This window comes from Mucilaginibacter sp. SJ (assembly GCF_028993635.1).
GTDB lineage: Bacteria > Bacteroidota > Bacteroidia > Sphingobacteriales > Sphingobacteriaceae > Mucilaginibacter.
Window position 1 is genome coordinate 1,784,897 of record NZ_CP118631.1, and the last position, 461,373, is coordinate 2,246,269.

The 461,373-nt window shown below is 42.9% G+C and carries 399 protein-coding genes, 7 tRNA genes and 2 pseudogenes (2 of these 408 only partly in view); 171 read left to right on the top strand and 237 right to left on the bottom strand.

Annotated elements, in window-relative coordinates:
* From MusilaSJ_RS07045 to MusilaSJ_RS07055, 3 genes are all read left to right on the top strand, one after another.
* Positions 1-513: the 3' portion of a DUF4290 domain-containing protein gene (locus MusilaSJ_RS07045; RefSeq protein WP_112652024.1), read on the top strand. 228 nt of this gene lie to the left of the window's left edge; 513 of the gene's 741 nt are visible here — the last part of the coding sequence; its start codon lies beyond the left edge, outside the window; its stop codon occupies positions 511-513.
* Positions 514-717: 204 nt separating this feature from the next.
* Complete coding sequence (gene murA, locus MusilaSJ_RS07050) at positions 718-2,025, top strand: UDP-N-acetylglucosamine 1-carboxyvinyltransferase (protein ID WP_274989319.1); 1,308 nt, start codon at positions 718-720, stop codon at positions 2,023-2,025.
* A gap of 209 nt (positions 2,026-2,234) precedes the next feature.
* Positions 2,235-3,797, top strand: a complete 1,563-nt coding sequence (locus MusilaSJ_RS07055; RefSeq protein ID WP_274989320.1) for an ArnT family glycosyltransferase — start codon at positions 2,235-2,237, stop codon at positions 3,795-3,797.
* A gap of 100 nt (positions 3,798-3,897) precedes the next feature.
* On the opposite strand, the gene MusilaSJ_RS07060 is transcribed toward MusilaSJ_RS07055, so the two are convergent.
* A complete protein-coding gene (locus MusilaSJ_RS07060) occupies positions 3,898-5,259 on the bottom strand; it encodes a cystathionine beta-synthase (protein WP_090524540.1) in 1,362 nt (453 codons plus the stop codon).
* 170 nt (positions 5,260-5,429) lie between these two features.
* On the opposite strand from MusilaSJ_RS07060, the gene MusilaSJ_RS07065 reads away from it, so the two are divergent.
* On the top strand, positions 5,430-11,312 hold the full coding sequence (locus tag MusilaSJ_RS07065) for an alpha-2-macroglobulin family protein (protein WP_274989321.1): 5,883 nt from the start codon (positions 5,430-5,432) through the stop codon (positions 11,310-11,312).
* A 113-nt stretch (positions 11,313-11,425) separates the two neighbouring features.
* On the opposite strand, the gene MusilaSJ_RS07070 is transcribed toward MusilaSJ_RS07065, so the two are convergent.
* The 9 genes from MusilaSJ_RS07070 to MusilaSJ_RS07110 all read right to left on the bottom strand — a co-directional run bounded on the left by MusilaSJ_RS07070 (position 11,426) and on the right by MusilaSJ_RS07110 (position 23,561).
* Positions 11,426-12,283, bottom strand: a complete 858-nt coding sequence (locus MusilaSJ_RS07070) for an AMP nucleosidase (RefSeq protein ID WP_274989322.1) — start codon at positions 12,281-12,283, stop codon at positions 11,426-11,428.
* A 91-nt stretch (positions 12,284-12,374) separates the two neighbouring features.
* Entirely contained in the window at positions 12,375-13,613 is a 1,239-nt protein-coding gene (gene clpX, locus MusilaSJ_RS07075) for an ATP-dependent Clp protease ATP-binding subunit ClpX (RefSeq protein WP_090524534.1), read from the bottom strand.
* 158 nt (positions 13,614-13,771) lie between these two features.
* On the bottom strand, positions 13,772-14,500 hold the full coding sequence (locus MusilaSJ_RS07080; protein WP_090524532.1) for an ATP-dependent Clp protease proteolytic subunit: 729 nt from the start codon (positions 14,498-14,500) through the stop codon (positions 13,772-13,774).
* Between the two features lie 636 nt (positions 14,501-15,136).
* A complete protein-coding gene (gene tig, locus MusilaSJ_RS07085; RefSeq protein ID WP_274989323.1) occupies positions 15,137-16,495 on the bottom strand; it encodes a trigger factor in 1,359 nt (452 codons plus the stop codon).
* Between the two features lie 289 nt (positions 16,496-16,784).
* Positions 16,785-17,507, bottom strand: a complete 723-nt coding sequence (locus tag MusilaSJ_RS07090) for a head GIN domain-containing protein (RefSeq protein ID WP_274989324.1) — start codon at positions 17,505-17,507, stop codon at positions 16,785-16,787.
* Between the two features lie 116 nt (positions 17,508-17,623).
* Positions 17,624-18,232, bottom strand: coding sequence for a GIN domain-containing protein (locus tag MusilaSJ_RS07095; RefSeq protein ID WP_274989325.1), 609 nt, complete (start codon positions 18,230-18,232; stop codon positions 17,624-17,626).
* 443 nt (positions 18,233-18,675) lie between these two features.
* Positions 18,676-19,275 (bottom strand): GIN domain-containing protein, encoded by a 600-nt coding sequence (locus tag MusilaSJ_RS07100; protein WP_274989326.1) that lies wholly within the window; start codon positions 19,273-19,275, stop codon positions 18,676-18,678.
* 818 nt (positions 19,276-20,093) lie between these two features.
* Positions 20,094-21,989: a RecQ family ATP-dependent DNA helicase gene (locus MusilaSJ_RS07105; protein WP_274989327.1), complete on the bottom strand. Its 1,896-nt coding sequence runs from the start codon at positions 21,987-21,989 to the stop codon at positions 20,094-20,096.
* Between the two features lie 495 nt (positions 21,990-22,484).
* Positions 22,485-23,561, bottom strand: a complete 1,077-nt coding sequence (locus MusilaSJ_RS07110; RefSeq protein WP_274989328.1) for an alpha/beta hydrolase — start codon at positions 23,559-23,561, stop codon at positions 22,485-22,487.
* A gap of 413 nt (positions 23,562-23,974) precedes the next feature.
* Here MusilaSJ_RS07110 and MusilaSJ_RS07115 point away from each other — a divergent pair, with 413 nt between their 5' ends.
* The 3 genes from MusilaSJ_RS07115 to MusilaSJ_RS07125 all read left to right on the top strand — a co-directional run bounded on the left by MusilaSJ_RS07115 (position 23,975) and on the right by MusilaSJ_RS07125 (position 29,692).
* Positions 23,975-26,989: a SusC/RagA family TonB-linked outer membrane protein gene (locus tag MusilaSJ_RS07115; protein WP_274989329.1), complete on the top strand. Its 3,015-nt coding sequence runs from the start codon at positions 23,975-23,977 to the stop codon at positions 26,987-26,989.
* Positions 26,990-27,018: 29 nt separating this feature from the next.
* Entirely contained in the window at positions 27,019-28,602 is a 1,584-nt protein-coding gene (locus tag MusilaSJ_RS07120) for a RagB/SusD family nutrient uptake outer membrane protein (protein ID WP_274989330.1), read from the top strand.
* Between the two features lie 61 nt (positions 28,603-28,663).
* Positions 28,664-29,692 (top strand): SusE domain-containing protein, encoded by a 1,029-nt coding sequence (locus tag MusilaSJ_RS07125; RefSeq protein WP_274989331.1) that lies wholly within the window; start codon positions 28,664-28,666, stop codon positions 29,690-29,692.
* A gap of 346 nt (positions 29,693-30,038) precedes the next feature.
* On the opposite strand, the gene MusilaSJ_RS07130 is transcribed toward MusilaSJ_RS07125, so the two are convergent.
* Complete coding sequence (locus tag MusilaSJ_RS07130; RefSeq protein WP_274989332.1) at positions 30,039-31,325, bottom strand: citrate synthase; 1,287 nt, start codon at positions 31,323-31,325, stop codon at positions 30,039-30,041.
* A 132-nt stretch (positions 31,326-31,457) separates the two neighbouring features.
* Between MusilaSJ_RS07130 and MusilaSJ_RS07135 the strand changes: the two genes are divergently transcribed.
* Entirely contained in the window at positions 31,458-34,739 is a 3,282-nt protein-coding gene (locus MusilaSJ_RS07135; protein ID WP_274989333.1) for a PAS domain-containing hybrid sensor histidine kinase/response regulator, read from the top strand.
* Between the two features lie 386 nt (positions 34,740-35,125).
* Here MusilaSJ_RS07135 and MusilaSJ_RS07140 read toward each other — a convergent pair whose 3' ends face one another.
* Both MusilaSJ_RS07140 and MusilaSJ_RS07145 read right to left on the bottom strand, forming a co-directional pair.
* A complete protein-coding gene (locus MusilaSJ_RS07140; protein ID WP_274989334.1) occupies positions 35,126-35,653 on the bottom strand; it encodes a DUF3347 domain-containing protein in 528 nt (175 codons plus the stop codon).
* A gap of 7 nt (positions 35,654-35,660) precedes the next feature.
* Positions 35,661-36,908 carry an ABC transporter permease gene (locus MusilaSJ_RS07145; protein WP_274989335.1) on the bottom strand — a complete coding sequence of 416 codons (1,248 nt, stop codon included), beginning with the start codon at positions 36,906-36,908 and terminating at the stop codon, positions 35,661-35,663.
* A gap of 258 nt (positions 36,909-37,166) precedes the next feature.
* Between MusilaSJ_RS07145 and queA the strand changes: the two genes are divergently transcribed.
* Together queA and MusilaSJ_RS07155 are read left to right on the top strand one after the other, a co-directional pair.
* Positions 37,167-38,216: a tRNA preQ1(34) S-adenosylmethionine ribosyltransferase-isomerase QueA gene (queA, locus tag MusilaSJ_RS07150; RefSeq protein ID WP_090524496.1), complete on the top strand. Its 1,050-nt coding sequence runs from the start codon at positions 37,167-37,169 to the stop codon at positions 38,214-38,216.
* A 171-nt stretch (positions 38,217-38,387) separates the two neighbouring features.
* Complete coding sequence (locus tag MusilaSJ_RS07155; protein ID WP_274989336.1) at positions 38,388-39,116, top strand: 2-C-methyl-D-erythritol 4-phosphate cytidylyltransferase; 729 nt, start codon at positions 38,388-38,390, stop codon at positions 39,114-39,116.
* Positions 39,117-39,157: 41 nt separating this feature from the next.
* Here the strand turns inward: MusilaSJ_RS07155 and MusilaSJ_RS07160 are convergent, their stop codons facing one another.
* The 3 genes from MusilaSJ_RS07160 to MusilaSJ_RS07170 all read right to left on the bottom strand — a co-directional run bounded on the left by MusilaSJ_RS07160 (position 39,158) and on the right by MusilaSJ_RS07170 (position 40,277).
* Positions 39,158-39,307 carry a lmo0937 family membrane protein gene (locus MusilaSJ_RS07160; RefSeq protein ID WP_110585189.1) on the bottom strand — a complete coding sequence of 50 codons (150 nt, stop codon included), beginning with the start codon at positions 39,305-39,307 and terminating at the stop codon, positions 39,158-39,160.
* Between the two features lie 106 nt (positions 39,308-39,413).
* A complete protein-coding gene (locus MusilaSJ_RS07165; protein ID WP_002996718.1) occupies positions 39,414-39,635 on the bottom strand; it encodes a DUF2795 domain-containing protein in 222 nt (73 codons plus the stop codon).
* A 93-nt stretch (positions 39,636-39,728) separates the two neighbouring features.
* A complete protein-coding gene (locus MusilaSJ_RS07170; protein WP_274989337.1) occupies positions 39,729-40,277 on the bottom strand; it encodes a cob(I)yrinic acid a,c-diamide adenosyltransferase in 549 nt (182 codons plus the stop codon).
* Positions 40,278-40,516: 239 nt separating this feature from the next.
* Here MusilaSJ_RS07170 and MusilaSJ_RS07175 point away from each other — a divergent pair, with 239 nt between their 5' ends.
* Complete coding sequence (locus tag MusilaSJ_RS07175; RefSeq protein WP_274989338.1) at positions 40,517-41,542, top strand: chitinase; 1,026 nt, start codon at positions 40,517-40,519, stop codon at positions 41,540-41,542.
* Positions 41,543-41,615: 73 nt separating this feature from the next.
* On the top strand, positions 41,616-42,239 hold the full coding sequence (locus MusilaSJ_RS07180) for a hypothetical protein (RefSeq protein WP_274989339.1): 624 nt from the start codon (positions 41,616-41,618) through the stop codon (positions 42,237-42,239).
* 140 nt (positions 42,240-42,379) lie between these two features.
* Here MusilaSJ_RS07180 and MusilaSJ_RS07185 read toward each other — a convergent pair whose 3' ends face one another.
* The 5 genes from MusilaSJ_RS07185 to MusilaSJ_RS07205 all read right to left on the bottom strand — a co-directional run bounded on the left by MusilaSJ_RS07185 (position 42,380) and on the right by MusilaSJ_RS07205 (position 47,017).
* Positions 42,380-44,029 (bottom strand): serine hydrolase domain-containing protein, encoded by a 1,650-nt coding sequence (locus MusilaSJ_RS07185; protein WP_274989340.1) that lies wholly within the window; start codon positions 44,027-44,029, stop codon positions 42,380-42,382.
* Positions 44,030-44,087: 58 nt separating this feature from the next.
* On the bottom strand, positions 44,088-44,903 hold the full coding sequence (locus MusilaSJ_RS07190; RefSeq protein WP_274989341.1) for a helix-turn-helix domain-containing protein: 816 nt from the start codon (positions 44,901-44,903) through the stop codon (positions 44,088-44,090).
* A gap of 55 nt (positions 44,904-44,958) precedes the next feature.
* Positions 44,959-45,699 carry an ABC transporter ATP-binding protein gene (locus MusilaSJ_RS07195; RefSeq protein ID WP_274989342.1) on the bottom strand — a complete coding sequence of 247 codons (741 nt, stop codon included), beginning with the start codon at positions 45,697-45,699 and terminating at the stop codon, positions 44,959-44,961.
* 136 nt (positions 45,700-45,835) lie between these two features.
* The gene (gatC, locus tag MusilaSJ_RS07200) at positions 45,836-46,126 is read right to left on the bottom strand and encodes an Asp-tRNA(Asn)/Glu-tRNA(Gln) amidotransferase subunit GatC (RefSeq protein WP_274989343.1); all 291 of its coding nucleotides are present in this window, start codon (positions 46,124-46,126) and stop codon (positions 45,836-45,838) included.
* A gap of 135 nt (positions 46,127-46,261) precedes the next feature.
* Positions 46,262-47,017 carry a lysophospholipid acyltransferase family protein gene (locus MusilaSJ_RS07205; protein WP_274989344.1) on the bottom strand — a complete coding sequence of 252 codons (756 nt, stop codon included), beginning with the start codon at positions 47,015-47,017 and terminating at the stop codon, positions 46,262-46,264.
* Between the two features lie 37 nt (positions 47,018-47,054).
* Between MusilaSJ_RS07205 and trpS the strand changes: the two genes are divergently transcribed.
* The 10 genes from trpS (at position 47,055) to MusilaSJ_RS07255 (ending at position 59,222) form a co-directional block, all read left to right on the top strand.
* The gene (trpS, locus tag MusilaSJ_RS07210; RefSeq protein WP_090524478.1) at positions 47,055-48,050 is read left to right on the top strand and encodes a tryptophan--tRNA ligase; all 996 of its coding nucleotides are present in this window, start codon (positions 47,055-47,057) and stop codon (positions 48,048-48,050) included.
* Between the two features lie 125 nt (positions 48,051-48,175).
* Positions 48,176-48,790 (top strand): deoxynucleoside kinase, encoded by a 615-nt coding sequence (locus tag MusilaSJ_RS07215; RefSeq protein WP_091171513.1) that lies wholly within the window; start codon positions 48,176-48,178, stop codon positions 48,788-48,790.
* Between the two features lie 14 nt (positions 48,791-48,804).
* Entirely contained in the window at positions 48,805-49,479 is a 675-nt protein-coding gene (locus tag MusilaSJ_RS07220; protein ID WP_274989345.1) for a hypothetical protein, read from the top strand.
* Positions 49,476-50,210, top strand: a complete 735-nt coding sequence (kdsB, locus tag MusilaSJ_RS07225; protein WP_274989346.1) for a 3-deoxy-manno-octulosonate cytidylyltransferase — start codon at positions 49,476-49,478, stop codon at positions 50,208-50,210. The genes MusilaSJ_RS07220 and kdsB overlap by 4 nt, the downstream gene beginning before the upstream one ends.
* Before the next feature lie 250 nt (positions 50,211-50,460).
* Complete coding sequence (locus tag MusilaSJ_RS07230; protein ID WP_274989347.1) at positions 50,461-51,597, top strand: FIST signal transduction protein; 1,137 nt, start codon at positions 50,461-50,463, stop codon at positions 51,595-51,597.
* A gap of 5 nt (positions 51,598-51,602) precedes the next feature.
* Positions 51,603-53,135: an ATP-binding protein gene (locus MusilaSJ_RS07235; RefSeq protein ID WP_274989348.1), complete on the top strand. Its 1,533-nt coding sequence runs from the start codon at positions 51,603-51,605 to the stop codon at positions 53,133-53,135.
* Between the two features lie 323 nt (positions 53,136-53,458).
* Positions 53,459-55,069, top strand: coding sequence for a CTP synthase (locus MusilaSJ_RS07240; RefSeq protein WP_274989349.1), 1,611 nt, complete (start codon positions 53,459-53,461; stop codon positions 55,067-55,069).
* Positions 55,070-55,091: 22 nt separating this feature from the next.
* Entirely contained in the window at positions 55,092-56,939 is a 1,848-nt protein-coding gene (yidC, locus tag MusilaSJ_RS07245) for a membrane protein insertase YidC (protein ID WP_274989350.1), read from the top strand.
* Positions 56,940-57,161: 222 nt separating this feature from the next.
* A complete protein-coding gene (locus tag MusilaSJ_RS07250) occupies positions 57,162-58,526 on the top strand; it encodes an exonuclease domain-containing protein (RefSeq protein WP_274989351.1) in 1,365 nt (454 codons plus the stop codon).
* A gap of 159 nt (positions 58,527-58,685) precedes the next feature.
* Positions 58,686-59,222, top strand: a complete 537-nt coding sequence (locus tag MusilaSJ_RS07255; protein ID WP_274989352.1) for a pyridoxamine 5'-phosphate oxidase family protein — start codon at positions 58,686-58,688, stop codon at positions 59,220-59,222.
* An 83-nt stretch (positions 59,223-59,305) separates the two neighbouring features.
* Here the strand turns inward: MusilaSJ_RS07255 and MusilaSJ_RS07260 are convergent, their stop codons facing one another.
* Both MusilaSJ_RS07260 and MusilaSJ_RS07265 read right to left on the bottom strand, forming a co-directional pair.
* Entirely contained in the window at positions 59,306-61,306 is a 2,001-nt protein-coding gene (locus MusilaSJ_RS07260; RefSeq protein WP_274989353.1) for an alpha/beta hydrolase family protein, read from the bottom strand.
* Between the two features lie 37 nt (positions 61,307-61,343).
* On the bottom strand, positions 61,344-63,317 hold the full coding sequence (locus tag MusilaSJ_RS07265; protein WP_274989354.1) for an alpha/beta hydrolase family protein: 1,974 nt from the start codon (positions 63,315-63,317) through the stop codon (positions 61,344-61,346).
* 454 nt (positions 63,318-63,771) lie between these two features.
* Here MusilaSJ_RS07265 and MusilaSJ_RS07270 point away from each other — a divergent pair, with 454 nt between their 5' ends.
* The 5 genes from MusilaSJ_RS07270 (at position 63,772) to MusilaSJ_RS07290 (ending at position 68,990) form a co-directional block, all read left to right on the top strand.
* Complete coding sequence (locus MusilaSJ_RS07270; RefSeq protein ID WP_274989355.1) at positions 63,772-64,920, top strand: exo-alpha-sialidase; 1,149 nt, start codon at positions 63,772-63,774, stop codon at positions 64,918-64,920.
* Between the two features lie 145 nt (positions 64,921-65,065).
* Positions 65,066-65,722, top strand: a complete 657-nt coding sequence (locus MusilaSJ_RS07275) for a hypothetical protein (protein WP_274989356.1) — start codon at positions 65,066-65,068, stop codon at positions 65,720-65,722.
* Between the two features lie 54 nt (positions 65,723-65,776).
* Positions 65,777-66,697 carry an ABC transporter ATP-binding protein gene (locus MusilaSJ_RS07280; protein WP_274989357.1) on the top strand — a complete coding sequence of 307 codons (921 nt, stop codon included), beginning with the start codon at positions 65,777-65,779 and terminating at the stop codon, positions 66,695-66,697.
* Positions 66,690-67,943 carry an ABC transporter permease gene (locus MusilaSJ_RS07285; protein ID WP_274989358.1) on the top strand — a complete coding sequence of 418 codons (1,254 nt, stop codon included), beginning with the start codon at positions 66,690-66,692 and terminating at the stop codon, positions 67,941-67,943. Before MusilaSJ_RS07280 ends, MusilaSJ_RS07285 begins: the two co-directional genes overlap by 8 nt.
* Positions 67,944-68,063: 120 nt before the next feature.
* Entirely contained in the window at positions 68,064-68,990 is a 927-nt protein-coding gene (locus MusilaSJ_RS07290; RefSeq protein WP_274989359.1) for a Ppx/GppA phosphatase family protein, read from the top strand.
* On the opposite strand, the gene MusilaSJ_RS07295 is transcribed toward MusilaSJ_RS07290, so the two are convergent.
* The 4 genes from MusilaSJ_RS07295 to MusilaSJ_RS07310 are packed head-to-tail and all read right to left on the bottom strand — an operon-like array spanning position 68,987 to position 71,687.
* Entirely contained in the window at positions 68,987-69,250 is a 264-nt protein-coding gene (locus MusilaSJ_RS07295) for a hypothetical protein (protein ID WP_274989360.1), read from the bottom strand. The genes MusilaSJ_RS07290 and MusilaSJ_RS07295 overlap by 4 nt on opposite strands.
* Positions 69,251-69,269: 19 nt before the next feature.
* Complete coding sequence (locus MusilaSJ_RS07300; protein WP_274989361.1) at positions 69,270-69,548, bottom strand: hypothetical protein; 279 nt, start codon at positions 69,546-69,548, stop codon at positions 69,270-69,272.
* Positions 69,545-70,942, bottom strand: coding sequence for a radical SAM protein (locus MusilaSJ_RS07305; RefSeq protein ID WP_274989362.1), 1,398 nt, complete (start codon positions 70,940-70,942; stop codon positions 69,545-69,547). Before MusilaSJ_RS07305 ends, MusilaSJ_RS07300 begins: the two co-directional genes overlap by 4 nt.
* Complete coding sequence (locus MusilaSJ_RS07310) at positions 70,935-71,687, bottom strand: prolipoprotein diacylglyceryl transferase (protein ID WP_274989363.1); 753 nt, start codon at positions 71,685-71,687, stop codon at positions 70,935-70,937. Before MusilaSJ_RS07310 ends, MusilaSJ_RS07305 begins: the two co-directional genes overlap by 8 nt.
* A 111-nt stretch (positions 71,688-71,798) precedes the next feature.
* Here MusilaSJ_RS07310 and MusilaSJ_RS07315 point away from each other — a divergent pair, with 111 nt between their 5' ends.
* The 3 genes from MusilaSJ_RS07315 to MusilaSJ_RS07325 all read left to right on the top strand — a co-directional run bounded on the left by MusilaSJ_RS07315 (position 71,799) and on the right by MusilaSJ_RS07325 (position 79,333).
* The gene (locus MusilaSJ_RS07315) at positions 71,799-73,784 is read left to right on the top strand and encodes a M1 family metallopeptidase (protein ID WP_274989364.1); all 1,986 of its coding nucleotides are present in this window, start codon (positions 71,799-71,801) and stop codon (positions 73,782-73,784) included.
* A 634-nt stretch (positions 73,785-74,418) separates the two neighbouring features.
* Positions 74,419-79,116 carry a DUF8693 domain-containing protein gene (locus MusilaSJ_RS07320; RefSeq protein ID WP_274989365.1) on the top strand — a complete coding sequence of 1,566 codons (4,698 nt, stop codon included), beginning with the start codon at positions 74,419-74,421 and terminating at the stop codon, positions 79,114-79,116.
* A gap of 16 nt (positions 79,117-79,132) precedes the next feature.
* Entirely contained in the window at positions 79,133-79,333 is a 201-nt protein-coding gene (locus tag MusilaSJ_RS07325; protein ID WP_274989366.1) for a hypothetical protein, read from the top strand.
* A 49-nt stretch (positions 79,334-79,382) separates the two neighbouring features.
* Here the strand turns inward: MusilaSJ_RS07325 and MusilaSJ_RS07330 are convergent, their stop codons facing one another.
* The 6 genes from MusilaSJ_RS07330 to MusilaSJ_RS07355 all read right to left on the bottom strand — a co-directional run bounded on the left by MusilaSJ_RS07330 (position 79,383) and on the right by MusilaSJ_RS07355 (position 83,153).
* Positions 79,383-80,039: a DUF4136 domain-containing protein gene (locus MusilaSJ_RS07330; protein ID WP_274989367.1), complete on the bottom strand. Its 657-nt coding sequence runs from the start codon at positions 80,037-80,039 to the stop codon at positions 79,383-79,385.
* 225 nt (positions 80,040-80,264) lie between these two features.
* Positions 80,265-80,837 carry a Maf family protein gene (locus MusilaSJ_RS07335; protein ID WP_274989368.1) on the bottom strand — a complete coding sequence of 191 codons (573 nt, stop codon included), beginning with the start codon at positions 80,835-80,837 and terminating at the stop codon, positions 80,265-80,267.
* Between the two features lie 220 nt (positions 80,838-81,057).
* A complete protein-coding gene (locus MusilaSJ_RS07340; RefSeq protein WP_090524424.1) occupies positions 81,058-81,579 on the bottom strand; it encodes a KdsC family phosphatase in 522 nt (173 codons plus the stop codon).
* A 106-nt stretch (positions 81,580-81,685) separates the two neighbouring features.
* Positions 81,686-81,928: a Fe-S cluster assembly protein IscX gene (gene iscX / locus MusilaSJ_RS07345; RefSeq protein ID WP_090524422.1), complete on the bottom strand. Its 243-nt coding sequence runs from the start codon at positions 81,926-81,928 to the stop codon at positions 81,686-81,688.
* A 90-nt stretch (positions 81,929-82,018) separates the two neighbouring features.
* Positions 82,019-82,351, bottom strand: coding sequence for a 2Fe-2S iron-sulfur cluster-binding protein (locus MusilaSJ_RS07350; RefSeq protein WP_090524420.1), 333 nt, complete (start codon positions 82,349-82,351; stop codon positions 82,019-82,021).
* 19 nt (positions 82,352-82,370) lie between these two features.
* Positions 82,371-83,153: a Rossmann-like and DUF2520 domain-containing protein gene (locus tag MusilaSJ_RS07355; protein WP_274989369.1), complete on the bottom strand. Its 783-nt coding sequence runs from the start codon at positions 83,151-83,153 to the stop codon at positions 82,371-82,373.
* Positions 83,154-83,235: 82 nt separating this feature from the next.
* Between MusilaSJ_RS07355 and MusilaSJ_RS07360 the strand changes: the two genes are divergently transcribed.
* Positions 83,236-84,156 carry an alpha/beta fold hydrolase gene (locus MusilaSJ_RS07360; RefSeq protein WP_090524416.1) on the top strand — a complete coding sequence of 307 codons (921 nt, stop codon included), beginning with the start codon at positions 83,236-83,238 and terminating at the stop codon, positions 84,154-84,156.
* 30 nt (positions 84,157-84,186) lie between these two features.
* Positions 84,187-84,921 carry a hypothetical protein gene (locus tag MusilaSJ_RS07365; RefSeq protein ID WP_274989370.1) on the top strand — a complete coding sequence of 245 codons (735 nt, stop codon included), beginning with the start codon at positions 84,187-84,189 and terminating at the stop codon, positions 84,919-84,921.
* Here the strand turns inward: MusilaSJ_RS07365 and MusilaSJ_RS07370 are convergent.
* From MusilaSJ_RS07370 to MusilaSJ_RS07405, 8 genes and pseudogenes are all read right to left on the bottom strand, one after another.
* On the bottom strand, positions 84,918-85,628 hold the full coding sequence (locus tag MusilaSJ_RS07370) for a phytanoyl-CoA dioxygenase family protein (RefSeq protein WP_274989371.1): 711 nt from the start codon (positions 85,626-85,628) through the stop codon (positions 84,918-84,920). The genes MusilaSJ_RS07365 and MusilaSJ_RS07370 overlap by 4 nt on opposite strands.
* 10 nt (positions 85,629-85,638) lie before the next feature.
* Entirely contained in the window at positions 85,639-88,101 is a 2,463-nt protein-coding gene (gene ccsA, locus MusilaSJ_RS07375; protein WP_091171415.1) for a cytochrome c biogenesis protein CcsA, read from the bottom strand.
* A 9-nt stretch (positions 88,102-88,110) separates the two neighbouring features.
* The gene (locus tag MusilaSJ_RS07380) at positions 88,111-88,521 is read right to left on the bottom strand and encodes a cytochrome c maturation protein CcmE domain-containing protein (protein WP_091171412.1); all 411 of its coding nucleotides are present in this window, start codon (positions 88,519-88,521) and stop codon (positions 88,111-88,113) included.
* Positions 88,522-88,929: 408 nt separating this feature from the next.
* The gene (locus MusilaSJ_RS07385) at positions 88,930-90,366 is read right to left on the bottom strand and encodes a Glu/Leu/Phe/Val family dehydrogenase (RefSeq protein ID WP_274989372.1); all 1,437 of its coding nucleotides are present in this window, start codon (positions 90,364-90,366) and stop codon (positions 88,930-88,932) included.
* A gap of 152 nt (positions 90,367-90,518) precedes the next feature.
* Positions 90,519-90,728 carry a CcmD family protein gene (locus MusilaSJ_RS07390; RefSeq protein ID WP_274989373.1) on the bottom strand — a complete coding sequence of 70 codons (210 nt, stop codon included), beginning with the start codon at positions 90,726-90,728 and terminating at the stop codon, positions 90,519-90,521.
* A 1-nt stretch (position 90,729) separates the two neighbouring features.
* Positions 90,730-91,410 (bottom strand): annotated as a pseudogene (gene ccsA / locus MusilaSJ_RS07395) (cytochrome c biogenesis protein CcsA); the annotation flags it as partial.
* Positions 91,411-91,520: 110 nt separating this feature from the next.
* Positions 91,521-92,705, bottom strand: a complete 1,185-nt coding sequence (locus MusilaSJ_RS07400) for a carboxypeptidase-like regulatory domain-containing protein (protein WP_274989374.1) — start codon at positions 92,703-92,705, stop codon at positions 91,521-91,523.
* Positions 92,706-93,191: 486 nt separating this feature from the next.
* Positions 93,192-93,875 (bottom strand): heme exporter protein CcmB, encoded by a 684-nt coding sequence (locus MusilaSJ_RS07405; RefSeq protein WP_274989375.1) that lies wholly within the window; start codon positions 93,873-93,875, stop codon positions 93,192-93,194.
* A gap of 92 nt (positions 93,876-93,967) precedes the next feature.
* On the opposite strand from MusilaSJ_RS07405, the gene MusilaSJ_RS07410 reads away from it, so the two are divergent.
* A complete protein-coding gene (locus tag MusilaSJ_RS07410) occupies positions 93,968-94,453 on the top strand; it encodes a methylated-DNA--[protein]-cysteine S-methyltransferase (RefSeq protein WP_274989376.1) in 486 nt (161 codons plus the stop codon).
* Here MusilaSJ_RS07410 and MusilaSJ_RS07415 read toward each other — a convergent pair.
* The 11 genes from MusilaSJ_RS07415 to MusilaSJ_RS07465 form a co-directional block, all read right to left on the bottom strand.
* Positions 94,450-96,378: a hybrid sensor histidine kinase/response regulator gene (locus tag MusilaSJ_RS07415; RefSeq protein ID WP_274989377.1), complete on the bottom strand. Its 1,929-nt coding sequence runs from the start codon at positions 96,376-96,378 to the stop codon at positions 94,450-94,452. The genes MusilaSJ_RS07410 and MusilaSJ_RS07415 overlap by 4 nt on opposite strands.
* A gap of 28 nt (positions 96,379-96,406) precedes the next feature.
* Positions 96,407-96,994 (bottom strand): chemotaxis protein CheB, encoded by a 588-nt coding sequence (locus MusilaSJ_RS07420; protein ID WP_274989378.1) that lies wholly within the window; start codon positions 96,992-96,994, stop codon positions 96,407-96,409.
* On the bottom strand, positions 96,984-97,814 hold the full coding sequence (locus tag MusilaSJ_RS07425; protein ID WP_274989379.1) for a CheR family methyltransferase: 831 nt from the start codon (positions 97,812-97,814) through the stop codon (positions 96,984-96,986). Before MusilaSJ_RS07425 ends, MusilaSJ_RS07420 begins: the two co-directional genes overlap by 11 nt.
* Positions 97,815-97,817: 3 nt before the next feature.
* Entirely contained in the window at positions 97,818-101,270 is a 3,453-nt protein-coding gene (locus MusilaSJ_RS07430; RefSeq protein WP_274989380.1) for a response regulator, read from the bottom strand.
* 87 nt (positions 101,271-101,357) lie between these two features.
* Positions 101,358-101,795 carry a hypothetical protein gene (locus tag MusilaSJ_RS07435; RefSeq protein WP_274989381.1) on the bottom strand — a complete coding sequence of 146 codons (438 nt, stop codon included), beginning with the start codon at positions 101,793-101,795 and terminating at the stop codon, positions 101,358-101,360.
* 10 nt (positions 101,796-101,805) lie between these two features.
* Complete coding sequence (gene gldC / locus MusilaSJ_RS07440; protein ID WP_090524371.1) at positions 101,806-102,138, bottom strand: gliding motility protein GldC; 333 nt, start codon at positions 102,136-102,138, stop codon at positions 101,806-101,808.
* A gap of 8 nt (positions 102,139-102,146) precedes the next feature.
* A complete protein-coding gene (locus MusilaSJ_RS07445; protein ID WP_091211280.1) occupies positions 102,147-102,413 on the bottom strand; it encodes a hypothetical protein in 267 nt (88 codons plus the stop codon).
* A gap of 9 nt (positions 102,414-102,422) precedes the next feature.
* The gene (locus tag MusilaSJ_RS07450; protein WP_274989382.1) at positions 102,423-103,775 is read right to left on the bottom strand and encodes a DEAD/DEAH box helicase; all 1,353 of its coding nucleotides are present in this window, start codon (positions 103,773-103,775) and stop codon (positions 102,423-102,425) included.
* Between the two features lie 136 nt (positions 103,776-103,911).
* Positions 103,912-104,415 (bottom strand): transposase, encoded by a 504-nt coding sequence (locus MusilaSJ_RS07455; protein ID WP_274989383.1) that lies wholly within the window; start codon positions 104,413-104,415, stop codon positions 103,912-103,914.
* A 5-nt stretch (positions 104,416-104,420) separates the two neighbouring features.
* Positions 104,421-104,888: a MarR family winged helix-turn-helix transcriptional regulator gene (locus tag MusilaSJ_RS07460; RefSeq protein WP_274989384.1), complete on the bottom strand. Its 468-nt coding sequence runs from the start codon at positions 104,886-104,888 to the stop codon at positions 104,421-104,423.
* 243 nt (positions 104,889-105,131) lie between these two features.
* Entirely contained in the window at positions 105,132-106,016 is an 885-nt protein-coding gene (locus tag MusilaSJ_RS07465) for an NmrA family NAD(P)-binding protein (RefSeq protein ID WP_274989385.1), read from the bottom strand.
* Between the two features lie 80 nt (positions 106,017-106,096).
* On the opposite strand from MusilaSJ_RS07465, the gene MusilaSJ_RS07470 reads away from it, so the two are divergent.
* Positions 106,097-106,543 (top strand): winged helix-turn-helix transcriptional regulator, encoded by a 447-nt coding sequence (locus MusilaSJ_RS07470; protein ID WP_274989386.1) that lies wholly within the window; start codon positions 106,097-106,099, stop codon positions 106,541-106,543.
* Positions 106,544-106,609: 66 nt separating this feature from the next.
* On the top strand, positions 106,610-107,944 hold the full coding sequence (locus tag MusilaSJ_RS07475) for a dihydroorotase (RefSeq protein WP_274989387.1): 1,335 nt from the start codon (positions 106,610-106,612) through the stop codon (positions 107,942-107,944).
* Between the two features lie 166 nt (positions 107,945-108,110).
* Here MusilaSJ_RS07475 and MusilaSJ_RS07480 read toward each other — a convergent pair whose 3' ends face one another.
* From MusilaSJ_RS07480 to MusilaSJ_RS07495, 4 genes are all read right to left on the bottom strand, one after another.
* On the bottom strand, positions 108,111-108,569 hold the full coding sequence (locus tag MusilaSJ_RS07480) for a GyrI-like domain-containing protein (protein WP_274989388.1): 459 nt from the start codon (positions 108,567-108,569) through the stop codon (positions 108,111-108,113).
* A gap of 94 nt (positions 108,570-108,663) precedes the next feature.
* On the bottom strand, positions 108,664-109,086 hold the full coding sequence (locus MusilaSJ_RS07485; protein ID WP_274989389.1) for an SRPBCC family protein: 423 nt from the start codon (positions 109,084-109,086) through the stop codon (positions 108,664-108,666).
* A complete protein-coding gene (locus MusilaSJ_RS07490; RefSeq protein ID WP_274989390.1) occupies positions 109,074-109,529 on the bottom strand; it encodes an EVE domain-containing protein in 456 nt (151 codons plus the stop codon). The genes MusilaSJ_RS07485 and MusilaSJ_RS07490 overlap by 13 nt, the downstream gene beginning before the upstream one ends.
* A 122-nt stretch (positions 109,530-109,651) precedes the next feature.
* Positions 109,652-110,599 (bottom strand): helix-turn-helix transcriptional regulator, encoded by a 948-nt coding sequence (locus tag MusilaSJ_RS07495; RefSeq protein ID WP_274989391.1) that lies wholly within the window; start codon positions 110,597-110,599, stop codon positions 109,652-109,654.
* Between the two features lie 54 nt (positions 110,600-110,653).
* On the opposite strand from MusilaSJ_RS07495, the gene MusilaSJ_RS07500 reads away from it, so the two are divergent.
* From MusilaSJ_RS07500 to MusilaSJ_RS07510, 3 genes are all read left to right on the top strand, one after another.
* Positions 110,654-111,094: a putative signal transducing protein gene (locus MusilaSJ_RS07500; protein ID WP_274989392.1), complete on the top strand. Its 441-nt coding sequence runs from the start codon at positions 110,654-110,656 to the stop codon at positions 111,092-111,094.
* A gap of 149 nt (positions 111,095-111,243) precedes the next feature.
* On the top strand, positions 111,244-112,254 hold the full coding sequence (locus MusilaSJ_RS07505) for a glycosylasparaginase (RefSeq protein ID WP_274989393.1): 1,011 nt from the start codon (positions 111,244-111,246) through the stop codon (positions 112,252-112,254).
* A gap of 148 nt (positions 112,255-112,402) precedes the next feature.
* Complete coding sequence (locus tag MusilaSJ_RS07510) at positions 112,403-113,149, top strand: copper homeostasis protein CutC (protein WP_274989394.1); 747 nt, start codon at positions 112,403-112,405, stop codon at positions 113,147-113,149.
* Between the two features lie 153 nt (positions 113,150-113,302).
* On the opposite strand, the gene MusilaSJ_RS07515 is transcribed toward MusilaSJ_RS07510, so the two are convergent.
* The 4 genes from MusilaSJ_RS07515 to MusilaSJ_RS07530 form a co-directional block, all read right to left on the bottom strand.
* Complete coding sequence (locus tag MusilaSJ_RS07515; RefSeq protein ID WP_274989395.1) at positions 113,303-115,843, bottom strand: hypothetical protein; 2,541 nt, start codon at positions 115,841-115,843, stop codon at positions 113,303-113,305.
* A 295-nt stretch (positions 115,844-116,138) separates the two neighbouring features.
* Positions 116,139-118,979: a TolB family protein gene (locus tag MusilaSJ_RS07520; protein ID WP_274989396.1), complete on the bottom strand. Its 2,841-nt coding sequence runs from the start codon at positions 118,977-118,979 to the stop codon at positions 116,139-116,141.
* A gap of 357 nt (positions 118,980-119,336) precedes the next feature.
* Positions 119,337-119,552: a hypothetical protein gene (locus MusilaSJ_RS07525; RefSeq protein ID WP_274989397.1), complete on the bottom strand. Its 216-nt coding sequence runs from the start codon at positions 119,550-119,552 to the stop codon at positions 119,337-119,339.
* A gap of 86 nt (positions 119,553-119,638) precedes the next feature.
* Complete coding sequence (locus MusilaSJ_RS07530) at positions 119,639-120,904, bottom strand: metallophosphoesterase (RefSeq protein WP_274989398.1); 1,266 nt, start codon at positions 120,902-120,904, stop codon at positions 119,639-119,641.
* 561 nt (positions 120,905-121,465) lie between these two features.
* Between MusilaSJ_RS07530 and MusilaSJ_RS07535 the strand changes: the two genes are divergently transcribed.
* Complete coding sequence (locus MusilaSJ_RS07535; protein WP_274989399.1) at positions 121,466-122,326, top strand: glycoside hydrolase family 16 protein; 861 nt, start codon at positions 121,466-121,468, stop codon at positions 122,324-122,326.
* Between the two features lie 110 nt (positions 122,327-122,436).
* On the top strand, positions 122,437-122,637 hold the full coding sequence (locus tag MusilaSJ_RS07540; RefSeq protein WP_274989400.1) for a hypothetical protein: 201 nt from the start codon (positions 122,437-122,439) through the stop codon (positions 122,635-122,637).
* A gap of 90 nt (positions 122,638-122,727) precedes the next feature.
* On the opposite strand, the gene MusilaSJ_RS07545 is transcribed toward MusilaSJ_RS07540, so the two are convergent.
* Both MusilaSJ_RS07545 and MusilaSJ_RS07550 read right to left on the bottom strand, forming a co-directional pair.
* Positions 122,728-122,874, bottom strand: coding sequence for a hypothetical protein (locus MusilaSJ_RS07545; protein ID WP_274989401.1), 147 nt, complete (start codon positions 122,872-122,874; stop codon positions 122,728-122,730).
* Between the two features lie 135 nt (positions 122,875-123,009).
* Positions 123,010-123,675, bottom strand: a complete 666-nt coding sequence (locus tag MusilaSJ_RS07550; RefSeq protein WP_274989402.1) for a Pr6Pr family membrane protein — start codon at positions 123,673-123,675, stop codon at positions 123,010-123,012.
* A 570-nt stretch (positions 123,676-124,245) separates the two neighbouring features.
* On the opposite strand from MusilaSJ_RS07550, the gene MusilaSJ_RS07555 reads away from it, so the two are divergent.
* The gene (locus MusilaSJ_RS07555; RefSeq protein WP_274989403.1) at positions 124,246-124,734 is read left to right on the top strand and encodes a VOC family protein; all 489 of its coding nucleotides are present in this window, start codon (positions 124,246-124,248) and stop codon (positions 124,732-124,734) included.
* A gap of 17 nt (positions 124,735-124,751) precedes the next feature.
* Here MusilaSJ_RS07555 and MusilaSJ_RS07560 read toward each other — a convergent pair whose 3' ends face one another.
* The 4 genes from MusilaSJ_RS07560 to MusilaSJ_RS07575 all read right to left on the bottom strand — a co-directional run bounded on the left by MusilaSJ_RS07560 (position 124,752) and on the right by MusilaSJ_RS07575 (position 126,315).
* Complete coding sequence (locus MusilaSJ_RS07560) at positions 124,752-124,961, bottom strand: hypothetical protein (RefSeq protein WP_274989404.1); 210 nt, start codon at positions 124,959-124,961, stop codon at positions 124,752-124,754.
* A gap of 12 nt (positions 124,962-124,973) precedes the next feature.
* Entirely contained in the window at positions 124,974-125,189 is a 216-nt protein-coding gene (locus tag MusilaSJ_RS07565) for a hypothetical protein (RefSeq protein WP_090524321.1), read from the bottom strand.
* Between the two features lie 128 nt (positions 125,190-125,317).
* The gene (locus tag MusilaSJ_RS07570) at positions 125,318-125,719 is read right to left on the bottom strand and encodes a hypothetical protein (protein WP_274989405.1); all 402 of its coding nucleotides are present in this window, start codon (positions 125,717-125,719) and stop codon (positions 125,318-125,320) included.
* A 20-nt stretch (positions 125,720-125,739) separates the two neighbouring features.
* The gene (locus tag MusilaSJ_RS07575; protein ID WP_243770747.1) at positions 125,740-126,315 is read right to left on the bottom strand and encodes an RNA polymerase sigma factor; all 576 of its coding nucleotides are present in this window, start codon (positions 126,313-126,315) and stop codon (positions 125,740-125,742) included.
* 237 nt (positions 126,316-126,552) lie between these two features.
* Here MusilaSJ_RS07575 and MusilaSJ_RS07580 point away from each other — a divergent pair, with 237 nt between their 5' ends.
* Both MusilaSJ_RS07580 and MusilaSJ_RS07585 read left to right on the top strand, forming a co-directional pair.
* Positions 126,553-127,032, top strand: coding sequence for an Lrp/AsnC family transcriptional regulator (locus MusilaSJ_RS07580; protein WP_176623659.1), 480 nt, complete (start codon positions 126,553-126,555; stop codon positions 127,030-127,032).
* 6 nt (positions 127,033-127,038) lie between these two features.
* Positions 127,039-127,995, top strand: a complete 957-nt coding sequence (locus MusilaSJ_RS07585) for an EamA family transporter (RefSeq protein WP_274989406.1) — start codon at positions 127,039-127,041, stop codon at positions 127,993-127,995.
* Positions 127,996-128,013: 18 nt separating this feature from the next.
* Here MusilaSJ_RS07585 and MusilaSJ_RS07590 read toward each other — a convergent pair whose 3' ends face one another.
* Together MusilaSJ_RS07590 and MusilaSJ_RS07595 are read right to left on the bottom strand one after the other, a co-directional pair.
* Positions 128,014-128,208, bottom strand: a complete 195-nt coding sequence (locus MusilaSJ_RS07590) for a DUF2683 family protein (protein ID WP_274989407.1) — start codon at positions 128,206-128,208, stop codon at positions 128,014-128,016.
* 42 nt (positions 128,209-128,250) lie between these two features.
* On the bottom strand, positions 128,251-129,258 hold the full coding sequence (locus MusilaSJ_RS07595; protein WP_274989408.1) for an ABC transporter ATP-binding protein: 1,008 nt from the start codon (positions 129,256-129,258) through the stop codon (positions 128,251-128,253).
* Between the two features lie 171 nt (positions 129,259-129,429).
* Between MusilaSJ_RS07595 and MusilaSJ_RS07600 the strand changes: the two genes are divergently transcribed.
* Positions 129,430-129,639: a hypothetical protein gene (locus MusilaSJ_RS07600; protein ID WP_090524308.1), complete on the top strand. Its 210-nt coding sequence runs from the start codon at positions 129,430-129,432 to the stop codon at positions 129,637-129,639.
* 4 nt (positions 129,640-129,643) lie between these two features.
* On the opposite strand, the gene MusilaSJ_RS07605 is transcribed toward MusilaSJ_RS07600, so the two are convergent.
* On the bottom strand, positions 129,644-130,564 hold the full coding sequence (locus tag MusilaSJ_RS07605; protein ID WP_274989409.1) for a ChbG/HpnK family deacetylase: 921 nt from the start codon (positions 130,562-130,564) through the stop codon (positions 129,644-129,646).
* Between the two features lie 262 nt (positions 130,565-130,826).
* A complete protein-coding gene (locus tag MusilaSJ_RS07610) occupies positions 130,827-131,288 on the bottom strand; it encodes a hypothetical protein (RefSeq protein ID WP_274989410.1) in 462 nt (153 codons plus the stop codon).
* Between the two features lie 357 nt (positions 131,289-131,645).
* Between MusilaSJ_RS07610 and MusilaSJ_RS07615 the strand changes: the two genes are divergently transcribed.
* The gene (locus MusilaSJ_RS07615) at positions 131,646-133,211 is read left to right on the top strand and encodes a M20/M25/M40 family metallo-hydrolase (protein WP_274989411.1); all 1,566 of its coding nucleotides are present in this window, start codon (positions 131,646-131,648) and stop codon (positions 133,209-133,211) included.
* Between the two features lie 688 nt (positions 133,212-133,899).
* Here MusilaSJ_RS07615 and MusilaSJ_RS07620 read toward each other — a convergent pair.
* Positions 133,900-134,961 carry a helix-turn-helix transcriptional regulator gene (locus tag MusilaSJ_RS07620; RefSeq protein ID WP_274989412.1) on the bottom strand — a complete coding sequence of 354 codons (1,062 nt, stop codon included), beginning with the start codon at positions 134,959-134,961 and terminating at the stop codon, positions 133,900-133,902.
* Positions 134,962-135,324: 363 nt separating this feature from the next.
* On the opposite strand from MusilaSJ_RS07620, the gene MusilaSJ_RS07625 reads away from it, so the two are divergent.
* Positions 135,325-136,779 carry an RtcB family protein gene (locus tag MusilaSJ_RS07625; protein WP_274989413.1) on the top strand — a complete coding sequence of 485 codons (1,455 nt, stop codon included), beginning with the start codon at positions 135,325-135,327 and terminating at the stop codon, positions 136,777-136,779.
* A gap of 58 nt (positions 136,780-136,837) precedes the next feature.
* On the opposite strand, the gene MusilaSJ_RS07630 is transcribed toward MusilaSJ_RS07625, so the two are convergent.
* Positions 136,838-137,599 (bottom strand): DUF5131 family protein, encoded by a 762-nt coding sequence (locus tag MusilaSJ_RS07630; protein ID WP_274989414.1) that lies wholly within the window; start codon positions 137,597-137,599, stop codon positions 136,838-136,840.
* Positions 137,599-138,453, bottom strand: coding sequence for a three-Cys-motif partner protein TcmP (tcmP, locus tag MusilaSJ_RS07635; RefSeq protein ID WP_274989415.1), 855 nt, complete (start codon positions 138,451-138,453; stop codon positions 137,599-137,601). Before tcmP ends, MusilaSJ_RS07630 begins: the two co-directional genes overlap by 1 nt.
* A gap of 218 nt (positions 138,454-138,671) precedes the next feature.
* On the opposite strand from tcmP, the gene MusilaSJ_RS07640 reads away from it, so the two are divergent.
* Positions 138,672-139,415: an AAA family ATPase gene (locus MusilaSJ_RS07640; protein ID WP_274989416.1), complete on the top strand. Its 744-nt coding sequence runs from the start codon at positions 138,672-138,674 to the stop codon at positions 139,413-139,415.
* Positions 139,416-139,432: 17 nt separating this feature from the next.
* Here MusilaSJ_RS07640 and MusilaSJ_RS07645 read toward each other — a convergent pair whose 3' ends face one another.
* On the bottom strand, positions 139,433-140,026 hold the full coding sequence (locus tag MusilaSJ_RS07645; protein WP_274989417.1) for a dihydrofolate reductase family protein: 594 nt from the start codon (positions 140,024-140,026) through the stop codon (positions 139,433-139,435).
* A 200-nt stretch (positions 140,027-140,226) separates the two neighbouring features.
* Here MusilaSJ_RS07645 and MusilaSJ_RS07650 point away from each other — a divergent pair, with 200 nt between their 5' ends.
* The 4 genes from MusilaSJ_RS07650 (at position 140,227) to MusilaSJ_RS07665 (ending at position 144,221) form a co-directional block, all read left to right on the top strand.
* Positions 140,227-140,829: an NUDIX hydrolase N-terminal domain-containing protein gene (locus MusilaSJ_RS07650; protein ID WP_274989418.1), complete on the top strand. Its 603-nt coding sequence runs from the start codon at positions 140,227-140,229 to the stop codon at positions 140,827-140,829.
* A 231-nt stretch (positions 140,830-141,060) separates the two neighbouring features.
* On the top strand, positions 141,061-141,240 hold the full coding sequence (locus MusilaSJ_RS07655; RefSeq protein WP_274989419.1) for a hypothetical protein: 180 nt from the start codon (positions 141,061-141,063) through the stop codon (positions 141,238-141,240).
* A gap of 81 nt (positions 141,241-141,321) precedes the next feature.
* Positions 141,322-142,755 (top strand): tetratricopeptide repeat protein, encoded by a 1,434-nt coding sequence (locus tag MusilaSJ_RS07660; RefSeq protein ID WP_274989420.1) that lies wholly within the window; start codon positions 141,322-141,324, stop codon positions 142,753-142,755.
* A gap of 332 nt (positions 142,756-143,087) precedes the next feature.
* Positions 143,088-144,221 (top strand): glycoside hydrolase family 76 protein, encoded by a 1,134-nt coding sequence (locus tag MusilaSJ_RS07665; protein WP_274989421.1) that lies wholly within the window; start codon positions 143,088-143,090, stop codon positions 144,219-144,221.
* An 86-nt stretch (positions 144,222-144,307) separates the two neighbouring features.
* Here MusilaSJ_RS07665 and MusilaSJ_RS07670 read toward each other — a convergent pair whose 3' ends face one another.
* On the bottom strand, positions 144,308-144,688 hold the full coding sequence (locus MusilaSJ_RS07670; protein WP_274989422.1) for a hypothetical protein: 381 nt from the start codon (positions 144,686-144,688) through the stop codon (positions 144,308-144,310).
* Positions 144,689-144,804: 116 nt separating this feature from the next.
* On the opposite strand from MusilaSJ_RS07670, the gene MusilaSJ_RS07675 reads away from it, so the two are divergent.
* Positions 144,805-144,960, top strand: a complete 156-nt coding sequence (locus MusilaSJ_RS07675; protein WP_112652139.1) for a lmo0937 family membrane protein — start codon at positions 144,805-144,807, stop codon at positions 144,958-144,960.
* Between the two features lie 126 nt (positions 144,961-145,086).
* Positions 145,087-145,434 (top strand): hypothetical protein, encoded by a 348-nt coding sequence (locus tag MusilaSJ_RS07680; protein WP_274989423.1) that lies wholly within the window; start codon positions 145,087-145,089, stop codon positions 145,432-145,434.
* A gap of 16 nt (positions 145,435-145,450) precedes the next feature.
* Here the strand turns inward: MusilaSJ_RS07680 and MusilaSJ_RS07685 are convergent, their stop codons facing one another.
* On the bottom strand, positions 145,451-146,140 hold the full coding sequence (locus MusilaSJ_RS07685) for a DUF2461 domain-containing protein (RefSeq protein WP_274989424.1): 690 nt from the start codon (positions 146,138-146,140) through the stop codon (positions 145,451-145,453).
* 192 nt (positions 146,141-146,332) lie between these two features.
* Here MusilaSJ_RS07685 and MusilaSJ_RS07690 point away from each other — a divergent pair, with 192 nt between their 5' ends.
* Positions 146,333-147,124, top strand: a complete 792-nt coding sequence (locus MusilaSJ_RS07690; RefSeq protein ID WP_274989425.1) for an NIPSNAP family protein — start codon at positions 146,333-146,335, stop codon at positions 147,122-147,124.
* A 603-nt stretch (positions 147,125-147,727) separates the two neighbouring features.
* On the opposite strand, the gene MusilaSJ_RS07695 is transcribed toward MusilaSJ_RS07690, so the two are convergent.
* The 6 genes from MusilaSJ_RS07695 to MusilaSJ_RS07720 form a co-directional block, all read right to left on the bottom strand.
* A tRNA-Cys gene (locus MusilaSJ_RS07695) sits at positions 147,728-147,801 on the bottom strand.
* Positions 147,802-147,807: 6 nt separating this feature from the next.
* A tRNA-Ile gene (locus MusilaSJ_RS07700) sits at positions 147,808-147,880 on the bottom strand.
* Positions 147,881-147,893: 13 nt separating this feature from the next.
* A tRNA-Pro gene (locus MusilaSJ_RS07705) sits at positions 147,894-147,967 on the bottom strand.
* Between the two features lie 607 nt (positions 147,968-148,574).
* Positions 148,575-150,863 (bottom strand): GH92 family glycosyl hydrolase, encoded by a 2,289-nt coding sequence (locus MusilaSJ_RS07710; protein ID WP_274989426.1) that lies wholly within the window; start codon positions 150,861-150,863, stop codon positions 148,575-148,577.
* Between the two features lie 163 nt (positions 150,864-151,026).
* Positions 151,027-151,698 carry a basic secretory protein-like protein gene (locus tag MusilaSJ_RS07715; protein ID WP_274989427.1) on the bottom strand — a complete coding sequence of 224 codons (672 nt, stop codon included), beginning with the start codon at positions 151,696-151,698 and terminating at the stop codon, positions 151,027-151,029.
* Positions 151,699-152,041: 343 nt separating this feature from the next.
* Complete coding sequence (locus MusilaSJ_RS07720; RefSeq protein WP_274989428.1) at positions 152,042-153,073, bottom strand: LacI family DNA-binding transcriptional regulator; 1,032 nt, start codon at positions 153,071-153,073, stop codon at positions 152,042-152,044.
* 396 nt (positions 153,074-153,469) lie between these two features.
* Between MusilaSJ_RS07720 and MusilaSJ_RS07725 the strand changes: the two genes are divergently transcribed.
* Positions 153,470-154,798 carry an APC family permease gene (locus MusilaSJ_RS07725; protein WP_274989429.1) on the top strand — a complete coding sequence of 443 codons (1,329 nt, stop codon included), beginning with the start codon at positions 153,470-153,472 and terminating at the stop codon, positions 154,796-154,798.
* 2 nt (positions 154,799-154,800) lie between these two features.
* On the top strand, positions 154,801-155,958 hold the full coding sequence (locus tag MusilaSJ_RS07730) for a trans-sulfuration enzyme family protein (protein WP_274989430.1): 1,158 nt from the start codon (positions 154,801-154,803) through the stop codon (positions 155,956-155,958).
* A 65-nt stretch (positions 155,959-156,023) separates the two neighbouring features.
* On the opposite strand, the gene MusilaSJ_RS07735 is transcribed toward MusilaSJ_RS07730, so the two are convergent.
* The 21 genes from MusilaSJ_RS07735 to MusilaSJ_RS07835 all read right to left on the bottom strand — a co-directional run bounded on the left by MusilaSJ_RS07735 (position 156,024) and on the right by MusilaSJ_RS07835 (position 188,812).
* Entirely contained in the window at positions 156,024-157,973 is a 1,950-nt protein-coding gene (locus MusilaSJ_RS07735; RefSeq protein WP_274989431.1) for a sigma 54-interacting transcriptional regulator, read from the bottom strand.
* A 3-nt stretch (positions 157,974-157,976) separates the two neighbouring features.
* Positions 157,977-160,289: a tetratricopeptide repeat-containing sensor histidine kinase gene (locus MusilaSJ_RS07740; protein WP_274989432.1), complete on the bottom strand. Its 2,313-nt coding sequence runs from the start codon at positions 160,287-160,289 to the stop codon at positions 157,977-157,979.
* Between the two features lie 289 nt (positions 160,290-160,578).
* Positions 160,579-161,907, bottom strand: a complete 1,329-nt coding sequence (locus tag MusilaSJ_RS07745; RefSeq protein WP_274989433.1) for an ATP-binding protein — start codon at positions 161,905-161,907, stop codon at positions 160,579-160,581.
* A gap of 1 nt (position 161,908) precedes the next feature.
* Positions 161,909-162,826: an eCIS core domain-containing protein gene (locus tag MusilaSJ_RS07750; protein ID WP_274989434.1), complete on the bottom strand. Its 918-nt coding sequence runs from the start codon at positions 162,824-162,826 to the stop codon at positions 161,909-161,911.
* 7 nt (positions 162,827-162,833) lie between these two features.
* Positions 162,834-163,817, bottom strand: coding sequence for a tetratricopeptide repeat protein (locus tag MusilaSJ_RS07755; protein WP_274989435.1), 984 nt, complete (start codon positions 163,815-163,817; stop codon positions 162,834-162,836).
* Complete coding sequence (locus tag MusilaSJ_RS07760) at positions 163,814-167,386, bottom strand: eCIS core domain-containing protein (protein ID WP_274989436.1); 3,573 nt, start codon at positions 167,384-167,386, stop codon at positions 163,814-163,816. Before MusilaSJ_RS07760 ends, MusilaSJ_RS07755 begins: the two co-directional genes overlap by 4 nt.
* Positions 167,383-168,870, bottom strand: a complete 1,488-nt coding sequence (locus MusilaSJ_RS07765; protein ID WP_274989437.1) for a contractile injection system tape measure protein — start codon at positions 168,868-168,870, stop codon at positions 167,383-167,385. The genes MusilaSJ_RS07760 and MusilaSJ_RS07765 overlap by 4 nt, the downstream gene beginning before the upstream one ends.
* A gap of 9 nt (positions 168,871-168,879) precedes the next feature.
* Positions 168,880-173,136 carry a hypothetical protein gene (locus MusilaSJ_RS07770; RefSeq protein WP_274989438.1) on the bottom strand — a complete coding sequence of 1,419 codons (4,257 nt, stop codon included), beginning with the start codon at positions 173,134-173,136 and terminating at the stop codon, positions 168,880-168,882.
* Positions 173,137-173,154: 18 nt separating this feature from the next.
* Positions 173,155-175,866 (bottom strand): contractile injection system baseplate wedge protein, encoded by a 2,712-nt coding sequence (locus MusilaSJ_RS07775; RefSeq protein WP_274989439.1) that lies wholly within the window; start codon positions 175,864-175,866, stop codon positions 173,155-173,157.
* Entirely contained in the window at positions 175,863-179,159 is a 3,297-nt protein-coding gene (locus tag MusilaSJ_RS07780) for a baseplate J/gp47 family protein (RefSeq protein WP_274989440.1), read from the bottom strand. Before MusilaSJ_RS07780 ends, MusilaSJ_RS07775 begins: the two co-directional genes overlap by 4 nt.
* A gap of 9 nt (positions 179,160-179,168) precedes the next feature.
* Entirely contained in the window at positions 179,169-179,591 is a 423-nt protein-coding gene (locus tag MusilaSJ_RS07785) for a gp25 family contractile injection system sheath assembly initiator (RefSeq protein WP_090524180.1), read from the bottom strand.
* A 3-nt stretch (positions 179,592-179,594) separates the two neighbouring features.
* A complete protein-coding gene (locus MusilaSJ_RS07790; RefSeq protein ID WP_112652159.1) occupies positions 179,595-179,885 on the bottom strand; it encodes a PAAR domain-containing contractile injection system baseplate protein in 291 nt (96 codons plus the stop codon).
* A gap of 8 nt (positions 179,886-179,893) precedes the next feature.
* The gene (vgrG, locus tag MusilaSJ_RS07795) at positions 179,894-181,645 is read right to left on the bottom strand and encodes a type VI secretion system tip protein VgrG (RefSeq protein WP_274989441.1); all 1,752 of its coding nucleotides are present in this window, start codon (positions 181,643-181,645) and stop codon (positions 179,894-179,896) included.
* Between the two features lie 6 nt (positions 181,646-181,651).
* Positions 181,652-182,323: a CIS tube protein gene (locus tag MusilaSJ_RS07800; RefSeq protein WP_090524172.1), complete on the bottom strand. Its 672-nt coding sequence runs from the start codon at positions 182,321-182,323 to the stop codon at positions 181,652-181,654.
* The gene (locus MusilaSJ_RS07805; protein WP_274989442.1) at positions 182,323-182,505 is read right to left on the bottom strand and encodes a DUF5908 family protein; all 183 of its coding nucleotides are present in this window, start codon (positions 182,503-182,505) and stop codon (positions 182,323-182,325) included. Before MusilaSJ_RS07805 ends, MusilaSJ_RS07800 begins: the two co-directional genes overlap by 1 nt.
* 4 nt (positions 182,506-182,509) lie before the next feature.
* On the bottom strand, positions 182,510-182,968 hold the full coding sequence (locus tag MusilaSJ_RS07810) for a phage tail protein (protein ID WP_274989443.1): 459 nt from the start codon (positions 182,966-182,968) through the stop codon (positions 182,510-182,512).
* 2 nt (positions 182,969-182,970) lie between these two features.
* On the bottom strand, positions 182,971-183,402 hold the full coding sequence (locus MusilaSJ_RS07815; protein WP_090524162.1) for a phage tail protein: 432 nt from the start codon (positions 183,400-183,402) through the stop codon (positions 182,971-182,973).
* Between the two features lie 125 nt (positions 183,403-183,527).
* A complete protein-coding gene (locus MusilaSJ_RS07820; RefSeq protein ID WP_274989444.1) occupies positions 183,528-185,519 on the bottom strand; it encodes a phage tail sheath C-terminal domain-containing protein in 1,992 nt (663 codons plus the stop codon).
* 11 nt (positions 185,520-185,530) lie between these two features.
* On the bottom strand, positions 185,531-186,985 hold the full coding sequence (locus MusilaSJ_RS07825) for a contractile injection system sheath protein (RefSeq protein ID WP_274989445.1): 1,455 nt from the start codon (positions 186,983-186,985) through the stop codon (positions 185,531-185,533).
* 18 nt (positions 186,986-187,003) lie between these two features.
* Positions 187,004-188,188, bottom strand: a complete 1,185-nt coding sequence (locus tag MusilaSJ_RS07830) for a hypothetical protein (RefSeq protein ID WP_274989446.1) — start codon at positions 188,186-188,188, stop codon at positions 187,004-187,006.
* A 39-nt stretch (positions 188,189-188,227) separates the two neighbouring features.
* The gene (locus MusilaSJ_RS07835) at positions 188,228-188,812 is read right to left on the bottom strand and encodes a contractile injection system cap protein (protein ID WP_090524152.1); all 585 of its coding nucleotides are present in this window, start codon (positions 188,810-188,812) and stop codon (positions 188,228-188,230) included.
* Positions 188,813-189,637: 825 nt separating this feature from the next.
* On the opposite strand from MusilaSJ_RS07835, the gene MusilaSJ_RS07840 reads away from it, so the two are divergent.
* The gene (locus MusilaSJ_RS07840) at positions 189,638-190,234 is read left to right on the top strand and encodes an FMN-dependent NADH-azoreductase (RefSeq protein WP_274989447.1); all 597 of its coding nucleotides are present in this window, start codon (positions 189,638-189,640) and stop codon (positions 190,232-190,234) included.
* Positions 190,235-190,291: 57 nt separating this feature from the next.
* Here MusilaSJ_RS07840 and MusilaSJ_RS07845 read toward each other — a convergent pair whose 3' ends face one another.
* Complete coding sequence (locus MusilaSJ_RS07845) at positions 190,292-191,434, bottom strand: metallophosphoesterase family protein (RefSeq protein WP_274989448.1); 1,143 nt, start codon at positions 191,432-191,434, stop codon at positions 190,292-190,294.
* 82 nt (positions 191,435-191,516) lie between these two features.
* Here MusilaSJ_RS07845 and MusilaSJ_RS07850 point away from each other — a divergent pair, with 82 nt between their 5' ends.
* The gene (locus MusilaSJ_RS07850; protein ID WP_274989449.1) at positions 191,517-192,032 is read left to right on the top strand and encodes a protease; all 516 of its coding nucleotides are present in this window, start codon (positions 191,517-191,519) and stop codon (positions 192,030-192,032) included.
* A gap of 197 nt (positions 192,033-192,229) precedes the next feature.
* Here the strand turns inward: MusilaSJ_RS07850 and MusilaSJ_RS07855 are convergent, their stop codons facing one another.
* From MusilaSJ_RS07855 to MusilaSJ_RS07870, 4 genes are all read right to left on the bottom strand, one after another.
* Positions 192,230-193,165 (bottom strand): sugar phosphate isomerase/epimerase family protein, encoded by a 936-nt coding sequence (locus MusilaSJ_RS07855; protein ID WP_274989450.1) that lies wholly within the window; start codon positions 193,163-193,165, stop codon positions 192,230-192,232.
* A gap of 3 nt (positions 193,166-193,168) precedes the next feature.
* On the bottom strand, positions 193,169-194,026 hold the full coding sequence (locus tag MusilaSJ_RS07860) for a sugar phosphate isomerase/epimerase family protein (protein WP_274989451.1): 858 nt from the start codon (positions 194,024-194,026) through the stop codon (positions 193,169-193,171).
* A gap of 116 nt (positions 194,027-194,142) precedes the next feature.
* The gene (locus MusilaSJ_RS07865) at positions 194,143-197,583 is read right to left on the bottom strand and encodes a ThuA domain-containing protein (protein ID WP_274989452.1); all 3,441 of its coding nucleotides are present in this window, start codon (positions 197,581-197,583) and stop codon (positions 194,143-194,145) included.
* 379 nt (positions 197,584-197,962) lie between these two features.
* Complete coding sequence (locus MusilaSJ_RS07870) at positions 197,963-198,838, bottom strand: AraC family transcriptional regulator (protein WP_274989453.1); 876 nt, start codon at positions 198,836-198,838, stop codon at positions 197,963-197,965.
* Between the two features lie 219 nt (positions 198,839-199,057).
* On the opposite strand from MusilaSJ_RS07870, the gene MusilaSJ_RS07875 reads away from it, so the two are divergent.
* The 11 genes from MusilaSJ_RS07875 (at position 199,058) to MusilaSJ_RS07925 (ending at position 218,695) form a co-directional block, all read left to right on the top strand.
* Positions 199,058-200,287: an enolase C-terminal domain-like protein gene (locus MusilaSJ_RS07875; RefSeq protein ID WP_274989454.1), complete on the top strand. Its 1,230-nt coding sequence runs from the start codon at positions 199,058-199,060 to the stop codon at positions 200,285-200,287.
* Positions 200,288-200,296: 9 nt separating this feature from the next.
* Complete coding sequence (locus MusilaSJ_RS07880; protein WP_274989455.1) at positions 200,297-201,061, top strand: SDR family NAD(P)-dependent oxidoreductase; 765 nt, start codon at positions 200,297-200,299, stop codon at positions 201,059-201,061.
* A 15-nt stretch (positions 201,062-201,076) separates the two neighbouring features.
* A complete protein-coding gene (fucP, locus tag MusilaSJ_RS07885; RefSeq protein WP_274989456.1) occupies positions 201,077-202,375 on the top strand; it encodes an L-fucose:H+ symporter permease in 1,299 nt (432 codons plus the stop codon).
* 400 nt (positions 202,376-202,775) lie between these two features.
* Entirely contained in the window at positions 202,776-204,764 is a 1,989-nt protein-coding gene (locus tag MusilaSJ_RS07890; RefSeq protein WP_274989457.1) for an SGNH/GDSL hydrolase family protein, read from the top strand.
* A 196-nt stretch (positions 204,765-204,960) separates the two neighbouring features.
* Positions 204,961-208,278 (top strand): SusC/RagA family TonB-linked outer membrane protein, encoded by a 3,318-nt coding sequence (locus MusilaSJ_RS07895; RefSeq protein WP_274989458.1) that lies wholly within the window; start codon positions 204,961-204,963, stop codon positions 208,276-208,278.
* A gap of 26 nt (positions 208,279-208,304) precedes the next feature.
* The gene (locus MusilaSJ_RS07900) at positions 208,305-210,215 is read left to right on the top strand and encodes a RagB/SusD family nutrient uptake outer membrane protein (protein WP_274989459.1); all 1,911 of its coding nucleotides are present in this window, start codon (positions 208,305-208,307) and stop codon (positions 210,213-210,215) included.
* A 47-nt stretch (positions 210,216-210,262) separates the two neighbouring features.
* Entirely contained in the window at positions 210,263-211,501 is a 1,239-nt protein-coding gene (locus tag MusilaSJ_RS07905; RefSeq protein ID WP_274989460.1) for a DUF5000 domain-containing lipoprotein, read from the top strand.
* A 27-nt stretch (positions 211,502-211,528) separates the two neighbouring features.
* Positions 211,529-212,758 (top strand): DUF4998 domain-containing protein, encoded by a 1,230-nt coding sequence (locus MusilaSJ_RS07910; protein WP_274989461.1) that lies wholly within the window; start codon positions 211,529-211,531, stop codon positions 212,756-212,758.
* Between the two features lie 95 nt (positions 212,759-212,853).
* Positions 212,854-214,161: an alpha-L-fucosidase gene (locus tag MusilaSJ_RS07915; RefSeq protein WP_274989462.1), complete on the top strand. Its 1,308-nt coding sequence runs from the start codon at positions 212,854-212,856 to the stop codon at positions 214,159-214,161.
* A gap of 31 nt (positions 214,162-214,192) precedes the next feature.
* A complete protein-coding gene (locus MusilaSJ_RS07920) occupies positions 214,193-216,532 on the top strand; it encodes a glycoside hydrolase family 95 protein (RefSeq protein ID WP_274989463.1) in 2,340 nt (779 codons plus the stop codon).
* Positions 216,533-216,607: 75 nt separating this feature from the next.
* Entirely contained in the window at positions 216,608-218,695 is a 2,088-nt protein-coding gene (locus tag MusilaSJ_RS07925) for an alpha-amylase family protein (RefSeq protein WP_274989464.1), read from the top strand.
* A gap of 79 nt (positions 218,696-218,774) precedes the next feature.
* Here MusilaSJ_RS07925 and MusilaSJ_RS07930 read toward each other — a convergent pair whose 3' ends face one another.
* From MusilaSJ_RS07930 to MusilaSJ_RS07960, 7 genes are all read right to left on the bottom strand, one after another.
* Entirely contained in the window at positions 218,775-218,948 is a 174-nt protein-coding gene (locus tag MusilaSJ_RS07930) for a hypothetical protein (RefSeq protein WP_167516190.1), read from the bottom strand.
* A 224-nt stretch (positions 218,949-219,172) separates the two neighbouring features.
* Complete coding sequence (gene ltrA, locus MusilaSJ_RS07935; RefSeq protein ID WP_274985539.1) at positions 219,173-220,447, bottom strand: group II intron reverse transcriptase/maturase; 1,275 nt, start codon at positions 220,445-220,447, stop codon at positions 219,173-219,175.
* A gap of 720 nt (positions 220,448-221,167) precedes the next feature.
* Complete coding sequence (locus MusilaSJ_RS07940) at positions 221,168-222,034, bottom strand: helix-turn-helix transcriptional regulator (protein WP_274989465.1); 867 nt, start codon at positions 222,032-222,034, stop codon at positions 221,168-221,170.
* A 12-nt stretch (positions 222,035-222,046) separates the two neighbouring features.
* On the bottom strand, positions 222,047-222,412 hold the full coding sequence (locus MusilaSJ_RS07945) for a VOC family protein (protein WP_274989466.1): 366 nt from the start codon (positions 222,410-222,412) through the stop codon (positions 222,047-222,049).
* Between the two features lie 283 nt (positions 222,413-222,695).
* Positions 222,696-223,322, bottom strand: a complete 627-nt coding sequence (locus MusilaSJ_RS07950) for a response regulator transcription factor (RefSeq protein WP_274989467.1) — start codon at positions 223,320-223,322, stop codon at positions 222,696-222,698.
* A gap of 2 nt (positions 223,323-223,324) precedes the next feature.
* Complete coding sequence (locus MusilaSJ_RS07955; protein WP_274989468.1) at positions 223,325-226,285, bottom strand: ligand-binding sensor domain-containing protein; 2,961 nt, start codon at positions 226,283-226,285, stop codon at positions 223,325-223,327.
* Between the two features lie 122 nt (positions 226,286-226,407).
* Positions 226,408-226,875 carry a nuclear transport factor 2 family protein gene (locus MusilaSJ_RS07960; protein WP_274989469.1) on the bottom strand — a complete coding sequence of 156 codons (468 nt, stop codon included), beginning with the start codon at positions 226,873-226,875 and terminating at the stop codon, positions 226,408-226,410.
* Between the two features lie 287 nt (positions 226,876-227,162).
* Between MusilaSJ_RS07960 and MusilaSJ_RS07965 the strand changes: the two genes are divergently transcribed.
* Positions 227,163-228,980: a PAS domain-containing sensor histidine kinase gene (locus MusilaSJ_RS07965; RefSeq protein ID WP_274989470.1), complete on the top strand. Its 1,818-nt coding sequence runs from the start codon at positions 227,163-227,165 to the stop codon at positions 228,978-228,980.
* An 81-nt stretch (positions 228,981-229,061) separates the two neighbouring features.
* On the opposite strand, the gene MusilaSJ_RS07970 is transcribed toward MusilaSJ_RS07965, so the two are convergent.
* Entirely contained in the window at positions 229,062-229,457 is a 396-nt protein-coding gene (locus MusilaSJ_RS07970; RefSeq protein WP_274989471.1) for a VOC family protein, read from the bottom strand.
* A 123-nt stretch (positions 229,458-229,580) separates the two neighbouring features.
* Here MusilaSJ_RS07970 and MusilaSJ_RS07975 point away from each other — a divergent pair, with 123 nt between their 5' ends.
* A complete protein-coding gene (locus tag MusilaSJ_RS07975) occupies positions 229,581-229,754 on the top strand; it encodes a hypothetical protein (protein ID WP_167516191.1) in 174 nt (57 codons plus the stop codon).
* Between the two features lie 93 nt (positions 229,755-229,847).
* Positions 229,848-231,521: a patatin-like phospholipase family protein gene (locus MusilaSJ_RS07980; RefSeq protein WP_274989472.1), complete on the top strand. Its 1,674-nt coding sequence runs from the start codon at positions 229,848-229,850 to the stop codon at positions 231,519-231,521.
* 59 nt (positions 231,522-231,580) lie between these two features.
* Here MusilaSJ_RS07980 and fabF read toward each other — a convergent pair whose 3' ends face one another.
* Together fabF and MusilaSJ_RS07990 are read right to left on the bottom strand one after the other, a co-directional pair.
* Entirely contained in the window at positions 231,581-232,825 is a 1,245-nt protein-coding gene (gene fabF, locus MusilaSJ_RS07985; RefSeq protein ID WP_274989473.1) for a beta-ketoacyl-ACP synthase II, read from the bottom strand.
* Between the two features lie 165 nt (positions 232,826-232,990).
* The gene (locus tag MusilaSJ_RS07990) at positions 232,991-233,833 is read right to left on the bottom strand and encodes an isocitrate lyase/PEP mutase family protein (protein ID WP_274989474.1); all 843 of its coding nucleotides are present in this window, start codon (positions 233,831-233,833) and stop codon (positions 232,991-232,993) included.
* Between the two features lie 143 nt (positions 233,834-233,976).
* Between MusilaSJ_RS07990 and MusilaSJ_RS07995 the strand changes: the two genes are divergently transcribed.
* A complete protein-coding gene (locus MusilaSJ_RS07995; RefSeq protein ID WP_274989475.1) occupies positions 233,977-234,603 on the top strand; it encodes a CatA-like O-acetyltransferase in 627 nt (208 codons plus the stop codon).
* 125 nt (positions 234,604-234,728) lie between these two features.
* On the opposite strand, the gene MusilaSJ_RS08000 is transcribed toward MusilaSJ_RS07995, so the two are convergent.
* From MusilaSJ_RS08000 to mgrA (MusilaSJ_RS08035), 8 genes are all read right to left on the bottom strand, one after another.
* Entirely contained in the window at positions 234,729-236,024 is a 1,296-nt protein-coding gene (locus tag MusilaSJ_RS08000) for a DUF885 domain-containing protein (RefSeq protein ID WP_274989476.1), read from the bottom strand.
* 100 nt (positions 236,025-236,124) lie between these two features.
* Positions 236,125-236,559 (bottom strand): CBS domain-containing protein, encoded by a 435-nt coding sequence (locus MusilaSJ_RS08005; RefSeq protein WP_274989477.1) that lies wholly within the window; start codon positions 236,557-236,559, stop codon positions 236,125-236,127.
* A 538-nt stretch (positions 236,560-237,097) separates the two neighbouring features.
* Positions 237,098-238,606 (bottom strand): arabinan endo-1,5-alpha-L-arabinosidase, encoded by a 1,509-nt coding sequence (locus MusilaSJ_RS08010; protein ID WP_274989478.1) that lies wholly within the window; start codon positions 238,604-238,606, stop codon positions 237,098-237,100.
* Between the two features lie 148 nt (positions 238,607-238,754).
* Positions 238,755-240,311: a RagB/SusD family nutrient uptake outer membrane protein gene (locus tag MusilaSJ_RS08015; protein ID WP_274989479.1), complete on the bottom strand. Its 1,557-nt coding sequence runs from the start codon at positions 240,309-240,311 to the stop codon at positions 238,755-238,757.
* 28 nt (positions 240,312-240,339) lie between these two features.
* Complete coding sequence (locus MusilaSJ_RS08020; protein ID WP_274989480.1) at positions 240,340-243,624, bottom strand: TonB-dependent receptor; 3,285 nt, start codon at positions 243,622-243,624, stop codon at positions 240,340-240,342.
* 222 nt (positions 243,625-243,846) lie between these two features.
* Entirely contained in the window at positions 243,847-244,929 is a 1,083-nt protein-coding gene (locus MusilaSJ_RS08025) for a FecR family protein (RefSeq protein ID WP_274989481.1), read from the bottom strand.
* Between the two features lie 55 nt (positions 244,930-244,984).
* Complete coding sequence (locus MusilaSJ_RS08030) at positions 244,985-245,608, bottom strand: RNA polymerase sigma-70 factor (RefSeq protein ID WP_274989482.1); 624 nt, start codon at positions 245,606-245,608, stop codon at positions 244,985-244,987.
* A 439-nt stretch (positions 245,609-246,047) separates the two neighbouring features.
* Positions 246,048-247,046, bottom strand: coding sequence for an L-glyceraldehyde 3-phosphate reductase (gene mgrA, locus MusilaSJ_RS08035; RefSeq protein ID WP_274989483.1), 999 nt, complete (start codon positions 247,044-247,046; stop codon positions 246,048-246,050).
* Between the two features lie 131 nt (positions 247,047-247,177).
* Between mgrA (MusilaSJ_RS08035) and MusilaSJ_RS08040 the strand changes: the two genes are divergently transcribed.
* Positions 247,178-247,756, top strand: a complete 579-nt coding sequence (locus MusilaSJ_RS08040) for a Crp/Fnr family transcriptional regulator (RefSeq protein ID WP_274989484.1) — start codon at positions 247,178-247,180, stop codon at positions 247,754-247,756.
* Here the strand turns inward: MusilaSJ_RS08040 and MusilaSJ_RS08045 are convergent, their stop codons facing one another.
* The 5 genes from MusilaSJ_RS08045 to MusilaSJ_RS08065 form a co-directional block, all read right to left on the bottom strand.
* A complete protein-coding gene (locus MusilaSJ_RS08045) occupies positions 247,757-248,125 on the bottom strand; it encodes a hypothetical protein (protein WP_274989485.1) in 369 nt (122 codons plus the stop codon).
* Positions 248,126-248,495: 370 nt separating this feature from the next.
* Positions 248,496-249,344, bottom strand: a complete 849-nt coding sequence (locus tag MusilaSJ_RS08050; protein ID WP_274989486.1) for a hypothetical protein — start codon at positions 249,342-249,344, stop codon at positions 248,496-248,498.
* A 174-nt stretch (positions 249,345-249,518) separates the two neighbouring features.
* Positions 249,519-251,069: a M56 family metallopeptidase gene (locus tag MusilaSJ_RS08055; RefSeq protein WP_274989487.1), complete on the bottom strand. Its 1,551-nt coding sequence runs from the start codon at positions 251,067-251,069 to the stop codon at positions 249,519-249,521.
* A 15-nt stretch (positions 251,070-251,084) separates the two neighbouring features.
* Positions 251,085-251,486 (bottom strand): BlaI/MecI/CopY family transcriptional regulator, encoded by a 402-nt coding sequence (locus tag MusilaSJ_RS08060; protein ID WP_274989488.1) that lies wholly within the window; start codon positions 251,484-251,486, stop codon positions 251,085-251,087.
* A gap of 131 nt (positions 251,487-251,617) precedes the next feature.
* A complete protein-coding gene (locus MusilaSJ_RS08065) occupies positions 251,618-252,454 on the bottom strand; it encodes a phosphatase PAP2 family protein (protein WP_274989489.1) in 837 nt (278 codons plus the stop codon).
* 232 nt (positions 252,455-252,686) lie between these two features.
* Here MusilaSJ_RS08065 and MusilaSJ_RS08070 point away from each other — a divergent pair, with 232 nt between their 5' ends.
* Positions 252,687-254,366 (top strand): GH39 family glycosyl hydrolase, encoded by a 1,680-nt coding sequence (locus MusilaSJ_RS08070; protein WP_274989490.1) that lies wholly within the window; start codon positions 252,687-252,689, stop codon positions 254,364-254,366.
* A 182-nt stretch (positions 254,367-254,548) separates the two neighbouring features.
* On the opposite strand, the gene MusilaSJ_RS08075 is transcribed toward MusilaSJ_RS08070, so the two are convergent.
* The 3 genes from MusilaSJ_RS08075 to MusilaSJ_RS08085 form a co-directional block, all read right to left on the bottom strand.
* Complete coding sequence (locus tag MusilaSJ_RS08075) at positions 254,549-255,085, bottom strand: hypothetical protein (protein ID WP_274989491.1); 537 nt, start codon at positions 255,083-255,085, stop codon at positions 254,549-254,551.
* Between the two features lie 104 nt (positions 255,086-255,189).
* Positions 255,190-255,750 (bottom strand): dihydrofolate reductase family protein, encoded by a 561-nt coding sequence (locus tag MusilaSJ_RS08080; RefSeq protein ID WP_274989492.1) that lies wholly within the window; start codon positions 255,748-255,750, stop codon positions 255,190-255,192.
* Between the two features lie 148 nt (positions 255,751-255,898).
* On the bottom strand, positions 255,899-256,942 hold the full coding sequence (locus tag MusilaSJ_RS08085; RefSeq protein WP_274989493.1) for an NAD(P)-dependent alcohol dehydrogenase: 1,044 nt from the start codon (positions 256,940-256,942) through the stop codon (positions 255,899-255,901).
* A 188-nt stretch (positions 256,943-257,130) separates the two neighbouring features.
* On the opposite strand from MusilaSJ_RS08085, the gene MusilaSJ_RS08090 reads away from it, so the two are divergent.
* Positions 257,131-257,922, top strand: coding sequence for a carbon-nitrogen hydrolase family protein (locus tag MusilaSJ_RS08090; RefSeq protein ID WP_274989494.1), 792 nt, complete (start codon positions 257,131-257,133; stop codon positions 257,920-257,922).
* Between the two features lie 105 nt (positions 257,923-258,027).
* Positions 258,028-258,792 (top strand): SDR family NAD(P)-dependent oxidoreductase, encoded by a 765-nt coding sequence (locus tag MusilaSJ_RS08095; RefSeq protein ID WP_274989495.1) that lies wholly within the window; start codon positions 258,028-258,030, stop codon positions 258,790-258,792.
* Positions 258,793-258,966: 174 nt separating this feature from the next.
* Here the strand turns inward: MusilaSJ_RS08095 and MusilaSJ_RS08100 are convergent.
* The 4 genes and pseudogenes from MusilaSJ_RS08100 to MusilaSJ_RS08115 form a co-directional block, all read right to left on the bottom strand.
* Positions 258,967-260,580 (bottom strand): annotated as a pseudogene (locus MusilaSJ_RS08100) (FKBP-type peptidyl-prolyl cis-trans isomerase N-terminal domain-containing protein); the annotation flags it as partial.
* A gap of 231 nt (positions 260,581-260,811) precedes the next feature.
* A complete protein-coding gene (locus MusilaSJ_RS08105; protein WP_274989497.1) occupies positions 260,812-261,513 on the bottom strand; it encodes a pirin family protein in 702 nt (233 codons plus the stop codon).
* Position 261,514: 1 nt separating this feature from the next.
* A complete protein-coding gene (locus MusilaSJ_RS08110; protein ID WP_274989498.1) occupies positions 261,515-262,036 on the bottom strand; it encodes a hypothetical protein in 522 nt (173 codons plus the stop codon).
* 66 nt (positions 262,037-262,102) lie between these two features.
* A complete protein-coding gene (locus tag MusilaSJ_RS08115; protein ID WP_274989499.1) occupies positions 262,103-262,831 on the bottom strand; it encodes a dioxygenase family protein in 729 nt (242 codons plus the stop codon).
* Positions 262,832-263,052: 221 nt separating this feature from the next.
* Between MusilaSJ_RS08115 and MusilaSJ_RS08120 the strand changes: the two genes are divergently transcribed.
* Together MusilaSJ_RS08120 and MusilaSJ_RS08125 are read left to right on the top strand one after the other, a co-directional pair.
* Entirely contained in the window at positions 263,053-264,051 is a 999-nt protein-coding gene (locus MusilaSJ_RS08120; protein ID WP_274989500.1) for a beta-ketoacyl-ACP synthase III, read from the top strand.
* Between the two features lie 51 nt (positions 264,052-264,102).
* Positions 264,103-264,486, top strand: a complete 384-nt coding sequence (locus MusilaSJ_RS08125) for an acyl-CoA thioesterase (RefSeq protein ID WP_274989501.1) — start codon at positions 264,103-264,105, stop codon at positions 264,484-264,486.
* 111 nt (positions 264,487-264,597) lie between these two features.
* On the opposite strand, the gene MusilaSJ_RS08130 is transcribed toward MusilaSJ_RS08125, so the two are convergent.
* The 5 genes from MusilaSJ_RS08130 to MusilaSJ_RS08150 all read right to left on the bottom strand — a co-directional run bounded on the left by MusilaSJ_RS08130 (position 264,598) and on the right by MusilaSJ_RS08150 (position 269,283).
* Positions 264,598-265,458, bottom strand: a complete 861-nt coding sequence (locus tag MusilaSJ_RS08130; RefSeq protein ID WP_274989502.1) for a YitT family protein — start codon at positions 265,456-265,458, stop codon at positions 264,598-264,600.
* Positions 265,459-265,535: 77 nt separating this feature from the next.
* Positions 265,536-266,792 carry an aspartate kinase gene (locus tag MusilaSJ_RS08135; protein ID WP_274989503.1) on the bottom strand — a complete coding sequence of 419 codons (1,257 nt, stop codon included), beginning with the start codon at positions 266,790-266,792 and terminating at the stop codon, positions 265,536-265,538.
* The gene (locus MusilaSJ_RS08140) at positions 266,793-267,590 is read right to left on the bottom strand and encodes a PdaC/RsiV family protein (protein WP_274989504.1); all 798 of its coding nucleotides are present in this window, start codon (positions 267,588-267,590) and stop codon (positions 266,793-266,795) included. It lies immediately after the preceding gene.
* Positions 267,591-267,600: 10 nt separating this feature from the next.
* Positions 267,601-268,119: a GNAT family N-acetyltransferase gene (locus MusilaSJ_RS08145; RefSeq protein ID WP_274989505.1), complete on the bottom strand. Its 519-nt coding sequence runs from the start codon at positions 268,117-268,119 to the stop codon at positions 267,601-267,603.
* 474 nt (positions 268,120-268,593) lie between these two features.
* Positions 268,594-269,283, bottom strand: coding sequence for a YggS family pyridoxal phosphate-dependent enzyme (locus MusilaSJ_RS08150; protein WP_274989506.1), 690 nt, complete (start codon positions 269,281-269,283; stop codon positions 268,594-268,596).
* Positions 269,284-269,326: 43 nt separating this feature from the next.
* Here MusilaSJ_RS08150 and MusilaSJ_RS08155 point away from each other — a divergent pair, with 43 nt between their 5' ends.
* The 4 genes from MusilaSJ_RS08155 (at position 269,327) to MusilaSJ_RS08170 (ending at position 274,178) form a co-directional block, all read left to right on the top strand.
* The gene (locus tag MusilaSJ_RS08155) at positions 269,327-269,902 is read left to right on the top strand and encodes a DUF4296 domain-containing protein (protein WP_274989507.1); all 576 of its coding nucleotides are present in this window, start codon (positions 269,327-269,329) and stop codon (positions 269,900-269,902) included.
* A gap of 4 nt (positions 269,903-269,906) precedes the next feature.
* Positions 269,907-272,270 (top strand): endonuclease MutS2, encoded by a 2,364-nt coding sequence (locus tag MusilaSJ_RS08160; RefSeq protein ID WP_274989508.1) that lies wholly within the window; start codon positions 269,907-269,909, stop codon positions 272,268-272,270.
* A 189-nt stretch (positions 272,271-272,459) separates the two neighbouring features.
* The gene (locus tag MusilaSJ_RS08165) at positions 272,460-272,822 is read left to right on the top strand and encodes a VOC family protein (protein WP_208102442.1); all 363 of its coding nucleotides are present in this window, start codon (positions 272,460-272,462) and stop codon (positions 272,820-272,822) included.
* Between the two features lie 270 nt (positions 272,823-273,092).
* Positions 273,093-274,178, top strand: a complete 1,086-nt coding sequence (locus MusilaSJ_RS08170; protein ID WP_274989509.1) for an SGNH/GDSL hydrolase family protein — start codon at positions 273,093-273,095, stop codon at positions 274,176-274,178.
* A 290-nt stretch (positions 274,179-274,468) separates the two neighbouring features.
* Here MusilaSJ_RS08170 and MusilaSJ_RS08175 read toward each other — a convergent pair whose 3' ends face one another.
* Positions 274,469-275,026: a hypothetical protein gene (locus tag MusilaSJ_RS08175; protein WP_274989510.1), complete on the bottom strand. Its 558-nt coding sequence runs from the start codon at positions 275,024-275,026 to the stop codon at positions 274,469-274,471.
* 327 nt (positions 275,027-275,353) lie between these two features.
* Here MusilaSJ_RS08175 and MusilaSJ_RS08180 point away from each other — a divergent pair, with 327 nt between their 5' ends.
* The 3 genes from MusilaSJ_RS08180 to MusilaSJ_RS08190 all read left to right on the top strand — a co-directional run bounded on the left by MusilaSJ_RS08180 (position 275,354) and on the right by MusilaSJ_RS08190 (position 277,470).
* Positions 275,354-276,052, top strand: coding sequence for a CoA transferase subunit A (locus MusilaSJ_RS08180; RefSeq protein WP_274989511.1), 699 nt, complete (start codon positions 275,354-275,356; stop codon positions 276,050-276,052).
* A 289-nt stretch (positions 276,053-276,341) separates the two neighbouring features.
* Complete coding sequence (locus tag MusilaSJ_RS08185) at positions 276,342-277,001, top strand: 3-oxoacid CoA-transferase subunit B (protein WP_274989512.1); 660 nt, start codon at positions 276,342-276,344, stop codon at positions 276,999-277,001.
* A 130-nt stretch (positions 277,002-277,131) separates the two neighbouring features.
* A complete protein-coding gene (locus tag MusilaSJ_RS08190) occupies positions 277,132-277,470 on the top strand; it encodes a superinfection immunity protein (RefSeq protein ID WP_274989513.1) in 339 nt (112 codons plus the stop codon).
* Here MusilaSJ_RS08190 and MusilaSJ_RS08195 read toward each other — a convergent pair.
* Genes MusilaSJ_RS08195 through MusilaSJ_RS08205 form a run of 3 tightly spaced genes read right to left on the bottom strand, consistent with a single transcriptional unit; the run spans position 277,467 to position 279,892 of the window.
* On the bottom strand, positions 277,467-278,099 hold the full coding sequence (locus MusilaSJ_RS08195) for a uridine kinase family protein (RefSeq protein WP_091163301.1): 633 nt from the start codon (positions 278,097-278,099) through the stop codon (positions 277,467-277,469). The two genes, MusilaSJ_RS08190 and MusilaSJ_RS08195, sit on opposite strands and share 4 nt — an antisense overlap.
* Positions 278,092-279,105 (bottom strand): DPBB and LysM peptidoglycan-binding domain-containing protein, encoded by a 1,014-nt coding sequence (locus MusilaSJ_RS08200; RefSeq protein ID WP_274989514.1) that lies wholly within the window; start codon positions 279,103-279,105, stop codon positions 278,092-278,094. Before MusilaSJ_RS08200 ends, MusilaSJ_RS08195 begins: the two co-directional genes overlap by 8 nt.
* A 22-nt stretch (positions 279,106-279,127) precedes the next feature.
* Complete coding sequence (locus MusilaSJ_RS08205; protein ID WP_274989515.1) at positions 279,128-279,892, bottom strand: DUF4905 domain-containing protein; 765 nt, start codon at positions 279,890-279,892, stop codon at positions 279,128-279,130.
* A gap of 96 nt (positions 279,893-279,988) precedes the next feature.
* Between MusilaSJ_RS08205 and MusilaSJ_RS08210 the strand changes: the two genes are divergently transcribed.
* Positions 279,989-280,468, top strand: coding sequence for a Dps family protein (locus MusilaSJ_RS08210; protein ID WP_274989516.1), 480 nt, complete (start codon positions 279,989-279,991; stop codon positions 280,466-280,468).
* 381 nt (positions 280,469-280,849) lie between these two features.
* On the opposite strand, the gene MusilaSJ_RS08215 is transcribed toward MusilaSJ_RS08210, so the two are convergent.
* On the bottom strand, positions 280,850-281,242 hold the full coding sequence (locus MusilaSJ_RS08215; protein WP_274989517.1) for a helix-turn-helix domain-containing protein: 393 nt from the start codon (positions 281,240-281,242) through the stop codon (positions 280,850-280,852).
* 63 nt (positions 281,243-281,305) lie between these two features.
* Entirely contained in the window at positions 281,306-281,491 is a 186-nt protein-coding gene (locus tag MusilaSJ_RS28075) for a type II toxin-antitoxin system HicA family toxin (protein ID WP_446725130.1), read from the bottom strand.
* Positions 281,492-281,875: 384 nt separating this feature from the next.
* Between MusilaSJ_RS28075 and MusilaSJ_RS08220 the strand changes: the two genes are divergently transcribed.
* Positions 281,876-282,091 (top strand): hypothetical protein, encoded by a 216-nt coding sequence (locus MusilaSJ_RS08220; protein WP_274989518.1) that lies wholly within the window; start codon positions 281,876-281,878, stop codon positions 282,089-282,091.
* Positions 282,092-282,105: 14 nt separating this feature from the next.
* On the opposite strand, the gene MusilaSJ_RS08225 is transcribed toward MusilaSJ_RS08220, so the two are convergent.
* From MusilaSJ_RS08225 to MusilaSJ_RS08280, 12 genes are all read right to left on the bottom strand, one after another.
* Positions 282,106-283,017: an SDR family oxidoreductase gene (locus MusilaSJ_RS08225; protein ID WP_274989519.1), complete on the bottom strand. Its 912-nt coding sequence runs from the start codon at positions 283,015-283,017 to the stop codon at positions 282,106-282,108.
* Between the two features lie 6 nt (positions 283,018-283,023).
* Positions 283,024-283,800, bottom strand: a complete 777-nt coding sequence (locus tag MusilaSJ_RS08230; RefSeq protein WP_274989520.1) for an enoyl-CoA hydratase/isomerase family protein — start codon at positions 283,798-283,800, stop codon at positions 283,024-283,026.
* A 3-nt stretch (positions 283,801-283,803) separates the two neighbouring features.
* A complete protein-coding gene (locus MusilaSJ_RS08235; protein ID WP_274989521.1) occupies positions 283,804-285,618 on the bottom strand; it encodes an AMP-dependent synthetase/ligase in 1,815 nt (604 codons plus the stop codon).
* A 30-nt stretch (positions 285,619-285,648) separates the two neighbouring features.
* Complete coding sequence (locus MusilaSJ_RS08240; RefSeq protein WP_274989522.1) at positions 285,649-286,824, bottom strand: acetyl-CoA C-acyltransferase; 1,176 nt, start codon at positions 286,822-286,824, stop codon at positions 285,649-285,651.
* 26 nt (positions 286,825-286,850) lie between these two features.
* Entirely contained in the window at positions 286,851-289,229 is a 2,379-nt protein-coding gene (locus MusilaSJ_RS08245) for a 3-hydroxyacyl-CoA dehydrogenase/enoyl-CoA hydratase family protein (RefSeq protein WP_274989523.1), read from the bottom strand.
* 39 nt (positions 289,230-289,268) lie between these two features.
* Positions 289,269-289,721, bottom strand: a complete 453-nt coding sequence (locus MusilaSJ_RS08250) for a DUF2147 domain-containing protein (RefSeq protein ID WP_274989524.1) — start codon at positions 289,719-289,721, stop codon at positions 289,269-289,271.
* A 241-nt stretch (positions 289,722-289,962) separates the two neighbouring features.
* Complete coding sequence (locus MusilaSJ_RS08255; protein ID WP_274989525.1) at positions 289,963-290,232, bottom strand: acyl-CoA-binding protein; 270 nt, start codon at positions 290,230-290,232, stop codon at positions 289,963-289,965.
* 87 nt (positions 290,233-290,319) lie between these two features.
* Entirely contained in the window at positions 290,320-290,763 is a 444-nt protein-coding gene (locus tag MusilaSJ_RS08260; RefSeq protein WP_274989526.1) for an acyl-CoA thioesterase, read from the bottom strand.
* A 13-nt stretch (positions 290,764-290,776) separates the two neighbouring features.
* On the bottom strand, positions 290,777-291,754 hold the full coding sequence (locus tag MusilaSJ_RS08265) for an electron transfer flavoprotein subunit alpha/FixB family protein (RefSeq protein WP_274989527.1): 978 nt from the start codon (positions 291,752-291,754) through the stop codon (positions 290,777-290,779).
* Between the two features lie 101 nt (positions 291,755-291,855).
* Positions 291,856-292,599 carry an electron transfer flavoprotein subunit beta/FixA family protein gene (locus MusilaSJ_RS08270; RefSeq protein WP_274989528.1) on the bottom strand — a complete coding sequence of 248 codons (744 nt, stop codon included), beginning with the start codon at positions 292,597-292,599 and terminating at the stop codon, positions 291,856-291,858.
* A gap of 217 nt (positions 292,600-292,816) precedes the next feature.
* Positions 292,817-294,613, bottom strand: a complete 1,797-nt coding sequence (locus MusilaSJ_RS08275) for an acyl-CoA dehydrogenase FadE (RefSeq protein ID WP_274989529.1) — start codon at positions 294,611-294,613, stop codon at positions 292,817-292,819.
* A 523-nt stretch (positions 294,614-295,136) separates the two neighbouring features.
* Positions 295,137-296,024, bottom strand: coding sequence for a helix-turn-helix domain-containing protein (locus MusilaSJ_RS08280; RefSeq protein WP_274989530.1), 888 nt, complete (start codon positions 296,022-296,024; stop codon positions 295,137-295,139).
* Positions 296,025-296,240: 216 nt separating this feature from the next.
* Here MusilaSJ_RS08280 and MusilaSJ_RS08285 point away from each other — a divergent pair, with 216 nt between their 5' ends.
* Positions 296,241-297,464, top strand: coding sequence for an OmpP1/FadL family transporter (locus tag MusilaSJ_RS08285; RefSeq protein WP_274989531.1), 1,224 nt, complete (start codon positions 296,241-296,243; stop codon positions 297,462-297,464).
* 19 nt (positions 297,465-297,483) lie between these two features.
* The gene (locus tag MusilaSJ_RS08290; protein ID WP_274989532.1) at positions 297,484-298,803 is read left to right on the top strand and encodes an SGNH/GDSL hydrolase family protein; all 1,320 of its coding nucleotides are present in this window, start codon (positions 297,484-297,486) and stop codon (positions 298,801-298,803) included.
* Between the two features lie 89 nt (positions 298,804-298,892).
* On the opposite strand, the gene MusilaSJ_RS08295 is transcribed toward MusilaSJ_RS08290, so the two are convergent.
* Both MusilaSJ_RS08295 and MusilaSJ_RS08300 read right to left on the bottom strand, forming a co-directional pair.
* Entirely contained in the window at positions 298,893-299,297 is a 405-nt protein-coding gene (locus tag MusilaSJ_RS08295; protein WP_274989533.1) for a VOC family protein, read from the bottom strand.
* Positions 299,298-299,348: 51 nt separating this feature from the next.
* A complete protein-coding gene (locus MusilaSJ_RS08300; protein ID WP_274989534.1) occupies positions 299,349-300,158 on the bottom strand; it encodes a patatin-like phospholipase family protein in 810 nt (269 codons plus the stop codon).
* Positions 300,159-300,486: 328 nt separating this feature from the next.
* Between MusilaSJ_RS08300 and MusilaSJ_RS08305 the strand changes: the two genes are divergently transcribed.
* Entirely contained in the window at positions 300,487-301,890 is a 1,404-nt protein-coding gene (locus MusilaSJ_RS08305) for a hypothetical protein (protein WP_274989535.1), read from the top strand.
* A gap of 171 nt (positions 301,891-302,061) precedes the next feature.
* Here the strand turns inward: MusilaSJ_RS08305 and MusilaSJ_RS08310 are convergent, their stop codons facing one another.
* Positions 302,062-302,718: a phosphatase PAP2 family protein gene (locus MusilaSJ_RS08310; RefSeq protein WP_274989536.1), complete on the bottom strand. Its 657-nt coding sequence runs from the start codon at positions 302,716-302,718 to the stop codon at positions 302,062-302,064.
* 331 nt (positions 302,719-303,049) lie between these two features.
* Here MusilaSJ_RS08310 and MusilaSJ_RS08315 point away from each other — a divergent pair, with 331 nt between their 5' ends.
* Both MusilaSJ_RS08315 and MusilaSJ_RS08320 read left to right on the top strand, forming a co-directional pair.
* Positions 303,050-303,925: a glycoside hydrolase family 25 protein gene (locus MusilaSJ_RS08315; protein WP_274989537.1), complete on the top strand. Its 876-nt coding sequence runs from the start codon at positions 303,050-303,052 to the stop codon at positions 303,923-303,925.
* A gap of 186 nt (positions 303,926-304,111) precedes the next feature.
* Positions 304,112-304,333, top strand: coding sequence for a hypothetical protein (locus MusilaSJ_RS08320; protein WP_274989538.1), 222 nt, complete (start codon positions 304,112-304,114; stop codon positions 304,331-304,333).
* 69 nt (positions 304,334-304,402) lie between these two features.
* Here MusilaSJ_RS08320 and MusilaSJ_RS08325 read toward each other — a convergent pair whose 3' ends face one another.
* The gene (locus MusilaSJ_RS08325) at positions 304,403-304,759 is read right to left on the bottom strand and encodes a DoxX family protein (protein ID WP_274989539.1); all 357 of its coding nucleotides are present in this window, start codon (positions 304,757-304,759) and stop codon (positions 304,403-304,405) included.
* Positions 304,760-304,851: 92 nt separating this feature from the next.
* Here MusilaSJ_RS08325 and MusilaSJ_RS08330 point away from each other — a divergent pair, with 92 nt between their 5' ends.
* Positions 304,852-305,253 (top strand): winged helix-turn-helix transcriptional regulator, encoded by a 402-nt coding sequence (locus tag MusilaSJ_RS08330; RefSeq protein ID WP_176623382.1) that lies wholly within the window; start codon positions 304,852-304,854, stop codon positions 305,251-305,253.
* Positions 305,254-305,333: 80 nt separating this feature from the next.
* Here the strand turns inward: MusilaSJ_RS08330 and MusilaSJ_RS08335 are convergent, their stop codons facing one another.
* The 3 genes from MusilaSJ_RS08335 to MusilaSJ_RS08345 all read right to left on the bottom strand — a co-directional run bounded on the left by MusilaSJ_RS08335 (position 305,334) and on the right by MusilaSJ_RS08345 (position 306,897).
* Complete coding sequence (locus tag MusilaSJ_RS08335) at positions 305,334-305,516, bottom strand: hypothetical protein (RefSeq protein WP_274989540.1); 183 nt, start codon at positions 305,514-305,516, stop codon at positions 305,334-305,336.
* A gap of 80 nt (positions 305,517-305,596) precedes the next feature.
* Complete coding sequence (locus tag MusilaSJ_RS08340; RefSeq protein ID WP_274989541.1) at positions 305,597-306,100, bottom strand: inorganic diphosphatase; 504 nt, start codon at positions 306,098-306,100, stop codon at positions 305,597-305,599.
* An 11-nt stretch (positions 306,101-306,111) separates the two neighbouring features.
* Positions 306,112-306,897: a mechanosensitive ion channel family protein gene (locus MusilaSJ_RS08345; RefSeq protein ID WP_274989542.1), complete on the bottom strand. Its 786-nt coding sequence runs from the start codon at positions 306,895-306,897 to the stop codon at positions 306,112-306,114.
* Positions 306,898-307,082: 185 nt separating this feature from the next.
* Between MusilaSJ_RS08345 and MusilaSJ_RS08350 the strand changes: the two genes are divergently transcribed.
* The 3 genes from MusilaSJ_RS08350 to MusilaSJ_RS08360 all read left to right on the top strand — a co-directional run bounded on the left by MusilaSJ_RS08350 (position 307,083) and on the right by MusilaSJ_RS08360 (position 310,729).
* Positions 307,083-307,280, top strand: a complete 198-nt coding sequence (locus tag MusilaSJ_RS08350; RefSeq protein ID WP_090523834.1) for a type II toxin-antitoxin system RelB/DinJ family antitoxin — start codon at positions 307,083-307,085, stop codon at positions 307,278-307,280.
* 7 nt (positions 307,281-307,287) lie between these two features.
* A complete protein-coding gene (locus MusilaSJ_RS08355) occupies positions 307,288-307,569 on the top strand; it encodes a type II toxin-antitoxin system YafQ family toxin (RefSeq protein ID WP_274989543.1) in 282 nt (93 codons plus the stop codon).
* Between the two features lie 124 nt (positions 307,570-307,693).
* Positions 307,694-310,729, top strand: a complete 3,036-nt coding sequence (locus MusilaSJ_RS08360) for a glycosyltransferase family 117 protein (RefSeq protein ID WP_274989544.1) — start codon at positions 307,694-307,696, stop codon at positions 310,727-310,729.
* Positions 310,730-310,791: 62 nt separating this feature from the next.
* Here MusilaSJ_RS08360 and MusilaSJ_RS08365 read toward each other — a convergent pair whose 3' ends face one another.
* The 3 genes from MusilaSJ_RS08365 to MusilaSJ_RS08375 form a co-directional block, all read right to left on the bottom strand.
* Complete coding sequence (locus MusilaSJ_RS08365; RefSeq protein WP_274989545.1) at positions 310,792-311,694, bottom strand: metallophosphoesterase family protein; 903 nt, start codon at positions 311,692-311,694, stop codon at positions 310,792-310,794.
* Positions 311,695-311,905: 211 nt separating this feature from the next.
* Entirely contained in the window at positions 311,906-315,019 is a 3,114-nt protein-coding gene (locus MusilaSJ_RS08370) for a lantibiotic dehydratase (RefSeq protein ID WP_274989546.1), read from the bottom strand.
* Positions 315,020-315,088: 69 nt separating this feature from the next.
* Entirely contained in the window at positions 315,089-315,256 is a 168-nt protein-coding gene (locus MusilaSJ_RS08375; RefSeq protein WP_274989547.1) for a hypothetical protein, read from the bottom strand.
* A 150-nt stretch (positions 315,257-315,406) separates the two neighbouring features.
* Between MusilaSJ_RS08375 and MusilaSJ_RS08380 the strand changes: the two genes are divergently transcribed.
* Together MusilaSJ_RS08380 and MusilaSJ_RS08385 are read left to right on the top strand one after the other, a co-directional pair.
* Positions 315,407-316,495 carry a sensor histidine kinase gene (locus tag MusilaSJ_RS08380; RefSeq protein WP_274989548.1) on the top strand — a complete coding sequence of 363 codons (1,089 nt, stop codon included), beginning with the start codon at positions 315,407-315,409 and terminating at the stop codon, positions 316,493-316,495.
* Complete coding sequence (locus MusilaSJ_RS08385; RefSeq protein ID WP_274989549.1) at positions 316,482-317,219, top strand: LytR/AlgR family response regulator transcription factor; 738 nt, start codon at positions 316,482-316,484, stop codon at positions 317,217-317,219. The genes MusilaSJ_RS08380 and MusilaSJ_RS08385 overlap by 14 nt, the downstream gene beginning before the upstream one ends.
* A 1-nt stretch (position 317,220) precedes the next feature.
* Here MusilaSJ_RS08385 and MusilaSJ_RS08390 read toward each other — a convergent pair whose 3' ends face one another.
* On the bottom strand, positions 317,221-320,205 hold the full coding sequence (locus tag MusilaSJ_RS08390) for a lantibiotic dehydratase (RefSeq protein ID WP_274989550.1): 2,985 nt from the start codon (positions 320,203-320,205) through the stop codon (positions 317,221-317,223).
* A gap of 446 nt (positions 320,206-320,651) precedes the next feature.
* Entirely contained in the window at positions 320,652-321,902 is a 1,251-nt protein-coding gene (locus MusilaSJ_RS08395) for a DUF2130 domain-containing protein (protein WP_176844376.1), read from the bottom strand.
* A gap of 238 nt (positions 321,903-322,140) precedes the next feature.
* Between MusilaSJ_RS08395 and MusilaSJ_RS08400 the strand changes: the two genes are divergently transcribed.
* Positions 322,141-322,539 (top strand): hypothetical protein, encoded by a 399-nt coding sequence (locus MusilaSJ_RS08400; RefSeq protein ID WP_129568859.1) that lies wholly within the window; start codon positions 322,141-322,143, stop codon positions 322,537-322,539.
* 173 nt (positions 322,540-322,712) lie between these two features.
* Positions 322,713-322,934, top strand: coding sequence for a hypothetical protein (locus tag MusilaSJ_RS08405; protein ID WP_274989551.1), 222 nt, complete (start codon positions 322,713-322,715; stop codon positions 322,932-322,934).
* 77 nt (positions 322,935-323,011) lie between these two features.
* Here MusilaSJ_RS08405 and MusilaSJ_RS08410 read toward each other — a convergent pair whose 3' ends face one another.
* The 3 genes from MusilaSJ_RS08410 to MusilaSJ_RS08420 all read right to left on the bottom strand — a co-directional run bounded on the left by MusilaSJ_RS08410 (position 323,012) and on the right by MusilaSJ_RS08420 (position 325,215).
* Positions 323,012-323,587 (bottom strand): YceI family protein, encoded by a 576-nt coding sequence (locus MusilaSJ_RS08410; protein WP_274989552.1) that lies wholly within the window; start codon positions 323,585-323,587, stop codon positions 323,012-323,014.
* Between the two features lie 168 nt (positions 323,588-323,755).
* A complete protein-coding gene (locus MusilaSJ_RS08415) occupies positions 323,756-323,977 on the bottom strand; it encodes a YdeI/OmpD-associated family protein (protein ID WP_274989553.1) in 222 nt (73 codons plus the stop codon).
* A gap of 416 nt (positions 323,978-324,393) precedes the next feature.
* The gene (locus tag MusilaSJ_RS08420) at positions 324,394-325,215 is read right to left on the bottom strand and encodes an alpha/beta fold hydrolase (RefSeq protein ID WP_274989554.1); all 822 of its coding nucleotides are present in this window, start codon (positions 325,213-325,215) and stop codon (positions 324,394-324,396) included.
* Between the two features lie 223 nt (positions 325,216-325,438).
* Between MusilaSJ_RS08420 and MusilaSJ_RS08425 the strand changes: the two genes are divergently transcribed.
* On the top strand, positions 325,439-326,257 hold the full coding sequence (locus MusilaSJ_RS08425) for an N-acetylmuramoyl-L-alanine amidase family protein (RefSeq protein ID WP_274989555.1): 819 nt from the start codon (positions 325,439-325,441) through the stop codon (positions 326,255-326,257).
* A gap of 49 nt (positions 326,258-326,306) precedes the next feature.
* On the opposite strand, the gene MusilaSJ_RS08430 is transcribed toward MusilaSJ_RS08425, so the two are convergent.
* The 9 genes from MusilaSJ_RS08430 to MusilaSJ_RS08470 all read right to left on the bottom strand — a co-directional run bounded on the left by MusilaSJ_RS08430 (position 326,307) and on the right by MusilaSJ_RS08470 (position 331,196).
* Positions 326,307-326,705, bottom strand: a complete 399-nt coding sequence (locus tag MusilaSJ_RS08430) for a GNAT family N-acetyltransferase (protein ID WP_274989556.1) — start codon at positions 326,703-326,705, stop codon at positions 326,307-326,309.
* A gap of 167 nt (positions 326,706-326,872) precedes the next feature.
* The gene (locus tag MusilaSJ_RS08435) at positions 326,873-327,244 is read right to left on the bottom strand and encodes a DMT family protein (RefSeq protein ID WP_090523799.1); all 372 of its coding nucleotides are present in this window, start codon (positions 327,242-327,244) and stop codon (positions 326,873-326,875) included.
* A gap of 91 nt (positions 327,245-327,335) precedes the next feature.
* Complete coding sequence (locus MusilaSJ_RS08440; protein WP_342457026.1) at positions 327,336-328,085, bottom strand: outer membrane beta-barrel protein; 750 nt, start codon at positions 328,083-328,085, stop codon at positions 327,336-327,338.
* A 186-nt stretch (positions 328,086-328,271) separates the two neighbouring features.
* Positions 328,272-328,487, bottom strand: coding sequence for a hypothetical protein (locus MusilaSJ_RS08445; RefSeq protein ID WP_274989558.1), 216 nt, complete (start codon positions 328,485-328,487; stop codon positions 328,272-328,274).
* Between the two features lie 132 nt (positions 328,488-328,619).
* Entirely contained in the window at positions 328,620-328,835 is a 216-nt protein-coding gene (locus MusilaSJ_RS08450; RefSeq protein ID WP_274989559.1) for a hypothetical protein, read from the bottom strand.
* A 108-nt stretch (positions 328,836-328,943) separates the two neighbouring features.
* Positions 328,944-329,225 carry a YciI family protein gene (locus MusilaSJ_RS08455; RefSeq protein ID WP_274989560.1) on the bottom strand — a complete coding sequence of 94 codons (282 nt, stop codon included), beginning with the start codon at positions 329,223-329,225 and terminating at the stop codon, positions 328,944-328,946.
* Between the two features lie 39 nt (positions 329,226-329,264).
* Positions 329,265-329,648 carry a VOC family protein gene (locus MusilaSJ_RS08460; RefSeq protein ID WP_274989561.1) on the bottom strand — a complete coding sequence of 128 codons (384 nt, stop codon included), beginning with the start codon at positions 329,646-329,648 and terminating at the stop codon, positions 329,265-329,267.
* A 5-nt stretch (positions 329,649-329,653) separates the two neighbouring features.
* Positions 329,654-330,244, bottom strand: a complete 591-nt coding sequence (locus MusilaSJ_RS08465; RefSeq protein ID WP_274989562.1) for a TetR/AcrR family transcriptional regulator — start codon at positions 330,242-330,244, stop codon at positions 329,654-329,656.
* A gap of 235 nt (positions 330,245-330,479) precedes the next feature.
* A complete protein-coding gene (locus MusilaSJ_RS08470; protein WP_274989563.1) occupies positions 330,480-331,196 on the bottom strand; it encodes a hypothetical protein in 717 nt (238 codons plus the stop codon).
* A gap of 283 nt (positions 331,197-331,479) precedes the next feature.
* Here MusilaSJ_RS08470 and MusilaSJ_RS08475 point away from each other — a divergent pair, with 283 nt between their 5' ends.
* Positions 331,480-331,701 (top strand): hypothetical protein, encoded by a 222-nt coding sequence (locus tag MusilaSJ_RS08475; RefSeq protein WP_274989564.1) that lies wholly within the window; start codon positions 331,480-331,482, stop codon positions 331,699-331,701.
* 201 nt (positions 331,702-331,902) lie between these two features.
* Positions 331,903-334,137 (top strand): tetratricopeptide repeat protein, encoded by a 2,235-nt coding sequence (locus MusilaSJ_RS08480; protein ID WP_274989565.1) that lies wholly within the window; start codon positions 331,903-331,905, stop codon positions 334,135-334,137.
* Positions 334,138-334,245: 108 nt separating this feature from the next.
* On the opposite strand, the gene MusilaSJ_RS08485 is transcribed toward MusilaSJ_RS08480, so the two are convergent.
* A complete protein-coding gene (locus MusilaSJ_RS08485; RefSeq protein ID WP_090523778.1) occupies positions 334,246-334,608 on the bottom strand; it encodes a helix-turn-helix domain-containing protein in 363 nt (120 codons plus the stop codon).
* A 172-nt stretch (positions 334,609-334,780) separates the two neighbouring features.
* Positions 334,781-335,116, bottom strand: a complete 336-nt coding sequence (locus MusilaSJ_RS08490; protein WP_274989566.1) for a hypothetical protein — start codon at positions 335,114-335,116, stop codon at positions 334,781-334,783.
* A 198-nt stretch (positions 335,117-335,314) separates the two neighbouring features.
* On the opposite strand from MusilaSJ_RS08490, the gene MusilaSJ_RS08495 reads away from it, so the two are divergent.
* The gene (locus MusilaSJ_RS08495; RefSeq protein WP_274989567.1) at positions 335,315-335,653 is read left to right on the top strand and encodes a hypothetical protein; all 339 of its coding nucleotides are present in this window, start codon (positions 335,315-335,317) and stop codon (positions 335,651-335,653) included.
* Positions 335,654-335,787: 134 nt separating this feature from the next.
* Positions 335,788-336,336, top strand: a complete 549-nt coding sequence (locus tag MusilaSJ_RS08500) for an alpha/beta fold hydrolase (RefSeq protein WP_274989568.1) — start codon at positions 335,788-335,790, stop codon at positions 336,334-336,336.
* A 418-nt stretch (positions 336,337-336,754) separates the two neighbouring features.
* Here MusilaSJ_RS08500 and MusilaSJ_RS08505 read toward each other — a convergent pair whose 3' ends face one another.
* Positions 336,755-337,171, bottom strand: coding sequence for a hypothetical protein (locus MusilaSJ_RS08505; protein WP_274989569.1), 417 nt, complete (start codon positions 337,169-337,171; stop codon positions 336,755-336,757).
* Between the two features lie 68 nt (positions 337,172-337,239).
* Positions 337,240-337,434, bottom strand: a complete 195-nt coding sequence (locus tag MusilaSJ_RS08510; RefSeq protein WP_274989570.1) for a hypothetical protein — start codon at positions 337,432-337,434, stop codon at positions 337,240-337,242.
* A gap of 206 nt (positions 337,435-337,640) precedes the next feature.
* Here MusilaSJ_RS08510 and MusilaSJ_RS08515 point away from each other — a divergent pair, with 206 nt between their 5' ends.
* From MusilaSJ_RS08515 to MusilaSJ_RS08525, 3 genes are all read left to right on the top strand, one after another.
* On the top strand, positions 337,641-338,342 hold the full coding sequence (locus tag MusilaSJ_RS08515) for a S24 family peptidase (protein WP_274989571.1): 702 nt from the start codon (positions 337,641-337,643) through the stop codon (positions 338,340-338,342).
* A gap of 209 nt (positions 338,343-338,551) precedes the next feature.
* Positions 338,552-339,085, top strand: a complete 534-nt coding sequence (locus tag MusilaSJ_RS08520; protein WP_274989572.1) for a GNAT family N-acetyltransferase — start codon at positions 338,552-338,554, stop codon at positions 339,083-339,085.
* Positions 339,086-339,273: 188 nt separating this feature from the next.
* Complete coding sequence (locus MusilaSJ_RS08525) at positions 339,274-339,621, top strand: hypothetical protein (protein WP_274989573.1); 348 nt, start codon at positions 339,274-339,276, stop codon at positions 339,619-339,621.
* Positions 339,622-339,656: 35 nt separating this feature from the next.
* Here MusilaSJ_RS08525 and MusilaSJ_RS08530 read toward each other — a convergent pair whose 3' ends face one another.
* The 6 genes from MusilaSJ_RS08530 to MusilaSJ_RS08555 all read right to left on the bottom strand — a co-directional run bounded on the left by MusilaSJ_RS08530 (position 339,657) and on the right by MusilaSJ_RS08555 (position 347,698).
* Complete coding sequence (locus tag MusilaSJ_RS08530; RefSeq protein ID WP_274989574.1) at positions 339,657-343,715, bottom strand: T9SS type B sorting domain-containing protein; 4,059 nt, start codon at positions 343,713-343,715, stop codon at positions 339,657-339,659.
* Between the two features lie 282 nt (positions 343,716-343,997).
* Positions 343,998-344,288, bottom strand: a complete 291-nt coding sequence (locus MusilaSJ_RS08535; RefSeq protein ID WP_112575243.1) for an RNA recognition motif domain-containing protein — start codon at positions 344,286-344,288, stop codon at positions 343,998-344,000.
* A 146-nt stretch (positions 344,289-344,434) separates the two neighbouring features.
* Positions 344,435-345,031 (bottom strand): hypothetical protein, encoded by a 597-nt coding sequence (locus tag MusilaSJ_RS08540; protein ID WP_274989575.1) that lies wholly within the window; start codon positions 345,029-345,031, stop codon positions 344,435-344,437.
* A gap of 273 nt (positions 345,032-345,304) precedes the next feature.
* Positions 345,305-346,549, bottom strand: a complete 1,245-nt coding sequence (locus MusilaSJ_RS08545) for a BamA/TamA family outer membrane protein (RefSeq protein ID WP_274989576.1) — start codon at positions 346,547-346,549, stop codon at positions 345,305-345,307.
* An 83-nt stretch (positions 346,550-346,632) separates the two neighbouring features.
* Positions 346,633-347,097, bottom strand: coding sequence for an RES family NAD+ phosphorylase (locus tag MusilaSJ_RS08550; protein ID WP_274989577.1), 465 nt, complete (start codon positions 347,095-347,097; stop codon positions 346,633-346,635).
* 97 nt (positions 347,098-347,194) lie between these two features.
* Entirely contained in the window at positions 347,195-347,698 is a 504-nt protein-coding gene (locus MusilaSJ_RS08555; RefSeq protein WP_090523737.1) for an Xre family toxin-antitoxin system antitoxin, read from the bottom strand.
* 176 nt (positions 347,699-347,874) lie between these two features.
* Here MusilaSJ_RS08555 and MusilaSJ_RS08560 point away from each other — a divergent pair, with 176 nt between their 5' ends.
* The 19 genes from MusilaSJ_RS08560 to MusilaSJ_RS08650 all read left to right on the top strand — a co-directional run bounded on the left by MusilaSJ_RS08560 (position 347,875) and on the right by MusilaSJ_RS08650 (position 369,143).
* A complete protein-coding gene (locus tag MusilaSJ_RS08560) occupies positions 347,875-348,342 on the top strand; it encodes a terminase small subunit (RefSeq protein WP_274989578.1) in 468 nt (155 codons plus the stop codon).
* Between the two features lie 50 nt (positions 348,343-348,392).
* Entirely contained in the window at positions 348,393-349,652 is a 1,260-nt protein-coding gene (locus tag MusilaSJ_RS08565) for a PBSX family phage terminase large subunit (RefSeq protein WP_274989579.1), read from the top strand.
* 46 nt (positions 349,653-349,698) lie between these two features.
* Positions 349,699-350,418, top strand: a complete 720-nt coding sequence (locus MusilaSJ_RS08570; protein ID WP_274989580.1) for a hypothetical protein — start codon at positions 349,699-349,701, stop codon at positions 350,416-350,418.
* A 212-nt stretch (positions 350,419-350,630) separates the two neighbouring features.
* Complete coding sequence (locus tag MusilaSJ_RS08575) at positions 350,631-351,071, top strand: hypothetical protein (protein ID WP_274989581.1); 441 nt, start codon at positions 350,631-350,633, stop codon at positions 351,069-351,071.
* A gap of 23 nt (positions 351,072-351,094) precedes the next feature.
* Positions 351,095-353,200, top strand: a complete 2,106-nt coding sequence (locus tag MusilaSJ_RS08580) for a hypothetical protein (RefSeq protein WP_274989582.1) — start codon at positions 351,095-351,097, stop codon at positions 353,198-353,200.
* 97 nt (positions 353,201-353,297) lie between these two features.
* Complete coding sequence (locus MusilaSJ_RS08585) at positions 353,298-355,346, top strand: hypothetical protein (RefSeq protein WP_274989583.1); 2,049 nt, start codon at positions 353,298-353,300, stop codon at positions 355,344-355,346.
* A 138-nt stretch (positions 355,347-355,484) separates the two neighbouring features.
* The gene (locus tag MusilaSJ_RS08590; protein ID WP_274989584.1) at positions 355,485-356,033 is read left to right on the top strand and encodes a hypothetical protein; all 549 of its coding nucleotides are present in this window, start codon (positions 355,485-355,487) and stop codon (positions 356,031-356,033) included.
* A gap of 137 nt (positions 356,034-356,170) precedes the next feature.
* On the top strand, positions 356,171-356,587 hold the full coding sequence (locus MusilaSJ_RS08595) for a hypothetical protein (protein ID WP_274989585.1): 417 nt from the start codon (positions 356,171-356,173) through the stop codon (positions 356,585-356,587).
* Between the two features lie 75 nt (positions 356,588-356,662).
* Positions 356,663-359,011, top strand: a complete 2,349-nt coding sequence (locus tag MusilaSJ_RS08600; protein ID WP_274989586.1) for a coiled-coil domain-containing protein — start codon at positions 356,663-356,665, stop codon at positions 359,009-359,011.
* 132 nt (positions 359,012-359,143) lie between these two features.
* Entirely contained in the window at positions 359,144-359,383 is a 240-nt protein-coding gene (locus tag MusilaSJ_RS08605; protein ID WP_091163227.1) for a hypothetical protein, read from the top strand.
* Positions 359,384-359,684: 301 nt separating this feature from the next.
* Positions 359,685-360,887, top strand: coding sequence for a head maturation protease, ClpP-related (locus MusilaSJ_RS08610; RefSeq protein ID WP_274989587.1), 1,203 nt, complete (start codon positions 359,685-359,687; stop codon positions 360,885-360,887).
* Positions 360,888-361,001: 114 nt separating this feature from the next.
* The gene (locus MusilaSJ_RS08615) at positions 361,002-362,210 is read left to right on the top strand and encodes a hypothetical protein (RefSeq protein ID WP_274989588.1); all 1,209 of its coding nucleotides are present in this window, start codon (positions 361,002-361,004) and stop codon (positions 362,208-362,210) included.
* A 132-nt stretch (positions 362,211-362,342) separates the two neighbouring features.
* A complete protein-coding gene (locus tag MusilaSJ_RS08620) occupies positions 362,343-362,930 on the top strand; it encodes a hypothetical protein (RefSeq protein WP_274989589.1) in 588 nt (195 codons plus the stop codon).
* Between the two features lie 85 nt (positions 362,931-363,015).
* Complete coding sequence (locus MusilaSJ_RS08625) at positions 363,016-363,264, top strand: hypothetical protein (protein WP_274989590.1); 249 nt, start codon at positions 363,016-363,018, stop codon at positions 363,262-363,264.
* Positions 363,261-364,544: a hypothetical protein gene (locus tag MusilaSJ_RS08630; protein ID WP_274989591.1), complete on the top strand. Its 1,284-nt coding sequence runs from the start codon at positions 363,261-363,263 to the stop codon at positions 364,542-364,544. The genes MusilaSJ_RS08625 and MusilaSJ_RS08630 overlap by 4 nt, the downstream gene beginning before the upstream one ends.
* A 137-nt stretch (positions 364,545-364,681) precedes the next feature.
* Positions 364,682-365,296, top strand: a complete 615-nt coding sequence (locus MusilaSJ_RS08635; RefSeq protein WP_274989592.1) for a DUF6712 family protein — start codon at positions 364,682-364,684, stop codon at positions 365,294-365,296.
* The gene (locus MusilaSJ_RS08640) at positions 365,296-367,890 is read left to right on the top strand and encodes an SGNH/GDSL hydrolase family protein (RefSeq protein ID WP_274989593.1); all 2,595 of its coding nucleotides are present in this window, start codon (positions 365,296-365,298) and stop codon (positions 367,888-367,890) included. Before MusilaSJ_RS08635 ends, MusilaSJ_RS08640 begins: the two co-directional genes overlap by 1 nt.
* Before the next feature lie 121 nt (positions 367,891-368,011).
* Positions 368,012-368,695: a GDSL-type esterase/lipase family protein gene (locus tag MusilaSJ_RS08645; RefSeq protein ID WP_274989594.1), complete on the top strand. Its 684-nt coding sequence runs from the start codon at positions 368,012-368,014 to the stop codon at positions 368,693-368,695.
* A gap of 196 nt (positions 368,696-368,891) precedes the next feature.
* A complete protein-coding gene (locus tag MusilaSJ_RS08650; protein WP_091163217.1) occupies positions 368,892-369,143 on the top strand; it encodes a hypothetical protein in 252 nt (83 codons plus the stop codon).
* 19 nt (positions 369,144-369,162) lie between these two features.
* Here the strand turns inward: MusilaSJ_RS08650 and MusilaSJ_RS08655 are convergent.
* Both MusilaSJ_RS08655 and MusilaSJ_RS08660 read right to left on the bottom strand, forming a co-directional pair.
* Positions 369,163-369,246 (bottom strand) — tRNA-Leu (locus MusilaSJ_RS08655).
* A gap of 63 nt (positions 369,247-369,309) precedes the next feature.
* Positions 369,310-369,393 (bottom strand) — tRNA-Leu (locus MusilaSJ_RS08660).
* A 140-nt stretch (positions 369,394-369,533) separates the two neighbouring features.
* On the opposite strand from MusilaSJ_RS08660, the gene MusilaSJ_RS08665 reads away from it, so the two are divergent.
* From MusilaSJ_RS08665 to MusilaSJ_RS08680, 4 genes are all read left to right on the top strand, one after another.
* Positions 369,534-370,556: a WD40/YVTN/BNR-like repeat-containing protein gene (locus MusilaSJ_RS08665; protein ID WP_274989595.1), complete on the top strand. Its 1,023-nt coding sequence runs from the start codon at positions 369,534-369,536 to the stop codon at positions 370,554-370,556.
* 134 nt (positions 370,557-370,690) lie between these two features.
* A tRNA-Lys gene (locus MusilaSJ_RS08670) sits at positions 370,691-370,763 on the top strand.
* Positions 370,764-370,849: 86 nt separating this feature from the next.
* Positions 370,850-370,922, top strand: a tRNA-Lys gene (locus MusilaSJ_RS08675).
* 158 nt (positions 370,923-371,080) lie between these two features.
* On the top strand, positions 371,081-372,109 hold the full coding sequence (locus tag MusilaSJ_RS08680; RefSeq protein ID WP_274989596.1) for a LacI family DNA-binding transcriptional regulator: 1,029 nt from the start codon (positions 371,081-371,083) through the stop codon (positions 372,107-372,109).
* A gap of 50 nt (positions 372,110-372,159) precedes the next feature.
* On the opposite strand, the gene MusilaSJ_RS08685 is transcribed toward MusilaSJ_RS08680, so the two are convergent.
* The 9 genes from MusilaSJ_RS08685 to MusilaSJ_RS08725 all read right to left on the bottom strand — a co-directional run bounded on the left by MusilaSJ_RS08685 (position 372,160) and on the right by MusilaSJ_RS08725 (position 389,088).
* Positions 372,160-375,375: a GH92 family glycosyl hydrolase gene (locus MusilaSJ_RS08685; protein WP_274989597.1), complete on the bottom strand. Its 3,216-nt coding sequence runs from the start codon at positions 375,373-375,375 to the stop codon at positions 372,160-372,162.
* A 100-nt stretch (positions 375,376-375,475) separates the two neighbouring features.
* Positions 375,476-376,603 carry an acyltransferase family protein gene (locus MusilaSJ_RS08690; protein ID WP_274989598.1) on the bottom strand — a complete coding sequence of 376 codons (1,128 nt, stop codon included), beginning with the start codon at positions 376,601-376,603 and terminating at the stop codon, positions 375,476-375,478.
* 13 nt (positions 376,604-376,616) lie between these two features.
* Positions 376,617-379,574 (bottom strand): beta-galactosidase, encoded by a 2,958-nt coding sequence (locus tag MusilaSJ_RS08695; protein WP_274989599.1) that lies wholly within the window; start codon positions 379,572-379,574, stop codon positions 376,617-376,619.
* 65 nt (positions 379,575-379,639) lie between these two features.
* Positions 379,640-381,838, bottom strand: a complete 2,199-nt coding sequence (locus tag MusilaSJ_RS08700; protein ID WP_274989600.1) for an alpha-N-acetylglucosaminidase — start codon at positions 381,836-381,838, stop codon at positions 379,640-379,642.
* 73 nt (positions 381,839-381,911) lie between these two features.
* Complete coding sequence (locus MusilaSJ_RS08705; protein ID WP_274989601.1) at positions 381,912-383,390, bottom strand: RagB/SusD family nutrient uptake outer membrane protein; 1,479 nt, start codon at positions 383,388-383,390, stop codon at positions 381,912-381,914.
* A gap of 7 nt (positions 383,391-383,397) precedes the next feature.
* Entirely contained in the window at positions 383,398-386,769 is a 3,372-nt protein-coding gene (locus MusilaSJ_RS08710; protein WP_274989602.1) for a TonB-dependent receptor, read from the bottom strand.
* Positions 386,770-386,963: 194 nt separating this feature from the next.
* A complete protein-coding gene (locus MusilaSJ_RS08715; protein WP_274989603.1) occupies positions 386,964-388,025 on the bottom strand; it encodes a FecR family protein in 1,062 nt (353 codons plus the stop codon).
* Between the two features lie 240 nt (positions 388,026-388,265).
* Positions 388,266-388,805 carry an RNA polymerase sigma-70 factor gene (locus tag MusilaSJ_RS08720; RefSeq protein ID WP_175489876.1) on the bottom strand — a complete coding sequence of 180 codons (540 nt, stop codon included), beginning with the start codon at positions 388,803-388,805 and terminating at the stop codon, positions 388,266-388,268.
* A 121-nt stretch (positions 388,806-388,926) separates the two neighbouring features.
* Entirely contained in the window at positions 388,927-389,088 is a 162-nt protein-coding gene (locus MusilaSJ_RS08725; protein WP_274989604.1) for a hypothetical protein, read from the bottom strand.
* A 115-nt stretch (positions 389,089-389,203) separates the two neighbouring features.
* Here MusilaSJ_RS08725 and MusilaSJ_RS08730 point away from each other — a divergent pair, with 115 nt between their 5' ends.
* The 6 genes from MusilaSJ_RS08730 (at position 389,204) to MusilaSJ_RS08755 (ending at position 393,319) form a co-directional block, all read left to right on the top strand.
* Positions 389,204-390,226: a sensor histidine kinase gene (locus MusilaSJ_RS08730; protein WP_274989605.1), complete on the top strand. Its 1,023-nt coding sequence runs from the start codon at positions 389,204-389,206 to the stop codon at positions 390,224-390,226.
* Positions 390,207-390,968, top strand: a complete 762-nt coding sequence (locus MusilaSJ_RS08735; RefSeq protein ID WP_274989606.1) for a LytR/AlgR family response regulator transcription factor — start codon at positions 390,207-390,209, stop codon at positions 390,966-390,968. Before MusilaSJ_RS08730 ends, MusilaSJ_RS08735 begins: the two co-directional genes overlap by 20 nt.
* 183 nt (positions 390,969-391,151) lie before the next feature.
* Positions 391,152-391,952: a DUF1223 domain-containing protein gene (locus MusilaSJ_RS08740; protein ID WP_274989607.1), complete on the top strand. Its 801-nt coding sequence runs from the start codon at positions 391,152-391,154 to the stop codon at positions 391,950-391,952.
* A gap of 20 nt (positions 391,953-391,972) precedes the next feature.
* Positions 391,973-392,125: a hypothetical protein gene (locus MusilaSJ_RS08745; RefSeq protein ID WP_274989608.1), complete on the top strand. Its 153-nt coding sequence runs from the start codon at positions 391,973-391,975 to the stop codon at positions 392,123-392,125.
* A gap of 63 nt (positions 392,126-392,188) precedes the next feature.
* Positions 392,189-392,605 (top strand): hypothetical protein, encoded by a 417-nt coding sequence (locus MusilaSJ_RS08750; RefSeq protein ID WP_274989609.1) that lies wholly within the window; start codon positions 392,189-392,191, stop codon positions 392,603-392,605.
* A gap of 33 nt (positions 392,606-392,638) precedes the next feature.
* Entirely contained in the window at positions 392,639-393,319 is a 681-nt protein-coding gene (locus MusilaSJ_RS08755; RefSeq protein WP_274989610.1) for a metal-dependent hydrolase, read from the top strand.
* Positions 393,320-393,416: 97 nt separating this feature from the next.
* On the opposite strand, the gene MusilaSJ_RS08760 is transcribed toward MusilaSJ_RS08755, so the two are convergent.
* A complete protein-coding gene (locus MusilaSJ_RS08760; RefSeq protein WP_274989611.1) occupies positions 393,417-393,893 on the bottom strand; it encodes an organic hydroperoxide resistance protein in 477 nt (158 codons plus the stop codon).
* 278 nt (positions 393,894-394,171) lie between these two features.
* On the opposite strand from MusilaSJ_RS08760, the gene MusilaSJ_RS08765 reads away from it, so the two are divergent.
* The 7 genes from MusilaSJ_RS08765 to MusilaSJ_RS08795 all read left to right on the top strand — a co-directional run bounded on the left by MusilaSJ_RS08765 (position 394,172) and on the right by MusilaSJ_RS08795 (position 402,553).
* Complete coding sequence (locus MusilaSJ_RS08765) at positions 394,172-394,720, top strand: hypothetical protein (RefSeq protein WP_274989612.1); 549 nt, start codon at positions 394,172-394,174, stop codon at positions 394,718-394,720.
* 188 nt (positions 394,721-394,908) lie between these two features.
* Positions 394,909-395,469, top strand: coding sequence for a carboxymuconolactone decarboxylase family protein (locus MusilaSJ_RS08770; protein ID WP_274989613.1), 561 nt, complete (start codon positions 394,909-394,911; stop codon positions 395,467-395,469).
* Between the two features lie 34 nt (positions 395,470-395,503).
* Positions 395,504-398,272, top strand: a complete 2,769-nt coding sequence (locus MusilaSJ_RS08775; protein ID WP_274989614.1) for a TonB-dependent receptor — start codon at positions 395,504-395,506, stop codon at positions 398,270-398,272.
* Between the two features lie 6 nt (positions 398,273-398,278).
* Positions 398,279-399,550: an MFS transporter gene (locus tag MusilaSJ_RS08780; RefSeq protein WP_274989615.1), complete on the top strand. Its 1,272-nt coding sequence runs from the start codon at positions 398,279-398,281 to the stop codon at positions 399,548-399,550.
* Positions 399,551-399,624: 74 nt separating this feature from the next.
* The gene (locus MusilaSJ_RS08785) at positions 399,625-400,170 is read left to right on the top strand and encodes a carboxymuconolactone decarboxylase family protein (protein ID WP_274989616.1); all 546 of its coding nucleotides are present in this window, start codon (positions 399,625-399,627) and stop codon (positions 400,168-400,170) included.
* A gap of 16 nt (positions 400,171-400,186) precedes the next feature.
* A complete protein-coding gene (locus tag MusilaSJ_RS08790; RefSeq protein WP_274989617.1) occupies positions 400,187-400,741 on the top strand; it encodes a carboxymuconolactone decarboxylase family protein in 555 nt (184 codons plus the stop codon).
* Positions 400,742-401,212: 471 nt separating this feature from the next.
* Positions 401,213-402,553: a polysaccharide deacetylase family protein gene (locus MusilaSJ_RS08795; protein ID WP_274989618.1), complete on the top strand. Its 1,341-nt coding sequence runs from the start codon at positions 401,213-401,215 to the stop codon at positions 402,551-402,553.
* 77 nt (positions 402,554-402,630) lie between these two features.
* On the opposite strand, the gene hmpA is transcribed toward MusilaSJ_RS08795, so the two are convergent.
* The 7 genes from hmpA to MusilaSJ_RS08830 form a co-directional block, all read right to left on the bottom strand.
* A complete protein-coding gene (gene hmpA, locus MusilaSJ_RS08800) occupies positions 402,631-403,845 on the bottom strand; it encodes an NO-inducible flavohemoprotein (RefSeq protein WP_274989619.1) in 1,215 nt (404 codons plus the stop codon).
* 108 nt (positions 403,846-403,953) lie between these two features.
* Entirely contained in the window at positions 403,954-404,340 is a 387-nt protein-coding gene (locus MusilaSJ_RS08805; RefSeq protein WP_274989620.1) for a group III truncated hemoglobin, read from the bottom strand.
* Positions 404,341-404,709: 369 nt separating this feature from the next.
* Positions 404,710-405,147, bottom strand: coding sequence for an RrF2 family transcriptional regulator (locus MusilaSJ_RS08810; RefSeq protein ID WP_274989621.1), 438 nt, complete (start codon positions 405,145-405,147; stop codon positions 404,710-404,712).
* 86 nt (positions 405,148-405,233) lie between these two features.
* Positions 405,234-406,352 carry a PAS domain-containing sensor histidine kinase gene (locus MusilaSJ_RS08815; protein WP_274989622.1) on the bottom strand — a complete coding sequence of 373 codons (1,119 nt, stop codon included), beginning with the start codon at positions 406,350-406,352 and terminating at the stop codon, positions 405,234-405,236.
* A gap of 20 nt (positions 406,353-406,372) precedes the next feature.
* On the bottom strand, positions 406,373-406,705 hold the full coding sequence (locus tag MusilaSJ_RS08820) for a hypothetical protein (RefSeq protein WP_274989623.1): 333 nt from the start codon (positions 406,703-406,705) through the stop codon (positions 406,373-406,375).
* A gap of 11 nt (positions 406,706-406,716) precedes the next feature.
* The gene (locus MusilaSJ_RS08825; protein WP_274989624.1) at positions 406,717-407,124 is read right to left on the bottom strand and encodes a hypothetical protein; all 408 of its coding nucleotides are present in this window, start codon (positions 407,122-407,124) and stop codon (positions 406,717-406,719) included.
* A 161-nt stretch (positions 407,125-407,285) separates the two neighbouring features.
* Positions 407,286-408,251, bottom strand: coding sequence for a sensor histidine kinase (locus MusilaSJ_RS08830; protein ID WP_274989625.1), 966 nt, complete (start codon positions 408,249-408,251; stop codon positions 407,286-407,288).
* 558 nt (positions 408,252-408,809) lie between these two features.
* Between MusilaSJ_RS08830 and MusilaSJ_RS08835 the strand changes: the two genes are divergently transcribed.
* Positions 408,810-409,679 carry a helix-turn-helix domain-containing protein gene (locus tag MusilaSJ_RS08835; RefSeq protein WP_274989626.1) on the top strand — a complete coding sequence of 290 codons (870 nt, stop codon included), beginning with the start codon at positions 408,810-408,812 and terminating at the stop codon, positions 409,677-409,679.
* A 36-nt stretch (positions 409,680-409,715) separates the two neighbouring features.
* Here the strand turns inward: MusilaSJ_RS08835 and MusilaSJ_RS08840 are convergent, their stop codons facing one another.
* Positions 409,716-410,156 carry a DoxX family protein gene (locus tag MusilaSJ_RS08840; RefSeq protein WP_274989627.1) on the bottom strand — a complete coding sequence of 147 codons (441 nt, stop codon included), beginning with the start codon at positions 410,154-410,156 and terminating at the stop codon, positions 409,716-409,718.
* 170 nt (positions 410,157-410,326) lie between these two features.
* On the opposite strand from MusilaSJ_RS08840, the gene MusilaSJ_RS08845 reads away from it, so the two are divergent.
* Complete coding sequence (locus MusilaSJ_RS08845) at positions 410,327-410,917, top strand: HD domain-containing protein (RefSeq protein WP_274989628.1); 591 nt, start codon at positions 410,327-410,329, stop codon at positions 410,915-410,917.
* Here MusilaSJ_RS08845 and MusilaSJ_RS08850 read toward each other — a convergent pair.
* From MusilaSJ_RS08850 to MusilaSJ_RS08870, 5 genes are all read right to left on the bottom strand, one after another.
* Positions 410,914-411,495 (bottom strand): Crp/Fnr family transcriptional regulator, encoded by a 582-nt coding sequence (locus MusilaSJ_RS08850; RefSeq protein WP_274989629.1) that lies wholly within the window; start codon positions 411,493-411,495, stop codon positions 410,914-410,916. The two genes, MusilaSJ_RS08845 and MusilaSJ_RS08850, sit on opposite strands and share 4 nt — an antisense overlap.
* Before the next feature lie 67 nt (positions 411,496-411,562).
* Positions 411,563-412,420, bottom strand: coding sequence for an SDR family oxidoreductase (locus MusilaSJ_RS08855; protein ID WP_274989630.1), 858 nt, complete (start codon positions 412,418-412,420; stop codon positions 411,563-411,565).
* A gap of 487 nt (positions 412,421-412,907) precedes the next feature.
* A complete protein-coding gene (locus tag MusilaSJ_RS08860) occupies positions 412,908-413,954 on the bottom strand; it encodes a glycoside hydrolase family 43 protein (RefSeq protein WP_274989631.1) in 1,047 nt (348 codons plus the stop codon).
* A 109-nt stretch (positions 413,955-414,063) separates the two neighbouring features.
* Positions 414,064-415,101: a LacI family DNA-binding transcriptional regulator gene (locus tag MusilaSJ_RS08865; protein WP_274989632.1), complete on the bottom strand. Its 1,038-nt coding sequence runs from the start codon at positions 415,099-415,101 to the stop codon at positions 414,064-414,066.
* Positions 415,102-415,292: 191 nt separating this feature from the next.
* Positions 415,293-416,390, bottom strand: coding sequence for a DUF922 domain-containing protein (locus MusilaSJ_RS08870; RefSeq protein WP_274989633.1), 1,098 nt, complete (start codon positions 416,388-416,390; stop codon positions 415,293-415,295).
* 270 nt (positions 416,391-416,660) lie between these two features.
* On the opposite strand from MusilaSJ_RS08870, the gene MusilaSJ_RS08875 reads away from it, so the two are divergent.
* The 7 genes from MusilaSJ_RS08875 (at position 416,661) to MusilaSJ_RS08905 (ending at position 426,421) form a co-directional block, all read left to right on the top strand.
* Positions 416,661-419,753 (top strand): tetratricopeptide repeat protein, encoded by a 3,093-nt coding sequence (locus tag MusilaSJ_RS08875; protein ID WP_274989634.1) that lies wholly within the window; start codon positions 416,661-416,663, stop codon positions 419,751-419,753.
* Between the two features lie 28 nt (positions 419,754-419,781).
* Positions 419,782-421,653, top strand: a complete 1,872-nt coding sequence (locus tag MusilaSJ_RS08880; protein ID WP_274989635.1) for a porin family protein — start codon at positions 419,782-419,784, stop codon at positions 421,651-421,653.
* A 40-nt stretch (positions 421,654-421,693) separates the two neighbouring features.
* Positions 421,694-422,761, top strand: a complete 1,068-nt coding sequence (locus tag MusilaSJ_RS08885; RefSeq protein ID WP_274989636.1) for an HU domain-containing protein — start codon at positions 421,694-421,696, stop codon at positions 422,759-422,761.
* A complete protein-coding gene (locus MusilaSJ_RS08890; protein WP_274989637.1) occupies positions 422,758-423,471 on the top strand; it encodes a MotA/TolQ/ExbB proton channel family protein in 714 nt (237 codons plus the stop codon). The genes MusilaSJ_RS08885 and MusilaSJ_RS08890 overlap by 4 nt, the downstream gene beginning before the upstream one ends.
* Positions 423,468-423,869, top strand: a complete 402-nt coding sequence (locus tag MusilaSJ_RS08895; RefSeq protein ID WP_090523411.1) for an ExbD/TolR family protein — start codon at positions 423,468-423,470, stop codon at positions 423,867-423,869. The genes MusilaSJ_RS08890 and MusilaSJ_RS08895 overlap by 4 nt, the downstream gene beginning before the upstream one ends.
* Before the next feature lie 250 nt (positions 423,870-424,119).
* On the top strand, positions 424,120-424,938 hold the full coding sequence (locus MusilaSJ_RS08900) for an energy transducer TonB (RefSeq protein ID WP_090523406.1): 819 nt from the start codon (positions 424,120-424,122) through the stop codon (positions 424,936-424,938).
* A gap of 169 nt (positions 424,939-425,107) precedes the next feature.
* A complete protein-coding gene (locus MusilaSJ_RS08905) occupies positions 425,108-426,421 on the top strand; it encodes a bifunctional folylpolyglutamate synthase/dihydrofolate synthase (RefSeq protein WP_274989638.1) in 1,314 nt (437 codons plus the stop codon).
* Positions 426,422-426,549: 128 nt separating this feature from the next.
* Here MusilaSJ_RS08905 and MusilaSJ_RS08910 read toward each other — a convergent pair whose 3' ends face one another.
* Positions 426,550-427,068: a lipocalin-like domain-containing protein gene (locus MusilaSJ_RS08910; protein ID WP_274989639.1), complete on the bottom strand. Its 519-nt coding sequence runs from the start codon at positions 427,066-427,068 to the stop codon at positions 426,550-426,552.
* Between the two features lie 106 nt (positions 427,069-427,174).
* Between MusilaSJ_RS08910 and MusilaSJ_RS08915 the strand changes: the two genes are divergently transcribed.
* The 3 genes from MusilaSJ_RS08915 to MusilaSJ_RS08925 all read left to right on the top strand — a co-directional run bounded on the left by MusilaSJ_RS08915 (position 427,175) and on the right by MusilaSJ_RS08925 (position 429,689).
* Complete coding sequence (locus MusilaSJ_RS08915) at positions 427,175-427,522, top strand: winged helix-turn-helix transcriptional regulator (protein ID WP_274989640.1); 348 nt, start codon at positions 427,175-427,177, stop codon at positions 427,520-427,522.
* A 78-nt stretch (positions 427,523-427,600) separates the two neighbouring features.
* The gene (gene mgrA, locus MusilaSJ_RS08920; RefSeq protein ID WP_274989641.1) at positions 427,601-428,593 is read left to right on the top strand and encodes an L-glyceraldehyde 3-phosphate reductase; all 993 of its coding nucleotides are present in this window, start codon (positions 427,601-427,603) and stop codon (positions 428,591-428,593) included.
* Positions 428,594-428,717: 124 nt separating this feature from the next.
* Complete coding sequence (locus MusilaSJ_RS08925) at positions 428,718-429,689, top strand: Gfo/Idh/MocA family protein (RefSeq protein WP_274989642.1); 972 nt, start codon at positions 428,718-428,720, stop codon at positions 429,687-429,689.
* A gap of 85 nt (positions 429,690-429,774) precedes the next feature.
* Here MusilaSJ_RS08925 and MusilaSJ_RS08930 read toward each other — a convergent pair whose 3' ends face one another.
* Positions 429,775-429,951: a DUF6496 domain-containing protein gene (locus MusilaSJ_RS08930; protein ID WP_167516215.1), complete on the bottom strand. Its 177-nt coding sequence runs from the start codon at positions 429,949-429,951 to the stop codon at positions 429,775-429,777.
* 327 nt (positions 429,952-430,278) lie between these two features.
* Between MusilaSJ_RS08930 and MusilaSJ_RS08935 the strand changes: the two genes are divergently transcribed.
* From MusilaSJ_RS08935 to MusilaSJ_RS08950, 4 genes are all read left to right on the top strand, one after another.
* Positions 430,279-431,373 carry an AI-2E family transporter gene (locus MusilaSJ_RS08935; RefSeq protein ID WP_274989643.1) on the top strand — a complete coding sequence of 365 codons (1,095 nt, stop codon included), beginning with the start codon at positions 430,279-430,281 and terminating at the stop codon, positions 431,371-431,373.
* Between the two features lie 348 nt (positions 431,374-431,721).
* Complete coding sequence (locus MusilaSJ_RS08940; protein ID WP_274989644.1) at positions 431,722-432,684, top strand: MBL fold metallo-hydrolase; 963 nt, start codon at positions 431,722-431,724, stop codon at positions 432,682-432,684.
* 18 nt (positions 432,685-432,702) lie between these two features.
* Positions 432,703-433,587, top strand: a complete 885-nt coding sequence (locus MusilaSJ_RS08945; protein WP_274989645.1) for an alpha/beta hydrolase — start codon at positions 432,703-432,705, stop codon at positions 433,585-433,587.
* A gap of 61 nt (positions 433,588-433,648) precedes the next feature.
* Positions 433,649-434,536, top strand: a complete 888-nt coding sequence (locus MusilaSJ_RS08950; protein ID WP_274989646.1) for an alpha/beta hydrolase — start codon at positions 433,649-433,651, stop codon at positions 434,534-434,536.
* 302 nt (positions 434,537-434,838) lie between these two features.
* On the opposite strand, the gene MusilaSJ_RS08955 is transcribed toward MusilaSJ_RS08950, so the two are convergent.
* Together MusilaSJ_RS08955 and MusilaSJ_RS08960 are read right to left on the bottom strand one after the other, a co-directional pair.
* Complete coding sequence (locus MusilaSJ_RS08955) at positions 434,839-435,372, bottom strand: hypothetical protein (RefSeq protein ID WP_274989647.1); 534 nt, start codon at positions 435,370-435,372, stop codon at positions 434,839-434,841.
* 97 nt (positions 435,373-435,469) lie between these two features.
* Positions 435,470-436,006 (bottom strand): GNAT family N-acetyltransferase, encoded by a 537-nt coding sequence (locus tag MusilaSJ_RS08960; protein ID WP_274989648.1) that lies wholly within the window; start codon positions 436,004-436,006, stop codon positions 435,470-435,472.
* 204 nt (positions 436,007-436,210) lie between these two features.
* Here MusilaSJ_RS08960 and MusilaSJ_RS08965 point away from each other — a divergent pair, with 204 nt between their 5' ends.
* Positions 436,211-437,281, top strand: coding sequence for an NADH:flavin oxidoreductase/NADH oxidase (locus MusilaSJ_RS08965; protein WP_274989649.1), 1,071 nt, complete (start codon positions 436,211-436,213; stop codon positions 437,279-437,281).
* Positions 437,282-437,392: 111 nt separating this feature from the next.
* Positions 437,393-437,812, top strand: a complete 420-nt coding sequence (locus MusilaSJ_RS08970) for an OsmC family peroxiredoxin (RefSeq protein WP_090523343.1) — start codon at positions 437,393-437,395, stop codon at positions 437,810-437,812.
* Positions 437,813-437,972: 160 nt separating this feature from the next.
* Here the strand turns inward: MusilaSJ_RS08970 and MusilaSJ_RS08975 are convergent, their stop codons facing one another.
* The 3 genes from MusilaSJ_RS08975 to MusilaSJ_RS08985 all read right to left on the bottom strand — a co-directional run bounded on the left by MusilaSJ_RS08975 (position 437,973) and on the right by MusilaSJ_RS08985 (position 442,643).
* Positions 437,973-438,338 (bottom strand): hypothetical protein, encoded by a 366-nt coding sequence (locus MusilaSJ_RS08975; protein ID WP_274989650.1) that lies wholly within the window; start codon positions 438,336-438,338, stop codon positions 437,973-437,975.
* Positions 438,339-438,554: 216 nt separating this feature from the next.
* On the bottom strand, positions 438,555-440,141 hold the full coding sequence (locus tag MusilaSJ_RS08980) for an AGE family epimerase/isomerase (protein ID WP_274989651.1): 1,587 nt from the start codon (positions 440,139-440,141) through the stop codon (positions 438,555-438,557).
* Between the two features lie 3 nt (positions 440,142-440,144).
* On the bottom strand, positions 440,145-442,643 hold the full coding sequence (locus tag MusilaSJ_RS08985; RefSeq protein ID WP_274989652.1) for a glycoside hydrolase family 9 protein: 2,499 nt from the start codon (positions 442,641-442,643) through the stop codon (positions 440,145-440,147).
* A 314-nt stretch (positions 442,644-442,957) separates the two neighbouring features.
* Here MusilaSJ_RS08985 and MusilaSJ_RS08990 point away from each other — a divergent pair, with 314 nt between their 5' ends.
* Positions 442,958-444,118 (top strand): hypothetical protein, encoded by a 1,161-nt coding sequence (locus tag MusilaSJ_RS08990; protein ID WP_274989653.1) that lies wholly within the window; start codon positions 442,958-442,960, stop codon positions 444,116-444,118.
* A gap of 103 nt (positions 444,119-444,221) precedes the next feature.
* Here MusilaSJ_RS08990 and MusilaSJ_RS08995 read toward each other — a convergent pair whose 3' ends face one another.
* Positions 444,222-444,770 carry an inclusion body family protein gene (locus MusilaSJ_RS08995; protein ID WP_274989654.1) on the bottom strand — a complete coding sequence of 183 codons (549 nt, stop codon included), beginning with the start codon at positions 444,768-444,770 and terminating at the stop codon, positions 444,222-444,224.
* A 411-nt stretch (positions 444,771-445,181) separates the two neighbouring features.
* Here MusilaSJ_RS08995 and MusilaSJ_RS09000 point away from each other — a divergent pair, with 411 nt between their 5' ends.
* The 5 genes from MusilaSJ_RS09000 to MusilaSJ_RS09020 all read left to right on the top strand — a co-directional run bounded on the left by MusilaSJ_RS09000 (position 445,182) and on the right by MusilaSJ_RS09020 (position 448,849).
* Positions 445,182-445,730: a hypothetical protein gene (locus MusilaSJ_RS09000; protein ID WP_274989655.1), complete on the top strand. Its 549-nt coding sequence runs from the start codon at positions 445,182-445,184 to the stop codon at positions 445,728-445,730.
* 21 nt (positions 445,731-445,751) lie between these two features.
* Positions 445,752-446,417 carry a hypothetical protein gene (locus MusilaSJ_RS09005; RefSeq protein WP_274989656.1) on the top strand — a complete coding sequence of 222 codons (666 nt, stop codon included), beginning with the start codon at positions 445,752-445,754 and terminating at the stop codon, positions 446,415-446,417.
* On the top strand, positions 446,401-447,207 hold the full coding sequence (locus tag MusilaSJ_RS09010) for a sensor histidine kinase (RefSeq protein WP_274989657.1): 807 nt from the start codon (positions 446,401-446,403) through the stop codon (positions 447,205-447,207). The genes MusilaSJ_RS09005 and MusilaSJ_RS09010 overlap by 17 nt, the downstream gene beginning before the upstream one ends.
* A gap of 26 nt (positions 447,208-447,233) precedes the next feature.
* Positions 447,234-447,881 carry a response regulator transcription factor gene (locus MusilaSJ_RS09015; RefSeq protein ID WP_090523305.1) on the top strand — a complete coding sequence of 216 codons (648 nt, stop codon included), beginning with the start codon at positions 447,234-447,236 and terminating at the stop codon, positions 447,879-447,881.
* Between the two features lie 272 nt (positions 447,882-448,153).
* Entirely contained in the window at positions 448,154-448,849 is a 696-nt protein-coding gene (locus MusilaSJ_RS09020; protein WP_274989658.1) for a Crp/Fnr family transcriptional regulator, read from the top strand.
* A 26-nt stretch (positions 448,850-448,875) separates the two neighbouring features.
* On the opposite strand, the gene MusilaSJ_RS09025 is transcribed toward MusilaSJ_RS09020, so the two are convergent.
* The 7 genes from MusilaSJ_RS09025 to MusilaSJ_RS09055 form a co-directional block, all read right to left on the bottom strand.
* Positions 448,876-449,286: a PIN domain-containing protein gene (locus MusilaSJ_RS09025; RefSeq protein ID WP_274989659.1), complete on the bottom strand. Its 411-nt coding sequence runs from the start codon at positions 449,284-449,286 to the stop codon at positions 448,876-448,878.
* On the bottom strand, positions 449,279-449,515 hold the full coding sequence (locus MusilaSJ_RS09030) for a hypothetical protein (RefSeq protein ID WP_274989660.1): 237 nt from the start codon (positions 449,513-449,515) through the stop codon (positions 449,279-449,281). The genes MusilaSJ_RS09025 and MusilaSJ_RS09030 overlap by 8 nt, the downstream gene beginning before the upstream one ends.
* Before the next feature lie 84 nt (positions 449,516-449,599).
* On the bottom strand, positions 449,600-450,541 hold the full coding sequence (locus tag MusilaSJ_RS09035) for a helix-turn-helix domain-containing protein (protein ID WP_274989661.1): 942 nt from the start codon (positions 450,539-450,541) through the stop codon (positions 449,600-449,602).
* A 247-nt stretch (positions 450,542-450,788) separates the two neighbouring features.
* Positions 450,789-452,318: a RagB/SusD family nutrient uptake outer membrane protein gene (locus tag MusilaSJ_RS09040; RefSeq protein ID WP_274989662.1), complete on the bottom strand. Its 1,530-nt coding sequence runs from the start codon at positions 452,316-452,318 to the stop codon at positions 450,789-450,791.
* A gap of 24 nt (positions 452,319-452,342) precedes the next feature.
* Entirely contained in the window at positions 452,343-455,615 is a 3,273-nt protein-coding gene (locus MusilaSJ_RS09045; RefSeq protein ID WP_274989663.1) for a SusC/RagA family TonB-linked outer membrane protein, read from the bottom strand.
* A gap of 378 nt (positions 455,616-455,993) precedes the next feature.
* Positions 455,994-456,899: a hypothetical protein gene (locus MusilaSJ_RS09050; RefSeq protein ID WP_274989664.1), complete on the bottom strand. Its 906-nt coding sequence runs from the start codon at positions 456,897-456,899 to the stop codon at positions 455,994-455,996.
* Between the two features lie 45 nt (positions 456,900-456,944).
* Positions 456,945-458,186: a YdcF family protein gene (locus tag MusilaSJ_RS09055; protein WP_274989665.1), complete on the bottom strand. Its 1,242-nt coding sequence runs from the start codon at positions 458,184-458,186 to the stop codon at positions 456,945-456,947.
* A 186-nt stretch (positions 458,187-458,372) separates the two neighbouring features.
* Here MusilaSJ_RS09055 and MusilaSJ_RS09060 point away from each other — a divergent pair, with 186 nt between their 5' ends.
* The gene (locus MusilaSJ_RS09060; protein ID WP_274989666.1) at positions 458,373-459,560 is read left to right on the top strand and encodes a PAS domain-containing sensor histidine kinase; all 1,188 of its coding nucleotides are present in this window, start codon (positions 458,373-458,375) and stop codon (positions 459,558-459,560) included.
* Entirely contained in the window at positions 459,557-460,600 is a 1,044-nt protein-coding gene (locus MusilaSJ_RS09065) for a response regulator (RefSeq protein ID WP_274989667.1), read from the top strand. Before MusilaSJ_RS09060 ends, MusilaSJ_RS09065 begins: the two co-directional genes overlap by 4 nt.
* An 80-nt stretch (positions 460,601-460,680) precedes the next feature.
* On the opposite strand, the gene MusilaSJ_RS09070 is transcribed toward MusilaSJ_RS09065, so the two are convergent.
* Positions 460,681-461,076: a hypothetical protein gene (locus MusilaSJ_RS09070; protein ID WP_274989668.1), complete on the bottom strand. Its 396-nt coding sequence runs from the start codon at positions 461,074-461,076 to the stop codon at positions 460,681-460,683.
* A gap of 89 nt (positions 461,077-461,165) precedes the next feature.
* Positions 461,166-461,373: the final stretch of a D-alanyl-D-alanine carboxypeptidase/D-alanyl-D-alanine endopeptidase gene (dacB, locus tag MusilaSJ_RS09075; protein ID WP_274989669.1), read on the bottom strand. The gene runs 1,199 nt beyond the window's last position; the window shows 208 of its 1,407 coding nt (coding positions 1,200-1,407); the start codon falls outside the window, past its right edge; its stop codon occupies positions 461,166-461,168.

Here is a 461,373-nt window from a genome sequence, read left to right on the forward strand (position 1 = left end):
CACATCATATCTGATTACCAGATTGATGTGGATTCACCTTATCCCAAACCATCACCGGATGCCGTACATATTAAGCCCGCGCCATTAAATTACCCTCATCAGCGTATCAAATACAAACACTATGGCAAAACCATTGAGCTGATGATTGAAAAGGCCAAAGCCATAGAGGAGCCGGAACGCAAACGCCACATGATCCAGGCCATAGCCAATTTCATGAAAATGGCTTATGTGCAATGGAACAAAGACTCGGTGAGCGACGAAAGCATCCTGTCAGATCTATATGCTTTATCGGGCGGTACATTGAAACTGGAAGAGAACATCAACCTTAACCGTGTTGATTTCCGCCCCAATAACTTTCAGCAAAACAATACCAATAATAACAACCGCGGCCGCAACAATAATCAAAACAATCAAAATCGCGGCGGTGGTAGTGGCGGCAGGCAAAACAATAACCAAAACCGTAACAACAACCAAAACCGCAACCGTAACAACGGCGGCGCAAAAAAATATTAACCCCACCCAACCCTCCCCTTCAGGGGAGGGCTTTTGCTTTTCTTCTGCTTTCCCTCTTTCATAAAAGTATCTTTTGGTACAGGATATTTAGCAAGGTTTTTCCATTAATTTTCTAATCTTTGCCGCATATAAATTATTTGACAAAACCGATCATAGCTTTTACAGTTTATCATTGGTGATCTTATCAATTATCCGAAATTCCGCATGACTAACGCATTTGTAATAAATGGCGGCAAACCGCTAAAAGGTGAAATAACCCCTCAGGGTGCAAAAAACGAGGCTTTACAGGTTATATCTGCTGTATTGCTTACCGAAGAAAAAGTAACCATCAGTAACATCCCCGATATTAAGGATGTAAACAAACTGATAGAGCTGCTTGGCGATATGGGCGTTATTGTTGAACGTATTAACGAGCATACTTACACCTTTGAGGCCAAAGACATCAACCAGGATTTTTTCTTGTCTGAAACTTTTAAATCAAAGGGTGGCGGCTTACGTGGTTCTATCATGATAGTTGGCCCCTTGCTGGCTCGCTTTGGTAAGGCATCCATTCCTAAGCCAGGTGGAGACAAAATCGGTCGCCGCAGGTTGGATACCCACTTCCTGGGTTTTGAAAAACTCGGCGCACAGTTTAACTACAATCCCGAAAATGGTTTCTTTAATGTAGATGCCTCCAACCTGCAAGGTACTTATATCCTGCTGGACGAAGCTTCTGTAACAGGAACGGCCAACGTGGTAATGGCCGCGGTATTAGCCAAAGGCACTACTACTATTTACAACGCCGCCTGCGAGCCTTACCTGCAGCAGCTTTGTAAAATGCTGAGCCGTATGGGTGCTAAGATCAGCGGTATTGGCTCAAACCTGTTAACTATTGAAGGTGTTGAAAAATTAGGCGGTACAGAGCACCGTTTATTGCCCGATATGATTGAGATTGGTTCATTTATCGGCCTTGCAGCCATGACAGGCTCCGAGATTACCATTAAAGATGTTCAATACAAAGAATTGGGCATGATCCCCGACGTTTTCAGGCGTTTGGGCATTAAACTGGAGCTTAGAGGTGATGATATTTTTATTCCTGCCCAAGAACATTACGAAATAGAAACTTTTATCGACGGCAGTATCATGACCATTGCCGATGCACCCTGGCCCGGCTTCACCCCCGACTTATTAAGTATAGTGCTGGTTGTAGCTATCCAGGCCAAAGGCTCGGTACTGATCCATCAAAAAATGTTTGAAAGCCGCTTATTCTTTGTAGATAAACTGTTGGATATGGGTGCGCAGATCATCCTTTGTGATCCGCACCGTGCTACGGTTATCGGTTTGGATAACCAGGTTAAATTGCGTGGCATTTCCATGACCTCGCCAGATATCCGCGCCGGGGTTTCCTTATTGATCGCAGCACTATCTGCGCAAGGCCAGTCAACCATTTACAATATTGAACAAATTGAACGCGGCTATCAGCACATCGATACCAGGCTTAAAGCTTTGGGGGCGGATATAACCCGTATTTAAGCTGAAAGCCGAAGGCCGAAAGTTTAAGGCGTAAGGCTCAAAGCATAAAGCCGAAGCTTATTAAAAGCTCAAAACATAAGGACAAGCAAAAGCTTTCGGCCTTATGCTTTGAGCTTTTAGCTTAATGGGGCTTTGAGCTTTCTGCTTTATAAATATATTTTTATAGCTTTATGCTTTCAGCCTTCAGCTCAAAACCCATTATATAAACAATGCCTTACAAAAACCGGAAATCTACCTACGTTTATTTTGTACTGATATTTGTATTTATTAAAGTTGTTCTTAATCTTTTCGCGATATCGCATTTTGGTTTTCACAGGGATGAGTTTTTGCACCTTGTGCTGGCCGACCACCTGGATTGGGGATACAAGGAAGTACCGCCGTTTATAGCCATATTGGCAAAAATTTCTATAACTTGTTTTGGCAACTCGGTTTTTGCGGCGCGATTATTCCCTACCCTGTTTGGTGGGCTCATTGTGCTGCTTACCGGCCTCATCGTCATTGAATTTGGCGGAAAGAAGTTTGCCATAACTCTTGCCTGTTTATCGCTCATTTTTGCGCCTGCCTTTGCAGCAAGTGACTATCTTTTTCAGCCTGTAGTATTCGATCAGTTTTGGTGGGTATTAACGGTTTGGCTGCTCGTAAAATACCTCAACACTACCGATGTAAGGTACCTGTACTGGCTTGGCGCAGCCGTCGGCTTTGGCGTACTTACTAAGTACACTATGCTGTTTTTCGCCGCCTCGTTGGTTATCGGTATCCTTATCAGCAAACAACGTAAATTACTGTTCAATAAGCATATTCTCGGCGCTGCCTTGATAACAATAGTTATCGTACTGCCTAACCTCATCTGGCAAATAACGCACCACATGCCTGTATTTACGCATATGAAAGCTCTGCGCGAGCAGCAGTTGGATTACATTACCCCAACCGACTTTATTAAACAGCAATTACTGGTCAACGGCGTAGCGTTATTTGTATGGCTTAACGGACTGGCGTTCCTGATATTTTCATTCAGGCTGCGTAATTTCCAGTTTCTGGCATTGGCTTATGCGCTCATCTTCTTTTTTTTATTGATGATGGATGGCAAAAGCTATTATATATTTGGCGCCTACCCCATGCTGTTTGCGGCAGGCGCCTTTGGTTTTGAGCGTTTATTAAAAACCACCGGCTATGTTTTGCGTACTGCCCTGGTAATATTGTTTACGTTGCCCAATGCTTTGTTACTGCCAATTTTATTGCCCATTTTACCAATGGACCAAACCCTGGCATTTTTTCGGTTTGCCGATAAACACCTCCCAGCTGCCCGTTTTTCGATGACCTGGGAAGATGGAAAGAAGCACGCTACCACACAGGATTATGCCGACATGCTTGGATGGGATGATATGGCGGCATTGGTTGATAAAGCTTACAAAAGCTTAAACCCTGAAGATCAAAAACAGACTATGGTTTATGCCGATAACTACGGTGAAGCCGGTGCAATCCACCATTACCGCAAGCAATACGGCTATCCCGATGTAATATCACTGAACAGCAGCTTTACCCTTTGGGCACCAGATAGCCTCAAAAGCAAATACCTGATTTATGTAGATGAAAACGGCGGAAAAAATATTAAGGAATTTGTGGAAGGGAAAATGATAGGCAGTTTTACGAAAGTAGGCGAAGTAACTAATCCGCTTGCGCGCGAAAAAGGCACGGCTGTGTTTATTATCACGCCAAATTATCGGTTAAATGAACGGTATTCTCCTGAGTTAGCGAAGAAGAGGTTGGAGTAATTTGAGGTGAAAGGCGAAAGGTTTTTAAAAGAAAAAGGTTAAAGAACACCGCAAATTGCGGCTACCTTTAACCTTTCGCCTTTATCCTTTCGCCTTAAAATCAGGCCGAAATGGCGTTTATAATATCATACTGGGTAATGATCTCAATTTTACCCTGCCCGTCTTCAACCAATACAGCAATGTTGTCTTTATTGATCATGGCCGAGATCCTGTCTATCGAAGTATTCAGATCAACAAAGGGGAACGGAGCTGTGGTAATGTTCTTGATCGGCTGCGATTTGATGGATGGGTTTTCGATTAGTGAATCAAGAATATCGCTTTCGGTGATCTTACCAATTACCATACCTTTTTGTGTAACCGGGATCTGTGAAATATTGAGCGATTTAATGGTGTTGATGGCTTCTAATACGCTCTTTTCGCAATCAATAGTGATGATCTCCTGTACATCTTTTTTGCTGATGATATCGCGGGCGGTAAGTTTCTCGTCTTTCAGGAAACCGCGGTCGCGCAGCCAGTCGTCGTTGTACATTTTACCAAGATAGCGGGTACCATGGTCCGGGAAGATGATCACTACAACATCGCCCTCTTTAAACTTATCCTTCATCTGCAGCAAGCCCGCCACGGCTGAGCCGGTTGAGTTGCCGGAGAAGATGCCTTCCTTACGGGCAATTTCGCGGGTCATGAGGGCAGCGTCCTTATCTGTCACCTTCTCAAAATGATCTATCAGGCTAAAATCAACGTTTTGCGGTAGGAAATCTTCGCCGATACCTTCGGTGATATATGGATAGATCTCGTTTTTATCAAAAACACCTGTCTCTTTGTATTTTTTAAATACAGACCCGTAAGTGTCAATACCCAAAACCTGGATAGCAGGGTTCTTCTCTTTCAGATAACGGGCGATGCCCGAGATAGTACCACCGGTGCCAACACCTGCAATAAGGTGCGTGATCTTGCCCTCAGTTTGCTCCCAAATTTCGGGACCAGTGCTTTCATAGTGCGCCTGCGAGTTGCTCAGGTTATCATACTGATTGGGCTTCCATGAGTTAGGGACTTCCCGCTCAAGCCGTGATGATACCGAATAGTACGAACGCGGGTCTTCTGGTTCTACATTGGTTGGACAAACAATTACCTCGGCACCAAAGGCGCGCAATGCATCAAATTTTTCTTTTGATTGTTTATCGGTGCTGGTAAAAATACACTTGTAGCCTTTTATCACAGCTGCAATTGCCAGGCCCATACCGGTATTGCCCGATGTGCCTTCAATAATGGTTCCGCCGGGCTTTAGTTTGCCGCTTTTTTCGGCGTCCTCAATCATTTTAAGGGCCATACGGTCTTTTATGGAGTTGCCGGGGTTGGTTGTCTCTATCTTGGCTAAAACGGTAGCAGGGATGTCCTTTGCTACTTTATTCAGTTTTACCAGCGGCGTATTGCCAATGGTATCGAGTATGTTGTTGTACCACATAATTTAAATCTCTACTAACCCGGTATATAAAGCAGGGTTACGCCTCAAAAATAAGTTTCTTAAATGATATTTCTTTTATGGAAAAGTAAATAGATCTGCATCCTATAAACATACATACATAAATGTAATAAATTTAAACCGGTGACAATTACCAAAAAATATACCTAAACATGCAGGCACCAATAAAAAAATCATTATTATTTTTCAGTTTCTTAAGTTTTTGTATAACTGCCGCATTTGGGCAAAAGCCGCTTACCCCAAGCCGGCAAAGCAGCTATTATACCTACATATATAAAATAACGGATGGTGATGTGTTTAAATTTTACCGCTACCCACGTAAAAAACCTGATGAGCAAATATTACATAACCCCATTGATTCGTTTAAAACAAACGATAAATGGAACAACACACTCCCTCCCGGCAACTATTTGAAAGTAGTTGCCAAAAAGAATTTACTAAGCTATTCGCTTATCGAAAACCGCTCGGCCAATTTAAAACTGCTGGCCAATAACTATGACCTCCGCTTTATTTTGGTTGATCGGGCAGGCAAAGCTATTAACAACGCTTTAATGCAGTTTAACAATCATACCGTTACTTATGATTCAAAAGCCGGCTTGTATATAGCTAATCCTTCAAAAAGGGATACCATACTAAAAGTTGATTACGCGGGCGTAACCAATTACTACGCTATAAAAAAACAGCAGCGCTCATCTTATTATCATTACAACCCGTATCGGCATATGAGCTTTTTTAAGGCTGCCTGGAAACGCTTTAAAAACCTGTTTAAGGGGCACGACAAATATTACGGCCGCCAACCCGCAGATAAATACGAAGGCTTCATGGTATTTAATAAGGCCATTTATAAACCACATGATACTGTAAAGTTTAAGGCTTTCGTCTTAAATAAAAAATCAAAACAACCTATAACCGCAGCTCAGCTTTTAGTGCGACTCAAAGAACGCAATGATGAAGACGGTAAGATCATCGGCAAAGTAAACAGTTACCGCTATGGAGCTTATGAATATAGTTTCGCGCTTACTGATAGCCTCGACCTTTCGCTTGATGAAGATTATACCATCTCGCTCGAAGATCCGTCGAGCGAAAAATATAAACTTGATGATTATGACGGCGATGACGATCAGGGCTTTTTAGCCAAACGCAAGGTTTTTCTGACAGGCCGGTTTAAATATGAAGAATACGAGCTTAAATCAATTACCTTCAGCACCAGGGTTGATAAAGAAGAACACGGGCCCGGAAATCCGGCTACATTATATTTAAAAGCAGTTGACGAAAATAACCTGCCGGTTACAGATGGCAGGGTTACTGTTACATTCAATACCCGTGGCACCGGTACGCGCACGCAAAACTACACTTTTGTGCCCGACCAGCTTTGGACACACCGGTTACAGCTCGACCCGGTTGGTGAAACCAGGCTAATTATCCCTGATTCTATCTTTCCGAAAGCGGATATCACTTATACCATTAATTCGGAGTTTCTGAACACCAATAACGAACAGCAATCGGCCAATAACGATATGAGGTACCGGTACAGCAGGTTTAGTGTATCTGCCAAATTAAACGGGGATACACTGATCAGTAACGCCTTTGACAATGGCAAGGCCATACAAACTGCGGCCACCATTAGCGCCCTTAACGCAAAGTATGATACCATATCCAGGATCAGGGTAATGCTCCCGTCAAAAACTATCATTAACCCTTATGCCGATAGCTACGATATTGAAACAGACAGCGCCTATGCCGACCTCGACCTGAAAGATAATAACGCCGGCATCTCGCTATCGGGCTATCGCACCGCCGATTCAGTGTTTGTAAAGGTTGAAAACCCGCGGCACCTGCATTTCTGGTATTCGGTATTTGGCGGCAACAAATTAATTGATGCAGGGCAGGCCAATAACCTGTTTTATACACGTGCTTACAATGGTCAAAACCTCGTAAACTTCCAGGTGCATTATATCTGGGCAGGTGAAAGCAAAACCGAAGCCACCGATATCACGTACCGCGATAAGCTGCTGACCATCAACGTTCGTCAGCCGATATCCGTTTATCCCGGGCAGCAAGCTAAAACCGACATCGTGGTTACCGATGCTAAAGGTCAGCCTGTAGCCAACGCTGATTTAACGGCCTGGTCAATGACGAGTAAGTTTGCCGACTACAAGGCGCCGTATGTGCCATACCTTGGCAAAGGTTTTACTTATCGCAAGCAAAAAATGGGTTTTAATACCGGCAATATAAATGGCGATGGGTCATTACAGCTCAACTGGAAGCGCTGGAGTAAGGAAATGGGGCTTGACAGTATTGCTTACTACCAGTTTACTCACCCTAACAAAATTTACCGGGTTGAAGAAGACGCCAAAGACTCGCTAACTCAGGTGGCGCCCTTTGTGATTAAAAACGGCGATGTACTGCCCGTACATATCCTTTATATTGATGACCGGCCGGTGTACTTCGACCAAACACAGCAGCTTAAACGCTACAGCTTCGCGGTATCGCCGGGCAGGCACATGTTCCGGTTCAGGACCAGCCATCAAAACGTTTGGGTAGATAGTGTGGATGTACAAAAATCGAAAAAACTGATCTTCAGCATTAATGCGGATAATGCGCACTCAACAAAGGTTTTGGATACATTGAGTACCTATGAATGCGATCTCATCAACCGTTACCTGATTACCGTTATCAATAATTTTGGCTGGAAGATGGCCCTCCTTACCCAAAACGAAAAGGTATTCATGATCAATCCCGACCCGAACTATGGTTACCGGAACAACAGCGTACTCATAGGTCCGTCGGCCGAAAACTTTGCCAATTTAGATTTACAAGGCAGCGGATCACGACGTTTTGTTGCCGAACCAGGTTATTCATTTCAGTTTGAGCCCGGCCTTATTAAACAAAAAAGTATCCCCACTACTTATCCCTTCAACCCCATACTATCGTCATACCAGGGCCCGGCCGATGATTATACACAACAGGTACTTACCCAACCCGAGGCCGAAAGTATCTGGCAGCAATATCTTGACCTGCGCAGCAACACGCAATCGCTTTTTGTAAACCCTACCATCACCGGCGAAACAGGTAAACTAAGTATGAGCATCGATCAACCTAAAGGCAAAAAACTGTTGGTTAAAAACCTGATCGTTTATAAATATGATGACCCGGACTTTTTATTGATCTATCCCGGCAATACCACATACATTAATAACCTTAACGCCGGCAGCTACAGGCTTTTATTTTTGCTTAAGGGCGATAGTTATGATATTAAAGAAAATGTAACCATAAAAACAGGTGGTACTAATTTTTACAATTTTACGGTGTTGCCCACGCATGGCAAAGATTCGGTAGGTGTGCGGATCAGCAACATTATCAATAACAGGACGGGCGGCTATAATCACGGTGACCGGGAAATAGAAAACGATGCCCTGAAAATAAAAGAAGCGTTTAATGATAAATACCTTGATACCGGCAACTTCGGCGATATGATGAGCGGAATAGTTACCGCCAGCGATGATAAATTGGTTGTACCCGGCGTAACCATAAGGGTAAAGGGTTCATCAACAGGTACGCAAACTGACATAGCAGGGCGCTTTAAATTAAAAGTACCCAAAACCGGCAAACTCATTGTAAGCTTTATAGGGTACGAAACACAGGAGTTAAGCATACAACCCGGTGCAACTATCAAGGTAGTCTTAAAACCCAGCTCAAAATCCTTGCAGGAAGTAGTGGTTATTGGGTATGGCGTGCAACGAAAAGCGGAAATGACCGGATCGATAGCAACCGTATCTTCCTTAGAAGGCGGGCTTGCTGGCCTGACAGTAGGTAACGAAGCCAATATCATGATCAGGGGCATTAATTCATCACCGTCGGCCCAGCCGCTGATTGTGGTGGATGGCGAAATTGTTGATAAGCTATCTGACGTAAATAAAGATGACATTGCAGAAATTAATGTATTGAAAGACGCCGCTGCAACCGCTATATATGGTGCACGCGGTGCAAAAGGCGTCATCGTGATCAGAACTAAAGCTAAACCCGGTTTGGCTGGAGGCCAAAGGGCCGACAGTACACAAACCGGCAGTTCGCAAACCATGCGTAAAAACTTTTCTGACTATGCCTACTGGCAACCTAAGCTCACTACCGATGAACACGGGAAGGCCAGCTTCATGGTTACCTACCCCGATGATATCACCAACTGGCGAACATTTATCATCGGCATAACGGGCAACAGGCAAACCGGCTTTACCGAAAGCAGTATCAAATCATATAAATCATTAAGCGCAAATTTTATCGCACCGCAATTTGCCATAGCCGGCGATGAAATGAACCTGATTGGTAAAGTGATGAACTACAACAATACCTCCGCAAAGCTTACCCGTATTTTTAAATACAACGGCCAGACTTTGAAACAAGACGAGCTGGAAGTTAAAAACTCTAAAATTGACACACTTACTATTACTGCTACTGCTGCTGCTTCTACCAATCCTACCGACAGCCTCACTTTTGAATACACCATTAAACGGGATAACGGCTATTTTGACGGCGAGCAACGCAGGATCCCGGTAATGCCGCAGGGTGTTAAAGAAACCAAAGGGGTTTTTGAGGCACTTGACCGCGATACCACAGTGAACATGAAATTTGATCCGGCTTTGGGACCAGTCACTTTCCGGGCAGAGGCTTCTGTATTGCCTGCGTTGACTGAAGAAACCCGCAAGCTGAGAGAATATAAATACTTATGCAATGAGCAGCTGGCTTCAAAATTGAAAGGCCTGCTCATGGAACGACACATTAAAAAGTTTTTGGGCGAAGAGTTTAAGTACGAAAGAAATATAAAAGAGGTGATTAAAAAACTACAGGAAAACCGCAAAAGTAACGGTACCTGGGGCTGGTGGAAGGATAGTAACGAAGAACTCTGGATTAGCCTGCATGTGGTAGAAGCATTGATAGATGCACAAAAAGAGGGTTATGCTGTTGAACTGGATAAACAAAAATTAACCGACTATCTCGTCTTTCCGCTTGAAAGTTACAAAGGCAGGGACAAAATACTTTGCCTTGAGTTACTTCATAAACTGGGAGCGAAAGTTGATTACCAGAAGTATGTAACAGGCATTGAAAAAGAGCAGGTTAAGGAACAAAAAAACTTCGACTATAAGTTGTCGGGTTATGATAAGTTAAGAATGATGTTATTGCGGCAGGAATCTGCCCTATCCATAAAAATGGACAGTTTAATCAACACAAGTAAACATACTATGTTTGGTAACCTATATTGGGGCGAAGACGGTTATCGCTTTTTTGATAATTCGGTACAGTTGAGTGTATTAGCCTACCGCATTATCAAAAACGAAGGCAGGCATCCCGAGCTATTAACCAAGATCCGCGGCTACTTCCTTGAACAACGCCGTCTTGGAGATTGGCGTAATACTTATGAATCGGCGCTGATACTGGAAACTATTCTGCCAGATCTGTTGACAGAAAATAAACAGGTTCAACCATCGCAGATCAGGCTTACAGGCACCGATACAAAAACGATCGACAAATTCCCTTATTCGGCAACGCTAACTGATAAAACAATCAGTATCAGTAAAACAGGCAGCCTGCCTGTATACATTACCGGCTATCAGCAGTTTTGGAACAACAAGCCCGAAAAAGTAAGTAAAGATTTTACAGTAAATACCTGGTTTGAGCGCAAGGAAAAAACAATAACCACCCTGAAAGGCGGTGAACCTGTATTATTAAAAGCAGAAGTAACAGCCCGCGGCGATGCTGATTTTGTGATGATAGAGATCCCGATACCTGCCGGATGCTCGTACGAGAGTAAGGAGCAGCAATGGGACAACAATGAAGTACACCGCGAATATTTTAAAGAGAAAGTAAGCATATTTTGCCGAAGCCTTAAACAGGGCAAATATACATTCACCGTAAATCTCATCCCCCGTTACAACGGTAAATACACCCTAAATCCGGCCAAAGCCGAAATGATGTATTTTCCGGTATTTTACGGCAGAGAGGGGATGAAACAAGTGGTCATTGGGGCATCAGGTCATTAAGTCATTTTTGCATTTTGTCAGACTTACGAAGTTTCAAAAACTTCGTAAGTCTTTTATTCATTAAGCTATTAAAAAAATGACCTAATGACAAAATGACTCAATGAATAAAATGACTAAAATTTAAGATGCTTAACCGTTAACCCGTTATTGATCAACTGCTTTAACGATTCGATACCTATGTGCAGGTGTGTTTCAACAAACTGCTCTGTTACTGACGAATCGCTTTCGGCGGTTTTTACACCTTCAGGAATCATCGGCTGATCTGACACTAACAGCAACGCACCTGTAGGAATCTTGTTGGCAAAACCGGTGGTAAAAATAGTAGCTGTTTCCATATCAACGGCCATGGCACGCAGATCTTTCAGGTATTTTTTGAAAACTTTATCATGCTCCCAAACGCGGCGGTTAGTGGTGTAGCAGGTACCGGTCCAGTAATCACGTGAATAATCACGGATGGTAGTTGAGATAGCCTTTTGCAACGCGAATGACGGCAATGCAGGTACTTCGGGAGGTAAATAATCGTTGGATGTACCTTCGCCACGAATGGCGGCTATCGGCAGGATCAGGTCGCCTACGTTGTTTTTCTTCTTAAGGCCGCCGCATTTACCTAAAAATATTACCGCTTTGGGGTGAATGGCTGTGAGCAGGTCCATAACAGTAGCCGCAACCGAACTTCCCATACCAAAGTTAATAATGGTAATACCGTTAGCAGTAACGCTTTGCATTGGTTTTTCAAGCCCCATAATAGGCGCGTTATCATTCCATTGCGAAAACAGCTGGATATACTTTGAAAAATTGGTAAGGATAATATACTCACCAAATGCTTCAAGTGGCCGGCCGGTATAACGCGGTAACCAGTTAGCAACAATTGCTTCTTTTGTTTTTAATCCTGATTTTACGGGCGATTGCACTTCTTTCACCGGCGGTGGTAAGGCTTCTCCGTCCTTTTTAATGTTTAATTCTTCGTTCATATGATTTCTTTTTATACAGCAAACCCCGGTATAAGAACCAGGGCGCGCTTTATTTTTTAATAAATATAAGTGTTTGCTTATATACTGTGCGTTAAGCTACTTTTAACTTTTTCAGATCAGATTTTTCAAACTTCTCGCGTGCGTAATCCAATGTTACGTTCAACCGTTTCACATCTTTTTTGGATGGGAACTCAAACATAGCATCGATCATGATAGCTTCGCATATTGAGCGTAATCCCCTCGCACCAAGTTTAAATTCCATTGCTTTATCAACAATAAACTCCAGTACTTCGTCTTCAAAATCAAGCTTTACACCTTCATATTCAAACAGTTTTTTGTACTGTTTCAATAATGAGTTTTTAGGCTCGGTTAAGATATTGTGCAATGCTTCCCTATCAAGCGGGTTGAGGTAGGTAAGCACCGGCAAACGGCCTATCAACTCAGGGATTAAACCAAATGATTTCAAATCCTGCGGTGTAATATACTTATAGAAGTTTTTAGTATCGATATCGCCCTCATCGTGCTTAAACTTGTAACCAACAGTTTGGGTACGCAGTCGATTGGCGATCTTCCTTTCAATACCATCAAAGGCCCCTCCGCAAATGAAAAGGATGTTACTGGTATTTACCGTGATCATTTTCTGATCCGGGTGTTTACGGCCACCTTGTGGTGGTACGTTAACCATGGTACCTTCTAATATCTTCAATAGTGCTTGTTGTACACCTTCTCCGGATACGTCGCGGGTGATAGAAGCATTATCGCTTTTACGGGCTATTTTATCAACCTCATCAATGTAAACAATACCTTTTTCGGCAAGGGTTACATCATAATCGGCCGATTGCAGTAAGCGGGTCAGGATGCTTTCAACGTCCTCCCCTACATAACCGGCTTCGGTTAGCACAGTAGCGTCGCAAATGCAAAACGGAACGTTAAGTACTTTGGCGAGTGTTTTAGCAAGCAGGGTTTTGCCCGTACCTGTTTCACCTACCATGATGATGTTCGATTTTTCAATCTCAACCTCATCTTTATCAATACGCTGATTTAAGCGTTTATAATGATTATATACAGCTACCGAAAGTATCTTTTTGGCATCATCCTGCCCAATAACATACTGATCAAGATGTGCCTTCATCTCTGATGGCTTAAGCAAGGCCGGCGCCAGAGGCGATGACTTCACTTTACGTACCTTCAACTCCTCAGCCAATATTTCATTGGCCTGGTTCACACATTTATCACAAATATGTGCATCAAGTCCTGCTATTAACATCAGGGAATCCTGTTTACCGGCACCGCAAAATGAACACCTGATCTCTTTGCTGTTTTTATTCATCTGATTTGTCTTCTTACTCAAAGTTAAAAAATTAGTGGTAAAAAACAAAGTATTGTCCGTAAGTCGGGAAGTCTGTAAAGTCCGAAAGCAACAATACCTTCTGATTTTAACATGCTTACTTCCGGACTTCCCGACCTATCGGACTTATGGACTCAAGATTACTTTCCTTTATTACCTCTTAAAATCTCGTCAACCATACCAAATTCTTTGGCTTCCTCTGCAATCATCCAGTAGTCACGGTCAGATGCATCCCAAACTTTTTGGTAAGGTGCACCGCTGTGATCGGCAATGATCTGGTACAGTTCTTTTTTCAATTTAGTGATCTCCTGATAAGTGATCTCTATATCCGACTGCTGGCCCTGAGCACCGCCTGATGGCTGGTGGATCATCACCCTTGCATGCGGAAGCGCTGCCCTTTTACCTTCAGTACCGGCTACCAACAATACTGCAGCCATTGAAGCGGCCATACCTGTACAAATAGTGGCCACGTCATTTGATATAAATTGCATGGTATCATAGATACCTAAACCTGCATAAACCGAACCACCTGGTGAGTTGATGTAGATCTGGATATCGCGTTTAGCATCAGCCGATTGTAAGAATAGCAACTGAGCCTGGATAATGTTTGCAATATTATCATAAATAGCATCGCCCAGGAAAATGATACGGTCCATCATCAAACGCGAAAACACGTCCATGGCCTGTACATTAAGCTGGCGTTCTTCAAGAATGTATGGTGTCATGCCGGTTGGTACGGTAGTGATACCACCTGTTGGCATATTGCCTCTTTCAACACCTGCAATATATTTGTCTACATAAAGGCTGTTAATACGGTGATGCTTAACAGCATATTTTCTGAATTCGTTTTTATCGATATTACTGCTCATGGTTTTTGTTTGTTGTTCGTTAGGAAATGCGGGCGTCTTACCCGCGATAAATATAGTTTTTAGTTCAATAGATTTTTTGCAAGATAGTTTTTATTACGTAATTTTTTGATGAGGCCTACGTGACTAAACCTGTTTTTTTGGTCAAAACTAACGGTAGAGCTTGCAGGGAAGATGTTGGTAACAACATCAGCTGCTCTGCTTCCGTCATTGCGAGGCACGAAGCAATCCCAAACTTTACAGGTCGGCTTGCATATCCACTCTGCTAATCGGGGATTGCTTCGTACCTTATAATGACGTGATCGTAAGTTGTTGATTATTAAGTGTATTTTTTCGATCAGTTTTATAATATGGGCGTTGCCTGCGGCCGGGCTTTCCGTTGCAAGTCCTCGCTTTTCCTGCCCACAATCCTAACGCGCGCTCCGGGCTTTACACTGCAATCCCTAACGCGGCCCCCGCGCACCATCGCTAAAGTATATTTTACATGTCATCACGGTTTTTTCACGGCCTCCCTGATGGTTACTCGCAATGACGTTGGGTTTTGAGCTAAGGTTATAAAACACCAAAAGCAACCTTGTGAGTTGCTTTTGGTGAATATGCTATAAAATCTCTCCCTTTTTAGGGCGATTTAAAAGCTGCTTACTGTGCTGCAGATACCAATGCACTGAAATCAGTGTAAAGGATATCCTGCTTATCTAAAGTGATCACATTTTTGATATAGTCAAATACCTTTAATGCTTTTACCTCTTCAAATATTTTGTTAGCATTTTCTTTGTTTTGCAGGTACTGAACGGTATACTGGCCTAACTGATCTTCAGGGATCGCTGTCGGGCTGTACATCCTGAACTGCTGGTCTAAACGGATCTTAGCCAATTCAAACACATCTTCGTATTTAATCTCGATAGTGTTATCGGTAATGATCTTATTTTCTATCAAAGTCCATTTCAGGTTTTGAGCAAAATCGTTGTAACCGCCTTCTAATTCCTCGTCGCTTAATTTCTCGTTGGTTGCTTTTAACCAGCGTTTCAGAAACTCGTCAGGAAGGGCGAAATCAACTTTAGCGACAGCCAGTTTGTACATGTCGTCCTGCAATTTGCGGTCGGCATCCTGAACCATCATGCTTTCAAGCTCTTCAGTAATTTTAGCTGTGAACTCCTCTTCGGTAGTTACTGTACCTTCACCAAATAATTTGTCAAAGAACTCCTGGTTAAGATCGCTTTCTTCTAAACGGTTAACGTTTTTAACAGTTAATTGGAAATCGCCTCTTAAATCAGCTGCATCGTCTTCTTCAATTTTCAATAAACCGGCAATTTTAGCTGCGTCGTTATCAAAAGCTTTACGAATATCGAATGTTAACACATCGCCTTTTTTCAAACCGATCAATGAAGCTTTGATAGCCTCATCTTTGATCTGATCTAAACGTACAGACGCTGTATTGGTTATTCCATCCTCAAAAACACTACCATCAGCAGAAAGTTGAACTAATTCGCTGTAAAGAACGTCATCATCTGCCGATACGTCAGGATTTGTCATTTTGCCATAGCTGCGGCGGATGTTTTTGATCCTTGAAGCAAGCGTTTCGTCATCAACTTTGATTACGTATTGGGTTAATTTATCTTTTGATGAAAAGTCGATGCTGAACTCAGGAGCTAAACCTAATTCATAGCTAAACTCAAAGTTATCGGCAAAATCCCAGTTGTATTCTTTGTTATCATCTGCAGCAGGCAATGGCTGACCCAATACAGCCAGTTTCTGCTCGTCGATATAGTTATTTAAAGTATCTTGTAACAGGTTGTTGATTTCATCAACAAGGATGCTTTTACCGTACATTTTTTTGATGTGCGATGCAGGCACCATGCCCGGGCGAAAACCAGGAATTTTTGCTTTTTTAGCGTTTTCCTTTATAGCTTTTTCAACACGTGGCTGGTAATCTTCAGGGTTGATGTTAATTTTAACAACTGCGTTCAGGTCATTAATTTTTTCCTGTGTAATATTCATCTTTTTACCGGGTATTTAATTTAATCCTTTGAAATATAGCCTAAAACCTAATCCGTGCTATACAAAATTCGAGGCGCAAAAGTATGAATTTATTTTTAATTAGTGCCTGAATTTATATTGTTTTCAAATTTTACAACATAGCTATTAACAGGCTTTATAGTTTTCAAATAAGCATGAAACGGCTCCGGCCCATTTTAAAAGTTTCCTCATTTAAATTATAGATGGCTGATAATAGAAAAAGCCGGGATTTAAATAAAATCCCGGCTTTACTGTTTCTTAAAAACGCCGATCAGTCTACTTTTTTGATAGACGAAGCTCCCGACTTATCGTTATTCACGGTAGATGGGGAACCTTTATACTCAATTTCGGAAGCACCACTGGTATGCACGTTCAGCGTTTTAAGCACATTGATTTTGCAATGTCCAATGCCCGATGTTTCGATATCATAGTCCCCAACAACAAAATCAAAGGCTTCTATTTTACCGGCGCCGCTCAGGTCAATCTTGTGCGATGCTGCCTGGCCTGTAAGGTGTACATCTGTGGCGCCACTGCCGTCGGTCGAAACATTGGCCGCGTTAAGGTCAAGCGTAACTTTAGTAGCACCGGAAAGATCAAGCTTGAAATCTTTAGCGTTGAGCTTGCCATCAGAATTAACTTCAACCGCACCTGAAGCTTTAATTTCTTCAAGGTTTTTCACGCCGATGTTGATCACCATATCACCGGGATCGCAGAAATTCTTTTTTGATTTAATGTGTAATACACCACCTTCAACCGAAGTTGAAATATACTTGATCAGGTTATCATCAGCTTTGATCTCAATAGTCAACGAACTATCCTGTTTCAGGTGTACTTTAAACGCGCCCGAAATTTCAACTTTTTTAAAATCTTCGGCCTTGCGCTTTTCGGTGGTTTGATTTCCTGAGCCGTGCACACATCTGTAATTACATGATGATAATATGCCGGTGGCTATAAATGCACTTGCTATAGTGAAGGTAAAAAGGTATTTTTTCATGGTTTTGGTGTTATGACGCCGGTTGGCGGTTTAGTGTTACATCAAAATTAAAAAAAGCTATCACATTTTAGATGATAGCTTTTGAATATATGATGGACTTTTGTAAAAGTAAGATATTAAAGGCCTGCAAATTCGTTTTCAATGGTGTATTTAGCAGGAGCGTTGGTTACTTTATCAGTGAAGTTTACGGCAGCAAATGCGTTGTTGTTTACAAATGATTCGCGGGTGTGGTTAAGGGTGTAAACATCGGCTGTACCGGTAAACTCGGCTTTAGCTTTGTCATTAACGTTTACTGTTGCAGCATAAGCGTCGACGTTCAATTTAGCAGATGCATTGTTATAAAGATTAACGTTAAGCTCAAGGGCTGCAAGTTTTCCGAATGATTTAACTTCGGCATTGTCGTAAGCATTAATCGCTTTAAGATCGTTCGCGGTTACCCAAACTACCAATTTTTCGTTTTTATATGAGGTGATCCGTAATGTACCGTTGTTGTTTTGTACCAACGCGCTTTCTGAGTAATACTTGTTATACACTTTAACATTGTCGTTTTCGCCGGCTGATACGTATACCTCAACGTTACCGCGGACTTCGATCTTACTGATCTTGCTTACATTATTTAAAACTACGGCTGCGCCGTTATCATTTTTGGTTGCTGCGTTAGCTGCGGTTGATACTCCAAGTGCTAAAACTAAAGAGGTTGCGATTGTTAATATTGTAGTTTTCATGATGATTAATATTTTGATTGTCAATTATTTGTGTTTCTATTTCATTTAATACACAGATAAGACGCCCTCATTTTTAAAACGTTACAGCGGTTTCGGGCAAATTAGATGTACACCGGGTTTTAGTCGGCGAACGGGGGATTTATATCGGTAAAAAGCGGAAGAATTTTATGTGCAGATTTCAGATATGCACATAGAAAAAGCTTGTGATAACAAAAGAAACACTGTCCGAAAGTTCTCTGACTTCGGACGATTACGCCTGTAGCCTCTGGATCATGGCGTATTAAGGGTTATAAAAATTTGTTACCTGACCCCACATGATAAGCGGTTTGCTTAACATGCGGCTTAGCGAGTGGAATGTTGAAACAACAACATGACGATAAAACAAAAAAGCCGCCCCTTTGCGGGCGGCTACACTATATATAATTGACTCAAAAAAATGGCGTTTATAAAGTTGCAAAGTCATTAACCCTTGGTTTGGTCTCTTTGTTTAGGGTTTCGGTAGCGTGAGCGTATGCTAAACCATTGCTGTTAACATTTGATGTTGCGTTGCGGGTTAAGCTGTATTCGTTGGTGTTACCTTTAAGTTCGGCTTTTGCATTACCGCTGAGGGTGATGCTGGCGCTATAAGTATCCAGGTTAAGATTTGCAGATGCATTGTTGTTTAATTTAACATCCAGCTCGATGCCTGAAAGACTGCCGAATGATTTAATATCGGCATTATCATAAGCGTTAATAGCACTCAATTGATTCGCGGTTACCCATACTACCAATTTTTCGGCTTTATATGATGAGATGCGCAATACACCTTTTTGTGACTGAACCAGAGCATTTTCAGAATAGTAGCGGTTGTAAACCTTTACCTGGTCGGCCGGGCCGCTTGATATGTAAAGTTCAACATTGCCGTAAACTTCAATTTTGTTGATTTTACTGATGTCGGTTAAAATGATGCCTGCATCAGTTTTAGCAGTATTTGCAGATGCGATGTTTGCGAAGCCAAGTACCATAAACAGTACGGTAGCGATGGCGGTTAATGTAGTTTTCATGGTATTAATATTTTGATTGTCAAGTGATTATTATTTTATTTCATTGAATACATACATATGACGATCTCAAATAAAAAACGTTACAGCAGGTTTGGCCTAATTAGCTGTAGGGCAGGTTTTTGTCGGTAAAGGGGTGATTTTTCCCGGTGAAATGGGGAAGAAAAATTAGAGATAAATTAATACTTCCTATAATCCTGAGCTGGAAAATACAGCGAACTCTGAAGTTGTAGTGACAAAAGATGGCCTGTCAGTCTGAGCCCGTCGAAGACTCGTGCGCAGAGGCCTGCCCACCATGCTTCGAGAGCCTCAGCATGCAATGTCATTAAGTTAAGGAAAATCCCCCAGAGGGGGAACAGGTTTGTAGCAAAATATTATACCGATAACAACCGTGCCAGAGGTACGGAACACCGGAGTTGTGTACCGCTGGCACACCAAAAATCTATTCAAAATGGTTTCTACAAACCTTTTGCACCTCTGGTGCAGCTTGTCAATCTCTTAACTTAATGACATTGCTCAGCATGACACCCACTTTTAACATGCCGGTAGGTAAACTCGCCCGCTTGCTAACCTTTCGAGAGCCAAGCAAAGCGTCGATCTGTCCTGTGAGGTCCTGAAACAAGTTACCCATGACAAGTTTAAAAAACGCCTGTCATTCTGATTGTAGCGAAGAATCTTCTGCAAGATACAGGGCCGCTAAGCAGGGCGAAGAAGATCCTTCGTTCCTCAGGATGACAATAAGTATTAATGTCATTTCACTTTCAGAGGCCTCGGATTTAAACACTCAGGATGACGGGTGGGTATTAAAAGAGAGCTATCCATCAACTCAAATAATAAGCCTCACCATCAGTTTTAATCTTCCCTGCATCGAGCAGTAGGCGTACGGCTTCCATCTTTTCTTTTTCGGTACCGATATTGATCCCCGTTATCAGCCCGCCAATATCGGGGTTGCCAATACTAAGCAATTGTACTATTTCGGTGGTGATGTTGTCGAAGATTTCGTCTTGACTTACCCTGCGTTTTTCCTCAAGGCAAACATCGCAGATCCCGCATTTACGGCCATTTGGCTCATCAAAATAAGCCAGCAACATCTGGCTCCGGCAGCGTTTATGAATGGCGTAGGCAAAAACAGCCTCCATTTTTTGACGGTACACTTCCTCACGCTGCTCAATATATTTGCGGTCGATAATAAGGTGACTGCCCTGCACCCGTGGCTTTAAATAGGTAACCTGGGGTTTATCAGTTTGCTGCATATAGCTAAGCAATCCATACTGCTGCAATTGTAACATTCCCTCAATAACCTGCTGAACGCTTATGCCTGTTCGCCTTGCGATATCAAACTCCTTGATACGCACATAATTTTCAAAAGCGCCACCGTATGAGCGAAGCAGGGTTTTGATAAAAGGGTCCCAGCCGGCGTTCTGGATCTGGAAGTTATATAGCTGTTCGTTAACTACCTCAAACTGGAAACGCGAAGGCAAAAATACACTTTCGTTAAAAGCCAGGTATTCATCGCGTTCTAAAAACTTAAGGGCATTGAGTGTTTTAATAGCATCGAGCTTAAAACGGCTGCAAAATTCGCCAAGGTCGAGATCAAAGCTTAAACCCTCGCCGGCCTCATAAGCTACCTGGTAATAATTGGCCAGGTTATGATATACCTGCTTAATCTCCTCAACCGATGGGAAATTAAGCTCGTACATCTTTTCCTGTTTCAGCTTATCGGCAGGGTTATATAGCAGTACGCCAAAGGCTTTTTTCCCGTCACGCCCACCCCGGCCGGCTTCCTGGTAATAGGCTTCCAAGCTTTCCGGGATATCCTTGTGGATCACAAACCGTACATCCGGTTTATCTATCCCCATACCAAAAGCATTGGTAGCCACAATAACCTGTAACCGGTTATTTTTCCAGGCCTCCTGCTTTTCGGCGCGCTGGTCAACAGTCAGGCCTGCATTATAATAATCGGCCCTGATACCGTTATCGATCAAAAATTTCGCTATCTCAAAAGTTTCCTTCCTGCTCCGTACATATACAATGCCGCTTCCCTTAACACCGCGTACGATATTTAACATTTTACGGAACTTATCTTCCTCATGCTGCACCACATAACTGATATTGCGTCGTTCAAAACTTTGCTGGTAAACAACCGGATTTTTGAATTTCAGCTTTTCCTGAATATCGGCCTTAACATCGGCGGTAGCCGTTGCTGTAAGCGCAAGCACGGGCACGTTGGGATGCAGCTCCCGCAGATCGGCAATATGCAGGTACAGCGGCCTGAAATCGTAACCCCATTGCGAAATACAATGCGCCTCGTCCACCGCGAAAAGGTTTACTTTCATGTACTTCACCCGCTCGCGCACCAATTCGCTCAGCAAGCGCTCGGGCGACAGGTACAGGAACTTCACCGAGCCATAAATGCAATTATCCAGCGCCAGGTCTATCTCACGGCGCCCCATGCCCGATACTATCGATATAGCATTGATGCCTTTGGCCCGCAGGTTTTCAACCTGGTCTTTCATGAGTGCGATAAGCGGCGATATTACAATGCAGATCCCATCTTTGGCCAATGCAGGAACCTGGAAACAAACCGATTTACCGCCACCGGTGGGCAACAGCGCTAAAGTATCGTTCCCCAATAAAACAGATTGGATGATCTCGGCCTGCATAGGCCTGAAGGCATCATGGTTCCAGTACTGCTTTAATATTTCTTCGATGGTCATGGGCAAACGCTGACTTCAAAACTATTAAATTTAAGGGAAATTTGGACGGGTTATGAATAGAAGGTTAATGTCGGAATCAGAATTTATAAAATTAAAGGATTTACTGAATGCAAAGAAAATTCGAAAAATTCTTTAATTCACTTAATTCAAAAAAAATCCGAAATCGAACATCCGAAATCCCAAATTAACATTGTGGGCGTTACCTTCGGCCCGCGCTATCCGCTCATACTGCGCAGGCCTTAGCCGCTTGGCCGGTATCCCAATGTCATTAAGTTAAGAGATTGACAAGTTGCACCAGAGGTGCAAAAGGTTTGTAGAAACAAATTCGCATAGATCTCTGGTGTGCCAGCGGTACACAACTCCGGTGTTCCGTACCTCTGGCACGGTTGTTTTGAATATGTATGTTGCTACAAACCTGTTCCCCCTCTGGGGGATTTTCCTTAACTTAATGACATTGGCCGGTATCCGCTACTATCGCTAACGCAAAACAGGTAGTTAATTAAACCCCATCAACCATTTATAAAATCCGGGCCAGTCGCCATTCCATTGCTTCTCATTGTGGGATGCACCTTTGATTATAGTAACGGGGGCGTTTCCGGGTCTCACCCCTCTTGATTTCAGCAAATCGGCCATCTTTTGCATGTCGGCAACCATGCTCTCACTTTCGGCATCACCGCAAACAAAATAAAAACGGCTATTTTTACTTACTACAGCTTGCTGGGCCTGGTCATAAATCTGCGGTGCAATCCAAAACGCGGGCGAAAATATACCTGCATTTCCAAACACTTCCGGGTATTTAAGTGCTGCATACATGGAGATAAGCCCGCCCATTGAGCTCCCGGCAATTGTTGTGTGTACAGCATCACTTTGGGTACGGTAATGTTTATCAATATATGGCTTAAGGTCATTAATCAAAAACTGTATATAATCATCTCCCCTGCCCTCACCATATTTTGAATTGTACGGGTCATATTCAGTTATGCGGAACTCACCACCATGGTCAACACCAACTATGATACTTTCCTGTTGACCTGGTAGTTTATCCATGAGCTCATCAATCCCCCATTCACCATAGGCAGAGGTATACTCATCAAAAAGGTTTTGGCCATCATGCATATAAATTACAGGGTATTGGGTTTTGCCAACCTCATATCCTGCCGGCAGATAGATCCAAACCCTCCGCTGCCTGCCTAATTGAGGTATTTCAAAGTTTTCGCTGATGATACTTACCCTGGCAGTAGCTGTATGTCTCTTTTCGGGCCGTGCAAAATTGTCCTGCCAACCCGCGATATCAAGCAGAACGGTGGTATCGCCTTTTACCAGGAGGCTTCTGTTTTCAACAGCCTTGCCAGCGGTGTCACATTCCACTGCGTTCCAGCTGCCGCGGGTAATTTTAAAGTGAATAATGCCGGCGGGTAAATCTTTATTTAAGGTATAACTTCCTTTGTTGTTTTTAACAAGTTCCCAGGCTTTATCAGCTGGGTTCCAGCCATTAAAATCACCTGCCAAAAAAAGGCGTTCAGAAGGGCTTTTCAGGGCCGAAATTTTGCCGGTAAAAAAGGAGATTTTCACCTGGCTAAAAAGCAAAAAATTTTGGCCCAAAAGCAAAAACGCGCAGAAAATTATTTTTTTCATCATCATAAAAAGCTAAAAACCGGGAACGTTTCCGGGAACGTTCCCGGAAATTGGTTGCATTAAAGTAAAATTACATATTGTGTAAACCTGACACTTACTTATTTCACAAATATGTGTTTAAATGCAAATTTCGCATAAAAACAATATTTTTTCTCGGTTATTTTAATAATTTTCAACATTTCGTTAAAGTTAAAAAAGACTTAATTAAACGCTTTAAAATTATCTTTTATATAAAATTTGCAATTGATATTTGTAAATGTAAATTAGTCGCATGCTGTTTCGGCCACAATAATAAACCAATTATAGACGGCAAAATAAGCCTTTTTTTATTCATAAAAATCAATAAGTAAATGAGAAAAAATTACTCAAAAAAGTATGTTCTTCTTTGTGCTTTCCTGATGATGTCATTCATGGCATTTTCACAAACCGGGAGTATTAAAGGAAAGGTATCTGACGAAACCAACCAGCCCCTCCCCGGTGCTACGGTTACCGTCGATGGTACCACTATTGGTTCAACTACCGACCCTAATGGTAACTACGCCATTAACAATGTTAAAGCCGGCACTTACACCCTAAGCGTAAAATTTATCGGTTATATTACCATCAAAAAAACAGTAACCGTTAACGGCGCAACGGTCGAAAACTTCAGCCTCGCTCCAGAAAGCAAAAGCCTGAACGAGGTAGTGGTTATAGGTTACGGTACCCAGCGCAAAAAAGATCTTTCAGGCGCAATCACCAACGTAACCGCCAAAGATTTTCAAAAAGGCGTCATCACTACCCCCGAGCAGTTAATTGCCGGCAAGGTTGCAGGTGTATCCGTAATATCAAACAGCGGCGCGCCTGGTGCAGGTAGTACTATCCGGATCCGTGGCGGTGCTTCATTAAGCGCAAGTAACGATCCGCTTATTGTTATTGATGGTGTGCCTATCAGCAACAGCAGTATCTCCGGTGCAGCCAACCCTTTAAGCCTCATCAACCCCAACGATATCGAATCGTTTTCGGTATTAAAAGATGCTTCTGCATCAGCTATTTATGGTAACAGGGCATCAAACGGTGTTATTTTGATCACCACCAAAAAAGGTAAAAGCGGCAAACCGGTTATTGATTTCAGCTCGCAGGTTTCGGCAAGCAAAATCCCTAAAGAAGCATCGGTGCTGACCGGCGACCAGGTACGCGACTATGTTAACACTAACGGTACCGCTGCTCAAAAAGCACTTTTAGGTACTGCAAGCACCGACTGGCAAAAGCAGATCTACCAAACAGGTATCACTACTGATAATAATATCAGCGTATCAGGCGCGGCAAAACACCTGCCCTACCGCGTATCGGCAGGTTATCTTGATCAGGATGGTGTTTTAAAAACCAGCTCAATGCAGCGTATAACAGGCGCCATCAATTTAAGCCCAAGTTTTTTTACCGATCACCTGAAAGTTAACTTAAACGCTAAAGGCGCACAGGTTAAACAAAGGTTTGCCAATGAAGGTGCTATAGGTTCGGCAGTAAGCTTTGACCCTACCAAACCGGTTTATTCAGGCAACAGCCGTTTTGGCGGTTACTGGGAATGGCTTAATGATCCTACAAAACCAGGGGGCGGCTTAAAAGACCTTGCCACTTTAAACCCCCTCGGTTTACTGGAGCAGCAGGACAACCGCAGTACTGTTTACCGCAGCATCGGTAACCTGCAATTAGATTATAAATTCCACTTTTTACCGGAGTTACATGCCAATGTTAACTTAGGTTATGATGTTTCAAAAGGCACAGGGCACGTTATCATTCCGGATAGCGCTGCTTCAAACTACAAGGGATTTCTTGACGCAAAAAGTGTTACGCACCGTGGCTTAAATAACCAATACAAACAAACCCAAAAAAATACCATATTTGAAGGCTACTTAAGCTACGCCAAAGATCTGAAAAGCATAGCCAGCCATATTGATGCGGTAGCAGGTTATTCATACCAGGATTTCTCAATCACCAACTACAACTTTGGCAATTTTGCCCATGATGGTACCGAGCAACCAGGCACTAATCCAATCTATGCGTTTGATAAACCCGAAAACAGGCTGATATCAGTTTACGGTCGTTTAAATTATGTATTTGAAGATAAATACATTTTAACCGGTACTGTACGCCGCGACGGTTCTTCAAAATTCAATCCAAATCAAAGGTTCGGTACGTTCCCTTCAGTTGCATTTGCATGGAAACTGAAAGAAGAATCGATGTTCAAAGGCATAACAGCTTTATCTGATTTGAAACTGCGCGCAGGTTACGGTGTTACCGGTCAGCAGGATGGTATTGGTAACTATGATGTTGTATCATTTTATAACCTGAGTACAAATACAGCTCAGTACCAGCTTGGCGATACTTTCTACAACCTGTACCGTCCGGGTGGTTACTATGCACTGCGCACCTGGGAACAAACGGCAGCAACCAACGTAGCAATTGATTTTGGTTTCCTTGATAACCGTATCACCGGCACTTTGGATTACTACCACCGTAAAACCTCAAAATTATTGAACAGGATACCTCAGCCGGCAGGTACCAACTTCTCAAATTATATTGTGGCCAACATCGGCGACTTAACCAGCAATGGTATCGAGTTAAACCTGAGTGCAGATGTAATCAGAACCAGCGATGTTACCTGGAATGTTAACCTTAACGCTACTTACAATACCAACAAGATCACCAAATTGACACTGGCCCCAGATCCAAGCTATCCTGGCGCTCCAACCGGTAACATTTCTGGCGGTACAGGTAACACCATCCAGATCAACTCTGTCGGTTACCCGCGCAACTCCTTCTATGTTTATCAGCAGGTTTACGGCAGCGATGGCAAACCGCTTGATGGTGTGTATGTTGACAGGAACAAAGACGGTATAGTTAATGAAAATGACCTGTACCGTTACAAAAGCTCCGATCCTAAAGGCTATTTTGGTTTAAGCTCAAACCTTAGCTACAAAAAATGGTCGGCTGGTTTTGTTGCAAGGGCAAGCGTTGGCAACTATGTTTATAATAATGTTTTCTCAGGCTCGGGCACCCAGCTTAGCATATTTAATGGCATAGGTATCTTAAACAATGCCTCAACCAACCTGCTTGAAACCGGTATGACCGGCTCTTTTGATAAAAGCAGGCTATCGGACTATTACATACAAAACGCTTCATTTATCCGTATGGATAACGTTAACGTAGGTTATAATTTTGGTAAAGTATTTCACAACACCGGTAACCTCAGGTTAAGCGCTAACGTGCAAAACGTTTTTGTTATCACCAAATATAAAGGCCTTGATCCGGAAGTTAACAGCGGTATCGATAATAACTTTTATCCCCGCCCCCGCACCTATGTGTTAGGTCTTAATTTATCGCTATAACACTTTATTCACAGTAAAGAGAAATAAACATGAAAAGAAATTCAATAAAATATATAACTGTAGCAGCTTTAATTGCCGGCGGCCTTACATCGTGCACTAAAAAGCTTGATCTGCTGCCAACAAATGATGTTACCTCGGCACAGGTTTACAGCACCCCCGAAGGATATAAGCAAGCTTTTGCTAAAGTTTACGCTGCATATGCGTTAACAGGCAACTCAGGCCCGGCGGGTAATGGTGACGTACAAGGTATTGACGAAGGCACCTCAGACTTTTTCCGCCTGTACTGGTGTGCCGAAGAGCTACCAACTGATGAAGCCGTTGTAGGCTGGGGCGACGTAGGCTTGCCGGATTTTCACAGCATGACCTGGTCATCAAGCAATACTTTCTTAACCGGCTTATATTACAGGTGTATGTACCAGATTACCCTGGCGAATGATTTTATTCGCCAGTCGTCTGATGCTAACCTGAGCAGCAGGGGTATTAAAGGTGCAGATGCCGATAAAGTTCACCAGTATGTAGCCGAAGTCCGCTTTTTAAGGGCTTACCAGTATTCAATTTTGATGGACTTGTTTGCTGCCCCTCCATTTGTTACAGAAAACGATCCGTTGGGCGGACCACTACCAAAGCAGATAAGCCGTAAAGATCTGTTTACCTATATTGAAGGCGAGCTTAAAGCAATTGATGGAGGCCTTGCTGATGCACGCACTAACGAATACGGTCGCGCGGATAAAGCCGCTGCCTGGGCTTTGCTGGCAAGGATTTATCTTAATGCCGAAGTTTATACCGGTACTGCTAATTATGCAGCCGCGATAACCTATTCAAAAAAGGTGATTGATGCCGGTTATTCATTGGTTAGTGACTATACCAAACTAATGCGCGCTGATAACAACCTCAATAAAAATGAGTTTATTTTAACCATTAACTACGATGGCTTGCATACACAAGGCTATGGTGGTGCCACATTTATGACGCATGCACCGGTTGGTGGCTCAATGCCGGCGGCTGATTATGGTATCGCCGGCGGGTGGGCCGGTTTACGGACAACCAAAGCTTTTGTAAACCTGTTTCCCGGAGGCGCTTCAAGTGCCGATAAACGCGCCCAGTTTTACACCGATGGCCAAAACATTGAGATCAACACCATCAGCACCTTTACCGATGGCTACGCTATCAGCAAATTCAAAGATGTTAAGATAAATGGCGGTGCCCCGCAAAGTTTGGATTATGCAGATATGGACCTTCCTATTTTCCGTTTAGCCGAACAATATTTGATTTATGCCGAAGCTACTACACGCGGCGGCGGCGGCGATGCCGCACTTGCTTTAAGCTATGTTAACAAATTAAGGGCCCGTGCCTACCAAAGTGCTACCACCGGCCAGTTAACCGCTTTAACAACCGACCTGTTGCTTGATGAAAGAGGACGTGAGCTGTACTGGGAAGGTTTCCGCCGTACGGACCTTATCCGTTACAAAAAATTTGTTGAGGCTACTTACTTATGGCCGTTTAAAGGCGGTTCAAAAGATGGCAAAGGCGTTGAAAGTTTCCGTACGGTATATCCGTTACCATCGGCAGATGTTACAGCCAACCCTAATCTGAAACAAAATACAGGCTATTAATAATACACCGGGAGATGCCCTCAAAGTATCTCCCGCAAAACCATAAAACCTAAAAAAGGATATGAAAAAAATATTTACCACGCTCCTGGCATTCGGTGGCATTGCACTGCTGATGCTGGCGTCATGTAAAAAAGATGAAGTAAAGGTTGTAGCAAACGTGGGCAAAGTAGGCACTTTAACTTCAACAACAACCGCCCCCGCACTCTCTAAACCCAATGCCAATAATGATGCTATTACTTTTAACTGGGTTGCAACCCCTGTTACAGGTTATAAAGCTCCCATTACGTATACCATACAGTTAGATGTAAAAGGCAATAATTTCAAAAACGCAAGGGAAGTAAGTACCGATAAGCTTACCCAAACACTAAAGGTAGGTGCACTTAACGATATGCTAACCGCACTGAAGCTATCTTATGAAAACCCATCGCAAGTTGATGTGCGCATTAAATCATCGGCTGCTCCAAACCTGGCTGCTACTTACTCAAATATCATTACGTTAACCGTATTGCCATATCAGGGCACGGGTTATATTTATGTTCCTGGCGCGTACCAGGGATGGGACCCCAAAACTGCTGACAGTCTTACCTCGCCTAATAACGATGGCGTATATGACGGCTATATCGGTTTCCCTGCAGGTAAGCTTGAATTTAAACTTACTCCTAAAAAGGTCTGGGACGTTGCATACGGAGATGCAGGCAGCGGAAAAATAAGTACTACCGGCGGTAATCTTTCAGTACCTGCCGCAGGATACTATGCATTGCACGCTGTTATCGACCAAAACGATAAAACAAAAGGCACATTTACCGCTACCCCTGTATTTTGGAGCATTATTGGCGATGCTACTCCGGGCGGCTGGAGCACTGATACTGATATGCTTTATGATGCTACCACCAAAACATGGAGCGTTACAGCCGCTTTAATTGGGGGCAAGGATATAAAATTCAGGTTTAATCACAGCTGGGATTTAAACTTAGGCGGAACACCAGGTGCACTTACACCAGGCGGAGCTAATTATACAATATCAGCCGGCGGCACTTACAAAATAGTGTTAAACGCTAATGCCAACACTTTTACTATTACTAAGCTTTAAGCTTAAACATTGCAGTTGATTGATTTATTTATATGGCCCCGCACGGTGAAAACCTGCGGGGCTTCTTTATCTGAACCTTGATTTGTCTGATTTTAGGATTATAGGATATTTGAAAAAGACGGTGATTTCCACGTTTTAAAGATAACCTGATAAAACACGAATATTAACATGGCTCTTCTTTTGATAAGATCAATCCCCGAAAGCATATGATATCAAGGAAATCCTCAAATCCTAAAAATCAAGGTTCAGACAAAAAAAGCGATGAGGTCATCCCCTATCGCTTCCTTATTTAAGTATTTTTTTTTCTTCTATGAACTATGATCCATCAACTATGAACCATATAAACTTACCGGTTTGCTATATCAACGTATTCTTTAGATGTAGCACCTACATAAATCTGGCGCGGACGACCGATAGGTTCTTTGTTTTCTTTCATTTCTTTCCATTGAGCAATCCATCCCGGTAAACGGCCAAGAGCAAACAACACGGTGAACATATCAGTTGGGAAGCCTAAAGCGCGGTAAATGATACCTGAGTAAAAATCAACGTTAGGATAAAGTTTACGCTCAACAAAGTAAGGATCTTTCAGGGCAACCTCTTCCAGTTTTTTGGCTATTTCCAATACCTCGTCATTAACTCCCAGCTTTTCTAAAATATCGTCGCAGGCTTTTTTAATGATCCTTGCACGGGGATCAAAGTTTTTATAAACGCGGTGACCAAAACCCATTAAACGGAAAGGATCATTCTTGTCTTTAGCTTTAGCAATCCATTTATCAGTATCGCCACCATCTTCTTTGATCTTCTCCAGCATTTCAATTACAGCCTGGTTGGCGCCGCCGTGTAACGGCCCCCAAAGCGCTGAAATACCTGCAGATACCGAAGCATAAATATTAGAATCGGACGAACCTACTATACGAACGGTAGAAGCAGAACAGTTTTGCTCATGATCGGCATGTAAAATCAATAGCTTGTTCATAGCGTCGATAACCACGGGATCAATCTCCACCTCCTCTGTACGCTGACCAAAGGTCATGTGCAGGAAGTTGGTAACGTAATCGTATTTATTTTGAGGATAGATAACCGGGTGCCCTAATGATTTTTTATAGATCCATGAAACCACGGTAGCCATCTTAGCAAGCATTTTTATAATGCTCTGGTTAAGCTCTTCGGTGGTTTGGGATGGCTTTAATGATTCGGGATAAAAAGCCGATAATGCAGATACCAATGACGACAGCTGTCCCATCGGGTGCGATTTTGACGGAAAGCCATCAAAAAACTTTTTCATATCCTCATGCACCAAAGTATGACGGCTTAGCTCGTACTGGAATGATTTTAGCTTTTCGGCAGATGGCAGCTCGCCATAGATCAGCAAATAGGCAACTTCAATAAATGATGATTTCTCGGCCAATTGCTCAATTGGATAACCACGATATTTAAGTATTCCCTGCTCGCCATCTAAAAAAGTAATGGCGCTTTTGGTAGCGCCTGTATTTTTGTACCCGATATCAAGTGTTACATAACCGGTTTGATCGCGAAGCTTAGAAATATCGATTGCCTTTTCACCTTCAGTGCCCTCAATTACCGGGAGCTCAAATGTTTTATCACCAATTTTTAGTTGTGCTGTTTCCGCCATAGAAATTTGTATCTGCAACAAATGTAAATAAATCTGCGTATTAATAACCGCTAATATAATTTACTGTTTGTAAAAATTTTCGGCCAAATTTATTATTTTACAACCTGTATTTGTGTTTATAGACGTTAATAATTGATTAAAAAATTACTGCAAACCATGTCGTTAAAAGGTAACTCATTGGTAATGATCCAAAACGAAGCTACCGTTTACCGCCTTTTACTCATAGGCTTATTTATTGCAAGTCCCTCGTTACATTATCTTTGCTTCAACAATTCTTACGATCCTTTTTGGCTAAGGGCTATAAACTGTTTTTTTTGTGCTATCACGCTATTTTTTTCTTTCATTAACAATAAGCTTTTTTATAAAGCGGGGATCTTTGCTACCGTTTTGTCTTTCCTGGTCATAAACAACTGCATTTTACTTGGCAAAAACGGGTTTGAACATGTGTACCTGTTTAGCGCAATAACCATTTTTATTGCCTTAACCCTTTTTTGCAAAAAAAGCAGGGAATTCATAATTATCTGCGAAGCTAACCTTGCGGCTATTATAACCGCCTATTTTACCGCGCCCAGGCTTGCCATTTCACCCGCGGTGCTGATAGTACTTATTTTGGTTTTCACTGTAATAGCCTATGTTTCATTTTTAGTGGTAATGGCTTATCAATACCAGCTAAAAAATGCTGTTGATAATGTGATGAAGCTTAATCAAAGCCTTATGACTAATGATGCCAAGCTGCGTGAAAGCCGCAATCATCTCAACGCGCTTATCAACTCGCTAAATGACATCATTTTTGAATTTGATGAAAGCAAAACCTGTATTAACGTATGGTTTAATGAAATGACCGAGCGTATAGTTGATCCGCGGATAGCGATTGGCAAAACACTCGACAAGGTAGTAGGCCCGCAAAAAGCCGAAAAGTATGACAGGGCCTTAAACTACGTGATAGAAAACCGCAAACCCATATCAATAGAGTTTTTATCTGATTATGACAGCGGGCATTCCTTTACAGCTAACTTTACTCCCGTATTTGATAAAACAACAGGTTATACCGGCCGGATTTCGGCTTCGGTAGTGGATATAACCGAACAAAAGAAATATGAACGGGCCCTTAAAGAAAACGAAGACCTGTTACTGGAAGCTCAAAACATTGCTAAAATAGGCAACTGGTGGTATGACCATGAGAGTAAGGAAACGTTTTGGTCGGCCAACCTCAATAACCTGCTCGAAATTGAAGATATTCCAGCCGGCATGAACCGCTTTCAATATTACATGAGCCTGGTACATCCCGACGACAGGGAGAACGTTTTTGAATACCTTGCGTCCATCCGTACAACAACACAAAACCAACTCGAGCATAAATTTATCACACCGGCTGGCAACTTAAAATATATCAGGATCCAACGAGGCGAAAAGAAATTACTGTCAGACACAGCTACGCGCACATTTGGTATTATCCAGGATATTACCGACGCCCGCCTTGCCGATAAAGCGGTTAAACTAAGCCAGCTTGAACTGATGGAAGCCCAGGCCATTGCTAAAATAGGCAACTGGAAATATGATGTAGCGTCGCGTCGCCTTTCCTGGTCGGAAGAGTTGAACAGCATTTATGAGCTTGATCAAGGTACGTCATCGTGCCAGCGCTGTTTTATAAAGTTGCTGCTTAAGTATGTACATCCTAACGACAGGTTTATTGTCAGGAGCTTACTGCGTAACAGGTTAAGCAACATGGATTCATCCTATGAATACCGCATTATAACTCCGGGGGGCATCATCAAGCACCTGGCCATTATAGCCGGCAAACGCCTGTATAATGAAGATGGCAGTGTACGTAAAATTATAGGCACCCTGCAGGATATTACAAAACGCAAACAGGCCGAGCTTGATTTCAGAAGCGTCGAAAGCAAATACCGGCGGGTGTTAGAAACCGTTAACATGGTAGCCATAACAGTTAATGGCAGCGGTATTGTTACCTTTTGCAATAAATACCTGGCAAACCTGGTAGGATATACCCAGACCGAGATCATCGGCATGAATTGGATGGACAATTTTATTCCCGATGACCTGAAAGATTTTTTAAGGAGCTGGTTTATAAATGACAGTTTTTTGCCGCATTACATAAACCCCATTATTTGCCGTAACGGCGAGCAACGGATCATAAGCTGGCAAAACACAGTATTTTATGATGAGAACGGCGTTTTTAAAGAGACTACAGCACTTGGCGAAGATATAACAGACCAGGAGAAAGCGCGGCAAGACCTGATCTGGGCTAAGGAAATGGCCGAAAAGTCGTCTAAGTTCAAGTCGGAATTTTTATCCATCATGAGCCATGAGATCCGTACGCCGATGAACGCGGTTATTGGCACAACCAACCTGCTGCTTGACGAAAACCCAAGGCCCGAACAGATGGAATACCTCAATACGCTCAAGTTTTCGGGCGAAAATCTGCTGGCCATCATCAATGACATTTTAGATTATAATAAGATTGAGGCCGGCAAACTGGAACTAAATAACTCAAGGTTCAACATTCACCAGCTAATTCATAAAATAAAGCAATCTTTTGAGCCAAAGGCCGCCGAAAAAGAACTAACGCTTCAATTGATAACAGATGATACTATTCCCGGAGATTTAATGGGCGATGCCATGCGGCTGAGCCAGGTACTTAATAACCTGATCAGCAATGCCATTAAATTTACACATACAGGTAAGGTTATTATCCGGTTGGATAAGGATGTGATAACCCCAAACACCGTTAATATTAAATTTGCGGTTACCGATACAGGCATAGGCATTTCGCCCGGAAGCTTCAACATTGTTTTTGATCCTTTTATGCAGGACCAACAGGTGATTGACAATAACTATGGAGGCACCGGCTTAGGCCTCGCTATCACCAAACGGCTGGTTGAGCTGCATAAAGGTTCAATTGCTGTATCAAGCGAACTGGGTAAGGGTACCACATTTAGTTTTGCTATAAATTTCACTCTCGCCCCCGAAGCCGCCGCCCTGAAACAGGTTATTGTTACGGCTAATACTCCAGACAACAACTTACAGGGCATGAATATTTTACTTGTTGACGACAACAAAATGAACCTGATGATAGCCGGTAAATTTTTGAGGCGCTGGAATGCCCAGGTTCAAGAAGCATCAAATGGGCAAATAGCTGTCGACCTGGTTAACCAAAATTCCTATGACCTTATTATTATGGACCTGCAGATGCCCGTTATGAACGGCTTTGAAGCAACGGCCATCATTAAACAAACACAGCCCGATTTGCCTATCATAGCCCTCACGGCCGACGCCATGCCCGAAACCTACCAACAAGCGCTGGAAGCGGGTATGTGTGATTATCTGACTAAACCTTTTGTCCCGGAAGTACTGTACAGCAAATTAGCAAAACATATCAAACAATCAGCGTGAGTTTGATTTGGGATTTCGGATTTTCGACTTCGGATTTATTATTTTTGGATTTTGAACATCGAAATCACCTGCTGTTTGAAAAGTCTCTGCCCCGCTATTCGAAGTCTCTGACTTCGAATTAGCTATGCCTGGAGTTTGTAACTCCAGCCCTACACACTAACGAGATCATGTCACAATAGCCTATGTGTGTGGTTGCAAACTACATACATAAATCGTCCGCACACGAAGTCTACGGGCAGCGAAGCGATCAGTATGCAAATCGCTTGAAATATCATAAAATCCTTCAATCATGAAAAACATGGTTCACAACAAAAAAGCGACAGGTATCCCCATCGCTTTTAAAATATCATGAAATCCCTGAATCATGAAAATCAGGGTTCAGTTTTTTAGTTAATCTGCTCTTTCACCGTTCCGCACTCTTTCATATGCTCAGGGAAATACGGATTTACAATAGGTTTGGTAGATGAAAGCCAGTAGCCCCCTTTTCCCCCATCGGCCATCGGGCAAAAATCAACATAAATTGGCGCCGACTTAAATTTCGCACCTTTTACCAAAGCGATGACATCTTTACTTAATACCAAAAACGCCTCCCGCTGGGCTTTAATATCTGCTGCGTTGCTTATCTGGTGTGCTACAGCAGCTGTTTCGCTGCAACCTTTTATACCCGAAAGCTTACCTTCCAAAGCTGTGGCGGCTGTTTTTATGCCAGCGGGGTCCGATTTAATGAACTCGTCTTTTAAAGCGATATAAGCCTTAAAAACATCACTGGTGTTACCTGTATCCGCAACCTGGGCTTCGGCAGGTTTAATAGCAGTTGTATCTGTTTTAGCAGTATCCTGTTGTTTGGCAGGCTGATTACATGCAGCGGCAACAGCTAAAGCCGCTAAAAAACAAAATCCTTTAATTATTTTCATATTACAATTAGTTTGTGCGGATAGCTTCTACCGGGTCCAGCCTCGAGGCTGAATACGCGGGAATAATGCCAGCTATTACCCCTATGATAATTGAATAGCTTAAGCCCCGTGTAACATTAGCGGCATCAAGTATTACCTGTACATCTAAAGTGGCCTTTACGGCAAACGTGGCCAGATATACAAAAAACAACCCGATGATCCCGCCCACGAAACAAAGCAAAACCGATTCAATTAAAAACTGCAATAATATGAAATAGTTTTTAGCCCCTAATGATTTTTGTATCCCTATGATATTGGTGCGTTCCTTTACCGATACGAACATGATATTGGCGATACCAAAACCACCAACCAAAATCGAGAACCCGCCAATGATAGCACCGGCAATGTTAACCACTTTAAAAAGATCGTCGAGTTGTTGGGTGATCATGGTTGTACGGTTTAACGAAAAATTATCATCAGCGCCGGGCCTTAACCTCCTGATCGAACGCATAAGCCCTTTTATCTCGCTTTCAACATCATCGGTCGGGATTCCTTTTTTACCGCGCACAATAATTGAAGGGCCATATTTTGAACTCTGGATGTCAATTAAATTGCGGGCAAAGTTAAGGGGCAGCAGCACCTCCTTATCTGTGGAGATCCCCAGCATATCCTTACCCTGTTTTGAAAACACGCCTACAATGGTCACATACCGCCCCATCACCTTGATCTGCTTACCTATGGCATCGCCATCGGGGAAAAGGGCCTGGGCTATATCATAACCGATATCGGTTATAGGCGCCCCGGTTTTTGATTCCATTTCGGTAAAGTAACGACCGCTCTCAAGGTCAAAGTTCCAGGTTTTGTCATGATCCTGCGATGCAGCATCCACCTGGGCGCCTTCAACCGTGTTGCTTTTATACTTTATGGTGCGGTTATCAATATTTATTTCGTATGATAATGCCTCGGCAGTTGTGATACGGCGCGAAAGCTCGTTAAAATCGCGAAGGTCAGATTCAGGCCTTTGCAGGTATTTCCACCAGGGGAAATCGCTCCCGCCTACCCATGGCCACTTTTGCACATATATACTGTTATTACCCAGCTTATTAACACTGTTTTGCAGGTTATTACGCAGGGTATCAACTGCCGATTGTACAGCTATGATAGTAAATATACCAATGGTTACCCCAAGTAATGACAGCAACGTACGTGTTTTGTTCTGCCGCAGGGCATCGCCGGCAAACAAAAAACTTTCCCTTAAAAGTTTTAAAAAAAGCATATAACTTATTTTGATCTTACTTGTTAATCAATCCTTATTGCATGGTTAGCGCGTGGAGGTAATAAAATAACGGGCGCTTTTATTGCTGATACGTTAAACCGCCTGCTCATATTTTTTTTAGACAACAGTACATGATTTAAGTTACAGTATTTTGCAATTAATATAACGGTAGTGTAATTAAACTGCTTCTTAAAAAAATCTGTTAAATTAACAAAAAAATTCGTACATTTGCGCCCTTGAAAATTCATAAAAACAAGCATGAAATTATCTCAATTTAAATTCAACTTACCTGAATCCCTTATCGCCCATACACCCTCTGCCACCCGCGATGAATCACGTTTAATGGTTTTACACAAAGATTCGGGCAAAATTGAGCATAAAATATTTAAAGACGTGCTGGATTATTTTGATGATAAGGATGTAATGATCCTTAATAATACTAAAGTTTTCCCTGCCCGTTTATATGGCAACAAAGAAAAAACCGGTGCTACTATCGAAGTATTTTTGCTGCGCGAGTTGAATAAAGAATTGCGTTTATGGGATGTACTGGTTGATCCGGCCCGTAAAATACGCGTAGGTAATAAATTATATTTTGGCGATGACGATTTGCTGATTGCAGAAGTTGTTGACAACACCACTTCACGCGGCCGTACCATCCGCTTTTTGTTTGACGGTACCGACGAAGAATTCCGTCGCAACGTTGAAATTTTAGGTGAAACACCGCTGCCTAAATACATTAAACGCAAAGCTACCGCCGAAGATAAAGAGCGTTACCAAACCATTTTCGCTAAACACGAAGGTGCTGTTGCAGCTCCTACAGCCGGGTTACATTTTAGCCGCGAGCTTATGAAACGCCTTGAATTAAAAGGCGTTGACTTTGCAGAAGTTACTTTGCACGTTGGTTTGGGTACCTTCCGCCCCGTTGAGGTTGAGGATTTAACCAAACACAAAATGGATTCGGAGCAATTTATCATTGAGCAAAAACAAGCTGATATTGTAAACCGCGGCATTGAACGCAAAGCACGGATCTGTGCAGTGGGCACAACTTCAATGCGTGCCATTGAATCGGCTGTATCGGCAAACAAAACCCTGAAAGCTGCTAACGACTGGACCAGCAAGTTCATCTTCCCGCCGTATGATTTCAGCATTGCCAACTCAATGATCACCAACTTCCATACTCCTGAGTCAACACTATTGATGATGATTTCGGCATTTGGCGGTTACGAACACGTAATGAATGCATACGAAATTGCCGTAAAAGAAAAATATCGTTTTTACAGCTATGGTGATGCTATGCTGATCATCTAATTTTCTTAGATGTGAGATATGAGATTTGAGATATGAGACCATGGTTTCATATCTCATTTTTTTGTAGTTTATTAGATCTGAGACATTAGATGTGAGATTTGAGACATTCTATTTGTTTTCAGATCTGATTTTTTTGCAGGCAATTTTGTTAGATATTAGTTAACTTAAATTATGACAACGTCCAATCTCACATCTCATATCTCACATCTCACATCTCAAAACAAAAACTACGTTATCATAGTAGCTGGGGGTTCGGGCAGCCGGATGCAATCGGCGGTACCTAAACAATTTTTACTGCTTAACGGCAAGCCCGTTTTAATGCATACTATTGAAGCCTTTGAGCAATCGGAGGCGAAACCAGCCATTATACTGGTTTTACCAGCAACTTACCATACTTACTGGCAGCAATTGATTCAGGAATATTCATTTACCATTTCCCATCAGTTGGTTACGGGCGGAGAAACCCGTTTTCATTCGGTTAAAAACGGGCTTAACCTGATTACCGACCAGGAAGCCTTGGTTGCCGTACAGGATGCCGTACGGCCGCTTACTGCACCCTATATTATTGATGAAGCTTACCAATGCGCCGCTAAGCATGGCACGGCCGTAGTGGCCGTTAAAAGCCGCGATTCGATACGCCAGGTAAAAGAAGGGTGGTCGGTAAGCCTGGTCAGGGATGAGATTTACCTGGTGCAAACCCCGCAAACCTTCAGGGCCTCGCTATTAAGAAAAGCTTATGAACAACCATTTGATACCAGGTTTACCGATGATGCCAGCGTTGTTGAGCAATATGGTGCCGAAATAAAACTTACCGAAGGCGATCATAGCAACATCAAGATCACCTTCCCCGAAGATATCGCCATTGCCGAACTGCTTTTAAGCAAAAAGCCACAGCTATAACGTCTGCGGCTTTTTCGATTTGCAATACAAGGTTAAATTTGTTATGCCCGTCTGATTACACCTAAAAGTACAGCTATGATAGCTATTACTAATAATATGTGAATCAAACCACCTCCAAATGGGTGTATAAATGCTCCAAACAGCCATCCTATAACCAGGATAACAGCGATAATGTACAATAAGCCTCTCATTTTGTTATGTTTTTAGTTAAGTAAATGTGTAATTACCTATACCAAAACCATTCCAAAATTAGCGGTTAATAAAAAACCCTCATTGCTAAGGGTTTCATTATCGTGTTTAGTACTCATCTTCATTAAAGAAGAAGTCGTCTTTAGTCGGATAATCCGGCCAGATCTCTTCTATGTTTTCGTACGGTTCGCCATCGTCTTCAAGTGCCTGAAGGTTTTCGATAACCTCAACAGGAGCGCCTGAACGGATAGCATAATCAATTAATTCATCTTTGGTTGCGGGCCATGGTGCATCTTCAAGGTGCGATGCCAGTTCAAGTGTCCAATACATCGTTTTTATTTATATTATAATTATCAGTAAAATTTACTTTTTCGCAAAAGTATAACATTTTCAAATTGAATATCAATATTTTTTTTCAATTTTTTAAACCCGTGGTATCCACTGATTTTCAGCTATTTTATCAGCATTAGCAATTTTGCGGGCCAAAGTGAACAGGTAATCACTCAATCTGTTCAGATAAATATTCACTTTTTCATCAACTGTACTTTCTTCGGCAAGCTGAACGGTTATCCTCTCGGCACGGCGGCAAACACATCTTGCAATATGGCAAAATGAAATCACATTACTGCCACCCGGTAAAATAAAATGTTTAAGCGCGGGCAGGCTTTCATTCATGGTATCCATTTCTGCTTCCAGCATTTCCACATCACTCATGTGCAGGTCCGGAATAATCATCCGTGACCGCTCCGGGTCGGCTGCCAGTGAGGAGCCGATTGTAAATAACCTGTCCTGTATCTGCTTCAACACCTCCTTATCATGTGCATCAATATCCTGATCACCAATAAGCCCAATGTACGAGTTAAGCTCATCAACCGTGCCATAGCTTTCAATACGGATATGGTGCTTGGGCACACGCGTACCGCCAATTAATGAGGTAAACCCTTTATCGCCCGTTTTAGTATATATTTTCATACTTAATTTAACAAATAAGCCCCCAACAATCGGGCTGCAAAAAGCTAATCCTGATTATCAGGCAATTAAAACCCAGCCCAACAAATCTTTTTTTCATGATTGGTGTTATTTCAAATCTATCATCTTAAATTTTGTATTTCATAACACTTTAGCATATTTTTTGCCAATGAAGTGTAATTTTTAAAATGTTAGCTTAAACTTGCATCCGTGATATCATCAAACATAATAGCGTTAAACTCATGAAACCGATCATATTATCATCCAAGCTGCTCTCTTTATCGCTTATCATCCTGCTTTCAACCGGCTTTAGCTGCGGCGGCGACAGTAAAAGTAGCAGTGGCAGCGACAGTAACAAGGCAGTGGCAGATAAACCGGCCTCTCCTAAAGTAAGCATGGCCAGTTTATTAAGCGAAAAACAATTTAATGATCTTTTTCCGCAACGTGATAAATTTTATACTTATGCTGCCTTTATAAAAGCAGCTGATGAACTTGGCATGATCAGTATAAAAGTAACCCGCCGGGCAACATCCGTTTACCAGTTGATACGTACTGATAAAAAAACAGGCAAAAAGGCGGTTGTGCGCCAGGATGTTGATTGGAACGAAGAATGGGCCAAAGCCAAACCAGATAGCACCTACACCATTGATTATGGCAATTTCTGCACCGAATACAGTGCCGATGTAAATAAAAAGGAACTCGCCGCTTTTTTTGCGCACATCGCGCACGAAACCCGTCATGGCGTAAATGCTACGTATACCGATGGCCTCATGCTGATCCATGAAAGCAATACCAGCTTGCCATACATTGCCGAAAATGATGAATACCCACCTGTGGCCGGTAAAAAATACTATGGCCGCGGACCGATGCAATTGAGCTATAACGGCAATTACGGCTATGCTTCGGATTGTATTTTAGGCGATGATAAAATATTGCTCCAAAATCCCGAGATGGTTGAAACCGACCCTGTAATCGCGTTTAAAACCGCCATTTATTTCTGGATGACGCCCCAAACCCACAAACCATCGGCGCATGATGTGATGACCGGCAAATGGCAACCCAATGCAGAAGATAAAGCCGAAGGCCGCACACCTGGTTTTGGTATGACCATTAATATTGTGAACGGCGAGGTAGAATGCAATAAGGGCGAAAACATGTATAATATGAACGACAGGATTGGCTTTTACCAGTTTTTCCTGAAGAAATTAGGGATTACTGATGCTAATTGCGCTTGTTCGTGCGGTAAAATGAAGCCTTATCATTATTAACGGCTGTATTTTTGAATTTCAAAGCAAAAAAGTTATTATTGTATGAGCATTATACAACACTAAACTTTAACATTTGGAATCCGCTATTGAAAACGCCGGTTTGTATCCCCCGGCAACCGACCAGTTTGGTGATATCCTGGCCAGCCTGAAAAACAGATTCAGGATTGAACAAACCGGGCATATTGATTTTCATTTAGAGCAGTTTAGTATTTTCAAAGACTATCTCGACATTAGTGTAAAGGAATCATACGCTATAAAAAATAAAAATAACGACAGCTATATGCTGTTTACCGAATGCCAGTCAAAACATATCGGGCATCATCACGGTAAGACCGTGACCTATACACCATATCAAACCTGGGCACTGGCTTATTTAAAGCATGATTTTGGCCGGGTACTCATCAGGCGCGAAACATTTGTTGACAAGATCATTGAACTGATCCACCCGGTTGAGCTTGATTTTGCCGAAGACAAGGCTTTTAGTGATACTTTTTATATGCTGGTAAGTGACCGACAAAAAGCAATTACCGGTACCGATCGTAATTTCCGCAACGTGGTAATGGATATCAGGCTGGATGATTTTGTAATAGAAATTGTTGAGCACACCCTAATTATCGGTAATACCCACGCCATATCTGCAGAAAAAGCCTTGCACCTGGCAGAGTTTGTTTCAAGATTATGCACTACGTGTGATTAAGTATACAACTTAAATGTGGATAGTAAATTAGCAGCAACAGATAAAATAATTGCTGTTGTTTGTAGAAACGCATAATAGCGTCTCCCGTCATCTATCCCTACCGATATGTTCAGAGACGCAATTATGCGCCTCTACAGCAATCATTTTAATACCGCCGGTAAAATATAATCCTTCATCATTTTATCAACCTGCGGATGCGCGTAAGGTTTGTTGTAGGCCTCGGCGGTTATAATAACCACCAGCGGCTCATTGGTAAAAACAAAGATCTTATTGCCGCCATTGCCTGAGCAGTAGTAAGTCTCGTAAGCTTTGTTGTTTACCGTATAGGTTTTGTTCCAGAACAGGTAACCGTAAAAGCCCTCACCTACTACATCTTTTGGTAACGTAAGGTGTTTGGTAAATGATTCTTTAACCCAGTTTTGCGAAATTACCTGTTTGCCATTCCATACACCGCCATTTTTATACAATTGCCCGAACTTGGCAAAATCAAGCGAGCGCATTTGCAGACCGCCCGCGGTATTGGGTACATTCTGCGGTGTGTATTGCCAGCGATAATTACTGATACCCAATGGCTTGAACAGATTTTCAGCCGAATATTTATCAAGTCCGCCGGGCACCGATTTGTTCAGAATATCGCCCAATACCACCACGCCCGCTGTAAAATAATTCCATTGCCTGCCTGCTTTTTTATTGCTGTCTGTTTTAAGGTTGAGCGTGAATTTAACCCAATCATCGGTGGGGTACATGTTTTCCTCGTTCCCCGGCGAATCACTTTGGTTGTCATCCGCGTCAAAAACAGAGCTCATGGTAAGCAGGCTTTTTAGTGTTACATTTTCTTTTTGAGGCGAGTAGTTACTGAACTGCTTAAGGTCATAAAACTCCTTTAAAGTTTGATCAATGCTTTTGATATAACCATCATGAACTGCTATCCCCGTCATAGCCGAAGCAAATGTTTTGCCCACCGAACGGGGATTGTGCAATGAATCGCGCGCGCTGCCGTTAAAATACTCCTCAATAAGCAACTTGCCGTTCCTGATCACTACCACGCTGGTGATCTGTTTAAACCTGTTGCCGGCAATAAGGGCATTCATCTCCATAATCTTCTTTTTATCAAAATCTTCTTTTGATACCTGCCAGCCGCTGCCTGGCTTTATGGGTTGCAATTCGGCGTCTTTTAGATCAATTGCCGGTACGGTAAACCTGATCTCTCCCTGTGCTATCAGCTCACCTATTTTCAAATCAGGGACAGTAATATAAGGCCTTACTTCAATTTTGAGCTGGTGCGTACCTGTAGTAAGCGCATCTTCCCCGCCATGGGCCATAAACCTTCCCCATAAAAAGCGCCCCCATGAATCTTCTCCCCGGCTACTGATGAGCGGGACAAAAATGGAGGTCCTTGTGTTTTTTACGATGGGCAAATTGGCCCCTTTATGCAGGTTTTCCTGGTAAACCTGCCTGCCATCCACATAAAAAACAAACTGGAAATTTCCCTGGTTCAACTGTTCAACACTTAACAACGGCTGTAAGCTATGCTGGTAATTGGTTAATGAATTGGCCAGCAAAAGCCTCATATACAAATTATTGGCAGTTTTAGCCTCATAGCTTGTTAACAAATCGCTTTGTTGCAGTTTTTCAAGCGGGATAGTATCCGCCTCAAAAACAACCTTACCCATATTGGCTTTTTGAAGAACGGAGGTTATAGGTTCAGGTTCGATGATATTGCCCGCCTGCGCGAATGTTTTACAGGCGGTTGTAAGTATAATGGAGATTATGAGTAAATAACGTTTCATTTTAATTGTTTAGATATTACAAATCTGCTTCTATCAACACTTTTAAAATAGAACAGAATTAACATGGCCTTAATAAAAACTTACGATATGCCGACGGATTACTGCCGCCAAACTGTTTAAAGCAACGCAAAAAATGGCTTTGATCGGCAAATCCGCAGGCAAAGGCGATATCTGTTAAGGATAACCCGCCATCTGCCAATAAAGCGAACGATTTTTCAACCCTGAGCTTGCGGATATATTCGCCCATGGTACAATTGAAATATCTCGAAAAATCACGGGATAAATGGACCGGGTGGAGCTGTAATAGCCCGGAAAGTCCGGCAAGCGTATGCTTCTGTGCAGGATCATCGGCCAGCAACATTTTCAGCTTGCCAACCCATGCAGGAATTTGCCGTGAGGTGCCAGTATTATTTACCTGCATCATATTGAGCGTTTGCAGCAATAACATTTCTACTGTCATTGCGGTCAGCTCGTCACAAACCTTTGATTCTTTAAAAATCCGGTATAAAAGAAATTTCACATCCGGGTCCTGAATGGCAAAGCTGCCTTCCGGTTTATCCTGTTTTAATTCCAGGTTATCGAACCAGCACTTTTGCAATTCAATATGAAAGCCACGGGTAAAACCTTTGGGCTTGACGTTATAATGCGGATCATGCCAGTTATGAAACAGCAGGCTGCCTGCCGGGCAATGATAAACTTCCTTTTTATTACCCTCAATAACATTACCGGCCAATATAAAAGTGAAGTAGGCATTTTCATGGTAATGCCAGTCTACCTTATCAAGGGTATATTCGGTATCAGTTATGGTGATACCCTGTAAACGCGTTGTATGATTGGTTTGCCCGTAGAAGCTGCCTGTTTGTAGTTGTTTCACGGCGAAGATTATTGAGTTAATAAACGCTATAACTCCCCTTTCAGGGCCGGGGCCCTTACACCTCCTCTACCCTGCGGTCAACGGTTTGAACATTGGTATTAACGTAGTCATTCTCTATCAACCCGTCACGCATCCTCACTATACGGTGGGCATGCAGGGCAATATCTTCTTCGTGCGTTACCAGGATAATGGTGTTGCCTTTGGCGTGGATATCTTCAATAAGGCCCATGATCTCGATGGATGTTTTGGTATCAAGGTTACCTGTTGGCTCATCGGCCAGTATAATGGATGGATCATTAATAAGCGCCCTTGCTACCGCAACACGCTGCCTTTGCCCCCCCGAAAGCTCGTTTGGTTTGTGATCCATACGGTGGCCAAGGCCAACATTTTTTAATGCATTGCCGGCACGTTCCTTACGTTTATCTTTATTAACGCCGGCGTAGATTAGCGGCAGCGCCACATTATCCAAAGCAGTATTACGGGGCAGCAGGTTAAATGTCTGGAACACGAAACCAATTTCCGAGTTACGTACTTCGGCAAGCTGGCTATCGGTCATGTGGCTCACATCTATTCCGTTAAGGATGTACTGCCCTTTGGTTGGGGTATCCAAACAGCCCAAAATATTCATGAGGGTTGATTTGCCGGAGCCGGAAGGGCCCATTAAAGCCACAAATTCGCCTTTGTTAATAGAAAGCGAAACAGATTTAAGTGCGTGGATCACCTCGGCACCTATTACATATTTACGCCCGATATCTTTTATGGTTATTAACGGCTTGGCAGTATTTATTGGCTCCATGAATTATTTTTTGTTTGGACTGCACTGGGGTGCCTAATGTTACAGTATTAAAGTCGAAAGTCTTGAGTTTTTAGTCGAAAGTCTTTTTTCAATATCAAAACTTAAGACTTTCGACTCCGGACTTAAGACTTTGAACTTATTTCTCAATCACCTTGGCCACTAAAAAGTAATCATCATCATGCTTAGGGGCATTTTCCAAAGCTTCTTCGTGGGTAATTTGCTGTTTCACCACGTCTTCGCGCAGCACGTTAGCACCGGTGGTCATGTAAACCAGTGGTTCAACACCCGTGGTATCCACCTCGTTCAATTTAGCCATAAAATCAAGGATCTTGCTCATATCCTTCATGTTATCCTGTACTTCGGCTTCGGTAAGTTCAAGGCGGGCCAGGTGGGCTACTTTTTCAACGGTTTCTTTATCAATGGTCATGCGTGTTGTTTTTGTTTTATTATAGCGTGAACCTCATTACGCAAAGCGCCGGCATCATCTATGCTTCAATGGGCCGTTTCAATGGGTTTATGCACAAATATATTACAAATTCCCGGTCTGCTGTCATATAATTGACTAAGCCAGGGTAGAAACAGCGCCTTCAAACTTTAAATGATTGTTCATAATTTCAAATACCTCATCCCGTAAAGCATCCGCGTCCTCAATATTCAGATGGGCGGTTTCAACAGGTTTGTGTACCTTAAATTTACACCGGCCCGGTCTGCTGCCATGCTTAGTGCCTGTATCCCAAAGTATTTGCCAGGCATTGGCCGAAGAAACCGGGATGACAGGTATTTTCAGCTCAATAGCCAGCCTGAAAGGGCCATTTTTAAACGGGCAAAGCTGCGGGGGGTAATGATCTGAAATACCACCTTCGGGGAAAATGATGAGAGAAACGCCCTCCTGTAATTTTTCGGATGCTTTTTTAAACGCCCGGAACGACGACATCTTACTATCCCGGTTAACAGGAATATCCACTGTACGGAAAAACAGACCGGTTACCAGGCCGTCTTCCAGCTCCTGCTTGCCCATAAAACAGCAATTGCTTTTAACCAGGATACACATAGCCGAAATATCAAGGTTTGAGGTATGATTAGGGCAAATGATGTAAGGCCTGCTCCAGTCAATCGGTTGTTCATATTCAAAACGGTAAAAAATCCCCACAAAAGCCGAACTAACTAATCCCCAGACCCTTCTGAATGAATTGAGCGTATGATAGCGTTCGGGTTTACGCGAAAAATAATAAAAAAAAGGCCATAATATGAGGTAGCCCATGGCTACGCTCAGGATATAAAGATATACATGTACTTTTCTCAATATCATTTTCATCATCACCAAAAATAGAAAAATTCCTTACTTTCGCCACACTATGGAGACTGTTGTTAGTGGCATCCGTTCGACCGGAAACTTACATTTAGGAAATTATTACGGGGCGTTGCAAAACTTTATAAAAATGCAGGATGAATACAACTGCTTTTTCTTTATTGCCGACCTCCACTCGTTAACTACACACCCTACGCCCGCCAATTTGCATGGCAACGTAAAACAGGTGCTGATAGAATATTTAGCCGCGGGCATCGACCCGGAAAAAGCTACCATATACGTACAATCGGACGTTCCGGAGGTTACCGAATTATACCTGTACCTGAACATGAACGCCTATTTGGGCGAACTGGAACGAGCAACATCATTTAAAGACAAGGTACGCGCCAATCCCGAAAATGTGAACGCCGGCCTGCTTACCTACCCAGTTTTAATGGCGGCGGATATTATTATTCACAAAGCTACTAAAGTGCCTGTAGGTAAAGATCAGGAGCAGCATCTTGAAATGGCCCGCACTTTTGGCAACCGTTTCAACAGGCTATATAACCATGATTATTTTCCCGAGCCTTTTGCCTTTAGCTTTGGCGAAAGTTTGGTAAAAATTCCGGGATTAGATGGCAAGGGAAAAATGGGTAAATCAGAAGGCGAAGGCAATGCCATATTTTTAGGCGATACCCCTGAAGCTATCCGCAAAAAAGTAATGCGCGCGGTAACCGATAGCGGCCCTACCGTTGAAAACCAGCAAAAACCACAGGAGATCCAAAACCTGTTCGATTTAATGAAGGTTGTTTCCACCCCTGATACCCTCGCCCACTTTGACGGGCTTTATAATAAAATGGCTATCCGTTACGGCGATTTAAAGAAACAACTTGCCGAAGATATGGTACTGGCAACGGCCCCTATCCGCGACAGGATCAACGCCATTGCCAACGACGCCGATTACCTGCGCAAAGTAGCCGAAATGGGTGCCGAAAAGGCCCGCGAAAGCGCGTCAAGAACGATAAAGGAAGTTAGAGAGATCATCGGCTTCAGGAAATTTTAAATAGCGGGTTTTGATAGTTCATAGTTCATAGTGTATATTAGTCGGAGTTCATTTCAAAACAGCGGGTGTTCTTCGTTAAAAACATCAGCTATGAACCATGAACTATAACCCATGAACTAAAATATATGCACTTAGCTATTGTAGGAAATATAGGCGCCGGAAAGACCACCCTTACCGAGATGCTGACCAAAAATTACGGATGGGACCCTTTGTATGAAGCAGTAGATAACAACCCCTATTTAGAGGATTTTTACAGCGACATGAAGCGCTGGAGCTTTAACCTTCAGATCTATTTCCTGAATAGCCGTTACCGCCAGATCATCGATATCCAAAAGAGCGGGCGTAATATTATACAGGACCGCACCATTTATGAGGATGCTTATATTTTTGCAGAAAACCTGCACGATATGGGTCTCATGACCACCCGCGACTATGAAAACTACGAATCAATTTTTCAGAACATAACCGAGTTTATTAAACCGCCCGATCTGCTGGTTTACCTTAAAGCATCGGTACCTACCCTGGTAAGCAATATCCAGCGCCGTGGCCGTGAGTACGAAATAGGCATCCGTTTAGATTATCTTTCAAAACTGAACGAAAAGTATGATAAATGGATCAACAATTATAAGCTGGGCAAACTGCTGATCCTTGATAAGGATAACCTGGATTTTGCCAACAATACCGAGGATATGGCTACCATTGTAAACCTGATTGAACGGGAGATCAACGGGTTGTTTTAGAAGTTTAACAGGGCATGAAGAAACTATTTCTCTTTGCTTTATTGCCTATAATTCTACTCGCCTGTAAGCATCGGGCCAAAAGTTCATCTATTGATAACTCGTGGCATGAGCTCGATTTAAAAAGCTTCAAACTATCTTTGCCCCCCAATTGGCATTATCAACGGGATCAGGGGATAGATTCATTTGTGGGTCATATTATCGGGCCGAACGACTCTTTGTCATTCGACTTTAGTTCGATGGGATACGCTAACCATTTGATACAATCGGAACAGGAATATTTAAAAGCTAACGATTGGCAACGTGGATGTGATTTCTGTGAAGAGGAGCATACCTATAGTGATAGCCCTAATATAGATGTCAAAATTAAGATACACACACCTACCGTTAAGCAAAAAAGCAAATATCCTAAAGCTGACTATATTGCAGATATGCTTACTAAAGACAGTACGTTGTATATTCCAATAGTGATTCCGGCTGAGATAAAAGCTCATAACTTTAACGAAGAATCAAAAGATGGCTTCCGTATAAAAACAATTTGGCCCAAAATCCCTTCGAAAGGAATAACCGGTGTTTATTATCAAAGTAAATCATCAACTTTGAGCTTCCAACTTTCGGGTAGTAATTTGTCAAAGCAGGATCAGGACTTAGCTTTGCAGATGTTTAGAACCATTGTAATAAAAACCAAATGAAAATCTTAGGCATCATCCCAGCCCGTTATGCATCATCACGTTTTCCCGGTAAACCATTGGTTGATATCGGCGGTAAAACTATGATCCAACGTGTATATGAGCAGGCAAAAAAATGCCGGAGCCTGAGCGAAGTTATCGTGGCTACCGATGACGACCGGATCTTTAACCACGTAAACGGTTTTGGCGGCGTTGCGGTAATGACAGGTGCCAACCACCAAAGCGGCACCGACCGTTGTGCCGAAGTTGCCCGCTTGTACCCCGGATATGAGGTGATCATCAATATCCAGGGCGATGAGCCTTTTATTGACCCTGAGCAGATCACCAAATTAACAGCCTGTTTTAACGATCCTGATACCCAACTGGCCACTCTTGTAAAAAGGATCCTGACCGAACAGGAACTGCATAATGCCAATTCGCCCAAGGTGGTGATCAATAAACTATCTGAAGCCATTTATTTTTCACGCGCTACCCTGCCCCATGTCCGTGGCCAGGAGCCCGAAAACTGGCTCGAATTTCATACTTTTTATAAACACATAGGCATTTACGGCTATCGTGCCGATGTATTGCAACTGATCACCAAACTTCCCGTATCCCCGCTTGAAAAAGCAGAAAGCCTTGAGCAGCTTCGCTGGATAGATAATGGTTACCGCATCAAAGTGGCCGAAACCGAGCTGGAAACCCACGCAGTTGATGTGCCTGAAGACCTGGAGAAACTGAAGTTTGATATATAGTTTCTGATTCAACCCTCCCAATAGATTAACACTTCCTGTACTGATAACCTTGTTATTCTTAATCCGTATAAGATTAAGCGTACTGTATTAAAGGCCAATTTAAACTATTAAAACACAATTCCAATATTTATAATTAATGAATTTTCTGTAAACAATAAACTGTTTAATACTTTCATATTTCAAGCAATTTTTGCTTCTTAATTTATTAACTTCATCTGTGGCATCACCACATTATTAACCTAAAATCATCATGAAGATAAGGCAGCATCATTTTGTAAACAAGGGCTGGGTAAATTACTTTTCCAGTCCTGAATTTAGTGCTGAAAAATGCCAGTTGGTTCTTGCTTTCGGTGCACCGAAGTTAATTACCGATCCCGAAATTTATGATTATCTTAAAAAGAGCTATCCTAATGCTAATGTTGTTTTTTCCTCTACAGCCGGCGAGATCATGGGTAGCGATGTATATGATGATAGTATAGCAGTAACGGCCGTGGAGCTGGAAAGATCAACCATTACCTGCACGTGTACCCACGTAAACAAACAGGCTAACAGTGCCGAAACAGGAGCCTTCCTGATGGCACAACTGGATAAAAAAGGCTTAAACTGTGTATTCATTATATCCGACGGCACTTTTATAAACGGAAGTGAGCTGGTTGACGGCTTTAACCGCGACAATCCCGGCAAGGTTCCAGTAACGGGTGGTTTGGCCAGCGATGCAGCGCGGTTTAACAGCACGTTTACCAGTCTTAATGCCATCCCTACGCAAGGCAACGTGATAGCGATAGGCTTTTATGGTGATAGCCTGCATATCAGCCATGGGTCAAGCGGAGGCTGGGAAGAATTCGGACCGCAGCGAACCATTACCAGGTCGGATAAAAACGTACTTTTTGAGATAGATGGTAAAAACGCGCTCGATCTTTACAAAGAATATTTAGGTGAGTATGCCAAAGAACTGCCTGGTTCGGCTCTGCTGTTCCCTTTATCATTAAGCATTGAAGGCTCTGACAAAAAACTGGTGCGAACTATATTGAGCGTTAACGAAGACAAAAAATCAATGACCTTTGCCGGCAACTTGCCCGAAGGAAGTAAGGTACGCCTGATGAAAGCCAATTTTGAAAAACTGATCGGTGCTTCATCATCCGCCGCTACCGATGCGGTAACCGGACCGGAGCATGCCGATCTGGCCATATTGATTAGTTGCGTGGGCCGAAAACTGGTACTTAACGACCGTACAGACGAAGAGCTAATGGCAGCCAAACATATCTTCGGCAATAAAACCGCTATGGCTGGCTTTTATTCATACGGAGAATTGTCGCCCCTTAATAAGGAGTCAAATTGTGAACTGCATAACCAAACCATGACCATCACAACCTTTACCGAACGTTAAATTTTATGGATTACCATTACTTATTAGATAAGCAGATAAAGAAGATGCTTCCGGCACAGTACCTGGAAGACGAAGCTATTTTGCAGTTTTTGGGTGCCGTAAATAACAGTTTCAAAAATTTTGAAAAGTCGATAAAACTGGCAGATCATGCTTTTAATGTGAGTGAGCGCGAATACGTGACCGTTACTGATGACCTGAGGCTGCAAAATGAAATCAAGCAGCGTTCTATCTCTCAGCTTAAAGAAGCAATAAAGGCACTTAATCCCGATGTGGAGTTAAACATCTCCGACTCAGACGATGACCTCATTCATATCATCAGCTTTTTACAGGAGCGCATAGCTAAAGCTAAAGAATTGGAAGTTGCCCTGATCCATTCAAAAGAACTTGCCGAAAAAGCGGCCATGGCCAAAGCGCAGTTCCTGAGCATTATGAGCCATGAGATCCGCACGCCAATGAACGCCGTTATTGGTTTTACTCACCTGCTCATCCACCAGGACCCCAAACCCGAGCAAATGGAGTTTCTGAACTTTCTGAAGTTTTCGGCCGAAAACCTGCTGGTGCTTATCAATGACATATTGGATTTCAGCAAGATAGAGGCTGGCGGGGTTGAGTTTGAAAGTGTTGACTTTAGTCTCACCGATCTGATCAGAAATATACGACTGGCCCTGCTGCAAAAGGCAAACGAAAAAAACATCCAGATAAAACTGATGATGGACCAGGATTTGCCCAATGCCATCATTGGTGATCCGGTGCGCCTGGGCCAGATACTCACCAACCTGATGAGCAATGCTGTTAAATTTACCCATAAAGGAAAAGTAACGGTAACCGCATCGTTAGCAAGCAACACAACTGACTCATCAACTATTGATTTTGAGATATCCGATACCGGGATAGGTATAACGCCCGATAAAATTGATCATATTTTTGAAAGCTTTAACCAGGCCAGTTCAGATACAACCCGCAAATACGGCGGTACAGGTTTGGGCTTAACTATTACCAAGCGCCTGTTGCAACTGCTTGGCAGCGACATTACTGTTGAAAGCGAATATGGCAAAGGCTCGGTATTTAACTTCAGCCTTACCTTTAAAAACAGCAAAAAACAATTAAGCAGCACAGCCGATAGTGATGAATTTTATCGTTTAAAAAGCCTTAAAGGCACAAGGCTGCTGATTGCCGAAGATAACCAGATCAATGTGATACTGGCCAAACAGTTCATGAAACAGTGGGAGGTTGAATGTGATGTTGCCGAAAACGGCGAGATAGCCGTTATGCTGGTGAAAACCCATGACTATGATATGATCTTGATGGATCTGCAAATGCCCGAAATGGACGGCTACCAGGCAACCCGCGCCATACGCGAGCTGCCTGATGATAAGTATAAAAAGCTACCCATTATCGCATTAACAGCATCTGCCATGCTTGATATCCAGGATATGGCCTTTACCGTTGGCATGAATGATTATGTGAGCAAACCTTTCAACCCAAATGAACTGCACCGTAAAATAGATATGTATAGCAGGCAAAAGGAAAGTGCTTAACAGGCGCTGATATTAAAACAATCATCCCCACCGTGGAACAGGGAGAACTTATATAACAGGCGCATGCAACACGAAGTCATCAGCACATGTATAAGAGATTTCTCTTTTGCCCCGTTCGGGCCTACCCTTCATGTTGTCGAAATGACATCATTTTATAGGCATCTTCACAAAAACCTCTTTATAAACAACTTACAAACAAAAGATATTTACAGTTCCATTTTTTAAAAACAGATACGCCGAAGCGTGAAAATTTTCTTACTTTTGTATCCCGTACAGAAACAATTGGTCGCGGTATAAAAGCCCGGTCATTTTCAAAAAAAATCATGACTAAATATATTTTTGTTACGGGCGGTGTTACCTCATCGTTAGGAAAAGGTATAATCTCTGCTTCTTTAGCCAAACTCCTTCAATCGCGCGGTTACCGCGTAACCATCCAAAAGTTTGATCCTTATATCAATATTGATCCGGGAACGCTTAACCCTTATGAGCACGGCGAATGCTATGTTACCGAAGATGGTGCCGAAACCGATCTTGATCTTGGCCACTACGAGCGTTTCCTAAACACTCCTACTTCAAAAGCCAATAACATCACTACCGGCCGCATTTATCAAAATGTAATTAATAAAGAACGCGAAGGAGCTTTTTTAGGAAAAACTGTACAGGTAGTGCCCCATATCACCGATGAAATAAAAAGAAACTTCCGCATATTGGGCGAAAGCGGCGATTACGATATCGTGATTACCGAGCTTGGCGGTACCGTAGGCGATATTGAATCATTACCATATATTGAGGCTGTTAGGCAGTTCCGCTGGGAAATTGGATCGGCTAACTCTTTAGTTATCCATCTTACACTGGTACCATTCCTTGCAGCAGCAGGCGAATTAAAAACCAAACCTACGCAGCACTCGGTAAAAATGTTATTAGAGTATGGTATCCAGCCCGATATCCTGGTTTGCCGTACCGAACACCACCTTACCAACGATATCCGCAAAAAGATAGCGCTGTTTTGTAACGTGAATATCAATGCCGTTATTGAGTCGATTGATGCGCCAAGTATTTACGATGTACCCCTGTTAATGCTGAAAGAACAGCTTGACAAAACCGTATTGACCAAATTAAAACTTCCGCACAAAAACGAGCCAAACCTCGAAAACTGGAAAGAATTTCTTGGTCGCCTCAAAAACCCGACCGCCGATGTACGCATTGCGCTGGTTGGTAAATATGTGGAGCTGCCGGATGCATACAAATCCATTACCGAAGCTTTTATCCATGCCGGTGCCAAACAGGAATGTAAAGTACGGATTGAATATATCCCTTCGGAGCAGCTTACGCCCGAAAATGCTGTTGAAAAATTAAAAGGCATGCACGGCGTACTGGTTGCCCCGGGATTTGGCGAGCGCGGTTTTGAAGGCAAGATCCAGGCTATCCGCCATGTGCGCGAAAATAATATCCCTTTCTTTGGGATCTGTTTAGGTATGCAATGTGCTGTAGTTGAATTTGGCCGCCACGTGTTAGGCCTTGAGGATGCCAACAGCACCGAAATGAACCCCGAAACACCGCATCCGGTTATCGGCATGATGGAAGATCAGAAAAACATCACCCTGAAAGGCGGCACCATGCGTTTGGGCGCTTATCCCTGTGATATTAAGAAAGGTTCCAAAGCTGCCCAGATATATGGAAAAAACCACATATCCGAAAGGCATCGCCACCGTTATGAGTTTAATAATGAATACCTTAAGCAATATGAGGCTGCAGGCCTTACCCCATCCGGCATAAATCCTGACAATGGCCTGGTGGAGATTGTTGAGTTAAAAAACCATCCGTTTTTTGTTGGTTCGCAATTTCATCCCGAATTAAAATCAACAGTTGCTAATCCGCACCCACTTTTTATTAACTTTGTCGCCGCTTCGCTGGCTTATGCCCGCAAAAAATAAGTAATTGTACGATAATTAGATAATGGATAAAAATACGTTTACAGGATTATTCCTGATCATGGCGATCATTGCCGGCTCGATATACTTTTTAAAGCCATCGGAAGCCGACCTTAAAAAAGAGCGCGAGGTACAGCACCAGGATTCGCTGAAAAAAGCCGGTGCCGCTGTAGCTGCCGCTGCTGCTAAAACCACAGCAAAGTTTGATACCGCCAAAACAGCCAAAGTTGATTCGGCCTTGTTAAAAATGCCTTTTGGCGCCGCATCTGTTGGTAAAGAAGAATTTGTTACCATTGGTAATAAAGAGTTGCTTATTAAATTAAGCACCCATGGAGGTAAAGTTGCTTCCGTTGAGTTAAAAAACTACAAAACTTTTGATAAGAAGCCCCTGGTGCTTTTCAGCGGCAACAATAACCAATTTGGATTGAAGTTTGCTGCCGGTGTTGCCAATATCAACACCAACAATTACTATTTTACCCCAAGTGCAAAAGAACTTAACATAGCCGAAAAAGATTCCGGTTCGGTTACTATGCGTTTGAGCTATAGCCCTACCCAATATATTGATTATATATACAGCTTAAAAGGTGATGGTTTTAAACTTGGATTAACCATTAAGCCTACCGGTCTTGACGGCGTTATTGCCAACAGCAGCACTATTAACCTTAACTGGGCCACCAGTCTGCACAAACAGGAAAAAGACATCAAAATGGAGCGTCAGTATTCAACGGTATACTATTACAATACCGATGGGGATGCTGATTACCTAAGCGAAGGCAAAGACGATCAAAAAACTATCAGCGATAAAAAAATGGCCTGGGTTGCTTTTAAACAGCACTTCTTTTCAAATGTGCTGATAGCTAAGGGCGGCATTTCCAAAACAGATATTGCTGTCGCTACTGATTTTAACGACACCACCGATGTAAAACAAATGAAAGCCGACCTGTCGCTTAGCCGCGGCACTGATGGTTCTTTACCATTGGAGTTTTACTTTGGACCTAACCGTTTTAATACGCTTAAAGACCAGGGGCATGACCTTGATAAACTGGTTAACCTGGGCTGGGGACCGTTAAAATACATCAACCGTTTCGCGGTATTGCCGGTATTTAACTTTCTTAACAAGTTTAACTGGAACTATGGTTTGATCATCCTGGTATTGACTGTATTGCTTAAGCTGGTGTTATCACCGCTTACTTACAAGTCATACCTTTCAATGGCCAAAATGCGTGTGCTGAAGCCCGAAATGGATGAGATCAAAGCTAAAGTTGGTGAGGATAACCCTACATTGTTGCAGCAGGAGTACCTGAAGCTGTACAAAAAGGCAGGTGTTAACCCATTGGGTGGCTGTTTACCATTGCTCATCCAGATGCCTATAGTTATCGCGTTCTTCCGCTTTTTCCCAAGTTTATTTGAGCTAAGGGGCGAAAGTTTCCTGTGGATGCATGACCTTTCAACTTATGATTCGGTTATTAAATTCGCTCCGATAGCTTTCCTTGGCGGCGTTAACCACATTAGTTTAATGTGTTTACTGATGACCATTTCAACGTTGATCTATACTTATTTCAACAACCAGATCTCCGGTGCTACAGGGCAAATGAAATACATTGGTTACATCACTCCTTTGGTATTCCTGTTCACGCTTAACAGCTACCCTGCCGGTTTGAACTATTATTACTTTTTGGCCAACATGTTCACCTTTTTACAGCAGTACCTGATCAAATTCATGGTTGATGACAAGAAAATCCATGCCCAGATCCAGGAAAACAAAAAGAAACCTGAAGATACTCAAAAGAAAAAATCAGGTTTTAGTGCCAAAATGGAAGAGATGATGCGCCAGCAACAACAGATACAGGCTAATAAGAATAAGAAGTCTTAAGTCTTTAGTCGGAAGTCCGCAGTCGGAAAGTCCGAAAGATATTGAAGCCCTTGGGAAACTTTCTCAGGGGCTTTTGTTTTGATGCCTAAATTTCCATTCTGTAAAGCTGCTCAATTCCTCACAAACCAAACTTTTTAACTTTCAGACTGCGGACTTTCGACTTTCCGACTTTTTTAAACAACACTAAAATAATTAGCAAATTTGTATTACATTTGAAATATCATGTATGCAATTGTCGATATCGAGACCACCGGCGGGCATGCCAGCGCAAATGGCATTACCGAGATAGCTATATGCGTACATGATGGAAAAAAAGTGGTAAAGCGGTTTGAAACTCTGGTTAATCCCCAGCGTGAAATCCCTATTTATATCAGCGCCTTAACCGGCATTACCAACGAAATGGTAAAGGATGCCCCTCCTTTTGAGGATGTGGCGGCTGATATTTACCACCTCATTCACGGCAAGATCTTTGTTGCTCACAATGTAAATTTTGATTTTTCTTTTGTCCGGTATCACCTCGCTGCTGCCGGTTACGATCTGCAAACCAATAAGCTTTGCACTGTAAGGCTTGGCAGGAAGATATTGCCGGGATTACCATCATACAGCCTGGGCCGGCTATGCAAACATCTGGGCATTGATAATCAAAGCCGCCACAGGGCTATGGGCGATGCCGAAGCTACTGCCGAACTGTTTACCCTACTGCTGAACAGCGATACCGATAACCATATCAAACAGTCGCTTAAACAAGGTTCAAAAGACCAGGTACTACCGCCTAACCTATCTAAAAAAGATATAGATCAGTTGCCTTATACGCCTGGTGTGTATTATTTTCATGATCAAAAAGGCAAAGTGATATATGTAGGCAAGGCCAAAAATGTTAAAAAACGGGTGAGCAGTCATTTTACGGGCAATAACCCGGGCTTTCAGCGCCAGGAGTTTTTACGCAATATATACCAGATCAGCTACCAGGTTTGCGGCACTGAACTTATCGCTTTTGTATTGGAAGCCATTGAGATCAAGCGTCTGTGGCCTAAATACAATCGTTCATTAAAACGTTTCGAAAACGCTTTCTGTCTTTACGCTTTTGAAGATCAGCGCGGATACATTCGCCTGGCAGTTGATAAATACCGCAAATACAGCGACCCGATATATACCTGCAATTCCCTGCTTGACGGATATAACCTGCTCAACAAGCTGATAGAAGCGTTCGACTTGTGCCCTAAGCTTTGTTTTATACAAAAAAACAATGAGCCCTGCGTCAGTGCAGCAGGAAGTACCTGTGCCTGCGAAGGTATTGAACCTCCCGACAGTTATAACGAAAAGGTCAACAATGCCATCGATCAGCTTAAGCAAGCTTTACCAACTTACGCTATCAGGGATGAAGGCCGCACTGGCGATGAACACAGCTGTATTTTGGTGGAAAAAGGCCAGTTTTATGGCATGGGCTATATCTCCCACTATTTCGATGCCAATAACATACAGCAACTCAAAAGCTATCTCACACCTTATCCGGGGAATGACTATATCAAAAATATTGTAGCAACTTATGCTTCCAAATATCCGGACAGGATGGTGGTGTTTGGGTAATGATTAATATTAACTTACGAAGTTTTGAAAACTGCGTAAGTTAGACCACCACTCCAATCACCACTTCTAACTAAATAATTATCTATTAAGTTAAATAAGTCCACACAATTGAGTTTTTGATTGGTTACTCTTATAACATTTACCAACAAAACTTAAAACATGGATAGTATCAATCAACAACAGCCGGAAGATAACATGCAGGACCTTAACGGTCAGGAGGCTTTGGATAAGATTAAGGAAATGGCCGAAAGTGCAAAAAGCTGCTTTTTTGTAAGTAACATCAAGACAGGCGTACCCGCTTCGGTGAGGCCAATGTCAGCACTGCAAATTGATGATGAAGGCAATTTCTGGTTTCTGAGTGCTAATGATAGTCACAAAAACGACGAGCTGGCTAAAGACCCGTTTGTTCACCTGCTTTTTCAGGGATCAGGATATTCTGATTTTTTAAACCTTTATGGGATAGCAACTATCAGCGAAGACAAAGAAAAGATCAAAGAACTATGGGAACCAACACTCAAAGTGTGGTTTACCGAAGGCATCGACGACCCGCGCATCAGTATTATTAAAGTTGAACCTACCGAGGGCTATTACTGGGATAATAAACATGGCAATGCTATCGCTTTTGTAAAACGACTTGCAGGGGCAGCTATTGGTAAAACCATTGATGATTCGGTGGAGGGAAAGCTAACCGTCTGAAATCAGAATTTTCAGAATTATTGAATTTACAGAATAAAAGGAAAGGCTCAGAAGTGGTTATCTGAGCCTTTTAAGTTAGCCTATCAAAAAGCTGCCCCTTTAGGGGGGTGGGGGGCCAAATATTTATCAAACCATTCAATATAGCGCTGCAGCCGGTCAACCTGGTAGCTTGGTACGGTAATACCGTGATACTGGCCGGGATAAAGTACCAGTTGCGTCGGTACACCTTGTGATCTCAGCGCTTCATACATTTGTTCCCCCCCGCCGGTCGGCACATTAAAATCTTTTAAACCGGACATGAACTGGGTTGGCGTTTTTATTTTATCTGCATGAAAAAACGGGTACGAAAGCTTAATGTACTTATCAGCATTTTTCCAGGGTGCTCCCAATTCATTATCGTACTGCATCACCCATTGATCTGATCCATAGATGGCTAACTGTAAGGCACTGCCCGCTCCGCTTGATGCTGCTTTAAATCGGGGATCCGTCGCTATAGTATAATCGGTAAGGATTCCTCCATAACTCCAGCCGCCAATTCCCAGGCGGTCTTTATCAGCTATGCCAAGTTTAACCAGTTCATCCACAGCTCCGAGCAAATCTTTCACCTCCTTGTTGCCCCAATCGGCATAAATGGCTTTGGTATATTCAATGCCCCGCCCGGTACTGCCGCGGTAATTTACAGCGGCTACAGCGTAACCTGCACAAGCCAGTGTTTGCCTGATCTCATCAAACTCAAACTCGTCCTGATCGGTAGGACCGCCGTGAATGTAAAGAATGAAAGGCATTTTCTTAGTAACTACGCTATCGGGCGTATAAAGTATCCCCGAAACCAGTGTGCCATCGCCGCTAAACGACTGGAAGCCTTTCACATAGGCCAGCTTAACCTCGTTCAGCCATTTCTCCTGATGAAAAGTTAAACGGCGGATTTTTCCGTTTTCAATCGCCACCAGCTCATGTGGCATATAGGGTGTAGTCATCTTCCCTATCCATACACCTACCGAATGGCCCATTATATCAGAAAAACTGCATTGGTTCCCTTTATACAGCAGTAACGATTTACGGGTAAGCAGGTTATATCTGTTGATATAACGGATCCTGTCGTTACTTACCAGGTATTCCAGGTCCTTGCCATCTTTGCTCCAGGCGATATTGCTAACAGGCCTGTCCAACTGATCAGTTAACGGACGATTATTTTTCCCGTCGGCATCCATCAGGTACAAAACATCGTGCTGGTATATAAAATAATCGGCATCGCTTGTCGACCGCAGGTAGGCTATGCGCTTACCATCAGGGCTCCAGAGGGGATTAATATCGTGGCCGGTAAAAGTGGTAAGCTGTTGTGGCTCAGCGCCGGGTTTTGCTTCTATCGTAAAAATATCTGTATTCTCATTCCGATCTGGATCGACTGTATGATTGCTTACGTAAGCAATCGTTTTTCCATCGGGGCTCCACTGCGGCGAGCTATCATCCATGGCACCGCTGGTCAGGGTATCCAGCTTTTTTGCGGCTACATCATACAAGTACAAATGCGAATGCAGATGCTGCAGATATCCTTCAATATCCTGCTTAAAATGGTAACGGTCTATTTTTATAGGAGGTGTAGTTTTGGGTACCTCCTTTCCTTTGTTTTCGGGATCTTTTATAATTAATGCCAGCTTCTTACTATCCGGCGACCAAGCATACTCTTCAAGTTCACCTTTAATATCGGTGAGCTTGTGCCCTTCGCCACCACGCCTGTCCATCAACCAAACCTGCCCGCCGTTCTTTGAATCCTTTTCGGACAGATAAGAAATAAACTTACCATCAGGGGTCCATTTCGGGGTGGATGCCGGCTCATCACCATAAGTAAGCTGAATGGACTGCTTGCCGTCAAAACTCTGCATCCACAAGTGCGATATACGCTTATCCTTAGCTGTATCCACCTCAGATAATTCATAAACCACCCATTTACCATCCGGAGAAAGCTGCGGCGCCATCAGCGTTGGCTGTTTATACAGATCGGCAGGTTTAAGCGGCTTTTTCGCAGTTTGAGCAATCAAAGGCAAAGAAGCCAACCCTCCTAAAATCAACAGGACATATTTCATAAAACACGATAAAAAAACCGTTTGAGGGCATAAAATATTATTTTTTCAAATACTTATCATACCATTCCACATAGCGCTGCAGCCTGTCAACCTGGTAACTTGGTTTGGTAAGACCATGAAACTGATTAGGATACAAGATCAACTCGGTTGGGATACCCTGTGTCCTCAATGCTTCGTACATCTGTTCACTGCCGATGGTTGGCACATTAAAATCCTTCAGGCCAGACATAAACAACACCGGCGTTTTTATTTTATCGGCATGAAAAAACGGGTACGAGATCTGGATCCACTTATCGGCATTTTTCCACGGTACGCCTATTTCATTTTCGTATTGCAACACATATTGGTCGCTGCCATAAACTGAAAGCTGCAGTGCGCTGCCCGCTCCGCTGGCTGCTGCTTTAAAACGGGTATCGGAGGCTATCGTATAATCGGTAAGGATGCCGCCATAACTCCAGCCGCCTATGCCCAGCTTATCAGGATCTGCGATGCCTAATTTCTCGAGTTGATCGACCGCTCCAAGCAAATCCTTTACCTCCTTATTGCCCCAATCGGCATAAATGGCTTTACAATAATCCCGCCCGCGGCCATTACTGCCCCTGTAGTTCACAGCAGCTACAGCATAGCCGGCGGCGGCCAGCGTTTGCCTTGTAGCATCAAAGCCAAATTCATCCTGTCCTACGGGTCCACCATGAATAAACAGGATCAACGGATATTTTTTATTGGGAACGCTATCGGGCGTTAAAATAATACCAGACACTTTTGTACCATCAACACTGGTTGATTCAAAGCCTTTGACATAAGCCAGCTGCACGGTGTTTAACCAGGCCTGATGGTGGAAAGTTAACCTGCGAAGCTTCTTATCTTCCAGAGCGAATAACTCGGCAGGGGTATACGGATCTGTTTTTTGTACTACCCAGTTGCCTGAAAGGTTGGTGTTTATATCGTTGAAAACATAATCACCCTTGTTAATCGTTGTGATTTTGCCGCTGTTGATATTGATATTGGCCAAATAACGGGTACGGTCATCTGTTATAATAAATACAATGTTCTTACTGTCTTTAGCCCAGGTTTGTGCGGCGGCAGGCCGGTCAAGCTGCAGCGTAAGTGGTTTATTATTTTGCCCCACAACATCCATTATGCAAACCACATTTTGATCATACATCATATAATCGGCATCGCTGGTAGAGCGCAGGTAGGAAATATACCTGCCATCGGGGCTCCATTGCGGGTTACCGTCCCTCCCCTTCCAGGTGGTTAGCTGTAGCATGCTGGCACCCGGCCGGGCATCAATGGTAAAAATATCGGTATTTTGATTTTTATCGGGATCGGCGCTGCGATTGCTCACAAATGCAATGGTTTTGCTATCAGGAGACCATACCGGCGAACTTTCATCTTTATCGCCCCTGGTTAGCGTATCCAGTTTTTTCGTGGCTATATCAATTAAATACAGGTGGTTATGCAGGTGCTGAAGGTAACCTACTATATCCTGTTTAAAATGATAGCGATCAATAACTATGGGCTTGGGGGTTTTGGGTTCTTCTTTGCCTTTATTTTCGGGGTCGCCTATCACCATCACCAAACGCTTGCCATCAGGGCTCCAGGCGTAATCGCTCAAATCACCTTTAATATTGGTCAGTTTTACCCCTTCGCCACCCCGGCGGTCGATGAGCCAAACCTGTGAGCCTGTTTTTGAATCGCGCGAGGAAAGGAATGATAAATACTTACCATCCGGGCTCCAGCGCGGCGCCGAGGCAGCCTCCTCACCATGGGTCAGTTCGATAGACTCTTTACCATCAAAACTCTGCATCCACAGGTGTGATACACGGCGGTCTTTAGCGGTATCAACTTCAGAAACACTATAAGCCACCCACTTGCCATCGGGTGATAATTGCGGATCGCTTATCGTTGGAATGCGGTAAACATCGGCAGGTTTTAAAGGTTTTTTTTGTTGGGCAGATACATTAAAGGCAGCAGAAAGCGTGAGTATAAGGAATAAGGCTCGCTTCATAAATGATGTATTTTGATAGAGCCTGTAATTTAGTAAAAGAACCTTGATTTTTGGAATAAAAGGGATTGCCATGATTTTATTACAAAAGATTGGCATATTAATGACCAGGGCAAACGCATTTAAATATTTAGTGGCGATGAATGTTACAATATAGTTACGAAATATGGTTTTGACGCAGGTGAACTATCGGTATCAAACTTAATTGCCAAAAATATCAGTTTAGTGTAACCCCGAAAAAATATAAATAGTTGATTATAAATACATTAAAATCAAAATATTGAAAATGTGTTAACCCTGTTAACCCCCATTCAGACATGTTTGTTCTGTATTACTGACGATGTTTTTGGGTAACCATTACCGCAATTATCAGTACCGCCCAGCTACAACCTGGCTTTTACTTCGGCAAATTTTAACTCCACTTTCACTAACCGGATAATTTGCGTTAATTAGGATCATGTCTGCAAAATTCAAGTTCCTCTTTGTTATCTGCCTTTTTTTATCCGTTCTTAATACCCATGCTCAAACCCCGGCTATTCGCAACAATTACCAAACCGAAGCCGGAGTGCCAAAGCTAACCATTGAACGATCAATGATCTACTCGCCGGATAAAGAATGGCTCTATAACCATCATGCTTCTATCATTCATTTTAAAGACCGCTTTGTGGCAATATGGAGCAACGGAATGATTGATGAGGATTCGCCGGGGCAAAGGGTGGTTTATGCCACTTCTAAAGATTTTAAACACTGGTCGGCATTAAAAACATTAGCCACTCCTGGCAAAGTCAACGATACGCTCACGGTTCTCACCGCCGCCGGGCTTTATCAATATAAAGGAACTTTGGTAGCCTATTACGGCGATTACGACAAACATCGCAATAACACTCACTTGTGGGCCAAAACCAGCACCGATGGCGAACATTGGAGCGAACCGCTTGATATGTATTTGCCTGTTGTACCAAACCATGGCCCGGAGGTTACCAATAGCGGCAGGCTGATCATCAGCGGTAATTTTACTTTTCCTTATACAGATGATCCCCACGGGCTTTCAGGCTGGAAGCTGAGCAGTTTTTATCCCGATTCACTTTATAAGCAGGATAACCCCGCCATGTTTTATGCGCCAGCTGCAAAATCAGGTTTACCGCCGCTTTGCGAAGGCTCATTTTTTGAAACGGATGACAAGATCCTGCACATGCTGCTCCGGGTAACCGGCAAAGGCTGGAAAGGCCATTTATGGCTAACTGAAAGCAGGGATAACGGTAGCAGTTGGTCGCGCCCGGCGGAAGCTCCATTTTCGGATAATGACAGTAAATTTCATTTCGGGCGGTTGCCGGATAAGCGATTTTATTATGTTGGTATCCCTGATACACTTCATCATTATGACCGTAACCCGCTGGTGCTCTCATTATCACAAGATGGAAAAAGCTTTGACAAAAATTATGTAATAGCTAATGAGTTATATCATCTTAAAAAAGAAGGTTTGTGGAAAGGTGGACAATATGGTTACCCGCATACCATTATTTATAATGGCTATATGTATGTAATTATTTCGAGGCAAAAGGAAGCTATTGAAACCTTACGATTTAGTTTAAAACAATTAAAATAAATTTGCAGGCCACATAATTAAACAAACAACGTATTTTGTACCAAAACAATTGCACCTTTTTTTTATTTCAATAAACAGCCATACCTTATTACCGGTTAGGCTAAATTGTTATGCCGTTCATTTTAAATATAAACCTACCCTGCTCATGAAACCAACCCGTGATACAGCCTATCTTACCATTGCCACATCGATAGTAAGCGCATTGGTACTTTTATTAACCTATTTTACACAAAACTTAACGCTCAACTTTCCGCCGATCTTTAGGTATTTATCTTCATTTATTCATGTGATTTGTTTTACCTGGCTAATGATATTTGTGGTGAGTATCTTAAAATACACCAGGGAAAAACCGTTTATCACCAACACTTTTATTATCTATTTAATTTACAGCTTGCTACTGGGACTTATCAATATTGCGATCAGTCTTTTTAGCATCCCTGTCGAAAAAATATTGATGTTTCACACAGCGAACGGATTTGTTAATCTGCTCGCTGTAATATGCCTTGTGGTTATAGTCTTTTTACTGCATCCGACAGAATTCCGGTTGCCTTTGCGCGTTTTTGCCTTCAGTGAGTTATTTATCCTGTTGTTTTATACCGCAATGCCACCACTACTTGTTTTGTCGGGAAGTTCTGATTACCGCATCTACATCAAGTATCTCGGTCTTGTTTACCTGGTCATCCCCGCTGTGGGGTTATACATAGCAGTAACAGCCTTAAATGTTATCAATAACCGGCAATGGCAAAAGCCGTTCTATGAAATGGATAACCCCAACCAGCCATATGATAAACCAGAGCTGTAACTTTTATTGATTAACTCCATCTAACAAGCAAAACAGATACATAAACCTTAATAAATGCTAAGCATCCGCAATATTGTTAAACAATACGCCGGTCACCGTGCACTCAGTGATGTAAGTTTGGAAGTTGAAAGCGGGCAGATTTTTGGCCTGCTTGGCCCTAACGGCGCCGGTAAAACATCACTTATCCGTATAGTTAACCAAATTACAGCTCCCGATTCGGGCGAGATTTATTTTAACGGCGAAAAACTTAATCAATCGCACATCGAACGTATCGGTTACCTGCCCGAAGAACGCGGCTTGTACAAAAAGATGGAGATTGGCGAACAGATGATCTACCTGGCCCGTTTGAAAGGCTTAAGCCGGACTGAAGCTCAAAAACGCCTTAAATTTTGGTTTGAGAAACTGGGGATGGAAACCTGGTGGAAAAAGAAGATAGAGGAGCTTTCAAAAGGCATGCAGCAAAAAGCGCAGTTTGTGGCAACCGTACTCCATGAGCCCGATTTGATCATTTTAGATGAGCCTTTCAGCGGATTTGACCCTGTAAACGCCGAACAGATTAAAGACGAAATATTGGAGCTAAATAAAAAAGGAGCCACTATTTTATTTTCCACCCACCGCATGGAATCAGTTGAGGAGCTTTGTGATGCCATCGCTCTCATTCATAAATCGCACAAGATACTGGATGGCAAGGTTAAACATATCCGCAACTCATATCGTAACGAAACCTACCTTATTGAATATGCCGGCGAACCTATTGCATTTGATGGCAGCCAGCCTTTTGAAATAATGAGCGAGGTTATTGCCGATGATGACAATCACAATATCAAGATAAAACTAAAGGAAGGGCATAACTCCAATGATGTATTGCAATACTTAATTCCTAAAGCGCGGGTAAATATGCTGCAGGAGGTTATTCCGAGCATGCACGAAATTTTCATTGAAAAAGTAAACCTAAATTCCACCGGCCATGAATAAAGTATTACTCATTATACAACGCGAGTACCTTACCCGTGTACGAAAAAAATCATTTATCGTCATGATATTTGTAGTACCGCTGCTGATCCTGGCCATGGGATTCGTTGTTACCATGGTAGCTAAGGACAGCGGAAAATTATCATCATTGCAAACGGTTAACGTGATTGATAAAAGCGGCGATTTCGCCAATAAATTCCATGACGTAACTAACGTAAAGTTCACCTATGCCCTCACCGATCTTAAATCATCAAAACAGTTATTAAAGGACAGCGAGGGTATTTCTATTTTATATATCCCTGCAAACTATATACAGAAAGATTCGGTGCAGATCTTTTCAAAAAAGAAGGCCTCTATCCCTCTTTCCGAGGAAATTGAAAAGCAGATGAGCGATATTGCTTTTTCAAATAACCTCATCCGGCACCATATTGACACAGCCCTTTTACGCAGTATAAAAAGAACTAACATTTCATTAAACGCCATTGAAATTTCTGACAAAGGCGATAAGAACGCCAACATAGGTCCCAATATTTTGATTGGTATTGCCTGCGCTATCCTCATTTATATATCCCTGTTCATATACGGCGGACAGGTAATGCGTGGGGTAATTGAGGAAAAAACCAATCGTATTATCGAGGTGGTCATATCATCGGTAAAGCCGTTTCAGCTGATGCTGGGTAAAATCATTGGTGTTGGCTTAGTTGGCTTAACCCAATTTGGTGCCTGGATAATTTTATCTGTAATATCTACCAAAATAGCTGGCCACGCGCTTAACTCTCCAACCAGTCCTATGATAAACGCGCTTGCGGTGTTACAAACCATTCCGTTCGGGTATATTATGGGTTGCTTTATATTTTACTTTTTAAGCGGATATCTTTTATACGCCGCCCTGTTTGCTGCCGTAGGCTCGGCAGTTGACAGCGAAACCGAAACCCAGCAGTTTATGTTTCCTATTACCATGCCTCTATTGTTCACTTATATTTTATCGGTATCGGTATTGTTCCGCGCGCCGGATAGCCCCTTGGCGGTATGGCTTTCCATGATACCTTTTACGGCACCGGTAGCTATGATGGTACGGATCCCGTTTGACCCACCACCCTGGCAGGTTGCTTTATCGATGAGCTTAATGGTAATAGGTTTCTTATTTACCACCTATGTTGCTGCGCGGATCTATCGGGTAGGTGTATTAATGTATGGCAAAAAAGCAAGCTATAAAGAACTGGCTAAGTGGTTCTTTTATAAAGAGTAATTTTTGAGCTAAAAGCTGAAAGCAGAAGGCTTAAAGCTTTGAATAGCTTTTTGCTTTATGCCTTCGGCTTTCAGCTAAAAAAGCCTTCAGCTTTAGGCTCAAAAAAACTATTTTAGCCGTATGAGTAAACGCGTTGCAGTAATGGATTTGGGTACAAATACCTTCCATTTATTGATTGCCGAAGGCGATATCCATAACTATCATGAAATTGTACATATCACTGAAGCCGTTAAACTTGGTGAGGGCGGTATTAACAAAGGATATATTTTACCCGAAGCCTTTCAGCGTGGGGTAAATACTATGCAACGCTTTAATGAGCTTATCCACGCCAACAATGTTACCGGCGTTAGGGCGATAGCAACTTCGGCCCTGCGGAATGCCTCAAATGGTAAAGACTTTATTAAAGAGGTTAAAACTCAAACAGGCATTGCTATCGAGATCATTGACGGAGAGCAGGAAGCAGTTTTTATTTACAATGGCGTAAAATTAAGCGGATGCTTATCGAACAAAAACTCGCTCATTATGGATATTGGGGGCGGCAGTGTAGAATTTATTTTAGGCAATACCGATAAAATCCTGTGGAAACAAAGCTTTGAAGTTGGCGCGGCACGCCTCATGGACCAGTTTCACCATACAGACCCTATCCCCCCTGCCTCTATCGAGGCCATGAATTTATATCTGGAGGATACACTGAATGATCTGTTCATTGCCACCACCGGTATTGAAATTGATATCCTTGTTGGCTCATCCGGCTCATTTGAAACTTTCGCAGGGCTCGTAGAAACCGAAAAAGCAAAATCATTTGATCTCAAGAGTATCCAACACTATGATTTTGAAGAAGAAGAATTGTTAACCATCACCAATAAGCTCATCCTCTCAAGCCATAAAGAACGGGTGGGTAATCCGGGCATTATTCCGGTTCGGGTTGATATGATCGTGGCGGCTTCGTTGGTAACCCGCTTTATTATGCATGCGCTGGATCTCCATAAGGTGAGCATGTGTACTAACTCATTAAAAGAAGGGGTTTTGGCGGGGATGTTAGGCTAAATGGAGAAAACCACCCAACATGATGAAAAACCGATCAGCAGTACTACGAGTGCGCTGAACAGAAATTCTTTTCTCAAAGCAAAAATTGCCAATATCAGGCACAGTACTACATGCAAAAAAATAAAAATTGCTTCAGCTAATATGATAAGCTCCTCATTAGCAACCCATCTGAAATATATAGTGTAAGCAGCCAATATCGCTAAATTGATGCCTACAACTATCATTTTATTACTACCGGGGTCCTTCTTTTGCGTTTCCATTATTTCAACGTGTGAGATACTAAATCCTTATTATTGCAACACACGTTGAAAAACCAATTACTAAAACCAGTAAGCCGCCTAAAAACCAACTCCACTTACGGAAATACAATGAAAGTATAATGCAAACAATCACCTGGGCAATCATTAGCAACCCAGCTATTACACCGCCATCGGTCAGCAGACTAAGTAAGGTATAACCAACAAATACTGCCAGGTTAATTCCGACTATCTTGATTCCACCTTGGGGCTTGTTGCCAGGAAGCTGATTGAGTGGTTGTAATTGTTCTTCCTCTGTCATACCAAAATTTCTCCTCTTAATTGTTCAAGATATTTCCGCTTATCATCCCTGTAAAAAATGTTCATCGTTTCAAAGGGGATGATCTGCATGTCCTTATTTACGATATGCACACATGATTTTTTGATAGCCCGTACATCAAAATTCTGAGCGTCTATAAATTGCATGATGATCACCCTAAAAAGGTTATCATAGCTTAAACTTGGCGCGTCAATTTCAGGCAGGCAGCATAACAACGAGTGCAGGTGTTCTTTAGCTTTGTCAACCGAATTACCCGTGCTGAACATATTGAGCAGATGCCCTTTCAGGCGCTCATCATTTTCATAAACAATGGTATTTTTTGAATTATCCAACAGGTCATCCGGGTTTATCATTCTTGTAAGCGGAATCACTTCGCCTCCAAGCTTAAGGGCATAACCCATCACCAGGGCATCCGGGTTACAAGGTACCGGAATCAGGTCGTTTTTATTGAATACACTGGTTTGTTCAAGTATCGCGTTACGTACTTCCGTTAGGGTGTACCGGTCGGTTTGTTCATTAAAATTCTCTAACCTGCCGGCCTGTTGTGTGGGTTGAAAGGTTACCCCGCGAACACAGGGTTGCTGCAACGCGTATTCAATAATTGTACCTAATTCATCGGTATTTAAACCTTTTTGCAAAGTAACTACCAACGTTGTGGACAGATTGTACTTGTTAAGATTTTCAATGGCCTTTTGCCTTACCTCACGCAGATCTTCTCCCCTCAATTGCTCCAGCGCTTCTTTTTTGAAAGAATCAAATTGCAGGTAGATCTCAAAATCGGGCATGTAAGTGGCCAGCCGCTTTACAAAATTCTCATCTTTAGCTATACGGGTGCCGTTGGTGTTCACCATTAAATGTTTAATGGGCTTTGTTTTGGCGATATCCAGGATCTCGAAGAACTGCGGGTGCACCGTCGGCTCTCCCCCGCTAATCTGCACCACATCCGGCTGACCTTCATTCGCCACTACAACATCCAGCATCTGTTCAACTTCGGCCAAAGTGCGGTGCCTGCCGTATGTGGGTGATGACATGGCGTAACAGGTTGGGCAGCTTAAATTACACCTGTCGGTTACTTCAACTACGGTAAGGCACGAATGCTGTTCATGATCCTGGCACAGGCCGCAATCATACGGGCAGCCATAATGTGTTTTGGCATTAAACTTAAGCGGCATCTCACTCCGCTTGGCATAGTTGCGGCAGTTTTTATAATATTCTACATCGGTGGCTATCAGTACCTTTTCAAAGCCATGCTGGCGGCAGTTTTTAAGCATGTAAACCTTATCATCCTCAAAAACAATTTTGGCATCAACCCGGCGTAAACAGGTAGAGCAAATGCTTAGCGTAAAATCATAGTATATATACGGGCGTTCAGGCATGGTTTATAAACAGCTTTTTAGGATATAAAAATACTTTATAATAATACAAAATACCGGCGATAGAAACCAACTGAATTACCGACAAACCAAAACTGAAAAAATAATCGGGCTTAATAAATTCAACCAGTAACCTGAAGACAAGGTAACTTGCCATAAATACTTTAAATCTCGCGCCATCGGCAAAACGGTGATCTTGTTCAATAAACTTCAGCACAACCCAGAGCATCAGCCAAAATATAATCTCATACAAATTTGTGGGATGCCTGCGGATGCCGTCACCAAAATCAATAGCCCAGGGCAGGTTGGAGGCTATGCCATAAGTCCCATCTTCCAGCCCGGCCAAAAAGCACCCGGTACGGCCGATAACCATAGCCAGGATCAATGGGTAAACCATCAAATCGCCGGATGACACGGTTACGCCCAACTGCTTTTTGGTAAGCTCAACACCTATCAATCCACCAAGCATCCCACCCACTATGGTTTTATTGCCCATAATATAGATGATATTGAAATGCGAGAACAGCAAAGGTGGGTTTTCAAAGATCCCAACCAGGTGCGAACCAATAAATGCGCCTGCCGCCGCACCGATAAAGATGATGAGCCTGTGTTCAGTACTGATCTTATCTGTCGAACGTTTACGTAGCCACGCGTAATACCGGTAACCTAAAAAGTACGAGAGTGTCTCGCAAATAAAATGTACGGGAATTGATGAATTGCCTAAAGGTAGATTTACAGGGAAGTGCAAGTTTAGTTTTTATAGGCACTAAAATAGCTTTTTTATTATGCTGATAAGTAAATATCTATAAAATCAAATTTTAGTCCCATCCTTTGTATATTGGGTGCTTAAATGCACACCATGAAATTAAAATTTATCGGCATTGGTTTACTGTCGGTTTTAGCACTTGGCGCGTCGGCGCAAAAAAGGAAACTCAATCCAAACGATACGTCGTCAAACTATAACCCGGCGGAGGCCTTCTCGCCTATGTTTTATACCGAAAAAGGTAGCGATTTCCATTCGGCCAATGGTGCGCCCGGACCAAGGTACTGGCAAAACCGGGCCGACTATAACCTGAAAGTTACCCTTGATACAGTAAAGAAAACCATCAGCGGTACCGTGGTGATCAACTATACCAATAACAGCCCGGATGCATTGCCATACCTTTGGCTGCAGCTTGATCAAAATACTTATAAACAGGATGCCCGCTCTAACTTCTTCACAAACCATACACCCGGCGCCGACCAGCACACCAGCGGCTACCAGATAGAATCCGTTTCGATTGATAATGGTGATGTGGTTAAACCTGTACCTTATGTAATTACTGACGCCCGCATGCAGGTGCGCCTTGCACATCCGCTGCAAAAAGGTGCTATAAAGCTGCGCATCAATTATCATTATACCATTCCCGATACATTTGGTGGCCGTACTGATTATTGTGATACCAAAAACGGCAAGATCTACGAAATAGCTCAGTGGTTTCCACGCATGTGTGTTTATGACGACAGCCACGGCTGGGACACCCTGCCATTTTTGGGCAGTGGCGAGTTTTATTTAGATTATGGCGATATCGATTACCAGGTAACCGTACCATGGGATATGATCGTAGCAGGTTCAGGCGAATTGCTTAACCCAAAGGAGGTTTTGACCGCTAAACAAATAGCCCGCTTAGACCAAGCCCGCAACAGTGATAAAACCATCATGGTCCGTGATTTGGCCGAAGTTAATGATCCGGCCAGTCGCCCGGTTAACAAGGGCACCCTCACCTGGCATTTCAAAATGCTCAATACCCGTGACGTTGCCTTTGGTGCATCAAAAGCTTACATATGGGATGCAGCGAGGGTGAACCTGCCCGGTGGTAAAAAATCATTGGCAATGAGCGTTTACCCTGCCGAAAGCTATGGCAACGATGCCTGGGGCCGGGCTACCGAATATCTCAAAAAATCAATTGAGTATTTTTCTGAAAAATGGTTTGTATACCCTTACCCGGTAGCCATCAACGAGGCCGGTATTGCCGGCGGCATGGAGTACCCGGGTATTGTGTTTGATGGTATTACCGATAAAGGCAGCGTGCTTTACTGGGTAACAGCCCACGAGATAGGCCATAACTGGTTCCCGATGATTATAGGATCAAACGAGCGCCGTTATGCCTGGATGGATGAAGGCCTTAACACCTTTATCGATATATATGCATCCGATGCTTTTAATAAAGGCGAATACGCCCCTAAGCGGGATAGTGAATACGCACCCGGCGGCGGCAACCCCGCCGATGAGATTATCCCATCACTGCTTGATCCGCAATCGCCAAGTATTATGACGGCTCCTGATGCCATCCCCGAAAAATACCGCCATCCGCTTACCTACTATAAGCCAGCCTTTGGCCTGGTATTGCTGCGCGAGCAAATTTTAGGGAAAGACAGGTTTGACTATGCCTTTAAAAACTACATTAACCAGTGGGCTTACAAACACCCACAGCCTGATGATTTTTTCCGTTCGATGGAGAATGGAGCCGGCGAAGACCTTTCCTGGTTTTGGAAGGGCTGGTTTTACAATAACTGGCTGATTGATATAGCCCTTATCGACGCAAAATATGCAGGTAAAGATGCATCCAAAGGTATCACCATCAAAGCGGTAAACAAAGAGCAACTGCCCATGCCGTTTACTGTTGAGGTTAAATTTAAAGATGGCAGCAAAAAACGCTTTTACCTGCCGGTTGAGACCTGGCTGCAATCCGGACAAATCACTTGTACCCTGCCTACCACACAGGAAGCTGAATCGGTGACCATTGATCCCGACAACGCCCTGCCTGATCTTAACCGCGGCAATAACAGCCAACAGGTTAAATAAAGTATATAACGCCAGGTGTTCAATTTTTTAATGTGGAACACCTGGCGTATTTTTCAAAACAAACAAACACTGATTATCAAACACTTACATTTTATATAAAATACAAATTGAACACATATGCATTGATAATCAGAATATTACAATTCCGTACTACAAAAAGTTGAACACCCGTTTTTTTAAAAATTGAACACTTATCCGACGCCGCTCTGAAACACACATGTAACATGTAATCATCGTCATGTTAACTGCCATTCGGTCGACTAAAGTCAATGGTGATGATTTTTACAGGACACATAACCTCCACTCAAACCTGAACAGTTTTTTACCGGAAACAAAAATCCTCACTCCTAACAGGAATATTTTGATATATTTATCATTGCGCAGTGATTAATTAGCCCTTACTGTAAGTTAACAGCCTGCTTATTGATTAAAAGCATAGTGGAAAATATTCCCCAAAGTGTGTAAACAATAATCAATAATTAATTTCTTCAAATTTTCCATTTTTTCAATAAAAGACATCACGACTGATGCCATTGGCAACACAAACCCATATTTGAGTTGAAATTTGTACTTTAATCCCATTTTTATTGAATCAGCATCATTATTGACATTATTCGCCCGAAACCCTATTAATTTGAAAACACAATTACGCTGCGTGTTATTTACCGGATATCTGCTATGCCTGATCAGTGCAGTTGCGGCCCAGGAAACCAGCGATAACCTTACCTACTATTACAATAACTTTGAAACTTCCTCTGCCGGTACTACAACATCATTAGGAGCGACCGGGGTTGGTAATGCCACCCGCACAAGTTCATCAGTTACCATAGATGCATCAACTACAAGTCCTTTAAACGGCTCGGTAAGCCTGCGATCCGCAGTACCTGCAACCAACGCTATAAGTGCCATCAGGTGGGATTTTGTCGGAAGCGGCACATCCGGGAGCGTTGATCTTACCGCCAATGATTTTGAGTGGAACTTTATTTATAAAAACAACAGCAGTACAGGCCCCTCTGATCCCGACGTGATGGCTGTCGGCAACAATACCTGGCGTTATTGGCTTATTGCCAACGATTATACCACCAATAACATGCAGGGTATTTATATAACCCATACGGGCACTACGCTTAGCTTACGGTACAGGTATGACAATAATATCTACTCGGGCCATTATAACGAGCTCCTAAACGCTACAATGGCCAATGATCAGCAAACATACATGATCAAAGTACAACGTTTGAAAAACGGCCGCTGGGCAATTTTCAAGGATGTTTTTGTAGCAGGCATGACCACAGCCAAAACGCTTGTTGCTTCAAGTACAAGTACAACGGGCGGCAGCTACAGCACTTACTATTATTCTTATCTCGAATCAACATGTACCACTGCCGGCCGCTTTCAATGGGATAATTTTGATATGTATACCCGTGTACTTCAATTTACCGCCACAGGAGCAAACGGAACGGCTAATAATGTAACACAACCTGCCTATTATGAAAATGAAAGCGTAACCCTTTACGGGTTAAAAATAATATCAAGAGGAAACTTTGTTATTAATCAGCTGGTAATGAACACATCCGGGGCAGGGTTCGAGGCCTATTTCAATAGCTCAGGGAGTTTGTACCGATCGGATGATTCGTATTATTCTACCTCGTCTGATGCATTGATAAGTTCGGTAACTTATACCGGGAACGCTATACAGAATTACAATGTGGGCGATCTTATAACGAGTTCGGGTAATACTGATGGGTCATACTCGGTGCCCGGGTATTATTTTTGGACCGGTACAGTAAAAAGCCAACTCAACTATGGCGGGAGCCCTACAGGTACCATTACCGTCACAAGCATTAATACCCTTACCGGGAATGAAAACAGTTCGGCCATCACTTATACGGGTCCTTCGTCAAATGGTAATATCATAACTTTTGCAAATGCAATTGACTGGACGGGCGCTTCGGACAATAACTGGAACAATACCGGTAACTGGAGCCCGGCAACCGTGCCAACTTCTACCAATGTGGCACGCATAGGCGTTGTTTCATTTAAAAACCAGCCTATTGTTCAAAGCAGCGTACCCAGTATAGCATCCATGGTATTTGGCCCTTTAACCAGCACCCTATTCGGGTCTCCGTCAATTACCTTAACCATCAATAACACCTATTCACTTACGGTAAACGGCGCCATAACACAAAATCACAACAGCAGCAGCGGTGATGTAACAACAACCATTACGGGTTCAGGAACCGCAACGTTAAGCTGTAGCTCATTTATAGTCGGTGATAATACAACGCCACCTGCGCCAAACATATTTACCTCGCCAACATCAAATACCACTACCATCAATACAACAGTCCCTGTATTTAATATCACCAACTCGTTATCGTTAAATACAACATCGTCGGCAATTGGTTATTATGCCTTCGGGTTCCTGCAAAACTATTCGGTTAATAATGCGGCATTTCATCTAAATTCAGGATCATTAACTGCAAGCAACATAGCCACCACCAATTCAAACTATGTAAACAGGAATGATGGTATAGTAACTGTAACCAACGCCGCATTAGTTGATATGGATACCGGTACCGGCGCCTCCACATTAACTTTAACAGGTAATACCCCAATAAGTGCTGCTACAGGTGGCACTATCGATTTCACCACCGGCGGAAGCGGTACAGGACTTGTAAATTATGCGGCAACTTCGGGCACACAAACAGTATACGCTACTAATGACAGCTTTATAGGTACAAACCCATCCAACTATGATAACCTTACCTTATCAGGGGCAGCAGCCAAAACTGTCGACGGAGGCGCACTAACCGTAAGCGGAAACTGGATCACAAGCGGTGGTGCAATAGACCTTAACACGAACAACCCCGTTATAACCGTTACAGGAACCTGGACCAATTCAGCAAACGTAACCCAGGGTTCGGGCAATATTAGCATTACTGGTAACACTACTAACAGCGCTGTTATTACAGCCGGCTCGGGCACACTAACTTTCAATGGCGATTACACCAACACGGGCACGTTTACGGCAGGCACCGGAACAGTGTTTTTTAGCAAAGCTGGCGCTCAATCTCTTACAGACAACAGCACCAACGGCACAAAATTCAATAATGTTACTGTTAATGGCAGCGGTATAAAAACCATGTCGGGCACAGGTAAATTCGCGGTATCATCCTCGGGTATACTTACTATGGGCGGTACAGCTACCCTTGCTGCCGGTGGTGTTTTAACATTAAACTCCGATGCAACAGGTTCGGCCACTGTAGATGCTATCCCTTCCGGAACAGCAATTACAGGCAATGTAAACGTACAGCGTTTTATAAGCGGCGGCAATTCATATAACAGGGGGTACAGGTTACTTTCATCACCTGTTAATACAGGTTCAGCAGCCAAGGTAATCAGTATAAATTACCTTAAAAACTCATCATGGATAACCGGTACTACAGGCACAACAGGCGGCTTTGATAAATCGGGCAATCCCACAATTTACTGCTTCAGGGAAAATATAGCCTCGTCGCAGGCGTCTTTTACAGCCGGTAATTTCAGGGGCATTAACAATATTAACTCCTCGCCAACTTATGTTTTTGATACCGACGGCTCACATACCATACCTGTCGGCAACGGCTTCCTTTTCTTTTTCAGGGGTGACAGGACAGCCGCCGACCTTGCAACGTCAACAACCGCAAGCTATGTACCTACCAACACTACTTTAACAACAACCGGTACATTAAATACAGGTAATATTACAGTAACCAACTGGTACAGCGGCACAACCAGCCTCTTATTCAGCAATACTACCGGCAGCCAGGTAAACGGATATAACCTAATTGGAAATCCTTACGCGGCCACCATCAATTGGGAAAAATTTAACCGCAGGGGCACAACAACAACCGTTTCCGCCACATCATCAATTTACGGGGCCGGTTTCCCCTCAGAGGTATCTTCGGCTGCAACTCTATCGGCTCCGGGCAAAATATGGGTTTACAATCCCAAAACAAAGCAGTATGCCAGCTACATGCAAAAATCGACAGCTATATCAACGGCAGATACAACTACCAATATTAATCCCGGCATTTCAAGCGATGGCTACGCAAGTAATATGATAGCCAGCGGGCAGGCGTTTTTTATACAGGCTACCTCAGCTTCGCAGTCATTAACTTTCAGGGAATCGGCGAAGTCAACAACGCAACCAACGGCATCAAATCTGATAGCCTTATTAAGTACCCCTGCTGATAAGGGGTTACAAAAACTGGCGGCCACAGCTGCCGACATGGACATATTGAAGGCTGCCGAAGCACAATCAGCAGCATCACAACAAATTTCATCATCATTGGCCGAACCGATATTGAGGCTGCAAATGATAAAGGACTCCATTAATACCGATGATATTGTTATTGCATTTAACAACGACGCCGGTACAGCTTTTGAAAATAGTAAAGACGCGGAAGACCTGGGGACCAATGGTGCGCAGATAGCCTTGTCTGCCCTGTCAAGCGATAGCGTTAAAACCGTTATCCATCACCGGCCCTTCCCAAAAAAGCAACAGGAGATCATCCCCCTAACATCCGACGCCACAACATCGGGGCCATATCAATTAAAGCTAAGAGCACTTAGCAAACTACCTGCTATTTATGAAATATGGCTTAAGGATAACTTTACTAAAGATTCGCTGGATCTTAAACACAACAACGTTTATAGCTACAATATTGATAAAAGTACCCCGGCTACCTTTGGTAAAAATCGTTTTCAGCTGATATTGCGCCAATCACCTGCGTTGGGCCTGCGACTGCTTGATTTTAATGCCGTAAAAGCAACCGGCGGGGCTAAAACAACCTGGATTGTTGAAAATGAGGCCAACTACACCACATTCACGCTGCAAAGAAGCACCGATAACGGTAAAACCTGGGAAGATCTGGATGTGATAAAATCGAACGGTTTGGGTACCTACGCTTATACCGACCCTAACCCGGCAAAAGGCTTAAATAAATATCGTGTTCAGTTAACTGATTTAAACAATGATATCAGCCTGTCAAAAGAGCTGCCGTTAATGTATGCCAATACAAAAAATAACATAAGCAATAGCCTGCTTACGATATATCCCAACCCGGTAACGGAAACATTAAACCTAACCATAGGGCAAACCAACGCTTCAGCAAATTATAATATTCAGGTAACTAACAGCAGCGGTGTAATATTGAAGGCAGTAAATATCACACAGCTTTACTGGAAAAACAACGTGGCCGGTTTGGTACCCGGGACATATATTATAAGGGTTACCGATAACAAAACCAAGCAGTTGATTGGCACCAGTAAATTTTTAAAACAATAACAAGCGATTTGTGCATATGAAAAAAAAGTTCTTTTTAACCGCCCTTGTTTTTGCGGCCGGCACCTTAAGCTGTGTTGCCCAGTTAGATAATCCATGTGATAATGCCGACGGCGACGCTACTTGCCCTCTTGATGCCTGGGTTATTGTTTTGGCTGTTGCTGTATTTACTTTTGCTGCAATTCATTTATATCGTAAACAAAAATCCCTTCAGGCTTAAGGCCTAAAGGGATTTTTGCATTAGTTCAATAAATCGATCAGCAAATCTTTTACGCTTTTCTCATGGGTACCTGAGGCTGTTGTTGTACCTGGTTAAGTTCCAGTTGTTCAATAATACCGTTAACTACTTTCGGCAATTCTTTAACTGTTTTTTGCGGATTGTGCAGCTCACCTACGCCAAAGCCACGCCATACCAGTTTACGTGACCTGGCATCCATAATGTCGATAATCAGGGTACCTTCTTTGTAAGGCACACGGGCATAACCGCCGCCGCCATAACCGTAACCATAAGGATATCCCCAACCCCAGCCGCCATAACCATAAAACGGACGATAGCCCCAACCCCAGCCAAATCCTAAACCGAAGCCCGGGTAACCGCCATAGTAATAAGGATAAAACTCAGTTTTCATCCCCCTGCCGGTAACTGTGGTATAACTTACCAGCAAATCGGGGTTATTTTCCTGGAATTTTAACCCTTTGTTCTCCAATGCCGAAATAGCCGCGTCCTTAACCCTTTCATCAGCCACTTCCTTTTTTACAACTGCGCCGGCTTTATTGGTCATGGTTGCAGGAGGTAGCCAGGCAAATGTACGGTAAGCGGATAAATCTGTTTTGTTTCGGGCTGCGGTGTAATAATTGTAACTGCTGCATGCAGACAAGGCGGCCACCAGCAGTAACACCAGCCCAGTATTAATAGTTTTTTTCATGACAAATTACTCCCTTTATTTAACACGTTAGACTATGCAGGAAACAAAGGTTTAAATTAAATAATTATTTATTTAATTGTACCGGAAAAACACGCATAATCAAAATTGACGATGTTTAGCGAAACTGTAACGACAATAAAATGGTTTGCGAAAGGCACAAGTAATCCCCGCACAGGCAGCCACACAATACTTGCGCCGGTGTGTGAGTATGTAATACGGGGAAATCTATTTGCTTAAGTTAAGCAACTGTGCATAAACCTTTTGAGTAGGTAAACCAACAACGTTGGTATATGAGCCTTCAATCCGTTCGATGCCTATCAAGCCTATCAGCTCCTGGATGCCGTATGATCCGGCCTTGTCAAGTGGCCGATACTTATCTACATAATTACTAATCTCGGCATCAGAAAGCTTACGGAAGAACACTTCGGTAAGATCATAAAAATTGTTATAACGTCCTTTATATAACAAACATACACCGGTAATAACCTGGTGTACACGGCCCGACAGCATTTGCAGCATTTCGATAGCATGTGCACCGGTTTCGGGTTTACCCAGTATCAGACCATCAATACAAACTATGGTATCGGCAGTAAGTACAACCTCATCCTTTACCGTTTCATCAAATGCTTCTGCTTTTTTACGGGCTATATGTAAAGCAACCTCTGTTGGGCCAAGCCCTTCGGGAAATGACTCATCAACATCTTTAAGCACAACCCTGAAATCAATATCCATAAGCCGGAGCAGCTCCTGCCGCCTTGGCGATTTTGACGCGAGAATTACGGGTGGGATGGTGTGCATATCTTTTTAGTTCATGGTTGATGGTTCATAGATCATGGTAGCTGCATTGATTAGCATTTTTTAGTTCATGGTTGATGGTTCATAGATCATGGCAGCTGCATTGATTAGTTCATGGCAAATGGTTCATAGATCATAGTAGCAACAAAACTATTTATAACCATGATCTGCCGGGTTAATTCCATGATCTATGGACTATCGACTATGGACTATGGACCAAACCCTACCAGCTATACGCCTGTTTACTCATCCATTTATCCTGAACCTTGAGCACTTTTTCAATGATATCGCGGGCACAGCCTTTGCCGCCGCCGTAGGGCGATACGTAAGCGCTAACCGCTTTGATCTCTTCAACAGCATCGGCAGGGCAAACAGGTAATCCTGCAAGTTTCATCACTTCCAGGTCGGGAATGTCATCGCCCATGTATAAAACGTTGGTGGCGATTATGCTTTTTTCTTCCAGATAAATCTTGAACCTTTGCGATTTGGTATGTGTGCCCATATACACATCCTGGATGCCAAGGCTGTTTAACCTGTACATGGCACTTTTTGAGCGGCTGCCCGATATCGCGCAAACATTATAACCGCATTTAACAGCTAACTGCAGCGCGTAGCCATCTTTAATATTAAAGGCGCGGCTTTGCTCGCCCGCTTCCGTTACAAAAACAGATCCGTCGGTTAAAACGCCATCCACATCAAAAATGAGGGTAGTAATATCTTTTAATTTATTCAGGAATGATTCCATGGTTGTGATTTCACCGATTTTTTTTATTATAGAATGTTTGCTTCGTGCTAAACTGCTAATCGCAAATTTAAAACTGCAAACCGCCAGCTCAAAACTGCCAATTGAATTATTGATTATCCCGCCACTCGTATACCCAGGCCGACTGGATCTGCTCCAGGTGGCCTTCGTTTGATTCGGCACGGGTACCGGCAAAATTAGGCAGGCTCAATACCCATTCCAGCAGTTCGGTAAAACGGATGCGGTATATTTTTGATTCGTCAAAATCGTCACCAAACTTTTCATAAAGTTCAATGGCAATATCTTCATAATCATTCCAGTGAATTGGTAAGGCAAATTTATTATCGCTCATTGTTGTTGATTTTACGTACTACCCGGGGGTTACGCTAATACGTTGTAAATTATACGTTTTATTTATTGTTTAAACGGATTGATGCAAATATTAGTGGCCTAAAAACTGCGACTGATCCGGCAGGGTAACTTCAATGTCGCCATCAACAATCACACACTGACAACCCAGGCGCGAATTAATGCGCGGGTTAACAGCCCTGTCAATAAAATCCTCTTCTTTATCGGATATCTCCTGGATATTATCCATCCCCTTGTTTACATAAACATGGCATGTGCTGCATCCGCAAACACCACCGCAATTGTGCTGTAGTTCAATGCCATTCTCCAGGCATACGTCTAATACAGATTCTCCTTCGGCTATAGGTAACTCAACGCTTTCGTGCCCTTTTTCCTCGAAATTGATCTTTATTTTATAAATGTTCATTTAAGCAAAAGTAACAAAATTACTCGGGTGCGGTAAACCCTTTATTGTTTTTGATAATACCCTGACTTAATAAAGTATAAACTTCCTGTAACATAGGCATCTCGCTCAGCATCTGCATGTGCACAGCCATAGTGCCGCCGTCATTACGCACGGCAGGGCCGGTTTGTACATTGCGCGGTTCCTGCTCAAGCACTTTTTGGGCAGTTTCCATGATCAGGGGGCGCAGCATGTTAAACTCCATTTGATTTTGCGCAAGCAGGTCCTGGGCAACCCCGTACAAATAATTGGGAAAATTACAGGCAAATACCGCGGCAAGGTGCAATATTTTGCGCCGGGCGGAGTTAACGCTATATACATTATTACTGATGGTAAATGCCAGCTGCTTTAAATCAGCAAGTATACTGTCGTCAGCACCTTCAAGACAGAGCGGGACAGATCTGAAATCAACCTCTCTTATCTTGCTAAACGTTTGCAGGGGATAAAATACACCGGCCTTCGGGGTAAAAGCCAGCAAACTGTTCAAATCGGTTGAGCCCGATGTATGTACTATTAACTTTTTATGGGCCGACAACGCTTTAACAACAGTCGTTATAGCATCGTCCTTAACCGAAACAACAAACAATCCCGTATCGGGATTAATATTGTCAAGGTTATCAACAGCTTCGGCAGCTACATGGTAAGCCAGCAGCGCGGCATGCTGCATATCGCGGCTATATACCTGCACAATACGGTGGCCTGCATTTTTAAACGCTGCTGCCATATGGGTTGCTACGTTGCCAGAGCCTATTATAGTAATGTTCATATACTCTTTACAATAGATATAATTATTTAACTAACTGTAGTATAAATATTTCTGTATTTTAGAAACCAACATCTAATACCGCATGAAAATACTTAAAGTAAGCATTATAATTGTGATATTTCTTGTCGGGGCCGCGTCATTAATACTATACGGCTTCTATAGGTATAACAATAAAGAAACCAAAACCTTAACCGATGCCAGCCGCATAAACATCCCTGGCAGCTTTATCAAATTAAGTCAGGGCGTAACCCATTACCAGCTTGAAGGCCCTGATAGTGCCCAGGTTGTTATACTTGTTCACGGTTTTAGCGTACCCTATTATATCTGGGACCCAACGTACGATTTTTTGATAAAAAAAGGATACCGGGTATTACGCTATGATATGTATGGCCGCGGCTATTCAGACAGGCCCGATGTTCCCTATAACCAGGAGCTTTACAATACGCAATTGCTCGATCTCATTAATCAACTTAAATTAAGCGGGAAAATAAATTTAGCTGGCGTATCATTTGGCGGCGCGGTGATAACCAATTTTACCTGCAGTCACCCCGGTATGGTTAACAAACTAATCCTTGTCGACCCGGTATATGAACAAAAAAAGCCGGTAGCTCCGCAATATTTCACACTTTATAACGAAGCCGTGAACTCCGACGAAAGAGCAAAAGGACAAACAACCGATTTTCTTTATCCCAAAAACCACCCCGGGTGGATAAACCGTTACCTCCCCCAAATGGAGTATAAAGGGTTTAGAAACGCGCTGGTTTCAACGCTGTACAATTACAATCAAAATGGTCGTGAGAGCAATACCTGCCTCAACAGTGCAGGCAAAAGCGTATTACTGATATGGGGTAAAGCTGATAAAACAGTATTGCCACGTTTCAGCGATTCTATCCGCAGCGTATTAAAGACCGACTTTTTCCCTGTTGATGGCGCAGCACATTTACCCATGATTGAAAAGGCCGACACCGTAAATGCTAAGATCCTTTCGTTTTTGAAGGGGTAGGAAAATCAATTTTATATTTAGTTTTAGCAGATGAAATTCAAATTGACTATCTGCTTATTATTGTTGATAAATCTTGCAGGGTACGCCAACGGCACCTGCTTGCACTCATATTTAGCCGATACTACAGCACATAAAAAAGTTAAACACCTGCAACGAAAAATTGTATATAACGTAACCTATCCTCGCGAAAGCATTAAGGGCTATAAACTTGAATTTGATAATTGCTTATATACAAATAAGTTTACCGTTGCTCAACGGTTAAAGAAATATCCTTTTTCAGTTGCCGCTAAAATAATAGCGATATCTTATGTAGGAGGTCCTGAAAAAAACCACGACACAATTATTGATTCAACAGGTTCTCCTAAGCCTAAGCAAGAACCGGACACAGCTTCGGGCATCATTATTGAAAATCACCGTTTGAAATACGACAATGTTAAACAATCGAAAATATTAAGCACTAAAGAGATAGAAAAATTCACTGATATTATCTATAACTATGGCTACAGCGGCATGAAAAATTACCTGATAGTAGGATTCGCCAACTGCTTTGAACCCCGCAACTCAATTGTTTTTCTTGATAAAAATGGGAAAGTTATCGATCATTTGGACATCTGCTTTCACTGTCAACAAAGTGAATCTGAATCAAGAAAAATAGATGAAGGAATACCGTGCACACAAAAATATCAAATGCTTAGAGATTTCTTTACAGGCATTGGTGTTCCTTACGGAACCACCAGAAAAACGTATGGCCTTCCGGATAATTAAATCCTTTCCGCCCAATCAATCCCATCAGCAAGCGTTGTCCTGCTAAACTCAATATGCACTACCCTGCGCCGTTTGTTGTTGGTAGTACGGTTTGAGGTGTGCATGAGCAACGGCCGCATGATCATGATACCACCTGCCTGTACATTGCAGCTTACTTCAGTTTCTTGCTGCCAGTCGATATTTTCGGGGCGATAAATTTCTTTAAGGTGTGAACCGGGCAATACTTTCAATGCACCATTATTTTCATTGGTATCATCCAAATGAATGCGGACAGTGAAATTGTCTTGCAAAATATGAAGCGGAGGCTGCACAGCAAACTGGTTTTGCTTAACAGTCCAGGGGCCGTAACCTGCTATATCAATTTTCTTATCCACCGAGATGGTTAAATCCTGGTGCCAGGCTACAAACCAGTTAGACGATCCGGGCTTATCAAAATAGATGGATTTTACAACAAAGTAGCCATCGCCAAAAATATTGGAGATAACGTTTTTTAGCCTGTCATTCAATAAAAGAGGGGAAACATCCGGAATAGCCTTTAAAAACTGCCTTATGGTAAACACATCATCCGTTTGCCGGAACAACGGCCCCGATCTGTCGGCCGATTCTATGACGTTAATAAGGGCTGTAACTTCGGCACCGATATAAATATCCTCAATAACAGTAAACCCGTCATGAGCTATATGATACCGGTGCCCGGTTAAATCCATCTAACAAAAATTAAACGGTTTTAAGTTCCTTATTACGTCTTTGGATAGAAAGCAGGAAGCCAATCACCATAATGATTGTACCACTCCAAAAGAAGTTAATATACGGGAAGCTGATAGCACGCATCACAATCCAAGGGCGTTTGTTTTGCGGCTGCTGATAAACAGTGATCTCTACCTTTTTATTTTCGGGGTTGATCCTTGAGAAACGTAGTTTTAAACCGGCATCCTCAACCTTACGGGCAAAATCAAATACATTACCACCCCTGATCATGAATACAGGTTCGGCAGTATACACCTTGCCATCATGCGCGTGAACTTCGATATTAGCGCCGATAGCTACGTCATTAGCAGTAAGCGGGATATTTTGCACCGTAGCCTGTTTGTTTAATGATTTAACCAGCATAAAGCCGTCGCGATACCTGATGGTATCGCCAATGGCAACTTCATGCGCTACAGGCTCATCATAGTTTTTATCATCGTTACCTTCGTCGTGCCCGGCCTCGCCCTGCATAGCAAAACCTTCGCTTGGGATAGCGGTAACGTGGGTATACAAATCATTTAACAGGTAATGTTTGGTATCGGGCGATGAAGACATTCCGGCATCACGGCTGGCCTGCACTTTGGGCTTAAGCACAAAGTTTTCAAGCAATTTACCGTTAGCATCAAACTTCTTATAATCAACCCTGTAAAAATGGTACGGTGATGATATCGAGTCGCCAAGGTAGGTAACTGTATAATCGCCCATTTTCACCGGGGTATTTTTGTAGATCATGATATTTTCGCGGGCATTGCCGGCTTTGGCATCAAAACCCTGTACATTAACCACGCCGCTGGCATTTTCAGATACCACTTTGCTGGTACCTGCCGCTATTACCGCACCTACCATCAGCAAGCCAAAACCCAAATGCGCCACTGCCGAACCGGCCAGTTTAAATTTACCCTTAAAGGCATCAACCAATACTTTGGCATTGGCAATAACCGAGTAAACCGAACCGCACATCACCAGGTTAAACACGAAATTAAGGCGATAAACCCCGGTTAAGTAAACAACAAGCGCCGTTACCAATATGGCAAACAACAGGTAAACCCCGGTAGTGATGAAGAACCGGGTAATATCAGTCTTTTTATATTTCAGGAATTGCGTAAAGCCGGTAAGCAAAGTCACCACAAACGCAAATGACGACTGGATCACATTATAATGTTTAACAGCATCAGAAGGAGGTGCAATTTTGGTACCAAACATGGCATTCCACACAGGCACCGAAGTTACTACAATAAGGTGGAAGCATGACAGGCCTAAAAATACCGAACCTACAAACATCCAAAACTCACGCGAATAGGTTTCTTCATCTTTTTTGGTGATAGGCAGTTCTTTCCATCGCCATACCAAAACCCAAACAGATAAAACAAGGAATATCAGGATGCCGATAACCAATTGCCAAAACATACCTAAATCGGTAAAAGCATGAACTGAGCTTTCGCCCAGGATACCGCTTCTTGAAAGGAATGAGGTGTACCATACCAGTACAAAACTCAGCAATACCAGCAGTGTAGCTGTAAAATAGGAATGGCCTGTATTTTTAAATACAATAAGTACGTGCAATGCCGCAACCATGGTTAACCACGGAAATATCGAACCGTTCTCAACCGGGTCCCAGGCCCAAAAGCCACCGAAGTTTAACGACTCATAAGCCCAAAACGACCCCATGATCACACCGGTACCCAATATCATAGAACCAAATAAGGCGTATGATATGGCGGGCTGTACCCACTCTTTATATCGCTTTTGCCAAAGCCCTGCAACCGCATAAGCAAACGGAACTATAATAGATGCAAAACCCAGGAACAAGGTAGGCGGGTGAATAACCATCCAGTAATTTTGCAGCGATGGGTTCATCCCTTGTCCGTCTTTTATAAAGTCGAGATAGTTTGGCTGCGAGAATATAGGCGCTTCGATACCTGAATTACGTAACAACAAGAATGGTGAACTACCAATGCGTTGGCCAAAGATATCGATACCCAATACCATGGTTCCCAGAATAACCTGCGACAGGGCAACTACAGTCATCACCGGGCGCTCCCATGATTTAGCCCTTGCAATAAGTACATTACCTAAAACGGCCTGCCAAAAGGCCCAAAGCAAAAAGCCGCCCTCCTGTCCGTTCCAGAAACCCGATACCAGGTAGTAAACGGGCAGCGAACGCGAGGTGTAAGCCCAGGCATAATGATACTCGAAATAATGATTATAAAGCACATAGAACAGGCAGGTGCCCATTCCTAAAATGGAGATAGAATTTACGTAAAAGCCTAAACGGCCTAAACGCTGCCAGCTGCTGTCGGCCTTACCGGCATCATCAGTAGTAGCAAAATAGTAACTTATGAATGACAGCAGGGCTGCACCAAACGAAAGAACAATAAAAAACTGGCCGATTTGTCCCGGTAAAAGGTGTTCGCCCTTAAAAACTGTATTCATCAAAAATGATTAAATGCTGGCTTGTTTAGCCTTCGCTTCTGTAACTTCTAACTTATCCTGGGTGTATTTGGATGGGCATTTCATCAGGATCTTTGATGCATGAAACTCACTCCCAACCATCTGGCCGGTAAGTACCAGTTGCTCTGAACGCTCAAAGTCTTCCGGTTTGGTACCGGTAAAAACAACTTTACGCTCTTCGCCTTTATTATCTTTCATATAAAATGAAAAATAATTAGCATCCTTAGCAGCGTCATAAACCATTTCCTTTCCCTTGCTGAAATGGCCTATTACATGCAGTTCGCTGCTGGTTTGCTGCGCTTCGGCAAAGGTTGCATAGGTGCTTGAGCTTGAATAAACACTTATGATAACCGCTATGGCTATAGCGATAACAACAAGACCAAAAATTGCACTTTTTTTCATCCGCGGTTTATATTATTAAAATAACGATTTGCAAAAATACAAAACGTGCAGCGAATAATGTTTATTACAAGACATATGTATTATTTAGAATCATTCTTGATTGAAACGTCGAAACTCGACTTTGATGAATTTTAGGAATTGGTCGAATGTTAATAGTTGTGCTCATCTGTTAAACGTGCTTATGCGAAAAGCGAAGAAATTCCATAAATTCTTGAAATTCGTTTAATTCGAGTTCTGACAATATTGGGGCGATGCCTTCGGCCCGGGCTCTACGCTCATACGCCTGCAGGCTTTACGCTCATTGGCCGGTATCCGCTGCGATCCCTATCGTGGCATAATTAAAAACAAAAACGAGGCGGGCTTTTTCAAACCCACCTCGCTATATATTAAAACTATTAAATCCTTAATTTATGGCCAGATGCCCAAATTCTGGTACGATACTGCTATTTTATTGATAGCACCAACCATGGCTGCATTACGCAGGGTGCCAATGTCTGGATTGTTTTTATAGATCTCCCTGATCTCGTGGTATGAGCGGATCATGGTATCCTCCAGGCCTGAGTTTACCAGTTCAAGTTCCGATGCTCCTTTAATAATGGTTGAACGCTGAATCGGGGTTAAAGCTACACCGGTAATACCTTCAACCATATTTACAAGGTTAAGGTTGGAGTTTTCTTCAAACCTGCGGTTCATCCTGCCGAATGCTACGTGGCTCAGGTTTTTCAACCATTCAAAATATGATACAGTAACACCACCTGCGTTGGCAAACATATCGGGTACAATCATCCCGCCATTGGCATAAAATATAGCTTCAGCCTCTGGTGATGTTGGGCCGTTAGCGCCTTCAACAATGATTTTAGCCTGTATGTTGCGGATGTTTGCTTCAGTGATCTGGTTTTCAAGAGCTGCCGGTACCAGGATATCACATGGCTGCTCAAGGCCTTCCATGGTATTGGTAAATTCCTGAATTGCCGCCGCATATCCTAAAATAGAACCTGTTGCTTTGCGGTGCTGAAATACAGCTTCAATATCTAAACCATTCTCGTTATAAATAGCGCCTTCAAACTCACAAAGACCAACTATTATAGCGCCCATTTCGGATAAAAACTTAGCCGAATAATAGCCTACGTTACCAAGGCCCTGTACAATTACCCTTTTACCCGATAAGCCTGGCAGCAGGCCAATCCTTTGCATATCCTCGCCAACGCTTACACACTCGCGGGTGGCGATGGCCACACCACGGCCGGTAGCTTCTCTCCTGCCCGCGATACCATGTAGGGCAATAGGCTTACCGGTTACAGCGCCCATAGCATCCAACTGACCGGGGTTCATGGTTGCATACGTATCGGCAATCCAGCTCATTTCGCGCTCGCCCGATCCATAATCCGGTGCCGGCACGTCGATGCTTGGGCCAATAAAGTTCTTTTTGATCAACTCAACGGTATAACGGCGGGTGATGTTTTCCAGCTCGCTTACGGTGTAGTTTTTAGGGTTTATTTTGATACCGCCTTTGGCGCCGCCAAACGGCACATTAACAATAGCGCATTTGTAAGTCATGAGCGCGGCGAGGGCCATTACCTCATCCTCGTTCACCATTTCGCTGTAGCGGATACCGCCTTTGGTGGGCGACTGATGGTGCGAGTGCTCCACACGCCAGGCGTCAATTACCTCAAAACTGTTGCCCTTACGAATGGGGAAACGGAAGCGGTAAACACTGTTACATGATTTAATTTGATCAAGCAGGCCTGCATCGTGTTTGGTGAATTGGGCAGCATGATCGAAGTTTTTGCACACGTCGCTGAAGAAGTGTGTTTCCTGGTCGGCAATCAAAATATTCGTAGCCATAACTATTGTATAAATATTAATCTCTTAAAAAAGTGAGCAAATTTGGTACAATTTTTATCAATATTGCAAATATTTCTTAGTTAGTGTGCCCTATACACCAGCCAACACCGTCACGAATAACATGTTTAAATTGTTTAAACATATTATTTGAACTACTTTTCGTTTTCGACTTTTTTTAATCTGCGATCTATAGTAAACAGGTAAATGGCCAGTCCAACAAAAATTATGGAAATAGTTGCTACAACCACGTAAATTTTCCCCGATTGGCGCAGGGTATCTGCCATTTCAACCTGCTGGCCCTGCTGCGCAAAAACAATGGTACAAAACGTAAGCAGTAGCAATAAAAGCGTTAATTTCTTCATCTTAATTTATAGCGTTCTTCTTATTCTCAATTAAACGGATGCGGTAACGGATAGTTGCTATCCAAAGGGCAATAAAACTCCAGCCTAACATAGCCGGGTAAAAGGCTATCTTCATACCGTTATCAAGGTCGTATTTACCAAATGCAGGGTTACCGCCGCTGCCGGGGTGCAATGAATCTGTCATGCGGGGCAAAACAAATATCAGCACAATCATGATGGGGAAAGCGAAGATATTGTAGATAGCCGAAATCTTGGCCCGCTTCTGCTCCTCATCAATAGAGTTGCGGAGCACCAGGTAAGCGCAGTACAATAAAAATGCAATTGCCGCGCTGTTTTGTTTGGGGTCGCCGCTCCAAAATTCGCCCCAGGTAAATTTTGCCCACAGCATACCGGTTAAAAGGCCTAAGGTGTAAAACAGCAAGCCGGTATTAACGCTCTCAACAGCAGCAAGGTCATGCTCTTCTTTACCCGTTTGCAGGTATTTAATACTGAAATAAACCGATACCACAAAAACCGTCAGCATGCCCATCCACATGGGTACGTGAAAATACAAATTACGGATGGTTTCGTGAATAATTGGCAGCCTCGGCGCTTTGAAAACCAGGCCCGTGTAAAAGGTAGACAGCACCAGCAAAACAGCCGCAACCTTCCACCATGTTTGATAAATAAACTTCATATTAAATTGTGCGGTAAAGGTAAGGAAATTTCATTGTCATTATTCATTAGGTCATTGAGTCATTACCTCTGCAAATAAAAAAATGACTTAATGACGCAATGACCTAATGACCCAACCTAATCCCCCGGCTCATAATCCACGGGCAGCAAATCGCCAAGCTTAGCCTTTGACCATGAGCCCTCATAAAGCGGACTCGGGCTCGATACTACGATACCGTTCATGTCAAAAGCAATATAACTTGAATATTTGGTCATGATACTGGTTTCGTAGTTAGGCATATCCAGCGGGTGATAAACATCCTTAAACTCGGTAGTCTCTTCGCGTTTGGTATATACTATGTATAAAAAGTGCGGAAAGGAGAGCGCGTAAATCCCATCCTGTGGTGTTTTCCGCAAGATCTCAAACTCCTGGTAAGGCAGTTTTGCAAGGTTTTCGCGGTACCATTTGGTCATCTTCGACAGATTATAGTACCGCATTGCCGAATCGCGCGGGCCCTCACGGTACTTTTTCATCTTCTGCATCAACACGGCTTCTTCCGGTCGTTCGGGATTAATTTGCCTTGTAAAATCGTGCGCTTCAAACCCTTCTTGTTTTAACGTTCCTTTATAAAGCGAGCGGTAAAAATGCTGGGCCGACCCATAATAGGCCTGTTCGCGTTTCTGCTTCCAGAGTTTCTTTTGAGCCGAACTACCGGGCAGGTTCTCAAACAATGCACTTCCGGAATAGGATATGGTGTGCTCAATAGCATCATACAAAAAGTTCTTCAACAAAAATTTGGTACGGTAGCCCAGGGCCAGGTTCTCTACTACCAAAAACTCATCGCCAGAGGCCTCCAACTGCTGCTTTCCCCTGTGGTAGATAATATTTAAAATATGAGGGTTGGTAACTTTACACTCCTTACCGTTTTCGGTATCGCCAACAAATTCCTTGCGGAACAGTTCGTAATTCTTTTTCCAGTCGGCACTGCTGCTGATCACTACTTCGCGCAGCATCAGCACTTTTTGATTAACCTCGATACTTAATTTTGCAGGTTCGCGGCCAACCAGTACCGTTGTGGAGTATTCTTCAATGCTAACGCCGGTAACCACCAACTGGTATTGGCCTGGTTTAACTCCGACCAGGGTAAAAGTACCATCCTCGGCAGTTGAGGTACCGTAGGTGGCATTATTCAAAAACACGCTGGCATTGGCTACCGGGCTTTTGGTATCGGCCCGCACTACCTTACCTGTAATAGTACCGGTTTGTGCCGAAACTATGAGCGGACATATAAACGCGATAAGCAAAAACCAATAAAAACGCATTAATTAAAATTAGGATATTTTTTCAATCTGCTAAAAAACGCATTTTTTATGAACGGTTAATGAATTGTCGGTGTATAATTTTTGTTGCGGTAATGTCTGAACCCGAATTTATTGAATTAGAGAATTTATATTTTTAATCTTTTTCTTCCGCTCGTTTTTATTTTTCTTGCGCTCATTTTAATGAGTGCTTAATGTGGGTTGGCGATTGTATCGCCTCCGCTTACGTTATAAACGTAAGCCCATGGTAAGCATTCGTTAAAAACGAGCGCAAGTTGGAGCAATTTGCTGTCATGTGGGCGTTGCCTGCGGCCCGGGCTTTACGCTGCAAATCCTCGCCTTGTCTGTACTGCAATGGCCTGCCCGCGCTGTGGGTTTTCCGCTGCAATCCCTAACGCTGCCCTACGCACAATGTCGATAAATATATTTCACAAGCCATCACGTTTATTTCAGTACCTCTCTTTTCAAAACTTAAGCATCGTCCCCTACTCAGTCCCTCCACAGATATGGGAAAAGCAATAAAGCAGTAGCTATCACAATTGCATTGATAGCGCACAAAACTCCTATGTTGCCGTAAAAGAAACTCCGGTCTACCCCGTCCATTGCACTTTTGCTTAATTTAATAAGCACCAGTATAACAGGGATGATAACCGGGAAGCTTAATATAGCCATAAGTGTACCGTTATTACCGGCCTTTGACGCGATGGCCGAGATCATGGTAAACACCGTAGAAAAGCTAATGCTTCCCAGCAACACCGCCAGGAAATAATACAGCGGATCGCCAAGTGCATTGGGGAAAAATACTTTATAGATAATTAATGCCAAAGTGCTCAGCAAAGCCATCAGCAAAATATTATAGATTGTTTTTGACAGGATGATTGCCTGCGGACTGGCAATGGAGTAATAATATAGCAGCCTGCTTTTACTTTCCTGCATAAAGCTTTTGGCTATGGCATTTACCGATGCAAACAGCATAATGATCCAGAACAACACGTTCCAAACTATGGGGTAACCGCTGCTGCTTGAAAAGCCGGGATTTAAATTGAGGGAGATATAACAAACAAAAACTGTTGAAACCACATACAGCAAAACGCCATTAAAAGCATATTTGGACCGCCACTCCAGCAAAACTTCCTTTTTTAGCAGGTACCAGGTTTCATTAACAAGTTTCATCACCGCAAATGTAATAATTACCCGCGAGTGAGTAAGGGCATTTGACAAGCTAAAAAAATTAGCTTAATTTTGAATATAACATACCAATTACCATGCCTGTAGCTTATTTCCGCACACCAGTTGGCATTGCCCGCATTACTGAAGAAGATGGCTTTATAGCATCCGTATCCATACGCGATGAGGAATACGAGATTGCTCCTGCTCCTACCCCGCTGCTGCAAGCTGCTATTGATGAGTTAAATGAATACTTTGCCGGTACAAGGAAGGAGTTTACCTTTCCTATAAAGCAGGAAGGCAGCGAGTTTCAACAACAGGTTTGGGACGAGTTGATCCAGATCCCTTATGGAACAACCATTACTTACGCCCAGCAGTCAAACCAAATGAACAATCCGTTGGCTATAAGGGCAATAGCATCTGCCAATGGCCGTAACAACCTATGGGTTGTAGTGCCCTGCCACCGGGTAATAGGTTCAAATGGCAGCTTAACCGGCTATGCAGGCGGTATATGGCGCAAAAAATGGCTGCTTGAGCATGAGGCAAAGGTAATGGGCATTGGGCAAACCAGGCTTGAGTTTTAAACGCCCACCTTCAATAACCTCGACATTTTTTCATGCAGTTGGTATGGCTGAAACGGCTTTGAAAGCACATCGTTCATCCCTGCCGATAATGCCTCCTGCTGCTCATGGTCATAACTTGCTGCCGAAAGCGATATGATGGGAATACTCCGTTTAGGCTCCTCAAAATCAACCCTGATGGTTTTAGCCGCCTGATAACCGTTCATTTCGGGCATATGCGTATCCATCAAAATAATATCGTACTCTTTATTGGTAAGCCTTTCAATAACCTTACGGCCGTTATCAACCATCTCCACCTCTACATTCCAGTCTTTTAATATTTTGGAGAGCATAAACTGGTTAACCATGTTATCCTCAGCTACCAGCACCCGTACGTTATTAAACGGCGGCAATATCTTATCAGTTTTGGGAGTTACCTTAGTTTTGGGTTTAATACCGATGGTATACCAGCATACAAAGTTGAAAGTACTGCCCCTGCCTACCTGGCTGCTTACGGTAAGTTCGCCTCCCTTTAGCTCGGCCAGCTTTTTCACTATGGTTAAGCCAAGCCCGGTACCACCATATTTGCTTACGGTATCTTCTTCGGCCTGTTCAAATGAATCAAAGATGCTGTTAAGCCTGTCGGCCGGGATCCCGATGCCCGTATCCTCAACACTGAATTTCAGCTTTACCTTATCATTGTGTTTTTGAAGTACGGTAATCTTGAGCTTTACATAACCCCTTTCGGTAAACTTAAGGGCGTTACTCAGCAGGTTCATCAATATCTGGTTCAGGCGTAATGAATCCACCATGAGGTATTCAGGTACTTCATCTTCAATATCCAGCAAAAACTCAATATTATTCTCGTCGGCTTTAAACTTAAGCAGATTAAAAACCGAGTTTACAATGTCATAAACATTATTGGCCGTACGGATAATACTGAATTTACCAGCCTCAATTTTTGAGATATCAAGTACATCATTGATCACACCCAATAACGATTTTGAGGAGGTATCAAGCAAATCAAGCATCCCCACTTGCTGATCGGTAAGGCCTGTTTTACGCAAAAGCGAAGTGATACCTATAATGCCATTAACCGGTGTACGCAGCTCATGGCTCATATTGGCCAAAAAGGTTTCTTTCACTTTTTTGCTGTACTCCGCGCTTTCTTTTGATTTGATGAGCTGCTCCTGGTAACTTTTTTGCGGAGAAATATCGCTGATATTAATAAATATGGTTTTGTTACGGTATGCCGCGCGGCACTCCACCCAAATTACCCTTTTATCAAAGGTTTCAAACTTAAATTCAAAAATGGCATAGTTCAGGTTGTCTTTAATGATCTCGCCCAATTTTTTACGAAACAGCGGCCTATGATCATCTATAGCCAGGTCGACAATACTTTTACCAATAAGTTCATCAGGCCTGAAACCCATTATTTTCTCGACGGTGGGGTTGATATTGTCAATGCGGAGACTTTGCGCGTCGACCGATGTGATAATATCGGCCGAGTTTTTTACAACTATGGCATAATTCTGCAACTCATCGTTCTTTTGTTTTATTTCGGCCTGGGTACGGGCCAGCTGCACAAATGAATCAACCTTGGCTGATGTAATGTAGGGGTCGAGCGGTTTGTAAAGATAATCTACAGCTCCCGTTCCAAGACCTTTAACAGCATACTTGGCTTCTTTTGAAATAGCAGTAACAAAAATAACCAGGATATCTTTGGTACGTGGGTTTGATTTAAGCATTTCCACCAGCTCAAATCCGTCCATTTCGGGCATCTGCACATCAACTAAGGCAATGGCGATATTGGTTTCCCAGGCAATTTTAAGGGCTTCATTTGGCGAGGTAGTAGAGAAAATTTTAATATCATCGCGTTTAAGCAATGCTTCGAGCGCGATAATATTCTCTTCTCTGTCATCAACAATTAGAATATTAACAGGGGTCATTTAATATTAATTAGGGGGTTGGTGATTGTTATGAAAGTAAAAGTTTAAAAATCTCATCCTGTGTTAAAACATAATCGGCAGCACCTAAATTTATAGCTGCCTTTGGCATTTCGGCCATTTCCGCGTCGCCGGGCTCCTGCGCTATGGTAAGGCTGCCGCTTTTCTTTAATTTTAATAAGCCTTCGGCGCCATCCTGATTAGCTCCCGACAACAATATCGCCATGCACCTGTCGCCATAAACCTCGGCGGCGCTTTCAAAAGTAACATCAATTGATGGTTTTGAATACCATACCGGTTCCGAAACATCCAGGCTAAAATAACCGCCGCGTTCAATTAAGGTATGATAGTTTGCCGGGGCAATATACATAGTATCCGTTTTAAGAATATCCTTGTCCTCAATTTCGCGCATGTACATACGACTGTTCTCGGCAAATAGTTTTTCTATTTCGCTGAAAAAATTTTTTTTCCTGTGTATGATAAGAATTACGGTTTTCCCCAGTTTTTCGGGAAGATCTTTTATGATCCGGAATAAAATTTTGAACGAGCCTGCCGATCCGCCAAATAACACGATCTGGGCGGCATGCCATCTTTCCAGTAACTTTTTATCAGGTCCCAACTTTTTGGTAAATGTTTTCTTTCTGGTTGATCACCTTAAACTTACTCTTAAACGAATCTGACCGGATGGTTTCTTTACTGCCCAGGCATAAATAACCCAGCGGGCAAAGACTTTTATAAAACAGGTCAAGGATCCGTTCCTGCAGGTAAGTTTCAAAATAAATAAAAACATTCCGGCAACTTATCATCTGAAACTCATTAAATACAGTATCAGATATTAAATTATGCACCGAAAACAGCGTATTTTGTTTTAACTCATTGTGTATCGACGCGGCATCGTACAAAATAGTAAAATGATCTGTAATTGACCCTTTTAGATCAGTATATTGATAATTTTCCGCGTAACTTTTTATATTACGCAAGCTGTAGATCCCTTTACGGGCCTCCTTTAAAACCTCGGTATTGATATCCGTACCGTATATGAACGACTTTTTGCCCAAACCTGCCTCGTTCAGCAATATGCCCATAGAGTAAACTTCTTCACCCGTAGAGCAGCCTGCACTCCAGATTTTGATGTGCTGATAAGTTGAAAGATATGGAACAACCTGTGTGTTAACCGCACGATAGAACGAAGGATCGCGGAACATCTCGGTTACGTTAACCGTAATTTCTTCCAGGAAATTCTGAAAAAAATCCGCGTCATTAATAAGCACATGTTTAAGGTCATAAAACTCAAACTTGTTAAGCAGCATAATACGGGTCAACCTTCGTTTTAATGAAGCTTTGGTATAACCCGAAAAATCAAACCCATGAACCTTTCTTACAATATCAATAAGCTCATGAACCTGCGCATGTGATATAATTCCCTGCTCTGTATCCATAACCTAACTTTCAAGCCAAAGCTGCATCAGCGATATCAGCCTGTCCATATCAACGGGCTTGGTGATATAATCATTGGCGCCGGCCGCTATACATTTTTCGCGGTCGTCTTTCATTGCTTTTGCAGTTAATGCTATTACGGGTAATTTAGCCCATTTGTTTTGCTTACGGATATGCCTGGTAGCCTCATAGCCATCCATTTTTGGCATCATGATGTCCATAAGCACTATGTCAATATCCTTTATATCCTCAAGTTTGGCTATGGCTTCTTCACCGTCATTAGCTATCTCTACATTGAGGTCATAGCTTTGCAGGGCGCTGCTCAGCGCAAAAATATTGCGCATATCATCATCAACTATGAGCACTTTTTTGCCCTTAATAGCATCTTTGCCTTTAGTTAGTATTTTAGGTTTGGGCGATGATGGCGCTTGTTGTGCCGGGGCAATCGCCGTTTCACTGATCTTGTTCAGGAACAGGTTAACCTCATCAATCAGCCTGTCGGATGATTTATTGGTTTTAACCACCATAGCGTTGGCATACTGCATCAACCTGTTTACCGATAGTTTATCAAGCTCCATTGCGGTATTGATAATAACCGGCAATGAAGCAAAGCGGTCAACCTCTTTGATCTTATCCAGCAAATCCAAGCCCGAAATATCAGGCAGGTTAAGGTCAAGAATTACACACTGGTACTCGTTTTCATGCAGCAATCTGAATGCCGATTCGCCGTCAAAAGCCTGATCTACCGTTATGCCCTGGCCCTGCATCAGGTCTTTCAAGGCCTGGCTTTGGGCTTTGTGATCTTCAACCAGCAGGATCTGTTTAAACCTGGTGCCGCTTTGCACCATGATATCGGCAAAAAGCTTATCCAGCGTTTCGGTATTGATAGGCTTTTTCATGAAGTTGATAGCACCTTCCCTTCGCACACGGTTTGCGGCAGCATCCCCGGCCGACATCAGGTGAACCGGGATATGCATCGTATCTTCATCATTCTTTAACTCCTTCAAAATCTGCCAGCCATCTTTACCAGGCAGCATAATATCCAGGATCACGGCATCGGGTTTGGCTTCCTTAACAATTTCAACCGCCCGGGTACCCTCATACACCATGATTGATTTATAACCATGATCGCGGGCATAATCCTGCAATATGCTTGCAAAGTTTTTATCATCCTCAACAATTACAACCAAAGGCTCTTTACCGGGGTCACGCGGGGCCGCTTTAACCGGGCTCAGGAACTCTGTTACAGGCTTAAAAGTTTCGGCAGTTGGCAATACCTCTTCAATTAAGGCGGCGGGCGTTAATTTAGCTTCATAAGGCACGGTAAGTACAAATTCGCTGCCTATGCCCGGCTCACTGCTCAGGGTTATGCTACCGCCCAAGAGGAAAGCAAGCTCGCGGCTTATAGATAAACCTAAACCGGTACCGCCATATTTACGGCTTGTTGAACCATCGGCCTGCTGAAATGCCTCAAATATTACTTTTTGCTTATCCGCAGAGATCCCGATACCCGAATCTTTGATAGCAAAGCTGATGGTTTTATCTTTAACGCCCGGTTTTACATTGATAGCAACAGAGCCATTTTCAGAAGTAAACTTAAACGCGTTACTTAACAGGTTTTTGATAACCTGCTCTATACGTACCTTATCGGTAAATATGGTTTGCGGCAGCTGTCGGTCTATACTTGTTGTGTAATTAATTTTTTTGTTGCTGGCTACTTCGGCAAACAGCATTTCCATATCGCCAACAATATCACTCACCCTAATATCTTCATTTTGCATATCCAGCTTGCCCGATTCAATTTTTGAAAGGTCGAGGATATCATTGATCAAAGTAAGCAGGTCATTACCGGCGTTGAAAATAACGCTGGCATATTTGATCTGGTCTTCAGAAAGGTTGGCAGGCTTGTTGTCTTTAAGGATCCGCGCCAATACCAGGATACTGTTAAGCGGTGTGCGCAGTTCATGGCTCATGTTGGCCAAAAACTCCGATTTGTATTTACCCGTAGTTTCCAGTTCTTCAACCTTAAGGTTGATAGCCTGGCGGGCCTGTTCAATGGCCTGGTTTTTTTCTTCAAGCAAACTGGCTTTTTCTTCCAGTTCGGCATTGGTGGTACGCAGTTCTTCCTGCTGTACCCTAAGTTCTTCTTCTGAGGCCTGCAGCTCTTCAGTTTTTTGAACAAGCTCCTCATTGGTAACACGCAGTTCTTCCTGTTGTGCTTCCAGCTCTTCGGCCTGCTGCTGGGTTTCCTCGTACAGGTCGTGCATAATAGTACGTGCCTGCGAAGTATTAACCGCTATACCTATATCATTGGCGATAGCCAAAATGTATTCCGATTTATTTTTCGAGATCCCTTCATTAAAAGCAACCTCCATTACGCCTTTTAGCTTTTTATCAAAAAAGAAAGGTATGATAATTGATTCGGCCAGTTCAGTTTTTAATACTGATGATGAAAGCTCAAGCTTATCGTTCAGTTTACCTTTTACAACCGCCGCTTTGCCATCTTTGGCTACCTGGCCAAGCCAGCCCTCGGTCATTTGCACCGACTTTTTAACAAAATCAGGATTGTGGAACGCGAATGAAGCATACAATTCAAGCCTGTTGCTTGCTTCGTTATACAGGTAAAATGTACCTGCCGCGGCATTGGTATAGGTACAAACTTCAGTTAATATATTATTGGATAATTCTTTTTCGACCTGTTGGCCCTGCATTTTTTCATTCAGTTGCCCGGTTCCGGTAAGCAGCCAGTTTTTGGCTTCGTTATCGGCAATTACTTTGCCAAGTTCGATATTAGCAACCCTGATGTCATCCTCAATTTTCTTTTGCTGGTCAAAGGTTTTTTGAATGTAGAAGAACAGCACCAGGATGATAATCAGGAATATCAATGAACCACAGGCAATCACGATCTTAACAAGCGTTGATGCCTCACGTGAGTCTTCTTTTCTGTCGGCAAGCAGGCGCTGTTCGGTGTTAGTCATATGGCTAACGAGCATACGGATATGATCCATATTTTCCTTACCATTTAAAAACATGTTGTGCTGCAGCATGTAATCAAGCCCCAGGTTTCCGCGTGCTTCAACATTTGTTTTGAGTATCAGCAATTGCTCTTTCACCAGCTTATTTATCGAATCGACACGCTTAAACTGTACCGGATTATCCTTAACCATGTCCTTCAAAGAGCTAAGATCGTCGGCTATTTTAGGCAAAGAAGCATTGTAAGGATCAAGAAATGATTTATTGTTGGTAGCGCCATAACCCCGCATACCTGTTTCGGCATCTATCAGCTCCTGCAATAAATTGGTAGATGTATGAATAACCTTTTGAGTATGATCAACCCAGGTATTATCCTCCTCAAATTGACGCAAACTGTTAAAAGACAAAATGCCCACCACGAAAACAAGGATGATTGATACCACAAAGCCCGCTAAAACCTGCTGGCGAAAAGAAAATTTTAACATTAGGTATTCGTATTAATCTGAATTACAAATATGTTTAAAAAAAAGCTGTAATGTTAATATTACAGCTAATTAAACATACCAGGAATATTAACTTACTATCGTGGTATCCGTAGTATTTGAGATAAAAACTTTAGGGCGGCTGCTCAAAGCGCCAATCAAAGCCAAAATAGGGCCGGCAAACATCACATACCAGCCCCATTGAAATTTAAGCTGGCTGGTTAAAAACCGGTTAATACCTTTAAACGGAATAAAGCTAAATGCCGAATTTACTTTAAAAATGGCGGCAACCAGCAACAGTACAACAAGCACCACCGACAACCAGGCGGCCACACGCATAATTTTGGCCTGGTTAAGGAACGATACAATAATACCAACAACAGCCACCAACAAAAGTACCAGCCCATAAGGTTGGTTAAGCTTGTAAATATTCCAGCTGGTTACATGGAATACCCGCAGCAGTGGGCAATAGGTTGCAGCAAACAGCAGGGCAAATCCTGCAAATGATAAAATTGAGCTAAGGCGCATATTTAGGTTGTTATTTTTGTGTTATTTCCATTTTATCAGCAAAGTGGGCACAATAATCGCGCAGGTCTTCAACAATATTTTTCTCGCCGGTTGCACGTAAAAAGCTGTCGCCCATGGTTTGCAGGGTTTCATAAAAAAAGCGTTTCATCTCGTCAACAGGCATATCTTTTGTCCAAAGGTCAATGCGCAGGGTGTTTTTATAGCTTTGGTCCCAAAGGGCAAGCATCATTGATTTTACAGGCAACGCTTCTTTGTTGGTTGAGTCGGTTGATTCCCAAAGGATATGTTCCGGAACATTATTATCATCAAGCGTAACGGTAAGCTTTATTTCAGCGGTTTTCATTTCAAAATTTATTTAACAAGTAAGAATATAATTATAACCAAAACAATGAAAAATGTCTCCACCATCCATATTTTTTTGGTTTCGATAAAAAAGTTGCGGAACATGATATCAATCACAAAAACTACAAAGGCAAACAACAAAAAGATCCAGCCTATGGTGCCACCCCAATGCTCAAGCGGTCGCCCGGCAATACCGGCCCCATAAATAAAAACATAGGCTGCCACCGCTACCAAAAACGCGGTAAAAAAATTTAAGGGGGTAAATCTGAATTTCATTGATGGGGCTTAGTGTCTTTTTTTGCTTTTGGATGATCGGCCTGAACCCTGCCTTGCGGCCTTTGAACCATATTTGGCCTTGTCTTTATTGGCATCAAATTTTTTGCGCTGGTTAAGGGATTTCTTTTCGTGGAAGGCGCCTTTAAAATCGGGGTCTTCTTTGCGCTTTTGCATATCTATTTCCCGCGCCTGGTCCTGCCTTTCCTCATATGGGGTTTCTTCAATAAACACATCGTCGGGGATACGCTCAACGGGAATGGTTTGCTTGATGAGTTTCTCAATCTTGCGGATATAATACTCTTCAGACGGTGTTGCAAAAGTAATGGCCTCACCGGATTGCAGCGCTCTGCCTGTACGGCCAATCCTGTGTACATAATCCTCATACACCACCGGTACATCAAAATTAATTACATGGCTTACATCGCTCACATCAATACCGCGCGATGCCACATCAGTAGCCACCAGGATTTTCACCTCATCGTTTTTAAACGAATTGATGGAATTGATCCTCGTATTTTGCCCTTTATTGGCATGCAATACCTTCACGTCCTGTTCGCCAAATTTGCGGGTCAGGAATTTAAAAACGTCCTCGGCCACCACCCGGGTTTTACAGAAAACTATCAGCTTAGTAATGTCGCCTTCATTATCAAGCAGCTTTTTGAGCAGGTTTATTTTAGTTTTGATATTAGGCACATGGTATAAATGCTGGTTAACCGTTTGCGCCGGCGTAGCCTGCGGGGTAACTTCAATAACCGTAGGGAACTCCAGAAAGTTAGCCGAAAGCTGGTGCACCTTCTCGCTCATGGTAGCCGAAAAAAGCAGGTTTTGCCTTTTCACAGGCACCACTTCCAGGATCCTGTTTATCTGGGGCATAAAGCCCATATCCATCATTTTATCGGCTTCGTCAAGTACCAACACCTGTAATGGTTTGGTCATGATATGCCCGGCAAGGTAAATATCCATGAAACGGCCGGGTGTTGCTACAATAATGTCGACACCCTTTTTTACCTGCTCTATTTGTGTTTTGGGGCCAATACCTCCGTAAAGTAAAACAACCCGTAAATCGGTATAAGCGGCAAATGCTTTAATGTTTTCCTCAATCTGCATGGCCAGTTCACGCGTCGGCGAAATGATCAACGCCCGGGCATGTTCGCCCTGCGCATATTTAAGCCTCATGATGATGGGCAACACGTAGGCCGCTGTTTTTCCGGTGCCGGTTTGCGCTATACCCATTACATCCTGTCCGTTCAAAATAGGCGGAATAGCTTTTTGCTGGATAGGCGTAGCTTCGGTATAACCGGCATCGACTATCGCGTTCAAAATTTGCCGGTTAAATTTAAAATCTTCAAAGGTTACTGCCATGCCGCAAAGATAGGCTTTTTGTTGAAGTAGGAACAATTGCCCAAAACATGGCGGTGTCAGGAATTGAATAGAAGCAGGAAGTCAAGAGTCAGGAGACAAGACGGTTGGATAAGAGATAAAAGAAATTAATATGATTTTATTGGCGCATACTAAATAGTTTAATGCACAGTGGGATAAGTCCGCAGGAGATGGCAATGAAAATGGCAACCCTTACATAGTTGAGTGTTTGCCAAAGTGAAGTTCGGCTTATTAACTCATTTGAAGAAACTTGTGTCCCGACCATTTTTTGAAAGTTTATAATATTGGGAGCAAAGAATGCCAATGTCCATATCCTGACAGCGATGTGAACTGCAAACAAAATTAAAAGCCAGTTCTTTACAGGGTCAATTTTCCAACAAAAAATAAGCGCAAGGATAAATGTGATTTCGTGAAGGGAGTGGAACCCTATCCAAAAATTTTTAAGACTTACACCTTTTCCATCCAAGAGGAGTTTAAAATTGTCTGGTGGTGAAACCGTCCATTTGGGAACAAAAACCAAGGTTTCAAATATCTGTGCTCCGTTCATCAAAAAGTAGATAAGGGTACTGACGCAAAGCCATATTTCGGCTCTTGCCAGATAGTTTGAAGTTATATTTTCCATTGTTATTATTTGTTATTTAACTTATCTGCTATTGTTTTCATTATCGCGGTTGCCCCTGTAAAATAGCGTTCAATAGTTTGGATTTCGCCGGCTGAGAACGTTGAAATGAGCTCGATAGTTTGCTGCTGCAGTTCATCAAAGAGCGGTGTTAAAAGCTTCATACTGTTTTCAACGTTAGGAACAATGATTACTTTCCTTCTGTCGTCTTTGGTAAATTGTCTTTTCAGAAGCTTCTTTTTCTCCAGGCGGTCAACCAACCCGGTTACCGCGCCGGTAGTTAACCCGGTTAGCTTTGAGATTTCACCCGCTGTTATGGATTTATGCTGTAGTATCAGTCCTAAGTACTTGTGATCTGTACCGGAAAGCCCTGCTTTTCGGGCTATCGCTTCGTGCATGAGAATAGAGGCATCAGAGTATTGCCTGCTGGCAGCCTTGAATTGTAACAGTAAATCAGCCTCATTATTTTCTCTCATTATCTAAATATCTTAGACACAAAGATATTTATTTATATTTCAATTACGCAAACTATTGTTTAGTTAATTTCTCGCTTTTGGAGCACTTGGTCTCTTTAAAATGCAGGTTCCTAACATGACAAATCGAATTACACGGATTCCAATCAGGTTAAATTGAAATTCATGTAATTCGATTTGAATGCGTCCGGCTTAAAACTTCGTATGTAAAATTTTAGTCGAACAAATTAAGTATGATTAAAAGAATTAGCCGTTATATACCGCAGCAAACTCCCTGGCAAAATCCTGCAAACTCACCTTACCGGACGATACAGGCTTATGCTTATCATAATCCTCCCAGATCTTTCCGCTTTTTACCGCAGTGCCCATTTCAACAAAATTGCGGGTCATTTCGGGAGGAACGCCTGCCTGAGATAAGCCTTCTGCAAGCTGTTCATCAGTAAACTCAATCCATGGCAAGTTAGGATTACCTATTGCCTCACCTAAAACCGCTGCAACCCCGCCAGGTGTTGACTCATCGCTTACAATGTAGCGTATGCTTTTACCGGTAAAATCCTTTTGCAATTCTTCTGCTACTGCAGCTGCAATATCTGTCGGATGCACCATGATCAGCCTTGTATTTGCGGGATAATTTGATCCAAGGATACCCTGGTGCTTGATAAGCGGGATATTACTGAAAAAATTGATATAGAAGAACGGCGCACGGATAAATTTAACGGCCACACCATCTATTCCGCTCAAAATACCTTCAACATCGTGGATGCCTTTTATCGGGCCTACGCCGCTATCCAAATGCGCACCTATGCTGCTTAAGGCGACTACTTTTTTTATGCCCGACCGTTTAATGGCTTCGGCATAGCTTTTACCGGTTTCGTTTTGGTATGCCCTTAAACTTTCGGCACTAAAGCTTGGCGGCACCATGGCGTAAAGCGCATCGGCCCCGGTAAATGTTTGTGTTAAGAAATCGGCATCGGCTAAAGAGCCGATTGCTGCTTTGGCCCCTAATGATTCTATCTCTGTTACCTTATCGGCATTGCTGCTAATTACTGTTACCTTATGCCCTGCGGCTATTAAAGTTTGTGTTAAAGGTTTGCTTATATTGCCTGTTGAACCTGTTACTATAATTTTCATAATGTTTTTGTTTTTATTGAAAGCAAAGGTATTTTTACACTTACTTTTTTACAAGTACTTACCCTAAAGTATGTATAACCATGACAGCGATAAAAGAAAGCTCGACCATACAGGAAAATAAACAGGCCGCATTTAAAGAATGCCCGGTAACTTATGTAATGGAACGCATAGGCGGCTATTGGAAACCGATCATTTTGTTCCATCTGTTAACCGGGAGTAAACGCTACAGCGAGCTAAAAAAATCTATCCCAACCATTACCGAAAAAATGTTGATCCAGCACCTGAAACAACTTGAAGCCGACGGCCTGCTGATCAGAGAGTCCAAACCAGTTGTACCTCCACATGTGAGCTACCGGCTAAGCGAATCAGGCATGGAATTGCGGCCGGTAATGTACGCAATGGCAACATGGGCAGTGAAGGATAGCGACGCCAATGGGACTGCCATTTATAAAAGTTTGGGGCAGTTTCCGATAGAGCAAGAAATAGCCACCGCTATTGAAACTTACGAAGTTTCAAAAACTTTGTAAGTTTGGCCTGAATACCGTTATCAAATAAATCCGAAATCGAACATTCGAAATCCGAAATCAAAAACCATGTCTACAATTCTGATAAAAGCTGCCACTATAGTTAACGAGCATAAGCAATACATTGCCGATGTATTGATTAAAGATGGTTTGATAGACCGTATCGATTCAGTAATTGACACGCAAGCCGACGAAATCATCAACGCAGAAGGCCTGCATTTGCTGCCCGGGTGCATCGATGACCAGGTACATTTCCGCGAGCCGGGCCTAACTTATAAGGCCGATATTTATACCGAATCGCGCGCTGCTGTTGCCGGAGGTATCACTTCATTTATGGAGATGCCCAACACTGTTCCCAACACTTTAACGCAGGAACTTTTGGAGGATAAATACCAGATCGCGTCGCGCAATTCGCTGGCTAATTATTCGTTTTTTATGGGCGCGTCTAACAACAATTTAGATGCCGTTTTGCGCACCGATATCAGTAAGGTTTGTGGTATCAAAGTGTTCATGGGATCCTCTACCGGCAACATGCTGGTTGATGACCCTCACACGCTCGAAAAACTGTTTGCACAATCGCCCATGCTCATCGCTACGCACTGCGAAGATGAGGCTACCATCAAGAGCAATCTTGCCCATTACAAACAACTGCTTGGCGAAAATATTCCGGTGCGGATGCATCCAAAAATCAGGAGTGCAGAGGCTTGCTATTTGTCGTCATCAATGGCGGTTGAGCTTGCAAAAAAACACGACACCCGTTTACATATTTTGCACATCTCCACCGAGCGGGAGACACATCTTTTTAGCAACACAATTCCATTAAAAGATAAACGGATTACTGCCGAAGCCTGCATCCATCACTTATGGTTTACCGATGCAGATTATGAAACAAAAGGCAACTATATTAAGTGGAACCCGGCTGTAAAAACAGAGTCAGATCGTGACGGTATTTTACGTGCTGTTTTGGATGGCCGCATTGATGTTATTGCCACCGATCATGCCCCGCATACCATTGAAGAGAAAGAGCAGCCTTACCTGCAGGCGCCATCCGGCGGGCCTTTGGTTCAGCATGCTTTGCCCGCCATGCTTGAACTATATCATCACGGCAAAATAAGCCTCGAGCAAATTGCAGAAAAAATGGCGCATAACGTAGCTACCCTTTTTCAAATAGAAAAACGTGGCTTCATTCGCGAGGGTTATTGGGCCGACCTTGTACTTGTAGATTTAAACAAACCCTGGAACGTAAATAAAAGCAATATCCTGTATAAATGTAACTGGAGCCCGTTTGAAGGCAATACTTTCCGTTCGCAGGTAGCTTATACCTTGATATCGGGAAACCTGGCATATGCGAATGGAAGTTTTATTGAAGGTGAAGCCGGCAAGCGATTGACTTTTAACAGGTAATATTAATTACAATTTATAGAATTTTAGAAATTACAGAGTTTTCTGTAGTCTAAACGCTATATTCTTTTAACAAAAAAGTCATGCCGAATTTATTTCGGCACCTCACAAGCAAGATTCCAGGCGGCTCTTCTGATGGGGTGCTGAAACAAGTTCAGCATGACGATGGTTAGTTATTCACCCCAACAAAAATCTCTACCTCGGCATTATCAGCATTTTGCGATCTTTCTCCATAAACATCAAAATCAGCCATATACCTCCTGTCAATATCGTTTGTCCAGATCTGGTGCCAGGTTTCTCCTACTGCCTGTGGCAGTGCACCTTTAGCCACGTACCGGTTATAACTTCCGGGCGGCACGGTAATGCAGATCAGCCCTTCAGGGATATTGTCTTTAGTAGCTACCTTACAACCCAGTACTGCGGTATAAAAGCCATCCTTATCGCTTTCATAGTCGGTGTAAACACAATAAATATCATCGCTGACACGGTTCACTACCTGCTGTAAAACATGCTCGCTCATAAACCAGTTCCAGAGCCCGGCAATGTCCTTCATCGCCTGGCCACCCTGATTGGTGGTGCGCACCGAAATGCCGACCAAAAAAAAGCCTTTTATTGTTACTTTATCCATACCGGGAGCTATTACTATTTGTTATATTGATATATAATTAATTTTTATACAGTTAATTATAATGATTATATAAATTATTAGTTTATAATTATCATTATTCAACCAACTTCTTCAGTCCCTCAAAAATCCCTTTCCAATTTTGCTCTGAATGCGTTTTGGCTTCCTCATTTTTCACATTGTCCTGGGTAATTGTAAGCTCGGTTTCGCCATTGTTCTCGGTTAGATTATAGGTAATATTGGCGTAGTTTTCGGGCTTGTCTTCGGTACCGCTCATGCTGCTCCAGTAATTGTATTTCACAAATGCACCGGGATCAATGTCCAGTATGGTTCCATGGTCTTCATACTTTTTACCATTCCACTCCCCGCTGAATTTTATGGGCTCCCCTACCCTCCAGCTCGATTTAAGATCGGTACCAAAAAAATATTTTTTTACCATAGCAGGATCAGTCAAGCCTTGCCAAACTTTAGCCATAGGGGCTTTAAATTTTACCTGCACATTTACTGTTAATTTTTCCATAACGTAGCTTTATTTAATAGTGGTTGTTTTGCAGTGATCATTTGTTCCTTTATCTTCTTAAAATCTGCGTCGGGAACTTCAAAAAATCCAAACCTGAAGTTGTAACCCCAGGCTTTTTTGTTGGTGATAAAATCAAGCTCTTCAATCATCGGGGCTATCGGAACTTCGGCACATTCGTAGTAATTTACATTGCGGCGGTATGGGATAAAATCAATAGCCATTTGCTTCTGATAAATATCCTCGTCACGCACCTGACCAATGGCTGTAAAAGCCTGCAAAGGCTCATTGCCGTTCATCTTTTGTTTAGGCGAATACACCGCCACCCAGTCGCCAACTTCCATACGTTTAAGCGGCGCCAGTTTACCATGATTGGCCTGAATAAATCCCCCGGAAATGCCACGGCCAATGTGATCTTTTGATACTACTATTATCCAATGTTTCATAAGTGTATGGTTTAAATTACCCGCAAAAACACGACCAATAAAAGCCCTGCCCCTGCTATTATGAAACAAAGTAACAATGCACTGGTGACAGCCTTATGTCAGCAGGAAAAAAAGAAAAGAAATTAATTTATTTTTTGGGCGATGGTCGCGGTAATCTCCCGTACACGCTGTAGCAGTGTATCTGGTTTAATGATTTCAGCGCGGTCGCCAAAGGTCATATACCATCGGGCAAAACCTTCTAATGAAATGGTCAAAAAAGTCATCTCAATTTTGTTGCCCACGGTTTTCTCAGATACAAAACCGCCATAGTATTTTTGATGGTCAAGATAGCTGTGAATCTCCTTGTCAACTTTGATCACCACCTGTTCAAGCTGCTTTTCGCTGGCCATCTTATCAATATAATCCTTTAGCGTAGGGTGCTTGCTGTTGATATAACTTTTATCTGTTACCATCAGCTTTTTGATACGGTCGATCCTGAAATCGCGGTAATCATTACGCAGGCGACAGTAAGCTATCAGGTGCCAGAAACTATCCAGAAAAAAAACGCCGACCGGCTCTACATCGCGTTTGGTATTTTCCTGCGAATGGGCGGCGAAGTAGTCAATGCACATGATCTTCTTACATACGATACAATCCAGTATAGTTTGAATATGATCAGTATTTCCGGCGCGTTTTTGGCTATGGCTTTTCAGTACTTCAATGCTGCCGTCAAGATTTTCCAGGGCATCCTTTTCGGATGATTTAAGAATAGCCCTCACCTTATACATGGCCGATTGGTACTGTGCCATGGTTGAGGTATCTGTAAGCTTTTCAACAAACTTTTCGGCAGTTAAAAAAGCGGTGGCTTCCTCGCGGGTAAACATTACCGGGGGCAGGCGGTAACCATCCATAATGGAGTAACCAACGCCGGCTTCGCCTATGAGCGGGATGCCCGCCTCCTCAAGCGTTTTAATATCGCGGTAAACCGTACGCAGGCTAATGTTGAACCTATCGGCAATATCTCCTGCCTTTACCACCCTGCGTGATTGTAGTTGGATCAAAATGGCTGATATTCGGTCGATGCGGTTCATGGCGTCCAAATTAAATAAAAAACAATTTACCTTTGATTAATATTTATCTACAATATGGCCGTTCAACCCGAAGAAAAGATCATAACGTTTGAAACCTATTATGATGTGATGCTTGCACATATCATCCGCACCAAACTGGAAGGTTATGGCATTCCCTGCTTTATTGCCGATGAAAACACTATTGGTTCCAATCCTCTTTACAACCAGGCGGTGGGCGGCATTAAACTTAAAATATTTGAGCGCGACCTGGAGCGTTGCCGTGAAATCTTAGCTACTGAAGGCGACCTCCATGACCAGGACCATATTGAAATTGACGACGAAACGCTTAATGCCGTAATTTGCCCTTATTGCGGCTCAACCAATGTTCGCTACGGCTCTGCAACCGAAAAGAAGGTTCATTGGCTTACAGCCATCATCTCCTTTTTATTGATGATATTCCCTTTTTATAGCCGTAAAGCATGGCATTGCTTTAATTGCCAGCGGGATTTTGAATAGCTTTTTTCAAAGTCGAAAGTCTTAAGTCTCGAGTCAAAAGTCTTCATTTTTATAACCCGATATGGTCTTAACTTAAAACTCAAGAGTTACGACTTCAGACTGAAGACTTAGAACTTACGACTTAAAACTGTTTTTCATATATTAGCGGTATGTACAACCGCCGTAAGTTCATTAAATTATCCGCCGCAGGTGCTTCATTTGCAGCGCTTTCTAAATCTGCCATCGCAAAAACTGTCATATCGAAACCCGAGGGCGGTTATCCTATTGTTATCTCTACCTGGGATTTTGGCATTATAGCTAATAAAGGTGCCTGGAAAGTATTATCAGCCGGGGGCCGTGCGCTCGACGCCATTGAAGCCGGCGCCCGCATTCCCGAAGCCGAAGATATTACTAATCATACCGTAGGCCGCACCGGCCTGCCCGACCGTGACGGACACGTAACCCTCGACTCATGTATTATGGATGAGTTTGGCAACTGCGGCTCGGTAGCTGCCATGGAGGATATAGCTCATCCTATTTCAGTAGCCCGCTTGGTGATGGAGAAAACCCCTCACGTAATGCTGGTTGGCGAAGGTGCTACCCAGTTTGCCGTTGAGCAGGGCATGAAAAAAGAAAAACTGCTAACCCCCGAAACAGAAAAGATCTGGAAGGAGTGGCTTAAAAAAGCCCAGTACAGCCCCGTAATGAATATCGAAAACGGCGGCAAGCCGGGCAATAAATACAACCATGATACCATTGGTATGCTGGCTATTGACGCTAAAGGCAATATCTCAGGTGGTTGCACTACCAGCGGTATGGCTTTTAAACTGCATGGCCGTGTTGGCGACAGCCCTATTATAGGCGCAGGCCTTTATGTAGATAATGAAGTTGGCGGTGCTACATCAACCGGTGTTGGCGAAGAGGTGATCCGCAATGTGGGTAGCTTTTTGGTAGTGGAGCTGATGCGCCAGGGCTTATCGCCCGAAGATGCCTGTAAGGAAGCCGTAAACCGCATTATCAAAAAGAAGCCCGAGATAGCTAAAAAAATCCAGGTGGGCTTTTTAGCCATCAACAAAAAAGGTGAATATGGTGCTTACGCCATACAAAGCGGTTTTTCATACGCCGTTTGCAATGCGCAGCAGCAGGATCTGTTAATACCTGGCAAGAGTTATTATAAATAATTTAGGCCATGGACGAAAGTCGATAGTCCATGGCTTAATATTGCAGAATATAGTTAACTTAACAGTAGTAGTCTATGAACTATCGACTATAGACTATGAACAAAAAAGGCTATGGACTATCGACCATGGACTATGGACTTAAAAAAACATGCAAGTATCGCTCGAAGTTTGTGCTAATTCGGTAACATCGGCCCTGGCGGCCCAGGAGGGCGGCGCTGTGCGTGTTGAACTTTGCGAAAATTTGAAGGATGGCGGCACCACCCCATCTCACGGTACGATATTAATGGCCCGCAGCCTGCTCCATATCAAGCTGTATGTGCTCATCCGTCCGCGCGGCGGCGATTTTTTGTACAATGATATGGAGTACAAGCTCATGATGGCCGATATCAGATATTGTATTGATGCCGGTTGCGACGGTGTTGTAATAGGTATTCTTAAAGAAGATGGCTCCATCGATATAGAACGCTGTACCGAAATGGTACGCCTTGCCCGGCAATGGGGCCTGGGTGTAACTTTTCACCGGGCTTTCGATATGTGTGCCGATCAGCATAAAGCACTTGAAGAAATTATTGAGATGGGCTGCGAACGGATCCTGACCTCGGGTGGTAAAAGCACAGCTATTGAAGGTGCCAGCAATTTAAACCGCCTTATTGAGCAGGCGGCAGGCCGTATCAGTATTATGCCCGGAAGCGGCGTAAGCGAAGTTAACGTAGCCGACCTGATCCATTTTACCGGCGCTACCGAAGTACACTCATCGGCAAGGATAAAAATTGCCAGTAAAATGAAGTTTCATAACGATCATATACTCATGAGCAACGAAGCCGGCGACGAATACAGTATTGATGTAACAGGAGTTGACCGGGTTAGGGAATTGATTCGGTTGGCGAATAGTTAATTCCGGTAAACCAAAATTTGCATCAAGTCGCAAAGGTCATTAGGAAATCCTAACGCCTTCCGCTTCTTGATGCAATAAGAAATATTATTTCAATAGATAGTTATCCTCCCACAACAGGAACGAAAAAGCCCTGAAACTGCAGCGGCTTTATAGCTACATAAGATCTGGCAAAGGCACAGGGGGATCATCTGACCTGAAATGCGATGCCCGTTCGGCAAAACTCACCTGCGCATGCTCAACAATCTCCCTAACCAACAAATCGGACAAGGGCACACTAAACGTAAGAAATAGTGCCGTTTCAGAATAGATCCGGGCGGAGAGCCCGATATCTGGATGCCGTGAGCGATTTCGCTCAACCAGGTCGGAAGCCACCATGGCAAGTGATTTAGGGCTAAAGGTGTTTGCAAACTCCCGCCCGCCCGGAACATTATTATACCATGAATATGGAGCAACAGACACAATTAGTGTTCGTTCTTCGTCCTGATGATGCGGATACGATGGATCAGGCGTGTAGCGCCGGGAAATATCAACCTTACCAACTGAGATTACGCCTGGTACCTGCAATGCTCGCTGGGCCTTTGAAGGCGACACCCACACCAATACACTATGATTATCGCGAGAGGCATTCGACATAGGTGTTTCAAGCGCAGTGGTTAACCGGGCTATTATTTCAGGCGTCGCAGTTCCGCTTAACCGAATTTCCATCTGCTCAGCATTCATAATATTATCGGAATGATACTCTACAAATGCAGGGGCAGCAGCAGGAAATTCAGCATCAACCCGATCCCCGAGATCGGCCGTTGTGTGATTCCAGTTAGGTAATTCCGTTGCCGCTACGAAATTTGAAAGCGCTCCTGCATCGGTATAGCCGGATGAATCAGCCACTGCGGGCCAGGGCACTGATGTACTGGTACGGGAAATGACCACATTCCAATTCCATTGTACATAACCAAGAGGTACCCAGCGGGCGTCGTGTACTCCCGGCCCCTTCGGTTTATATACCAGATATGAACGAAAAGTTTCGTAAACACTGATACGCACGACATTGGAATTTAAGGAAAAAGAAGGACGATCCAACAAATACACAGTTGCATCTCGGCCCGGCAAGATCTCGGCTGTGGCATTAGGATCCCGATATTCCATATTACCGTCTCTTACGCTCCTGTCAAGATACCATTCAAAATTTGTTGATAGTTCAAATGTTGACCCATCGCCCTTGTTATAAAGGCGTTGTCCCCTTACAAACTGCATCACAGCGATATCTCCCATGGTACCACGAGGATTTAGAGCAGCACGAAAACGTATACCCACCCCAGGTTTCTCTTCGGAGGCCCTGCCAGTAACCAGGCCAAAATCAACATGGTAGCCGACACCTTCTCTTTGGCGTACCGTAATAGGATGAGTGTTGCCGTTTACTTCAATATTTGCTGGAGCCGTAGTAGTCATAGCCCTTGCCGTGGTAACAACCCGCACAGGCCTACCGCCGCTCATTCCTTCGCAGGTTACTTCCGGCGCGTACACTCCGCGGCGGGGACAGAAAAAAGAAGGTCCTACCCGGCCTTTAAAAATTGGAGAAGGCAACTGAGCCATCGACCCTGATGGCTGAGTTTGTGTCCATGGCCAGATCAGATTACCTCCAAAATCCCACGTTTGGGTAACAACTTCGAAATTTGCCTCAACCACACCAATCATTTCCACCCCCATTGGCATATAGCCATCCTCTCCAAGTCGCAGCATCGATTTTTCTTCTAATCCCCCGCATTTTTTTATCGCAACGGCAGCTCCCGGTGTTACAATAGCACCCTCCAGCATAAACTTAGCAGCCATCATACCCGAGTTGGGCATCATGCTACGGGGATAATCGGGCAGATCGTCCAAAACCGGTTCAATCGACGTAGCCTGCAGTACGGTTATTTCGAAACTGATCATTTCACCTGCAACCAATTCATGAGCGAAATCTGTAAGCTCGAATACGGTAGTCCAATCAGAGGGGCGCTGTTTGCGGTTAACATAAGACCGGTGAAATAATAGTTCACTGCCCCTCATAAACTTAAGCTCCGCCTGGTAAGGATTTTGGTTAGAGCCCATCCCTACAGCAAGAGTTGAAGGTATGCCTGACTGTTGTATACGCAACTGTTGAACAAACCTGCTGCCTGCCTTAAAACCCCAACTCCTTCGGCTCGGATGATCCATAGTGCTGGCGAGCATACCTTGCTGCGGGCCGGGAGCAGGTTTAGCTTCGCGCGAAAGTGTAGTATCAGCGGTACCAGTGCACCAGCTCATTCCGCGGTATTCGTTAGGATACTTCCCCGCGAAAATGCAAAAATTCCCATCGTTGCGCATGATGGCAAAATATTCCGACTCATAATCGTGTGGGGTGTTTGATGACCACACCGCGCCTTTGTTATCTGCCGGTCCGGTTCCTGCATATACACAAAAGTTTCCGTTGATATGCAACGTGGCATAATAATCGCCTTCAGGCCAGCCGGTCATCGCCACACAATGGTAAAGATCGGGCTGTGCAACCCCGGGCCGGTTCATAAAAATACAAATACGACCATCAGCGCCAAGCACGGCGCTAAAAAGCCCGTTCTTCGACGTTAGTGCTTCACCCGGCCTTAATATGCCGTTACTGTTAAGATAATTACCGCGTGAAATAAATCCGGATGTAAGATTAATGACAGGTTCGCTCATACTAAGCTCCCCTCCTTGTAAATAGAATTGGTCATGGCTTTAGGTTTTAATAGATAATAAAGTTTTGTTTAATTATTTCTTTAAAAGATGCATTAGCAGCAAGTTAATTAAATAAATAATAAAAAAAAGTAGTAAAAGATAAACAAAAACAATTGGCAATACCTATTGCGAGATGGCCTAAAACAGTGCTTTCCACACTTGTGAGGGTTAAAACGAAAAGCCGGGATACAGTATGGTGATCTAAAGATTATATATCATCCCCGGTTGTTTCGGAATGAAGAAAAGGCTGATTAAGTTAAAAAAACGTCACCGGCAACACCAGTTCTATCCTGTTGCGCCCTGTCCCGCCAAAAAAATCTTCATCCAGCAGCCTGCTGTACCTGATACCGAATGTGATACTGTTTTGGTTAAAGAATTTGGTATCGAAATATAAGGTACCGCCCACCGACCTGAAGTTTTGTTTAAAGCTGCTGCCATCCGTAAAAAAGTTAGAGGCATTGGCATGGGTATAATCAAAAAACAATGCTGTGCGTAAGCGTAACAGGTAAAACAGGTTACCGAAACCTGCATCAGGATAGGCTATTGGCATGTGGTAGGTTAAGCCAATCTTATTCATATTATCCAGGTTTTCGGCAGTATAACCTTTGGAGAAAGGGAAGTCATTAGAGAAACTAATCACATTGTCCTTCCCTTTTTGCTGGTGCGCCAGGCTGACGACAAAGTTGTGGTTCACAAACAAACCAGGAAAGTAAAACGACCCTGTTGTTAATAGTTGTGTTGCTCCTGAACCCGAAATTGCTGATTTATAATTAACCCCAATGCTTTGTGCAAATCGTGGATAGATATTTTTCTGTGCCTGCTGAGTTTGATTGCTAAAGCTGAAATAATTATTTAAATAGCTATATGACCGGTCGGCAAAACTGCTTTTGTAGGCCTGTTGAAAGTTGATGCTGTTAAAATACAGATCGCTGCCAAAGGTAATACTGGTTAAACGCTTGCCCTCACTAAAATTGAGGGGAACCCGCAAACCGCCGTGCACAGCAGTCTCGTTCCAGTACACGTATTGACCTTTATAAAAGCTCCGCCTGTCGAGCGTATAATCCGCCCCTGCCGAAATGTAAGGGAACAAAGCACCGTAAATGGCATCGAAACCAAACTGCTTGTAGCCTTCGTTGGTATTATAATCAAAAGACAATTCGGACTGGAAAGTATTCAGCACATTTTCACCTGTAATAGCGAATGAATAATTAGGGTCGCTAATGTTGGGGATGATGCTGTGAAAATTGAACAAACCATGTGCTTTGGAATAGTTGGTGACCGGCAACGGCTTATCAGCTATCCCTGTTACTAAATTAGCCGCCGAATCTTTTTTGAGTGCCGTGATCCCCAGATCGGGCAGATAACGTGCATAATCCCCCCCGGCGGCAATCCATTTCAAATCTTTTTTATCGGCCTGGTTAATCCGGTAACCATCGGCAGTAAAACCAACCCAGGCCAGTTTATTATCGCTTACAGCGGGTTGATAATAGCCTATGCCGCTGTCGTTACCGGTAGGCAGCATCTCATAAACACTTTTATCGTTAAGCATCATTACAAACAGGCGTTCGTTTTTACCATCGGTTTGGGTAAAGTAAAGCGTATCTTTTTTTAGGGCGATAAAACCTATCGGGCGATAACTCAGGGGCGTTAAATAAGCTGTTTTACCGGTAGAGATCTCTGTAAGCGCTATCCCCATTTTACCATCCTTATTGCGCGCTGCCGACAGCAGTTTGCCATCGCCATAAAACTTAGGGTAAGTATAAAATAGCCCCCGCGGGTTTGGAATTTCCTGTTGGACCTTACCTGCGGTGTCCAAAATATGCAGCCGGCTTGCACCTGATGGATCAACCTGTACAGCGACGATGCTTTGACCATCGGCACTAAAAGCAGGCGAAAAGTATTTTGCTTTTGATGAGATCCTGTGTTCCCACCCCGTTTTTGCATCAAGCAGCATCAGTTCACTATAATTCCGGTAGCCCCAGCGTAAATCCGGCCGATAGGATGTATAAATTATTTTACCGTTGTGATAATCAAAATAACTATCCAATGAATAGGAACGGGTGCTAAACTTTACTTCTTTATCGCCTGTTTTAATAACAAAGGCAGGCAAATGATCATAGGTGTTTTTGGCATAGATGAGCGTACTATCGTTCACAAAAGCCGGGTATTGCCGGTTGGCGTCAAAATGTTTCTTCCGTTCGGCAACGGGCTGATTGTTATCTTCAGCAAATTGCTGTTTGAAATAAGCAAACCCGTTATTTGAAAAGGTTTTGAAATTTTCGCCGGTATATTTTTTAACAGCCCATTGAAAAGGATAAAAACCACCGCGATAAGCCGCAGCGTCATGTGTTACGTTTTTCCACAGTTCACTGCCATATTTTTCGCGGCCATAGGCTACCATCATATAGCCCAGCGGGTAATGATCGGGCACATAATCGCGGTACGAGCCATTGCGAAGCTTCATATAGCTGTAGTTTTTATCCGCAGCCCACAGCGCACGGTAACCTGTAAAAAAATAGGGCAACCGGCCCCTGCCCTGTTCGCTTACCAGGGTTTCGTTAAAAACAGCATCGCCTTCAAAAAACCAGTTAGGTACAGCCAGATCGTTGCCCAGCGCCTGCCCGCCCTCGCCAAAAATTATACGCAGAAAATGTGAAAGGCCTACATTAAAATTATTGTACTGCTGCACATGCCTGTACTCGTGAATAGCCAGTTGCTGCGGCCACGGCAGGCTGCCTATATCAAAGCTATTTTGTTCGGGGGTTAAAAAAAATTCGCTCCTGAAGGGGGCCAATCCTACATAACCATTGGCTACGGTGGTTTGGTTTTGCAATACAATACTGATCTGCTTTTGCTTAAAGCCGATTGTTGGCCGGATCAGGCCGTTCATTTGCTGCACAATATTGGCAACCCTTAACGCCGCCGAATCCAACCCGGCCGGGAATATAACCCGGGCGGGCGGTGTATTTATCTGTCTCCACTTTATTGATGGCGGATTACCGCCAAACACCTGCGCTTTTGATATTGTAGCAGAAAGTAACAGCGCCGGAAGTATTAATTTTTGAAGCGTTTTGTAACCGGTAAACAGATGATTCATTGAGGGTGAAAGTAAATACAAATTGCTATTTAAACAACAATGCCGTCTACACAACGCTTTTTAATTTAAACTGGTATAAAACAAAAAACACCCATCAAACCGACGGGTGTAAAGACAAGGTTAAAGTTAAGGTTTAGGTTTTAAATATTATATCAATTATTATTGAAAGGCAATATTAGCAACCCGTGATAGGTAGTGGCAGTTCTTGTTTTGCAGGATTTAATCAACGCTTAAATCTCGATATTTAAAAACGTTTTTGCAATCCGTGAAAACACGGTATTTTATTCCGTTAAATAACGGTAATTACCTTTACTGAATTACAAAAAAGCCCGATATGAATATACCGGGTTTACTATTTTATATTTTGATGATCTTACTGCCTTTTTGCCCGGAAGGTTTAGGCGAATCAGGTTTGGGAATATGTTTTATAATGTAGATAAGTGTATGGGCGATTGCGCTTATAGCTCTCACCCCAAAATGCACAAAAGGCTTCATCACGTGCCATGCATTGCTATGCTGATGCTGTACCTGGGGGCCATGCTTGCCTATCCTTTTTATATTGTTAGTTGCCATAATCTTAGTTTTAAATGCTTAGTATAAAAAGCATAAAAACCCTGCCACAAATCAGGCCCGATAAATCAAATCCGTATTTTATAACGTTACACTACCTTTTTCTTCAGCTCAATAACCGTAACCTCCGGCCAGATACCTAATCTTCCCGAAAATGCAAGAAAGCCGAAACCACGGTTTACGTACAGGTAACGGTTCTTTTCATTAGCCAGACCGGCCCAGTCAACATAGCGGTATTTTACCGGGCTCCATCTAAAGCCGGGAATCTCAACCCCAAACTGTGCGCCATGAGTATGGCCCGATAAGGTAAGATGAATGGTTGTTGGATTATAACGGACTTGCTCTTCCCAATGGGTAGGATCATGCGAAAGCAGTATTTTAAAGGCATCCCGGGGTACGCCCTGAAGTGCTTTATTCAAATCGCCCACCTGAATGAAACCTCTGCCCCAGTTTTGGATTCCGATGAGGGAGATCTTTTGTCCGTCTTTTTCAATGGTTACATTTTCATCCAGCAGCAAACGATAGCCTAAGGCTTTGTGATGTTGTTTAAGCTTATCAAGGTTGGCGGCCTTTTCCTGCATGCTATCCCAATGGATATAATCACCGTAATCATGATTCCCTAAAATAGAAAACTGTCCGTAAGGCGCTTTGATCTGCCCGAACCTGTCAATATAAGGCTCAATTTCCGATGCTGCATTATTCACCAGATCTCCGGTAAAAACAAACAGGTCGCTTTTTTGCGCTTTAGCCAGGTCGATACCGCGTTGCATAGCCTCGGTATTATCAAAGCTTCCCGAATGGATGTCAGAAAGCTGGGTGATGGTAAAGCCGTCAAAGGCATCGGGCAAATCATCAAAATAAAGGGTGGTTTTATGCAGCTTATAATCGTATTTACCCTTAAGCATTGCATAAAAAAACGAAGTAAAGGGCACGGCAGCCATCAGTACCGCTATTTCACTGATAAACTTACGCCGGCCCGGAAAAGCCGACTGCCCGGCAACCCTGCCCGAACCACCGATCAAATTGAATACACCTACGAAAAACCTCCCCAGATCGCCAAAGGATAGCACGATTATGAAAACCAATTTGGTAATAAAAAACGTCAGGAACAGGCTTAGCATCCACTCATGAAACGGGCGCATGCCGCTTGCTGTGCTAAAAGCGCCAAAGCCAAGTAAAAATAAAGCAGTTACACCAACAGATATGATCAGATACCCCCATAAAACTACATTGCGCCACAGGTTTGATTGCCAGTCGGCAGTTAAGGTTTTAAGGCCGGAATGGATGTACCAATCAAACAACAAACTAATCAACGCGATAATTGCGAATACCTTCAAAAAACCACTACTGTGCATATAAATACGTATAAGACTGCAATTTAAAAAAGTAAAGGTAATTAGAGGGTAAAATTGCAGATGCAGGCCAGGTTCAAAGATTTTGTGAAAGACGGGAAATTACTTCATGCAAAAATAGAGACCAATAACCAATAGTATTTGGATACAAATTGCCGCGAAAAGTCTCTTAAAGCCATTTATTTTGAATGGGCCGAATGTATATACTGCCCAGGATAACAAAAATACAGCCAGTGCCAGACCTCCAACAATTAAAGGATTGGGCCCTTCAGGGTCATTGAAAAAAAAGAACAGCAACCTGGAGCAAATGATAGCCGTGACCGCCAACATTATTAACGAAGTCTGTTTTGACCTGAAATATAAATTTGCTGTGTTATTACCCATGTCCTTAAGATGAGTATTACACAAATATAACAATGTCAGCAGATTCTTCATCTGTTTATTTGTCAATGTATTTTAGTTTCAAACCAGGGCGCAACTGTAAAATTATGATCGCAATTGGTAAAGACTAAATTCCTGTCATCCAATTTATCTACCTTTAAACCCTTATCTCACACACCACTAATGAAACTAAAACACCTGCTGCTATCAGTTCCGCTTTTATTAACGTTACAGGCATTCGCTCAAACTAACATTAAAACCGATACTGTTTTCTTTGAAGATTTTAACAACCCTGCCCTCAACAGGAACAAATGGAATATTGAAGTTACAGGCAATACTGTTAACGACGAGCAGCAGGCCTATGTTGATTCGGCGGCTACCATTTTTATGATAGATGGTAAATCCGAAGGCGCCGAACACGGCGCGCTTGTTTTAAAGGCTTTATATAAACCCGGGTTTACCAGTAAAGAGCAGCGTAAATATGATTTCATTTCAGGCCGCATTAATACACGTGCTAAAATGGAATTTACTTATGGCAGGGCCTCCTGCAGAATGAAAATGGCGGCAGGCGCAGGCTTATGGCCAGCTTTTTGGCTGCTTGGAAACGGTAAATGGCCCAATTGCGGCGAAATTGACGTAATGGAAACAGTAGGCGACTCAAGCTGGGTTAGCCATGCTTTGCATGGCCCCGGCTACTTTGGTGATACGCCGCTTGCAAAACGGGTATTTTTCCCGGCAGGCATTGATGTTACCCAGTGGCATGTATATTCGGTCGACTGGTTGCCGGAGAGCCTTGTTTTTAAGGTGGATGGCAAAATCACCTATACGGTAACAAAAGCAATGGTCGAAAAATACGGCCGCTGGGCTTTTGATAACAAAAAATTCGTCATTCTTAATTTTGCATTGGGCGGTGGCTATCCTGGCGGTGTTAACAAGGTTACCAAACCCTATCATGGTTTATCAGAAAATACAGTTAACAAAATAAAAGCCGGTAATGCCAAAACCATTGTCGACTGGGTGCTGATAACTAAAACCGTGAATTAATATTGTTGAGACATTTGTAAAATAAAGGTTATTTAAATTTTACTTTCATAAAACATTGGGTAAATTTAATTAGCATATTTTTGAATTATTAAAAATAACATCATCTACCCATGGCAATATTAACCGTACAAATACCCGACGCAGAGATCTTTACTTTATCAAGTATAGTTGAACAGATATCAGGCAGCATCATCAAAGTTACTGCCGAAGAAGACATCAATCAGGGCGATTGCATTTTGCATAAAGACGACCTTATAATTAAAAACAAACTGGAAGGCAGCCTTCATTCACGGTACCTCTGGAACGATTGATTTTACCATAAAACAATCCCGGTTTTTAAACGCCATAAACAAAACAGGCCGTGCTTCATCAGCACGGCCTGTTTTGTTGTATTTACCTGTTTAATTATGTATAACTACGCGTTCATGTACACGAACCCTTTCTTCATGGTGTCGCCTGTGTCGTTCCCGGTATTCGGCCGAACAGCTTGTAAAGCCCATTACTGCTAATATTAATAATGAAATTGAGCGTGAAACAGTAGTTTTCATAGCAAATGATTTATTAGTTTTCGATAGATAAACTATGGCCAAACAGTTATCATGCCATAAGAGTGCGGCAACAAAGCGGTAAAAGGAATGTTACAGTAGGATAATCATCAGTCGACGACTATTTCAAGCGATAACTCAGGAGTTCCGTCTCGCCATAACCCGGTTAATCCAAACAAACAGAAAACCGATGGCCAGAAAGGCTATAAGCATCAATAATGAGTTTATAGCAACCCGGGCTAATCCTAATTTATCAAGATCCATAAACGGATAAGGATACAAATGACTGATGCTGCCACGGGTAAATATAAATACCGAATAGATAAAAGGAAACCAAAGCCAGCTCAAGGCCTGCCCCCATTTTAAATTTGCTTTTGGTATGTATATTAACCAATAAACTACAAACAAAATTGGGTTTACGGAATGAAGCAGCTCATCGGCCAGCTTAAACAAACCTTTAGGGTGCCACAAGTTACGGAGCACCAGGTTATAAACCACTCCAACTATAGTGATATATAGGGCAACAGCGCTAAAAACCTGGCTTTGTGAAAAATATTTTCCTAAACGGGTATTGATTTTAAATAATACGGCGACGAGGCATATCGCTGCAAGCAAGTTACTAAGGATAGTAAAATAACTAAACAGTTGTACCAGCGTGCCGGCAAGGCTTCGTCCTGCCTTTAAGTAAGCGGGTACGGATATGGCTATTTGCAAAACTAAACCGAACCATATAATAATAGTAAAGAGATACAACCATTTACGGCCTTTACCCGTATTATTAGCAAGTAGTTCATATTGTTCCATAGCTGTTTATCGTGTTTAGTTTACTATAAAACGGCCCTGTAAAATACAAACAAACTATTATTATCCCCTTAACTAAATAATAATCGGTAAAGTGCAGTAACCTAAATTCAGTTTCATACGTATTATATTTTCATGGAGGATTTTATTCTAAATTAGCTTTTTTTTAACTTTTGAGGATAAAATACGAGTACTTTAACAAGTTGATTGACCTGATAACTAATCGCAATTAAAAACTTAATTAAACGCCGGATGAAGTATGAGGGGCTATGTAAATATACCAGGATCGGTTGATTGTAACTGCTGCAAGGTTTGCGGTGCAAGACCAATAATTGTGCTGATTAAAGATATTGGATATGTAGTAAAATGCCCTGTTGATGACAGTCATTACAGGACCCATGCGGGCCTTATTGATATTAATGACTGGAATTTACACAATATCAATTGTATTAATAACCAGGACGAAAAATTGATATTCAGTTTTCATTGAATGCTTGTGTAATTTATTTGTGCATTACTTTAACCATAATGCTAAACCTATATCTTTAGGCATTTAAATTACTAATCCTAACAATGAGATCTTTATCAATAATCTTTAAAACAGCCAAATTAACCACATTGCTACTGGCAATAACTGTGCTTTTGCCTGTGGTTTGCCGGGCCCAAAACGGTACCGATATCTCGCCGGTAATTGATCATATTGCCATTACTACCGCTAACCTTAAAAAAAGCACCGAGTTTTATACCAAAGTATTACACCTTAAAAAAGTTGACAACCCCTTTGCCGATACCGTACACCAATGGTACAGTCTTGGCAATAATATAAAACTACACGTTATACAGGCCGATCGTAATGAAAAACAGGTTAAAGGCGTACATCTTTGCTTCACAGTTTCGTCGGTAAAAGAGTTTGCAAAAACGCTTGATCAAATGAATATCCCTTACTCAAACTGGAAAGGCGACAGTAAAGAACCTACCTACCGGGCTGATGGTGTATTGCAACTATATTTCCAGGATCCGGATGGCTACTGGATTGAAATAAACAGCCCGGCTAAAAAATAAGCCAGGCTGCCAAACAATCACTTAACTAAATTTTTGTATTTCTTTTTAAACCAATAGCCTTTCCACAACCAAAAGCCCGAAAGCACTATTATTGGAAAGAACACCCATTTTACCGCCGCAGCCGCGTTGGGGATTTGCGCTACCGGACCATAAATATATCCCACAATTGGGATACTTAATAAGATATGGACCCATCGGATCAGTTTACGTTCAAGCGCGGCTGTCATTGTAAACAGATATTAATAATCAAGCTCCTGGCAATGGATGCCGGCCTTTTGCAACAACGATTCGATATAACGCGGTGAAAGATCCTCAGCCTCCACCCGTAAAATATTATCGCAGTCTTCCAGGTCAAAGTTCCATTGGGCTATGGCAGGTATTTTGGTTAATAAATTTTGTACCCGGCTCACCTGCCGTCTCTGCCGTACACTTGTTGCAAATACCAGTACATCCATTGTTATGTTATTTGAGGTAGATAAATATTAATTTAAGCGGAAGGCGAAAAGCTGAAAGCTGAACCTTAAAGCAGAAAGCAATGAGGTTTCGGCTTTCTGCTTTAGGCTTTGGGCCTTAAGCTTGGGGTTTATTCCGCTTTCTTTTCTTCGTTTGTGGTAGTCTTAAAGTCGTCCCAGTCACGACCAAACCGGCCATGTCCGTGGCCTTTCCATCCGCACATGCGGTCTTCCCACTGAGCGCGGAATTTATCTCTGTCTTCAGGGCTCATATTTTTAAAACGTTCGGCCATGCGTCCGCGCATCCAGGGGGCACCTCCTCCGCCTTTAGGGCCGCCTTTCCCAAAACCAAACAAAATCTTGCATAAAATAAATATGCCAACGGCCTGCCAGTAAGTAATGGTTGTTACATGTAAAATATCCGGCAATAAATTATTCCATAGCTGCATTACTATAAAGCTGATGACGGCCAGGCAAGCGATCACCCCAAGGGGGATGAAAAAAAATCGCCTTTTATAAAAAAATGGTTTCATGTTATATAATGTCTTAATTTTTAATATTCAGTAATTTCCGTGTAAAGCTGGGCAAGCCGTTTACGCAAGTGTAGTACGGCGTAACGTTTCCTTGATACCAGCGTGTTGGTATTTAGCCCGGTACGTTTGGCAATTTCCTCAAAGGGGATATCCTCAAGCTCATGCCAAACAAATACCTGTTTTTGTTCTTCGGGCAATTCATCCAGCGCAAAAAATAACTGCTCCCAAAAAAGGTTGCGCAAATACTCGGTTTCGGGAGTGGTAGCTTCGGTAAGGAGTATGGCTTTAAAGTCCGGTGCCTCATCGTCATAATCCTCATCATCGGCCAGCATATCATCAAGCAGGGTTTCCGTCTTTTTTTTATGCTTATCAGTTATTTTGTTCCGGGCCACCCGGTATAGCCAGGCGCTGGTTTGTTCAATCGGTTCAGAATTGATCACAGCGCTAAACTGGTACCAAACATCCTGGAGTATATCCTCGGCATCGGCATCGTTTTTTACCCTCCGGCGAATAAATCCCAACAGGCTTTTACCATACGAAGCAATTGTTTGTATGATGTGGCTGTTTTTGTCCTGGGGCATTATCGCTGTTGTCAATTTCTTTATCCTTTTTAAAGATAAAGACGATTGTGATTTAAAAACATTTTAATTTTTTTTCAAAAAAATCTATTGCATATCAAAAAGTCATTTCAGACAGCTAAAACAGTATTTATTTGATTGCAGAAACGACTTAAGCAACTGATGTTTAAACATAATAAAGATAGCTTTGTCGAATTAAATTCATTTTAATTAAAAATATTTGAATTTTCTTCAATTTATACCGAATATTACTGTATGATTAACGAACCGGAAATTATTTTAGATAAAACCGACCTGCATATATTACGATTGATGCAGGAAAATGCCCGCATCTCCAACGCCGACCTGGCCCGGGAGCTTGGTATGGCACCATCGGGCATACTGGAACGTGTAAAAAAACTGGAACAAAAAAATGTGATCCAACAATATACCACACGCATTAATCCGGCAGCCCTGCAGCAAAAAATGCTCGCTTTTATTTTCATGAAGGCCGCCGACGGCCCCGGAAGCGACGCTACATCGAGCGAATTGGCCAAAATACCCGAAGTACAGGAAGTGCATCACATAGCCGGCGACGATTGCTATTTAATAAAGGTGCGTACTTATGACTCCGCCTCATTAATGAATTTAATGCGCACTCACTTCAGTAAAATACCCAATATTTTGAGCACCCGCACCACCATAGTGCTCGAAACCAAAAAAGAACAACAACAATTGGTTATACCCGAAAAATAATATATCATGGCACCTACTACCGCAAAATCCACTTCGCCCTTATTAGTTATTATAGCTTTCGCCACTGTTTATATAGTATGGGGCTCCACCTACTTTTTTATAAAAATCGCAGTAGCCGGTTTTCCGCCGTTGCTGTTAGGCGCGTTGCGCTTCTTCACGGCCGGGTTGCTGTTAATGGTATGGTGTGCAATTAAGGGTGAAAAGATTTTTGTAAAACAAAATATACTGCACGCGGCGGTAAGCGGTTTCCTGTTGCTGGTAATAGGTAACGGCGCCGTAATATGGGCCGAACAAACTTTACCAAGCGCTATGGTGGCCATTATGGTAACATCGCCGCCAATTTGGTTCGTGCTGCTTGATAAACCCAACTGGAGCACCAACTTTAAAAGCAAAAGCACCATTATTGGCCTTGTTATAGGCTTTATAGGTGTGATACTGTTATTCCGTGATCAGATTGCAGATGTATTGGGGTCATCGGCAGGCCCCTCAAAATTACCGGGAATGTTATTGCTTTTATTTGGTACGCTGGGTTGGGCATCCGGGTCGTTATATTCAAAACATTATAACACCAAAGGATCGGTATCGGTAAATACGGCCTGGCAAATGCTTGGAGCCGGCATATTTTTTATTCCCGCAAGTTTTTTAAACAACGAGGTACAAACCGTACAATGGCATGCTATACCGGCACAAAGCTGGTATGCCCTGGCTTATCTCATTATATTTGGATCGATAGCGGCATTTAGCGCTTATGTATGGCTTTTACAGGTGAGGCCGGCCACCCAGGTTGGTACCTATGCCTATGTTAACCCGGTGATAGCCGTATTATTAGGGGTAATTTTTGCAGGCGAACATGTAACGCTGATCCAGGTTATTGGACTGGTTGTAATATTGAGCAGTGTGTTGCTGATCAATTTATCGAAGTATAGGAAGGCAAAACACGGAGAGCTGGCAGTAGCGAAATGAGAGCTTAAACCAATGTGGTCATATCCATAAATCGTTTACCTTTATGGATATGCCTTTGCCATTTTTGATATCTTTCCGCCCCTGAAGTATCTTTGAAACAAATTTCTCGTTATAGTTTGATTCTATTTGATAATCAATCTTCATTAGTTTTAAGAAAGCCTTTAAAGCAATAAGCTGCTCTTTAGTTTTGGGTTTAACTGGAAAAACTTCCATCGTTTAGATAAATATAATTCATTTTAGATAAAGAACCGCCTATCAGCTCTCCCACTTCCCAAATTCAAAATATTTACTGATACTGATGCCAACTTTACTGCCAACCGGGTACTTACGCCTGTCGTAATTGAGTACCCGTAATGTTAAACCATCTTTTTCAACAATAAGTTCTTCAAAAAAACCTTTGAACAATACCATTTTAACCAGCCACTTGCTACCCAGGCTGCTAATTTTAATATGCTCGGCGTAAACTACTACAACGCTGCGTTTGCTTTTTATGCCGCAAACTTTGGCCTGGGCCGATGTTAGCCGGGTACAACTGGCCAGTATTTGTGCCGTGTACAATAATTTAGGCGAATGATATAACTGCTCGGGGCTGCCATTTTCCACTATTTCACCTTCTTTAAGTACAATCAGTTCATCGGCCATAGAAAGAATTTCGGCAGGATCATGCGATACCAATACTACGGTAACTTCCCATTCCTTTACAATATACCTGATATCGTGCTGTAAACCTTCGCGGTATGTGGCATCAACCTGGTTAAAGGGTTCATCAAGCAGTAAAACTTCCGGGCGACTTATCAATGCTTTGGCAATGGTTACGCGCTGCTTTTCACCGCCGCTTAATTTGCCAAAAGGCATTTCTCTAAGGGTGTAGATATTTAAAAGGTTCAGGGCTTCGGTAACACGGTGTATCGCGTGACTTTGATCTTCGGCCGGCAAACCTTCACATATAGTATCCCATACCGATATTCGCGGATCAAGATCGTTATCGTGCTGCGTTACCATCCGCATAACCTTGTGGGCATGCTGAATACCTTTTTGCCTGCTTAATACCTGCTCCTCCTTAAAAAACACCTCGCCATGGTCGGGCTCCAGGGTACCATATAACAGATTAAGCAAAGTGGTTTTCCCGCTGCCGCTTTCACCTACTATCGCTGTTATCTTTCCTTTTGGAATAAAAATGGTAACGTTATTAACCCCCGAAGACTTATCCCCAAAAAAGTTTTTGGTAACCGATATGGTTTCCAGTATCAGATCATCTTGCATCTACGGTAATTAATTTTCAGGATGTTATTGGAAAACCATTCACCCCGGATCCAGGCTTCTAATCTAAAGAAAAGTTGAAAGCAAAAAAACTTATTATGCTAATCTGAGTGACAAGCGCAAAACAAATAGTAACTAAAAGCTATTTATTATAAATAACCAAATTATATAACCATGAACAAAGCCATAGGTATCGTACTCATTATTGTAGGCGCGGCCATGCTCATTTGGACAGGCTTTACTTACACCAAAAAAGAAAAGATCATTGATGCCGGTCCTATACAGGTATCGGCCGACAGGGAAAAAACTGTTAACTGGCCGCCCTACCTGGGTGGATTATTAGTTATAGGCGGCATTGTTGTAGTTGCTACTTCAAAAAAATAAGTACTTATTTATTATCTGCAGCTTTAAGTACGCTAATATCCTTACCGGCAAGCAGTTGCTGATAATTGATGAGTTGAAACTTTTTACCCTTCATTGCTGCAAACTCCGGCGAGAGCAAGGCATTAAGTTCGGTTTGGCGGTGCAAACTGGTAAGGGGCTTACCCTCTTTTGAGTTCATCATGTTACTGTTCATATCTACCAGCACATCCATCTCGGGGCTCGGAGTAGCGGTATGCAGCACCATCATATTTGGCTTATGGGGATTAAGCTTACCTACATAAGCTAAAAACGCCGTTTTTTTTGTAGCGATAGGTTCGCCCCACATCTCTTTATAGGTTTCGCCGAAATAAGTTACGCTGCTTAGGGTTGATATAGCAAGCTTATATTTACGAGCCAGTTTTTCGGTAAGGACACGCAATTCGGGAGTCGAGAGCGCTATGCCCATATGCGGATCGATATAGGTTATTTTTAATCCTGATGCCTGCGCCCTTTCAATTTGTGCCGATAATTCGGTTTCAATTTCGCTAAGCTTATATCCGCTTTTGGCAAAAGCCCGTGTTGATTGCGGAAAATACCCGTTTGAATCGACCAGGCTCGGAACAGCCGTACGGCCGGTGACAGGTCCCCAGCGGTAATTTTTCCATTCGGAGGTCAATGTAAGATGAACCCCAACCGTAACATTGGGATATTGCTTCAGTATTTCAACCGCTTCCTGGTACCACGGACATGCAAACTGTACCGAAGCCGAAAGCGGCATACCTGTTTGAGCAGCCTTAAGTAAAGCCATATTTACAGAATGGTTCATGCCGATATCATCCAGCCTGATAAGCAATCGCGGCAAATTACCATTTAGCGACTGTGCGCACACTTCCTTGCTTCTTAAACAAGTCATCAGCATAAGCAAACAAAACAATATCCGTTTCATCGTTTTTATCTTCAATCAAAAAAGGTTCACAAATGTCAGATCCGTAGGAAACCGGCTCCAACTCAACATTATAAATATCTTATTATGAGGCTTAATAAAACAAACTAAATTAAATATGATAGCATATTGTTACATAAGGCAAAGCCGCTCTCAAACTTTAAAAGAAAGACAGCTTATATCAATAAATAATTATAAAAAAGAAGGCCGCATCATTTGTATTATGATCCGGCCCCTGGGATGCTGCCTCAGCAATTTACTATCATTAAGCCGAAACCAGGTCGGGATTATGGTTAACCTGGCTAATGGTAAGGGCCTGCTGAATGTTGAGTCCGGCGCCCTGCTGGTCCGACATCCATTTTTGGATGAGGGCATTCAAAGTGTTCAGCTGGCTGGCGTATGCATCGGGGTTAACGCCTTTCAGTTTTGCCAAATAAGCCACCGCGTCGGCTATTTTTTGCGCATCTGTTTTACCATCTTCCTGTACAGCCCAGTTTAAATCGGTAACCACTTTGGGCAGCCATAATTTAATGCCGTTCACAATTACCGACGATGCCGGCACCAGGGTTTCCAGTGTCATTTCCAAAAACTGGCCGGCCTGGCTTGCTTCAAGGTTTTTGATTCCGTTAGCAACTTTGTCGGCTACGGTAATGATTTCATGCACAATGTCTGAAGCGTTGTGGAACAGGGATTTTACATGATCCCACATTTTTGATAAAAAAGACATAGGTTGTAGTTTTAAGTTTATATAATTTGATTGTTGGTTCACAAACATGTAAAGCCATTTAGAAGCCGCCCGAACACTGTAAATACTATTGATTCAAGCTATTTGCCCGTTCAAAAAACTGCAAAATGCCCCCCGGTTAGCTGACTTTAAATTAGAGAAGATAAAATTGACGATAAAAACACCCGGGTAACATAGTGTTTATACGCTTTTGGGATGCGGTTTTTACGTTATTTAATGAATATCAGCGGTGTTACCAATGTTTTATTGTGTTAACGGCACGGCTTAGTTCGGGTTTTACCCACTTCTTATTTATGTTTCTCAAACTAAAATCTTATATTCAAATCTAAAACCCTCACTATGAAATATATAAAACGTAATTTTATTTTCGGCGCGTTGTTGCTTGCCTGCACCGGTAGCTACGCCCAGCAGGAAGTTATTGATACTGCAGCTTTCAGCCGTATTCGTAAGGCAGAGCTTAGCAGCTCACAAATTCCGCAGATAGCGCATTATTTAACCGATGTATCCGGTCCCCGGTTGACCAATTCACCGGGTTATGCCCGGGCGGCAAGCTGGGCAGTTGCCACCATGAAAAAATGGGGAATGACCAATGCCGCTACCGAGCCCTGGGGCACTTTTGGCAAACAATGGGAAGTGCAGGATTTCAGTATGATGATGCGCGCACCCTATAATGCGCAGATCAGGGCTTATCCTAATCCATGGAGCCCGAGCAGCAAAGGTCTGTTGCAAGGTGAAGTTATGATAATTACATCGGCACAGGCTATAGATACTACTTATCTGAATAGTCACGCTGCCGGGTTTAAAGGCAAATTTGTGCTGGTTACCGGTGATGCGGCTGATTATAAAAAAGACTTTGAGCCATCGGCCGAAAGACTGGCCGACACCGCATTAGCCAATCTGAAAGATACTTATATGGTATCCCGCTCCATGATCACCATGTACACCACTAAATACCTGAAGATCTTTAAAACAGCAGACCGCATATTGAAAAACGCCGGTGCGTTGGCATTCATTAGCGCGGGCCGCAGTAATGTTAACGGAACCGTTTTTGTACAAGGCCGCTACGGCTACAAATTAACTGATCCGGAAACCGTACCGCAGGTTACCATGGCTTCGGAAGACGGACAGAAGATCAAACGGTTAATCCAATCGGGCCAGAAAGTTGAGCTGGCCATGAGTTTTACGGACAAAACATCTACCGAAGATACAAACGGTTACAACGTAGTAGGCGAAATTCCCGGTACCGACCCCAAATTAAAATCACAGTTGGTGATGCTGGGCGGCCATCTTGATTCGTGGCAGGCGGCTACCGGTGCAACCGACAATGCCGCGGGTTGCATTGTGATGCTGGAGGCCGTTCGCCTGCTCGATTCGCTTGGGCTTAAACCTAAACGCACCATCCGCATTGCACTATGGAGTGGCGAAGAGCAGGGTTTGCTGGGTTCATTCGGATACGTTAAAAACCATTTCAGGGATGGCGTTAAATTTACCGTAAAGCCCGAGCAGGCTAAAGTATCGGCCTATTTTAACCTGGACAATGGTACCGGGAAAATCAGGGGGATCTTTGCTCAAAGCAACGAAAAAATGAAACCGATATTTGAACAGTGGCTAAAACCCTTTAATGACCTTGGTGCCACAACGGTAACTATGGCCAATACAGGGTCAACCGATCACCTGGCGTTTGATTGGGCGGGCATACCGGGTTTCCAGTTTGTGCAGGACCCTATTGATTATGAAACCCGCACACACCACAGCAATATGGACGACTACGACCACCTGATGATAGACGATCTGAAACAGGCCGCCATCATTGTGGCGTCGTTTGTGTACCAGGCCAGTATCCGCCCTGAAATGCTGCCAAGGAAACCTCTTGTAAACGAAACTTTTGTTTTTGATGGATTTTAGGCGGCAGCGAACGTCCGCGATTAAATAAGCACACTAAGACGCAAAGGCAAAAAAACCTTTGCGTCTTAGCGAAAAATATTCTCCTCAACGTATATTTTAATATAGACTCGTTTAAATTTCAACAAGCCGGCGGGTAATAAACGATGTATGTAAGCATCAGGGAGGTCGCGATGCTTTGCAGAGCCGGCCCCGCTTTAATCACAGGGGCCGGCCCTCTTAAGGGGTTTGAAAAATAATTAAGAACGGTTAGCGGGTTTCAGTATCCGCCTGTCTTCAGCTTTTTTGTTTAACCTGTTTTTAACAAATGAGTTGACCATAATGACCAGGATACAACAGGCAACCAATACGTAAATAATTAGGATGTGTTTTGGCATTTCAGTTTATAATTTCCTAAATGTAACAGGTTTGCTACATAAACTGCAAGCGTTTTTTAAAATAAAGTTTCGACTTATCGGGTACAAAAGTCAAGTTTTGATTCAGGAATTGGGATGTTCGATTTGGGGTTTATTGGGGTTGTGACAGCTAAATAGCATCCATTTTTAAATTTCCCTCTTGAGAGGGCGCGCGAGGAAATGCGCGGTAGCAGAGGGGGCTTCACCAATGTTTATAAGCCTCATGTTAAACACACCCCTCCGCCCCTCTCAGGAGGGGAATCGCACACAAGCCCACCTTTTTGAGGAAGTATTTCTCACGAATTTAACAAACTGCTCAAATTCTTACCCTGCGGTACAGGGCTATTCCCAGCATAATGCTCCAGTGATTTCCGGTACAGATCCTTCATTTGTTTAACCAGGATCCGCGGACCAAGCACTTTCAGTTTAGGCCCGAAACCAAGCAGCTCGCGCTCCAACTCGAAGTTCATGATTACCCTGATACTGAATATCGTTCCGTCTGCCGTAACTTTTAATATTTTTTGCGTGTGGTGCAATGGTTTGGTAATAACATACGGGGCATTTTTATCATCTACCCAAAAAATAACCTCGCCATCGCGCTGCCCCGGCGATTTGGTTACACCAAGCACATCATTATAATAAGTAGCCAGGTTAATCCGGGTGTTTTCAAGGTATTCGTCGGCATGCACCTCAATAGTCTGGATTCTGTCGAGCGCCAGCGTGAGCAGTGGTTTATTCCTTACGTGTGATACGCCCAACGCAAACCATCGGTTACGGTATTCCTTCAACAAATAAGCGCTGAAACAAAATGTACTGGCTTCCCTTGCTTTGAATGACTGGTAGCTAACACAAAGCGTGTTCTTAGTTACAATAGCCTTGCGGATGATCTCAATCCATTCCAATCCTTTCAGATTATCGTTCTTTTCAAAATCAACCACCGGCACACTGTGTGTTTTCTGGCTGTAGATCTTGTCTTCCAGTTTGGTTACCATTTCGTTAAGGTCGGCAAAATGACCCAGGCCTTTAAACTGGCCCAGCAAACCGGCCACTTCGCTCAACACCTGCATGTCCTGGTTATTGAGAGGGATGTTATTGATGCTGTAATTCTTGTCGGAGTAGGTGTAATACTTTTTATCAACCACTATAATAGGCGCTTCGTACCCCAACTTATTACTGCGCATCATCTCCATATCGGCCTGCACGGTGCGACGGCCTACCCCGCTGTCTATCCCCTGGTACTCGTACAAAGCTTCGGAGCAGGCTTCAATCAGGTCGTCAAGCGTCCACTGCCGGCGGCGGTTTTGCAGGCAGCTATCAATGGTTCGGTAACGGATAAGGGCATTGCGATTTACGGGCATGTTTTGATTTCGGATTTAGGATGTTGATTTCGGATTTATTTAATTTCCATCACAATTATAGCGACGTTTACTCACCCTGTCTGCGCTTCGCTGGACATCCCTCTCTTCGCCTGCCGCGGAAAGAGGGAACTTTTTTAGCTATTTTCTCCTACCCTCTTTGCGGCGAAGCCGGAGAGAGGGTCGACAAGCGAAGCGATGTCGGGGTGAGTCGACATACCGGTTCATGACTTTTTTATAATATTATTAAATTATTTTCAACTACGCAAATACATTGCGCAGTTGAAATTTTACTTTGTATCGTTAAATAACAAAAGCAGCTAAACAGGAAACCCCTCCGCCAATTGGCGGAGGTTTAAGAGCGCTATGGAAAAGATAAAAATAAGTAACAACGAATTAACCTCATTAGGCATTAACGACGTAAAAATATTAGAGAACTTTAGCCGCGTGGCCAATGGTCTGTTAAAACATGGCGTAATGGATAAGGAACAGATCCTGGCCAACCTGGAAGCCCTTATTGACGATCCGATGCCTTATGCCCTTAAAAAAGGCGGTAAGTTCAAGAACCTGGCCGAGGCGGTAATTGATCTGCGAAAAGAAGGGAAATTTTTAAAACAGCCGCGAACCAACTTCGCACTGAAACAGGAGATAGCCGATTTTCCGGTTTATGGTATGGAACATATTGAGGTAGGTGCGCTTGCGCAGATGAAAACCGCGGTTAAATTACCCATAGCCGTTGCAGGCGCTTTAATGCCCGATGCGCACCAGGGTTACGGCTTGCCTATTGGAGGCGTGCTGGCAACAACTGCCAATACCATCATCCCCTTTGCGGTTGGGGTTGATATTGCCTGCCGTATGTGTTTGAGCATTTTTGACTTGCCTGCAGGTATTGTTGATACCGAAAACGACATGCTTAAAGGCCTTTTGCTTGACCATACCAACTTCGGCATTGGCGGGGTTACCAAAACGCATTTTGATACTTCGCTGTTCGACCGCTCTACATGGAGCGAAACCAAGGTGATCCGGAACCTTAAGAATAAAGCCTATTCACAATTGGGTACGTCAGGTACCGGCAACCACTTTGTGGAATGGGGTGAGCTTACCGTTGCCGAAGGTGCGCTTGAAGACATCCCGGCAGGTAGTTACCTGGCTTTATTGTCGCATTCAGGTTCGCGCGGATTTGGTGGGAGCATTGCCGATCATTATTCAAAAATTGCTATGAGCAAAACCAAGCTTCCGCAGGAAGCCAAACATTTGGCATGGTTAAATTTAGATAACGACGAAGGGCAGGAATACTGGATTGCCATGAACCTGGCCGGCGACTATGCCAGCGCCAATCACCACGAAATCCATAACAAAATTGCCCGTGCGCTTAACCTTAAACCGGTTATGGTGATCGAGAACCACCACAATTTTGCCTGGAAAGAGCAGCTTGCCGATGGTACCGAAGTAATGGTACACCGAAAAGGCGCTACTCCGGCAGGTGAAGGAGTACTGGGAATTATTCCCGGAAGTATGAGCACCCCAGGCTTTGTAGTACGTGGTAAAGGCGATGCCGCATCCATTAACTCAGCCTCACACGGTGCAGGCCGTTTAATGAGCCGAAGCGCAGCCTTTAAAACCGTCGATCCAAAAGCAGTTGCCGCTAACCTGGTAGATAAACGCATCACCCTGATGGGAAGCGACCTTGACGAAGCGCCAATGGTGTACAAGGATATCCATGCCGTAATGGCCGCCCAGCATGATTTGGTTGATGTATTAGCCAGCTTTCAGCCGAGGATAGTGAGGATGGCGGACGCGAAGGAAAAGCCGGAGGATTAGGCTTTATGCCTGTAGTCATGAGACTACTGGCATATATAAATATAAGTTCCTTCGCTTACTAAGCGGCCTTATGTGGCATTTCTCTGTAAATTTCACCGTCAAGCTGACACCCTCCTTTTGCATGTTGAGGATGATCAGATGATATAGTTGGGTCGCCAGGATTAATATTAAACTGTGGTTTTCCCCATTGCTTAAAGAAAAATGCGACGCTTTCTTTATTACATTTTATTCTTATCGAATCGATCCATTCTTTTTTTATTGGTCGTGCTTTATGCCCAGACTCGCCTCCTACAATTACCCAATCTATTTCTTTCAAGTCCATTGTTTTTACTGGAGCGATTAAGGGTTCAATAGACAAAAACTTTATTTTTGCATTAGTCTTAGATAACTCATTTATCCTGTAAGCGTATTCTTCACTTTCGACAGACACCCCCATCCAAATATTTTCCGTCCAGTTTAATTCATTTGAAAGCTCGAGTAATCTTTCCGACCGCTTCGTCAGAACTTGATAAATATGTTGCGGAGTACTGTTCATTACAGAAAATACGGCCTTGATAAAATCAAGTGGAACTTCAGGATGGAATAAATCGCTCATTGAATTAACAAATACAATTTTCGATTTTTTCCAAGTAAAAGGAATACTTAATGCATCTGAATGGGTACGAATATTAAAACCGTCTTTATATTTATCTATCCCCATGGCTTGCAAACGTCTTGTCATGACCTCTGCATAACAAAATTTACACCCCGGGCTAATTTTGTTACATCCTGTAACAGGATTCCATGTTAACTCTGTCCATTCAATATTTGATTGTGCCATTATAACCTGTACTTTGGTTTAATAATATCGTTTGCTAATTTCAATGCCGTTTTATTATTAGTAGCCATCATAAAATGGTACATAATTGAGTTTGTGCTATTGCGCATTACAAAAGATTCAGAAACAAAGCCAAAGATAGTCTTTAATCTTTCTGTATATAAATTTCCTATTCTTTGTATTATTTCAACCTCTTTATTAACTAACGTTTCATCACCAAACAATGTGTTTATTGTTTTTTGCGAATAAAATCTTGACAATATTTCATCTCTCGATAAACCGAGGAAACTTTCTAATTTCAAAAGCCAAGCTTCGGGAATTTTTCTATCATTTTTTAACAATCTATTTACCCCAAGACCTGTAGGTACCAAAATCCATAAGTCTATACCTAACTCTTTAAGATTTTCAATTGACTTCCAATTAACGGTCATTCCATAAGGATCAATAAACGCAAGAGCTCGAAATGCCCGATTCTTTTTAAGAAAATTAGCCATATCGTTTAATTTTACATTGCAATCCTCTTGAACTACATGTGCTTTGTCTTTCTTGTGAGGATAATCTATATTAATACGGGTTTCAAGTGAGTCTTTATTCTTTTTATCTTTCTCTACAAAATAGTACATATCAAAAGGCTTAGGATCGTCTATATCAAGCACCCGTAAAGCCGTACCTTTTATGGCTTCGACATCTTCATTCGCTCCAATTAAACCAGAGCCAGCGAAACCATCAAAATATAAAGTTTTGACCCAAGATTGTTTATTCATTATTGTTAAATATGCCTTTGCATAATTAACAACTATTTCCATTTTTGCTTCTGTCCAGTTACCTCCGAACTGATTGATTGTGTTTGGTTTCAAGGTTAAAATACTAATTTTTTTAGTAAAATAATAATTAATTATATTTTTACATAGGCATTCGTAAGGTTATATTAAAATAATAAAAAAACAACCCGTGTTTTCACCGTATTTTTAATCTTACAAAGTATGCAGTTATTGTTCGAGAGTAGATTCCTCGTGCCTTTCGCATAAGCAAATGACTTACAAACAATGCATCAAACCCCTATCTTTACCCTACCATGGAAGCTAAACCTTTTCTCCAGGAGATCCAACTGAAACGAGATATGGTGCCATCGTTTGATGCTTATCCGTTTCACATCCCGGCTATCAGGAACTTGTCGTCATTAAAGTTCCATCGTGATGTTACTTTTATCATTGGCGAAAATGGTTCGGGGAAATCAACGCTGGTAGAGGCCATCGCTTTGCATATGGGTTTCAGTATCGAGGGAGGCTCAAAAAACGCGCAGTTTCAAACGCATAATAATTCGTCGCAACTTTTCAATTATTTAACCGGTATAAAAAGCTACAAAAAGCCAACCGATTATTTCTTTCTCCGGGCCGAAAGCTTTTATAACGTAGCCACCTATATGGAAAACGTTTATGAAAACGACAAAGGCACGTTTGCACGGCAATATGGTGTAAAGTCGCTTCATGAATGCTCACATGGTGAATCGTTCATGGCTACGCTAACCAACAGGCTTACCGGCAACGGACTTTATATATTTGATGAGCCAGAGGCCGCATTATCGCCAAACAGGCAGATGGCGGCACTCTCGCTCATCAATACGCTTGTGAATGAAAACTCACAATTCATTATCGCTACCCACTCTCCTATTTTATTAGCCTACCCGGGCGCAACCATTTACCAGTTAGACGATTCGGGCATAAAACAGGTACAATATGAGGAAACGGAACATTACATGGTTACCAGGCACTTCCTGAATAACCATGCCGAAATGACCCGCATCCTATTTGGTGAATAAGTGACTTCCCGAAAATTTTAAGCTCCCATATTACCGGTTTTAACCGCCCCGGCGCGTTTGTAATTAACAAAGATCACTCCGCTTGGTGTAACGGTGCTTTCTGTTACCGCCAAAGTAGTAGGCACGGTGTCCTCACTGAATATGGTTTTCCCTTTGCCAAGAAGTACGGGATATATTTTAAGCCAGAGCTCGTCCACCAGGTCATGTTTCAGTAACAACTTAACCAGTTCTCCGCTGCCCCACACTTTAATATCCGAACCTTCTGAATCTTTCAGTTTTTTAATATCTTCTATACTTGTAAGGAACACGCTGTTGTTCCAATCGGATTTATCCCTGGTGTTGGATAACACATATTTTTTCACCTCATTGATACCAGGCCAATAATCCGCATGCTTAGGCCAATACTCCTCAAAAATATCGAACGTTTTCCGGCCCAGCAGAATGTCTGTGGCTTCCATCTGCTGCTGCATCATCTTACCCGAAACTTCATCCATAAAAGGTGCAGACCAGCCGCCATATTTAAAACTGCCTGATTGATCCTCTTCCGGGCCACCTGGTGCCTGCATTACGCCATCTAATGTCATGAATGTTAAAACGATTATCTTTCTCATAAGATTTACCTCCTGATGTGGTTGATGTTTAAAATTTGTTTTATTATGATACAAATCTCAGCAATAAGGTAATAATGCCTGCGGTGTATTTGCGACCAATGATAGGATGAATGCGACGGGTAACAAAACATCTTTAACCAATGATTTTATAATTTCTTTACCCCGGTTATATCAGCTGTTAGCTATATTGCAGGCACCATATGAAAAAGAACTATATCGACCTGCTTGAAAACATCTATGCCCTGGCGCAAACCGGTATCAGGTATACCAAAAGCCCTTTCGATATGGAGCGCTATCAAAAACTATTGGATATAGCCACACAGGAATACAGCGAATTTACCGGCCTGGAAACCGAAGTTTTAAAAGAACGCTTTCGCAACGATCTGGGATATGCCACACCAAAAGTGGGCGTTAACGGTATCTTGTTTGATAACAATGGCCGCCTGCTGGTTGAGCACCGCAGCGACGATTTTTTATGGGGTTTGCCCGGCGGCTGGGTTGATATTGGCGAAGACCCGGAAACAGCCATGAAACGTGAGTTTTGGGAAGAGGCCCGGCTAATTGTTGAACCGGTTGAGATCATTAAATTCTTCGCTGTCCCCGCCGGTCAATTTCAGCAGCCCCATAGTTCGGTAGTAGTGCTTTATTTATGCAAATACGTTAGCGGCAATATCGAAACATCCATAGAAAGTCTCGAAATAAAATTTGTTGATCCGGTCGAAATAACCACCTGGCATAAAAACCACGGGGAATATGTAAAAGAAGCGTTACTTCATCGAAAAAAAGCCATGTCGCAAGTATAAAAATTTGTTTCGGTCACTTCCTCTTTATCCACTCCTTTATGAGCTGACGGTTTCGTTTTTTCAGTCTCATTTAATATACTTTCCGCAAAACCGGCAACTATCCGCATAAAACGACACCGCATTTCACATAATGCGTAAAGATTTGACCATCAGCAAAATATAAATGTATATTTATATACCTGCTCGTTTAGCAATTAACTGAACTCAAACTGATTTTTAAACATTAAAGCCATGAGTACATCAACCAAAGCATTCGACAAAAACACCTTTATGGGTTTTAGGGACAAAAATACCTCAATGGGATTTGCTGATAATGAAACAGGCCTTGAGCCCGAAGACGAAGCCGCCGACGGATTTGTAGCTTCGCCCGACCCGGATAATGCAACTGAAGAGCCGTCGATGGATAGTTAGGAACTGTTTTACCTGGCTGGTACCATTACCCTGTATATCTCTACCCCCTAAAAACTGGGTCTTTGTTTTATTTTATCATTTATGCTAAACCACATACTAAAGGGAATGGTTTGCGTATGCCTTTTAACCGGCATTGCCACGGATACCTATGCTCAAAAAAACATATTAAATCGGTTAAGATCAGAAGCGGCCCGGCATAAAAATGATACCGCGGGTGTTGAACCTTTACGCCAATTAAGCTTACAATTGCAGGCCACCTGGCCTGATAGCGCGCTGATTTATGCACAGCAGGGGCTTGAACTGGCCCGCAAATTCTCGTTCAAAAAAGGCGAGGCCGATTGCATGAACCGCCTGGGTGTGGTTTTATGGAAAAATGGCAAGTATGACCAGGCCCTTTCTTTTTTACTCAACTCGTTGAAAATACGCGAAGAAATTAACGACCGTTTGGGTATTTTAAAAAGCCTTAGCGATATAGGCATCGTTTACTCCGACCAATTGGATAACGTAAAAGCCCTATCCTACCATTTTAAGGCTAAAGCTGTTGCCGAAGAACTGCATGAAACAGCGCGCCTGGGAATTATTCTGGCCAATATCGGCAACTGTTACATTAAGCTTAACAAGGTTGATTCGGCTTTAAACTATGAAATGCAGGCTTATACCATAAAGCAAACCTTAAAAGATACGGCTACCATGCCTAACACCTTATCCATTTTAGGCGACATCAACTATAAAATGGGACACACCGCCCTGGCGCTTGATTATTACCGTGTGAGTATAAGTTATGCTGCGAAGGTAAACGACCAAAACAGCCTTGCCGACAGCTACAACAGCGTAGCGCAACTCTATAAGCAAAAAGGCATGACCGACTCAAGCATCTATTATGCAACGCTGGCCCTTAATGCTGCAAAAGCCGCGCTATATCCCGAGGGGATTTTTCACGCCAGCAACCTGCTTACCGATGTGTACCGGGGCAAAAATGAGCATCTTGAGCTGCTTTATTTAAAAACCGCCCTCGCCGCTAAAGACAGTATGTTCAATGCGGAAAAAATTAAGCAGATCCAAACGCTAAGTTTCAACGAGGCGGCGCGGCAGGAGGAAATTGCCGAAGAAAAGCACCGCGAAGAAGAGGCCCGGATAATTAATCTGCAAATGGTAGGCATAGCTGTTTTTATCCCGACATTTTTTTTGATAGTGTTACTGCTGAGCAAAAGCCGTACCCACCGCAAGGTGATTGAGTTTATGAGCGTGTTATGCCTGCTGCTGGCTTTTGAATTCCTAACCCTGTTTATTCATCCTTTTGTGCAGCGCCTCAGTAACCATTTACCCGTACTTGAGTTGGTGATCCTGGTATGCCTGGCCTCCGTGCTGGTACCATTCCATCATAAGCTTACTCATTTCATGCATGAGCGACTGGTACACGGGCATAAACCTCAACAGCCCCCAGTTACCGCGGCGGTACCTTCGCCAGAGAAAAAGGAAACTAAACCACCTGCCGCAAAACGTAAACCTGCGTAAGGTTAAGATAAAACGACTTTTTTTAGCGCAAGTCTTGCGGGCTCGGATGTGTGCTGGCTGACTTGTGATACGCAAGCCCAAGTTACCCGACTCATCAATCCCGGCCCGCAAAACTTGGGCTAAGGATATTATGCCACGCATAGGAACCATGCCCTTCCCCTCACCCGGTTAAAATCACGGTTAAGAATTGGGTTAATGATTTTTTGTGGGTTAAAACGTTGGTTAGCGATCGTTTTTTAACCTATAATTGCCTTGCCTGCGAATCATTAACCAGGAATTAAAACCTTATTCCTCTACCAGACATAAGCCTATTACTAACCAACATTTATCATATGAAAAAACCAATCTGCTTTTTGATCCTGAGCTTGTTCATTACTATCGTAAGCTGCAGCAAGGGCAAAGATATTACCCCCGTTACCGCTAAACCGGGAACGGATACTACCCAAACCGATAACAGTACGGGATTTAGCAGTGCCGATGCCGACCTTGCCTATACAGCATTCAATAACGCTTTTTACGATTCAAATAATAAACTTTACTTCAGCACCACAAAAAAAGATGGCGTTGCAGCTATATGGACGCAGGCTATTTACTGGGATATGGCCATGAATGTTTATGAGCGTACCAAAACCCCTGCACAGCTTACCCGCATTGGCGATATATACCAGGGTAATTATAATCATTACGATGGCTACAACTGGAACAACACCACCGTTTGGTTTATTTATGACGATATGATGTGGTGGGTTATTGCCCTGGCGCGCGCCAACCAGCTTACCGGCAATGCCACTTATCTTGAAAAAGCAAAATCCGGGTTCGAGAGGGTTTGGAACGGCTCTTATGATCCTGTAGATGGCGGCATGTTCTGGGATTTTCAGCACAGTGGAAAAAACTCATGTATCAACTTCCCTACCGTTATAGCAGCCATGAAATTGTATAATATCACCAAGGATGTTTCTTATCTCAACAAGGCCAAATCTATCTATACCTGGTCGAAAACTAATTTGGTTGACGCATCGGGCAAAGTGAACGACAACAAAATAGGCAATAACCCTCCGGGTGGCCAGGATTATACTTATAACTCGGGTACTGCAATTGGCGCAGCCATGGCCTTATACAAACAAACCAACGATGCAGCTTACCTTAACGATGCCAAACTATATGCCGATTATATAAAAAACAATATGTGCACCAACGGCATATTGCCTGCCGAAGGAGATTTTAACGAACAGGGCGTTCTGAAAGCCATTTTCGCGCAATATATAGTGCAACTGATCAACGAGGGTGCCCAAAGCCAATACCTCAGCTGGCTCCAAACCAACGTTAATACCGGCTGGAAAAACCGCGATGGCCGGAACCTTACTTATCGTAATTATGCGGTACCTACCCCAACCGGCGATATTCAATCATACGAAGCCAGCAGCATCGTAACTTTTATGCAGCTGATACCGCCAACTAAGAAATAAGCATTACGGTCTGCTATTTCCCACAAACCGCGAAGGCGCAAAAAAATTATTTTGCGCCTTCGCGGTTTTGCGTGTTTATACATGATTTAAATAGTCCACAATTGCGGCGTATCCCTAAAATGATTGATCTCCTCAATCACATCCAGTACTTCATCGGGCGATAGTTCATTTTCGCCATCTGCAACATAACTAAACACTTTTCCCGGTTGCTCAAAAGTAATATAACCCAGGTAATCGGGGTTGTTTTTTTTATTCGCCTGTAAAAGCTTATCAGGCTGGTTAAGCTTGGCTACAGTTGATTTATCGCGGCGATAAATGCTATAAGTATAGGTTAACACCGGGTGACCGTCTGCATGGGCATCACTATCCGGTATTATAAGAAGTGTTAAATTTTTAGCTATAGTAATAAAAAATGGTTTCATTGTAGTATTAAGTGTAGCATCAAAATATAGCAAGGGGAATGCCATGATCGCAATTTCGATAAAATTAATTTACTTTCAGTATAAATAATATTTTTCAATAAAGATTGAATTATGGCATGATTTTTAAAGTGTTTATATATACAAACTAAAAACATCAAACTATGAGATCACTATTGTATATCATCGCAGTTATCCTCATTATAGGATGGGCGATCAGTGTTTTTGCCTATTCGGCAACAGGTTTAATTCATGCTTTATTGGTAATTGCCGTAATTTCATTTTTACTTGGCATTATCAGAAGCCCTTCAACAGTTTAAAAACTATTTTTTTATAAGAAAACAGAACGCGGGCCGCAAGCCCGCGTTTATTGTTTGGGGATTTAAGCTAAAATGTCACACAAACTTTAATAACATTTGTTTAACGTTATTATAAGCCGTACTACGATGACATTAAGCGACGAAGAATTTAGGGAAGAATATAAACCACTGCATATTCCCTCACATTTTGACCCTGAGGATACTCAGCAAAACAAAGCCATTTACGCGCTGGCACGAATTGGTCATGGTTCGGTAACCGATGTATTGAAAGAACTTGATCTGCTTCAGCCGCACTTTGTTAATGAGCAGGTTACCGCGTTAGTTAAAGCCACTCTTACTAACTTATATAACAAAGGGCTGCTTAAAGGCCAAGAACATAACGGAGAAATGCATTTTAACCTTAGCAAGATTACTAACGCTAACGATGGACTGACAGACACAGGTGATATTAACCGCCTGCCTAAAAGCACATGAGGACATTGGCTTCTTCTCAGTCCTCTTCCTCCCCATTTACATTTGCAGTGAGCACATCACTCATATAATCAAAAAAGGGGCGCATATTTTTAAAGGTATCAGAAGCCTTTATGATGAAGTCCGGGCTTAAAGCCTCCTCATCGGTAAAGCGTCGTCTTACTAAAAACTGTTTATAACGCAGCAACTCAATAGCTTCATGATCTGCAGCATAACCTTTGGGGGCTGTTTTCAGCTGTTCGCCTTTTAAAACGCCAAAAGTTTTTGTAAACTCCTTACTGCCGACAATTTGCTTCAACGGCGAGGCATCAAAAGCGATATCATCGCGGATCCGCTTAAGATCGGGCGTATCCGGGGCCCAAAAGCCACCTGCTATAAATGTATTGCCCGGTTCCAGGTGAAAATAATAACCGCCACGGCGATGCTTGCCCGCCCGTTTAAAATTCCCGCTCCAGTTAGTTTTAAAAGGCGTTTTATCTTTCGAAAAGCGGATATCGCGGTAAATGCGGTGCAGGACCTTTTTTGCGCCGGGCGTTTCGATAACGTCATGTGTATTGAGCAGGTTCAATAGCCCGGCAGTAAAAGCCTCCATAAGTTCAAGCTGCTGTTGATATGCCTCTTTATGTTGTGCAAACCAGTCGCGGTTATTGTTCTGTTTCAGTTGCTTCATAAAATCAAAGGTGGAGGCGGGTAGTATTAGCTGGCTCATAATTAAAAATAGTCTGCAAAAAGCATGATAGCCAAATTAGAGAAATTTGCAGGCTGTCCAAAATCGAATCCGCCCGCACTGTTTAATAATACATTCGGATGATGCTTAAGCAATCGGATTTCCCCTCAAAACAAAAATGTGACACTTGTTTTTTGCCGAAAAACCTATCTTAGCCAAACAATCAAACCTGCTATGAAAAGGCGCTCCTTCGTTAAATCAACCCTGTTAACCGGTGTTACCGCAACTGTTTTACCTGCCATGAGCAAAGCTACAGAAACTTCTCCCAAAGCTGCCGAATACTATGAACTAAGGGTATACAACCTTAAAAATTCGGAACAGCAAAAACTGGTAGAGGATTTCCTGAAAGATACCGCTATACCGGCCTTCAACCGGTTAGGTGTAAAACATGTAGGGGTATTTACCGAAATGAAACCTGAAGGCCAAACCAGGCTTTTTGTGCTGATGCAGTTTAACAGTCTTGCCCATTTCGCAACGGTGACCGATAGTTTCGCCGGCGATGCAGAACTGCAGGCCAAAGGCGCTGCTTACCTTAATGCCCCGGCCGCCACCCCTGCTTATGAACGGATAGAAAGTTCTTTGTTAAAAGCATTTGTACACATGCCGCATCTGGAAGTACTCGAAAATAAAACGAGGATCTTTGAGTTGAGGCAGTATCAAAGCGCAACTGAAGCCGCAGGTAAAAAGAAGATTGAAATGTTTAATGATGAAGGCGAAATAGATGTATTTAAACGCCTCGGTTTCAAGCCCGTTTTTTGGGGCGAAACCGTAATAGGTTCAGAAAGGCCTAATCTTACTTATATGATCACCTTTGATGACCTTGATGCAAAAAACGCGCACTGGAAAGCTTTTGGTAGTGATCCGCAATGGAAAAAAATCAGTGCTATGCCCGAATATGCCGATGCGCTGCTGGTGAGCAAAATAACATCAACTATGCTGGTTCCTGCAGCATATTCGCAGATATAAAATTCTTTTTTGTAGCCTTGCGAAGTCTTGAAATCTTCGTAAGGCTTTTCAGCCAGATTTTTCGTACTTCGTTGAATGCCCTATTTTTCATAAATTTGATCAGCAGCATGGAGGCAAACAGGTAAACACCCAGCGAGGCTGAGATTGAACTTCTGAAAGAAGGATTGAAGCGAAGTTATAAAGAGCGTTTTCAAATGGCCACCCGTTTGTACAAGATACAACAAACCATGAGCAAGGCTTCGATAGTACATAAACCATTTATCAGCAAATAATCTGTGGAGGTATTTGACGAGGAAATATTAAGCCTTTCCAAAACCATATTCCCCCTCAATTTCTCTACTGCCTGTTTCAACATTTGTTTTAAATAGATATTGCCTTAATTAAGATCAAAAGCCCCTGGTTTTGAGAAAGGTCAAAGGTGCGCAATTCTTATTGAGACTTATAACTTCCATCAACCATCACATAAGCCAAGAAATACTCAACAAATATCATAAAAAATACTATTAAATAAGTAAAAACAATAGTTATCCATACCCGGCTCTGCGCCGGGATTATGAAAGTTAAGGCCCGGGCGTAATGCTATTACGCAGGCAAAAATAAAAGAGGCCGGTACAAGATTCGAACTTGCGGACATTCCTTTTGCAGAGGACTCCCTTGAACCACTCGGGCAACCGGCCATGTTGTGGAAATAAAAGGACTTGAATCTTTAACCGACACCGTATAAGGGTGCTGCTCTTACCATTGAGCTATATTTCCAGCTGTAAATCAGCAGGGTAACCCGGACTCGAACCGGGAGCCTCCACATCCCAAATGTGGTAATCTGACCAATTGATATACTACCCTGTAAAGCAAAAAATCCCCTTAGTTTTTATCTAAGAGGATTTTTCAATGTTGTTATATACTTACTATATATACATAGCTATCTCCTCTGATAAATCAGTATGGGTGATGGACACAGTATACATATTGTTGTTTTCATGATGCAATTATACAAACAATATTTAAATTAAAAAATAATATGAAAAATATTTTCACAAATAGATTTGAGATGTGAGACATGAGATTTGAGACAAAAGAAATTTGTTATTCATACCATGCACACCAACCTTAGCGCCTTAGTAAGACACTTCTTCCCTTGGAGATAAGTAATGGAAGATGTCGTAAGCGGGTATTACCTCCCTGGTTGAAAAGCATGTAGCAATACATTCTTGCCAGTTCGAATCCGGAATACACCTGCTGCCAGTAGCCTTTCAATTTAAAACCGCCATTATTCGCCATAGGGTCACCTATTGTTACTTCCTGTATTAATTATTAATTAAGGAAACCCAACCCCAAAACCTTAATTATGACAACCATTAAAAGAATAGCAAATCTAAACAAAAAGGGCCTTTCCAACCCGGAAAGGCCCTTTTAATTTGAGAACTAATTTCTAATCACCAACCTCCAATCACTACTTATGCTTCGCGCTCATATAAAAAGTAATCTCGCCGCCATTCATGATCTCGTCATGACTGATGCATAGCTTATCAAGCGGCTTGCCGTTTAACACCATCTTTTGCACATAAACGTTTTTAGCGCTCTGATTTTTTACATTGATGGTAAACTTTTTACCGTTATCCAGATTGATCACCGCATGGTCAACAGCCGGGCTACCGATTGAATATTGATCTGAACCCGGAGCAACTGGGTAAAAACCAAGGGACGTAAATATATACCAGGCACTCATCTGGCCGGTATCGTCGTTGCCACCTAAACCATCAGGAGTTGGTTTGTACATCATTGGTAAAATCATGCGTACGCGCTCCTGTGTTTTCCATGGCTTATTTGTCCAGTTGTACAGGTAGGCTACGTGGTGCGATGGTTCGTTACCATGCACATAGTTACCGATAATACCGTCGCGGGTGATATCTTCTGTTTCGGCAAAATATTTATCAGGCAGGTTCATGGTAAACAATGAATCCAGGTAACGTACAAAGCGCTTATCGCCACCCATCAGTTTGATCAGGCTTTCGGGATCCTGCGGCGCGAACAATGTATAGTTCCAACTGTTACCTTCAATAAAACCTTCGTTAATGGTGCTTAACGGATCAAACTTAGTCCTGAATGAACCATTGGCCAGTTTTGGGCGCATAAAACCAACTGCAGGGTCATAAACGTTTTTATAATTTCCCGAGCGTTTAATGAATTCCTCGTAAATGTCATTCCTGTTCAGTTTTTTAGCAAGCTGAGCAATAGCCCAGTCATCAAAAGCATATTCGAGGGTTGAAGACACTGATACACCGCTTTTTTCATCGGGGATGTATCCTTTATCCATATACTCGCCAATCCCTTCATAATCGCGGTGACGGGCTGTGGCAACACAGGCATCAAGTGCTTTATTAGCATCAAAATTCACATTACCTTTTATTACAGCATCGGCAATTACAGCAACGCTATGGTAACCGCTCATACACCAGTTTTCGTTACCCGAGTTTGACCATACCGGCAGCATATGCTCCGGGCTTTGATCAAAGTGCGCCAACATCGACTGGATCATATCCGCGTTACGTTTCGGCTCAATGATATTGAACAGCGGGTGTAATGCCCTGTAAGTATCCCAAAGCGAAAATGTAGTGTAGTTAGTAAAACCATCGGCTTTGTGTGCATTTTGATCAAGCCCCTTGTACTGTCCGTCGGCATCCATGTACAAAGTCGGGTTGATCATGGTATGGTACATAGAGGTGTAGAAATTCAGTTTGGTTTCTTTACTTCCGACAATCTCTATTTTATGCAGTTCCTGTTCCCAAAGCTGCTGGCCGTCATTTTTTACCTTATCAAAATCCCAACCCGGTGCTTCGGTACGCATATTATTCAGCGCACCGTCCATACTTACAGGAGATATGGCAAACTTAATTTTGATCTTCTCCCCTTCTTCGGTTTTAAAGTCGAAGTAACTGCGGATTTGCCTGCCTGCAATTTCAGGGAAGTTTTTGGTTTGATTGAATTTACCCCAGAAACCACCGTACACCTCACGCTTGTCATATTTTTTATATCCATGCTGATAAAATGGCTTTGAAAATGCCATCGCGAAGTATAAGGTACGTGTGCGGGCCCAGCCATTGGTTTGACGGTAGCCTACAACTGTTGAATCGTTAACAACTTTAACGTAAGTCCATACGTTTTTGTCGGGGTAGTTATAGATTCCGGCCATGAGGTCGAGTATAATGTGCGACTGATCAGACTTGGGGAAAGTATATTGATGAAAACCAACTCTTGCTGTGGTAGTTAGCTCGGCAGTAATATTATTAGCGTCAAGTTTTACTTTATAATAGTTGGCCCCGCTAACCTCATTCTGGTGCGAAAACCCCGAACGGTAGCCGCTACCGGTTTTATCGGCCACACCCGGATTGAGTTTCAAAGCACCAACGGTTGGCATAATTAAAAAGTCGCCCAAATCTGAGTGACCGGTACCGCTGAAGTGGGTATGACTAAAGCCTACTATCGTTTTATCGTCATACTGATATCCTGCACAATATTTATATACATCCGGATTGTAATGACCGTCCTTTTCATAACCGGCAGTGTCTGTTTCGGGGCTTAATTGCACCATACCAAAAGGTACCGTTGCTCCGGGATAGGTATGCCCCATGCGTTGCGTACCTATAATAGGATTAACATAATCAACCAGCTTTTCTGTTTTGGTTTGAGCCTGGCTATAAACGGCCGTACCTATTAATAATGCTGTAAGTAATCTTCTCATTGTAATCTAAAGTATATTCATTGTTTCCTCTTATATATGAGGAAATTCTGCATCGTGGCCGCTGGCCTTGTAATCTTTTTTAACAAAGCAACTAATTTATGTAAAGCAGCCCGCTAAATATGGGAGTACGTGGTATTTGTTACAGATACCTGTAACAAACGGTTTAAACCGCGGGATTTAAAGCATAAGCGGCCCACAATTCATCCACTGTTTTACCTGTTAGGTTTTTCCAACTCTCGTTGGTGAAAGTATGCTCACGCAGTTGCTTATCAAGTATTTTTACCAGATCGGGCTTTGCGTTTTTTTCTGCCCATACCAAAAAGCGTGCAGTTACGCGATATGCATTATCATAGTTTTGGGTTGACTTAAATGCTGGTAATGCCCATTTGGCCCCGGCGTTGTCTACTCCAAATTTAAACCGGGCATAATCGGCAATCCCTTCGGTTAACCATCCGGGGCCATCGCTGTTGCCATAAGCCTGTACAATGTGCATTACTTCGTGGGTAACCACATCAATATCGCCCGGATGTTTGGTCATGTATTTCGCGCTGAACACTACAGTGTCATTACCGGTAGCAGCCACGCCGTCATAAGCAGTATCGATAACAAACGTTACTTTTTTAGATGTTTTTTTGTTGTACTCCTTTGCAAGCTTTGGATACACTTCAAAAAAGGTTTTGATCAGCCTCTCTTTCAAATCTGTGCCAAACGCGGCATCCTTGCTGATAAAAGTTACCTGATAGTCCTTTTGTTTAAAAACTTCCTGCGCATGGGCATTCAATCCCATGAACAAGCCCGAAATTAAGAATAGTGAGAAAATAAATATTTTTTTCATGAATAGTTTTGGTTTTTGCGATTGATAATAATTAAAACCATCCAAATATAGATAAAACGTTTTATCATTAAAACATATTCCTCTGTAATATTATTAATAGTTTCCTTTCAATTTGTTCAAAAACAAACGCCTGTTGCTCTTCAAACAACAGGCGTTTTATTAATTAAACAATATTATCAAAAAAGAACTATGAAGCAGTTGAACTATGATGGAGTTAGCCCCCCAACTATCCCAACCGGTTCTAACTAACCAGGTGAGCAGCATCTGTGTTCAAAGCTAACTAAATAAAACGTTTTACCAAATGATTTCTAAGGATATCTGTATACCCAATACTAAACTATTGTCACGCTGTGGCCTTCGACAGGGTCGATCCCCGCTCAATAAGTTTCGACGGGATCTTCAGATCAATTTTTGAAGCATCGAGTTTGTGGGTATTGATCTGTGCCATTAAAATATCAATTGCCGATTTTGCAATGTCGTAAGTAGGTTGTTGTATGGTAGTAATACCCGGCGGGTATAGACTAAACACTTCATTATCATCAAAACTTATCACGGCCAAATCATCCGGGATACTAAGCTTAAGATCTTTGATGGCCTGCAAACCCATGGTACCCAAATAATTGGTGGTAAAGAAAACAGCATCCATTTGTTTTTGCTTTTCAATAAATGCTTTAACAGCCTCCACCCCCTCATTCTTGTCCATATCAAAGGGGACCTTTAAAACCATCTTACTGCTCTCTTTCAGGTTATTATCTTTTAAAGCAGCTTTGTAGCCCAGGCTCCTATCGTTTAGCTGGATCAGCCCGAGGTCGGCAGTTACCATCCCGATATTTTTATATCCCGATCGTACAAAACAATCAACAGCGTTGTAAGCGCTTGCATAATTATCAACCAGGACATGGGGGATGCTTGTCCCCGGGAAATATCCATCAATGAGCACTACCGGCTTTTCATTATCAACCAGGTTCTGGATATCTTTTTCCAGCCCTTTCATCGGGGTAATAATATAACCATCAACCAGTTGCTGGCTCAGCATCCTGATCATATCCTTACCTTTTTGCAAGTTATTATTGGTGCTGCAATAAATAATACGATAGCCGTCTTTTTCAGCCTCCTCTTCAATAACCTTTGCCATCTCTCCAAAAAACGGCCCGCCAATACTCTCCACTATCAGCCCGATGACTTTTGAAACACCCGTACGTAAACCAACCGCCATACGATTAGGTTCATAACCATTTTTTTGGGCCACATCCAATATCTTCTTACTGATCTCTTTGCTAATACGGCCCTTGCCATTTAAAACAAATGAAACAGTAGTTATTGACGTATCGGTAAGTTTGGCTATATCCTTAATGGATATCTTTTTTTTCATCATCGTTTTTTAAATTCAGGTTTAAGGTTTAGTATGCCCTGCATCTTAAAGTCTTATCAATTTTTATGTTAAACCGGCAATTGGTCAAACAGGTATCTCTGTTAAAATTCAACTTTTTGCTTTTTTCAATCAAACCCGGCAAGTTAATTTTGCTAATTGCCAATATTTTAACCTTGTAATATAAACATTTAAAACCGGACTGGTAAATATAGCGTATGGCTTCCATTTTCGATCTTTTAAACAACAATTTATTACAAAACAGTCATAAATTTTCGTTAAGGTCATCAAAAAATCAAAACAGAAGGCCTGTTATAAAAGCTTTCTCATATCAATTGCTGACAAATTAATGCTAAATTTAGATTTTGTGTTTTCCCTGATTAATTGGTATTTTAAAACTTCATGAGTATAACGCCGAAACTCAACCGCTTTGATCTTTCAATGATTGTTGTGAGCCTCGTAATTGGCATGGGCATTTTTGCGGCACCGGCAGAAGTAGCAAAAAACTCAAGCACACCTCTTTTGTATTTCGGGGCCTGGCTGCTTGGCGGAGCGGTAAGCCTGTGCGGGGCGCTCACTTTTGCCGAAATTGGTGCCCGCTACCCTACCACCGGTGGCTTTTACAAGATTTTTTCGTACTGCTTTCACCCGGCTTTTGCCTTTATGATCAATTGGGTGCTGGTAATAAGCAATGCGGCCTCTGTTGCTGCCGTGGCGCTTATAGGCGCGGAATACATTAACCCCATTATTATGCCACAAAGCCTGCAAAACGATGCGGGCATCAAAATCATGACCATAACTTCCGTGGTTGTTTTATATATTATCAACTACCTGGGCATTAAAATGAGTGCCCGTACTCAAAACGTACTCACACTTTTTAAAATTGGCATGATCCTGATTTTGTGTGCGGCAGTATTTAAAGGTAACATCAATACTACCAAAGAAGTTATCGCATATCATAATAATAACAATATAAGTGCGTTCGGAATAAGTTTGGTAGCTGTATTTTTCACCTATGGCGGGTACCAGCAAACTATAAATTTTGGAGGCGATATTATAAACCCGAAGATCAATATCCCCAAGGCTATATTTTTTGGAATAGCTACCGTGATATCATTATACATGCTTATCAACTTTGCCTATTATTCTGTTTTAGGCATCAGTGGGCTTCAGCAAAAAACAACGTTAGCGGCAACACTTGCCGGGGTTTTATTTGGTGCAGCCGGCTATAAAATAGTATCGCTGCTTATGTTTGTTTCGGTACTGGCTTTCGTCAACGTTAATATTATGGCCAATCCGCGTGTTTATTATGCCATGGCCGAAGACGGTATATTACCCGCTCGCTTTAAACGTGTAAACAGCCAAACCCAGGTACAAGAGTTTGGATTGAGCTTTTTTGTAGGCGCGGTGCTTATCGTTCTGTTTTTTGCCAATTCGTTTCAAACCATATTAAATTATGTGATGTTTTTTGATACCATTGGCCTTTCAACTGCAGCTATAACGATCTTCATTTTACGGCGCAAAACCAAACATCTCAATAATACCGGCATCTATATTATGAAGTGGTACCCTGTTATACCTGCCATATTTATTACTACTTATTGGTTTGTTACTATCAGCATTTTTATTGAAAACCCGCAGGCTGCTTTAATATGCATCTGTGCTTTTATTGCCGGCCTTATTATTTACTATATCACAAAACGAAGCCAAAAACCTAACACTATATTTTAATTATGGATTTGTCATTTATTTTAAATGAGCTTGGGGAGGAAAGAGAAAACTACTTTAACGCCGTTTCGCCGCCAATTATGCAATCAAGCAACTTCAGTTTTAAAGATGTTGCCGGGCTTAGGGAGGCAATGAGTGACGAATTTGAAAGTAGCCTGTACTCAAGGGGACAAAATCCGACACTTAATATCCTCAGGAAAAAGCTTGCCGCGTTAGACGGGGCTGAAGATGCCCTGTTATTTAGCAGCGGTATCAGCGCCATAAGCGTTCCTATTTTATCGCTGTTAAAAACAGGCGATCATATTATTGCGGTAGATAACCTATATAGTTGGACAATCAAGTTATTTAAAGACTTTCTACCCAAATTTGGTATCACTACAACGTTTATTGACGGAACGGTTTTTGAAAATTTTGAACAGGCAGCAACTCCGCAAACCCGCTTAATTTATTTGGAAAGCCCCAATACATTTTGCTATGCACTGCAGGACATCAGGAAAGTGACCTGCTTTGCCAAATCAAGGGGCATCACAACCATGATTGATAACAGCTACTGTAGTCCCCTTTATCAGCAGCCCATATCAATGGGGGTTGACCTTGTGGCGCAATCAGCTACCAAATATATTGGCGGCCATTCGGATGTTGTGGCAGGTGTGCTTACCGGCAGCAAGGCTATCCTTAAAAAAATCTTTGAGCACGAGTTCATGAATACCGGCCCAGCCCTGTCGCCCCATTCGGCATGGCTGCTTTTGCGGGGATTAAGAACGCTCCCGCTCCGCCTGCAACGTAGCTTTGAAAGCACCAAGATCATTACAGAATGGCTTGCCTCTCATCCGGCTATACAGGATGTGATCTGGCCTTTTAGTCCCAAATTCAATCAGGCCGATTTAGTTAGCCAACAAATGCAGGGCTGCGGAGGTTTATTTAGCCTCATATTAAAGCACAGTTCATTTAGTAAAATTGAAAGGTTTTGCAACAGCCTGCAACATATTTTACTTGCAGTGTCGTGGGGAGGCCATGAAAGTCTTGTTGTGCCGGCCATTGCCTCTTTTAGTGAGGATGAATATTCGGCGGATAACGATCACCATCAATTAATCCGGATGTATATTGGTTTAGAAGACCCTCAATATTTGATAGCGGATATTAAACAGGCATTAGAAAAGTAAACAGTCCCGGCCCCGCGCCGGGATCTATTGTTTTTCATGAATAAATACTGTTTACCTTCAAACATTTACTCCCATTTCTTTATCCCCAGCTTTTGCATTTTTGAATGCAGGGTTGATGGCGGCAAACCTAATTTAGATGCTGCCCCATCCTTGCCACTTATTTTACCATTGCACCGTTTTAAAACCTCCAAAATATGATCGCGGGCATGCTCATCAATAGTTTTCAATCTGCCGGTCGCGATGTCGGCGTACACAGGATTTTCTTTCTTGCCCTGCAGCTTGGGCAGGTAAGCGTCTTTTATTACCGGGCCATCCGTTAACAAAATACTGCGTTCAATAAAATGTTCCAGTTCGCGCACGTTGCCCGGCCAGTGGTATTCAAGCAGTTGTGCTATTACATTTGCTGAGATCCCCGTTACCGCTTTACCGATCTTTTGCGCGTATCGTGCCAGGAAATGATTAGCCAATACCAGGATATCATCTTTGCGTTCCCTTAAAGGTGGAATGATGATCGGGAACACAAACAACCTGTAATACAAATCGAGCCGGAAACGGCCTTCTTCAACTTCTTTTTCAAGGTTGCGGTTAGTAGCCGCAACTATGCGCACATTGATCTTGATGGGGCCTTTACCCCCTATGCGCTCAATTTCCTGCTCCTGCAGCACGCGTAAAAGTTTAACCTGCAGCTCGGCCGGCATTTCGCCTATCTCATCCAGGAAAATAGTACCGCCATCGGCCAGCTCAAACTTACCGGTACGCTTTTCAACAGCTCCGGTAAAAGCACCTTTTTCGTGCCCGAACAGTTCGGACTCAATGAGCGTAGCCGGCATGGAGGCACAGTTTACCACTACCAAAGGCTTGTTTTTACGGGGCGACAGGTAATGGATACTCTTAGCTATCTGCTCCTTACCTGTCCCGCTTTCACCTAAAACCAATACCGATGTATCAAGCGGAGCTACTATGCCAATGTGGTCGAGTACGGTGAGCATCTGATGGCTTTTACCGATAATATCTTTAAAGCCTGCTGCCTTGCTTTTTTCACTCAATTGATTTTGGCTTAATTTATCAACCCTGGTTAGTGAGGGCTCCGGCACATCAAACGGGATGATCTCCTCCACCGTCATCAATAACGACCTGTGCAGGCGATCTAACAAGATCAAATGGTCATTGGTATAACAATCGGTTTTACGGCTATAAAACGAAAACTGAATAACATTCCCGCCCGACGAAAGCAACGGCAGTCCCAAAAACGATTGCATATTAAAAACCTGGGCAATAAGTTTTTTAACCGGAAACTGAGGCCAGATCTTAACAAAATTAGCGGCGTTATAAAAATCAGCCTTGGTGATCCGTGGACTGTCATCCTGTATCTGATTCAGCTGTATTTTATTAGTTTTTGTGATGTTTACAAATTCATCTACGCCTATAACCTGGTATTCATCAAACCCGGTGCGCAAAAATGAAATGGCATTATCAGGAAAACCTGTGCCATTTTTCGTAGTAACGGTCAAATAATCAAACGGTATATGCGGCTGGATACTCATTGCTATTTTCAACAGTTTCTGTTTCCAGTTTATCGGTTCGGCAACAATATTTTTAAATACCTGCTCCAGGGCCTGCTCCTGGCGCAACTTTGATTCAATACTGTTTTGATGACGATAAAAGGCCACATCAAGGGTTATCAGTAGTTCTTTTTCGCGGAATGGCTTTACCAAAAAGCCATAGGGCTGCGTAGCCTTTGCCCGTTCCAGGATACTTTCCTGAAAATTAGCCGACAGGTATACAAATGCTATATTTTTTGAAGTAAGTACCTTAGCGAGGTCTATACCATTCAGGTTACCCTTTAAAAATATATCAAGCAATACCATTTCCGGTTTTTGCTCGTCAATGATCTCGAGTGCTTCGGGTACAGAATCGGCAATGCCGCAAACTTTATAACCGGCACGGGTTAATATTAATTTCAGATCATACGCCACCAGCGATTCATCCTCAACTATTAATATCTTTTTGTTCATATTTTAATTAGCTGCAAAAGTTTTTCGTTCACTATTACTTAACATCTTCTCGGCCCGGAATTCCACAGTAATTATCGCGCCGCCGTAATTATCTATTTTAAAACAACCGCCCAGTTGTTTACTTAATGCTTTCATCATTTCCATTCCCAATGAGCTTGCTTTTTGGATGTCAAAATCAACAGGCAAGCCTATTCCATTATCAGCTATGGTGAGTATAATGGTTTCCTCGGCCAGTTGTAAGGCTACTTTAATTTCGCCCCGCTGCACAGGGAAGGCATATTTTATGGCGTTTGTAATGGCCTCGTTTAGTATCAGGCCTACGGGTACCGCCTGGGCAACATCAAGCTTAACGGGCTGTATCATTTGCTCAAAACGAATTCCCCTATCGCCGGGATCATAACAATCGGCCAGGTAATTGATCAGCTCATTAATATAAACCGACATATCGATATAAGCCACATCCGAATTACTGTACAGTTTTTGATGAATAAGCGCTATAGCCTGTACCCGGTTTTGACTTTCCCGGATTGCGGCAAGTGCCGCGTTGTTCTTCAAAAATGCCGATTGTGTATTAAGCAGGCTCATTACAATTTGCAGGTTGTTTTTTACCCGGTGATGCACTTCCTTTAACAGCCAGTCCTTTTCATCTAACAGGCCATCCTTTTCGTTAAGCAGGATTTGTAACGATAGGTTCTGATTATTAATTTCCGTTTGTTTTAGCTGTAATTGCTGGTTGCTCCTTTGCTTGTGCCGGTAACCGTTAAATGCCAAACCTGCTATAATGATAAGCATAGCCACACCGCCAAAAGTAATGTTACGCTGCATGTTTACCTTTTGCAGTTCGGCTTTCTGATTCTTGCTCTGTTCCTGTAAAAACCTTATCGACTGCTTGTTTTCATTCGTCTTATATCTGATGTCAAGCTCTTCTATCTGCTTGTTTTTGATGGCGTTAAACAACGAGTCATCAAGGCGTTTATGGATCTCGAAATGTTTTATCGCAGCCACATAGTTGCCCGATGCCGAATCGACCCGAAACTGCATGTTATGAATCTTGGTGAGTGTGATAGGCCTGATGGTATTTGATGGCAGCGATAAGATCTGTTTTGTATAAATGCCCGCCTTTTTATATTGTTGAATAAGCAGGTAAAAGCCGGCCATGGTTTCGTTATAATGCACAAAATCAGTAACCATTTGCTCGTTGGTGGTATAAAAGTCTTTACTAAAGTTAGTAACCTTATATAGGTCCATCATTTTCAGATAGTATCGCTCGGCCTCGGGGTAATCCTTCAGAGCAACGTAGATATTGCCAAACGCCTCATACATATCAACCTTTTGTGCCAGGATTTTCGGCGGCACATCAATTACCGCCTGTTTCAGGTATACCAAAGCTTCTTTTGGTTTTTTGGCCTTAATAAAATCATAAATAACAAGGCTCAAATACCCATAAAAATCTTCGTACTGTTTTCTTCTTTTCAGTATCTCTGCCGACTTAAGAATGTAGAGGAGGCTTTGGTCATATTTATTCAGATCGGCGTATACCAATGCAAGTTTGGCGTAATAAAAATCGGCCAAAGCTGTATCAGCCGTGGCGTTCATACTTTTTATTACCTCGTGGCGATATAAAAGCTCGTTATGCAGATCAACCTTTTGTTTGCTTATCTCGGCAAGGGAATGATAGGTATAATGAAGTTTTTTGTAACCTATTGCTTTGTACTGGGCCAGTACCTGGCGCAGTTCGGTTTCGGCCAGATCAAGTTTTTTTTGGTTGAGGTGGATATCCGCTATACTCTTGTTCATATCGGCTTCTTCCAGTTTATGATCTGTTTGCTGAAATAAGGCCCGGGCCTGCTCATAACTATTTATTTTATCAGGAATGGCAACTGTATTGTCTATAGATATATTATCGCCTAAGCGGGCCAGGGTTTTACCTTCCTGGTACTGATCACCTGTTTTATGGTAATAACCAACCACTTCCATAAAAACAGCTTTACCCCGCTTCAGGTTGTCCTGCTTTAGATACGCCGTCCCTTTAAGCATCATAGCTTCGTTAAGCCACTTTGCCGAATGGATGGCAACACTCATTTGTATGGCTTTATTGAAAGCGGTGATGCCGCTATCCAACACCTCTTTGTGGTCGCCTTGCTTGTTGAGATAATAGCTGCCTAATTGTATTTGCAGCTTAATAGTATTGGTGTCGACTTTGTTTTTTTGGTTATCAAGGTTGAGTTTGATGGTAGCAATGTCCATCTTTTTTTGCCCGGAAACACTTGGGGCAAAAATTAAAGCAATAAAACATGTCGCTATATATTTAAACATACACTTAGTATTTTATTGCCCCAGAGATAATTACCGACAAAACCATAACGAAATCATCTCCTGTGAAAGTCACGGAATAGTGATAGGCGATGATTTGCTAAATTTATTCAATTTTATGCAAACGGCATCAATAAGCAGAAAGCTAAATTTTCTTTATTGCTGAGATAACCAGGATCCGGGCTGGCATAAAAATCCCGAAGCCTGCTCAACCAGTCAATGTACAGATCATGGATTCGATTGTACGGATTATAGATAGCAGGGAAATTTCGGATTTATATCCCGGAGGTTCCTACCAAACCCGGTTCTCTTTAGTATACTCTCTTTCAATACCTTCCAATATTAGTTCAGAGGTTATGCGGCTTTCCTTGCGGGCCAGCATTTGCAGGCAGGCAAATTGTACTACATTCAAGATCCCGGAACCACTGAGCTCATATTTACGCGAGATCTGTTCAAGGTTAATGTGCCCGTTGAGGTTGGCTTTAGGCGGAAATGATTTTTGCCAGATAGTAAAGCGTTCATCGGCATTAGGCAGCGGGAAGTTAATAACCGACTGAAACCGGCGCATAAAGGCCTCATCAATGTTATTTTTAAAATTGGTTGCCAGTATCACTAGGCCATTGTGCTGCTCCACACGCTGCAGCAGGTACGATGCTTCCTGGTTAGCATATTTATCGTGCGCATCTTTAACGTTAGTCCGTTTGCCAAAAAGCGCATCGGCTTCGTCAAAAAACAGGATCCAGTTTTTATTATCGGCCTTTTCAAATAATTTGGAGAGATTCTTTTCTGTTTCGCCTATAAACTTGGATACGATCATTGACAGATCGATCCTGAAAACCGGCTTACCCGTGTACTTACCAAGCAGAGATGCGGTAAGTGTTTTCCCCGTTCCCGGCGGGCCGTGGAATAATGCGCGGTAACCCGGTTTCAGTTTCCGTTCCATGCCCCAGTCGGTCATTAATACCTGCTGGTAGTTCACCCAGTTTTCCAGCTCGGCAATTTGCCTGCGGGTAGTATCGTTCAATACAAGGTCGTCCCAGTTGTAGGTAGTTTCCAGGTGTTGTGCCGGAAAGTTCATACTTAGTTTGGGAATAGATTCGGTACCACTGATCAAAAGTTCAACATATTCGGGCTGCAACAATAATCTGCCGGACAAAGCAGGCTCACCTTCGGGCACATCCTCCAGGTATAAAATATGCTGTTTTGCCAGATTGCTATGATGATGAAACAGATCGGCTATCTCCAGCCGCTTTTCAAGGTCATCGCCTGCCAAAACAAAAACCACTGTTTGGCCGGTTGGTAAAAAGCTGCGTCCGTTACGGCTCCTAACTCCACCAATCTGCTGAAAATCGCCCGATTCACGCATGTAAGGCTGAATAATTTCATCAAAAAACTCAACCTGTAAATGAGGTACCAAGGCCATCATTAGTATAATAACCTCATTGCTGTTCAAGCCATGATCATCAATTAATTTTTCGAGCACACTACCATTTCGCTCCAACTGGGGCAGCAGCGGAGGCAAATAAGTTGCGTCGTTACCAAATACAGTTTGCAACCTGGCTTCAACACAACCGGCTGTATACTGCATCAGCGCTCTTAACTGTTTAATATTAGTATCCATTTTATTTACGCGGGCCGTTTTGCTGTACAACATGGGTTAATTCGTGAGCCAGCAGGTTCATACCGGCGGTGCTTTCAGGGTCAAATTTGGCTGCGTTAAAATAAATATCATTGCCATGTGTAAAGGCCTGCGCTTTTGAAAGGTTGCAAAGCTCAACAGCCTGCTGCCCGGTGTGGATTTTCACCTGTTCAAAATTGGCGTTCATCTGATGCTCCAATTGCGTACGTACTTTGGCAGGCAGAGGACTACCGCCACCTTTACTTTCATTCAACAACCTGTCAAACTTAGCTTCCGGAGCTTCGGGCTTGCCCTCTGTTTTTTCTACGCTGCCGCCCTTTTCTTCTTTCTTTTGTGCAGCGGCTTTATCGTCTTTTTCTTCACCTTTTTCTTTTTTTTGCGGCTTGCCTTCGTCCTTTTTATCTTCTTCGCCTTTTTTCTGCGGTTCCTTGTCTTTTTTATCTTCCTCCTTTTTTTGAACGCCTTCTTTATCTTTTTTATCTTCTTCTTTTTTTTGAGGCTCTTTATCTTTTTTATCCTCCTCTTTCTTCTGAGTTGGTTTCTCCTCTTCTTTCTTTTCGTCTTTTTTCTGCGGTTTACCCTCTTCTTTCTCGTCCTTTTGCTCTTTCTTTTGGGTCCCTTTAGCATCCTTTTCCTCATCAGCTCCTTTTTTCTGAACGCTCATTTGTCCCATCCGCTGTGACGAATTAGCAGTTGCCTGCTGTGCCATAGTCACCTTATGTGCTACCGCATCGGCCTCCCGCTCGAGGGCGCTATCCTGGTTACCATCAATTTTCCTGGCCTGAAAAAAAGCATCTCCATCCTGCTTGCTTTTTTCGCGGCTGCCATTAAAAAAGGGCTTATCTGCTTTATCCGCCTGTTTCTGACTAAGCGGCTGGCGTGTATTATGGATGTATTTCATAGGAGGTTTAGTTTAAATTGTTTAACAGATCTAATTGCTTCTTTGCATGGGCGGCCCATTCGCCGGGATCATGCAGCAGGTCTTCAAAAATCATCTTTGCCTTATCTCTCTGATTTAAATTAGCTAACGCTATGCCCAGGTATAGTTTTCCTTTTTTGTTTTCGGGATGTTGTTCAAGCAATAGTTCCAGGTGTGCAAACGCGGCGTCAAAACGGTTAAGCCCAAGGCAAAGCACTCCTGTATTTAGCCTTATCTCCTCGTTTTCGGGGTCATATTCCAGGATCCGCTCGTATTCTGCCGCCCCTTCATTTAACTGACCGCTTTGCAAATAAGCAACGGCCAGGTGGTTACGTACCGCAATATCCCCAGGAAACAGCATCAAATACCTGATCAGGTACCCTGTAGCCGACGCATAGTTTTTTATCATTAATTGGGACAGACCCGCAGTTTGCAATGCCCTGCTGTTTTGCGGGTTTTCGGATAATACATAATCGGCCATTTCAAAAGCTTCATCATACCTCCCGGTTGAAAGATAAACCTGTGCCAGTCCCATCAATAAATTTAAACTTGTGGGGTTAAGCTCAACCGCTTTAAGCCAGCATGTTTCGGCGCTTTCCATATCTGCCGATAGCATATACAACTTAGCCAGTCCTTCCCAGGCCTCAAACTGATCGACCTTAAGCGTAATGGTTTGCCTAAAAGCGTTTAAAGCCTTATCATACTGGCCCAGCAAAACCTCGGTATTGGCCAGATTGAGCCATGCCGAAGCATTTTGATTATCAATTTCTAAAGCGCGTTCAAAAAGCGGCCTCGCTTCGGCAAATTTGTTTTGTTGGTAAAACAACATGCCCCGGTTATTGAGCAGGGTAACATTGGGCTCATTTAAATCAGCCGCTTTTGCATAATAAGCCTCTGCAGCTTCAAAATTGCCGTTAAGCTGCTGTATAGCACCAAGGTTTATCAGTTCGGTTAGTTGGCTTCGGTTGCTCATAACATTTCTTCTTTTACTTTATCTGCTATACCACCTGCTATATCAGAAATGCTGATTTCAGGATAGGTAACTTTAATATCATCGGTTTTCACATCAAACGGTTCGCCATCTTTATAGTGGATTGGCAGCGAAACTTTAACCTGCAGATCCGGGCCATAACTAAATGACGCCAGGTTTTTAGTCCACTCTTTTGAAATATCTGTAACCAAAAGATCAAGTTCGGCTTTAATGAATGCGTTTACATCAAACGTAAACTTAGGGTGTACCTCGATCTCACCCAAAGCGTTAAACTCAAACCCGGTTGTGGGCGACCAGGCCAGGTCGGCAGCGGCACTTGCTTCTCCTTCAAGCCCTAAACCACCAACTATTTGGATGCCGCCTGTAACGCTGGCAGGCCCGATACTCAAGCCAATACCTAATGCGGCTTTTAATTTTAAACCAGCATGTGCAGGGATCACAAATTTTGCCCCACCGCTGATCCGGGTATTTTCGGGATGTGAAGGATTAAATTCTATCTGTCCAAAAACGTCTTTGAGTTGTCCGGGGCCAACCGCTGCGTCAAAATCAAGGCCACCATCAATAGTAGCTACGATACCTATGCTCTTAGGACCAAGCGGGATGGCGAATATGGGGATCTGGATGGTTGGTACTTTGAACAGCTCTTTATTGATGCTCTTTTTAGGGAAAACATCAACAGCCGAAGGCAGGTCCAAACGGCCAACAACTTCGATTTCACCGGCCGGAGTCACCCTTACACTTGCCGAAGCCTGTAGCCAATCTGTAACTTTGAGGGTTAATTTACCCGAGCCGTAGGCAGTAAACTTATCCCCTGCAGGGCCTGATGGCGTACCATCGGCAGCAATAGCACGGTTGGTGGCGCCTACCATCACCTCACCTGATACCCTGTCGGCAGCGTAAGAGGCCTTACCTTCTATAGTCAGCGCGCCATCATCATAAGATATTGACAGTTCAGTATTGATTTTTGGTATTTTGGGGATGGCTTTACCGTTGGCTTTAACGTGGTATATCTCATCCGGCCCGCGGGTAACCTCCACATTGCCACTGCCGCTTTGGATGCCCGGCATGTTTTCGTCAAGAACGAAGCTGCCACCAATAACCAACGTTTCGTTACCATAAGTAACATGGATCTCGGCACTTTTTATACCCTTAATATCCGGCTCGGCTGTTCCGGAAGCATTAAATATGTTGTTGGCATAATTTATATTGATGTGCGCCGATTTAAGACCTTTTATTTTACCGGCAGGAATGCCAATATCTCCCGAAGCGCTAAATTCTCCATTACGATAGGAGGCTTTTATTTGTGCCGGATTGAAGGTTTTTGAATCAAAATCAAAAGATCCCTCAAGCGCAAACTCTCCCGACGTGTTGGCCATAGCGCCAACTTTACCTTTACCCAGCTTCTTTATTTCAAAATTAGCTTCTCCCTTTATGCCGATTCCTGAGGTAGCTGCGTATACTTCAAGCGAAGTATTGGTGATTTTAAAAGGCGGTGGTACCTTGATCTCTCCCGAATTAAATACCTTACTTATTTTGATACCATCTTCATTAAAAATAATGTCGATAGCGGAACCTCCGATAATCGGAACATCGGTATTGATCTTGCCGAATCCTATCAAACCAGACTCACCGATATCTAACTCCGTTATTGTTATGGGGCTTAATCCCTTTGCCTTTAGCCCTGCACTTAAAGCCTGTTTTACAGCTACACCACTTAACCTACCGCCGTATATACCGGGCACTGGTTCAATTGGTTGTGTTGTGGATATCCCCGCCACAAACGCGTTATCCATGAATACTTCAATAGTAGCAGATCCTTTTGAACCCGCACTGAGTATCGTGGCGTTGTCTTTATCTTCATAAGAAATCTTTCTTATTTTCAGATTAGCACCGTTTCGTTTTATATGCCCTACCTGAACATTAACATCTTTCTCGGTTGTTTTACCCGCTTCCGGGGCCCATTTAATATTTTGTGTTGCTCCATATCTTTCGCTCGTGATCAGGGAAAGATTAGTGCTATCTATAAGTTTTGCTCTCGCTTTATCTGTATCTGAGAGAAATACCAATTTTTTGAGATGGTCGCCAGCCTCAATTTCACTTAACTCCCAGGCCTCTTTACCGCCGCTAATAGGCAAGCTCCCGTCAAGCGTTCCGGCAGTAATGGTATATTTACTCATTACCTCGGCCGCACCCGGCTTGGTTTGTCCGTCGGGCATGGTGGTAATGGCATTCAATGCTGCTTCAACTTTTGAGGTGATCTCTGTATTGATATTTGAACCAGACGACCTGTTTGCTGCGGCCTCAAGCATCCAAAGATTGGAGATGCCATCTTTTCCACCTAATTGTAACTCAACTTTGTGATCAACATCATAGCCATTATTTATTTCATGACCTTTATCGTTCCAAAACGGGCGTGCAAAAGTAGTCTTGAGCTGGGTAATGGAGCCGGTAAAAAGGTGCTTCAGGTTAGTAAGTTTTTTTTCCGACTCAAGCGTCATGAAAAAATTGGAGGCGTTAGCCTCTTTGGGGATCTCGGCCGTTTTTTTATTATTGAAAACGGTATCAAAACCAGCTCCTTTGGTTGCAGCGTCGTTCCAATCGGCAAGGTGTTTGCCCGACCTCTCAGTTTTTTTGAAAGAATAATTAGTTGTTGAGCCAGGCATAAGGCCAAGTTTTAAGCCTGGTATATTTATTTTAGGTACAAAAAGCGACTCCTTTGATGCTGTTGTATCAATCGGATTTTCGGCGGTAGCAACCTGACCTGCATTACCCGATACATCGCCCTTAGTTGGTTTACGCTGTATTTTCTTTTTTACTCCACTCCCCTGTTGAACCGTGTGAGTCACTTCATGCGCCAGCAGGTGCTGCCCGGCCTGGCTCTGCGGATCATATTTACCCGCACCAAAATAAATATCATTACCGTGGGTAAACGCCTGCGCCTGTAAATCGTTACTTAAACCGGCGGCTTCGCTGTTGTTATGGATGCGTACCCCACTCAAATCCGTGCCCATTGCTCCTTCCATTTCCTCGCGGGTATTGGAGGGCAATGGTTCGCCGCCGCCTTTGCTGCTTTCGATCTTTTGCTGGGTTTGCGAAGATACTTCAGGTGCGGCTGACTGACTGCTGCGTTTCAATGTATTCCCTTCGTTGGGGTCGCCGTCACTTTCAAAAATGGGGCGACGTTGTAATTCTTTGTCAGCACCATTCTGCTCTTTTTCCTGTTTATCTTCCTTTTTATCTTCTTTCTTTTGTACGGCAGAGGTAGTGGCAGGAGCAGTAGTAGAAGCAGTCGCAGCGTTAACTGTGGTTTTAGGCTGATTAATATGCTGAACAACTTTATCTGCCACCTGGTCGGCCTGCCGTTCAAAATGATCGCCGGGTTCATTCACCGTCATTTTACGTTGAACCTTATTACCCTCAAAAAAAGAGGATTCCGGCACACGTTCTATATCATGAGCAGCCGAGAAAAACGGATCTTTCCCTGCCGCCTGCCTGTTTGCAGGCTGGTTCTGTTTGGTGTTTGCCGGTGCTGCCTTTTGAGGTGTTTTCATTGCCATTCCACATAAAAAGGTTCATTCATCCAGGGCAGTTTAATTACGCCAATGCCCCATGGCAATGATGAAAGCAGGATATCCAGGTCCATCCGCTCCACAATAAGGCGGGCAGGCTGTTCTGTTTCAATCAGTTTCCCCTTGCGCATTAGAAATGCTTCGCGCAAGCCGCCAGGCGATGTGTTTTTTAATGCTTTCCAATATTTTATTACTGTCCGGAGCATATTGTCGCCTTCGTCAAGCATACGCTGTGGTATTTCAACTTCACGTTCCAATGGCTCGTCAAGTGGCCACCGGCATAAAAACTTTTCAAAATAAAGGTCATATTCAAAGGCATTCACATTACCGGTACCTAAATAGTGCAGCAGGTGAACGGCCAGTTGCCTTGCGGGCAGATCAACAAAATCGTTATCCTGCAACAAGCCAAAATCTTTAAAGAAATACTCCAAAAACGGGTGCAGGATCACCAAACCGGCCTGAGTTACATAAGTTCCGGCAATTTCTTCTTCTTTTTTCAAGCTTGTTTCCGGAGTATTATCGGGCGTGGTTGTGGGTTTATTACTTTGCAGCAGCGATTTATTTTCTGTTGATTGGATAACTGTTTCGGCTATTTGAATGAGGCTCATCGCAGAAATTGAAACAGAAGCTTTTAACTCTCCGGTTATTAAAGCGGTTAGCTTTTTCAGGATTGCACTATCACCAGCAAATTCACTATGGCCTGTCCGCAGGTAAATCATCAGCAAGATCTTTTCAATGATCTGCCGCCTGGAGTCGCTATTAAATTCCGCCGGTAAAACCTCTTTAATGTTAGCGTGTATGTTTGTTGCTGATTCACCAGTTATCAAACGCCTGATTTCTTCAACAACAGCGTCGACCTTTTTTTGAAATCCATAAGTCTCGGCCTGAAGTAAAACCATTGCCAGCTTTTTAATAAAAGCCATACCAAACTGGCTGAATAACCTGGCTGCCGCAAGAGCTGAGCTCTTAAAAAGATTGATAAGTTTTGATTGATAAGTTCGATCTTTTGTCAACAATTCTGACAGTTCACTTAACCAAACATTTTCCTGCTGCAGCCATTCTGTTGCAGCTACCGCATACCACGGAAGCCTGCCCGTGTTAAGGAAATAAACAAATACATTAAAAGCCTGCTGCTCTTCAGTAAGCAATGAATAGCTGATCTCGTTATCTGGCTCATCACCTACAGGTAATACGGCAGGATTTAAAACCGGCTCAAGCGCCTTAGCCAGGCTTGCCTGCAATTGTTCAAATACATCTTCCATTTTACCCGTACCCAGATCAAGATCAATCTTATCTATCAAAACATGAGCAGGCAGATCCATATCATCCAGCAATTGCTCCAGTTTTTTGAGCAGGACCTGTTCAAAGTACCGCACGGCCTCGTCCTGCACCTTTTGGGCAGTGCTTCGGTGTGATACTTCTATATCAAGTACCAGCTTATGGATGATATGTGTGCTCCCTGCCATAGCTCAACATTATTTAACAGTACCCGGATCGGTTGTACCCGGATCCTTTTTTATAACCCTTGGATCTATTTTGGGCGTCACAGCCGGATCTACCTTAGGTGTTAGCGTTGGGTTCGCTTTAATTGTCGATGTATCTGCTTTCGGCGTCACGGTAGGTGCAGGAGTTACCGCCGGATCCACCTTAGGTGTAGCTGCCGGAGTTGCTGTCGTAGTTGTTTTAATCACAGTTGGGTCTGCCTTTGGCGTTACCGTTGGTGTTGGCGTTACCGAAGGTGTATCTTTAATTGTAACCACCGGCGGTTCAGTAGTACTTGTTGACGGCGTAGTAACTACCGGTGGAACTTTGGTAACTACCGGTGTAGTGGTTTCAGGCGGCAAATGGGTAAGCACAGGTGTGGTAGTTATAGGAGGTAAAGCAACGGGCGGCGTAGGTGTAAATACAGCACGGCATTTATCGAACTTGCCATTTACAGCTATCAGCGTAATAACCGTATTACGACCGCGCGGAAACTGGCGCATATCAAACACCTTTACTGTGTTTACTTCATTGCTGGTAGTTCCATCATCAAATGTCCATGTAAACTTAAAGCTGCCCGGATTAGGTGTTTTATTTGTTAAAGTAACAGTGGCAGCACCTTTTTCGTTATCCATAGTTACCTTATAGTCAAAAGAGGCCTGCGGATGCTCATGGATCATGAGCGTACAAGCAAGAACCGGTTTGCCGTTCACCATAAAGTCGTTGATACTGACATCATAAGGACCTTTGGATGGGTCAACAACCCATTGGCTCCCCAATAATTTAACTGCATCTCCCGCTATTTTTGAGGTGATAATACCGGTTGCAGGCTGTACAGTTGTAAAGTTTATATTGCCACCGTCCGAGCAAACTTCACTGGCGGCCAATTTCAGGTCTACCGGCTCTTCGGGGATTTGTACAGTAAGCACAACCTGTTGGGTATCTGTACAATCATGGTTATTGGCAGATAAGGTGAAGGTAAGCTTGCCATCAGGGAATTTGGCACGAAGATCAGCGTACTGGAAGGTAATGTTATCATCCGGCTTGGCCAAATTAGCATGTACCTGCCCGTCGGGCATAGTCCAGGTGTAAGCAAATGTATCGCCCGCTGCCTGGTTGGTTGTAGCCGTTAGCTGAATAAATACTGCAAACTGGGTTGTATCGCTTATGCTGGCCGCAGGTTTAACAGCCGGGTGTTTAAATACAGTGATAGTGCAATCGGTTGGCTGATCATTTACAGTAAATTTAATCTGCTGACCAAATGTACCGTCTTTAACTTTAGTTGTATCAAAATAAGTTATCTCGGCTTTACTTACAACCGTAGCCTCAAAACCAGCTGAAGCTTTGATAACACCATCAGCCGGACTAACTTTAAATTGCAGCAAGCCTTCATCTGAACATGCTACAGCCTTAGGCAAACTGAGCCCTACCTGTGGCTTAGGCATGATAAATGCCACCGGCGGACAATCAGAGCAGCACATATACGGCAAACAAAAATCGGCAAATACGATATCGGCAGGCACATCGGGGTTTGCGGCTACGGCCCTTGATTTTCCCAGTTCGAGCGCCAAAGCCTGAGTTTTCTTGATCACCTCGGCTTCATTTGTCGGGGTATACTTACGTTTCGACCGGCGTTCATAATATTTTACAGCATCGGCAATATCGTCATAGTCGGTATTTTTGGCGATATAGGCCATCGCGTCGTTATCGCTTGCAAAACCTTTTACAAACTGCTGTTCGCTTTCAAGCGCTTTTAACCTGTCTTCGAGCGGAGATTTAGTTGAAGGGGTGGTTGGACCGGGTGCAGCTACCGCGGTAGCATAAACCATTACAAAGGTACCACCCGCCGGCACACCCGCCAGGTGTTCTAACCCGGTATGATTGGCGGCGTAAGCCGAAAAGGTAAGCTGTTGCAGCAGCTTGGTTTTACGGTCCTGAATTTCCTTTAATATTACGGCAAGCGCCTGGCCTGCACAGCAATTTTCAGATAAGCGCCATAACTGCAGTTCATAATCATCTTCATACCCTTTGCGTACATAATCGCTTTTAGCAAAAATCTGGCGGCTTTTCTGAGCAGCCGACTTTACTTCATTGCAAAGTTCATCAAGGCGGGCTGTAAAATTATCAATGGTATCTTCGTCAATATCAACCAGCCTGTCGGGCAGCCACTGGCTTATGTTACGGGTACCGGCTATCATACGCACGGGGATATCAACTGCGATAGCTTGCTCGTATGAGCCTGTTGCCGAGGTATCCACAGTTTTGCCTGCAGCATCTGCATAGTCAGAAATACTGATGGCCCCGCCCTGCCTGCGGATCTGATCTACATAGTAACCTATACTGCCTTGAGCAATATTGATATTATTGTCAACCGCGTCGATACCGCCGTCAATCACATATCTATCGGTGCTTTTATTGATCGCAAATCCGCTGCTTATTTGCTCACGTGCAGTTGCCTGTACTTCGCCGGTATCCGCTGTTTTGGCAGCAGCCATTCGCATTTTAGGAGCACCTGCTTCTTCCTCATTGGCCAATTCCAGTTTCTGCTGTGCAGCCTGATACCGGATATCATTCGCCACCGCATAACCTGTTTTTGTATTAAAGCTTGAAAAAAACTTGCTTACATCACCATAAAGGCAATTCTGTTCGGCCTGGAAAGCTCTTAATGTGGCCTCCAGATCATTAAACTGGCAGGCATAATCATCTATATTGATATCGCTAAGCGTTACATCGCCCAAACGAATGGCAACCACATCAAATGGCAGGTTACTGTCCCTCCTGATCTTATCAACCGCCGCAATAGCGTCGGTATATTTTTTGCCGATATGCCCTTCAATCCTGAAAAAATTATTGGAGTCGATTGAATAGGCCAGCGGATTTACCACCATATCATTTGCGGGCGAATAAGCTCCGGCATTATAACCAAGGATCAGCTTATCTGTGCCCTGCAGCCACCGGCTGTAGCTCCATTTTTGAGCCAGGTCAATCGGTTTGCCATAATAAAAAGGGATAGCCCTCGCCTCTAATGGTTTACTGTTATCGGTAGATGGCGTTATTTTCACCACCGGGCTTGGAGGCAGTGTAAACCCGCTGCTCATAATATTCAGCCTGTCGAGCAGGTTGATGGCTATATTCAGCTTGTCTTTATTGGCGCTGATAGCCGGCGAGGCATAAAATTTATGGCGATACGGCGTTGGCTTTGCTGTTGGTGTAGTATTTAAAGCTCCAAGCATAATATGTTTGGGGAAGGCGTAAATATTGGGGCAGCACTGGTAAATAATGTCTGAAAGCAAGGCACGCAATTCATTGTAGCCGGTCAGCAAATCTTTATAAAAATCATACAGGTACTGTGCCTGCATTGGGGCTGTAGCTTTGCTTAACGTAGTATTGATGTTGGCAACAATGCCGGTAATAGGGTAAACAGATTGCGGATCGAGCGCAAATTTGAATGTATTATAAAGTGTTTGCACAGCTGTTGATAAACCGCCTGCACCATCATTCGCAATTTTTGAAAAAGCAGCGGTAAGCGCCGATGACGATGCGGTTGTCTGCTTGTTAAAAAACACCCGTTTTGCCGCCAGCACAGGGGCATCAAAGTACGCGTTATAAGCGTTAAAATACTTTTTGTAGATATCATCATAAATAACCTCCGAACCGGTTTGCTCAATAATCTGGTTCATATCTGCCTGGGCAATAAGCAGCACTTTGGGTTTGGCTACCTGCTTGCGGCCCTGGTTATCACAATCAATAGCGGTACAGGCATCCGGATCCTTAGAGTAATATTCCAGGTAAAGCAGGCCGTACATTTCAGTAAGCTCCTTACCAGCCTTTGATTTAAAATTGGTGAGGGCAAAACTATCAACCGGGAAAGCGCCTTTATCATCGGGTGTTACCAGCTCCCATAAAGCCATTTGCGCGGCATCGGTGCCCATGGGATAAAACGGCGGGTATTTGATCAGCGAATTATCATAGGCCCTGAAGTTTTTATAGGTTGTTTCGGGCATGTAAAGCAAATCGCCGTCGGTAGTTACGCCGCAACCCTTGCCTATGGTTATGCCGTTGGCATCGCCTTTAAAACTTAAGCCGCATGCCAGGCCAACACCAATTAAACAGGTACGGGTAAGGCGCTGCTGATCTTCAAAAAACTCTACAATATCATTCAGCTGTTTGGCTGTAAGCACCTGGCTGTCAACAAAGGAGTTATACTCTAAAGTTATATCGGTGAGCTTTATGTTGGTTACTGGTGGCATGGCTTTTTCATTTAGGTTTTAACTGTTATTATTTGTGCCGCCCTGCAAGGTGCCAAGGCTGGTTTTGTTCAATATTATGGGGTTGGTTTCCTGGGTATCATCGTCGCAATCGCTTAGCTGGCCCTGTTGATAAACAGTGTATAGTTTTTCAATCACGTCAATAAATTTGCTGTTCAATACCGGATCGATAGGCGTATCAGTACTTATCGCTATGTGTTTGGCTGCAAGCCAGTCTTTATAAACCGCTTCAAAACCAACCATCTGGTCATGTCCGATGAAACAGATCCGCGGCAAAATATGAGCGGGCGTTTCGGTGCGGATGAGCCGCTCGGCATAGGTGCGGAAAGCTGTGTTACGTAACCTTACGCTATATCCCGGCAGTATCACACAAACCCGGAACGAGTATGGGTCAAGCGGCTCGCAGTACACCCCGTTAGGATCAAGGCAAACCGGCATAAACTGGTGGTGGGTACTATCATCGCCGGTATAATCAAATGGCGGGCGCAGCAAGATGTTCTCAATCACGTACATGCCCTCCATCTTGAAATCGTTTTGCATGAATTTGATGATGAATGCTATCTCGGTTTCGATGGCGGCGGCGCTGAACTCCATATCATTATGGGTAAGCAAAGTACCCGCAGAGTTGGCTATGTTATATACATATTTACCCGCGGTAGCTCCAGGACTTAAGCGATAATTTTCCCTGTCGCAGGCCAGTACGGATACCAGGCCCAGGTCTTCATAAGCATCAATCTCCTTCAGAAAGTTGGCATTGCCCTTAAATTTAACTACGCCAAGCTGCGATATTGTCCAATTGTAATGCAGGGCATCGGCCTTAAACAAAAGGTAATCCTCAACGCTTAGCTGCTGCATTTTATAGTTAGAGAAACCCAGCAGCATGGAGATCCTTTTTTCCATGCCCGATACATTTACCAGTTGCTGATCGGCGGTTTTGGCATTGTACAAATCCATCCCGCTGCCGCGGCAAATGCTCATCTGGTCATAGTCTTTCAAAAACTTAACCTTATGCCTGATGATGTTGCGCTGATAATCTTCGCCGTAAATGCGGTACATTAAAAATACGTACTCGTTAAACTGCTCGGCAAAACGGGCCAGCAAATGATCGAGGAATTTATTTTTCCGTTCGGGGTAGTTATCCTGCCCGGTTTCTTTAATTACATCATCAACCGTTTTCTCCCATTGGGCATAACCATCCAACAGCTTTTCCGCATCGCGGATGCCATTTACCGTATTGCTGAAATAGGTTTTACGGATGCTGTCGTCGGCAGTAAGCAAAATCCGGACGTTTGAAAGCTGGGCAAAATAATTAGCCAGCACCTGGTCATAAAACAGCAGGTAGCCTTTAAGCTGTAAGGCCAGCGACCGTTGCTCAGTTGTAGCAGTATCAGGCAGGCCCAGCGGCGAGATACCGTAATTTTCAGGAAACTGATTTTGCAGGGTTTCATAGTGCCCTATATCCCTGTAATCGCCTTCGGGTACCGGCAAATCAACTATCTTTTTAGCCTCTACATTGTCCTGCCAGTCTTTCCGAAGCTGGTTAAGATCGGCCTGGGCTTCGGACTGTTTCAGTTCGATAGGCACCACATCTTTGTAAAATGTGAACGAGGAGTTGGTTTCGCACAAAACAGGCTTATGCCCCTCCTGTACACAAAGCAGCCATTCGTTTGATTTATAGATCTTATCGGCAACCTCACTCTGCGGCGCGGTACAGCCGCAAAAACCAAAGGAAATTCTTTTCACCAATCGTACACCGTCAATTTCCATGATAATGCGGTACAGATCAGACAGGCGCACCTCTGTACGCAACTGTGAGGCCGCAAGCTCGGCCGGGATAATGAACCCTTGTTTGGTAAATTGGGTGTCAATACCCTGCAGGTTTTCGAAATCAAGCACCGGCCCTTCAAAGATCTCGTCGGGCTGCATGCCTTTATCCAGCAATTCTTTAAGCAGGTAAAATTTAATATCGGGTGTAAGGTATTGCTCGATATTAAACATGATCTGCGCCCAGATCATTTCAGGATCGGCCTGGGGCTGAAGCTCAATTTCAGCACATATCACGATCTCCTGGTTTTCAACCGCTTTTACCTGGTCAAGGTCCTCACACAACTCACGGAAGTAATGGTATACCGATTTTATTTGTTTGATGATGTCATCCTGTTTGGCTTTGATCTTGGCTGCGTCGCCGCCCAGTTCAGGAAAGTCTTCAAAATCTATCAGGATATCGTTGATGCCTTTTAGATCGAATTTAACCTCTTTTCCGGTCAGCGCGTTTTCGCCGGGCTTGGCATAACGCAGCAGCGGTTTGCCGTCCGGCTGTTTATAGTTAGCAATGATACTATGGGGCGATTTTTTGATCCAGGCATTCCGCACACCATCTATCCGCACAAATAATTGACGGTAATCGTCGGGTGTAACCGGGTAAGTGGGCAGTATTTTTATGGCAGATAAGAACTGCTCATGCATACTGGTGGTATTGTCATGATCAACCGCTAAAATATTTTCAACGGGCAGGGTAATGCGGTAGTTAAGATCGGTAAGCGCATAGCAAAGCATCTCCAGCGTGGTAATGCCCGGATCATGCACGTTATAATCCGACCAAATGGCACTGGCCAGGTCGCGGATATGCTGCATACCTTCGGTGCGCAAAGTATTATACTCGGGCCCAAGGCTGGTATCAATTTGTTTCGGTATGGTTAACTGATCAATCATGGGCATGTAGGTATGGTTTTGGTATCAATTAAATGTTGTTTTGCCGATACAAGGATGGCCTTTGAATTGCCTGCCTCCAAAACATCGGGGTTTGCGGGCCCCGATGCTGTGAAGTACATCTTAAAATCGGCTATATAATCAACATAGGGTAGTTCTTCAATAAAGCGGATCACCACACTTTTGTACAGGATGCCGCCAAAATCAATATCGGCATTACGGTTAAAAGCCCAGGGCGACAGGTAATTAATCACATCGGTATTCAGCTTAGCTGCGTATAGGTTTTCATCCAGTCCGAAGTAAAATTTCACCTTAAAATCAAGGATCACCTCTTCGTAATCAGGATTAATAGCCAACAGGTCAACATGCATGGAATTTAAGCCCGACAGGTATTTGGTGATCTCGCTCAGTGTATTTTTGCTTACGCGAGGTTTAAATGGATCAAAACTAATCTGATTACGGATATCAGGTATAGCCACTACCCTTACGCTGCCCGGGGCAACTTCAATATTGTCGTTGGTATGGTTAAGGCATTTAACCCTGAATACCTGCGGAAACTGCGCCATTACCAGGTGCTCGTAATCCCAGATGGTAATAGCCCGGTGCTTATGCCTCAGCCGCTCACTTACCCTCAGGCGGAAAGCGCCATCATCTTCTGGCAGTAAACCGCCAAACGAAGCATATGGCTGGGTAACCGATTTGATTTGCGGCAGCCTGTCGACCAGTTTGCTGATAGTACCCGCGGGCAACCCGGTTTCCAGGTGCGAAAGTTCATTATCATTATCGGCAAATTCGGCTTCGGCAGCCTGGATATGTACGTTGATGAATTTACAAACCGAATCTATCGTTACTGCAGTTGGCAGTTCAACCCCGAGCCAGGTGAGGCTTTGGTTTAGGAATGTATTGTTGGTTGTAGCACCTTCGGGGATTAAAAATTTGATGATCCCCGAGCGTAAAAAATCATTGGTATCATCGCTGATGATATTCCTTTTATCCAAAGCAAGCCATTCATTACCTGATAAATAATACCATTTAGGTTGAATAGTATCAGAGAACGACTGCGCGAGCGCGTCTTCACTGCCTTCGGCTACCTGGAAAAGAATACTGGCTACAGATCCCGTTTCAATACCTGCAATACCTATGTAAAAAGCTGCAAGATCAGGAGCTTGCGGTATGGCTGTGATATTGCCATCAATAAGGCCGTGATATTGTTTTTTGAGGAAAGCATGCTGTTCGGCCTGGCCAAATGGTGTTTCGTGAAAAAATTGGACGTTATGGTTCACGTAATCGTTCAGCAAACCAGGGTTATCATTACTGCCGGTCAAATCGTCAATCTTATTTTTAGCCGATGCCTTGTAATCGAGCTTTAGCGATGCTATTTCGGGAGTATAGGGTTCTTTAGGAATAAGCGCGGCCCTTGTTGTATCTGTCATGGCGGCGGCAAACAATTGCGGATATATACTATGCATAAAATCCTTTGCAAGGCTTATAAGGATATAATTATCCTTAACTCCTGCTGAGAAATTTTCGGTTTGTGTTTGAACTGTGGTAGCAGTTTGCTGGAAACCAACAAAACCCAGCACCGGGAAAAACATCTGCATAGGTTGCACATACTGTTGCACCAACGCCTTTTCGGCCTGTGGCCAGCTACCCTGTTTAAAAGAGCCCGACACATTAAAATACAGGTATTTATTAATAAAATAAGGTGCGGGATTTACCGCTTGCTGAACGCCATCCGGCTTAAGTGTAAAGGTATTATCGAGCACATTGATTTCGCTGCCTTCGCTTGGGAACAATGCACCGTTTTTGATATAGGCCACTTTTGCTTTAAAATCACTTTTGGCAGTTATCTCCCTCGAAGTCCCCGTAGTATCTGAAGCCTCATTACTGGCGTTAATGTTATATCCACCGGGACTTAACGTTGACTTGAGATAATCTGTACGATAAGCCGTATAATAACTTCTCAAGTCAGCAGGTACACCTTTCCATTCAATATTGGGCGTAATTTCCGTCCATTCCTTTTGAAATATCTCAGCGCTGCCGATGTATAGGGTTGAGCCAACTTTTGGCAGAGCGCCAAAGGCAAAGAAGGGCTTTGATGGGTCAATTTTACCGTTATCATTTTCAACGGCCAGGTTTTTCATCCCTTTCACAGTCACATCTATCTGCACATTATTGAGCTTCGCTTTACTCAGCGCGATATAAACAGGATAGGCATTATCCTGAACACTCATCAACAGGCGGATTACCGGGAAATCGGTTTTATAATTTTCTTTATGAATAGCCTGATCATAGGGCACAACAGCCTTAGCCTTTGCCGGTATATTTACTGTAATAATAATTTGCTGCTGATTAACTTTAAAGGCATCTGTAGTTGGAAAATCGGCCTGCAGCCACTCTTTTTCTGATGTTAAAAAAACCTTAAACAGTTGGGCAAGCAGTGCAGGATCAATAGTACCGAGCCCCGAAAAGTTGAGTGTTAAAGTTATGGTACGGTCACCCTCGCTCATGAGCAATACTTTTGATGCAAAAGCAAAGCCCATTGATGCCGTTGGCCAGCTCTTGCTGCCAAAAGGGTTCCACTTAGGTACATCATCTTTAAAAGGTGTACCCAAACCATCGGCCGAAAAAGTAACATCGGCATAAGCCACCTTTTTATCCGCGGGCGATTGGTACCAGCTTTTCATAGCCGCTATAGTGGCGCTGTTTACAGCCAGCTCTGCGTTTGTTTTAAAAACAACCGGCCTGGGTTTGGGGCTTTTATCTTTACCGGCATCAAGTGGTGTGCCTTCCGGCAACAGGAAACCTGTGAGGTTACGGGCAAGCTCAAATATTGCATGTACCTTATCGGGTACTTCGGGGCGGTTGCGCAGCTGCAATACCCGTTTAAAATAAAAATCAAGGTGCCGGCCGGTAAACTGGTTCAATGCATCTTCCGAATGCTGTAAAAGCATAATGAAACACATAAACAGGGCCAGGTGCGGTTCAACATCGCTTTTGATACTTGAGTCGGGAAAACCCAGGCCGGCATTCTGCATTTTAACCTCAACCTGCTTCAAAAAATCCTGCAGCGCTTTTTTATCCCGGATGAAAAACGGTTTCCAATCGCCCTGGGGGTAATTGCTGTCTTTCAGGGTATAATAGTTTATTTTATCGGCATAAGCAGCAGCGAACGTCAGCCAGTCTTCCATGCCCAATTCCTCAATTGGGGCGCTTGCTGGGTCAAGCGCTTTCAGGAAGCGCTGTGACTGGCTTGAGCCATCACGTTGAAGCGGATTTTTATCGTTACAGGCCATGGTTAGTTCTTATTGATTGGTAGTTATGCTGGTAATGTCATTTTTATAATAAGGGAACACGTAGTTGTACCTTGAATTGGTGGTGCGCACCGTGTAATTGAGCTTAATAAGCAAAATCCCTTCGTTATCCATACTGGTGTCAACCTCGGTGCTGTTTAGCGTTATCCTGGGTTCAAAATACAGTATGGCAGTTTCAATCAAATCCTTGATATAGGTTTTGAGGGTGAGGTTAACCGCCTCAAAAACTATCTTTTGTAAATCGCACCCGAAAGTTGGCTGCATAATTCGCTCGCCCAGCCGGGTGCTGAACAGTATGCCCAAACTGCTTTCAATATCGGCCTCGTCGGTAAGCATTTCAACTTTACCGGCAGCCTTGTCAAAGCTTGGCGGGAAGCTCCATCCCCTGCCTATAAAAGGTATTTTTGGTTCCATTGATCAGCCTCCGATTATTACTGTTGGGCAGCCTAACACTATCGATCCGCCATGGGCTGTGCTATCGCCCATACGGGCGGCGGGTTTCCCTCCTATCAGCACCGTTGCCGAACCCATGATTATCGAATCGGGCGGACCGGCGCAGGTACACATATCGCCAACGCATACGGCCGGCATACCGCCAATAAGCACCGTTGGTACCCCCGGCCCTATTACCGGCCCGCCTACGTGAGGCGAAGGCCCGTTGAACATAGGGCATACGTGCATATCGCCTATCCTTGCTGCTGCTCCCATTTTTGTTATTAGTTTATTTGTACAATTGAGCCTTTAAGCGCTGCTGTTCCGCTTGATTTTACTTCCACACTGGCCGATCCTTCGGCCGAAAGGGCGGTATTGGCTTTCAGGCCCAGGTTCATCCCCTCGGCATTAAAATCCTGCTGGGCCTTAAGCACCAGTTTGCCCTGGGTTTCGATGGTGATGCCATCGCTGTTCATTTTTATCGAGTTATTGTTCTCATCCTTTAACTCTATCGCCCCGGCATCTTCATCCATGGTTATTTTTTTTCCGGCAGGTGTTTCGATGGTTATCGATTTTTTATCGTCATCAAAAATGAGTTTCATTTTGCTGCGGGTTACAAAGCCCTTTTGGTTGTTGGCGTCGGCCGCGGTTAAAGGAGCGGTTTTATTGCTGCTGTTAAGCATGCCCAGTACCACCGGTTTACGAGGATCGCTGTTTAAAAAACCAACAATTACCTCATCCCCAACTTCGGGCAAAAAGAAACTTCCGCGTTCCTTGCCGGCATCTAAAGTTGCTACCCGCGCCCAAATCCCCTGATCATCAGCGCTGATCACCGGCATGCGTACCAGGATGCGGCATTCACCATCAGGATCGCTTTCCAATTGGGTTACTACACCTATCTGCAAACCGGGCACTGCCTGGATCAAAGCCGAAGCAGGTTTTATACTGGTTTCAAACTTTTCGGTAAACCATTGCGGATCCAAACCAAACTGTACTTCCAGTTGCCAGTCGCCGGCCGAGATATGATGCTGAATGTGGCTTACAAACGTGTTGCCGTTAAACCTGTCGCTCAGGTTACTGAGCTTAATGATCATCCCCGGCTTTACTGTGTGGATGCCTTTAAACTTTACCCTTCCCCGTACTTTTGAAAGCACCTGTTTTTGCTTGAGCGATGTTGCCCAGGCCTGCAACTCGGGCTGCGAAAGCTTACCCCCATGATTGAGGTGATAGTTGCTTTCATTGAACACCCCTGCCAGATCATCGGCTGTCAGGTTGCCGTTCAGTTCGCCTGATGGTGGGTTTGCATCAACCTTTTCAATTTCCTGCGACGCGGGGTTCCAGGTGCGGCCGGTTATGGAGGGAAACTGAATGCGCGAGTCGATCTCGGCATCCAACTCCAGCATAGTAGCGCCGAATGATAGTTCCACAACCGCGGTGCCGCTTATTTCCGGCTTTTTGATGGAGAGGGTATTATCATCCGTATAAACCAGCATTCCGTTCAGTTCGGCACGGCCGGTTATGAAATCCCAATCAGTAGCTTCGTACTGCACCAGGTCGCTGGTAGTGATGTTCATATCGGCAACATCGGTGCTTAAACCGCTGTAAGTGCCTGCTATAGTAGTTATAGCATCGCTGTCCTTCACGTTTTCGCCAAAGTACTTGCTATGGCGGGCAAGTGTCATGGCAATGGCCTTATCGCGGCATTCGATAACCAGTTGCGAGCCGCTGTTGCGCAGCTTGATACTATGCTTGATAACCACACCTTTAAACAGTGTATAATTATCCGATTCGTAACCACACAAAATCTCGACGTTTTTACCCGGCACAAACAAATCGCCGTTACTGGCATCAAACTTTTGGGCCGAGGTATCACCATCAATGATCACCAGTTTGGCGGCTGCTATCCGGTTTACGCCTTTATCAATCACCATAGCCTCCACCTGCATGGTGCGGGGTATCTCGGTGCCCTCAATTTTTACAATCGGGGTAACAACGGTACTTGGCCGGGTGGTTTCTATGGTGCGGCTATCTGCCATGATCTGTTATTGATTTAATGGTGGAAATTTGAGCTTTGTGCCTGTTTTGAGGTACCGGAAATCGTTAAGACTGTTTGCCCGGGCTACTTCTATGTAATACTTTGAATCGCCGTAGATCTGGTAGCAGAGCAGCGGCAATGTATCCCCTTCGTTAATCACCCTCACTTTTGTTAAATCGGGCGACTGGGCATTTTCTTTAGCTACCCTCTTTTTATCCTCAACCGAACCAATGAACGAAGCTTTTACAATGGCCCTGAGCGGGCGGCCCTGGCTGTCAAACAGTTTATAGCTGATATCCATTGTTTCCAGGGCACCGTCAAACTGAAGCGTTCCCCAATAGATACTTACAAACCTTGGCCGGTGCTTATCGCCCTGGTATTCAATGATGAGCTTTTGCAGGTTGTCGATATCCTCGTCAACCCCTAACTCACCGGCGGTAGCGCCGTTGATGACCCCTGTGCGATCGAACATCAGCTCGAAATCCATCTTCTGCGGCTCAATCTTGGAAAACTTGGGCAGCTTGCCCGAGGTTCCCTGTGCCTGCTTGTCAGAATACTTGATCTCGATCTTCTGGCTGTAGCTTTCGGGATTAACCTGTACCGTCATAGAGCCTTCTTCATTTTTGCTCTTCGGATCGGACCAGGCCACGATCTTCATTTTGGTTACATTATCGGCCATCAGCGTTCGTTTTTATTTTTCAAAATCTCCAGTATCTGTTCCACGCACTCGGCAATGATCTCATCTTTATCACCGCCTCCGCCACCACTGCTACCGCCGCCACCCGAGGGCTTTGAATCCTGTTCGGCAGGGCTTTGGTTTACGCTTACGCGGATGTTCAGTTCTCTGATCTCAATTGGCATAATATCAGGTTTGAAGGGAGTAATACTGGTATTGCAGCTCAAAGCTTTCAATTGCGATGCTGTTTTGCTCGGCATTCAGATCGCTCAGGCTCCATTTTTTGGGCCAGGCTTGCACTACATTCCAGGTTAAAAGCGGGTCATGTTCTTCATTAAGCAGGCTTACGGTCAGGTCTTTGGGTTCGATAATAAAATTATTGAACACATTATTACACCAGTCCATCAGCAATTTTGATTCGGTAATGAGCCCGCGTTTCAGCACCAGTGCCGGAAACTTGGCCCTCACCGGCAGCGCGTGTTCAAAACGGTTTTCGCCGCCCTCCTTTTTGGACTCTGTTTCCATCTCCATTGAAAGGCCCGATACGTTCTGGAACCGGCTGTCGATATCTTCATCGCCAATGCCCGTAAACACCACCTTAAAGTGAAAGCCTAAAGGCGGATAACCCGATTTAGCGTCGAAGGCCATGATTAGCCGTTTTTAATGGTTAAACCTTCGTGTGCAACCTCAAGCGTTTCAATTGCAGCCTCATTGGCATCTGCCTTTAAATCTGCCGACTGGATCTTAACCGGGAAGGCATTTTTTACCGACCAGGTAACTACCGGCTGATGCTCTTCATTAAGCAGGTTAATGGTAAGGTCGCGGCGGTCTATCTGGTTCAGTTTTACGGTGTTCATCCAATCATAAAACTCGTTATCGTTAGCAAATGTGCCGCGTTTTAGGGTGATATTACCGTATTTGCGCATGCCGGGCATTTTTACCTTGTTATATTCTTTACTGCTGCCTTCGCGGTATTCAACCACTTCGGTTTCAATTTGTAAGCCGGTTACTTCGGTAAAACCGATGCGTGTGCCACCCCAGTCAACCTGGAAATGGAATTTGGGTAGAGGATAATTTGCCATTTTATTTGTTTTAAATGAAATTCAATTTATTTATATGGAAGCTATTAATTAGCTTCACACCAAGTAATTAATAATGAATCTGTTAGCTTTAAGCTTTATGCATTCCGCTTTAAGCTTTTATATCATTAACTCTCCTGCATTTTGTGTGAGAAACGGAGGATGATGAACTCAGCAGGCCTTACTACAGCCATACCAATTTCAACTATCATGCGGCCCTCCAAAATATCGAGTGCGGTCATGGTTTCGTTAAGGCCAACATTTACAAAAAACGCGTCTTCGGGTTTAGCGCCCTGTAAGGCCCCGGCACGCCATTGCAGCGTTAAAAAGTTCTGGATCATTACCCGCACCTTTGTCCAGGTGTTGGCATCATTGTTTTCAAATACGAAAGGATAGGTGGCTTTTTTAACCGATTCTTCAACCATGATAAAGAAACGCCTGACAGGGATATAGCGCCATTCATTATCATTGCCTGCTAAGGTACGCGCTCCCCAAACCAAAGTGCCCCGGCCCGCAAAAGCCCTGATAGCATTAATTGATTTACCGGTGGCAGTAACGTTCATATCGTCCTGATCGCTGTTGTCAATTTTCACAACAGGGCCAATTACGTTGTTAAGGCTTACGTTGGCAGGCGCTTTCCAAACGCCGCGGGTGCCGTCAACATTGGCATACACCCCTGCTATTGCCCCAGACGGGGGAATAGTGCTCATTTTAAGTGTTATTGCCGAGTTAGCAGCGCTGAAAAATACGTTGCCCGAGAATAAAGCCTGCTCGGCAAGGTTTTCATAAAACAGGGCACCATTTATTAATGCGCCAAAACCAGTTAAAATGGTGGCAACTGTATCCTGTAATGCCTGTACAATGGAAAGTGCACCGGCTGCATCTTTGGTAAAATTATCTGCATTGGCAGCTATTGCCGCATAGGTTGAATTGGTTATCCATGCTGTATTATCCAATACCGAATAAACAGGCGTTGGATTACGACCAGCGGTTGTATTAGCAGCCACCTTGGCATTTTTTTCGTAGGCAATGAGGTTGGTGACGGCAGCGGAAAGCTTTGCATCTTTGCTCAATGCATCAATATCTTTGCCATATAACGCACCAACAGCGGGCGCATCTTTAGCCTTTTTACCCGCGGTAACAATGGCGGCCAACAAATCGAGGTAACTGGTTAGCTGTACATCGGGCGTTATATTTTTAGCAATATTATTTGCCAGCGCGGTTAACTTAGCTTTAACGGCATCAATACCACTTACCCTCAACGCAGTAGCATCCGCAGCGTTGCTAAATACAGATCCGATTACTTTATCAGTATCTTTAATAGCATTTTGCAGATTGGTTACAAGCGCTTTTTCGGCCGGGCTTTTTGAAAAGCTATCATAGTTGGTAATCTTGACGGACGGAGACGCGTTATTCCAAAACTCCATTTGCCTGAAATCGACATTAACATCATAGCTTGTTATGATCCAGGGGTAATAAGCCGCGCCATAGTTTAGGTTATTAATGCCGATTGAGCTTCGGAAATTATCAATAGGCTTATTGCTAACATCCTGGCGTTTATCGCCCTGCAAAACATCAAGTATCGAAAACCTGTCTTGCATAGAAGCACACAAGCCCAATGCTTTGGTTTGCAAACCGCTAAAAGCAACAAGATCAGGTTTGCCGCCGCTTATCAGTTCCACAGCGTCGGGAAACACGATCAGCGTAGGTTCATCCTCTGCGGATAAGGTGTCAATACCTCCTGATATAGGCGGCGCTGTTACGGCAGCCGAGAAATCTCCCACCGAAACGATGTAGCATGGCCCGCCGCCATTATCAAAATATTGCCTGAGTGATACATACAGATGAAACCGTTTATCGGGGACCACGTTCAGGATCTGATTTGTAGCCGGGTTAACAGTAACTTTAATGGTTGCCGGTACATAGCCGCCGCCAAATAAGCTTTCAAACTCCAGCAACGATTTTATACGGGTTGGCACGTTTACCAATGATTTGCCTTCAGGAGTTAATGCAAAAGCTGTAAAACCTATAAAGGCGGGTATAGCGGTTTCAACCTGGGCAACTGATGGCGGAAACAGTGCAATCTCCTGCACGTAAACTCCGGGTGTTTTATAAGCCATGACTAATTGATTTAAGATTGAACCATTTTATGACTGAAACGAAGAATGATGAACTCGGCCGGACGGACCACAGCCATGCCTACCTCAACAATGAGCCTGCCTTCCAGTATATCCAACGAGGTCATGGTTTCGCCAAGGCCGACGTGTACAAAGAAGGCATCCTCTGGCTTGGCGCCTTGTAAAGCACCTGCACGCCATTGCAGTATTAAAAAGTTGGCTATCATACCGCGTACCTTTGCCCAAGTGTTGCCATCGTTAGGCTCAAATACAAAGGGTTGGGTTGAGTTTTTAACCGATTCTTCGACCATGTTAAAGAAACGCCTTACAGATATGTAACGCCATTCGTTGTCATTACCTGCCAGTGTACGTGCCCCCCAAACCAATACACCTTTACCCGAAAATGCCCTGATAGCATTTACCGATTTACCAGTGCTGGTAACATTCATATCTTCCTGGTCGGCATCATCAATTTTTACCATTGGGGCTGCTACCATGTTAAGGCTCACATTTGCCGGCGCTTTCCAAACACCGCGCGTATTATCAACAGAAGCGTATACACCTGCTATTGCAGCTGCGGGAGGTAAAATAACCGAGAACAGGCTGGTTTGCTGTTTGATATAGTTATACAGATCACTGTTTAAGTGATAGATAGAATTGGCTGTGTTGGCATCATCGCGCAGAACGGCAGTGGCCGGAAAATCCGTTGGTGTAACGCCTGTTCCGGAAACGATCAGCTGTTTGCTTTCATTGCTGAAATAGTTGATGCTGGTTTGCAGCCATGGATAATAAGCAGCACCATAACTAAGGTTATTAACCCCAATAGCTGTGCGGAACGCAGTTGCGATATCACCGAACGCTTTCTTCCCTTTATCGGCTACTGCCACATAAGGGTCAATAAGTACTACCCTATCCTGCAGAAATGCAGCCTGGGCCAATGCTGCGGTAAACAAGCCATAATAATCTGCAGGTGCGATAAGGGTTACGGCATCGGTAAACAGCAGGATGGTGGGCTCGTCTTCCTTTTGAACCGCGGCAAGCGCGTTACCAAGCAAAGCTTTGTCGACATTAACAGCAGCACCAGTTTGGCCTGCCGAAACAATGTAACAAGGACCGCCGCCATTGGCAAAGTAAAGCTGCAGGCAATAGTACATCCTGAATTTCAGGGCCGGGTAAGGATCGTCAACCGCGGCATCAAATGAAAACACACCGGCTGCTTTTTTGATCTTGATACCGGTTGCCGTTCCGGTTGTAGTGAACAGGGTATTCTCGGCAAAACCAAAGATCTGCTCATACTCTTTAAGCGATTTGATCCTGACAGGGTTGTACTGCAGCGATGCCCCGTTATAGCTAATATTTTGTGTGTAGCCTATAAAGGCGGGGATAGCCGTTTCAACCTCGGCTACCGACGGAGGTAGGAGCGGAATTTCTTCCACGTAAACACCCGGAGTTTTGTATGTTGTTGCCATATTACTGTTTTTTACTTCCTAAAAAAATATGTCTGAAAAAATCTGGTTGGTTTCTGGTTTAATAAGGGATGCCGTTGCATTGGGCAGGTCGATAGTGGTTGGATGATTATTTTTATCCTTCACTTTCACAGCTATAAAACCCTGCCGGGTAAGGGGCAGCGCGTTATCAGTTACTGATGCCGCGCCAAAAGTTTTACCTATGTAGCGCCAGTAGGTTGCCCGGTTTTTAAACCGTAAACTAAACACCGGCGATTTAAGCGTGGTATCCGCCTGTAGCAGGTTATAAGTTGCACCGTTTGTTTTGACACAGATGTCAACAAAAGCCCAGGCCGAGGCATCCATACTGTAATAAAACGGAAAGTCGTCAGTATAACCTGCTGTTGCCAGGTGGGCAGTATATAAACCTTCCGGTAAATTGCCCATATCAGCTTTGATGATATTCAAAGGCCCGGTTTCCACACTGCTAGGCACGTTTACAACATTGCCAAAGCGATCTTTTATAGTGAGTACCGGAGTCTTATTAGCCACCGTAACCTGGTAAGTAAATATGCGTCCAAACTGGCGGATCAGATCATTATTACTTGCGTAGGCCAAGGGTTTCCCGCCCACCAGCGGATCAGTTACCCAGTTGCCCGCCGGGGTAGCGCCCGCTGCCGGATCAAGGTTGTTCTTTTTCTGGGCGATAAATAATTTAGTTGGCGCAGCCAGGTTGTCAACCAGCATATCGCCGGGATAATAGTCGGTAGCAGCCTTGTACACATTCGGTGTCGCTGTTAAAAACGGCGCCACACGCGGCGAATACGAAGGATCGTTGGTAAAAAAGTACACCATACCATCCGGCGCTTTTAAAGGCAGTGAGCTATAGTTGGCAAAAAGCCCGTCGTTAATAGCCAAACTAAAGCTAAAAACGGTATTATCCGGCGGTACTATCTGCGGCTGCTCCTTCCCTCCGTTCAAGGTGTATGGGATGCCGGTAATAATGCCGGTTTCGGTTTGTTTATAAACCATGTGCAAGCCTGCGAACTTTGCCCTTGTAGCTTTAGTAGGCGTCACGCTCATGAAACTGCTTATATCATAGCGCTCCAGCATGGCCAGGCGCGCGTCGGCACTCAGCGTGTCAAAGAGTGTGATCCCGTCGTCGAGGTGATAATGATGACGGATGTCAACCTCAAAAAGCGTTTCGTAGTTCAGGTCCAGTACCATCGGGTTTATAATTTACAGGTTAATCGCCGGCACTAATCGTTAGCTCAATTTATCGCTCAATTCTATCTTTTTAATGATGCCTCGTGTTTCGGTCACATTATCGCGCAGTATTTCAATTAGCCTGACGCGGTACAATACATATGGAAATTGTTTGCCGCCCAGCGTGCTCCACAGGTAATTGGCCTGCTCAAATGTGGGCGAGTAGATATCAAGTATGAGGCGAAAATCGCCGAGGCCTACTTTCGTGGTCGGGCTGTTTTGTTTGGTAAAAGTGCTCTTGCCCTGAAAAAATTCGACGATATGCGACAGGAAGATCAGTGATTTTTCATAAGAAGAATGCAAACAAGCCGAAAACAAAACATACAGGTTAAGGTACATTGGCGCGTTGCGATAGTTAATATCATCGCCGTTGCGTACATAGTTCGGTATGTTTTTCATGGTAAACTCTTCGGATATATTTACCAGCGTTACCAGGATATTCTCAAGCCCTTTGATCTCATCATCGCTCAGGTGGGCCACGTTTTTAAGCTGGGTGAAGCTTGAGCTGAGCCCGCTGTTCCCGTCGGTTGTTTTGAGATAGTTATTTAACTGCTCGGCTAAAAAACTTACGGTTTGGTAAATCATGATAATTAGATGTTTATAGGTGGTTGCAGGTTAGCTGCTGATGTTAATCCAAAGTTGGGCATCTGGCTTTAGTAACATGCAAGTGTATGCACGTTAATTACCACGTATTTATACGCAATCGACCCACGTACAAATACGTGGTAATGAATGGGTTAAAAAAACACAAAACCTTTAATCTATAGTTAAAACTGGCTTTTTTTGTTTAAGCATTTGCCGCCAAACAGGCGTAAGTTTAAAAACCATGAATTTTAGCGCAGCGCGGATCTGCATATTTCCGGTACTCCTGAGTGATTTAAATCCGTTGGATTCTGAAGGAGCAATGGCATCTCCTCCACGTCATTGCTGAGTTACGAAGCAATCCCTTATAGGCAGACAACTGCTTAGTGGTATTGAACTTGCATTGTCGCGCTCTTGGCCGCGCGGGGCCAGGTACTTTTGTCTTGATACAAAAGTACCCAAAAAATCAAGTCAGCAGGGAGGCTTCTTTGCACTCACCCACTCCACAGCCCGTCGCGCCGGCCTTTGCCCTGCAAAACGGTCAGAACCACAGGCTGCAATTATTTTGCTCCGCTACGCTCGCGCTTTCCCAATGCTTCTGCAAAAACTTGCTATGCCCCTTCTTGCGCTCAAGGCCACCATTGTTCTGCCCGCTTTCACCCGAAGCTTACCTGCTGACGGGAGCATTCTTAATTTAATTATGTCATGATAGCTTCAGATAATTCATTGAAAGCAAGTGGTACTATCCTAAAGGATACCGGTATCCTTTAGGATAGTGATATCTTTTTGATAGTTATGAGAGGTAATTTTGCTACAAAATAAAGAGCAATGAAAATATTACATCTCATCAGCAGCCCGAGGGGCGAAGCATCATTCAGCGTAAAATTAGGCAAGGCCATCGTAAGTGAATTACAATCGGCCCACCCGGATCATACTTTAATCACACATGATTTAACAGCTACCCCCTTCCCACACCTGGAAGAAGCACACATAACATCTTTTTTCACTCCTGAAGAAAAAAGGACACCCGAGCTTGTTGAAGCCGTTAAACATTCGGACGAGGCGATTGCCGAACTAATGAATGCCGATACCATAGTTATTGATGCACCGATGTACAACTTCGGCATTCCATCAACCTTAAAAACATGGATAGATCATGTTGCACGTGCAGGCAAAACTTTCAAATACGATGGAAAAACACCTGAGGGATTAGTTAAAAATAAAAAAGTATACCTTGCCATTTCATCGGGCGGAGTATATTCTGAAGGATTCATGAAAGCTTATGATTTCACTGAGTCCTATTTAAGGGCTGTACTGGGCTTTATGGGGATGACGGATATTAAAGCATTTAGAGTTGAAGGCATAAAAGTGCCGGGATTACAGGAAACGGCTCTAAATAAAGCAATAGAAGCTATCGAGCTTTAATGTTAAAACACCAAAGGGAAGCAAATGCTCCCCTCTGGTGTTTTATAATACTCATAATTAAATATTTACAACAAAGCTATCCGTTAAAACAGATGTATTTTCATCCCTATCTGCTAAGGTATAATAATCTCCGGTTAGGGTAATCTCCTTATGATCCCGTTCGATGCTTATTTTTAGAAAGCCATGCCTTGTATCACAACTATATTCAAGGTTAACACCATCAAACCTGGAATCTTCCGCAGTAAAACCCGTATTGTCGGTCAAAGCAATTGGATGCAATTCATCAAAGCCTCCGGTACCCGCAACAATATAAGGCATCACCGTTAAGTCATCATATTGCTTACTGAAACGCTGATAATTGTGTACGTGCCCGCTAAAAACTATATCAGCCCGGATGCCGGTTTCTTCAAAAACACTTTCCAGGAAATCAATCATCGGCAAACTGGCGCCATGATTAATATCTGCCGAATAAGGAGCATGGTGCATACAAAGGATAATTGCCTTATCTGGCCGCTGCATATCGGCTGATCGCAGTTCCTCCATAAACCATTCGCGCTGCTCGCGGGTAACAACGCCGTACTTGGGCACATTGGTGTGTAAACCGATGATGGTTGCCAGCGGGGTGTCCATTGTCCAGTAAATATTGGGCTGCGGCATGCTTTTGCGGTCTATCCTTCGGCTCAGCATTACAGGGCGCGAAACAGTATCACAAAACACTGTTGTAAAAGCATCAAGGCTTTGATACGGCATCGCAGCAGCAGGATTTACATCACTATCATGGTTACCGGCTATCGCGAATATCGGCCCCGGATAAAGGCTATAGGGTTCAAAAAACTGCTCATAATAGTTTTGAGCCTCTCCGTAGTTGTAAACGACATCTCCTAAATGGTATAAAAACTTTGGTTTATCGGCGCCGGAAAGCACTTTATACTGCGCCGCCATTAAAGCTGCTATACGCCTTTGCGAACCCGGATTACGGATACTGCCGGTATCCCCTACCATATGGAAAACCATTTTACTGTCAGCAATGCCGGGCACTACATCATGCACGGATAAATGATAGGGATAATTGCCGGAAGGTTCGGGCAGGGGCTGAAATTTATAGCTGTCATCCGGCTGATCTTTTTTGATGACCGGGCCGGTGTGTTTTACTGAAGAAATTAAAGCCATCTGCTCCATGATGTCAACAAAATTACGCAACCTAATATTAAGGCTGGATTAAATTCAGCCTCAATGCTTACGGCAAGTGCCCGATGGTAATTGAAGTGCTTACCTTTACGGCATGAAAAACTACAAAATAATCTTATCTGCAACGCTGCTTACTTTATCGGCGTGTAGTGTTAACAAAGTAAAAAACACATCTGCTGATTCTGCTAAAAATCAAAGTTCTGCCCCTGCTGTAAGCGCCAGCCTGTTTGCCAAAATGCAAATAAAGCCCACAATTAAAATTGGAGACGCCGTTGAGCTAAAATTCACCGTTTACAACGATGCCGACACTGCCCGTCAATTTTGCAAATGGCATACCCCATTTGAGCCGTTGATGAGCAAATACCTTGACGTTAAAGATGCAAGTGGTCAGGAAATGCTGTACAAAGGCGCAATGGCCAAAAGAATCATGCCGCCGCCGGCCAGCAGTTATGTTAAAGTCAACCCTAAAGACAGCCTATCAACCACTGTGGACCTGCTGAGGGCTTATGACATCAGCAAGCCATCAAAATACACCATCATTTACGTAGGGCAAAATATGAGCGGACTTACAGTGAAAGACAGTGTTGAGTTTGTTTATGAAGGGAAGTAAAAAAAGGAAAGATTTAATATTTGGTGCTTATTTATGCTCATCGATGGTGAGCTTTTAAAATCCCCTCTTGAGAGCGGGCGCGGGGAAATGAGCGGTAGCAGGGGTGTGTTTATGCGGTAGACTTATCAAAGCAGAAACACACCCCTCCGCCCCTCTCAAGAGGGGAATCACACAATCCCATCTCTTTTATATGTTCTTCAAGAGGCAACCGCCTTCATTTTCTTCAACGCTGTTTTCGCTACCGTTAAAGCATCCTGCGCATAATAACCTTTATTAAAGACCTCGAACGAGATCACCAGTGGCCGTTCGGGGTTTTTAACTATTTGCAGAATCTGTTTAAGCGGGGCAATACCGTCACCGCAATAGATCCTGTCGGGTTCGGAGATCTGCTCCGGACTGATACCTGCCGGATAATCATTTACATGAAAAATATCCAGTGCGTGATGACCAACATAATTCAGGCTTTCAACAGCCGATTGACCCTTAAAAATGTGGAATACATCGAGCAAAATGCGGGCATTTGCGTTACCGCATTGCGTAGCTACATAAAGTACCTGGCTTATGTGTTTCAAGTTTTGCGATCCGCCCCACATTTCCAATTGGGGTAAAACGCCTGTTTGTTCGCCCATTTTCAGGATGGTGAGGTATCGTTCAGTAACCATATCCAGATCAAGTACCGGGCCTTTGGTCGCGCCCGCCGGAGGGGCTGCAATGCGATGGCAGCCAATTTTTGCAAGCATTTCCATCTCTTGCTGCAATTGTTCCAAGCCCTTTTTGCGGGCTGTTTCATCATCAATCAGCCATGGGGCAAAGCCTATAGCGTCTTCAATTTTCAGGCCCAATCCGTCAATGATCTTTTTAGCTTCGGTTAATGATCCGTCGCTTTGCAGATAAGTTTGCAGGGTATCTATCCAGATCTCTACCGAAGTAAAACCGGCTTTGGCAGCTACTTCAAGTTCTTTAACAAAGCCAAGGTTATGCCCGCGGATGGTGCTCATATTTAATGAGTAAACAAAGCCGCTGCCAGCTTTTGGAGCTATGGGCGCTGCTACCGCTCCAGTTTCGCTCAATACGGCAGCCCCCGCCGTTAAACCTATCGCTTTTAACACTTGCCTACGGTTTAAATTACTCATATACTAATCCTTTAAACCTTTCAGATAGGCAATGGTAACAGGCAATTGCTGGCTGTACGACGGACTTTCATCCTCAATAAAGTAGTGTTTAATACCCGCCTTTTTTGCAGCTTTCAGCACTTCGGGGATATCAATTTGCCCGGTACCTAAGGCAACATCATTTTTGGTATCGGTACCGCCGGTAAGGTCGTTAGCTACGCCTTTACGGATATCTTTCAGGTGCATCAGTTTCATCCTCGACGGATACTTATTGATCAATGCAGCCGGATCCTGCCCGCCATGGAACGACCACAGAATATCTATCTCGAACGAGACATATTTCGGGTCGGTATTTTGGGCGATATAGTCAAACAGCGTACCATCGTTATAAATTCCAAACTCGTAACCGTGGTTATGGTAACAGAAGGTTAAACCCGCTTCACTCAAGATCTTACCTACCCGGTTAAAATCAACAGCGGCTTTCTTGGCATCATCCAAAGTGAACTCTTTACCATGAGGGATCCAGGCCACCATCACATACTTTGCTCCCAATATTTTAGCGAGTTTGATCACGCTGCCCGGATCATTAACAATTGCTTCATACCCCGCCCCGGTTGACGGGATGTTGATACGCCGTTCATCGCACATTTTCCTAAACTCTTCGGGTGGCATCCCTTTCGGCCCTTCGCCTTCAATTTCAGTGATGCCTAATGATTTTATGGTATCCAGCACGGCAGCGGTAGCTTTTGGCATACTACTGCGAAATGTGTAAGCTTGCACCCCTATCGGGCCGGTAAATAATGGTTTGCTTTGTGCTGAAGCTTTGTTTTGTCCCAAAGCCATGACGGCTACGAAGGCTATAAAAATGGTTGATTTTTTCATGGTTCTTGAAGATTAAAATGTGTCATTGCGAGGTACGAAGCAATCCCCTATTAGCAGATCCGATCTGTAAAGTTCGCGATTGCTTCGTACCTCGCAATGACGGCATCATATTAAAACTATTCAACAAACTGAATACCCTTCAAATTTAAAATACCGTCACTCGGCTTAGAATGTTTTATCGCGAAGAAATACACATCGTGCTTTCCGCTTACGGGCTTACTTAAAGTCCCGGTTACTTCACCGGTTTTATCCCATGAACCAGTGGTTTGGTAAGCTACGGAACTGATCACCGGCCCGGCCTGCGAATCGAGCCTCACCTCTATCTCCCCGTAATAATCCTTCGATGCATATGTATAAGCAAACTTGCTGATATTGGTCAGGTCGATACTCCTGAACAGTACATATGATTTATGGCTCCCTGCCGACAGGTCATCTTTAAACCTGTTAAAGCCTTTCAACTCATCGGCATAAACCGCCTTAACAGCCGAGTTGCGTAAAACTACCATATCCGTAGCCTTAAGCGGACCAACAACTTTGCCACCTTTATCGGTATAAGAGGCCAGCAGCGTGTATTCTCCGCGCGGTTCAGCGTCTTTAAATTTCAGATTGAGTGTGCCGGTTAAAGGCAAAGGCAATACCGGGCTCTTTTTATCCGTAAGCGAAAAAATGTATTTCACTATTTCCCGCGTATCGGCATTTGATAGTTGCGGATGCGCACTCATTACATGCTCGGTACCCCAACTGCCCGCGCCGCCCGCAATTATCTTTTTGGAGAGTTGATCAATAGCTCCCTTTTGTGTTTTGTACCGTTTTGCAATAGCTAAAAAGCTTGGCCCAACGGCAGTTTTGTTAATAGTATGGCACGATTTGCAATCACTATTAGCCATCAGCCCCTTACCCGGATAGCTGACCTCAGTAGTTGACAAAGCCGTCAAGTTTTGTGTGGTGCTATTGGCAGAGGGCTGCGGGTTGTAGATATAAAATAGTTTCACCTTTTTGGGATCTATCTTACCGTCTTCCTTATCGCTAACTACCACGTGATAATGAAATGGTTTGCCTTTCCAGATGAATGATTTATTATCAGCACTGGCGATGGTGACCTCCGGTTTGGTATTGCCAACCCTTACAATTACCGTATCGCGACCGGACAAGCCGCCCTTGTCAGTTACCTTCAGTATAGTTTTATAAACGCCCGGTTTAGTAAAAGTATAACTGGCCGAAGGTGTAGATGCCCCAACCGCTTTACCATCGAACAACCATTGGTAAGTGATCTTATCGTCGTCATCTAAATCCTTACTGTTCTGGCTGCTAAAGCTTACCTTAAGCGGGGCCTGCCCTGCTATTTCCTTTTTTGCCGGAAACTCTTTTAACTCGGCAGTTAAAAACCTGGTTTTGGCGAATTTATTAAAAGCAGCTGTGTCCGAAATACTGGCTTTGGCAATCGGCGCACGGTTGCCGGTATTGTACTCAATCTTAACTAACCGGGCATCTTCATTTTGGGCGCCGTAAACTGAGCCATACTCCAGCATATACAAGGCACCATCCGGCCCAAATTCCATATCAATAGGCCGGCGGAAATCGCCGTTAGCGGGCATGAAGGCTTCGTTACGTAAATAATTCTCATCCTTGTCAAACCTAAGGTCTATCACCCAGTTGCGCATCCAGTCGGCCACAAACAAGGCGCCGTCATAATATTCAGGGAATTTGTTCGGATTTTTGATATTCTTATCAAACTCATAAAAATCGCCGCCAATAGCGCAGCGGCCCCCCATACCCAACTCGGGAAACTCATCGGAAGCAGCGTAAGGATACCAGATCATGGCCGGGGTAGCAGGAGGTAGTATATTTAAGCCGGTGTTATTCGGCGAATTGTTCACCGGCGCTTTGGGGTCAAAATTTGGCCCTGGTTTGGCATTCACAAAATCCCAGTGCGAGTAGGCAAAGTTGTTGCCCACAAAATATGGCCAACCAAAGTTTCCTGCTTTGCGCGCCTGGTTAAACTCATCGTACCCGCGTGGCCCCCGCGGTGAATCTTTACCTGCATCAGGCCCGATCTCGCCCCAGTATAAAACCGATGTTTTAGGATTTACCGCAATCCGGTATGGATTACGGCAGCCCATAACATAAATTTCGGGCTTGGTTTTAGCCATTCCTTTCGGGAAAAGGTTTCCTTCGGGGATGGTGTAAGTTCCATCAGCCTCGGGATGAATACGCAGGATCTTGCCTTTAAAATCGTTGGTATTGCCGGCGCTGCGTTGCGCGTCAAGGCTGTAATGCTCTGTTCCGGGGCGCTCATCCAGCGGTGCATAACCATCAGAAGGGAACGGGCTTGAGCTATCACCTGTAGACAGGTACAGGTTTTTATCCTTATCCCAGGCCAGTGAACCACCGTGGTGAGCGCCGCTCACCTTTTGTACCGGTACTTTAAGCAGGATTTTTTCTGATTTCAGGTCGAGCACATCCGCCGGACTTAACTTGAAGCGCGAAAGCTGGAAATTAAGCGGTTCGATGGTTTGCCCGGCGGGCATGTAGTAGATGTAAACAAACTGGTTCCTGTCAAAATCAGGGTCGAGCGTGAGGCCGATGACACCCGTGCCACCTTCATAAGTGATCGGGAATTTATGGATTAATTTAAATTTATTGGTTTTGGTATTATAAACGGAAAAATTGCCCAACAACTGGGTGAAAAACACACGGCCATCCTTTGCCGCCGCCAGTTCCATAGGTGAAGCAATGTTACTCACCAGCACAGTTTTGATAAAACGACTTTGATCGGGCGCTACTTTAGAATATGATTTACCATAATCAAGCGGCTTTCCATTGCCCATTGCATATTTGATACCGCCGAGCAATTGTCCCAAAAACAGGGGATCGCTGTAGCTTTCGTCGGTATGCCCGCAGCCTGTATAAAATGCCCGGCCGCCATCAAATTCATGATACCAGGTTATGGGATGATTAGCACCGTTGGTACCTCCATCGTAAGTATTTTCATCGAGGCTTGCCAGCACATGGATGCCACTGTAAATAGATTTGTAATTGTACCATTCATCAGTACGCTCCCATCTTGCGGGCAAGTTGGCAGTGGCCGGCTGGCTTTTATCGGTTACATCAATAGTAGCCTTCCGGATATTAGAGTTGTTAGGATGGCTTGAAAAATAGGCACCAACCAGTTTGCCGTACCATGGCCAGTCGTACTCGGTATCAGCAGCAGAGTGTACACCCATAAAACCGCCGCCTGCCTGTATATAACGTTCAAAAGCTGCCTGCTCAACTGCATTAAGTACATTGCCTGTAGTGCAGTTAAATATTACTGCCCGGTATTTCTTCAGATTATCGTCATTAAAATTAGCAGAATTGGTGGTGGTATCCACATCAAAGTCATTCTCGTTACCTAATTTTTGAATGGCCGCAATCCCGAACGGGATGCACGAGTGGTGCCAGCCTAAAGTTTTTGAAAACACCAGCACACGCGGTTTATCAGATGGTTTTTTAAAGGAATAAAGCAGGAAAGTTAATCCTGTCAAAAAAACGAAGGTGAGTTTTGTTTTTAATGACATGTTTGAGGTTATTATTGGTTTACATTTAATGAACAGCCATAAAAGCAGCATATAATCCATCACCTTGCTAAAAGGATTTATAAACAAGGCAAAAAAATATGAAATGCAGTATCGCTAAAAAGGGCTGTTCAACAATTGGCTAACACAATATTACTATTTAAAAAATTCACTGTGTATTAATTACACTTTTATTTTGGGCAGGACTGGGTTTGTAATTGAATTGTTACTACCATCAATACAAGATGGGATCTGCCGGATGCGGAGGTGCTTAATTAAGTATTCATCAGCTTCGGCTGTGAAGGTGAAGTGAGAGATATTTTTAAGGAAATAAGCAATCTTACAGCGAAAACTCACTTCGCCGGTAAGTGATCGTCATATATTAAGACAAAATCTGGTTCCGGTACTGGCGCGGGCTTACCTTTTTAATCACTTTAAAAAAGCGGTTAAAGTTTGATACATTATTAAAACCGCATTCATAGGCTATATCTGTAATACTGTTATCTTTATTATTTAGCAGTTTGCAGGCATAACCAATTCTTGTTTCATTTACAAACTGGGTAAACGACTTTTGGGTACGCGCCTTAAAAAACCGGCAAAAGGCAAATGTGTTCATGTTAGCCACATCGGCAATGGTATTTAGTGAAATATCCTCTCTGAAATTATCAAAGATGTACTTAAATACCTGGTCCATGCGCTTACTATCATGGTATTGATAATAGTTGATATAGTTGATACTGGCCAGCAGGTTATGCTCCGGGTCTGCACTCATGATATTAAGGATCTCGAGCAGGGTGATGATCCTTTGCAACCCTTCCTGCTGTACTATCTGGTACATCAGCTTTATTACCATATCACGGCTTTTACCCTTTAGCTCCATCCCTCTTTGCGCCTTACTTAAAAACAACTCCACTTTGCGTATGTTACCAAATGCCGAAAGATTCATGAGCAATTTTGACGGATTGAAGTGAATAGATAGTGAATGCGCATAATGTTCAGGGTCATCCTCATTGGGTTGTTCCTGGGTATTATGCCAAACATGCGGGATATTTGAACCAAGAAAAATAAGCTCCCCGCTTTCAAAATAATCAACCAGATCGCCGATGATGCGCTTGCCCGAGCCTTTTACAATATGTACCAACTGGCATTCTTCATGAAAATGGAACTCACTTGAGAAAAAAGGAAGTTTCACCTCCCGTGCAACAAATAGGTCATCCGACTGCACCCCGTCAGACAATACGGCTAAAATTGGTTTCATTTTAACAAAACATGAAGAGAAAAGCTAAATATAAGCAAAAATACTATCGAAAGTTGCCAATTAAAGTGAAAGTAAAAAATCAAACGGCACTAATTTTACAGCATCATACCTTATCCGGAAAGGTATAATAAACCGATTTATAAACACAAGGAACAAGATTTCATTAGGGCATTTCGACATAGAACGGCCTGAAACTATTTGCAAAATATATTTACCTACATGTACATCAATAAAATTGAAGTTACCGACAAGCGTTTTAATTTAGGCAATGGCGCCGGTTCTGACGCAGTAAACGATTCAACCCAGTATGCTTATGCCATTTGCGAACTGCATACCGATAGCAGCGTAAAAGGCATTGGCCTGGCCTTTACCCTTGGTGCCGGTAATGACCTGGTATGCAAAGCCATCCAATACCTTTCCGAAACATTAAAGGGGCGAGAAATTGAGGAACTTATGGCCGATTTTGGTTCGGTTTACCGTTCGATACTGGATTCGCCCGCCTACCGCTGGCTGGGTCCGCACAAAGGCGTTATGCAATTAGCACTTGCAGCTATAGTAAATGCATGCTTCGATCTTTGGGCCAAGAGTCGCCAGGTACCGCTCTGGAAACTTTTGCTTGATTTAAGCCCAAAAGAACTGGTGGCAACGCTCGACCTAAACTACCTTGAAGATGTATTGACTGTTGAAGAAGCAGAAAACATTTTAAAGGGCAATTTTACAGGCCGAACATTACGCAATGGTGTTTTACAAACAGGTTATAAGGCTTACGATACATCAGTAGGCTGGTTTAACTATTCTGACGAGAAGATCAAAGAAAACGTAGCACGCGCCATTGACCGGGGATTTACCGCCATGAAGTTAAAAGTTGGCTCAAATGATCCGCAACGTGATATCCGCAGGGCAAAGCTGGTTAGGGCCGAAGCCGGTGATAAAACAACTATTATGCTGGATGCCAACCAAAAATGGAACCTGCCTCAGGCCATCTCCATTTGTAAAGAACTGAACAGCATAAACCCTTACTGGATAGAGGAACCCACTCACCCTGATGATGTCTTGGCGCATCAAACATTAGCTAAAGAAATTGCGCCCCTTAAAATCGCTGCGGGCGAGCATATCCCTAATAAAATCATATTTAAAAACTTTTTGCAGGTCGGCGCCATGGATTTTTGTCAGGTTGACTGTGTGCGTGTTGGCGGTGTATCTGAGTTTTTGACGATAAGCCTGCTGGCAAAAAAATTCAATATTCCTGTGGTACCGCACGTGGGCGATATGGGGCAGATCCATCAGCATTTGGTATTGTTTAACCATGTGGCTATTGGACACGAAAACTTATTTTTGGAACATATACCGCATTTGGCCAAATACTTTAAAAATCCGGCCAATATTAGCGGGGGCTATTACGCCGTACCTGCCGAAGCAGGCAACAGCAGCGACCTTGTAACCAGCTAAAAACCAAAAATGAACCAATTATTAAACAAAGTAATATTTATTACCGGAGGGGCATCGGGCATTGGTTTGGCCTGCGCCGAAGCTTATATCCGTGAGGGAGCAACCGTTTTTATAATGGATGTAAATGAGCGCGCCCTGTATAAAACCCTTGACCGTTTTGGAGGTAATCATGAAGGTATTACTGGCGATGTATCTAAGGCGGCCGACGTAAAAGCAGCTTTCGATGCAATAAGGAAACATTATGGCAAACTTGACGCTATTCACAACAATGCAGCTATTGCGCATCCCTCAAAACCAGTTGATGAAACCGAAGAGGATGAATGGGATGCCCTGATGAATGTTAACCTCAAAAGCCTGTATTGGACAACCAAATATGGTATCGACTTACTTAAAGCATCAAAAGGCTGCATTTTAAACACCAGCAGTATGGCCGGTGATATTGGGCAAAGCCTGCATGCTGCTTATACAGCAACTAAGGGCGGCATCAATGCCCTTACCAAATCCATGGCACTTGATTATGCACCATACGGTATCAGGGTAAATGCTGTTTCGCCGGCCGGTGTATGGACCCCATTACTTAAACAATGGGCCGCCGAACAGCCAGATCCAGGGTCGATAGAAAGATACCTGAATGATATCCACGCTTTAGGCTACTGCCCTGAGGGCGATGTAGTAGCCGATGCAGCGGTTTTCCTGCTCTCGGACGCGGCCCGGTTTGTAACCGGCTGCATTATGCCCGTAAGCGGTGGCGCCGAACTTGGATACAGACGATAAAACAAGATCTTAACCATGAACAAAACCAACAGTAACGCATCAAAATACCTGGCTCCGCTGCTGATAGTGATGAGCCTGATGTTTTTCTGGAACCTGAGCCGCAATATCAATGATGTGCTTATTCCACACCTGAAGCGTGCCTGCCAGCTAACCGATCTGCAATCGTCACTGATCCAGTCGGCATTTTTTGGGGCTTATTTTTTGATGGCTTTGCCTGCCGGCCGCTTTATCGAAAAAATGGGTTACAGAGCAGGGATGCTTACCGGGCTTATATTAGCTGCTATTGGCGCTGCCATATTTTATCCGGCTGCTACAACCAGGTTTTACCCGGTATTCCTGCTGGCATTGTTTACTATGGCATCGGGTTTTGCCATATTGGAGGTTACGGCTACTCCCTATATTTCAAAACTCGGCGACCCGGATCATGCCTCGAGCCGGTTAAGCCTGGCTGCAGCCGTTGGTTCAATGGGCGCTACTATAGGGCCGTTCATCGGTTCTAAATTTTTATTGCACGAAAAGGATATCCCTGCACAGCTTCTCCAATCCTTTAACCCCGAACAACTGCAGTCATTTTTAAACAGCGAGGCGCATCTGGTTATTCCACCCTATCTGACACTGGCTGCACTATTTATTGCCCTTTGCGTGGTACTTTATTTTTTGAAATTGCCGGTTATCCATGAAGGTAACAACCGTCAAAAACTATCGGGAGTATTTAAATTCAGGCATACTATGCTGGGCGTATTAGCAGTTTTTGCCTATTTGGGTGCCGAAGTTGGCGTGGTGAGTTTTATCATTAGGTATACAAAGTCCTTAAATATCGCAGGTATTACCGAGCAAAAATCGGCCCTGTTTATTACACTTTACATGGCGCTGGTTTTAACCGGGCGCTTGCTGGGAGCGTTTTTGCTTAAGCAGGTTAAACCCAATAAAGTGCTTACCCTATGCAGTATTGGCGCTTTTACACTGATATTGGTATCGGTGCTTACGGACGGTTATGTATCCATAATTTCACTGTCAATAGTAGGACTGTTTACCTCGGTAATGTACCCTATTATTTTTACGCTCAGCATCAAAAACATTGGCGATTACACCAAGGTGGCTTCGTCATTACTTATTATGGGAGTTGTAGGCGGCGCCATTATCCCGCCAATAATGGGCTTGATATCAGACCATTCGGGCATCAGGATGGCATTCATTGCACCACTGGTGTGCTATGTGTACGTACTATATTACGGAGTTAAAGGCTATGTGGTAAAAAACAAAACTTATTCGGATGAATCCGAAGAACCACAGTTGACAGTAATAGGACACTGACCTACCTATTAAACTTAAGAAGTTTTAATTACTTCGTAAGTTTCTGAACCTTCACCCCTCTTGATGCTGCCATGAACCATCAGCAATGAACCATGAACTAAAAGTAGCCAATACCATATTGCGCAACTTTTTGCGTTTCAATATTATTTTGTTGTGAAAACTACACTTAATACAATTAAATTGTTTCAGCAAGTCATTTTTTACTCAAAATCAAAAAACCGATGTCAAAATAGTATCGAAACAAATCAATTTAAGTACAATTTATTGCTAATACCCTCCATATTTTTACCCTTGATTATAAACGCCAGCTACTAAAAGTTTACAAAACATTTTTTAATCAAAAACCACAATCCAAAAAAGGACGAAGTTTTTGAAGTGGAATTTTTATATCCAAAATTGAATGATTAAAACTTTACTAATTACGCTATTATTTGGGTTCACGGCCGGTATTGCCTCAGCACAAAACCATGAAAATGTGAGTGCGGGCAATGCCCCAGCCGTATATGCCATTCAACATACAGCTAATGATAGCTGGAAGGGTTTTGAACGTGTTAATATTGCTATAGGCACTCACAAGGCCTACTATGTAAAACCTAAAAAGGCGCTTGAAGGTAACCCTTGGGTGTGGCGGGCTTCATTTCCTGATTGGCATACCGATATTGACAGCATCCTGCTGACCAAAGGCTTTCATGTAGCTTTCGTGAATGTTGATGATCAATATGGCAGCCCTTATGCTTTGCAGGTTTGGGATGCTTTTTATCAGTATTTAACAGCTAAACAAGCTTTCGCTGCCAAAGTTGCCCTTGAAGGCGTTAGCCGTGGCGGTTTATATGTATATGGCTGGGCCAAACGCAACCCCGATAAAGTTAGTTGCATTTATAATGAAGCCCCTGTTTGCAATATTCAAAGCTGGCCGGGCGGTAAGCTAAGCGCCCCGGGTGATACCGGCCTTTGGAAACAGCTGCAACAAGTGTATCACTTTACCGAACAACAAGCACTTGATTACAAAGACAATCCTATTGATAACCTTGATGGCCTCGCTGCTTTCAAGGTACCGGTTATGCATATCATAGGTATCAATGATAAACTGGTACCCAATGCCGAAAACACCAATATCCTTGCTCAACGTTATACCGCATTAGGCGGGCCGATGATGATATACCCGGTAACTGCCGGACCACAGGAACTGAACGGGCACCACTTCCCTATTGAACATCCCGAACACTGGGCCGATATGATTATGGACTATAGCTATCCTGTAAAAAAGATATTGCCATACGCCGATTATTTTGTTCCCCGTAACGGCCTTACTAACAGCCTCAATATATTTAATGCAGGCAAAAAGGCAACAGTAGCTTTTTTAGGCGGATCAATTACTTATAACCACGGCTGGCGCGAAAAGATAAGCCGTTACCTTACCGAACGTTTTCCTTCAACCAGTTTTCATTTCATACAGGCCGGTATCCCCTCGTTAGGTAGTGTACCGCATGCTTTCCGCTTACAGCGGGACGTACTTGATTCGGGCAAAGTTGATTTGATGTTTGTTGAAGCCGCGGTAAATGATAATGTGAACGGGCTGGACAGCCTTACCGAAGTACGGGCGCTGGAAGGAATTGTAAGGCATGCAAAAAAAGCCAATCCGCTGATGGATATCGTCATGATGTCATTTGTTGATCCGGATAAGATAAGGGATTACAACAACGGCAAAACCCCGCTGCAAATCAAAAACCACGAACTAATTGCAGAGCATTATGGTTTACCATCCATTAACCTGGCCAAAGAGGTTACAGATAAGCTTAATAACCATGAGTTTTCATGGCAATATGATTTTAAAAATCTGCACCCTGCAATTTACGGGCAGGAACTTTATTTCGCCACAATAAAAAGCCTGCTCAATTTATGTTTTAACAAACAGCAGACTCCTGCTATTAAAGCAAATGCATTACCCAAACCGCTTAATGCGCTTAACCTGAACAATGGCCGCTATTACAATATTCAAAACGCAAAAAATTTAAATGGCTGGGCCATCAACCCCGATTGGGCGCCAAACAATAACCTGAGCACTCGCGAAGGCTTTGTGCACAAACCGATGCTTATAGCTACAAAACCGGGGGCATCATTAACACTACCATTTACCGGCACCGCTATTGGAATGGCCATTGTATCAGGCCCGGAGGCAGGTATTATCAGCTACAGCATTGATGGCGGCGCTGAAAAAACAATGGACCTGTACACAGAATTCAGTTCATGGATCTACCTACCCTGGTATGTAACATTTAGTACCGATCTAAAAAAAGGCCCGCACACGCTCAGCCTGAAAATTGAAACCGACAAGAATAAAAACAGCAAGGGGAACACGTGCCAGGTAATCTATTTTTTAACCAATTGATTTTTTTTAAAAAACAGCCATAAGCTGTAAACACAGCTCAAAACTTTTAATTGTCAACTTAACATATTTAAAAAATGATCAAACCTTTTACCAATGGAAAAACCTTTTACCATTTACGCATTTAAACGGCGCCTAAAAACCAATAAACCCATCAACCAAATCTCAAAAACAAAGAACCATTATCAAACCAATTTTTATGAAAGAATTTTACCAACGGATCAAAACCCGGCGGGAGCTTAGACAGTCTCACAGGCCTGCACCGGGTTTTTATTGCTTTGTGCTATTACTGCTCAGCTTTATCTGCTCGGCACAATTTACCCACGCACAAAGTAAGGTAACTATTACCGGCCTCGTGACCGACACACTGGGCGGTAAAATTGCAGGTGCCAACATTGTTGCTACCAACCGCAAAAACCTGGGTACCACTACCGATGCTAACGGTAAGTTTGTGATAGATGCCGAGCCCGGTACTATCCTTAAAGTATCGTATGTAACTTTTATCGATCAAACTTTCACCGTTTCGGCCGGCAAGCTGGTAGTAAACATTATACTTAAAGAATCAAAACGAGGCCTCGATGAGGTTGTAGTATTAGCTTACGGTAAAAAAGAACGCAAGGAAGCCGTAGTGGGTTCGGTAACCACTGTTAAACCCGCCGACCTGAAAATACCCGCCAGTAACTTAACCAATGCACTTGCCGGACAGGTTGCAGGTATCATCGCCTTTCAACCAAGCGGCCAGCCAGGGCAGGATAATTCCAGTTTCTTTATCCGCGGTGTAACCACTTTTGGTTACAAAAAAGATCCGCTTATTTTGATAGATAACGTTGAACTTTCCACAACCGACCTTGCCCGCCTGCAAGTTGACGATATCGCCAGCTTTTCGATATTGAAAGATGCAAGTGCTACTGCACTTTATGGTGCCCGCGGCGCAAACGGTGTAATTTTGGTAAGCACCAAGGAAGGCAAAATTGGCAAAGCCAAGATCAATGTACGCGTAGAAAACTCCATATCCCAATCGGCCAAAACGCTGCAGCTTGCCGACCCTATTACTTATATGAAGCTGTTTAACGAAGCTACCATAACCCGCGATCCGTTAAGCCCCCTTCCCTTTTCTCAAAATAAAATACTAAATACCGAAGCCACCCTTCGCGGTGATGCAGGAAGCAATAAATATGTTTACCCTGCTGTGGACTGGCTGGATATGCTTTTCAAAAAACGCACAGCTACGCAGCGTGCAGATATGAGCGTAAGCGGCGGCGGTGATGTAGCCCGTTATTATGTATCAGGCTCATATAATGTTGACCATGGCATCCTGAGGCAGGATATCGCCAACAATAACAACAACAACGTAAAGTTTGAAAATTACCAGCTGCGCTCAAACGTTAATATCAACTTAAGTAAAAGTACCGAGCTTATTGTAAGGCTGGCTGGTTCATTCAATGAGTATAATGGCCCTCTTACTGCCGATGCTTCATTCTCGACCGACCTTTATAACGTTGCCGTACACACCAGCCCGGTATTGTTCCCTGCTTACTTCCCCGCCGATTCGGCCAACCGCGATGTTAAACACATCCTGTTCGGTAACGCCGCGCCAGCAAATGCAGGGTCAACGTCAAACGCCATCGCGTATAATAACCCATATGCGGCATTGTTGCGCGGCCATAAAAACTATTCAGAATCACGGTTATCGGCCCAGTTGGAGTTAAACCAGAAACTGGATTTTATAACCGACGGACTTAACTTTCACGGCTTATTCCATACCAACAGGTATTCATACTTTCAGTCGCAAATGGGTTACTCGCCATTTTACTATAATGTAAACACCTACGATAAAGCCACCAATAAATATACTTTAACCTGGCTTAACCCGCAACCAACCGGCAATAACGTAGCCACCGAGTACCTAAGTTATTACCGCGATCCAAGTACCGATAACCTGAATACCTATATTTATTTTCAGGGTGTATTGGATTATAACCACGCGTTTGGCAGTCATAACCTGAGCGCGTCATTGATTGGTACGCGTCAGCAAACGGTTTATTCAGCAGCTAAAGATCCGGTACTTGACAGGCCAACCCTGCAATACTCGCTGCCTTACCGTAACCTCACCCTTGCAGGCCGGGCTACTTATTCATTTAAAAGCCGTTACTTCCTGGAATTTAACTTTGGTTATAACGGTACCGAGCGCTTTTCGTCAAGTCATAGATATGGTTTCTTCCCTACTATTGGCGGTTCATGGATCGTATCCGACGAAAAATTCTGGGGACAGGGACTTTATGACGTTATCTCCCGCATGAAGGTGAGGGCCAGCTATGGTTTAGTAGGTAACGACGCCATCGGCTCACAACGTTTCTTCTTCCTTTCAGATGTTAACCTTAACGGCGGCAACCCTGCCTATTTTGGTACCTTTAACGGTTACAGGCGCGAGGGTGTTTACATTAATAACTACGAAAACCCTAACGTAACCTGGGAAACATCGCGCCAGCTAAATCTTGGCCTGGAGTTCACCATGTTTAAAAACCTCAATGTAGTAGCCGAGGTTTATAAATACCACCGCTATAATATTCTTCAAACACGTAGCTCACTACCAACAACACTGGGCCTTGAAGCACTTGACCAGTACGGCAACCCCAATGTTACTGCCAACATTGGCACGGCAGATACCAAAGGTATTGACCTGCAAATGGATTATAAAGCGGCTATAAATAAAGATGTTTGGCTGCAGGGCCGAGGCAACTTTACCCTGGCAAGCAGCAAATATGGCAACTATGAAGAACCTCAGTATAAGGAAGCTTATCGTTACCACAAAGGCCAGGAAATAAACAGGCAATACGGCTATATTGCCGAGCGTTTGTTTGTTGACGATAACGAAGCGAAAAACTCCCCTTCGCAGATTTTTTCAACCAATGGCATCCCTCCGGGCGGCGGTGATATCAAATACCGCGACCTAAATGGCGACGGTAAAATTGACGGCGCCGATCAAACTTTTATCGGTTACCCAACAGTGCCTGAAATTGTGTATGGTTATGGCTTATCGGCCGGGATCAAAAACTTTGATATTTCCTGTTTTTTCCAGGGCCAGGCGCGCGTTTCATTCTTTATTGATCCTAACCGTACCAGTCCATTCATTCAAAGCCCCGATCCGTACATATATGGTAATACCCAGCTGATCAAAGCCTTTGCCGATAGCCACTGGAGTGAGGAAAACCAGGATTTATATGCTACCTATCCAAGATTAGGTGTAACCGGCAACCAGATAGAAAACAATCGCCAAAACAGTACCTGGTGGATGCGTGACGGTAGTTTCCTGAGGCTTAAATCGGTGGAGATTGGTTACTCATTACCACCGTCCATTTTAAAACGCTTAAACGTAACCAAGTGCCGCATCTACTTTAACGGCCTCAACCTGTATACCTGGAGCGCCTTTAAACTTTGGGACCCTGAACTTGGCGGTAATGGCTTTGCCTACCCTATACAAAAGGTATTCAACTTAGGCATAAACGTTAACCTATAATTTTTTACTGATCAATACTTAGTATTATGAAACAATATTATAAAATTTTATTACTGGTAGGGTTCCTGGTTTCGGGCGCATCATGTAAAAAATACCTTGATGTTACGCCAGATAATACCGGTACGCTTGAGTACGCATTCAGAAACCGTAACGAGGCCGAAAACTACCTGTTTACCTGTTATGCAACCTTACAGCAGTTTTCTGACCCTACATCAAATATCGGCTTCACCACATCATCAGAGATTATTTATCCAAACAATCTCACAAATCATCCGCTTAGCGAATTTGGCTTTAACCTTATCCGCGGTACGCAAAACAGCAGCAGTCCGGGCATAAACTGGTGGGATGGTCAAAATGGCGGACAGGCTTTATTCCGTTCGCTTAGGCGGTGCAATATCATGCTTGAAAACATTGACAAACCTGTTGATCTTTCACCAGCCGAAAAAGCAAGGTGGATAGCAGAAGTAAAATTCCTAAAAGCATATTACCATTATTATCTGTGCCGTTTGTATGGACCGGTACCACTGGTAAAAACCAATATCGATATCACAGCCAGTACCGAAGAAGTACTTGTAAAGCGCTCGCCTGTTGATTCGGTATTTAACTACTGCGTACAACTGCTTGACCAGGCAATTCCTGATCTGCCTCCGGTTATCACCAACCAGGCAAAAGAGCTTGGCCGTATCACCCAGTTAACTGCATTATCAATCAAAGCTGAAATATTGGCAACACAGGCAAGTCCATTATTTAATGGTAACCCTGATTATGCCAGCATGAAGAATAAAGATGGCCAGCCTTTATTTTCAAGCACTGCCGATCCGCAGAAATGGAAACGGGCTGCCGATGCATGTAAGGCTGCCGTTGACGCCTGTGAAGCTAACGGGCTTAAGTTATACACATTTGTGTCACCGCCAACTGTAGGTGCCCTTTCAGATCAGTTACGTAATGAGCTGACCATTCAAAACGCAGTTACCGAAAAATGGGATGTTAACCCCGAGCTGATCTGGGCATTAAACCCAACCTTCCCATGCCAGGGTTATGCAACGCCAAGGTTAACCCCAAAATCGGCGGTCAATATCTTCTCAAACCCGTCAACGTTCGCTGTTCCTATTTCAACGCAGGAACTATTTTACACAGCCAACGGTGTTCCGTTAACCGAGGATAAAGATTTTGATTATACAAACCGTTTCGCCTTGAAAACAGCCGGCGACGCCGATAAATATTATATAGCCCAGGGTTATACTACTGTCAATGAACACTACGGCCGCGAAAGCCGCTTTTATGCCAACATTGCGTTTGATGGCAGTATCTGGTATGGTAACGGCATTTACAACCAGGACCAGGCCTACCACGTTGAAGCCCGCGGCTCAGGCTCATTGGCAGGCCCTAAAGACCTGAATACCCTTAACATCACCGGTTACTGGCCAAAAAAACTGGCTAATTATCTTTCAGTTTATGATGATGGCTTTCAGCCTATTGAGTATCACCTGCCATTAATGAGGCTTGCCGGTTTATACCTTTTATATGCCGAAACCCTGAATGAGGCAAACGGTCCAACTGCTGATGTATACAATTACATTGACAAAGTAAGAACAAGGGCGGGTTTAAAAGGTGTGTTGGAATCATGGTCAGCCTATTCAAAAAATCCCGGCAAACCAACAACTAAAGAAGGTTTACGTGACATCATACACCGCGAGCGCCGCATTGAGCTTTGTTTTGAGGCACAAAGTGGATGGGACCTTCGCCGCTGGAAAGAGATCCAAAGCGTATTGAGCGTACCCCTACAGGGCTGGAATATTTACGAGGCCGAAGCAGGTAACTACTACAGACTGCATACCGTGTTAACGCCGGTTTTCGGGTTAAAAAATTACTTCTGGCCTATAAAAGACAATGACCTGATAGTTAACAACAACCTGGTACAAACTACCTATTGGTAAGCGTCTCCATCAAATAAAAATGAATTAATTCAACATAGATAAGAATTATGAAACGCATTAAAAATTATTCGGTAACAGCGCTGGTGCTTTCAGTCGCGTTGTTTATGGCGTGCTTAAATTCATGCAAAAAGAACGACGGGTACGTTAAAGAGGTTTCGACCGATATGAGCAAGCCTGCCGTGGTTACCAACATAAAAGTTAAAAACTTCAACGGCGGTGCTTATATCACCTATGATCTGCCAAACTCCGATAACTTGCTATATGTGCAGGCTGAGTATCGTATCAACGATAAAACCACGCGTCAAACCAAATCAAGTTATTATTCGGATACAGTTACTGTTGACGGTTTTGCAAAAAGCCAGGAGTACGAGGTAACGCTTTATTCGGTAAGCCGGGCTAACGTGAAATCAGATCCGCTGGTAGTTAAAGTGCATCCTGATACTCCCTTTTACAAGCTCATCAAACCAACATTAACTATCACATCTGATTTTGGCGGTGTAAATATCAAAGCCATGAACCCCGATCAAAAGGATATTGGCGTAATTTTATTGGCCTTTGATAAATCAACCCAGGCATTAGAGGTTGTTGATCAGCATTATACCAAGGTTGATACCATTAATTACTCTATAAGAGGCTATCCGGCAGTATCACAAAAATTTGGTGTATATGTAACTGATAAATTTGGCAATATCTCTGATACTACCATTGTAAACATCACCCCGATATTTGAAACGATACTTGATAAGAGCAAGTTTTCGGTATACAAAACCCCTACCGATAGCCCTACAGCTTATGGCTGGGAAGTGCCTTACCTATGGGATAACAAAACTGATGGATACTCAAATGGCTGGCACACAGCCCCCGGAGCACCGGCGCCAATACAGGTTACCTTTAGTCTTGGCGTATCGGCACAATTAAGCCGTTTTGTTTTATGGGAAAGGCCCGATCAATATGCTTATGCACATGGTAACCCTAAAGATTTCAGTATCTGGGGATCAAACGTAAATGCTCCGCAGGATGTAAGACTGCCTGATTATGCCCCTGTAGGAACAATAGTAGGCGATTGGGTTAATATCGGCAACTACCATTATCCTAACCCGCCATCGGGCCTTACACCGGGCTTTACCAATGCTGCCGACGCTGCTTTTGTTGCCGCGGGAGTAAACTTTAATATCCCGCCGGGTTCAACGCCTATTAAATACGTCCGCTTTATGGTGCATGACACATGGTCAAACGGTGACTTTGCCCACATGATGGAACTTTCAATTTATGGTAACCCACAATAGGTATTAACTCATTTAGATTAAACGAACATGAAAAATATTGTCAGAATAACTGCTTTCTGTTTGCTTGGATACCTGTTGTACGGTTGCAGCAAGCAAGACACACAGTTTGAATCATACTTAAACGGTCATGAAGTTAAATATCCGGGCACAGTGGCCAACGCACACTCGCGTCCCGGAAACCTGCGCGCGGCCCTTACCTGGAACCCCAGTACAGACCCCAGCATAACGCGCTACGTAGTGTACTGGAATAATAAAGCCGATTCAATAATTTACAATTCTACCAACCACAATCCGTCGGATAGTTTAACGGTTGTTGTACCAAACCTTAACGAGTATATTTATTCGTTCACCGTTTTCTCGTACGATGCAAAAGGCAACCGTTCTATTCCGCTTGATATCAATAACGTCAGGGTTTACGGGCCAATTTATCAGTCGGGCCTTTCAAACAGGGGTTATGATGTTACCAATCCATACGGCATAAGTGCCGATGGCAAGCTTACCCTTAATTTTTTAAAGGAAGACACCAGTACGCACAACGTATTTACTAATATAAAATACACCAACAAAGCCGGTAAGGAAAGCTTTGGGAAACTTAGTGCCGATAGCATGTCGGTTACCCTGGCAGATTATAAGGCAGATACCAAGATCCAGTTCCTCTCGGCCTTTAAACCAACGGTAAATGCCCTCGACACTTTTTATGTAGCTAATTATGAGGATTTCCCAACCATTAATTCTGTTGCTGTTTGTGATAAAAAACTATTCAAAAAGGTTTATTTAGCCAATGACGCCAAACCTTATGAAGGAGATACCGACATTGACAGGCTTTGGGATGGCAGTACAGGGCCGCAGGGCTTCCCTAACATTTTCCATAGTGACGGAAATGGCCCGTTGCCGGTAGTGATCACCTTTGATATGGGAGCTGTTTACAAAGGCCTTGTAGCCATTGAGGAAACAGGCCGTAACTGCTGCCACAACCCCGATGATTTTGAAGTATGGGGCATTGCGGATATTACCAATGCTGCTACTACCCTGAAAGCTAATGATGCTGGCTGGACTGCCGAAGCTATTTCCAAAGGCTGGAAACTGCTTAAAGAGATTAAAAGGACCGACGACGGCAGCGCGCCATTAAAGGTAAACTTTGATCCTAATCCTCCGGCGGTACGTTACATCCGCATCAGGATCAAACACAATTCGAACAACGAGGGTAACTACACCAATATGAGCGAGCTTACCTTCTGGAATAACGCACTACTATAATAACACCCCAATGACCGGGCTGACTTGCAGCCTGGTCATATTTTAAAAAGCATAAAGACGAAGACCTCTATAATGTTCACCCCAAAAATTCAGCAATGAAAAAACCGGCAATTATTCTCCTGTACCTGTTTTCTATAATCAAACTCAGCTTTGCTCAGCAGGCTGTTACAGTGAAAACACCCAAAGCGGTTTTGGACGATTTCATGACCAAACGCTTCGGCATGTTTATACACTTCGGACCGGTAACCTTACGCGGTACCGAAATTGGCTGGAGCCGCAACAAAGAAGTAGCGCAGGATGACTATGATAACCTGTACAAAGAGTTTAACCCGGTTTTATTTAATGCTGATGCTATTGTAAAAGCGGCCAAAGATGCAGGCATGAAATACCTGGTGATCATCGCCAAACACCATGACGGCTTTGCTTTGTGGCCATCCGCTTTTACTGATTATAACATCAGCAAAACACCATATAAACGCGATATGGTGGCCGAACTGGCAGCAGCCTGCAAAAAGCAGGGCATACTTTTTTGTATCTACCATACTGTGCTCGATTGGCACGACCCTAACTATCCTATCCACAACCCTTACGATTCGACAAAGAACGTTAAGGGCGATATGATAGCTTTTAAAACGCAAATGAAGAATGAGTTGAAAGAACTCATCACCAAATACCACCCCTACCTGCTTTGGTTTGATGGCTACTGGGAAAAACCGTGGACCAATGCCGATGGGCAGGAAATTTACAAATTCATCAAAAGTGTTGATCCAAACGTTATCGTGAACAACCGCTTAGGCAAAGAAAGCGAAAAGCTGAACGATCAATCAGTAGGTGATTATCTCACCCCTGAGCAGCGCATCGGTCAGCTGAATATGAATGAGCCATGGGAAAGCTGTATCACCATTTGCCAGCAATGGGCGTGGAAACCTAATGATAAAATGAAAACCGTGCAGGAATGTATCCAAACGCTGGTAAAAACGGCTGCCGGTAATGGTAACCTGCTGTTTAACGTAGGCCCAATGCCCGATGGCCGCATTGAAGCACGCCAGGTTGAAACACTTCAGCAAATGGGCGTTTGGCTCAAAAAATACGGGGAAAGCATTTATGACACTAAAGGCGGCCCCATTGCCCCTAATGATAACTATGCTGTTACACGCAAGGGAAACAAGATGTATTTACATATATTTCAGAAAAAAGGTGATAAAATTGCACTGCCTAACCTGCCGGGTGTTAACATAACTAACGCCTATTTGCTGGGAGGAGCCAAAGTAAATTATAAACCGAATGCCTCAGGCTATATCATTGATTTGCCGCAAATCTTACCCGATGCAAACAGCAATGTTATAGTATTGGAACTGAACAAAAACGCCGAAGATATCCCTGTAATTACCGCAGGTAAATAAAATAAAAACAGAAAACCTAATTAACATAAACATGCTAAAAAGAACGCCCCTGCTAATAACTGTAATGATAACAGGTATTACAACGTTTACTCACGCACAAACAAAACAATTAAAACTTTGGTACAAACAACCTGCGCAGCGCTGGGAAGAAACCGTTGCCCTTGGTAACGGCCGCCTGGGGATGATGCCCGATGGCGGTGTTACTGCCGAAAAAGTAGTATTGAATGATATCACCATGTGGTCGGGCTCATCGCAGGATGCTAATAACTACGAAGCCTATAAAAAACTGCCCGAAATAAGAAGCTTGCTTGCCGCTGGCAAAAACGTAGAAGCACAGGCTATAATCGATAAGTCGTTCGTTTGTACCGGCAAAGGATCGGGCGGTGTGCCTTTCGGTTGCTTCCAGATGCTGGGCGACTTGAACCTGAACTACCAATACAAAGGAATTGATGATAAAGATGTAAAATACGATAACTATGAGCGCGAGCTTTCATTAAATAATGCCCTTGCTAAAACCACCTACCAGGTAAATGGCGTTACCTACAAGCGCGAATACTTTACCAGTTTTGGTAATGATGTTGATGTAATAAAACTAAGCGCCAGCAAGCCGGGCATGCTTAATTTGAGCATAAATATCAGTCGTCCAGAACGTGGTGTTACCAGTACAGAGGGTAATGAGCTTGATCTTACCGGTCAGTTAGATAATGGTACTGATGGCAAAGGTGTAGCTTACAAAGCGAGGGTAAAAGCGCAACTAACCGGCGGCTCATTAAGCACCACCCCTACTTCGCTGGTTATTAAGGATGCAACTGAGGTGATCATTTATGTGTCGGCAGGTACAGATTTTAAGAATCCGCAATATCTCAGCAAAATGGACGACGCGTTGAAGGCTGCTATGAAAAAGCCTTATACCGCAGAAAAACAGCAGCATATAGCCAACTTCCAAAAGTTATTTAACAGGGTGGACGTTGATCTTGGCACTTCGGAAGCTGAAAAACTAACAACCGATCAAAGGCTTATCGCTTTTCGTAACAACCCTGACGCCGATAAAAGTCTGCCGGCTCTGTTTTACCAGTTTGGTCGCTATCTAAGCATTTGTAGCACCCGTGTAGGCCTGTTGCCACCAAACCTGCAAGGCTTATGGGCTAATGAGGTACATACCCCTTGGAACGGCGATTATCACCTGGATATTAACATTGAAATGAACCAATGGCCGGTTGAAGTTTCTAACCTGTCAGAACTTAACCTGCCCCTTGCCGACCTGGTTAAAGGCATGGTACCACATGGCGAAAAAACGGCTAAAGCCTATTACAACGCCGATGGCTGGGTAGCACACGTAATTACCAACCCCTGGGGCTTTACTGAGCCAGGTGAAAGCGCCTCATGGGGTATTTGTAAAGTTGGTTCGGGCTGGCTATGCGACAACCTGTGGCAGCACTATGATTTCACCGGAGACAAAAACTACCTGAAACAAATTTACCCGATATTGAAAGGCGCAGCGCAATTCTACAACAGTATGCTGATCAGCGATGCTAAAACAGGCTGGTTGGTTACCTCGCCTTCATCATCGCCCGAAAACAGTTTTTACCTGCCCGATGGCACACACGCCAGCATCTGCGTAGGCCCCACTATCGATAACCAGATCATCCGCGAGTTGTTTAACAACGTGATAACTGCAAGCAAAGTATTGGGCAAAGACGAGGCATTCAGCAAAACACTGGCTGCTAAAGTGAAAAAGCTCCCGCCCCCCGGTGTTATATCTAAGGATGGGCGCATCCAGGAATGGCTGGAGGATTATAAAGAAACCGAACCGCAGCATCGCCACGTATCACACCTGTATGGTTTATTTCCGGCATCTCAGATTACACCAGAAGCTACACCCGCACTTGCCGAAGCCGCTAAAAAAACATTGGAAGTACGTGGCGACGACGGCCCAAGCTGGTCTATCGCCTACAAAATATTGTGGTGGGCACGTTTGCATGACGGGAACCGCACTTACAAACTGTTTAAGGAACTGATGAAGCCAACCATCAAAACCGATATTAACTACGGTGCAGGTGGCGGCGTATATCCTAATTTGCTATCAGCCGGTCCACCGTTCCAGATTGACGGCAACTTTGGTGCAACAGCCGGTATTGCCGAAATGCTGATCCAGAGCCATGCCGGGTTTATTGATTTTATTCCTTCTATCCCTGATGCATGGAAAGCACAGGGCGAGGTTAAAGGCCTTAAGGCCCGCGGTAATTTCACAGTTGATATGAAATGGAAAGACGGTAAAGTAACCTCTTATAAAGTAACCTCACCTACTCCACGTACGGTTAAAGTGAAAATTAATGGCAAGGTCAAAAGCATAATGGCCGTTAAAGCTTAAAAACATCTTATAAGCAAATAAGGTACCCTGAAAGAGGTGCCTTATTTATAACAAATTGACAATAACCTAAAATTCATGCAAAAATTTCTTAATCGTTTTATAATTGCTGTGCAATTGTCCGGCTTGCTTTGCGTTTGGCAGCCGGCAATTGTTTCGGCATCAACCCGAATAATTACTATCCAGCTAACCCCGAAAGGGAATATATCGTTTTCATACGGTACCTCTGGCACTATCAATTATGGCACTATCAATTATGATCAAAAAACCGGCACTTTTTCTGTTATCGAAAATGGAAAAACTGTACTTGGTAATTGCTATAGCAAAGCCGGCATCAACGGAAAACTTATTACTTCAACAGCGTACGAGAACGTTGCTTATACTAAAGCCTTAATAACCGATGGTTTTGGCAAAGGCGTAAAACATACTTTCACCCTAAGCGGCAATAATTTGCCAAACATGATGCAGGTGTTTTATACTTATCCATCGCACAAAGGCTATTTTTTTGTCGAACTTTATGTTGGGGGCAAAAACCTGAAAACAAATTACATGGAGCCGATAGCCGGTAATATGTCAGCAATACCCGGCGACACCCGTTCGGTATTTGTGCCTTTTGATAATGATACCTTCATTAGCTATGATTCCAAAGCGTTTAAAGCACCACTCACCAATACCAGTGCCGAAGTAGGGACAGTTTTTGATAACGATAGCCGCAAAGGCCTGGTGTTTGGATCTGTTGAGCATGAAACCTGGAAAACAGGCGTGCGTACCGTTGCCAAAAAAGATAGCGCCAACACCTTTGAAATATGGGGTGGTTACATCGAGGAAGCTGTAAACCGCGATAAAATTGCCCATGGTTACATCAGCGGCAATACCGTTAAATCGCCTAAGGTATTAGTGGGCTGGTTTGCCGACTGGCGCAATGGTATGGAAGAGTTTGGTAAAGCCAACCGCATTGCCGAACCACCTTACATTTTTAACTGGACAAAACCTACCCCTGTTGGTTGGAACAGCTGGGGCGTTATGCAGGAAAAACTCAACTACGATAAAGCTATTAAAGTAGCCAACTTTTTTGCCGATAGCATCCCTGCATTTCGCAACGGCAATACCGCGTTTATTGATCTCGATTCGTTTTGGGATAACATGATCAGCGGTGGCTGGGAAGGTGACTTTGGCAAGCTGAAATCATTTGCCGACTACTGTAAATCAAAAGGCTTACAACCTGGTGTGTATTGGGCCCCATTTACCGACTGGGGCTGGAAAGGTGGCCCGGACCGCAAAGTTTTAGGCAGTAACTATACCTATGGCGAAACATGGACAAAAGTTGCCGACAGCTATCACGACATCGACGGTGCCCGTGCAACCGATCCAACCCATCCGGGTACCTTGCAACATATCGACTATGTAATTGGCAAACTAAAAGCCTGTGGTTTTAAAATGATCAAGATTGACTTTTTAGGTCATGCGGCAGCCGAATCAAGCCATTTTTATGATCCCAAAATCACCACCGGTATGCAGGCTTATAAAAAGGGCATGGAACACCTGATTGATCAGTTGGGTGATCAGATGCTGGTTTATGCAGCCATCTCCCCCAGCCTCGCAACCGGGCGTTACGCGCATATGAGGCGCATTGCATGCGATGCTTTTAAAACTGTAAAAGATACCCGCTATACCCTCAACAGCGTAAATTACGGCTGGTGGCAAACTTACCTGTATAATTACATTGATGCCGACCATGTTGTACTTTCAACCGAAAGCGAGGACGCAAACAGGGCAAGGATGCTCTCGGCAGTTGTTACCGGCACGTTCATAACCGGTGATGATTTTTCGACACATGGGCAATGGAGTGACAGAGCAAAAGCTATGTACCAGAATCCTGAGATTTTGAAAATTGTCCAAAATGGAAAAGCTTTCTGGCCGGTTGAAGGTAACACCGAAACAGGTACAGCCGAACAGTTTACGCAAAAAATTGGCAACAGCATTTATCTGGCCCTGTTTAATTATGGTGAAACTGATAAAGTTTATACTATCGACCCGAAAAGGATTGGTATGGAGGCCGGAAAAGCAGCAAATGCGAAATCGTTACTGCAAGGCACTAACGTAAACCCAAAAAGCGTTTTGTTAAAAGCAGGAGATGCTGAATTATTAAAATTTGAATTGAATTAATAAACACTGCAAAGGCGCCGGCAACAGATTCCCCTTTAATCGCCGGGCGCCTTTTGAGGGGATGAAACCCTGTATCGTTTTAACTGTTCAATTTAACCGATTTTGCCCGTTTGCATGCAAGCGGGCATTTTGATTTTTTGGCGTTCATGCAGCATTTGTTTTTGTGTTTAACGCCCGCAATGTTAGTCTTTTCTATCTGGAGCGACGTAAAAAACAATCCGCCGGTAACGGCCAGTATGGTAAAAAATTTCATAGCAGTAGGTTTTAACTTAAGAGACGATGTTTTTTTGCGAATGTTACAGTTAATTAGCCAAATGTTGATTTTCGCATATTTTTTTAACAGGACCATCATTCAATGTCATTTTTATGTTCTCCTCATCCTCCTACCCTCAAATCGAGTAGGAAGTAAGGGAGTGAAATTCTCCCTTACCGTCCGCTCACACCACCGTACGTACCGGTCTGGTATACGGCGGTTTGTCAGAATATAGATAACTGGTGTTTAGTTTTCCAAAAGTATCTGTTCTCGAACCCTGTGTATCCTAAGTTATTAAAGTACAGATTGTTAAGCGTGGTTTGCAGTATGGGGCTGTGGGCTACCCGACAGTATCCCTTACTGCTATTTCCCCACTCATAAGCTTTCCTTTTCTTAACGCCCAGCTTTATTAGCCGCTTCACCCTTGCTTTTGGTAGCTTCCATTGTTTCCATTGGCATATCCGTAAACGGGTTCGTACCAGTTCATCCAACATTCGCATCTGCGATTTTGCCGTGGCTATCCAAAAATAATTTATCCAGCCCATGATGACCGTCTCCAATTCTCTTATCTTTTCGGCTATTGGGTTCGGGTGCTTCCGCTCCGTATGCCGGCGAATCTTACCTTGAATCCGTTTTACCGTCAGATTCGATAGCCGTATCTCCCATTTTCCTTTGCTGCGATAGAAAGAGAAGCCTAAAAGCGTGCTTTTCGCCGGGGCGCTGACTTTCGTCTTTGTCCTGTTCACTTTTAGCTTAAGCTCCTTTTCTACGTACCGGATAATACTGCCTTCTACCCTATGAGCTGATTTCCAGTTCTTAAGGTAGATGCTGCAATCGTCGGCGTACCTCACAAAGCTGTGCCCGCGCCGTATAAGTTCTCTGTCCAGTTCATCTAACATAATGTTGGAAAGTAGAGGGCTAAGCGGTGAACCCTGTGGGGTGCCTTCCAATCGGACGCTTGAAACCCCGCCTTCCATAATACCGCTGCGCAGATAGCTGCCGATCAACGCAAGGATGCGTTTATCTTTTACCTTTCTTGATAGCGATCCCATGAGTTTGTCGTGGTTGACACGGTCGAAGAACTTTTCCAAGTCCAACTCTACTATCCTTGTTTTACCTTCATTGAGGTACTCCTGGGCCTGCATGACCGCCTGACGGGCGTTCTTGCCTGGCCTGAAACCGTAACTTGTTTTGGAAAACTCCGGTTCGTATTGCGGACTTAGCCATTGACTGATGGCTTGTTGAAGGAGCCTGTCGATTACGGTTGGTATGCCTAACATCCGGCGACCGCCTGTGGGCTTGGGGATTTCTACTTTCCGTACCGGGCTTGGTTGATAACTGCCCTCTAAAATACTTGTTTTGAGCGGACGCCAGTGCTCGTTCAGGTAGTCGCGAAGTTCATCGGTCTGCATACCGTCAACCCCACCAGCGCCTTTATTGCTCATTACCTGTTTCAGCGCTTTGCTGATGTTCCTGTAATCAAGTATTTCTTCGAGCATACTTCTTTTAAAAAAAAAACATTTGTTTCCGGCTTACAGCCGCCTTGTTCGCATGTCGCACCTCAACTCCTCCTGCACTTTACTTTCGGCTTCCGGCCTATCCTCCTGCAGGCAGTTCGCTTATGGGGTTCCGTTGTTAGCGGTGACGACACAGAGCCATCAGCGTCTTGGCCAATTCTAACATGCAGTCCTTCATCCTTTTGTGAGACCTCTCCGCTTTGCGGAGCTCGTTTCGGAACTAATATGACGTTTGCTGACTTCTGCGCTTTACGAACTCGTCGTTACGCAGACCTCCCAGGGTAAGTGTGTCCGCTTTCCGTTCATGTAGCCTCTGCATTTACGTTATAGTATCCTGTACAGTGTCGGGCTTTTGCTTCTTTTGCAGCATCACCCATACTATCCCGCCTGATATGCAGTTTCTGTTCGTAGGCTCGAACTTTTGCCGCTGGCTTCCTTCAGATTTGTGTTCACACACTTTCTCCTTGCCTTAAGCTAAGACTTCCCACTGTAATGCGTCTTCGGGACTTGCACCCTATAGATGACACACGTGCCTGGCACACAAACAAAAAGTCAGTGACCTCGCGTTACTGACTTTTTCATTAACTATTAACTGACCAAATATCCTTAACAAAAAACTATCTGGTACTGCAAACATAGTGTGTTAAGTACGTGCTACATGTGTGAAAAGCACCATCTTGGCACGCAAAAAACATTTTCATATCATGCTGATTGCCTGTATTTTAATGGCGTTATTTTATAATGCGTACGGAACAGCCTGATAAATGAACTTGGGCATTCAAAACCCACCATGCCAACTACTTCATTTACAGGATAACGGGTATCCTTTAACAACATTAATGACCGTTTTAAACGCAATTGAATTAAAAACTGGTGCGGCGTTAAACCAAAGGCCTGCTTAAATGTACGCAACAGATGGTTAACCGAAAGACAGGCATGTTCAGCAAGGTCTTCAAGGCTAATATTCTGATTATAATTACTGTACAAGTACTCCTTAGCCAGGTTAAGGCGGCGCAGGATCTCAACCCTGGTTCCCTGGTTTAAAAAATCGAGCTTTTCGGCTTTTTTGCAAATCTCATCATTATAAATATGAAAATAATTAATCAGCGTATGGTGCAGGTATTCGTTGATCAGCATTTCATCCTGCATCCCATTATCCAGGTGTTGTTTCAGGTGACATACATTGTACTTAATATCACCAGTAAACGGATATATAGTTTCATTAAACTCGGGCTGTATTTTGCCGTTACCATAGCCTTTAGTTAACAAAGTGTCATTGTCGAAGGTCCAGCAATCTTTAAAATCCTGCAAAAACTGCTGATCAAAATTGATGGCGAATGATTGTACCTGCTGGCCCAGATCGGTATCGGTTGAATATTGTGTACCCCTGTTCAGGATCAGGAACGAATCGGGATATATGGACAAATGCCTGCGGCCAATATCATAACGTTCATTACCGCTTAAAACAAAGCGAAGGCTTAAATCTGAAGTATACTGCGGCCCCTGCCTCTGGCCGCCGGTGCGACTTACAATCTTGTTGTTGTTGCGTAATACTTTTGAATAGTCCATTGTGATATGATTTTATTGTTCGTTATAATTTCTTTCTTCCAGTAACATAAATTTGTTGCCCGCCGGATCCAAAAATTCGGCTGCCAGTCCGGCTGGTAAATATGCAGGCGATTTGCAAAAAAATACGCCAGCCGTACGGAGCACATAGTAATCGTTCAAACAGTCGGCAGTGTTAATGATAATATTACTCTTATCACTGTTGCTGTCGTTATTAGTTACAAGCAACGCCACATTTAATTTATCCGACTGGATCACCGTGCTTTCCCTGCCCTCGTAAAATGTCATTGTACCTGTTATTTTGAAACCTAATTTTTGAGTATAAAAATCAATTTGCCCCTCAAAGTCGGCTGTATACACAGGTATATATTTCAATTTCATTTTACAGTAGCTATTAACGGAAACCAGATTGTAATGATGGAAACCAACCTGTTGGCCAGGGGCAGCAAACAGGATAATTTTTGAAGCGGGTTTACAGTAGCCGGTCAGTTAAAACTACTTAACATATCAAAGGTACTTTACCTGAAGGGGGATAGTATCCCCCTATTTGGGGGATTTGTGAATTAGTAGGGCTGGATTTTCAAAGCGATCCGTGATGACACGGATCGGGGAAGGAAAATAATTATTCATCCCTGCGTTCGTGTCCCCACGAACGCCTCTAAGCCTATATCAGCTTATTCTGCCTTGCCAGCTTTATAGCATCAGCGCGGGAATTTACATCAAGCTTTAGGTAGATATTCTTGATATGGCTACGTACTGTTTCCAGGTCGATGAACAATTCATTGGCAATCTGACCACGGCTTTTGCCTTCGCCTATCAACTCCAGGATCTGGGTTTCCCGCTTGGATAAGGGCGATTCCTGGTTTTTCTGGAACGAGCGGATCACCAGCCGCGCAATGTTGATACTCATAGGGCCGCCGCCTTCCCTTACCTCTTTTATCGATTCGATGATCTTAGTTGATGGGGTGTTTTTTGTAAGATATCCCGATGCGCCGTTGGCCAGCGCGTTAAAAATCTGCTTTTCAGATTCGTAAACAGTTAAAATGAGGATATAGCAGTTGGGCAACAGCTTTTTTAATTTAGGGATAGCATCAATGCCATTAACGCCAGGCAGCTCAATATCCAGCAATATCACATCGGGTTTATCCGCAGCTATTTTTTTTACAGCCTCATCATATGAACAGTAGGTACTGATGACATCATAGCCCTCGGTAGCACCAATTAAAAAGGCATAGCCATCGCGCAGGGTTTCATCGTCCTCTATAATACTTACCTTAATGTTACGGGCCATGTTTAATTACTTAGCTGATTTTTACCAAATTTTAATGTTACTGACGTGCCCTTACCTGCTTCCGAATTAATGAGCAGTGATGCATTGATCCGTTTTGCGCGGGCATTAATATTGTTGATCCCCCGGCCGCGATGGGCCGCATCGCTATCAAACCCCTTCCCATCATCGGTAACCCGGAGTGCTATCGCGTTTTTATCGCTTTGATCAAGTTCAAAAACTACCTGCCCGGCATCGGCATGTTTAAGGATGTTATTTAACAGCTCCTTAAATATCATGGTGATGTTACGGCTGTATTCCATAGGCAGTTTTACCAGCTGGATATCTTCATCAACGGCCGCAAATTCAAAATCAACCGGTACATCATGAAAAACCTCTATTCCTATCTCGCGGATGTGGTTCAGGGTTTCATACAGGTTATCGCTTTTAGGGTCGAGCGCCCACAGGATATCCTTTGTACCGTTGTATAGTGATGCCGCGTTTTGCTTGATCTGATCCACGATTCCGCGCTGATCCGCCTGCTCTCTATCTATTTTGGCATTTAGTATTTCTGATAAGACGGTGATCCGGGTTAATTTGTTACCCAGATCGTCATGAAAATCTTCGGCTGTTTGCTGGCGGATCTTTAACTTCTCTTCCCGCTTCATGGCTTCAATTGCCTTTTGACGTTTTATTTTACGCTGATGCACTAAATTCTGCACCCCGAAACCCAGCAGAACTAAAAATATAATGGCTAATAACCTGAATGTAAAAGTTTGATAAAAAGGCGGAATGATCACAAAACTAAAACTGGCCATCTTCGGCGATACCTGCCCGTCGGGGCTTATGGCTTTTACCCTGAAGGTATACGTACCGGGCGGCAGCGAAGGATAATTGACCACGTTGTTTCGCATGGGCGAGCTAAAAGCACTATCCAGCCCAACCAGCTTATACTGGTAAGATACCGCGTCGGGATTTTTGAGATAAACACCAAGAAAAGATATCGATAAATGATTTTGATTATGTTTAAGCTCGGCCCAGTCATCAAGGTCAATTGAAGAGCGTTTTTCGCCATCCTCCTTCATCAATTGTACCGATTTGATGAACACATGCGGCGGTGGCGAGGGAACCATTTTTGTCATGGTATTATACACCATAACGGCCTTGGTGGTACTGATCCAAACCTCGTGTCCGCGGTGCATAATAGCATTTTGGTTGGCCTCTACCACCGGTTCTTTTGAGCCTATGTTATCAATTACCCAAAAAGTTTTCTTTGCAGGGTCGTATTGCATCCGGTTAATTCCCCTACCGGTGCCCATCCAAAGGCGGCCGCGTTCGTCAGCAGCAAGGCTGTAAATACTATTTGCTTTGAGCCCGTCATCAACATTATAAATATTAACCGCCCCGGTTGTCATATCCCATGTGTATAAACCGCTATCATCTGTACCTACGAGCAGCAGGTCCCGGTACCGGATCATGCTATAAATTGCCGTTGACGGGAACGATTTAAGTTTAAACCCCGAAATTATCTTTTTATTTACAGCCAGCATAACCCCATTTTGGGTGCCAATGAAAACAGAATCACGCCCCAAACTAATCATTGAGGCCGTATAAGGGGGGATGCCTTCCAATTGTTTCAATTCGCCGTTTTGATAATAGAAACAGCCCGTTGACGTGCCCAGCCATATAGTGCCACTATCATCGGCAGTAATAAAATTACAGGCAAAAGATGAACTGTTTTTTACCTGTCTGAAACCATTTTTATCATACTGCCATAAACCGGTTTGCCCGGTACCAATCCAAACAGTGCCGTTCTTATCAGTATACAAACTCTGCACCCCCTTTAAATACGGCGAACCGGTTGGCACAGGCACTTCGCTGGTTTTTTTTCCGTCATATCGCAAAAGACCGGCTCCATCTATCCCCATTAAAACATTATTGTTCCAGTCTTCAGTCACCGACATTACTATTTTTGATTCGGGAATACCCTGTGTACGGTCAAAAATGGTATATCTGTCGCCTTCGCAGCGGTAAAGGCCATTGCCAAGACTGCCCAGCCACAGGTTTTTATCTGCATCAAAATAAATATCAGGGATAGAGTTATCGGTAAGTCCGTTTGATGAGTTATAGTGGATCACACCATCACCCATAATACAATAGGCTCCGTTATCGGTACCCAGCCAAATATTGGCATCAGCGTCCTGTTCAATGCACAATAACTGACCTTTTATTTTTCCGGTAATATTTTTTATATCCAGTGGTTTAGCCATACCATTCCTGGCACATAACAAACCCGAGCGGGTTAGAAGATAAGTTTTGCTTTTATCAAAACGGTCGAAAAAAATCCTTTTGATAATTTGCTCACGATATTGGGAATCAATATCAATTACATGTTCCCATTTTTGTCCTTTAAGACGATAAATACCTTTTTTGTAAACAGACACGTATAACCAACCTGCGCTATTAACAGCCAAACTGGTGATAAAAACATCAGGGTCATCACTAATAGGAACATGCTGCATCTTGTCATTTTTCACCCTGAACAGCATCCCTGCAGCTGTAACCCAAATAGTTCCCTCTCCATCCTGGGTTATATTGCCCACAAAAGAGCGTTTAACCGGTATATCCGGTTTATACTTTATAATCCGGCCATTATAAAGCCTTGCAAGCCCGTTCATGGTACCAAACCAGGTACAGCCCCCTCTATCCGAAAAAATGGTTGCAACGTAATTATCAGGTAAACCGGTTAAGCGGGTATATGCGGTAAAATCTTTTCCATCAAAACGGCAGGCCCCGCCAAAGGTACCTACCCAAAGGCGATGGTCGGTATCCATGGATAGCTTGTTTATTTGCGATTGGATGAGCCCATCCTCAATATCATAGTGCGCAAAAATGTATTTCTGTGCATGGGCCCGGTCTGTAAACAACAGCATACCTGCCAGGGAACACAAAAGCAGAAAAACGGGAAAACGCGATAGCTTATTCAATTAAAAACGTAAATTAAATTACCTGTATGGGGGTACAATTAAAAAGTTAAATTAAAGCTAATTAAAATAAAAAAAATCACCCCAATAGGGTGATTAATTATTGTCGGTTAAGGACGTAAAATTTAGTTTTTGGCTACCACAGAATTATCGTTGTTTAAAGGTGCTTTTATATCCTCAAACATTTTACAAACCTGGGTAATTTTCCAGTCCTGTCGGTCATTTTTCTCGATGATCAGGTAATCATGCTGTGTGCAGTTTTCATAATTAAAATCTACCCTCGCAATCACCATGGCATCGCTTTTGGCAAGCACTTCGTAACCCGACTGGCAATTTTGCTGGGTACCGGCATCCTTTTTCATCATGCTTACCAGGTCGTCTTTTTCCTGTACAAGTACCTTTTCGCCGCGGGGCAACTTTAGTACGGAATTATCGCTCATTATTGACTTTAATTTTTTAAAGTTGGAGGTCATGTGGCTGTCAATAAAATCGCGGATCACGCTGGCATATCCTGTTTCGGCGGCCGTACGGCCGTACATGGTGCTGGCAGATAATAACCCTACTATGCATGCCAATAAAAATTTATTTTTCATTTGTGATATTTTTTTGATCAAATGTGGGCAGGCTTTGATCAAAAAAATATGCCTATCACACCTAAGCAATGCAACCGTACCCGGCCATACAGCAAGCTGGTGTCTTTCGCTTATAAAGGTTATTTTTTGCACTTTTTTGAGCAGATCTGCAATTAATCTGAAAATCTGTGCAGATAATTCTTTAATTATCAATAAACCATAGCAGAACCTGCCTTGTAGATTTAAATCTGTACGAAAATATTTTTATTTTTGAGAGCATCTTTCACCGAATAAAACTACGCCATACCTTGGAACCTACTGAAAACTTTTTCCGAAGCATTATTGAGGCCTCGCCTTTTCCGGTGTATATGTGTATGGGCCCGGATAAGCTCATTGCCATAGCCAATGATGCTACCTTGAAAGCATGGGGAAAAGATAAGTCGATAATTGGGAAACCATTTGACGAGGCGCTGCCCGACCTTCTCGGCCAGCCGTTCAGCAGCCTGATCAGCGAAGTATACCGTACCGGCGAAACTTACTATGGCAACAATGCACCTGCCGAATTTACAATTAACGGCAAACGGCAAATCAATTATTACAAGTTTACCTACCAGGCTGTACGTAACTCGCGCGGTAAAATAGTTGGCGTTATTTGTTTCTCGACCGATGTTACCGAAATTGAACACGCCCGGCAAGCCATGGAAGAGAGCAGGCATACTTTGTATAATATGGTGAGGCAGGCTCCCGTAGGCATTTGCATTATAAACAGTGATAACCTGGTAATTGAAGTAGTTAATGACTCGTATCTTGAGCTGGTAGGCCGTAAACGTGCAGAAATGGAAAACCGGGGCGTTTGGGAAGCCATCCCCGAAACGGCCGAATTGTATGCCCCTGTAATGGATAATGTTATTGAAACAGGGCAACCGATTACCGCCAAAGAGCATAAACTGCTGCTTGTACGCAATGGCGTACCCGAAATGGTATTTATTGATTTTGTTTATGAACCTGTTAAAGGTTTTGATGGCGAGATAAGCGCCATTATGGTAATTGCAATTGATGTAACTGAAAAAGTTTTTGCACGCCGCAAAATTGAGGAAGCCGAAGAAAGGGCCAGGCTGGCCGTTGAAGCTGCCGAAATAGGCACCTTTGATCTTGACCTGGTTACCGACGAGATACTTACATCTGAAAGGTTTAACATTATTTTTGGAGTTGGCCGTGATGCGCCCCGCGATTTATTTTTGAAAGCACTGCATCCCGATGACCTTGAACTACGCAATAATGCTCATAAAACCGCGCTTATTACCGGAAAACTTTTTTATGAGGCAAGAATTATCTGGCCAAACGGCTCTTTACGCTGGGTCAGGGCGCAAGGAAAAGTTTATTATGGCTCAATAAACAAACCGCTGCGTATACTGGGTACCTTGCTTGATATTACCGAATTTAAACACCTGCAACAACAAAAAGACGATTTTATAAGCGTTGCCAGTCACGAACTTAAAACACCGATGACATCGATCAAGGCTTCCATGCAATTGCTGGACAGATTGATCAAGGTTGACCCTTCATCTGATAAGATCCCCCAGTTTATTAACCGCGGCAACAGCAGTCTGAATAAAATGCAGCAACTGGTTGATAGCTTACTTAACGTTTCAAAAATTACCGCCGGGCAGCTTGCACTTCATAAAACACGTTTTTTGGCAGCCCAAATGATCAATGAATGCTGCGACCACGTGAGGCTTGCAGGTACACATGAACTTGAACTTACAGGCGACACCGATCTGGAACTATACGCCGACAGGCAACGGATAGACCAGGTTGTTGTTAATTTTGTAAACAATGCGGTTAAATATGCACCCGACAGCAACCGGATTGTCATCAATATCAGTAAACAGGACAATATGGCCAAAATATCGGTACAGGATTTTGGCAGGGGAATCCCGCCTGAAAACATTCCGCATTTATTTGAACGCTACTACCGGGTTGATACCTCGGGTATTCAATACTCAGGGCTTGGACTGGGCTTGTATATCAGCGCGGAGATCATTGAGCTTCACGGCGGCAAAATGGGCGTTGAAAGCGAAGTGGATAAAGGCAGTACCTTTTGGTTTACGATACCATTAAATTGAAATATATAAAAGCTAAAAGCAAAATGCCCAAAGCCAAAGGCTAATAAAGACAGTAAGCCTTACAAATTTATTAGCTCAGCTTTATCCACTTGCAACATACGGATTATAGCAGATTTCCCAGCAATTTCCTTCAGGATCGGCAATAAAACCGGCATAACCGCCCCAGAAAGTTTCGGCCGGATGCTTCAGGATTTGTACTTTTGCCTGCCTCAATTGGGCTATTTTGGCATCAACATCAGCTTTTGAAGCCAGATTTATAGTAATATAAAAACGATTGCTCCCGGCATTATTGCTTATATTGGTGTATGCTGCAAAAAGCAACTCATCGCACAGGGTAAGCATCAAATTATCAAGCTTTAACATTATTACCTTTTCGTTTTCGGCAAGGATGTGCCATCCGAACTTCCCGGTATAAAATGCCTTGACCTGGTCAAGATCTTTAACTGCAAGAGTAATGGCGGTTACGTGGGCCTGCATAGCATTTTTTATTGGATCCTACCCATCCACGAGATCAGGGTCCGTGGCTGATTTTATTTCATGCGTAAATTTAATTGTCAGTTAATACAGCCGGGGTAAATTTAGCTAACCAAATATATAAACATGCAGATCAATTATTTTACAGTAGGCATTGTAATAACCCTGTTAATAACATTAATAGTATGGATAGTAAAAACCGACCGCAAAGACGAGAAAAACTTTGAACAACAAATTATTGACCGGGAACTTAAACCAAGGGAACACCCCAAACCGCAAAAAGCCGACAAAGCCATGTGATCGGGTAAAACCCGCTATCAACTCACGTAGTTTCACGTATCATATTATGCGGTCCTTTTTTTAAATTTAACAACCCAACCTAATATCCATCTCATGGAAGCAGATAAAACTTCAGATCAGCAAGTATTTTATGTAGGACTTTGTATGGCCGGCGCCGTATCTGCCGGGGCTTACACAGCAGGCGTTATTGATTACCTGCTCCAGGCATTGGCCGAATGGGAAAAGCACCGCAATGAGCCAGGCGTACCATCGCACAGGGTGCAGATCCCGGTAATGGGCGGCGCGTCGGCAGGCGGTATGACCAGTATCATGGCCGCATCCTCCCTTAACAACCCGATAACTCATATCGACAAGCCATCGGGAGATCTTTTAGCCGAGCATCCCGAAAACAAGCTCTACCACTCCTGGGTTGACCTTGTGCAGGCTGATATGTTCACAAAAATGCTGGATACCAGCGACATCAAAAGCTCGGGTGTAATATCGGCACTTAATTCTGATTTTATTAATGATGTTGCCAAACGCGTAGTTGCTGCCGATCCAAAACAATGGCAGCCGCTGCCCGCTTATATTAAACCCGGTTTAAAGATCTTTACCACGCTTACAAACCTGCAGGGCTACGCCTACAATGTTCCGTTTAATTCGTCATCGCCGCAGCGTACCAAATATAACATGCGCATCCATAATGATTACGCATGCTTTGAACTTACAGAAAACGCCATTGCCGGGCATAATAACGGATGGATGCCGCTTGACCTGAAAAATAATATTAATACGGATATAGCCGCCGACGCTGCAATGGCCACCGGCGCCTTTCCGGTTGGATTGCAATCAAGGATAGTTAAACGCGCTGCCCAATATGTTAACAATAACCCATGGTTAAGCAATTACTTAACCAATACTCCAATTGATGCAGGCGGCTACCAAACCCTGAATGTCGACGGTGGTATGATCAACAATGAGCCGTTCGATAAAGTACGAAGTGTTTTAGACGATCTTACCGGTCAGCCCAGCGTTGATTATAACAACTTTAACAAGTTTGTTTCAACCGTACTGATGATCGAACCCTTCCCTACCCAACCGCCAAAACCAATTTCGCAATCACGGGCTATATCAAATGTGATAGGCTTAACGCTGTCATCTATGCTATCGCAAATGCGCTCAAAGGCTATTAATATTAAAGATGCGATGGACGAAGATTGCGCGGGCCAGTACCTGATTACACCATCACGAAGGGTAGATACGCCAGATGGTAAATCGACAGATTTAACTGGCGAACAAGCTATAGCCTGCGGCGCATTAAGTGGGTTTAGCGGATTTTTAAATAAAGAATTCAGGGTGCATGATTTCTTTTTAGGCCGGCACAATTGTAAGATCTTTTTGCGCGATTACTTTACCATACCAGCCAAAACGCTTACCACTAACCCTATTTTTAAAGATGGCTATGCTAATGCCGATCTGGCCAGATTTAAATCAACCCAAAACGATAGCTATCAGATCATCCCGGTATTTGAACAAAATATCAAATTCCCCGATATTAAATTCAGTTCAGGCACCAACTGGCCTACGCTTAAAGAAAAAGATATCGACAGGTTTAGCAACGGCTTGAAAGATCGCATCCAAACCATTATGCTTAATGTGGCAGACCTGGGCTGGCTTACCAAAAGCTTATTATGGATAGGCGCTAAAGTGATCCTGAACCGCATGGTAACCAACAAAATAATGGTGGTGATCAAAGAAGAACTTAAAACATGGAAACTGCTGCCGTAGTGATCTGAAAAATTTAGACTTACGAAGTTTCTTAAAACTTCGTAAGTCTTCAATGGCTTTTATACCGCCTTAAATACCACTATTCCGTTATGCCCGCCAAAGCCAAAAGTATTGCTCATAGCTACTTTTACTTTATGGTTAATGGCATCATTTAATACAAATTTCAAATTGTCGGGAATGGCTGGATCCAGGGTTATAGTATTGATTGTTGGTGGTATCACCTGGTTTTCAATTGATTTTATGGCTGCGATAGCTTCAATAGCTCCGGCGGCTCCCAACAGGTGGCCGGTCATGGATTTGGTTGAACCTATAATAGTATCTGTTGCTTTGCCTTTGGTAACCGCAAGCAGGGCATTAATTTCTGAAAGATCGCCAACCGGCGTTGATGTAGCATGCATGTTCAGGTAATCTACATCCTCAATGCTTAAACCCGATTCTGCAAGTGCCTGCTGCATGGCACGGGCAGCACCTAATCCTTCCGGATGAGTGGCTGTCATGTGGTATGCATCAGCAGTCATCGAAGCCCCGGTTACCTCTGCGTAAATATGAGCACCACGGGCAACTGCATGATCATAATCTTCAAGTACCAAGGCACCGGCGCCTTCGCCCATAACAAAACCATCACGATCAATATCAAATGGCCTTGAAGCGTGTTGCGGATCATTATTACGAGCCGACATCGCTTTCATTGAGCTAAAACCGCCAATAGATGCCGGTGTAATAGGTGCTTCAGAACCACCTGTAACAATGATCTTAGCTTTGCCTAAACGGATGTAATTAAAGGCATCCATAATAGCTGTATTTGATGTAGCACAGGCCGAAACCGTAGTGTAGTTAATCCCCATAAAACCGTTACGGATAGAGATCATGCCCGAAGCCATATTAGAAATGAACTTAGGTACAAAGAACGGGCTAAACCTGGGCTGTCCGTTACCCCTGGCATATTCTGTTACCTGCTCCTCAAAAGTTTCCATACCGCCTTGTCCGCTGCCCCAGATAATACCAACATCAAAGGGGTCCATTTTGCTCAGATCAAAACCCGAATCTTTGATAGCTTCGTCGGCTGCAACAAGCGCATACTGGGTGAAGGTATCGGTACGTTTTAATTCTGCTTTATCCAGGTGATCTGTGATATTGAAATCCTTCAGTTCGCAGGCAAATTGCGTACGGAATAATGATGCATCAAAACGGGTGATGGTTGCAGCGCCGCTTTTACCGGCAATTAAATTTTGCCAATAAGTTTTTACATTATTTCCAAGCGGTGTTAAAGCGCCCAGACCTGTTATAACTACTCTGTTTAACATGATGGTTTTATTAAAATCGGCGCAAAGATATAACAATATACCAAATGGTATTTTGATAATTCAACGTGAACAGGTTTTACACGCTGAAAATTACCGCGTTATGGCATGACCAAAAGTTAAAATAGTTCAAAAACCACCTCGGTTAAATCAAGGAAAGAGATTCGATTATTTTCCAAAAATCTTATTTAATTCCGAGTAAGGAACAGCATCATTTACAAAACCATAACTTCCCTGTGAAAGTTCAACAGCGGCCCGCTGAAAAGCGCCCAAAGCAGCCCTTGCCAATGCCGAACCAAGGCTTACCCTTTTTACGCCCAGATCTGCCAGTTCATTAAAGCTGATATCAAAACCTGCTGCGCCAAGCACAATGTTTACAGGTTTGGGAGCAACGGCTTTTACCACCTCTCTTATCTGTTCCCTTGTTTTAAGTCCGGGCGCAAAAAGCACATCGGCACCTGCATCGGCATAAGCAACAAGGCGTTTTATGGTGTCCTGCAGGTCTATTTTCCCGTGGATCATATTTTCGGCCCTGGCGGTTAGCATAAAATGAAACGGTAAACTCCGCGCTGCTTCAACAGCTGCTTTTACCCGCACAACCGAAAGCTCAAAATTGTAAATGGGATCACGATCATTACCTGTGGCATCCTCTATCGAGCCGCCAACCAGCCCCACTCCCGCTGCGGCTAAGATAGTTTCGGCACAGATCTCTGGTGTATCGCCAAAACCATTCTCCAAATCAGCAGCTACAGGTAAATGCGTGGCATTAATGATAGCTCTTGCATTATCAAGCGTTTCATCGCGATTGATCAGGGCATGGCCATCCGGCCGGCCAAGTACATAAGCCAAACCAGCGCTGGTGGTAGTGAAAGCTTCAAAACCTAACCCAGTTAAAATTTTAGCCGAACCGGCGTCCCAGGGATTAGGGATGATAAACAAGCCATCGCGCCCTTGCAGGGCCTTAAAAACTTCGGCTTTTTGATATTGGGAATTGTTTATTGCTGATGACATTTGAAGGCAGATTAGTGTTTATCGAAATTAAGCAAAAGTTAGTGTGCAGTCACGAGGCTTAAGTCGGAAATTTGCTTTTTGACTTAAGACTTACGATTTCTAACTTCCGACTTAATATCCCTATTATTGCAACAGCAATAGTTATGAAACAAAAAATAGATATTGAAAACTGGATCAGGAAAGAGCATTACAACTTTTTTAAACAGTTTGAAGAGCCCTATTATGGCGTAAACGTAAACGTTGATGTAACAGCCGCCTATAAGTTTGTGAAGGATAACGGGATCTCATTTTTCCTTTATACCATGTATCAGTCTTTAGCCGCCTCGCAAATTATTGAGCCTTTCAAATATCGTATGGAAGGCAATGATGTTTTTATTTACGACCAGATTGATGCCAGCTCAACCGTTCCGCGGGCTAATGGCACATTTGGCTTTGGTGAATGGCCCTTTCATCCCTTGTTCGAAGATTTTGCCCGCGACGCCAACAAGGAAATTGAACGGGTACAAAGTAACAACCTGCTTGAACGCAAGGCTTTAAACAATGTAATCCGTTTTTCTTCGCTACCCTGGATCAATTTCACCTCACTGTCGCATGCGCGCATGTTTTCATTTATGGACAGCTGCCCCAAGGTTTCGTTTGGGAAAATGACAGAGCATCATGGTAAGCGCACCATACCTCTATCCATTCACGTAAACCATGCTTTGGTTGATGGCATCCACGTGGGCCAGTATATTGATTGTTACCAGGAATTGTTGAATAAGGGATTTTAGGCTAACGATATAAAGCTAAGAGGTTGCGTGCCTCCGGCACACTAAAAAAACCTCTAATAATTATTCTACAAACCTTTTGCACCTCTGTGCAACCTTTCCATGTATTGATTTACGAGACAAAAGGTTTAACTTTTTTTAAACACATTTTCCTTAACCATAAACAACGGCAGCGAGCCATGATCAAGTACGCGTGAATGAAAATCCCTGATATTAAATTGCGCGCCCTGCTTTTGCTGCAATTCCTCTTTCCAATGCAATATTTGTAATGCGCCATACTTGTAGGTAACTACCTGTGCCGGCCAGCGGCGCATGCGGGCAATTTCGCGCATGGCAATATCATCCTGTCCCCGGATGTTCTTTTTCCAAAATGCCAGTGCCTGTTCATCCGTCCAGCCGTAATAATTAAGTGCTACATCCAAAGGCACACGTACCGACCGTACAATATCCCACTCCCATTTGCCAAGCTCATCGTAAGGCGTTTGGTATACGCCAAGTTGTTTGCCCAACTCTTCGGTATATGCCGCCCAACCCTCGGCAAAACCCATATAATAAAACAACTGCTGCACGGCAGATGTTTTGGTTTGTGCCTCCATACTCGCCTGGTAATGGTGACCAGGAACTCCCTCGTGAATAAAAAGCCAGTCGACCTGCCGCTTATTGTATGGCTTATCAAAAAGATTATAGTAAAACGCATTATTATCGTAATAGCCGGGCGTTTGTGCCAGCTGCCTGCTTTCGCCCTTTACAATTTTTAGCGGGGCTATGTTGGTATTGTTAAACAGTTTGGGCAAGTTGGCGTAAATAACCGCTTTGGTATTTTCGAAGGATTGCTGAACTACCTTCGGGTCACTGATAAAAAAAGAAGGGTCATTGAGGTGTTTATAAAAATCATCCTCACTTAACCCGGTTTGCAGGCGGATAGCTTCGATATGCTTTTTAACCCGGCTAACTTCGGTAAGGCCAAACTGGTAGATTTCATCAGGTGTAGCACTGGTGCTGACCCATCGTTTCAGCAGGTAGACATACCATGCTTTGCCGTTGGGGATAGTGATAATACCGCCTGCAGGAATCACAGCAGGTTTATTTTTTAACCAATCCTGCTCAAGTTTAATCCGCTCTAAATTGAGGCCGGTTTCATAGCTGATCAGCTGATAATCTACTTTTTCCGGTTCGCTGAGCTGATCTGCTTTGAAGGCTGATAAACCAGTCTTTATTTTTGTAAAAAAAGCTAACTGTTTTTGCACATCAGCAGCGGTGCCGATATGTTCTAATCCGCTTGTGTAGCTTAGCTCCAGCTGGGGCAAATGCAATTCAGTGTAGCCGGCTACAAAATCATTACAAAAAGCATCAAAAGGAGATTGCTGGCCAATAGCGAGAGAAGATGTTAAAGTAAAAAACAAAAAAACAAGAAGTCGCCTCATAAACACGCAGTGGTTAACAAACCTAAATATTTGCTTTGACTAATTTATACAAAAACAAATCCCCAGTTAACCATTATCAGTAATCCAAAAGCATTTTTGTTTATGTTGATTGGATGTAACTGTGCAACTGCTCAATGGTTTCCCTTTGCGAATAGATAGTTTCGTACACCACATCGCTCATTGAAATAATACCGCATAACTGATCGGCCATATCAAACACCGGTAAATACCTGATATTATTTTCGCTCATGATCAGCATGCATTCATCAACTGATGATTCGGGGGTGATCCTCGGGAAATTGGTACTTATGATCTCGCCGGCGGTGGTTTCGTCGGAGTGTTTACCCATTAAAATGATTTTACGGGAGTAATCCCTCTCCGTCATCAGGCCCATATACCTGCCATTTTCGGTTACCACTACCGAGCCGATGTTTTTTTCGGCCATCAGTTTCAACACGTTAAACACGGTGGTATCGGCAGGTACTGCAGTAACGTTGTTCCCCTTACGGGCCAGGATATGCTTTACACTTTTCATAAATACTCAGGTTAATTTGGTAAATTCAAGATACGAATAAGTAACAGAAAAACAATGGATTGTGGAAAACAAAATCTATTCAGGCTAAAAAAACCGTTCGGCCATGCAGTTTAAACCAATCCTTATATTGTAACAAAACGGGTGTCCCAATTTTTTGATTCCCGAAAAAAAATAAAAAAAATGCTGGCTGTCTTTTTTGTAAAAAACAAATGTTCCATTTTTTGAACCTTGAAACGCGGGACGGCATAAAAATGAAACAAATTGATAATCAATCAATTAGCTCATTCAATAAAACACATTCAACTAACTGATAATCAGCAAATAAAACTAATAAGAATAAAACAATACGTGTTTTACAGAAGATTTGACGCCATGTTTATTCAACCTCTTTTTTTGTTTTTATCGTGACTTTTTGAATAAGTTACCCTAATAATAAAAGGCGCTGACAAAATAGCTTCACCAACAATCTCGATTTATTTTATTAAAAAAGCCCCCCGGTAATTAAACCGAAGGGCTACCAACCTATATAAAAACAAACCTATTGTTTTCTCTTTCCCCAAATAGCGGTGCCATGGCTATCTAACCCGGTAAATATCAGGGTTGATGTTATTTTATTTTCCCAGTCGCGCTCACGTTCAACTTTTAGCTTGTAAGTATCGCCGTTGCTGTATTTAAGCTCAAGCCACGGAGCGGTAAATGTCCATTTATCAGCAGCGTTACCATCAATAGTACCGGCAGCGTCCAGTTTAAAGGTTGTTGAAACCTGGAAATCCGGATTGGTTTGCTCGGTACCATAACCTGGTACAACATGATAATTCAGCGTAATTTTTTCATAGTTCCCTGCCACATCGGTTGATGCAATGGTTGTTTGAGCAACATTGGCATATCGCTCAGGCGATACTATTGGCCAGCCGTCGGTTGTCCATGATATTTTACGAACGTGCAGGTCCATAAAGTAGGAGTTAATACCCGGCCTGCCCTGGTGCGCCATGTAATATTGCCCGCTACCGTTGTCAAACACTGCACAATGCCCTGTGCCCTGCCAGCCGCTTTGGTTGCTGAACTGGTATGGCGCAAGGATCATGGGGCCATGATCCTCATCGGTATTGATGTCATGCCCGTTATAATCATAAAACGGACCGGTCGGGCTATCGCCCCGCCCTACCCTAACATTATACTTGGTTTGCAGCCAGTCATAACTGATAAACAGGAAATACTTTTTCAGATCGGAGTTGTAGATCACTTCCGCGCCTTCAATGTTACCATTGTATTTGCCGCCGGTAAAACCGCGGTTAGCTATGCGCTTGCCCTTATCGCCCGAGCTGGCCGCCAGGCCGGTTGAAGGATCAAGTTTCAGGATATAGATCCCATCCCATGCCGAGCCGTAGTACATGTACTGCTCGCCGGTGGTTGTAGTTATTACGGTTGGGTCGATAGCGTTTGTTTGGATACTGGCATCATTGGTTGATGTTACAACGAGGCCTTTCTCCGACCAGGGGCCGTCAGGCGATGAAGCCGTCGCCATACCGATAACACTCAGGCGTGCTACAGGCGATGAAAGCGAATAATACAATCTGTACTCTGAACCCACCTTCATTACGTAAGGTGCCCATAAGGCGTTGTAAGGCGTACCGCCTTTACCCGTAATATAGGCAGATCCCTGCGCCGGCAATGACGAAAATACCCAACCCACATACTCCCACTGCACCAAATCCTTCGACCTGCGGATTTGCAAGCCCGGCCTTACATCAGTACCAAAAGCCACATCGGTACTATAGCAATAATAATAATCACCAAACTTTTTAATGGATGGGTCATGCACGTTATACACTGTCCACTTAGGATAATAGGTAAATGCCGCAATATCCGCGTAAGTATCACTGATACTGTTGATATCAAACGCCGTTGTTACCGGTGGAGTTGTGGTAGTATCCGTTTTAGTTGGCGCAGGTGTTTCCTTTTTTGAGCAGGAAAACAGCACTGTTGCCAGTGCGGTTATTAAGTATAGATTTTTCGCTGTATTCATCATCGTGTTCGTCTCTTTCACTTAATTTTTAATTCCCTCCCGCGGGAGGGGTGTGGCGGGCTGTGAAGTGGCAGGGAGGGGTTTATATAAGCAGTATATTTGCCATGATTCATAAACCCCTTCCTACTCCTTCCCCAGGGAAGGAATCGCACCTCCCCCGCTCTTTTTTCTAATAGCCCGTATTTTGTACCAAACCAACATTGGTTTGCACTTCGCTCAGCGGTATCGGCAAATACTCTTTACCTGCGGTATAGGTATTAAATTCCGGGTCGCGGGATTTTAGCCATGCCAGTTTAGCTACATCCTGTAACCAGCCCCAGCGGCGGATATCATCAAAACGGTGGCCTTCCAACGAAAATTCCAGGAAACGTTCGTGACCTATCTGATCGCGCATCTCAGCCTGGCTCATGCCCGGTTTTACCGTAGCTAAGTTTGGCAAACCAACACGGCTGCGTACCAGCTGGATGTATTGATAAGCATCATTTGTTTGGCCCAATTCGTTCAAACACTCAGCGTACATCAGCAGTACATCAGCATAACGCATCAATCTTTCGTTGATACCTGATCTCCAGTCATACTCATCGGCCTGGCCGCTGTCGCCGTTTTCATACTTATGGCAAAACAGGGCATTTAATGAGGAGCTGCCGGCATAGCGGGCGGCAAAATCCTCGTTATATAATTTTTCGCCGGGTTTGTTGTAATACATGGTTACATCCAAACGTGGGTCGACACCGCCACTGGTTGTTTTTTCCTGCAGATATTCATTGTATAATGCAGGCGTTGGCTGCACATCTGTAAAACCAAAACTCGCTGCGCCAAAGGTGATGGCACGGGCAGATGTACGGCCCCATCCTGATGACGGATCGCCTCCCCAGCCCAGATCAGTACCTCCGGCATCCCTTGAAAACTGAACCTCAAAAATCGATTCGGAGTTGTTTTCATTATTGGCAAAAAAGTTATCGTAGTAATTAGGCACAAGGCTATAAGTACCCATGTCAATAACTGATTTGAACTCGGCAGCAGCTTCCGCATATTTTTTTGTGAACAGGTAGGTTTTCCCCAGAAACGCTGCTGCCGCTCCCCTGGTAGCACGACCTATCTGTCCATCGGGCGATAAGCCGCTGTAAGTTGCTGGCAGCATGCCTTCGGCAGCTTTAAAATCGCTGATCACCTGTGCCCAAACTACATCCTGGGGCTGTTGCTTTTGGAAATAATCGGCACTTGAGCCGGCAGGAACCAACGGCATAGGCACGTTTTTATAAAAATCGGCCAGGTGGAAATAATACAGGCCACGCAGAAAATAGGCCTGACCCAATACACGTTTCTTCAGTTCGGCATCCATATTAATGGCGGGTACATATTTCAGCACTTCGTTCGCGCGTAAAATACCCTGGTAATAGGCCGTCCATGAAAACAGTACGCCCGCGCCACTGCTTTGCATATTGAACTTACCCATGTTATAGATCTGGTCCCATGGACTGTAGCTTGTAGCATCATCGCCCCTTGTGTTTTCCACTATCGGCGAAAAACGCATGTATGAACCATCAATAATTAAACTGCCATATACCGCATTTATCCCTTTTACAGCATCATCAGAAGTTTGCCAAAACGTTTGGGTTGTTTGCGCGTTAGGGTTTACAGTATTTAAATCACTTTTTTTACACCCCATTGCAAAAGCCGACAGTACTAAACCAGTAACTATGGCCTTTTTAAATATATTTTTCATTATACTAATGTTTAATGTTTATCAATAATTATAAGCCTACCTGTAAACCAACCAGCAAAGTGCGCGGATTAGGGAACGAACCATAATCAAAACCGCGGTTAATTGTACCATCATTAATAAAATCAGGATCGTAACCTTTGTATTTGGTTATTGTATAAAGATTTTGCCCTGACAGGTAGATCCTTACGCTCCTGAATACGTGTGTGCGGTTTAATAAAGCAGCAGGCAACGTATAACCTAACTGTGCAGTTTGCAGGCGGGCATATGAGGCACTTTGAATGAACCTATCCGAATTGCGACCATTCGCGTTCGGATCGCCGATAATTGGCCTTGGCACATTAGTATTGGTATTGGATGGTGTCCAGTAATTTAATTCATCAGTACTTTGATTGCCATACTGACCGGTCATTAAAGCCTGATAAACACCATTGGCAATTTTGCTGCCGTAATTACCCTGTATAAATATTGACGCGTCAATGTTTTTATAGTTGGCGCTAAAATTGAATCCATAGTAAAGTTTTGGAATTGCAGAGCCCAGATAAACACGGTCATCATCATTGATAATACCGTTATGGTCGGTATCAACAAACTTAACATCGCCGGGAGCGGCACCTGTTTGAGTAGCATGGGCGGCCACTTCGGCAGCATTTTTAAAAATGCCTTCGGTTTTAAAAGCATATAGCTCACCAACTTCGCCGCCTACTGCTGTTTTGCTGTACGCGCCATATATCGGGTTACCGCCATTGCCTAATGATGTCACCTTATTCTTAACGGTTGAAGCATTTGCGCTAATGGTGTAATTGAACGGACCGGTATCCCTGCTGCGATAAGTTACCGTAAACTCGATACCTTTATTGGTAAAAGAGGCAGCATTAACCAGCGGCGTATTAATTGCCCCTACCGAAGGCGGAATAGGCACCCCTAACAATACACCGGTAATTTTATTGATATAATACTCTGATGAAAATGCAAGCTGGTCATGAAACAAGCTTAAATCAAGGCCGATGTTGGTTGTTTTTTTACCTTCCCATTTATTGGTTTGGTCAAACACCTGGGTTTGGGTTGTTCCTGTAGCAAGTGTATTACCAAACACATAGCTTGCATTTCCATTTACAATGGTTTGGTAAGGATATGGATTAGATAAAGCGTTTATGTTACCCAATATTCCGTACCCGGCTTTAAGTTTTAACTGCGTAATAGCCTCTGGCAGGTGTATAAATTTTTCTTTATTGATGTTCCAACCGATTGATGCTCCCGGGAAATTCCCATAACGATGCTGTTGAGTAAGTTGGGAGCTACCGTCTCGCCTATAGTTAAAGGTTAACAGATACCTGTCATCATAATTGTAATTGATACGTGCAAATATCGGCGAATAAAATTTGGTAATAAAGCTGTTGCTGTAAGCTGTTTTATTAGCCGGGTTACTTACGTTGTCAAGTGAGAATAAATAAGGCTGGGGCAAGTTTAATGCTACACCTGTTAAATTGCTGGTAGCATTTTTCTGATACGCGGTACCTGCCAAAATCTCAAAATTATGCTTTTTAACATTCAGTTTATAGCTCAGCGTGTTTTCTATCAATTGGGTATAATAGTTGCCCCTGGCATCACTGTAGTAAGCAGTTGTATTGGGATAAAACCAGCCCAAATCATAAATAGGATCAAAATAAGTGTTTCTAAAATCGTTGCGGTCGTAACTTCCGCTGATGCGGTATTTTAGGTTCTTAAGTATATCTACCTCCATCCAGGCCGATGCCATCATACGGTTACGCTGGCCTGTGCTGTTCAATAAGTTATTTACACCTATAATATTTAGCGAAATAGCCCTCTGTGTATTTTGATCAACACCTCCATAACCGCCAACGCGGTTAGGGTCATAAATAGGCATGGTAGGAATTGCAGTAACCAGGTCGACTATTTGGTTACCTGTACCGTGCAGGTGCGGATATGCCAGGTTATTATAATCACCTTCGGTATAGGCAAACTTAGTACCGAAAGATACGATACCTTTTTTACCTTGAATATTGCCGCTTAGGTTATACCGGGTATATGAGGGCCCGGATACCGTTGTACCGGTTTGGTTAAAGTAGTCAAAAGCAACATTATAGCTCATGTTATCGTTACCTCCGGATAAACCGAGGTCATGGCTTTGGGTATAGCCGGTTCGGAAACCTGATTTTTGCCAGTCGGTATTTACATTACTGATAAATTTGCTTGATGACGGATCATTACCTGGTGCTAAAGACAAACCTGCATTAGTTTCAGCTGCATTAGCGATTTTTTGATAACCTATCCTATCGGTAACGGAAAGCGTTTTTGGATTTTTCTGAAAACCTGCATAGCCGTTGTAGTTGATCTTCATCGGACCATTTTTGCCCCGTTTGGTGGTGATGATAACTACACCATTAGCACCACGAAACCCATAAATTGCGCCCGCAGATGCATCTTTAATCACTTGCAAACTTTCAATATCAGTATTCGGGAAGTCAAAGGGCTCAAATGTTGGCACACCGTCAATTATAAACAACGGGTTATTGCTATTTAATGAGCTTACACCGCGGATCCGGATAGAAACGCCTTCGCCCGGTACACCCGAACCATTTACCTGTACACCTGCAACCTGGCCTTGTAAAGCTCTGGCAACGTCAGGTGTTACACGTTTATTGGCATCCTTAAGATTTACTACAGCAACAGAACCTGTAAGGTTTTCCTTTTTCTGTGTGCCGTATCCAACCACTATTACTTCGTTTAAAGAATTGGATGCTGCTTTTAACTGTACATTGATCAACGAGTTGCCGGTAACTGTTATTTCCTGCGACACATAGCCAACAAACGAAAAAACAAGTACTACACCACCTGTATTATTATCGGGAATATTTAAGGTATAACGCCCCTGCAAATCGGTTTGGGCGCTTACATTGGCGCCCTTTATCCTTACGGTAACACCAGGCATGGGCAGGCCTTCATCATCGGTTACCTTACCGCTCACAGTGCCGGGGGCCATTGCCTTTCCCTTTTCTGTAAGGATAACCAGGTTATTATCACCCAGCGTATAACTCAGGTTGGTATTACTAAGTACAATTTTCATCACCTCTTCAAGCGATGCATCTTTTGTATTTAAACTGGCGGGCATATCGTTTTTCAACAACATATCGTCGTTATACAAAAAGCGATAGTCAGACTTTTTTTCGATTTCCTTTAACGCCTTTTTCAGGGGCATGTTTTGGAAATTAACGTTGATGCGGGTCTGACCATATCCTTTTGAAAACGCCTGCAGTGAGGAGGCGAGTACCAGGATACAGATAAATTTAAACATAAGAAGTACTTTCAAAAATTGGTTCAGCCGCAATGGGTTAATGCGGTGTGCATTTTTTTTCATAATTTAGCATTAAGGTTATTTAACTATTGGGTTTATAGAAGGACTGGTAGTTAACTTGTACCACATTATAATGGGGGGATGCGGGAACATCTTCCCATTTTTTATGGTTTCAGATTTGATACTTATTTACGCATAGGCTCTTTCATAAAGGTTTATTAATTAATAAATTACAATTTGGTTAGTGTCAATTTTATAACGGAACGCCGCCGTTTTCTGCAGGCTCAATAAAGCCTTATTAATCGATTCTTTTTCAAACTTACCGGTAAAGCGCAGCTTTTTTACATCCTCATTTTCAAAAACGATGTTCACATTATATCTGCGCTCCATTTTTTGGGCGATGTTTTCAAAGTCTTCAGCGTCAAAGGCCAGTTTATTTTCAAGCCATAAGGCTTCTGATGGCAAAGTGTCCTTTTTGGCCTGGTGGATACGGCTCAGTGCTATAAGCGGAGTTTCTTCAGCTATCTTATACGTTGGGGTATTACTTTTAAGTTGTAGTTCCTGGTTGTTGATCACCGTAATTTTTTCTGATGGGTTAAGGATGATCTTTTTTTCGGGATTTTTTAAAACGGTAAGTTCAATTTTACCGCGAATGAGTGCGGCTTCGGATGTTTTATCATTATTATATGAACGCACATTGAATTTAGTACCTAACACCCTGATGCTGATGGTTGTGGTAGTAACTACAAAAGGGTGCTGCGGATCTTTAACTACATCAAAAAAGGCTTCACCCACCAGGGATACCTTTCTTTGCTCGGTACCAAAATCATTATTATAAGTAAGTTTGCTGCCCATATTGAGCCAAACACGGCTGCCATCGGGCAATTGAATTTTACTGATCCCATTTTTAGGAGCAGTTATTTCATTGGACTTTCCCGGCACCATGGTTTCTTTACGGGTAAACCAGAAAACACCCAACATTAAACAGGCCGCGGCCAGCAATGAGCCCAGTTTAATGATCCTGGCTTTTTTCTTTTTGGTTTGAACAGCGATAACCTGCGCAGCCTCTTCAGCTTCCTTTTCTTCAACAGCATCAAGTTCGGCGTCAAAAGCAGCCCACTTGCTTAGCAGTTTTTCATCCTCGGCAATTTGCTGATCATTTTTCCAGATTTCCTCCAGCTCATCCATCGGGTACATAACGGTATCCCCCTGTTGCTGTAACAGTTGCTCAAGTTCAAGTAACTCTTCGGGCGAAGCTTCACCATTTAACTTTTTACCAATAAGTATCCAGATGTTGTTAATCATTATTTACGGCTCTATATATAAAGACTGTAAATAATCGGGATACCCCAGTGTAGAATTAAATATTTTTTGAAATTTTTTCGGGGCTAACTGTGCCGGGCAATTTTTGGGCATCCTTTAGCCCCAGTACAAGCGTTTTCAGGGCGTTGCCCATGTGGTACTCAACAGTTTTTATGGAGATATCGAGTAAATCGGCTACTTCACGATATTTCAGGTCGTCTTCCTTTATCAACTTAAAAACAAGACGGCATTGATCGGATAGTTTGCTCAATGTAGTATTGATCAGTTTGGTAAGGTCCTCGCAAACCAGTTTGTCCTCCCCTGTTGCGCTTGAATCGGCAACATCTGCATGCACATCATCAATATTCACACTTTTCAACTGATTTTTGGCGAGGCAGGTAAGCGATTTATTTTTAACCGATGTATAGCAGTAATAAGTAAAGTTATTGATCTCAGGCAACGAGGCACGGCGTGTCCACAAGTTCATAAAAACATCGTTGGTGATCTCTTCGGCCAGTTCATCCTGTTTAACCAGCGATTTTGCAAGGCTAAACAACTTACCATAGTAAAATAAGTACAGCCTTTTAAAGGAAGCCCTGCTGCTGTTTAAAGCAATATCATTAAGCAAGTACTTAATCTCGGTGTCCAACATCTCCTTATCGGTTGTATTTACTTTTATCAAAACCCGGCGCGGGTTAAGTATGGTTTAAATTAATATAATTGGTAATTGGCCTTCATTAAAGCGGGGTTATCACGCTAATGAAAATCTAAGATATAATATTTATTTTAATTGTTCAAAAAACAATTAAAATTTTTTTAGTAAAAAATCAAATTTTCAAAAAACAACCTACTAAATTGTTTTATAGAAGCCCCCAATGGAAGTATCCAGCAGGGATTAATCTTTTAAATTAGCTACTCTTTCCGCTTTTTCAAGCCAAATTAACCTATAAATAAAGTGTCATTTAAACAATAATTAATATACGGCCGGAATAGATTTTGCAAAAACTTACAACAAAAAAGCCCCGGCTTTCGGCGGGGCCTGTGCTTTTTAGCTATAAGTCTTTAGTCAGGATTTTCTTTTTTGTACTTTGAACTGAATACTTAAGGCTCAGAACTTGACATTAATACGCCAGTATATTATTGATCAACTTCAACTCTTCATCCGTAAATGAAGTATTGGTTAAACAACCGATAGAATCTGTAACCTGCTCCGGCTTACTTGCGCCTATCAGTACCGAGGTAATGCGTTTATCTTTCAGGATCCATGACAGTGCCATTTGCGCCAGGTTTTGACCGCGTTGCAGGGCAAGCTCATTCAGTTTTGCGGCTTTGGCTATGTTTTGTTCGGTTATGGCATCTTCGTCAATAGCGCCGTTGCCGCGGTGGGCAGCAGCCCGCGAACCTTCGGGGATACCTTTCAGGTATTTATTGGTTAATAAGCCTTGTGCCAATGGTGAGAATGGGATACAACCAACACCTTTATCTTCCAGCACGTCAAGCAAACCACCTTCAACCCATCTGTCGAACATGGAATATTTAGGCTGATGAATGAGGCATGGTGTGCCCAGCTCTTTCAATACGGCAACTGCTTTTTCTGTTTCGGAAGCGCTATAGCTTGAAATCCCAACATATAAAGCTTTGCCCTGGCGCACGATCAAATCCAATGCTCCCATTGTTTCTTCGATAGGAGTTTCAGGGTCGGGACGGTGATGATAGAAGATATCTACATAATCCAACCCCATACGTTTAAGGCTTTGATCTAAACTGGCTACCAAATATTTTTTTGAGCCCCAGTCGCCATACGGGCCTTCCCACATACCCCATCCGGCTTTGCTTGAAACAATAAGTTCGTCGCGGTAGTTTTTAAAATCATCTTTAAAAATACGCCCAAAAGTTTCCTCGGCAGAACCTGCGGGCGGACCATAGTTATTGGCCAGGTCAAAATGGGTAATGCCTTTATCAAAGGCTAAACGTAAAATATTGCGGGCGTTCTCCAGGCTGTCGATACCGCCGAAGTTATGCCATAAGCCAAGCGATACCGCCGGCAGTTTTAAACCACTGTTACCGCAACGGCGGTATTCCATATCCTGGTAACGGTTTTGATTGGGTAGATAAGTCATATCTTAAATAATTAGTAAAATCCAAAGTTGGCTTATCTATCCTAAAAATCCATTGAACTGGAACAAGAAATGAAATTATTTAGCGCCCCGATGTTTGCGGGTATAACCCTAACCGCGCTTATATTTGAGCTATGTTTCAAAACATCAATAATTACGCGGCACGGTCAGTTAGTTTAACTGCAGAGGAAACAGCCCTTTTTAATGAGATATTGGAATACCGGAAAATCCCTAAAAAAACCCGTCTGCTCACAGCCGGCAGCGTCTGCAATTTTGAAGCCTACGTAAACAAGGGCTGCATCCGCGAATATATTATTGACGAAAACGGCGCAGAAGTGACCCTGCAATTCGCGGTTGAAGACTGGTGGGTAAGCGATCTGGCCAGTTTTCAGGATCAAAGCCCTGCCCATATGAATATTGAAACCCTGGAAGATTGTGAGCTGCTCATCCTTACCCGCGACTCAAAAGAGCGACTCCTAACTGAAGTGCCCAAGCTTGAGCGCATGTTCAGGCTCATGCTACAAAGGCATTTGACCGTAGTTCAAAAACGGCTGTATAAAACCATAGCTACCACCGCTATGGAAAAATACCTGGGGTTTATTAATCGTTACCCCGGCATTCCACAAAGGGTGCCACAGCATTATATAGCTTCCTATCTGGGTATTTCGCCCGAGTTTTTGAGTAAATTAAGGGCCAGGAATTTGAAGAAGTGACTATATGAATTTACGGTAATTACGTTTCCAGTACTGTTCAATAAATCCCCATTTATAATTCTTATATTTTCCAATTTCGCTGATCGGATATTCTTTGAGTAGGTGCTCTTTTGCCCCCCGCGCTTTGGTAATAAATACACCAGTTTCTTTACCACCACAATCCAATCCTGATATATTACCTATTTTGATAATCTTATTATTTACAATTTTGAATAGGTCGCTATCCCAATTTGAATCGGCACAGCCACTGCGATGGTATGAATAATACAGGTTTGTATTTTTCAACCGTTGCGGCTCAGGATAATCAGGAAAGTCTTTTACCTGTACAAATTTCTTAGTTCGTTTATCATACAACAGCAGCTCACACACTCCCGGAACATTTGATATATATATTCGACGAGGAGATCTTTATACCCATCTTCATTGAAATCAGTAAACTTAAATGAGTGAAAGCTCGAGTAATCCAAGCTATTGATGCGCGACATTATCTCGCCATTGGATTTTAAAATTGATATTTTCCCACCGCTGGCATTATAAATAGCTTTATAAAGCACACCGTCAACCCTCGCGGTTTTATAAGTATCTTCCTGAGCAAATAAACAATTGGATCTAATAATTAAAACGAGGAGGATAAGGAAGGCTTTCATTCAGATGAATTTACGCATCTAACTTAAAACAAAAGGGTGAATCATAATAAACGTTCTACCCTTTTGTGCCAGATTATTATGAAATAGATTACTTAATTCCTGTGAATATGCAACCCGTTAAACTGTCTTTTGCCATTTTCATACGACGTGTTGCCCCTGGCAAAGCGAGGGTATTTTTGACTGTATTTTTTAAATACGCTGTCGGGCTGTTTTTTGCCGTTTACAATCAATTCTTCGCCATTAAATGAAAGCTCATGTAATGCTCCTTCATCAGGGATAATATGATCTGCCACTAAATCGCTTGTCATCAGCTTTAACTGGCGTTGATCTTCAGCTGCCTGCTCCTGGTCTTTTTTTGCCTGGATCTGGTCTAAGTGAGCTTGTTCCTGATCACGCTTCGCCTGTTCCTGATCCCGAGCTGCCTGCTCCTGGTCGCGTTTGGCTTGTTGCTGATCTTTTGCTGCCTGTTCCTGGTCGCGTTTAGCCTGCACCTGGTCACGTTCGGCTTGCTCCTGGTCAAGTTTTGCATGGGCCTGTTCGCGGCTCGCTTGTTCCTGGTCGCGCTTCGCCTGCTGCTGATCACGGCGGGCGTGTTCCTGATCAATTTTAGCCTGTGCCTGATCTTTTTTAGCCTGGATCCTGTCTTTCCTGATCTGTTCGCGAATGGCAGCAATAACTGTGCTGTATTCACCCCATTTGGTCGACGGGATAATTTCGCCGTCAACAGCCAAAGCTATCAGCTTGTTGTTTGCCAGCTCCATTTGGTAAGTTTTACCTTTCCAGTTGGTTTGGATACGTTCGCGACCTTTACCATCAAAGGTGTCGTAATTGTTATAAGAGTTGAGGGCCGTTTTTTTCCCTGGTTTCTGAGCGTTTGCCGCAGTTGTTAATGCTGTTGCCGCTATCAGCAGCAGGGCACTTCTTAAATAATTTGTTTTCATTTTTCCGTTGATTTAAAAGTTAAAAATTGGGCAATAGCTTTCCCTTCTGCCCACGGGCAGTTTTAAAATTCAATTACATTTATGATTATTACATACCGCGGCCTATAAAGCAGGGTGCACTCCCGCCTTACAACCCAAATAAGAAAATTGGCTGCTTAATCCTGAACGCTTGTTTTACTCCTTATAGGTGCTGTTTTTTTGATTACTTACCTGCGCCTGATCTTTTACCGCCTGCTCCTGATCGCGCTTAGCTTGTACCTGATCTCTTTCGGCCTGTTCCTGGTCAAGTTTAGCCTGCGCCTGATCGCGCATGGCCTGTTCCTGATCGCGGCGCGCCTGTTCCTGGTCTATTTTAGCGTGCTCCTGGTCGCGTTTGACTTGTTCCTGTTCCCGGTTAAACTGCGCTTTATCAAAAGTCGGCCGGTTTTCCTGTTCGGCTCGCTGCTTCGCCGCCAATGCGTCGCGCTCAAGCTGCTCCTGCGGAGACACCGGATTAGCGTTAGCTGCAACCATATTTTCATTGGCACGGACAGGTTTCAGAACATTGGCAATGTATTTACGTTTTGAATATTTAGGCCTATCTGCCCGCTTAACAATTACTGCAGATTGGCTGCCGGCAAATGAAGCTGCGTGTTGTTCCTGTTTATATGTATGATTATTACTGCTTTCCGGATAATTAATTTTCCTGATCTGTGCAATGGCAGCGGTGGCTATAATAGCAGAAAAGATGATAACACCGCCTATCAAAAACGCCCTCTCACCAGCAGTTACTGTCTTGATCTTATTCCCCAGGATGCGGCTTACCCTTTGCAGCAGCTGATTTTTTTTGCCGGGAAATGCAACTGCATAACTCGCGCCGTAAAGCGAATGTTCTTTAAAACTGATCAATGCCTGTATAAACTCACGTTTATTTTTTGTTTGGGCGAGGGCAATATCGTCGCAACAGTTTTCCCGCTCATCACGAAGCAGGGACGAGATCCATAATAAACCGGGATTGAAGAAAAATATGGTTTCGGCTACGGTTTGTAAAAAGTTAACGATATAATCATACCTGCGGATGTGGGCCAGTTCATGCAGCAATACCGCTTCAACTTGTTCGGGCGGCAAACCTGACAGCAAACCTGCCGGGATCAGGATAACCGGCTTCAGATGCCCTATAACCATCGGCATTTTTACAAAACCCGACTCTAATAGCCGTACAGCCCGTTTCAATTGCAGCTTTTCGCAAAGCAGCTCAACCCTGCTTTTCCAGTAACCAACCGGTTCGGATATCTGCCTGTGTTTAGCGGTATGGATAAACATGAGCCCGCCCATCATCTTTACCGAGCGGAACAGGAAAAATACAAACCATAGCAATACAACCATTGGTGCGTTGGTTGTAAAATACCCGATACAGGTATTGGCAAAATTCCGGATCCCATCGGCATTAAGATTTAATAAAGCCGATGCCCTGCCCCCTATGGCATTACCAAACTGTACCATATTTTGCTGCGGATGCTTGCTCCACTCCCAGGCAAAAGTGAACAGACAGGCGCCAACAAATAGTAAAAACTGTACAAGCACCAGGTTGTACCTTATTGCCGCGCTTGCTTTTTTGGTGAGCAGCATCACCACCGCGCTCACCACCGACAACAACAAACCCTGCCATAGTGAATGGATCAGCATCCAGCTAAACGCCTGTATCAGGCTTTGGGAAATGATGTTGGAGTTAAGGAGCAGGTACATATCTGTAAAGTTTAATTATTGATCGTCCATGTTTTTGAGCAGCTCTTTTATTTTTTTGAGTTCTTCGGCCGATGTTTTGTCGTTACCCAACAGGGCTACCATCAAATCGCTCGGCGAACCGTTATACATTGAATCAACAAAACGACCAAGCATATTACCCTTCACCTTACTTTCCTCAACGGCCGCGCTGTAAATGTGCTTCATATTGGTTTCGTCACGCTCAAGCATCCCCTTCTCTTTCATTACCTGCATTAGCTTAAGGGTACTGGTGTAAATTACCGCTTCCTTTTGTTCATTAAGCTTATCATGCACAAACCGCACTGTCGACGGACCGTACTGCCATAACACCCGCAATACATCCATTTCGGTTTTGGTAGGCGTTACATCAGCAGGAATACCCTTTTTAAACAAACTCATAAACCAAAGGTATGTATTAAAAACGTACGTTGCAATAGCTAAGTTGTTTTTTATTGAAAAAAATCAGCCATAACAAAAACAACCACCCTAATACTAAGGTGGTTGTACATTATAAATATAAGATCAGTCGTTTAAAAACTCTTGGCGAAGGTTAAGCCTACCCTTCCGTCCTGGTAAGTTGGCAATAATAAGGAGTTATTGTTTTTGCCCTTTTCATTTCCGCCGCGAAACACGCTGTTACGGATAAGCGGGTACAGGTAATAAGCCGCCTTGGTTGATAAGATCCCAAAACCAGCCCCTGCTATGATATCACTAAACCAGTGCTTGTTGTTATACACACGCAGGATTGCTGTAGTGGTTGCAAAGGCATATCCTATACCGCCATATATGGGCGATCGGTCGCCATATTCCTGGGCCATAAACTCGGCAGAGACAAAGGCATTGCCGGTATGCCCCGAAGGGAACGAAAACTTATCGGAGCCATCCGGCCGCTCACGGTGGGTTACGCGTTTTAAACCAAAAGTGGTGCCGGCAAATATGGCTTCAGAAAGCACCAGCAGCATGGTACGGTCAATAAATGTATTTTTACCATGAATGCCGACCAGGTTCAAAGCATAAACTGAAACTATTGGCGCATATTGGAGTGAATTATCAACACTGGTGCGAAAACCGGGATGATCCTTGTTCATGTCATTCCGTACACGGTAATCAATATTACGTATAAATCCTACTTTTAACGATAGCAGGCCATAAGTGATAAAAGCAGCCGGCGGTATGTATGATGGAAACTTACTTTGAAGATGCTTAACCGTATCGGGCAATGTCAGGATATTCCTGGCAGAGTCTTTTTGCAGAGAATCCTTCTTTACAGCATCTTTTTGTAACGTATCCTTAACCTGGGCATATGACGGCAGCGAGAACGAAGCTGCCAATAGCATCGAAATAAAATAAAACCTGAACTTTTGCAAAGAATCCCCCTTATTAAGCGCTGATAAAATACAATTATACAGTTCAATTCTGTATAATTTCTGAAGTACGTAAACAATAAATTAACACGCTGTTAACGTAAATTATATTAAATATGTTGTATGCCGTTTAAAATTGATGAGAGGCAGGGCCTTCATTTTAATTGTTCTTTTAACAATAAATAAAATTACCTATGTTTGATCTGTACTCCTTATAAACCACCAAACTATCTGAATGAAGATCATCAAACTTATCCCCTGCCTTTTATTATTTATCAGCAGCCGCATTTTTGCCCAGGATCAGGCCAATATCACCATTAACCTACATGATAAAATTGGCGATATGTACCCTTTTTGGGCATGGTTTGGACATGACGAACCCAATTATACCTATATGAAAGACGGGCGAAAGCTTCTTTCAGAACTGGCAGCATTAAGCCCTGTACCGGTACGCATGCGGGTTCATAACCTGCTCACCAGCGGTGACGGCACAGCGGCGCTGAAATGGGGATCGACAAACGCGTACACTGAAGACGCCAATGGAAACCCGGTTTATAACTGGCGTTTGGTCGACAGTATTTTTGATACTTACATTAAACTGGGCATGAAACCTTATGCACAGATTGGTTTTATGCCCGAGGCTTTGTCAACTCATCCCAAACCATATCGCCATTACTGGAAACCCGGCGATAACTATGATGATGTTTACACAGGATGGGCCTACCCTCCCAAAGATTATAATAAGTGGGAAGAGCTTATTTATCAATGGGTAAAGCATTGTGTACAACGCTATGGCCAGGCCGAGGTTGAAAGCTGGTACTGGGAAGTGTGGAACGAACCGAACATAGGCTACTGGAAAGGTACTATGAAAGAGTTCTTTAAACTATACGATTATGCCGCACATGGTGTAAAACGGGCACTGCCCACTGCACACATAGGCGGACCGGAAGTTGCAGGCGGCTCAAGCCCCGGCGGAATGAAATTTTTGAATGCTTTTATTAAACATTGTATAGCTGATACCAATTACGCGACAGGCAAAATAGGTTCGCCTATTGATGTGATCTCTTTCCATGCCAAAGGGCAGCCTACGCTGATCAATGGCCGGGTGCGCATGAACATGGCCCCGCAGATCCGCGATATCAGGGAAGGCTTTAAAATTGTGGCATCATACCCCGAAACTAAAAACACGCCGATAGTAATAGGCGAATCGGACCCGGAAGGTTGTGCAGCCTGCGGCATGGCTACCAACCCGTCAAATGCTTATCGTAATGGCACCATGTATTCGAGCTATACGGCAGCGTCGATAGCAAGGGAATACCAACTGGCCGATTCATTAGGCGTAAACTTTATGGGCTCCGTATCATGGTCGTTCGAGTTTGAAAACCAGCCCTGGTTTTATGGCTTCCGCGATTTGGCTACAAACGGAATTGATAAGCCGGTACTTAACGTTTTCCGGATGCTGGGCATGATGAAAGGCAAACGCCTGAAAGTAACCGGCGACCAGATGTATTCGCTTAAAACCGTAGCTGATTCAAGCATCAGGGGAAATAATACAGATATCGGTGCTTTGGCAGCCGCAGATAAAAAAGAAATGACCGTATTGCTGTGGAACTACCATGACGATGACCAGCATGATGCAGGGAAAACCGTAAAGATCAGGATAGAACACCTGCCACCCACCTTTGTAAAACTAAGTCAATACCGCGTTGATGATGAGCATAGCAATGCCTATGAAGTGTGGAAAAAGATGGGTTCGCCGCAAAAACCTACAGCCGCGCAAATTAAGGAACTTGAAAAAGCAGGGCAATTACAACAGTTCGGCAAACAGGTTACGCTACAGGGTAAATCAGGGCTGGCAGGTGCCACTGTATTGTTACCAAGGCAGGGCGTGGCACTTTTAAAATTTAGCTGGTAGATAAACTCATCAATTGCCATGGTAGGGATAATTTTAATAGATAGTTAACACCGATCCTAATCAGGATAGCATAATTACCGTTAACCCGGAAAACAAATAAAAACCCTCCTCCCGCAAAACGGGAAGAGGGTCAGCATAATCAACACAACGGAGTGAGTGGGTTGGTCAAAGTTTCATAAACCTTATAAAGCAAATCCGTAAGCTAAACGCAGGCCAACCATACCGAAATGATCCTGGTTAGCGCCCGAAAAGTTTTCATAGCGTACACTTACATCCCAGGTTTTATTGGCCCAGCCTATACCAGGCGAAAGATCAAGCCTGTGCGGCCCCCAACCCTCCTCCAGTTTTTCGTAAGCGATACCAGCTTCGCCGGCAACATATACACTTGGTACAAAAAACTCCTTGAAACCAAATTTAATAGGGATTTCACCATAGCTTGGATAGCGTTTACCTGTAACCGGATTTTTTTTCTGGAAAAAATGATACCCGCCCATAGTATAAGTAAGCGCGAAACTATTGCTTATACCATATTGCAAACGGGCTGTACCACCTAAAGTAAAAGTAGTGCCAATTTTTGCCACACCTGTAGGCAAGCCGGTTTCAATTCCTAAACCTAAACGGAACGCATTTGCAGGAGTGGTTTGCGCTTTTACCGTATTGGAAAAAAACAGTGCTCCTGTCACAAGGGCCGCTGCTGTTAACTTTGATAGTAATTTCATGTAGTAAATATTTTGTGTACATAATGATTACTACCATTTTAGCAAAGGCGTTGCCTCAGGTTGCAGTTTTTTTTATAACGGCAATTATATCTACCTGCAAAATACTACTCTTTGATATAATGCACCCCGAGAACACCATCGGCGAAAGTTGTGCTTTTTTCCAGTTTAAGTTTTATTTCCGTATTGGGAAACAGCGGAACACCCGCGCCAAGTACTATCGGATTTATAAACAGCCAAAATTCGTCAATCAATCCTTCCTGCATCAAATAACGGGCAAGACCGGGGCTGCCGAACATGATGATCTCGCTGCCTTCCTGTTTTTTGAGGTCTGAAATCCGCGCCTTTACATCATCACTGATAAATTTAATCTTATCGGTATTTTGCCGGGCAGTAGTTTCAGACACTACATACTTAAGTGTATTATTATACCATGTAGCGTGTTCAATATCATGCTTTGAGGGGTTTGGCCCATCGGCTGCTGTTGGCCAGTAGGCGTCCATCATTTCAAAGGTTTTACGACCATATAGGGCAGTATCAGCTACCTGTGTGCGGGCATTGGCATACTCAAACAGCTCGTTGCTCACTTTGATCCAGTCCATAGCGCCATCAGTGCGGGCAACCATACCGTCGAGCGAAATGTGCATAAACAATACTAAGTTTCTCATAATATCAGTGATTATATTTTTTATGTCAAAATTAAACCGGTGCTCCTTCGTATGCAGGGGGCTAAAGCGACTTTTAAAGGGTGTAAATATGACTATAGTAAAAAGGCCATGCTCCCGCACGGCCTTCTGTTATCAATTATAAATTACTTTACAATGTAGCCATATCAATTACAAACCTGTAACGCACATCGCCTTTTTCCATACGGTCATAAGCAGTGTGAATATCCTTGATATCAATCATTTCAATATCCGAAACAATGTTATTTTCGGCACAGAAATCAAGCATCTCCTGGGTTTCTTTAATGCCGCCAATTCCTGAACCTGCTAAGCTTTTACGGCCACCCAATAAGCTGAAAGCAGCAATCTGGGCTGGTTTAGGCGGAACGCCCACACAAATATGAACGCCATCGGTACGTAATAACGACAGGTACATGTTAAAGTCATGCTCGGCCGATACGGTATCCAAAATAAAATCGAAGGAGTTTTTAGCTGCTTCAACCTGTTTTGGATCGGTAGTTACCACAAAGTGGTGAGCACCTAATTTTTTAGCGTCTTCTTCTTTCTTAGGCGATGTACTTAATACCGTAACATCGGCACCAAAGGCAACACCGAATTTAACCGCCATATGGCCTAAGCCGCCTAAGCCAAGCACGGCAAGCTTATGGCCTTTGCCTACTTTCCAGTGCCTTAGCGGCGAGTAGGTTGTGATGCCGGCGCATAACAACGGGGCAGCGGCGGCCAGATCAACCCCTTCCTTAAGGTGCAGCACAAAATCCTCATTAACAACAATGGTGTTTGAGTAACCCCCATAAGTGGGTGTTTTATGATCCTGTTCAAGGCCGTTATAAGTTTGTGAGCTGCCATTGAGGCAATATTGCTCAAGGTCGCGTTTACAGTTTTCGCATGTACGGCATGAGTCAACCAAACAGCCGGTAGCGGCAAGGTCGCCAACTTTAAAACCTTTTACATGCTCGCCAACTTTAACTACGCGGCCAACAATTTCATGTCCGGGCACCATAGGAAAAATGCCGGGGAACCAATCGTTTTTGATTTGGTGCAAATCGGAATGGCAAACGCCGCAGTACAAAATATCAAACTGCACGTCATGAGCACCAACTTCGCGCCTCTCAAAAGTCCAGGGAGCAAGCGGCGTGGTTTCACTTTGCGCGGCATACGCTTTTGTTTCAATCATGGTAGTAAATGTTAAGTATTGTGAATGATGATTTATTGATTTGGAGGGGATCTCCATAACAAATGTACAATCATATTTTACAAATATTACCCGTCTGCGGCGTTGAAATAAAAAAACTGACACTTGAATGGATATTATTAACCACAGATAAAAGCAATCATTTAATTTAGCATAAAGATTAACATCGCATGAAAATAGCCATTGTCACTCCGCCTTTCCCGAAATCAATTAATGATGGTTTGCAACAAGCCGAAAAGCTGATTAAGGATGCAGCGTCACAACAGGCAGAGGTTATCTGTTTTCCTGAATCATACATACCGGGATATCCGGGTATGATAGCCGATCCGGAGCCAACATCGCCGGAAATACTGCAATCAGCATTAAATGAAGTATGCAGGATGGCCTCTGAAAATAATATAGCAGTAATTATGCCTATGGATTGGTACGGCAAAGACGGGCTTTTAAACCTTGCACATGTAGTATCCCAAACCGGCGAAGTGCTTGGATATCAAACTAAAAACCAGTTAGACCCATCGGAAGATACCATTTGGGTGCCGGGCAACCAGCGAAGTATTTTTGAGGTAAACGGCTTAAAATTTGGCATTACCATTTGCCACGAGGGTTTCCGTTATCCCGAATCGGTAAGGTGGGCAGCCCGCAATGGTGCGCACATTGTTTTCCACCCGCATTTTTCGGGCAGTAATACCGAAGGCGTGCTGCTTACGGAATGGGGAAGTATGGCAAACCCCTATTACGAAAAGGCCATGATGATGCGGGCGCTGGAAAATACCGTCTATTTTGCCAGTTCCAATTATGGTTCGCTTTATCCGGAATCGGCAAGTTCGATTATAGCACCGGATGGCACCTGTTTAGTTTACCAGGCTTATGGCACAACCGGTGTAATTATAGCTGATATCGATTTAGAAAAAGCTACCGGCTACCTGGCTAAAAGATTTAAACCACAGTTGTACGATTATTAAAAGCGCCGATATTTTAACCATTATTTGAATTTTGTAAATAATGGATTGATTTATTAAAACGCCTCCCCTCCTATCTGTTTTACTTTTGTATCAAAACAAAAAGAAATGGAAAACAGAAATAAAATTGCCGTAGTTACCGGCGGCAGCCGTGGCTTAGGCCGGGACATGGCCTTAAGGCTTGCCGAAAAAGGAATAGATGTTATTATAACCTACAATACCAATGCAGAGGAGGCAGCAAAGGTGGTTAACCTTGCAGAACAAAGCGGCGCAAAGGCAGCAGCATTGCAACTCAATACCGGAGTAATTAAAAGCTTTGATGCATTTACCGAAAAACTGCGTGAAGTTTTGACGGATAAATTTGGAACCGATCATATCGACTTTTTAATTAACAATGCGGGACAAGGCGGTTACAGCGCCATCAGCGATGTTACCGAGGAATTTTTTGATGATTTGTTGAACGTGCACTTTAAAGGTGTATACTTTTTAACTCAAAAATTGATCCCGTTGATGGCCGATGGCGGTGGGATTGTCAACGTATCATCCGGGTTGACGCGGGTATCAGTTCCGCGTTCTTCGGCCTATGCATCCATGAAAGGCGCGGTAGAAGTTTTCACCCGTTACCTGGCTAAAGAACTCGGCGCAAGAGGTATCAGGGCCAATGTGGTTGCTCCCGGTGCTATCATGACCGATTTTGGCGGCGGCCATTTGCGCAATAGCGAAGAAACACAGAAAATGGTGAGCAGCATAACTGCATTGGGCAGGCCGGGCGTTGCAGAAGATATCGGCGGCGTAGTAGCTTTTCTTTGTACCGAAGATGCGCGTTGGGTTAATGGCCAGCGTATTGAAGCATCAGGTGGTATGGCTATTTAAATGGAGAATATCCAAATTGAGAGGAGTTTATTAATACCAATGAACTCCTCTCAATTATAACATCTTTCATTTCACTATCCCAAGCAATTCTACCTCCCCAATATATATATAACCAGGTGTCGTCGATTCGCCGTACCCGAGTTTAGCCGGAATAAACATCCTGTATTTACTGCCAACGCTCATCAATTTTAAACACTCTGCCATACCTGGAACCATTTGATTAACAATACGTTCGACCGGCGTACGGCCCTCGTGGGTGTCTTTAATTTCCTTACCGATTATAGTGGCCCACGAGCAAATGTACTTAACTTTATCTGACGATAATGGTTTTGGCCCTGAGCCCTGGCTAATTATTTCGTACTGCAGGCCGCTGGGTGTGGTAATAATGCCAGGCTTCTTACTATTTTCGGCTAAAAACTTCTCGGCTTCTTGTTTTACATCTACCGGCGATTGCCCGGAGGCAACAGGTTGCTGTTCTGGTTTTACAACATCAGATTTAACCTCTGAGCTGCCATAATTTCCAGAACCGGTAATGGTTTCACCGTTTGAAAGTTTACAGGTAAATGTAAAACTACTGGTTGATGTTTTAGTAAGCGTGCCACTTGAAGACCCCTCTGGTTGGTATTTACCAGCATTAAAGAAGGGTAAGATAAAATGTAACTCGCAATTACCGCCCAAACCGTTTCCTATATTATAGGTTCCGCTACTGTTCTGGGGCATATTATAAATCCATACTGTTCTCTCGTCCGATTGCATTGATACAGATATACTACCACCATTACAGTCCTGATCTCGGGGTTTAGATGTGCATTTCCCGGCGTATCTGAGCCCCTTATAGGTAAATTCCCCGCTATTACCTTTTATCCCGGTTCTTGTACTACCGCTATTACTTGTATTTTGACTGCCCTGGTTAGCTGTTTGAATATTGGCCGCCGGCGTATTTTGTTTATTACCCGCCGGGGGATTGAAATTGGTGCTCTGCTGCTTTTCACAAACAGGTTTTCCTGTATTAGTATAAACCAAATTCGCCAGTTTCCATCTTTTTATAATGTCACCACTCATTTTATGTACAAAACGAGTTGTTTCACCGGGTTGGGTAACGTGCTGATCTCCAAAATGAACCTTCCCCTTATCATCTAATAAATTAAACAGGTAAGAGACGGTTTTGTCATTGTTATTTTTAACTTCAAACCACATGTGTACCTGGTAATTTAAGGCGTTGCCCCGCTCCACGAGATACCTGTATTCGATATTAGGATTACAATTGTCAATGCTAAAAGACTGCCAGTTTGACCATTGGAGAGAATTTTTGACCGGGGCCTGCTGAGCCTGGGTTGGTTTTTCCTGTAAAGTAACGAGATCGAACTGAAAACGATATCCAGGTTCGGGACAGCCTCTGTCCTGGCTTACCAATACTTCTGCAGAGAGCGTAAGCCGGCCATCAGGTAAAATATCCACCCATTGCCCGTGCCAATTCTGATTGTTTGAAAAATTAATACTGTAAATCTCACTTTCAATTCCATAATGGCCTTCATACCAGCCACAGTCATTACCGTTGAAAGTTAACGCCGTTGCCTTCAATCTAACCGCTTTATCACTGTTGTTATTTTTTACAGTTCCGGTAACTCTATAAACATCTAATGTAGCTTTACACTTTTCTTCGTATCGTGTACCTATTTTTTTATTGCCGTCATAGCTAATGGTGACACCTTTTTCACTATAGGGAAGCTGCCCAAAACAAAATGTTGTACTTAATAGCACAATAAACAAAACGAAAAACCTTTTCATTGCAGGAGGGGATTAAGTTATATTGGTTCCCGTAAATTTGCGACAATCCCGTCATAGAAAAAATAGCTACTTATAGCTATTTTTCAATTTATTACACCCAACACTCCTTTATTGTTTTCTCACTAATTCAACAGATTTACAGGGAAGCGTGACATCAATGATGCATTAAACAGGATTATAGTTGCTAAAAAAACACTGACCAATCGCATAATATTACATGCAGTTCTAAAATCACTGCAATATTTCCAATATCGCAATCACCGCGTTATTGCTTAATGCTTCCATGTCAGCCTCTTCCAACTGCCATAACGCCAATCCGTCACGCTCATGCATCAGGCGGCCCTGCAGCTCAAAAGCCCCGGCAAGCACAAATGCGTAAAACAACGATTTATTGTTTTTAAGTTGATAAAGCGCATCCGCCCTCCCGCCAAATACCCCTGCATGCAATCGAAACGGATGCATTCCGCTGGTGGGGACCAGGTCGATCAGTTCATTTTGCCTGTTGGTAATATCAAATTTAAAAACCGCGTCGCGCGGTAGATCTATAACCTCATCATCTTTTAACTGAAAATAAATGTAATTGATCCAATCGCTTTTATAAAGATTAGTTAATTCAAGCCCCTCACCGGCAACAGCATAACCTACAAACAGCTCTCCAACATCAATCAGGCGGATATCTCCATTTACCCTTTTTAACAATACCTCGCCGGTTACCGGCATTAAAATAAACCAGCCGGAGTTTTCGACGGCGACATCAACCGAACTGCCGCCCGCCAGCATTTCATCATTCCATACCTCCAACCGGCCAAAGGGTTTACGATGCTCATTAAAGTAGTTACCATAGTTAAAACTGCTGTAACGCCTCAAGGTGTGGGTTTTCGTGAAACCTCTTTGGTCGGCTAAATGTATTTGTCCCGGTGAGATCTTTTCCATGTTAATTGTGATATTGCAGTGAAGTTATATTTATATACGGCTGCAATTGCATAAGGTTAGTAGATATGCTATTATTTTCGGCAAATTGTTGGATTTCTGGTGTATGATCAGATATCAGCAAGTAGCTGTCGATGGTATCATGCCAGATCAGTGGTTCGGAATAGAAATTGACCGCGATCTGGTGCTTGTCCTTATCATTAATATCCGAATTGATGATCTCCAGCTGAAACTTGCTGAATGTAAGGAACCGCCGGCCAACATTATTTAAAATATCGGGCATAATACCGCCAAGCTGCTGAATATAACCGGTAACCGATGGTATAACCATACCGGTTAAACGCTGGGCATTGGGCACATTCCTTAACAATTCAGCATAAGAAGTATAGGCTGTTCCCTGGCTAAAATTCTGGGCCTGCATTTTAAATTCCAGGTAGGTGCTTTCAAAAACCAGCTTATCCCATTGCTTAACCGACCGGATATCGATGATTTTACGATAACATAAAATGATGACGCGCTTTTGCATATGATGGTTCAAAAAACAAAAACGCCGGCGACAGCCGGCGCCCTGTTACAAAACAAGATTAAAATTTTAAGCAGGCACACTTAAACTGATAGCTAATACAAAACCGGCAGTGGTGCTACCGGTAACAGTAGCAGTTTCAAGCGTATACCCATCGCTAAACACATTATCACTCGCATTATACGTATATCCGCTCATGCCTTTAGCATAACCGCTAACAGCCGCCAGGGCCGTGCCGGTGCCCTCCGGAAAAGCGATCTGCGTTACTTTCAATGATGTACCCGATGAGTTATACACATGAACGTGAATATGCGTAGCCCTGCCCGTATACCAACCTGGAAATATAGAAGTAAAAGTTACCAGGCCATTTGAATCGGTAGTTTGCCTGCCACGCAAAAAATGTACGGAAGTATAATTTGTTGATTGTGTGCCGCTGCCGCCATATTCAGAATAATTGCCTTCCGCATCGCAATGCCAGATATCAACCAACGCTCCCGAAAGCGCGCTACAGCTATTATTACTGTTGTTGATTGTAATTTTCACGGTAAGCTTATACCCTGTACGGCCATCGGTAATATCGCTCCTTACATATGATGCAGGCGAATGCGTTGGATACGGACCTTCCGTTTCGGTAGGCACAACACTGCAAGTGCCTGAATCGGTTGAACCTGAAGTACTGCCGGAAGATGAAGTTGTAGTAGTTGTGGCGGTATCCGCATCTTTTTTGCAGGCTTCAACCAATACCGACGATGACACTGCGCCGATTACCAGGCTTTTTAAAAAGTTCTTTCTTTCCATTGTATGTTCTCCTTTTAAGTTTAATCTAAATCGTTGATTCAAAAGTAAAAGTGGTATAGTCAGTGTTGAAACATGTGTCGGTTAGCTGCCTTTTTGTGTCGATAAACGGCAAATTATCTGTGTGCGGGAAGATAAGATTGTATAAACATACAGTTGCATGACAACTTTAAACCGTCAAATTTCTCTATCTTTGCATGTTTTTTTGAGAGTATATAATATTTATGGCATTAAAAAGCAGTGCGGTGATTACCGGTGTAGGTGGCTATGTTCCTGACAACATTTTAACTAACAGTGATTTAGAAAAAATGGTTGAAACTAACAGCGACTGGATAGTTTCGCGTACAGGGATCAAAGAAAGAAGAATCCTCGCCGACAGATCAATGGCTACTTCAGACATGGCCGCCTTTGCGGTGAAAAATCTACTTGAAAATGCCAAAATTGATCCTTCTGAAATAGACTGCGTTATTATAGCCACTTCAACACCCGATTACCTGCTTATCTCTACCGCCAGCATCGTTTGTGATAAATGTGGTTTAAGCAATGCCTGGGCGTCTGACGTTAATGCAGCCTGCAGTGGTTTCCTTTATGCCTTTACCCTTGGCTCGAGCCTGGTTGAAAGCAACCGTTATAAAAAAGTAATAGTTATCGGTGCCGATCAAAACAGCGCCATTGTAAACTATGCCGACCGTAACACCTGTATCCTTTTTGGCGACGGCGCCGGCGCGATATTGCTTGAACCATCTACCGAAGATATTGGCGTTATTGACAGTGTATTTAAAACAGATGGGCACGGCAGGGAGCATTTATATGTACCCGGCGGCGGCTCTATGAACCCGGCATCAGAAGAAACTATTGATGGCAAACTACATTATATACGCCAGGATGGCCGTGTAGTTTTTAAAGCTGCTATAAAAGGGATGACTGAAAGCTGCACATCTGTACTGCAGCGTAACAACCTTACCATAGATGATATCAACTGGCTAATACCCCACCAGGCAAATTACCGCATTATCCACGCCGTAGGTGATGCTTTGGGCCTACCTGAAAGCCGTGTTAAGATCAACATCGACCGTTATGGTAACACCACAGCTGCCACTATCCCGCTGGCGTTATGGGATTACAAAGAAGATTTTAAAGAGAACGATAACATGATCCTGACAGCATTTGGCGCAGGGTTTTCATGGGGCGCTACTTATTTAAAGTGGGGTAAATTGAGATAAGCAACCTCAGCCCAACCCTCTCCAAAGGAGAGGGAGTTAAAATTCAACTCAATGACTACTGAAGAACGAATTAAAGAAGCCGAATCACGGATATTCAAAACCGTGTTCCCGAGCGACACCAATCATTACGAAACACTTTTCGGAGGTTCGGCAATGGCCATGATGGACGAAGTAGCTTTCATTACGGCCACCCGCTTCACCCGTAAAAAAATGGTTACCGTATCATCCGACAGGATCGACTTTAACCGCCCTATCCCTGCAGGTACCATTATTGAACTTGTTGGCCGTATATCCCATATCGGCAATACCAGCCTAAAAGTCTTGGTTGAAATCTATATTGAAGAAATGTACTCCTTTGTGCGCGAAAAAGCCATCACCGGCACTTTTACCTTTGTTGCCATTGATGATCATAAGCACCCGGTAAGCGTTCTTTAAGCTGAAGGCTTAAAGCGGAAAGCTAAAAGCCAGAAACCGCTATCCTATTACCATTATTTAAAGATGCTTAAAAAAAAGCTTTCGGCCTTCGGCTTTAAGCTTTAAGCTCTCTTAATGTAGTTTCTTGCGCTTCAACAACCCGCCTGTAGTGTCATCAATACTTTGCTGTACAATAAAGGCCTTGGGATCGATACGAAGAATAGTTTGTTTTAATGATGGAATTTCCAAACGGGTAGCCACTGTGAAAACAATATCACGGGGATCATTCACATGACCGTCTTTTCCATAACCACTTTTCCCCTGGTAAATGGTAACACCCCTACCAAGCGTAACCGTTATCGCCCTCCGTATCGCATCGCTTTTGGTCGAGATCACGGTAATACCCGAGTATTGTTCGATGCCGTTCAGCAAAAAGTCGATCATTTTGGCGGCGGCCATATAGGTTAATATCGAATACATGGCCGGTTCAACGCCCAGTACCGAGGCTGCAACCCCAAATATCAAAACGTTAAGCAGCAAAATAAAATCGCTCACCTTAAGCAGCTGCGTTTTTTTACTTACCAGTACGGCGGCTATTTCAGTGCCATCAAGCACAGCTCCGCCGCGCATGGCCAACCCGCTGCCGGTACCAATAAATACACCGCCGAATACCGCGGTAAGCAATTTATCATGAGTAACATCCGGAAAGCTGACCAATGCCAGGCAAAGCGATAAAAGCGCAATGGCCCCCGTGCTTTTAATCGCGAACCAAAGCCCAAGCTTGCGATAACCAAGCCACAAGAAAGGAACATTGATAACAAAGATCAATATCGATATAGGAATAGAGGTTATATCAGATATCAGCATGGAAACCCCGGTGGCCCCTCCGTCGATAAAATGGCTTGAAAGTAAAAAACCCTTAAGGCCAAAAGCTGCTGATAAAATCCCGAGTCCGATATTAGCTGAATCCTTGATGGTGTTGATTGCCTTCATGCCCAAATATAGCTTTTTGGGGCTAAAGGCGGGTATTTAAACACAGCCGAATGTTTATAAACTAACTTTTTTTACGTTTACTTAACCACCACCTGTATCGTATTCCTGCTAATTTGCTCCAACAAAATAGTTTTACCTTCTGTTAGTTGCTTAATAGTATTTACCCCATCATGGCGTACAGTAATGAGTGTTAAACCCTCATTATACTTCACTTTAAAATCCTGCTTAAGACCACTTAACAGCTTTTCAAAACGTTCTTCGTTCAGGTCGAAACAAACTGAAAAACTTAATGCGGAAGTTTGCATCACATTTACCTTAACATTATTTTGAGCAAAAAGGCGAAACACATCGCTTAGGTGATCTTCCGTTATAAACGAGTAATCCTTGCCTGATACTGATAGCAATACCTGGTTCTGCTTCAAAATGATCACCGGTTTTGTAAACTGATTATGTCCATCCTCTTTAATTATGGTGCCTGGTGCTGATGGATCTGTAAAGGGCTTTACCAGCAATGGGATCCGTGCATTCTGTAACGGCTTGATAGTTTTTGGGTGGATGACACTGGCCCCGTAATAGGTCATTTCGATGGCTTCCGTATAGGAGAGCTCATCAAATTTAACCGTATCAGCAAAAAATCTCGGATCGGCGTTCAGGATGCCCGGAACATCTTTCCAGGCGGTAACCGATTCGGCACCTAAGCAAGCTGCAAATATAGATGCTGTGTAATCAGACCCTTCGCGGCCAAGCGTGGTGGTAAAATTTTCGGAGGTACCACCTAAAAAGCCTTGGGTTACAACAATACTTTTTTCAAGTAAGGTTGGAAGATCCTTGCTGATACTTGCTTTAGTTTTATCCCAGTCAACTATGCCTTCCCTGTAGGTATTATCTGTATGCACATATCCGCGTACATCAAGCCATTTACTTTTGAGCCCAGCCTGGTTCAGGTAGGCGTTAATTATTCGGGTTGACACCAGCTCACCGATGGATACGATCTGATCATATACAAAATCATAGCTATCGTGTGGCTCATCCTCAATGGCCCAGTCAATCTCCACAAAGGTATTGGCAACTTCATCAAATACAGGGTGCCCCGGTTCAAATAATCCGCTCAGAATGTTGTAATGATACTCTTTGACTTGGTTAAAGATCTCATGCATATCATCGGTTTGCTCCATGTAGGCTTTGGTAAGCTTCTCCAGCGCGTTGGTGGTTTTGCCCATGGCCGATATCACGATGAGCAATTGTTGATCAGTATATTGTTTTACAACATTAGCAAGGTTGGTAACACCCGCAGCATCTTTAACTGATGCCCCTCCGAATTTAAAAACAAGCATTTATTTAATGAATTGACTTACAACCGAACCCGGCTGTACTAATGATTTGATCTGTGCGTATGGAATAAACAATTCGGTAATACCGGCCGCGTATGGTTTAATGTCATACTGATTGTACAAAAATTTAATCCCAAGTGGCGTAATGGAAAAATTAGTATTGAGCGCGAATTTGTTATCCTTAAAAAAATAATTGGTGGCGAGAGATGCGGTATCACTTAATTTTTCATTCTTTCTGAAGATCTTTTCGGCAACGGCATTTAATTTATCATGATACCCTTCAACAAGCACATCATCAAGTTTGAGGTTTTTACCGGCTTTGGTATCCCAGTTTATAAAGCCGACAGATGTGCTGCCATGAGCGCCGCCGGTATATGAATAACCCCGCACTTCGAGCGTTGTTAAGCTCGAATCCTGGTGGATTACCTTAACGGAATCATCCAGCGTAAAAAACATTCCCGACCGCAGGTCAGTCTTCCTGAAATCATCATATGATTTCAGGAACTTTTTGCTCATCAGCTCCAGGCTGGTGTCGGGCCTTCCATCCGTAGCAAACATCAATGTAAGCTTACGGGTTACGGTATCATTTAAAGTTTTTGCGCTGTCAAAAACTGGGTAGTTAATTTTCACTACCGTACAGGCGCTATCGGCCTTAGCACCGCAATCTGCCGCCCGTGCTTTGATAACTTTATAAGCATAACGCAGGGTATCAAATGACTTCTCGGGAATTTTATTAGGAACGCCCCACTGGCACGATGATAATCCCATCGCCAGAAAAAACGCCAGGCACAGATTTTTCATAGGTATAGTATTAGTAGTTTAACAACTGCTCTTTTGAAAGCGAAGCATTTAACCAGCCCGCCTCAATATTCGCGCCGTACTTATTGTAAAAGTTAATGGCCGGTTCATTCCAGTCGAGCACCTGCCAAACCATACCGCTGAAACCTTTCTCTTTAGCTTCCCGGAGCAGCCTGTCGAAAAGCAGTTTGCCGATCTTCTTGCCGCGCATCTCTTCGGTTACGATCAGGTCTTCCAGGTACATGCGGGAGCCTTTCCAGGTGGAGTAGCGAACATAGTACAAGGCAAAACCAACCACAACGCCGTCAACTTCGGCCACAAAAGCTTTCCATACCGGGTTAGGGCCAAACCCGGTTTCTTCAAAATGCTGCAAGGTTACGGTAACCTCGTCCGGGGCTTTTTCATAGAGGGCAAGCTCATGCACCAGCTCCATCAGGCGCGGACAGTCGGTTTGAATAGCTTCCCTTATAATTAATGCCCCGGCCCCCTGAAGAGGGGGCTGACTTTCAATTTTATTTTCTGTATTATTCATGTTATTAATTGTCTGAACTCGAATTAAACGAATTAAGAGAATTTATCGAATTTGGCAAACATTCAGTCAATTCTGCGCCGTTGTTGGTGTTGTCACCAACAACTTTCTATTTATTTTAACAGGTGTTCAACTTTTTTAGGTGTGAACACTTACAGATATTCCACAAAAAAATCAATTGATAATCAACCATTTAATTTTACGGATTATTGCCCATTCAAACAAAATGAACACATAATAACTGACAATCAAATACTTAGCTTTTTCACAATCTTACAAACTGAACACCCGTTTTTAAAAAATTGAACACTTAATTTCATTTCAAAAAACATGTTGTTGGTGACAACACCAACAACGGGCGGAACGCGCGGGATTTTCGTCTGAACCGGAATTTATCGAATTAAGCGAATTATTTGAATGGTAATTTCATTCTGTCAATTCTTTAATTCCATAAATTCCGGTTCAGACAAATTCCAGTCAATTATTCTTCCAATGCTTAATTACCCTGCCTCCAAATATCGTGCTGCCCAACCTTACCATATTACTGCCCTGCTCAATAGCCAGTTTATAATCCGACGACATACCCATTGACAGGACATCAAAACTTTCTTCCTTCCGGAAATAGCTTTGTTTGATGCCCTCGAAAAAGGTGTTCAGTTCGTAATATTCTTCTTTAATCTGCTTTTCGTTATCGGTATTGGTAGCAATACCCATCAAGCCACGGATACGAACGTTCTTTAGCGTAGCAAATTCATCAGACCGCAGCAACTCAATCGCTTCATCAAAACCCAGTCCGTATTTGGTTTCTTCGTCGGCTATATAAATTTGCAAAAGGCAATCAATTACCCTTCCGGCTTTTTCAGCATGTTTGTTGATCTCGTGCAAAAGCTTCAGGCTATCAACAGACTGGATCATACTTACAAAAGGCGCTATATACTTTACCTTATTGGTTTGCAGGTGACCAATCAAATGCCATTCGATATCTTTAGGCAGTTGCTCATACTTCTCAACCATTTCCTGCACTATATTTTCGCCAAAAAGGCGCTGTCCGGCATCATAGGCTTCCTGTACATCTGCAACAGGTTTTGTTTTTGATACGGCCAATAATATTACCTTATCTGCTTCCGTTTCCTTTTTTAAGCTTCTGATGTTATCTGCAATGCTCATTTATCCGTAAATTTGCTTAATTAATCAGCCGCTAAATTACTGAATGCATAAATATATAACCTTGTTTTTTTCTGCAGCACTTTTTTTATGTGCCTGCAATGGCAAAAGTATTCCCAACGACGTCCTCAAACCCGACGCCATGGTAGCGGTTTTAACCGAAATGCACATCATCGACGGCAGCCTGTATAATACTACGCAGATACCCGATAGTTTGTATAAATACGGCGCGGGTAAATATATTGCCATGTTTCAGCGCCTGCATACCGATACCGCGCATTTTAACCGCAGCATGCGGTACTACGCCATGCAGCCCGATAAACTGCTGGCCATTTATGACCAGGTGGATATAAAAATTAAAAGTAAAACCGATTCGCTTGCCAAAGTGCAAACAGAACAGAGCAAGGCTACGCGTAAGCTCGATTCGTTAAAAAACTTAAATATTAAAACTAAAATAGATTCGGCAAGGAAAACTCATCCGCATGAAAACACGGAAGCCCGCAAAGCCGATTCATTGAAAAATTTAAAAACTAAACTAAAAACCGACTCGGCCGGGAGATTCCATCCCCGCAAAAGCAAGAGAGCCCGCAAAGCCGACTCGTTAAAAAACTTAAAGTCATAACCTGATGCTTTACCCCCAAAACAGTGTAGATAAGCTGGGTTTTACCGAGATAAAAGAACTGATAAAAGCACATTGCCTGAGCGAAATGGGTCAACAGATGGTTGACAAGATCCAGGTGATGAGCAATTACGACCAGATCCATAAATTCCTGAGCCAGGCAAACGAATTTAAGAATATCCTGGTTAATGATGAGGCCCTGCCCATCCAGCATTTTTTCGATATAAAGTCCCTTGCCAATAAAGCCCGTATAGAGGGCGTTTTTTTAAGCGAAGAAGAGTTTTACCAGGTTCAGGCTTCGTTAACCACGGTATTTGCCGTAATTGCCTATTTTAACGAGCGTGAAGGCCTGTACCCTAACCTTGAGGCCCTTTTTGAGCACCTGCCTATTGAAAAGGCGATCCTTAAAAAGATAGACGCCGTGATTGATCAGAAAGGCAAGATCAGGCCCAATGCTTCGCGCGAGCTGATGGAAATTACCACAGGCATTGCCAAAGCCGAGCAGGAAGCCCGCAAAAAAATTGATATGGTTTTTAAAAATGCCACATCAAACGGCTGGGCTGCCGATGGTTCTTTAACTGTACGTGATGGCAGGCTGGTGATCCCCCTGCTGGCCGAAAACAAACGCAAACTGAAAGGCTTTGTGCATGACGAGTCGGCCTCTGGCCAAACAGTTTATATTGAGCCCGAAGAAGTTTTTGTGCTCAATAACCGCATCCGCGACCTGGAATTTGAACGCCGCCGGGAGATAGTAAAAATTCTGACCGCCTTAACTACCGAGTTAAGGCCTTATGTACCTTTGCTGCTCTCCTACCATGGTTTGCTAACCAAGCTTGATTTTGTGCGCGCCAAAGCCCTGTTTGCTATTGATATTGAGGCCGAAATGCCGCAGGTGATAAACGAGGCAAGAGTTAAGCTATACAATGCCCGCCACCCGCTATTGTTCCTGAATTTTAAGGCCGAAAAGAAAACGGTTGTTCCGCTCAATATGCAGATAGACGAAGGTACCCGCATCATCGTGGTATCGGGCCCTAACGCCGGCGGTAAATCTGTTTGTATGAAAACCGTTGGTTTATTACAGATGATGGTGCAGGCTGGTTTACTCATCCCTGCCGATGAAGCCAGTGTTGTAGGTGTATTTAAACAGCTTTTTGTCGATATCGGTGATGACCAGTCGATAGAAAGTGATTTGAGTACGTACAGCGCCCACCTGTCCAAAATGAAAAATTTTGTGGAGCAGTCCAACGGCAAAACCCTGATCCTGATAGACGAGTTTGGCACCGGTACCGATCCGCAATTTGGCGGGCCGATTGCCGAGGCCGTGTTGGAATCGTTGAATCAAAAAAAGGTTAAAGGCATGGTAACCACCCACTACTCCAACCTTAAAATATTTGCCAGCAATACCGAAGGCATTGAAAATGCATCTATGCTGTTCAATAACATTGAGATGAGGCCGCTGTACCAATTGGAGATTGGCAAACCCGGCAGTTCATATGCGTTTGAGATCGCCCAAAAAATAGGCTTGCCGCAAAACGTGCTTAACCTCGCCAAAAACAAAATAAGCGAAGGGCAAAAAAAGGTTGATACCCTGCTGGTTGACCTGGAGCGTGAAAAGCGTTCTATTTTTGAAACCAAACAAAAACTGGACAAACAACAGCGCAAGGTTAATGAGCTGCTGGCCGAAAACGAGAAACTGAAAAACTATCTCGAAGAAAACCAACGCTCGCTCATTAAAGAAGCTAAAGATCAGGCCAAGAATATTATCCTTAACGCCAACAAGCTGGTTGAAAATACCATATCCGAAATTAAGAGCAGCAACGCCGATAAGGAAAAAACCCGCCAGCTGCGCGAAAACCTGAATGTTGAACTTAAAAAGAACACCGTTAAAACTGAGGCGCCAAAACCTACAGCTCCTGTTGATGAAGAGCTGAAACCAGGCGACTGGGTGAAACTCACCGATTCGGAAACTACGGGCCAGGTAATTGAGATCATCAAGGAGAACGTGGTAATTGCCATTGGCGATTTGCGCACCGTTGCTAAAAAGAAACGGGTGATTAAAGTATCTAAATCGTCTGTTCCCAAAGAGATCAGGCGAAATTTCAGTTCGCACACCAATGACATGGCCAGTTTTAGTCCGGAGATTGATGTGCGCGGCCAGCGCACCGAAGATGCGCTTCACGCCATTGAAAAACTGTTTGACCGTGCACTGATGATGGGCTTTAACAACCTCAAGATCATTCATGGTAAAGGCGATGGAATTTTACGCAAAATGATCAGGCAATACCTCAAAAAATATGAACAGGTTGACCGCATGGAGGATGAACATGCCGACCGTGGCGGAGATGGAATAACTTATGTATATTTGAAGTAACGGCAAGGTTAAAATAAATAACCAAATAACAAGGAATGTCATTATAAGGTACGAAGCAATCCCAAACTATACAAAGCGCATTTGCATATTCGCTCTGCCAATCGGGGATTGCTTCGTACCTCGCAATGACGGTTCACGATTTGTTAGCATTAATTTACCTATTCAACCTTAACTTATTTCAAATAAACTATGTCTCTAAAATCTATTGCTCCTATGTTATACACCCGGCAGGTACGGGAAAGTGTTGATTTTTACATTAATAACCTTGGTTTTACCTGTATTGGCTATGATGAGGACTGGGGCTGGGCCACGGTAAGCCGTGATGATATCGAGATCATGTTAGCTTTGCCTGTTGATAATGCATCGTTCACCGTGCCCAAATTTACCGGCTCGTTTTATATCCGGACAGATAAAGTTGATCTATTGTGGAGCGAACTGAAAGACAGGGCGGTGATTTGCTACCCCATTGAAGATTTTAATTACGGCATGCGCGAATTTGGAGTGTTTGATTATAATGGCTACCTGCTGCAGTTTGGGATGCCGATTGAATGATAATTTCTTAACAAATATTTAGTGGATAAGCCAATGACTTATCCGCTTCCCCGCCGTTGTTGGTGTTGTCACCAACAACATTTGCTTACCAGTTTTATTAGCGGTAACGTAAATAAAAAACATAATTTATTGAAAAAGTAGAAGTTGTTGGTGACAACACCAACAACGGCATAATGATAATCTCTTAACAAATATTTAGTGGATAAGCCAATGACTTATCGGCTTTTTATATAAGTTTCCTATTTTTAGGGCAGCCAAACCCTAATAAAGATGCGCAGATTATATTTTCTTGTACTTTTCATTGCATTTACCGGTTCAATAACAAGCTGTCTTGCTCAAAATATTATTTTAAAGAGCAAAGATCAGCGCATCCGTTACACCGGGCGGATCAATCAAACCGATGAAGCTGCCGAACTATACTGGACGGGTTCATCCTTAAAAATCAACTTTGATGGAACAGGCGCATCGGCTGTGATGCAGGATGAACGGGGCGAAAACTATTTTACCATCATTGTTGATGACAAGGTTGTAAACACCATTCACCTTGATAATACCAAACAGGCTTATACCCTTGCCGAAAATCTGCCTGCGGGCAAGCACACCCTCGAGCTGTTTAAACGTACCGAATGGGACAAAGGCAAAACCTTTTTTTATCAGTTTACCTTGGCCAAAGAAGCCAACGCATTAACTGCACCAGAGGCTAAAAAACGTAAGATCGAATTTTTCGGCAACTCCATTACCTGCGGTTATGCCGATGAGGACACCACCGGGCAGGATCGTGGCACCGCCCCTTATGAAAACGGCTACCTGAGCTATGCTGCCCTAACTGCCCGTCACTTTGATGCCCAGTATGTTTGCACCTCTAAAAGTGGTATTGGCATTACAGTAAGCTGGTTCCCGCTCATTATGCCCGAAATGTATAACCGCCTTGATCCAACAGACCCAACAAGCACCTGGAATTTCAAGAAGTATACGCCCGATGTGGTAGTGATCAACTTGTTTCAAAATGATTCGTGGATCGTAAACCAACCCAACAATCCACAGTTTAAAGAGCGCTTTGGCAGTAAAGCCCCCGAGCCGGAGCAGATCATTAAAGCTTATAAAGAGTTTGTAAAAAGCATCCGCAAGGTATATCCTAAAGCACAGATCATTTGCGCGCTTGGCAGCATGGATGCAACCAAAGCAGGTTCGCCATGGCCTGGTTATATCGAAAAGGCCGTTGCTGCTTTAAATGATAAAGAAATTTATACCCATTTTATCCCGTATAAAAACACCCCGGGTCACCCGAGCCTGAAAGAGCAGCAAGCTATGGCCGATGATTTGATCGCTTTTATGGAGAAGACGGTTAAGTGGTAAAATATAAAACCATGTCATTGCGAGTGTTTAAATCCGGAGGCCTCTGAAGGTGAAATGACAAAAGAGGGCCTGTCAGTCTGAGCCTGTCGAAGACTCGCGCGCAGAGGCCTACCCACCATGCTTCGACGGGCTCAGCATGACACCCCTTTTAAGTTGTCATGGGTAGCGTAGCGCGGCAATCTCGTAGCAATACAGGGCAAATATGCTTTTCGGATTGCAAAACGACGAGATTGCCACGTCGCCCCAAGGCTCATTCCCACTCGCTCCTCGCAATGACATAAAATTTAACCTTACTCCCCTACCCTCTGCTGATCAGGCAGCTCGTTAGGCCCCGGAACATTAGTTTGCTGTTTTTTATCACTATCCCCATCATCGTCAGCAGTTCCTTCCTGGTACTGCTGCTGAGGGTTGGGCTTGCCATCACTGGTTTCCGTTTGCCCATTGTCCTCATCCGAACGGCCGTTTTGTGATACGTTGATCGCATTGCTGTAGTTAGCGTTACCGGCCTGGTTAGGGTCTTTAAAATTGCTGTTTTCGGGATGTTCCTCGGCAGGCTGAGTGCGATTAAAGTATTCGTTATTATTGCCCGCCATTTGTGAGGGATTGTCTTTATCGTTACCTGCCGGGGTGATATTGTTTTGGCCAAAGTTTTGGCCTCCCATACCGTTCCCTTCCATACCCGGGTCATTTGGGCTTTTCATTTCTGAGCTGCCAAACAGATAGCTTCGTTTCAGGCCTTTTTCATCCTCATTATTGTCGTCATCCACCCGGTAAGCATTGGGTTTATTTTCTTCATGTTCGGGGTGTTTAAGCTCGTCGCTCCTGAACTCGTCGTCTCGTAATTCCATAGGTTTTGATATTTGATGTGTTAATTAATAATAAAATTAATTTCTAATTGTTTTATAAAACCTATAAATCAATGTTAAATCAATCTCTTTTTGGCGCAAGTCTGTGTGCCGGAAGGTGCACGGCTGACTTGTCCCCCCCCCGAATTTATCGTCCTAAAAAATTCACGCCCCAAGTTCCCCAGCGCCTTTGCCATCGCGCAAAACTTGAGCTAAGGCAAAATAATATCCCCTAAATCCATAAAACACAAACCTCCCCTAATAAGTTATCTATATAACCATAAGCTTCAGGCTTATTTTACTTATTTTTATAGCAACCAATTATAATATATGAATAAAGTAGTTAGTGGTGCCGACGAGGCCATCCGCGACATTACCGACGGTATGACCCTCATGCTGGGCGGCTTCGGCTTATGCGGATTGCCCGAAAATTGTATTGCCGCCCTGGTAAAAAAGGGGGTTAAGCAACTCACCTGTATCTCCAATAATGCCGGGGTTGATGACTTCGGTATCGGCCTGATGCTGAAGCAGCGCCAGGTAAAAAAAATGATCTCATCGTACGTGGGCGAAAACGCCGAATTTGAACGCCAGTTACTAAGCGGCGAGCTTGAAGTTGAACTGATACCCCAAGGTACGCTGGCTACCCGCTGTATGGCCGCCGGTTACGGTATGCCTGCCATATTCACCCCTGCGGGTATTGGCACCGAAGTGGCCGAAGGCAAAGAAGTGCGCAACTTTAACGGTAAAGATTATTTAATGGAGATGGCTTTTAATGCCGACTTCGCCATTGTAAAAGCCTGGAAAGGCGATACTATGGGCAACCTGGTATATCGCTCTACCGCGCGTAATTTTAACCCGGTAATGGCTATGGCCGGTAAGGTAACCATTGCCGAAGTAGAAGAACTGGTACAACCCGGCGAACTTGATCCGGACCATATCCATACACCGGGTATTTATGTACATAGGATTTTTAAGGGTAGTAACTATGAAAAGCGCATAGAGCATGCGACAGTAAGGAGTAAAAACTAAGCTTAAAACATCACGTCATTGTGAGTAGGTAAAATCCGAAGTCCTCTGAAGGTGAAATGACATTAGGCGTGGAGGGCTTGTCATCCTGAGCTTGTCGAAGGACGCGCGCAGAGGCCCACCCCGCTATGCTTCGACAAGCTCAGCATGACACCCTTTTTTAATTATGTCATGGGTAAGTACGAAGCAATCGCGAACTAAACAGAGGGACTTGCTTAGCTGCTCTGCTTGTTGGGGATTGCTTCGTACCTCCTAATGACGGGAAGAGTTAAAACATTTTCAAATTGAATCTATGTTAGACAAACAAGGCATCGCAAAGCGAATTGCAAAAGAAATAAAAGACGGTTACTATGTTAACCTCGGCATTGGCATCCCTACGCTGGTAGCCAATTATATACCAGATACCATGGATGTGGTACTACAATCCGAAAATGGTTTATTGGGAATGGGACCCTTTCCTTTTGAAGGGGAGGAAGACCCGGATACCATCAACGCGGGCAAACAAACCATTACTATGCTGCCCGGCTCGGCCATATTTGATTCGGCCATGAGTTTTGGGATGATCAGGGCTAAAAAGGTAAACCTTACTATCCTTGGCGCTATGGAAGTATCAGAAAACGGAGATATCGCCAACTGGAAAATCCCCGGTAAAATGGTTAAAGGTATGGGCGGCGCGATGGATCTGGTGGCATCGGCCGAAAATATCATTGTAGCCATGCAGCACGTAAACAAAGCAGGCGAATCAAAGTTGCTGCCTCAGTGTACCCTTCCCCTCACCGGTGTGCACTGCGTTAAAAAAATCGTGACGGAGCTGGGTGTATTTGACGTTTTGCCCGAAGGTGGTTTCAGGCTTATTGAAAGGGCTCCGGGCGTAAGTGTTGAAGAAATTAAACAGGCTACCGCAGGGAAATTGATTGTTGAGGGGGAGGTGCCGGAGATTTCCTCAATTTGAAGATGAGATGATTTGAAAATGTGAGAATTTGAAGATTTGAAAATGAGAAAATTCCATCATTCAAAAAAACATTTTCAAATCTTCAAATTAATGCTCATTTACTGCTTCAAAGAAACCTTATCTTTAAAACATGAATTTCATATTTGGCATTGCTGGGATGATAGGCATGGCAATAGCCGCACTGCTGTATTTTATACCCGCTATAATAGCCCGCGAAAAAGCCGACTTTAAATTGATCTTCCTGTTAAACCTGTTTTTGGGCTGGACCATTATCGGCTGGATCTGGGCGCTTATTTGGTCGTTTGAAAAAGAAAAAGAACCATTAAGCTACTATAGAGCCGGCTATCCCGGTTATACTACCGAAAAAGCTCTGAAGCTGCATGAACTATACAAACAATTTGATGCCGGGGTTATTACCAAAGCCGATTACGACAAAGCACTAAAAGAGATTTTAGGCGATCTGTCTTAAAACAAACGTCCCCTCAAATCAGCCGAAATCTCTTCCGTTATCACCATAATATCTTCAGCAACGTGGGTGTTATTGGTGATCACACGGTCGCATTCATCTTTGTAGGGCAGCAGGTATTCTTTGTACGCCGGCACTACGTGGTTGATCCATTTGTACATCACATCATCATGCGAGTAACCGCGTTCTATCAGGTCGCGTTTAAGGCGGCGTTGCAGGGCGATGTCTTCATCAGCATCAATAAACACTTTAAGATCAAGCAGCTCTGAGATGTCTTTAAAATGCAAAATGAACAAGCCTTCCACTATCAAGATAGGTGCAGGCTTGATCTCTATCATTTTGGGAATAGCATCGGGGTTATTGAAAGTGTATTCTTGTTTCAGGATAGCTTCCTTATTTAAAAGCTTGCTGATGTCCTGCTGAAAATGTTCATGATCAATAGTTGAAGGAAGATCAAAGTTATATTCCTTGTTCTCCTCCTTGGTCATGTTATGTGCTACCGGGATGTAATAATCATCCTGCGATACGAGGCTCACCTCGTCGGCAGTAAAATGTTCTAAAAAGCACTTTAAAAAAAAGGTTTTGCCCGAGCCGCTTCCGCCGGCAATTCCAATAATATAAGGTTTATTCATTCGGGCTGCCGTAGCTGATATTTACCTGGAAACGTTTATCTAAAGCACCTAAAGCATCGGCAGTGTTCTTAGTCATGATGATCAGAACATTTTTGTTTGTTTCGTTATCGGTAAAACGGCCAACAACCTTTGCAAAGGTGGTATGATTGTTCATAGGGTTGGTAATTTTAATGATGGTGCCTATTGGTGCTGTACGGTGCAGCACCAATTCCTTTTTAGGATCTAAGCCGGCATCATCCATCCAGGTGGCCACGCCTTTTTCAACTTTCTCGTACAAACCAAAACGGTTAGCTTTACCATGGTCGCCGGTGGTGTCCTGCTGTGCAGCCACCGAAGTTGAATCGCGCTGCATTACAGGCTGCTTGGCTTCTTCGGGGGGTAAACCAGTACGCACATTAATAACCTGGTTAGGAGTTACAGAATCAGAACTTAGTTTATTAAGTGCTTTGATATCCTCAACAGATGTATTAAAACGCTTGGCGATAGAAAACAAAGTTTCGCCTGCTGATACTTTGTATTGCTGCACATTAAGCATGCTTACTTTTTTAACGGTATCGGCAGCAGCCTGTTGTGGTTTGCTTGCAACAGGCTGCGTTACAGGGGCAGGCGAACTAACCGGAGCCTGTACCTGCGGTTTGTTTTGCTGAACCGGAGCCTGGGTAACCGGTTTTTGTTGTGCAGGTGCAGGATTTGTTGCTGCTTGTTTTGCAGGTGCAGTTACTGCCGGTTGCGCGGCAGCTTCGCCCGAAAACGGCAATTCGGTAGGTACTTTTACAATACCGCCAATTTTAAGCGGGGCGTTATTATTAAACTGTATAATAGCTTTAGGGCTGATGTTGTAGCGACGGCCTATAGAATAGTAATTATCTTTGGGATCAAGTTTGTGAACGATCACTTTTTTGCCGTTCAGGTTTTCAACACCAATTGAGTCAACAACGGGGTTTGCAAAAAGCGATATGGAGAGTGTGAGTAAGGGAGCGACCAATAATAAAATCTTAAATTTCATAATAAATTATAATACAGTAATTTTACAAGTTCAACACTATTAAGCCCGATCTGTTTTTTAAATAGATGAGCTGATTATTATGTAGTACAAACGCCTCGGGCTGCATTTTTTGTATAGCGTTATGTAACAAATCGTGATACAAAAGGGTACCCTCCTCGTTAAATACAAACAAGTGCTGTTCAAGATGCTCCTGCAAAAGCGTGTGCAAAGATACAATTCTGAATCTATTGTAGCTGATATAATGAACCGCATTTGCATATGCACTGAGCGGTAAATATAAACTATTTACTTCCGCTGCGGGCAACAGTTCGGGGCTAATGATCTGATTATTCAGCGGTTGATCAGGAACCGGCTCGTATCCTCTTAGTGTATTGCCGGTTTTAACATCAAGTAAAAATAATTTCTTTGGTTGTAGCTGGGCATTGTAAACTACAGGGCCATTTACCGACAGATGATCAAAAGCCAAAGTAAAATTGCTCCATAACTCTTTGCCCGACGCGGCTTCAATTGTTGTGATGCCCTTATGTACCGGCCCTGTGGCCGATTGGTAATTATGCAGCAGCAATATGCCATCATAAGCCGCCTCGATACCAGTAAGCCAGCGCTCGGGCGTGGTTAAACCTTCAAAATAAACATCGCCGCTCTGCAGGCTCAGGGCCGAAAAACTAACCTGCTTATCGGCATGGTCCCTGATCTCGAGGAACAACGTTTGGCTGCTTTCGTCAATTTCCATACGCCAAACCGGGGCCTGGTAAGTTTTGCTGATGAAGGGTAAAAGCGAAGTCATAAAGTTGCAAATATGCTCATTAAAATTAAAACTGTTTACCTTTGCCAAACATTGCCTGCAAAGGCATGTTACACTTAAAACATCACTATTTTATTTATGAATGCTAAAGAAATAAGCCTCGAAGAAGTTAAAGTAAAACCGGTAGTTGACCACCTGAACGACCTGCTGGCCAATTACCACATCCACTACCAAAAACTACGCGGCTGCCACTGGAATGTTAAGGGCACAAGCTTTTTCACCCTGCACCTGAAATTTGAAGAACTGTACACTGCAGCCCTTACCACTATCGATGAGCTTGCCGAAAGGATCCTGAGCCTTGGCAAACCTCCTATCAGCACGTTTAAAGATTATATTGAATCATCAAGCATTAAAGAGATCCAAACTATTGGTTTAAAAGACACGCTGATGGTAAAAGCTATTATTGATGACCTGGCTGCGCTGATAAAAATGGAACGCGAAATATTAAACATCACTGCCGATGCCGGCGATGACGGGACTAATGATATGATCAACCGCTTCATGCAATTCAACGAAAAAAACACCTGGATGCTGCGTTCATTCGTGAACGAGGACTAACCCGCACATAATCCTACTGTAAAAAAGCCACATCAGGGACAATCCGGATGTGGCTTTTTTTAAAACGGGGGTTTACACCGGTTTGCATATTTCGTATATTTGCACGGAACAAAAGACCATCTCTTTAAACGGCAGATGTTCTGTTTATTTTCCTATGGTGTAATGGTAGCACGTCAGATTCTGGCTCTGAAGATTGAGGTTCGAGCCCTTGTAGGAAAACAAAAGTGCGCTGAAGAATATTTGTCTGTGAAATAATGAAAGTACAAAACTGATTTAAAATTCGGACAGTTGCTTGTTCAATTCACGTTAACGCAAAAGCCAGCTTATTTAGCTGGCTTTAATTTTTTTAACTGATTGGAGTATGTTAAAGTTTAGGTGTGATTAAAAAAACTCTACTTCGGCCAATTCGCGACCTAACGCGTTTACACCTTGTAAAATCTTTCTCGCTTGTTCATCCGAGGGTATCTTGTTCCCATTTATATATTGAGATAATAACCCTCTGTTGATCTTTATTCTGCCTGCCAACTGTGAGGCATTGATCACTTTGTAGAACTCGAAGAATTGGGGAATATCATAAACTAATTTTATATCATTTATATCAACTTCCTTCTTGGCCATTTCGGCGGCTAATGCGTTATACGCTTCTAATGCATTCTCTTTTAATTCATTCAAGTTCTCCCCGGTGGTTGCAGCTATGCCCCCGCCGTTGATTTCGGCATATGCAGAAAACCCCGTATTGGTTTTTTCTACTGTAAACTTGATTGGTTTGCTCATTTATTGTTTAACGAAATTGTGTTACTTATTTGATGGTCTATCGCATTGTCACAATAAGCAGGGTTATTTCAACCCTGCTTGTTTTAGTATCTTATTTGCCAATCCAGGGGCAACTTCTTTAGCGCCATGATTGGGGTAAACAATTACCCCTGGCTTAGTTTTGTGATGCATAATAATGTGACTACCGGTCTGTCGTACCTCGTACCATCCGGCTTGTATAATTCGTCTTAAAAGTTCATTTGATTTCATTAAGGTTAATTTATAAGGCGCAAAACCACCTACGTTATATGTTAAGCAAAGGTATCAAATATGATACTTATATCCAAATAGAAAAGTATCTTTTTTGATACCTACCATCTCTTATTATCGGCGATAGTTTTTAGCTTCGTTATCCGGTTCATCTCGTGAGTAAACTTTTGATAGCTGAGGTATACCTCATGATCTCAGATAGTCTGCCTGGCAAACTGGGTTTCGTTTCATAGATCAAAAACTGAAAGAATCACCTTACTATTACTTTAAGAGTTTTGGCAAGAAAAATCTACATGGCTGAAAAGAGTGTTAGAAAACTACCTTGCAGAGAGGCTGCAAGAAATACACTTATCGTAATTATCTTTGAAACATTAAATTTGTTACATGGTAAGATTAGTAATAGATATTCCAAATACTAAAAGTATCCTGGTTAAACAAATACTTAGAGGGCTTGGCATAACTATTCAGCAAGAAAATAAACCGCAACCTTCATCCTATAAAAAGAAAATATCTCAGGTTTCAATCTGGACGGACGAAGACCTGAAAGCTTTTGACGAGGGCAAAAATGCATTTGAAAATTTCACTCGATCAGAGTCGTAATGGATTACATTCCCCTACGCCGACCGCGTAGCTTTCTCAATATCATTCCACATTTCATCCGGGATCATTTCAAGCCCGCTGAACTGGCCGGCACCCTGCAGCCACTCGCCGCCATCGATGGTAATTACCTCACCGTTAATATACCCTGAAAAATCAGAAACAAGAAAGGCGGCCAGATTTACCAATTCCTGGTGCTCTCCTACCCGTTTCAGGGGCACCCGGTTTTTAAAATCAAACTTTTGGGCCATATCTCCGGGCAGCAACCTTTCCCATGCACCTTTAGTGGGAAATGGCCCCGGCGCGATGGCATTGGCGCGGATGCCATGCCTGCCCCACTCCACGGCTAACGATCTGGTCATAGCCAGCACTCCCCCCTTTGCACAGGCCGAAGGCACAACATAAGCTGAGCCTGTAAAGGCATAGGTGGTTATAATATTCAGGATATTACCCGGCATTTGCTCTTTGATCCAATATTTGCCCAAAGCCAGCGAACAATTGGCCGAACCTTTCAAAACAATATCAATTATAGCTGAGAATGCATTGGCCGACAAACGCTCGGTAGGTGAAATAAAATTACCCGCAGCATTATTCAACAGTACGTCAACCTGTCCAAATGTTTCAACGGCTTGTTGCAGCATTGCTTCAACCTCCTCATATTTCCGCACATCGCAGGCTATTGGCAATACTTTGCCCCCGGTTTCGGCTTGCATTTGGGCGGCGGTTTGTTGCAATACATCCAGCTTACGACTGGTAATTACCAGATTAGCGCCCAAATGCAAAAAGTAAGTCCCCATGGCCTTACCTAAACCTGTTCCGCCGCCGGTCACAATAATGGTTTTACCTTTCAGAGCGTCATCCCTTAACATTCCACCGTTTTTTGCGGGATTAGGGTTTGCAGCATCATTTGAAGTTGTCGGATCAGTCATCGTCAGTTATTTAACAGCTGTATTTTTTGATTTTAAATTTTGGATCATCATTTGCAGGCCTTGCCTGGTTTCGGGTGCCCACCATTGCTTCAGCATTTTATTTAGGGGATCTGTTTGATCGGCCTTTAGTTTACCTATCAACTCTTTACGCAAGTTCAGTTTGCTTTCAGTCCAGGTAACAGGGTTTAGTTTCATGTAAGCGGTCACCTTTTCTATCGCAGCATTCATTAATTTATCCGGTGAAACAGCTTCATCGATAAGCCCGGCTTCCAGTGCTTCGTTTACCTTAAGCAGCTTACCTTCTATTAAATACTGATAAGCTTTACGCTGACCAAGCCAAAATGCATATAAATTAAAAACACTGTCAGGCACAATAATACCAACCGGAACTTCATTTAATCCGATGATAAATGCCCCTTCAATCATCACTCGATAATCGCAGCAAATAGCTAATATGCAGCCGCCCGCCGGGCTATGGCCGCTTATAGCAGCTACCAAAGGTTTCCTGAAAGCGGCTAAAGTATTTTGTAACGCCAAAAAATCCACCCAAAATTGGCGGCTTTGTGCCTCATCATAATCATAAGTCTCAATCAAGTCTATCCCGGAGGAGAAAAAGCCTTCCTTACCGGTTAAAATAACCCCGCCCACGTTATCATCATGCTCCAGCGTTTTTATACATTCGGCCAGTTCTTTAACCATTTCATGATTGATGGCGTTCGACCTCCCCCTGTTCAGCGAAATCACTACCAGTTTGCCTTGTATTGTTGTTTGAAATGTATTCATTGCTTAATTTACAAGTGTTGGATCTTCGCTCACTTCGCAGGGATACATTTTATCTATTTCGGTTTTGTATTTTTCGGTGATCACTTTCCGTTTCATTTTCCCTGTTGGCGTAAGCTCACCACTATCTATCGACCATTCGTTGGGAAGCAAGGTAATTTTCTTCACCTGTTCAACATGGTTAAATTCGGGGTTGTAGTTATTGATAATTGATTGGTATAGCTCAATCACCCTCGCATTTTTAACCAATTCACTATTGGATGAAAAAGTTATGTCATTCTCCTTACACCATGGTTTTAAATGGGTATAAGATGGTACAATCAAGGCTGCAACAAATTTCTTTTCCGAACCAACAACCATCATCTGCTCAATAAAATAATTTTCCTTCATCTTATTTTCGATAGGTAGCGGGGCTACGTATTTACCTCCTGAGGTTTTAAAGATCTCTTTTTTACGATCTGTTATTTTCAGGAACCCATCCTGATCCAGTTCGCCAATATCCCCGGTGTGGAACCATCCGTCTTCCAACACCTCTGCTGTAAGCTCAGGATTTTTGTAATACCCCCGCATCACATTGGGGCCTTTGCAAAGGATCTCACCGTCGGGTGCTATTTTAACCTCTACACCGCTCAGCAGGCGCCCCACGGTGCCAAATTTCCTGTCGTTTTTTTGATAGCAGTTAACAGCAATTACCGGCGATGTTTCGGTAAGCCCATAGCCTTCCATAATAACAATATTGGCGGCAGTAAAAATGCGTTCCAGCTTAATGGGGCAGGCCGAACTGCCTACTACAATGGCGTTTATATTTCCGCCTATGGCATCTCGCCATTTGCTAAAAACCAGTTTATCGGCTATAGCCAGTTTAATTTTATACCACAAACTGGTGTTATGGATTTCATATGCTTCGGCCACTCTTACCGACCAGAAAAAGATCTTCCTTTTAATACCGGTTAGTTTTTGGCCCTGCACCATGATTTTTTCAAACACCTTTTCCAGCAAGCGGGGCACGGCGGTAAAAAGGGAAGGTTTTACCTCTTTCATATTTGCCCCTATGGTATCCATACTCTCGGCATAGTAAATAGAAAAACCATAGTAGAGATATACATATGTACACATTTTTTCAAAAATGTGGTTAAGGGGCAAAAAGCTCAAAACGCGCTTCTCGGTAAGCGGGATCCGGGTCAGGATATCGCCGGATGCCGATGCATTGGTCATGATATTTTTATGCGTAAGCATCACTCCTTTAGGCCTACCGGTAGTGCCCGAAGTATAAATAATGGTTGCAACGTCTTCTTCGGTAATCTGATTGGTTATATGCTGTATTTGCTGCTGATAACCATCTTTCAGGGGTTTAAGCAATGTACCCCAATGATTGCAGCCATCTGCATCATCAAAAGTAAAAACGGCTTTTAATGATGGGATATTTAGATGAACCTCATTAACCTTATCGCACAGATCTTTACTGCTTACAAATACATATTTAACTTCGGCTTCATTCAGGATCTGTTCAATTTCTTTAGTGCCGGTATTAGGATACAGCGGCACCAGTATAGCGCCTGTTTGCTGCACGGCCAGGTCGGTTATGATCCATTCGGGCCGGCCGTTGCTTATCAGTCCTATTTTGTCGCGGCCTTCGGTAGTGCCGTCACCAGCCGAAACGCCCAGATCAAGCAGGGCCACAGATAACTGGCAGATCATTGTATGCGCTTCTTCGGTGCTATATGATCTCCAGGAACCATTCTCCTTCGCATTCAAAAGATCCACCTTAGGCTCCTTGGCCTGGGTAATCATGCAATCAAACAATCTTGTCGCCTTTTCCATGCTTGCAATGGTTTAGATAAAGGTAAATTCCTATAACAGTTCAAATACACCTGCTGCCCCCTGCCCGGTGCCTACACACATGGTAACCATGCCATACTTTTTTTCCCGCCTTTTCAATTCGTTAAAAAGCTGAACAGAAAGCTTGGCACCGGTGCAGCCAAGCGGATGCCCCAGTGATATCGCCCCGCCATTTACATTTACAATTTCGGGGTTAAGCTCCAGCCCCTTTATTATCGCCAGTGATTGTGAAGCAAAAGCCTCATTCAATTCAATCAGCTCAATGTCCTGCTGCTTCATCCCGGCCATTTTCAACACTTTGGGAATCGCCACCAGCGGGCCTATGCCCATGATCCGGGGCGGCACACCGGCAACGGCATAATTAACAAGCCGGGCTATGGGTTTAAGGTTGTTCTGTTTCATAAAGCGTTCGCTAACCACCATGACAAAGGCCGCCCCATCACTTGTTTGCGACGAATTGCCGGCAGTTACCACACCCTTTGCATCAAATACCGGTTTAAGCTTGGCCAACGCATCAATTGAGGTATCGCTGCGCGGACCTTCATCCATATCTACCTTAAACTCTCTTTTCGCTTTTTTGCCGCTCTCATCTACATAGGTTTCCACAATGTTTACCGGAGCAATCTCATCTTTAAACTTACCGTCCTTAATGGCATTGATAGCTTTTTGATGCGAGTTATAAGCAAACTGGTCCTGCTCTTCGCGGCCGATATGGTATTCTTTAGCAACAGCTTCGGCAGTGAGCCCCATACCCCAGTAGTAATCAGGATGGGCAAGGGCAATATCTGCATTGGGTACAATGCGCCAGCCCCCCATCGGGATCAGGCTCATACTTTCCACACCGCCCGCAATAATACAATCGGCAATACCGCTGTGTATTTTTGCCGATGCTATGGCAATTGTTTCCAGCCCCGACGAACAATAACGGTTCACCGTCATGCCGGGTACCTTGTCGGTATCAAGCGCCATTAACGAGATCAGCCGGCCTACATTCAATCCTTGTTCGGCTTCGGGTGTAGCATTGCCCACAATTACATCATCAATCTGCTCTTTATCAACATTTGGCACCGATGCCAGCAGATGCCTGATCACATCTGCCGCAAGCGTATCCGGACGGGTAAACCTAAACCCGCCCCGGGTAGCTTTTCCAACAGCGCTGCGGCTGGCTGCCACTATATATGCGTTCATTTTATTGAGATTTATACTTAAAAAATTTAGTTCCTTAACACTTTACCACCGGTTAAAATGGATTGGATCCGTTCAAGCGTTTTCTTTTCAGCGCAAAGCGAAACAAAAGCTTCGCGCTCCAGGCCCAGCAAATAGTCCTCACTCACCATTGAAGGCTGGGACAGATCGCCGCCCGAAAGCACATAAGCCAGCTTTTGCGAAATTTTCACATCGTGCTCGCTGATGTAATTACCGCTGTACATGGTATTGGCCCCTACATAACCTAAACCCAGGGCCTGCTTGCCAAGCACCCTGATATCTCCGCGCGGAATCGGCTGTATGTACCCTTCGTTCGCCATCTGCAGACATTGCTGTTTAGCTTCGGCAAGTAGCCTCTCGCGCGATACTACCACTATGTCCCTGCCCTTTTTAAGATAGCCAAATTCAAATGCCTCATAAGCCGAAGTGGACACTTTGGCCTGACCAATGGTTAAAAAACGGTCGCGAAAATTATTGAGTTCTATATCGCCATCCTGAAGTTCGTCTGACAGGCGCAGGGCAAACTCCTTTGTCCCGCCGCCGCCCGGTATCAAGCCAACACCAAATTCAACCAAACCCATATACAGTTCGGCATGTGCTACCACTTTATCAGCATGCAGGCACATTTCGCAACCGCCGCCCAGGGCCATTTGATGTGGTGCTATAACCACCGGAATGGATGAATAGCGGATCCGCATCATCGTATTCTGAAAAGTCTTGATCACCATATTGAGCTCGTCAAACTCCTGCTCAACGGCCATCATAAATATCATACCCACATTGGCCCCTGCGCTAAAATTTGCGCCTTCGTTTGATATAACCAGGCCTTTATAGCTTGCCTCGGCAAGGGTGATGGCTTTATTTATGCCTTCAATCACCTCGCCGCCTATCGTATTCATTTTGGTATGAAACTCCAGGTTCAGGATGCCGTCACCAATATCGGTAATGGTAGTACCGCTGTTTTTCCACACCGTATTTGTTTCCCGGATATTGCTGAGCAAAATAAGGCCTTCGGTACCGGGAATCACCTTGTAGCTTTTCGACGGAATATCATAATACAGGCGTTTGCCATCTTCTATTTTATAAAAGCTTTTTGCACCCGCCGCAAGCATGTCATATACCCATTGCGCCGGTTTGTGCCCTGCCGCTTCCATGGCTTTTACCGTATCTTCAACACCAAGCGCGTCCCACTTTTCAAAAGGGCCCAATTCCCAACCAAAGCCCGCATTGGTGGCTGCGTCTATTTTATAAAGTTCGTCGGCTATTTCGGGGATGCGGTTACTGGCATAAGCAAATAACTGGTAAAAGGTAGCCCGGTAAAAATCACCGGCTTTGTCTTTTGCAGCAACCAGGATCTTAAGCCTCTCTTTAAGGTTATCAACCGCCTTTGTAGTTTCCAGCGAGGCAAATTTTACTTTTTGAGAGGGCTTGTACTCAAGCGTTTTCAGATCGAGCGCATAAAACTGGTTTCCACCTTCGCCTTTTTCTTTTTTATAAAAACCCTGGCCGGTTTTACTGCCCAGCCAGTTATTTTTTAGCATTTCCTCAACAAATGAAGGAATTTTGAATAACTCCCTTGCCTCATCATCAGGTGCATTTTTGTAAAGACCGTTGGCAACGTGTACCATCGTATCCAAACCCACCACGTCATTGGTGCGGAAGGTGGCCGATTTTGGGTGACCTATTACAGGCCCTGTCAGTTTATCAACCCCTTCAACCGTCATACCGGTTTGCTGCACATAATGCAGCACACTCATGATGCTGAAAACCCCGATACGGTTACCGATAAATGCTGGCGTATCTTTGGCTAATACTGTAGTTTTTCCCAGGTATTTTGCGCCATAATCCATCAAAAAATCAACAACACCCGCTAACGTGTCTTTTGTGGGAATGATTTCCAGTAGTTTTAAATACCGGGGAGGATTAAAGAAATGGCTTCCACAGAAATATTTTTTAAAGTCATCGCTCCTGCCTTCGGCCATTAAATGTATCGGGATACCGGATGTATTGGAAGTGATCAGCGTGCCGGGTTTCCGGTATTTTTCTACTATTTCAAACACATGTTGTTTTATATCCAGTCGTTCAACTACTACCTCTATCACCCAGTCGCAATCCGCAATTTTGGGCATATCATCTTCAAAATTGCCGGTGGTGATACGTTTTGCGAACGATTTGAGATAGATGGGCGAAGGGTTTGACTTTAACGCGAAGTCCAGCGCGTCATTAACAATTTTATTCCGCGCTTTTTTATCTGCCGGGGCATCCTTGGGTACAATATCAAGCAACAGTACCTGTACGCCGATATTTGCAAAGTGACAGGCGATACGACTGCCCATTACTCCCGACCCCAATACTGCAACCTTTTTTATAATTCGTTTAGCATCCATTAGTATCTGCTTGTATTATTAAAACTCTTTATCTTTAATTTACTCTGCCCGCGACCAGGTTGTTGTTCGCCCAAAAAGCGAAATACCAATGTACCCGCGGATATCCAGGGTTTTACCTTTATAGGTCATTTTGCAGGAGTATGTTTTGCCGTTATTAGGATCGTAAATTGTTCCGCCCGAGTATTTGTTATCGCCGTCTTTTACAAAATCGGCCAATACGGGTAATCCCAGCCTCGGCCTTGAACGCAATTTTTCGTCGCTATTCATTTCGTCTACTTTTGGCTTCCCATCTTTTAATGGATCCTTAAGCCATACCACCTTACCATAAAACTTACCGTTGCTTTCTTTAGTGATCTGGATTTTGGCGGTTTTTACATCGTTGTACCATAAACCTTCAATTTTATCGGTTTGCGCTTTTGCATTGATGCTTACCGCCACAATAGTTAGCAGGATTAATACAAAATGGGTGAAATGTTTTTTTGATGCTGACATTGCCTTAGGTGTTTTTTATAGTTAAAAACAAGTCGGTTTTTAGGGCCTCTGTCGCATTTATCTAATATCAATACGGGTATCAGAAGCCACCTAAAAAGAGACAGAGTAGAATTATAAAATGGTTAAATAATTTAGTCCCGGCATAGTTACCGGGATGGTTTATAATAACAAATATCTATTTCTGCGGCGCTTTATAAAGGTCTAAACGGCGGAAACATTTGTCAATATTTCGGAATTAAAGTTAGCTGGTTTTATTTGATAATTGCGTTACAAGCTGGATATATTGCTGCATGGCGTGATCGCCGGTAGTGCCCTTCTGTTTTAGCCAGGCATCATATTTTGCTTTAGCTACAAAATCAAACATACCCGGAGGGTTTTCTGTATTTATATCGCCTTCCGTTGCTTGCTTATATAAACTGTACAGGCGTAATAATGTTTCATTATCGGGCTTTGACGGCAATTGTTTACTTTGTTTAACCGCTTCTTCAAAAGCATTATTCAGATCAGTCATAGTTAAATTATATAAAGCTAAAAGCGGAAGGCATAAAGCCTAAAGCCAATAAGCTCATTATCAGTTTGGGTTGATTGTTATATTTCTTCAGGCCGGGTTCACATCTTCTACATAATCGCTGCTCCGGGGCGCCTTCATAAACATCTGGCTTAGTTCGGAGGGCAATATGGCCAACTTACGCTTTTCCATATCTATCCATGAACCTTCGGCGTTTACGATAGCAGCTTTAACACCATCTCCCCTGTACAGCTCATGCCTGATTGCCCAGCGGGAACCGTCAGGCCGGGATTTGGTAAGCTCACAGGTTACCCTGATCTGCTCATTGATCCCGATCTCTCTCAGGTAAATCATTTCTTCCCTGAATAATACCGGCCCTATTTTGTATTCATAAAGTGTAGGCAGTTTTAAACCCAGGCTTTCGAGCATGGTGATGCGTGCCTGTGCTGCAAGATCGGCATATGCAGAATGCCTCATGTGCTGGTTCGAGTCTATCTGCGACCACAGCACCTGTCCTTCATAAAAAAAATCCATAGCCCCGATTATTTTATTGATGATGTTCTTTAAACTTTTTGACTGCTGCCGTTAGTCGTGGCAGAATCTCCAACGCGTCACCAACTACACCATAATTGGCTGCTTTAAAAAATGGGGCTTCGGGATCTTTATTGATTACTACAATAGTTTTTGAACCGTTAACCCCGGCCAAGTGCTGGATAGCCCCGGATATTCCCACTGCGATATACAGATTTGGGCGAACGGTGCCACCTGTTTGGCCCACATGTTCGTGATGCGGTCGCCAGTGCGAATCGGCTACCGGGCGCGAGCAGGCCGTAGCAGCGCCCAACTCTTTCGCCAGGTCTTCCAGTATGCCCCAGTTTTCGGGGCCTTTTAAACCCCTGCCTCCCGAAACAACCAGCTCGGCATCGGCAAGCGGCACCTCGCCGGTCACTTTATTTACCGATTTCACTTTTACGCCAAAATCCTTTTCGCTAAAGCTAACATCCAATTGCTCAACAATCGCCTTACCCTCCTCCTTTTTCGCCGGGAAAGTATTAGGCATCAGCATAATCACCTTTACATCACTCAAAATGTTTATGTAGGCGAATGCCTTGCCCGAAAACACCGCTTTTTTGATCACAAAGCCTTTTTCCGTATCCGGGAATGAAAGCGCACCGGCTACCAGGCCTGCTTTTAATTTTACAGCTACCCGCGGCGCTACCGCCCTGCCCTTAATATCATGAAGGGTTACAATTACTTTACTATTCTCCTTTTGTGCCGCGGCTATTAAGGCGCCGGCATATGCCCTTGAATGTAACTCGTCCAACCGGCTATCGGCAACGTGCAGCACTTTTTGAGCACCATACTGGCCAAGGTTTTCCATTTCAGCTTCGGCAACGCTGCCTAAAGCAACGGCAGTTACCGTAGTGCCCATTTTTCCGGCTATCTGCGCGGCATACTGCACAGCCTCAAAGCTTTGTTTTTTTATAATTCCCCCGGTATGTTCTACCAATACTATTACAGACATTTTATTTTTTTTTTAGATAAAAGCTTAAAACTGAATGCACAAAGCTTAAAGCCAATAATTTGGCTATGCCCGGTACAGTGCACCGACAATAGATATGATTATTAAATCACCTTAGCTTCCGTGTGCAGCAACTGCACCAATTCATCCATATCATCCGGACTTACCAGCTTGATACCGGCCTTGGCAGGCGGCAATTCATACGACAGTATTTCGGCTACAGCGGTTATTCCTGAAGGCGTAATGATCTTTAACGGACGGGTACGCGCAGCCATGATGCCGCGCATATTGGGAATGCGGGCTTCGGCAACACCTTTCTGGCAGGAAATAACCAGCGGTAAATTACATGCATCTGTTTCTTCACCGCCTTCTATTTCACGATTTATCACAGCAGTATTGGCCTCTATACTGATCCCGGTTGCAAAACCAATATAATCGAGATCAAGCAATTCGGCCAGCATGGCACCTGTAGTTCCGTTATTGTAATCGATAGACTCTTTGCCGCATAAAATAAGGTCATAACCAACCCCGGCAGCGTATTCGGCTATATAATGAGCGGTTTCATAAGGATCATTGCTCTCAGCATCAATACGGACAGCTTCATCGCCACCCAACGCTAACGCTTTCCTGATCACCGGCTCAACATCGGCCTTACCTACAGTTATCAAATGAATTTCGGTGGCGATACCGCTTTCTTTTAATTCGATAGCCCTGATCAACGCGTACCATTCATCATACGGATTGATCACATAAGTAACCCCATCGCTGTTAACAGAAGTATTATTATTTTTTAATACAATTTTGGTGCTGGTGTCGGGCACCTGGCTTATACACACTAATATTTTCATTATCAGAATTTTGTTTTGGGTTGATGTTATTTTTTTTGGGGGGGGGGGAATAAAGTTCACTTGCCGTTAATCCAAAGAGTAAAAAGCGGGGGCTTGCGCGATTCCCCTCTTGAGAGGGGTGGAGGGGTGTGTCCCTGCTTTGATAAGCAAATTGCAGAAACACACCCCTGCCACAACACGTTCCTCCGCGCCCCCTCTCAAGAGGGGATTAAAAAAATTAAAAACAATATTTATTTTCAGCAATCAATTTGGCTGCGATATTTCTGCGGGCCTGGGTGGTATTGATGTCTTCGGTTTTGGTGAAGCGCTTTAGTCCCATGAGCATCATCCTTCTTTCATCGCCTTCGGCAAATGAGTTCAGTGCTTCTTTACCCGATTTGGCGATATGTTCGGCCGCATCATTGATGTACACCCGCATCATGTCCAGTTGTTCTTTACACGCTTCTTCTCCCCTTAAGCCAACCAATTTCTCTACCCTCAATTGCAGCGATTCGCTTACATAAAGCTCTATCAGCATATCGGCCAGGTTCATCAATACTTCCTGCTCTTTGCTCAATTGCATCATTAGTTTTTGAACAGCCGCACCGGCTACCATCAATATTGCCTTTTTAAAATTGGCTATGTATTTTTTCTCTTTGGTAAACAGGCCATCCTCCTCTGCAGCGCCGAAATCAGGGATGCTCATCAATTCACCGGCTACTTTCTGGGCCGGCCCCATCAGGTCAAGCTCACCCTTCATGGCGCGTTTCAGCATCATATCAACGGTTAACAACCTGTTAATTTCATTGGTACCCTCAAAAATCCGGTTGATCCTCGAATCGCGGTACGACCTGTCCATTGGCGCCTCGGCACTATATCCCATACCACCATAGATCTGCACACCTTCATCGGTTACATAGTCCAAAACCTCAGAAGCATGAACTTTTAAAATTGCAGCTTCAATGGCAAATTGCTCAGTCCCCTTCAGTTTGGCTTTGTTTTCATCAAGGCCGGAGGCAATTAACATTTCTGTAGCCTCCTCCATATTCTGACTGGCCCTGTACACGGCCGATTCTGCCGCGTAAGTACGGATAGCCTGTTCGGCCAGTTTATATCTTATCGCCCCATATTTGGAAATAGCGCGACCGAACTGCTCCCGCTCATTGGCATAACGTACCGATGAGGTAATCACATCCTTACTCGCTCCAACTGTTCCGCCTCCTAATTTGATGCGGCCCAGATTCAGAATATTAACGGCTATCTTAAAACCATTCTGCCGTTCGGAAAGCAGGTTTTCAACAGGCACTTTGCAATCGTTAAAAAACACCTGGCGCGTTGAGCTCCCTTTGATCCCCATTTTGTGTTCTTCCGTATTGAGCGAAAGGCCCTCAAAATCCTTTTCAACAATAAACGCGCTCAGGTTTTCATCATCATCTATTTTGGCAAAAACCGTAAACACATCGGCAAAACCCGCATTGGTGATCCACATTTTTTGCCCGGTGATGAGATAGTACTTGCCATCAGCAGAAAGTTTTGCCCTGGTTTTACCCGAATTGGCATCTGAACCTGCAGCCGGTTCTGTAAGGCAATAAGCTCCTTTCCATTCACCGCTGGCCAGTTTGGGAATATATTTTTGTTTTTGGGCATCGTTGCCATAGTATAATATAGGCATAGTGCCAATACCTGTGTGTGCCGAAAACGCAACCGAAAATGAGTGACCGGCACCTAATTTTTCGGTAACCAACATGGCGGTTTTAAAATCTTTACCAAAACCGCCGTATTCTTCGGGCACGGAGATGCCTAACAATCCAAGCGCGCCTGCCTCGTCCATTAAATGGCGCATTAACCCCTCCTCCTGCTCATCAATGCGCTGCAGGTTTGGTGTTACCTGCTGTGCCAAAAAATTGGTACATGTTTCGGCGATCATCAACTGCTCTTCATTCCATTCTTCGGGAATAAAAACGCTTTCCGCAGAAGTTTCCCTGATCAGAAACTCCCCTCCTTTTATGGCTTTCATCGGTTCTGTGGCATTCATAAAGTTTTTCTGGTTTATAATCAGGAGTAAAATTAGAGGCATTATGAAGCTAAAGAAAGGGCAGCAATGCGGAGATATTAGTCAAAAAGTCGGAAAGAAGAGGGGATGTGGGAGGGTGGAAAGACTACCATTGGCTTAAATATATTACGGAAATAACATTCACGTATTCGAAAAGCCACGTTATTGCGAGGAGGAACGACGAAGCAATCGCATACTATACAGGGCCGCTATGCTACCGTGTGATTGCCGCGCTACGCTTATAATGAAACAATCTTAAATTACTGATTATTAAGCATATTTTCAATCGATTTTATAATATGGGCATTGCCTGCGGCCCGGGCTTTCCGTTACAAGTCCTCGCCTTTCCTGACCACAGTCCCAACCCGCGCTGTGGGCTTTACACTGCAATCCCTAATGCGGCCCCTGCACACCATCGCTAAAAAATATTTTATACGTTATCACGATTTTTCCGGGTGCCCTGATCGTTATTTGCAATGAGATGTATTTGTCTAAACGACAACAATCAATGCGCAGATATCGCCCTATAGTCAGAAGGCGACATGCCGGTATGCTTTTTAAAATATTTGCCAAACGATGATTGGTCGGGGAAATGGATGCTCTCGGCGGCGCGGGCGATGCTGATCTCGTGATTCCTCAGTAATACTTTGGCTTCCAATATTACCGCGTCGTCTATCCATTCGCCCGCGGTTCGCCCGGTTACTTCCTTAATGGTTTCGGTTAAATGTTTGGGAGACACATACAGCGCGTCGGCATAGTATTGCACGCTGCGGTGTTCTTTATAATGATGGAAAATGAGGGATTGGAAAAGCACGTTTAGTTCCTGTTTCCTGGTTTGTTTACCTTTTATTATCAGGTGTTGCTTTTCGTAAATGGCCTGTATTTCATAAAGCAGTGTCATCAAAATGCTCCTGGATATTTCAACATCATAAGGATGCCCTTCGCGCGCTAATTTTTGCTGGATCAATAAATAAATTTCCAGGATCATTTTGGCATCGGCATTGTCCGGATAAATTACCGGGATAGATGCGCTGTTAAAATAACTGAATGATTCAAGGAAATGGCTATTGGCGTTATTTTCGATTAAAAAGGCTTTGCTGAAAACAACAAACCGGCATAAAAAATCGGCACTGCTATCGTAGATCCTCAAAACATGAAATGGGGTTGCCAGAAGCATGGCATCCGGCCGGGCATCATAAACCTGCAGGTTCACTTCTACTTTGGCTGTGCCACGTGTACAAATGCCTATAATATAACCGTCCGAACGGTAAGGATATTCGCTCAGGCTCAATAATTGCTTTTCGTCAACAACAAAAAAATCGGCACCAGCCAGCTTATCTGCATACAGATCTGCAAATTTCAACAGGCTTAATTGTCCAACCTTATTATTCATATAGTTTAGATATATAATTTTAACTATTGTATTTATTAAAGACGGTTGTAAAGCAACTTTCCTTATCCGGTATTAAAAATAAACTTTATCCGACTTTTTGACTAATATCTCCGCATTATAGCCCTTTTTTTCTTTTTAATCCAAACTAATTTTATCCCTGACAGTTACAAGTTGTAACCTACAAGCAATTTCCTGTCACGAACCAATTATATTTTTATGAGAAAAATTCTACTATTGGTGCTCACCGCAGCACCGCTGTTAGCTTTTTCCCAGGGTTTCCAGGTGAACCTGGGCGGGCAAAAGCAAATAGGAATGGGCCATACAGGTACAGGTATTGTACAGGATGGCGCTTCCGTATTTTTTAACCCGGGCGCGGTAGCCATGCTGCCCGAAAATTACATACAGGGAGGAATAAGCCCTTTACTGTTCAAATCTGTTTTCAACCCCGCCGGAACCTCAATACAGGACCATACTTCTAATAAAGTTGCTACCCCGTTCCATGCTTATGCGGTATGGGGGCCCAAATCTTCCTTCTGGAAACTGGGACTTGGCGTTTATACTCCTTTTGGCGGCTTAACCGACTGGGGCAATACCTGGCAAGGCAAATATGTGCTGGAAAGCCTCGACCTGAAAGCCATTTATATTCAGCCAACATTAAGTATAAAACTTGCCGACTGGATGAGTATCGGCGGAGGCTTCGTTTACAACCATGGCAGCGTTGATCTGACACGGGCCATCCCGCTGGCAAACAGCAGCGGCGACGCTGGCCAGGCCCGCTTGAAAGGCAGCGGCAAAGGCTACGGATGGAACGCGGGCGTTTACTTCAAAACAGAAGCAGGCATTACCATAGGGATCACACACCGATCCCAGGTAAACACTACCATTTCGGGGGGGAATGCCTTTTTTACCGTACCTGCATCGCTGCAAAGCAGCTTCCCTCAGCCTAATACTTTTAGCTCAACCATACCCCTGCCGGCCACTAACTCCATCGGTTTCGGCTTTTACCCCGACAGCAAATGGATATTGGCCATGGATGTTAACCTGGTTAACTGGGATAGTTATAAAACCCTGTCGTTTGATTATAAAAACAATACGGCTGTATTACAGGATACCCACTCTGCCCGGAATTATCAACAGGCGTTTAGCTTACGCGGGGGCGCTCAATATAAGGCTACCGATAAACTGGCCCTGCGTTTTGGCGGTGGCTATGGCGGCACCGCTGTTTTAGATGGCTATGTAACTCCCGAAGTGCCGGATGCCAACCGGGTTTATGGTACCCTTGGCTTAGGTTATACCGTAGCCAAACACCTGGATATAGATATCTCCTTTGAGTATGAGCACCTGATGCAACGCACCCAAACCAATATCGAATCGCAGCTATCGGGAACATTTAAAACCGATGTATATATACCAGGTATCTCATTAGCCTATCATTGGTAATCCTTAAAGAAATCAGTTCATGAAAACGTTTAAACTACATATTTATATTGTTGCAGGGTTGCTGTTATTAGGTGCCTGCAAGCCAGAGGTCCACACTCCAAAACCTTCATCAGGCACTGTTGATTTTTCACGATTTATTTCGTTAGGTAATTCGCTCACCGCCGGGTATGCCGACGGGGGCTTATACCTTGCTGGTCAGCAGGTATCTTATCCCAGCATCATCGGTAAGCAAATGCAATCGGTTGGTGGTGGCGCATTTACGCAGCCGCTATTCAGCACCGCCCAGGCAAACGGATCGGGCTATTTATCACTCACCGGGTTTAATGCTGATGGCACACCGGTTACAACTCCTGTAACTACCAACCTGGCCATACGCGGCGTATTGCCTGTACCCGGCTTCGGAAACGTTACTTTATATACCAAATACACCGGCGATATCAATAATTACGGTGTGCCCGGCATTAAGCTGATGCATATCACCTACGCACCTTATGGCAACCTTAACGGGTATTTTGAACGACTGCTGCCGGGTAACGCGCCAACAAACTCCACCACCTATCTTGATTTTGTAATGTCGAAGCCATTCACTTTCTTCTCAAACTGGCTGGGGAACAATGACGCTTTAAGCTACGCCACATCCGGTGGGGCCGGCGACGTGCTGACAGATAAAAATACTTTTGCTGCCTTGTATAATGTATTGATCAACACCCTCACTGCCAAGGGACAGAAAGGCGTAGTTGCAACCGTACCGGATGTAACCTCAATACCTTATTTTAATACCATCACCGTTTCTGCAATACTGGCCGGTGTACAAAAGGCCAACCCGAATGCAAAAGCATTGTATATTAACGCGCTGGTTTCGGGCAGTACTTATGCGCCTCGTGCTGCAACGCCTAACGATCTTATCGTACTTACCTTCCCCGCAAGCAAGATCGGGCAGCCGGTTGCAACTCCTGTTGGCAACCTGCCTTACGGTTTAACGCCGTATACGCCGATAGATAACCAATATGTACTTGACGAAAAGGAGGTTGCCCTTACCGAGGATTATGTAACTTCTTATAACACCACTATAAAATCTATAGCGGCAGCCAAAGGCCTGGCGGTATTTGATGCCTATACCTTTCTGCAAAATGTTAAACTGAATGGCCTGGTGATTAACGGCGTAAGCGTTAATTCCAACTATATCAGCGGCGGTTTGTTCTCGCTGGATGGGGTACACCTCACACCACGCGGGTATGCCATTGTGGCCAATGAATTTATTAAAGCCATCAATGACAAATACAATTCATCAATACCACAGGTAAATATATCTGATTATAACGGGGTTAAATTTCCTTGATTTTAAGTCTTAAGTCAGAAGTCTTAAGTTCTAAGTCGATAGAGGGTAAATCCTGACTTAGGACTTAAGACTTTCGACTTAGAACTAAATTATCCCGCTACATTATCCGGGTCCGATTCATCGCCTGGCTCCCAAAGCTCAATAATGTTCCCTTCCGGATCGAGAATATGAACAAATTTGCCATAATCATATTCAGCAATCTCGTCAATAATGGTTACGCCATCTTTTTTTAATTCATCTACCAGTGCGGCAAGATTTTCTACCCGGTAATTAATCATAAAAGGCTTAGCCGACGGATTAAAATATTGGGTATCCTGCGGAAACGTGCACCAGGATGTAGAGCCTATTTTCGACGGATCATCGGCATGCCGCCACTCAAACGTTGTCCCGTATTGGCTGGCGGGCAGTCCAAGGGTTTTAACATACCATTCGTTCATCGCTTTCGGATCGTCGCATTTAAAAAATACGCCCCCAAGGCCCGTTACTTTTTTCATAGTTATATTTTACTTTTTACGTCACATTACTATACCCTTTCAAAAGCGGTTTTACTTTTTTGGGGGAAGGATGATCTCCTTCAATTTTTCATTGGCACGGATGGTTTTCAAACCCTCCTCATACCCTATCATATAAATTTCTTCGGCGGCATCGGTATCAAAAATGCCATAACCACCCAAACCATGCGGCTCAATAACTATATCGCACAGCATTTTATGCGCGCTGAGGCCCGAATTAATCGTTATCATGGCCGCCCTGTCAACCAGGTTCACAAAGGATTTAATTGTTGAAACAACAGGTAAATGGTTACAGCATGAACCTATGATCAGGTCACAATTACCCACCAATGGTTCAACCGGAAAATTATTGAGTATGCCGCCATCAACAAACATGTGATTATTAATGATAATGGGCCTAAAAATGCCTGGCAAACAGCATGACGCTAAAATTGCTGTATCCAACTCGCCCTCGGTAAAATAAACCAGCTTTGCTTCTCCAATGTCGACCGCCGGAATGGTAACACGTGTTTTGAGGCTTTGAAAGGAATTGTGCGGAATATATTTATTGATCAATACCCTGGTATGTGTTATTGAGATCAAACCGTTGCTACCAAACGCCGGGCGCAGCAATTTAAGCAGGCTGTTGTCTTTAATGATGCGTAAAATTTCTTTTGGGGTATATCCCTCTGCAAAAAAAGCCGCAGCTATTGCACCTGCACTTGTGCCCGAGATATGCGAGAATTTAATACCATAATCGGTTAGGGCCTGCATCACCCCCAAATGGGCCACCCCTCTTACCCCCCCGCCAGACAGCACTAATCCTATCTTTCTTGAGCCGTTTTGATCGATATTTGTATTCATTTTATATAGGTTATCACCAGGCCATTACCCGGAAAAATCATTTGACCGTTGAGGTCAAGATATTATTTTTTTAATTTAAATAATGTTAATTTTTTAATGATCCAACTTTATTAATTTATTTTCCGGATAATAGAGGGCATAATTTCTATACATCAACTGTACCAAATGAGGTGCCGCCCTTGTTTTTTAGCTATCAATTGAAAATACCATCGGTCAATATATTATATGCGTACTTATCTCGGTGAAGAAACACCCTATCTTTTAATGATTTAACGAAAAATTAATTTTACTACAGGTTCTTTGGTACAGTTTTTCGGGTCTTTTTCTGATGACAAAAAACCTTCTTCTCTTCCTGTGCCTGCTTATTGTAAAAACATTTACATCCTGTGCTCAATCGCCGGTGATTAATGGCGTATATGTTGGGGCCGAATTATACAACACACCTTTTGACGGCATGCAGATCAACAATATTGTGATCAGTTTCCGGAGCGATGGCACTTTCAATAACGCATTAAACCAGACCGACTGGAAAACAAAGACAAGCGGTTCTTACACGGTTAAGAACAACCTTGTACAACTCATGTTCAAAAACGGCAATGAGAGCAAAAAATATAAACTGGCTGCTAATGGTAACCTCGAAAGCACAGCAGGTATAAAACATACCCTGCATAAGGTTAAAAAAGTGACTACCATTCCCGCCGGCGTGTATGAAAAAAGAAACGCTTCATCCAGCGGGGGGATAGGCACCGGAATGCCTGCAGTGGGCGCTTTTTCCTCTGATTTGATCTACTTTGATGCTAAAGGAAATTTTTCGACCGACCGTTCAAGTGTTGTAGGTATTACAGGAGATGCAACAGGCGGCACGGTAGGCGGTAGATTTGAAAAGGACGGCAAAACCAGTGGAACCTATAAGTTGGGCGACGGAGAAATAACTTTAACATTTGGTAATGGGACAATTGCCAGGCAAAGCTTTTTTTACAGCCCCCCAAATGAGGAAGACCTGGTTTTATTGAATGCTGAATTCTATTTCAGGAAGGAGGATGAGAATGAAAAGCCTGCAATTACACAAAGAACGACCGTTGGTGCAAAAACAAATACAAGTAAACCTGTAGCAACCGGCATGCCTGCGCCGGCCAGCCTGCTTACCCAGCTCAGGGCACAATATGGTGGTGAAAACATAGACAAGTTAACAACTGTTAGGGAAACGGCTACCGTAACAGGTAACATGCAGGTTATCGCTTTAACCGATATCGTTAATAACAGGATCCGTGCAGAGGTAAGGCAGAACGGGAAGTTGCTACTGATAAAACAGCTGAACAAAAACGAGGGCTGGCAATGGATGAACGGTACAAAAAAGCCTTTAACGCAGGATGAACAAGACGAACTAACCTTAAGCCTGTACCAGGGGATCCTGGGCTTGCATAAAAAACTGAACAGCTCTTTCCTTACCGGTACGGTATCAGCATCAGGAAATGATTATGTCATCACCTTTTATAGAAATAAGAATAAAGTGATTTACCTTGTCGGCAGTGATTATAGTCTAAAGGGGAATGCTTACTCCATCAATTCGGCGCCTCCTAATATTTCTATATACAAAGATTTCACAAAAGCCAATGGTATCACCTACCCTGCTACCACCGAGTCATCCGACGGAAAAAACAAACTGGTGTCAAACACAACCTCTATCGAATTTAATCCTGTTTTGACAGATGATAGCTGGAAAATACCGTGAAGCTGAGTGTATATTAGCTGTTGCGGTTCCATTTAAGCCTGCGGATGCGCTTCCAGTCGGTGAATAATAATCCAGCTAAAAAATCAAGTATGGCAATCATATATCCGACAAATTGATAACTAAAGATACCTGTTAAATCATAATTAAAAGATTTTCAGAAATAAATTACTCCTACTTCTTCAAAAACGACATAGTCGCCGCACTGCTCACCCCTAATGTTAGCCCGGCAGCCACATCAGTAGGATAATGAACACCGAGATACATTCTTGAATAACTGGTAGCCCCTGCCCAAAAGAAAGATGGCGCTATCACATACCATTTAGGGTAGGCGACCGATAAAGCCGTAGCTGTAGCAAAACTTGACGAAGTATGCCCCGATGGGAACGAGGTACCGCCCGCCCGGTAAACCGGCGTAATATTGATATTTTGTATAAATGGCCGCGGCCGCTTCACCAGGTGTTTGATCAGCAGCATAAAACCGTATGATATGGCCGTACTGCTGGCCACATAACCCGCGTTTTGGCGCATTTCTTTGTTGTTACTTGCAATACCTCCTACCAGTAAGCCCGCCGGAATCCCGATATCGCCATACAAGACGTTTTTACTCAGGAACATGAAAAAACCGGTTTGTCCGGGTGTTCGCTGATTTTGGAGATCGATCATTACACGATCATCCCAGCGCTGAACAGCCGGGGGGATAAATGCCGGACTGTTTATTGTAACCCTCGCCGAATCGGCCTGGGCGAAAGCTTGATTTGAAAAGCCGATAAACAAGCCCTGCAAATGAATTAAAACTGCCAGGAATTTAAGCGGGAAGATTTTTTTCATAAGCGATGGATACATAACTTCTCGGCTTTGGCAGATCATGCTACTAATATAGCCATTCTGTATAGATGGTTTGAATGCCGGTTTATTAATGCACGGAAATCGCTTTTAAATCCTCGCAGATTGAGAAACCATAAAAGCTCGCAAAACATTTATGTAGAAGTTTTCCGGTACGGGATTTAGCAAACAGATCGGATTGGCAGGGTTTTGAGTTGTTCCTTACACAAGGAATTGCTCAGAAACAGATTTACCGATCAAATCAAAAGCAGTTGATAAAAATCCGCGTAATCTGAAAAATCCCCTCAAATCCGGGTTCATTTCGTAATTTTACCCCGTGCCTGCACCTGAAAAGAAAACACCTGTAAGAAAGAAAGCGCCCGCCCGTAAAAAACCGGCAGGCAAAGCAAAACAGCAGGCCGGCCTATCCGCGCAATGGATGGTGGCTATAGGCGCTTTGCTGCTTATCCTGCTCTCCCCTTTTTATTATGGCTATATTTTAAAATTCGGCAGTGCCACCTGGCGGTGGATCATGGACTCCGGCGAAGACACCCATTACCGAAAATACAAGAACTTTGCTATCCACATTCCCGACGGTTATTCGGTATATGGCATTGATGTGTCATCATACCAGGGCCGCATTAACTGGAAACAGGTAAAGGCCATGCGCGAGGGCGATGTACACATCAGTTTTGCATTTATAAAAGCTACCGAAGGGGTGTTAAGTGTCGACCCCTATTTTCAGCGCAACTGGCGCGAGGCCCCGAAGGCGGGCATCATGTGCGGCGCTTATCATTTTTTTCTGCCGCAAAAAAGCGGTGTATGGCAGGCCAAGTTTTTCCTGCAAACAGTAAAAACCGAAAAAGGCGACCTGCCCATGGTGGTAGATGTGGAACGGTTGTATCGTACCAGTCCCGAAAAAATGCGTGAGCAATTAGAGAGTTTTATCAAAACAATTGAAACCCGCACTGGCATCAAGCCCATCATCTACACCAACCTAAAATTTTACCAGGATTACCTGGAAGGGTACTTTGATGGTTATACCCTTTGGATTGCCCATTATTACCAGCCCAAGCTGCTTGTATCTAATAAAACTAATTGGAAATTCTGGCAGCATTCAGATAAAGCCCATGTTAACGGCATTAACCATGTTGTGGATTTTAATGTGTTTAAGGGTGATAGTACAGCGTTTGAGAAATTGCTGGTACCGTAAGTAAAATCTACTTAGTTAAATTACTGCTCATCGATTTTGGCTAAAACCAGCCGCCGCCTTAAATTACAAACCGTCGGTTAAAACCGACGGAAGTATAAAGAAGACAAAAGGGCTTTAGCCAAAAAGCATTAGATACAATAAAAAGTCAATATCTACTTTTCCAACATGCAATAAATCTGTATATTGATGTTAAAAAAACAAATGGCGTACAAGAGAAAAATTGTTTTGGCGGCTCGCCATGTTCATAAAGAAGATGAAGACACGCTGGATGTGGAATTTTGGCTCAGCAAAAGCCCTTCGGAACGACTGGCGGAAGTAGTTCGCTTGAGGCGATTGTATTTTACTTCATCAGGTAAATCCTTTCCAACCAAAATTGAAAAAGTTCTTTTTAGAAGAAAATTGCGATAGCCAAACTGAGCAATTGGCTTGGGAAAGTTTTCTAAAAACACTTCTATTTAAAGCGACAACATCATTTACTCAATTCTGCTTCTTATAGTAAAAGAAATACGATCCTCCCAAAATTGCCAGAAACACCAACGGCATAGCACGGTTTGCCACCGGATCACCGGATGCGGTATGCGCTATAAATGCCGAAACAAATACAAAGGTAAAGCCTGCATAAGTCCACTCTTTTAACCTTGCCGGTACAGGTACCAATAGTAATATTGCACCAATAAGCTTTGCTATTGCCAGTTCAACCCTGAAATAATCGGGGAAACCTAAATGATGAAAGGCCGCAGCCATTTCGGGTTTCGTTAAGTATGAATAGCATGAAAATGCCATCATTAAAGCTACAATTGCTGTCAGGATCCAGTAAAAAATTTTAGTTTTCATTTTATAAATTATTTGCCGCAAACTTAGCTACCTTTGCTATTAAAAGGATACTACTATCCTAAAGGATACCGGTATCGTTGAGGATAGCAAGTATGAACAACGAACAAATAATTCACAATAAAGAGACCTGCAAAGCTTCTGTAACCGCAGTACGCGATACGCTTTATGTAGTAAACGGTAAATGGAAGCTGCCGATGCTGGTGAGCCTGATGACCGGCCCTAAACGGTTTAAGGAACTTCAGCGCGACCTGGAAAGCATCACGCCTAAAATACTTTCGAAAGAGTTAAGGGAGCTTGAACTAAATGGCTTTGTTAAACGGACTGTTTATGATACCACGCCGGTAACTGTAATTTATGAACGTACCGAATATGCCGATACGCTTGGCAAAGTTGTATCAGAATTACGCGAATGGGGCATGAACCATCGTGAGCATATTAAACAAATGAGCCGGGCTGAAGCCGATGCCAAAAAAGCCATGGCAGTTTCATTATAATGTGGTAAATAGCTCTTCAGAATTTAGATGCACAAAGCGCCTTTGCCTGGTAAGCAAAAGCGCTTTTATAAATAATAACATTACGCTTTCTTCTTCTCGGGGTGATGAGCGCTATCCCGGCGTGATGTTTGATCGGATCGCTGCCCGCCCGCATTACTGATGCCTTTTTGCTTCTGGGCATCATTGTGGTTAGCAAAGGCACGATCGGCAGTTGGTTTGCCCTGTGCATCGGTGTTATTCTTAAAATGCTGTTGACCTTTCATAGTAGCTATATTTAAATTCAACAATGTTAATATAGTTACTACAAGCAAACAGTAATTGGGTTTTATAAAATTGACCCGAACTATCCATTACCAGCAGTTGCATTATTAAGAAGTTCCATAGCTCCCTCTGCACCAAGGCGTTCCATCAAATTAAATTCTTTAGATTCAAGACGGTTGTAGTTTGTAAAAAAAGCCTCTATCTGGTCGGTAAGGCTGTGCGGCAGTTGCGCGGCATCATGCAAACCGGTAAAAATTTTTGATACAACCGGCACTGCCAGCAACCTGTCGTTCCGGTAGCGTTTCCCATCCAGACCGGCTTGCTCTACCTTAAAAGCCCCTATTAGCCGGCAATCTATCACACAGCCCGGAAAAGTACTGATCTCCGATATGACCAGCACATCCATTGGATCGCCGTCGCCCCCAGCTGTATTGGGGATAAAACCAAAATCAAAAGGAAAAACCATACCGGCAGGCAGTAGCTTTTTAAGCCTGAACTGATTTGTGGTAGCATCATAATCATACTTGTGGCCGCAGCCCTTCGGCGTTTCAACAATCACCGTGATCTTATTTTCTAAATTATCCATGCGTACATGTTTTATAAACCTGGTATTTTAACCCCGGAAGCTTTCAAGTTCTGCAAAATGTTTTCCTGTACGGCCAGTTTGGTATCCTGGAAACCATGCGCGTGAACCCAAACATTAACCCCTACCCTATAACCATCAGGATCTAAACCGGCAATACCTATCCTCCTGTCCGGAGTTTCCAATATGTTCTTTGATTTATCGATAGAGGAGTTGATGACCGACTTCACCTCATTAAAATCAATATTATTGGTAAACTTCAGTTCGATATCAAGCCTGCGGGTACCTTCCCTGCTAATGTTGATGATCACCTCGTTTGAGAGCTTACTGTTGGGCATAATAACTATCCGGTTATCAAAGGTTTTAACAACGGTATAAAAGATCTGGATAGCAGTAACCGTTCCTTCAAGGCCCTGGGCTATAATATTATCGCCCACAACAAAGGGCTTGAGCAGCAGTATGAGCACTCCGCTGGCAAAATTTTGTAATGTACCCGAAAGTGCCAAACCCGCCGCTACACCAAAAGCACCTACGAGTGCTGTAAACAAGGTAATAGGCACACCCATGATCTGCACAACTCCTAAAATCAGCAATACACGCAATATAACCCCTACAAGACTTTGCAAAAACGGTTTTATGGTTGGGTCTATTTCCTTTTTTTGCATATGGGCCTGCCACCATTTCAGCAGCAGGTTAATGAGCCAAAGGCCGATGAATAGAACCACCAGCCCAATCAAAAAACTGGGTGCATAACGGATCACCCAAATGTATACCTGTTCATAAAACTTTTCAATCTTCATAAAACAAATCGTTTAGCTTCCGCATAAAAACCACCTATGCTTAACGCATATTTAGGGGAAGGGTTTGTTTTAATGGCGTCAGCATTTCTTTCATCAATTAAAAAACTATAAAACAACAGCTTAACATCTGCGATAAACAACAGCATAAGCCTATTAATTAAGCAGATTATTGATTATTTTTGTATATGCAAACACTCGAGATAATTGTTCCTGATAATAAAACACGTTTGGTTAAGGATATCCTGAAAGAATTGGGTGTAACTATTAAAGTAAAAAAAGAGAACAAAACACCTAATGCCGAAACTATTGCCGCTATGGACGAGTTAAAAGCAGGCAAAGGCAAAAAATTCAAAAGTGTAGACGAACTGTTCAAAAGTATCTAATTTGATCATGTTCGGGATCGTCACCTCAACCAAATTCCTCAAAGATTTAAAATTACTTAAAAAGCGTTCGCTTAACGATTTTCAGCTGTTGCAGAACGTAATTACCATACTCGCCAACAAAGGTCATATGGGCCTCGACAAAAAACATAAAGCCCATAAGTTAAGTGGTAGCTACAAAGGCTATTGGGAATGCCATGTAAAGCCCGACCTACTACTGATCTGGGGTGAGAATGAACAGATCAATCTTTTAGAATTAGTGCGCACCGAAACTCATTCAGATCTGTTTTAACAACCATTTAACACTTCAGCCCTCCAAGTGTTAACAAATGTTAAAAGTGTTAAATTTCAATACGTTACCAATTTTAAGCCCTAATTTGGTATTAACTATTTGAAAAAAACTTTTACACTTTATCATGAGCTACAACAAGATCAATAACCTTTTGGGCTGGCTTTGTTTTACCCTTGCATCCCTTACTTACGTCTTAACTTTAGAGCCCTCTGTAAGCTTTTGGGACTGCGGCGAATTTATTTCCTGCGCCTATAAACTCCAGGTATCGCACCAACCGGGCTACCCTCTTTTTGCCATGATAGGTAAGGCCTTCTCCCTCCTTTCAATGGGCGACAGGACAAAAGTTGCCTACTTTACCAACCTGGGTTCGGCATTGGCCAGTGGGGCTACCATTATGTTTTTATTTTGGAGCATAACCGCCCTTGCCAAAAAACTCCTTGCTATAAAAAACACCCCTGTTAATACAACCCAAACCTTACAAATAATGGGTGCCGGGTTAACCGGCGCCCTTGCATTTACTTTTACCGATACCTTTTGGTTTTCGGCAGTTGAAACCATTGTTTTTGCATGGTCGTCATTATGTACAGCTATAGTATTCTGGGCTATTTTAAAATGGGATGCCATCGCTGATGAACCACGTGCCGACAGGTGGCTGGTTTTTATAGCTTATATAATCGGCCTTTCTATCGGCATTCACCTGCTTAATTTATTAACCATACCGGCTTTGGTAATGGTTTATTATTTCCGCAGGCATAAAAACATCAATATTAAAAGCGGTCTGATAGCATTTGCCGTGAGCATCCTGATCCTGGCCTTCGTTCAGTTCGGGATAAGGGGATATACCATTGGTCTCGCGGCCCGGTTCGATCTGTTTTTTGTAAACAGTCTTGGACTTGGTTTTGGCAGCGGCGTTTTGTTCTTTTTTTTGCTGATCATCGGCTTGCTTATCGCCGGGATCCGGTACAGCATCCGCAAGCAGAAACATCTTTTAAATATAGGCCTGCTTTGCATTGTGTTTGTTTACTTTGGTTACAGTTCTTTTGTTTATATCCCTATCAGGGCTTCGGCAGGTACCAATCTTAACAACTCCCACCCCAGCGACGCGTTTACGATGTATGAGTACCTTAACCGTACCCAATACGGCGAAACTCCCTTACTTAAGGGCCCATACTTTGATGCTAAAATAACAGATGTTACAGATGGCACACCGCTTTATCGTAAAGGAAACAGCAAATACGAGGTAGCCTATAATAAGCCTAATTATGTTTATGACCACACCAGCATTCTGCCCCGCATGTGGTCGACAGAGGAGAATACCACCTATGCCCAGGACGTGCAGTTTTACCGCGACTGGCTGCAGTTGAGCGATAATGCCACGCCTACCTTTTCGGATAATTTAAGGTGGATGTTCAGCTGGCAAATGTACCAGATGTACTGGCGTTATTTTATGTGGAACTTTGTTGGCCGCTACAACGATGATGATATGGAAGGCCAAACCAATATAAACGGCATCGGCGGCAACTGGACATCGGGCTTGTTCAACAACGCCTCCAATACACCAAAGTTTATATTGAATGATGTTACCTATACGCCCCTTTACGCCCTGCCATTAATGGTTGGCTTGCTTGGCATGTTCTATCACTTCAAAAAACGAAGGAAAGATGCCCTGATAATAACCCTGTTATTCTTTTTCACCGGGCTGGCAATTGTGTTGTATGTTAATCAGCCTTCGGTACAACCCCGTGAGCGCGATTACTCGTACGTAGGCTCATTTTACGCCTTTGCTATTTGGATTGGTTTAGGATTGATAGCGCTGATTGACATGATACCTAAAAAAATCAGTCCGCGGTTTGCCACCATTGGGGCTATGGTTATTTGTACTATTGTTGGCCCTGTTTTACTGGCCAGTAAGGAATGGAAAAACCACGACCGCTCAACCAAAATGGCGGCGCATGACATGGCTTACAATTACTTGATGTCCTGCCCTAAAAATGCTATTTTGTTTGATTTAGGCGATAACGACACCTACTCGTTATGGTACGACCAGGAGGTAGAAAACATCCGGCCGGATGTACGCATCGTAAACCTGAGCCTGTTAAGCGCCGACTGGTCGGTAAAGCAAATGCAGCGTAAAATAAACCAGGCCGATGCGCTGCCCATCACCATGAGCTTTGATAAATACAAGCTGGGTACCCGTGATGTGATCAGGTATAATGATGCCAAAATACCGGGCTACACTGATGTCAAAGATATCTTTGATTTCATTACTTCGGATGATAAACGTACGCATGTTGAATATACCAACGGCACCACCGAAAATTATTTGCCTACCAAAAACTTCAAGCTGGCGGTTAATGCCGATGATGTAATGAAAAATAAGGTTATTACACCTGAGCAAAAAGGCATGCTAACGGATACCATGAAATGGAAATTCCCTCCTAATTATATCACTAAAGAAAACCTTGCCATGATTGATATACTGGCGCACAATGACTGGAAACGGCCTATCTGCTTTACCACCTCCATCAGTCAGTCGAGCATGGTTGGTTTGCAGCCTTACCTTTACCAGGAAGGCTTTGCCTACCGCCTGCTGCCTTTCAAAACAGATTCATCGTTAGCCGATCAGCTTTCAAAAACAAACAGCCTGGTGATGTACAGCAACGTGATGAACAAGTTTAAATTCGGCAATTTTAAAACAGCCAGATATCTCGACCAACAATCAACCCAGGTATTTTATCCGCAACTGGTATCAACTTTTTCTGATCTTTCGGCAGGGTTATTAAAAGATGGTCACCCAAACCTTGCACTTAATGCATTGCATAAGTATGAAGAAGTGATGCCCGACATCAACCCTAACTTTATGGCTGCCCAGGGTAAAATAACAATGGCCGATACCTCGTATAAGCTGGACTATGCCAAACTGGGCAATAAACTCATTAAAAGTGTTAATAGCTACCTAACCGATAAGCTTGATTATAACTACCATCAATTACAAAAGGATACAGGCCGGTTAAGCCCGCGCGATGTACAGATAAGTATGTCACTGCTGAACAACATGGTTGCCATCACCCATAACGGCAATCAAAAAGAACTAAGCGGACAATTAGTTGCCCAGCTTAATGATTATGCCGAAAAGTTTAAAAGTATTCTCCAGCTCTAAACAACCAACATATATTTACCATGGGGCAGGCTATTTGATTTAGCCTGCCCCTTTTTTATACTTTAATAATTCACATACTTTTCTTCAAAAGTACCATCGGCATACAGGTCTATCAAACCATAGCCGGGGGCTGTTTCCCGGCGGTTCCCCTCCCACCAGGCACCGGAAACGGCGCCGTTACACAGGTAGGTAACATTGTTATAAACTACCTTATCGCGCATATGCAGGTGACCGCTCACACATAACTTTACGTTGGGGTGCTGGTAAAACAGGTTAATGATCTTAGCCGTATCGGTATGCATATCGCCGCCAAGCATTGTCCACTTGTTTACAATATCATCCTCTATCATCAGTAAAGCCGTCAATATCGGTATGTGCGACATAACCATTACCGACATATTGGCGTCCGTAGCTTTCAGCTCATCGCTGAGCCAGTTAAGCTGTTCATCGCCCAGCTTACCTATATACCAGGTATTATCAATATCTAAATGCACACTATCCAGCACAATAACCTTCCAGCCATTCTTAACCATACTGTAGTAGGGCTTTACAAGCTGTAACTTATCCAAAGCGTATTTTTTTCCGTAGATGGCCTGGCCCTTGTCGTCCTCGTACCACCAGATATCGTGGTTGCCCAAACAATAATGAGCGGGCAAACTGCATTCATTTTTCATGATGTTTTGCACCAGTTTCCATTGATCATTGATAGTGCCGATGTTTTCCTTGTTCATATCAAAAACAATATCACCGCCATTTAATACCATATCAACCTTTGGCGTTTGCTGCTGCAGGTGGTGGAGGCACCTGGTAAACCTGGCAGGGGCATCAAACTTATCCTTCAGGTGCACATCGGTAATGTGGGCTACCCGCAATGCCGGCTTTGCAGCCGGTGTTGTATTGCCAAGTGCTAATGAAGGTGCCAGAAGCAGGCCGCCTATATTTTTTAATGCTGATCTTCTTTCCATAATATAAAAGCTGCCTCCTGGGTTCAGGCAATTTTGGGGTTAAAAATACATTTATAATATTGGTGAGCCGCGGGAATTTCTGTTAAACTTTTATTAAGAAAATAATGACCGAAACATTTATATAAAGCAAAAAGCCTTCCGCGTTAGCAGAAGGCTTAATAGATTTGTGTAGGGAAGGTTAAAATATTATTTCGGAGCGCTTAGCTATTAATTATTGAAGATATGGCCTGCCTGGCATGTACTCATTTACAGCCCCGGCAATGTATTTATTGTTGTAAGCCATTTCTTTGTTTTGCAAAACTGATTTATAATAAAGCAGCAGAAAATCGTACACCCCCAGTTCGTGAACCTGCTGGCTGGTCTTAAACAAGCGGTTCATACTCATTTGAATAAGGCTGATCACAAGCAGGTTCAAATCCTGCGGCACCGTTCCGGATGAAATAAGTTCGGCAAGCAATAAAGCTGCCGGTCTGTTGTTTAAACTCCGGTACCTGAGCAGGTCGTTGCCTGCAACCGCGGCACCTTCCACAAAAAGGTCCTCAATCTTGTTGCGGCAATGCCTGTATTTAAAAGTCAGTTGCTTTGAAAGCAGGTTATCATAATTAACGTCCGGATATGATGAGGCTACAAGCAGCTCCATAAGCTCGCTCTTTTGTTCGATTTGAAAATCAAAATCATTCAACAGCCTGTCAATTGATAACAGTCCCCAGAGCCACCTCAGCTCTTCAAAGTTTTCGGTCACATCCGCTCTTGATATAAGACTGGCTATGGCAAGGCTATCATTAAAAAACAACTGTTCAACAAGCTCAATCGACGCTTCTCCGTAACGTTCCAATTCGCGCTCGTAGGTATCAAACTGAACCTTCCAGATCTGCTTTGATTTAATTAAGGCCGAAAAGGAACTGTTAATATTTTGAATTACCCTCCCCAGTGCAAATACAGAAGCAAGGTGGACCCTGAAACGAATATGGGGTTCAGGATCGGCATATCGTACATAAAACCATTGATCAATCAGGTCTTCATGGTAAAGCTTTTTGCTTAGCTGTATCAGCTCATTGCCTATTACATGCTCGGCAGTTTCAATACCGCAATATAGTTTTACATACAGCCATTCATCACCCGGGAAAAACTGGCGTTTGGCCACGTTTGTGCTAAGCGGCCCCATACTGGTATATTTGCCGGCTACTTTTTCGCCCCGTTTTAAAACAGCGACAAACTGGTTACCGATAAACTTTTCATCCTTCTTTTTAAGCATGATATTATCGCGTTCGCCAATGTATTCCTTTAAAATAATTTCATTCTTTTTCTTGCATGACGAAAGCCATGCAGCAACCTCAAGCCTGCTGTTGGTATGTACAACCAATTCACTGTCAATATCTGTAAAAACGAAAGCCTCGGGCAAATCCCAGTATTTAACAAACTTCGCCCATGCTTCGTTGTAATCAACTGCCAGTTCTTTTAACAGCTGCTGTAAATCAGCATTGGTCATGTACCAGGTTTTTAAGGCTAATATTACACCTTCATAAACTACCCTTGGCGTTTTAGTTACCCCAAGTTTAGGTAATATATCAAGGTTAAACCCAAGCTGGTATTTTGAATCCTGGCATTGCAAATCGGCCAGGAACCTGTACACCGGTAAGGCCGTCATGCCATAATTATATGCTGTATTTAAGCGGGGGATAATCCGTTTGCCTAATTTGGCCGAACGCAGAACAACGTTATCTCCTTTAACAGACACAAGCAAATCTGTTAAATTAACTTTCTGGTCGCCGGTGCTTACCGGCGTTTGAAACTGGTAATCCCGATATGGTGCGGAGATAAAGCTCCCCAGGCAGTCATCAGGCGAGTGTACAATTTCGGCAACTATAGCCGGCTCATAAATACGGGTTTCTGTTTCGGCTATTTCATCAAGGATCTGGCCAAAATTCCGCTCGGCATTGGCCAAACGGCCAAACATGGAGGTACCGGCCGGCCACCCGCAATGTTCAAGATACAGCAAGGGCTCATCATGGCCCGAAATACGGAACATTACCGAAAAGCTTGGGGGCAACTCATCATCGTAAGCCTTAACGCTGTCAAACTGCGATTTCTTTAAATGTATAATTTCCCGCCCCGGGTTATTAACAATTTGCCCGATAAGCCACTTCACGGCACTGGTATATTGCAGATCATGCTTGTCAGCTGCAAAGCCGGATGGTTCTGTATAACTGTTTATGGCATAGCCGATACCTTTTTCAGGATCAAGCGCTTCTGTAAGCAAAATCTCCCGCTCATGATACCTGTCGCGGAAGCGTTTTATAAACGTTTCCAGGTTTTTACTTTGGTGCCTGGGTGTGATCCGGTTAAGCAGATCAATGGCATCGAGCAATTTATCGGCATAAGCTTTATCAAGCGTAGCTGAATCTGCTTGCCTAAAATAATCAACCTGCAGCAATGTCCCCTGTGAGGCATCACCTGGCAAATCTTTCAAAATCATAGCAACCTTATTATTTTTTGTAATTACATTATCGGTACCGGTCAGCACCTCCTTAACGGTATTCAGTATTGATAAATAGTTTTGTGCTTGTGCACTTTGATGTGACAAGCGGGTAAAAATGTCAATAGCCTGGTCAAGGTATTCTCCACTGTCAATACACGGTTCAAGCTCACTCCACAAAACCTGGTTTTTAATCAATTGGTCCAAAAAAACAGCGGCACCTTCCGGAGTTTTGCCAAGCGTTTGCGTTATAAATAAGCCTATCGAATTGTATGTCCGGGCGCTTTCACAAAACCCGATAACCGCCTGCAGATCATCAGATATCTTTACCGGCGATGCTTTGTATTTACCACAGTTTGCGGTTTGACGGTCAATTTTACGATAGACCCCGTTTAAGGTATACATTGTTTTATTTGCCCTGTAACTTAACAATGTCCGTATGACACGATTATTTAAAATTTGGCCGTTCAAATTAACCGCCGCGGCAACATTAAGCCTTACATACTGGTAAGCATCGCCAAGCTGTAAATCGGTAGTATCCCCCCAGGTAACAGGAGCGCAACCTGCAAATAACCCTGATGGATTGGTGCCGGTAGCGCTCCTGTTAATAAATTTGGCAAGGGTTATTTCAAGCTTTTCCAGTTTTTTCGCGTCGGTAATATCATCTATATGCAAAACCGCTTCATACAGATCTTTAGAGGTAAGCCACAGCGCCTGCATAAATAACTCATCTCTGGTGAATGCCCTGATAGTTTCCTTATCAATTGTTCCTACGCTATTAAATGCAGGAAATCTGAGCATCAGGCTTGATGAAAATTTATACTGTTCGGATAATTTGGCTGTTTTCATAGTGGTTACCAATGATGATCGCCGTTTAATAAATATCACCCGCACTTTGGTTCATTTATGCTGATCCCGTTAGAAACCTGTATTGGTGGTGGTGGTTGCTGTCTCAACAGTAGTACCGGTTTGCAAATAATAGCCGGCGTTGTTATTCTTAATTATTGAATTATTTACTACACGATTTAAAACCTGTATTTGCTTAATTTGAATCTTTGGTAAAGAAGCTTTGTCATGATTTTTCATAATTTTAATGACTTAAAAGGGTTATGAATTATTGATTATTGGATTGTGATTAGCATAAATTTGGCTAACACACTGGTGCAGAAGAAATAATTAGTACCAATGCTCAATTCTTAATGACCAAAATGCCCCAGAACAGGGACGAAAAAAAATATGACAACAAGGTTTGAAGTTAATAAGAGACTAAAAACAATATCTCAACATTTGCTATTTTGGGTTTGTTATGCGCTTTATGAAGCAATTATTGGATATTTCGGAGGGCTTGGCATAAGACCACTCGGTACATTATTGTCGTTCATAGTAAATGCCGCAACTTTTTACAGTATTAGTTACAGCTATGCCTTATTGAAAGAAAAAGTAAAAACTATTATTGGGGTCGTGCTTTTGATGATAGTTATTTCTACTGCTATCATTTTTATATCTGTAATACTAAAAATAGTTAATGATTCAATATTAGACCACTCAGTTTTTGGAGCTGATGCTACAAAAGTTCGCATAACTGCGTTTATTATGCGTGCTATATATTTTGTTGTAATGGGTTTGGCTTATGCCATTTTTAGAGAATTAGTGCAAAAGGAGCGTGAAGTAGTTATACATAAATTGGAAAAGCTCAACCTTATCGAGGAGCAGCAAAAATTAGAAAAGAAAGCCCTTCAAGCCGAACTAAACGTCATCAAATCCCAAATCAATCCGCACTTTGTATTTAATACACTCGGCTTTTTATATGCTGAAACTTATAAGAAGCTCCCCGAAGTTGGGCAGTCAATCATTACACTTTCAAACATCATGCGGTATGCATTAACCAAAAATGAGGACGGGTTTAGCAGCCTTGAAAGTGAGCTTGCCTACATCAAAGACTTCATAAAAATTCATGAAGACCGCAGCAAAGCTTTTTTTATGAAGATAAGTATCGAAAGCGGTGTTATTCCGTATAAGGTAGTATCATTGGTTTTAATTACCCTTATCGAAAACATGTTTAAGCACGGTATTTTCAATCAAAGCACAAAGGAGGCTGTGTTGAGCATTACTGTTGAAGATGGGATGCTGCATTTTTATTCGCTTAATTATAAAAACAATAACAGCGTTAACAAAATACAATCGAACGGGATAGGATTAAATTATATTCGCGAAAGATTAACGGATGAGTATGGCCGGGACGGATATGAACTATTGGTGGATGAAACGCACAACAGCTATGAATGCAAACTTACCATGCCTTTAAAGTATCATGAAAGTAATTAACTGTATTATAGTTGAGGACGAGCCTTATGCCATTGATATTTTAAGCGATTTTATATCAAAGGTGCCTTTCATTAACCTTACCGAAACGTTTACCAATCCTATTGACGCATTATTGTATTTAAAAGGATCAGCGACTGACCTCATTTTTCTTGATATAAACATGCCTGAGCTTTCGGGTATCGACCTGATTAAAATGCTACCTAAAAGCACGGAGATCATCATAACATCTGCTTTCAGTGAATTTGCACTGGCAGGGTTTGAAAACAATGTACTTGATTACCTGCTTAAACCCTTTGCTTTCGACAGGTTTTTACAGGCTTCACAAAAAGCCCTTGATAAGCTAATATTGCTTTCATCAAATAAGCCGGTCCCGGTTATTGACCTGCAGCCAAAGCCCGACTCATTTTACCTGAAAACCGATCACGGTAAAATTGTGCGCATCAATTTTGAAGATATCATTTATATAGAAGGGCTTAAAAATTACTGTTCGGTTTTTACAGAAAATGAGCGGCATATCTCGCTGGTGAGCATGAAAACCTTGGTTGACACCCTGCCCCAGGAAAATTTTGCGCGGACCCATAAATCATATATTATTGCTTTAAAACGCATTAAAGCCATTGATGGCAACATGGTGACCTTTGATAAGATCAAAGAAAAGATCCCCATAGGGGTTACTTACCGCGACAGCTTTTTCGCACTGCTCAATAATAAGATGTTTAAGTAAGCTATCCTTTCCCTTTCCGGGCTTTTTCCGATTTGAGGAACTTTAAGAGCAACCCGTACAGGATGCACTCATGCAGGCGCTGCCGGTTGCTAAAATAGCGGTTAACTGCCATGTGGATCACGCTGCTCAAAAACTTCACATTCCAATCAATAGTGTAGTTTTGCAGCAGTAATTCTACCTGCATTCTTTTTTGCCGAAGCAGGTCATCATATGCTAAAAGCAGGTTATTAAGGCTGCCATGATATTTTCTATATAACTGATCAATCTGTATTTTAACCGCCTTATCATCAAATTCGGCAAAAAAATAAGCCTGCTGCCTTTCAACAAATTGCAGTTGGTCGTTCAGGTCCTGGCTCATCAGGTTTAAGTAATCTTTGATCAGCCAAAAAATCAGGAGCCAGTCTTCCGTATCATAGCGGTTGCTTTCAAGCAGCCTGAATACGCTGCAGCAAAATGAAGTTTCAATGCAAAAAAGGCCCTCGGCCTGTTCAATTTGTTGCCCGTAACGTTCCAGTTCGCGCACGTAGGTATCAAGCTGTACAACATGAAGCTGCCCGCTTGTCAAAAATGGCGACAACACCTCGCGCACAGCCAGGTAAACATCTTGAAAATCAACCTCCTTAAGCAAATTAATCCTAACCCGGATGTGATTATCCGGGTCGTGGTACCGGATAAAAAACCATTGCTTTATCTTAACAGTGCCTGAATAATTTAACAGTTCATCCAATTTTAACAGCACCTCATTGGCGATATTACTACTGAGATATAGCTTGATAAACAACCACTCGCTGCCGGGAAAAAAATTACGCTGAAGTGTATTTTCAATATATTGAAAATATGGGGGCTTTAAAGGCCTGTCGAAATAAAGGGGTGCAACAAACTGGTGCATATAAGGATTGCCATCCGCATCTCGTACAATAGCCTCATGCTGAAGGTGAATACACTCAGATAAAATCAAAACCGGGTCCTGCTTTGCTATTTCCTTTGCAAGTACCTGTATGCTAATTTCATTTTCAGTATCAATCAGTAATTCATTATCGCCCTTTATTATATAAAATTTATCGGGCAGTAACCACTCATTCCTAAAGCTGTTAAACAAATCGCCGAATTTATCCATGAATTTTTCAGCCTTGCAAAGTTCACCCAAAATAGCGGGGGTAAACTTCCAGGTAGCACGGTGCAGGATAACGCCAAACCTGGTTTCAACGCGTGGAAAAAACACAAAATCTGTTGAGAGTGCGCCCCAGTTAAAACTTAAGCTGCCATTGCCCCGCTGATGCTGGATATCGCACAAAAAGGTGTAAATGGGGTGCTGCGACCTGTTATAATTATAAGCACTGCTTAAGCGCGGAACTACTTCCCGCTGATGTTTTTTTGAAAACAATTTAAAAACGCCCTGCTCAAGCTTTATGTAGATATCGTCAAGCCTCAAAACTGAACTTCCCTTGGCATCATCAATATAAGCCAGTTCGTGAGGCCAGAAAGGCGGGTGCATCATAACGTTTAAGATCCGTTCTTCGGGCATATGGATCACTTCGGCAAACATGGCATCCGGGCAGTTGGCGATCTCCTTTGCCGCTATCTCTAAACCTGTTTTATAAATTTCGGCATCCCCAACTGCAAACCGTGCTATCATGCTTAAAGCGCCGGGCCCGGTAACTCTTTCCAGGTATACCATATCGTTTTCAAAAAGCTGAAAAACCGCCGACATGGAAAATGGCAAATGATCCGGGCTGCGTTCCCTGGCAAAATTATCAGGTATAATAACTTTATACTGTTTTTCAATTTTGGCGCGGTTTAACAGGTTGAGCATTTTAAAATCTATTTCTGTATAATCCACCCACGAAGGGCCCCCTTCACTTCCGGTGTACAGCCCTTCTGTAAAAAGGGTTTCATGCTCATACCATTGTCCGTATTCGATTCCTGTATCGGTGTCAAATGCCTCCAGCAGCGGTACGCTCTGCTCCTCATACCTTTTCCTGAACCTGCCTTTAAACTGCTCAATCCTTTTATTGGGAGCCACGGCACTCACATTATTAAGCAATACAATCGCCTTAGTTATTTTCCATTGCAATGATTGGTCAAGCTCCCGGCTTTCCATCTCGTTAAACCTGGTTACATGTACCTGGTCTTTAAGTTCCCTGCCGGTTATGTGGTTGGTAATTTGTTCAATAGCGGTATAGAACGAAAACCAGTTTGAGCTTTCTGCATCTCCATTATTAATTTTATTAAGCAAACCGACCAATTCATTAATGGTATCGCTTAATTCCGCATCATCAGTCTTTTGCAAAAAAACAGGGAAATCACACCCTATTGCCGGTTCAAATGCCGGTTTTAGCAGTTGCCCTTCAATAAGGTCATTAATAAATACAATAAAATCATCAGGCTCAAAATCCGGGAATTTTTCGAGCAGCTGTTGTTTATTCCATATTTTATCACCAACTACAGCAACTACATCATCAAGCACCTCATTGCATGCAATAGCACTCACCTGGTAAACCCTTTGGTTATCAATAATTTGATAAGTAATAAATCGTAAATCGCCCCCCACTTTATAAAGGGTATTATTAAGCTTATATCCTGCAGATAATTGATTGGCATTTTCAATTTGTTTGGCAAGCGAAAAACTCACCACAGCATCGGGCACTGCATGGCTCCTGAACTTTGCCGAAAGTTTTACTTTATTAACATCCCCCCAGTAAACTGACGAACAACCCGCAAACAGCCCAAACGGCGTAGCCCGGTTTGCCATACGGGCCATATATTTATAAAAACTTGATAGTAATTGAGCTTCTTTAGCTTTTGTTTGCCGCTTGTTTGCAAAAAAAGCATCCAGTTCATTATAAAGCGATTTACTTGCTATGTAAATACTTTCCTTGATTAGCCTGTTATCCCATAATGTAAGCAAGTTTTTTTTATCAAGCTTTTGCCTGTACGACAAAGCAGCCGAGCGTAAAATTAAACCGTTAATAAAATTAACTTTCATCTGGATGTACAGGCAAGGTTCAGTATGTAAACAGCTAATTTAAGTAAAAGCTATTTTTATTAGCAGGTTTGTTATGGGTGTTGTCTATTTCTTTGTTTATAATATGATTACTACAAAACTCAATTGATCAATCATTCTTGTTGAAATGATCTTTAATGTTATTTGAGTTAATAGCGCCCTGCTGTCATGCTTCTCTACTTAACGCAAAAATTGATGTATAGGGCAAGACAATCAAAATATAATCATCTTACACGTACATTATCCAAAATAGGGCAGCAAAAACTTATAAAATATCATCTTTCAGTATTTAAGAACTTATAGTTCCAGGCGCCTTAACTAATAGTCGGGGTTCAGGTTATCTATTTGTAAGCAATCTGCATGACACGGCATGATAACCACAAGCGATGACGTTTGCAGGAACATATGGACGACTGAAACTACATTAATTACTCTAATAGCAACGCATCCTCATCATCGGTAAGGTTAAGCTGAATAGTATCACTCCCCGCAATCCCTTCAATACTGCCGCGGATGTGAGCGGCACTTAGCAGCACTTTATCCAGCTGCTTTTCGCGGGCTTTCCATAACTTTTCCATGGCATCGCGTTCGCGCTGAATGGATTGGCGCATGCTCATATATCCTTCACGAATAGCCTTCCATTGCTCCGAAAACTCGCTGCTGGTAAGGTAATCGTACAACAGGTGCATTTTATCACCTTTATTATCCTGAGATTTGGCCAGGTTTGATAATTTCATCACCCCATCCCTTAAAATGTAGGATACCGCCTTTACCTCGTCAAAACTACAGATCCAAACCCCGTCACGTTCGCCAAAGCAATCCATCCCTTTCGGGTAGCATTGGGTTACAATAACGGCTACATCAACCCCCATGCTGCGCATATCTTTTTTAAGCTTCTCGATCCAGTCTGCCGAAAAAGCATTGGTACGCTTGCTTTCATAAATAATGCGGCCGCACTCCTGGCCAAACTGGTTGCGCACGGTTTGTACGCAGTCGGCACCGCGTACGCCCTTCCCTACTTCGCTTATGATATCGAACGGGAAATAATTGCGTAATAACTCTTCCAGTATCAGTTCCTGGGCTTCGCCCTGCAGCTGCATAGAACCCTGCTCTGCTTTGCGCTTCATTTCATCAGCCAGTTTCTTCTGATCATCAAGCTGTTTCTCAAGCTCTTTTACTTTTAACTGGTATTCGGTGTCTTTTATGCTATGGCGCTCGGCTTCCTGCTTGCGGATCTGGTCGGTAAGTTCGTTCCGCTGCTCCTGCAGCTTGCGCTGTACGGCAAGCTCCATCTCTTCTTCCTTTTGATGCAGCTGTTTCTCACGCTGCAAAAATTCCAGCTCTTTCTGGCGTGATAGTTTTAGTTTTTCCTCAGTTTCAGCGGCTGAATTTTTGAGCAGTACAAGCTGGTTCTCAAAATCCTGGCTTATGGTTTTACGCAGGTTATCTTCAAGCGTTTGCTGCAATTGCTTTTTTTCGTTGTTAAGCCTTTGTTCAAAGGCTGCCTGCTGCTGGCGCTCCTTATTTAAAAACTCCTCATCCTTTTTGCGGTATTCCTCCTCTTTTTGACGGGTATAATCCATCATTTTAACCCTGAGCTCTTTTTTATACTCCTCGGCCATTACCTCCTCTATCGGAAAACCGAAACCACAACTTGGGCACTTAACTTCTGTAGCCATATTATTTATATAAAAGCTGAGAGCAGAATGCACAAAGCTTTAAGCTAATAACTTGATTATTGATACTATTCAATTACTTTATAAAAGGAAAATATTTCCTGTAAACCAAAGATAGGGATTTTACTGTTTAGCACATGATATGGTAACCCATAAGGGGTATTAACATTATTGTAACAAAATGAAACTACAATGATAACAATCTGTTGTAAATGCCGTTTAAAATACCGAAGTTTATAACATGCAGATATTGAGAATTGGAAAGGTAATGTGGAGTCACGATTATGACCTGGCCACATTAGGGTTGGCAAATGACGGAGGAGCATTATTTGCATTTACCCCGCCACCACACCATTATAACGGCGAAATTATACTTACCCCTAAAAGCCTTGTACTTGACGGCGATAGTTATGAACATATCCCGCTTGATAGCCTTGAGCAGTTATATTTAGGTTTTGACGAGCTTTACAAACGTTCGATGGTACGGAACAATGGTTTATTCTGGCAGCCGTTAAGACTACGCTACAGGCTAAAAGAAGAGCTTATCACCTTATATCTTATTGTTGATCATACTCTTTTTGGAGCTAAAAATCAATTGTGGTTTAATACCCTAAAACAACTGCTTTCCCGCAAGGCCTAAGCGGATCTTCTTTTCTCCCTCTTTTTACCGGCGCTTCTTTCAAAGCTAAGCAGTTGCTCAGCAAATTACCAATTCAGGTTGTAAAAATACCGTGTAACGGGTATTTTATAAAAAGAAACATAGTGACATATTTGCAGCGCATTATTTGCGCTAAATACCATTATCACTTTTTTATGAAAAAACTTGGTTTCCTGAGGCTATTCTCCTGCTTGCCCCTCATCGCCATCATCATTCCTGACATAACCGAAACGCTTATCAATCCGGAGTTTAAAGTACCCTTTACACATGTAGTAGCGAGTGCGGCCCTTATTTCAATAATTGGTATTTGTACATTGATAATCCGCTATCAAAAAAAGCAGGGATTAAAAATGCAGTACCTGCATTCCCAAGCATAGATCTTCAACTGCCTGTATCATAAAAACAAAAAAACGGCGCGGTTATCCGCGCCGTTCCTGTTAATATATTGTTGCAATTATTTGGCTTTGCCAAACTCGCCATTTGCTTTAATAGCAACTTCGTCACTTACCATAGCGTTACCAAATTTTGAACCGAAGTTAAAGTCAGAACGTTTGATGGTGCCGGTTAACTGGAAGCCTGCATCATCAGCCTTGCTCATTGGGTTTTGGATAGTACCACGGTACCATAAATCAAATGAAGCCGGTTTGGTTACACCGTGTAAGGTTAAGTTACCGGTAAGTTTGTAGTGTTTATCAGATGTTTTGGTGATACCGGTGCTGGTAAAAGTGATGGTTGGGTAAGCGGCAACATCAAAAAAATCAGGGCTTGTGATGTGTTTATCGCGCTGATCGTTATCTGTAGTTACTGAAGCGGTTTGTATGCTGATCTGGAATTTAGCGTCGCTGAAATCAGGTTTAGCGGCAGTAATGGTTGCATCATAGTTTTTAAAAATACCATCAACATCAGATACCATTAAGTGGGTTACTGTAAATTTAACGTTTGAGTGCGCTTTGTCTACAGTCCAGGTAGTTTGTGCCGATGCCGCCGTGTAGCTGAATGCTGCTGCTAACAGGATAAAAATCTTTTTCATTGTTTAATTTCTTTTTTGTTTTTGATTTATGGCTCAAAAGTATATAAATGATCCATATTTCAAGCAAAATAAGTGTTTAAACATTCTTTTATTGAAATCGGATGACAATATACTACCATTTTAGTAGAACTTACAAGAAAAGTAAACTATTTCTGAGAGATTTATACCTTAGGTTTTTAAGGTTTTTTGTTTGTTACGGAGCATGATCAATGCCTTATCGGCCCTTACTTTACGGGTAACCTCCTGCTTAGCCGAGCCTATCCAATCACAATAACCTTGTTTATATGATTTAGACAGGCTTGCAAAAAACGCATGGGCTTCAGTATCACTGTCAAGCAGGGCCTGCAGTTCGGCAGGTGTACTTTCAATATGTTCGCCGGGTTTAAGCATGGTCTTCTTATCTGGGTTTATTTCCTGATAAAGATAATTAATTGGAATAAACACCGGGTTGAAAAACCATAATTACGGCAAGTAAAACCGCTAAAAGAAATGAGATAGCTAAAAGCGTGTCGATAAGCAGCCTTTGGTTTTTTGATTCCATATTACTTTACTTAAACAGTAAAAGCTGCAGGTTAGCTTACGGTTGAGTTATTGTAAAAACGGTATCAGGCTATAATTATTATTGTGAGTTTGCCCGAAAGGCACATGTAACGCAAATTTTATAAAACCTAAGGCAAATAAAATTGTTACCTAAAGTAATTGAGATTTTACTAAATTAAAGTAATTATGTGAGATAGCCCGGCGTAATAACCGGGCCATCTTTTTAAAGATCTTATAACCAATTATATCCCCCTCTTTATACCTTTTTAACGCCGGTGAAACGGTTGCTCAAAAAAATCGTCAACCTTTTTATTAAAATCACCTGCATGTTCAACCAATGTGCCATGGCCCGAATTAGGCAGGATCCATAAATAAGCGTTCGGAATATTTTCGGCTATCTGAACGGTGTGTGTTGTTACAATAAGGTCATGGTCGCCGGCAATAATCAGCGACGGGCATTTAATAGTTTTCAATGCCGACAGTTTAATATTGGGTTCTTTATAATCAAGCATAAACACCTTCCTGTCGTTCTTTTCTTTGGCGGTGATAAAATGATAATCCTTTTTGCTGGCATATTCGTTTTCCATGTTCTTCCATAGCGAAGGTATAAGGGCTGTAGAATCGGGCCAGAGGTTGGCGCCGGTCGAAGCCAGTTTTATCACTTTTTCGGGATGGCGCATAGCCATCACCAGCGCGTTAATGCCGCCGTCGCTCCATCCTATTACATAAGCCGAATCAATGTGCATTACATCAAGCAAAGAAGCAAAATCATCGGCCATCATTTCAAAAGTAAGTGAATCGCGCGGATCGGCAGATTTGCCGTGCGCTCGGCTGTCAACAGCTATAACTTTATACTTTTTAGCAAAATAGGGTATGTTTTTTTCGAAAGCATTGATGCTGCCCCCGTTACCGTGGATCATTAACAGGGGTTTGCCTTTACCATAAACTTCGGTGTAAAGCTTTATCCCTCTAACATCATAATATTTACCGGCAGCGGCATTATCGCCATAAACAATACCTTTTTGCTGGCTGCAGGCCATAAATGCCTGGCATACCAGTACAGCTAACAACAGTTTTTTTAACATCATGATCGGCCCGATTTAAGTTCATTAAATATACATAGATAATGCATAGTTTAAACTTCTGTTGCCTGGCTCAGCAAATATTTTTTAGATAGTGCTGTAAATCAAACATGTATTATATTTGCGCACTTTAACAAAGCGCTTTTTAAACCATACGGTTAAAACAATATCATACCTATAATTATTTGTTATAGAATGAATGTTTATAAAGCTGTATACATATATGTTCATGCCTGCTACCTTTCCTAAAAAGTATAAAATAATTACTTCGCTTTTTTCTTTGCTATGCGTGCTTTTTGCCACCAGGTGTTTTGGGCAACAGTCCGCAGCAACCCCCAATCGTTTCAAGTTTAAAACGGTTATTATCGATGCCGGACACGGAGGAAAAGACCCCGGATCGCACGGGGCTTATTCAAAGGAAAAAAACGTTTCGTTAAGTATCGCCAAAAAGTTAAGGGATGCCATAAACGATGAAATGAGCGGTATAAAAGTGGTAATGACCCGCAGTACCGACGTTTTTATTGAGTTGCACAAACGTACCGATATCGCTAACGACAATCACGGCAACCTGTTCATTTCCATCCATTGCAATTCATCGCCCCAGCGAAAAGGATCATCAAGGGGAACCTTGTTGCTTGTATACGGCTTTCACCGCAGCCAGGAACAGCGTGAAGCTTTGCGCGAAAACGCTTCGATATTTATAGAAAAGGATTATAAAGAAAAATACAATGGCTATGGCGATGACGCAGTAGTAAATACTATTGTGCTTAACGCGTTTCAGCAAAAATACCGCAAGCAAAGTATTCAGTTTGGCGATTTGGTTGATAACCAGTTCCGCAAAACTAATGGAAGGCATAGTTTGGGCGTAAAGGAACAGGGTGTTTTGGTATTAGCACAAAGCGGTATGCCTGCCGTACTGGTTGAAACCGGGTTTATCAATAATCCATCTGATGAAGCATATCTGAACTCGGCCAGCGGACAAAACGAAATTGTACGATCAATTCTAACAGCGCTAAAGCAATACCGTAATAATTTGGAGGGGAACTGAGAATAAATGGGGGCAGGTTGCAACATTTACGTCCCCGCTGCCCCTATTTTTATTTTATCCTGTGGATGATAAAGCCGTTATGAACGGTTTCCATACCTACTTTAGGGTAATACTCCATAGCTGTTGCGGCCGAAAGCAGTAAAAGCATAGTTTCATCGCCAATGGCTTCTTTGGTTAGTTCAATCAGCTTTTTGCCTATCCCTTCTTTTTGATAAGCTTTAGTAACTGCCAGGTCTGAAAGATAGCAGCTGTAACAAAAATCGGTCAGCGCGCGGGATATGCCTACCAGTTTATCACCATCCCAGGCGCTTACCACAAGGTTTGAGTTTTGGTACATCCTGGCAATCCGCTGCTCGTCATGGGTTGGGCGTTTCAGCCCCGCTGCATCGTAAAGTTCTATCACTTGCCGGGCGGATGGTATTGTACCGGTTTTATAAGTTATTTCCATATTGTTATTGAGTTGTTTACAAGCTTTTAATCAAATGTAAACAGCATCCGCATTATCCCAATAAGCCAGGATTAAGAAAGCAGGTAGTCCAGCAAATATGAAAACGGTAAGCGGGCAGCAAGTTTTACAGCGTATCATTCAGACCGCTTTACCTAAGTGTTAGTTAATTACCATTTTTTAAAAATAACAAATACCGCCAGCACAATTAGCCCGAAACCTACCAAATGGTTCCAGCCCAGTTTTTCATTTTTGAAAAGCAGAGTGGTGAATATCATAAATACCGTGAGGGTAATGGCTTCCTGAATGGTTTTTAATTCTACCAGGGTAAAAGGGCCGCCGTTTTCCTTAAAGCCTCCTTCGTTAGCAGGTACCTGGAACAGGTACTCAAAAAACGCCAATCCCCAGCTTATAAGTATAATAGCTATTAAGCTCAGGTTTTTTCCCCAGTCATACTCCTTAAACTTAAGGTGCCCATACCAGGCAAATGTCATGAAGGTGTTGGAAATAAACAGGAATGTAACGGTACGTAAGCCTTTCATTAATGCAAATATTTGGCGCAAATATCAGTAAATTGAGATTTTATATCACCAGCAATTGCAAATTACCATACATAACGCTACAAACCGATTATTAAAACTTGAAAACCAGCTCGGCCCCAAGCGAAAGCGAATTCCAGTTTTGTTTTCCCGAAACATCGCCCAAAGTTAGTTTCTGGGAAAAGAAATTATATTTTGATTCGATGCTGATCCCTAATTTAGGGGTTATCGGAAATATTACCCCTACTTTAGGAGCATAATATAATGATTGTGACCATTTATCATAAACAAATGGATCTATCCCGTCAATTTCATAACCTACAGCAAAATCAGTAAAATATACCCCTAAGTTCACACCGCCATACACCCTGAAGTTATCGGCTACATCAATATTATAAGCGGCGCCGCCATATGCTGCAACTACGGGCATATCCGCATAATATGTATTTGCAGTTGAGCCGGTACCTTCAACTTCTTCTGAAATTAAATATTCATCAGGCTTAAAGTTCATGTACCCTAAGCTCAAATTTGCGGTAAAGGGGCCTAAAAACCTATAAACGCTGGCATTAAAATTAATGGCAGGTTTAAAGGTAGAATTAAAATTACCTTGCGGGATATCAACACCTGTACCTGCGGCTATGCCCCAGCCATCGCTAAAATTAACAGCGCCGCTGCCTCCACCGCCATACGTTAATGCCCGGCTGGAATGATGCTGGGCCATAGCAGCGTTAAAACAACAAAACAGTATAACTATTAAAAATAGCCTAAAACAGATAGCTGATTTTTTCATGAGGAGTAAATACGCCCTGCAGGGAGAGGTTAGATAATAGTGTTTAGGGTTCATTTACCCGTAAAAATAAAAAAATAAAGTTAACCCGGAACACTAAATTAATTTCATAACATGTAAAGCCGCAAAAAAGCCCGGCTTAAATAAACCGGGCAACAGGGCTTTAAGGGTACTAAACAATATATTTGGTTTATAATGATTAATGTTAAAAACTACGGGTAGCTGGCCGGGTCCTGTAATTTATTATTGCAACTGCGAACCAGGCCTGTCACCAAATTTACGGATATAGGCTATGCCCAATGTACAAGCAATTATAAAAAGAAATAAAAAACATTCAATGTAAATATGAAACGGCGAAATATCTTGAAAACGGCCAACTATAAAAGTAGAAATATCAGGTAGTAATAAGCCGAACAATGGAAAGCCGGCAAACATTCTTAAAATTGCTAATTTTTCCATAATATTTTAAGGTATAAGTTTAATACGTCTAATTTAAAACTTTAAAGAGTAATAAAAAAATAATATTTACTAAAAAGAAATAAATATTTTCGACATGGTTAATGGCAGGTTTTTTATAAGATTTAAACAGCATCAGAGTTTATAATATTCCTCAATTGAGCGGCCTATTTCCTGCAAAGGGAGCAGATGATCTCCAAAACGATGCTCAATAATTTCCCAGTAGCCCTTGGTTAACCGGGTTATGGTGTAAAAAGCCGAATAATTTAATACACTGAAGGTAGCTTCATTAACAACCGAAGGTATAATTTTATAAGTCCGCTTATTAACTCTTAGTTCAAAAGGCTCCATGGGCATCCGTTTACACAAAAATATTGTGTAGTATACGGATATACAAGCACTACGCACCCCGTATTTTAACCCATTTTACACTACGTATTTTCACCCTCAAAAAAAGGGTTAAAAAGGCATTGCTTTTACCAATTCAAGTACATTTTGTTTTATCGCAGGATCGTTTTCAATAATCTGCACAAGCTCATTATCATCTGAAACAGAAACAATTACAAAATTTTTATCCTGATTCCAGAAACTACCGCTAATAACAACTTTGCCATTGCTTTTAAGATCAGCGTAATAACCATTTCTATCAGCTAAACATTGTTCGTTATCAGCAAGGCTGCCAATCTCTTCAAAAAAAAGCATCACGTGATGCGGGTCTTTGTAGGCTGATGCATGTACCATAAGTTGACTATTTTATTTAATACTTAATTATTAAACTCATTAAGCTAAACAGGTAACCTCTGTTAATATATTACCCGGAGCATTAAAATAAAACCCATAACCACCACGTAAAGACGCCGGAGGTTGCTTTACCGCTATCCCTCCTTTGTTCAGCCGGTCATAAACTTCGGCAACCTGCTCATGGCTGTCAACCAAAAAACCGATATGGAAAGCATCGGGGTAACTGTTATTGCCATTCCGATTAAAGGTATCAGCCATAAGCACCAGGATAAAGCCATCCTCGCCTTCCATTACGGCCAGCATATTATTACCTTTTACACCGGCACATTTAAAGTTAAAATATTGCTCAAAAAATTCAGCGCAAGCGGCAACATCGGTCACCGGCAAATTAACGTGATTAAGTTTAATAGTAATTGCTGACATACTAATCAAGGCTTTAATGCTTTTAATACCAGACCCAATGCTTGTTCCATCAGTTTATCATCCAATGTAAAACTGCTGTTCACATAGCTGTTGCCCTGGTTATGAAATTTGATAAGCTGATAAAGAGGCGCATATGCTACCGCCCAATAAACCTCAAAAGGCAAAGGGATCAGTTGCTGCTTTTCTTCGGCATTACGCATAAATGCTCCCAGTACCTGTCCAAAATTAACGGTAAGCATAGCAGTTACTTTTTCATAAAAATGGGTATAGCGCATAATTTCAATAAACTCCATATCTAACGGACATTGCATGAAATACTCGAGGCGATTGTGCCATTGTACCCTCAGTCCATCTGCAAAATCCATATCAGGCGAAAAATTTTGGAGACTAAAGGTCATCATCTTTTCGGCTACCCCAACGCAAATACTGGTTATTAATTCTTCTTTATCCTTATAATAGATATAGATGGTAGCCGGTGACACTCCCGCGGACCGCGCAAGCTTATTCACCCCAAAACCGTCAAGACCTTCAGCCACTATCAATTCTATCGCCTTCTGGCGTATTAGGTATTCTTTATGTTCGTCGCGGGGCCTCATTTCAACACAAAGATAAGTGAGCGTTCGCTTATTTAAAAGTTTATTTTTTATTTCCTTCCGGATATGTGTTAAAAGCAGACTGCAGAAAGCTTAAAACCAACCTTAACACCCTGGTTATTAATTACTTTACTTAGGCCCAATTAATAACTTCCTATAATTCAAGGAACCTTTACATTAGGCAGTATTTGGAGAGTAGCATTTTATGTAGTCGGGGAAGTAATTATGCGAATTGAAATTAACTGATCAGTTTAAAATAGACAACCACCAAAATTGATATGATGATGAGGGGCAGGAACCACAAAGTACGTTTCCAACTCTTTACAGTGTTTTTGTATTTTGACATATAAAACATACTATAAACAAGCATTGTTACGGCCAATACCGCGCAAATACTAACAATTATCTTATTGTCAACAATATATACACCTAAAATTGGGGCCATAAAGATCAATGTAATCAGCAATCCATATTTCTCCAGGTAATTGGGTTTAAGATTTATTTCAATGGGTTTAATGCCGGCCAGGATCTCCTCTACCCTATCATAACCCTCAACCTGCCGCGGAATTAATATCCGTTCAAACGGCGCCTTGCTTTTTCCTCTTATCACAAACCGGTTTTCAGCGTTCTTCTCAATGATAGTAATTTCACTTAATGGAATCTGCATATCTTTCAAACCATCTTGCTTACGTGTTATATTCAGCTCATCGATAATTAACGTATAGCTCCCATATATTTTCCGCCGCTTTTTTGATGTTTTAAAAATAAGATATCCATAAAACAAAGCCATGCCAACTACAAACCACAGCCCCGTGCCGTCTTCATCCCCATCTTTTAACAGGATGAACGATACTCCACCCCATACTATCAACATGAGCAAAGTTGTTCTAATGATTATTCTTTTACGCAGCGCAGGGTAGCTTTCGGGATTTAATCTGAATATCCGGGTTTCCATTAAGGTTTAAATTTCTCCTAAGATAGCTAAAATGATAAGCCGAAAACTTGCATCATCACTAAAAAAATCTAAAAAAACACGCGGGTTAAAACAATAACCAGCAATGCAATGTTGTATCATTACTTAATTAATAATTGCTAAAAATTGCAGAAGCATTTTATAAAAGAGTCTTCAAAATTGCTACCCGGCTGATTTCGAAGGTTTCGATTAACGAATGCAATTTTATTTAAATTACAAAGAAATAATACGTACCTTAGCATTGTCATACTAAATGTTAATAATTATGGAAAAATTAATAATATTAAGAATGTTCTTTTGCTTCCCGCTGGTTGGTCTGTTGGTTCCTGATGCAGGTATTTTGTTGTCAAACTTCCCTGGCAAGGTTCCGGTAATTCACGTTATAATTGAGATAGCATTATTGGTGTGCATTGCGCTTTGTACTGCCGCGATAGCATATGGAAAAAAACGAAATCAGGACAGGACAAACGAAGCCTCTTTTTCCTGATCGCTAATAAAAAATAAAGTAATATTCCTGTTTGGTTTAATTAAACTCTTTAAAAATGGGGCTTTTACGCCCCAATTTTACCCCAATACCCATTGCCCTCCACTCATTTCTTATTAGTTATAAGATATTTCATGATGGTATAAGTTTTGCCATAGTCAATAACAGTTTTTTATTGATATTTGATAAACCGCTGTCGCGTTCATGAAAAAAATTCTATTTCTGCTTTTTTTGCCACTATGCTCACTTGCCCAAACAGCAAGTAAATATATCCAGGAGGGAAACTCAAAAGCCAATGTAAGGAATTATAAAGATGCCATACAAGATTTTACACGTGCTATAGAATTAAACAACAAAAATGCAGCTGTTTTTTATTACCGGGCGAATGCATATGGTAACCTCAAAGACTATAAAGCGGCTATTAACGATTATGCACAGGCCATTGCTCTGAAAGCCGATTTGACCAACGCCTACCTGTATAAAGCCAATGCAGAGGCTGCCATACAAGATTATCAGGTGGCCATTATTGATTTTGACCATGCGATAGCGCTGGGACCAAAAACGGCAGACATGTTCCACTACAGGGGAAATGCCAAAAGTAACATGAACGATTATAAAGGCGCCATAGCCGATTTTACCACGGCACTTCAATTTACACCAAACAACGCCGATCTGTATAAATACCGTGGCCTGGCCAAAAATAATAATAACGATTTTACCGGGGCCGTTGCTGATTATAATATGGCTATTAAACTAAGCCCTAACAGCGCCGAAATCTATCAATACATGGCAGGCAGCAAGGCCAGCATAAATGATTATAATGGCGCCATTGCTGATTATACCAAAACGCTATCGCTTAATCCCGATAACGCTGAGGCTTATTTTTACCGGGCAAATACCAGGGCAAAACTAAATGATTTTAAAGGCGCGGTTGATGATTATAAAAAAGCGGCCGCTATCAACCCCAACCTTAAAAACCTTTTGCTTTACATGGCCAATGCCCAAAGCAGCCTGGGCGATTCAAATGGCGCTCTTGATTATTTCAACAAGGCAATTGCTCAATTTCCCCGGAATGCGAATCTGTACCTGTATCGTGGAATTATTAAAAGCGACAAAAAAGATAATCATGCCGCTTTGGAAGATTTTAACAAAGCTATTGCCCTTGACCCAAAAAACGGCGATGCATACCAAAGCCGTTCATTTTCAAAGCTGGCATTAGGCAATTACGAAGGCGCCAGAGCTGATGCCGATTCGGCAATTAAAATAAACCCTAACAGCATAAGTGCTTACGTAACCTTAAGCAAAGCTAAAATGGCCATGAAGGATACCGCGGGAGTGATTACTGATTTAACAAAAGCAATCAGCCTGAACGGTAAAAGCGATGAAGCTTACCTGTCGCGCGGCGATGCTTATCGCGACTTGGGGGTTCCGTTAGCCGCTATTAACGATTATACGCAGGCCATTGCTATAAACCCGGTTTATACTTACGCCTTTTTAAACCGGGCTATTGAAAAAACCAAACTGGGTGATTATGCCGCGGCTGTAACTGACCTCGAAAAACTGATCAGTATTGCCCCGCAACAGCAAAATGGCTATTCACGACTGGGTAAAATCAATAATTTTTATAAGTACACTAACAATGGCGTACAAATATTTACCAAAGCTATAGCACTTAACCCTGCAAATGCTGATTTTTACCTTTACCGGGGTGAAGCAAAAGCCGCCACCGGCGATGTCAAAGGGGCCATGGCCGATTATAATACCGGTGTACTTAAAGCCCCCAAAAATATCACGCTATTATTGAAGCGAGGCCTGGCCAAAACAGATGCTGAAGACAACAACGGTGCCATAGCCGATTTGAGCAACGCGCTAAAAATTGACTCATTATCAGATTCAACCGCTTTAGTATGGCAAGCGCGGGGTTTTGTAAAAGCCAAACTTAAAAATTATAAAGGCGCCCTCGCCGATCTCGACCGTGCCGTGTCAATTTACTCAAACGACGAGACTTTTTTAATCAGGGGCGATACTAAAATGGCTGTGAAGGATTATGCCGGCGCTGCCGATGATTATCATAATGCCATTTATATGAACGAGACAAATGTAAAAGCTTACTCGCATAGCGGTATTGCTAAAAGCAATCTCGGGGATGCCCAGGGAGTGAAAGAAGATTTTGCAGCCGTGTTTAAACTTGCCCCTAACAATCCCGATCTGTATATTGACAGGGCTATCGCCAAAATAAATTTAAAAGATCTGAACGGAGCAATTTTGGACTGTAATACCGCTATAAGCCTTGACGCGAAAAATGGCCGGGCCTATTTACAAAGGGGGATTGCAAAAATAGCCCTTGATGATAGAACGGGTGGTTGCGCCGATATGAATAAAGCTTTAAGTATGGACGTAAAAGAAGCATCTGATTTTATTATAAAATATTGCAAATAACAATAACTTTTCATTTACAATACTCGTATAATAAGTAACTATTAACTGATCTATAAATAACAATCAAGCCCCGAAAGGGGCTTTTACATTTACGCGGATTTGGAGTGCCTATACCGCCTTCTTATCTTCTATATGTAATTGCGCGCGCAGCTCTTTCAATTCCATTTCGTAGGCGCGCATACGGGCCTGTAAAATATCAACCTCGGTACGCATCATTTGTATTTCGGTAATAAGCTTGGCCGATTCGGGTTTGTTGATCATTTTTTCGCCCGTACCAAGAATAAGCCATTCGGGCGAGTATTTAAGCTGGAAACAGAGCTTCCGGATAAGATAATAGCTAATATCCTGCTTTTTGTTGATCACCTTACTAATGAAACCCTGATCAACACCAATGGCCCCGGCAAGGCCCAGCTGGCCGCCGTGCTCCTTAACAACTACCTTTAACCGTTTTATAATCGCTTCGTCAGACATAAGTGACTGCAATAATAATCATTTTGTTTATCCATGCAATATATAATTGCTTTATTGAACAGGCACTGAAAATAAAAAAGGTCAAATGCCCCAACAGCAAATGACCTTAAAGTAAAACTAACCAACAAAAACTATATATGACAATAAAATAAACTCAGGTTAACACCATAAATTATTTATTTCCTAAATTTTCAAGCAGCTCGCTAAGCTTATCATTATAAACCGGCAAACTGATCTTTCCTGCATTGTAATCACCCGCTATCTGCTGAAGGTTTGCCTCTATTTTCCTCTTTGTATCGTTGTACATATGCACGCGATAGGTATCAGCAGTGAGCCCCGCATTAATTTTATTTAATTTTTGATCCATACACCGTTTCATCAGTAACGGCTGCACATCATTCGCGTTTTTCAGTAATAAATTAACCCGGCTCCGTTGTTGCTTATCAAACTGTAAAATAACAAATACCAGTCCGAGCCCCGCTATCATAAACAAATAAAAATAATCCATATAAAGCCCTGATATTAAACATTCATTATACATTTTAATACGAAGCCAATAAAATAAGGTTGCATAATATTTAAAACTTTTTTCAAATATTTTTCTACCACAAAAATCCCCCCTGTACAAATTTTAAAATACGCATAAAAAGCCGACCTTTACATTCACAATCTCTTAACAAAAGGGATACATAAAATTGCGATCATTATGAAACCGGGCGATAAGGTAATTTGTATAAACGACAAAATAGATCCTGAAAAGATGGCTGAAATACGGCAGGACTTTGAGATTTGGATCACCAGGGATAAGGAGTACACCATACGCGAAATACTTGATAACAATGGCATTGTAACCGGCTTATTATTGGAAGAAGTACACAATTTCCCCAAATTTTTTAAACTGATAAACCGTTTCCAGGAACCTGCTTTTGCCCAGTGGCGTTTCCGCAAACTAAACTACGCAAGTCCGGAGGCCGAAGCTGTTAGCGAAGATTTGGAGCTTGTTGAACATATTGAAAAAGAACAACAGTTGGTAAAAGTAAAATAGTGCCGGGACCTGCATCCCTGCCCTTCTTTAGGCAACAATAATTACTTTGTTAAAATAAGTTAAACATTTGGCTGCAACCTGTTCATAAACGGATATTTATATAGCGAGACTGCTGCATATAATTATCTGTCTGTATGAAAAAGTTACCCGCGTTGTTTTCACTCGCAACCTCAATTGGATTGTGGTATGCCTGCACCCAGCACCCGCAAAACAAAAACGCAATTGATAAATCCTCCGTAAAAATCAGCAACCATGGCGTTAACATTGCTTATACAGATACGGGCAAAGGTGATACCATATTACTTTTTGTACATGGGTGGTGCATTAACAAAAGCTACTTTAACAACCAGGTAAAATACTTTGGTAATAAATACCGGGTTGTTACGATTGATTTGCCTGGTTATGGCCAATCAGGTAAAAACCGCAACTCATGGACGGTGAATGATTTTGCCGGCGACGTAGCTTCCGTGATAACTACCCTTAGATTAAAAAAGGTAATACTCATTGGGCACTCCATGGCCGGCGAAATTATTGTACAGGCTAAGCTCAATACCCCTCGTCAGGTAATAGGGCTGATAGGTATTGATAACTTTAAAGGCTTTGACGGAAAATCCGAAAACGCAAAGGCAAAAGCCGATTACTCTGAAGCCATAGCTATGTTAAAAAACATTTTAAAGCGGTAGCTACCAGCTATTTTAACCAGGACCTTTTTTATAAAACAACCAGCGCCGCAATCAGGAAACACATACTTAACGATGTGCCCAATGCCGATAGCACGATTGCCATAGCAAGTATGGAAGATAATAGGTTTAATACCGTAGCCAAACTTAAAGCCACCAAAACAAAGCTCCGTCTTATTAACAGCGATTACCAACTAACGATACAATTAGGTTTACCAGAGCAGGGATCCCTTACCGGCTGCTACAAATACATGCTACCGGGCATTTCCCTATGATTGAAAAACCAGCAGAATTTAACAGGCTTTTGCAACAAGCTATCAATCAAAATTAATTCGCTTGAGCATATAAAACAGCATTTAAAGCAATTTTAATACCCGGCAAATTATGAAAACAATGCCAAACAGCATATTTTATAACCAATTTAATAAGTATAATCGCTTGCTGCACCCTCTTCTACAAGTTGTGTAAGCAAAGCTTTCAATACAGCTTCGCGGGTCCATTGCTGTTCAGGTGACGAGGCATCCTCTTTATACCATTGCAGGGGGGTGTTAATTTCGATTCGGGCCTTGTAAGCAAAGTTTTTAGTTGGGTGCAATTTGGTGCCCTCGTAACTATTCAGATTTTCGGTTTTAATGATCCGGGCCAGGTCACGGACCCGGATATCTACCTGGAGGCATTCATCAATTGAGTTTTTAAAATCCTGTTTATCCTCCAGCCACAAAGTAAGCACTTCGTCGGCAATATCGTGTTCGGCGATAGTTATCCGGCTGTAATCATAATCAACCGATATAATAAGCCACCAAAGCTGGCTTTTGAGTTTTTGAGAAATTTTTATCATGATAATTAGTGTATTGATTTCGTATTATTTTAATTGAGCATTTATAGGCCGTAATACCTGCAACCAGGTTATGACCGTTTAAAAGCGGGCATCCATCCCGGCATATACTTTTGGATAGCAGCAATTTCATCTCTATATTTTTCACATGCAGTTTTGTAACCCTCAAAGCGCTGCAAAGCTTCATGTTCATTCAAAGTATCCCGATTATCTTGATTGTTATTACCTTCTGTCAATTGCCGCAGGGCCGAAAATGCTATATGCATGGTAGTATGATATTGATTATTTATTGATATTATTTCTTGATTTCAAATTACAGAACATTCTATTTTAACAAAAGAATACTCTTTATAAAACGGACCGAACATTTTGATTTGTAAATAATTTGACTTACATTAGCAATTATCAGCGAAACAAATATACAGAATTGTCTTTATTATAATCAAGAAAAATCTTTAAATTTATTTTCATCATGGAAGACGAGATAAAACCAAACAAAATAAAGATTGTACGCCCCGAAACATTGGAGTTTATCATACTTTATAATCAACTTAAAGGGAAAGCTTTTAACGGAAATGCTCAATTAGCTGAAGCATTAGGCTTTAACTCACCAAGTTCGATCACTGAGATAATAAAGAGCCGACAGAACATAGATCCAGAAAAACTCCGTATTTTTAAAGAAAAATACAAAGAATACATAACAGTGGATAAAAAACAGAATTTCTCTGAATCAAAACCTGTATCCAAACACAGTGAAGGCATACCTATGTATGAAATTTCTGCAACCGCTTCAGGCGTAGAAGTATATAACGACATTAATGATTCACAGCCGGTTGGCCATATGAATTTCCCCGGCATTGAAGATTGCGATTTCGCGCTTCCGGTTTGGGGGCACAGTATGTACCCATATCTGGAAAACGGCTGCTGGGTTGCACTAAAAATAATTCATGACAAAAAGATCCTGCCCGGCGAGGTTTATTACATTGAGTGGGGAGATTACCGCATGTATAAACGCCTGCTTGCAGGAGATAGCCCTGATGAAGTAATTGCACATTCAGATAATACAACAGAAATGGTTGGCAACCGGCTCAAATATGCCCCATTTATTATAAAAGTAGCCGACATCAAAAAACTTTGCCTTGTTAAAGACATTCACAAAAAGCATAACCATTAACCCGCGCGGCTGTAGAATTTGTTAAAAGAACAACAAATTCTACAGCCATTGTTACCTGCCCGGAGAGCAGTTATCATACCCATAAAATCAACATCAAAAAATCGCATTAAAAAACCCACAGCGGAATAAGCTCATCATTTATTACAAAAATCAAGCTATCATAGCTTAAAACTTCCATATTTTTAATCACAATTTGTTTGATAGATAAAATGATAATCCGGCTGGCTACCCTCAATGATGTACCGCAGATATTAGCTTTTGTAGCTGACATAATACCTGCTATGAAGGCGGCAGGTAATTTTCAATGGGATAATGACTACCCCAATAAACAGGTATTTACCGGGGATATCAACCTTAACCAGCTTTGGGTAGCCGAAGTTACAGGAGCAATAGCAGGTGTGGCTGCCATAACTACCGACCAGGATGCAGAATATGCACAGGCCGGTCTTGATATCGATGAAGCTGCCATTGTTACGCATCGGCTTGCTGTAAACATTAACTACCGGGGCCGGGGTGTTGCGGCGGCACTTCTAAAGCAGGCCGAACATGAAGCTACGCAGCGAGGAATAAATACATTACGAATTGATACTAATATTGCGAACCTGGCAACGCAAAAGCTGTTCCCAAAACTGGGCTATGTTTTGGCGGGCGAAATTAGCTTGGATTTAAGACCGGGTTTAAGATTTTTGTGCTACGAAAAGCGGCTCAATAGCAAACTACAGCAGTTACCCGGACATGGCTAACCGGTTTCCATCTATCAAAAACTTCACATATTCACACAAAACCTATAACTATTTCTCAATAGTTATTCACAAATCGGCATTTTATCAACAATGGCTTTTTAGTTTATTTTTTATTCAATTATATTTATAGTGATTATAAACCGCAGGCCTCTGCCGGAGTGATAAAGTTGTAATAAAAAGAGAAGAAGATGGAACCTATCATGATACTGGTAATCGCGGCTATCATTGCTGCCATAATTTTAGTTGAATTTAACAAACGGCAAAACACCAAAGCCGGCGATAGTAGTCATATAACCGCCGATGTGCAACAACTATACCTGCTTAAAGCTGCAGAACATAAAATAGAAGTAATTGAAGATTTGCAAAAGAATGCTGCTAATACCAACAATGCCATTGTAAAAAGTATTGAACAGGAGCTGACACATTTAACAGGAGCTTTTGAAAAAGGCGATATCAAATTGAAGGAATTTAACCTCAAGCTTGACAGCTTACTTAGTAACCTCGATGTTAAAAATTCACTGGCACAAGCATCATAAACAACAAGTTACTTAATTGCACCGGCTTGCATATATCACTTTAAAAGGGTTACATACCCCGACAGCGGTTTCTTACCATCTTTAAGATCAACCACATAATAATAAGTCCCGGCCGGCAGCACGTACCCATTAAAAGATCCGTTCCAGTTTTTAGCATAACCTACCGAACGGAATATTCCGGCACCATATCTGTTAAACACATTCACCGTGCAATTTGGATACGCGGCAAGCCCGGCTATACTCCAGGTATCGTTAACACCATCACCATTAGGGGTAAACGTGTTAGGGATAACCATTTGTTCAAGCACGTTAACTTTGATGGTGGCCGATGCTTGACACCCGCCCGTTGTTGTTACGGTTAACGTATAAGCAGTAGTTGCCGTTGGCGATGCTGTTGGGGTCGAGATAGCTGAATTACTCAATCCAACTGAAGGGGACCAGCTATAATCTATAATACCATCTGATTTAATTGGGGACAAGGCAATACTTTCACCCCTTTTTATAGTAAGCTCTCCGTCAAATGCCACAGTAGGTAGTGTTTTAGTTTGAATAACAAACTCGTTGCTGGTACCTGGTACAGTACACTGCGCGGAGCTGCTTATTGTACATGTTAACACATCACCGTTTTTTAAGGTACTGCTTGTAAACTTATCGCTGTTTTCGCCAACGTTAACGTGATTCAATTGCCACTGGTAAATTGGATTACTACCCGCATTAGGCGATGTGGCTGTAAAGATTTGATCTGCCCCCTCGCAAGCCGGATAAACAGATGGCGTTAAAATAGTTACAACCGGAGTTATCCGAGGTTTATATACAGGCGATACCGAAAGAGAAGTTACACCGGCGGGGTTATCGGTACAATCACTGGTGTTGATGAGGGTAACTGTTACTTCATCGGCAGCGGTAATAGTTGCAGGTGCCGGAAACGTTTTTCCATTATTATTTTGAGCGACACCGTTAACCAACCAGCGATAAACGGGGTTAACACCTTCGCTCCCATTGGTATTGGCCACAAAAGTTACAGACTGGCCCGGGCAAACCAGGTCAGGCTGCTCTATTGCTACCGTTGGTGTTACTAATGGCTTATATACAGGCGATACCGGAAGAGAAGTCACACCGGCGGGGTTATCGGTACAATCACTGGTGTTGATGAGGGTAACTGTTACTTCATCGGCAGCGGTAATAGTTGCAGGTGCCGGAAACGTTTTTCCATTATTATTTTGAGCGACACCGTTAACCAGCCAGCGATAAACAGGGTTAATACCTTCGCTCCCATTAGTGTTGGCCACAAAAGTTACAGACTGGCCCGGACAAACCAGGTCAGGCCGTTCCACTGTTACCGTTGGTGTTACCAATGACTTATATACAGGCGATACCGGAAGGGAAGTTACACCGGCGGGATTATCGGTACAATCGCTGGTATTGATGAGGGTAACAGTTACTTTATCGGCAGCAGTAATAGTTGCAGGTGCCGGAAACGTTTTTCCATTATTATTTTGATCGATACCGTTAACCAGCCAGCGATAAACAGGGTTAACACCTTCGCTCCCATTGGTATTGGCCACAAAAGTTACAGACTGGCCCGGACAAAGTATATCAGGTTGCTCTATTGCTACCGTTGGTGTTACTAATGGCTTATATACAGGCGATACCGAAAGAGAAGTCACACCGGCAGGATTATCGGTACAATCGCTGGTATTGATGAGGGTAACAGTTACTTTATCGGCAGCAGTAATAGTTGCAGGTGCCGGAAACGTTTTTTCATTATTATTTTGAGCGATGCCGTTAACCAGCCAGCGATATACTGGGTTAATACCCTCGCTCCCATTAGTGTTGGCCACAAAAGTTACAGACTGGCCCGGACAAACCAGGTCAGGCTGTTCCACTGTTACCGTTGGTGTTACCAATGGCTTATATACAGGCGATACCGGGCCAGAAGTTGAACTCAGAGGACCGCAATCACTTGTATTAATCAGCGTAACAGTCACCTTATCGGCAGCCGTTATGGCGATGGGCGCCGGAAACGTTTTATTGTTATTATGCTGATCGACATTGTTGATCTCCCAGCGGTAAACGGAGTTAACATCCTCCGTGCCATGGGTGTTTGCCACAAATATTACCTGCTGCCCCGGGCAAGCCAAATCCGGTTGTTCTACACTTACTACCGGGGTTACCAATGGTATATACATGGGTGATGCCGGGGCGGAGGTAACAGATGGCGTATTGGTACAATCGACGGTATTAGTCATGGTTACAGTTATTATATCAGTACTGGTAACTTCAGAGCTTATAAAATTTACGCTATTGGGGCCAGTGGGGATTCCATTTACATACCACTGATAATTTAGATTATTCGCCGGATTGGGTGTCAACGCAACAAGTATCACCTGCTCGCCGGGACAACCTAAAATTTGTTGATTAATGCTTACCTCCAGCGTCATAATCGGATTTACTACTCCGCTTACCGGTACATGAACATCAGCAGCTCCGGTTGATTTTAATAACACATTACCAGTAAAGTTCCTGGCTGGTGCTGTTGCTACAGAACGAACATAAACAGGAATTCCGTCTCCATCAGGAGGCAATTCTAAATCAGCAAGCGATATCGTAACTGTATTGCCATAGCCACCAACCGGCGTCAATGACACCTCAAAATTGGCAGGCGCCATAACGATTGCATCGTCGGTAAGGTTAATTCCCGACACCATGAACGTTTGATAATTTGCAGATGCCGTCCCAACGCAGGCTGTAATAGCTCCACTGGCGCTGCTACCGTTGATAATCGGCTTTAGCACATCATCAACTTCTATACTCAATATGAACTTACTGCTACCCGCGGCGTTATATGCGGTAACTGTATAATCGGTAGCCGGCCACAATACTGTAGGTGTCCCGGTAATAATCCCTGTTCTCGGATCAAAAACAAGGCCTGCAGGCAAAACCTTATCAATGGTATAACCAGTTGCTATAACCTGTTTTATTGCATTTTTACCATACTCTGCCACATACAAATTGCCATCAGGCCCTATTGTTATACCACTCGGGCTACTAAAATGAACGTTAGTGCCGACCCCGCTTTCGGCCCCAATGGGACCGCCGCCTGCTATAGTTTTAACCTCACCGTCCGGCGAAATTCGCCGCACAGTACCTACCCCACCGTCAGTAACATATAAATTACCAGAGGGATCAACTGTTATTCCCACAGGATATTGAAAATTAGCCGCCGCTCCAATTCCATCGCCTGTGCCAAAAGAACCACTACCCGCTACTGTTGTAACCTGTCCGTTAGGGGTGATTTTGCGAATCACAAACCCAGCCTGGTCTGCAACATAAATGTTTCCGTCTTTATCAACTGCAAGGCCGGCCGGTTTGTTAAACTTTGCGGCACGTCCAAGCCCATCTATAGTACCTGCCGACGGCTGCCCGGCAAGCGTATACACATACCCAGACGGAGAAATTTTGCGGATCGCATTATTCCCGTCTGACACATACAAATTATCATCCTTATCAATTGCAATGCCATTAGGATTGATAATATTTGCTACATTACCCGGACCATCGGCAGTACCACCTTGGTTAATACCGGCAAAAACAGTAACTGCACCCGCAGGGGTAATTTTTAATATATTATGATTGCTATAGTTAGCCACAAACAAATTGCCGCTTTTATCCTTAACCACCCCACGTGGGTTATTAAGCTTGGGCACATTAAAAGGTGGGCCGGGCAATGCGTCGGTACCTATTGATGAAACCTGCCCCGCGGCACTTATCATACGGATCCCGCCTCCGCTTTCGGCTATATACATATTCCCGTCGGCATCGATACTTATACCATACGGCAATTTAAATTGCGCGGTGGCCGCATTACCGTTCACATTGCCAAACTGCCCTGTGCCCGCAATAACCTTAGTATCGCCATAAACGGTAGCCGGAACAGCGCCACCCTTATTTGCAGGGCTTAGCGGCGCTATTTCATTGCCTATAATATAAACATTGGGAGTAGTATAGGTAATATCGGGCGCCTGGCCAAAAGCTGAAAAAGCTACGAGCCAAAGCACAAGTGCTGTTATTACCGGTTTTGGAGAAGCACACACTTCAGCTATTTTAAATTGTAAGCAGGTGCGGTTATCCAGCGGTCAGGAAGATAGCAAGTGTAAATATAACTGGTCATTAAATTGCAGGTAAGGTTATAGTAATCTGTTTATCTCATTGGTTTATCAATTGCTGATATCCATACTAAAATAAGCTTTTTTGACAACTCTTAATCAACTAATTTTAAATGATTTAAATTATAAATCCGGCATCACCAAAAACAAAAAAGCCGGACTAAGCCGGCTAATATTTTTAAAAAGGAAGAATAAATGTTTTAGTTGGTATTAATTACGCCTGAAGCCACCTTTTTGGCCACCGCCGTTAAAGCCAGGACCTTTATCTTCGGCTATGTTAACTGTGATCCTGCGGCCATAATAACTTGCTCCATTCATGCAACGTATCGCTTCTTTCGCTTCATCCTCGTTAACCATCTCCACAAAACCAAAACCCTTACTCTCTTTTGTTTCGCGATCTTTAATGATCCTGAGCGATTTAACCGGCCCAAAATCACCAAAAACAGCTGTTAATTCGGCCTCATCTACTTCTAAAGGAAGACCTGCAATAAATACTTTCATCAATGTTTTTAAAATTTGCGTAAAGGTACAAAAAAAGAGCCGGATTTCTGCCTTTCCGGGCGCTAATGATCATTAGGTAATGGCTTTTTTACCTTCATATTACTGAATAAAAATTTCCAAACCAATGTCAAAAACAAAGCCGGATTTTATTTGAGTTGTAGCTCGAAGCTTCCCTCAACACGGTAAAAAGGAGAGTCAGACTTATCGTCTTTAGCTAAAAAGGTAAAGAAAGTACCTTTAGCAATCATATTTTCGCGGTTATACTGATCCATATCAATCTTACCAAAATCCTGTTGCCCGGCATATTTGGTAAGGGTATATTGAAGCAAAGGTTTTTTTTCATCAACCTTAAACAAAAACTGGCTTCCGGCTACATCACTGCTGGTTTTCACCGAAGCCAATCCTAACGAGCTGATGCCAAAACTCATGTTATGCGCCTTATTGATTGCTGTGATGCCAAAATATTTGTTATCGCCATTATGCACGTTTATGAATGCAATTGAATCCTGGCTGGCATCAAAAGTGTAAGTGGAATCTTCGATGGTAACTTTTAAAGTACCTTTCCCTGCAAGAAAATTACCCGGAGTATTGATAATGTTTACTGATGATACGCTGTCCTTACTGCCGGATGTTTTAACTGCGCTGATATCTTTTACTTCCTCGTCTTTTTGGCAGGAAGTTAAAGCCACCGAAATGGATAAACTTAGTAAAACAAACCATTTGGTAAAACTGGTACGTATCATAGGCTTACTGGCGAATAAACATAGCAATAAATAATTACAAATTTCATTAAATATGGTTAAACAAATTAATTTTTTAACTTTTTTTAACCTTTATATGAATATACGTCAACAGTCATGCTAAAGTTGCCGGTTTATGCGTGGTAATGCACTTTTAACAAAAATGCAAAAAACGGATACCCGGCGACCTGTTTTGGGAGGTTTTCGACATCAAAAATATAAAATCTGCATGCAAATTACGAACAACGCATTGTTAATCAAATTAATACACGCTCATTAAAACACTTCGCCCACATTAATAAACAAGCCTTTTGACCCTTCGCGCCCAAAACCATAATCAATGGCTATGTTGGTTTTGGATACCTTATTTAGTTTGACCCTTAAACCGGCTCCAAAACCGGGCTGCACAGTTTGCAAAGCGGTACCCGGGGCTGCCGAAAACGACTCGCCGTTTACAAAAGCTACCCCTCCAAGTAAACCATTACGGGTTATTCTAAACCGGTATTCGCTTTCAAGATAAACCATTTGCGCCCCTCTAAACCTACCCTGTATGTATCCCCGCCCGGTAGTAAAGCCCGGGTCGTGCCCTGTAGCGGGCAGATCGAGGTATGCCGGCCGGCCATTAATTACCAACCAATTGTATGACCAAAAGGCCAGCACGTTATCCGAGCTTTCCGGAAACCTGAAGTATTTGCGCACGTCAACAATTAAAGAGCGCCAGGCAGTTGTACTGCCTAAAAATGCATAATTATCCCGGTACTGTAACGAGGTGTAAAATCCGCGCGATGCATTGATGGTATTATCGCGACTGTCATAGAGCCCGCTAAATGTTACCCCGGTTGATATGGCGTGGCTAACAGGGCCGTACCTTTCATAGTCGGACGTTTTTCCATTTAACTGCCCTTTCTCGTACATATTCCACCTGTCATCAAAAATATAACCCAAACCGGCGTAAAAATTTCCGGTTATATTGCGCAAAACAGTTTCATGAAAACGGAAAAAACTATAAACAAGAGGATTCTCATTATCCCTGTCAGAATTACTGCCTAAGCCAAAACTGCTTTGCGGATATTTGTAAAACCTAAAATCGCCTATAAAATCATATTTGTTATTTTTCGACCATATGTTTGATTGGATAGGGACAATCACCTGCTTATTTTGAGTATAGGCAGGGTTTACTGTTATGGTGGAGATCCGGGTATCGGGTGCTAACCTGAAAATCACATTGCCTGATATAGTACCCGCCAGCCCTGTTTGTAAAGTGTAACCTATAGCCGGAATAATTGATATTACCGGTTTTGAAGTTACAGAATCAACTTTGCCGGGCTTCTTGCTTTCACCAAAAATAGATCCAATGATGTCAAATATATCTTTTTCAAAAGTAGTGTCGGGATGAGTAACCAGTATTGTATCTTTATATTTAGTGTGCCCTATCGGGATGTATCTTTTATCCTGGGCGTGTACTCTGATACTTATGAGCAAGCCTGCAAAAATTAAAATGCTTGTTTTATTAATACCCATTATAATTATTCGATGCAGGAAAAGTAAAGGTTTATCCGTGCAATTATAAAATAATTATTTAAGTTATTTGTTTGTACAATATTTTATTGCGCTTTAAGCCGCGGATCAAAAGTGAACTTGTTTACACTGCTGATAGTTATTTTGTTATAATCGGGATGGGCCGGATTAAGCAGGTAATTATATTCCAGATCAATAATTGCCGATGGCACTTTTAATACGGCCGTTTCCATTTTACGAAGCCAGGTATCACCAAGCAATTGAGTAACCGGGTAGTTAATTACCTTATGCCAGTTAGCATTAAGTTTTTGGAGTTTGTTTACAGTGATTTCAAAAACAGGCAGGCTATCCGGTATCTGAAATATAATAACCGAAAAATCACCGGCATATAAAGCAGTACCGGGCGAGTGCGCCAGTTTTTCAAGACATGCAAGAGCCAGTGAACCGCCTGTATAGATCATATATTGTCCCAATGAATTCCATCGGCCGTCAATTCCTGAGCCTTTGCGGTCATGAGCATATTTGGTTTGACTTATCCGGTAAACGTTCAAAAGATAGAAGGAAAGATTAATAACCTATTTAGTGATCATAAATTTGCGTTAAAAATGCAATCAATAATTCACTAAATCATTAATTCAATAATTATTTTTAGGCAAGCACACCGTAATCAATACGGATAAGCTGACTTATTACAATACCAATGCCTGTTATGGTATCGAGTAAATCAAATGGGATAGCGTCAATACCCGGATTATAATGTTTTAGCCAGCCTTTAAACTCATCAAGGGAGCCAAAGGTGTCAAGGCCTTTATCAAAAAGCTCAAACAGTTGAATGATGTGCTCACTCAGCCCCTGGTTTAGCTCATGTGTGCTTTGCAAATGCTTACGCAAAGTAGGCTCGGTTATATGCAGCCATTTGGCAATATCACTTTGAGTAGCACCGGTTACCTTTACTAAATCAGTGATGGAATTTGAACGCAACCCTTGTTTTATAGCCCCAAGCTTGGCCAAAGGCGATTTAAAATAGGTTTCATAAGGCATCAGCAGATCATTAAAAACCTGCATAGGCGCATCGGTAAATACATAAGGGCGGGATGCAGCCTGCCCTTGCCTGCCTTCAATAGCTGTATTACGTTTAATTGCTTTGCTCATACACAAATGTAAATATTTTCTATTAAAAAAGAAAATATTTACATTTTATTCATTCCACCACCTATGCCCATCCGCTTATATTTGCTCAAATAAAAAATTACCAATAAAATTAGCAATTGTAAAAAATGTTCCCGACATTTGATTATTCTTTTATGCCAATCGGCATTTACAACATAATGAAACCCGATATATCTTCCTTTGATAACGCCGCCCAGGTTGAGCGGCTTATTGACAAATATTTCGCCTATATAAAGGGGAAATATCATATTGAACAAAAACCGGTAAAAAACAGTAAAGACAATGCAGAAACTATTGAACAAAAGGTTTGGGACCGTGAACCCGAACCCGCAACGCTATCAGGGCTGGCCCTTGCCCTTGGCTTTAGCAGCCGGCAGGAGTTTTATACTTATGTACAGCACGGCCCGTTTTCACAGGCAGTTAAACAAGGCGTTTTACGCGTAGAAGCTTGTTATGAAGCCCATCTGCACCAAAACGCAACCGGGGCAATGTTCGCGCTAAAAAACATGGGGTGGAACGAAAAACATGATCCATCACCAAATACAGAGGCAGGAAATGTTTTAACAGTAAACATCTTAAGCTCCGGCCCGCCCCCTGCCGGTAGCGAAAAAGAGGTAAAACTATAGGCCCGGTACCCGTTTGCAAGTTCAGGTACCAGATTTAAAAATCAGCAACAATGACCGATGAAGAAATAATCACCGACATTCCATTTAAAGAACCGGAAGGTTTTCACTGTTCTGTCCTGTTCAAACAAAATTATCTCTCAACCGCGCATGTGGTAATTAACCAGGGAGGCACCAGCAGCGGTAAAACATTTGCCATTGAGCAGGCGCTGTTTTGCCTTGCCTGCGAAAACCCCAAACAGGTGATCACCATAGTTGGACAGGATATCCCTAACCTTAAAGCAGGCGCCCTGCGCGATGCTCTAAATATATACAGCTCTTCGCCGGTATTACAGGCAAAAATTAAAAGCTATAATAAAAGCGACCGTATTTTCGAGTTTCTCAACGGTAGCATAATTGAGTTTAAAAGCTACGACAACGGACAGGACGCAAAATCCGGAAAGCGCGACTACCTGTTTATCAACGAAGCCAATGGCCTTACGTGGGATGTATATACAGAATTGGCCCTGCGCACCAAAAAGCGCATTTTTATTGACTATAACCCCAATACCGGCTTTTGGGTACATGAGCACTTAATTGGTAAACCGGGGGTACAACTTATAGTGTCCGACCATCGGCATAACCCGTTTTTAGGTCAGGAAGTACGTGATAAAATAGAAGCGTTAAAAACTGTTGATATTGAACTATGGAAGGTATATGCCCGTGGTTTAACCGGCAAAACAACCGGGCTTATATTTGACAACTGGTATATCTGCGAATCTATCCCGGCCGATGCCCGTTTGATAGCCCTGGGGTTAGATTTTGGTTTTACTAATGATGAAACCGGATGCATTGAAGTATACCAGCAAAACGGCGAATTGTGGGTAAACGAGTTACTCTATAAAACAGGCCTCACCAACACAGATATTTCCTCAAAATTAAAAGAGGCCGGTGTAGGTTTTAACCGCGAAATTATTGCAGATAGTGCAGAGCCCAAATCAATAGAAGAATTAAAACGCCTGGGCTGGCGCATTACGCCTGCAAAAAAAGGTGCCGACAGCGTTAAAAACTCCATTGATATCCTTAAACGCTACAAAATAAATATAACCCGCAATAGTACAAACCTGCGTAACGAGCTTAATCGTTACAAATGGCGCGTAGATGTAACAGGCAAAACCATCAATGAACCGGTTGACTCATGGAACCATTTGATAGATCCCTTAAGATATATCGCCCTTAATAAATTAAAAATAAACAGCACCGGAAAACTCCACTCGCGCCTGCCGCACAGGCAAAGTATTCAACAGGCAGGGGTATTACACGAGCTGATCTAAACATCCATAATCAAAAACCACAAAACCGATACAGGCTTAAATAGATATGACAGAACAAATATTAAAAACAACCCAGGGCAAGTTGCGGGTCCGGATACCAACGCAATTAAATGAAGTAACCTTGGGCCAACTAATGGATTTGCAAGCCCGGCCCGATATAACAGATTTGGAGGCCATCAGCATACTTTCGGGCATACCGGTTACTGAGCTTCATAACATCAAAAACTATGATGATCTGCACCAGTTTGGCGATGCCGTGCTTTCTTTATCCCACCAGATTAAACACCTGTACAACAGTAACGAGATCCCCAAAGAGGTAATTTTTATGCTACCCGGGGGCAGCGGGGCACCACTCCAAAAAACAAAGGTAAAAGTAATGAAAAACCTTTCGGTTGAGCCTGCCGGCGCATTTATGGCAGCCCGCGATATCATAGCCGAAGAAATAAATACCCATATAAAAACCCATGGCGAAGATGATTGGCAGGAACATTTTAATCCTTCATTAAACGCCTGCTGTCAGGTATTGGCGCAATACTTCTATTGCCGGGCAACAGGTAAAAAATATGCCGAATATGAGGTAGAGAGCTTTATGGATGAAGTTAAAAAGCTACGGGTAACGGAGGCGCTGCCCATCTCAAAGCATTTTTTTACCTGTTATCCCAGCTTATCGATGCCGAGAATAAGCTTTTGGCATCGGCTCCTACCGTATTGGAAAAAAGGGCGGGAATCCAGTCGTTCGAAAAATTCAAATACATCAACACTGTAAACTCATTAGCAGGCGGCGATATTACCAAATGGGACTTGATCATGAGTATGCCATATGAGCGCTTGCTTACCAAACTGCTGCTTAACAAAACCGAAGCTGAATATCAAAAACGATATAGCGAGCTATCTCAAACTACAACTTAAAGCGCCTTATCCCTGCAAGGCTATTAAATACCAAACCACCCCAACCCAGGGATCGGGGCCTGAATTATTATGCGTAACCAAATAGAAGCTATTGTACAAACACTTAATGGCAACCCGGCATTTGCCTATGGCACCCAGGCCGAACTGAATACCCTTGCAGATGATATCACCTTTCCCTGTGTATTTCTTTACCCCCTTCAGCCTATTGAGGTAAGTCCGCAGGTTAATGGCTCGGTTGAGAATATGTTCACCGTTTATATGGAGTTTCTGTTCAAAACAGATTTTGGACAATTCACGGCCGAAAATGAAACCTACATATCGCAGGCACTGCAAATGGCTAACCAATTCGTGGTAAAAGCCTCAAAATACAGGGAAGGCGAAGGGCGGTACTTCAGGGTTAAAGCAGGACAAAAAGCCAAATGTGTGCCGGTTTATAACAAGTTTGATGTTAACACCACCGGTATTGGTTTAACCATAACGTTATCGGCCATGTATTTTGATGTTTTTTAAACCCTCATTCTAACTAATAAAAAATGAATATAACAGCCACTATTAATGAAACCATCAGCTCAACAACCTACCCCGACCAAAACGGGGGGCAAATTGATCAGGGCGATGTATTCATCAGCATTATTGATGCTGATACCGGGCAGCCCACCAATGGCAATAACTGCGAAGTCACCTATCAGCGTAACGAAAACGGGTATACAAGCACCTTCACCGTTATTGTAGCCGGGCAATCATTCCCACTTTATTCAGGTATCATCAGGGATTACGAATATAGTCCCCAGGGCGATATGATCCGGAGCAATTATGTATCGTTTAGCATAATTGCTGTCAAAGCCGGTGACGATCCTTCGCCCAATCCCTCTGTTTGTGATCTGAAGATAAATTACATAGATATCAACAAGATCGAGTCGGCCCCGGGAGCTGCCGACGCTCAGATTACAGTTAACGCGACCTCAAGTTTTGCATCCATATTGTATAGTATCGATCTGGGTGCAAACTGGCAGGCGTCTCCTGTTTTTACAAACCTAAGCGGAGGGTTAAAACACATACTTGTAAAAGACAGTAACCCCTTAGGCTGTACAGACACCGCGGAGGTTAGTATTTCAACATCCACCAATCTGTTAACCGGTGATCCTTCGGTAATGCTCCCCGATGGATATGTATCACGCTGGAGCGCAGCATTCAATCCTATTGTGTTTACCTATCAAAGAAAAGATTTCACGATTAAAAGCATAACAGCCGACAGCGAAAAAGGACATGCCAACATCAGTGTTAACGCCAATTTTAAAGATACCAATACAGGGTTGGTTAAAGTTAAGGAAGGGGATAAAATCTATCTGAAGTCGAACGCTTATAAAGGAGTTTATACCATTGAAAAAGTAACAGGCACCAATAGCATAGTGATTGATACTTCCTTTATAAACGGTGACACAACCGGCTTTATCAATATCAACAGCATGTACCCGTATTATGAGCTGCATACCCGCATTACCTATACCGATCCGCTTACCAATACCCTATCCACCATAAAATCAGTAAACCGGCCGGATAATACCGGCTTAGTAAAAGCGGACCTGTCAAACTTTTTACAGAGCTTGCTGCGCCCGGTCGACAGCAGCGATTACAACCAAGTTGATTATCGCGATACCAATCTCTGTGCCGCTTATACGGTTGAGTATGCCCATCATTATGATGATGGCTCAAACGAAGGATTTACGAGCAACTTCAGTCAAATTCAATATCCGTACTATGTGGTTTACGCGGCCAAACAGCTCGGGGATAAATATGGCGGCAACCTTGCAGCTTATGTACCAAACGTTAACTCACCTGCACAATGGATAACAGATTTTAAAGAACCTGCATATTCGGCAGGGTACCCATTCGATATTGGGTTCATCTGCACCGATGAGATGGTCGGTCTCCAACCCTATTGCCTGCTTACTTTGCTTGATATTAACCGGAACCCGCTACCCGGTGGTTCACAACCCGATTATTTGCAAAATGAGGATGATTCATGGATCCTGAATGAAGATGGCAGCAAGTTTAGCATCGGTAACCAGACATCTTTTATCATGCCTTTAACAGGTCCTGCCGGCCTGCACCGGCTTATGGTTAATGCAAACTTCCCGGCCGTGGCCTATTACTTCAATATCCAGATCAGGTATGATGATGAAAACGGTTCGCATTCGTTAACCAAAGCACAAACTGTACGGATAGATGATGCTGTTGATGATAATTCAGTATACCTGAGATGGATCGGACTTAGTGGTTCCTGGAATTACTATCGTTTTGTATTTAACCAGGAAATAAGCCTGGATGTTCAAAATGCTGTTATCATTAAAAACTTTGTACAAAACTGGCAAACCCAGGAAGGAATTGAAGATGTGATCAGCAAAAGCGCAGGTCAAAAAATGAAGGTTATGGCCGAAGATCTTTCTGTAAATGATATCCGCGGGCTGCAGTCAATTAAATATTCGCCAAAGGTACAAATGCTGGTAAATAAAAATCCCGTCAGGTGGCAAACCATCGTGATAAATACCGCCACCTACAGCGAATATGAAACCCGCAACGGACAGGCCCCATTTAGCATAACATTCAATATGCCGTCCATAAATATTCAAAGCCAGTAGCGAGCTTACTCTTTCCTAAGACTGATGTTATAAATACCATAGTAGTGATCATCAACAAATTAAGCAACACTTCGGAAAATAACATTTATTAAATCTCATGAACCAGATACAACTTTATATTAATGACCAACCGGTTGATTTAACTGATGATAGCCCTATTGCGCTCACCTTCCAAATCAATAACCTGGCCGAAGTTAAAAACCAGCAGGGTAACACCAGCAACCAGTTTAAGATCCCGCTAACACAGCGTAACCGTCAAATCTTGGGTTTCCCGGATGATATAGCTTTTACTACTATGCTCCCTTATGATAATTACCAGGCAAAAATTATTCAGGATGGGGTGGAGATTATTCCTTACGGGCTGGCTGTACTTAACAGCATTGAACAGGATATGGCCAACATCACCATACTAAGCGGTAACGTTGATTTTTTTGACGCGTTGGAGGGAAAAATCTATGATATGGGTGATAGCAGCAGCCCAACATCCAATTTGGGTAAAAACCTGCCATGGCAGGTTTATGACCACCCCTGGAATCTGGATACCATTATCGCCTCACAAAAAAAGACAGATGGCTGGATATGGCCGGTTGTTGATTATGGCTCGATAAATGAAGTTGATTTTGATAAACCTTTAGATGTATACACCATGCGCCCCGGTTTTTTCATTAAAACAGCAATCGAGTTAATGATCAAAAACACAGGTTATAAAGCAACAGGATCCTTGCTTAAAAATGAGTTATATCCTAAACTTATTTGCCAGTTTGCCAACGACGAGTTTGAACATGGTACCGATTTTCAGCATTCGGTTGAAGGTTTGAGTAAATCGGCATCGATGTTGTACGTTACAAATAACGAGCTTGTAATTGATGGCGGGCAGTTAGGTATGCACGCCAATGATAATACGGACAGAACATTACCAATTGGATTTCAGGAATACCACGCAACAGAGCGGGTTAACGGCACAGCAAGCCTGATACTGGATTTGGATATGCATGGCATTGCTAATACCGGTGACAATGGATATTTTGAACTCATAATAAACTATCGTGAAGCAAACGGTCATTCAAGCGAAGTGGCAAAGCAAACAATCAACTTTACGGATAAGGCTTATCCACCAAATACCCGCGAGCGTACAGAACCGGTTAAAAATTTAAAGCTCACATATGATTTTGAACTTAATAAAGGAGATTCCGTTTTCATCACTTTTCACCTGCACCGTTATAATACCACGGTTTTTATTCACAAAGGTGCTATTTTCAGGTTTGATGTTGACCAAAAACCGATTTTATACGGCCAACAAGTACAATGCGAACGTATTTTTCCGGATATAAGTCAGAAAGATTTATTAAAGGATACACTACAGCGTTTCGGCATTGTATGCCAAACAGATAACAGTACCCGCACCGTATCCTTTAACTCATTTGCAGATATTGTAGATAACATTCCCATTGCAAGAAACTGGACCGGTAAATGTATTGACCAGGGCAAAACAATTAGCTTCCAGCTTGGTGGATATGCGCAGGTTAATTACATGAAATACAAGGATGATGATAATGTGCTGCCTAAAAAGTTTGCCGACTCTGAAATTGTAGTTAATGACAAAACCTTGCCGGCCAGCGCCGATTTGTTTGAAAGCCAATTTGCCCCTACCCTTAACCGGGCTTTTACCGGCGGAACCATAGCTCAAATCAAAAAGCTCGATCCTGACAGTGATACCAACGATTTCAGCATCAGCACATCACCAAGGATACTGATTGACCAGAAGTTAAACCTGCTCAATCTTAAAGATTATCCTACGGTAAAATTTACCGACGGCGAAAAGACTGTTTGGGTAAATGACGTGGTATCGGTGCCCTATTTTTACAAGCCCGATGGCGAATTTAACCTGTGCTTTAGCGATAAACCGGGAGTTAACGGCGCCATGCAGCCAGGTTTAAAAACAAACTATTATCCGCAACTGCAAAAGATACTAACCCAAACCAAAAAGGTAGTCAGATATTTTTTATTAACCCCGCGGGATATCCTGGAGTTGGATCTGCTTATTCCAGTTTATCTGGAGCAAGACAGCTGTTATTATTATATCAACAAAATTGATAGCTGGCATAAAGGACAGCCTACAAAGGTTGAATTAGTGAAACTTGGATGATCACATTGATGTGGTTAAATCATTTTTAAAGTAAAGTATTGAAATTTTGATATGTGTAAAAAATATTCAGCCCCAGTATTTGATTTATGCGAACTGTAATTTATATTTACCAAAAAAATTAGCAAAACCTGCGTTATCATGTTTAAAACCGAAGTCCAACAACCAAACGATAAAAAAAGCAAAAAGAAAATAATTTGGTTAACAGGCAGCCTTTCAGTTATCATAATACTCGTAGCTACATTTTGGTATAATAAAAGCTTTTTACATCTCTATTATTTTAATCTTAAGAATAACCATTTTAAAGTTAATGACAAACTATACGCTATTGATCCTTTACTCAATCATTCATTTCATGTAACTTTATTTAGAAAAGTTAAACCTATAAACAGCAATTTAAATGGGCGACCTTTTATGGCAAGATGTGGCTGGATAATAAGTGCTGATAGTTTACGTAAATATAAAACTGCTTTTATAGGCACTTATACCGGATATGAAATTCAAAGTACGGAAAATATAAATAACGAATATGTTCCTATGCTTTTCTTTTCCATCACAACAAACAAGAAAACCTTAATAAAAGAGGAATTTAGGAGCAATCCACCGGTTGGATACGAGTTTGAAGATGGCCCACTTTACATATGGGCGATTGATATTACGGACAAAGAATCTTCTATTTTTAGGAAATAAGTCATAAATACCACAGGGTCAAAATCTTTCTAATTAAAAAACTTCCCATGTTGAATAAGAAAAAATATAGCATACTTGTTATTACTGCTATTTTAATAATGATAGCGTTTTTTTGTTTTATCAACCGAAAATTGATAATGGCTCATTATTTCAATTACAAGGTTAATCACTTTAATAAAGGCGATAAGGTTTATGCATATAAATATTTTGTGAGTGATATAACATCGCTCGAATTACCATTAGACCGTTTGATCAAATCAACAACGTCATCTGATTTTAAGCTCATATCTTCAGGAAATGCGATTGTAAATGATAGCTTAAGTAAATACAGGTCATCATATATAGGCACCTATATTGGCTACAAAATGTTCCCTGCTGTTTATAAAAACAAGGAAGTAATGTTAAGCGTTTATTCTATAGACCTTAATTGGAAAGTAGTTAAAAAAAACGCCTCGACACAAGAACCCTTACCGCCAAACTACATATTTGCAGATAACAATTACTATTTAAATTGGAACAAGTGTGTTGATAAAGAACTAAATAAATTCAACTAAGCTCTGCGCAATTAATATTGACTGGTATTAATCGCACGATTCAATTATGCCAAATAGCATTTAAAACATAAAAATATGACCAATTATAACTACAAGCTTGATATCAGCAACGATGATATCGAGAAAACAAAAAAATATACCGACGCTTTAAATGAATTGAGAAAAGCGGTTATTGGAGTGAACAGCAAATTCCCCGAGTTTTCGGATGGCTTAAAAGAAGGCATTAAAGCCATCGGTGAGAAACTACCGGAAGTGGTGGACGCGATGCAGAAATTAAACGAGCAAAATAAAGAGCTTGCTGCATCCGGCCAGAAGCCCAAAAACATTTTAAAAGAGTTAGCATCTTCGTTTTTATCCTGGAACTCTCTTATCTCTGTCGGCATCACTTTGCTTGCCAGCTATAGCGATGTGATTATAGATTGGGTGGCTGACATGCTCAAAGGGCAGGCTACGCTCTCTGCCCTGGGCAAAGCAATGAAGGATAATGCGATCATTACTGAATCGCTTATACAAACTAAGTTGAAAGCTGATCAAGCGGCGCAGCGTGAAATTGCTAACTTAACTGCCTTGTACCGTGCCACACAAAGCCATATGCTATTAATGGTTGACAAAAAGAAAGCTGCTGCTGCGTTAAGAGATCAATGGCCCGAAACATTCAAAAACGTTAGTGACGAGGCTTTTTTTAATAATAAAGCAGCAGAATCATATAAAAACCTAAAAGAACAAATTCTTGCGACAGCCTATGCGGAGGAGGCAAAGAGCAAAATTGCTGTAAATGCGAGCAGGATACTTGAAAATAATTTAAAAATTGAGAAAGAGCGTAAGAACAATCTTGATGTTCTAAAAGAAAAAGCAATAGTCGATAACCGCTATGAATATACTTTAAAAAATCCTGTTCACGACGAAGGGGAAACAATTAAGGGATTGGCCAATAGTGCAGGACTTCTTGCTAAAGATCTTGGCGCCAGCGACAAAATAATTTATGACCTATCAACGGACACAAAATTACTTAATGACCAAAACGAAAAATTTTATCAGGAAATTGAAAAAAGAGAAAAGCTAATTTTAACCAACAAAAAGTCGAATGAAGTTAGTTCAGATACAACAGGAAAAAATTCACCTGGTACTCCGCATAAAAAATCAGTGAACCAAATAATTGATCATAGTCGCTCCACCGAAATCCTACAAGCCAAAGCAATCGATTTTGCCAAACAAATTGAACTTGATAAACAAAACTACGATATCGAGCTTGCTACGTTAAATGACGCGCTGAATAAAAAGCTGATCAGTCAGGAAGATTACAACAAAAAAAGTGAGCAGCTTCAGCAAAAATTCCATCTTGTTATTGGCGATAAAATTCAGTTTTTCAATAAAAATGATTTTGATGAAGCCAAAAAGCAAATGCAAGCCGTAATAGATGCCCATCAACACGAGGACACTATGGCAAAGGATGAGAAAAAGGTTGATAAAGCCCTGCTCCCCGGTCAAAAATTAGAAGCTGAAAAACAACTCATTGATGATAAATATAGTTACGAGATTAAACTGGCCGCCGGCAACGCCGACAAGATTAAAGAATTAGAAGATCAAAAGCAAAAGGATATTACAGTGTTAACTCAGCAATACGAGCAACAACGTAAAGAGTTTGCATTGCAAAGCGCACAACAAGTGGCCGATAAAGCTTTTTCTATCATTCAAAACAATATTAAAACACAAAGTGACGCCAGGATAAGAGGGTTGGAAAAAGACAAATCAGCCGAACTAAGCAATAAAAACCTGACAAACACCCAGAAAAAAGCGATTGAAGATAAGTATCAAAAAAAGGAAGCTGCAGAAAAAGTCAAGGCCTTTAAGGCAGAACAGAAAGCATCGATATTACAAGCCGTTATTAACGGTGCATTGGCCATTACCAAAGCAACGTCACAAACGGGTATACTTGCTCCCTTTGTTATACCGGGCATCATCGCCTCTACAGCTATACAAGTAGCCACTATTGTAGCTCAAAAACCACCTCAATATGCTAAAGGCGGCTTACACTATCAGTCCGACGGTCGGGGGGCATTATTGCCCGGTTATAGCCGTACCGATAATACAAATGCATACCTCCGTTCGGGTGAAGCTATTGTTGTGTCTGAAGCAATGCGTAATCCCTGGGCCCGCAATTTGGTAAGTGCAATTAACGTGGCGCATGGTGGTCGTGACTTTTCGATACCCAATCCAGGCCGCGGTTATGCCATAGGAGGTATATTTACCGACGGAGGCAATGCTAACCGTTATTATAATCAACCGGTTAACGATGTGAAAGATCTGGCCAATACGCTTGCCTACCAAATGATCAATAACTTCCCTCCTGTTTATGTGGATGTTAAGGACATAAATAACCAACAAAATATATTGGCCCAAACTATCAACCGTGTAAACCTTTAAATAAACTATGCCAATCATCACAATAAACATACCGCTAACCGCTAACCGCTAACCGCTAACCGCTAACCGCTAACCGCTAACCGCTAACCGCTAACCGCTAACCGCTAACCGCTAACCCTGACCGCTAAAAAAATGGATATCCAAATAGCCAATACCCTTTTTGATGAAGGAATTTTCTCTGCCATGTATAAGGCTGGCTTTATAACCACTAAAGTATTTGTGTACCGTGAAATATATTTATGGGTGAACGCCCAGCAGCAAACCCGTGGTATTAATAAAAATCAGGCTGTGCTTGAAGCAGAAATAAAGTTCAATAAAGACGAACGCACTATTTGGCGTGCACTCAATTGCTTTTCGGAGAAAGCAGCTTAACCCATAGCACTGACAAAACACTGTCACCATGTTAAATGAAATTTGTACCGACATTTGTTATATCAATTCGCAGGTATCGCGATCTCCAAGGGTTCAGAACAAATAACGCGACTCATTTCCAATAATAACAACCGCTGACAAAACGCTGTCACCATCCAAATAATAAATAACCACGACCTTTGATACATGCCAATTGGCATTGAAAAACCAAAAGATCGTACGCTACCTAAGCGACAAACAAGGTCCCGGTTTCAATCCTGGACTTTCCAACTTACCGACTTTCGGACTTAAAACAACCAATATGAGTTACAAAATTTATTTATACGATACCGAAACCGACTGCATTGGTTCGGGTAATTTATCATCAGTTTACATACAAACCCAACTTGAGGCGGCAGCGGGCGATGACGTTGAAGTACACATCAGTTCGGTAGGCGGCAGTGCATTTGATGCCATCGCTATTTATGATTTGCTTAAAAAGTATCCCGGTAAAGTTACTACCTATATCGACGCGCTGGCCGCCTCAGCAGCATCAGTTGTTGCAATGGGCGGCAGAAAAGTGATCATGAGCAAATACGCGCTGCTTATGATTCACAAACCAATGGTTGGTACCGGCGGCAATGCAGATGAACTTTTAAAAGATGTACAGATGCTAAATGTAGTTCAGGAGCGCCTGGCACAGATCTACATAGACAAATCCGGGTTGGACGGAGTTACCGTAAACAGCCTGATCAACGCCGTAACCTGGATGACTGCCGATCAGGCCCTTGACCTTGGCTTTATCGACCAAATAGAAGATTATCAAACAGAGATTACCAACAGCGCGCTTATTAAAAACTACACAAACGCTGCCCCAGCAGTTTACCAGCGATGCATCAACAAAATCTTAAACATAAATAACAACAGCATGAACATCGAGAACAAAGAACTCATTGAGAAAACAACATCGGTATTAGACAAGATCATGAACTTTTTTAAAAAAGTGGTAAACAAGCAAACCATCACCGATAAGGGAACGCTCCATCACGCAGGCCAAATTGAAGAAGGCGCCGAGGTTTATCAGGACGAAGACATGACTACACCTGCCATAAGTGATACTTATACCTGCGCCGATGGAAAACAACTGGACGTTAAACAGGGAAAGATTCAGACAGTAACACCTGCCGACTCCGAAAATGCACCGGAAGCAGAAGATGAAGATGACGACCTGCCTGAAAGTAAATTTAAATCGACTAAAAAACCTGCCGATGTGCAAAATCGCATCCAACAGTTAAAAGCCCGTTTGCATGCGCAAAATGCACTGTTAACAGAAGCCCGTACAGCACTTGAAGAAGCCAACAACCGCCTGCAGAAAACACGCACTGAGGTAAAAAACGAAATCAAATCAACCTTTATCCCTGAAAGTTCAAAACGCAGCAATAAAACCTACACAGAACCAGCTCCGTTCTTCGCACCACAAACCGAAATCGCAAAAAATGCGGTAAAAAAAGCTATCGCTTCCTAAACCAATCAACACATTACCTAAACTTTATCGCATCTAATTAACCCATTCTCACTATCCCTATACGTTTAAAACAATCAAAAGCTCCCCCTTTAGGGGGACGGGGGGCTAAACTTTATGGCTCAATTTACATTTACAAACAACACCTACGCCGGCGAAGCGCTGGCAGGATTTATGGCAAGCACATTACTTGAAGCTGATTCAGTTAAGCGTGGCCTGCTCACCGTAATTAACGACGTAAAAGCCCGCAAGGTGATCCTTGATGTTGATGACGACGTTGTACTGCAAAACCCATCGGGTATCTTTACCGATCAGGGTACAACTGCACACCAAACCGAAAGTTACCTTGACCCTGTGGTTTACGAATTTATGAAACAGGAACAATGGGATAAGCTTGCACAAAGCTGGGAAGCCCAGGCCCTAAAACCCGGTGCTTTCATGGACTACGAAGGTGTGGTTGACCTGTCGGACTTTATGGTACAGCGCTATCTAACCAAAATCCAGATAGCTAACGAGCGTTTGTACTGGCTTGGCAAAGGCGCAACCAAAGAAGCAGCCTTCACCGCCGATTTCCCCGGCTTGCTCCCATCAATAGCTGCGGCTTCAGGCGTTTATAAAGTAGGCTTAAGCAAACCGGCAACCTCATTAGCAGCAACAGCGATTGACGCGAACGGCATTGTAACCGTAACCGATACCTCAACCCTTGCCGATGGCGATGTTGTTACAATCACCGCGGTAACCGGCACCAGCAAGGATACAACCAACGGCGCGCCAGGTATCGCTGTTCAAGGCCAATCATATTTTATTCAGATTGCCAGTGCAACTTCATTCAAGCTGGTGCGCAATTATAACGAGGTTAACAGCCGCAAACCTGCAACTTTTAGCGGTACAGCTACGGCAGCTACAGTAAACTACATCAACGTGAGCAACGTGTTACAGGTATTGGGCAGCGTTTACGCCCAGCTTGACCCTGCCGACAGGATCCAGGAGGATTTTAATCTACAGATCCCTTTACATGTAGGTTATGCTTATGCTCAGGCACAGGCAAACAATGCACTCAACGTTATCAACGCCTTTACAGATATGAAAAAAATGGACTACCTGGGTATTCCGCTTCAGATTATGAACCACTGGCAGGCTAATACTATTTTAGGTGCAAGATCTTCTAACTTATTCCTCGGTGTCGACCTGTTAGGTGATGCTTCCGAGCTATCAACCGTTTACCTGAAGCCTTACACCAACGATAACGTGGTGCGCATGAAAGCCCGTATGAAAGCAGCCGTAAACTTCAAATTTGCCAACGAACTGTTCTACCTGTCAGCTTAGAATCAATTATTGAGTTATTGAATTAGCGATTTAGTGAATTTGCCTTTCATATCAAATGTATAATTCACTAAATCATTAATTCAGCAACTCCTTGATCCACTAATTCACTAAATCACTAACTAATTAATCTCCATGTCAATTTATAATAAAATAAACGCAGGTTTCAGCCTGGGTACGAGCGAACCGATCACCTCGGGTATTGAGGATGTGATCTATATTTTTAATGCGGATGATGTTGTGCTCACTTATGACACAACCAACCCGCTTATTGTTAAAGGCTTAACGGCGGTAAGCAATGCTAAAGTTTACAAATTTGAAGGAACAAATAACAGTTTCAATACTACTTCCAAACAAACAAAAACCCAGGTAGGTCCGCGTTATACCGAGGAGATAGATTTCAATATCGCAGGCTTATCTGTTGATATCAAAGGCCAGCTTATGGCCATGGGATATGGCCGCGTACGCGCCATAGCGGTTAATAACTATAAATCAAGCGATTCGGCCATTGAACTTTTTGGCGCGGTAAACGGATTGATCCTAACCGATGCCGAACGTAACGCCGCAGATGAATCACTTGACGGCGGCTACAAACTGAAGCTTACCAATCCGGATAAAATGAAAGAGCCTTACCCACCGCGTGCGGTATCTATTGCTCCCGGCACCGGCAGCGCCACCTATGCAAGCACTTTAGCAGCCCTCGAGGCGCTGGTTACAGCATAATCATTGTGTCATGAGGTCATTAGTCATTGTATAATGGCTAATGACCATTAAGATCTCATTTTTCTAACCTAAAACTAATGACCAAATGACTAATGACGTAATAACAAAAAAATATATCCTTAAACCTGGCTTTCATCAATTTGCCCCCGGTTCGGCAGCTATCCACAGTAATGAAAACCTTAGCGATGAAGAAGCCGAATGGTATTTGCAGCGATACCCGCATATAGCAGCATTGTTTGCTCCCCGGCCCGATGAAGGGGGTGGGACAGTGCAGGCCAACTATGAGCGTAAAATATCAGAAGATGAAGTTTTAAACAAAGGAGGTTTAGTATGAAAACCTATCTTCCGCAAATTGAACGGCGAATACTGGTAAGGCCAAACCAAACCTATGGTATTCTTAATTATGACCTGGATAATGCTTATCCGCAGCGCATGCTCGAGTTGGTAGCCGGATCACCTACAGCAAAAGACTGCTGGAACAAACGAACAAAATTCATTGCCGGTAACGGGTTTGAAAAAAGAGACCTCGGCAAACAGGTAATTAACTCCAAAGGCTTGACCCTTGCCAAACTATTAAAGGCATTGGCTACCGACAAAGCACTTTTCACTGGTTTCGGCATTCACCTAAATTACAATGCTGATTTTAAGATTGTATCAGTAAGCTATGTGAAATTCGAGGATATCCGCATGGGTGATACTGATGCCCCGGAAACAGCCGATAAATACGCGCTATACTCGGATTGGGGCCGCAAAACCTGGAAAAACATCATGCGCAGCAAGATCACTTTTTTAGACAGGTATAACCCCGATCCGCAGGTGATCCGGGAACAGGTATCCCGGGCCGGCGGATGGGAGCATTACAAAGGGCAGCTATTTTATTTTAACCCGGAAGTTGATGATTACCCGCTGATTGAAGCAGATTCGGTATGGGAAGATTTTGAAACCGAGGCCGGGATCAAGATTTTCAACAACAGGGAGGTAACCACCGGGTTTCTGCCATCAACCATGCTTTTTATGCAGTCGCGCCGCGAGGAGGCCGAAAACACCAGGCCTGATGCCGATGAGTACTCAGCGGCCAATATACCATCGCAGCTTGAAAAAGACCTGGGCGCATTCCAGGGTGCGAAAAGCGCGCAAAAGATCATCGTAATAGAATATGAAGATGAAAACTCCAAACCGGAATTCAAGGCATACCCTATTCAAAATAACGACAAGCTATTTGAAACTACCGAACGATCTGTGGAAGCGCGGATTATCAAAGGCTTTTCGGTGCCAAAAGAATTGATTAACGCCGAAAAATCATCCGGCTTGAGTAATGGCAGCGAAAAAAAGCAGGCTATTCTTGAATTTAATGATAATACCGCCACTGATAGACTGGACTTGTCAGAAACCTTTGCCGAAATATTCAGCCACTTTTACAAAGAGCTAAATCCCGGTAATAACTGGAATATTGTGCCGGTAACGGCAATAGCAGCCGACGATACCCCTGGCATCAAAGCCGGAAACGCCATCAATGAGCTTCTGCAATCAACCATTCCTCAAAAAAACAAAATAGCCGCTTTGGTATACGCCTACGGTTTTAAGCAAGCAGAAGCCGAAGCTATGTGCCAATAATTAAGCCATAAGTCTCCAGTCAGAAGTTCTAAGTATATAAAGGAAAACTTCCGACTTGAGACTCCCACTTCCAGGTCAATCAACACAATCGTAAATAACATTTTCAAATCCCTTAACAGGAGTTAGGAGGCCATGCCATGATCTATTTAATTAATCAAACCATATTTCAGCAATATGAAGATATTAACGTAAACATTAAACCCGAACGGCTCAAAGTATTTATCAAAAAGGCCCAGGAGCTCGACCTAAAACCATTTTTAGGATATGCTTTGTACTACCAGCTAATAACCTATTGCAATGATGACGGCACTATAAAAAATGATGCGCCGCAGGCTTATAAAGACCTGTTAAACGGCAGCGAATATCTTGACGAGTATGGCCGCATCGTATTATACGAAGGCCTCGCTCCCGCCCTGGTTTATTTCACCTTTGCCCGCTTTATTGAAAACGACGCTGTACACTACACTGCAACCGGCCCGGTAATTAAACGTCATGATAACGGCGACGCGCTTTCATCGCCCGAGATTGTAAAACTGGTGCAGCAGCAGCGCAGTATAGCCAATGCTTATGCCAATGATACAGAAAAGTTTTTAAGAGATAACCAGGAAAACTTCCCGCTTTGGCGCTACAACGAAAAGAATAAAAGCAGCCGCCAGTCCGGTCCGCGGATCCGTGGTATCGACAAGACTGATTTCAACTATCCGGGCCCAATTAACAATTACAATTTACCAATAACCGAATTTTTAAACTGATGGCGAACGATAAAAAAATAAGCGAGCTCCCGATAGCAGAAACTATAAATACCGCAGACAGATCAATCCTGATCAGCAATAATGCCGATTATCAATTCGATTTTGCCACCCTGCTTCAATTTATCAATTCAGGACTAAACGCCGGAGCTAACCTATCCTTCGGTCCGGTGCTTCCACAAAACACAAGCGGTAAAAACGGGGACGTGTTTATAAACACTGCAGCAGGCTCCTTTGCGCAAAAAGTAGCAGGTGTTTGGACAATTGTTTACACCATAGCCACCGGAAGCAGCACCGATACCACCGTGCTATATGGTACAACCAGCCCCAGTACGTCAGCCGGTAATAATGGCGATACATTTATAAACACCGTAAGCGGCATATTTTACAAAAAGACCGCCGGGGCATGGAACCAGGTATTCTCCATGCAAACAGGTCCGCAGGGACCACAAGGGGCAAGCGGAACAGATGGAACCAATGGTACAAACGGCAAAACCATATTAAACGGAACAACCAATCCGGCAAACAGCCTGGGTGCCGACGGCGATTTTTATATCAATACCTCCTCTTACTACTTTTTCGGCCCCAAGACCGCTGGTATCTGGGGCAGCGGAATTTCATTGATAGTTTCAGGCGTACAATTTGAGGAAATTGCGAACAAAAACACACCCAACGGCTACGCGGGTTTAGATGGCAGCGGAAAGATTGCGGCAGCCCAGCTCCCCGGCTATGTTGATGATGTGCTGGAGATTGCCAATTATGCATCACTACCGGCGACCGGGGAAACCGGAAAGATCTATATCACTACCGATACCAACAATGAATACAGGTGGAGCGGATCGGCATACATCCAAATTGTCGCGTCGCCCGGTACTACCGATGCTGTACCCGAAGGCGTGACAAACAAATATTTCACGGTATCAAGGGTTTTAAACGCTGTACTTACAGGTATCGGATTCGGGAGTGCCTCGGCAATATCAGCAACCGATAGCATTTTACAGGCATTAGGGAAGCTGCAGGCTCAAATTACCGGTTTATTTAAGATTCCTTCGGGAGGGGTGAGCGGGCAGATCTTAGCGAAAAATAGCAATGCCGATGGTGATTTGCATTGGATTAATGCGCCTTCAGGTGGTAGTGGGGGCGGCTCATCTGAACCATCGGGGCAGATCAAATCATTTCGGGTTGATTATGGGGCTGTGGGGGATGGGGTGGCGGATGATACGGGGGCGGTGAATGCTGCTTTGGCAGCCAATAAGAGAATATTTGACAAGGGTGATTTCTTGGTTACTGCTTTTGATAATACAAACGGGGTAGCTATAGATGGCGATGTTAGGATTTTAAAGCAAACTACCTATCTTAAACAGCAGATAAATAGCTATGCCGATAAATATCAAAGAGTATTTGGTGAGGAGTATTTATCATCATTTCATAAAAAGCTATTAGCTAAAACAGCTGTTAAGGTAATTCTTTCAGGAGATAGTACAACTGCGGGAACTGGTGCAAGCTCAAATACATATCACCCGGATACACTTCTCAATCAGATTACTTTAAATAATCGGATTAACAACGTAACTTATGTTAATAGTGGTGCAGGTGGTCAAAATACTACTTATTGGCTATCGAATTCTTTAACGACAGATTTGGCCCAAAATCCTGATGTGTATATTTTACGTTGGGGCATCAATGATTCGTGGGTTGGAGGTACTCCTGAAGCTAATGCTACTGCTTTTTTAAGCCGATTGGATACTGGACTGTCTACCATCAGGAGTACAACGGGGTTTGATTATCAGCATTTAGCCATTATTATTCAATCGCAAAATCCAACGACAGATGATGCTAATGGACATCAAGGACAGGTTTTTAATGAGCTTGTTAATAATGGCTTAAGAGCATTGGCGAGGAAACATCAATGTGTTTTTCAGGATATATATGGTATTTTTCAGGATAGTGTACATGGACAGGATTACTTAACGGCCATAAATGTATCACTACCCAACGAATTAGTTCACCCGCAAGATCCTCTTTATGTAGCAATGGCTAATAAGACATTTGATGTTTTATTCCCTGAATATTTCAGAGGTAATAGTGTTGTTGATGCTGGGCAATCAGGACGTTTGTTTTCAGCGTTACCAGCAGCGTATAGCAAAGGCATTACACACGAATATGTTGAATCGTCTAACGGATGGCCTATAAATGGATTTCTTATAACTCATCATCTTAGTAATGATATGTATAGGCAAGAATTAGCGTCTTTCGATGCAACTAATAACGGAAAACTATACGTTCGTGTCGGATGGTCAATATCGGGTTGGCAATCTTTCTACATTTTATCCCCTGTTCCAACTACTCTTGTTTATGACGGCACTCCGAGTGGAATAACACTTTCTAAACTCCCCTCTGCGTTTCCAACAGGGATATGTACTGATTATGTTTCATCCTCTGATGGGTGGCCGATTAATGGAATGGTAATAACTCATAAAGGGAGTATCGGTACCGTTAAACAAACATTGTCTTCTTATGACACCGCGACAAATGAATACGTAAGGGTAGGATGGTCTGGTTCCTGGCAGGCATGGAAACAAGTAACTTTAGCATAAGCTGTATGGTTCTCCAACCGATTGATTTTTACATTATTCTCATGTCGTACAAATCATGTTTAAAGAAGTAACATTAACTTAATTTATAATTATAAATTCGCATAAGAATTATAGATAATTAATGTTTAATAATAAGTTTAAAAGAAGATTACTGATAGCTTCATTATCAATCAATATTTTATTTGTATTGTTTTTTGTAGGTAAACGGCTATATTATGACAATTGGCTGTTTTTCCACCCCCTAAAGCCCGCTGATACCGAACAGCGCTGGTTGAATTTTTTAAAATCAAAGCCTAATAAAAATGAGATTATTTTTTTAGGAACAAGCATTACAGAAGGGTTTGATGTTGAAAAAGGATTTAATAATCCATGTGTTAAGAACATGGGGTTTGCTGGCAGTATATCTGAAAATGGTATACAAGTAATTAATAGATTGATTTATCGTAAACCCAAGAAGCTTTTTATTGAATTTGGGATAAATGATTTTAGATATGCGATACATACAGATACTGTTACCGCCCATCTTGTTACAATGATCAACTTAATAAAAGCTAAATCACCGGGTACAGGTATCTTTATTGAATCAGTTCTCCCTACATCTTTAGATACTCTAAATACAAAAATTGTAAGGTATAATAGGTTTGCCAAAAGTATTTGCGATAGTTCTAATGTGACGTTTATTAATTTGTATCCCGAGTTCCTAAAAGGAGATAAGATAGACCCCGATCTTACATTGGATGGTATCCATCTTAATCAAGTCGGATACTTTAATTGGCGGAGGCTTATAAAAGGCTTTGTTAATTAAATGTCTCTTGAATCTTAAGCCCGATTAAATCCTTTTTTGGGCTTTAGATTTACCGCGCGTATCAAAATCGCGTTAAAAAATATTATCAGTCGTTTTATTTTTTCACACGGGGATTTTGCGATTTTACCCACCACCATTATAGCGCAAGCAATTAAAATACCCGCGCATTTCCCAACCAATTTATAATATCTACATCATGACAACATTTGAACACAGAGAGATCAGGGGCATTACCATAAAGAATATGATAGTCACCATAGCCAGCACCGTAAGTATTGTTGTTTCGGTAATGACAGGCTACTTCCAATTGAAAGGCGACATTAAAGATATTCGCTCATCGCAGGAAACACAAAGCAGGATCAACGAGATCAGGCTGAAAGTCCTGGAAGGACAAGTTAATGTATTGCAGCAGGAAGTCCGTGGATTAAAAGAGGGGAAGAGATCCTAAATACATTGTTTAAGAGGTGTGCCCAGAACGAGATTCGAACTCGTACATCCTTACGAATGCCACCCCCTCAAGATGGTGCGTCTACCAATTTCGCCACCTGGGCTTTTAAAAAATGTGAGAATCTTTCAATTCTCACATTCTAATTTTTCTTACTTTAAAAAAGGTGTGCCCGAAGAGAGACTCGAACTCTCAAGAGACAATTCTCAACGGCTTCTGAGACCGCAACGTTTACCAATTTCGCCATCCGGGCTTATCGTTTTATTAACAAGCGTGCAAATATAATCGTTTCCGGCAAATTGCAACTTAATAAATTAAAAAATCAATATTATGTTGTTTAACGAGCTTTGAAAATCTAACTTAGGTTTTATAAAACACTTTATATCAAACGTAATGAAGCTAAACCGCATTTTTATTTCAGGTACCCTATTTTGTTCTTTGTGGTTCAATTCTGTCCTGAAAGCACAAACTATTACCGTTTTACAGCAGGATAAGCCAACAAGTATCCGTGGTTTATCTGTAGTTGATGATAATACGGCATGGATAAGCGGCAGCAAAGGATACATCGCCAAGACTAACGACGGCGGCAAAACCTGGAACTGGCAGCAAATAAAGGGATATGAAAAATCCGACTTTCGGGATATCGAAGCATTTAATGATCAGGAAGCAGTGATCATGAGTTCGGGCACGCCGTCCCTCATCTTGAAAACAATTGATGGCGGACAAACCTGGCATGAAAAATATCGAAAAACAGATACCACCTATTTTTTAGATGCCATGGATTTTGCCGATAACCTTCATGGCTACATCTTAGGCGACCCGATCAACAATAAATTTTTATTACTGGAAACCAAAGACGGCGGTGAAACCTGGAACGAGTCGAAAAATGCCCCGGATGCACTACCGGGAGAGGCATCGTTTGCCGCAAGTGGCACATGTCTGAGAGTATCGGGCAAAGAGGCGATATACATCGTTTCAGGGGGTAGCAACGCCAGGCTTATTTCCTTGCAGCCTTACAATGATCAATGGCAGTATTCAAACCTTCCGCTTACACATGGAAAAAGCAGTGAAGGCGCTTTTTCAATATCGATAGGGCAAAATGCCGGTATCATTGTCGGGGGTGATTATGCCAATGATAAAAAAACAGATTCGGTGGCAACTATCGAGGCGGTTCGCCCTGTCCTTACATTTACACCACCACAAACAGGGCCGGCAGGTTTTCAATCAAGTGTTGAGTACATAAAATCCGGGGTATTTCTTTCCACAGGCACACCCGGGAGCAACATTACTACAGACGGAGGCAAAACGTGGAAGCAAATCGACAGCACAAGCTTTAACGTTTGCCGTAAGGCAAAACACGGTAAACTTGTATTATTAGCCGGAAATAGCGGTAAAATAGCTGTTCTAAAATTGTAGTTTACTGGTTTTTAACAGCTTAAAAAAAGCTTAACATTAATTTAAAAAATAGCTTGCAGGGAATAATTAAGAACCCTATATTTGCACCACTTTAAACAGAAACGGTTAACCGAACCAAAGAAGTTGAAAAGTATGATTCCGTAGCTCAGCCGGTAGAGCATAACACTTTTAATGTTGGGGTCCTGGGTTCGAGTCCCAGCGGGATCACAAAGCCTTTGAAAAGAGGCTTTTTTATTTAAAAACAAAAGCTGCCTTTAAACAGCCCCGCCTTAGTAAGCGAAAATTTAAAGAATGATTCCGTAGCTCAGCCGGTAGAGCATAACACTTTTAATGTTGGGGTCCTGGGTTCGAGTCCCAGCGGGATCACGAAAGGCGCAAGAAATTGTGCCTTTTCTCATTTAAACCCGTGCCCGATATTGTTTTAACATATAAACACCGTTCTTCCGTTCAGATTGAGTTGCGCCGAACTACTGAACATCTTTTTCGTTATATTGCTCCACAATTAAGCACAACCAATCCTAAAAATGACCGGCGGTAATAAGAACGATAAGGTGAATATGAAAACGCTTGCGAAAGAGCTTAGCCTTTCTACCGCAACCATATCCAAAGCGCTGCGCGACAGCTATGATATAAGTCCTGAAACCAAACTGAGGGTAATGGAAGCCGCCAGGCGTTTAAATTACGTACCAAACGCTTATGCCGCCAGTCTCCGCAAACAAAGCAGCAATACTATTGCCATCATCATACCCGAAATTGCCGACAGCTTTTTTAGCCAGGCCATTAACGGCATTGAAAGTATTGTCGCCCCAAAAAAATACCATGCGCTGATCTACCTTACCCATGACAGTTATGAGCGGGAAGCATCCATGTTTAACGACCTGGCCAGCGGACGCGTTGATGGTCTCATTATGTCCGTAGCCAGCAGCACCCAGGATACCGGACATATTAAAACATTACAGGAAACAGGTATCCCCATTGTTTTTTTTGACAGGGTATGCGAGGATATTACTGCGGATAAAATAGTAACCGATGATTATGACAGCGCTTACAACGCGGCCACACACTTATTGCAAGCCGGATGTAAAAACATCTCACTGGTTACCATCAGCGGCTATCCTTCTATTTTAACCGCCCGCGAACAAGGATATCGTGATGCTGTAAGTGACAATGGGTTTGTAGTTAAAGATGCAGGAATAGTAACCTGCTCCAACAAATATACCGACGAAAATGTAAATATAATCAAAGCGCATTTGGCAACCGTTAAACCCGATGGCATCATAGCTACAGTTGAGCAGTTGGCTACCGCAACTTATCTGGCTTGCGATGAACTGAGACTACAAATCCCCCGTGATGTAAAAGTTGTTTGTTTTACCAATCAAATTACCGCGGCCATACTTAATCCATCGCTTACTACTATTTTACAACCTGCATATGATATGGGGAAGCAAGCAGCGGAAATCCTTTTCGGCCGCCTGTCCGGGCGGCTTAATGAAGCCAAGCAGGAACTGATAATGCCATCGCAATTAATAGCAAGGGCATCAACAGCCAGTTAGAGATTGTTAATATCGTTCTTAAACCGTAGACAGACCTTTCTGACGCCGGCTTACTGTTTTTCTGAGGACACGATATTTTTGATATCGTTAACAGATAATGCAGCTTTGAATACTTTTACCCTGTTTATATAGCCATGAAACACGCGTTCCGATGGAAACTCTTCATTTCGGCCTAATGTCCATTTGTTGTTTACGGATAAATCGGCGCTTACCTCTAACAGCGTAGTTCCGGCCAAAACACCATCGATATAAACATACAGCTTTTTGCCATTGCATATGCCCGCAATGTGATGCCAGTGCTGTTGCCAGTCGACAGGAAGATTTACGGTGCAATCTCCTCTGCCCCATCCGCCGGCAAAAAAGGTAAGGGTTTTGTTATCGGTCATTTGCAATACATGGTTGTCACCTTTGGTAATAATATCAACCAGGCCTTTCTCGTTGCCCATTGGGTAAACCCATCCCATCATGGTAATGGATTCGCCCATATTGTTCAAAGCCGGTGAGTTTGCAACTTCCACATAAGTACTGTCGCCAAACAACAGCCGGTCTTTATTATTTGCTAATGAACCTGAAATAATCTTCCCGTTGTTATGAAATCCCGAACTATCAGTTACCGCCTTGCCAGGAACAATCGACCTGAAATCAAGCAATAAGGATTCTATGCCGTCTTCATAAACTATATATATAGTTTTAGCGGTATCAATCTTCAGGTACTTAAATCCTTTTTGAGTGACTGTTATATTATGGCTGATGATTTTAGCCTCACCCGTATTTAGTTTGATGTTATCATTAAAAACAACCGAATCATTTAGAATTACCGGTATAATAAAGGTTTGCTTAAGTCCGCCGGTATTTTTTATCATGTATCTGATTTGCTGATTTTCTTTTAATCTGATCATCGGCTTTACCTCCAGCCCGGATATTTCGAACGGACGCTCCCGGGGCTTTTCAGGCAATTTTACCTCAACTATAAACGGAACTGTGTTATCAAGTTTCAGTATTGATTTCCCTACCGGGTAAAGGCGAAACACAATAGAGTCCTGAAGGGTTTGTCCCGGCTCCACCAAACAATTCTTATAAGCGTAGGGCTTTCCCTCAACCAACAATTTTACTGTTTTAATGCCCTTGCCGCCCGTATTTTTAAGTTTGAAGTTTATTACAAGCGGTTCATCCGGTACCACACTTTTTTTACTGACAGAATAATTCACTATGTTAAAAGCGGTGTTTTTTTGTGTGGTTGAAAGTACAATCGGATCTTTATTCGCGGGCCAGCTACCCGGCTCTTTACCCATGTTAAAAGTCATCGTGCCCCCGCTCATCAATACCGAATGCGGCAGGATCAACTGCTGCCAGGCCTTACCATTTATCCGCAGCGATTGTACATAATTATTTTTTAATACTGAATTATTACTGCTAATGACAAACTTTTTGCCATTTGGCAGATAAAGGGTTGCAGATTTAAACAATGGCGCGCCGATAGCATAAAGCGGCCTGCCCGGGCACACCGGATAAATCCCCAGTGAACTGAAAATATACCAGCTGGATGTTGAACCGAGGTCATCATTACCGGGCAAACCGCCGGGAGTAGCGTTGAACCTATGGAGCATGATATCTTTCATCCACTTTTGTGTTAACCATGGCTTGCCGGCCTGGTTAAACAGATAAGGTAAGTGAAAAACAGTTTCGTTATCAAAGAGGATAACATTATTGCGAAGAGCTGAATCCAAACGGGCGGCAAACTGCTCATTGCCGCCGGTCATATTAATCAAGTCTTTACCATTTTGGGGAACAAAATATGAATACACCCATTTGTCGCCCTCTTTATAACCCGACGTGCCGGGCTGAAGCTTAAATTCATCGCCATTACGCGGAAGCATAAACAGTTCGTCCTTATTTAAAAGATTGCGGTAGTTAAAACCTCTGTTTGATAATAACTGATAAGTCAGCTTATCATTCATCACCTTATCTGCAAATTGTGATAAGGCCCAATCATCATAGGCGTATTCAACCGTACGGGTAACAGATTCGGGCTTAGTGAAGGGAACATAACCTTTTTGATGGTACACTTCCATATCCGATTGCACGAAAGGTCCATCAACAAGATCTTTCTTCATCGCCTTATAAGCAAAGTCCTTATCAAAACCTTTAATGCCTTTTAGATATGAGTCAACAATGATAGGAATGGCATGGTTACCCGTCATACTTTCGGTAGGCAGGTGACCACTTTGCTTGTAAATATCCAACATAGACAAGATCACATCCTGTTGCTTTTGCGGGTATAGCAAAGTGAGCAATGGATGTAACGACCGGAATGTATCCCATGGAGAAAAAGCCTCATACTGGTTTTGCCCTGTTTTTTTATATATTTTACCATTGCTGCCACGATAATTGCCTTCAGCGTCATCGGCAACCCAGGGCAACAGCAGCGAGTGGTAGAGCGCCGTATAAAACACTGTTTTATTTTGTTCGTTGTTGTCATTTAAGTCTACAACAGACAGTAATTTAGCCCATTCACGGCTCGTTCTCGCACATATTTCATCAAAACTTAAATTCCCTGCTTCCTTATCAATATTATACTGTGCGCTATTACTGCTTACCGATGATCTACTTAACTTTAAAGTGATCATCTTAACGCCTGTTTTAGCTTTTGGGAAGGAGAAAAGCCAGCCCCCCTTAACCTCCTTTTTATCTGTATATCCTTCGCTAAAATTTATAACTGCATTGAAGTTTGAAGCATGGATTATTTTATCAGATATAGCCCGGATCTCACCACCGTCACCGACAAAAATTTGCGGATTAGCATCCCCATCGAAAGTAAAACGGAAGATACCTGTTCTTGTGGTAGCAGTAGCTTCTGCCGTGATCTGCTGATCATCAAAATAAACTTTGTAATAGCCTGGTCTGGCGGTTTCCTTTTTGTGCGAAAACCGCAGGCTTGATTTACCGGCCTCAAAATTGGCACCACCTTTCAACGGCATTATGTAAAGGCGCCCCGACGACCCTTTCGGGAAACCACCCATATGTCCCAGGCAACTGAAGTAATAAATTGAACTATCAGCATAATTATATCCCCGGGCACCTACAACCCGTGTTTCCGGACTTAATTGCATTGATCCTGACGGAGCAACCCCTCCGGGATAACAGCCGCCATTGTTCCCCCATTTGGTAAGCACATTACTTACAGTAGTGCCAATAAACGGGTCAACATAATGAAGATGGTTTATTTGCTGAGCTTGCAGATTGACACCCAGTAATATTCCGGTCAAGAAAAAAATAAAGCGGACCAATTTATTCAAAATCACTATAGTATAATTAACAGAATTCTCAAAAGCTTTCAGCTTTAAGCCTTATGCATTCAGCTTCGAACTATATTTTAATATAGATCTTCTTCTTATCAAGCATGTACGCCACCAGCCAGCAAAGTATCATATAACAAAGTGCAAATACCAATGTACCAAATGCGCCGGGGAAGATCTTTTGATAAAACACCTGGTTTATCCAATCATAAAAGCTTAGCTGTGGTTTTATCCAAATGGTTTGAAATACTGTTAGCAACAGCTCCGACAACAGATATATAGCCAATGAATTTCGACCGAAAACAAGGAAGAAGTTCGTTCCGTTTTTAATCTTTTTTATTTCGATGGCAAATACCATGAAGCCTAATAGTAAAAGATCGATACCAATGGTAAGCAGCGTAAACGAGCTTGTCCACAGTTTTTTGGCGATGGGAAAAAACTGCGCCCAGAATAGCGAGCCGGCGATCAATAATACCCCGCACATGAACAATCTTGCTAATGATTCATAATTTTTCCCTTTACGCTGAATAAATGCTCCGGCCAGGTAACCGCCAATTACATTCACAATGGCAGTCATGGTGCTGAGTAAACCTTCGGGGTCAAAAGCTATGGGGCCGCCTTTATCATGATATAAATGATCATTGCCCATCAACATAATATCCAATCGGGTGCCCGCATTGCCAAGCATAGTATACTCTTTGCCCGGTTCGCCGCAAAAGATCAGGAAAGCCCAGTAGCCTATTAAAAGCACAACAGATATGATGACAGCCGTTTTTTGCGAGCAATAATGAACTATCAGCGCGCCGAAGAAGTAGCATAAAGCTATCCGCTGCAACACGCCCATAATACGGGTATGGCTTAAAGGGTTAAATGCCCAGCCACTGGCCTCCCGATGAAAGAAAGGGAACCAATACATGAGGTATCCCAACAGGAAAATGATGACCGTACGTTTAAAGATCTTGCCTATAAAAGCAGGATCAGTTTCAAATTTCTTTTTGGAGAAACTGAGCGCATTACCAACGGCGAACAAGAACGACGGAAAAACCAGATCGGTGGGTGTAAAACCAATCCAGGGTGCATGATCAAGCGGCGACCATACGTTTGCCCCCGAGCCGGGGGCATTAACGATGATCATGAAGCAAATGGTCATACCTCGGAAAACATCAAGCGCGGTAAATCTTTCGGTTGTTGCAGCCATTTTTGCAATTATATTAATTAAGGGGTATTGAAATTTCTTTGATTAACCGGCCTGCAGCTTCTTCGGCCACAATACGGGTTTTATTGATACTATTGCCTTCTTCGTCATAAACCACCAGTTGATTTAAACCCGGGTTGAGCCAGCATTCAGGGATATAAAGACTTTTCATATCCAGCTTTTCAGGATATCTGCCGAGGTTATGCCCATTAACCCAAACCGAACCGTGGCCTAATCCTACAGGGTCAAAACGCCAGATGAATGTACCGCTCATTGATGGAGGAACACTGAACGTTGTACGATAAAAAGCCGGCGCGTTTTTCATTTGCCTGGCTACATCGAGCTTTGTCCATCCTCGGGGAGCTAATATATCACCCGGGCCACCTTTCAGTTGCCAGCCGGTTACCGTTGTGGCATCGCCGATGGCATTAATTTTTATCGGTTGATCGATCCCACCCTGGTTTGAGTAATTTTCGATAAATACTGAAAGATCAATCGGACGCTTTAAAGCTTCGGCATCAGTGATATTTACCTCAAATGGTTGATTCCAGCCATCGTGATGTGCTACCTGCTTACCATTGATAAATACCATAGCGTTTTCATCAACACTTTTAAACAACACTGTTATTTTCGATGTACCCGTGGCTTGTTGCGGAATGGTTGTGTGAAACCAGGCATAACCCTCTTTCAGGTTAAAAACGTCATTGCCTATTTTATACTTTTTGTATGCTGATGTATCAAATGTTGGCGGTCCTTGCTTTACATCGTCCTTTTTATTGGCCCTGATAAAATACCAGTTGCCAAGTTCCGAAATAAACGGTCCGCCTTTTTTGATCAGGACGCTGCCGAAAAGACCCTTACTATCCACCTCGTCTATGGGACCAAGATAGGCGGCCAGCTTATCACGGCCATCATGCGCCGCAAAAACGGCTAGTGTATGCTTCCCTTTGCTAAGATTAAGTATTAATTCGTTATCATTCAGTTTCCATTTAACAGCAGGTTTGCCGTCTATAAAGGATTGTCCCCTGCCGCCTCCTTTAACTTGTAAGGTATATTTTCCGTTGGATGGTATGTTTAACGTAGTGCGATACCAGGCATCGGCAGTTATATCAGCATCGGCTCCCATGGGTTGCGGATCTTTTGATTTGAGCCAGGTGCTTGTATTTAGGTTTGATACGGCATTGATGGCTGCATTTTTATATTGCCAGTTGAATAGATTGATAGCTGGCGGCTGACTATTTTTTGGAGCGTCTGTATTAAAAGTAAATCCTTTATTATCGGTATACAGAATTGCTTTCTGACCTGCACTTTGGTTTAAAGGTGTTTCTGATGCTATGGTAAATTGTCCGTTTTGAACGGTGCTTTTTCCAACATAATTTAGGCCACTGATAATATAGTTTTTCCCACCGGTTTCTGTGATCCATGTTTTGTCAGTCAGCGCCCTGTTCGTGGCCAAAATCCTGATAGTTTGAGAACCCGCGGTGAAAGAATACTCAACAGGTATTGCTCCGGTACACGGCATCTTTTCATCGATAACCACCTGATCGTTTATAACTTTTACAATAGTCGAGATTGATGAAGCTTTACTTTTTGTATTAAACCGAAGCAGCAACGGATCGCCTGCTTCTGCATCAACAATTATAGTTGTAGCATTATCCTGCTTTACAATCGCGAATACACGGCTAAAAGCCCAATTAAGTATAACCTCATCACTAATTTTATAATTGTGGACTAAAGGGTAAATCTCTTGAGGTTGAACGCTGATCTTTTTATCGGCCAGCAAATCTTCTGCGCCGCTGATGTTCAATGACACATTTATTTTGGCAGTACCCGGATTATCCAAAAATATCAGATCACCTGCCGGGCTCGTACGGGCAGATATTTTAACCGCTGTATCAACAGCAATGCCTTTGTAAATTTCCGAAGCATTAGTGCTATTCTCCAATACGTCCTGAAAGCTACGCGAAAACCATGCGGCGCGCTTAAAAGTATAATAGATCGGTCGCAAATCACCGGCCTGACCTATCGCTGTACCATAATCGTATGAAGCAGCATCCTCATCATTATTGGTATAGCCAAAGTTTGAACCACCATGAGCCATGTAATAGTTATAACCATTACCGCCATGTGCAATGACCTTCCAGGTGCGTCTGTCGTAAAGTTCGGCATCACCAGGCTTTGCTCCGTATTGTGAATACCCAACCGCCCAAAACTCGGTAGAAAACCATGGGTTTGGCCGTTTATCATCATCAAGCTTCCCATCGCCCGCAGGGTCGCTGGCGTGATGTAATCCGCTGAAGAAATATGGTATCTGAATACCCATATCCACGGCTTTTGCCTGTAAACGTTTAAAATAACCATCAGGCATAGCGGTTCCCCAACCGTTGGGATGCTCATTTTCCAACTGAACCAGTATTACGGCCCCACCTTTATTGATCTGTCTTTGAAAAACCACCGGTAAAAGATGATCAAAAAAGCGATCGACATATTGTTCAAAGGATTTATTGTCCTCGCGCACACTAAGGCCTTTTTTAAATTTGAGCCATATCGGATAGCCACCGTTATCCCATTCAGCGCAATAATATGGGCCAACGCGTACAATAGCATACATACCTAACTCTTTTACTATATCCAGAAACTTGCCCAAATCATGATCGCCACTAAAATTGAATTTGCCTTCCTGTTCTTCATGAAAGTTCCAAATAGTATAGATCTCGATACAATTAAAACCTGCCTGTTTGATCCTCAGCAATCTATCATACCAAAGCTCGTGCGGGATACGGGCATACTCTAACCCTGCCGATGCAATGAAAGTTCGTTTACCCTCAACTATAAAACCTTTACTATCAAAATCGATATAAGGCTTAGCAATAGCTGAAGCCGGGAAAATATGATCATTGGAACCCTGGCTGTGGGCTGATGTAAAAGCGGTTAGCAGTAAGATAAATGTTAATATGGTATAACGTATTCTCATGATTCTTCAAAAATCCAGACTTACGAAGTTTTAAAAACTTCGTAAGTCTTCAACTTCATATTTTTTTATCGCGTTCCTAAAATCACCGCGTTATACTTCGCAAACAATTGCTTTGATTTTTCAATGGCATCACCTTTTGCTGCATCGGTATAAGCATTATCGTGTTTGTTTACCCATTGCCATTCCCAATCTTTTACCTGCTTATCAAAAGCTTCGGCATTAAAGTCGGTTTTGGTTGATAACGATTTATCCAGCAGACCAAAGTACATTGCCCAACGCGGCTTGTAATAGCCTTTTATTAAACCGGCCCATTGACGGTTTGAGTATTCGCGCAAACCACTTTCTTTATCGCCCCAAAGGGTAACCAGGTCACGGGCGTTAAACTCATACAGGTTTTTCTCTTTATCGGTTACACCATTAGCCCTTGCTTCGTTGATCCATTTGCCCAACAGGAAATCTTTACGGGTGCTTAGCAAAGCATCCATATCATCCATCAGTTCCAAAAACTGGCTGCTATATAATTTAAACTGCTGCTGATCCTTATTTTGATAAGCCTGTGCCATTTTCTGCTGCAACGGACTTGCATAGTTAGCCAGCACCTGCCGGGTAACATCAACCAGGTCATACTGAAAACCATCACTTTGTTTCAGGCTGTCGGCAGCATTTATAAGCAATGTCCAGGCTTTAACCAATTGCATAGGATCATAATCCAGTTTGGTTAGCACCCTGTCGATATATTTTTTTAATGTTGGTCTTGCAACAATAATTGATTCAGGGCCGCCTTCGGTTAAACCACCCGAATAAACCGAATTTAACAGGACATGCCATGCTTCACTGGCTTGCGCATTTACTTGTCCGTAACGACGCTGGGCATAGTTCATCACCCACTTATCGGCATCAATCGGGGTATCATGCCAAACGTTTTCCAGCATCAGGGCAAACAGCGCAGGGTTTTGTTCTATGCCTTCGGGTGTAACGCCAATACCACGCATATTTTTTGATTCGGGATCATGCAGGGCTATGGCCGGATCGGCAGCTACGTGGCGCATACGGCCAAACAAGCTGATATTACCGCCAAAGTTTTGCAGCATACTCCAGATCCATGGTTTACCATAGTAAGCTTCCGTACGGTTCCAAACCGGATGGGCATCGCTGTACAAATCAAGCACTATCATCTGCTCGTTTGGCACAGCATTAAGCAGGGCTTTGATCTGTTGCGGCTGCCAGAATTTGTTATTATAGTGAAACATCCAGCCCTGCATTACCCAGATAGCTTTAGGATCGGCAGCGGCCATGGAGTTGAACACTTTTTTACTCATGCCATCCAGGTAGGTTGAATCATTGGTTGGCGGCACGTTTTCGTTAAAAGTATCGGCAGAGTACAGGTGGTCGGTACCGAACTCTTTGGTTTGTGCCTCTATATATTTTTTACCGATGGTTTCAAACATCGGATCGTCGGGGTCAAGTATAAAAACATCGGGAAACCCGGCATCCCAGTTGGTTCTTTTAACCTTAGCACCGGGGAATTTATCTTTAAATGATGGCGGAACGTGGCCGGTGAATGAAGATAATACGGGCGTCATCCCGAAAGAGCGCTCACGCTCCAAAATCTTTTTTTGTAATACCTTGTGCGAGTCTATCCAATGCTGCGGCAGCGGGCCTCCCCAGGCATCAATGTTACCCATCCAAAACCATGAAAAATAGGCGGGGCCGCTAAAAAACTCATCAAGTTGTTTATCGGTAAAGCCCATGTCTTTGTAAACGGTTTGCCAAACGGCTTCTTCACCAGTGATAGCCAGCGGCATGTTGATACCATTCAGGGCCATCCAGTCAATTTCCTTTTGCCAGCGCTCCCAATCCCACCAGGCCATGGTATAATTAAAAGTACAGTAGTTTAAATAGTAGCGATATTGGTACGGCGTAGTTTTATGAATAAGGCCTTTTACCGCCGGCAGGGTAGCGGGCAAATTAAGATTAGTGCCATTCCAGCCGATATCGCAAAAGCAATAATTTTTAAGATAGTAATTTAATGCCGATGCTATTGACAGGCCATTGATACCCCTGAGCACAATTTTACCGTTACGGCTTTCCAGTTCAAACACATCTTTACCGTTCTGTTGTGGGATAGATTCAACAGTAAACAAATTACTTTTACCGGGGACTACCCTTTCAATAAAATCATAGGAGGCTTTTTGATCAACCTGGGCGCCGGCTTTAAGGCCAAATGAAATAATAGCAGCAAAAACAAGTAAACACTTTCTCATCAATAGATAATTAAACGCTGGAAAATAAATACCGGCAACAGGGATGTCTCCTGTCGCCGGTATGATGATATTATTATTTAAAATTAGGGTTCTGTACCAACACACCCTTACTCTTATCAATCTCAACCTGTGGGATTGGAAAATAATAATTTTTAGGGCGAACAAAGGTCACCGTTTTGTTTTGATCAATCGGCGCTTTAGAAACGGCGAGGTTATAAATAGCGGCGATATCAACTATGTTCTTTTTATCCCAGCGCATCAAATCCTGGTGGCGTTGATCTTCGCCGGCCAGTTCAACACGGCGCTCATGAATCAGCTCTTTCATCCCTGCTCCCGAAACCGGTTTTAACAATGGAGAAGCCCTGTGCCTGATCTGATTGATCAGTGCATCACCGGCGCCCGCACCTTGTGTACGGATCAATGCCTCGGCAACTAACAGGTAAATATCAGCCGAACGCATTAAAGGCACAGCATAACTGTGGTCAACTCCGCCACCATCTGCCTCGGTATTAAATACTGCATACTTTTTAAAAGCATAACCGGTGGCCGAAAGATCGGCGGTAAAGGTTGTTAAACCCTTGCCATCGCCCAAGTCTACCTTATCGCCAACACTTAATAAAGTAGCCTGCTTACGTGGATCACCTGCTTCAAACTCATTGGCAAGTCCCTGTAATGGCTGGCTAAAACCGTAGCCGCCCCATGGACGCGGAATGTAGTAAACAGTAAAGTCGTTTTGAACAACATTTTGCACGGCCTGAATTGAGAAAAGCATTTCAGTACTATTCTCATTTGCTCGGGTAAAATTATCAGTATAATTTGGAGCAAGCGCATATGCCGGATTTGAGATCACTTTTTGACCGGTTGCAATAGCTTCGGGTAATTTTTCCCAGTACATGTAAAGCTTGGTTAGTAAACCCAACGCCGTTCCTTTGCTTACCCTGCCGCGATCAGCAGCGCCGTAGCTTTCCGGCAGCAAATCAACAGCTTTCAATAAATCAGCTTCAATTTGTTTACGTACTTCTTCGATAAGCGATTTAGGCACGTTAAAATTCAGCGATGTGTAATCAGCTTCTGTAATAATAGGCACGTCTCCCTGGATGATCATTAAACGCCAGTAGCCGAAAGCCCTTAAAAAATAAGCCTCACCCATACTGCGATTTTTCACATCGGCAGATATGGCTGTTATTTTAGGAATATTGATGATACAATTGGTAGCACGGTTAATTTCTTCATAGCGCCATTTCCAGGGATAACGGATGGCCGCGTTTGAAGCGTCATAGGTTAAGTTTTCGATGCCTTCATCCTCGCCATGATCGCCGGAGCGCCAATAATCGTCAGATGGTGTGTCAAATGTTGATTCGGCATGGCCTATGTAATCCTCCTCGGGTAAAATGCTGTAAATCCCGGTTATAGCGTTCACAGCATCTGTTTCGTTACGGAAATAATTGGTTGAGCTGTAAACACCCTGTTGCTTTAAATCAAGCGCTTTTTTACAGCCGCTGCCCATCAGGGCCAGTGATACAAGCGTATATATTAGTTTGTTTGATTTCATGATGATGTTATAATTTAACTGTTACACCAAATGTTATTGTCCTCGTAGATGGGTATTGAGCCACATCAACCCCTCTTTGCAAATTGCCGTTGGTATAACCCAACTCAGGCGTATAGCCTTTATAACCGGTTATGAAAAAAACGTTTTGCCCGGAAGCGTATAGCCTTACACTCTTTAAAGTGGCCTTTTTTGACCAGCTTGTAGGAAGCGTGTAGCCTAACGTGGCATTTTTAAGGCTTACATAGCTTCCACTTTCAACAAACAGATCAGATGTACGATAGTTGTCATTAGCTCGGTCAAGCGATAAACGAGGGATAGTATTACTGGTACCCGCGCCTGTCCAACGGCCTAAAGTTTCGGCATAAAGGTTAAACGGATAAGTCGGGTCGATACCCTGCATTCTGTCTGCATTGTAAAGGCTCACGCCAAATACTCCGGTAAAGTTTGCAGAAAAATCAAAGCCTTTGTATGATATACTGCCTTGTAAACCGGCAGTAACCTTAGGATTGGGATTGCCCAGATTGGTACGGTCGTTACCATCAATTAAACCATCGCCATTCAGGTCAAGGAAGCGAACGTCACCAGGTCTGATGCTACTTTTACGCGAGTCATTTTTAAGTGCCGGATCGTTATCAATGTCGGCCTGTGTTTGGTATAAACCATTGGTTTTCCATCCATAAAATGAAGCTATTGGCTGGCCCTGGTAAGTGCGGGAAATTTCTTGACTTGATCGACCATAAACCGTTGAGCCAACAAATGTACCTTCGCCGTTTAGCTTGGTCACCTTGTTTTTGATAAACGAGGCATTAGCACCAACCGAATATTTTACCTTATCATTACCGCCATGGTAATTAAATTCAACTTCAACACCTTTGTTATTCATAGTACCGATGTTCTGGTTAGGAATATTTACCGAACCGGCCGAACCTACAACCGGCGGGGATATTAACATATCCTTGGTGTTTTTATTGAACCAGGTTAATGTTGTATTTAACTGGTTATTTAAAAAGCCTGCATCTAAGCTGATATTGGTCATGGCTGTACGTTCCCAGGCAATGACAGTATTAGCAAGCGTGGCAACAGCCGCACCTGTATAACCAACACCACCAAAAGTATAACCGTTATTTTCATAGGTACTGCCCAGTTTTATTAAGCTGACATATTGAAATGTGCCTATGTTTTGGTTACCAAGCTCACCATAACCGCCTGATAATTTCAGGTTGCTTATCCAGCTTATGTTTTTAATAAATTGCTCGTTAGATAATCTCCACCCCACAGAGAACGCAGGGAAATAAGCCCACCTTTTTGATGGTGCAAACCTGGAAGAACCGTCTGCACGGAAAGTCAGAGTGGCCAGGAACCTTCCATTGTAATCGTAAAATAGCCTTCCGAATGCTGACTGTAACGACCACTGATCAGGTATCACGCTACTGTTAAACTGGCTATTGCCGGTACCAAGCACGCGTTGATCATCTGAGGTGTCATCGTATCCAACCCTCCATGCGCTAAAGCCGTAAGTTTTATAATTTTGGTATGAATAACCACCTGTAAAAGTTACATGGCTTTTACCAAACACTTTATCATAAGTCAGGAACGACTCAATTAATTGCGATGATGTTTCACCTTCTGTTTGGGTTAGCTGAGAGACGGTATTTTGCCTGGCCTGGTTAACATCTGCTATATTGAAATTGTAAATACGGTTTAAAGTACCATCATAAGCGTAATTAACACGAAGTTTTAGCTCTTTCAGGAACGAGATTTCGGCAAAAGCGTTGGCCAGTGCACGATACTTTTTATTAAACCTGTCCGCTTCTTGTATGGTAGCATAAGGGCTGTTGATATCTCCTAACTGGTTAGCAAAAGCTTTAGAAGTACCATAAGTACCATCAGGATTAACCAATGGTATTGCAGGGTTAAAGCGTAGTGCAGAGAAGATTAAGCCTGTTTGCGAGTTGTTATTATCAAACCCAACGTTATTGGCATAGCTTAACTGGATATTTTCACCCAATTTCAACCATTCGGTTACCTTATGCTCTGAGTTGAAGCGGGTACTGAAGCGTTTAAAGTCGGTTTTATCAATGATGCCATCCTCATTATAAACCGAGGTAGACCAATAATAGTTAGATACGTCATTCCCGCCCTGAAGATTAACATCACCATTAATTACATGGCCTGTTTTCATAATGGCTCGCTGCCAGTCGGTTCTTTGAGTGGCGTAATAGCTGTCGTTCCATGGCGCATCGATAGCAACACCATCATTGGTATAGCGTTCCCTTTTCAATGAATATAAATCGGGCGCGGTTAATAGTTTAAGATATTTGGTTGTATTAGAAAAACCGTTGTAAAAATTGATAGTAGTAGCTAATTTCTGATTATAAGTACCTCTTTTGGTGGTAACCAATACAACGCCGTTGGCTGCACGCGTACCGTATATTGCGGCTGCTGATGCATCCTTCAATATATCAACGGACGCAATATCGTTGGGGTTGATATCGCTTAAAGCGTCAGGGTTGTTGGTAGGCACACCATCAACAACAACAAGCGGGTTGGCATCGTTTAACGTACCGGTACCGCGGATACGGATACTTGAAGCAGCACCCGGCGAACCATCATTACGCACAATATTAACACCGGCGGCACGGCCATCCAAAGCCTGTGTTGCTGATGCTACAGGAAGATTTTGAATATCGGTACCTTTTACGCTTGCTACGGCACCGGTAACATCTATCTTTTTAGTAGTACCATAACCTACTACCACGACTTCGGTTAAGGCAGATGGAAGGGCTACCAGGGTTATATTTAAAGTTTGATTTCCAGTTATAGTAACGATCTTCTTTTCATAACCGATATAAGATATTTCCAACACACCATTTACCGGTGCATCAATACTGAAATTACCATTTGCATCGGTAGTGGTGCCCTGATTAGTCCCTTGTAACCGAATATTCACGCCAATAAGCGGTTCGCCTTTGGCATCAACAACTTTTCCTTTTACAAGGGCAAGGCTTTTGGCATCCTCCTGGTTGGCGATGATCACCACATGATCATCATTCATTTTGTAGGAAAGCTTATCATCAATAATAACGGCAAGCAGCTCATCAATTGTTGCGTCTTTTACATCCAGGTCAACCTTGCCCAGCTTTTTGATGGAAGCATAGTTGTAAAAGAAACGGTAATCGCTTTGTTTTTGAATTTTGGTAAGGATACTGCTTACTTCAGCCTGTTTTAGGTTAAGCGTAAATTTCTGCTGCGAGTATACTTTTGCAGAAACTTGCACACAAGTAACCATGACCAATAAAAATACTGCTTTCATCAGCAAAATAACTTTGAGACATACGGGCGCGCCACGAAGCGGGAACACCCTTCTTGTTTTTTTCATTACATTTGTTTTGAAAATAAATGGATGGAGTAAGTGCTGTGTTACAATAGCTTACTCCGTTAATAAAATCCTATTTGTTTGCGGGGAGGAGTGGCAGCTCTTCCCTTGTTTGTTTGAGGATGTTTCAGGAATCTGACAGGTAAGTTTTCAATATCATAAGCGTTGGTTAAGTGGTTAGTTAATTTATTTTGTTTTTATTTTTTTGCAAGAAATACAGTTTTACCATCCACCCTGAATTTGAACGGCGTTGTCATCTCAATAATACCTAAAGCCTCCTGCAGCGATTCCTTATCAAGCAAACCGCTTATCTGCTCGGTACGAAGCGCCTGATCTTCAAACACAACCTGCACGTTGTATTTGCGTTCAATTTGAGCAGCCACATCTTCAAACATCTCGTTGGTGAACAGGATGCGGTTATCAACCCAGGCTGTTTCTTTTACTTCATCGGGCCTAACATCCGGTAATTCGGTTACCTGGTATTCAATTTTACTCTCTTTAGGTTTCGCGCTTTTAGGCTCCCGGTTATTAACAACAATCAGCTTTTCATTAGGCAGCAGAATGATCTTTTTTTCGGGATTGTTCTTTAATTCAACCTGCACCTTGCCTTTTAACAATGTGGTTTCCACGGTTTTATCATTATTATAGGCCTTTACATTAAACACAGTTCCCAATACCTTTACAACAAGCCTGGCAGTATGTACCAGGAAAGGTTTCCTGGCATTTTTGGTTACTTCAAAAAAACCTTCGCCGGTAAGGCTTACATCACGGGTATTTTTTTCAAAAGCCTCGGGATATGAAAAGGTACTGCCTGCATTCAGCGTAACCTGTGTGCCATCGGGTAATTTGAGCTTTTCGGTTTTGCCGTAAGGCACATGAATTTCATGTAATATATTTTCGGCGGTTAAAGTATCCTGCTGTGCCGCTCTGTTATAAAATAAAACGCCTGTAGTAACAAGCACCAGTACCGCCGCAGCAACCCATTGCCACCTGAACATTGGTCTTACCTTAATATCAACCTCCATATTTTCGTTCGAGCTTTTGATCCGGTTCCAGATCTCTTCCAGGTTCCCGTTAATATCTTCAGGTTTTGCTTCGGCTGGTTGCGCACCGCTTCCTTTTAATGCATTAGTAACCTCGTACGTTTTTTTATAATTGGGAAATTGTTCAAGAAACATGTCGAGTTCGGCCAACTCTTCCGCACTGGCGCATTCGCCCATACTTTTAGCCATTAACTCAATAAACCTGGATTTGCTCATAGTAATACGGTATTCAGCATTCAGGACACAGCTACCCCGGGTTTTTCCTAAAAGAAATTAAAATATTTTTTTGAGGGGGATTCAAAAGATTCCGATACCAATAAGAACCTTCTTGCGCTCGTTTGCAACGAGCGCTTAATTTGGAATGGCGATTGCATCGCCAGTTGCGTTATAAACGCAAACCCAAGTTACGCACTCGTTGCAAACGAGCGCGAGCTTTGATGCTAAAAATTCAAAAAACTACTTATTTCCGAGCGCCTCATCCAATTTCTTCAAAGCAATGGCCAACTGCGCAAATACGGTTTTGTTGGAGAGGCCAAGGATATCGGCTACCTCATTGCAGGAGAGATCATCCTCTTTAACCATTTTAAAAATGAGCTTACAACGGGGCGGCAAACTGTTTACAGCGTTTAAAACTCCAGCCTGCAGCTCTTTGCTGATGAGCAATTGTGCCGGATCAACCGATAAATGAAAATAATAGGTTTCGGCAAGTTGAGCGTCGCGGTTTCTTTTTGAGGTGTTGCTTCGGATATGGTTAAGACAGGCATTTTTTATAGCCACATAAAAGTATACTTTAGGGTTCGAGATCTTGTTAAGCTTGTGGCGGCCAGTCCAGATATTTACAAAAAGGTCGTTGATAATCTCCTCGCAAGCTTCCTTATCGCCCAAAAAGGACCAGGCAAACTGATTCAGGTTATTGATCAGCAGCTTATATAGTTCATTAAAGGCAGATTCATCATTGTTATAATGAATGGAATCTATAAGTTCTTTAATCTCCAATGTTGAGCGGCTTGCTTTTAAAGAGCACAGTTAACTGAAATAATGTACAATTTTAAGTAAAAAATCTCGATCAGAGCTATTTTCCCGGGTGATTTTATACCGTAGAATTCGTATAAAATCATTAGCCGGCGATATCATATCCAGCTACGCCTTGCTGATTTTCATGCTCCGAAATGTCCAATCCGGGAATCAAAACGCCCGGTTCAACCATAAACCCGCAATTCGATAGCACAACCCGTTGTAACTTGCCTCCAAAACGGAAATATTTAAGTTGTTTGGTCAAAACAGATTAAGATTAACATCGCTTTCACCATCATGATGGTGAATTTGGCTTACAGGCCGGGATTAACTTTATATTTGTACGGCAACCATCCATATTCCGTAACATATTGCAATAAATGAAAGATACACCGTTTAAAATCTCTCCCGGAATTATATGGAGCAGTTCAATCTTCCTTGGCCTGCTGGCGTCTGTTCCCCAGATAGCTGAGCGCCACTTCAAGCCTGCCGAAGCAGCAGTTAATTCGGCAGTCACAGCTTCTTTTTCACTGTTTGTGTGGTATTATAATATATATACACTGCCAAAGCAATCGGGCAATAAACAGCTGAATAAAAGTATTTCTTATTCCCGGCTCCTTACCACACTGGTAATAGGTATGGGGGTAATGCTGGCCTTAGCCTACATACAGCAACTGATATTAACGCATCTGAATTTTGGCCCGGTGATGCTCATGATTGAGGTAAGGGGCATCCTCATTAACCTTGTATTTTACATGCTTATAAACCTGTTGTACCAGAACTACCAAAACCAGCAGGTTAACGTTGAGCTGGAACGCATTAAAGCCGATAACCTTGGTGCACAATATGAGCTGTTGAAACAGCAGATCAACCCGCATTTCCTGTTTAATAGTCTCAATACCCTAAAGGCGATGGTTGAGACTAATGACCAACACTCGGTTGATTTCATCCTGAAACTCTCCAACTTTTATCGTTTTACGCTTGAAAGCCGCAAGTTGGACCTTATTCATTTATCCGACGAACTGGATATTGTTGACGCCTATAATTTTTTGCTCAAAGCCCGTTTTGAAGACGGTTTCATTTTTACCAATACCATTAATGAGCAATATCGCGGTACGCTGATCCCTCCATTCACCTTACAACTCCTAATAGAAAATTGCATTAAACACAATGTAGTATCATTAGATCATCCACTACATATCAAACTATATACCGAGGGCGATAACATTGTTATGGAAAACGAGATAAAACCCAAACGCTTTGAAGAACCATCGACAGGCGTTGGGCTTAAGAATATCAATTTGCGTTACGATCACCTGCTTGATAAACAAATAGAAATCATTGCCGGGGATAAAACATTCAAAGTTAAACTACCTATTATACATGAACATTATCATCATTGAAGACGAATTAAAAGCAGCCCGCTCGCTTGAAGGTATCATATTACAATTAAGGCCGCACTCAAAAATAATTGCGAAGCTTCAGAGTGTTGAAAGCTCGGTTGCCTATCTTTCAGAGAACAAGCAGCCCGATCTTATTTTTATGGATATCCAACTGTCGGATGGTTTGTGTTTCGAGATTTTTAAATCGGTAAAGGTGTCCTGCCCTATTATTTTTTGTACCGCTTTTGATGAATACTCCTTAGAAGCATTTAAGGCCAACAGTGTTGACTACGTGCTTAAACCCTTCTCCAAAACAGATATTGCCGATGCCTTTAAAAAAGTAGATGAACTGCGGAATTTTTTTCAGCAGGGTTCGCTGCCCGATATCAGCAGTCTGTTATCGCAGGTTACGCCTCCTGCAGGTAAAAAGAGCTTCCTGGTATTTAAAAACAACAAGTATATTACCGTACTTACCAATAACATCGCTTTCTTTTATATCCGCAACGAGCTATCAACCATCATGACATTTGATCAGCAGGAATACGTTGTTAACCAATCGCTCGACCAGATCAGCAGCCAGCTTTCGCCCGATCATTTTTTCAGGCTAAACAGGCAATACATTGTAAATTTTAGTGCGATAAAAGAAGTGGAACATTATTTTATGCGTAAGCTGTTTGTTAAGCTGGTGGTTCCTACTCCCGAAAAATTACTCATCAATAAAGAAAAAGCGCCGGTATTTTTAAGCTGGCTCGAGAATAGGTAGTTCTAAGTCGGAAGTCTTAAGTCGAAAGTTCTAAGTTTCAATAAAAAGACTTTCGACTTGAGACTTAGAACTTTCGACTTAACAAAAGCCCAACTGAACAGTAGATATGTCCGGTTGGGCTTTTTTATGCTGTTTTGGCGGCTATTTCAAGGCTAATTTTGAGTAAATAAAAAATCGAGAGATATGAAAACCTTAAAAATTTTTAGCTTTTGTGTTAGTGCCGTAGCACTGGCGCTTGCTACTGCAGCTTACGCTAATCGTAAAATAAATGCCCCTAAAACTGAAAATACCGCTACGCCCGGAAAAGGTTTTGCTTTGGTAGAATTGTTTACCTCAGAAGGATGCTCAAGCTGTCCTCCTGCTGATGAATTACTGGCCAGGATCCAAAAAGAATCACAGGACAAACCCGTTTACATATTGGCTTACCATGTGGACTATTGGAATAACCTCGGCTGGAAAGATGTATTCAGCAATGCCATGTTTTCAAAACGCCAAAAGGAATATAGCTACCATTTAAATGCCCAGGTTTATACACCTCAGGTTATTGTTAATGGTAAAACCGAAATGGTAGGTTCGGATGAACCTACACTTCGTGAAGCCATTTCAAGTGCTTTAACAACAGCACAAACAGTACAGGTTTCCTTAAAAGGGCAACAAACCGGCGATAAGCTTGCTGTAAATTACGAACTATCAGGCAACACTGATAACCAGCAATTGCTGATAGCCATTGTGCAAAAAACAGCCATCAGCAAAGTTGCACGCGGCGAAAACGAAGGCAGAACTTTATCGCACGCCCAAATAGTGCGCGACTTAAAAACAATTGCCCTAAGCCAGGCAAAAAAAGGCCAAACCATCATCAACGTTCCTAAAGAGTTTAATCAGCAAGGTTGGGAGGTAGTTGGCTTTATACAAAATAAAGATAATGGCGAGGTTTTAACAGCAACAAAAGCCGTTTTAACCAGCGAAGCAGTTGCCAAATTATAACAAACATAAATTCAAAAATCATGAGCAAGTTGAAACAAGGCCGGTTATTGATGGGCTTTCTGTCACTATTCTCATTATCATTCCTCACAAGGGCGCCATTCGAGCGCAACCCGCAGGATTGCGAAATGACCTGCGTTCCGGGAAGGAGAAAAAAACCGGCAGAAAATAATTAAATAAATCTCATATAAACACGAGCGACCCGAAATGGGTCGCTTGTGTTTTGAATAAATACTATCATGAAAAAATTACTGCTAATAGCCATAACCACATTTTGCAGTATAGGTGCCTATGCACAGGCAAATGAATTAAACTGTACAGAACAGGCCTTTACTTTTAAAATAAACCTGCCGACAGGAGGACACAACTATTCCTCCAAAACAGGCCGCTTTGATGCTTCACAATTATCACCGGAGTTCAGGTTGCCGGGGCCTAATTCCGGTAAACAAAATCAAGCGGATAACATGCGTCCTGTCGGCTTAAACAAAAAACCTGATCCGTACACAGCTTATTATTCGGCCGATAACATCCTGCTTAAAAAGATGACACTTCCATACCCGAAAGTAAACATTGTAACAGGTAAATTTAGCCATACAACCTATGATCATTTTAAGCTATTGCCAATGCCAGCTATAAATACATTTACTCCGCTTTGAAACTAATCATCATTAACATAAAAAAGCAAACCAATGAAACTCAACTATTACGGTCACTCATGCTTCTCGGTAGTTGCCGGGGGTAAACACATCCTGTTTGATCCCTTTATTACAGGCAACGAACTGGCTAAAGACATCAACATTGATGAAATTAAAGCCGATTATATTTTTGTATCGCACGGTCATTATGATCATATTTTGGATGCGGAAACTATAGCCAACCGTACAGGCGCTATGGTTGTGGGTATTTATGAAGTGTACGATTACTTCAGCAAAAAAGGCGTTAAAAATGTGCATCCTTTAAACCCGGGCGGTAAAGTGACCTTTGATTTTGGCACAGCAAAATCGTTCATCGCACAACATTCGGCCAGCTTTCCGGATGGTAGCTATGCAGGTGTAGCCTGCGGCTATGCTTTAAAGACTGATGATGGCAATCTGTATTACAGCGGCGATACTGGTCTCACCTTAGATATGGAACTGGTGGCCAAATGGGTTGATCTCGATTTCGCGGTTTTTCCTATCGGTGATGTGTTAACGATGGGCGTTGAGGACGCCATTGAAGCTGCAAAGCTTGTTAAGGCCAATAAAGTTTTGGGCGTTCATTACGATACTTTTGGTTTTATTAAAATAGATAAGGACGAAGCAGTTGGTGAATTTGAAAAAGCCGGATTAAAATTATTTTTACCAGCCATTGGCGAGAGCATAGAGATTTAAATCTGTGATTTTCCATATATAAAAAGGCCTGCTCCTTTTAAAAGGAGCAGGCCTTTTTATGACTTTTAAAGTACCCCCTTCAGGGGGCGGAGGGGGTTTACACTAAATTGATCTCAAAATTGATGTTACCGTAAGTTAATTTTGAATAAGGACATGTTTGGTGTGCTTCTTCAATCAATGCTTTGGCTACTTCTACATCCAAACCTGGCAAACTTACATTTAAACGGGCTTGAAGGAAATAAGCACCGGTAGTGATACCCAAATCCACTTCTGCATCAATAGCCAATTCGGCAGGGAGTGCAATCCTTTTTTTAGCGGCAGCAATACCGATGGCGCCTTCAAAACATGCTGACCAACCAGCGGCAAATAATTGTTCGGGATTAGTTCCTGGTTTAGGGGTTCCGGGAGTTGAATGTTTGATATCCAACTGGCCATCGGTACTAACAGATGAACCACCGTCACGACCGCCAACTGTACGAACTTTACCGGTATATAATACTTTGTCAATTTTATTAGCTGAGATAGCGTTGATAACCTTGATCTTACTGATACCTGATTCTTGAATAGTTTCCATTGTGTTATTTATTAAATATTTTTGTTTTTTTGTATGCTCAAAGATACCCTGATATCGCCCGGTGCCCTATCACTAACTATGTGAACCGGACATTGCATATGCCGAACCGGACAATTTTTAAACTGAAAAGTCACCTACAAAAAGGGCTCTTGAAACTTTTAATTACAATCGATAACGAATAAAGAAAATGAGCCATGCATACGCATAATTATTCTAAATAAATTTGGATACTACGTTTATAAACAGCAATTTTAAGAAACCCTTTGCACGTAAACCAATTGAAGAAGTTTGTTGCCCTCATGTTGCTTAGCATTCACCTGCTTAATATAGGCGGTCAATTGGCATTGCATCAGTTTATGGTTTACAAAAGCAACAAGTACTTTGCACAACAAACAGCCAAAGGCTTTTACAATGTGAAAGACCTTACCGAAGTGGTTATTCCTGTAAATATGCCGGGCATAACCGATTGGAAAAGCTATGAGAACATTCATGGGCAGATCCAGTTTGGCAGCAATAATTATAATTATCAAAAAATGCGGATAACGAGGCATGCCATTTATTTAATGTGCGTTCCTAATTATGAAACCACCCGCCTCGCCGATAAAAACATCATCGACGCCAGGGATGCAAAAGAGAACCCTGTACCGCAAAAAGAGCATGTACCCTTTGGTAAGATAGTTATGCAGGACAATTTCAATTTTGCCTTTGTGCACTTTGAGTTTAACTGCCCTATAAAATATACTCAACAAATTGTTGTTCACCCGGTTCAACAGTTAATTCCTGCTCACCAGAATATTCCGGAGCAACCGCCAAAAGCCGTTTGCTAATCTTCTCCCTGTTTTAATTCATTTTTTAGGGTAGTGGTTGTGACACTCTACTGCTGTGTTATTATTTATTTCTGCCGATAGTTTATTCGTAGTGCAAAAGCCACGAGAATAGCTATATATCGATAGCATTAATAATCTACAGGCAGGCACATCCTCTACCCCAACCTACAAACATTCAAAAATTATCTATGCCTTATATTACCCTTGAAAGCCATTTGCCGGGCATTACCGGCCTATTGGAGTATGCCAAAGAACCGGCACAACCTATCCGTAACCTTACACAGTTTTTATTGCGCGGGCCGTCAACCTTGTCTGAAGCCGATCGTGAATTGATTGCCACTGTGGTATCGTACAACAACCAATGCACCTTTTGTACTACCGCGCACACTGCGGCCGCAGACTTACTGGCCGGTGAAGCCGAAACAGCACAAAAAGTAAAAGAAAACATTGAAACCGCCCCGGTTACCGAGAAAATGAAAGCTCTGCTTACCATTGCCAAACTAACCGCTCAAAACGGCCGGAATGTAACTACCGAAGCCATTGACCGCGCCAAGGCTGCCGGAGCTACCGACATTGAGATCCATGATACCGTGCTCATAGCTGCCCTGTTTTGCTATTACAACCGCTATGTTGACGGATTGGCCACTGCCTTACCTACTGATGCCGGCTATTACAACGTGCTGGCCGAGCGATTAGTTAACCATGGCTATACCCGTTTGCCACAAGGCTATGATCATTTAAAAAAATAACCCTAATCCTCATTTAAAGTAAAACCCAATCACAATGAAAAAACTTTTATTCGTCTTATTACTGTTCACCTCCATAAACGCGTTTGCCCAGGAAATTAAGATAACGGGTAATATTACTGATATCGCTACAGGCAAGCCTGTTTCGGGTGCCAGTATCTCTGTTAAAGGAAAACTCACCGGCACCACTACCGACTCCAAAGGTAACTATACGTTAAACGCCAATAAATTAAAGCTGCCCTTCACTATCGTTATATCGGCGGTAGGCTTTGAAGTACAGGAAAGCCAGGTAACATCTGCCAATAATGACATCAGCATAAAGCTAACACAAAAGGCAATTGTGCTCAATGAGGTAGTATCGTCTGCTACGCGTATCTACCAAAGCATTTTACAATCGCCGGTGAGTATCGAAAAAATGAGCCTTAAAGCCATTAAGGATAACCCTTCATTTACTTTTTACGATGGGTTGCAAAGTGTAAAAGGTATTGAATCGGTTACCAGCAGTTTAACCTACAAACAGATCAACACACGCGGCTTTAATAGCACAGGTAACAGCCGTTTTTTGCAGTTGGTTGATGGTGTGGATAATCAAACACCCGGCTTAAACTTTTCGGTAGGTAACCTTTTTGGCGCTTCGGATATTGATATTGAAAGCGTGGAAGTTATCCCCGGCGCGGCTTCGGCCTTATACGGGCCGGTGGCTTTTAATGGCCTGCTTTCGCTTAAAACTAAAGATCCTTTCAAATACCAGGGCTTAACCGTGCAAGTAAAAAGCGGTCTTAACCATTTTGGAGAATCGGTAGTTAAGCCACAGGGCTTGTATGATTTTGCCGCCCGTTATGCCAAAGCCTTCAACGATAAATTCGCGTTTAAACTGAATGCATCATACTTAACCGGTCGCGACTGGTATGCTGATAATTACACCGACGTAAGCGCTTCAACCCCGGCTGCACAACGTGGCCCCAACAACCCCGGCCGCGACGCGCTTAACATTTACGGAGATGAGGTTACGAAAACCTTACCCGGCATTGGCCTGGTTTCAAGGACAGGTTATGAGGAAAAAGACCTGATGAACTATAACGTTTACAGCCTTAAACTTAACGGAGCATTACAGTACCGTTTCAGCAATAATCTGGAGGCAATCTACCAATACAACTACGGTCGCGGTACTGCAAGCTATACAGGTAGCAGCCGTTTCGACCTGAATAACTTTGTTTTGCAAACACACAGGATTGAGTTAAAAGGCAGCAACTTCTTCGTCCGCGGCTACTCGGTTGAAGAAAATTCGCACGACTCATACAATACCCGCTCCCTGGCCCAATTCATCAACCGTGACTGGGTAAAAGACCTGAACGGCAATACCGTAACTCCCGATAAAGCCGATGATACATGGTTTACACGCTATGCCGCAGCATTTAACGGTTCGGTAAGTGGCGTTACACCAAACAGCAATTCCGCCGCAAGGACTTTTGCCGACCACGGCCGTTTTTTACCGGGTACTGCTGAATTTAACAATGCTAAGAATGCATCAATTCATAATTATGGATTAAGTGGCGCAGGTGTTTTCAGTAACAGTAAATTTTACCATGCTGAAGGCCAGTATGATTTTACCAGCGCCATAAAAGTGTTTGAGCTTTTGGCAGGCGGCAGTTTCCGCGATTACAGGATGTTTACCAATGGCAGCTTGTTTGACGATAAAGACAAACGTGTAACCATCAAAGAATACGGTTCATTTGTACAAGCGGCTAAAAAATTGTTTGATGATAACCTGAAACTAACAGCCTCTATCCGTTACGATAAAAACGAAAACTTTAAAGGCAGCTTCACCCCTCGCTTTTCGGCAGTTTATACGGTTGATAAAACCTCAAACTTCAGGGCATCATACCAAACCGGTTTCAGGAACCCAACCCCGGTTGATCAGTTTATCCACCTTAACGTAGGCCCTATCACTATTTTGGGTGGTGCGCCTAATAACAGCAAGGGCTTAAACGTTTATGAAAACTCGTTCACCTCGTCATCGGTAAGCGCTTTTGGCGCTGCGTTTGGCAAGGCGGTACAAAGCGGTACGCCATTCCCACAGGCTATCGAACAAAACAAAGGGCTGCTCCAAAAAGCGAGCGTAGCCTACATTAAACCAGAGCAGCAAAAAGCATTTGAAGTGGGCTATAAAGGCTTGATGATGGATAAATTACTGATTGACGTAAACTACTATTACAGCAGCTACACCAACTTTATTCTGAATACTGTGGTTATTCAACCCAGCAATCCAATTCTTGGTTCTGATGGCCAGGTTACTACAGCCTCTGCAACCGATATCCCCAACGGTAAAGTTCACGCCTTCCAGTTGTATACCAATGCGCCTGATAAGGTATCGGCACAGGGAGCAAGCGCTGGTGCTACCTACCTGCTTGATGGCGGTTACGCTTTGGGTGGTAACACAACTTTATCAGTATTTAACCTTCGCAACGCTAATCCTAACAATATTGCGGCTTTCAATACACCAAAATGGAGCACCAATGCAACATTTGGCAACAGCAACGTAATCAATGATTTCGGTTTTAACGCGGCATGGCACTGGCAAACTGCTTACGACTGGTATGGAACATTTAACGGCACCCGTCCCGGTCGCGTAGATGCTTATTCAGTTGTTGATCTGCAGTTCAACAAAAAACTGCCAAAATTTAAATCAACCATTAAAGTTGGTGGCAGCAATATCTTCAACAACCGTATTTACCAATCATATGGTTCGCCTGCAATTGGCGCCATTTATTATGTATCAATCGTATTTGATGACCTTTTAAAATAGAACAACATGAGCACTTTAGCAATTGAAGAGCAGGTTGTAAAACCTCAAACAAACCTCAGCGCCGCCTATAGGGTGGTGCTGTTTGTGATCTGTTTTTTTAGTACTGCCCTGGGCGGTTCTGTTTCCACGCTGATGTCGGTTTACTTGCCTGTTGTGGTAAAGGATCTACAGGGTGCCGTTCCGGCCAATGAAATCAACGTCATCAGCGGGTATATCAATGCCATTTTTATATTCGGCTGGGCCTTTGGTGGTTTTACCTGGGGGGTAATCAGCGATAAAATGGGTCGGAAAAAAGCCCTGCTGCTCGCCATTGGCAGCTATGGCGTATTTACCATTTTAACCGGGTTAATGCCAACCTGGTGGGGCGTGCTGTGTTGCCGCTTTTTCAGCGGTTTTGGCGTAGGCGGCGTTTTGGTAACATCCATAACGCTGGTGAGCGAAGTCTGGCCTGCCAAAAGCAAAGCGGTGATCATAGGCATTCTTTCTATAGCTTTCCCGATAGGTATTTTCTCAGCAGGGCTAATCAACTTTATTGTATCGTCATGGCGGTCGGGCTTTTTAGTCGGGGCGATCCCTCTTGCATTGGCATTGATAGGCGCCCTGGTTTTGAATGAATCTGAAAACTGGCTCAACTACCGTAACGATATCGCCAACCGCGAAAATCCCTTGAACAAGCTCCTCTCTAAAAGCCATCGCCGCGAGCTTATTGTTGGCTCCTTAACCTTCGGTACAATGCTGATAGGTTTATGGGCCATATTTTCGTGGCTACCTACCTGGGTGCAAAGCCTGATTACCGACCATGATGCCGCAAAAGAACGCGGCCTGAGCATGATGTGTATGGGCATGGGTGGTTTAACCGGTGGTTTCTTTTCAGGATGGCTTGTTAATTTACTATCTATAAGGCGCTCCATGGTAATCTGTTTCGCGGTTTGCGCAGGTATGTCATTCATCCTGTTTAAAACTAATACTACATTCAGTGCGGCAGTTTATATCGAGATAATAATACTGGCTTTATTCTTTGGGGCGAGCCAGGGCGTACTATCAGCCTATATCCCCCAATTATTTTCAACCGGCATCAAAGCAACTGCAACAGGCTTTTGCTTCAACATCGGGCGTATTTTTACAGCTACAGCAGTATTATTTGTAGGCGTGCTGGTATCAACCCTGGGAGGTTATGGTAACTCGCTATTCGTCTTTTCACTGGTATTTATAATTGGCTTACTGGTAGTATTATTTGTACGGGAGAAAGCCGAAGGCGAGGAAAAAGCAAAAAGCTGAAGGCTTAAAGCCGAAAGCTTAGAAAATTAAAAAAATCACTAATTCAATAACTCACTAATTCACTAATTAAAATTATGGCACACATCAATGTACCCGAAGGCATTCCGGGCATCCGTTCGCTGGTAATGTTCAGGCCCGAAACCGGTCAGTATTTGTATGAACTGGCCGAAGTGTTATTACGCGGAGAATCAACCTTAAGTCCGGCCGACCGTGAGCTCATAGCCACCTATGTATCATACCGAAACAACTGCACATTTTGTTACAGCAGTCATGCCGCTGCAGCCCGTTGTTTATATGAGGATAACGCCCTCATTGTTGACGAAGTTTTACGCGATATGACCGAAGCGCCCATCAGCGCTAAACTAAAAGCCCTGCTAAATATTGCGGGCAAAGTACAAATCCTGGGTAAAGAAGTAAAACAGGAAGACGTTGACGCAGCCCGTGCAGAAGGCGCTACTGATCGCGAAATTCACGACGCGGTACTGATAGCTGCCGCTTTCAGCATGTTTAACCGCTATGTAGATGGGCTTGCAAGCCTTACCCCTACCGATCCCGAAGCTTACGCCGAAATGGGTAAACGTATGGCAAAGGGTTATGTATTACCACAACCTCAACATTAATTTAACCTGACCAGATATGGCACATATAGAATTAAATAACGATCTGCCCGGCATCCGCGGTTTAATGTTTTACAGTCCTGAGACTGAGGCGCCGTTAAATGCCCTCGCCGAGCAATTGCTCCGCGATGATAACAACTCCTTATCGCGCGGAGAACGGGAACTGATAGCAACCTATGTATCCTACCTCAACGATTGTTTCTTTTGCCAGAATGTGCACGGCGCAGTAGCCGGGCATTATCTCGGCTGCAATATCGACGAGATAGATGCCATCAAGGTTAATTTTTCGGCGACTGATCTTGCGCCGAAAATGAAAGCGCTGTTAGCCATCGCAAGCAGCGTACAAAAAGGAGGTAAACATGTAACTACGGAACAAATTGAAGCGGCCCGCGCGGAAGGGGCCGATGATAAGGAGATCCACGACACGGTATTGATCGCAGCTGCTTTTTGCATGTTTAACAGATACGTTGATGGACTGGGCACATGGGCGCCACAAGACAGGCAGATTTATATCGACCGGGCGCCGGAACGTGCAGAGGTTGGCTATATATCAAGCATTTTTAAGAAAGCTTAATACCTACTGCTTTATCACGCCCACAGCCCGGAGTTTTTAACTTCGGGCCGTTTTTTTTGTTATTAATCGCAGTTCTATCCTCTGACTTAGAATACATTATGAGGGTGTATCACAAATCAAAATCAGCCTCATTTTTTTACTTATTCAGTTAATAAGCGATATATAGCTTGGCTTGTATTTACTAACAAAGGGGGGTTAACAGGGTTAACAGAATTTAGGGTTAACACTTACATATATATTTAATAATCAGACAATTAATCGTTTTTTATACAAAAAAGTGTTAACCCCCTTTTGTATAAATATTAACGGGCAAATTTCAATTTATCGATAGCATAACACCAAGGGCGGTCAATTGGTTTATGATACAACCTCTTTTTTATTATAGCATATAATTTAAAATGGCCCCTCATAACCAGCCAATTGAAACAGCAATATTACTTTGTAAATTAATTTAAAAAGTTAATTTTAGTTATGCTTACCACCAATCATAAACCAGTTAAAACCCTGCTGCTCACAGCACTCATTGGTCTGCAAGGCTTGCAAAGCAATGCTCAAACCAAGCCCGGCACAACCGAAATAACAAAATGGCAATACGGTAAAACCGGGGCCGTTTCCCTTACTTATGATGACGGCTCTATGAACCAGTTCAGAAAAGCCCTGCCTGTTATGGAACGCCTTAAAATGCCGGCCACCTTTTTCATTATTACAGGTTCCATACCCGGATCCAAATATCATGGAAAATTTATTGGCCGCCCGGTAAAGGATATTATTAAAGAATCAGCAACGGTGCCAACTAACGACCAGAACTTTTTTGAGCGATGCTCTGCTGCCGGATATTTAGGTTATATGGGTACCATCGCTTCACATACACAAGCAGGGAGTTTATATGATAGCGGCAAAAAAGAAAAAGCTTTTAAGGTACTTGATGATATATATGCCAAAGCCCGCAACGGGGAATTGAAACGTGGGTACGAGCCAAACGACGAGTTTAAACAATCCATAGGTTCAACCTGGGATGATTTCAGAAAAGACGCAGCCAAAGGTTATGAATTTGCCAGTCATTCCATTACTCACCCCAGCATGCCGGGGCTTGATGAGCCAAATCTGCTTTGGGAACTGGAAAAGAGTAAGACCGATATACTGGCCCAACTTGGCCCTAAACATACCTTTTCGGCCGAGTGTCCGTATGGTTTTGAAAACGACCGGGTAATGAGCTATGCCCTGAAAACTTATCCGGCCTTGCGCAACCGCATGCCCGAACCCTGGCTAAAGGAAATTGATCGCGCCAGCAAACAAACACCCGGCTCTACAGATAAAGATTATATTCAATGGCAACGCGGCGCTACCACCAAAACACCGCTGCCAATGATGAAACTTTGGGTTGACACTACACTAAACCATAGCAACACCTGGCTGGTACTGGTATTCCATGGCATTGATGGTATGGGTTATGAGGCCCTGCCCAGTACTCTGCTCGATGAATATTTTCAATATATCAAAAGCAAAAACGATAAACTTTGGGTAGCCACCTTTGGCGATGTTACCCGTTATATGCGCGAGCGTGAACATGGCAAAGCCGATGCTTCAACTACAGGGAACACGATACGGGTAAAAGTAAGCCATAACCTTGATGGCAAAATGTATTATCTGCCATTAACGCTCAAAACCTATGTATCACCAGGCTGGACAAGCGCAACCGTGACCCAGGGCTCAAAAAGCAAAAAGATTAACACAGCTAAAGATCAGCACGGTACCTATGTACTCTATCAGGCTCAGCCAAATGAAGGCATAGTAACACTAAAGAAGGGATAATTATATTGGATAGTTTAATTGGTGCTGAAGTAGTTTTTGATAAAATAGCCTGCTTCAGCACCAATTAACAATTGCTTTTAGTTCAGCTGCAAAGTTTGCGGGCCGAACTCTTCAAAATGGATCAGTTGCTTATCGATGCCTTTTTTTACCAGTTCGCGGTAATGCAGTTCAATAAAGCCAGCCGGTCCGCAAATGTAATATTCAGTATTTGGCTCAAATATCTCATCGCTCAGTTGGTTCAGGTCAACCCAGCCTTCATATAAGTCATCAGAAGTTCCTTCTTCAACCTCATTATAAAAAATGTGCTTCTTAACTTCCTCGTTTTTACCTTCCCAGTGTTCAATAACTTCTTTAAAAGCATGCACATTTTTATCCCGGCAACCGTGAACCCATGTTTTTGGTCGTTTGCTGCCGCTTTTAATCAGGCTTTCCATCATGCTCATTAACGGCGTTTGACCAACGCCCCCACTTATAAAAACTATCGGATGATCGCCGTCGCCATTTAATACAAATCCCCCTGCCGGTGCCGATACTTCGATGATATCACCTTCATTAACAAAATTATGCAGGCGGTTGCTGATCATGCCATCGGCAAGCAATGCAGTTCCAGCTTCGCGTTTTACCGAAATACGATAATACTCGCCATTAGGCGCGCTTGAGATACTGTACTGACGGGGTTGCAACAGGTTAAGCTCCGGCAAAAACAAACGCACGCTTAAAAACTGACCGGGCGTAAAATCCGGTACCGCTCCACCGTTCGCGGGATAAAGGTAAAAGGAAATGATCTCTGCCGATTCTTTTACTTTCTGTTTTACCACAAATGGCCTCCAGCCTGTCCAGCCACCTTTTTTAGCCACTTGTTTACTGTAAAGGTTTTGTTCATGGCCAGTCATAATAGCGGCCAGCTGATTGTAAGCAACAGTCCATGCTTCGAGCAGTTCGGGTGTAGCTGCATCGCCTAATACTTCGCTGATTGAGGCAATCAGGTGACCGCCAACAATAGCATAATGCTCGGGTCTTATATCCAAACTTGTATGTTTTTGCCCAATGCCGTCAAGTACAGGCATCAACACGCCGGGGTTTTCAATATGCTCGGCATAAGCCAGTACAGCCATGGCCAGGGCCGTTTGTTGTTTGCTATTTTGCTGGTTGCCCATGTTAAACACATTTTTAAGCTCGGGGTTATGGGTAAACATCCGGTTGTAAAAATGAGTAGTTAACAACACTCCATGCTCTTTCAATACAGGCACTGTGGCCTTAATCAACTCTTTTTGTTCTTTTGTGATCGTCATTTTAACAATATATATTTATAATTAATTGTGCGGCTGTAGCAGAATTGCAACTACCAGCCTTTTTTCGTTAACTCCCGGAAGTATCGCGTGTTAGTATGTTCCGGATAACTACACGATAGTCCTACCCGCCCCACCTTTCATATTAGCCAGCTTACTCTGAAACATTACCGCCATCAGGCCTGCCCTGTTCTTGGCATCATCAGCCATGGGCCCGGCAAAATGTGCATCAACCGTTTGGGTAAACAGCTCCAGCCAGCGGTTAAAATGCTCGTCATTTATAGGCAAGGGTGCATGTTTGGCAAAGGGATTGCCCCTGAAACCAGCAACGCCAAACAATGCAGCATTCCAGAAAGCGTACATTTTATCAAGGTGCGGCTGCCAGTCGTTTTTTATAACTTCAGCAAAAACGGGCTCCAATAGCCCATCGAGGCGCACCCTGGTGTAAAATTCATCAACCAGTATTTTAATTGAGGTTAGATCTTCTATATCGTTCATTAGTTGTTTATTTTGTTGAAATACAAGCTATTTAATAGCAACCATCACAATTATTATTCCATTGAGCAGAAAAAAGCTTGCCAGTGTAACGCGGTCTAAGAATGGCGCTTAAAGGACTATCTACCGTGCTTCAACCGGTTATTTGTGACAAGTTGCAGAATCCAGACTTACGAAGCTTTTGAAACTTCGTAAGTCTTCCGCTTTTTCATATTACAAAGCCCATCGAATTTCTTTGGGGCATTAATTTGACTTTCATATAATATATTAATACCTTTTTATCCTTTAATTAACCATTTCAACATTCTCTTTTATTTAATTCATTAAACCTGGTGCTTTGACCGCTCCTTAAATCTTCCGGGCGGGCGGGGTTTATTTTTTCAGTACTACAATTCCGAGGTTCAGATCTTCATTGAACTGGCTTATGGTAACAGATTCAAGCATGTTTTGCAAGCGGTTCCTCACGTCTAAAAAATCATGATGCAACGGGCAGGGATTTTTTGACGAACATTCCTTTAACCCTAAACCACAATCCCTGAATATACCGCCGCCATCAACCGCTTCTATTACATCTGATAGCGGGCGGGCCAGGCTTTGCGCATCAAGGTAAAAACCGCCATTGGGTCCTTTTACCGATTGAATGATTCCTCTTCTACTTAAATCCTGAAGTATTTTAGCCAGGAAATGCTCAGGCGAATCAATGTTTACGGCTATTTCCTTTATGCCAACCCTACTGCCGTCGGCGGTGCGCTGGGCTATAAAAAATACCGCCCTTACCGCATACTCACATGTTTTTGAAAATATTCCCATTGCTTTATAAAGCAAAAGTAATTATTTCAACCAACAATAAAAGATATAAATATCTTTTATTGTTTCCTTTACTTAAGCCTGACAGTTTAAGCCATTAGTTTTATCGCTTCCTGACCGGTGGCGTTAAATTTATTTTGCTGGTTAAGCGGCAGGCTAAAAGAAAATATCGCGCCTCCGTCCTTTCCGTTTTCGGCCTTTACTGTACCGCCGTGTTTTTGGATAATGTTTTTCACAATGTATAAACCCAGGCCTTTGCTGTTTTTTTGCCTTACCGATTTTTGATTGCACTGATAAAACTTCTGGAACAGCGCCTGGCTGTTTTCCTCATTAATCCCTATCCCCTCGTCATGCACCGATACTTCAACATCATTTTCGTTACAGTCTATACTAATGTTAATGTGTGAGCATGGCGGCGAAAACCTGGCGGCGTTGGTTAAATAATTGATCAGCACCTGGATGATCTTGTATTTATCTCCCCTAACCAAAATGCTATCGGCAGTGGGATATTTACAAAAGCGGTGGCCGGGATAAAGGATCCTCATTTCACCAAGCACTGTATCAACCAGGTCGTTAATATCAAACAAGCTATAATTAAGCTGTGCTGATCTGTCCTCGCCGGTTGATGGTGATAAATATTCATCAATCAGTTTGGTCATCCCGTTAATATGCTGATCAACCATGTTCAATAACCTTACCGGTTGTTTATTAATGCTGAGCGCAAGGTGGTTAATTAAAAACTGGGTATTGAGCTTTATAATAGTTAAAGGTGCGCGCAGTTCATGATTTACAATAGCCAGGCTCAGGCATTCCTCGTTAACTTTCTGGGTAACATCTTCAATGGTACCAATCATTTGTTCGGCAGCGCCCCACCTGCGTGAGTACAAAACACCTGTAAGCCGAATCCATTTTTCGGTACCGGATGGGGTTACAATTTGCACCTGCTTTTCAAATTTGGTACCATTAAAGCAGGCAACCTTAAACTCATGGATAAGCCCGCTCAACTGCCCGGGTTTAACCAGCCCAAAAAGTGCTTCGATATTTTCATCATATCCCTTTGATAGCTCAAGCATCTTGCGCATCCGCGGGCAAAAAGACACCTTATTTAACCGGAGCTGGATTTTCCAATTGCCTATGTATGCTGCTCCTATGGTGTGTTCAGGCATTAACCCCGCCCGGCTTTCCATATTTCTGATTTCCCTGTTCATTTGGATGTTTTTCTTAAATTTTATTTTATTACTGATAGATTTAACCTAATCACATTATTAAATTTTGACCATAAGCTTAATGACATCCCTTTAATGTATGCCCTGTAATCACTCATCAATATGCCGTTCATGTCATGGTTCATTAACCGGATGGCATACACCAAACTGCAATCATTATTTGCTCCGGATGATTGGCAGTGATAGCTCTCCATGATCTCAAAATCATCGGGCGAGATCAACTCATTGTATTGTAAACACCTGATATATTCATTCTCAATTACAAAATCGAGATTAAAGCCCCGCTCCTGCAGATCAATAATGAGGTTTATCAATTGTTCATCATCGTAATGCATATTGTCATTCATTAAATAGGTGATGCCATCAATTCATTTTCAATAGTGTTTGTATTGGCCCTATAAAGCCATAAATGACCTTGCAAAGCCATGTAAAAAAGCAGGAGTAATGCCTGTATTGTAATAAGCGATACAGATACGCTTATTGTCAAATCGGTGACACTACCCAGTAGCAGTAAAAACATATCGGCCGATATAAAACCTATGCTTGTTTGCCTAAGCAAGGGTTTGTCCGGCATAAGCATAATAACCAGCAAAGCGAATTTCAATGAACATATGCTATAAAGCACGATTATGAAAAACCTGGCGGGCACCAGCCGTTCCATCAAACTTGTGTTAAGCTTAATAAATAAACCTGTTGCTATAAACATCAACACACTTGTAAAGAAGGCTACTGCCAAACAAACAAACTTTTTCATAGCGGAGGGCTTACACGTTTATCGCACAATTAATTAATGCTTAATTATTAACTGTTATTTAACAATGTAAAATTCGGGCCGGAGATACCCGAAATCAATGTACTAATTATGGTTTCAGTAGTACAAATTACATATGGCCCAAGACAAATGGGGCGTTAATACTATATAGGATAGTATTCATTTTCGATATTCCCGAAATTCTTTTCTGCACGGAAAACCAGGGTTATTGCCACGCCCTCGTTATTTTCCATTTTAAAATTCCCGCCAAGCTGTTTGCTCAGGGCCTTCATCATTTCCATACCTAATGACGACGCTTCTTTAATATCAAAACCCTGTGGCAGGCCGATACCGTTATCGGCAATGCTCAACATGATATTATTATCATCAAGTGTGCCAAGCGAGATATTTATATAGCCACGCCTGTGCGGAAAAGCATACTTAATAGCATTGGTAATAGCTTCATTGAGCATGAGGCCAACAGGTACGGCCTGGGCAACATCCATTTTAACACGTTCAATTTGCTGTTCAAACCTGATTCCCCGTTCATGAGCGTCGTAACAATCGGCAAGATAATTAACCAGTTCGTTGATGTAAACAGCAATATCAATAAAGGCTACGTTTGAGCTGCTGTATAATTTTTGATGAATGAGGGCTATAGCCTGTACACGGTTCTGGCTTTCACGGATGGCGGCAAGCGCCGCGTTATTTTTTAAAAATGCCGATTGGGTGTTAAGCAGGCTCATCACTATTTGCAGGTTATTTTTTACCCGGTGATGCACCTCCTTCAATAACCAGTCCTTTTCATCAAGCAGGCGGTTTTTATCCGCGGTTAAATGCTGCAGCATTTGATTTTGCTCGCTGATCTTCTTCTCTTTTAGCTGCAACCGTTTGTTGTTTAGTTGCTTTTGCCAATAACCAACATAAGCACCCCCCAAAACGATAAGCAAGGCCACAATGCCGACAATTATAAGATCCCATCTAATAAAAAATAAATTACTTTTTGCCCACAAAACGCCCTGGAGGATATGATCGTACCGCTTCGCCGGCGAGTTTGTGGATATCAAAAGCAAAAAGCCTGTTAGTGTCAGCTTGCAATAAAACCGGGATAAGCTTAAATTGATATTCACTTGGTATTATTTTTATTACCGGCCTAAACCAAAATCCTGTTCACATGCTTATACTCAAATAAACATGCCCTCAAATTCAACTTATAAAAATAATATGCTGCCTAAACCTCACCGATGTATTAAATATGGATTTTGATGTATGAATTATGTATTGTGTTTACCACCTTACAACAAAAGCAAATATTAATCTATATAATTAACAATCAAACATTAAGCATCAGACTCCCCAGTTTCAAGCTCTTTTATTTGTGAATGTAGGATGGCTGACGCAGGACCAAATATTGGCATCTCATTTCCTGGATAGCAAATGTTTTTTCAATAGCTATTAATTAGCTTAAACATATCGGCGCGCTGCTCCTTTTGCCGGCGATAGTACCTGGCTTAGGCGGTTAAGGATATATAAGGACGATATTTCGCTTTCCTATCAGGAATATAATGATATTTCGTTAAGAAGCAGCGTCGAAAAAATTACCAAGTAACTGACTATCAACAAAATAAAAACAACGGCACGAAATTGGAGTTGCGGTGGATGTATTATAAGCTTTAAACTAAGCAACCATGAAACAAGCCAACGATTTTACACCGCTACACTTTGACAAAGCATCCCGTTGCCTTCCTTTTAAGATCCATACCATTGAGTGGATCAAAGAAAACGGTATTGACCTTCCTAACGATTATTTTATGCTGATTTGGATAACAGCCGGCAACGGTTCCTACAGGCTTAATTTGCAAAAAGAAGCTGTTACCCCCAATCAATTATTATTGATCAAGCCCGGCCGGCTGCACAATCTTAAATTTAGCAGCAGCTTACAGGGGTTTGTCATCTCGTTCACCGATTCGTTTTTAGATATAGAAGATTACGGCAAGGAGCCTGTATACAGCCCCATTTATCAAATGTTTAACCAAACGCAGATCATCACCATAAACCGTGAACTGGCCAATGACATGAATGATATCAGCGAAATAATGCTGAAAGAATACAGCAGGCATAACCTTTACCGATCCGAGATATTGAAGCGTTATTTCAAGATCTTCCTAATTTATCTTTCACGCCAGCTGGATTCGGAGCAAGCGCCAAAGCAATCGCGAAATACTGCCATCCTGCAAAACTTCATGACTTTGCTTGATAAAAACTTCAGGGAGAATAAAATGGTTGCCGACTATGCCAGCAGGTTAGCGGTAACCCCCAATTACCTCAACGAGGTGGTAAAAAAGCTAACTGGCCAGCCGGCCGGTCATCACATCAGGCAAAGGGTTGCCGCCGAGGCAAAACGGCAGGCCATACATCCTGATAGCTGTATGAAAAAAATTGCATACGACCTGGGCTTTTGTGACCTGGCCCATTTCAGTAAATTTTTTAAAAACACTACCGGTATCAGCTTTTCTGATTTTAAGAAAAAGGGCACAATATTACTACCTGTTTTTTAACAGCATATCGTAAGCTTATTGTTTTTAAGTTTCAAATTACATTTCGTCGTATTTGAAATCAATACTCCAGCGATAGGTAGATATACCTGCCAGCATTAAGCTGGCTGCGCTATCGGCCCAAACCGAATAACTGAAGGGGGCCTTAACCCCTAAAAACAAAGTCATGCACAGGGCAAATGTAAATGTAAGTGCAAAACTTGCATATGCAGCTGCCCTGATCTTAAGCCCTACTATAAACATAATGGCTATACAAACCTCACAAACTGTTGCTAAAAAGCCCATTACCCCGGCCATTGAGCGACTCAGAAAAGGCATTAATGTGTTGGTATAAACTACAAAATTATCCCAACTACCCCAGCTTACCGAATGTTGCCCTGCCGGCCCCAGAAAACCTAAACGATCTGCCACGGGTAGCAGGAAGCCTATTCCTAATGCAAAGCGGAAATAAAGCTGTGCTATTTGAAGCGTGTTTTTCATATTATATACAAATTATGCATCTAAAATAAAGCTTTAAAAGCCCGCTTAGAAATACACAATCCCATGTTTACACAAGTACGATAAAAGTGTCATCTTTTTGTTGAGAGATTGGCCGGTTAACATTTATCCAGAATTTCTACAGAATGTGAGGGTACTATCGCATCAATCTTATGCCTGCAATAAGTATAGTAAAAAGGGCTGCTGCCTATGTCACCTCGCTGATGGAAGAAAACCTCCCATCAACCATGTACTTTCATAACCTTAAACATACATTGGGCGTTGTTAACGCAGCAACAGAAATTGCAGCACACTGTAAATTAAAAAAGCAGGAACTAACCATTTTAACAATAGCTGCCTGGTTTCATGATACGGGCTACCTTTATCATTATAACGGCCATGAAGACACCAGCATGATCATTGCCGGTACTTTTTTAATGCAGCACCACTATAATAATGATTTTATACAACAGGTATGGGATTGTATTGAAGCCACCAAAGTACCGCAATCGCCCCAAAACCTTATCCAGCAAATTATTTGCGATGCCGATATGCACCACCTGGCATCTGTAAACTACCTGGATTTTGCCCATGATTTAAAACAGGAATGGGAGGTACATTTGGATAAGCAGTATAGCGACAAAGAATGGCATGCCCTTAATTTAAGCCTGTTACAACAGCACCAATATTTTACGAAATACGGTAAAACGGTATTGCAAGCCATGAAAAAGAAAAACATTGAACTGATGAAGTTTCAGGGTTAATGTTTCTTTACAGTTTCTTTTCGTACACGGCTTAAGGTTTCGGGTGTAATGCCTAAGTAAGATGCGATCATCGCCTGTGGCACCCTTACCGACAGATCAGGATATTTCTGCACAAAATCAAGGTATTTTTGCTCGGCAGTAAAAGCAATGGCCGAGTGAATGCGGTTTTGACTGGTGATGAAACTTTTGTTCAGGATGGCATTAACCATATCATTAAAAGCCGGTATCTCACGGCAAAGCCTGTCGAAGTTTGTTTTGGTAACCAATATCAGTTCTGTATCCTCAATAGCATCAATATTATTTTTAGAAGGCTCGCCGGTAAGCAGGCTGGCACGGTCGCCGGTCCACCAGTTTTCTTTGGCAAAGCTTACAATGTTTTCGCGGCCATTTTCATCAACGCTGTAAAATCGAACCAAGCCTTTGGTTATAAAAGCGTTATACTTCCAAACATCTCCCTCTTGCAATAAATACTGCTTTTTACGGAGTTTTTTAAAAATGCAAACTGTTTCAATTTTAGCATAGTCGGCTTCGGTGAGTGTTGCTTTCTGGCCGATGTATTCTTTAAATTGGTCAAACATATAAAAGCAAATATCTCCTTTATCCGGGGATATTTGCTTTTATTCGGGTCATATTTTTATAATTAGGTTATGCGGTGTATTTGCTTAACCATTTTGTTTTGATAGCGGCGCGGGCATCAATAAATTCCTGATCGGTACCCTGCGCTACGGCATCAAGTGGATAACGCAGCGGGCGGGTACCCTTTTCCATTTCAACCAGCCTCAATATACCATCGGCAATAGTTTGCGGGTCCATGTTAAACTCGGCCATTTTGCTGAAAAGCGCAGTGCCCATAGCGTTAAATTGCTGTGCCGAGGCCTCGCCGTACTCGGCTATAACTTCCGGTTTATCAGCGTGGATACCTGCTTTGCTTCCGTTATTCATTTCGGTTGGATATACGCCCGGCTGAATACTAACGCTCTCGATGTTGAACCGCGCAAGCTCATCCTTTAAACCTTCGGTAATACTTTCTACCCCAAATTTTGATGCAAGATAAGGAATCATGAACGGCAGGGTATGACCACTTGCACCCGATGTAATGTTGATGATAAGGCCATTTTTAGCTTTACGCATCCCCGGCAAAACCGCAAATATGGTGCGCAGGGTTCCATAAAAATTCACTTCAAACATCTGCCTGATTTGATCGAGTGAGTAAGCTTCCAGTACGCCAAAGCCTGAAACTGCGGCATTGTTCACCAATACATCAATATGGCCGTATTTGGTTAATGTATATTTAAAAGCTGCTTTAACTGAAGTATCATCAGTAATATCTACCTCAACTACTTCAACATTTGGCAAGGCTGAAAGCTCTTTGGCTACAGTTTCATTTTTGCCATTTATTCCGCGCATACCTGCTATTACGGTATGGCCTGCATTTGCAAGAGCTATAGTGGTTAATTTACCAAACCCAGTGCTTGTTCCGGTTATGAAAATTGTTTTTGACATTTTGTATCGTTCTTTTGTTGATACAAATCTACCGCGACGCCATAACCTGCACATTGATGTTTGATAAGAAGGAAATTGATATTTGTCAAGAGAATCGGTATATATAATTAAACCGTCATTGCGAGGTACGAAGCAATCGCGCACTATACAAGATGGCTCTGCTTATTGGGGATTATTAATAACTATAATTTGTTATTTATAGGTATTAATGAGTTTCCTTCGGTCCTTAAAATGACCTAATTGTAAGTTTTTGATTATTGGGTGTATTTTTAAATTGATTTATGCATATGGGCGTTGCCTGCGGCCCGGGCTGTATGCTCATACTGCACAAGGCATTAGCCACAGGCTGGTATCCGCTCCCATCCCTAACGCAGCCCGCCCGCACCATCATTAAAATATATTTTAAACGTCATTACGATTTTTCCGGGGTCACCTGGTGCTTACTCGCAATGACGATCTTGTTTATTATTTATATATCCCTTTCCCCCTACTTCGTTCCTGACGGCACAGCCAAAGGCTGTCCATCCTTCAGCGGCACACCAAAATTTGGCGAACCATCTTTATTCCAGATAAATTTTTGTGCACGCGGCGAACGTTTATTACCGCAGCCTTCGTTAGGGTTTGAATTAGCGTGGTACAGGATCCAGTCTTCCCGGCCATCTGGCGATTTAAAGAACGAGTTATGACCGGGCGCGTAAACGCTGTTTTCCGGCGATTGCTTAAATACCGGCTCCTCTGTTTTGATCCATGAGGCAGGGTTTAACAGATCGCTTTTTTTAGAAGCCGTAAGCATGCCCAAAGCATAAAAATCAGTCCAACAGCCGCTTGCCGAATAGATCAGGAACAGTTTTTTGCCATGCTTTAAAATCTCCGGTCCTTCATTTACACTCACATGCGCGGGGTTACCGGCATCATGCAGATCACCGTTGGTTTCCCATTCATAAGCCGGGCTTGATATTTTTACGCGTTCGCTGCCAATAGTCAGGGCATCTTTCATTTTGGCTATATAAATATTCTGCTGCCCGTTATGGTTACTCTCCCAGCCCGACCAGATCATATACCAACTACCGTTATTTTCAAACACCGAAGCATCAATAGCCCATTTATCGGTACTATCGGCTATTTTTCCTTTAAACTCCCAGGTACCTTCCGTTGGGTCGGACGAGCTATTTTCCAGTACATATATGCGATGGTTATTGTTATCGCCATTATCCGCGGCAAAATATACATACCATTTGCCCTTTATAAAATGCAGTTCGGGCGCCCATAGATCTTTAGAATAAGCTGTACCTGGCGGCGGCGCCCAAACAGCTTTCTTTGGTGCAGTACTCAGTTTGGTAATATCTTTTGTTTTCCAGATAACAATATTGCCCCCTGTTGAATTGGTATAATAGTAAAACCCATCTTTACAGATCACCCAGGGATCGGCGCCTGATGGCAGCAACGGGTTGGTAAAAGTTTTATCGCCGGTATTTTGTGCAATTGCCACGCTGGAAAATAAAAGCAGCAGCAAATAGGTGAACATTTTTTTCATAGGGCTGAAAGGTTTTAGCGTGGTTTATAATGCGCTAAAAATCTGTAAAAGATTTCACAAAAACAACAACTGTTAAGCATACATTTATTGCTAAATCGGGCGTTTAATATTACGTTTTTACCGGTTGAGAGGAACTGCGGATAAAAACCCGGGTAGGTAATACGGTAGTTTCAAACTCGGTAACAGGCCGCTTACTTTCAATAATGCTGATCAGCATTTCGGTTGCCTTTTTTCCCATTTCAAAACCGGGCTGATAAACAGCACTTAGCGGCGGGTTTAAAACTTCGGCCAGTTGAGTATTGGTGAAGCCGAGCAAAGCGATATCAGCAGGGATCCGGAAGCCTAATTTATGAAGAAGGGACAAGGTAGTAGTTGTGATCCTGTCAGAGGCTGTAAAAATAGCATCGGGCTTATCATCGGCATACAGTAACTCGCTTAATGCATTTTCTATCTCAGCAAGGTCTTTACCGCCATGCGGGCAGTATTTGATCAGCTTTTCATGAGGTTGCATGCCATGTTGTTCAAGTGCATCTTTGTATCCCCTCAAGCGTTCGGCGGTAATGGATACGTTTACCGAACTGGTAATATGAGCTATTTTACGGTATCCTGCCTCAAGCAACTGGGTTGTGGCCTTATATGCCCCGGCAAAATTATCGGCCACTACTTTATGCGTATCAATTTCATCGCTTACCCTATCAAAGAAAACAATAGGCAAACCTTTTTCGTGCAGGTTTTTCAGGTGATCAATATTTTGGGTTTCGGTTGAAAGAGAGATCAGCAAACCATCAATGGAGCGAAAAGTCAGGTGACGTACATTTTGCATTTCCAGCTCATACGATTCATGGGTTTGTGTAATAAACACATTATATCCCTTACTGTGCGCTACTGATTCGATGCCATTGATCACCTGCGAAAAAAACTGGTTCTCAATAGTTGAAACCACAATGCCAATAGATTTGCTGTTGCCCCGTTTAAGGCTTTGGGCATTAAGGTTGGGCTGATAGTTGAGCCTCTTGGCACACTCCAGTACAAGCGCCTTGGTTTTTTCGCCAATTTCATGACTGTCTTTAAGTGCCTTGGAAACCGCTGACGGTGAGATCCCTAACTCTTTAGCAATATCCTTTATGGTAACTCCGCCAAAATTCATTTCGCCCCCTTGCTTATGATCCTAAAATTAACAATCCAATTATATAAAGGAAAGTAAACATAAGAAAAATAAGTCCTACACAGTATAAGGATGTATTATACCATGTAACATTATGCTGACATCCATGAATTTAAATTCATAGATCTGTTATTTACCCCCTTCCCCGGCGCAGGTGTGTTGAGTCTCCTGTCTTAATCTCTTAAAAACCCATCTATCTTCATATTCCATTCCTGTTGGTAGTATTGGTTTGTGCCATGATTGGTTTCATTATCATACTGTTCTTGTAGCTGGTTCATTTCACGGTACGAGTCGAGGTATTGTACATTAATATAGCCATCATAGTTATCAACCGGGAGTTTCATAGTCAGAAGGGCTTTCTTAAAATGCCGGGCTACTATCGCTACAATATCAAAATGCCGCTGCTCATGGTTTAGAGCATAGTCTGTACGACCCTCCGGTTTTACCCAGGCGGCACTTTTAGGTAAAAACACGCGCATGCTTATCTTCACTACAACTATCGACTTCTCTACTTCTGCCTGTTCTGTGTAACCGAAACTTGGCTGCACTTCGGCAACATACTTTTCGCCCCGGGCTTTATCCTGAAAATCATTCCAGGTTAAAGGCCGCCCGGCCGAGTAGTAAATGGTATCGCCTTCCGGCTGTTCCGAATAATCGGTAAAGATTAATTTTACTCCCTTAGCCAGTTTGATGTTAGTGGCCGCTTCACGATTCATCCATCTGTTAAAATACACCAGGCCGGCTTCAAGGGCCCGGCTCATCAGCGCCCCGGTATCATACTGTTGTCCCGCGCTGCGATAGTATGTTGTGGCCGCCGGATAATCAATCAAATGCACATTGTCCTCAGCCTTTTTCAATTCAAACCATAATTGTATCTCCAGCCGGCCTTCTATCCTGCCATCGGCCATTGCCGTTTCAGTAAGCTTTAACTTCTTAATGCGGATGACTACCGGGCGTAACATCTTATTAACGGGGATAGCATAATCAGCAAATTGTTTAACAGCTGTTGCTGTGCCTCCCTGTAAATCAACTTCATGTTTTACTGCGGGCAAATTACCTGTGGCCGATAATAACCAGGCGACCGCACTTCGATCGGGCCGTTCATCAGTAACATTTGCGATATAAAATTCGTTCGATTTTTCATTTAACTGCCTGTTTGTTAAAACAATTTCGGCATTTGTTTTTTGTGCTTTTGAATTTAACGGACAAAACACCAACATGTACAAAATCACCGGTAACCACAATCCGCCTCTATTAAGAACGCTACTCATAATTGGTAAAATAATGGATGGGGCGCATTGCCCCCGGGGTATTATAATGCTCAAAATACAAATAAATTGCACTGTTTAACGTGTAATTATTACTTTTGATTATCCATGGCCGGTACCACGGCAGTACTCAACAATTTTAAAGTTTTCCACATGGATATTATCTTAAGTATTACCTTCGTTAAAAGAAGTGTTATCCACAATTGTTAATTTCTAATGTGAAAAGCCTCTTTTTGGTTTAGCTATTTTCGCACTATCGTTAGTATGCGCTTTATGATCAAAACAAGATACATCACCCTGCTCATTCCCGTATTTTTATTTTCAGCTGCACGAGCCCAGCAAAACCCTTCCACTCAAATTTACCGTACTTATCACGCGGCTATTGATTTGATGGACAAAGGAAAATTTGCTTCGGCGGCCGAACAATTCCGCCTGGTTGAAGCTTACAAAATTAAAACGAGCACCCAGCCACAGTTTGAAACCGAGCTATCGCTCACTAAGGAAAACTGCCAGTATTATGAAGCATTCTGCGCCCTTAACCTGGGTAATGATGATGCCGAAAGCATGTTTCTCCGTTTTATAAAAGAACACCCTGAAAATCCGCTTACCAAACAGGCTTTTTTCCAGATTGGTAAATCGTATTTTAAACAAGGTAAATATGAAGACGCTATCCGCTGGTTTAACAAGGTTGAGGCAGGTGAGCTAAACGGACATGACAATACCGAATATAAATTCCGTAAAGGTTATGCCTACTTTTCGTTAAAGGATTACAAAAATGCCCAGCTGCTTTTTGGCGAGGTTAAAAATAAACGGTCGGAATTTACTGAGGATGCTACTTATTACTTTGCTTACATAGCTTATTTAAACAAGGACTATCACCTGGCGCTGGTAAATTTTGAAAAGCTTAAAAATTCTAAGAAATACGAAAACAGCTATCCGTACTATATTTCGGCTGTTTACTTTTTAGATAAACGCTATGATGATGTGATCAATTATGCTGTTCCTATTGTAAATAAAACCCACCAGCAAAACGAAACGGAAATGCTGCGCATCATCGCTGCATCATACTTTGCCAAAGACGATTATGACAATGCGGTTAAGTACTATGGCCGTTTTGAAGACCGAGATCAGGGCCGTACCCAAAACACGCAGGACAGCTACCAGATGGGTTATACTTATTATAAAGTAGGCAACTATGCCAAAGCTGCCAGCGAACTGGAAAAACTGGTTGAACAGCACGATGTTTACAGCCAAAGCGGTAACTATACCCTGGGCGATGTGTTCCTGAAAATGAACAATAAACAGAGTGCACGTAACGCGTTCCTCAACGCCTCCAAGCTTGATTATGATAAGCAATTACAGGAAGATGCCCTTTATGAATACGCCAAACTATCATACGAGCTCGACTTTAACCTGCAGGCTTTAGGTGCTACAAGATTATACTTAGCTAACTATCCGCGCTCAAAGCGTATTGATGAAGTGAAGGTTTTATTAGGCGAGGAATTATTGAACTCACGCAGCTATAAAGAAGCTGTTGAGATCCTGGAGCCAATCCCTAATAAAAGCCAGAGTGCACGTTTAGCTTATCAAAAAGTTACTTACTACCGCGGTCTGGAATTTTACAATGAGCGTGCTTTTGAAAACGCTATCGGTATTTTCCTGCGCTCATTAAAAGATCCGGTTGATAGTAAGACCGAAGCTTTAACCACCTATTGGATGGCTGAGGCCATGTTTGAGGTTCGCAAATACGGCGAATCGGTAGAAAACTTTGAAAAGTTCCTGAGTATGCCCGAGGCTAAGGAAACTGATGTTTCTAACTACGCCAACTATGCTTTAGCTTACGCGGCCTTTGGCGATGAGCAGTATAAAAAAGCCGCTACTTACTTTGAGAGGTTTTTACAGGGAGATGTAAAAGATGTAAATACCCAAAATGATGCAATTACCCGCCTGGCCGACAGCTATTTTGTACTGAAAAGCTATGGCAGTGCCATGACCTATTATAACCGCATTATAGCCATGCATAACCAGGGCGAAGATTATGCCTTGTTTCAGCGTGGTATGATCCAGGGCTTACAGGGTTCATTGGATACTAAGATCAGTACCCTGAATGATGTACTGAACAAGTTCCCTAACTCTGATTACGCCGATGATGCATCATTTGAGATAGCTTATACTTATTTCCTGAAAACAGACGGCGATAAAGCTAAAGCCGATCTGAATGCCATGATCCAGAAATATCCGCGCAGCAGCTACGTACCGCGCGCGCTGGTTACCATCGGCTTGATTGATTACAATGCAGGCAATGATGACCTTGCTGTTGAATCATTTAAAAAAGTGGTGCAGGATTATTCCTCAACCGATGAAGCTAAACAGGCTTTGAAACAGATTGAAAAGATCTATACAGATAAAGGTGATGCTCAAACATTCATCAATTATGCAGGCACCACCCCTATTGGTAACTATACCACCTCCGACCAGGAAAGCATTATGATAACCGCAGCCAATAACCTTTACCTTAAAGGCGACTGGCAGGGTACTGTAAGCGCAGTAAACGCTTATTTTGATAAGTTCCCGGGCAAACAGATCTACGAAAAACAAGCCCGCTTTATCCGTGCGCAGGGATTGGCTAATTTAGGTCGTACAGAAGAAGCTGTTGTTGATTATAACGTGATCCTGAACGACTGGACCAGTGCCTACAGCGAAAAGGCATTGATCAGCATGGCTAAATTATACATGCAGCAAAAGAAATATAACGAAGCGGTAGTATTTCTGAAAAGGCTCGAAACCAACTCAGAATATAAATCCGATTATACCTTCGCCATTACTAACCTGATGTACTGCTATTCGGAAATGCAAATGACCGATGATGCCATTAAATACGCCGAGCTGGTTAAAACAAATGATAAAACATCGCAGGAAGACAAGTTTAAAACCGGCTTGTACGAAGGCAAGGCTTATCTTTCAACCGGCGATACTACCCTGGCTGTTAAACAGTTCACCTATACTGCAACAAACACCAAAACCATTGCCGCTGCCGAAGCCCGTTATAATCTTGCACTTATTGAGTATGAAAAGGGCCGTTATAAGACATCACAAAAAATGTGTTTTGACCTGGCCAAGGAAATGCCAAACTATGATTACTGGGTAGCCAAAACATACATTTTGTTATCTGACACCTATGTAGGCTTAAAAGATACCTTCCAGGCCAAGGCAACCCTGCAAAGTATCATTGATAACTATAAAGCCGATGACGATATATTACCTACTGCTAAAGAGAAGCTGGATAAACTGAGCGGCCGCAAAACCAAAGCCCCTGCCGCAGGCACCAAAGAAACTGCCCAGCCCGATACAACTAACAAACAGTAACAAAGAGTAATATAAAAAAAGACAAGCAATGAACTCGAGATACACATATACGCTGCTTACCTTATTAATAGCATTATACTTTGTTCCTGCCCAGGCACAAACAAAGAAATCTACCAAAAAAGCAACAGTAAAAACTGCGACTAAAAAAACTGCCGCTAAACCGGCACCCAAAAAGGCCGCGCCCAAACCTGTAACTAAAAAAGCTACCGACAGCAAAAGCTTAGGCGATGCTGCTGCAAAAACAGCGCAGGATACTACTAAGAAGGGAGGCGGCAATAATCCCAACAACGCTGCCAATGGTGGTAGCTTATCAGAAGAAATTGTAGTGACCACTGCCTACAAACCGGTGCTGGCCGATGCGGTAAAGATCCGTCGTAATCCCGATTTGGAAGATAAAGTGCCCTTTAAAGCACCTTTAACCTATGCCCCGCTTGATAAACGCCAGGAGCAAAACTCCGAGATCAGGCAGCTTGAGGCAATGAAAAGACCTGCCGAACAGGATTCGGTTTTAACCAACAATTTTGCAAAGGTTGGGTTTGGCAACCTGAAAACCATTTATGGCGAGGGCTACTTTGCCAATGGCCGCGACCAGGCTTTACAATTTGGCGGTTTCATTAAACATTTGTCGCAATCTGGCTCGCTGCAAAAGCAAACCCAAAGCCGCGATGACGTTGGCGTATTTGGCAAAAGCATCATTGACGATAACAATATCTCAGGCCGCATCAACTACAATCGTTTAGGTACCTATTTTTACGGTTACAACCAGGATGCTCCCGACAACAATTTTGTACCGACAAAACAGCACTTCAATACCATAAGCGGCGAGGTTGAACTGGCAAAGAATTACAAAGACGTTGAAAACGACTTTACCTATGCTGTAAAGTTAAAAGGATACGCATTTAGCAATGCTTACCAGGCACGTGAAAACAATGTAGTTATTTCAGGCTTTCTAAATCAAACTGTTAAGCAGTTTTATGCAGGCTTAAGCGCTTCGTTAGATCTGGCCAGTCAGAAGGACAGTTTATACAGCCTTGGTAATAATATTGCGCGGGTTAACCCATACATCAAATTTCAGGGGGATAACTATAAGATAGATGCAGGGGTGAACATTGTAAAAGAGTTTGGTGATTTTGGAAAATTTTACATTTTCCCTGCCGCCAAGCTTGAGGTGCAGGTGGTCCCTAAATATGTACGCCTGTTTGTGGAAGCCAAAGGGGATGTTAACCGCTCTTCACTGCGCGATTTTGCTATGGCTAATCCTTTCATCGGCCAAAACATCAACATCAAAAACTCAGTTGACCAGCTGGATATCAGTGCCGGTTTAAAAGGCACCCTGGCCCCCGGTTTAAGCTTCAAAGCTGCCGTGTACCGCAACAGTATTAAAAACATGCCTTTAATGGTGAGTAACTTCAACGCCGAAGGCAACAAATTCACTGTTATTTATGATGATGGCAAAGCCCGCGTAAACGGCTTTAATGGTGAGCTGGATTTTAAAGCAACAGACGATTTTAACATTTTCGGTCGCGTTGAAATAAAAGACTATCAAATGGCTAAAGAAAACGAGCCATGGAACCTGCCTAAATTTTTATTAACTGCAGGTACTGCAATACATATCGACAGCAAATTGACTGTTACAGGTTCGTTGCTTATCCGCGGCTCAACAACCGACAGGTTATTGGTATTGACACCAACTTCTACCCCGGGAAGCCCGGTTTACAACCAGGTTAAACAGCCTATTAAGGGCTTTGGCGACCTGAGCGGTAGCGTAGAATACAGGATAAACAGCAGGTTTTCGGTATTTGCGCAGGTTAATAATATCCTGAGCAGTTCGTATCAAAATTGGTTATACTACCCTAACTACGGATTTAATATCTTTGGCGGGGTAGGGTACTCGTTTTAAGCCCTGTTTGATGTTTTAAAATTAACCGTATTTTTACCGGATGGACATAGCCAATTATTTAAGCGAACTACTCGGCCGGTACACCGAAATAAGTGTACCTGGCTTGGGCTGCTTTTCGCGCCTGCGTGTAAATGGCTATTATGATGATGTACAGGCAACTTTTTATCCGCCCGGTCATAAGCTGCATTTTGATCAGGAGGCTAAAGACGATGAGATCCTGACACGTCATATTGCCGAAAAGAAAAAGATCTCACTGGCATCATCCAAATATTTCACCGAAAAATACATCAATAGCCTCAAGCAAGAGTTGGTGCTGCATGAAGTACCTTTTGCCCAATTGGGCTGGTTTTATATGCAGGAAGGCAAAATTGCTTTCAGACCTCAGGAACAGGCACCGGGCAGCGATCCTTTGTTCTTTGGCCTTACCTCGGTAACCATTAACAAGGTGAACTATGTACCCCCGCCACCACCGCCGCCGCCCTTGCCTACGGCCATCCCTTTACAGCAAACCTATACACCGCCGCCGACAGCAGCAACCGTTGTTGAGCAGCCTGAGTATATTGATGATGAACCCGAAGTTAAGCGGGGTATCAGCATTTGGGCTATAATAGCAATTGCAGTGGTTGTACTTGCCGCAGCAGCTTTTGGCGTATATAAATATAACCCCGCACTATTACATCTTAACAATGGCAGCCCTAAAGAACAACCAAAGGTTGAAAAGCCTAAAGCTGCTCCCGTAGTTAAGCCGGATAGTATCCAAAAGGATTCTACTCCAACGGTTGCTGATACGACAAAGACAATTTCTAAACGTATTGAAGCGTTAAATAAACCGGCAGCTAAAACAGATACCGTAGCACAGCCGGAGTTTGCCATATTTTTAGGATCGTTTAAAACAGTAACCAAAAGCAATGAGGCCGTTAAAGATTATAAAAGCAAGGGAATTGACGCCCGCTTGCTGAAAGGCCCCGGAACCGGTCCGCGGATCAAGATCATAATTGGAGGGTTTTCCTCATCTGAGGAAGCAGAAGCCGTGAGAAAAAAACTCATATCACAAGGAAAAATAACTAAAGACACATACTCAAAACAAATTACTGATTCCACGAAATGACTTTATTATTAATTCAGCAAATTACAGATACCGCCAAACACCTGGCAGATACCGCAAACCACGCCGTAACAACCGCAGCCCTGCCAACTGAAGAACTTCGCTTTGGCGACCTGCTGATCAAGGGTGGCTGGGTAATGATCCCGATAGGTATTTTAGCTGTACTGGGGCTGGTAATATTTTTTGAACGTTACTTTACTATCCGTAAAGCATCTCGTGATGAATCAAACCTGATGGTACAGGTACGCGCCAGTATCCACTCGGGCAATTTGGAATCGGCTATTGCCATTTGCCGTAACAATAACACTCCGCTTGGGCGCATGCTGCAAAAAGGCTTACTGCGCATTGGCAGACCTATAAAAGATATTGAAGGCGCCATTGAAAACGTTGGCAAGCTCGAAGTATCCAAACTGGAAAAAAATATTGGAATTTTAGGTATCGTAGCAGGTATAGCGCCGATGTTTGGTTTCCTTGGTACCATTGCCGGTGTAATCAAGATTTTTTATGATATCTCAAAAACGGATAACATCAGCATGGGTGTAATCTCTGGCGGTTTATACGTAAAAATGGTAACATCAGCCGCAGGTTTGTTTGTAGGTATCGTAGCTTATGTTTGCTACCACATTTTAAATATGATGGTTGATAAGGTGATACTGAAGCTGGAAACCGACGCCATTGAATTTATTGACCTGTTAGAGGAGCCGAGCAAATGAATTTAAGAAAAAGACACAGGGGTGCATCGGCAGAGGTACATACATCGGCAATGAACGATATTATGTTTTTCCTGCTGCTGTTTTTCCTTATAGCCTCAACAGTTACCAACCCTAACGTTATTAAGCTGGTGTTGCCTAAATCATCAACAGGGCAGTCGGTATCTAAAAAAACCATAACTGTTTCAGTAACCAAAGACCTGAAGTACTACGTAGATAAAAAAGAGATCCCGGTAGATGCTTTGCAAACCACACTGGCGGGTTACAAAACCCTGGCTACCGAACTTACCATAGTTTTGTATGTTGATAAAACTGTAGCCATACAGGATGTGGTACAGGTGATGGACGTGGCACAAAAGTTGAACATTAAACTGGTTTTGGCAACAGAACCTAAGGGATAACAGTGGCAGTTGCAGTTTAAAGTTTGCAGTAGATTATTGCAGTAAATTACCGTAATCGTTTAAACAAACTGCCACTCTTTTTAAAAGTAGCAGTTTTAAGTAGCAGCGGCAGTTTCAAGGAAGCAGTTTATCTGCTTGATTTTTTTAACTTTTGCAGCTGGTATTGCTACTGCAAAGTGCTACTGCTACTAAAAACTGCTACTGCAACTAAGAAAATACTGCTAATTAAAAAATTGCACTAATTATAAAAATGGAGTACAGGGAAGAAAATAACTATCCGAAAGCATTTATAGCAACAGGCATTATTATGGCTGTGCTGATAGCGGCATGTTATTTTATCGTATTCAAAAATCCGCCGGTTGAAGAGAACGGAACAGGCGGCATATTGGTAAACTACGGTACGGTTGATGAAGGTATGGGCGATGATTACATGAGCACCGAAGAACCTTCGGTAGCGGAAAAAGCCAATCATACTAAACCGGATAAAGTTACCGAAAGTAAACCCACCGAAGAAAAACCAACGCCCGAAAGCAGCGAAAAAACGGTAGTTACCCAAAATAACGAGGATGCCCCAGAAGTGGCCGCGCCTACTAAAAAGCCAAGTCAAAATGTTGCCCCTACTCCACCGGTAAAAACACCGCCGGCAAAACCTACTGTTAACCAAAATGCTTTATATAAAGGCAAAGCATCAACGGGTACAGGCGAGGGCGATGGCACAGGCAAAACTCCGGGCAACCAGGGTAAAACCACAGGTACAACACTTACCAATAATTATAACGGAACAGGATCCGGCAATGGCGGCAGCCTGAACATGGCACAGCGTAACTTCGTAAGTCGCCCCTCTGTAAGCGATGATAACCGGCAAAGCGGTAAAATTGTAGTTGATATCCGGGTTGATAAAGATGGCAACGTTACTTATGCCCGTGCCGGGGCCCGTGGTACCACCATATCAGATGCAGGCTTGCTTCAAAAATGCGAAGATGCTGTAAAAAATTCCAAACTTAACCCGCTTGATAATGCCCCCGATCAGCAACAGGGTACCGTTGTTTTTGTGTTTAAGGTAAATTGATTTTTGCAAAAGGCGGATGGACTATAGCTCATGGTTCATAGCTTTTAATGGAATAATATTACAATCTCCACACTGTTTTTAAAATGCTACAGTGCTATTTTTGCCTCTTTAAGTAGTGGTTCAAACCATGAACCATGAACCATGAACCATGAACCATGAACCATGAACCATGAACTACGAACAAACCATCCAATACCTCTACACCCAGCTCCCCATGTTTACGCGTGACGGGGCTTCAGCTTTTAAAAAAGACCTTACCAATACGCTTGAACTTTGTAAGCGCCTGAGCAATCCTCAGCATAAGTTTAAAAGCATACATGTGGGCGGTACCAATGGTAAAGGATCAACATCGCACATGCTGGCGGCCATTTTACAAACAGCGGGTTACAAAACAGGGCTTTATACTTCACCCCATCTCAAAGATTTTCGCGAGCGGATCCGCATTAACGGACAAATGATCAGCGAGCAAACCGTAATTGATTTTGTTGAGGATCACAGGGCCAATTTTGATGAAATAGCCCCCTCCTTTTTTGAGATGACCGTAGCTCTTGCCTTTGATGTTTTCGCCAAAGAAAAGGTAGATATCGCCGTTATTGAGGTAGGTTTAGGCGGTCGGCTGGATTCAACCAATGTGATCAGCCCGCTGCTCTCGGTAATTACCAATATAGGCTGGGACCACATGAATATGCTTGGCGATACCCTGCAACTAATAGCCGGCGAAAAAGCAGGCATCATCAAACCAGGCGTCCCGGTGATCATTGGTGAACAACAGCCGGAGGTAGCAAACGTGTTTATTGATAAAGCCGCACAAGCTAACAGCAGCATTCAGTTTGCATCGGAAGAGTGGGACGTGAAGCAGATTAAAGGCGAAAGGCAAAAGGCGAAAGGTAGCGTCCGGGAATCTTTGGATATCAAAATTAAGCATAAAGACTCCATACTTAAAACTTACGACTTAGAACTCGACCTCACCGGTTCCTATCAGCTTAAAAATGTAAAAACAGTTTTATCTGCTGTTAATGAATTACGCGGGCAAGGCTTTGTAATTACCGATGAGCACCTTGAAACAGCCTTAAGGCGGGTCAAAACCCTCACCGGTTTACATGGCCGCTGGGAAATATTAAGTCAAAATCCGCTTACTATTTGCGATACCGGGCATAACCCCGATGGTGTTGAGGAAGTAATGAAAAACATCGCATCTGTTAAATACAATCACCTGCATATGGTTATCGGAATGGTAAATGATAAAGATACCGGCAAAGTATTACCGCTGCTGCCCAAAGATGCTACTTATTATTTCTGCAAGCCGGATATTCCAAGAGGATTGAGCGCTGAAAGCATGAAAGCACAGGCGCAGGCTCATGGTTTAATTGGTGAGGCCTACCTCTCTGTAAAGGAAGCATTGCTATCGGCACAAAAAAATGCAGCTAATGATGATCTTGTTTTTGTAGGCGGCAGCACTTTTGTGGTGGCCGAGGTTGTCTGAATCAGAATTTTAGGATTTTGAGAATCTTGGTGTAGAAATAGGTACCCTTTACATAAGGTGGTCTTTTATAAAAAGGCTTTCTGCCAATTCAAATCCTGTAAAATCTGGGCTTGAAGTAAAACATTCTATTAATTCTTAAATCCTGTAAATTCTGATTCAGACAGTTTCTTCCAAACCACCTCCCCTGTTATCGCTCCACCGGTAGTTGGCGCAGGTACAGTGTACTTAAAAATATCGCCCGAAATTGTAAAGGGGCGTTTTTGCTGTGTGCCCTCCCAGTTTGGGAATGATGCATGTTCTATATTGAAAATGATATTATTCTCTTCAACTTTATAGATACCATAATGAGCGTTACACCCTTTTATCGCTGCTCGGTTCTCTCCGTCGGTACCCTTAGCTTTATCACCCGATGCAAATTTTAGCCGGCCTTCACTGTAGATCTGTAAAGCGTAATGTCCCATGGCATCAATTACAAGGATTCCCTTCGGCGAATCACCGTAAAGATGGGTGCGGCTACCGTCGGCAGCAATATTATCAACTGTTACCAATTCATAGGTTCCGGTCAAATTATGAACAGAGGGTTTGTTCTGTGCCGATGCCCTACATATGGTAAACAGCATCAGGATCAAAAGCGATTTATATTTCATGCAGCAAAGTTATATTTGCTATATTCCATTAACAATAAGGCACAAAAAAGTAGCCTGGTTACTAAAAAGTTACCATGCTATAAATCAATTATATTATTTTTAATTGATGAAAAAAAAATCAAATCATCCGGCACCAAAATGTGGTATTGACTACGCTTTTCAGCGGATAGGCGGCAAATATAAAGGGCGTATCCTGTGGCGTTTGCGCAATGACACCATGCGTTATGGTGAGTTACGTCGCACTGTAACAGGCGTAACCTCTAAAATGCTTACCCAGGCCCTGCGTGAGCTGGAAGATGATTGCCTCATTGTTCGGCAGGTGCATGTTGAAGTACCCCCAAGGGTTGAATATACCCTCACCGATACAGGCCGGGAATTACTGCCTTTTTTACAATTACTACGCGATTGGGCCAAACATCAGATGCAGGTTAATGATATAGTAGCTATGCCATAATTAATTTCAGTAAAGTCAAAAACACCTTTATTAATCTACATAAAGTTCTATTTTTACGGCCCAATCCTTACCTAAAATATGACATATATAGCATCTGCCGATAGGTATCAAACAATGCAATATCGCCGCTGTGGCAACAGTGGCATCAAACTTCCGGCTATTTCATTAGGCCTTTGGCACAATTTCGGTCACGTTGATGTTGCCGATAATTACCGTAAGATATTGCATCTTGCTTTCGACAGCGGCATCACCCATTTTGACCTGGCCAACAATTATGGCCCGCCTCCCGGCTCGGCCGAAGAGAATTTTGGGAAGATCCTGAAAGAAGATTTCCGCGATTACCGTGACGAACTTATTATATCAAGCAAAGCCGGTTACACCATGTGGCCGGGCCCGTATGGTGACTGGGGCTCGAAGAAATACCTGGTATCCAGTCTTGATCAAAGTCTTAAACGCATGGGGCTCGATTACGTGGATATCTTTTACCACCATCGCCCCGATCCAAACACGCCACTTGAGGAAACCATGGCTGCGTTGGATCTCATCGTTCGCCAGGGAAAAGCTTTGTATATTGGTGTTTCCAACTACCCAGCAGAACTGGCCTCAAGAGCTATCAAAATACTCAAAGAGCTTGGTACGCCGTGCCTTATTCATCAGCCCAAATACTCTATGTTTGAACGTTGGGTTGAAGGCGGTTTGCTGAATGTTTTAGGTAACGAAGGCGTAGGCTGTATCCCCTTTTCACCACTGGCGCAAGGTTTATTGACGGATAAATACCTTCATGGCATCCCCGAAGATTCAAGGGCTGCGCGACCAACCGGTTTCCTTCAAAAAAGTCACATCACCGACGAACGCCTAAACCAGATCAGGGATTTAAACAGTTTGGCTGCGCAACGCGGACAGTCCCTGGCCCAAATGGCACTGGCCTGGATCCTGAAAGATGAGCGCGTAACATCTGTACTGATAGGCGCAAGCAGGCCAGAACAATTATCCGATTCATTAAAAGCTTTGGATAAGCTCCAGTTTTCGGTAGAGGAGTTAGCAAGGATAGAAGAAATTTTAGCCCCATAACCCCCTAAAGGGGGAACTATGGTGGAGCGCCAATTTCTATTCTTTTCGACAAGTAATTTTAATATCTTTCCTTAAACAAAAATTAAAGTCTCCCCTTTAGGGGAGATTTAGAGGGGCTTATACAATGATAAACTGGGGCATTATAGGCTGCGGCAACGTAACTGAAAAAAAGAGCGGGCCTGCATTTAAAAAAGTGGCGGGAAGTAACCTTGTGGCCGTTATGCGCCGCGATGCAGAAAAAGCGGCCGATTATGCTGCACGCCATGGTGTAGGCAAATGGTACAATGATGCCGATGAATTGCTGAACAACCAGGAACTGAACGCGATCTACATAGCTACCCCTCCCGCATCCCATCTCGATTATGCACTTATCGCATTAAAAAAAGGGTTAAACGTTTATGTCGAAAAACCGGTGACCCGTAATTCGGCCGAAGCAAGGGCTATGGCAGCGGCTGTGAAGGGGAGCAGCTCAAAACTTACGGTTGCCCATTACCGCCGGGCTTTACCTATGTTTTTAAAGGTTAAAGAATTAATTGATGCGCAGCTGATTGGCGAAATCCGTACGGTACAGATCAGGATGTGGCAAAGCCGCAAACCAACTTTGATTGCCGATGTGGAAACCAACTGGCGTGTACAGCCCGAATTATCAGGCGGAGGCTATTTCCATGATCTTGCCCCGCATCAACTCGATTTGATGCTGTATTATTTCGGCGAGCCTGAAATGTATCATGGTTTCTCGCTCAACCAATCAAACTCAACACCTGCCGACGATCACGTTTGCGGGCAGATCCTATTTAAAAATAAGGTAGTGGTTAACGGTTCCTGGTGTTTTAATGTAGCCGAAAGTGAAACCACCGATACCTGTGAGATCATCGGCACAAAAGGAAAAATTACCTTCCCGTTTTTTGGCAATTACATCAGCTGGAAAACTGATACAGATGAAGAAACCATAACTTTCACTCATCCCGAGCATATCCAGCAGCCTTTCATAACCAAAATAGTAGCTTACTTTAATGGCGAAGGGCCTAACCCCTGCTCCATTGATGAAGCCGTGACGCTGATGGATATCATCGACGCGTTCACATTAAAAAAATAAAAATGGCAGGCCAAAACCTGTCGAAGTATGGTGGTTAAATTCATCAAACTTCGACAGGTGCCGAAAATTTTCCGGTCATGATGCATTAACTTTTCTTCTTCGGTACTTTGGCTCCCTCTTTCCTGGCTTCGGACAGTCCTATAGCTACTGCCTGCTTTTTACTGGTTACTTTTTTGCCGCTGCCGCTTTTCAGCTTGCCTTCCTTCATTTCATGCATGGTTTTCTCAACCTTCTCTCCGGCTTTTTCTGAATACTTTGCCATAATGTTACCTTTTAAGTAAATGATAATATTACAATGCAAAATATTTGCCAAAACATAAAATGAATAGTAGTTTTTTAATAGTAGCAGCGACAATTTTAGTAGCAGTTACTGAGCGGCAGTTGCAGGATATACGGAAGCAGTTTTAACGACTGTAATAGCAAGTACACCAAACTGCGGCTCTTGCTTAAAACTGCAACTGCTACTCAATCCGGCATGATTTAAACCTTTAGCATTTTTCCTCCGGTCTGTTCCCGATTATTACTTATCTTCAAACTTCTGAAATAATTACGTGTTAAGCCATCATAAATCCCGCTACATTTGCCCCATATGCCAACAAAAAAACTCATCGCTCCATTTTATGAACGCCTTGCTTTAGTACTTATTGGTTTTATGGCCCTCGGCTACCTGATTATTATGGGTAAAGATCTGCTTGATCCCATGATCTTTGGTTTTATATTCGCCATACTGTTGCTTCCCGTTTGTAATTTTCTGGAAAATAAGCTGAAATTACCCCGCAGCATGGCATCGCTGGTTTCTATATTATTATTGGTTGGTGTTGTTGTGGGGATCCTATACCTGGTAGGGTCACAGATCTCAAACATGGCTAACGACTGGCCAATGCTTAAAAAACAAGTTACGCAATCCATACGAGACCTGCAGGAATGGATCCAACATGCTTTTCATGTTAACGCCGCCAAACAAATGGCCTATGTTGACGACACTGCAAAAAAACTTATGGAATCGGGCACTGATGTACTGGGCACTACTTTCGGGGCCATCTCATCGCTCATGCTGTTTTATGTGTTTATCATGATCTTCACCTTTTTTATACTGTTATACAGGCGTTTGCTCATCCGTTTTATAGTATGGGTTTTCAGAGATGAAAACGAGCACGTGGTAATGGATATTGTTGAGAATATTCAAAGTATTTTGAGGCAATATATATTGGGGCTGCTATTGGAAATGGTGATCGTAGCCGGCGTAGCCATTACTGTTTTTTGGATGATAGGTATAAAATATGCCGCTTTACTGGGTATTATAGTAGGTCTTTTTAATATTATTCCATACATCGGGATCTTCACTGCCTTGCTTTTAAGTACTGTTATAACTTTTGCTACAGGCAGTATCAGCAACACTGTAGCGGTGGCTGTTAGTGTTATTGGCATTCACGCAGTTGATGCCAATTTTTTACTGCCCACTATAGTTGGTTCAAAGGTTAGGCTCAATGCCCTCATCTCTTTTATAGGCATTATTTTAGGCGAAATGATCTGGGGACTTTCGGGTATGTTCCTTTCTATTCCTGTTATTGCCATATTCAAGATTATATTTGACCGCATTGAAACACTTAAACCATGGGGGTATCTGTTAGGTGGCGATTATGAATATAAAAAAGCGGCTGCAAAGGCCATGAAAACCGAATAATTCTCAAAAAAAGTAAACCTAAACCTGTAAACTTTCGTTTAAACAAACTGAACTTTAATTTTTGCAGAAACTGTTGCTCCCCCCTAACAATGGAAATTGTAAGAGATACACCACGCGCTATTTACAGGTGTAAAAAATGTAATGAGCCTTTAAAAACCAGGCGCAGGCGCAGCCTTACATTAAAAATCACCCTGTTTTGGCTTCCCGTTCGCAAATTTTTTTGTGAACGATGCCTTAAAACGCGTTATGTAATGTGACTGTTCATAAAAACAGGCAGCATTTTACTTTGATTATTTATGCATATCCTTAATTTAGTAGCGTAGCATACTAAAGCTAAATCTGCCTAAAATGACCCTCAAGTATAAATTACTACCATTTTTATATATTTTCCTTTTCCCTGTAATTTTGGTTGCACAAACTCCAAAGGCCTCAACTTTCAGGCTGGTATCCTTAGGTGTACTGGGGGGTATTGATGAAAGTAACCTATCGGCTTATATGCTCGCACCCAAAGGCAGCAATAATTATATCTGCCTTGATGCAGGCACAATACATTATGGCATTGAAAAAGCCATAACGTGTAAAAGCTTTAATGTACCCGCCAATACTGTGCTCAGGCAGTATATTAAAGGCTATTTAATATCCCATTCACATCTTGACCATATTGCCGGGCTCATTATTAATTCGCCCGAGGACAGCACCAAAAACATCTATGCACTTAATGATTGTATTGAAACGATAAAGACGCACTATTTTACCTGGAAAAGCTGGGCCAATTTTGCCGACCAGGGTGAAACACCGGCACTGAAAAAATATCACTATAAAGTATTGGAACCCGGTACCGAAACAGCTATCGAAAATACTGAGCTTAAGGTCCGGGCTTTCCCGCTCAGTCATTCCAATTTAACCAGTACTGCTTTTTTGGTGAATAGCAATAACAATTATTTGCTTTATTTAGGTGATACCGGCCCCGATGAGATAGAAAAAAGCAGCAATATGCAAAACCTGTGGCAGGCCGCTGCTCCGCTGATAAAAAGCAAAAAATTAAAGGCTATTTTAATAGAGGTATCTTTCCCTAATGAGCATCCGGATAAAACATTGTTCGGTCACCTTACGCCAAAATGGTTAATGACGGAGATGGATAAACTGGCCTCGTTTACCGGCACAGATGCTATTAAAGGCTTAAACATTGTAGTAACTCATTTAAAGCCGCCAATGACAAGCATCAGCAAAATCAAAGCTCAGTTAAAAGCTGCCAATAAATTACAGCTAAACCTGGTATATCCGCAACAGGGAAAGGCTCTTAATTTTTAAACCTGAAACATCCATACTATGAAAATACTTAAACCTGTTTTTTTATTCCTGCTGCTGGTAAGCAGCTTCAGTTTATTTGCACAGCAGGGCAAGGTGCTTGAAGAGCAAAACCTAAAAAGCAAAATTTTAAAGCGCAATGTAAGCTACGCAGTTTATCTACCTCCGGATTATGAAACGGCCAACCGCACCTACCCCGTAGTTTACCTCCTGCACGGCTATACCGACGACCATACCGGCTGGCTGCAATTTGGCGAGGTTAACCGCTATGCCGATAAAGCTATTAGCGATGGCACTATCCCGCCGATGATCATTGTAATGCCAAATGCCGATTCGAGCTGGTACATCAACTCTTATGACGGCAAGGAGAAATATGAAGACTTTTTCATCAAAGAGTTTATGCCTCATATTGAAAAGGTGTTGCGTATCAAGGCCGAAAAAAAATATCGGGGTATTGCAGGCCTTTCAATGGGTGGTTACGGAACACTGATCTATACACTTAAACACCCCGATCTGTTTGCAGCCGGTGCAGCCTTAAGTGCCGCTGTATTTCCTGACGAGCAGCTCGTAAGCACTCCTGATGATACTTATGAAAAAATATTTGCACAGCTTTACGGCCGGGGCTTAAAGGGGAAAGACAGGGTTAACAATGCCTGGCAAAGTAATTCGGTTTTAAACCTGGTGCAAATCAAAACTACCGACGAGCTAAAATCTGTAAGGTACTGGATAGATTGCGGCGACGACGACTTTCTGAGCAAAGGCAACTGCCTGCTGCATATTGCCCTTACCGAAAAAAATGTACCGCATGAATTTCGCATGCGCGATGGCGCCCACACCTGGACCTACTGGCGTACAGGGATCACCAACGCGCTGCAATTTATTGGTGATAGCTTCAGGCAAAAGTAGCAGACGCGCGGATTTCAGATATGCGGATGTGCAAATGACGATTAATTGAATAAATTAGAATATGAGTACTATAAAAAGGGTTTTGCTGGTTTGTTTATTGCTGATTTCGGCAAATGTATTTGCGCAAACTGCCGGCAAGGTGATTGAAGAGCAATATATAAAAAGCGATATTTTAAATCATAATGTAAAATACGCAGTATACCTCCCTGCCGATTATGAAACATCAAACCGCACCTATCCTGTAGTATACCTGCTGCATGGTTACGGGGATGATCATACCGGCTGGCTGCAATTTGGTGAAGTTAACCGCTATGCTGATAAAGCCATTGCCGATGGTACCATCCCGCCGATGATCATTGTAATGCCCGACGGGGGCACAAGCTTCTTTATCAATGCATACAAGGGCAAACTAAACTATGAGGACTTCTTTTTTAAGGAGTTTATACCATCTATCGAAAAAGAATACCGTATAAAAACTACTAAACAATACCGCGGCGTGGCGGGCTTATCCATGGGAGGATTTGGCACACTGGTATATAGCCTTAAACATCCCGATATGTTCTCGGCAGCAGCCGCTTTGAGTGCTGCGGTACGCAGCGATGATGATTTTATGGCAATACCCGACACCCGCTGGAAGGATGTATATAGCAAAGTATTTGGCCCCGATCTTAAAGGAAAAGAACGTCTTAGTGCTACCTGGCAGGCTAACTCCATACTGGGATTGGTAGAAAGCAAAACAACCGATGATCTGAAAAATGTGCGCTACTGGATAGATTGCGGTGATGATGACGTGCTAAGCAAAGGGAACAGCCTGCTGCATATAGCCCTTACAGAAAAAAAAGTGCCACATGAATTCCGCATCCGCGACGGAGCCCACAACTGGACCTATTGGCGCACCGGCATCACCGATGCCCTGGCGTTTATTGGCGACAGCTTCAGGCAAAAGTAGGACTTAAGGGTGTAATAAATAGCCCTTAAATCTGGGGGCTTCTGAAGATTGTTTCGGCCCCCCACAGGTCAGTCAACGCTTTGATCAGCACGCCCGGAGGCATAACGAGTGCGGCGTTGAAGCAAGTTACCCATGACAACTTAAAAAATGGGTGTCATACTGAGCCCGTCGAAGTATGGCGGGCAAGCCTCTGCACACGAGTCTTCGACAGGCTCAGACTGACAGGCCCTCTTTTGTCGTTTCACCTTCAGAGGCCCCTGGATTTAATCACTCAGCATTACTCTGGATGGAGTAATTTGTCGCTAATCACCCAAAATATCTTCACACTTCTTTTTCAAAACCTTCAAACGGTTATTCAGCCCAGTCAACCCGGCATCATCACCTATGTTTTTATAAAGCGTTTTAATCAGGGCTAAAGTATTGTCGTCAGCATCGCAGGCCTGTGCCTTCTCCAATTGAGGCAGGGCTTTTTTGACAGCCTTAATGTATTCGGTATCTGTAGATGGGGTATTCAAAGGCTTATCCGCATCGGGGATATTTTTGAGATACAAGTATCCCAAAGCCCGGTGGGCCACATAATAATCAGGTTCGGCAACAACTACGCGCTCGTATAAGGGTATCGCATTTACACTTTGATTATCATCTTCATAAAGCCTGGCCAGTGAATTGAAAAAATTGATCTTTACCTTGACTGATAGCCTGGCCGTATCCTGCATAATTTGCCGGGACAATTCCATTGCCTTATCCTGTTCACCCTGTAAGCGCGCCAAATTAAAGTCGAGGTATTTGTTGTAGGCATCTTCAGCAGTTTGGGCCTGTGTTAACGTAACAGCCATTAATAAGATTATTACCGTCAGTATTTTCCTGGGCATGATTCCGGGCTTGGTTCTAAGCTATAACGTTGAAACGGAGGGTTTAATATGAAACCCATAACTATAAAACCTTAAACATTTTAACCAAAGGCAACACCACCCCATCAGGCATCGGCTGATCTATATTTTCCATGGCTTTGTACCCCATAGCTTCGTAAAGCGGCACACCGGGTAGTGTAGCTCCTAATTGCAGGCTTTTAAAGCCGTTGTTTTGTGCAGCAGTTTCGCAAACCTTTATGATATAACTACCTATACCCCTCCGGGCATAATCCGGATGAACAAAGAAAGCCCTGATCCTGGCAGCATCATGATTGGGATCAAGCAATGGGTCTTCAATTTCTTTATGCTGATCGCCGCCGTAAAGAGTATTGCGTTTGCTCCAGCCGCCACAGCCTACGGTAACGCCGTCTATTTCGGCTACATAATAAGTACCATCGGTAACCAATTGAGTATCCACTCCAAAAATGTACTTAATAGCACTTTCAATTTGCTGCTGATTATAATAATTAGTGCTTAATCCGCGGACAGAAAGAGCGATTAGCCCCTGCAATTCGGGGATATCATTAAAAGTTGCTAAGCGGGTTGTAATGGCAGACATGGTGGTAAATGTAACGTTTTAGTAAATAGCACAACCTGCACTATTAAAGAATGACCTTATTCTGAAAATTGAATAATTCTGTAATTCTGATTCGGACAATTCCGCCTGGCACAAAACGCCTCTTTCCTCTCACTGCAATATCATTTTACAAAAACAGTACATACACACTGCTTGTTAGTACGCATATTTGCAAAAACAAAAAACATGTCTACACTATTCTCTCCCCTTAAAATAAAAAACATCGAACTAAAAAACCGCATCGTAGTATCGCCTATGTGCGAGTATTCAAGCCAGGATGGTTTTGCCAACGACTGGCACCTGGTACACCTTGGTAGCTTTGCTACAGGCGGTGCAGGGTTAATCATTACCGAAGCCGCCGCGGTATCCCCCGAAGGCCGCATTACCTTCGCCGACCTGGGTTTATATAAAGACGAACATGTTGAAAAACTAAAACAGATCACTGATTTTATAAAGGCTCAGGGGGCTGTTCCGGGCACACAGCTGGCCCATGCAGGGCGTAAGGCAAGTCACCAGGAACCATGGAACGGCGGCAAACAGGTCCCTGCCAATCAGCCAAACGGCTGGCAAAGTGTTTCGGCAAGTGCCATTTCCTTTTTTGAAAATGAAGAGCCACCAGTAGCTTTAGATAAAGCGGGTATTGAAAAAGTAAAAGCCGATTTCAAAGCCGCTGCTAAACGGGCTGTTGATGCCGGTTTTCAAGTGATAGAATTGCATGGTGCACACGGATACCTGATCAATCAATTTCTTTCACCGTTCAGTAACCAACGTACAGACGAATATGGCGGAAGCTTTGAAAACCGCATTCGTTTACTCCTCGAAATAATTGAAAGTGTTAAGGAAGTTTGGCCTGAAGAGAACCTCCTGTTTGTACGGATCTCGGCAACCGAATGGGTAGAAGGCGGCTGGACGGTCGGAGATTCTGTTGCATTAGCCAATATTTTAAAAGGAAAAGGTGTTGACCTGATTGACTGCTCAACGGGCGGAAACATACCAAATGTTAAAATTCCGTTAACGCCGGGTTATCAAGTTGAATTTGCCGAAAAAGTTAAAAAAGAAAGCGGTATACTTACAGGTACGGTAGGTTTGATCACCAAATCGGACCAGGCTAACGAAATTATAGAAAACGAACGTGCCGATCTTGTGTTTTTTGCAAGGGAAATGCTTCGTGATCCACATTTTGCCCTGCGCGCTGCACATGAGCTTGGCGAGGAAATAAAATGGCCTGTTCAGTATGAACGCGCTAAATGGCATTAATTGGTTTATAGGTAATAGTTTATGGTTCATAGCAAAACCTGAAACTATTTCCCCCAAAACCAGCCATGAACTATGAACCATAAACTATGAACTAATATAAAACCACACGCTATGAAACGTACAGCAAATGCCCATTGGAATGGTACATTACAGGCCGGTCAGGGAGAGATCACTACCCAGAGCACTGTATTAAACAAAACCCAGTATTCATTTAAAACCCGCTTTGCCGATGGCATCGGTACTAACCCCGAAGAATTATTAGCTGCTGCTCATGCAGGCTGCTTTACTATGGCTGTTGGCGCTGCTTTAACCCAGGCAGGCTTTACTCCTAACGATTTAACTACCGATGCAATCCTTGACCTTGATATGCAGGCCTTAGAAGTTACAGGCATCCATTTAGAAATAAAAGGATCAGCAATTGATGGTGTATCTGAAGAACAATTCAAAGAAATTGCCGAAGGCGCAAAAGCTAACTGCATTATTTCAAAAGCACTGAGTGTGCCAATTACTTTAAGTGTTACTTACGCTTAATTACATTTTACAAAATACAAAAAGGGGATTGTGCTGCGCACGATCCCCTTTTTGTTGGCACCTCTTGCCATCCCCTATCCACTCCTTTTTTAAATAACAAAGCCGCCGGCAAACCGGCGACTTTTCAGCACATATTAAATTAGGGGGTCAATAAATTATATTACAGCATAAATACAAGCAACATGGTAATATGGACCAGAACGCTGAATGCGAAAAAACCAAGTAGTGTACGGATACCGGAGCCGCCCATGCCGGCTATGATGTTGGCAAAGAATAACACGAGAGTTATTGCCAGTACTACTATCGGAGCATTGTAATAATACAGCAAGAAAGCAGGTACAGGTAAAAAGAGCACACCTTGTGAAACAAGTGAAAACATGAACCAAACTGTTTTATTAGGGGCCTGGCTATCGGCAAAGGCCATTAACTTATTCCAGGTATTGTTGTCGGCTTTAGTATTGGCGGTGTTAACGGTATTGGTATTTGCAGCGGTCCATTCAGGAGCATTTATTTTTAAAGTTGCCATGATTGTTATCTTTTAATGATACAAAGATGGCTGGTACCGCTTACCTGTAACATGACCATGGTGCGTTAAAAAAATGATCGTGGTCACTTTTAAAAAGCTGAAGGCTGAAAGCAGAAAGCTAAAAGCCATAGACAGTTCGTCCTAATAAAAACGGGTTACGGCATTTGAATATTCACCTACTAACGATAACATTGTCATAAGCTTTTGATTACTAAATTAAAAAGCTTTATTTAAACCAGACTGATTCCCCGCCAAATCAATCGCTCTCACTGTTAGCTTGCCTTTACCCGCCGCACTCCTATCCACCATAAAATAATTTAACGGCGTAAAACCTATCCGTTTGCCATTATTGTAAATATTATAACCCAATACCCGCTTATTATCCTTAGATGCCTGCCATTTTAAGGTACCGGTAGCTTTAGCCAGTTTTACCTGCTTTGGGGCAGTGGGTGGTATTTTATCCGGGGCAAGTTGCGTCACACAGTTCATCAGCGCGCGAAAAGTGTGGTAAGTTCCCTTCCATATCTGGCCTTTAAGGGCTGTTTTATACTGTGGTTGTTTATCTATACCGCCCTGGTACCAGTCGCCGTGTTCATGGTCAATGAGGTAGGTTTGTGTATATTGCCACAGGGTTTTAAACTTTTCAAAGTACTGGTGCTTATCCTGCGGATACCTGGCAGCCATAATGAGCAGCGTGTTAAGCCCTTCGGCCTGCGCCCACCAGTTCTTGGTATCCTCAGTAATGGTAAGTCCGGGCCTATCTTTAAAGTAATAGCCCTCATCGTAAAAACCGCCCACTTTATTATCCCAGCCATTATCCAACGCATCATCAACCATTTTTTTGCCCACCTGCAATGTTTTGGCATCATCCTCTATACCTAAAGCATGTGAAGCCTCAAGCATGAGGTAGGCCGTTTCAACATTGTGCCCGTACGAAATATGATCAAGGCTATGATGCTGTTTATAAACGGTGCGGCTCGAATCGCGGTAGGATACCGGTGTCCAATCTGGTTGAAAAAACAAGATAAGATTTCCCCTATCATTAGTGATCTTATCACGCACCAGCATTAACATTTCTTTCAGGCGGGTTTTAAGCAATTCATCCGGCCACACGCTGTACAATTCAGTAAATGCCTCCAGCAGGTGGATGGATGAGTTTTGATCTTTATAACCCGTTTCGGCAGTAGATTTTATGGTTGCATCCCTTACAATTGGTGTTCCATCACGCTGCATATGCTGATAGTAACCTTTATAAACCGGATCGTGGGCGTGTTTTTCCAGCCACCAAAAATCTTGCTTAGCCAAATTTAATGCACTGATATCGCCCGAGGCCTGGTAATATGCTGCAAGCGCGTAAATTGCAAAAGAATTGCCATAAGCTTCTTTAGGAGCAAAACCACCCTGTTTGGGGTTGCCTTGTCTATCCGTAAAAATGTAAAAGCCCCCGTATTGCTTATCCCACAGCATATCCCTCAAAAATTCATAGCCATGACGAGCCCCCGTTATGTAATATTTTTTACCAGGAAAAAGCTCGGCAGCTTTACTGTTGCTCCAAATGTGGCGTGCCTGGGTCACTATCATTTTATCCTGGTTGCCTGTCGGCTTAAAATCGTAGGTGAAAGCGCTTAAAAATCCACCATCGGCAGTATCAATAGCAGCCGGGTACCAGGGCTTGAGCAGTTCATTAACCATGGATGTTTGCATTTCCTGGGCTATGTTCTGCTTTTCGTTCTGATTATTTTGAGCAGATACCACCGAGGCAGTGCTTATTAAAGCCGAAAGCAAAATGATCTTCAATTTCATAGCTTACTTTTTATTTAAAACATGATCGGCCGCTAAAACGAGGAACAGGTAATCGGTGGTACCTCCGCCCAAAACGTATTCGCCCTGCTGCCACAAATACGGCCAGTTTAGCAGTTCGGGAAAATCCGGACGGATAAGCGCCGTGCCGGATGTGATACCGCCGGGAATATATGAGCGGTCGGCCCGGTTAAAGCCGTACGCGGTTGTCATTGATTTTGAGCCCACGCCCGATACAAACGAAGCTGTATTGGAACCCGGATGGCAGCCCAGCACAAAATCAATGGCGTGCAGCATATAGGTATCACTAAAAACAGACGGAAAACCGGAGTATAAAAAGTATTGTTTATAACCAAAATTCTGGATACCCCATCCCGCTCCCCAAATATTGGGTTCGTACGGAACTCCATAAGGGGTTTTAGTTCCCTGCTGCTGAATTTGAGCATATAGTTTTTTTACTGCTTCGGTTATTTTGTTATGATAGTTTTGATCGCCGATCAACCCCATGGTGCGGCCAACCAGCCAGCCGGTGTTATCAATACTATTGGCTATCGCATCGGTATTGTTTACCAGGTAATCGGCATAGGTTTTATCTTTTGTAGCGATAAATAATTCTACCGCCAAAGCTATACGATGGCGCAAAGTCTGGTCAGGTGTGTTTTTCCAAACTTCCTGTGCTATTTGCAGGCATTGCTTAGCAAGTGTATCATTATAGCCCTTCATTACACGGCTTGCAGCAGCCAAGGCGGCGGCTGTTTCTAACGAACGGCCAGGGTTTTCCTCCGTAAATACCCATCTGTCATCAGCTGCTGCAGGAGTTTTCAATACAGGATCGGTATTTGAAGCGTTGGTTACAAAAGGTTTGTTATCGGTGATGTTAGCGGCATCACCTAAAATGGTATACTGCCTGATGGTTGGCTCAATAACTCCCCGGTAAAAACGCCCCATGGCCTGGTAGCCGCCGGTAATGGCCAGCAAACCATGCTCAATCTGTTGCAGCATATCCGGTTTACCATCGGGCTGGTGAATTTCAACGATGCGGTTCTTTTGATCGATAGTTGTGTTATCATATTTTACATCGAAAGCCTCATAAGCTAATGTAAGCCCATGCACTGTTTCGGCCTGCGACTCAACCCGCAGGTCAAAATCTCCTGCATCATGCCATGCACCACGGTCAAGAAATGGTACGTTATCGCCCGGTTTATATTTATTGAGCGTACTATGGCCCTGGATATATCCGTCGAAATGATTAGAATCAACCGGTGCCATGCGGGCATCATCCATATGGCATAAGCCGTGCCATACCCGGTATTTTTCGTTAACACGCATATGACACATTTGTATAGGCAGGAAATATGAAAGCGTTGGCTGCCATACATCGTTTTTAAACACATCGGTGCTGATCTGGAATGGCTCCGTTTGATAATCGCCATATTTCACCATGTATATACCCGGTTTGGTGATCTTTGTAAAATCAAATTGCAGGTAGTGGTACCTCAGAAAATCGCCCCAGTTATTAGGCATAGCTTTTAGAGTGGTTACCAGTCCGCCGTTTTCATCTATCCTCAGCAGCGAAACCGGCAATATTTTTTTATCATTTTTATCCAGTTCAATTACCGCTATTTTTTGCTGCACGGGATGATAGCCGACCTGCGATACCTGCACAACCGGTTGCGATTGCCAGCCGTCGACAGCATTTGGGGTTACCAGCCATTCTATAGCATCTTTTGACGCGCCTTTCGACACTAATGAACGTACCACAAACCAGCCATTGTTATGCCTGGCGCGGCCATCCAACAATTGCAGGTTACCGCCCGAAAGGTTTTCGATAGTCATGCGCTGCAGATCGGTTTCAGGTGCTATAGTAAGCTTTCTGCCTACAGCCATGGGCATAACCTGGGTTTCGCCTTCTTTGTCGATATACGTTTGTCCATCGGCCTGTTGAGGGAATATGCCAAATTGTTTATCCATGTAATAAGATTTGCCAAACAAAATCCCCGGAAATAACTCCAGGTTAAAACCCACTTTACCTATCCAGTTATCCGGTAGCGGTGTATCCAAATCAACGATGATCCTGAACGCCTTTCCCGCAGGGATCACCCGAATACGATAAGCAAAATTCAGGTCCGGGTAGATGATAGGGTTGAAACCATGGCGGTTCATATCCGGGTTAGGGAACTCCATGCGTACACTTACCTCGCCGGTAGTTTTATTAACTACACGCTTACCTACTTTAGGTATAGGCGACCACTGACCCGGCGTTGGCTCCAGCCTGATATCACCATTGGTAGCTACACGCTGTCCGTTTTGAATAATGCCTACCCCTCCCTGGTGCCCTTCTGGATAAAAATCATGCGCAAGCATCACGTTTACGCCCTTATATTCAAGATATTCCTGCGCGTTAAGCTTCATTAAGTTAGCAGCAGGCTTAACCTGTGCATACAAAAAACAGGGCAGTAAACAGCAGGCAGTAATAATCGCAGTGAAGGTAAATTTAGATCTCATCAGGATAATGGGTTAACCGGTAATATGCAACAAGATATTGCATGGCTAAAAATACCTCTGTGACAAGAGCTCAGTATAATGATATATTAACCTTTTGTTGCCGATTTTATACAATAACAGGGATTTTACATTAAAAATCACTATTAATTAAAAACCACCTCGCAACAACACAATCAACTTATTACCAATTAATTAAAAATTAAAATACCTGATATTAGGTATTCATTTTGTTCAGTAATTAATTTAAATTTGATTACCAGTAATACCTGTGTGCCGAAAAAGGGATCAAAGAGTAGGCAACAATTATTAAACCGATGGCCTTCCTGTTATGCTTAGCTGTAATAGCTTCACTGCTGTTACTGAACCCCTATTTAAAAAAACAAGTTTTTAAACTATTCGCGACTGCTTTTATTATACTTAGTTGCTTATCAGTTCATGCCCGGTCTGCAAACCCCGATAGTGTAAAAAATGCTGTGGGTAAAAAGGATTCCGTAACTAAAGCAACGTTTCTTCCTGATTCTATACTAACCATTTACAACCTGAGCGGACGGAAAGACTCGGCCAAGTTCAACGAGATAATTGCCATTAAGATCAAAACAGCGCTCCCTATAGATTCATTTAAAACACTTTATGTTGATGGCATAAAAGTTGGCACCACAGCCTTTTGGGATAGCAATAACTTTGAAAAAATAGCTTATTTCAGGGTAGATACATCTGTACAAAACCTGGCTGTTGATTTTTTAGCCAGTAAAGCTATTGACAAAGCCCGCATCCCTGTGTACTTTTCGGTGGGTAACTCAAAAGGGTATATAACCCGGGGGGTAGTAAAAACACAACTTGAGGTTAAACAGAAAATAAGCCGGGTTTGGGTATGGATAATGGCCGTTATTATGGCCGGTTTCCTGGCCATGGGCTTAAAAAACAATATTTTAAAAGACGACAGCAATTTATACTACAGCCTGAGCCGCACACAACTTCTGTATTGGACGGTCATTTTTTCGGTCACTTACCTGTACATATGTAATGAAACGGGAGCCCTTCCTGATATCCCAGGTTCACTGCTGGCTATCCTGGGCATTAGTGCTGCAACTATGGCTACGGGAAAGGTTATCGAAAACGACCAAAAAACAAAAACGGAGATTGATCCCAAAGCCCATAGTGAAGGCTTTTTTCACGATATCCTATCCGACAGGAGCAGTATCAATATCCAGCGCCTGCAAAACGTGCTGTTCAATATCTTGTTCGGGCTAATCTTTATACAAAAAACCGTATCATCAAACCTGCTTCCCGATTTTGATAACAATATATTGCTGATGATGGGTATTAGCGCAGGCACTTATGCCGGCTTAAAAGCTACCGAACCAACCAAAGACCAGCCAACAGAGCAACATGATTCAACTACCGTTGGAAATGAAAAACCAACCGACCAACCCGAAGGAGATGACAATAAAGGAAGTGGGGGTAAAACAAAATAAAAAAGCGTTTTAAAGCCGTTTAATGCAAATCAGGCACAAGTCCGGTATCATATGATGACAAACCGGGCCTGTGCCTGTTCTTTTAATTGGGGTTTAAGCTTGGTTAGCTTTGTACGGTAACGGTTGGATCCCAGTAATAGTAACCAAATAATACCGGATCGTTAACACCTCTTTGGCGTACATAAAGTGCAAACTGAACGTTGTATTGTTCGGTGCCTTTGCTAATTACGGTAGCCTGGTTAAACCAAAAATATTGGTCTGAGAACCCAACAGGAAGTGCAGTACCATTAGTTGGTAAAATACCTGTGCGGTTGTATACACTGAAGGTTTCACCATCAAATACCACATCTTGTGCATACCATGCTAATTTGTAAATAACCACGGCCGAATCAAAATTACCATACTCCGATACTGCATACCAGCGTATAACGTCACCTACATCAGCTTTGATGTTAAGGTCGGCCCCGCCCGAACCTGTAATAGTATTACCACGGGTTGCAACCATATACATATAGTTATGAGGCAAGCCTGTAGGATTGTTAGGATCCTGGCTTGGGTTTGGATAATCGGTAGTAATTGCATCGGTATCGATAACTACCTGGATGTTGATGATCTCCTGCGAGGTGGAGAGAAATTCACTGTTAATTGCCATGACTAAAAGGGTTATTAGGATAAATAAATGCCCCTACTCTTTAAAGGATTTTCGGGTTAGCTCCTGTGATCAGAGCGAAAAAGACCGAAGCGCTTCTTAACCGGTTTTTCTTATTCGCTTATCACAATACAAACCTCCGCTTATTTAAACAGGCTTATTAGAGATAAAATACTTAATAAATAAAATAAGTATTTATACGTATGTAAACCATAAAAACACCCTTTCACACTATTTCACACCTACTAACTTTGCGGTATAGGAAAACCAACAGAAAACAAAGCGAACAATAAATAATTAGTGAGAAATTTTTTCACAGTAGTATAAATAATTTCTCACTTATATAATTTATTATTATCAACATAAAATACAAATAATACAACTATATTACCTGCATATTAAACCTATTATATCATGAAAAAACGACCTCTTAATTTATTCAGACCAATTGCTGCCGCGATTACTATTTGCTTGTTTTTTGCCATGACGTCATGCAGGCAAGCCACCAAATTTGCCCAGGTAAAGTATACCGCTACACAGATTAATCACTGGCTCGACTCGGCCAAAACCGACAATTTTGTTTTTCAGTTTTACAGCCCCCAGGTTGATGATGTTAAAAAGCCATATCAGCTTGTATCATATATCCTTGATACAGCCGGAGGCTATCTTAACCCGGTGCATCCTGATACATTGGCTGTTACAAAAGACACGCTGATTAACTTAGTCGGCCCCGTGGTTTTAGGCAATACGTATCTTACTAAAAAAGCGATTGTAGCGATCATCTCAACCGATAGCGGAAAAAAACGTGATTATGACTTCCTGGTTTTTACTCCTAAGATCATAGCCTCCAACCAGCACCTTGTATACGCCATCAGCCTCATAAAAAACGGTGTACCTATTGACTACCGCGACTCAGACACCGGTGATGTTGATTCAAATCCATCACCTCCGGCAAAAATGTAATAGCGTTAAAAACTGTTGCAAGTGGAACAGCTAATAAAAGGTATATCTGACTGGTCGGAGGTTTGGGCGTTGCTCATTCCCCTGGCCATTCTTTGTTTAAGGAAAAAACAACCTGCTTTTAACAAACCTGTTGTTATATATTTATGGACAGCGCTGGCAATTAATGTAACTATTGATGCCATATGGAAGCTTAAAACAATTTTACCGCACCCATACAACACCAATAATTACCTGTATAATATCCATTCCATAATCAGGGTGTTATTATTCAGCTCTTTTTTTATAAAGTTAAACCAACAGTTTCTGTCCAAAACAAAAAGGATAGCGCCTTATATTTTTTTGGGGTTTGTGCTTATCAATTTCAGCTTTTATCAAAACTTTTTTGATTACGGACAATTGAGCAGCAGATTACTATCGTTTGAGGCTGTAATTATGATGTTTTATTGTATGCAGTATTATCTGTTTAAAATAACCGACGATGAAGAACCCGGTAAAAAACAGCCCGACTTTTGGATAGTAACCGGCCTGGGCATTTATTACACGGTAAACTTTTTCATTTTTCTGCTGTACAATGAACTCACACTGCGCCTGCACAACTTTGCCATAAGCCTGTGGAACATCCACAATTTCACCTATACCATTTTATGTATATTTATAGCGAAAGGGTTATATGAAACAAACGAATGACGATATCAGGCTCCTGCTCTTTATGGGTATTGCGGTTATGCTTTCCTTATTCGCGAGTATATTGCTCATTTTTATTTTTTTTCAGCGTAAAAAATACCAGTACCAGCAAAAAATACAAAAGTTGCATCAAACCCAGCAAAACCAGTTAATAGAAGCGGCTGTACGCAGCGAGGAGACAGAGCGTCACCGCATTGCTGAAGAGTTACATGATGAAGTGGGCGCCATTTTATCGGCGTCAAAGCTGCATTTGCAGGGAGTAAAGATCAATGTTATTGATAAAAACAATGGGCCAAGGTATGAAAAAGGACAGGAACTGCTTGATATGGCTATTAAACAGGTACGGGGCATTTCGCACAACCTGCATTCAAGTATCCTGAAAGAGTTCGGGTTAAATGAAGCTATCAGGCATTTTACCGAAAAAATAACAAACAATGATCTCATATTTATTACCACCGATCTTGATGATTCATATACAACCCAGGCTAATGAAAATGATATCAGCATATACCGCATGGTGCAGGAGTTAATGAACAATATCCTTAAACATGCCAGGCCTAAAAAAATACACATCACGTCAGCTTATAACCAGGATGCTTTGAACATCAGTATTTTTCACAATGGAAAAGGGTTAAGCCATGAACAATATGAAGAACTAAAGTTTAATAAGCAGGGCCTTGGCCTCAAAGCTATCCAAACCCGTATTATTTTGCTGAAAGGCGAGGTATCATTTAATTACAAGCCCGAAGGATATTACATTAACATCAGTATCCCCCGAACAATTACTATTTAACCATTATAACAATCAAAAATAAGGCGATGAAACCTATTAAAATTGCCATAGCCGATGATTATACCATATACAGGGACGGCCTCAAAATTGGACTTACCCAGGATGAGAACCTGGAAGTTATGCTTGAGGCCGGCGATGGTGAAGACCTGATAAAAGGCATTGAAACCAATATGCCCGATGTAATTATCATGGACCTTAAAATGCCTGTTATGGATGGCATGGAAGCTACCAAACACATTAAAAAGAAGTATCCTGATATGAAAATTTTAGTGGTGACGATGTACGATGACGAAAAGTTCGTAATTCATTTAATGGAGATTGGCGCCAACGGATACTTGCTAAAAAACGCAGAAGCTGAAGAAATCAGGAAAGCGATATATTCGGTACACGAAACGGGCTATTACTTTAACAATATAGTAAGCAACGCGCTTTTAAAGAAATTGGTGATAAAAGGCAATATCAAACCATCCTTTAAAGAAGGCGTTGAACTCACCGAGCGGGAACAGGATGTACTGAAACTAATTTGTGCCGAAAAAACAGCTAATGAAATGGGTAAACAACTGTTCCTTAGTCCACGTTCGGTTGAAGGGATCAGGCAGCGCCTGATAGATAAGGTGGGCGTACGCAATACCGCCGGGCTGGTAATGTTTGCTGTAAAGAACGGCATAATATGATACTTTTTTTAAACTCAACTATGTCATTTGCATACTTTTTCAAAATAAAATTCCATTTTTTCAAACAAACACATACAATACACGCTTGCAATAAATCCAAAAAACGAATAATTAGTTTCTCCATTTAATAAAAACATGATTTATCATGTTTAAAATTGTCAAAATCAATAATTAGGAAAAAATCACTCAATTAAAAATCATTATTTTGATAGAAAATACAATTTTCATTGATATTTTTACAACAAAACATTGACTAATTGATAAAGATTTGAATGAAAAGAAATATCCAGTGTGATAATCAAACCTGTCTTTTATGTAAAGGCTGTATAAAAGAGTGGTTGCCGGCAATTGCAGCCAACAAAAAAAACTTTAATGTAAAAAAAGGACAGGTTATTTTCAGTGAAGGCGACCCGGTGAAGGGAATTTACTTTGTTTATGAAGGCAATGTGAAAGTTCATAAAAAATGGGGGCCGGATAAAGAGCTTATTATTCGCTTTGCCAATAAGGGAGCTATTTTTGGTCACCGCGTACTGGGTAAACATGCCACCCACTACCCTATTTCGGCAACAGCTTTGGAAGCAGGCGTTATATGCTACATTGATATGGAGTTTTTTGAGGCTACTTTAAAAGTAAACCCTCAGTTTACCTACCAGCTAATGTTATTTTTTGCCGACGAGCTGCAGGAAGCAGAACGCAAGATGCGTAATCTTGCGCATATGCCGGTAAAGGGACGCGTGGCCCAGGCGCTCATAAGCCTCAAGAATCAGTTTGGTACAAACCCGGAAGGCCATATTGATGTAGAACTTACCCGGCAGGATCTGGCTTCATACGCCGGCGCCACTTACGAAACCGTTTTCAGGGTAGTTAATGAATTGATACAGGAAAAACTGATCAGCACCAACGGTAAAAAGATCAACATCACCAATTACGATAAGCTTTTCCTTTTGACGCAGGATGATGATCTGTAAAACGGGATAATTACTTCAAAATATTATTACCTATTTGTCTTAAATGGGTTTACTATTTTTAGCTGAGATTCAATGACCTGCCCATCATTCATATCTTCAGAATATAATATCAAGCATCCGGCCTCCAGTGCAGATGACACAATTATTGAATCAAACAATTGAAAATCATATTTATTCATAATTTCCAGTGACCTTAACATCATTTGCTCGCTTACCGGAACATAAACACATTGCTGCAAATATGTTTTTACCAGGTCAGCAACTTTATGCTTTGGAAACTTCCATCTCCGCAGGCAAACATTAATAAACTCGCTAAGATTTTGAGAACAGAAGATGGGGTTATTGGCAATTATTTGAATAGCTTCCGCTTGTTTTTGGGGATAAAAATCATCTAAGGCGTAAAGCAGAATATTGGTATCAATTGCAATATTACTCATAATCATTAGCTTCATCCCTGTCAAACCTATACCCACCACTATTGAAGGTAAATTCTTTTAATCTGTCTTTCAAATGATCAACCCTTTTTTCTATAGGCTCAGTTTCTCTTTCAATTGACGTAGTTTCATCAACCGAAAATGCGATAACTTCAATCATTTTTCCAACCAGATCATCCGGTAACTCAAGCGTTAGATTCTTTTTGTTGGATTTTAATATTGTTCTTATCATAATATCAAATTTACAAAATTCAAATCATGATATGACAATGATCAACCATTTTGCTATTTGAATAATTAGCAAACAATCTTAAACTCAGCCCGCCAAATTCCTTACCTCAACCGGCGATAACGATGTTTGCTTTTTAAAGAAACTGGAAAAATGCGATAGCTGTTCAAAGCCCAGGCTGTAAGCTATTTCTGAGATATTCCAGTCGGTTTGCTTAAGCAGGATGCGGGCTTCCTGGATGAGCCTCCCTGCTATATGCTCAGTTGTAGTTTTGCCGGTACTTTCTTTTAATACCTTATTGAGATGATTGCTATGAACAGCAAGCCTGTCGGCATAGTCTTTAGCAGTACGCAGGATAATCCTTTGATCGGGTGATGCTATTGGGAACTGCCTCTCCAGCAATTCAATAAACAGGGATGATACTCTCGCCGATGCATTATGACTATTACCGTAATTGGTAAGAGGCTGCAATTTTTGGCCATAATGAATTAGCTCCAGCACATAATTTCTGATCAGGTCATACTTGTACAGGTAGTCGGATGCTATCTCCTGCTGCATCTTTTTAAAAATGAGGGTTACCTCATCGGCCTGTTCATCTGTAAGCATAAACACCGGGCAACCTCCGGGACTAAAGATCGGTAACGCGTCTAATACCACACCACTCTTCGATTGCACCAAAAACGCATCAGTAAAAATGCAGAAATACCCGGATTGTTCCATATCCTGTGGTTTCCAACTATATGGAATTTTGGGTGTGCCAAACACCAACGCATTTTTTTCAATATTGATTACTTTATCTGCGTATTCAGCTATATTTCGGCCCCTTACCAAGTTTATCTTATAATATAACCTGCGATTGTAAGGCACGTGGGTAGGATCCTTCTTTATTTTAGCAATGATGTCGTTAAGGTTAAATACATTAAAATGCCCTATCTGTTTGTTGATATCAGCCGGAAGCAGGTCCCTCACCGTGCTATCGGTACGTTCGGCAGCGTCTTTGTAAAAATCTTCTACTGTTACCGTTTTCATTTTTTGCTTTAATGAGCTACACAAACTTAATGATAACTACAGCATTATTTACTTCAGGTAAATCAGTTCTTACAAAACTTAAACAAAATATTGCAGCATATCAGCGCTTTATATTTTCGAGATTCAAAATTAGCTTAATACCTTAAAGAATATTATTTGAATTTGATAAATTTCATTAACAGATGATAATAAAGAAGCCGCCTCATACGTGACTTACGAGGCGGCTTCTTTGTATGTAACACCTATATTAATAACCGAGGTTTTGGTACATCTTAACAGGGTCAAGCTTGTACTCATCAAACGGAATCGGGTAATAACGATCTTTAGTAGTAAAGTTCGCCAGCGAAGCCAAACCAAAATCAGTTTGCTTTTTGGCTTTGAAATATGCAACTAACTCGGCATCGTTGAAAGTACGCAACAGGTCGTACCAGCGGTGGTGTTCAAACGCAAGCTCAACACGGCGCTCATGCAAAATAGCCAGTTTTAATGTTGGGTATTTGGCAGCATAGTCATTATTGGTCATTGATACCGCATAAGTTGGCATACCTGCACGTGTACGCACCTGGTCAAGGAAGCCGATAGCAGCAGCCTGATCGCCAAGGTAATTGTTAACTTCGGCCAATGACAGGATCACATCGGCATAACGCATCAAAATCCAGTCGTTACCACCATAACCATTTACGCCGGCACTGGTACTCACATCCCTGAATTTAGTAACAAACCAGTCTTTCACAATAGGGTCATTTGCATATTTAACAGAGAACGTCATGCGGGAATCGTTGGTTTCATACTCATTAATCAAATCATGAGTAACATTATAACCAGCCCCTGATGATTTTTTTTGAGAGTTGATAGTCTCGCCCTTTGCCTGGAAATTAGCCGCAATTGAAGAGCTATAATTAACATCACCCTGAATATTTACTATCTGGAAGATTAGCTCCGGGCAAGTTGTTTTCTTAGCAACATCAAAAACATCAGTATAAGGGATGCTGTTTAGCGTGCCAAAAGTACGCATATTGTAAGCGTTCATCAGATATGTTTTGGCATTGGTCAAATTAGTTGTACGGTTAGCCTGATCCTGGGTAGTTGCCATAGTTAGGTACACCTGGCCTAACAGGAAATTAGCAGCTGCTTTTGAGGTTCTGCCTGTAGAAGCTTGCAGGTTTGGAAGCGGACTGTTATTGATAACATCCATCAAATCGGCTACTATCTGTTGATAAACAACCGCTTGCTTTTCACGAAAAGTAGCTGCAGGCAAATCAGCATAAGCTAATTGTTTGGTAACCAACGGCACATCACCCCAAAGGCGCACCAATTCAAAATAAGTAAATGCACGCAAAAATTTGGCTTCGGCAATGTATTGCAACTTTACACTATTATCCGGAAAAGGCACAGCATCAATATGCGACAATACCACGTTAGCACGGGTAACAGTACCATAAAGCGATACCCAATGACTTTTAAGATAGGTATTGCTTGGCAGTATCGAAAAATTACCAAACTGAAAGGGCTCGCCTGCATTTGATTGGTTATCCTGGGTACCTGTATCGTCCGAACGCTGATCTGTCCACAAATCACTGCTTTCGCCAACATTATTGCCACTGCGTAACGATTGATAGATACCGTTTACAGCCAATAACACATCATTGGGGGTTTTATAGCTGGCATCAACCGTTATAGCGTTGGGGTCACTCTCATTTAAAAAGTCTTTTTTACAAGACGGGCTTATCGCCACTGCAACTGCAAGGCAGGCAATGGCTACAAATTTTTTATTCATCTCAATATCTCTTTAAAAAATTCATTAAAAAGTAACATTAACACCTAAGTTATAAGATCTAACCAGCGGGTAAGTACCATAATCGATACCCGGAGCCAGATTGGCAGGCTGAGTATTGTTTGAAGCAGCGCCTGAATAGTTATAATCCACGTCCGGGTTATAACCTTTATACCTGGTGATGGTAAATGCGTTCACAACACTGGCAAAAACGCGTGCTTTGCTCAGGCCTAAAGTTTGCTGCAGGAAGGCAGGCAAGGTATAACCTAAAGTAAGGTTGGTACAACGCAGATATGAGCCGCTTTGCAGGTAAAAAGTTGACAAACGGGTACTGTTACTTTGTGTACCAGCACGTGAAGCACGGTAAAATGAACCGTCTCCTGGTTCAACTTCGTTACGATAACGTTGTGCAACATTAGCATACTGGTTACCGGAACCCTCCCCATTGTACAAATAATAATCCTGCCCGTCGAGTATCTTATTACCATAAGAACCGTTGAATGAAGCACCGAAATCAAAACGTTTGTAAGTGCTGTTAAGGGCGAAGCCGTAAGTAAATTTAGCATATGGTGAACCGATAATGGTTTTATCAGCATCATTCACGATACCATCTTTATTGGTATCAACAAACCAAAGATCGCCAATTTTGGCAGGGTTGGTTTGAGAAGCGGATGGCGCTGTTTTGCCATAGTTAGAAGCGTTGATTATACCACCAACCTGAAAACCGTAGAACATACCGATAGGCTGGCCCTGGGTAGTTATGCTGGTAAGGTATGAACGCTCAGCACCGTTAATGATGAGGGTATTTTGGGCAGGAAGCTTAACTACTTTGTTGCGGTTTAATGAAATATTACCGCTTGCACCAAATGTGAAATCCTTGGTATTAACAATCTTACCATCTAACTGCAAGTCAAAACCGGTATTACGGATCCTGGAGTCGCGCAGGTTAGTTAAGATAGTAGTGCTGCCAGATATTGCCGAAATTGGCTGATTGTACAACAGGTTATATGAATAGCTTAAATAATAGTTGGCGATAACCTGTAAACGGCCGTTAAATAAACCAATATCGGTACCAAAGTTATATTGTGAGGTTGTTTCCCAGCTTAACTTAGGATCTTTTAAACCACCGGCGTATGTAGCAGTCGCGATACCACCGTTCAACACCGCACCAACCGGGCTGGCCAGGGTTTGTGCGATAGCATAGTTAGGGATATTGAAGTTACCACTTTTACCCCAGCTTGCACGGATCTTAACTGTCGACTGTTCGCCAAGGAAATTGTGATAGAAAGACTCGTCAGAAAGATTCCAGCCTGCGGCCACAGAAGGAAAATAACCGTATTTATTTGCCGGTCCGAAACGTGAAGAACCATCGGCGCGGAACGATGCGGTTAAGAAATATTTACCTGCATAGTTATAGTTTGCACGCCCAAGATATGACAATAACGTATAAGTACTTTTAGAAGCAGAGTTTAAACTAAAGAAGGCTGCGTCCGCACCTTTGCCTGAAATTTCGGGCACGTAATCACTCTGGAAACCATTTGCTTTTACGCTGATGTAGTCGCTGGTTGTTTTTTGCGCGGTGTAACCGGCTAACGCATCAACGTGATGTTTACCAAATTGCCTGGTGTAATTCAACGTAAACTCAGCCAGCCTGTCAACGTTAACAAGGTTTGATGCCTGTGCATTGGCCGCCAGTATTGACTGCTGAGATCCCGGAGGGAACGCGCCACTGCTTATCGTGGTTGGGTAGTAGTAATCGTATTTTTCGGTATAGGTTTGTGTACCAAGGTTGGTTTTAAAATTGAAGCCAGGCAAAATATTATAAGTAACGTTGGCATTATAAGTACTACGGTAGCCTTTTCTATTAATTTTAATACGCTCGGCAAGTGCTACAGGGTTTTCGATGCTCTGATAACCGTATTGTGATGAGCCCGCGGCTTCAACGTTTGTTTGTAAAGAGCCATCAGCATTATAAGCAGGCAGGTAAGGCATATAAATCAAGGCGCCAAGGATTGGGCTATGATCAAAGCGGCCTTCCTGTGTTTCCTGGTTGGTGTTTTGAGTATAAGCTATGTTTGCACCGATATGGATCCGTTTGCTGACATCACCATCAATATTTGTGCGAAAGTTAACACGCTGCTGACCTGTTGATTGAATAATACCTGGCTGGTTTTGATACGCGCCGCTTACATAATACCGAATCCCATTCGACGCTCCTGAAAACGACAAGGTGTGTTTCTGGAAAAACGTGTTGCGGTACAGCTCGTCCTGCCAATCGGTATGCACTGTTTGTTTAATAGGGGTTTGCGAAGCAAAATCATATAAGCCATTAGGAATGCTCACACTACCCGAGTTACCAACGTTAGTAACGCGGGTTGCGTTGTTATCAGAATACATGGCGTCGTTCCAGGTATGGCCTGAGTTTACCCAAAGGTCATGATAAGCGTTGTTGCGACCGTCGATAACCAGCAATGCTGCCTGATCGGCATCAAGCAATTTCACTTTATGGGCAAGCTGATCAACACCTGTTTGCACATCATATTCAAAGCGGCCTTTGCCTTCTTTACCTTTCTTGGTAGTGATCAATACCACACCGCCAGATGCGCGTGAACCGTAGATAGCGGCAGATGCAGCATCTTTCAAAATGTCGATGCTTTCGATATCATCAGGGTTAATGAAGATATCATTACCGGCCGGATAACCGTCAATTACATATAGGGGATCAGAACTGGCATTGAATGAGCCAACGCCTCTTACCCTGATTTTGGTACTTGTATATGGCGCACCGCTGGTTTGGGACACTTGTACACCTGATACTTTACCGGCAAGGGCCTGCCCCAATGAAGGAGCGGAAAGATTAAGGTCACTGGCTTTTACGCTGGCAATAGAACCGGTAACATCACTTTTACGAATAGACTGGTAACCGATGGCCACCACCTCGTTAAGCATGTTTGATTTTGGTTTCATTTTAACGTTAATGGTTGATGAACCGCCAACCGTTATTTCCTGCTGCTCATAACCAATAAAGTTAAAAACCAGCATGGCGCCTTCTTCGGCCGAGATGGTATATTTACCGTTTGTGTTAGTTGCGGTACCCTTATCAGTCCCTTTGATCCGAACTGATACGCCGGGTAAAGGAAGATTAGTTTCGTCGGTAACAATACCGGTGATTTGGGTTGCGTTATATGCTATATTTTCTGCCGAAGCGTTTGAGATAAAAGGTTTTAGCAAAACCAGTAAAAACAATACAGGAATTAAAAAAAACCTGCTCAAAAGATTTGGATTAATCTTTTTATTCATATTTTTAAAATTGATTGTTGAAAGAAATGACTTAAAGCCTTGGACCGCTTTTGAGTTATTTGACAATTATCCCGGACCAGGTGAGTGTTAGCGCATTCACCGGTTCTTAGTTTTATCGCCGAGCCCGATCTTAAGTTGAAGTTATGTTACATAGGCGATATTTTTAAAGACATGAGCAAAAGATTAATAATTTAATAATTATTATTGCGTTATCATTAAATAATATTAATATAGAGTTATTAATATTGTAATAATGACAGCAAAGCTAAACCTGTTATCTTAACCAAAGGATACCTTAGTGTTAAATTTACATTAAACAAAAAATAGAAAAATGCCTCCTTTTTTGCAGGCATTTTTACTTTAGTCAGTTATTCAATACTACCATGAAGTAGTGGTAAAATTCACGTTATTTTTCCGTGACGACGTTACAGCTATCCCCTTCTCATCACCGCCAAGCAGGGAAAAGCCTTCCAGCTCATCGCCCCTGTCAATACCATCAACCTGGCTTAGCACCACCTGCTTACCGGCTTCTATTGATTTTTCAAGATCAACATAAGTAAACCGCCATTGCCTGCCCTCAAGCTTATTCTGGATCAGTACTAAAATGCCTTTATTAGCCTTCCAATACAGGTTTTGTACCCAGGGTGTACATGTAAATTTTTTGTAAAGCACACCGGGTTCTTTCGTACTTTTGGCTTTGGCCAGCTTTTCAGGGTCGTATAAACGCACTTCGTTGCCGTGATCGCCATAATCGGCAGTGGCTACATACCACTTATTATTATATTTTACATATTCCGGACGGGTGCCCTGGATACAGGCATCATCCTCAATGGTATTAATTAAGTTACCATCAAGTGTACCCGTTTTAAGCAAGCCTTTCCAGTTTACATTATAAATTACCGCCCTCCATTGGCTGCCCGCTGCATTAAGGCGGATGGAATTACCTATAAATGTTGGCCCTTTATCGTTGTTATAGGCCATGCCAGTTGGGTGGTTAATAACATCCTGCCCGTTTTGGGTTAGCTTATATTCCTTATGCTGATATACCAGGCTGTCATTTTCCAGCTTAAACTCCCGGATCATTCCAACTTCCCTGTCACCATATAAAAATATGCGACCGTTTTGGTATGAAATGCCCTGGCAGGCGCCCAACGAGTCGATAGTTATGGCACGGTTAAGTTTATGATCAATTGTGCCGGCGGCGATGCTGCCAATACCTACAACAGCAGCTACTATAGTTAAAGTAAGTTTTTGCATCAGTTTTAAATAAAATATTACATTCATGATCAGACACAGCTTTAAGCTTTGCGCATTCCGCTTTCGGCTTTCTTAACGAGGGTCAAGTGGTTCGTCAGGATCAATTTGTTTGGCTTCTTCAACCGGGTAATATTCAACTTCGGTTTCGGAGTTACGCCTGGCCAGTTTATAAGGCACATAGTTCAGTTCCTTTTGGCAGCGGGCATCCATATTCATAATAAAATCGGTTTGTGATTTATCGGTTACCACAATGCCGGGCTTATCGGCAGGGATACTATATTTATAAAGCAGTCTTGCGCTGTTACGCATATTGGTAGTAGTATGGCGCGCATGAGGTTCAATGATGATCACATTTTCAGGAATATGAAGGGTTTTCATTAAATAAACCTTCATTTCTTCCGCTTCATTATATTTTGTTTTATATGGATGCACCTTGCCGCCTGATACAATGATAAACGGCGCCTTGCCAGCCTTATATTCCTGTACCGCCAGCCTGCAGCGCAGCATCCCCTCCCCGCTTAGCGGCGATGTTAGATTATCCGGACCAGCACCAGGTACAAGAATATTTGAATAAGGATAATTGGCCCATTTTATGGTTTTGACACGGGTTACGGCAGCCTTGTTTGCGTTTAGCTCCATCGGCTCGTAATTGGCGGGATCCTGTCTTTCATTTATCTGCAGATAAAGCAGGGCTGCCTGCATAGCGGGTTCAAAAAACAGCTTTGTTCGTTTAATATCACCCAACAATATAGCGGAAGCATCATACATCAGCGTATAATATGCCCTTGCTTTAACATTATAGCTAATAGAATCTATTTGCGGATAATTAGGCTTTTTGCCTTCAGCATAAACGCCAATAGTATAGTTGATACTACCTGCGTCCTGCTCCCATGCTTTTATAAGCAATTGCTCTGGCGATAGTTTTTTATACAAACTATAAAAACCCGATGGGATCAGTTTCGATTTAACCATCCTATTAAGCGCGTTGCCTGTTTTATATAATGCTGCAAGCCGGTCACCTACGGTTTTGATGTCATCATCAGTTAGTTTTACCGCAGTTGTTAAGCACGCGGCGTCTTTACAATCAGTAAGGGAAGTGCTAAGGGCGCTTAGCTTTTTCTGCGTGAGCTGTGCCAGTTCAGGATCGTTTTTAAGTAAAGTGCTTACTTCGGCATCCTGCTCAAGCAGAGTCAGCAGGCCGTAGTTTTTAATCTTTACATAATCTATCGGCGTATTTTTTACGGGACTTGAGGTTTGCGCGAAGGCACTTAAACCACCCAATCCAAGCATTGTTAGTAGCAGGAGTTTTTTCATTGAGCTGTTTTTTAACAAGGCGCAAATAACGCCTAAGCAGATAAACTCAAAGTTAACTACCGGTAACTTTCCTCTTACAAAACACGCCTAATTTTAATTTTAATTAAGATATACCATCTTTAGGCATATAAAATCCATATCAAATTTGATATTTGCAAAAGCTGATAAATCTTTCAAACTTCATCTATGGAAAATACTGCCTTATTAAAAGCCATTATTGAAAATGCTATCGATGGCATTATTACTATCGATGAACGGGGGATTGTCGAATCTATTAATCCTTCGGCTTGCAGGTTATTTCAATATGAGCCTCATGAAGTTATCGGCAAAAATGTATCGATACTGATGCCCCAGCCATACCGGCAGGAACATGATCATTATATCAATCGATATCAAACTACCGGTAAACCACATATCATTGGTATAGGTCGTGAAGTAACAGGCTTGCGTAAAGACGGCACCCAATTTCCTTTCAGACTTGGCGTTAGTGACGTAAATTTTTCGGGCCGTAAAATATATGCCGGCTTTATACACGACCTTAGCCGTGAGAAAGAAGCTGAAGATAAACTGAAGGAATACACATCGCACCTGGAGGAAGTGGTAGAGGAACGTACGCTCTCCTTAAAACAATTTGTTCTTGAACTGCAAAAAGCCAAAGAAGAAGTGAGCCAGTCCCTTGAAAAAGAGAAAGAACTGGGACAATTGAAAAGCCGTTTTGTTTCCATGGCATCGCATGAGTTTCGTACGCCACTAAGCGCTGTTCAATTATCGGCCTCGCTTATTGATAAATATGCCGAGCCTTTACACAGCCTGCAGATTAGCAAGCATGTTAATAAAATCAAAAATGCCGTTGGCAACCTCACTACCATTCTGAATGATTTTCTCTCGCTCGAAAAACTGGAAGCCGGGCGTATTGAACCATCATACACCAGGTTTGACCTGGTTAAGCTGGCCGAAGAGCTAACTGAAGAAATGCAGATTATGGCCAAGCAAAACCAAAATATCCTTTATCAGCATACAGGTACAGATAGTATGGTTTACCTCGATATTAACCTGCTCAAAAACTGCATCATCAACCTCATCACAAACGCCATCAAATATTCGGGCGAGGACAGCTTTATTGAATTTAGTACTGAAATAAATGTTTCCGGCTGTTCCATTACTGTAAAAGATAATGGCATAGGCATTCCCGAAAGCGACCAGAAGCATTTATTTGAGGCATTTTTCAGAGCGCACAATACAGGCAATATCGCGGGTACCGGTTTAGGTCTTAATATTGTGGCCCGGTACACTGCCCTTATGAACGGCAGAGTTGATTTTCAAAGTAACGTAAACGAGGGTACTTCATTCACCATTTCATTTTCTGCATCATGAGCCAAAAAATCCTGATCATCGAAGATAACAACGATATCCGCGAAAACGTGGTAGAAATACTGGGGCTGGCCGGTTACACGGTATTTGAGGCCGATAATGGTAAAACCGGTATTGAACTGGCCGTTAACAACCTGCCCGATGTAATACTTTGCGATATCATGATGCCCGAGCTTGATGGTTATGGGGTTTTATTTATGCTGAATAAAAATCCCGAAACCGCCGCCATACCTTTTATATTTTTAACCGCAAAGGCCGAACGGATTGACCAACGTAAAGGCATGGAAATGGGTGCCGATGATTACTTAACCAAGCCTTTTGATGATATTGAACTACTGAACGCCATTGAAAGCAGGCTCAGGAAAAAAACTGCCCAGCAAAGCTTTTATAGTCAATCGCTCGAAAACCTACACTCAATTGTATCGAAGAACAGCGGTCTCACCGAACTTAAACATATTATTAGCGAACGCAAGGTACGCCTGTTTAAAAAAGACCAGGTAATTTATTACGATGGTGATAAAGGGAATGGTTTGTACCTGATATTGAAAGGCAGGGTTAAAACCGTTAAACTGGCAAACGATGGCCGTGAGCTGATGACCGCCATCCACTCTGCCGAGGAATACCTGGGGGTAAATGCCATGCTCTCGAACGAGGCTTACACAGATACAGCAACCACCCTGGAGGACAGCCAGCTGTGCCTGATCCCTAAAGACCAACTGGATAACCTGCTCAATTTATATCCTGATATTGCGCGTGAGTTTATCAAACTACTCTCTAACCATATCCGCGACCGGGAAGAACAATTATTGCAGCTTGCGTATAACTCAGTACGGAAAAGGATGGCCGATACCCTGATGCGACTGCATAAACAGCAGGGCGGGGATTTCAAAATTTCGCGCGAAGACCTTGCTGCCATGGCCGGCGTAGCAACTGAAACCGTGAGCCGTACCCTTACCGATTTTAAAGATGAAAACCTAATCGATAAAAAAGGAAGCCAGATCACCGTGCTTTCGCCCGAACGGTTGGCCAAAATGAAAAACTGACCGCTGCTATTTTTAGATGATCCTGCTCATTCTCTGAGCAATGGCTTGATTACAACAAACCATTTGCACCCCTGTGCAACCTATTTTTGTATCAACACCAACAGCTCCTGTGGCGTTTCATAAGTTGTACCTTTGTAGCTGAGTGCTTTAGCGCCAACGCATACGGTATCAACGGCTTTAGCAGTGTGTGTAATATAGATCTTCCCGCGCACGTCCGGTTCTGTACCGTCATTTACCATTTTCATACCGGTAAGTAATTGCATCACGCTGTCAATGCCCGGCTTTTTATCAAAGTTTTTTTCTTTCCCTTCGGGGAAGTAATAATCAAACTTATCGCAGGTGATCCTGAACTGCGTTTCGCGGCCAAGCTCGGTGAACTTAAATTTGATAGACTGCACGTCATCATTTGAGCTGGTTTTGCTTTTGCAGGCCGCAAATGACAGTGCTGCAAGGAAAATAAGTTTATAACTTTTCATTATCGGTTCGATATTACGGTTCCAATAAAGTTAAGGTGTTTACCAATAGAATAAAAGTTGATATAAAAATCCTCTCAGGGGGCAGGGACCTACTTCAATTCATCCAACACCCTAAACATTTTCTCCTTTATACTCCGGCTCGGGCCGCTGAAATTATTAACCATGATAGAAAAACAAAGCTCTCGGCCGTTTTTGGTTTGATAACCGGCATAACACAACACATTATTGATGCTACCGCTTTTCATTTTCATATCATTATAAACCGGCAGACTTGTATAAAAATCGGCAAACCAGCTT

What these genes read in the sequence shown, in the direction of transcription:
- murA (WP_274989319.1), top strand. Translation starts at nt 718, where the DNA reads ATGACTAACGCATTTGTAATAAATGGCGGCAAACCGCTAAAAGGTGAA.
- MusilaSJ_RS07055 (WP_274989320.1), top strand. Translation starts at nt 2,235, where the DNA reads ATGCCTTACAAAAACCGGAAATCTACCTACGTTTATTTTGTACTGATA.
- MusilaSJ_RS07060 (WP_090524540.1), bottom strand. Translation starts at nt 5,259, where the DNA reads ATGTGGTACAACAACATACTCGATACCATTGGCAATACGCCGCTGGTA.
- MusilaSJ_RS07065 (WP_274989321.1), top strand. Translation starts at nt 5,430, where the DNA reads ATGCAGGCACCAATAAAAAAATCATTATTATTTTTCAGTTTCTTAAGT.
- MusilaSJ_RS07070 (WP_274989322.1), bottom strand. Translation starts at nt 12,283, where the DNA reads ATGAACGAAGAATTAAACATTAAAAAGGACGGAGAAGCCTTACCACCG.
- clpX (WP_090524534.1), bottom strand. Translation starts at nt 13,613, where the DNA reads ATGAATAAAAACAGCAAAGAGATCAGGTGTTCATTTTGCGGTGCCGGT.
- MusilaSJ_RS07080 (WP_090524532.1), bottom strand. Translation starts at nt 14,500, where the DNA reads ATGAGCAGTAATATCGATAAAAACGAATTCAGAAAATATGCTGTTAAG.
- tig (WP_274989323.1), bottom strand. Translation starts at nt 16,495, where the DNA reads ATGAATATTACACAGGAAAAAATTAATGACCTGAACGCAGTTGTTAAA.
- MusilaSJ_RS07090 (WP_274989324.1), bottom strand. Translation starts at nt 17,507, where the DNA reads ATGAAAAAATACCTTTTTACCTTCACTATAGCAAGTGCATTTATAGCC.
- MusilaSJ_RS07095 (WP_274989325.1), bottom strand. Translation starts at nt 18,232, where the DNA reads ATGAAAACTACAATATTAACAATCGCAACCTCTTTAGTTTTAGCACTT.
- MusilaSJ_RS07100 (WP_274989326.1), bottom strand. Translation starts at nt 19,275, where the DNA reads ATGAAAACTACATTAACCGCCATCGCTACCGTACTGTTTATGGTACTT.
- MusilaSJ_RS07105 (WP_274989327.1), bottom strand. Translation starts at nt 21,989, where the DNA reads ATGACCATCGAAGAAATATTAAAGCAGTACTGGAACCATGATGCCTTC.
- MusilaSJ_RS07115 (WP_274989329.1), top strand. Translation starts at nt 23,975, where the DNA reads ATGAGAAAAAATTACTCAAAAAAGTATGTTCTTCTTTGTGCTTTCCTG.
- MusilaSJ_RS07120 (WP_274989330.1), top strand. Translation starts at nt 27,019, where the DNA reads ATGAAAAGAAATTCAATAAAATATATAACTGTAGCAGCTTTAATTGCC.
- MusilaSJ_RS07125 (WP_274989331.1), top strand. Translation starts at nt 28,664, where the DNA reads ATGAAAAAAATATTTACCACGCTCCTGGCATTCGGTGGCATTGCACTG.
- MusilaSJ_RS07130 (WP_274989332.1), bottom strand. Translation starts at nt 31,325, where the DNA reads ATGGCGGAAACAGCACAACTAAAAATTGGTGATAAAACATTTGAGCTC.
- MusilaSJ_RS07140 (WP_274989334.1), bottom strand. Translation starts at nt 35,653, where the DNA reads ATGAAAATAATTAAAGGATTTTGTTTTTTAGCGGCTTTAGCTGTTGCC.
- MusilaSJ_RS07145 (WP_274989335.1), bottom strand. Translation starts at nt 36,908, where the DNA reads ATGCTTTTTTTAAAACTTTTAAGGGAAAGTTTTTTGTTTGCCGGCGAT.
- queA (WP_090524496.1), top strand. Translation starts at nt 37,167, where the DNA reads ATGAAATTATCTCAATTTAAATTCAACTTACCTGAATCCCTTATCGCC.
- MusilaSJ_RS07155 (WP_274989336.1), top strand. Translation starts at nt 38,388, where the DNA reads ATGACAACGTCCAATCTCACATCTCATATCTCACATCTCACATCTCAA.
- MusilaSJ_RS07160 (WP_110585189.1), bottom strand. Translation starts at nt 39,307, where the DNA reads ATGAGAGGCTTATTGTACATTATCGCTGTTATCCTGGTTATAGGATGG.
- MusilaSJ_RS07165 (WP_002996718.1), bottom strand. Translation starts at nt 39,635, where the DNA reads ATGTATTGGACACTTGAACTGGCATCGCACCTTGAAGATGCACCATGG.
- MusilaSJ_RS07170 (WP_274989337.1), bottom strand. Translation starts at nt 40,277, where the DNA reads ATGAAAATATATACTAAAACGGGCGATAAAGGGTTTACCTCATTAATT.
- MusilaSJ_RS07175 (WP_274989338.1), top strand. Translation starts at nt 40,517, where the DNA reads ATGAAACCGATCATATTATCATCCAAGCTGCTCTCTTTATCGCTTATC.
- MusilaSJ_RS07185 (WP_274989340.1), bottom strand. Translation starts at nt 44,029, where the DNA reads ATGAAACGTTATTTACTCATAATCTCCATTATACTTACAACCGCCTGT.
- MusilaSJ_RS07195 (WP_274989342.1), bottom strand. Translation starts at nt 45,699, where the DNA reads ATGGAGCCAATAAATACTGCCAAGCCGTTAATAACCATAAAAGATATC.
- gatC (WP_274989343.1), bottom strand. Translation starts at nt 46,126, where the DNA reads ATGACCATTGATAAAGAAACCGTTGAAAAAGTAGCCCACCTGGCCCGC.
- MusilaSJ_RS07205 (WP_274989344.1), bottom strand. Translation starts at nt 47,017, where the DNA reads ATGATGAAAATGATATTGAGAAAAGTACATGTATATCTTTATATCCTG.
- trpS (WP_090524478.1), top strand. Translation starts at nt 47,055, where the DNA reads ATGGAGACTGTTGTTAGTGGCATCCGTTCGACCGGAAACTTACATTTA.
- MusilaSJ_RS07215 (WP_091171513.1), top strand. Translation starts at nt 48,176, where the DNA reads ATGCACTTAGCTATTGTAGGAAATATAGGCGCCGGAAAGACCACCCTT.
- MusilaSJ_RS07220 (WP_274989345.1), top strand. Translation starts at nt 48,805, where the DNA reads ATGAAGAAACTATTTCTCTTTGCTTTATTGCCTATAATTCTACTCGCC.
- kdsB (WP_274989346.1), top strand. Translation starts at nt 49,476, where the DNA reads ATGAAAATCTTAGGCATCATCCCAGCCCGTTATGCATCATCACGTTTT.
- MusilaSJ_RS07230 (WP_274989347.1), top strand. Translation starts at nt 50,461, where the DNA reads ATGAAGATAAGGCAGCATCATTTTGTAAACAAGGGCTGGGTAAATTAC.
- MusilaSJ_RS07235 (WP_274989348.1), top strand. Translation starts at nt 51,603, where the DNA reads ATGGATTACCATTACTTATTAGATAAGCAGATAAAGAAGATGCTTCCG.
- MusilaSJ_RS07240 (WP_274989349.1), top strand. Translation starts at nt 53,459, where the DNA reads ATGACTAAATATATTTTTGTTACGGGCGGTGTTACCTCATCGTTAGGA.
- yidC (WP_274989350.1), top strand. Translation starts at nt 55,092, where the DNA reads ATGGATAAAAATACGTTTACAGGATTATTCCTGATCATGGCGATCATT.
- MusilaSJ_RS07250 (WP_274989351.1), top strand. Translation starts at nt 57,162, where the DNA reads ATGTATGCAATTGTCGATATCGAGACCACCGGCGGGCATGCCAGCGCA.
- MusilaSJ_RS07255 (WP_274989352.1), top strand. Translation starts at nt 58,686, where the DNA reads ATGGATAGTATCAATCAACAACAGCCGGAAGATAACATGCAGGACCTT.
- MusilaSJ_RS07260 (WP_274989353.1), bottom strand. Translation starts at nt 61,306, where the DNA reads ATGAAATATGTCCTGTTGATTTTAGGAGGGTTGGCTTCTTTGCCTTTG.
- MusilaSJ_RS07265 (WP_274989354.1), bottom strand. Translation starts at nt 63,317, where the DNA reads ATGAAGCGAGCCTTATTCCTTATACTCACGCTTTCTGCTGCCTTTAAT.
- MusilaSJ_RS07270 (WP_274989355.1), top strand. Translation starts at nt 63,772, where the DNA reads ATGTCTGCAAAATTCAAGTTCCTCTTTGTTATCTGCCTTTTTTTATCC.
- MusilaSJ_RS07275 (WP_274989356.1), top strand. Translation starts at nt 65,066, where the DNA reads ATGAAACCAACCCGTGATACAGCCTATCTTACCATTGCCACATCGATA.
- MusilaSJ_RS07280 (WP_274989357.1), top strand. Translation starts at nt 65,777, where the DNA reads ATGCTAAGCATCCGCAATATTGTTAAACAATACGCCGGTCACCGTGCA.
- MusilaSJ_RS07285 (WP_274989358.1), top strand. Translation starts at nt 66,690, where the DNA reads ATGAATAAAGTATTACTCATTATACAACGCGAGTACCTTACCCGTGTA.
- MusilaSJ_RS07290 (WP_274989359.1), top strand. Translation starts at nt 68,064, where the DNA reads ATGAGTAAACGCGTTGCAGTAATGGATTTGGGTACAAATACCTTCCAT.
- MusilaSJ_RS07295 (WP_274989360.1), bottom strand. Translation starts at nt 69,250, where the DNA reads ATGGAAACGCAAAAGAAGGACCCCGGTAGTAATAAAATGATAGTTGTA.
- MusilaSJ_RS07300 (WP_274989361.1), bottom strand. Translation starts at nt 69,548, where the DNA reads ATGACAGAGGAAGAACAATTACAACCACTCAATCAGCTTCCTGGCAAC.
- MusilaSJ_RS07305 (WP_274989362.1), bottom strand. Translation starts at nt 70,942, where the DNA reads ATGCCTGAACGCCCGTATATATACTATGATTTTACGCTAAGCATTTGC.
- MusilaSJ_RS07315 (WP_274989364.1), top strand. Translation starts at nt 71,799, where the DNA reads ATGAAATTAAAATTTATCGGCATTGGTTTACTGTCGGTTTTAGCACTT.
- MusilaSJ_RS07325 (WP_274989366.1), top strand. Translation starts at nt 79,133, where the DNA reads ATGAAAAAAAAGTTCTTTTTAACCGCCCTTGTTTTTGCGGCCGGCACC.
- MusilaSJ_RS07330 (WP_274989367.1), bottom strand. Translation starts at nt 80,039, where the DNA reads ATGAAAAAAACTATTAATACTGGGCTGGTGTTACTGCTGGTGGCCGCC.
- MusilaSJ_RS07335 (WP_274989368.1), bottom strand. Translation starts at nt 80,837, where the DNA reads ATGCACACCATCCCACCCGTAATTCTCGCGTCAAAATCGCCAAGGCGG.
- MusilaSJ_RS07340 (WP_090524424.1), bottom strand. Translation starts at nt 81,579, where the DNA reads ATGGAATCATTCCTGAATAAATTAAAAGATATTACTACCCTCATTTTT.
- iscX (WP_090524422.1), bottom strand. Translation starts at nt 81,928, where the DNA reads ATGAGCGATAATAAATTTGCCTTACCAATTCACTGGAATGATTATGAA.
- MusilaSJ_RS07350 (WP_090524420.1), bottom strand. Translation starts at nt 82,351, where the DNA reads ATGAACATTTATAAAATAAAGATCAATTTCGAGGAAAAAGGGCACGAA.
- MusilaSJ_RS07355 (WP_274989369.1), bottom strand. Translation starts at nt 83,153, where the DNA reads ATGAACATTACTATAATAGGCTCTGGCAACGTAGCAACCCATATGGCA.
- MusilaSJ_RS07360 (WP_090524416.1), top strand. Translation starts at nt 83,236, where the DNA reads ATGAAAATACTTAAAGTAAGCATTATAATTGTGATATTTCTTGTCGGG.
- MusilaSJ_RS07365 (WP_274989370.1), top strand. Translation starts at nt 84,187, where the DNA reads ATGAAATTCAAATTGACTATCTGCTTATTATTGTTGATAAATCTTGCA.
- MusilaSJ_RS07370 (WP_274989371.1), bottom strand. Translation starts at nt 85,628, where the DNA reads ATGGATTTAACCGGGCACCGGTATCATATAGCTCATGACGGGTTTACT.
- ccsA (WP_091171415.1), bottom strand. Translation starts at nt 88,101, where the DNA reads ATGAATACAGTTTTTAAGGGCGAACACCTTTTACCGGGACAAATCGGC.
- MusilaSJ_RS07380 (WP_091171412.1), bottom strand. Translation starts at nt 88,521, where the DNA reads ATGAAAAAAAGTGCAATTTTTGGTCTTGTTGTTATCGCTATAGCCATA.
- MusilaSJ_RS07385 (WP_274989372.1), bottom strand. Translation starts at nt 90,366, where the DNA reads ATGGCTACGAATATTTTGATTGCCGACCAGGAAACACACTTCTTCAGC.
- MusilaSJ_RS07390 (WP_274989373.1), bottom strand. Translation starts at nt 90,728, where the DNA reads ATGAAGAAATTAACGCTTTTATTGCTACTGCTTACGTTTTGTACCATT.
- MusilaSJ_RS07400 (WP_274989374.1), bottom strand. Translation starts at nt 92,705, where the DNA reads ATGCGTTTTTATTGGTTTTTGCTTATCGCGTTTATATGTCCGCTCATA.
- MusilaSJ_RS07405 (WP_274989375.1), bottom strand. Translation starts at nt 93,875, where the DNA reads ATGAAACTTGTTAATGAAACCTGGTACCTGCTAAAAAAGGAAGTTTTG.
- MusilaSJ_RS07410 (WP_274989376.1), top strand. Translation starts at nt 93,968, where the DNA reads ATGCCTGTAGCTTATTTCCGCACACCAGTTGGCATTGCCCGCATTACT.
- MusilaSJ_RS07415 (WP_274989377.1), bottom strand. Translation starts at nt 96,378, where the DNA reads ATGACCCCTGTTAATATTCTAATTGTTGATGACAGAGAAGAGAATATT.
- MusilaSJ_RS07425 (WP_274989379.1), bottom strand. Translation starts at nt 97,814, where the DNA reads ATGGATACAGAGCAGGGAATTATATCACATGCGCAGGTTCATGAGCTT.
- MusilaSJ_RS07430 (WP_274989380.1), bottom strand. Translation starts at nt 101,270, where the DNA reads ATGTTAAAATTTTCTTTTCGCCAGCAGGTTTTAGCGGGCTTTGTGGTA.
- MusilaSJ_RS07435 (WP_274989381.1), bottom strand. Translation starts at nt 101,795, where the DNA reads ATGCGCCTTAGCTCAATTTTATCATTTGCAGGATTTGCCCTGCTGTTT.
- gldC (WP_090524371.1), bottom strand. Translation starts at nt 102,138, where the DNA reads ATGAAAACCGCTGAAATAAAGCTTACCGTTACGCTTGATGATAATAAT.
- MusilaSJ_RS07445 (WP_091211280.1), bottom strand. Translation starts at nt 102,413, where the DNA reads ATGAAATTCAGATTTACCCCCTTAAATTTTTTTACCGCGTTTTTGGTA.
- MusilaSJ_RS07450 (WP_274989382.1), bottom strand. Translation starts at nt 103,775, where the DNA reads ATGGCAGTAACCTTTGAAGATTTTAAATTTAACCGGCAAATTTTGAAC.
- MusilaSJ_RS07455 (WP_274989383.1), bottom strand. Translation starts at nt 104,415, where the DNA reads ATGGAAAATATAACTTCAAACTATCTGGCAAGAGCCGAAATATGGCTT.
- MusilaSJ_RS07460 (WP_274989384.1), bottom strand. Translation starts at nt 104,888, where the DNA reads ATGAGAGAAAATAATGAGGCTGATTTACTGTTACAATTCAAGGCTGCC.
- MusilaSJ_RS07465 (WP_274989385.1), bottom strand. Translation starts at nt 106,016, where the DNA reads ATGAAAATTATAGTAACAGGTTCAACAGGCAATATAAGCAAACCTTTA.
- MusilaSJ_RS07470 (WP_274989386.1), top strand. Translation starts at nt 106,097, where the DNA reads ATGACAGCGATAAAAGAAAGCTCGACCATACAGGAAAATAAACAGGCC.
- MusilaSJ_RS07475 (WP_274989387.1), top strand. Translation starts at nt 106,610, where the DNA reads ATGTCTACAATTCTGATAAAAGCTGCCACTATAGTTAACGAGCATAAG.
- MusilaSJ_RS07480 (WP_274989388.1), bottom strand. Translation starts at nt 108,569, where the DNA reads ATGGATAAAGTAACAATAAAAGGCTTTTTTTTGGTCGGCATTTCGGTG.
- MusilaSJ_RS07485 (WP_274989389.1), bottom strand. Translation starts at nt 109,086, where the DNA reads ATGGAAAAATTAACAGTAAATGTGCAGGTAAAATTTAAAGCCCCTATG.
- MusilaSJ_RS07490 (WP_274989390.1), bottom strand. Translation starts at nt 109,529, where the DNA reads ATGAAACATTGGATAATAGTAGTATCAAAAGATCACATTGGCCGTGGC.
- MusilaSJ_RS07495 (WP_274989391.1), bottom strand. Translation starts at nt 110,599, where the DNA reads ATGAACCGCATCGACCGAATATCAGCCATTTTGATCCAACTACAATCA.
- MusilaSJ_RS07500 (WP_274989392.1), top strand. Translation starts at nt 110,654, where the DNA reads ATGGCCGTTCAACCCGAAGAAAAGATCATAACGTTTGAAACCTATTAT.
- MusilaSJ_RS07505 (WP_274989393.1), top strand. Translation starts at nt 111,244, where the DNA reads ATGTACAACCGCCGTAAGTTCATTAAATTATCCGCCGCAGGTGCTTCA.
- MusilaSJ_RS07510 (WP_274989394.1), top strand. Translation starts at nt 112,403, where the DNA reads ATGCAAGTATCGCTCGAAGTTTGTGCTAATTCGGTAACATCGGCCCTG.
- MusilaSJ_RS07515 (WP_274989395.1), bottom strand. Translation starts at nt 115,843, where the DNA reads ATGAGCGAACCTGTCATTAATCTTACATCCGGATTTATTTCACGCGGT.
- MusilaSJ_RS07520 (WP_274989396.1), bottom strand. Translation starts at nt 118,979, where the DNA reads ATGAATCATCTGTTTACCGGTTACAAAACGCTTCAAAAATTAATACTT.
- MusilaSJ_RS07525 (WP_274989397.1), bottom strand. Translation starts at nt 119,552, where the DNA reads ATGGCAACTAACAATATAAAAAGGATAGGCAAGCATGGCCCCCAGGTA.
- MusilaSJ_RS07530 (WP_274989398.1), bottom strand. Translation starts at nt 120,904, where the DNA reads ATGCACAGTAGTGGTTTTTTGAAGGTATTCGCAATTATCGCGTTGATT.
- MusilaSJ_RS07535 (WP_274989399.1), top strand. Translation starts at nt 121,466, where the DNA reads ATGAAACTAAAACACCTGCTGCTATCAGTTCCGCTTTTATTAACGTTA.
- MusilaSJ_RS07540 (WP_274989400.1), top strand. Translation starts at nt 122,437, where the DNA reads ATGGCAATATTAACCGTACAAATACCCGACGCAGAGATCTTTACTTTA.
- MusilaSJ_RS07545 (WP_274989401.1), bottom strand. Translation starts at nt 122,874, where the DNA reads ATGAAAACTACTGTTTCACGCTCAATTTCATTATTAATATTAGCAGTA.
- MusilaSJ_RS07550 (WP_274989402.1), bottom strand. Translation starts at nt 123,675, where the DNA reads ATGGAACAATATGAACTACTTGCTAATAATACGGGTAAAGGCCGTAAA.
- MusilaSJ_RS07555 (WP_274989403.1), top strand. Translation starts at nt 124,246, where the DNA reads ATGAGATCTTTATCAATAATCTTTAAAACAGCCAAATTAACCACATTG.
- MusilaSJ_RS07560 (WP_274989404.1), bottom strand. Translation starts at nt 124,961, where the DNA reads ATGACAGCCGCGCTTGAACGTAAACTGATCCGATGGGTCCATATCTTA.
- MusilaSJ_RS07565 (WP_090524321.1), bottom strand. Translation starts at nt 125,189, where the DNA reads ATGGATGTACTGGTATTTGCAACAAGTGTACGGCAGAGACGGCAGGTG.
- MusilaSJ_RS07570 (WP_274989405.1), bottom strand. Translation starts at nt 125,719, where the DNA reads ATGAAACCATTTTTTTATAAAAGGCGATTTTTTTTCATCCCCCTTGGG.
- MusilaSJ_RS07580 (WP_176623659.1), top strand. Translation starts at nt 126,553, where the DNA reads ATGATTAACGAACCGGAAATTATTTTAGATAAAACCGACCTGCATATA.
- MusilaSJ_RS07585 (WP_274989406.1), top strand. Translation starts at nt 127,039, where the DNA reads ATGGCACCTACTACCGCAAAATCCACTTCGCCCTTATTAGTTATTATA.
- MusilaSJ_RS07590 (WP_274989407.1), bottom strand. Translation starts at nt 128,208, where the DNA reads ATGGAAGTTTTTCCAGTTAAACCCAAAACTAAAGAGCAGCTTATTGCT.
- MusilaSJ_RS07595 (WP_274989408.1), bottom strand. Translation starts at nt 129,258, where the DNA reads ATGCAAGATGATCTGATACTGGAAACCATATCGGTTACCAAAAACTTT.
- MusilaSJ_RS07600 (WP_090524308.1), top strand. Translation starts at nt 129,430, where the DNA reads ATGAACAAAGCCATAGGTATCGTACTCATTATTGTAGGCGCGGCCATG.
- MusilaSJ_RS07605 (WP_274989409.1), bottom strand. Translation starts at nt 130,564, where the DNA reads ATGAAACGGATATTGTTTTGTTTGCTTATGCTGATGACTTGTTTAAGA.
- MusilaSJ_RS07610 (WP_274989410.1), bottom strand. Translation starts at nt 131,288, where the DNA reads ATGTCTTTTTTATCAAAAATGTGGGATCATGTAAAATCCCTGTTCCAC.
- MusilaSJ_RS07615 (WP_274989411.1), top strand. Translation starts at nt 131,646, where the DNA reads ATGAAATATATAAAACGTAATTTTATTTTCGGCGCGTTGTTGCTTGCC.
- MusilaSJ_RS07620 (WP_274989412.1), bottom strand. Translation starts at nt 134,961, where the DNA reads ATGCCCGTAAATCGCAATGCCCTTATCCGTTACCGAACCATTGATAGC.
- MusilaSJ_RS07625 (WP_274989413.1), top strand. Translation starts at nt 135,325, where the DNA reads ATGGAAAAGATAAAAATAAGTAACAACGAATTAACCTCATTAGGCATT.
- MusilaSJ_RS07630 (WP_274989414.1), bottom strand. Translation starts at nt 137,599, where the DNA reads ATGGCACAATCAAATATTGAATGGACAGAGTTAACATGGAATCCTGTT.
- MusilaSJ_RS07640 (WP_274989416.1), top strand. Translation starts at nt 138,672, where the DNA reads ATGGAAGCTAAACCTTTTCTCCAGGAGATCCAACTGAAACGAGATATG.
- MusilaSJ_RS07645 (WP_274989417.1), bottom strand. Translation starts at nt 140,026, where the DNA reads ATGAGAAAGATAATCGTTTTAACATTCATGACATTAGATGGCGTAATG.
- MusilaSJ_RS07650 (WP_274989418.1), top strand. Translation starts at nt 140,227, where the DNA reads ATGAAAAAGAACTATATCGACCTGCTTGAAAACATCTATGCCCTGGCG.
- MusilaSJ_RS07655 (WP_274989419.1), top strand. Translation starts at nt 141,061, where the DNA reads ATGAGTACATCAACCAAAGCATTCGACAAAAACACCTTTATGGGTTTT.
- MusilaSJ_RS07660 (WP_274989420.1), top strand. Translation starts at nt 141,322, where the DNA reads ATGCTAAACCACATACTAAAGGGAATGGTTTGCGTATGCCTTTTAACC.
- MusilaSJ_RS07665 (WP_274989421.1), top strand. Translation starts at nt 143,088, where the DNA reads ATGAAAAAACCAATCTGCTTTTTGATCCTGAGCTTGTTCATTACTATC.
- MusilaSJ_RS07670 (WP_274989422.1), bottom strand. Translation starts at nt 144,688, where the DNA reads ATGGCATTCCCCTTGCTATATTTTGATGCTACACTTAATACTACAATG.
- MusilaSJ_RS07675 (WP_112652139.1), top strand. Translation starts at nt 144,805, where the DNA reads ATGAGATCACTATTGTATATCATCGCAGTTATCCTCATTATAGGATGG.
- MusilaSJ_RS07680 (WP_274989423.1), top strand. Translation starts at nt 145,087, where the DNA reads ATGACATTAAGCGACGAAGAATTTAGGGAAGAATATAAACCACTGCAT.
- MusilaSJ_RS07685 (WP_274989424.1), bottom strand. Translation starts at nt 146,140, where the DNA reads ATGAGCCAGCTAATACTACCCGCCTCCACCTTTGATTTTATGAAGCAA.
- MusilaSJ_RS07690 (WP_274989425.1), top strand. Translation starts at nt 146,333, where the DNA reads ATGAAAAGGCGCTCCTTCGTTAAATCAACCCTGTTAACCGGTGTTACC.
- MusilaSJ_RS07710 (WP_274989426.1), bottom strand. Translation starts at nt 150,863, where the DNA reads ATGAGAAGATTACTTACAGCATTATTAATAGGTACGGCCGTTTATAGC.
- MusilaSJ_RS07715 (WP_274989427.1), bottom strand. Translation starts at nt 151,698, where the DNA reads ATGAAAAAAATATTTATTTTCTCACTATTCTTAATTTCGGGCTTGTTC.
- MusilaSJ_RS07720 (WP_274989428.1), bottom strand. Translation starts at nt 153,073, where the DNA reads ATGATGAAAAAAAAGATATCCATTAAGGATATAGCCAAACTTACCGAT.
- MusilaSJ_RS07725 (WP_274989429.1), top strand. Translation starts at nt 153,470, where the DNA reads ATGAGTATAACGCCGAAACTCAACCGCTTTGATCTTTCAATGATTGTT.
- MusilaSJ_RS07730 (WP_274989430.1), top strand. Translation starts at nt 154,801, where the DNA reads ATGGATTTGTCATTTATTTTAAATGAGCTTGGGGAGGAAAGAGAAAAC.
- MusilaSJ_RS07735 (WP_274989431.1), bottom strand. Translation starts at nt 157,973, where the DNA reads ATGAACAAAAAGATATTAATAGTTGAGGATGAATCGCTGGTGGCGTAT.
- MusilaSJ_RS07740 (WP_274989432.1), bottom strand. Translation starts at nt 160,289, where the DNA reads ATGTTTAAATATATAGCGACATGTTTTATTGCTTTAATTTTTGCCCCA.
- MusilaSJ_RS07745 (WP_274989433.1), bottom strand. Translation starts at nt 161,907, where the DNA reads ATGGATACTAATATTAAACAGTTAAGAGCGCTGATGCAGTATACAGCC.
- MusilaSJ_RS07750 (WP_274989434.1), bottom strand. Translation starts at nt 162,826, where the DNA reads ATGAAATACATCCATAATACACGCCAGCCGCTTAGTCAGAAACAGGCG.
- MusilaSJ_RS07755 (WP_274989435.1), bottom strand. Translation starts at nt 163,817, where the DNA reads ATGAGCAACCGAAGCCAACTAACCGAACTGATAAACCTTGGTGCTATA.
- MusilaSJ_RS07760 (WP_274989436.1), bottom strand. Translation starts at nt 167,386, where the DNA reads ATGAAAACACCTCAAAAGGCAGCACCGGCAAACACCAAACAGAACCAG.
- MusilaSJ_RS07765 (WP_274989437.1), bottom strand. Translation starts at nt 168,870, where the DNA reads ATGGCAGGGAGCACACATATCATCCATAAGCTGGTACTTGATATAGAA.
- MusilaSJ_RS07770 (WP_274989438.1), bottom strand. Translation starts at nt 173,136, where the DNA reads ATGCCACCAGTAACCAACATAAAGCTCACCGATATAACTTTAGAGTAT.
- MusilaSJ_RS07775 (WP_274989439.1), bottom strand. Translation starts at nt 175,866, where the DNA reads ATGATTGATCAGTTAACCATACCGAAACAAATTGATACCAGCCTTGGG.
- MusilaSJ_RS07780 (WP_274989440.1), bottom strand. Translation starts at nt 179,159, where the DNA reads ATGGCCTGTAACGATAAAAATCCGCTTCAACGTGATGGCTCAAGCCAG.
- MusilaSJ_RS07785 (WP_090524180.1), bottom strand. Translation starts at nt 179,591, where the DNA reads ATGGAACCAAAAATACCTTTTATAGGCAGGGGATGGAGCTTCCCGCCA.
- MusilaSJ_RS07790 (WP_112652159.1), bottom strand. Translation starts at nt 179,885, where the DNA reads ATGGGAGCAGCAGCAAGGATAGGCGATATGCACGTATGCCCTATGTTC.
- vgrG (WP_274989441.1), bottom strand. Translation starts at nt 181,645, where the DNA reads ATGGCAGATAGCCGCACCATAGAAACCACCCGGCCAAGTACCGTTGTT.
- MusilaSJ_RS07800 (WP_090524172.1), bottom strand. Translation starts at nt 182,323, where the DNA reads ATGGCCGATAATGTAACCAAAATGAAGATCGTGGCCTGGTCCGATCCG.
- MusilaSJ_RS07805 (WP_274989442.1), bottom strand. Translation starts at nt 182,505, where the DNA reads ATGCCAATTGAGATCAGAGAACTGAACATCCGCGTAAGCGTAAACCAA.
- MusilaSJ_RS07810 (WP_274989443.1), bottom strand. Translation starts at nt 182,968, where the DNA reads ATGGCCTTCGACGCTAAATCGGGTTATCCGCCTTTAGGCTTTCACTTT.
- MusilaSJ_RS07815 (WP_090524162.1), bottom strand. Translation starts at nt 183,402, where the DNA reads ATGGCAAATTATCCTCTACCCAAATTCCATTTCCAGGTTGACTGGGGT.
- MusilaSJ_RS07820 (WP_274989444.1), bottom strand. Translation starts at nt 185,519, where the DNA reads ATGGCTTATAAAACACCCGGAGTTTACGTGCAGGAGATTGCACTGTTT.
- MusilaSJ_RS07825 (WP_274989445.1), bottom strand. Translation starts at nt 186,985, where the DNA reads ATGGCAACAACATACAAAACTCCGGGTGTTTACGTGGAAGAAATTCCG.
- MusilaSJ_RS07830 (WP_274989446.1), bottom strand. Translation starts at nt 188,188, where the DNA reads ATGGTACTGGACCTGAACTACGAAACGCTTTTTGAGGTTGACATCCGT.
- MusilaSJ_RS07835 (WP_090524152.1), bottom strand. Translation starts at nt 188,812, where the DNA reads ATGATTTACCAAACCGTAAGTTTTTTAGCCGAGCAGTTAAATAACTAT.
- MusilaSJ_RS07840 (WP_274989447.1), top strand. Translation starts at nt 189,638, where the DNA reads ATGAAAATATTACATCTCATCAGCAGCCCGAGGGGCGAAGCATCATTC.
- MusilaSJ_RS07850 (WP_274989449.1), top strand. Translation starts at nt 191,517, where the DNA reads ATGAAAAACTACAAAATAATCTTATCTGCAACGCTGCTTACTTTATCG.
- MusilaSJ_RS07855 (WP_274989450.1), bottom strand. Translation starts at nt 193,165, where the DNA reads ATGAGTAATTTAAACCGTAGGCAAGTGTTAAAAGCGATAGGTTTAACG.
- MusilaSJ_RS07860 (WP_274989451.1), bottom strand. Translation starts at nt 194,026, where the DNA reads ATGAAAAAATCAACCATTTTTATAGCCTTCGTAGCCGTCATGGCTTTG.
- MusilaSJ_RS07865 (WP_274989452.1), bottom strand. Translation starts at nt 197,583, where the DNA reads ATGTCATTAAAAACAAAACTCACCTTCGTTTTTTTGACAGGATTAACT.
- MusilaSJ_RS07870 (WP_274989453.1), bottom strand. Translation starts at nt 198,838, where the DNA reads ATGAAACCAATTTTAGCCGTATTGTCTGACGGGGTGCAGTCGGATGAC.
- MusilaSJ_RS07875 (WP_274989454.1), top strand. Translation starts at nt 199,058, where the DNA reads ATGTACATCAATAAAATTGAAGTTACCGACAAGCGTTTTAATTTAGGC.
- MusilaSJ_RS07880 (WP_274989455.1), top strand. Translation starts at nt 200,297, where the DNA reads ATGAACCAATTATTAAACAAAGTAATATTTATTACCGGAGGGGCATCG.
- fucP (WP_274989456.1), top strand. Translation starts at nt 201,077, where the DNA reads ATGAACAAAACCAACAGTAACGCATCAAAATACCTGGCTCCGCTGCTG.
- MusilaSJ_RS07890 (WP_274989457.1), top strand. Translation starts at nt 202,776, where the DNA reads ATGATTAAAACTTTACTAATTACGCTATTATTTGGGTTCACGGCCGGT.
- MusilaSJ_RS07895 (WP_274989458.1), top strand. Translation starts at nt 204,961, where the DNA reads ATGAAAGAATTTTACCAACGGATCAAAACCCGGCGGGAGCTTAGACAG.
- MusilaSJ_RS07900 (WP_274989459.1), top strand. Translation starts at nt 208,305, where the DNA reads ATGAAACAATATTATAAAATTTTATTACTGGTAGGGTTCCTGGTTTCG.
- MusilaSJ_RS07905 (WP_274989460.1), top strand. Translation starts at nt 210,263, where the DNA reads ATGAAACGCATTAAAAATTATTCGGTAACAGCGCTGGTGCTTTCAGTC.
- MusilaSJ_RS07910 (WP_274989461.1), top strand. Translation starts at nt 211,529, where the DNA reads ATGAAAAATATTGTCAGAATAACTGCTTTCTGTTTGCTTGGATACCTG.
- MusilaSJ_RS07915 (WP_274989462.1), top strand. Translation starts at nt 212,854, where the DNA reads ATGAAAAAACCGGCAATTATTCTCCTGTACCTGTTTTCTATAATCAAA.
- MusilaSJ_RS07920 (WP_274989463.1), top strand. Translation starts at nt 214,193, where the DNA reads ATGCTAAAAAGAACGCCCCTGCTAATAACTGTAATGATAACAGGTATT.
- MusilaSJ_RS07925 (WP_274989464.1), top strand. Translation starts at nt 216,608, where the DNA reads ATGCAAAAATTTCTTAATCGTTTTATAATTGCTGTGCAATTGTCCGGC.
- MusilaSJ_RS07930 (WP_167516190.1), bottom strand. Translation starts at nt 218,948, where the DNA reads ATGAAATTTTTTACCATACTGGCCGTTACCGGCGGATTGTTTTTTACG.
- ltrA (WP_274985539.1), bottom strand. Translation starts at nt 220,447, where the DNA reads ATGCTCGAAGAAATACTTGATTACAGGAACATCAGCAAAGCGCTGAAA.
- MusilaSJ_RS07940 (WP_274989465.1), bottom strand. Translation starts at nt 222,034, where the DNA reads ATGGACTATTCAAAAGTATTACGCAACAACAACAAGATTGTAAGTCGC.
- MusilaSJ_RS07945 (WP_274989466.1), bottom strand. Translation starts at nt 222,412, where the DNA reads ATGAAATTGAAATATATACCTGTGTATACAGCCGACTTTGAGGGGCAA.
- MusilaSJ_RS07950 (WP_274989467.1), bottom strand. Translation starts at nt 223,322, where the DNA reads ATGGCCCGTAACATTAAGGTAAGTATTATAGAGGACGATGAAACCCTG.
- MusilaSJ_RS07960 (WP_274989469.1), bottom strand. Translation starts at nt 226,875, where the DNA reads ATGAAAAATAAATTTTTATTGGCATGCATAGTAGGGTTATTATCTGCC.
- MusilaSJ_RS07970 (WP_274989471.1), bottom strand. Translation starts at nt 229,457, where the DNA reads ATGCAGGCCCACGTAACCGCCATTACTCTTGCAGTTAAAGATCTTGAC.
- MusilaSJ_RS07975 (WP_167516191.1), top strand. Translation starts at nt 229,581, where the DNA reads ATGCAGATCAATTATTTTACAGTAGGCATTGTAATAACCCTGTTAATA.
- MusilaSJ_RS07980 (WP_274989472.1), top strand. Translation starts at nt 229,848, where the DNA reads ATGGAAGCAGATAAAACTTCAGATCAGCAAGTATTTTATGTAGGACTT.
- fabF (WP_274989473.1), bottom strand. Translation starts at nt 232,825, where the DNA reads ATGTTAAACAGAGTAGTTATAACAGGTCTGGGCGCTTTAACACCGCTT.
- MusilaSJ_RS07990 (WP_274989474.1), bottom strand. Translation starts at nt 233,833, where the DNA reads ATGTCATCAGCAATAAACAATTCCCAATATCAAAAAGCCGAAGTTTTT.
- MusilaSJ_RS07995 (WP_274989475.1), top strand. Translation starts at nt 233,977, where the DNA reads ATGAAACAAAAAATAGATATTGAAAACTGGATCAGGAAAGAGCATTAC.
- MusilaSJ_RS08000 (WP_274989476.1), bottom strand. Translation starts at nt 236,024, where the DNA reads ATGAGGCGACTTCTTGTTTTTTTGTTTTTTACTTTAACATCTTCTCTC.
- MusilaSJ_RS08005 (WP_274989477.1), bottom strand. Translation starts at nt 236,559, where the DNA reads ATGAAAAGTGTAAAGCATATCCTGGCCCGTAAGGGGAACAACGTTACT.
- MusilaSJ_RS08015 (WP_274989479.1), bottom strand. Translation starts at nt 240,311, where the DNA reads ATGAAAAATATATTTAAAAAGGCCATAGTTACTGGTTTAGTACTGTCG.
- MusilaSJ_RS08020 (WP_274989480.1), bottom strand. Translation starts at nt 243,624, where the DNA reads ATGTTTAAATTTATCTGTATCCTGGTACTCGCCTCCTCACTGCAGGCG.
- MusilaSJ_RS08025 (WP_274989481.1), bottom strand. Translation starts at nt 244,929, where the DNA reads ATGATTAACAACATCTGGATACTTATTGGTAAAAAGTTAAATGGTGAA.
- mgrA (WP_274989483.1), bottom strand. Translation starts at nt 247,046, where the DNA reads ATGACTTATCTACCCAATCAAAACCGTTACCAGGATATGGAATACCGC.
- MusilaSJ_RS08040 (WP_274989484.1), top strand. Translation starts at nt 247,178, where the DNA reads ATGTTTCAAAACATCAATAATTACGCGGCACGGTCAGTTAGTTTAACT.
- MusilaSJ_RS08050 (WP_274989486.1), bottom strand. Translation starts at nt 249,344, where the DNA reads ATGAAAACAAATTATTTAAGAAGTGCCCTGCTGCTGATAGCGGCAACA.
- MusilaSJ_RS08055 (WP_274989487.1), bottom strand. Translation starts at nt 251,069, where the DNA reads ATGTACCTGCTCCTTAACTCCAACATCATTTCCCAAAGCCTGATACAG.
- MusilaSJ_RS08060 (WP_274989488.1), bottom strand. Translation starts at nt 251,486, where the DNA reads ATGAGTTTGTTTAAAAAGGGTATTCCTGCTGATGTAACGCCTACCAAA.
- MusilaSJ_RS08070 (WP_274989490.1), top strand. Translation starts at nt 252,687, where the DNA reads ATGAAGATCATCAAACTTATCCCCTGCCTTTTATTATTTATCAGCAGC.
- MusilaSJ_RS08075 (WP_274989491.1), bottom strand. Translation starts at nt 255,085, where the DNA reads ATGAAATTACTATCAAAGTTAACAGCAGCGGCCCTTGTGACAGGAGCA.
- MusilaSJ_RS08080 (WP_274989492.1), bottom strand. Translation starts at nt 255,750, where the DNA reads ATGAGAAACTTAGTATTGTTTATGCACATTTCGCTCGACGGTATGGTT.
- MusilaSJ_RS08085 (WP_274989493.1), bottom strand. Translation starts at nt 256,942, where the DNA reads ATGATTGAAACAAAAGCGTATGCCGCGCAAAGTGAAACCACGCCGCTT.
- MusilaSJ_RS08090 (WP_274989494.1), top strand. Translation starts at nt 257,131, where the DNA reads ATGAAAATAGCCATTGTCACTCCGCCTTTCCCGAAATCAATTAATGAT.
- MusilaSJ_RS08095 (WP_274989495.1), top strand. Translation starts at nt 258,028, where the DNA reads ATGGAAAACAGAAATAAAATTGCCGTAGTTACCGGCGGCAGCCGTGGC.
- MusilaSJ_RS08105 (WP_274989497.1), bottom strand. Translation starts at nt 261,513, where the DNA reads ATGGAAAAGATCTCACCGGGACAAATACATTTAGCCGACCAAAGAGGT.
- MusilaSJ_RS08110 (WP_274989498.1), bottom strand. Translation starts at nt 262,036, where the DNA reads ATGCAAAAGCGCGTCATCATTTTATGTTATCGTAAAATCATCGATATC.
- MusilaSJ_RS08115 (WP_274989499.1), bottom strand. Translation starts at nt 262,831, where the DNA reads ATGGAAAGAAAGAACTTTTTAAAAAGCCTGGTAATCGGCGCAGTGTCA.
- MusilaSJ_RS08120 (WP_274989500.1), top strand. Translation starts at nt 263,053, where the DNA reads ATGGCATTAAAAAGCAGTGCGGTGATTACCGGTGTAGGTGGCTATGTT.
- MusilaSJ_RS08125 (WP_274989501.1), top strand. Translation starts at nt 264,103, where the DNA reads ATGACTACTGAAGAACGAATTAAAGAAGCCGAATCACGGATATTCAAA.
- MusilaSJ_RS08130 (WP_274989502.1), bottom strand. Translation starts at nt 265,458, where the DNA reads ATGAAGGCAATCAACACCATCAAGGATTCAGCTAATATCGGACTCGGG.
- MusilaSJ_RS08135 (WP_274989503.1), bottom strand. Translation starts at nt 266,792, where the DNA reads ATGCTTGTTTTTAAATTCGGAGGGGCATCAGTTAAAGATGCTGCGGGT.
- MusilaSJ_RS08140 (WP_274989504.1), bottom strand. Translation starts at nt 267,590, where the DNA reads ATGAAAAATCTGTGCCTGGCGTTTTTTCTGGCGATGGGATTATCATCG.
- MusilaSJ_RS08145 (WP_274989505.1), bottom strand. Translation starts at nt 268,119, where the DNA reads ATGAATAATACAGAAAATAAAATTGAAAGTCAGCCCCCTCTTCAGGGG.
- MusilaSJ_RS08150 (WP_274989506.1), bottom strand. Translation starts at nt 269,283, where the DNA reads ATGAGCATTGCAGATAACATCAGAAGCTTAAAAAAGGAAACGGAAGCA.
- MusilaSJ_RS08155 (WP_274989507.1), top strand. Translation starts at nt 269,327, where the DNA reads ATGCATAAATATATAACCTTGTTTTTTTCTGCAGCACTTTTTTTATGT.
- MusilaSJ_RS08160 (WP_274989508.1), top strand. Translation starts at nt 269,907, where the DNA reads ATGCTTTACCCCCAAAACAGTGTAGATAAGCTGGGTTTTACCGAGATA.
- MusilaSJ_RS08165 (WP_208102442.1), top strand. Translation starts at nt 272,460, where the DNA reads ATGTCTCTAAAATCTATTGCTCCTATGTTATACACCCGGCAGGTACGG.
- MusilaSJ_RS08170 (WP_274989509.1), top strand. Translation starts at nt 273,093, where the DNA reads ATGCGCAGATTATATTTTCTTGTACTTTTCATTGCATTTACCGGTTCA.
- MusilaSJ_RS08175 (WP_274989510.1), bottom strand. Translation starts at nt 275,026, where the DNA reads ATGGAATTACGAGACGACGAGTTCAGGAGCGACGAGCTTAAACACCCC.
- MusilaSJ_RS08180 (WP_274989511.1), top strand. Translation starts at nt 275,354, where the DNA reads ATGAATAAAGTAGTTAGTGGTGCCGACGAGGCCATCCGCGACATTACC.
- MusilaSJ_RS08185 (WP_274989512.1), top strand. Translation starts at nt 276,342, where the DNA reads ATGTTAGACAAACAAGGCATCGCAAAGCGAATTGCAAAAGAAATAAAA.
- MusilaSJ_RS08190 (WP_274989513.1), top strand. Translation starts at nt 277,132, where the DNA reads ATGAATTTCATATTTGGCATTGCTGGGATGATAGGCATGGCAATAGCC.
- MusilaSJ_RS08195 (WP_091163301.1), bottom strand. Translation starts at nt 278,099, where the DNA reads ATGAATAAACCTTATATTATTGGAATTGCCGGCGGAAGCGGCTCGGGC.
- MusilaSJ_RS08200 (WP_274989514.1), bottom strand. Translation starts at nt 279,105, where the DNA reads ATGAAATTTAAGATTTTATTATTGGTCGCTCCCTTACTCACACTCTCC.
- MusilaSJ_RS08205 (WP_274989515.1), bottom strand. Translation starts at nt 279,892, where the DNA reads ATGACTTCGCTTTTACCCTTCATCAGCAAAACTTACCAGGCCCCGGTT.
- MusilaSJ_RS08210 (WP_274989516.1), top strand. Translation starts at nt 279,989, where the DNA reads ATGAATGCTAAAGAAATAAGCCTCGAAGAAGTTAAAGTAAAACCGGTA.
- MusilaSJ_RS08215 (WP_274989517.1), bottom strand. Translation starts at nt 281,242, where the DNA reads ATGAGCAAACCAATCAAGTTTACAGTAGAAAAAACCAATACGGGGTTT.
- MusilaSJ_RS28075 (WP_446725130.1), bottom strand. Translation starts at nt 281,491, where the DNA reads ATGAAATCAAATGAACTTTTAAGACGAATTATACAAGCCGGATGGTAC.
- MusilaSJ_RS08220 (WP_274989518.1), top strand. Translation starts at nt 281,876, where the DNA reads ATGGTAAGATTAGTAATAGATATTCCAAATACTAAAAGTATCCTGGTT.
- MusilaSJ_RS08225 (WP_274989519.1), bottom strand. Translation starts at nt 283,017, where the DNA reads ATGACTGATCCGACAACTTCAAATGATGCTGCAAACCCTAATCCCGCA.
- MusilaSJ_RS08230 (WP_274989520.1), bottom strand. Translation starts at nt 283,800, where the DNA reads ATGAATACATTTCAAACAACAATACAAGGCAAACTGGTAGTGATTTCG.
- MusilaSJ_RS08235 (WP_274989521.1), bottom strand. Translation starts at nt 285,618, where the DNA reads ATGGAAAAGGCGACAAGATTGTTTGATTGCATGATTACCCAGGCCAAG.
- MusilaSJ_RS08240 (WP_274989522.1), bottom strand. Translation starts at nt 286,824, where the DNA reads ATGAACGCATATATAGTGGCAGCCAGCCGCAGCGCTGTTGGAAAAGCT.
- MusilaSJ_RS08245 (WP_274989523.1), bottom strand. Translation starts at nt 289,229, where the DNA reads ATGGATGCTAAACGAATTATAAAAAAGGTTGCAGTATTGGGGTCGGGA.
- MusilaSJ_RS08250 (WP_274989524.1), bottom strand. Translation starts at nt 289,721, where the DNA reads ATGTCAGCATCAAAAAAACATTTCACCCATTTTGTATTAATCCTGCTA.
- MusilaSJ_RS08255 (WP_274989525.1), bottom strand. Translation starts at nt 290,232, where the DNA reads ATGACTGATCTGAATAATGCTTTTGAAGAAGCGGTTAAACAAAGTAAA.
- MusilaSJ_RS08260 (WP_274989526.1), bottom strand. Translation starts at nt 290,763, where the DNA reads ATGGATTTTTTTTATGAAGGACAGGTGCTGTGGTCGCAGATAGACTCG.
- MusilaSJ_RS08265 (WP_274989527.1), bottom strand. Translation starts at nt 291,754, where the DNA reads ATGTCTGTAATAGTATTGGTAGAACATACCGGGGGAATTATAAAAAAA.
- MusilaSJ_RS08270 (WP_274989528.1), bottom strand. Translation starts at nt 292,599, where the DNA reads ATGAAAATATTAGTGTGTATAAGCCAGGTGCCCGACACCAGCACCAAA.
- MusilaSJ_RS08275 (WP_274989529.1), bottom strand. Translation starts at nt 294,613, where the DNA reads ATGAATGCCACAGAACCGATGAAAGCCATAAAAGGAGGGGAGTTTCTG.
- MusilaSJ_RS08280 (WP_274989530.1), bottom strand. Translation starts at nt 296,024, where the DNA reads ATGAATAATAAGGTTGGACAATTAAGCCTGTTGAAATTTGCAGATCTG.
- MusilaSJ_RS08285 (WP_274989531.1), top strand. Translation starts at nt 296,241, where the DNA reads ATGAGAAAAATTCTACTATTGGTGCTCACCGCAGCACCGCTGTTAGCT.
- MusilaSJ_RS08290 (WP_274989532.1), top strand. Translation starts at nt 297,484, where the DNA reads ATGAAAACGTTTAAACTACATATTTATATTGTTGCAGGGTTGCTGTTA.
- MusilaSJ_RS08295 (WP_274989533.1), bottom strand. Translation starts at nt 299,297, where the DNA reads ATGAAAAAAGTAACGGGCCTTGGGGGCGTATTTTTTAAATGCGACGAT.
- MusilaSJ_RS08300 (WP_274989534.1), bottom strand. Translation starts at nt 300,158, where the DNA reads ATGAATACAAATATCGATCAAAACGGCTCAAGAAAGATAGGATTAGTG.
- MusilaSJ_RS08305 (WP_274989535.1), top strand. Translation starts at nt 300,487, where the DNA reads ATGACAAAAAACCTTCTTCTCTTCCTGTGCCTGCTTATTGTAAAAACA.
- MusilaSJ_RS08310 (WP_274989536.1), bottom strand. Translation starts at nt 302,718, where the DNA reads ATGAAAAAAATCTTCCCGCTTAAATTCCTGGCAGTTTTAATTCATTTG.
- MusilaSJ_RS08320 (WP_274989538.1), top strand. Translation starts at nt 304,112, where the DNA reads ATGTTAAAAAAACAAATGGCGTACAAGAGAAAAATTGTTTTGGCGGCT.
- MusilaSJ_RS08325 (WP_274989539.1), bottom strand. Translation starts at nt 304,759, where the DNA reads ATGAAAACTAAAATTTTTTACTGGATCCTGACAGCAATTGTAGCTTTA.
- MusilaSJ_RS08330 (WP_176623382.1), top strand. Translation starts at nt 304,852, where the DNA reads ATGAACAACGAACAAATAATTCACAATAAAGAGACCTGCAAAGCTTCT.
- MusilaSJ_RS08335 (WP_274989540.1), bottom strand. Translation starts at nt 305,516, where the DNA reads ATGAAAGGTCAACAGCATTTTAAGAATAACACCGATGCACAGGGCAAA.
- MusilaSJ_RS08340 (WP_274989541.1), bottom strand. Translation starts at nt 306,100, where the DNA reads ATGGATAATTTAGAAAATAAGATCACGGTGATTGTTGAAACGCCGAAG.
- MusilaSJ_RS08345 (WP_274989542.1), bottom strand. Translation starts at nt 306,897, where the DNA reads ATGAAGATTGAAAAGTTTTATGAACAGGTATACATTTGGGTGATCCGT.
- MusilaSJ_RS08350 (WP_090523834.1), top strand. Translation starts at nt 307,083, where the DNA reads ATGCAAACACTCGAGATAATTGTTCCTGATAATAAAACACGTTTGGTT.
- MusilaSJ_RS08355 (WP_274989543.1), top strand. Translation starts at nt 307,288, where the DNA reads ATGTTCGGGATCGTCACCTCAACCAAATTCCTCAAAGATTTAAAATTA.
- MusilaSJ_RS08360 (WP_274989544.1), top strand. Translation starts at nt 307,694, where the DNA reads ATGAGCTACAACAAGATCAATAACCTTTTGGGCTGGCTTTGTTTTACC.
- MusilaSJ_RS08365 (WP_274989545.1), bottom strand. Translation starts at nt 311,694, where the DNA reads ATGGAAAGAAGATCAGCATTAAAAAATATAGGCGGCCTGCTTCTGGCA.
- MusilaSJ_RS08370 (WP_274989546.1), bottom strand. Translation starts at nt 315,019, where the DNA reads ATGAAAACAGCCAAATTATCCGAACAGTATAAATTTTCATCAAGCCTG.
- MusilaSJ_RS08375 (WP_274989547.1), bottom strand. Translation starts at nt 315,256, where the DNA reads ATGAAAAATCATGACAAAGCTTCTTTACCAAAGATTCAAATTAAGCAA.
- MusilaSJ_RS08380 (WP_274989548.1), top strand. Translation starts at nt 315,407, where the DNA reads ATGACAACAAGGTTTGAAGTTAATAAGAGACTAAAAACAATATCTCAA.
- MusilaSJ_RS08385 (WP_274989549.1), top strand. Translation starts at nt 316,482, where the DNA reads ATGAAAGTAATTAACTGTATTATAGTTGAGGACGAGCCTTATGCCATT.
- MusilaSJ_RS08390 (WP_274989550.1), bottom strand. Translation starts at nt 320,205, where the DNA reads ATGAAAGTTAATTTTATTAACGGTTTAATTTTACGCTCGGCTGCTTTG.
- MusilaSJ_RS08395 (WP_176844376.1), bottom strand. Translation starts at nt 321,902, where the DNA reads ATGGCTACAGAAGTTAAGTGCCCAAGTTGTGGTTTCGGTTTTCCGATA.
- MusilaSJ_RS08400 (WP_129568859.1), top strand. Translation starts at nt 322,141, where the DNA reads ATGCAGATATTGAGAATTGGAAAGGTAATGTGGAGTCACGATTATGAC.
- MusilaSJ_RS08405 (WP_274989551.1), top strand. Translation starts at nt 322,713, where the DNA reads ATGAAAAAACTTGGTTTCCTGAGGCTATTCTCCTGCTTGCCCCTCATC.
- MusilaSJ_RS08410 (WP_274989552.1), bottom strand. Translation starts at nt 323,587, where the DNA reads ATGAAAAAGATTTTTATCCTGTTAGCAGCAGCATTCAGCTACACGGCG.
- MusilaSJ_RS08415 (WP_274989553.1), bottom strand. Translation starts at nt 323,977, where the DNA reads ATGCTTAAACCCGGCGAACATATTGAAAGTACACCTGCCGAACTGCAG.
- MusilaSJ_RS08420 (WP_274989554.1), bottom strand. Translation starts at nt 325,215, where the DNA reads ATGATGTTAAAAAAACTGTTGTTAGCTGTACTGGTATGCCAGGCATTT.
- MusilaSJ_RS08425 (WP_274989555.1), top strand. Translation starts at nt 325,439, where the DNA reads ATGCCTGCTACCTTTCCTAAAAAGTATAAAATAATTACTTCGCTTTTT.
- MusilaSJ_RS08430 (WP_274989556.1), bottom strand. Translation starts at nt 326,705, where the DNA reads ATGGAAATAACTTATAAAACCGGTACAATACCATCCGCCCGGCAAGTG.
- MusilaSJ_RS08435 (WP_090523799.1), bottom strand. Translation starts at nt 327,244, where the DNA reads ATGAAAGGCTTACGTACCGTTACATTCCTGTTTATTTCCAACACCTTC.
- MusilaSJ_RS08440 (WP_342457026.1), bottom strand. Translation starts at nt 328,085, where the DNA reads ATGAACCCTAAACACTATTATCTAACCTCTCCCTGCAGGGCGTATTTA.
- MusilaSJ_RS08445 (WP_274989558.1), bottom strand. Translation starts at nt 328,487, where the DNA reads ATGGAAAAATTAGCAATTTTAAGAATGTTTGCCGGCTTTCCATTGTTC.
- MusilaSJ_RS08450 (WP_274989559.1), bottom strand. Translation starts at nt 328,835, where the DNA reads ATGGAGCCTTTTGAACTAAGAGTTAATAAGCGGACTTATAAAATTATA.
- MusilaSJ_RS08455 (WP_274989560.1), bottom strand. Translation starts at nt 329,225, where the DNA reads ATGGTACATGCATCAGCCTACAAAGACCCGCATCACGTGATGCTTTTT.
- MusilaSJ_RS08460 (WP_274989561.1), bottom strand. Translation starts at nt 329,648, where the DNA reads ATGTCAGCAATTACTATTAAACTTAATCACGTTAATTTGCCGGTGACC.
- MusilaSJ_RS08465 (WP_274989562.1), bottom strand. Translation starts at nt 330,244, where the DNA reads ATGAGGCCCCGCGACGAACATAAAGAATACCTAATACGCCAGAAGGCG.
- MusilaSJ_RS08470 (WP_274989563.1), bottom strand. Translation starts at nt 331,196, where the DNA reads ATGGAAACCCGGATATTCAGATTAAATCCCGAAAGCTACCCTGCGCTG.
- MusilaSJ_RS08475 (WP_274989564.1), top strand. Translation starts at nt 331,480, where the DNA reads ATGGAAAAATTAATAATATTAAGAATGTTCTTTTGCTTCCCGCTGGTT.
- MusilaSJ_RS08480 (WP_274989565.1), top strand. Translation starts at nt 331,903, where the DNA reads ATGAAAAAAATTCTATTTCTGCTTTTTTTGCCACTATGCTCACTTGCC.
- MusilaSJ_RS08485 (WP_090523778.1), bottom strand. Translation starts at nt 334,608, where the DNA reads ATGTCTGACGAAGCGATTATAAAACGGTTAAAGGTAGTTGTTAAGGAG.
- MusilaSJ_RS08490 (WP_274989566.1), bottom strand. Translation starts at nt 335,116, where the DNA reads ATGGATTATTTTTATTTGTTTATGATAGCGGGGCTCGGACTGGTATTT.
- MusilaSJ_RS08495 (WP_274989567.1), top strand. Translation starts at nt 335,315, where the DNA reads ATGAAACCGGGCGATAAGGTAATTTGTATAAACGACAAAATAGATCCT.
- MusilaSJ_RS08500 (WP_274989568.1), top strand. Translation starts at nt 335,788, where the DNA reads ATGAAAAAGTTACCCGCGTTGTTTTCACTCGCAACCTCAATTGGATTG.
- MusilaSJ_RS08505 (WP_274989569.1), bottom strand. Translation starts at nt 337,171, where the DNA reads ATGATAAAAATTTCTCAAAAACTCAAAAGCCAGCTTTGGTGGCTTATT.
- MusilaSJ_RS08510 (WP_274989570.1), bottom strand. Translation starts at nt 337,434, where the DNA reads ATGCATATAGCATTTTCGGCCCTGCGGCAATTGACAGAAGGTAATAAC.
- MusilaSJ_RS08515 (WP_274989571.1), top strand. Translation starts at nt 337,641, where the DNA reads ATGGAAGACGAGATAAAACCAAACAAAATAAAGATTGTACGCCCCGAA.
- MusilaSJ_RS08520 (WP_274989572.1), top strand. Translation starts at nt 338,552, where the DNA reads ATGATAATCCGGCTGGCTACCCTCAATGATGTACCGCAGATATTAGCT.
- MusilaSJ_RS08525 (WP_274989573.1), top strand. Translation starts at nt 339,274, where the DNA reads ATGGAACCTATCATGATACTGGTAATCGCGGCTATCATTGCTGCCATA.
- MusilaSJ_RS08535 (WP_112575243.1), bottom strand. Translation starts at nt 344,288, where the DNA reads ATGAAAGTATTTATTGCAGGTCTTCCTTTAGAAGTAGATGAGGCCGAA.
- MusilaSJ_RS08540 (WP_274989575.1), bottom strand. Translation starts at nt 345,031, where the DNA reads ATGATACGTACCAGTTTTACCAAATGGTTTGTTTTACTAAGTTTATCC.
- MusilaSJ_RS08545 (WP_274989576.1), bottom strand. Translation starts at nt 346,549, where the DNA reads ATGGGTATTAATAAAACAAGCATTTTAATTTTTGCAGGCTTGCTCATA.
- MusilaSJ_RS08555 (WP_090523737.1), bottom strand. Translation starts at nt 347,698, where the DNA reads ATGAGCAAAGCAATTAAACGTAATACAGCTATTGAAGGCAGGCAAGGG.
- MusilaSJ_RS08560 (WP_274989578.1), top strand. Translation starts at nt 347,875, where the DNA reads ATGAAACCCGATATATCTTCCTTTGATAACGCCGCCCAGGTTGAGCGG.
- MusilaSJ_RS08565 (WP_274989579.1), top strand. Translation starts at nt 348,393, where the DNA reads ATGACCGATGAAGAAATAATCACCGACATTCCATTTAAAGAACCGGAA.
- MusilaSJ_RS08570 (WP_274989580.1), top strand. Translation starts at nt 349,699, where the DNA reads ATGACAGAACAAATATTAAAAACAACCCAGGGCAAGTTGCGGGTCCGG.
- MusilaSJ_RS08575 (WP_274989581.1), top strand. Translation starts at nt 350,631, where the DNA reads ATGCGTAACCAAATAGAAGCTATTGTACAAACACTTAATGGCAACCCG.
- MusilaSJ_RS08580 (WP_274989582.1), top strand. Translation starts at nt 351,095, where the DNA reads ATGAATATAACAGCCACTATTAATGAAACCATCAGCTCAACAACCTAC.
- MusilaSJ_RS08585 (WP_274989583.1), top strand. Translation starts at nt 353,298, where the DNA reads ATGAACCAGATACAACTTTATATTAATGACCAACCGGTTGATTTAACT.
- MusilaSJ_RS08590 (WP_274989584.1), top strand. Translation starts at nt 355,485, where the DNA reads ATGTTTAAAACCGAAGTCCAACAACCAAACGATAAAAAAAGCAAAAAG.
- MusilaSJ_RS08595 (WP_274989585.1), top strand. Translation starts at nt 356,171, where the DNA reads ATGGCTCATTATTTCAATTACAAGGTTAATCACTTTAATAAAGGCGAT.
- MusilaSJ_RS08600 (WP_274989586.1), top strand. Translation starts at nt 356,663, where the DNA reads ATGACCAATTATAACTACAAGCTTGATATCAGCAACGATGATATCGAG.
- MusilaSJ_RS08605 (WP_091163227.1), top strand. Translation starts at nt 359,144, where the DNA reads ATGGATATCCAAATAGCCAATACCCTTTTTGATGAAGGAATTTTCTCT.
- MusilaSJ_RS08610 (WP_274989587.1), top strand. Translation starts at nt 359,685, where the DNA reads ATGAGTTACAAAATTTATTTATACGATACCGAAACCGACTGCATTGGT.
- MusilaSJ_RS08615 (WP_274989588.1), top strand. Translation starts at nt 361,002, where the DNA reads ATGGCTCAATTTACATTTACAAACAACACCTACGCCGGCGAAGCGCTG.
- MusilaSJ_RS08620 (WP_274989589.1), top strand. Translation starts at nt 362,343, where the DNA reads ATGTCAATTTATAATAAAATAAACGCAGGTTTCAGCCTGGGTACGAGC.
- MusilaSJ_RS08625 (WP_274989590.1), top strand. Translation starts at nt 363,016, where the DNA reads ATGACTAATGACGTAATAACAAAAAAATATATCCTTAAACCTGGCTTT.
- MusilaSJ_RS08630 (WP_274989591.1), top strand. Translation starts at nt 363,261, where the DNA reads ATGAAAACCTATCTTCCGCAAATTGAACGGCGAATACTGGTAAGGCCA.
- MusilaSJ_RS08635 (WP_274989592.1), top strand. Translation starts at nt 364,682, where the DNA reads ATGATCTATTTAATTAATCAAACCATATTTCAGCAATATGAAGATATT.
- MusilaSJ_RS08640 (WP_274989593.1), top strand. Translation starts at nt 365,296, where the DNA reads ATGGCGAACGATAAAAAAATAAGCGAGCTCCCGATAGCAGAAACTATA.
- MusilaSJ_RS08645 (WP_274989594.1), top strand. Translation starts at nt 368,012, where the DNA reads ATGTTTAATAATAAGTTTAAAAGAAGATTACTGATAGCTTCATTATCA.
- MusilaSJ_RS08650 (WP_091163217.1), top strand. Translation starts at nt 368,892, where the DNA reads ATGACAACATTTGAACACAGAGAGATCAGGGGCATTACCATAAAGAAT.
- MusilaSJ_RS08665 (WP_274989595.1), top strand. Translation starts at nt 369,534, where the DNA reads ATGAAGCTAAACCGCATTTTTATTTCAGGTACCCTATTTTGTTCTTTG.
- MusilaSJ_RS08680 (WP_274989596.1), top strand. Translation starts at nt 371,081, where the DNA reads ATGACCGGCGGTAATAAGAACGATAAGGTGAATATGAAAACGCTTGCG.
- MusilaSJ_RS08690 (WP_274989598.1), bottom strand. Translation starts at nt 376,603, where the DNA reads ATGGCTGCAACAACCGAAAGATTTACCGCGCTTGATGTTTTCCGAGGT.
- MusilaSJ_RS08695 (WP_274989599.1), bottom strand. Translation starts at nt 379,574, where the DNA reads ATGAGAATACGTTATACCATATTAACATTTATCTTACTGCTAACCGCT.
- MusilaSJ_RS08700 (WP_274989600.1), bottom strand. Translation starts at nt 381,838, where the DNA reads ATGAGAAAGTGTTTACTTGTTTTTGCTGCTATTATTTCATTTGGCCTT.
- MusilaSJ_RS08705 (WP_274989601.1), bottom strand. Translation starts at nt 383,390, where the DNA reads ATGAAATCAAACAAACTAATATATACGCTTGTATCACTGGCCCTGATG.
- MusilaSJ_RS08710 (WP_274989602.1), bottom strand. Translation starts at nt 386,769, where the DNA reads ATGAAAAAAACAAGAAGGGTGTTCCCGCTTCGTGGCGCGCCCGTATGT.
- MusilaSJ_RS08715 (WP_274989603.1), bottom strand. Translation starts at nt 388,025, where the DNA reads ATGAGCAAATCCAGGTTTATTGAGTTAATGGCTAAAAGTATGGGCGAA.
- MusilaSJ_RS08730 (WP_274989605.1), top strand. Translation starts at nt 389,204, where the DNA reads ATGAAAGATACACCGTTTAAAATCTCTCCCGGAATTATATGGAGCAGT.
- MusilaSJ_RS08735 (WP_274989606.1), top strand. Translation starts at nt 390,207, where the DNA reads ATGAACATTATCATCATTGAAGACGAATTAAAAGCAGCCCGCTCGCTT.
- MusilaSJ_RS08740 (WP_274989607.1), top strand. Translation starts at nt 391,152, where the DNA reads ATGAAAACCTTAAAAATTTTTAGCTTTTGTGTTAGTGCCGTAGCACTG.
- MusilaSJ_RS08745 (WP_274989608.1), top strand. Translation starts at nt 391,973, where the DNA reads ATGAGCAAGTTGAAACAAGGCCGGTTATTGATGGGCTTTCTGTCACTA.
- MusilaSJ_RS08750 (WP_274989609.1), top strand. Translation starts at nt 392,189, where the DNA reads ATGAAAAAATTACTGCTAATAGCCATAACCACATTTTGCAGTATAGGT.
- MusilaSJ_RS08755 (WP_274989610.1), top strand. Translation starts at nt 392,639, where the DNA reads ATGAAACTCAACTATTACGGTCACTCATGCTTCTCGGTAGTTGCCGGG.
- MusilaSJ_RS08760 (WP_274989611.1), bottom strand. Translation starts at nt 393,893, where the DNA reads ATGGAAACTATTCAAGAATCAGGTATCAGTAAGATCAAGGTTATCAAC.
- MusilaSJ_RS08770 (WP_274989613.1), top strand. Translation starts at nt 394,909, where the DNA reads ATGCCTTATATTACCCTTGAAAGCCATTTGCCGGGCATTACCGGCCTA.
- MusilaSJ_RS08775 (WP_274989614.1), top strand. Translation starts at nt 395,504, where the DNA reads ATGAAAAAACTTTTATTCGTCTTATTACTGTTCACCTCCATAAACGCG.
- MusilaSJ_RS08780 (WP_274989615.1), top strand. Translation starts at nt 398,279, where the DNA reads ATGAGCACTTTAGCAATTGAAGAGCAGGTTGTAAAACCTCAAACAAAC.
- MusilaSJ_RS08785 (WP_274989616.1), top strand. Translation starts at nt 399,625, where the DNA reads ATGGCACACATCAATGTACCCGAAGGCATTCCGGGCATCCGTTCGCTG.
- MusilaSJ_RS08790 (WP_274989617.1), top strand. Translation starts at nt 400,187, where the DNA reads ATGGCACATATAGAATTAAATAACGATCTGCCCGGCATCCGCGGTTTA.
- MusilaSJ_RS08795 (WP_274989618.1), top strand. Translation starts at nt 401,213, where the DNA reads ATGCTTACCACCAATCATAAACCAGTTAAAACCCTGCTGCTCACAGCA.
- hmpA (WP_274989619.1), bottom strand. Translation starts at nt 403,845, where the DNA reads ATGACGATCACAAAAGAACAAAAAGAGTTGATTAAGGCCACAGTGCCT.
- MusilaSJ_RS08805 (WP_274989620.1), bottom strand. Translation starts at nt 404,340, where the DNA reads ATGAACGATATAGAAGATCTAACCTCAATTAAAATACTGGTTGATGAA.
- MusilaSJ_RS08810 (WP_274989621.1), bottom strand. Translation starts at nt 405,147, where the DNA reads ATGGGAATATTTTCAAAAACATGTGAGTATGCGGTAAGGGCGGTATTT.
- MusilaSJ_RS08815 (WP_274989622.1), bottom strand. Translation starts at nt 406,352, where the DNA reads ATGAACAGGGAAATCAGAAATATGGAAAGCCGGGCGGGGTTAATGCCT.
- MusilaSJ_RS08820 (WP_274989623.1), bottom strand. Translation starts at nt 406,705, where the DNA reads ATGCATTACGATGATGAACAATTGATAAACCTCATTATTGATCTGCAG.
- MusilaSJ_RS08825 (WP_274989624.1), bottom strand. Translation starts at nt 407,124, where the DNA reads ATGAAAAAGTTTGTTTGTTTGGCAGTAGCCTTCTTTACAAGTGTGTTG.
- MusilaSJ_RS08835 (WP_274989626.1), top strand. Translation starts at nt 408,810, where the DNA reads ATGAAACAAGCCAACGATTTTACACCGCTACACTTTGACAAAGCATCC.
- MusilaSJ_RS08840 (WP_274989627.1), bottom strand. Translation starts at nt 410,156, where the DNA reads ATGAAAAACACGCTTCAAATAGCACAGCTTTATTTCCGCTTTGCATTA.
- MusilaSJ_RS08845 (WP_274989628.1), top strand. Translation starts at nt 410,327, where the DNA reads ATGCCTGCAATAAGTATAGTAAAAAGGGCTGCTGCCTATGTCACCTCG.
- MusilaSJ_RS08850 (WP_274989629.1), bottom strand. Translation starts at nt 411,495, where the DNA reads ATGTTTGACCAATTTAAAGAATACATCGGCCAGAAAGCAACACTCACC.
- MusilaSJ_RS08855 (WP_274989630.1), bottom strand. Translation starts at nt 412,420, where the DNA reads ATGTCAAAAACAATTTTCATAACCGGAACAAGCACTGGGTTTGGTAAA.
- MusilaSJ_RS08860 (WP_274989631.1), bottom strand. Translation starts at nt 413,954, where the DNA reads ATGAAAAAAATGTTCACCTATTTGCTGCTGCTTTTATTTTCCAGCGTG.
- MusilaSJ_RS08865 (WP_274989632.1), bottom strand. Translation starts at nt 415,101, where the DNA reads ATGAATTTTGGCGGAGTTACCATAAAGGATATTGCTAAAGAGTTAGGG.
- MusilaSJ_RS08870 (WP_274989633.1), bottom strand. Translation starts at nt 416,390, where the DNA reads ATGAGTAGCGTTCTTAATAGAGGCGGATTGTGGTTACCGGTGATTTTG.
- MusilaSJ_RS08875 (WP_274989634.1), top strand. Translation starts at nt 416,661, where the DNA reads ATGATCAAAACAAGATACATCACCCTGCTCATTCCCGTATTTTTATTT.
- MusilaSJ_RS08880 (WP_274989635.1), top strand. Translation starts at nt 419,782, where the DNA reads ATGAACTCGAGATACACATATACGCTGCTTACCTTATTAATAGCATTA.
- MusilaSJ_RS08885 (WP_274989636.1), top strand. Translation starts at nt 421,694, where the DNA reads ATGGACATAGCCAATTATTTAAGCGAACTACTCGGCCGGTACACCGAA.
- MusilaSJ_RS08890 (WP_274989637.1), top strand. Translation starts at nt 422,758, where the DNA reads ATGACTTTATTATTAATTCAGCAAATTACAGATACCGCCAAACACCTG.
- MusilaSJ_RS08895 (WP_090523411.1), top strand. Translation starts at nt 423,468, where the DNA reads ATGAATTTAAGAAAAAGACACAGGGGTGCATCGGCAGAGGTACATACA.
- MusilaSJ_RS08900 (WP_090523406.1), top strand. Translation starts at nt 424,120, where the DNA reads ATGGAGTACAGGGAAGAAAATAACTATCCGAAAGCATTTATAGCAACA.
- MusilaSJ_RS08905 (WP_274989638.1), top strand. Translation starts at nt 425,108, where the DNA reads ATGAACTACGAACAAACCATCCAATACCTCTACACCCAGCTCCCCATG.
- MusilaSJ_RS08910 (WP_274989639.1), bottom strand. Translation starts at nt 427,068, where the DNA reads ATGAAATATAAATCGCTTTTGATCCTGATGCTGTTTACCATATGTAGG.
- MusilaSJ_RS08915 (WP_274989640.1), top strand. Translation starts at nt 427,175, where the DNA reads ATGAAAAAAAAATCAAATCATCCGGCACCAAAATGTGGTATTGACTAC.
- mgrA (WP_274989641.1), top strand. Translation starts at nt 427,601, where the DNA reads ATGACATATATAGCATCTGCCGATAGGTATCAAACAATGCAATATCGC.
- MusilaSJ_RS08925 (WP_274989642.1), top strand. Translation starts at nt 428,718, where the DNA reads ATGATAAACTGGGGCATTATAGGCTGCGGCAACGTAACTGAAAAAAAG.
- MusilaSJ_RS08930 (WP_167516215.1), bottom strand. Translation starts at nt 429,951, where the DNA reads ATGGCAAAGTATTCAGAAAAAGCCGGAGAGAAGGTTGAGAAAACCATG.
- MusilaSJ_RS08935 (WP_274989643.1), top strand. Translation starts at nt 430,279, where the DNA reads ATGCCAACAAAAAAACTCATCGCTCCATTTTATGAACGCCTTGCTTTA.
- MusilaSJ_RS08940 (WP_274989644.1), top strand. Translation starts at nt 431,722, where the DNA reads ATGACCCTCAAGTATAAATTACTACCATTTTTATATATTTTCCTTTTC.
- MusilaSJ_RS08945 (WP_274989645.1), top strand. Translation starts at nt 432,703, where the DNA reads ATGAAAATACTTAAACCTGTTTTTTTATTCCTGCTGCTGGTAAGCAGC.
- MusilaSJ_RS08950 (WP_274989646.1), top strand. Translation starts at nt 433,649, where the DNA reads ATGAGTACTATAAAAAGGGTTTTGCTGGTTTGTTTATTGCTGATTTCG.
- MusilaSJ_RS08955 (WP_274989647.1), bottom strand. Translation starts at nt 435,372, where the DNA reads ATGGCTGTTACGTTAACACAGGCCCAAACTGCTGAAGATGCCTACAAC.
- MusilaSJ_RS08960 (WP_274989648.1), bottom strand. Translation starts at nt 436,006, where the DNA reads ATGTCTGCCATTACAACCCGCTTAGCAACTTTTAATGATATCCCCGAA.
- MusilaSJ_RS08965 (WP_274989649.1), top strand. Translation starts at nt 436,211, where the DNA reads ATGTCTACACTATTCTCTCCCCTTAAAATAAAAAACATCGAACTAAAA.
- MusilaSJ_RS08970 (WP_090523343.1), top strand. Translation starts at nt 437,393, where the DNA reads ATGAAACGTACAGCAAATGCCCATTGGAATGGTACATTACAGGCCGGT.
- MusilaSJ_RS08975 (WP_274989650.1), bottom strand. Translation starts at nt 438,338, where the DNA reads ATGGCAACTTTAAAAATAAATGCTCCTGAATGGACCGCTGCAAATACC.
- MusilaSJ_RS08980 (WP_274989651.1), bottom strand. Translation starts at nt 440,141, where the DNA reads ATGAAATTGAAGATCATTTTGCTTTCGGCTTTAATAAGCACTGCCTCG.
- MusilaSJ_RS08985 (WP_274989652.1), bottom strand. Translation starts at nt 442,643, where the DNA reads ATGAGATCTAAATTTACCTTCACTGCGATTATTACTGCCTGCTGTTTA.
- MusilaSJ_RS08990 (WP_274989653.1), top strand. Translation starts at nt 442,958, where the DNA reads ATGGCCTTCCTGTTATGCTTAGCTGTAATAGCTTCACTGCTGTTACTG.
- MusilaSJ_RS08995 (WP_274989654.1), bottom strand. Translation starts at nt 444,770, where the DNA reads ATGGCAATTAACAGTGAATTTCTCTCCACCTCGCAGGAGATCATCAAC.
- MusilaSJ_RS09000 (WP_274989655.1), top strand. Translation starts at nt 445,182, where the DNA reads ATGAAAAAACGACCTCTTAATTTATTCAGACCAATTGCTGCCGCGATT.
- MusilaSJ_RS09010 (WP_274989657.1), top strand. Translation starts at nt 446,401, where the DNA reads ATGAAACAAACGAATGACGATATCAGGCTCCTGCTCTTTATGGGTATT.
- MusilaSJ_RS09015 (WP_090523305.1), top strand. Translation starts at nt 447,234, where the DNA reads ATGAAACCTATTAAAATTGCCATAGCCGATGATTATACCATATACAGG.
- MusilaSJ_RS09020 (WP_274989658.1), top strand. Translation starts at nt 448,154, where the DNA reads ATGAAAAGAAATATCCAGTGTGATAATCAAACCTGTCTTTTATGTAAA.
- MusilaSJ_RS09025 (WP_274989659.1), bottom strand. Translation starts at nt 449,286, where the DNA reads ATGAGTAATATTGCAATTGATACCAATATTCTGCTTTACGCCTTAGAT.
- MusilaSJ_RS09030 (WP_274989660.1), bottom strand. Translation starts at nt 449,515, where the DNA reads ATGATAAGAACAATATTAAAATCCAACAAAAAGAATCTAACGCTTGAG.
- MusilaSJ_RS09035 (WP_274989661.1), bottom strand. Translation starts at nt 450,541, where the DNA reads ATGAAAACGGTAACAGTAGAAGATTTTTACAAAGACGCTGCCGAACGT.
- MusilaSJ_RS09040 (WP_274989662.1), bottom strand. Translation starts at nt 452,318, where the DNA reads ATGAATAAAAAATTTGTAGCCATTGCCTGCCTTGCAGTTGCAGTGGCG.
- MusilaSJ_RS09045 (WP_274989663.1), bottom strand. Translation starts at nt 455,615, where the DNA reads ATGAATAAAAAGATTAATCCAAATCTTTTGAGCAGGTTTTTTTTAATT.
- MusilaSJ_RS09050 (WP_274989664.1), bottom strand. Translation starts at nt 456,899, where the DNA reads ATGAATGTAATATTTTATTTAAAACTGATGCAAAAACTTACTTTAACT.
- MusilaSJ_RS09055 (WP_274989665.1), bottom strand. Translation starts at nt 458,186, where the DNA reads ATGAAAAAACTCCTGCTACTAACAATGCTTGGATTGGGTGGTTTAAGT.
- MusilaSJ_RS09060 (WP_274989666.1), top strand. Translation starts at nt 458,373, where the DNA reads ATGGAAAATACTGCCTTATTAAAAGCCATTATTGAAAATGCTATCGAT.
- MusilaSJ_RS09065 (WP_274989667.1), top strand. Translation starts at nt 459,557, where the DNA reads ATGAGCCAAAAAATCCTGATCATCGAAGATAACAACGATATCCGCGAA.
- MusilaSJ_RS09070 (WP_274989668.1), bottom strand. Translation starts at nt 461,076, where the DNA reads ATGAAAAGTTATAAACTTATTTTCCTTGCAGCACTGTCATTTGCGGCC.